Consider the following 461373-nt stretch of genomic DNA (forward strand, 5'->3'; position numbering starts at 1 on the left):
TGAATACGTACGCCACACCCAATAATCAATTTTCATAATTAAAAACATAGCCACTACACCGATACTTGCAAATAGCAATTGCCTTTTTGCAAAAAAGAATGAGTCCCCCATTTTATAAGAGGCCCAAACCGCACTCGCACTATACACCATAACCATTCCGATTGTTAACAACGCAAGTGTAACGATGATGAGAATAAAATCAGGCGTTTTCTTCATTACCCATAAACACCACCTCTTTAGGCAGAAACTTTTGCCCTATGTAACAAAACATCAGTAGGTGTTAGCCTACTGATGTTTTGATTTACTTTATATAAGTTTATGCACAGCTTGTATAAAAATGTCTCCTCTTTCTTCAAATGTTTTAAATTGATCCCAGCTTGCACATGCTGGAGAAAGAAGAATTACATCACCATCTGTAGAATGAGCATAAGCTTTCACTACCGCTTCATCTAAAGTATCTACACTTTCAATTGCATCTAATCCCGCTTTTTCTGCAGCTCTTACTAATTTTTGAGCTGTTTGTCCAAATGTCACAATTGCTTTTACATTTTTGAAATACGGAATTAAATCATCGAATTCATTTCCACGATCAAGTCCACCTGCTAATAACACAATCGGTTGTGTAAACGCAGATAAAGCTTTCTCAGTCGCTAACATATTCGTTGCTTTTGAGTCATTATAAACCTTACGATTGTTAATAGTTGTTACATATTCTAAACGATGTTTTACACCTGTAAAACGTTTTAACACCGCCGTAATCGCTTCATTAGAAACACCCAATAATTTTGCGATACTCATCGCTGCTAAAATATTTTCTAAATTATGTTGACCAGGTAAAACGATATCGCCTATTTCAACAACTTTTTCACCTTTAAAACAAAGAGCATTCTCTTTTATACACGCACCATCTTCAATTTCTTTCGTTGTCGAGAATAGTACTTTTTGCCCTTTACTATAAGCAGATAAAGCCATCACATCCGCATCATCTGCATTTATTACACTATAATCATTTTCTGTTTGGTTTTTAAAAATATTTGCTTTTGCTAAACCATATTCCTTCTTCGTCCCGTGATAATCTAAGTGGGCCTCAAATAAATTTAAAAATGCAGCAATTTTAGGTTGGAACAATTCTACTCCCATCAGTTGGAACGATGAAAGTTCTGTAACTACAACTTCATTTTCTTTTGCATCCTGTGCTACTTCACACGCTACAGTTCCTATGTTCCCTGCAATTACAGGATGCTTTTGTCCTTCTTTTAGCATTTCAAATGTAATCATTGTCGTCGTCGTTTTACCGTTAGACCCTGTAATCCCAACAAATGGCGCTTCTGAAATACGATATGCTAATTCAACTTCCGTAACAATTGGAATTTGCTTTTCTTTCGCAGCAACTAATATTGGATTAGAATACGGGATTCCTGGATTTTTTACAACAAGAGAGATATTTCTCTCTAACAATTCTAAAGGATGACCACCGCATACAACGTCCATTCCTTTTGCTTGTAATTCTGCAGCAAGTACATTATCCGCTAAAGGCTTTCCGTCATTTACAATAACATTTGCCCCTAATTTTTGTAACAGCGTAGCTGCTGCATAACCACTTTTTGCAATGCCTAATACAAGAATATTTTTATTTTGAAATTCAGTTACAGTTTTCAATTACATCCACACCCCGATATAAATTCCTAACACAGCTAATAAAAATCCTACAGACCAAAATGTCACAACAACACGCCACTCTGACCAACCACATAATTCATAATGATGGTGTAATGGACTCATTTTAAAGACACGTTTTCCTGTTGTTTTAAAAGAAATGACCTGAATAATAACAGATAAAGTCTCCATTACGAATACTCCACCAATGATTACAAGTAGCAATTCTTGTTTTAATAAAATCGCTACAGCTGCAATGGCTCCACCTAAAGCTAAGGAACCTGTATCTCCCATAAACACTTTCGCTGGATTTGCATTGAATACTAAAAATCCAAGTACAGCTCCTACAACTGCCATACAGAATATCGCTACTCCAAATTGCTCTTGCGCTACTGCAATAATACTAAACGCTCCAAATGCAATAGCAGCTGTTCCTGATAATAAACCATCTAAACCGTCAGTTAAGTTAACTGCATTTGATCCACCAATAAGCATAAATAATACAAGTACAAAATATGCCCAACCTAATTCAAACTTAACATCTGTTCCCGGAATCATGATGTATGTGTGGAACGCTTGCCCTTTTCCAATTAAAAAGAACGCAATAGCAATAACAAGCTGACCTACTAATTTTTGTTTTGATGTTAAACCAAGATTTCTCTTCTTAACTACCTTTATGTAGTCATCTAAAAATCCAATCAATCCGTAACCAAATGTCACTAATAATAATAACGAAACCTCTGCACCTAAATGATTAAACTTAATCGCCATAATAAGTGAAGTTACCATCATCGATACATATATGACAATACCACCCATTGTAGGTGTCCCTGATTTTTTTTGATGTGACTTTGGTCCCTCATCACGAATACTCTGTCCGAACTTTAATTTCCTTAAAAATGGAATAAATAATGGCGAAAGGGCAACAGAAATTAAGAATGCTACCCCAGCCGTTACTAATAAACCTTGCTCAAGCACATGTAGTCCTCCTCTCACGTTGTTACTCTTCGTTGTTTAAACGCTCTGTAATTGCTTCTTTAGCGACTTCACGATCGTCAAAATGATGAACTTCTTTACCAATAATTTGATACGTTTCATGACCCTTACCAGCAATAATGATGATATCTTCAGCTTTCGCATTAGTAATTGCATGGTATATCGCTTCTTTTCTATCAATAATTACTTCATAATTATTCCCATTTGCACCTTGCACCATATCATCTAAAATAGCCCCTGGCTCTTCACTTCTTGGATTATCTGAAGTGTAAATTGCATGAGTTGCATATTTTGTTGCAACACTTGCCATGATTGGTCTCTTTGTTCGATCTCTATCTCCGCCACAACCGACGATACAATATACATCGCCTTTTGCAAACTGTTTTGCTGTTTTTAATACATTTTCTAAGCTATCTGGTGTATGTGCATAATCCACAATAACTGTATAATTTTGTCCACCATCAACTACTTCAAAACGTCCTGGAACTCCAGCTAGTTGCTTTATTACATCAATAACCGTTTCTAAACTTACACCAGAAACAAGTCCTGCCGCTGTTGCCGCTAGTACGTTATATACATTAAATTTCCCAATCAATTTCATCGTAACATTTACACTTTCATACGGTGTTACAAGCGTAAATGTAGTTCCACCACTCGTCATAACGATATCTTTGGCCATAATATCACTTGTTGTATCAATTCCATACGTTACAACAGTTGCCGCAGTACTTCTCATATATTCCGCAGTTACAGCATCATCGTTATTCAGTACCGCGTACTTTTCACGATTATGATTATAACTATTGCCAAGTTGTGCAAATAGCAACCCTTTTGCATGTTTATATTCTTCCATCGTTTTATGATAGTCTAAATGATCTTGTGTTAAATTTGTAAACACTGCTACATCGTAATCACATCCGTGTACACGACCAAGATCTAAAGCATGTGACGAAACTTCCATTACTGTACTATCTACACCGTGCTCAACCATTTTTGAAAATGTGTGTTGAAGTGTTAGTGCATCTGGTGTTGTATTTTTCACCTCAAATGTTTCATCACCGATTTTCATATTAATCGTTCCAATTAGCCCTGTTTTATGACCATGTGCGCGCATAATCTCATCCATAATATGCGATGTTGTTGTCTTTCCATTTGTACCTGTAATTCCGATTAAATGTAACTTGTGTGTTGGTTGACCATAAAAATAATCAGCTAAAACCGCTAACGAACGAAAAGTGTTTTTCACAAGTACAACTGGAACGTCAACATCAATTGGTCTTTCCGCAACAATAGCAGCCGCTCCTTGTGCCGCTGCTTGCTTAGCAAAATCATGGCTATCAACCGTATATCCTTTCATACATACAAATAAGCTTCCCTCTTTCACTTTACGTGAATCAGCTTCTATAGATGTGATTTCTGGATTTTCTTTTGGAACAACTGGAAAATCATGCAAACATGATAAAAGTGTATGCAACTTCATTTCACTAAACCCTCTCTACATTGTGTATTTATCTCTTTTTTAATAAGCAACACGTTACCTCCTAATTATATAAAATAGGAGGTAAGTGCTACTGTGTCTAATAAATAGACCTATTTATAATTGAGGCTCTTACAGCCTCAAATTAAGTAACTCTTCTATAAAGAACTCACTTCCACCAATTGTACCATAAAACGTACTAGGTTACCTTTAATTCCCGAAGTAAATTCTAATTTTTGAGCCTTCTTTCACTTTAGCTCCTGCTTCTGGCGATTGTTTAATTACTTTCTCCCCGTCTCCACTTATATCAAGCTTCAAATCGACGAGTTGTGTCTGTAAGTCTTTCTTTTTCATACCAATTAAATTCGGAACTTCCACAGTTGGTGTATCGCCCCATTTATATTCTCTCTCAACTTGTTCTTGTCTCGGTTTCACTCCCATAACAGGAAGTGCATCCCGAAGAATATTCCCAACAATTGGAGCTGCTACTACTCCACCAAATTGCGTTACACCTTTCGGATTATCAACAGCAACATAGACAACAATTTCCGGATCATCTGCTGGAGCAAAACCGATAAAAGATACTATATAATTATTCTCTAAATATTTACCATCTTTCACCTTTTGAGCCGTACCTGTTTTTCCACCTACACGATACCCATCAATGAAAGCACCTTTACCAGATCCCTTTGCTACAACATTCTCTAATGCATACCGAACTTTTTCTGAAGTTTCCTTGGAAATAACTTTTCTTTTTTCCACAGGTGTCTTTTTACTTACAACTTGATTATTTTTCGGATCAATAAACTCCTTAGCTATATACGGTTGATACAATGTCCCACCATTTACAGCCGCTGCTACTGCTGCTACTTGTTGAATTGGTGTTACAGAAACTCCTTGACCAAATGAAGTAGTTGCTTGCTCGACTGGACCAACTTTATCTAAATTAAATAAAATCCCACTACCTTCACCTTGCAAATCAATTCCGGTTTTCTGTCCAAAGCCGAAATTACGAATATATTTAAACAATCGGTCTTTACCAAGACGATCACCAAGTTCGATAAATCCTGGGTTACAAGAGTTTTGAACTACTTCTAAAAACGTTTGGCTACCATGGCCTCCCGCTTTCCAGCATTTCAATCTAGCTCCACCCACTTCAGCTGCTCCATCATCATAAAACGTATCTTTCTCTAAGTCTACTAAATTTTCATTCAAGGCTGCGGCTAACGTAATGATCTTAAATGTTGAACCAGGCTCATACGTACTCCATACAGGTAAATTTCTATTATACACTTCTGGAGAAACACTTTGAAAATCTGCTGGATCAAAGCTCGGCCGACTCGACATACCTAAAATTTCACCATTTTTCGGATTCATTGCAATCGCAATCATACCATCTGGATTATATGTCGACTCCGCAATATTCATTTCTCTTTCCATAATTCTATTAATACGTGCGTCAATTGTTAAGCCTAAATTCAAACCAGCTTCTGGTTTTTTGAAATCATCGCCAACATTAGGCATCCTTTGTCCTTTTGCATCTGCAAAAAAACGCACATGTCCTTCATCACCATTTAGCTCTTTATCATAATATTTTTCTAGTCCCATAAGACCTTGGTTATCACTACCAGCAAACCCTAATACGTGTGATAAAAAGTTGCCAAATGGATAGTACCGGATAGAGTCCTCTGCGATATAAACACCTTTCAAACTTAATCCTCGTACCTCTTTCGCTTTATCATGTGATATTTTTCTTCCGCCTTTATCTAACCTTACAATCGATTCTTTTTTTGTAATTCTCTTATAAATCTCATCTTTTTCCACACCTAATACTGCAGCTAACTTCTCTGCAGTCTCTGCTGGTTTTTCAATTTGCCTCGGTACAACAAAGACAGTTGGAGCACTTTTATTCGTAGCAAGTTCCACACCATTTCGATCTAAAATCTTCCCACGTTCAGGTTCAAAAGTAATATTACGACTCCATGAATCCTTCGCACGATCCGTTAACATATTGCCAAGAAAAAATTGCACATATCCAAGACGAATATCGATGATAGTGAAAATAAGTATACCTGATATGAGTATAAAAATAAGTCGTTTTCTAACTGTTACATTTGATACACGCATATTGGAACAAGCCTCCCTTACGCCTAGCTTGTTCCAATATATGCTTGTACTTATTTAATTAGAACTTCTTCTCTTTTACCATTACGGTTTTTCTGCTTCTTGTTGTGGTTCAAGTGGCGGTACAAGTGTTACACCTAGCTCTGTACCAGGTTGCAACAATGTTCCTTCTGGCACACTTTGTTCGGTTACGTATCCCGTACCAGTAGGTTTTAGGTTAAGCTTTAATGTTTTTGCTAAATTCATAACATCACGCAGTGCCCAACCTTGTATATTTGGCATTGTAGGTTTATCTCCTACTAAGAAGACTCGGTCACCTTTTAATGTTTGCTCAGTTGCTTTTGGCACTTGCTGCTGCACTTTTCCTTCGCCTAATACGATTGGACGAAGTTTTGCTTTATCAATTGCTTTTTTCGCTTCTTCCATCGTTTTCCCTGTTATATCCGGAACGACAGTTTGTTGTTCTTTCACATATTTTTTCGGGTCTTTTATTTCATTTGGCTTAATCTTTAAATACTCTAAACTATTTTTGGTTACATATTTAAAAATATCAGCTAAAGGCTGTGCGCCATTCTCATCATCTTTCAATTTCGGCTGTTTTACAGCTACATATACAACAAGTTGCGGATCGTCCATAGGTGCCATCCCTAAGAATGAGAATATGTAATTCTCTCTTCCTGTCATATAGCCACCTTTTCCATCCGGAATTTGCGCTGTCCCTGTTTTACCACCAACTGAATACCCATCAACTTTATAAGCAGTTCCTGTTCCTTTCGGCGATGTAACAACGCGTTCTAATAACTGTCTTACTTGCGCTGCTGTTTCTTTCGTAACAGGTTTTCCCACTTCCTCTGGCTTATGTTCTAATTTTACTTCGCCTGTTATTGGATCTACAATTTTATCAATTGTATAAGGCTTCATCATTTTCCCATCATTTGCAATAGCAGTTGCAGCTTGTACAAGCTGTATTGGCGTTACAGTAGAACCTTGTCCAAAAGCTGTTGTTACTTGCTGTATTTGCTGATCGAATACAATGGTATTTGAACCTTCACCAGGTAAATCAATGTTCGTTTTTTCATCTAATCCAAAACTATGAATATATTTTCGGAATCGTTCTGGGCCAAGTTTTTGATCCCCTAAAATTGCAAACGCTACGTTGGAAGAGCGCTCTACCCCTTCATCAAATGTGATAGATCCCCATCCAGCACCGCCGTTATGATCTTTTATTTTTCGGTTTCCGACTTGGTATGTACCAGACTGATAATAATCTTGTCCTTTATACACACCTTCATTAATCGCTGCCGCTAGCGTGAAAATTTTCATTGTTGATCCCGGTTCAAATGCATTTGCAATTGCATCATTGAAGAAATATTCAATTTGGCGATCATTTGGATCATAACTAGGTTTACTAGACATCGCTAATATTTTCCCTGTTTTTGGGTCCGCAACAATCCCTATTAAATTTTCTGGTTCATAATGCTTACTTGCAGCTTTCATCGCATCTTCTAAATAACTTTGAATACGTTGATCTATCGTTAAATACGCGTTATCTCCGTTTTTAGGTGCCTCTACGTTCACTTTCCCACCGTCAAGAGACACTCCTTTACGATCACCTGTATAAGATACTTTCCCGTTAGAAGCACTTAAATATTTATCTAAACTTTTTTCTATACCAAATTGCCCTACCGACGTTCCCTCTTCATTCGGTTTAGCATGCCCTATAACGTAAGATGCAAAATCACCGTTCGGATACACTCTTGCATTTTCAGTAATAAAAGATATGCCTGGCAATTTCAATGCTTCTATTTGTTCCTTCTGTTCTTTCGTCAAATCTTTACCTAGTGTTCCAAATTCGACTTGACTTTTATCTTTTTTATTTAACGTGGCTAAAATCTTCTCTTCATCTTTTCCGAGTACTCCCGCAATTTTCTTTGCAGTATCCTCTTTATTTTCAACATGATTCGCACCTTTTAGTTCCGCTACAAGTTTATAAGAGTTTGCATCTTGCGCTAACACATGACCGTTTTGATCATAAATCGTCCCGCGATTTGCTTCTAGAACTCCTTTTTTACTATGTTTTTGCTGAGCAAGTTTATCCAAATCCTGATTATGCACTGTTCCTGTCGCTTGTATGTAAAAAAATCGGGCTAACAATAGCAAAAAGAGCAGGAGGAATAAAATCATAAAATACCCTGCTCCCTTATTGGTATGAAATTTAGTCATATTTCTCTTCATTTTCCCTTCACACCTATTGCCTTATTTGAGGCCCTTCACATTATTCGCATTAATTTCTAGCCCGTGTTTTTTTGCAACTTCAGCGATTCGTTCATAGCGACTTAACTTCTCTACTTCAGCCTGTAACTCTTGATTTTCTTTTTGCTGCTGTACAATTTTTTGTTCTATCGTCGCTGCTTCTACATTAACTTGATAAAGGCCTGCTTTATTTCCAATAAACGCTACACAGGCATACAATAAAAAGCCAATAAATGCTACATACAACAGTTTTTCGATTCTTGTAATCTTCGCTTTAGCTTTTGGCTGAACCATCTGCTGTGGGGGCGTTTGAATCTGTACCTCTTCTTGCGCTTGTTGTTTGTACTTTACAGCTAAGTTACTCATACCTCTCTCCCCTTTTTATCGTTTTTCAGCGATTCTCAATTTCGCAGAACGCGCTCGATTATTTTCTTCTAACTCTATATCAGAAGGTAAAATCGGTTTTCTTGTAATAAGCTTTAATTTCGGCTTAAATTCATCAGGAATAATCGGTAATCCTGGTGGCAATTGTGGCGTTGTACTATTTCGCTTAAACGTCGTTTTACAAATACGGTCTTCTAAAGAATGGAATGTTATAACACTAACTCTTCCACCCGGCTTGACCATCTCAATTGCAGATTCCAACGCTTCTTCAAACACTTTCAATTCATCATTTACCGCAATACGGATTGCTTGGAACACTCGCTTCGCAGGATGTCCACCCGTTCTACGAGCAGGAGCTGGAATACCCTCTTTAATTAGTTCTACTAATTCTCCTGTCGTTTCAATAGCTTTATTCTCACGATACGCTTCAATTTTCCTTACTATTTGTTTTGAAAATTTCTCTTCACCATACTGGAAGAAAATTCTTACAAGTTGCTCATATGACCAGCTATTTACAACATCATATGCTGTTAATGGGGCATCTTGATCCATCCGCATATCTAACGGTGCATCATGATGATAACTAAAGCCACGCTCTGGTGTATCTAATTGTGGGGATGAAACACCTAAATCAAATAAAATACCATCTACTTCTGTTATACCTAATTCCTGTAGTTTTTCAGATAAATAACGGAAATTACTCTTTACTGTTATGAACTGCTCACCGTATGAAGAGAATCTTTCTTTCGCATTTTGAATCGCTATCTCATCTTGATCAAACGCGATTAATCTTCCACCTTCAGTTAATTGGGATAATAAATAAGAACTATGTCCTCCTCCCCCCAGTGTACAATCTACATATGTACCACCTGGCTTTATATCTAAGCCGTCTACTGTTTCCTTCAAAAGTACTGTTACGTGTTTAAACATTGTTGCACCTACTCTTTTTCCAATTAATTATGTTGAATGCATCTCCTCCTCCAAACGCATATTTCACGATTAGAGAACGAAATACTATGAAAGAACGACTCATTTAACTTGCCTACAAAGGCAGCATACTATACAAATCGCTATTTTCTTTTATTATATACTAAATTTTATCATCTTTTGCGGGAATTTAAATAAAAAACTGTCGAAAAAGATGATAATACGTTTACATTTTGTGCTATTTTGTCATATATTTAAGTATCCTGCATAATTACGATATTCACCGTTTTTAAAATTAATAATTCAGAAAAATTTCACTTCACAGTAAATTCAACAGAACAAAAATAAAATCCTGCTCCTAAGAGCAAGATTCTATAGTTTTATAACATGATGTTTTCCGTCCCAAGAAAACGTTTCTGCCATTACACGATCAACGAAATCCAAACCGAACTGATTTAAATAGTAACATACATTCCACACACGCTCTTGCGGCGCCCCTAATGGACGAAGTGCAAATTGTATGCGACGGAATTTATTTAGCTGTACTGCATGTTTTTTCTCAACATTTCTTTTCAACATTCTTTCCAACAGTTCAATTTGTTCATTAATTTTGAATTCATTTTTCCCTGCAAACGCACTTAATCCAGGATCTATTTTCTTCACAAACTGTTGTAATGACGTATGGATATCAATTATTTCTTTTTTCGCCTCTACAAATCGATCATCTATCGGTTCCTCTATTTGATTAGATAACCAGTTTTCACGCAACTTATCTACGTTATTTAAAAACGGATCACTGTCTTGCAATTGCAAATCGTATAAATCTGTCGCTATATCCCTCTCTACATAAGTGATTGTAATACGCGGAACGACAGGCGGCATTCGGAAACCAATCGTATGGAAAACTTGTTGCAATTCACTCCAGTAAGCTAATTCCCCTGGTCCTCCAATAAACGCGAGCGTAGGAAATAGATACTCTTGCATAAGAGGGCGCGTTACAACATTATTACTAAAGCGTTCCGGGCTTCTTTCCATCTCTTCCATCAATTCCTCATATGAAAAGGAATACGCTCCATCCTTCCCTACAAACTTCCCTTGATCGTTTTCAAGTAACACTCGCTCATTATCAATTTCCATAAATATATGTACTGCATTATACTTTGTTTCAATAATCGGTTTATATCCTAATTCTTTAATTATTTCCTGTTGGTTATGAAGCCCCTCTTGTACTTCTTTATACTTACCTATAATTTGCTTAAAAAACGGCACTTCTAATTTTCTTAATTCAGGATGATGTGAATCAACAAGAATTAAACCAGAATTCACGAACATTTTCATAATAAGATGGGCAAAGAAATCTACATACGTATTCGATTCCCCCAAAGAATCATCAATAAATTGCAGTACATCCTTTGTAAAATTCGTTTCAGGGTATGTTTTGAAAATTTCTTCAATCCACTTTCTACAGTCTTCCAAAGAAAGCTCGGACTCTGAAGCACTCGCCTTTTTCGGATTACGATCATGAAAAATAGTCTTTTTTATTTTTTTATTCTTCGTTACAAAAGTATGATTAATTTCATCCATATCATGGTCTTCACCAGCAATCCAGAAAACAGGAACAACTTTAACACCTAAACTTTCTTCCTTTTCCCTCGCAAGCTGTAAAACTGAAATGATTTTATGAATTGTATAAAGTGGTCCAGTTAATAATCCAGCTTGTTGTCCAGCTATAACAACATATGTATTTTCTTCTCCAAGCGCTTTTACATTTTGAATCGTAGCTTCTCCCGCTTGTAATTTTGTATTATATTCTAATAAATGCGCTACTAAATCTTGGCGGAAAAACTCCCTCTCACGCAAATCATGTACACGCTGTTTAAAAGCATCTTCTGTTAACATATAGTCAAAACACGACTGTATCTCTTTTTTACCGTTCATATAGTCCGCTACAACACCTTGTTGCGGAACAGAGATTTCTTTTATCTCCATATAATTCTTCCTTTCGTATCCTGTTCTCTCACCAATCCACATTGTAGTCAATGTTGCACGTAAAAGCAAAGAATTACACTTATTCTTTTACTTCTAATCCTTTTATTGCATCGAACAAAAATTGAAGTGTCGGAACGGATCGTTGCTGTTTCTTAGCTTCCTCTAATACATATCCAACAATCGCACCAATTTCCGTTTGTCTATTCGCCCTTACATCTGCCAGCATAGATGATGTATTATGAGACGTTTTTTCACATACGTGACGTACCATTTTCCATACCATTTCTTTTTCTTCTTTAACAAGAAAAACGACTTCCTGAAATACTTGCTCCATCAATCGATAAAAAAACGGGTTCGTAATCAACTCTCCGTTCTGGATTTGTAATAACGCTGTCAATGGATTGATACATACATTAACTACTAATTTTTTGTGCATGACATCCTTCCAATCATCTTCTATTTGAATCGGAAAATGAGGAAATGGAAAGCACTTAAATATTTTTTCAAAATGTATAGACTGGCCGTGCACGATTCCAAACTTCGTTACACCTATCCCCGTATGATAAACGGTATGTCTTTCTTCTTTTTTTGCACCATGCTCTACAATCCCAACTGCAATATTTTCATTCCCTATTTTCTGCATAGCATGAAGATGAGACATTCCGTTTTGCAAAAAGATTAATGAGGATTCCCCTCGCACAAAAGGCAGTATGTCAGTTATATGATATTGCTTAACAGCAATAAATATATAGTCTAGCTTCTTGTCTAGCATATTTTCTATTGGCAAAACAGGTGGGAATACGGTTTCACGTTTTTCCTCCCTCATACAAGTTACACCCGTTATATTCAATTCCTCAGCCTGTTTAGCTGTCCTTGTAAACAACGTAACATCTTGATTACTTTTTTGTAAATAAAATGCATATAACAGACCGATAGCTCCTGGTCCCACAACTCCAATTTTCATTTTCACACAAGGAACTCATATAAATACGATACACAAGTCCCTTTTCCCTCCCCCTTTTTATCCCGCAAACACCTGATTGGTGCGGAATCATAATTAACTAAAGGTGAACAAATCCCACCGATTACAGTTTCACTTTATCTTTCTCAATTCCATGAACACAGTTTACAATTTCATTGCTCTTTAACAAACAAATGCAACCTCTACTTTCAATATGTATATACTACCTATTAATATGCTTCTACTCTTAGTTTAGCAAATCCCCAAAAAAATAATAAAAGAAATATACTATCTTCTTCATAAAAATAAAAAAATGAGTTATAATATTATTATAAATATTTTTACTTTTCTGCATTCAACGAGACAAGAAGAGGATGTGATGTTATGGGATTCCCAAAAGTTGAGCGCTTGCTCATCAATTATAAAACATTAGACGAATTTAAAAAATTTAAAGGTTGCGGAGCTCAAGAATTATCCATGTTAGAAGAATTACAGGCAAACATTATTGAAAACGATAGTGAATCTCCATTTTACGGTATTTATTATGGTGGATCACTAATTGCACGTATGAGTCTATATATGAAAAGGCACGGCGGGGAACCATTCGAAATTACAGGTACTTACCTAGAACTCTATAAACTTGAAGTGTTACCAACTTTCCAAAAACAAGGATTCGGAGAAATGCTTGTAAATTATGCGAAGGGGCTACAATTCCCAATTAAAACGATCGCACGTATCCATTCAGCTGGTTTTTGGGATAAATTAAATTTCCAGCCTGTATCAGTACCTGATGGTGATTTTTATGTTTGGAACCCCGAAACAAATTTGAATGCGGTTACAAACGAAGAGTCCGCATAAGAAATAAAAAAAACAGCTACATAGCAGCTGTTTTTTTATTTCTTTAACTTTTCTAATTTTCCATTCGAACGAGCGCTATTTCTTTCTGCTACCATTACACTTCTTTTTTGATCGATATAATCAAGCAATGTTCTATACTCTTCCTCATATACTGATAATCGCTCCAAAAGACTCTCTCTCTCTGTTTGTAACGATTCAATTTGCTGTTGCAACACCATTAAAGAGTTTTCATCTTTATAATTTTGCAAGAAATCAATAACATCATTCAATGTAATTGACGTAGGCTCTACTACCTTTGTCTCTTTTACTTCATAATTTTCTACTTTACGTAGTTGCTTCGCTTCTTCAATACGTTCTTTGTATTGTTTTCTAACGTAAGAATTCCATCTAAAGCCACATGCTGCTGGTGTACGAGATAAATGTCTTCCCACTTCTTTAAAGGCAGATAATTGCGTTCCACCTTCTTGAATATGCCGGAGTACTACTTCTGCCAGAAGCAAATCTTCATCATCAGTCCAAGCATCTTGTCTTGTTGTCGCCATCTCTCTAGTCCTCCCTATGCATTTTTTATTAAGCATATGCAGTTACTAGAAAAGATAGAATACAACAAATAAAGAATAAGACAAAAAAAATAAACGTAGAAGATATCTTCTACGTTTATTTTCCCGCAATTACTTGCTGATTACTTCTTTACCTTTGTAAGTACCGCATGCTTTACATACACGGTGAGCTAATTTCGCTTCACCACAGCTTGGGCACTCTACCATACCAGGTACTGATAATTTGAAATGCGTACGACGCTTTCTTTTTACTGTTTTAGAAGTTCTTCTAAAAGGTACAGCCATTCTTCCCACCTCCTTAAAAGAAATAGTTATTTTCATATGAAGGCCTAAACCAGTCTTCCGATTATTTGTCAAAAAACTTTGCAAGTCCTGCTAATCGTGGATCAACAGTCTTTTCTTTGTTTTCTTCCGAAATCACTTGCCAGTCTTGACCTTGCATCGGTGCTCCACCAGAAACATCATCACTGAAAATTTGCATTGGAATCTCCAAAAGTATATTTTCCTTGATTACGGGCAGTAAGTCAAGTACTTCTCCTTCTAAACAATGAATTTCAGCTTCAGTTTCAAATTCTTCTTGTGAAGTTTGGAACACCTCAGTTGTTTTAATGTCAAATGGTAATGTCACATCTACTAAAGAGCGAGAACATGGTAAAACCATGCTTCCAGTTATATGTAGATGGAACGTAAACTTACCGGAGCCAAAATCAACTCTTCCTGTTACATGAGCAGGATTAATTTCACGAATATCTTTCTCGACCTCTTGTAGCTCACTTACATCTACCATCTCATCCAATGTCAATCCTTTATTTCTCAATTTATTCAATTGATGGATGGACCATTTCATATCATATCACCTCAAGGCAACAAACAAAATTATAGCTAGCCATTTTATATTTGTCAATGTTTTTTCTTTACACTATAATGAAGTCATCATAGTAAATAATATATAGAGTATCACGTTTTTGAAAAAGATGCTACATCGAAAGGAGAGATTACCATAAAAGCCAGTGGTATTGTTGTTGAATATAACCCTTTTCATAACGGTCATGATTATCATGTGCAACAAACAAAAAAGTTAACACACGCTGATATTACAATCGCTGTTATGAGTGGCCCTTTTTTACAGCGTGGTGAGCCAGCACTCATATCCAAATGGTATCGTACCAAAATGGCCTTATCATGCGGTGTAGACCTTGTTGTAGAGCTTCCATACGCCTTCTCAACACAAAAGGCTGAAACCTTTGCAAATGGCGCTATTTCTATTTTAAACGCCCTGCGTGTTTCTGAAATTTGTTTCGGTAGTGAAGATGGGGAGATTGAAAATTTTCATAACACCATCTCTGTGCAAAAAAATGAAGAAGATACTTTTAATCGTCTTGTAAAGCAATTTATGAATGCAGGTAACAGTTACGCAAAAGCTACATCTGAAGCCTTCCTACACATTTTACCATCCGAAAAAAACATAGACATGTCACAACCGAATAACATATTAGGATTCCAATACATGAAATCAATTTTCTTACAAAATAGTTCTATGCAAGCACAAACGATAAAAAGATTCGCATCTCATTATCATGATGAAACATTTAGCGACCAACATATTGCAAGCGCAACTAGTATTCGTAAACAACTTTTTAGCGAAAATAGTTCTTTTACAGAAATTGAGCCTTTCATCCCAAAAGCGACTGCTTCTCTTTTAGCAAGTTACAAACAAAACTACGGGATATTACATAATTGGGAACAATACTTTTCATTTTTCAAATACAAACTCATGACGATGTCTCCAGAAGACTTACGACTTATATATGAAATAGAAGAAGGTTTAGAGCATCGTATTTTATCAAAAATCCAAAACAGTTCCTCCTTCCATTCATTCATGGAAGCATTAAAAACGAAGCGCTATACATGGACTAGATTACAAAGAGCTTGTACACACATTTTAACAAATACAACAAAAGAAGAAATACATAGCGCAAATATAGAGCAGCATGCACCGTACATTCGTCTACTAGGCATGTCACAAAAAGGACAAACTTACCTTTCAAAAAACAAGAAAAAAATAGAACTTCCCATCCTTACCCATACAAAAACATTTGACCATCCTACTTTACATATAGAGCGAAAAGCCAATTCTGTATATTTCTCCATCATGCAAGAACCATTACGAACACAACTACTAAAACAAGATGCAACACACCATCCAATTCGTTACGATGAAACAACTGCAAAATTCCTATAAAAAACCTCTCTTTTTCAGAGAGGTTTATTTTTTCTCGCCCATTTTTTCCAAATACAGCAATGCATCATCCAGCGTATCAACTGGTACAACTTTCATTTTTGTTTTAATATCTTTCGCAGCCGCAAGCGCATCTTTATAATTCGATTTCTCCGCACCTTTTTCATTTGGCGCAAAGAACACTTCAGCACCAGCATCACTTGCAGCGACCACTTTTTGCTGAATACCACCAATCGGGCCAATTTCTCCCTTTTCATTTATCGTCCCTGTTCCAGCTATTTCATGCCCTCTTGTTAAATCATCTTCCACAAGTTGATTATATATTTCTAATGTAAACATTAGGCCTGCCGATGGTCCGCCTATTTCATGAGAATCAATTTTCACTTTCGGATCTACCACTAATTCTCTTTCAGTAACGATAGAAACCCCTATACCAACACGCCCATTACCATTCGGAATGGTCTTTACATTTAAATTTTCTTTTAACTGTTTTCCATTCCTCTTGTACTCAATATTTACTGCTTCCCCTTCTTTTTTTCCTGTCATATATTCAATAAATTGCTCCGTCTTTTCAAATATTTTTCCGTCGACAGCTATGATGACATCTCCAAGCTTAAGCTTTCCTTCTGACGGCATCCCTTTCGCTACTCCTGCAACCAATACACCTTTATTTTCAAAAGAAACAGTACGATTTGCACGTTTATATGCATTATAGATTGCTGCATTTTGCGAATCTTTCATCGCATAATTTTGGCGAAATTGATATTCTTCATCACTCTCACCTTTTTGCAATATTTCTTCCGCTTTCGAAATATGTGTGTATTTATTAAACTGTGCCGCTATTAAATTCACCACATTTGCTGGTCCCATTGAAACCGTAACAAGCATAAAATCACCGGATTCTTTCGTTCCACCTTCAACTTGAACGTAAGGCTCTAATTTGGCCGCCATTCCTGGTTTTGTTACATAATACGGTAAACGTACGTAAACAAGTAACATCGACAATATAACCCCTATTAAAATTGCATATATAAACCGAAAACGCTTAAACATTATGTTTCTCCTTCCACTGCTCAATTAATAAATAAATATTTGCAACATGTTTTTCCGCCTCTACTTCTCCAACTCGAATAATGTCTTCAATGTTTGTAAAAGCACGTGAACTAAATTGTTCTACAGCTGGTCGCATCATTAAATCCGATGCAATTTGTCGATTCATCACTAGCTCATGTTGCATAATTTCAATACTCTGCATAATTACATCATAAATAGATGTAACCTCTCCATTCACTTTAATCGGGGATACATCAACAGCAATAACAATATCAGCACCTAACTCTTTCACAACCGATACTGGAATGCGATCAATCACTCCGCCATCCACCAATAATCGTCCATCTATTTTTTCTGGTACAAACACTCCAGGTACAGATATGCTAGCTCTCACAGCCTCTGCAACAGGACCACTTGTAAAAACTACTTTTTCCCCCTTCAAGATGTCAGTAGCCACAACAGCCGTCGGGATATCTAACTCTTCTAAATTTTTATTATATGTAAACATTTTAATCATATCTTTGACACGTTTTCCAGCAATAAATCCCATTTTCGGAACTGTAAAATCTAAATAATATTTCCTCTTAAAAACATTTGCCAGTTTATACAACCTTTCAACGTTTGAGCTAGCTGCATAAAACGTACCTACTAAAGCCCCCATACTACTTCCTGCAATCATATGAATCGGTATACCATTTTCTCTTAAAACTTTTATAACACCAATATGTGCAAACCCTTTTGCGCCCCCAGATCCAAGAGCTAAACCAATTTTCGGTTCTTTCATTTTTCTCACCCTTTAATTTTTTTCATTCCTTTTTCATACTTATGGTCTAAATGCACTACGTATCCACGTATACTGAAATGAACGTTTTTTGGGACAAAGGGGGATTTACTTACATGTATGAAAAATGGAAAACGGCTTTTCTTACCATATCAACACTGTTTTTAACCTTTTCTCTTGTACTTCACCCCCAAGCTGCTTTGCAAGCTTCCATTCGAGGGTTAAATATATGGTGGGAAGTTGTATTCCCTTCACTTTTACCGTTTTTCATCATTGCGGAACTTCTAATTAGTATTGGTGTTGTAAAATTTATAGGTGTTATATTAGAACCACTCATGCGACCACTTTTTCGCGTTCCAGGGATAGGCGGATTTGTTTGGGCAATGGGAATGGCTTCAGGATTCCCTGCTGGCGCCAAATTAAGCGCTAGACTGCGTAAAAGTAATCAACTAACACAAATCGAAGCAGAACGCCTCGTATCTTTTACAAACTCATCTAATCCACTTTTTATTTTTGGAGCTGTTTCTATCGGTTTTTTCAATAATCCGAAATTAGGAATCGTATTAGCTGCTGCACATTATTTAAGTAACTTTGCCGTCGGGTTATTGATGCGTTTTTACGGCAATAACAATATTTCCACGAAGTATCAACATCCTACTAAAAAACGTCCTTTTCAAAACCCTTTTTCAGTCCTACACGAGACGCGCATGCAAGAAAAAAGACCATTAGGAAAATTACTTGGGGACGCTATCGTTTCTTCTATTCAAACGTTACTTATGATTGGTGGATTTATTATTTTATTCTCTGTTTTAAATAAAATGATTACTGTATTTCATATTACAGCAGCACTTTCTTTTATTATGCAACATATTTTATCATTCTTCCAACTAACTACAGAATTTAGTATTCCAATCTTATCAGGGATTTTTGAAATGACACTCGGTAGCCAAATGATTAGTCAAATAAATGAAACACCCCTCCTGCAGCAAGCTATGGTAACAAGCTTTATTTTAGCGTTTAGCGGCCTTTCTATTCAGGCACAAGTTGCTAGCATATTAGCTGAAACAGACATCCGATTTAAGCCCTATTTTTTCGCACGAATTATCCAAAGTATTCTGGCTCCTATTTTTACTTTTATATTTTGGAAACCATTTTATGAAAAAGTAAGCTCTTTTTCACCTATGCAAAAAGATATCCCCGTATTTTTATCGAATCATTCTTCTATACTGCAAGAAATTTGGACATCTTTTGTACACTATGGACCGATCTTTACTTTATTTTGTTTATATGTATATGTTATCTTATTATTTTTTCGTAGCAACAAAGAAAAACCCCGTTCACTTTAACGGGGTTTGAAACTTTTCTTTTAAAGCACGTTCTACAACAGGAGGTACAAGATCTACTACGCTTCCTCCATATCTCGCAACTTCTTTTACAATGCTCGAGCTTAAAAATGAATATTGGTTATTTGTCATAATAAAAAAGGTTTCAATATTTTCATCTAATTTTCGATTCATAGAAGTAATTTGCATCTCATATTCAAAATCAGAAACCGCTCGTAACCCACGCAAAATCGCGTTTGCATTACGCATTTTCGCATACTCCACTAATAGTCCACTATGTGAATCTACTTTTACATTCGGGATATCCTTTGTTGCTTCTCGAATTAAATCTAAGCGCTCTTCAACTGAAAAGAACGGTTTTTTTGACGAGTTGTTTAAAACTACTACGTATACCTCATCAAATACTTTTGCTCCCCTTTTAATAATATCCAGATGCCCAAGGGTAATTGGATCAAAACTTCCCGAAGAAATAGCTATACTAGTCATTCCGTCCCCTCACCTTCATACTTATAAATCGATATTGCTGTAACCCCATAATTTTCAGCTCTTACTTTTACAAGACTCCCTATAGAATCAGGTAAAACCACATCATTACCATGCTCTGACATAATTAATCCATCTCTATGTAGCAATCCATGTTGATCCATCACACTAATTAAAGATACAATTTTTTGATCTTTATATGGAGGATCAATTAATATAAGATCGAATGATATTTCACGTTTTATAAGAGCCTTTACCGCACGTTCTGCATCATTTCGATATACTTCAGCTTGTTCCTGTATTCGACAACTTTCTAAATTTTGATGGATTACTTTTATCGCTTTATTATCTCGATCAACAAAAATTGCTTTATCAATCCCTCTACTTATAGCCTCGATTCCAAGACCACCACTACCGCCAAATAAATCAAGAGCGATACCACCATCAAAATAAGGACCTATCATATTAAATATTGATTCTTTTACTTTATCTGTCGTTGGACGTGTTGTATTACCTGGCACCGCTTTTAGTGGATGCCCTTTACATTTTCCTGAAACTACTCTCATCTGTTGTCACTACCTTTATTTCAATCTATCGAGCAATTATAGAAAACCTTTCTCCATTCGGTAACCGCTACCAAACTATACTATTCCATGAAATTTTCCATTCATTTCTCAATGAACAATAGGAGAACTTTGGCTTAAAATAACCGCTCTGCATTTTTATGTATTCATCTCACCATGCGCTAACACGAACCCATTATGTATATTCGTTTCACTTTATCTTTTTTATCCTATCATAAAATAAAAAAAAGAAAAATAAAAAGCCAAACATAAAATTTAATTTCATGATGTATATCTTCATTTAGATTGGACATAAATAATTATAACAACATCACCTTCGATGTTGTTGCCAACCGCGGAGAAGACTTACGTTTCCCCATAAGTTCTTCCTCCGGTTTCTCCTCTCCCTTTTCCTTCTTACTAGTACATGCTAGTATAAGAAGGGCCCTGCTTTGCAGGGTTTTTTTTCTTTGTCTACTTTTCATTTAAAAAGTGAGATGGTACAGTAAAAGAAAGAGGAGGAAAAAATATGATTCAACGCTTTATAGAACTCGGAGAAGGCTACTCTGATTTATATGAATTACTTGAAATTGCCAAAGCAAATCAAGAACGTATAACACATATGTTACAATTTGAAACGATTAAAAATGAAAAAAAAGTGTGCTCACTTGTTGTAATATTAAAACCAACTACTACTGGTGATTTCCAACCATTATACATATGTCGTGAAGGCATTCCTGTACTTGAAAATAAAAAAAGTAAACGCGTCATTTTATTTGAAGAAACGGCAGAACAACTAGGAAGAAAAGTGACTACCTTTACGGTAAAACCATCCACAACTTTCCCAGAAAAAGAACTGTTTTTCAATCATTTAATTGGTATTTTACGAATGAATAATTTCATTCCTCCAATGAAATAAATTGTTATTTCAAGTAAAAAAATCCCCTGCTAAAATTTGCAGGGGATTTTTTCTATTAGCTATAATCGTATTCTTTTGCCCGATCAGGACGTGAATTTTCAAATTCCGTTTTTAAATACGGGCGGTACGACTGTTCTATCTTCTTCACAAAAGGAAGCTTGTTCAACTTTTGCATCATATGCTCAATTTGTTCCATATCACAATATACTACTGCGTATTTTAAGCGTTTTGATATGTAATGTATGTTACCATATTTCCTTAAAATCTTGGCATGTTTCAATGAATGTAAATAAACAATCATACTTTGTCGTTGCCCGAACATAATCTTCTCCATCTTCTCCTTTTAAAAGCATATATTTTATATTTTATGAAAACCAATCAGAAATTTATGACATTACAGGACAAACTCTGTATACGTTTTCTTCTATCTTCTAAAAAACGGGGTAATTTACCCCGTTTTACAGCCACAACCTCCGCCGGTACCACAACCGCCACCACAGCCACCAGCATCAAAAAATGGATTTCCTGTTGGAACTTTGATGGAAGAAGACACCTCAGAACCGATTGCTACACTAACTTCATCTAACAACTTTTGCAAAGCTGTTTCTACTCGTTTAAAAGCTGCAACCTTATCATGTAAGTCTACAGAACGCTTTAACTCCCTCATCTTCGTCGAAACGAAAGTATAATCAGGATGGTATTTACCGAAACGTTGCACTTCTTCATATCGTTCTTTCATCGCTGTAAATTGCTGAATTAACGTCTGAACTTCCATATCTTCATGCAATTCTTTATAACACTTACGATAGTCTTCTGCTATATCTGAACAGATAATCGCTTTTGCAAGCTGCTCTGCCTTATCTAATATCAATACGCTTTCCAGCGTCGCTACAATCATGAGAGACACCTCCGAGTATTCATCATACCACATTTAGAATAGAACTACTAATTGAAGTGTCTCACTAAACAGAAAGATATCACTCTAACTATTTTCCATATAATTCTAGCACATACTTATACATTAATATGTTCCGCAATATTATATTTCAGAACATCCCATTTCCCACTATTTTCTTTCACATAACTAATACATGCATTTTTTAATGGTGTCTTAAACGAAATATCTTCCGGTGCAATTGCATGTAAAATTGCTTTTATCGCATGTGAATGAGCTACAATGATAATACGTTTGCCAGAATAAGTTTCTGCAACATCTTTTACAGCAGCAAAGCAACGAGTTACAATCTCTTCATCTTGCTCCATACCTTCTACTTTACCTTCTGCAATTAGCTCCCTAACAGTCGCAACCGGCTTCCCAGAAGCTTCACCAAAATTACGTTCAACAAATCGCTCATCTAATAAAATCGATTGCAATCCTGTAGCCCCTGCAATTTCCTTAGCTGTTTCGTGCGCTCTAATTAATGGGCTACTTATAATTACATCCCATGCTTCCGCTTGCAAAGCAACTGCACTTTGACTTGCTTGCTTCTTTCCCACTTCATTAAGTGGAATATCTTCACGTCCTTGAATAATCTCTTGAAAATTCCAATCAGTTTGTCCATGTCGTACTAAACAAATTTCCGTCATGCTCATGCTGCAACTCCTTTTTAAATAATCCGCTTCTATTGTATCAAAAGTTCTGCATGACGGACATAGTTTTCCCTTCCAATTATGTTGTATTTTGTTGCTTCATATACTGAAACATATCGATCATAATGGAGGCAACTGCCAATTGGTTTTGAAATTTCTCAACTTTATCTGGTATCGTTTTTTTGAAATGCTGCATAGCTGCTAACTCAAAAGCCTCTTTCTCTTCAGGATTTCGCGTTAGTTTTCTATACCAGTACGGTTGCTCCCTAATATAGCGAGATAAATCCTCATCAGCCCTTATAAACTCCATAATTTCTGCTCTCATCCTCTTTCCCCCTAATCCTTCTGAAAGAAAAATGGATTATTTTCGGAAGTACTCTCTTCTTGCCGCGCGGGCTTCCCTTGAAATTGTTGAAAAACTTGTTGCACACTACCAATGGCACTCGTCACATTGGCTAAATGGTGTTGCATTTGTTCTACATCTAGCTTTTTAAAGAAAGAAAGCATTTGTCCCATCACATCTGCTGTTTTCTCCTCTTCAGTTCGATTATCTTTTTCTTTTTCTTGTTTATTTTCTTTTACCGAAGAAAAAGCAGGCGCTCCATCAGGTCTAAAAGTTGCCCATATCGGATCTTCTTCACCAAGTAAGTACCATTCTTCATAAAACTGTTGCCAAGTTTTGTGACCACTTCGAACCTCATGAACCATTTTAGGGTGATGGTTTACAAACTCTTTAAACTGTTGAACCGATGGATGTAACGGTCCTTTTGTTGTTGGCATAATCCTCACCTCTTCATGTATATCTACTATATAATAAGAAAAAAAAGGCACATGGTTCGCCTATTTTCAGACGATTCATGCACCTTTTTATCCTGCTATTTGCATACGGTAAGATTCCGATCTACACTTCAGTGAATACGAAGTACTTAAACGTGAGGTGTCCCCTACACAACTTAAAATTCCACTTTATTTCCGAATAAAGTTTTGTGTATAAAACTTATCGTATACCCCAACACCTAATCCTGTAAATTGTTCATTTAATACATTTTTTCTATGCCCTTCACTATTTAACCAACCTTGCACCGCCGCAATTCCATCACTATGTTGCGCCGCTATGTTCTCACCAGCAAGTTGAAACCCTACTTTCCCGCGCTGTAAACGATCTCCTAACGTACCTAATGTAGGTGAATCGTGTGAAAAGTAATTATTATCCTTCATATCTTTACTATGCCCTATAGCCACATCTGCTGTTTGTTGATCCCAAGCTAACAGCGGTAACTTATGGCGACTTCGAATAATATTTGTTAAATCAAAAATTTGTTGCATATTCCCATTCTCTATTTGTTTCATTTTATCTGGAGTCAATGGTTGTTCAGCTAGTAATTCACCCGAATAAACAAGCTGATACGGTCTTTGGCGTAATAACGTTTCATCATCCATATAACGAACACCAACAAGCTCATGTGTAAAATGATCAAAATATAATTGTGCCCAGCCATCTTCTACAGGTATTAATGGTTGTTCCATCACTTCCGTGTCAGATAACTCAAATTGATAACTATGTTTCCCTCTTTTTAACGAAATCTCATGCGAGAGTGGATTCTTTTTATACACTTCTTCATACTTTTCATTTATATAATAAGGCGGCACCTTAACTTGCTCACCAGCAACATACGCCGTTACAACTTTTCGTTCCGCAACCCCAAATTGCACATACTGAGTTAAATCTTGATTGTATACCCACCATTCATATCCGTAAGCAGATGGCTCTATTCGAGATGGTTCGCCCCATTTTGCTAATAAATTTTCAGAGTCCCCACCAATCATATTTAAAACCGTATTTGAAGAGTCTTCATTTACTTGTTTTTTCTTTTTCACAATTTTATTTTCTTGCTTTGATTGAGATGGGGTTAATATATATTGTGAAACGAGTAATTTCCCGTATAAGTCCACAGCTAAAATTAAAAATGTAATCATTACGATACGCAATAATTTCTTCAATCGATATACCTCCTGCACAAAACATAAAATTGAGATATACACAAATCCTTTTCTTTCCTTTTTTGTGTGTACCGTACTCTTTTCACTATATCATATTTTCGCAAAAAAAGTCTGGATTATCCCTTTTCTCTCAATATGAATTGCACTTTCTTATTATTCATACTATTATAAAAATAATGATGTAACATGAAAAGAGGAGGTATTATATGCAATTTACAAATACGAAATTTAATGGGGCAGTCGTTGATTTAACACTATTAACAGAGATTATGGAAAAGAACCATTTTGTACTTGCTGGACAGTGGGATTATGAACGAGTTACATACGATTATAAATTTGAAATATTAAATGATATTTATTATTTGCGCGTACTAGGTTTGGCTGTTGAAGGTGATGTTGGTAGCAGACACGCTGAAATCAAGCTACTTCCTCCCTTATTAGGAAAACATTATTATCCTCACGGCGTTGAATATGGTGATGGTGAAACTTTCCCAACGAATGTACTTCAAAAAAGCGAACAACTCCTACAAAATATCGAAAAAGAGTTAAAAGAATTCCAAATCATTGAATAAAATAAAAGTGAGTGCATCATATTGATGCACTCACTTTTATTTCGTTTGTAAATACGGCGGCAATTGTTGCAACTGCTCTTTATCCTTTTCACGCTCTCGACGCGCCCATCGAAAGAATACATAGCCTATAATTGTGCCATACACTATTTCCTGGACAATTTTCATAATGATGCCACCTGTTTGTTGGTCTTGTACGACTGGCATCCAGTGTAAAAATTCTGGTCCCGTTATATTTAAATCTGATAAAGTTCCCGCCGGTACACAAAGTTCCATCGCCTTCATCCAAGCAGCCGGATCCGTATAGGTTGCAAATAACGGTGCAGTTGCAAAAATGATTAACGCACAAGCTGGCGTTAATAATATACCGTTAGCAAACATATAACCAAGTTTCTTTATATCACTTAACGTTTGATATTCTGGTAATGGATTTAGCATCGGCCACCACATCATGATTGCCGTAAAGAACAATATAGCGAGACAAATAGGATGAGCAATTTGACTTTGTTTTACTGTGTCAAAAACAACTGGTAAATGATAAAAAGAAAACAGGCCATTAAATACAAACAATGCAATAAGTGGTTTAGCAAATATCTTTAATATAATTTGAACGAACTTAAAAGAAGTAATATAACGATATAACCAATCTGGTATACCAAGCAACAATAACGGTGGAACTGCAATATACATAACTGCCATCTCAAACATATGTGCACTAAATATAATATGACCAATTAAATCAATAGGCCCTCCCTTTACAAAATACAAAAGAACAATCCCGGTCGTAAAATAAAAAATTTGCTTCTTACTTACCTTCGTCGCATTTTCAAATCGCATTCTATATGGCCCAATAATTAAAAAGTACCCAATAAGAATCGAAAGCATAAATAATAAAAAGATTGGACTCCATAGAGCTTGAAAACCAAATATCCACAAGTTACTCATTGTTACACCTACCTTCTTAAGGTTATCCTTTCACATAATAAGAAGAGGGAGCTGTGACAACACAAGCTCCCTTATTTTTCACTTTTCAAATCCACACAATTGTCATAAAAGCTAAAATTGTAATTAACCCGATTAACAGACCAGAATAAAGAAAGAAACTTGCCGCTTCATGTCCTTTATGACTCATATGCATAAAATAATACAATTGAAAAATTACTTGTACCACTGCTAATAGTAAAATAAATGGTACTGAGAAAGTCGGACTAAAAGTTTTCGGATATGCTACTGCTACAAATGCAACAAATGTTAAAAAAATCATTAATGCAAACGTAATAACTTGATGCTTCATTTCCTCCGCACTTTTTCTCTTCCGATAAACAAGATCAACTTTAGGATTATTCGTTTGCTTTATCGCCATTGTTTATCCCACCATTCCCATTAAATATACTACAGTGAAAATAAACACCCAAACTACGTCAATAAAGTGCCAATAAATCGATGCAACATAAAACTTCGGTGCATTGTATAAATTTAGACCTCTCTTCGCATTTCTAAAGATTAATGTTAAAATCCAACACAATCCAAACAATACGTGTAGTCCATGCGTACCAACAAGAGCATAAAACGCGGAACCAAACGCACTACTTCTCATAGTATGCTTAAATTCATGCGTATAATGATAAAACTCATATATCTCAAACCCTAAAAATCCTAAACCTAGCAACACTGTTACTAATAGCCAAAGTTGCATTTTCTTAAAGTTAAAGTTTTTCATATGATACATCGCATATACGCTCGTTAAGCTACTCGTTAATAAAAGCATCGTCATAATGAAAACGAGTGGCATTTGGAACATCTCTTGAGATGTTGGTCCACCATTTGTAGAATTCTTTAACGCTAAATATGTGCCAAACAAGGAAGCGAACAATACTGTTTCGCCTCCAAGAAATAACCAAAAACCGACAAACTTATTTTTTCCCTCAAGGGTTGCTTTTTCAGGCTCTGCTGGAAATGTTTCATTCGTTAATTTTTCATCTACATGCATTATGCCTTGCCCCCCTTATCTTCTAAATCTTCCTTATGAATATGATATCCATGATCATCGATCACTGAACGTAGTAACATTGTACCGAATGTAATGATTAAACCAATAATTGCTACTAATAACCAAAACTTATCTTTTCCACCCTGCATATACATTGCACCGAATGCAGCTATAAACAATCCTAAAGAAATGATAAATGGTGAAAACGATGGATTTGGCATATGAATATCATCAACTGGTTCCGCCGCTGTCATCTCTTTATTCCCTTCGCGTTTTTCAATCCAAAACGGATCTAATCCGCGAACAAATGGTAATTGTTTAAAGTTATATTCCGGTGTAGGTGCTGGCATTGTCCATTCTAATGTACGTGCATCCCATGGATCACGACCAGCCTTTTCTTTTGATACTGTTGTTTTGATTACATTGAATAGAAGAACAATCGTTCCAAGAGCCATAAATACCGCTCCAATAGAACTAATCATATTCCCCATTTCCAACCCTTGACCTTCAAGATATGTGTAGTAACGACGCGGCATACCAATCAATCCAAGGAAATGCTGAATGAAGAACGTTAAATGGAAACCGATAAAGAATAGCCAAAATGTTATCTTTCCTAACGTTTCATTCAATACTTTATTAAACATCAGTGGCCAATAATAATGAGCTCCTGCAAGTAAACCAAATACAACACCGCCGACGATTACATAATGAAAGTGCGCTACTACGAAATAGTTGTCATGAAATTGATAATCAGCAGGCGCAGATGCTAGCATAACACCTGTAACTCCTCCCATTACGAATGATGGAATGAAAGCTACTGCCCACATCATCGGTGTCGTAAAACGAATACTTCCGCCCCACATCGTAAAGAGCCAGTTGAATATTTTAATACCGGTCGGAACCGCAATCGCCATTGTTGCAACTGAGAAAATAGCATTTGCAACTGGACCAAGTCCAACAGTAAACATATGATGCGCCCATACCATAAATCCTAAGAATCCAATTAATACTGTCGCGAACACCATCGACGAATAACCAAATAATCGTTTTTTCGAAAATGTCGCGAAGATTTCCGAGAATATTCCGAAAGCTGGGAGTATAAGAATGTATACTTCTGGATGACCGAAAATCCAGAATAAATGCTCCCATATAATCGTATTCCCGCCCAATGCTGGATTAAAGAAACTTGTTCCAAATAAACGATCTAACATTAAAAGTCCTAATCCTACAGTTAATGGCGGAAAAGCGAATAATATTAGCGAAGATGTTACAAATGTCGTCCATGTAAACATCGGCATACGCATATACGTCATTCCTGGCGCACGCATATTAATAATGGTTACAAGGAAGTTAATACCTCCAATTAATGTACCAATACCGGAGATTTGCAAGCCGAGTACATAAAAATCAACACCATGGCCTTTAGAGGCTAAAGCTAAAGATGCATAAGATGTCCAGCCTGCATCAGGTGCTCCACCTAAAAACCAACTTAAATTTAAAAATACTCCACCAAAGAAAAATAACCAAAATCCGAGTGAATTCAAAAACGGGAACGCTACATCACGTGCACCAATTTGAAGTGGTACAGCGGCGTTCATAAATGCAAACACGAGTGGCATAGCTGCGAGGAAAATCATTGTTGTACCGTGCATCGTTAATACTTGATTATAAGCATCCCCAACAAGAAAAGCGTTGTTAGGAATCGCTAATTGAAGGCGAATAAATAGAGCTTCTATTCCGCCTATTATAAAAAACAATCCACCTGCAATTAAATAGAGAATGGCAATCTTTTTATGGTCTACTGTCGTTAAATAATCCCATATGACAGCACCCATCCCCTGTTTTTTTGCTACAGAACTCACGTTTTCAACCTCCCCTTCGCGAATAATCCCTCTTTACTTTTCAACTTTTAACGTTTGTAAGTATGCATTTAATGCATCAATTTGATCATCCGTTAAGTTGCCATATTTACCAGTCATTTTATTTCCTGGTTTCATATTTTCAGGATCTTTCAGCCATTTTTTTAAGTTTTCTTCATTGTTTTCGGCAATACCGGCAACCATATCGCGATCCGCAAAGTTTGCTAAGTTTGGTGCGATACGAGCGGAAGGTGGTCTACTATCATTGGATCCAACTGCGTGACAACCAATACAGCTTTTATTAAATATTTCTTGGCCCTCTTGCGCCTTTGTTGAAGCTACTTCTTTCTTCCCATCAATCTTCTTCATATCAGCAAGCCACTTTTTGTACTCGCTTTCATCTAAAGCTTTCACTTTGAATTGCATTAAAGAATGTGATGGGCCGCAAAATTCTGTACAAAAACCATTATAAGTGCCCGATTTATCTGCCTTTAACCACATTTTGTTCACATTGTCTGTATTTGTATCCATTTTCCCAGCTAAAGATGGAACCCAAAACGAATGTTTAATATCGGCACCCTTCAAATTCAAATACACTTTCTTACCTGTGGGGATGACCAAATCTTGAGAAGTGACTATTTTTTCTGATTTATAAGAAAATTCCCACCAATAAAGATTCGCTGTTACATCAACAACGATAGTATCTTTATCAATATTCTTTTTCTCCATCGCACTTACATCAGCAAGTTTGAATGTATATGTAACCGTCGGAACAGCTAAGATTAACAAAAGAATAATCGGAATAACTGTCCATATAATTTCTAACTTGTGATTCCCTTCAACTTGCTCCGGAATATAATCTTCCTGACCTTTCTTTTGTCGGAAACGCACAATTACATATAAGAAAATAATAGTAACTACTAGTACTACTCCTACCATGATCGCAGTTGCTAGTAAGAGCAAATCATATTGCATTTTTGCTACTTCTCCTTGCGGAATTAAAGTAGATTGAAAGGCTTTACCGCATCCCCCTAACAGTAAAGCCAGCAGTGAAACGAACGAAAGCAGTCGCCACTGTTTCTTCATACAAACAACCCCCACTTTCCTTGTGAATTAGATTGTACTTTATAGTTAAGTAAAGTAAATCTCAACGTAAAGAAATCCAATTATGTCGTTGTCTTAGAAGAATGTAACTACAATCATTGATACAAATAAGATTGTTAAATAATTTAGGGAATAAACAAACATTTGTACGGACCATTTGATGTCATCTTGCTTACGGAAGCCATAAAATCCTAAAACGATCCATCCGATGTTTAACAATGTTGCAATTACCATAAATGTTATCCCTAGTCCACTCATATAAAATGGTAGTGGTAATAAACATACTGTCCAAATCATAATTTGGCGTTTCGTAATTTCAAATCCATGAACTACAGGAAGCATTGGAATTCCTGCATTTCGATATTCATCAACACGTTTCATCGCTAATGCGAGAAAATGTGGGATTTGCCAAATAAACATAATTAAAAATAACATCCAAGCAATTGGATGGCCTAAAGATGGATCGATTGCTGCCCATCCAATTAAAGGTGGAACTGCTCCAGATATACTACCTACAACAGTATTTAGTGTATACTTTCTCTTTGTCCATAACGTATATAAGACAACATATGTGAAAGCACCAATAAATCCCATTAATACTGCCATTGGTGTTGTTAATAATAAAAATACAAATCCAAGAAGTAATATAACTAGTCCAAATGTAAGTGCAAATCCCGGTTTATACTTCCCAGTAACCGTTGGACGGGTTTTTGTTCTTTCCATTAACGGGTCGATGTCTCGATCAATGTAATTATTTAAACAACATACCCCCGCCATAATTAATCCTGAACCAACGATTGTAAAGAATAACTTATCCAGATTGTCCATCACACTTAATCCATTAAAATGTAATGCCAACCAAAATCCTGTAAATACAGTAAGTGTATTTGAGTTTACAATCCCCATTTTAACGAGCGCTGATAAATCTTGTAGCCGAGTTGTTTCCGGTACACTTGTAACAGCTGACTCATCATGCAGCTCACTTGTTGCATGGTTCATCACTTTAACCCCCTCTTAAAACTTTCATCTTTCTTTTTGCGCCTATTTCGAATGAAATATTTCGCTTCTATATAGCAATATTATTACAGTAGAAATATTGTTAATCCATTCTACTACTAATCTACGCCCATACTCCAATATATTAAATCATATTTCCCGAACATTTTGTGAAGAAAACATGAACTTTTTGTGTCGAATATAAAAACTTAATTCTTACTTGTCCTTATCATAACATGATGTTACCTTCTATCATAAACTTTTTTTGTCATATTTAACACGTATTCTCCCCATTTCTTTTCAAAATAGCCTGTTTTTCACCTAAAAATTCCCTTATACATCCTATTTCCACACCCATTTTCTCTCCCCTGTCTGCGCCCACCATTTCTTTGCTATTTTATTATTTTTTATATATCATAGGAACTAGCGCGTTTTATTCTGTACATAATGGAATGAAAATATTTCGCAATAACTTCATAGCAGAAAGATGGTGAAATAGATTGCAACGCTTTATTAAATGGTTAGCAGTCATTACGAGTCTTGATTTATTAATAGTTTTACTAGGAGGCGCCTTAGTTACAAAAACAGGTTCTGGCCAAGGGTGCGGTAAATCATGGCCACTTTGTAACGGTGAATTTGTTCCATCTAATTTATCAATGGAAACTATTATTGAACTAAGTCACCGCCTTACATCAGGATCAGCAGGAATTCTTGTCACACTCCTTTGTATTTTGTCCTGGAAATATTATAAACATGTGCGCGAAACAAAAACGTTAGCAATTTTATCCTTCGTATTTTTAGTTGCACAAGCATTAATGGGAGCGGCAGCAGTTGTTTGGGGACAAATGCCAGCTGTACTCGCTATCCATTTCGGTATTTCCTTAATTTCATTTGCTTCTGTCATTTTATTAACGTGTCTTATCTTTGAAATTGACCAGAAATTTGATGCACGTTCACTTATTATGGACAAAAAAATGAAATTTCATATTTATGGTGTAACAATTTACAGTTATATTGTCGTCTACACAGGTGCTTTAGTACGTCACGAACGAGCTAGCTTAGCCTGTCCAGACTTTCCTTTATGTAGCAAAAATAGACCTATGCCAACTCAACTACATGAATGGGTTCAAATGGGACATAGAGTTGCAGCGATGTTAATTTTCGCTTGGATACTATACGCGATGATTCTCGCTATTCGCCATTACAAGCAGCAGCCTGTCGTATACTGGGGATGGATCATTTCATTTATCCTTGTTACACTTCAAGCTATCGTGGGAATTTTAGTCGTATTTACAAATGCTAATTTAGTAATGGCATTATTACATTCACTATTCATTTCTTGCTTGTTTGCTGTACTATGCTATTTAGTTATGTTAGGTACAAGAAGTAAAGCGAATGCAAAAGAAGCTGAATCAACTTCTCAACAAACAAAATAAATTTAAATTAAAATACCTTGCCGAATTGGCAAGGTATTTTTTGCGATAAAGAAAAAGAGCTGCATTTACACAGCTCTTTTCTATTTTAGTGATCTAATTCAATGAGTAAGTCACCCGTTTGAATTGCATCTCCATCGTTAACATATACTTTTTTCACTTTACCATTGAACGGCGCTTGAACTGTCGTTTCCATTTTCATCGCTTCTGTAATTGCCATAGAATCGCCTTTTTTCACTTCATCGCCTTCTTTTACAACTACTTTAATAACCGTTCCTGGCATTGTTGCACTAATGTGGTTTGGATTTTCACGGTTTCCTTTCACACGTTGTGCCACTGTTGCTTTCACACTTTCGTCTTTCACGACAATCTCACGTGGTTGACCGTTAAACTCCAAGTAAAGAATACGATTTCCATCTGGCTGAGGCTCTCCGATTGATACTAGTTTAACCATCAATGTTTTTCCTTGTTCGATTTCCACATTGATTTCTTCACCAAGTCTCATACCATAGAAGAATGTCGGTGTATCAAGTACAGATACACTTCCATAAAGCTCAGCAACTTTTTCGTAATCCATAAATACTTTTGGATATAATGCATATGCAACGACATCAAAAATCGTCACTTCGCGTCCAAGCTTATGGAATAGCTCTTCTTTTAACGAGTCGAAATCTACTGGCTCTAATAATTCACCCGGCCTTACTGTTAATGGCTCTTTCCCTTTTAAAATAATTTCTTGTAACTTTTTCGGGAAACCACCATACGGTTGTCCTAAATCTCCTGAGAACATTTCAACAACAGATCCTGGGAAGTCCATAGAATGCCCACGCTCTAAAACATCTTGTTCTGTTAAGTGATTTTGAACCATAAATAATGCCATATCACCGACAACTTTAGATGATGGTGTTACTTTTACAATATCGCCAAACATGTCATTCACACGGCGGTACATTACTTTCACTTCATCGAAGCGATCTCCTAAACCAACCGCCTTCGCTTGTTGTTGTAGATTACTATACTGTCCGCCTGGCATTTCGTGCATATATACCTCTGTATGAGGAGCATTCATACCACTTTCAAACGGTGCGTAGTATTTACGTACATCTTCCCAGTAATGAGATAGTTTTTCTAATGAATCTACGTTAACGTCTGGCTGTCTTTCGTTTCCACCTAAAGCGTAGTATAGCGTGTTTGCGCTTGGTTGTGACGTTTGACCAGCCATAGAACTTACTGCTACATCGACAATATCAACACCTGCTTCAATTGCCTTTGTATACGTTAATATACCATTTCCACTCGTATCGTGTGTATGCAAGTGAATCGGAATCGATACCGTCTCTTTTAATGCAGAAACTAAATCATATGCCGCATTAGGTTTTAATAAGCCTGCCATATCTTTAATTCCTAATATATGTGCTCCTGATGCTTCTAACTCTTTTGCTAAGTTTTTATAGTAATTTAAATCATATTTACTACGTAACGGATCATGAATATCTCCTGTGTAGCACATTGTTGCTTCTGCAATTTTACCAGTATCTCGTACAGCATCAATCGCAACTCTCATACCTTCTACCCAGTTTAAGCTATCAAAAATACGGAACACATCAATTCCAGCTTGAGCAGAACATTCCACAAACTTTTGAATTAAATTATCTGGATAGTTTTTGTAACCAACTGCGTTTGAAGAACGAAGTAACATTTGGAATAAAACGTTTGGCATTTTTTCACGAAGATCTAGTAATCGTTCCCATGGATCTTCCTTTAAGAAACGATATGCAACATCAAACGTTGCACCGCCCCACATTTCCGCTGAGAATAGGTTCGGTAACATTCTCGCTGTCGGCTCTGCAATTTGATGTAAATCTTTTGTACGAATACGTGTCGCAAGTAATGACTGATGCGCATCACGGAATGTTGTATCCGTTAAAAGTACACGCTTTTGATCTTGTACCCATTTTACTAATCCGTCTGCTCCACGCTCATCCAAAATTTGTTTCGTTCCATTTTGAACCGGCTCTGAGTGTAATACATTCGGTATACGAGCATCTGGGAAAATTGGTTTCTCTTTTTTTCCTACTCCTGGGAAGCCATTTACTGTTACTGTCCCAATGTAATTTAACATTTTCGTTCCGCGGTCTTTACGTTTCGGGAACAGGAATAGTTCAGGTGACGCATCAATAAATGAAGTGTCATATTCTCCTGATAAGAAGTTTTTATGTTTTACTACATTCTCTAGGAATGGAATATTTGTTTTAATACCACGAATACGGAATTCTTTTAAGTTACGTTCCATTTTCGCAGCAGCTTGTTCAAAAGTAAGTGCCCATGTTGTAACTTTTACAAGTAAAGAATCATAGTACGGTGTAATAACAGCACCTTGGAAACTATTACCTGTATCAAGACGAACACCGAAACCACCGCCTGATCGGTATGCCATAATTTTCCCTGTATCCGGCATGAAATTATTTAGTGGGTCCTCAGTCGTTACACGAGATTGGATCGCAAATCCATGAACAACTACTTCCTCTTGCTTCGGAACACCTACCATTTTACTATGTAATGCATGTCCATCAGCTATTAAAATTTGCGATTGAACGATATCTACCCCTGTGATCATTTCTGTAATTGTATGTTCAACTTGAACACGCGGATTTACTTCAATAAAGTAAAACTCATCACCTTTTACAAGAAATTCTACTGTTCCTGCGTTTAAATAATTTACATTTTTCGTTAATTTCACAGCAGCATCACAAATACGCTGACGCAAATCATCTGAAAGCGACACACTAGGTGCGATTTCTACCACTTTTTGGTGACGACGTTGTACAGAACAGTCACGCTCGTATAAATGAACAACATTGCCCTCTTCATCTGCTAAAATTTGAACTTCTATATGTTTAGGTTTTTCAACGAATTTTTCAACGTATACTTCATCATTACCAAAGGCTGCTTTCGCTTCTGACTTCGCTCGATTATACGATTCTCTTAATTCTTCACTAGTACGTACAATACGCATACCACGACCGCCACCGCCAAGGGAAGCTTTAATAATAATCGGGTAATCATACTTTTCAGCAAATTCTCCAACTTCTTCTATTGAATTTACTGGCCCATCACTACCAGGAATAACTGGAATTTGTGCTAGCTGCGCTTGTGTTCTTGCTTTCACTTTATCTCCAAACATATCTAAATGCTTACTCTTTGGACCGATAAAGATAATCCCTTCTTCTTCACAACGTTTTGCGAATTGAATATTTTCTGACAAGAAACCATATCCAGGGTGGATTGCATCTACATGATTACTTTTCGCAATCTCAATAATGCCCTCAATATCTAGATAAGCATCAATTGGCTTTTTCCCTTCCCCAACTAAATAGGACTCATCGGCTTTATAACGATGATAAGAACCACTATCCTCTTTAGAATAGATTGCAACTGTCTTTAATCCAAGTTCCGAACAAGCTCGAAACACACGAATTGCAATCTCTCCACGGTTAGCTACCAATACTTTTTGAATACGTTGCAGCTTTGTCATGATTTTCCCCCTCTACTTTCCTACCACTCTAGAGATAAAATATACACACACCATAAAGAGCGTGAAGTTCTTCACTTTCTACATTATATTATACTTAGAAAGCTTCACTTTATTTTTATCCATCATACCTTATTTTTTAACAAATGATAAGTTTTCTGATCAATTTGTTTCACAAAAACAGTATAGCATACCTCTTCCTTTTCTAACAACTTAATTGTATATCACATTTAATCAAATGTGATATATTTTTTAATATAATTATCAATTAATACGTCATATTTAATGTTTCTTGAAAATAAAAAACACATTGTACTTTAGAGTACAATGTGTTTTTTATTTTACTACAACAAGATGCGGTCCATCTTGCTCTCTTTCTTTCATTATCTCATTTTGTTGTTTCTCTTGTCGTTTTACATGACTAGCAACATTTAATAATATACCCATTGAGATTAGATTAGCCAATAAAGAACTACCACCATAACTAATAAACGGTAACGGTACTCCTGTAAGTGGTATTAACCCAGACATACCACCAACATTAACAAAAGTTTGTATCCCAATTAAACTTGCAATTCCGATTGCAATTAAACTTCCAAATGGATTTTTACACTTTTGTGCCACTCTAAACGAACGAATGATAATAAGTAATAAACAGATTAAAATGATAGCTACACCTATAAAACCTAGTTCTTCAGATATAATTGCCATAATAAAATCCGTTTGTGGCTCTGGTAAGTAGCCATACTTTTGTATACTATTCCCTAATCCTCTACCATTTAACCCGCCTGAGGCAATTCCAATAAAAGAATTAACTAATTGGAATCCATCATTTTGAGGATCGTTAAATGGATCAAGAAAAACTGAAAATCGAGCTTTTTGGTATAGACTTAATTTATAGTTTCCGATAAAATACAACGCCGGAATCCACAAGACAGATGTTAATAAAAATCTTTTAATCCACAAGTTAACATTAACTCCTGAACAGAAGAACATAATTAACACTGTTCCACCTATTAATATGTCGGTCCCTAAGTCATTTTGTAATAAAATTAATACCATCGATCCACCGACAACAAATATAGGAGGTATGATCCCTTGGAAAAAAGGGGTTTGCCTCTCTTGTTTCTTAGCAAAAAAACTTGCTAGCGTAATAATAACTGCTATTTTTACAAACTCAGCTGGTTGTATACCTAGTATCCATCCTTTTGCACCATTGATTACCTTACCGAAAAGGAAAGCTGCTGTTAGTAAGCCCAGACTCCCTAATCCCATCGCTGTAAGAACTATTTTTTTCCTCCAAAATTTGTAAGGAATTACAGCAACAATCACTAGTATTACCGTTCCAATAGCAAGAGCAACTAATTGTTTTTTAAAAAAGTAATTTGCCGGCCAGTTATATCTCGACGAAATCGCGACAATGGAACTAGAACTATATACCATTATAACTCCCAACACACATAAGATAACAAGAGGAAGTAATAATGAATAATCCATTGATTTCCATACTCTTTTCATTTCATTTCCTCTTTCTGTTTCAATTTAATTATTGTTGTATTCCATATGTACATTGATTCTTCCTGCTTTATTATACAAATAAAAAGCCCAAACTATTTCAGTTTGAGCCCCCCTATTTGAACCCGTTATTGTTGTTTGTTTGTAAATGCTTCATGAAGTGCAGATAACTCACGTTCAAGCTCTCCTAACATTGCTTTCCCTTGTTCTTCTGCAATAAGACCAAGGCGAACTGCAAAATCGACCTCGCGGGATAGTCCAAACATTTGTGTGTCTAACACTTCTTCATATAATGGACATTGCGGCATTGTAAGATTGTCCATTTGCACCTTAATAAGTCTTAAAATCTTCTCCGCATCCGCTTGTAGAAGGGCTAGTGCCTTTTCCTGATGATTTGATACTGTCTCAGACGCCAAATTGATTCCCTCCGTTTCCGTCCTACTCTCTCCTATCTATTAATATTAGCGATAGTTTTAGTAAATTGCAATAGAAACATTTTTTGTGACAACCGTGTCTAATGCTATTATACTGAAAAGTGGGAGTATAACACAAATGGGGGAACAACAATGAGCGAAATTTTATTTATTAATGGAAAAGTTCGTTTTCCAATCACTATCGATCCAACTGTTTGGATCTTTGATGATCGAAAAGTAGATTTGACAACTTACTTTGATGAAACAAGAGAAAACACTTCAGAACTAGAAGCTTATTTAAAAAACACTTCAGAGCATTGGGATCGTGAAATCCGTGATGGTGCTGCGTTTCCACCGATACAACAAAGTGTAAAGAAATATAAAAAAGAACAACTAATTACTGGAACGTTCGGTATACCATTTCATCCATTTCTTGCTAACGCCGAAATTTCAGAGGACGCTACGCAAGTCGAAATTGAAACAGTAGATCAAACAATAATACTTCCATTAGAAACTGTCAAAAATGCTATTCTTGGTTTTTCAAAAGAAGGAAAGCCATTAAAAGAGGATGGACCTGTTCATCTATATTACAATGATGGATCTAATAGACAAAATCCAATCCGTAACATCCGTAAATTTACAATTATTTAAAGTGTATACTTAGAAGAAAAAGGAGTGAGCCTCAGCTCACTCCTTTTATAATAAATCTGCTGCTAGTTGAGCTAAATTAGACCGCTCCCCTTTAACAAACTTTACATGACCACTAATACGTTGCTCTTTAAACTTCTCTACAACATATGTTAAACCATTATTATATTCATCCAAATACGGGTGATCAATTTGCTGAGGATCTCCCATTAATACAATTTTACTTTTTTCTCCTACCCTTGTTAATATCGTTTTCACTTCATGCTTCGTTAAATTTTGTGCTTCATCAATTATAATGAACTGATCTGGAATACTTCTCCCACGTATATAGGTAAGGGCCTCTACTTCAATCGAACCCATTCCAGCTAAAATAGCATCTAACTCTCCTGGCTTTTTCGTATTAAATAAGTACTCTAGATTATCAAAAATCGGTTGCATCCATGGTCTTAACTTTTCTTCTTTTTCTCCTGGTAAATAACCGATATCTTTTCCGACTGGAACAATTGGCCTTGCAACGAGTAGTTTTTTATATAGTCCTAAATCTTCCGTTTGCATGAGTCCTGAAGCCAACGCGAGTAATGTTTTTCCTGTACCAGCTTTCCCCGTTAACGTTACTAGCGGAATATCTTCACGAAGCAACAATTCTAACCCCATAATTTGCTGCACATTTCGTGGTCGTATCCCCCATACTTGTTCATTGTGAAAAATAAGTTTCTTTACCTTCTTACCTAAATGATCCACAATGCCAAGTGCTGAACTAGATCCCCCTAATGCATCTTTCATTACTACAAACTGATTTGGATAAAAAGGGTGATTTGCAATTTCGGATAAAGGCAATTCACCTTTTTCATAAAAATAATCTAATTGCTCTTTTGATATATACCCTTCTAAAAATCCTGAATATATATTATCTACTTCAATTACACGATCACTTAAATAATCTTCCGCCTTCAAACCAATTGCATCAGCTTTTACCCTTACGAGCACGTCTTTACTTACTAAAATAACAGACTTCCCGTCCTCTTTTTCTTGTTCTTCTAAAGATAGATTTTTTGCTACAGCTAAAATTCGATTATCATTCGTTTTTTCTACAAAAATATCTTGTAGTTGAACAAATGAACGATGATTTAATTCAATACGAAATGTACCGCCGTTTTCTAACGGAATACTTTCATGCAGCTTTCCTATTTCACGAAATTTGTCTATTAACTTAGATACATAACGAGCGTTTCGTCCTACTTCATCCATATAACGTTTTTTCGAATCAACCTCTTCTAATACAACTGCTGGAATCACTACTTCATTGGTTTCAAATGAAAAAATAGATAAAGGATCCTGCAAAAGTACATTCGTATCTAACACATAAATTTTATCCAACCTGTTACCCCCTGACTCCACTTTTAAATTTGTAGAACAAGGGTTTCATCCATAAAATATGGACGAACCATTGTTATAATTATATGTACCGTATAAACGAGGTAGAATCGAAATTCATAGCCATTAAACCTTTTATTTATTTTTTATTCATTTCTATTCAATATATTACTTTTAATTATAATTATTAACATAAAATCACAATAACTGATTACAAAAGTTAATAACTTATTTTCTTATTTATCACATTTATAATTCTTTTATTCCTACTAACACTTGGTTATCCAGCTTTTTCGCTGCGCGAATGTCATATGTTTTTTCATACGTTGGCTCAGTTGCAAGTTTCGCTCCATAAAACATAACATCACGTACTTCTTGTACATTTACTTCTATTACAGTTAATTTTAGAGGAATGCCTTCCATTCTATCAGTCAAAATTTCACCTGCACCACTTATGGAAAATACGGATTCATTCGCCATTATAGTCAATACTAGCCCAGTACTATGCCGTATATTTTCCACAATACGTGAACGTTGATCTACTGCAAATCGAATACTAGTTTTACTCACTGCATACACCCAAGAAATAGCACTTACGTTAGGAACTTGTTTTTCGAAGTCTGTTGTTGCTACCATAACAATACATTCTTTACGTAACGTTTGTACTAAATCATCTGTTAATGTAGGATCTACTACATTCGCCATATTTCCACCTCCAAATATACTTACTATATCCTTATCATAACTTATTTTTCGAATTGCGAAAATATTATTTTTTCCCGCTATTATTCAAAAATATTACCCTTCCATGATATACTTATACTGATAGAATTCGTATTGAGGTGACGAAATGAGAGTCAAATGTATGATTTGTGATAAAAAAGATATGTTAGATGATGAAAATCCTATGGCAAAAAAACTACGTAACCGCCCTATTCATACATATATGTGCATGGAATGTTCGGAACGAATTGCAGAACGTACGATGGAACGTCATGCAAGTGGTAATTTCCGATTATATCGTGATAAAAAAGTCGAAGACGATTGGTAAAATGTAAATAAGTCCTTAATCATATAGATAAGGACTTATTTATATTTTTCAGGTTCACAATTCATTTGATCCAAAAAGCAATCAATAGCTTCTAATGGAAACCTCGCAGATTTTCTTTCTCCATTCATTTCATATGTAATCAAATACATTTCTTCATTCTTTTTAACTTCCACATTCTTTAATTTATGTTCCTCATATATCATATTTTGAAATAACAAATACGTTTCTTTTGCAGCACGATCATCTGGACGTGCTTCCGCAACTGTTTTAATTGTTAACCAATTATATAATGCATCTTGTACTGAACGCATAAAACTCCCCCTCACCCTGCTTTTTGTTGTCTTGCTTGACGTAAACGCAACCTATAAATCCCAAGTACAATTGCCGCTACAACAAGGCCCTCTCCAACAGGTAAAAAAACTGCAAAGAAAGTTAAAACTGTACACCCAATCGCTAACGATATATATATCACTATATTTTTTATTATTGATAGTTTTCTTGCAAAACCTAAATTATACACAAGTGCACTTAATATAATAATGATGCCATATAGCAACCACATCCCTAGTTCTGGATTTTCATCAACTTTACATAATTTCGCAAAAAACGACATTCTTTCTAACATCATTCATCCCCCTTTCTCACAAGAAACAAATTTTATTTATGTACTTAATACAAGAGTAACCTGCAAAAAAAATACTGTCCACAAAAAGAGTAAATATTCCAAAAATAAATACAATAAAAAACAGCCACCCCTCAAAGGTAGCTGTTCTATTATTTTACGCTTCTACAGATTTCTTTTTCTTAGCAGCTCTTTCGCGCTCGCTCTTATCAAGAATCTTTTTACGTAGACGAATTGATTCTGGAGTTACTTCACAGAACTCGTCATCGTTTAAGTACTCTAATGACTCTTCTAAAGTCATTAAGCGTGGTTTTTTCATTGTTGAAGTTTGATCTTTCGTCGCAGAACGAATATTAGTTTGTTGTTTCATTTTTACAACGTTAACTGTTAAGTCATTCTCACGAGTATGTTCTCCAACAATCATACCAGCATATACTTCTGTACCTGGTTCAACGAAGATTACACCACGGTCTTCAACTTGCATAATACCGTATTGTGATGCTTTTCCTGTTTCAAGTGAAACTAGAACACCTTGGCGACGTCCACCAACTTGTCCAGCGTGTACTGGTTGGTAGCAATCGAATGTATGGTTTAAAATACCGTAACCACGAGTTAATGTTAAGAATTCTGTTGTGTAACCAATTAAACCACGTGCTGGAACCATGAAAGTAAGGCGAACTTGACCGTTTCCGTTATTCACCATATCTAACATTTCACCTTTACGTGCACCCATAGATTCCATAATAGAACCAGTGTATTCTTCAGGTACATCGATTTGCACGCGCTCTACAGGCTCACATCTTACGCCATCAACTTCTTTAATAATTACTTCAGGCTTAGATACTTGTAGTTCATAACCTTCACGACGCATGTTTTCAATTAGGATAGATAAATGTAATTCCCCGCGTCCAGATACAATCCACGCATCAGGAGAATCTGTATTATCTACACGTAAACTTACATCTGTTTCTAATTGTGAACGAAGACGCTCTTCAATTTTACGAGATGTAATGAATTTACCTTCACGACCTGCAAATGGGCTGTTATTTACAAGGAATGTCATTTGTAGTGTTGGCTCATCAATACGTAATAATGGTAAAGCCTCTTCATGCTCAACCGGACATACCGTTTCACCTACGTTAATGTCTTCCATACCTGAAACAGCTACTAAATCTCCAGCTTTTGCTTCTTCAATTTCTTGACGTTTTAATCCAATGTAACCAAATAATTTCGTTACACGGAATTGTTTTACAGTTCCATCAACTTTCATTAATGCAACTTGTTGTCCTACTTTCATTGTACCACGGAATACGCGTCCAACCCCGATACGACCAACATAGTCATTGTAATCAAGAAGTGCTACTTGGAATTGAAGTGGCTCTTCGCTGTTATCAACTGGTGCTGGAATATGTTCAATAATTGTGTCAAACAATGATTTCATATTCTCTTCTTGATTTGCTGGATTTGAATCTAAGCTTGCTGTTCCGTTCATTGCTGATGCAAATACAACTGGGAACTCTAATTGATCTTCGTTTGCACCAAGTTCGATGAATAAGTCAACTACTTCATCAACTACTTCATCAGGGCGAGCGAAGTCACGGTCAATTTTGTTTACAACAACGATTGGAGTTAAATTTTGCTCAAGAGCTTTCTTTAAAACAAATCGTGTTTGTGGCATACAACCTTCATATGCATCAACAACAAGTAGAACACCATCAACCATTTTCATGATACGTTCTACTTCTCCACCGAAGTCAGCGTGACCAGGTGTATCTAAAATGTTAATTCTTTTATCTTCATAGTGAATCGCAGTATTCTTCGCTAAAATTGTAATACCACGTTCTCTTTCTAGATCGTTTGAGTCCATTGCGCGTTCTTCAATATGTTCATTCGCACGGAACGTCCCCGCTTGACGTAATAACTGGTCAACAAGTGTTGTTTTACCATGGTCAACGTGGGCAATAATTGCTATATTTCGTAAATCTTGTCGTTTTTTCAACATGTCCAACTCCTAATGTCTTTTTAATCCTTCTCTATTATAAGAGCGAAGGGGATACAATGGCAATCAAAATAAAATCAAGAATGAAAATATAGTTGTATTCTTACTTTTGTGAAAGTAAAATGAGATTGGAGGGTGAAGAAATGGAACACATTCAATATCGCTTTTTATTAACTGCAATTATCGGTGTTATTTTCTTAATCGGTATCGGCATTATGGTTGCTGAAAATAGTCCCATCGGTATTATTATTTGCATTATCGGCACATTTGTTACAGTTGGATACGGTTTTGTAACAAAAAGAAAAATGCGTAAATCGCAATAACGTCAAAAAGTAAGAAGCGCTTATACAGCCTCTTACTTTTTTTGTTACTCCGCTATAAATCGTAACAACTCTTCATACACTCCTGGTTTTGCAACTAATACGCTGCTCTTCTCTACGATAGAAAGCGGAGATCCAGAAAAAGTTGTCACCTTGCCTCCAACTTCCTCTACAATTATCTGTCCCCCACCAAAATCCCATGGTGATAATCTCGGCGTTACATATGCATCTATTCTTCCTGTTGCAACGTATACCATCTCTAACGCTGCACAGCCATATGATCTCGTGCCTCTTGCTTTCTTAACCAGTGCCATCATACTTTCCTTATTAAGCAATGGATTGTCGGTAAGCCATATCGCATTTAATGCTACAATACCTTGCTCTACAGTTCCTTCTTCCAATAAAGGTATTGGTACTTCATTACAAAATGCTCCGGCTCCCTTTACCGCATGGTATAATTCATCATGAACTGGGTCATAAATGAGTCCAACCTTTCCGATACCGTTCTCATAAATTCCAATTGAAATTGCAAAATTTCTTTTTTGATGAACAAAGTTCATCGTGCCATCAATTGGATCAATTAACCAAACAACCCCATCAGAAGAAGTTACCTCATCTCCATAACCTTCTTCTCCTAAAATATTATGGTTCGGGAATGTTTCTTTAATTTTCCCAATTAAAAACTGTTCTATTTCTCGGTCCATATTTGTTACTAAATCAGCTGCATTGGATTTCGTTTCTATAATAAGTGCTTTTTCCATTGATGCCATTAAAAACTCTCCTGCATCTCGAATCCACTGTTTGGCGTGTGCATCGATGTCTTTCCATACTTCTTGCATGTTTAAACACTCCGATCTATACTGTTCACAGAAAAAACGAACCCTTTATAAGGTTCGCACCAACTAATTTTTTATACATATACTATTATTACGCTTCTAAACGAATCATTTCAAGTCTTAACACTTCTAACTTTTGTACACACTCTTCTTTTTTCAGTTTATCATTCTCCATCATCGCATCATATAAAGTTGCTAATTCATAATCTAGCTCCAAACGTAGCACCGGTATTCTCTTTTCAGCATCTGTTCTCTTTAACGCATTAATCACCTGTCTCATATTATTTGCCTCCTCCCAATATTCGTCTGCCCTCGGACTGTAATTGATTCAATTTTCTGATTTTTTGTTTTATACTATACTATGTTGGATAAATCATCTATGCAACAAAATTATATTTTTTTATTTAATTTTTTTTGTGCTGTTTTTTTTATGAATAGTACAAGCTATGCTAAAATAAAAGCAAAATAGGAGTTGGAGGAACAATCATGACACTACAAACATTCAAGTCAACTGATTTTGAGGTCTTTACAGTTGATGGTCTCGAAGAACGAATGAGTGCAATTAAAACGAACATTCATCCTAAGCTGGAAGCTTTAGGGGAACAGTTTGCAACGTATTTATCCAAACAAACTGATGAGAACTTTTTTATCATGTAGCAAAACATGCACGCCGCAAAGTCAATCCACCAAACGATACTTGGGTTGCTTTTTCAACAAATAAACGCGGTTATAAAATGCTGCCACATTTCCAAATTGGATTATGGGGTACTCATGCCTTCATATACTTTGGTTTAATCTATGAGTGTCCACAAAAAGTGGAGACGGCTCACGCCTTCTTAGAACATTTAAATGATTTAAAAACAAATATTCCAAATGACTTCGTTTGGTCCATTGACCATACTAAACCAAGTGTAAAATTACATAAAACACTTGAAACAGAAGACTTACAAAAGATGATTGAACGTCTAGCTACTGTGAAAAAAGCAGAATTATTAGTTGGTATTCATATATCACCAGAGGAGTTTTCAGCAATGACCAACGAACAATTCCTTGCTAAGATTGAATCTACGATGCAATCACTCCTTCCTTTATATGCACTTTGTAATCGATAGTAGAAAACGGACAATTTATATTGTCCGTTTTTAGTTGTTATCACATTATATCACTTCAGTTTTCATTTTTCAAAATATTTTTACATTTTCACAAGCTTTTGTTCTTCAGTTTCTTTCGCCCTTTGAATCGCACGGTATATAGAATATCCACTTACTTCTTGAAACTCTTTATCAATTTTCTTCTCTTCTGCTTTAGATGGAACAATCTCTTTAAAACGACGATATAATCCCATTAATTCTTCTCTTATAATTCCTTTTTCGTATGCTTTCTCAATTGCTTCATAAAACTTCACAATTACAACCATTTCCTCATTTGACCAATCATAATCTAACGGATATTGATATTCCATTTCGCACCTCATTTATCATTTCTTCTTATTTCAATATGCTATCTTAAAGGGATTTTTTTCTTCTTCACTATAGCCACTTTGCATTATACACTATTTATTCATTGTGATGGAATTGTCTTCCTCTATAAGTTAATTGGAAATAACTATTTAACATACTCACTGTAAAAATATTTTTTTCTATACATCTATAATTATTGGTGATATAATGCTTTTGTTTTATAGAAAATAAAGTGAACCTACCATCTCAAAAATGCTTTTGTGATTGGCAGAAAAACAAGTCTCATTCTAAAAAGCACTTAACTTTTTTAGAACAAGATTATATAAAACAAACTCTAATAAATATTATGAAAAAGAAGGGGTGTATAGATTGTCCCAATACGAAACACCATTGTTTACCGCTTTAGTTGAGCACAGTAAGCGAAATCCAATTCAATTCCATATTCCTGGTCACAAAAAAGGGCAGGGCATGGATCCTACATTTCGCGAATTTATTGGGCATAATGCATTAGCAATTGATTTAATTAATATTGCGCCGCTCGATGATTTACATCATCCAAAAGGTATGATTAAAGAAGCACAAGATTTAGCAGCCGCTGCATTTGGTGCAGATCATACTTTCTTTTCTATTCAAGGTACAAGTGGTGCAATAATGACAATGGTGATGAGCGTGTGCGGTCCTGGTGACAAAATCCTAGTGCCACGAAACGTGCATAAATCAGTAATGTCAGCTATTATTTTCTCAGGTGCAAAACCGATTTTCATGCATCCTGAAATCGATCCAAAACTTGGTATTTCACACGGAATCACAATTCAATCTGTCAAAAAGGCACTTGAAGAGCATTCAGATGCGAAAGGCTTACTTGTTATTAATCCAACATACTTTGGCTTTGCTGCGGACTTAGAACAGATTGTCCAATTAGCGCATTCTTATGATATCCCTGTACTAGTTGATGAGGCTCATGGTGTTCATATTCATTTTCACGATGAATTGCCGATGTCAGCGATGCAAGCCGGTGCAGATATGGCAGCAACAAGTGTTCACAAATTAGGAGGATCTTTAACGCAAAGTTCTATTCTTAACGTGAAGGAAGGCCTTGTGAACGTTAAACATGTTCAATCTATTATTAGCATGCTTACGACTACATCAACTTCTTACATCTTGTTAGCATCCCTAGATGTTGCTAGAAAACGTCTTGCTACAGAAGGAACAGCACTCATAGAACAAACAATACAATTAGCGGAACAAGTTCGTGATGCTATTAATGCTGTTGAGGATCTTTACTGTCCTGGGAAAGAAATGCTAGGTACAGATGCTACTTTTAACTACGATCCTACAAAGATAATTGTATCTGTAAAAGATTTAGGTATTACAGGCCATCAGGCTGAAGTATGGCTTAGAGAGCAATATAACATTGAAGTAGAACTCTCGGATTTATACAACATACTATGTCTTGTCACTTTTGGGGATACAGAAAGTGAGACAAATACACTTATTGCAGCATTACAAGATTTAGCAGCAACATTTAGAAATAAAGCCGATAAAGGTGTTCAAATACAAGTAGAAATTCCAGAAATACCAGTGCTAGCACTTTCTCCTCGAGATGCTTTTTATTCGGAAACAGAAGTCATTCCGTTTGAAAATGCAGCAGGTCGTATTATAGCTGATTTCGTTATGGTTTATCCGCCAGGGATTCCAATCTTTACTCCGGGGGAAATTATTACACAAGATAACTTAGAGTATATTCGTAAAAACTTAGAAGCGGGTTTACCTGTACAAGGTCCTGAAGATATGACATTACAAACATTACGTGTGATTAAAGAGTACAAGCCTATCAGTTGATAGGCTTTTCTTTCACCATTTTACCCTTTTCTCATACGATATTAAGTAATGTAACGTATAGGTGGGGATACGATTATGATTGTAATAGGCCGTTCTATTGTACATCCTTATATCACAAATGAATACGAGCCATTTGCAGCTGAGAAACAACAAATTTTATCGATAATGGCAGGAAATCAAGAAATTTATTCCTTCCGAACATCTGATGAACTCAGCTTTGATCTAAATTTGCGAGTGAATATTATTACTTCTGCATTAGAACTTTTTCAAAGTGGATTTCAGTTTCGCACATTTCAACAATCCTTTTGCAACCCCCAGTATTGGAAAAGAACGTCACTTGGAGGATTCGAGCTACTACCAAACATACCCCCTTCCATTGCCATACAAGATATTTTCAAAAACGGAAAACTATATGGAACTGAATGTGCCACCGCTATGATTATTATTTTTTACAAAGCTTTACGATCATTATATGAGGAAGAAACTTTCAACCGTCTCTTTGCAAACCTTTTACTTTATACATGGGACTACGATCAAGATTTAAAGCTCATAACAAAAACGGGTGGTGATCTTGTTCCAGGTGATCTCGTTTATTTTAAAAATCCACAAGTGAATCCAGCTACGATCGAGTGGCAAGGAGAAAATGCAATCTATCTAGGAAATTTCTTTTTTTACGGACATGGCGTAGGTGTAAAAACAAAAGAGGAAATTATATACTCATTAAATGAACGACGAGTCCCTTACGCTTTTATTTCAGCTTTCTTGACCGATACTATTACCCGTATTGATAGCCGTCTTATGAGCCACTACGCTTCTCCTAGCACTCCACAGACATCGATAGGGTTTATTCCGATTAGAGATGATGCAATCGTTGCAACAGTTGGTCATACAACTACAATTTATTAAAAAAGCGCCTACATATGTATATGTAGGCGCTTTTTTTATTTAAGCTTTTGTATGTTCTTTATGGCCACATTCGCAATGAGATCCACATTTCCCGTATAGTACTGTTGATTTTTCATCTTCAAAATGTCCGATTGTTCCTTCACATACTTGGCATACGATTGTTCCCATTTTTCATTTCCCCCTGAGTTTTAATAATAATCTACTTATTTATAATTAAGCTTTCGCCTTATCTCTATTAGCACATTCACAATTTGTACCACATTTTCCGTAAAGCACTGTCGTTTTTTCATCTTCAAAATGACCGATTGTTCCTTCACATACTTGGCATACAATTGTTCCCATTTTTTATTTCCCCCTAAGTTTATGGTCCTAAAAACTTTTAGCTGTCCATTTCCTATCAATTATTGGGCTTTTGTATGCTCTGTGTGATCACATCCGCAAGATCCACATTTCCCGTAAAGTACCGTTACTTTTTCATCCTCGAAGTGTGCAATTGTACCTTCACAATCTTGACATACGATCGTTCCCATTTTTCATTTCCCCCTAAGTTTATAATCCCAAAAACTTTTTTGTAACCGCTTAACTTTCTGTCTTTATTTTAATATGTTATACTTTTTACGTCAATAGGTTTTTAGTATAACACATTAAATATTTTTAATTTTAATTAGTATGCGATATTCAAACAAAAAAACAGCCATATTTATACGTACGACTGTTTTACATTAATTATTCTTCATATTCCGCATGCAAAGAAGTAGGTGGGACTAAAAACTTGAAAAACTGAGCTAACTCTGCCGCTTCCTCTTCTGATCCTAATTTAAAAATCTCCTGTATATGTTGAACATTCTCTACATCATCTCGCCCAAGTAAAGTAGACCTTCCTGTTTGCATGCAAACAATGAGTGGCTTTCCAAAAAACATATTTGTATAAATAACACCAAAATCATAACGAGTATCATGTGTCATAAAACCCAAAAATCGTACCTTCACACTTTCATGTTCATCATACAATTTTTCAAACATCGGTTTCCACCTTTCTCCATCACCTTTCATTAGTATATTAAACAAAAAAAGGAATACTCCTTTTAATTGTCAAAAAATTCAGTATCGTGTAGAATGTTAGTATTCTACTAAGGTTAGGGGGATCTTATATGCAACATGCCTTTATTACGCTTGTACCTAAATCCAATCAACAATCTGTTTCAATAGATGATATAAAACAACTTTTTCATTACTATCAAACAGTTACTTCCAAAACTGGTGTTCAAATTAATTACGCTTATACAAATACCGCTTTTCCTTATGAAATTTTAGATACATCAGCAACAACATTAAAACTACAATCTACTCACGATCGATATGACTCCATTTATGTTGGTGTTGGTATAGAAAAGGAACAATCTTTTATTCAGATTTCTTTACCACCTAATGCAACATTTGGTGATAAAGGAAAAGCAAATGAATTTTGCCGTTTTCTAGCGAAGAAATTAGAAGGAGAGTTACAATTATTTAATGGAAGAACAATGTATTTCTATAAACGTTAATTTAAAAACAAAAATAAACGATTAGAAAGATCATACTATTTGTGCAAGTAAGAAGTATTGCTTTCCTCCTTGCACTTAGTATGACATATGCTATCACATACGCTAAGTACAAAAATATAAGAAAAAGAAAAATTTTATAATGCAGTTTATCCCGACTTGACAATAATAACACTGCTGAAAATCCACTCCACAAAACTAGATGAAAAAATGAAGCTAGCGTAATTTTCATAGCGTTACCTCCTTATCCTTTCTATTATATGCTTCAACTCTTCCCCCTTAGTATTTTGAAAGTAGACTTCTCCAAATTCCACCTAATCCACTGTTTAATTTTTCCTGTTTTTTTAATTCCCCAACTATTCACATACGAATATCCCTCGTTCTTAACAATAAATTCGCTCATATCTCCCATAAGACAGATTATTCATTTATCGCATGGTATACTCCTTAAGAAGAAAATATAGAAAGGAATTAATAATACATGGTATTTAGCAATTTGTTTTTTTTATGTCTTTTTTTACCTGCAATTCTTTTCGTATACTACTCAGTACGGAAAGAATTACAAAACATCGTTCTTTTATTATTTAGTTTATTATTTTATGCTTGGGGAGAACCAATATATGTCTTCCTAATGCTTTTCTCTATTTTCATCAACTATTGGTTCGGAATATGGCTTAATAAAGACCGACTATCTAGTGCAAATAGAAAACTTATTTTTACTATAGCAATTGTTGTCAATACTGCTATACTAGGATATTTTAAATACGCTAATTTTTTAGTAGATAATATAAACGGAATTTTTCATACAAACATTGTACTCGAAAAAATCCCCTTGCCAATTGGGATTTCATTTTTCACTTTCCATGCAATGAGTTATATTATCGATATTTATAAGAGAAAAGTAGAAGCTCAGCGAAATCTATTTGATCTTGCACTATATTTTACTATTTTCCCGCAATTAGTAGCAGGACCAATTGTTCGATATAATACAATCGCTTTTCAATTACATGTTAGAACAGTTAATGCTGATAAGTTTTCAGAAGGAATTCGTCGTTTTATCATTGGATTAGGAAAAAAGGTTTTAATTGCGAATCAACTAGGAGCTATTGCCGATGAAATATTTGCAATGGATCCAGCAACGATGAGCGTATCAACCGCTTGGATTGGTGCAATTGCTTATACATTACAAATTTATTTCGATTTTTCAGGTTACAGTGATATGGCAATTGGATTAGGAAAAATGTTCGGATTTGATTTCTTAGAAAACTTCAATTATCCATATATTTCAAAATCCATCTCTGAATTTTGGCGTCGCTGGCACATTTCACTTGGTTCATGGTTCCGTGATTATGTTTATATTCCACTAGGCGGAAATCGAGTATCTCCTTGGAAAAACTATCGAAATCTATTTATCGTATGGGCATTAACTGGATTTTGGCATGGAGCTAGTTGGACATTTATGATATGGGGTATTTATTACGGATGTTTAATTGCTTTAGAAAAGGCTGGTTTCGAAAAAATATTACAAAAATTATGGTGGCCGATTCAACACATATACGTTATGTTTTTAGTAATTATTGGTTGGGTGTTCTTCCGCGCTGATAATTTTAGCTACTGTTCTAAATTTTTACAAACAATGTTCGGATTAAATGGATCGTTGACTGACATTACTAGTTATTTCTATGTGATGAATTATTGGGGAATCTTTATACTTGCTATTATTACATCAGCTCCAATTTTCTCTTGGATCAAGAATCCATTAGCAAATAAAAAGGTAGTAATTTTATCTCCACTTTATTACTTGAGTGTTTTAATCATAACTATGATGTATTTAACGAATGCAACTTACAATCCATTTATTTACTTCCGCTTCTAAAGGAGGGCTGGAGGACTAACAAGGCATTTACTCATGAACAATTAGAAGACCGATCACCATTGAATATGAAAGGTGCATTTTATGCATACGAACACACTACATGCTGTCATTATTAAAGATTCTTATGCAAATACAGCTTATCCTTTATTTGCACAAGAGTTTGAATAAACAACATTTATTGATCCACGATTTGCGGCAAGTAAAAATGTAAAGCAAGACCTCGAAAAACTAAATGCTGATATCGTATTATTCCTTTATAATGACACTAGTACAAATAAAGAAATGTATCAATTTGAAAACAAAGAATACAAAACAAGAGGTGAATCAACAAAATTCACCTCTTGTTTTTCTATGCATATAACACACGAAAAAAAACGTCTTCTAAATTTAGAAGACGTTTTTTTATAATTATTTTACAATGTGAATTGGCATTCCAAGAGCAACTTCAGCTGCTTCCATCGTGATCTCACCTAATGTTGGGTGAGCGTGGATTGTTTGAGCGATATCTTCTGCTGTCATTCCAGCTTCGATAGCTAAACCAATCTCAGAGATAATATCAGAAGCGCCTGCACCTGCAACTTGAGCACCTACAAGAAGACCATCTTCTTTACGTGTTACAAGTTGTAGGAAACCGTCAGTGCTGTTTAATGATAATGCACGACCGTTAGCAGCGAATGGGAACTTAGATACAGCTACTGTCATTCCTGCTTCTTCAGCTTGTTTCTTAGTGTAACCAACAGATGCTAATTCTGGATCAGTGAAGCATACTGCAGGAATTCCGATGTAATCGATTGCTGATGCATGGCCACTAATTGCTTCAACAGCTACTTTACCTTCGTAAGAAGCTTTGTGAGCTAATGGTGGTCCAGGAACGATATCACCGATTGCATAGATGTTTGATACGTTTGTACGACATTGCTCATCGATTTCGATGATGCCGCGGTCAGTCATTTTAACTCCAACTTGCTCAAGACCAATTTCTTGAGTGTTTGGACGACGACCTACAGTTACTAATACGTAATCTGCTTCTACAGTTTGGATTTCACCTTTAACTTCAAAGCTAACTTTTACGCCAGTTTCTGTTTCTTCAACGCCTTTAGCCATAGCTTTTGTATGGATATTTACGTTACCTTTCTTTTGAAGAGCACGTTTAACAACAGAGCTCATAGCTTTTTCGAAACCAGCTAAGATTTCGTCGCCAGCTTCTACTACAGTAACTTCTGTACCGAAGTTAGCATATGCAGTTCCTAATTCCATACCGATGTAACCGCCGCCGATTACAACAAGTTTTTTAGGAATTTCAGGTAAGCTTAAAGCACCTGTAGAGTTGATAACACGTTTAGAGTATTTGAATCCTGGAATTTCGATTGGTGTAGAACCAGTTGCAAGAACAGCATTTTTAAACGTATACGTTTGTGCTGCATCTTCAGTCATTACGCGTAATGTATTAGCATCTACGAAGTAAGCTTCACCGCGAATGATTTCAACTTTGTTACCTTTAAGAAGGCCTTCAACACCGCCAGTTAATTTCTTAACTACGCCGTTTTTCCATTCTTGAACTTTTGTAAAGTCAACTTTTACGTTCTCTGCAGTGATACCCATGTCATCAGAATGCATTGCATTCTCATAACGATGACCTGCATTGATTAACGCTTTTGAAGGAATACATCCAACGTTTAAGCATACGCCACCAAGGTTAGCTTTTTCGATAATTGCTACCTTTTGACCTAATTGTGCTGCACGAATTGCCGCAACGTATCCACCAGGACCTGCACCAACAACGACTGTATCTAATTCAATTGGGAAATCTCCTACTACCATTGTTATTACGCCTCCATTACTAATAATTGTGGGTCATTCAATAGACGTTTAATTTGGTTTAATGCTTTTTGAGCAGTTGCGCCGTCAATTAAACGATGGTCAAAGCTTAGAGATAATGCTAATACTGGAGCTGCAACGATTTCACCGTTTTTCACAACTGGCTTCTCAGCGATACGGCCGATACCAAGGATTGCTACTTCTGGGTGGTTGATAACTGGAGTGAACCATTGTCCACCTGCAGAACCAATGTTTGTAATTGTGCAAGAAGCACCTTTCATTTCAGCTGGAGCTAAACGACCTTCACGTGCTTTACCAGCAAGATCATTGATCTCGTTAGAAATAGTGAAGATTGATTTACGATCTGTATCTTTAACAACTGGTACTAATAGACCTTTGTCTGTATCAGCTGCGATACCGATGTTGAAGTAATGTTTATGAACGATTTCTTGAGAAGCATCGTCTAAAGCAGTATTCAACATTGGGAATTCACGTAATGCAGATGTTAAAGCTTTAACAACGTATGGAAGGTAAGTTAATTTAATACCTTTGTCAGCTGCAACAGCTTTGAACTTCTTACGGTGAGCAACAAGTTCTGTTACATCTACTTCATCCATTAATGTTACGTGAGGAGCTGTATGTTTAGAGTTAACCATTGCTTTTGCAATCGCTTTACGGATACCACTCATTTTCTCACGAGTTTCTGGATATTCACCAGCTGGGATTGGTTGTGCTTTTGGTGCTTCTTCTTTCGCTGCTGGAGTAGCTTCTACTGCTGCTGGAGCCTCAGTTGCTGCTACTGCTTGTCCACCATTTGCAAATGCATCGATGTCAGCTTTTACGATACGGCCGTTCTTACCAGAACCAGCTACTTTATGAATGTCTACGCCGTTTTCACGAGCATATTTACGAACAGATGGCATAGCGATTACGCGCTCATTTACTACTTCTGCAGTTGCTGCTGGAGTAGCTTCCGCTGCTGGAGCTTCTACTGCTGCTTCTTCAGCTTTTGGAGCTTCATCATGATCGTCACCTTTAAATTTAAGGTTTTCGTATCCAGGAGCATCAAATTTAATTAATGTATCTCCTACAATTGCAACTGTTCCTTCTTCTACAAGTACTTCAAGTACTTTACCTTTAACAGGAGAAGGGATTTCTACTACTGCTTTATCATTTTGTACTTCAAGAAGTACATCGTCTTCGTTTACTTCATCGCCTGGTTTAATAAACCATTTTACGATTTCACCTTCGTGGATACCTTCACCGATATCTGGTAGTTTAAATTCAAATGCCACGGAATTCAGCCCCCTGATTCATTTCATTATTATGGAATATGTACAAAAGAAACCAGCATGTGCTGATTTCTTTTGCACATGAAAAGCTAAAAATTAGAAGTTCATTACTTTGTTAACAGCTTCAACAATATCTTTATGGTTTGGTAACCATACGCTCTCAGCTTGAGAGAATGGGAATACTGTATCAGCAGCTGCAACACGTACAACTGGAGCTTCTAAGTTTAAGATTGCACGGTCGTTAATTTCCGCTACAACGTTAGCTGCAATACCAGCTTGTTTTTGTGCTTCTTGAACTACAACTACGCGGCCTGTTTTTTCAACAGAAGCGATGATTGTTTCGATATCTAATGGTTGAACTGTACGTAAGTCAACTACTTCTAAAGAGATACCTTCTTTTTCAAGTTCTTCAGCAGCTTTTAATGCAGCATGAACCATAGCACCGTAAGCGATAACAGATACATCTGTACCTTCACGTTTGATATCAGCTTTACCTAAATCAATTGTGTAATCGCCTTCTGGTACATCTTGACGGAATGAACGGTACAATTTCATATGCTCTAAGTAGATAACTGGATCGTTGTCACGAATCGCAGAGATTAAAAGACCTTTTGCATCGTATGGAGTAGATGGAATAACAACTTTTAGACCAGGTTGTTGAGCCACTAATCCTTCTAAGCTATCAGCATGTAGTTCAGGAGTATGAACACCGCCACCGAATGGAGAACGAATTGTTACTGGAGCAGTCCAACGTCCACCAGAACGGTAACGCATACGAGCTAATTGACCAGAAACTGAATCCATTACTTCATAAATGAAACCGAAGAATTGGATTTCTGGAACTGGACGGAAGCCTTCTAATGCAAGTCCAACTGCAAGTCCACCAATACCAGACTCTGCAAGTGGAGTATCCATTACACGATCTTCACCGAATTCAGCTTGTAAACCTTCAGTAGCACGGAATACACCGCCGTTTACACCAACGTCTTCACCAAACACAAGTACGTTAGGGTCATTTTTCATTTCAACGCGTAAAGCATCAGTGATTGCTTGAATCATTGTCATTTGAGCCATGGCTTACTTCGACTCCTTTTCTTTGTAAATTTCATATTGTTCAGCTAAGTTGTAAGGCATTTTTTCGTACATGATTTCCATTAAATCAGTAACTTTTTGTTTTGGAGCTTGGTCAGCCTTAGCAATTGCTTGTTTGATATCTTCTTTTGCTTCTTCGATTACTTTCTCTTCAACTTCTTGAGACCATAGGCCTTTGTTTTCTAAGAATGCACGGAAGCGTACGATTGGATCTTTTTGTTCCCATTCGTTCTCGATATCTTTTGTACGGTAACGAGTTGGGTCATCACCAGCCATTGTATGTGGACCATAACGGAATGTTAAAGTCTCGATTAAAGTAGGGCCTTCGCCGTTTACTGCACGCTCACGAGCGAAAGCAGTTGCTGCGTATACAGCTAATGGATCCATACCGTCTACTTGAATTCCGTAAATACCTGCTGCTACTGCTTTTTGTGCTACAGTTTTAGCTGCAGATTGCTTTTCTACTGGAGTAGAGATTGCATAACGGTTGTTTTGTACAACGAAGATTGCTGGAGCTTTGAATGCACCCGCAAAGTTCATACCTTCGTAGAAGTCACCTTGTGAAGCACCACCGTCACCAGTGTAAGTAATTGCAACAGATTTTTTACCACGTAGTTTCATACCTAACGCAACACCAGCAGTTTGGATGATTTGCGCACCGATAATGATTTGTGGAGCAAGTGCATTTACATTCTCAGGCATTTGGTTACCCATGAAATGTCCACGAGAGAATAAGAATGCTTGGTATAATGGTAAACCGTGCCATACTAATTGTGGCACATCACGATATCCTGGTAAGATGAAATCTTCTGCTTCAAGTGCGAAATGACTTGCTAATTGAGAAGCCTCTTGTCCAGCTGTTGGTGCGTAGAAACCTAAACGTCCTTGACGGTTTAAAGAAATAGAACGTTGATCTAGTACGCGAGTATACACCATACGGCGCATCAATTCTTTTAATTGATCATCAGATAATTCAGGCATAGCTGCTTCATTCACAACTTCGCCTTTTTCATTTAAAATTTGTAATGTCTCAAATTGAGCTGCGATAGCTTTCATTTGCTCATCAACATTAAATAGGGTCTTTTTTGTTTTAGTACCCATTCCGTTCACCTCTTCCTCTCTTGAACCATATTCTGAAACGCTTTCACTATCTATTAGCTAGACTGAAAACGCAACAATGTAAACCAACAAATTTATCTGTCGGTTGAGAATAATTTTGTGTACCTAACAATCTGTACTAATGTTTTTTCAGAAACATATTAATACAATCTTGATCACGTTTTTTAGTTTACAACTATTCTAATTACGATGTCAATTACTTTGGTTACGTTTTTTTATAAATAATCTGCAGGTTTCTTCTACACAAACGTGTTTTTATTTTTCACATCTGTATTAGTAAGCATTAACCTACTGTTATATTATTCCCTTTTCAACTTATTTTTTCTCTTAGAATAATATGTAAACGATTTAATTCTCTTTAGTTTTTCTCTCTTCTTAGCAAAAATATACAAACTCTTCTTCCTTTTATAGGTAATTACCCATACATTTCTATCCTTCCCTCCATACATTATAGTAACCGCAGTGTTAGCGGGAAATGATAAAGGAGGTCATCTCATGTACGGATACTCATATTGCTATCCAACTTGTTCAAATCCTTCCTACGGTTATGGCGGTTCTTGTGGCGGGTCTGGACGCGGCTTCGCCTTAATCGTTGTGTTGTTTATTCTTTTAATTATCGTTGGTGCTGCTTGCATTCGCTAATGTAAAATGAAACAACTATGGAAAGAAACAGACGGCTTTGCCGTCTTTTCTTTTTATTACATACATAAATATTCTATAGTAGAACGCTTTCCAAAGCGCTTCCCTACTTGTCGATGACTTTTTCCATCTCCTTTGGTAGACTAAAGAAGAAAGGAGAGATTACATATGCTTACAATGAAAGATGTAATTCGCGAAGGAGATCCTATTTTGCGAAACGTTGCAGAAGAGGTTTCAATGCCGGCGAGCGAAGAAGATACAACTACCCTTAAAGAAATGATTGAATTTGTAATAAATAGCCAAGATCCTGAAATGGCTGAAAAATATAGTTTACGCCCTGGAATCGGATTAGCAGCTCCACAAATCGGTATTTCAAAGAAAATGATTGCGGTTCATGTAACTGATACGGACGGTACGTTATATAGTCATGCATTATTCAACCCAAAAATCATTAGTCATTCTGTTGAACGTACATATTTACAAAGCGGGGAAGGCTGTCTATCAGTAGACCGCGAAGTACCTGGTTATGTCCCTCGTTACACAAGAATTACAGTGAAAGCAACATCTATCAACGGCGAAGAAGTAAAATTACGTTTAAAAGGTTTACCAGCAATCGTATTTCAGCATGAGATTGACCATTTAAATGGTGTTATGTTCTATGACCACATTAATAAAGAAAATCCATTTGCTGCTCCTGATGATTCAAAACCTCTAGAGCGATAATAAAAAAGGCGGAAGTTAATCTTCCGCCTTTTTTATATGAAATGGGTTCCATATTCACTTATAGCAATCCAGCCCATTTTAAGCCATGATATATGCCGTCTTCACTAACATCCTTTGTCACATAATTTGCAAGTTTTTTCAAGTCTTCGTGACCATTCCCCATCACAATACCTGTCCCAACTGCTTCGATCATTTCTAAATCATTTAAGCCATCTCCAAATGCATACACTTGCTCACGGTTAAATCCTAATTTTTCAATGAATTTCTCAATTCCTTTTGCCTTCGAACCACCATTTGGAATAATATCCATTGAATACGCATGCCAGCGAATGAAATGAAAGTCTGGATACTGATTAATAAACTTTTCCTCTTCATTCACTTCACAGAAAAGCAGAGTTTGATAAATATTACGCTTCTCATAAAAATCAGGTTCATATGCCGGATGTTCAAAGTTTAAGCTTCCAAAACCTTCTTTCACATAATCATGATATTCTACTGATGCTCTCATTTCTTGATGATCCAGATATACAAGTGGATATCCTTCTTGTTTTGCAAACTGAGTAAACTTATGTAAGGCAGCTGGATGTAACGGGTTATTAAATATTACCTCATCTTCAAATACAACGTACTGTCCATTAAAGCTAACATAATTATGTATATTGAGTTCCTCACGTATATCCTCAAACATAAATGGCGCACGTCCTGTTGCAATTGCTACATGCACACCTTTCTCTTGTAAATGTCTTACTGCATCTCGTGTAGATTGCGGAATCTTCTTATCGTGATCTAATAATGTTCCGTCAATATCAAAAAAGACAATTTTATCATTCATTTGTCAAAATCCTTTCTGTTACTCTATATTCCTATTTTGATTATCGCTTTTCAAATTCTAAAAAAAAGTATAACATATTAAACATCTGTGAAGAAAGCGTTCACTTTCTGACCTTATTTATGAAACCTGCATATATATATTAGTAAAAAATGTGGATACTTGTTCGTATGAATTTTCTTTTCTATTCTTTCTCATACTATACCTATAACTAACGGCTACTAATCGTTACTATAGAATAACTTTCCCTGTATGAGAAAGGACAAGATTCAACATTCACTTTTGTCTTCTTTCTTATATCAGAGACGGAGTTTTCACTAGTAATATGCATGTTTTAAATAAGGAAAGGAAGGAGTAATCATGCTGAAGAAGCTGAAGAAAAAGCTCAAGCGTTATTTAAAAGATCTAGTCCGTAAAAAGACAATCGCTTAAATTGTGCCCATTTCGGGCTTTTTCTTCATTCTCATTCGAAAAAACATGAAAATCGTGACTGTTTGCTTTATAATAAGTAACAGATAATGCAAAACATAGACAAGGAGAGGTTTTCCAAATGATTTTTAAAGTATTTTATCAAGTAAAATTGACTGAGGTTCCAGTACGTGAAAATACAAAAGTTTTATATTTAGAGGCTACGTCTGAAAAGGATGTTCGTAAGAAATTAAATAAGTTCGCATATAATATCGAGTTCGTTCAGTCTGTTACTGGTGCTCATCTTGAATATGAAAAAGAAAACGCTGATTTAACATTAGCGGAAATCGTATAGTCATATGAAATTTCTAAAGAATGATCAAGCTGCCGTTTTTGCTTTAGGTGGACTTGGTGAAATCGGTAAAAATACATATGCTGTTCAATTTCAAGATGAAATTATTATTATTGATGCTGGAATTAAATTTCCAGAAGACGAACTCCTCGGAATCGATTATGTAATACCAGATTACACTTATTTTGTGCGAAACGAAGATAAAATTAAAGGATTATTCATTACACATGGTCACGAAGATCATATCGGTGGAATTCCTTACTTATTACGTCAAGTAAACATCCCGATTTATGGCGGAAAATTAGCAATTGCACTAATCAAAAACAAATTAGAAGAGCACGGATTACTTCGTAAAGCAAAACTTTATGAAATTCAAGAAGATGATGTTATTAAATTTAAAAAGACATCTGTTTCCTTCTTCCGTACAACTCACAGTATCCCAGATTCATACGGAGTTGTTGTGAAAACACCTCAAGGGCAAGTTGTTCATACTGGCGATTTCAAATTTGATTTCACACCAGTCGGTGAACCAGCGGACTTAACAAAAATGGCTGAAATCGGAAAAGACGGCGTACTTTGTCTCTTATCTGACAGTACAAACAGTGAAGTTCCAAACTTTACAATGTCTGAGCGCCGTGTTGGTGATAGTATTCAAGATATTTTCCGCAAAGTAGAAGGTCGTATTATCTTTGCAACCTTTGCATCAAATATCCATCGTCTACAACAAGTTGTTGAAGCGGCTGTTGAAAACAATCGTAAAGTGGCTGTGTTCGGTCGCAGTATGGAAGCGGCGATTGAAATCGGACAAAACCTTGGTTATATTCGCTGTCCGAAGGATACATTCATAGATACAGCTCAACTAAACCGCCTACCGGCTAATAAAGTTGTTATTTTATGTACAGGTAGTCAAGGTGAGCCAATGGCAGCACTTTCACGTATTGCTAATGGTACTCATCGTCAAATTCAAATCATTCCTGGCGACACAGTTGTTTTCTCTTCTTCACCAATCCCTGGTAATACAATTAGTGTAAGCCGTACAATTAACATGTTGTATCGTGCTGGTGCTGATGTAATCCACGGAAAACTGTCAAACATTCATACGAGTGGACACGGTGGACAAGAAGAACAAAAACTAATGCTTCGTCTAATTAAACCGAAGTATTTCATGCCAATTCATGGTGAATACCGCATGCAACGTATGCATATGAAGTTAGCAAACGATTGTGGTATTCCAGAAGAAAACTGTTTCATCATGGATAATGGAGATGTTCTTGCTCTTCGTTCTGATGAAGCAAGCGTAGCTGGTAAAATACCATCTGGATCTGTCTATATTGACGGAAATGGTATTGGAGATATCGGTAATATTGTATTACGCGATCGTCGTATTCTTTCTGAAGAAGGACTTGTTATTGTAGTTGTAAGCATTGATATGAAAGAGTTTAAAGTTGCAGCAGGACCTGATATTATCTCACGTGGTTTCGTGTATATGCGCGAAAGTAGTGATTTAATTAATGATGCTCAAACATTAATTACAACTCATTTAGAAAAAGTAATGGAGCGTAAAACAACACAATGGTCTGAAATTAAAAATGAAATTACAGACACATTAGCACCATTCCTATATGAGAAAACGAAACGTCGCCCAATGATTTTACCAATCATTATGGAAATATAAGAAAAAGGACAATACCTTCATGGTATTGTCCTTTTCTCTTATCTTAAAAAGTGTTTAAAACGATCTACTTCATCGTCATGACCAATTACAATTAATATATCTCCCGCTTGAATATTTTCCGTAGCTCGAGGAGATACAATAACTTCTTTACCACGTTTAATCGCTACAATATTCAATCCAAACTTCGCACGAATATCTAATTCGATTAAAGAATGACCATCAATTTTTTTATTTGCAATAATCTCTACAATACTATGCTCATCTGAAAGCTCAAGATAGTCTAATACATTACTTGATGCAATATTATTAGCAATCCTTTTTCCCATATCACGCTCGGGGTGCACAATGTGATCTGCCCCTATTTTACTTAACACTTTTTCATGGTAATCATTTTGAGCTTTTACAGTAATATTTTTTACACCTAACTCTTTTAAAATTAATGTTGTTAAAATACTTGAATTTAAATTATCTCCAATAGCAACGACTACATGATCAAAATTACGAATACCAAGACTTTTTAATACCATCTCATCTGTTGAATCTGCAATTACAGCATGTGAAGCTATATTTGCAAACTCATTAATTTTATCCTCATCTGAATCAATTGCCATTACTTCCATACCTAATTGAGCGAGTTCTCGGCAAATGCTTCCACCAAAACGTCCAAGCCCAATGACAGCAAATTCTTTCTCTTTTTCACCCACAGGAATTCCTCCAATAACATCGAATACTATGTATTTTTATTGTAACATACTTTAGATTTGCTACAAAAACCTGTATATCATTCTTATTTTTGTTTTTGCATATAAAAATACTGTTGTAAATAAAATGCGATACTGAAAATTAACATACCAAATACAAATATATTTCCAAATGAACTAAATGTTTCAAAAACGAATAATAACGTTTCTTGTCCGAAGAAAGCAAATAATAGTTGTGTAAATGCGAATAGCAATGCCAATATATAATGATGTTGATGGAATAAATAATGTGTTGCACCTAAAAAAGCGATAAACGAAATAATGAAAATCCACCAATTTTCTAAAAACAGTTGCCAATTAGTAAATTGATATCCATTTACTAATATCGCAATAATTCCTATAACAGCCATCGTTGGCACACTCCAAAATAATGCTCGCCCTCTAAAGAAGCGTGTTCCTTTAACATCACCTTTTTCATGTGCAATGTATGTGAGTACTACCGTACTTATGTACAAAACTGAAAGAATTGTTAAAACGATAATAAGCCAAAAATGTAATTGATAATACTCATGCTCTATGTTTGTCACGATAGCCGCTAACATACACGGGATTAACATTCCAGTCCAACCATCTACTTTTCTTTCATTCCAAAACACTGTGTTACCAATCCGTATCCCTAACAACATAAAAATAATGATACCTAGTACAAATAATGTCGTTTTATTCCCTACTAAACTCGTCGAGAAAGCAATTAATCCAATAAATAAAAAGAGCACAAACCCATTCATAATTTCTAATACAGGTGATAAATATCTTTTCACCCATTTATATGTTTCGTCATATTCGTGATTATCTACTAAACGGTAGGCATAAAAACTTATCCCAAAATACACCGCCGCAATAATAACATACGCATATAAGACGAAACACAACATTGCACTGCTAATTTGCACGTAATTCCCCACCCTTTTTTCTATGTTTCACCTTGATTTTACACACTTTCTACACGAAATGTAAACATATATAAGCTAGTTAACTAATCATCTTCTCAATAAGCGATAATGAATAATGAGCAGCGGCTCAAAACCGCTGCTCATTACTTTATCCATTTGTATGCCAATGTGTATCCAAAACAAATATGAAAGATGTTTTCGTCTTGGAACTAACAAGTACCCGCTGTAAGTTTTTGCAAAGTTGGCGAGCGAGTTTACTTTCTAGTTCCTTTCCACTTTACATATTGATCTAAAAATGCGATAGCTTTCTCAATAACCTCTTCATCTGGTTTTAATTTCGCATGGTGTAAACCATATTCTGAATTTACCCCAAGCCAAAACATAAATCCAGGAATCTCTTGAAGCATATAACCAAAATCTTCCCCTGTCATTGCCTCAGTACATGTAATTACCTTCATATCAGTTTGTTCACTTACAAACTGCATAAACTCTCTCGTTAATACTTCATGGTTATATACTTGATGATACATCGCTCCATAGTCAATAACAGCTTCACATTGGAAGGAAGCTTCTATACCTGCAACAATTGCCTCAATCCTACTTTTAACACGCCTCATTGATTCCACTGATAACGTTCGGATCGTTCCTTCTAACCGAGACTTTTCTGCTATGATATTTTGAACTGTACCACCTGTTATTTTTCCGATTGTAATCACTGCACTATCAAGAGGATTCACATTACGACTAATAACAGATTGAAGTTGTGTAACAAGGTGACTTGCTGCTACAATCATATCATTTGCAGTATGCGGGTAGGCTGCATGTCCACCTTTCCCTTTCAAATCAACATATAACTCTGATGTATTTGCAAATAATAGCCCCTCTTTTGTGGCAATTGTTCCTACAGCGTATTCAGGTGCAATATGAAGACCAAGAATTATATTCGGCTTCCATTCTTTTAACTCTTCACTCTCTAACATAGGAAGAGCCCCTCCTGGTCCTTCTTCAGCTGGTTGGAATAGAAACACAAGGTCATCATCTATTCTTTCTGTTACAGCTACTGTTAGAAGGCCTAAACCGATTGTTGTATGCAAATCATGTCCACATGCATGCATCATTCCTTCATGAATAGAAGCAAACTCATATCCAGTTTCTTCGGTAATTGGTAAACCGTCTATATCTGCGCGATAACCGATAATTTTTTCTGGATTTTTTCCATTTACTTTAACAATGACACCTGTTTTCCATACTTTCACTTCCACATATTCATTCGAAAGCGTTCCTATGTAATCTAAAATATACTGTTGTGTTTTCCACTCTTTAAATCCAATTTCCGGTATTTTGTGTAAGTCTCTACGAATTTGAACGAATTTGCTTACTGCCATTTTTGCACCTCTATCTATAAAAAGCGCAAGAGCCTGTTATGCTCTTACGCTTTTTTTGTGTTTATTTCTCTGGGTTTAATTGACGAAGCTCTTGTTTAATTTCAGTTTTTGCTTTTGTCTTCTCATCAATCTCTTTAATTACACGTGCTGGAGTACCGGCAACAACTGTATATGGAGGTACATCTTCTGTTACAACAGCTCCTGCTGCTACAACTGCACCCTTACCTACTGTAACTCCCTCTAACACAACTACGTTTGCACCAATTACAACATCATCTTCAACGATAACTGGTTTTGCTGAAGGCGGCTCAATAACACCTGCAAGTACTGCACCTGCACCTACGTGACAGTTCTTACCAACAGTTGCACGTCCACCAAGTACCGCGTTCATGTCAATCATAGTACCTTCACCGATTACAGCACCGATATTAATTGTTGCATTCATCATAATAACAGCGTTGTCGCCGATTTCAACGTGATCACGAATAATCGCGCCTGGCTCAATACGAGCTTTAATACCTTTTAAATCAAGCATTGGAATTGCAGAATTACGACGGTCATTTTCAACAACGTAATCAACGATGTGCTTGCTATTTCCATCAAGAATTGTCTTAATTTCAGACCATTCTCCAAATAATACACCAGACTTTTTATTTACAAATGCTTGTACCGTTTCAGGGAATGTTACTTCTTTTAAATCCCCTTTTATGTATACCTTTACAGGAGTTTTCTTTTCACTTTTTTGAATAAACGAAATAATTTCGTTAGCGTCCATCATTTTCATTCTTGTTGCCTCCTAAATCCATTTATAATGTTACTCTACCAAACGATAGAGCGAGTAGCAAGATAATAATCCTATTTTTCCATTTGAATTTCTTCTATAATTTCTAAAAATGCCCTTACTTGCTTCAATTGTCTGGCCGATTCACTCGTCAATAACCATGTTTCTCTCGTTAATTGAACAGGTGTTTTATACATATTTTCCTGTACTTCTTTTAAAACAGTAGAAGGTAAAAGAGCATAACCTATACCATTTAAAACGAGCTGTTTGCAAGTCTCAATTTGATCAACCACAATTGTTCTCTTAGGTGGATTAGAAAATAAACCATACCACCAATTTTGTATTTGTCCATAATAAGTCGAATCACTTTTAAATTGAATAAATGGTCTATTTGTTTCTTTTAACATTGTAATATCTTTTATTTCTTTATCCACTAAATAAAGTTCATCTTCAAATAATTGTTGCTTCTGACCTTTATATTCTTGTGTTCCTCTCAATATAGCAACATGAACGTCCCCTTCATAAAATTGCTTTTGCACTTCACTACTCCAGCCAGTAAACAGCGATATTTTCACAGAAGGGTATTTATGTACAAACTTCTTCAAAACAGGAGGAAGCCAATATTGACCAATAACTGATGCAACAGCTATTTTTAACGTTCCGTGAGTTTCTGTTCTAAAAACAGCTAGCTCACTTTTAATATCCTCTTCCTTTTGTAGCATTTCTTTTGCATAATTTGCGACTTTTTCCCCTTCAGGTGTAATTGTCAATCCTTTTTGTGAGCGAATAAAAAACTTCATTCCCCATTGTTTCTCCATAGATTGTAATCGTTGACTAAGCGCAGGTTGTGAAACAAATAAACGTTCCGCCGCTTTTCTCATATTTGATTCCTGAGCTAACACAACCATCATTTGAAAATCATCAATTTGCAACTTTCTCCCTCTTTCCTTAGCTTCCATACACCTTATCTCAATAAGCTTTTCATCCTTAATTTAACTATATACTCTTATATTTTTTATCTTTTTAAATATAATACATACACAACTGATATGCACGAAAAAAAGTGACTTCTCCGCTTCTATGAAGTCACTTTTCTCACATTATCGATTATGTTGCCTTACTTTTTTATTCAACAATTTTAAAATAGCCCGACGTGTTAAAATCCCCTCAAAATACCCATCTTCATTGACAGCGCAAATAAAAGGATGATCAATTGTCATTTCTAAAGCTTTTGCAAACGAATCTTCTAACTTAAGAACCGGAATGTCTTCCTTCATCACCTGTTCTACTTTCATTTCGTCAAGTCTTTCAAACTCAATACGTTCCAGCCCTAACATACCGTCTAAAATCATGGCAGTACTAATTAACCCATGCAATTTATACATCGGGTCCAAAACAGGTATCGCCGAATATCCAGATTTCACAAGAACGAGTAAAGCATGCTCTAAACCATTCCCCATTTGGACATGTGCTACTTTTTCTGATGAAATCATTAAATCTTTCACAAAAATTTGTTGAAACTCGTCTTTCGGAATACTAATCATGTTACATCCCCCCATTTTCCCTTTTTCCTACTTTTAATCACCGATTCTATTCATATTTTATGACAGCGTTTTCATATTATTATTTTGTCCCTACTTTATTTCAATAAAAACAAAATTACACAGCTATTTTAGCATACAACACAAAAAAAAGACTACCATTCCGGTAGCGCTTAATACCCCTTATTTTTTAATCTGTAAAATAACCTTGTGATTTTTTTATATTGCGTCACATCTGTCTGTTTTAAACCATTCTCAATATCTGTAATTTCCACAGATAAAATTTCACTCGCATAATTTTGCTGAAATAGAATATCTAGTAACAAACTCTCTTCTTCTTCTGTTAAAACAAATTCCCTTTTCATATACCCCTCTCCTTATACTCGCATCGTTACTCTTATTATATATAATTTTCAACCTATTTAATAGATGTAATATTCAGTTTTTAGTGGGGGATATATAAAAATTGTTTTTTATTTCGTATATCGATTTGCATAACTAAACGCCGCATAAGCATCTGGCTTAATTTTTGCTGTTAATCCCATCGCTTGAATTTTCGCTGTCATATCTAGAATAAATTCTTTTGTTAAACCATCATTTCCGATATCCAAGTGAATTTCCATTATAAATCCAGCTCCCTCTTGAGCATATGGATGCAATAAATCCCATATTGTTTGTATATGGTTCGGAGTAAATAGGCATGCAATTTCTTGGCTAAACTGCGTTTCTAAATATATTTTCTCACGTAAAGTTGCTGGCTTATCTTTTACTGATTTATGGTGTAAACACCCCCAGGCACCTTTTCCAACGCGATGAATATGAATTGCCGTAATAAACCTCGTATCCTTTTGATGTGCTTGTGAGTCTGTCCCAATGGATAAGCGATATAAATTTCGTGGATCCTTTTCAATGAAACTGCAAATACGGCTAAAGACCATATCAAAATTTAAATGTCTCTCTGAAACATTATAAAATGTATGTTCACCGGCCACATAGTCACGTCCTTTCAATTAGACAGACTTTTCGTATTCTCATTGTATGGGACAAAAATAAAAATTATAACTTCCTACCCTTTATTCGTTTCAATATTTCGAATTACATAATGGCAAACTTGGCACGTATAAATTACATTTTGATTCGATTGAGCCGTTAATACATGAATAATCTCAGCAGAATTGTGGCATTTAGGACAAACCACAACTGGTAAACGTTCCATACAACACACCTCCTCGTTATTTTTATCCCGCTATTTGCTACCCGTAAACACCCAATTGGTGATGGCTAATAATCAGTATAGGACGAAGAAGCCCTACTGATTACAATTTCACTTTATTACCATTGTAGGAAAAATGAAAAATCCCTATACCTATATGCTAAAAAGTAATAGAACTAAAAAAGGTGTTGCCATATGGCAACACCTTTTTTATATGTATCAAGAAATGATATCGTAAATCTCAATTGCAACCATATCGATATTATCGAATTGATACACTTGAGGTTTTTCACCTTGTTGATACACTTCTAACTCATACATTTCACTTTTATCGAAAAATTTCACGCTACATTTGCGCTCACCGTTCACTTCAAAATAGCGTTGTGCTACTTCACCGCTTTCAGCTTGTTCTTGTAGACTAACAAGTCGAGTTAAAATTCCTTGGAGTAGAGACATGAAATCTCTCCTTTCTCTGATCTTCCTACCAATAGGTTTTACAGCTATACTCATTCTATCCGTCATAACAGAAAAAATGTTCCACAGTCTAGGATAAAGGTTATTGGCCAGAAACTCAACTAAAAATTTGTCGAAATGCGAAGGAAAAAACAGAAAGAACATCTTTTCCCTTCTTTATTGCGATTTTTATACTGGAAGAATATAATAAAAAACAGAAAAAAGGAGGAATTACAATGAAAAAAATTGAGGTTTACACACAACCTGATTGTCCGCCATGTGTCATTGTGAAAGAATTTTTAAAGCATAATAACGTTGTATATGAAGAGTTTGACGTAAAAAAAGACGCTGCTGCACGCAATCGTCTTTTATACGACTATGATTCGTATTCAACTCCAACAGTTGTAATTGATGGAGAAGTTGTTGCTGGTTTTCAAATTGAAAAATTACAACAGCTACTCAATATTGAATAAGAATAGGTAAAGACCTATTCTTATTTTTATCCCACTATTTGTGGGCAGTAATAGCCCGATTGGTGCGAGCTATTAATCAGTGAGAGATGAACATCCCCCACCGATTACAGTTTCACTTTATAATTGTTGTAATCGTTTTATTTCAGTTAAAAGTTCTTGACTTTCATGATATCCGGCCAATTTCCATTTCCCTTGATCTCTTTGCAATGTTACAATTTGATATTGTCCACTTTTCGCCCGCTCATATACATATAAAATTTTATGCTCTTCATCATATGACATTTTCGTTTCTGAATGAAAAGAAAACGGCGCTTCTTTTGCTGGAAGTAAATATTCACCACTTTGTTTATCACTTCTACTATTTTCATCTGTAAATACTTGAAGGAAATTCTCTGTAAAATATGGTGATAACGTTTCTATCATCTTATTCATCGGCAAATGCTTCCCACGAATTGAAAATTGGGTTTCATAGCCCTTTTGTATCGTTGTAAACACTTCTTCCCGATCGACTTTCGCTTCCTCTTTTCCTAAAACAGTTGTGACACTATAACCAACTAGAAAGGCAACGCATACAAATAGAACTAACCATATTCCATATTTCCTCATTTTTTCACCTTCCTTTTAAGAAAACTTGTCTTTGTAGTATTCATTGTAACAATGATTATGCAAAGACAGGGGTGGTTTCGTTCGTAAAATCTTTACAACGATAGACAGCATTTTCATCACCATTTTCACTATTACCAATTTATGATAAAAACAAACAAAAAATGCACGAATCTCTTCGTGCATTAAAATAAAACATCTTCTTCATATAAATATTCATACGATAAATCTATAAATAAAAAGTTTTCATCATCAATTGGGAAGGAAAATGTTCGTACCATCTCACCGGTTTCAATATCAGCATATAAATCTGAAAGTCTTGCCTTATTCTCAAAACGCATTTTCATAATATTTTCTAGAAAATACGGACGCCAACTCCAGTTCTTCATATAATACTCAGGCATCACAATCCATTCCCCATCTTTTTTCATAACGTTTCCTGATTGTTGGAAACCATCTTCGTTACAAATAAATATGCGAAAACTACACTGTGATACACTTTGGCTAAATTGTAATAACCAATCATTTATATCTTCATTCTTTTTCTGTTTGGCTAGAACATCACCAATTCGATCACGTAACATTTCTGTTAAATTATAAATCTTTTGTAACTTTTTCTTCTCATGTTGAATAAATTGATGACACTCATTACCAAGTCGTTCTTTCAAAACGTTCGTTTCAATAAAATCAGGTAAGCACTCTTTCAAATAATTCCCTTGATAATATCTACCACCGTTTTTCCAAGCATATTGTAGTTGATAAAAAGCATCTATTTCTTCATATAACAATGTTGCACCAATTCTTCTAGCAAGTAATGATAAAGAATATAAAATATCTTGATAAGATTGTAAAAGTGCAGTTTGCCTTAAGTTTGTTAAATCTACTTTTAAAATATCCGGTGCTAACACGCTAATACGTTCTAAATTACTTGTACCCGTTCCGACTTTATTAATCGAAATTTGAATACCATATGTACGATAATACATAAGCAAATGATTAAATTGCTCTATATCTTCTTGACATTCATGTTCTGTAATTTCTAAAACAATGTGTTTCAAATTTAAACCTTGCTCTTCATACATCAATAAAAGTTGAAGTAAACTTTCATCATCATCGTTCATTAATACGTTAGCATTCCGATGTATAAATAATAATAATTTTTGATCACTTTCTAAATAACGATTTAAAGCTTTTTCTACTATAATGTTGTCCGCTTCCAGTTGAAACTCACTCGGAATAGAATCATCATGAAAGAAAGAAGCTAGACTTTGTATGCCCTCTTCTGTTTGAATACGTCCTACTACTTCATATCCAATTACAGTATGCTCATCAGCACTAAAAATAGCTTGATAATAAGGAAGGACTTTATCCAAGTTACTCATTACATCTAATGCATCTATCAACGCGCTTCCCTCCCTTTACTTTTCAAAAATTATAACATGATATTTACGGAAAAATAATAAAAAATCCCTTCAGTTTTCCTGAAGGGATTAGAGGGGTAAAATGCTAAGGGGAATTAGCAATTCTACTATGAAGAAAAAAGAGGTCTTAAATATAACGTATATATGACCTCTTGTAAACACTTTTCTTTCACATGTCACAATTCCGTCACATTTAACCGTAAGAATATGGATCAAACATTCATTTTCTCATCCCTTTTAAAATGGATATTGATGTAAATGTTGTCCTCCATCCATTGTCATGCAAGTTCCATTTATGTACGCAGCTTCATCTGAACATAAATAATAAGCTAAACCTGCGATTTCTTCTGGCGTACCCAGCCTTCCAAGCGGAACACTTTGTATCGTACGCTTAGCCATTTCTTCTGAAATCCATAACTTATCAGCACCGCCCGTACGTTCAATTGGTCCTGGCGCGATAGCGTTAACTCGTATTCCATATTTACGTCCCCACTCAACAGCAAGCGTCTTCGTCATTGCTAACACTCCAGCCTTCGCTGCAGCCGAATGAATAACTCCCGGACCTGCATCCCATGCATATGTTGCTACCATGTTAATGATATTCCCTTTTATACCTTTTTCAATCCAATATTTTCCGACAGCCTGGCTACAGTAAAATGTGCCATTTAACACAATATTTATGACCGAATTCCAGCCATTCACGGATAAATCCTCTGCTGGACAAATAAAGTTTCCAGCTGCATTATTTATTAAAATATCAATTCGTCCAAACTTCTCATCAATCTGTTCAATCATTTTCTGAATATCATCAGTATTTCTTACATCCATTTGTACGGGTAATATTTGCCCTGGAAATTGTTCAATTTCCAACTTTGTTTCCTCTAGTTTTTCCTTTGTACGTCCTGTAATAACAACTCGTGCCCCTTCTTTTGCAAAACGAATCGCCATTCCTTTTCCCATTCCGCTTGATCCACCTGTAATAATAACTACCTTTTCTTTCACATACATCCCCTCCCAAAAATGAATACACATTCATTTTATCATTTTATTTAATAGAAATCTTTATATTTTTAAACTTTTCTGATATTTTAACGTAAAGAGGTTTCTTTTCATTCATTTTTTTCGTAATCTATACTACTTTTTTATTATTTAAAATATATTTCAAATAAACTGAAAGGAGATTTGAGTAACCTGTAGATGTAACGAACACATGTGATATAAGTCAAATAGGTATACTCATATTTTTATGAAGAAAATTACTAGAAGAGATTTTTTAAAAGTTGGCATGCGCACTTGTCTATATTCATTTATAACCACTAGCATCGGGTACTATTACGCTAAATATATTGAGCCTCATTTACTCTCTTTTACAGAGCATACACTTACATCGCAACTCATACCCAAAAGTTTTCATGGTATGAAGATTCTTCAATTTAGCGATTTACATCTCGGATACTATTTCTCTCTCCAACATTTATCTCAAATCGTTTCTAAAATTAATGCTGTAAAACCCGACATTGTTCTTTTTACTGGTGATCTCATTGATAATTATCAAACATATACTGCCACCCCTTTCGTTGCATCCATTTTAAAAAATATACAAGCACCCTTCGGTAAATTTTCTATTTATGGTAACCATGATCACGGCGGCTATGGAACGGAATACTATGAGCACATCATGCGTGAATCTGGATTTGAACTATTACTAAATAACGAAAAGAGAATCCGTCTACTGGATAATAGTGAAATTTCAATTTTCGGGCTCGATGATATACTACTAGGCAAACCAAAAATAGAGGAGACACTACAGTACGCGAGGCAAAATACTTATAACATTGTTCTTGTTCACGAGCCAGATATTGCACCGCAAATCGCTAAATATCCAGTTAACTTACAACTTTCTGGTCATAGCCATGGCGGACAAGTGCAAATTCCTTTTTTAGGCGCTATTATTACCCCATCACTTGCTAAAAACTATGTTGAAGGCTTCTATACGATTCAAGATTTAGCTCTCTATGTCAATCGGGGCCTTGGAAGAACACGTGTCCCATTCCGATTTATGTCAAAACCTGAAATTACGATTTTCACGCTCCAACATTCGTAATAATTCGCCTATTTTCTTACATATCCTTTCTTGTACGCGCTCATCCACGTTTCATTTACCATATGATAAAAGTGAGTCCAATAAAGGAGGTTTGTTCATGTACCCATATTATCAACCAATCCCAGTCCGTTCAGCACCTATTGGTCCAGTAGGCGACTCACGCTTCTTTCCGTTTTTTGGCGTCCCATTTCTAGCTGGCATTGCTGGCGGACTGCTAGGCGGTGCATTGGCTTTCGGTCCTAGACCGTATTATCCACCATATCCACCACCTTTCCCACCGCCAACACCTTATCCTTGTTATGGTGGACCTTGTCAACAACCATACTATTATTAATGTACTGCCACAATTCTACCAATGTTATTCCCTCTCTTGACCGATCCATGATCTATTAACATGCTTACAATAAAAACTATTCTCTCTACGCATCCATTTATTTAGAGAACATATAATAAGTAGAGAACAAAGTAAAAAAACCTCTTTTTTAAGAGGTTTTTTTACTTTGTTCTCATTATTCAGCATCCGTGTTTTGATACGCCATCTTAAACAACTTCACTTGGCTATCAATTTCTTCTGTACTACTATTAATAACATAATAATAATCACCGGTTTTATTTTGTTCGCGCGTTTTCACATTATCAGCTAATATAAGCTGTAAAATCGCCTTAATTCTCGCCTTCATTTCAATATCTAATATTGGGAAAGATATTTCTACTCGCTTTTCCATATTTCGCGTCATCCAATCAGCTGAAGATAAATATGTCTTTTCCTCTCCATTATGATGGAAATAATAAATTCGGCTATGTTCTAAATATCTCCCAACAACACTAACTACCCGAATATTCTCACTTACATTTGGAATACCAGGCCTTAAACAACATGTTCCTCGAACGATGAGCTCTACCTTTACTCCAGCTTGTGATGCTTCATACATTTTTTTTATTAATGGTTTATCTGTTAATGAATTCATCTTAGCGATAATATACCCATTTCCATATTGCCTATGATAACGGATTTCTTCATCTATTAAATCCATAAATTGCTCTCTTATATCAAATGGTGCAACCGATAAATGATGAAAATGCGGCTTTGTTGTATAACCGCTCAAATAATTAAAGAAATTTGTTGCATCGACCCCAAAGTCTTTTCGTGATGTAATATACCCAAAATCAGTATATAACTTTGCAGTCGCGTCATTATAATTTCCAGTCCCAAGATGTACGAACCTTTCAATTTTTCCGTTTTTTCTTCTTACAACTAGCGTAATTTTACTATGTGTTTTCAAGTGGCTTACACCGTAAATAACATGACAGCCCGCCTGTTCCAATTCTTTAGCCCAATTCACATTATTTTCTTCATCAAATCTTGCCTTTAATTCAACTAATACCGTAACTTGCTTCCCTTTTTCAGCTGCTACCTTTAGCGCCTGAATAATCGGCGAATCCCCACTTACTCGATATAATGTTTGTTTGATTGCAAGTACATTCGGATCGTCTGCCGCATCACGGACAAAATCAACTACTGGCTGAAATGATTCAAAAGGATGATGTAATAAAATATCATGCTCAATCGCTTTTTCAAATACATCTTCCGCATCCCCTAAGTCTTGAGGCCGTTGCGGAATAAGAGCCGGATATACAAGATGTTCATATACAGGAGCTAGTTTTTTATATAAAGAAAATAGACATGTTAAATCTAACGGTCCATCCATTATATACACATCTTCATCTTTTACTTCCAACACCTCATATAATAATGCTAATACTCTTTCATCAATATGCTCTTTGCCAACTTCTAAACGTACAGCAGCTCCCCACTTACGCTTTTTTAATTCTTTTTCAATTACCTTTAATAAATCCCTTGCACCTTCTTCATGAATTGTTAAATCCGCATTGCGTGTAATACGAAAACGAGTAACTGATGATACATTATATCCTGTAAATAATTTATGGGTAAAACCACTAATTACATCTTCTAATAAAATAAATTTATGCTTTTGCCCTTCACTCGGTAAAAATATGAAGCGTTCGAGTAATGAAGGAACTTGTACAATCCCTAACTTCGTACGGTTTTCTTCCTCCACTTGTTTCTCATCATATAAAAGAGTAGCTAAATTCAAACTTTTATTTAATAACATCGGAAATGGACGATATGCATCAATAGCTACAGGTGTTAAGACTGGAAAAATTTGCTCATCAAAATACTCTTCTATAAATTCCCTCTGTTCTTTCGTCAAATCGTGGAATGTTAAACGTTCAATTCCCTCTAACTCCAGCGCTGGCAACACATAATTTTTAAACGTATCATATTGTACAGTCATTAATTCATGGGCCTTTATCGCAATTTTATTTAATTGCTTTTTTGGTGTTAAGCCAGCCTTATTTTCTGGTTGGTTAAACCCAGCACTCACTTGATCCTTCAATCCTGCTACGCGTACCATAAAGAATTCATCTAAATTGGAACTGAAAATGCTAATAAACTTTAATCTTTCCAAGAGCGGATTCGTTTCATCCTGTGCTTCTTGTAGTACACGTTCATTAAATGCTAACCAACTTAATTCTCGATTGTTGTAATAAGCTGTATCATTTAAATTTACTATATTCCCCATCAACATTTCCATCCTCTTCACACTTCCCCTGAAACTTTTTTACTATAATTTAGTTACTTTTATTTTAGCAAATTACAATATTCCAAGGTGTTAATTTTTTGTAAAGACATCCGTACAACTTAACATTTTGATTCGAAGGATAAATTAATAGTCTTTTTCAACACTCTTTCCAGCTGCTTTTTTTGTTTTTCAGCTTGTACTTTTTCCGCTAATGCCGATTGCTCACATACAATTTTAAATGTTAATCCTTCTTTACTTTCTATTATAGATATCGATTCAACAAGCGATCTTTGTCTTATATTTAGAGCTGCTGAAAATTGTAAAACAGCCCCTAATAGGCGGATTTTTTTTTGTTCATTTTTATCAAACCATCCTTCAAATGGGGACAAGTGTTGTTTGAATAACATTTTTGATTTATAAGACGCAATAAGCGCTAATCTAACTCGCTCTTTATGCATCATACCATCAATTGTTTTATTCGCTAATAAATAAAACGTATGTAAGCGACTCGCTTCTTCGTCTATATATTTACCTATATTAAATACTTTCGCTGCTTGATGAAATACTTCCCAGTCTTTTACTGACATAGAAATTAGCCCTGTTTCTTCAAGCTGTTTACAAATCAATCTTCCATGTTTAATAAGCTGAATTACAAATTCCATATCCATTTCATATTCATGTGATAATAAATGTAAACTTTCTTCGACTACGTTCGGATAATATGAAATCCCCAAATCTTTTGTCAACTCTTCATAGAAAACACCTTCTCGTAACCCTTTTCTGCTTAACACAAATGCTGGTGCCTCTATAACATTAACAAGCGTATGAAAAACTTTGACTGCTGGAATAATTGTATCTGCTCGATCTTTTGCCAATCCTTCCAATTTTTGAATTTCTATGAACGACAATGCTTCCAATTCTTCTTTCACATTTTTAATATCTTCTTCTTTCATTTTATATAAATGTACCCCTGCTATAGGATAACAAATTAAATTTTGATGGATTTTCACTAAGTTCCTCGCACTACCACCAATTGCAATAAGAGGCAATTTCTTATCAATTAACCATGGTAATGTTCGAAATTGATATTCTAAGTACGTTTGAATTTTTTCCAACTCGTCTTCAGTAGGTATATCCTCTTTAATAAATTGTTGTTTTAAAGAAAGTGCTCCAAAAGGAAAGCTATGGTACTCTAGAATCTCTCTATTTCGAAAGTATGTAACTTCTGTACTTCCTCCACCAATATCTACTGTAATTCCTTCAGAGAACGAAGTTGAATTCATAACTGCTAAATAGCCGTAACGTGCTTCCTCATATTCTGATAAGACTCTAAGAGTAAAGTCTGTTTGTCCCTCAACCAGTTTTTTAATTGCCTCTTGATTCTCAGCCTGTCTAATTGTTGCTGTTGCAACACAAAGTACATGATGCAACTGGTGGAATCGTGTACTTTCTTGAAATTGAAATAACGTTTGTAACAATACCTCTATTCCTTCTTCCATCAACACACCATCAATTAAGTAATTCCTTAACCGAGCAACCACTTTCGTATTTTCAATCTCCTTATAAAAACCTCCGTTTTGCTTTTCATAAATAACTAAACGCATTGTATTAGATCCAATATCTATAATGGCATATTGCTGTTTTAATATTTCTTTCAAACTTCTCACTCTTTCATTATCAAATTTCTAAAACACATTCTATTACTATTATACAAAATAGTTGTTTTTTGTAACAATATTGCTTTAATATTGAAAATATATACAATCACTTTTTGCATATAATAAAAACCTCTTTTATTTATGTTATAATAATGAAAAATTGAAAGGAGATTCAATATGAAACCTTCACAACCACAATCTCAATTACAAAACCAACATTCTATTAATCGACTAGCTCAATCTATTTTCGTTGTGAATCGTCATGCTAAAGCTGCAACTAATCCGAAGTATTTATACTGGTTAAAAAAGACGGCTTTAGAACGCTTAATTGCTGAAAAAAAAGCTATTAAAGAAGGATTACATTTTTCTAGAAATCCACGTTTTAGCCAACAACAATCTGATGTTCTTATACGTTTAGGTGATTATTTTTTCCATATTCCTCCTACCAAAGAAGATTTTCGAATCCTACCACATCTTGGTCATCTTGAATCCTCCTATCGAAATCCGAAAACAACCTTATCTTTAACAGTAGCAAAAAAAACACTTCAAGATTATATTGGTCCTGAAGCACTGAAACAAGAAAAAAAATTAAGTGAACCTGTCCCATGGTATAGTCGTACTTATACAAAAAAATAAAACAGTTTGGCCAATTGTAGGCCAAACTGTTTTATTTTTTCTCTTCTTTAATTTTAATATTTGCTTGTTTATAAAAAGCTATTTTTTCTGTATTATAAGATTTTGTAAATTCATTAAACTTGTCTTTTTCTGATTCAATATCCTTATAAGATTGATTTACTACTTTTACTTTTTCACTAATATCTTTTAATTTTGTACCTTTATCTTGTAACATTGTATATAATTCTTTTTCTTGTTTTAACGATTTATTATAGCTATCATACATCTTGTTAAATGAATCTTGTCGTTTCTCATATATGCTTTTCACTTTATCCGCTTGATCTTTCAATTTCTTATCTTCAATTTTCTTCACATATTTATCTACTGATTTTACTTCTTCTTGTGCCTTACTTAAAGATTCTTTTTCTTTTTTAAGCACTTTGTCTCGTTCATCTGTATTTTTCACTGCTTGGTTCAATTTTTCCTTAACAGTTTGATTATTATCTTTTCCTTCTCGAACAATCTGGTTATATAATTCTTGTCCCTCTTTTTCTAAAGTTTCAAGTTTCTTTGCATCTTCAAACATTGTTTTTTCTTGCTTTGCAGCATTTTCAAATGCAACATATAATTCCTCTTCTGGTTTCGGTCCGAAACAACCGGCTAATAAAGTCATTGATAATGCAGTTACAATTGCTAATTTACTATATTTCAACATCTTCTTCCTCCTACTTATATACGATCATCGTGTAAAAAGCTATGAAAATTATATATCCTTCTATAAACTCCATACTCGCACCTTTTCTACGAAAATCATTGATATTGTTTATAATGCTTGTACAAATTGTATTACTTAAAATTACATTTTACTTTTTTGAACCAATTAGCAGTTTCATATCCATCTTTTACTTAGCACTTTTTAAAGTCTGTTCATACTATGTATTACATAAAAGTACAACGGAATTCATCACAGCCATAATAATTTGAAGAACAACAGTAATAATAATTCACCTGATAAAAGATGATCGTTGTTCTCTCACGTCTATCATTCTATCATTCCCTTTCCGGCTTTCTATCAAATAATCTATTTGTTCATTTTACACAGTATAAATGCTATCTTGCAACAACTTACAATTATTCTTGTCATTCCCTAAAAAGGAAAAGTGTAGAGCATGCTTCCCTCTACACTTTTAAAATGAAACACATTGTGCAAAATGCATTGACACATCCATCATAATTATATGCTTATTCCATATATTTTTAAAGACTTTTATTACAATAAAAGTTCTTTTTGTAATAAAAGTCAAAAAAATGTTACATTCAAAACTTCTTCATATCATATTTCTTCAAATCAAAGTTTCACTCATTTTCTTACAAATCCCTATGCTGGTACAATTGATTTTGTGCCTTTCTTAACAATTCTTCAAAAGTTTTTCCTTCTATTGGATAACTAGCAGCTCCAAATAAAAGCGTCATACTTAACAAACCATTTTCTATTTCACTTTCAATATTTTTCATTAATCGGTTTGTTATCGTCGACTTTTCATGTCCGTTATCAACTGCCACAATAACATACTTATTTTCGTCCCACCTAGTAACAACATCCCCTTTACGAATTGTCTTTACAATTGTACTCTCCAATTTTTGTACTAACACCTCCAAATTTTTTTCTTGCACTGTTTCTTTTAGTCCTTTCCATTCTTTCATAGAAAGAATGTACACTGTAATATTATGAGAATCCCGTTCTGACAGAGCAGTTACTTTCTCAAAAAAATCAACTACAAAATCATTACTTGCCATTCCTCCTACTTCCGTATCCATACGTCCACTCGCTCTTTTATCATACCAATGTCCAAAATAATAGCTGAGTATCATTTGCAATATATAAATAATAAAGACGGTATAAAATGATCGCGAATCCAGTTTTGTAATTACATCCTGAAGCGCAATCCATTCTGTAACTGCCACTGTATTCCCAAGTAATAACCCACTAATTTTCCCTTTATGTTTCATACTTCTCCTCCCTTCTATACCAATATATGTTTCTATAACAATTATGTTTTTCTACAAAATAAAAAATGTACACATTGAGTGTACATTTTCGCTTAAGCTTGTATACCATTTTTATTCTATTTCATATATATACTATATATCGTTTTAGAAAGAGGTGATCTGTATGCTACAAAAAGAAAATCTATCAGATATTATACGTTTACTAGCAGGCTTTCTGTTATCGTTAAAATTATTATGTAATTCTTTCGGAGTGAACTTTATTACAAACGATCAAATTGACGCTATTGTAAATGTTGCTTCCTTTCTTTTCATTTTATATTTTGGTTATAAAAATAATTATGTAGGAAAAAAAGGAATCGAGCAAAAAAAAGTACTCAAAAAACACAATCTTCATTAAAAAAGGAACCTTTCTTACAGGTTCCTTTTTATCATTGCCGCACAACAACTTCATTTGTTTGCAGCGGACCATATGATACTCCTTTATATTGAAATGTATATGTAGCCTGAAATAATGCGTTTTTAATTGCTTTATCTTTATTTGCTTTTATTTTACAAATTAGTTCTACTTTCTCATTCGGTAATAAATTTTCGATTCGCCACCTTACAAGCTGGAACAAAAACTCACTCATCCCCTTATCAGCCTTTAATGAATTTGGGATATATGCAAAATAATCTCGAATCATATGACTTACTACAACTCGTGAAATCATTTCCATTCCTTTATTTTCTACTTCAATTCGAATAATAAGTATGTCGTTTACATCATAGGTCAGTTCATATGAAAATTTTTCTTTATACATACTACGGATTTGTAATGTAACTGCTATATTAGGACATTCGCTTTCCTTTTTTGAGCCATCAATCCATAATACTGGTTGTAGCGGTATTGAATGCCTTCCTTGATCCGAATTTCGTTTCCATATTTTCACAATAATATTCACCCCATTTCAGATGCATCATCCATACGACCTTATTCTACCTCTCTACACCATATTAATAAAGCTTGTTACAAACGATATATAGTTATTGCTCTTCCTTGTATCCTATTCGACAATATAAAGAAAAAACCATTTTTCCTCTGTTAACAGGCAGTATTCTTACTGAAATATTTTTTTACAATTTCCTTCATTGACTTTATACCAATATTAAGTATTACTCACTCTTTTGCTGTCCATACAACAGAATATTTTGACGGAAGAAAAAGTTTGCCTTTTAGTCAAATTTGACTATAATATTCTTTATGGCTTTGTCAGTGCACTTGTTTAAATTAATTTGAAAGAACTATACTTTAAATTTTTATGTGCTGCACTCAAAACTTCATATAGTTTACTTATTATTAAAGGAGGGTTATATTTGGAATCTCAATTATCAAAAAAAGACTCCAACAATACAAAATTTGTTGTTGCAGGTTTATTACTTGGTATTTTAATGGCGGCAATGGATAATACAATCGTTGCAACAGCAATGGCAACGATTGTTGGAGACCTAGGAGGATTTGACAAGTTCGTTTGGGTCACGTCTGCATATATGGTAGCAACAATGGCAGGGATGCCTATCTTCGGAAAACTTTCTGATATGTACGGACGGAAACGCTTTTATATTGGTGGTCTCATTCTTTTCTTATTCGGTTCTGCACTTTGCGGGACAGCATCTAGTATTGAGCAACTAAGTATTTATAGAGCAATTCAAGGGATCGGCGGCGGTGCTCTTATGCCTATCGCCTTCACGATTATGTACGATATATTCCCACCAGAAAAGCGTGGAAAAATGACAGGGCTATTCGGTGCGGTTTTCGGGACATCTAGTGTATTCGGCCCTTTATTAGGTGCTTATATTACAGACTATATAAGTTGGCATTGGGTCTTCTATATTAATATTCCATTAGGACTTATCTCTTTCTTCTTCATTACTAAATACTACAGTGAATCTCTAGAATTTAGAAAACAAAAAATTGATTGGGCCGGCGCTATTACACTTGTTATTAGTATCGTTTGCTTAATGTTCGCCTTAGAACTTGGTGGTAAAGAATACGCATGGAATTCCACTGTAATTATCGGTTTATTTACAACAGTTGTTATTATGCTTATTATTTTCTTCTTCGTAGAACGAAAAGCAACTGAACCTATCATTTCTTTCCATCTATTTAAAAAACCTTTATTCGCAGCTAGCCAAGGAGTTGCCTTTTTCTATGGTGCCGCTTTTATTATCTGTACAGTTTATATCCCAATCTTCGTTCAAGGTGTTCTCGGCGGTTCAGCCTCAAATGCTGGATTAATTTTAACACCTATGATGGTTGGCTCTGTAATTGGAAGTCAAACAGGTGGACAGTTAGCTTCTCGAACAAGCTATCGTAACATCATGATGGTATCTGGCGTTTTCTTCGTAATTGGTATTTATTTACTAAGCACTTTAACAATGGATACACCTCGTCTACTTGTAACGCTATTTATGGTTCTCACTGGACTTGGAGTTGGTTTCTCGTTCTCAGTTTTAAGTATGTCTTCTATCCACAAGTTAGAAATGCGAGACCGTGGTTCTGCTACATCAACAAACTCATTCTTCCGTTCACTCGGTATGACTCTTGGTGTAACGATTTTCGGTACAATTCAAAACCATATTTTTACTACTAAATTAAACACTGTGTTCCCTCCTGAACTAGCTAAATTAGCTCCAAAAGGCGGAGACACAAGTTTCTTATTAACACAAGGTGCTACCGAGAAGATTCCAGCTGAAATATTAACTGGTATTAAAGATGCTCTCGCTACCTCTATTGCCAGCACATTCTTCTGGGCACTTATTCCGGCTGTACTAAGTATTATTTGTATTTTACTTATGGGCAATGAACGCCTCTTTACAGGTCCAAAAACGAAACAAAAACAAAAGCAAGTAAGTTAATATAGAGAAAAGAAACGGCATATCCCTTTATGAAAACGGATATGCCGTTTATAATATGTATAAAGTTTTTATTTATAGGAGTTGAGACAGCATGAGCATGAAATTAGTCATTCTCGGCTTGCTACTCGAAGGAGATAAACATCCATATGAAGTGCAGCACATCATGAAAGAACGACAAATGGATTGTTATATTAAATATGCAAAAGGATCACTTTACTACGCCTTCGAGCAATTAGAAAAGCAGGGTGCAATTCGTATTACCACGATTGTTCGAGATACGAATAGACCCGATAAAACAATCTTTCATATAACAGAAGAAGGTAAACGGTTATTTCACACGTTACTATTAAAACAATTCGAGGCAAAAAATCAAATCTATAAACCAATTTATTCAGCACTCTCTTTCGCTCATTTTGGTGATGATCAAGAGTTAATTCCTATTTTAGAAAAAAAGAAAAATGATACCGTTCAATATTTACATAAAATGCAAACTATTTATGATTGTAGCAAAGGACACATTCCACGTGCACAACTATATATTTTACAAAGCGTTATTGAACATATTACAGTTGAATTACAATGGTTAAACACCCTCCTTACAGATGCAGTTGCAGGGCGACTGTCAGAAATTGATATAGATGAAAGGTAAACTTATAAAGAAGAAACTGTAAAAAGACAATAAAGTTATTTAATGTTAAAACCTAAACAAGTATCCCCCGTTCTAATTTAGGACGGGGGATACTTGTTTAGGTTTTGATATAACATGAACCGATTGTTAAATAACATAACTGGCATCTTATCTCTGTACAGATACACACTTCTTTATAAGTTTAATCGCACTTTATTTCAATTACCGCTACCTCTCTTCACTCTTATAAAAGTTAGAACAATCAGAATAATAAAAATAAAAACCTTTAGAATTTTCTTATTTTAAAACAGTAGACAAAATTCCAAAAATTGTGTTAGAATTTGTTTCAATATCATATCGCTTGTTAACTTCCTTTCAAAAGGAAAATAGGTACACGAAAATTTCGTTTCGTGTTTAAAAGGGAAGCTTGGTGAAACTCCAACACGGTCCCGCCACTGTAAATGCTGAGATTTCTTGTTTAGTGCCACTGTGAAAACGGGAAGGTGAAAGAAATTATATGAAGCATAAGTCAGGAGACCTGCCTGTTTTAGCAACACTGATAGATTCACGGATGATGATGAGGTGTTAAAACAAAAAGGAAGGCTTATTTTCTATGCCTTTATGCTTTTTGTTATAGGTATTTCCTAGTAAACGGAAATGCTTACTTTCAATTAGGGAGGAATTTAAAATGGCAATTCAAACAAGTAACTTAGGTTATCCACGTATCGGACTACAAAGAGAGTGGAAAAAAACATTGGAAGCTTTTTGGTCCAATAAAATCGATGAAGAACAATTTTTAACAACGATGAAAGAAATTCGCCTTCAACACGTTAAAGTACAGCAAGAAAAAGGGATTGAACTCATTCCAATTGGCGACTTTACATATTATGATCACGTTTTGGATACTGCTTATATGCTAGGATTTATCCCATCACGTTTTTCTGAGTTTACATCTTACCTTGATGTATATTTCGCAATGGCGCGTGGCTCTAAAGATCACGTAGCTTCTGAAATGACAAAATGGTTTAACACAAACTATCATTATATCGTTCCTGAATATGAAGAGGGATTACAAATCTCTTTAAAAGATAATCGTCCACTTCGCTTATACGAAGAGGCAAAACAAGAATTAGGAGTAGATGGAAAACCTGTTATTTTAGGACCATATACTTTCTTAAAATTAGCTAAAGGTTATACACAAGAACAATTCGCTACGATTTTAAAACAATTAGTTGCACCATACGTACAACTGCTTTCAGAACTACATGCAGCTGGTGCACAAGTCATTCAAGTTGATGAACCGATTTTCGCTTCTTTAACAAAAGAAGAAGTTCAACAAGCAAAAGAAATTTATGAAGCTATTCGTAAAGAAGTTCCAAATGCGAACCTTCTTTTACAAACATATTTTGATAGTGTAGAAGAAAACTATGAAGAAATTATTACATTCCCTGTATCCGGTATTGGATTAGATTTCGTTCATGGTAAAGAAGGTAATCTACATGCTATTTCAAAATATGGATTCCCAGCTGATAAAACTTTAGCTGTCGGTTGTATAGATGGCCGTAACATTTGGAGAGCTGACCTTGATGAAGTTCTTACGTTATTTACAACGTTACAAAAACAAGTCCAAACGAAAGACTTCATCGTTCAGCCTTCTTGTAGCTTATTGCATACACCAATCGATAAAACAGAAGAAATTCACTTATCGACTGAACTATTCGATGCGTTAGCATTTGCAAATCAAAAATTAGAAGAGTTAGTTCTCATTCACTCTGCTCTCACTCAAGGTACAGAAAGTATTAGTAATGAGCTGGAAACATATCGAAATGTACATCATACAATTCGTTCATCTGCTGTACGTAACCGTGAAGATGTCAAAGCAGCACGAACAGCACTAAAAGAAGAAGATTTCTCACGTCCTCTTCCATTTGAAAAGCGATACGAATTACAACAAATTGCCCTAGAGTTACCATTGTTACCAACAACAACTATCGGTAGCTTCCCGCAAACAACTGAAGTTCGTCAAACGCGAAAAGAATGGCGTAACGGTGTTATTTCAAATGAACAATATGAAAAATTTATTGAAAAAGAGACAGAAAAATGGATTCGTTACCAAGAAGAAATTGGTCTTGATGTCCTTGTACATGGTGAGTTTGAAAGAACTGACATGGTCGAATATTTCGGTGAGCGTCTTGCTGGTTTCTCATTCACTAAAAACGGTTGGGTACAATCATACGGTTCTCGCTGCGTAAAACCACCTGTTATTTATGGTGATGTAGCCTTTATTAACGGAATGACTATTAAGGAAACTGTTTATGCACAAAGCTTAACAGAGAAAGTTGTAAAAGGAATGTTAACTGGACCTGTTACAATTTTAAATTGGTCCTTCGTTCGAAATGACATTCCAAGAAAAGAAGTTTCGTATCAAATTGCATTAGCTCTTCGTCACGAAATTGAACTACTTGAATCTTCCGGAATTCGAGTAATCCAAGTCGATGAGCCAGCACTTCGTGAAGGAATGCCACTAAAAGAAAAAGATTGGGACACTTATATTACATGGGCAGTTCAATCCTTCCTTTTAGCAACTTCTTCTGTAGCAAATGAAACACAAATTCATACTCATATGTGTTACAGTAACTTCGAAGATATTGTTGATGCGATTCGCGCATTAGATGCAGATGTGATTTCTATCGAAACATCAAGAAGTCACGGTGAATTTATTGATACATTAAAACATACAACATATGAAAAAGGCATCGGTCTAGGTGTATATGATATTCATAGCCCACGTGTACCGAGTAAAGATGAAATGTATAAAATCGTAGAACAATCTTTAGAAGTATGCGATCCTAAATATTTCTGGATTAATCCTGATTGTGGTTTAAAAACGAGAAGAACAGAAGAAGTTATTCCAGCTTTAGAGCACATGGTGCAAGCAGCAAAAGATGCTCGCTCCCTGCTAAAAACAAACGCATAACGAAAATGGGTTATCCTTATTGAGGATAACCCATTTTTTATTCTTTACTTTCAAAAAAGAATTCGTATTGTATTTTATATAATTCATCATCCGTTGGTTCTTCAAGAGGAGTTGCCTGTAATACAACTGTATACTCACCATTCGCAATAGGAATTTGAAATTTATTTGAAAGAATACTTGTTACAACGATACATCCATTTTCAACTGTAAAAGGAACTGTAACCGTTCTAATCGCTTCTTCTTTCTCAATATGCTTCCCGCAAGTCACTTTCACTTCACAAGTATAATCAGAGAGTGCTTCAAAAATAACAGTTCCATCCGCCTTCGCATAACCTCTTTCAAAATCTTCATCCGTCCAGTCAACGTAAGGCTGATCACCGTCATAGTTCATCAACATTAATTGCGAATAAGAAATTGTTAACTCCATCGTTCCCATTCTCCTTCATTATGAAATATGCAACTACTACTTTACGTCAAATTTCACACGCGTACCATCTGGGTATTTGTCCAACTTATTTCCTACCCAAGACCCTGCTCCGCGGTTATCTGCTGGACTTATATATTCAATATGTGCTCCTTTTCCACCTTCTTTACACATCGCCATTGGCCATTCATCACGATCATACCCTTTTTTTGATGGATATGGAGCTAACGATAATTTCCTTCTATCCGCAGCACCACTACGATCGATTGTACAAACTTCTGAATGTCCTTCTTTTATAGCATCCGTAATATGTTTCCCTGTCTCTGGATATCGCTCTTTCGGAAATTCTAGAACTTGATCATACGTATTCGTTTTTTTGATACTTGTTTCCTCTGGAACAAGTACTTCATACACCGCTACTACAATAGAAAGAATTGCAATAATTGAAATGATAATACCTTTTAATTGCTTCATGTATACCTCCATGATTCTACCAGTTTCTTTGCCTCCGTTATTATAACAAACTTCTCCTGTATATGTTTTCAGACATTATTTTAGCTCTTCTTCGCCATTCCGCCAAAAAACTCTCATTTTCCTTCATCTTTTCACTAATGCTGTAGAAAACTAATAACCTTCCGACATTCTTTTTCAAAGGAAGTCCTCATAAAAGATTGAAATGATATATACGATACTTTTTGGGGAGGAAATATTATGGAAGCTACCTATAAAACGAAAGATGTCACGAATAAAACAGGCATCCCAAAACATATAGTTCGCAAATATAGTCAACTGTTAGAGGATCATGGTTATATCATTTCCAAAACAGCTGATGCTCGCATTTATAAACTGGATGATTTAAAACTATTGAAATCTATACATGAAAGAGCTGCTACATTGCAAGAAGACATTTCAGAAACGATACCTATTATTTTAAAAGAAAAAGAGGACCCGCCTGTACCCGCTATACAAGATAAGCAAGAAATACAAACGAAAGAAAAAGAAGATGGGCGTAACTTTGAGGAGTTCATGTTAAAACTTGAAATGCTCGCTCAATTAAATGAAGCAATTATTCATCAAAATTCTACCCTTATTACCCAAAATCGTTTAAAAGATGAAAAGCTAGATGAATTGATGCAACAAGTTTATGTAAAAGAAGGCTCTCAAGAAAAAATGCTACAAGAGTTAGTGGATCATGCCGCTCAAACAGATGCCCTGCAAAAAGAAAAGATGGACTTATTAATGAATCATATGTATAAACGCGAATCTAAGCAAGAGGAAAAAATGAATAAACTCGTAAATCAAATTTATAATAAAGACAGCAATCGGGATGCACAACTTATGCAAGTAATTCGCGAAATTCAAGAAACAAAAAGAATGGTTGCTGCATCAAAAGAGCAAGGATTCTTGCAATCATTTAAAAGTTTATTTAGCCGAGCAAAACAAGAAAAAACAAATGAATAAACAATATAAAATAAAAAGTTACCTTCCATCGGTAACTTTTATTCCTTATTTCTTACAGCTGGCAATATAATAATCGCTTCAGTTCCTTTCCCACTTTCGCTTTTATATTCCAGCGTACCATTATGCGCTTGTAAAATACTAAATGTTACCATAAGTCCTAATCCTGTCCCTTTTTCTTTTAAAGAATAATACGGTTGTCCCAGTCTTACTAACTGTTCTTTCGTCATTCCAACACCACTATCTTTAACTCTTATTACTATCGTTTCATCTTTTTGCATAGCCGTTACTTTTAAATATCCTTTATTTCCTTGGATTGCTTCAATACCATTTTTAACAACATTCATAATAGCTTGCTTCAGTTTCGTCTTATCACCGATCGTATAAAGACTTTCAGAAATCTCAACTTGCAAATATACACCTTGCATCGCTGCAAATGATGACATAAGAGTTGTCATTTCTATTAATTGAGCGGATAAGCAAATGTGTTCTTTTTTCTCAATTTGTGGCCTTGCTAAATTCAAATAATCTGAAATAATTTGTTCTGCCCGATCCAATTCGGCTAATACGAGACGCATATAATCCTTATTTTTCACATCTTCCGTACTTTCTAACAATTGAATAAAACCACGAACAACAGTGAGTGGATTTCGAACCTCATGTGCAACACTTGCTGCCAACTCACTTACAATATTAAGCTTTTCTGACTTTTGCATCTCTGTACGTAATATTGCATTTTCGTTTAAATATTCTGTTAAGTACACTTGAAATACCATAGTCATAACCATAATAAGCGAAGCAAATATATATCCGCTATATAAGTGTGAAATATGTGGTGTAAACCCCGTTTCTAACAGAACGTTAATCATGCCAATCACTAAAGAAACAAGTACGTATAGTGATGAAATCATAAATGCTAAAATTAGCTTCTTATCCCTTGAAAATAGAGACCATTTCTTTGATAAAAATAATGGAACTATCAATAGAAATATTACTTCTATGACTGGAAGAAGGCTCATTCCCTTTAGCGCCCATTCATATGCAACAAAAATAACGGCCGGGATTAAACCAACAATCCCACCATATAAAAAACCACTAACAATCGGGATTGGGTGAAAGTTATACCCACAAATGTCACCAAAACAAATAGAGTATGTCATGGAGAGAACGAGTGTAATGCTGGATAAAAACATAATAAAGTAGCGGTTCGGCTTCGGAGGCATTTCTTGATAACGATTTAAACGAATCGCTTCATATAAAAATAGTGGCAAAATAATGATGGCAATTTGGATCATTAAATCACGGATCAGCTCCATAGCCTCTCATCCCCTATATGTATTTTGATATGATTATATCATTTTACGGGTTTATTTGTTTTAAAATTTTGATTTTTCTTAACATATTTGTTAATTCTTTGTTAACAACACATAATAATTGTTACAGATTTTCGAAATGAATGTAAACCCTGTACCAAATTTCCGTCGGGCAGTATACAATGAATACGGATTACAAAGAAAATAAAAAATACTTCATGAGACGGACAACTATAGCAAAATACAGCATATAATCCATACTATCTATGTTTACAAATAAGTGATCATTATTTTAGTAGGAGGAAGATAAATATGGCGGGTACTACGCTTGTTTTAAAAGAAGAGAATTTGGTTGTTCTAGAAAATGTTGAAAAATCAGTATATGAAGAGTTACAGCATAAAACCGGAGAAGAAAATTGCACATGTGCTGTGAATGAATCAGTTGTTCACCTTGGCAAAGTATCCTCTGTACTTTGGAATGAAGATGAAATAGATTGGGAGTACGGATATTAAAAAGTCGCTTACAGCGGCTTTTTTTCTATTATCGCTCTCTTTCTACATAACATATACGCAAGCGAAATCATAGAAAATATGTTAAAATGAACTTAATTTTCAAACGGAAGAAAGGGAGATACAATGGAACAATTCATTAACCCTAGAGTGAAGGACATCCAAATTTCTGGAATCCGTCAATTCTCTAACATGATTCAAAACTATGATAATCTTATCTCTTTAACAATTGGTCAACCCGATTTCCCTACGCCTTCTCTCGTAAAAGAAGCGGCAAAACGGGCTATTACAGAAAATTATACAAGCTATACACATAACGCCGGTTTACTAGAATTACGCAAGGCTGCTTGTAACTTTGTAAAAGATAACTACGATTTACAGTATTCGCCTGAAAACGAAACCATCGTTACAATCGGTGCCAGTGAAGCAATTGATATTGCATTCCGAACGATTTTAGAGCCAGGAACAGAAGTTATTTTACCTGCTCCTATTTATCCAGGATACGAACCAATTATTCGATTATGCGGTGCTACACCTATTTTTATCGATGTTCGTGAAACTGGCTTCCGTTTAACAGCCGAAGCGCTAGAAAATGCTATTACAGAAAAAACAAGATGCGTCGTACTGCCGTATCCTTCTAATCCAACTGGTGTAACTTTATCAAAAGAAGAATTACAGGATATTGTAACTGTTTTAAAAGATAAAAATATTTTCGTCCTTTCTGATGAAATTTATAGCGAACTTGTATATGAACAAAAGCATACATCTATCGCTCATTTCCCAGAAATGCGTGAAAAGACTATCGTCATTAACGGTTTATCAAAATCTCATTCTATGACTGGCTGGCGTATCGGTCTATTGTTCGCACCAAGCTATTTAGCAGGACATATACTAAAAGTTCATCAATACAACGTAACGTGTGCTACTTCAATCGCTCAGTATGCTGCAATTGAAGCATTAACAGCTGCTAAAGATGCACCAAAAATGATGCGTCATCAATACAAAAAACGTCGTGATTACGTATATAATCGACTCATTCAAATGGGCTTAACAGTTGAAAAGCCAACAGGTGCATTTTACTTATTCCCATATGTTGGTCATTTAACTTCTTCATCATTTGATTTTGCACTTGACCTTGTCAAAGAAGCTGGACTAGCTGTCGTTCCTGGAACTGCATTTTCTGAATATGGTGAAGGCTATCTTCGCTTGTCCTATGCGTATAGTATTGAAACTTTAAAAGAAGGCTGTGATCGATTAGAGGCCTTTCTACAACAAAAAGCTAAGAGTTAAACTCTTAGCTTTTTTATGCATAATGATCGCAAGTTTGGCGCTTTAGTAATTTATGAGGAATAATAATACACTTTGCAGTAGACTCCGCATTCTCTATTTTATCCACTAAAGCTTTTGCTGCCTCATATCCTAGTTGATAAATATTCACATCAACTGTCGAAAGTGGCGGACTCGCAATTTCTGATAATAAAGCATTGTTAAAGCTTATAATGGAAACATCCTTTGGTACAACGAATCCTTTTTTAGAAAGAGCACTTAACACACCAAGTCCAATTAAATCATCCGTTGCCACAATTGCTGTCGGTGGTTGCTGTAGTCCCATTAACTCCTCAACGGCTTGTTGACCACTTTCCCTCGAAAAATCAAAATGTAAAATATACTCTTTTGGTAATACAATGTCCGCTAATTTTAAAGCATCACTCATACCAGCCAAACGATCTCTCGTTACAAGTAAATCTGATCCACCGCCGATGAACGCGATTTGTTTATGACCTAATGAAATCAAATATTCTGCTACTTCTCTTGCAGCTGTATAATTATCATTATCTACATATGTAATTTCATCTTTTCGATCATACGGTTTCCCAATTAAAACAAACGGGAAATTTTGTTTATGCAAATATTGAATAATCCGATCATTCTCTCTTGAATATAAAAGAATAATGCCACCAATTTGGCGCCCCTGTACCATCTTTACAACACCATTAAAAATTTCATCTTCCGTTTCACCTGTCGACATATAAAGCGCATACCCTTCCACATGTGCAAATGAACTAATCCCTCTTATAACTTCTGGGAAAAACGGATTTTGAAAAGCTTTACTTGCAGAACTTGGCATAACAAGACCAAGTGTTTTTGTTGTTTGGTTAGCTAGATTTCTTGCGTTTAAATTGGGATGATACCCTAGTTCACTCATTACTTTCCGAACACGACGCTTTGTTTTTTCACTTATACTTGGATTATCAGCAATTACACGAGAAACGGTAGATGGTGCTACATTTGCCTTCTTCGCCACATCTTTAATTGTAACTGTCATAAAAATCCCCCTCCTCTCACTTCTCTGCCATTTTGTTATATATTTTAATCTTGCACCCGTTGCAAGTAATAGGAGAAGTCATAAACTTTCATTGATTCTATCTTGTAATACCTATCATATTCTCCCTCTCCATGTATTGTAAGGGATATAGCTCTTTTTTCCTATACTATAATATACTATTTATTTCACTTCTTTGCATATGTGATGTCAAATCTCTTTTCATCTCCCTATAAATTTTTTTATAGGGAGATGAAAAGAAAAATGGGACGTAACGTCCCATTTTTCATCCTTTCGTACCTCCAGCAGTTAAACCAGAGATAAAGTATTTTTGTAGTGATAGGAATAAAATTGAAATTGGGATTGCAATCAATACTGAACCCGCTGCGAACGTTGTAAATTCATTACCAAATTTCTTCGCTACCATTTCATATAACCCAACTGCTAACGTATAATTTTCTGGTGTGCGCAAAATAACACTCGCTAAAATGAAATCTGTAAATGGACCAATGAAAGTGAATAATGCCACAACCGCTACGATTGGCTTTGCAAGTGGCATAATGATTTGCCAAAAAATACGGAAATGTCCTGCCCCATCCATACGAGCTGACTCATCCAATTCTTTCGGAATCGTATCAAAATATCCTTTCATAAGCCATGTATTCATTGGAATTGCCCCGCCTACGTAAATTAAAATTAATGCAAGGTGCGTATCGATTAACCCTGTTAACTGTGCTAATACGTATAGAGCGATTAGCGCCGCAAAGTTCGGAATCATTTGCAGAATTAAAAACGTTAATAAACCATTTTTCCTTCCAACAAAACGGTATCTCGAAAATGCATAAGCAGTAAAACTAATTGCTAACACTGAGAAAATCATCGTTATAACACTTACTTTTAACGTGTTTTTATACCATAGTAAATAATTACTATTCTCTAAATCTAATAACTTACGATAATGATCTAACGTTGCATTTTGTGGAATAATACTTGATCCGGATAAACTATCACCTGGATTAAACGATGAGCCAATAATCCATAATAATGGATAGAAAATGATGGCACACATTACGAAAATAACGAAATAGCTTAATGAGAGACGTAACATCTTTTGTTTTTTAATATTCATTTACATCATATCCTCTTCTTGGAATGATTTTGTTCTCTTAAATTGCCATAACGCAACTGTAATAACGATTAACGATAATATCATTGTAAGAGCTGCTGCTTTCCCGTACTGCGCCGAAGTCATCGTTAACTTATAAATCCATGAAATTAAAATATCTGTTCCACCTGCGTCTTGTCCAGCTACAGCAGGACCTCCGCCGTTAAATAGATAGATGATACTAAAGTTATTAAAGTTAAACGTATATTGCGTAATTAATATTGGTGCTGTTGCATATAGAACAAGTGGCAATGTAATTTTACGAAACTGTTGCCAAGCTGTAGCTCCATCTACTGTAGCTGCTTCATATAATTCTCCCGGAATCGATTGCAGTATACCTGTCGTCATTGCAAAGACAAATGGGAATCCAAGCCACGTTTGAATCATAATTAAAGCAATCTTCGCCCAAAATGGATCTGTCATCCAAGCAATCTTTTCAATTCCGAATAAAGCCAATACTTGATTGTTAATTGCTCCAAATGTTTCATTAAACATACCAGAGAAAACAAGAATAGATACGAATGCTGGAACTGCCCATGGTAAAATGAAGATTGTTCGAATAATTGCCTTCCCTTTAATACCAGGCTGATTTACGATAATCGCTAAGAAAATACCAAGCGCAACTTGTAATGTCGTTGCAACGAATGTCCAAATGACAGTCCAAGAAAATACACTTAAAAATGTCTCTCTCCACATCGGTAATGTAAAGATATCAATAAAGTTTTTAAATCCTACCCAATCTACTAATTTAGCTGGAGGAGAATGATATAAATCATAGTTCGTAAATCCAATTAAAATTACGAAGATGATTGGAAATACAACTACAAAGATAAGTAATAGAAAACCTGGTGAAACCATTAAATATGGAAAACCTTGATCTAGTAAATTACGGTATTGCTCTTTTACAGAGTTTAACGGTGTTCCTATATCACGTTTCTTCCCATTTTGGTATGCATCATATAAATTAAATGCATATATTCCGAGTCCAAACACGATGACGATAAGTGCCAAGATTCCTTCTACTAATAGAAAGACAGAATGGTCACGTGGAACTTCTGTACCAAGCGTTACAATTCCCCATAATCCCATATTTAATAAATCAGCAAAGGCTACAATAAATGAACCTGTTAATACTAGAAAAATAAGACCTTTTACAAATTGCTTATTATACATTTGGCCCACGCCTGGAATGATAGATAACATGGTTGCCATTTTCCTATGCTTTGAACCGTTTAAACCGTTTGCTGGTTCCATAGATGTTTGCATGTTCCTTCCCCCTTTTTTCTGGGAGAGAATTCGTGCCCCTCATATGAGAGGCACGAATTTCACCTTATTTTTTCTTACTATGATTTGCCTCAATATTACCTTTAATTTGCTTCACTGCATTGTCAAGTGCTGCTTTTGGTGCCTCTTTTTCCGTAACAACTAATTGAAGCGCATCTCCAGCTGGTTTCCATACTTCTTGCATTTCCGGAATGTTTGGCATTGGAATTCCATTTTCAGATTGCGTTGCAACTGCTTTTGCAGCTTCATTATCTTTAATAATTGGATCTTCCATTACTGATTTTACTGGAGGAATTTCTTTTGTTTTCTCAAATCGAATTTTTGCGTTTTCTTCATTTGTTATCCATTCAGTAAACTTTGTAGCTAAATCATTTTGCTTAGAGAAACTTGTTACATGCCATCCTTTAACTCCTACAAATGTTTTCATCGGTTGACCATTTGGTAATTTCGGCATTGGAGCAACACCATAATCAATTCCGTTCTTTTCCATTGCTTGGAACGCCCATGGGCCGTTCATAATAGATGCTGCTTTTCCTTCGTTAAATAGTCCATCAGCAGCAGGTCCACCAGATTCACCGATAATACCTTTCGGGAATAACTTTTCTTTGTACCATTTTTGAAGATATTCAGCACCTTGTACCGCTCCGCTATTATTTAATCCAACATCACTTGCATTTGGCTTTCCATCTTTTTCACCAAATACATAACCACCCATACCTGCCATAAATGCATTAGCAAAGTAGAAGTTATCTCCTAGTGTTAAAAATCCGTATTTGCCATCCTTCGTAAATTCTTTTGAGAAGTTAAACAGCTCGTCCATCGTTTCTGGCGCTTTTGGCATTAATTTTTTATTGTAAATAAAGACTGGTGTCTCAATTGCTTTTGGTAAACCATATAATTTTCCGTTATATTTCTGTGCTTCTATCGATGATTCAGTAAATCTACTCTTTACAGTATCATCAGCTTTCACTTCAGAAAGTAAACCTTCTGTTACTGCGTTTCCAATTTGATCATGTGGTAATGTTACAACATCTGGTCCCGTCCCCGCTGGTCCATCAAGGCGTAACTTCTTCACTTGATCTGTCATTTGCATTTCAACGACTTTTACTTTTACTTTATATTTTTCCTCAAAACTCTTCACTGCTGGTTCTAAACCAACACCTTTTTTATCATCTTCCCAAACGAGAAGATCGTAATCTTTCTTCGCTTTACTTTCTTCTTTTTCCCCTGAATCTTTCGGTCCACATGCAGATAACATACCAATTGATAATGCCGAAACCGTTAATAATGATAATGCTTTCTTCATCCCAAAAACCTCCCTAAATTGTATATGTACCCTAATAATTGAAAACGTTTGCATTAAATAGTTTAATAGAAGCGCAAACAACATCTCAATCTATGAAAACGTTTGCGCTATTTGTCTATCATTATACATTCTTTTATTCATTTTGCAAATATTAATTTTAAAATATTATTACTACACTCTTTATACATTGACTTTATATGAAATGAATACTACTCTTATAAGCAATATTAAAGCTATGCAAAAAGCAATCGTTTGCAACATATACTTTATTATTATACTTAAGGGAACAATATGCATGGAGATATTAAAGGGGGCTTTTCTATATGCTTAAAGAAGCTATTTATCATAGGCCAAAAGATAATTACGCATACGCTTACGATGAAAAAACGATTCACATCCGAATACGTACTAAAAGAGAAGATGTTCAAAGCGCCACTCTTATTTACGGTGATCCTTATGAATGGAAAGAAGGGAAATGGATTACATCAAGTACAGCGATGAAAAAAACTGGTTCTACTGCATTGTTTGATTATTGGTCCATTTCCATCGAGCCTAAATTTAAGCGCTTACGTTATGGATTCGAATTAAAAAATGATATAGAAACGCTTATTTATGCAGAGCGAGGATTTTTTTCCACTATTCCAAATGATGACGTTGGTAACTTTTTCTGTTTGCCATTTATTCATGCAAATGATGTATTTCAAGCACCTTCTTGGATTAAAGACACCGTTTGGTATCAAATTTTCCCAGAACGGTTCGCTAATGGAGATCGTGCACTAAATCCAGAAAACACTCTTCCTTGGGGAAGCGCTGAGCCAACTCCAACTAATTTTTTCGGCGGAGATTTTGCTGGTATTATTCAAAACCTCGATTACCTTGTTAAGCTTGGAATTTCAGGAATATACTTCACACCTATTTTCAAAGCACATTCCAACCATAAATATGACACAATTGACTACATGGAAATCGACCCGCAATTCGGGACGAAAGAAACGTTCAAAGAACTCGTTCAAGCATGTCATACACACGGTATAAAAATAATGCTCGATGCCGTGTTTAATCATAGTGGATACTTTTTCGATAAATTCCAAGACGTACTAGAAAACGGCGAGAAGTCTGCTTATAAAGAGTGGTTCCATATTCATGAATTTCCAATTATAACTGAGCCACTTCCGAATTATGATACTTTCGCGTTTACACCGTATATGCCTAAATTAAATACAGCACACCCAGATGTAAAAGAATACTTACTTGAAGTTGGGCGTTATTGGGTAAGAGAATTTAATATAGACGGTTGGCGCCTTGATGTAGCAAATGAAGTCGACCACAGCTTTTGGAGAGAATTCCGAAGCGAGATAAAAGCATTAAATCCTGAAGTATATATTTTAGGAGAAATTTGGCACGATGCACTTCCATGGCTACAAGGAGATCAATTTGATGCTGTAATGAGCTATCCTGTTACAAACGCTCTGCTGTCTTACTTTGCTAATGATTCCATTAAAGCAAATGAATTTATGAAACAAATTACAGAATCTCTCCATTCCTACTCTATGAATATAAATGAAGCAGCGTTTCATTTATTAGACAGCCATGATACACCAAGAATATTGACAACATGTAACGGAGATAAAAATAAGTTACAGTTACTTTATGTATTCCATCTTTCTTTCATCGGCTCTCCTTGTATTTATTATGGAGACGAAATTGGTATGGACGGCGGTATGGACCCAGATTGTCGCAAATGTATGGTTTGGGATATGAAAGAACAAGATCATCTATTATTTACACATATACAAACATTAATTTCATTACGAAAGCAATATAAAGCATTTGGAGGACATGGTACTTTCCAATTCATCGAAGCAAATGATGAACATAATTATATTTCTTATACGAAAACATATGAAGATGAAACTATCTTTTTCGTTTTAAATCCGACTAATAGTGATGTTACAGCTTCACTCCCTCTCCATGTTACTGGAAAGAAAATCATTAACATTTATACAAACGAAGAATTTTCAGCGGAAGCAAGTGTATTACAGGTTACACTTCCTCCATATGGATTCTCAATCTTAACATGGTAATAAAAAATCCTTATGCCAAGGTGTGGCATAAGGATTTTTTTATTTTAATTTAAATACCATCGCTTCATATGGACGTAATGTCATGTTATCTATCGATCCACTCTCTACGTCGTAATTGTGTATGAATAACTCTGATTCACTATAAATAACGTCCTCAGGCAATTCAAATACACTTTCTTCCGCCGTAAAGTTTGCAATAACAAGAAGTTTTTCTTCTTCATATGTTCTTACGTATGCAAAAATAGAAGGATTATTATCTAATATTAAATCATATGATCCGTACACAACTATTTCATTATTTTTGCGTAGGTCAATTAATTTTTTATAGTAATAAAAAATTGAATCTTTATTTTGGATCGCTTGTTTCACATTGATTTCTTTGTAGTTAGGGTTTACCGTAATCCAAGGCTCACCTGTTGTGAATCCGGCATGATCTTTATCATCCCACTGCATCGGTGTTCTAGCATTATCTCGCCCTTTTATATAAATAGACTGCATCACTTTATCTATATCTTCACCGTGCTCTATCACTTTTTCCTTATACATATTTAATGTTTCAATATCTCGATATTCATCAATCGATTCAAATCGAACGTTCGTCATTCCGATTTCTTCTCCTTGATAAATATATGGTGTTCCTTTCATCATATGAAGCACCGTCGCTAACATTTTCGCAGATTTAATGCGATACATTCCATCATTACCAAAACGAGATACAACGCGTGGCTGATCATGGTTATTCCAATACAGGCTATTCCACCCTGTATGCTCTAATGCTTTTTGCCACTTCGTTAAATTCTCTTTTAAAGTAAGGAGTGAACATGGTTTTACATCCCATTTTCCGCCTTCTCCCGAATCTAAATCCATATGTTCAAATTGGAATACCATCTGCAGTTCTTTTCGTTCTTCTCCAGTATACATTTTCGCTTCTTCTGTCGTTACACCAGGCATTTCACCAACCGTCATAATATCATAATGAGACAATACTTCTTCATTCATTTCATGTAAATATTTATGAATGTTTGGACCGTTCATAAAATGCTTATGACCTGAAACATACCCCTCTTCTTCCGTTTCAACAGCTGGTAATCCCTCTTCTTTAGAAATAAAATTAATAACATCCATACGGAAGCCATCAATTCCTTTTTCTAACCAAAACTTCATCATTTCATAAACATCTTGTCTTACCTTTTCATTATCCCAATTTAAATCCGGCTGTTTTTTAGAAAACAAATGTAAATAATATTCATCTGTCATTTCATCATACTTCCATGCAGATCCACTAAAAGCTGCTCCCCAGTTGTTCGGCTCTTTCCCTTCTTTTCCAGGACGCCATATATAGTAATCTCTATATTTATTATCTTTTGATTTACGTGATTCAATAAACCAATTATGTTCATCAGAAGTATGGTTAACAACTAAGTCCATCATAAGTTTCATATTACGTTCATGCATTTCATGTAATAGCTCATCCCAATCTTCCATTGTTCCGAACTCATTCATAATTTTACAATAATCACTTATATCATAACCATTATCATCATTTGGAGATTCATAGACCGGAGATAACCAAATGACATCAATCCCTAATTCTTTTAAGTAATCTAGCTTTGAAATAATTCCACGAAGATCCCCAATACCATCACCGTTACTATCCATAAAGCTACGAGGATAAATTTGATATACTACACTTTCTTTCCACCACTGTTTTTCCATTATGCTACCCCATTTCATTAATAATTCGATTTTCTCTTTTTTAAGGCGCAAACGTTTTCATTAATGAATGATAACAGATTCTATCTTAATTTAAAATAGCGCTTACAACTTTTTATTCTTATTTTTCTAAGAAAACATACGAAAATTACTACTATTCTTCTAATAAATGAAAACGTTTTATTTTTTTGTTTATTTTTTGAATCTATTAGTTTATAATAAACTCAAAGAAAACGTTTGCATAATTTTTCTAGGGGGCAATACCATGGCAGAATTGAAATTAGAAAACATTTATAAAATATATGATAATAACGTAACAGCTGTAACAGATTTTAATTTACACATTCAAGATAAAGAGTTTATCGTATTTGTCGGTCCTTCTGGATGCGGAAAATCTACAACATTACGAATGGTGGCTGGGCTGGAAGATATTTCAAAAGGAGAGTTTTCAATTGATGGTAAGCTAATGAATGATGTCCCTCCAAAAGATCGCGATATCGCAATGGTCTTCCAAAACTATGCTTTATATCCACATATGAGTGTGTATGATAATATGGCATTTGGATTAAAACTTAGAAAAATACCAAAAGATGAAATCGATCGTCGTGTGAAAAATGCAGCAAAAATTTTAGGACTGGAACAATATTTAGATAGAAAACCGAAAGCGTTATCTGGTGGACAACGTCAACGTGTTGCGTTAGGTAGAGCAATTGTTCGAGACGCGAAAGTTTTCTTAATGGATGAGCCTTTATCCAACTTAGACGCTAAATTACGTGTTGCAATGCGCTCAGAAATTTCTAAATTACATCACCGTCTTGGAACGACAACAATTTACGTAACACATGATCAAACAGAAGCAATGACAATGGCTTCACGTCTCGTTGTTATGAAAGACGGAAAGATTCAACAAATCGGAACTCCAAAAGAAGTATATGAAACACCTGAAAATATTTTCGTTGGTGGATTTATTGGCTCACCAGCAATGAATTTCTTCCGTGGTAAATTAACTGAAACCGATTTCGTTATAGATAATTCATTAAAAGTCAAAGTAACTGAAGGAAAAATGAAGATGTTACGTGAACAAGGCTATGTAAATAAGGAAATTGTTTTAGGCATTCGCCCTGAAGACATTCATGATGAACTATTATTTTTAGAAGCTTCACAATCTACTGCCTTCACAACAAAAATCGAAGTTGCTGAGTTACTAGGTGCTGAATCTATTTTATATATGAAACTTGGAGATCAAGATTTTGCAGCACGTGTTGATGCAAGACATACATTTTCACCTGGAGATCAAATTAAACTAGCATTTGATATGAATAAAGCGCATTTCTTTGATAGTCAAACTGAACAACGTATTCGTTAAAAAATAATTTCTCCCTGTATAACATACAAAAAAACCGTCCACATACTTTGAGGGCGGTTTTCATTATTATACGAGGGCTTCTACTGTATGAAATGATTGTCCTTTCGTGCCAATAATACCGAAAATCGGTAAGTCACTCAGCACCACTTCTTCTTGCTGTTTCATAAAAGATGACGTTAATTGTTTTATCTCTATCCAAACGTCATTAATACAAAGTACATTGGAATCGTTCTCTTGTTGGCGAGAAAAAATAGAATCTATTTTATATAAACCAGCATTTTGAAAAAGCATATCAATGCGACTAAATGCATTCAAAGTAATACTGATAACGCGTTGCCAATCTCCTTGCTTTCCCATATCATAGGTTACAAAAAGTGCTTCTCCGCCTAGATTCGTAATTTCCTCCACTGTTGCTTGTCCACTTTCTTGATCAATGTCCGTCACAATTACTTTTGCGCCTTGTTTAGCCAACAAAAGAGCTGTATTACGTCCAATACCGATGCCACCGCCAGTTACGATAGCAACTTTTCCTGCAAGCTTCATTTTCATTACCCCTTCTATAAGTCTTACCGTCATTCAGTATACTCCTTTATGAGATTAGTCTGCAAGCAAGAAAAGTTGCTTATTAATTTGTAAGCGATTACTTTTTTACTCCTTCTTTTTTCTTACTATTACGCTGATCGAAAACTAAACCGATGAAAATTAAAATCCCCCAAAAGATTACGCTACCCCCAGTCATTTCAATTTCCCCCTTATTATATAAAGATATTATTTTAATCATTATAACATTTTCTTAATTTTCAATCTATTAAGACCAAAAATGATATGGATTAACTTTTTCTTATTATATATCCTTTAAAATATATTTATATAATAAAAAAAGACCTTCTTATTTTATGTATAAAAAGGTCTCTGTTTTATTATACAAGACTTATCACTTTTGTTTTTGTAATTAAATCTTGAAAACCACAATTATCTTTGCGGAATAACATCATATATACGTTACATAATATCGGAATTCCAAGTAGCAATATGTTCGGTAATAACAATACAAAAAACCTTATAATTAATGTTTGTAATGTTAACTTTTCACTCTTCAATGAAATTAATTTTATTCTCGTTACCTTTTTACCAAGTGTAACACCGTTCCAAATAAAGGGTACCAAAATAAAATATATCGCCATTAATATAAAAACTACTGCGAGATCATATCTATAATCACCAAAACTAATATTAAAGCGATTAAAAATAGCACTATAATTTCCGGTCATAATAGCTACTACTGCACCATACATAACCGAGATTAAAAACATGTCAATTAGGGAAGCACCTATGCGATTCATTACAAGCGCTGGACGATGCATCTTTAACTTCATTTTATGTCGACTCCTTCATATCCTTCTTTACCCGTCTCATCGTACCACTTCTAAAAAACATTGTAAACTAGCGTTTCTCTTACTTTTCTTGTACAATGTGTTACAACAGCATTGTAAAGGAGGTTCCCATATTGAAAAAATGGATAATCCTATTCGTCGCATTCCTATTAGCCGGTTGTGCTGGAAATACAAATCATATAACTTATACGATTAACGATGAATACGAACTCATACGTACTTCTGGAAATGCATTTGAACTTTTCCCATCACAAGATGCTGTATATGCCACACAATACATTCCTGCAAAAATTACAGACATAGCTTGGGATGATAAATACATTATTGCAAAACAAATTGAGGAAAAGTCAGATCCGAATAACCCTGACGGAGCAATTGCAAATAAAAAAAGTGAGCATTATTGGATTATTGACGTAAAGCATAATAAACGTTTTGGCCCTTATAATGAAAAGCAATTTAATGAACAAAAAGATGCGTTTAAAATTAAGGTACCTTTTCAAAGTGTAGATTCATACATAAAAGAACAGAAAAAACAGTCAGCATAATAGTTTAAGCGCTGACTGTTTTTTCTTACATATTTTTAAAACACCTTACTCAGAAAGTGAGATATTAAAAGTTTGTGCCTCTTTTACAACATCTTGCGTTTCTGTATCTGCTGCGACTACATTATCTGTTGTAAACTTAATATCCTTTACCTTTTCTTTTCCATCATCAAGTATTAAGCCGATAATACCATCTCTTGTTTCACCAGGCTTATAGTCTTCCCTTGATACATTTTTTGTACCAACGAGCGTATCTTCATCATATAAAAAGTTTTGAGTTGCTACTTTAAAATGTTGCTTATCATTAATCGTAACATCATTCATAGAGAAAAATTGCATATTTTTATTTCCGCTATTTTCCACCTTATATGTAATTTCAAGGTAACGAATCGTATCACTAATCTCTGTACCACTTATCGATGCATATAACTCCGCATCTTCTTGGCTTACTTTATCTCCTAATCTACGCTTTACTTCTTCAGGAGTTAATGCCGTAAATACTTTTAATGTATTTTTTGCATCTTTACTCATCTGCGATAAAGAGATTACTTTTACATCTTGTATGTGAATTTTCATTGGTGCTACTTCAAATGTTTGATTTACAGATTGAATCTGTTCTAACTTAAAAGTACCCCACCCTGTTTCTTTCACTTTTTGTCCTACTTTTTTCAGCTCACGCCCACCATATTCTTTTGTTTCAGGAATAGATTCTTTCTTCTTCGGTTCAACTTTCTTTTCTTCTTGATGGAAGCAACCACTTAACATAAGAAGAAAACTACATAAAACAAAAATATTTTTCCATGCTTTCATCATATAATTTCTCCTAACACTATCATTCATTAATATAAATTAGTCCTTTGCTTTGTAGACTATAGAAACAATGAGAAGCCCACAAAACGAACTTGTCAGTCCAGATACTATTATACCCCCTATTTGGAAAATATGAAAATAGGGATTTACAAACGCGTGAACGATAAATACTAGAGCTGCCACAATGATTGCCGAAACCCAATACTTCCTTTTTTCTGAAGCTATCATAATATCTTTCCCTGTTTCATCTTTATACTTCCATAATACGTATAATAGTAATAAGAAACCAACACATGTACACCCGTGTTGCATATATTTATACACCGGGATACTATGTAATTCCCTTTGTAACAATGGTATTTCCATAACGAAGTAGCCTGTCTTATGAGTAAACGCATCCCAAACGACATGCGTGAGCATACCGAATAAAGCAGAATAGCAAAATACAAAGAAATCCTTCCATGTATGAAGCCCCCACCTCTCATCTACTACATATGTATAGTAGCCAGCAAATGGTTTAGGTAAATGTGTTATAAACGGCTTTTTTAAAATGTGATGATATATGCATGCGAGTAGAAATACAAGCGGTAAATTTAAATATAAGAACCCAAGCCATGTATGGCCAATGACACCATACGGTCTAAAGTGTAAAAAATATTCAAAATCAGGCGCCATACTCCCTAATATAAATAAGAGCCGTTACTGAAATATATTTGGACTGCTTTTTCACAAAAGGAAGGACTGCTGCTGGATGCGCAAATGTAAACGGCATGTTTGAACTCCTTTTCATATCTTCAATAGAATACCATCTATCATAACGAGAGAATTGATCTTGATGCAATATTTATTTTCACATTGGAATATGATAGTTTACATGTTATAATCCACATAAAATATTCAGAAAATAAGGAGAGGTTCACGTGTCATTAACACTTGTATTTACTGTTTTGTTACAATCAAAATCCGTTATGAATTGAGGTTTATATATTGATTGATGTACCCTTTTTAAAAAATGTCACATTAAAAAAAGAAAATATCCCTAGTTTTTCCGCATATCCTTACTGTCTACCCGCTATCCGAACTTTACAATCACTTGCCTTCCACCCAAATGTAACATTCATTATTGGAGAAAACGGAACGGGAAAATCAACATTACTCGAAGCAATTGCAATCGCTTTAGGATTTAATGCAGAAGGTGGAACGAAGAATTTCCGCTTTAGCACAAACGATTCACATTCATCTTTACATGAATACCTTCGAATTTCGAAAAGTTTCAATACACCAAACGATGGTTTCTTTCTTCGCGCTGAATCATTTTATAATGTTGCTTCTTATATTGATGAAATAGATGCTATAAAATCTTATGGAGGTGTTTCACTTCATGAGCAATCCCATGGTGAATCATTTTTCTCCTTATTTATGAATCGTTTTTCAGGACAAGGTTTATACATTTTAGATGAGCCTGAGGCCGCTCTATCACCAATGAGGCAACTTTCCATGCTTATTCGAATGCACGAACTAGCGGAACAAGGTTCACAATTTGTTATCGCGACGCACTCTCCTATTTTAATGGCTTATCCTGAATCCACTATATATTCTTTAACACAAGAAGGGATTCATGAATCCACATTAGAAGAAACCGAGCATTACCAAACGACAAAACTTTTCTTTGAAAATCGTGATCGATTATTTCATCATTTATTTGATTCTTAATAAAAAAGAAGCAGCGATTGCTGCTTCTTTTTTATAGTGCTTCTATAAATAATGCGACCCCAATACCGCCACCGACGCATAGAGAGGCAATTCCTTTTTCTAAACCGCGTCTCTTCAATTCATGAATTAAACTTACAGTAATACGAGCTCCTGTACAACCAATTGGATGTCCAAGTCCTACACCGCTACCGTTTACATTCACTTTTTCACGGTCTAAACCTAATTCTTTCTCTACAGCTAGGTATTGAGCCGCGAAAGCTTCATTAATTTCCAATAAATCAGCATCTTCTAATGACCAATCTACTTTTTCTAATCCTTTACGAATTGCTGGTGCTGGTCCAATACCCATAATTTTCGGATCTACTCCAGCTACTGAATATCCAACAATTCTAGCTAACGGTTGTAAGCCTTTTTCTTTCGCTTTTTCTTCGCTCATTAATACTAGAACCGCACTTCCATCATTAAGGCCAGATGCATTCCCTGCCGTTACAGATCCATCTTTACGGAAAGCTGGTTTTAATCCTGCTAATTTTTCCGCTGTAATATCTGCGCGTGGATGTTCATCCTTCGAAAATACTATTTCTTTTCTACGTTCTTTTATCGTAATAGGAACAATTTGCTCGTCAAAATATCCAGACTCGATTGCTTGTAGTGCCAATGTATGACTACGAAGCGCAACTTCATCTTGTTCCTCTCTTGTAATTTCATATTGGTCAACTAAATTTTCAGCCGTTTCACCCATCATAATATGGTGAATCGGATCTTCTAGTACTTCCCACACCGTATCACGAATTTCTCCGTGCTGTAGACGTTGTCCCCAGCGGTGCTGTTTTAATGCATAAGGGCTCGAACTCATCGCTTCTACTCCACCTGCAATAACAACATCACTTACACCTAATTGAATTTGCATTGCAGCTGACATAATTGCTTGCATACCTGAAGAACATTGGCGTTGGATTGTATAACCCGTAACTGTGTCAGGAAATCCTGCCGCTAATGCAGCTGTTCTTGCAGTATTTGCTTCATCAGTTCTTTGAATACAATGACCTAAAATTACTTCATCAACTTCGTGTGGTTCTACCCCGCCTCGTTTTACAGCTTCCTGAAGTACAGGAACCGCTAATTCTACTGGCGTTACATTTTTTAGCGCTCCTCCAAAAGTTCCAATTGGCGAACGAACTGCAGCTGTAATAACAACATTATGCATTTTGCACTTGCCCCTCTCTTATGTACCCTAGTCAGTTTTTAGGTGAAATTCCATAAGATGTATGTCTACATCTATCATACTATAAACATACTAAAAAATCAAAATATTTAATATAATAAAAATAGAAGGAATTAACCTTCTATTCTGTTAATGCATATAAAAATTTTTGTGAAATTTTCTCTGTCGTTTCATTCAATTTTGGTAACTTATCTACCGGAAAATATTGAAGCTTCAATCCCTCATGATCAAGCCTTAATTCTCCACTCACATGATGCCCCTGATACAGATGAATAACATTAAAAATTTCATCCCCATTAGGATAACGGAAATATACTTCCTTTCCTGATAAGACACCTAGAAATTGCATTATTTTTGCAGTTAATCCCGTCTCCTCTAATAATTCTCGGCGAGCAGTTTCTTCCGTCGTTTCTCCTAGTTCCATCGCGCCGCCAGGTACACCCCAATCATATGTATCTGAACGATATTGAAGCAATACTTCTTGATTATCATTTAGTATAATTATTGCTGATCCAACGAGAATAAGTGGTCTTGTCCCAACAACTTTGCGTAACTCTTCAATATACCCCATTATGTAAATTCTCCTTTCCTCACCCTCCCTTATCATAACAAAATTTTTCTCCTTTTGTTGATGTAATTTCCAAGAAAAAAAAGGAAGCTTTCGCTTCCTTTTTTCCATTTTTATTTCTTAAAACTTTCATATTTTACAGCTTCAAAAGCTTCTTCAATTTCATCATTACGATAATGAACGTATGTAAAACGCCCTAATTCTACTAATCTTGCTATTTCTTGTAACGCTTTATGTTGCTCATATGTTTCCCCCAGCTTAATATGTACATAAAACTTCATTAATGGATGTTCATATAAAGGTTCTCCCACCTCTACATATACATCTTCCACCCCTTGCACAACTCTTACATAACTTGCAAATTGATAAAGAGCTTCTCTGTCTGAAACGATTTTTAATGTATACATATATTCTCCCCCTTTCCTTTACTATATCAAAAAGATGATCACACTACGTTATAGAACTATGAAATTTTTTCGACTTGTAATAAACAAGGCGTTTATCCATACATAGGGTCTTTTCCCAACATATATTATAGGAAGAATTTTTTTCAGTTGAGGTGTTCCTTATGGATCCATACGTCAATATATGTATTTGCATTACTCCAGGCGCCAATATTTCTGATGACCGTATCGCAAAAGATTTAGCAGTTGCAGAATCAATTTGGCACCCCATTACATTTCAAATTAAAGACGTAATTATTTTAAATGAACTTTTTCGTTTTTCTGACCGTGAAATTAGTTATAAAAATTCTATTCAAAGTCAGGAAAAATTAGCATCCTTTTTCCAAACGTGTGTAAATGAAGCTCCTGAATGCGACCTTTACATTTGTTATATTGGCAGTGATTATTTCAAAGAAACAGCCGTAATTGCCTGCGCTTACTCTTTAGCAAAACAACAGCAACTTACTGGTTATATCGTTTTAACAAACTCGGCTGCCCCCATGAAAAATATATACACGCTCGCTCACGAAGTCGGTCATATTTTATTTACAAGACGTATTCACGGAAAACTTACTCACGCAGATCCTCATTCCCCAACTGGCTCGGAGCACCATCCTTCTCCAACAAATCTTATGTACCCTATCGTACCTCGTCCTGAAAACGTCCATATTCATTCCTTATTAACAAACGAACAAAAAGAGCTCTCTTTACAAAGCTCTTTATTACAAAGAAAAAAACAGTAACTGTCATGTTACTGTTTAAAACAACTTATTTAATCAACAAACCAATTCTCGGCTGCCAAAGGATACACTATACATCTAAGCGTAATCTCTCTTAAAATCAAAATATAGTATTTCTTTGGAAATAATTTATTGTATATCCAGAGCAGCCACTTTTTTTGAACTACTCGTTTATACTTTTTCTCTCTTCAATTTTTAAAGACCATCTCATTAATCCATATATACTTCCATACATAAGTAATATCTTTGCAATTCCCCAAAATACATTTTTTTCTTCTAATCCTTTAAATATAAACATAATCGCTAAAGGAACAAGTAGCACCAAAACACCTATCCAACCAAGAACATACACTTCTCCAACGAAAAGCAATAAAAAGATACTTGCTGCTAATATATATGTTTGCATTGTCGACAATTGCAAAATAGGTGTCCCGTACCATTTATCAATAAACATCAATAATACTAATAATAAAATGGGAACCATTACCATTATGTAAATAATCCCGAACTCTACAAATTTATTTTTAAAAGAAGACATTCTAAACGCAACAATGGTTCCAATAATCATAATGATTAAGACGATAGGATAGCCAATTAACTGTATATTCGTTAGTATAAATTGCTGATTCGGATTATTAAATAAAATATGAGTTAATATCCAATATCCGCCAATACCAATTATCATGGCAAGAATACTCTTTATACTCCCGCCTTTATCCTTATCCATTTCTTTCGCTAATTCTTCCGCATATTCTTTTGGTGAATCACCGAATATATCGCTTACCGTCTTTCCCTCTTTCTCACCTTCTATTAAATGAAGTTCTGCATCTTCTATAAAAGCGTCCACATCTTCTTCTTTCATTCCTTTTGTTATTAAATACACTTTTGTATCGATTAAAAACTTTTCTCCTTCTTTAGAAATTTGCATGATAACCTCTCCCTTATTTAACCGTTTCTTTTCTATTCGTCTTCATCATAATTTCAAGGAAAATTAAAATAAACAAACTTCCGTATAAACATATAATTTGAAATAACATTGGTACGAGATCTTCTGATGTAAATGTTTTAAACACTAACATAATTGAAAGCGGAATGATTAAATATAAGTTTTTAAACCATCCTTCAAAATACAAATTTATCCCTATTGTGATAATAAAAATACCTCCAGCTAATATATAACTTTGCATTTCGGTGAATGTGAGCATTTTTGTAGGATATATTACATCTAATATCGTAACAACTCCTATTAGAAACATTGGCGCAATCATGACTAAAAACCACATAGAAAACCATGTTTTTGTAAAGCTTGTTACGAAGGTCATTTTACGAAGTAGAAAATTAGGACCCATTACAGCTACGATCAATGTAAAGCTATAGCCAATGCACTGAATAAGTGAAATCTGTAACATTCCGTTATTCACTATTAAGATAGAAGCAATAATCCAAAACGATACGATATTCATTACTGTAAAACCAATTTGCTTCCACGTTTCCTGTCTATCCTTTTCCATTACTTTTACAAGTTCATTTGCATATTCTTTCGGTGAGCTTCCGAAAATATCTTCTACACTTTTCCCATCACTCTCACCCTCAATTAAATGGAGTTCTGCATCTTCTATAAAATTTTCAATATCGCTTTCTTTCACACCCTTTGCCACTAAAAATAATCTCATATCTAATAAAAACTTTCGTGCTTCACTGGATATCATTATTTTTTTCTCCCCTTCCCTTCAAGTAGACGCTCTACACTACTTTGCATCGCTTCCCAGCGATCCATAAATTCATTAAGTGCTTCCTCGCCTTTTTCTGTTAATGTATAATATTTTCGCTTTGGGCCAGATGGAGATTCCTTCATTACACTTGTTATTAATCCTTCCTTTTGCATTCGTATTAATAACGGATAAATACTTCCCTCACTCGCCATTGTAAAGCCATACTTCGCTAGCTTTTCACTCATTTCATAACCGTATATTTCACCTTCAGAAATAATAGCAAGTAAGCATCCTTCTAAAATCCCTTTCAGCATTTGACTTGTCGACATAATTCAAATCCTCCCACTATCTTGTTTTACAAGATAGATAAGCGTAAGTATCTTGCTTTACAAAATAGTATAGCAGAGACTATTTTGCAAAACAAGATAGCTAACGATATTTTTCCAATTCTTTGCAGGATTTTCATTATCCACTCTCTAAATAGAGCAATATGAGAACTTTATGACGAAGGGATGTTTTTCATCATGGTTACAAATCGAGTTGTTTTTTTAACAGGCGCTGCAAGTGGCATTGGTTATGAAATGGGAAACGCTTTTGCAAAAGAAGGTGCAAAAGTTGTTATTACCGATCGTCTTGAAGAACGTGCAAAAGAAGCTGCTGAACAATTACAAAAAGAAGGCTATCAAGCTATCGGTTTAAAATGTGATGTTACATCTGAAGAAGAAATTACCGCTGCAATTTCTCAAACCGTTACGCATTTCGGTTCATTACATATATTAATTAACAACGCAGGAATGCAGCACGTTTCACCAATTGAAGATTTTCCAACCGAAAAGTTCGAACTGCTTATTAAAATTATGCAAATCGCTCCTTTTATCGCAATTAAGCATGCCTTCCCAATCATGAAAAAACAAAAGTATGGCCGAATTATTAATGTAGCCTCCATTAATGGCCTCGTTGGATTTGCGGGAAAATCCGCCTACAATAGCGCGAAGCATGGCGTAATCGGATTAACAAAAGTTGCCGCTTTAGAAGGCGCTACTCACGGAATTACCGTTAATGCGCTTTGTCCTGGTTATGTCGATACCCCTCTTGTACGTAATCAACTACAAGATTTAGCTACTACACGAAATGTACCACTTAAAAATGTTTTAGAAGATGTTATTTATCCACTTGTACCACAAAAACGCTTATTGCAAGTACAAGAAATCGCTGATTATGCTATGTTTTTAGCGAGTGAAAAAGCAAGAGGTATAACTGGACAAGCCGTTGTTATCGATGGTGGTTATACTGCTCAATAAAGTGAAGGCTTTTACTTCCCATTAATGCGGGGTAAAAAATAAAGTTTGCTCACGAAGAGCAAACTTTATTTTACTTTCTATCGCGAGGACCTTCCTACTTTAGTAATTGTTTAGGGAGTTTCTCGATTGCAACAATTACCCCATCTAATTTACTTTCAATACGATGGAGTAAATATAATGTTACAACAATCGGAAACCCTACATTACCTATCATCCTGATCCACTCTTCCATTTTTCTCTCCCCCTTTCATTATATAAATAAGAGTACGAAATACATTTAGGCATAAAAAAACAAGCTATTATGTATTAGCTTGTCTTTCAAATAATGATGCAATTTCCCGTTTATAATCTCCATGTATGATGCCTTTTTCAGTAATAATACCTGTAATTAATTCATTCGGTGTTACGTCAAATGCAGGATTATAAACATTAGTTCCAATTGGCGCCACTTGTTTTTCAAAAATTTTCGTAACTTCGGTTTCATCTCTTTCTTCAATAACAATGTCTGTACCTATTTGTTTCGTAATATCAAACGTAGATAACGGAGCTGCAACGTAAAATGGAATATCGAAATACTTTGCTAATATAGCTAAATTCATTGTTCCGATTTTATTTGCTGTATCTCCATTTGCGACAATTCGGTCCGCTCCTACAATAATTGCGTTTATTTCTTTCGTTTGAATAGCATGCGCTGCCGTATTATCTGTAATAAGTGTTACATCAATATTTGCCTGTTTTAATTCCCATGTCGTTAAACGCCCGCCTTGTAAAACCGGTCTCGTTTCACATGCATACGCATGTAAACGTACACCTTTTTCTTTCCCAATATAAAACGGTGCTAATGCAGTACCATATCTAGCAGTTGCAATACTTCCAGCGTTACAAATTGTTAAAATGTTATCACCGTCTTTAAAGCATGTTAATGCATGTTCTCCAATACTCCGGCATACCGCTTCATCTTCTTGCTGAATGAGAAGTGCTTCTTCTTCTAATATTTTTTGTGCTTCTTTTATTTTAGTAATTTCTCCAATGGATTCTCTCATACGATCGATTGCCCAAAATAAATTGACTGCTGTCGGGCGTGACGTTCCTAAATAATTACAATCTCTATTAAACTTCTTTTGAAATTCTTCCATATGTACAGTATTATATTTTTTTGATGCAAGCGCCAAACCAAATGCAGCTACAATTCCAATTGCAGGTGCTCCTCGTACTTCTAGCATGACAATACTTTTCCATACCTCTTCAATCGTCGTTAATGTTTTGTATTCTGTACTATGCGGCAACTTTGTTTGATTTAATACTGCAATGGCATCACCTTTCCAACTGACAGACCTCGGAACAGTAACAATTGTACTCATGCTTTTACCCCTCCAGAAACTGTCTGTTGAAATAACGTTCGGAACAGTTGAATGTCAGCGCTCTTAGATTCATATTTTATTAGTTCTTTACCTAAGGATAGCGCTTGTTTTTTAGCTTGGATTCTCGTTTCTTTATTTGCTATTTCATCTAAATCAGCTACATGTGCTAAACCAATTGTTCTACGTATAAGCTCACATCCAGCAAATCCAACGGCATCCGTAAAAATATTTTGCAAAATAATTGGCAACCATTGTTTCTCTTTCGTATATGCTTCTACGCCTTCTCCAATCCATAATTTCGTAAAAGCTTCTACAAAATAACTCCATGTTTTCTCAATATGGAAAAATAGCACACTTCTTTTTTCCTCTTCACGGGATAGTGCATTTAATAATAAATTTGCAATAAATTGACCAAGGTCAAATCCAAATGGACCGTATGTTGCAAATTCTGGATCAATTACTTTCGTTTCAGCAGGTGATGAAAAAATACTACCAGTATGTAAATCACCATGAATAAGCGCTTCTTTTCTTGTTAAGAACTTATATTTATACTGTGCTACTTTTAATTTTAAATTTTTGTCACTCCACAGTTCATCCACCGCTAGTTGTAACTCTGGTTCATAATCATTCGTATCATAATGACTAAACGGATCTGTAAACACTAAATCTTCCGTAATTTTACTAAGATCTGGATTAACAAATTCACTATCTAACACTCTTTTCTCTTCTGATTGTAAACCGAAATCTGAAGTATAAAACAAAACATGTGCTAGAAAGCGACCAATATGTTGGGATAAAAGTGGGTACTCCTCTCCATCTGTTAATCCTTTTCTTGTAATTGTTAGCCTTGATAAGTCTTCTATGACCGTTACTGCTAACTCTTCATCATGACTGTACACTACCGGCACATATTCCGGCACATACTTCGCAAAAATTTGTAATGCTTTACTTTCAATCGTCGCTCTTTTTATAGACAGTGGCCAGCTCTCACCAACTACTTTCGCATATGGCAGTGCTTGTTTTATTATAATAGACTTCTCTCCATCATCTAATTTGAACACGTAATTTAAATTTCCATCTCCAATTTCATGACAAACTACATTTGCTTTCTTTTCAAAATAACCGTGTTCTTTCGCATATTGTATAGCTGTCGTTTCAGTTAATGAATAATATCCCATCGTCTTCTCCCCCTTTTTTAAATTCAGAGGTTTTTCTGACGTAGAAAAACCTCTTTCCACAAAGAAAGAGGTTTGAAGTTTATCTTCTCCCCTCTTATCTGCCAGAAAGGTTTACTTTCTGCTGGAATTAGCACCGTGCCTTTTGGCGTAAATAAACGCCCCATTTCACAATGGTATTACGGTCGGTTGCTGGGCTTCATCGGGCCAAATCCCTCCACCTGCTCTTGATAAGAGTTGTATAATTTTTTGAATTTTTAACTTTATGTTGAAGACTATACCAAGAATAAAAATCACTTGTCAACATTTTATTTGTATAATTCTGGACGACGATCTGCAAAAACTGGAATTCCTTTGCGTACTTCTTTAATTTTCTCAAAATGAAGCTCTCCAAATAAAATTGATTCTTCTTCATTCGCTTCTACAACAACTTCGCCCCAAGGATCGACAATTAGAGAATGACCGGCAAACTCATTACTCGGATCCTTCCCTGCCCTATTACATGCAACAACATAACATTGATTTTCAACTGCTCTTGCTTGCAATAGCAAACGCCAATGTGCTAAACGAACTAATGGCCATTCTGCTACAACAAATAAAACTTTTGCACCTTTCGCAGTATGAACGCGCATCCACTCCGGAAAACGAATGTCATAACAAATTGTGCCGGCGCACTCTACATCATCTAACTTAAATTCACCTGTACTATTTCCAGCGATTAAATATTTATGTTCATCCATAAGCTGAAATAAATGCACTTTACTATATTCATTGACTAGTTCTCCTTCCTTGTTTACCACATACATTGTATTTGTAACACCTTGCTCTGTTTGCTTCGCTATAGACCCACCGACAATATGTACACCATATTGCTTCGACCATTCTTTCAGCTTTTCTTTCGTTTGCAATCCATCCCTATCTGCAATTTCAGTAAGCCTCGTTAAATCATATCCCGTTGTCCATAATTCTGGTAAGACAATAACGTCTGGTCTTTCCTTCATCGCTTCGCTTATTTTATTTTTAGCATTCTCAATATTTTTTTCTACATCTCCAAAGACAATGTCCATTTGAATACATGCGACTTTCATTTTGTCAGCCCCATTCTTAATTTTTTTCTTTACAAAATACTGGAAAGATTATATCATTTGTCACTAGAATTGTAACAACTTTCAAAAGAGGTGGAAAGTATGAAATTATTTCAACCTTCTGAGATAGTAACATCATTGCCTACACAATTTTTCGCTTCACTTGTTGCAAAAGTTAACAAAGTCGTAGCAGCAGGTCACGATGTTATTAATCTAGGTCAAGGTAATCCAGATCAACCAACACCGCAGCATATCGTAAAAGCTTTACAAGATGCTGCTGAAAAGACCATTCATCATAAATATCCACCATTTCGCGGACACGAAAGTTTAAAAGAAGCCGTGGCAACATTCTATCAACGCGAATATGATGTAGTAGTAAATCCAAAAACAGAAGTTGCTATTTTGTTTGGTGGAAAAGCTGGATTAGTAGAATTACCACTTTGTTTTACAAACCCTGGTGATACTATTCTCGTTCCAGATCCAGGCTATCCAGATTATTTATCAGGAGTTGCTTTAGCAAAAGCACAATTTGAAACAATGCCGCTTATTGCAGAAAATAATTTTTTACCAGATTATACAAAAATTGATGCCACTACCGCTGAGCGTGCAAAGTTAATGTTTTTAAACTATCCAAATAATCCGACCGGTGCTACTGCATCAAAAGATTTCTTTGATGAAACCATTCATTTTGCTAATAAACATAATATATTAGTCATTCATGATTTTGCTTACGGTGCGATTGGATTCGATGGTCAAAAACCTGTTAGTTTCTTGCAAGCAGACGGTGCTAAAGATACAGGTATTGAAATTTACACTCTATCGAAAACTTTCAATATGGCTGGATGGCGCATCGCTTTTGCTGTGGGGAATGAAAGTGTGATTGAGACAATTAACTTATTACAAGATCATATGTATGTTAGTATTTTTGGTGCAGTTCAAGATGCTGCCCGCGAAGCACTATTAAGTTCACAGTCTTGCGTAATAGACCTTGTAAATAGTTACGAATCTCGAAGAAACGCTCTTGTTTCAGCTTGTCACTCAATTGGTTGGAATGTAGACATTCCAACAGGCTCATTCTTTGCATGGCTTCCTGTTCCGAAAGGATATACATCTGAGCAATTTTCTGATATTTTACTAGAAAAAGCACACGTTGCAGTTGCTCCTGGTGTTGGATTTGGTGAGCATGGCGAAGGGTATGTCCGTGTTGGTCTCTTGCACACAGAAGATAGATTACGAGAAGCCATTAATCGAATTGATAAATTAAATTTTTTCAAAAAGTAATTGACAACATGAAAAATATCTGACAAAATTCAGTTATCTTAAAAATTTAAACATTTCTAAATACTTCTTATCAAGAGCAGGTGGAGGGACGAGCCCGACGAAACCCGGCAACCGATCTACAATTGTAGACACGGTGCTAATTCTCGCAGCATTACGCTGACAGATAAGGAGCTGGTTGTAAAAAAACCTCTCCTTAGCTGAGAGGTTTTTTTATTTAACTAGGAGGTTTTAACAATGAGCGGAATTATAGCGACGTATTTAATCCATGATGATTCACATAACTTAGAAAAAAAAGCTGAGCAAATTGCACTCGGTTTAACAATTGGCTCTTGGACTCATTTGCCACACTTATTGCAAGAACAATTAAAACAGCATAAAGGCAACGTCATTCATGTTGAGGAATTAGCTGAACAAGAACATACCAATTCGTATTTACGTAAAAAAGTTAAACGTGGGATTATTAAAATCGAATATCCGTTATTAAACTTCAGTCCAGACTTACCAGCAATTTTAACAACTACATTCGGAAAGCTATCACTTGATGGCGAAGTGAAATTAATCGACTTAACATTTTCAGACGAGTTAAAACAGTATTTCCCTGGTCCGAAATTCGGGATAGATGGCATTCGAAATCTTTTACAAGTGCATGAGCGTCCCCTTTTAATGAGCATTTTCAAAGGAATGATTGGACGAAATATTGGGTATTTAAAAACGCAATTACGCGATCAAGCAATTGGTGGTGTAGATATAGTAAAAGATGATGAAATATTATTTGAGAATACATTAACACCACTTACGAAACGCATTGTATCTGGAAAAGAAGTTTTAGACTCAGTATATGAAACATACGGACATAAAACGTTATATGCCGTAAATTTAACAGGACGAACTTTTGATTTAAAAGAAAATGCGAAACGCGCAGTGCAAGCTGGGGCAGATATTCTATTATTTAATGTATTTGCTTACGGACTAGATGTACTACAATCACTTGCAGAAGATAATGAAATCCCAGTTCCTATTATGGCACACCCTGCTGTAAGTGGTGCTTATTCAGCATCCAAGTTATATGGAGTTTCCTCTCCATTATTACTAGGAAAGCTACTACGTTATGCTGGTGCTGACTTTTCATTATTCCCATCTCCATACGGAAGTGTTGCACTAGAAAAAGAGGAGGCTCTTGCTATCTCAAAATATTTAACTGAAGACGATGCATTTTTCAAGAAGAGTTTTTCTGTTCCGTCTGCTGGTATTCACCCTGGTTTCGTTCCCTTTATTCTACGAGATTTCGGTAAAGATGTTGTTATTAATGCTGGCGGCGGGGTACATGGACATCCGAGTGGAGCGCAAGGGGGCGGTAAAGCTTTCCGTACTGCAATTGATGCTACTTTGCAAAATACACCACTCCATGAAGTAGATGACATAAATTTGCATAGTGCACTACAAATATGGGGAAATCCCTCTCATGGGGTGAAATTATGAGTATTCAAGTATTTTGTGATTTTGATGGCACGATTACAAATAATGATAACATTATGTCCATTATGGAAAAATTTGCACCACCAGAAGCCGAAGAAGTAAAGAATAGAATTTTATCACAAGAGCTGTCTATTCAAGAAGGTGTTTCTCAATTATTTCAATTAATACCTACTAGTCTACACGATGATATGATTCAATTTTTAATAGAAACTGCTGAAATCCGTAGTGGTTTTCATGAATTTATACAATTTGTAAATGAAAATAACATTTCTTTTTACGTTATATCAGGTGGAATGGATTTCTTCGTCTATCCACTCTTACAAGGAATCATTCCAAAAGAGCAAATTTACTGTAATGAAACAGACTTTTCAAATGAATTCATTACAGTTAAGTGGCCTCATCCTTGTGATCATCATTGTCAAAATCATTGCGGATTATGTAAATCATCTTTAATCCGTAAATTAAGTGATACGAATGACTTCCATATTGTAATTGGAGATTCAATTACTGATTTACAAGCTGCGAAACAAGCAGATAAAGTATTTGCTCGTGACTTCCTTATTACAAAGTGTGAAGAGAATTATATTGCTTATACACCGTTTGAAACATTTCACGATGTTCAAACCCAATTAAAACATTTGTTGGAGGTGAAATCATGAAACAACTTTTTCGTCAATGGTATGACTTAAGCGAGATAAAAAAAGAATTAACAACACGAAATTGGTTTCCAGCAACGAGTGGTAATATTTCTATAAAGGTTAGTCATGAGCCACTTACTTTTCTTATTACAGCAAGTGGTAAAGATAAAACAAAAACTACTCCAGATGATTTTCTATTAGTAGATCATCTAGGGCTTCCCGTATTAGAGACTGAATTACGCCCTTCAGCAGAAACAATATTGCATACCCATATTTATAACAATACGAATGCTGGGTGCGTACTTCATGTTCATACAACTGATAATAATGTCATCACAAATTTATACAGTGATGCAGTCGTCCTTCAAAATCAAGAAATTATTAAAGCTCTCGATATTTGGGAAGAAGGTGCAACAATTCACATTCCTATTATCGAAAACCATGCCCATATCCCAACGCTTGGAGAAAACTTCCGAAAGCATATACAAGGAGATTCGGGAGCAGTATTGATCCGTAACCATGGTATTACCGTATGGGGCCGAGATAGCTTTGATGCAAAGAAAAGATTAGAAGCTTATGAGTTTTTATTCCAATTTCATATAAAACTATTATCAATTCAAGGAGGCGTTTCTAATGGCGCAAATTCGTATTCATGAAGTAAATACTCGCATCGAAAATGAAGTGGAAGTATCTAAATTTCTACAAGAGGAAGGCGTTTTATATGAGAAATGGAACATCTCTAAACTTCCTACTTATTTAAATGAAAATTATTCGTTAACAGATGAAAACAAGGCTGAAATATTAGCTGTGTTTTCAAAAGAAATCGCTGATGTTTCAGCGCGCCGAGGTTATAAAGCACATGATGTAATTTCACTTTCAAATAGCACACCTAACCTTGACGAATTATTAATTAATTTCCAAAAAGAACACCATCATACTGATGATGAAGTTCGCTTTATTGTTAGTGGTCATGGCATCTTTGCTATTGAAGGAAAAGATGGGAAATTCTTTGACGTTGAACTTGAGCCAGGCGATCTCATATCTGTTCCTGAAAATGCAAGACATTATTTTACCTTGCAAGATGATCGTCAAGTTGTAGCTATTCGTATTTTTGTTACAACTGAAGGCTGGGTTCCAATTTATTAAGGTAGTTAGTTGAATAAAAGGACTTGGATCCCCTTTTCCAACCTTTTATTCACTCTACATATATACATCCTCCTATGGAACAGGCTTATTTCCAAAAATGAAATAAGCCTGATTTTTTATTTTCTCAAGCATATGATTCCGTCTATTCCAAAACAATCTCCCCCCTTCTATGTTTTAAGCGAATTTTTTAACACTTTTTGAACATTTATTGAACTTTTTTTGAATTTTTTCTGAAAATTCTGTTTTGTATATGATATACTACAATTAAATAAAAAGGAAAAGAATATCGCAAACAGAGGGGGATAATCATGAGTTTACTTATCGCACTTATACTAGGGGTTACGTGTGGAGCACTTCCTGTTATTCTAGGAGCTATTATGGAAGAGTTGGAAGTTGGTGTTTTAGGTTTTGTCGCATCTTGTGTAAGCGCTTTATTTTTCGGCTTATTCGGTGCTATTCCTGTTTCAATTCTGTGTGCATTTTATATAGTACGCCATGCTCGTGCAAAGCAATTCGGTCCTAATCACATCGCGCAAGTTATTCCATTCCCAATCGAACGATGTCGCCGGGCTTCTAGCTTATAATTTTAAAATTAAAAATAAATAAAAGTCCTCATTTGAGGACTTTTATTTATTTTCTTCTAGAAATTGAAACAATTCTTGTAGGTGCAAGACGTCTTCACTATAGCTAACAGATACGTGACATATACCGTCAATCTCTGCTTGCATATAAAGGTCAACTCCATCTCGATCATATTTCAATGCCAAATAAAAATCCATTTCTTCTAACATCTTTTTTGAAGTTCGAATAACATAATGCCCATTCTCATCTCTTCCATATTCGAATTCCGGCTCAAAATCATACTTTTGTTTAAAAGCTTCTTTTTGTTTTTCATTAATTTGTATACAAATTGCTCGTTGTACAGTATCAATCATCTCATCAAATTTTTGAAGATCCATCTCATTTACCCCTTTATGTATTTTTTGTATAACACTTGTGTTCCGCTATTCTCTTCCCCATCTTTTATTAACTCTTCATACAATTCCTTCGCCAAACTTAAACCTGGTACTGGTAATTGTAATTTTTCAGCCTCATCTAAAGCTATCTTCATATCTTTCATAAAGTGCTTTACATAAAACCCTGGTTCAAAATCTCCCTTTAACATTCGAGGAGCTAAGTTACTCAATGACCAACTACCTGCTGCTCCCGTTGAAATACTTTCTAATACTTTATCCGGATCTAGTCCAGCTTTTTTTGCATAAGCAACAGCTTCACATACTCCAATCATGTTAGAAGCAATCGCAATTTGATTGCACATTTTTGTATGTTGTCCACTTCCAGCTGGTCCTTGCAACTGAATGTTTGTTCCTAGTTTTTCAAATAACGGTAAACATTTTTCATATATTTCTTTTTCACCACCGACCATAATTGCGAGCCTTGCTTCTTTCGCACCAACGTCTCCTCCAGATACAGGCGCATCTAACGTATATACATTCCTACTTTTACCGGTTTCATTAATACGTTTTGCCAATGTTGGTGTAGATGTCGTGAAATCAATTGCTATCGTACCTTCATTTGCATTCTCCAAAATCCCATCTATCCCAAAGTACACTTCTTCTACATCATGTGGATATCCAACCATAGTCATTACAACATCAACTTGCTTCACTAACTCTTTCGGTGTATCACACCAATTCGCACCATCTTGCACTAAAGAGTCTGTCTTCATTTTCGTTCTATTATATACATATACTTGATAGCCGTCTTGCATTAAATGACGCACCATACTTTTTCCCATTACACCAATACCGATGAAACCTATTGATACATTTTTACGTTCCATTTTCTCATCCCCTTTGTTCTAATAAATCACTTACCATCTTTCGAAACTCATTATTAAAATCATCATCTATACTATTTTTCACATTTGAAAATAATATAACAAAAGTGCCTTTTTCTTTATTAAAATTATTGAAAGTGTTCCAACCAGATAGTACACCATGATTATGAAAATAATCCGGATATATGTAAAAACTATATGCATATTTTCGTTCTGTTGAAGGTGAAAACATCGCTTGTCTACTTTGTTCAGAAAGAAGTTTCCCATTTATAATCGCTTCGTCTAACTTCTTCATATCGCCAACTGTCGTATACATCTCACCGCATCCGTATAACCACTCCATTAACAATTTTTGTGCAGGTTCAAGTACATTCTCTTTCTTTACATATCCTTTAGTAAAATGCTGATCTCCCTGAGCCATATTTCCCATACCAGATTCATGCATTTCTGCTTTAGTAAATATATTTTCTTTTATGTAATCTCCTAAAGGTTTTTTTGATATGCTTTCTATAATATAGGCAAGCACCATATAATTATAATCTGTATATCTCCAACCTGCGCCTGGTGGAAATTCTAACTTTTGACTTCCAATCCAATTTACTAAATTTATACGAGAAGCTGCATTCACTTTTCCTTTTCCGCTTTCTGGTAAACCTGATGTGTGTGTTAACAAATGATATAAGGTGATATTTTTATCTACCGGAAAAGAGGGAATATATTTATTTACATTATCTTGAATATTTAACTTCCCTTGTTCCTGCAGCTGTAAAATAGATGTGGCCACGACTGTTTTCGTAATAGAACCGACACGATATTTTGTTTGAGGCGTATTTTCTATCTTATTTTGAACATCAGCATATCCATATCCTTTATTCAATATAACATGCTCTTTATCTGTTACTAAAACTGTTCCATTAAATTGCTTTCCTATTAAATATTGATCTAACTTTTGAGATATACTAGCATAATCAATTTGTTGTTCTTCTTTTTCTTCTATATTCTCTTGTACTTCTGATTCAATAGTAGGATTCACCTTAGTTGTTAATACAGTGCTTTCCTTTATATTGGGATTATAGAGAAAATAGTATACTCCACCACAAACTACAGCAGACAGCGAAGCCATCGTCATTATTTTTTTTATCATGTTGTTCCTCCATAATTCCTTCGTCCAAAATCCCCCCCACATTCTATTATCAAACAATAAAAAAAAATCGCAACAATTTGTTGCGAAAAATCACTTTTTTTCTTTTCTATATACACACACTTGATTTTTCCCATTTTTTTTCGCTTCATATAATGCGATATCCGCTCGTTGCATTAATTCTTCTCTTGTAATCCCTTGTTCATATAACGCGACTCCAAAACTCGCTGTTAATTTCGAAATTCCGGAGAAATGCTTTGTTTCAATGAAAAATCGTAATGATTCCGCAACCTGAAATGCTTCTTTTTCTACTGTATTCGTTACTAATATAATAAATTCTTCTCCTCCCCACCTTGCAAATACATGTTGCTGCTCCACTTTAGATTTCATAAGCTCTGCAAGCTGAATTAATGCTAAGTCACCAAAATCATGGCCGTACGTGTCATTTACTGTTTTAAAATTATCTATGTCAAATAAAATAAGTGCTATTTTTTCATCGTTACGCATTGCATTATCCCATTCTGCCTCTAGTATTTGTTGGAACTTCAAACGATTATAAATCTCTGTTAACGAATCTATCATAGCAAGCCTTTCTTGTTCTTGATAGATTTCATCTAATTCTGTAATCTCTGTACACTTCACAATAAATCTTGATAAATCTTCTGGCAGTGGTGTCGCACGCAATAAAAAAGTTGACACTTCTCCTTCATAATTGGACATCTTAATTCTTCTATCATATGATAATGTATCATCTAACCATGTTATATCATGGGTTGTTGAATAGTATCCGTTTTCTCTAATAAAATGTTCAGCAAATACTAAATGTTGCTCACGATAGGCAAATAAATTTTCATATCCGAAAAACTCTAAAAAATTTGTATTACAATCAACAATCTCATCGTCTTCTACTATAAATAATAGATCATTTTGAAAATCAAACATCGTTTGAAGTAGTTCTTGTTGCAAACTTACTTGCCGCACTAAAGAAAGCTGATACAAACTCTTATTCACTTCCTCTAACACCATTTGTGGGGTCACAGGGGCTATCACAATATTACGTATTCCTAACGTAAGCACCTCTGTAAACTCGCTTGTTATTTGTTGATCCCAAATGACAATAAATGTACTCTGTGGATTATACATATTCTTTATATATTTTATTTGAGAAAAATCTGTTACATACATAATTACAATATGTGGTTTAGTCCTCTGATACAATAATTCTCCTTCTTCAAAACTATTTGCTATAAACATACATTTTGGATGAATATTTTCTATCGTTTGTTGATGTGTGCATCCATTTTCTATATAAAGGACATTTAACTGAAGATCTTGTAATACATTTTGGAAAACCGTATTCTCTAATAAAAAATGTAGTATGTTCATCACTAGTCTTCACTCACTTCATATATCTTGTTCTACTGCATTCCTCACAAACATTTTATAAAAAGACTGTTCTCTAAATACTTTAATGAGTAAGGGACACATATTAACAAGCTAATTGAGAATGCTCTCTTCGCTTTTTCTCTATAAATTCCTTTTTTAGTGTATGATGATAGGAATTGTATCGTTTGTATGAATGCCCTAGCTTCCTCTTTAAAACTTGACAATTAAAATAAAGATATTATATTCTTAAATTCGACAACTTACAAAATGTAAGTAGAATATATTACATGTATTTTTTATAATTTGATATGTTACTTGGAGGATATATAATGACAAACGACAACTTTTTTAATGTTCTATACGAACGCACATCTACACGTGCATTCAACCCAGAGAAAGAAATTTCATCTACAGAGTTACACGAGATTTTAAAGGGAGCTGCTCAAGCACCTTCTGCTTGGAACTTGCAGCACTGGAAATTCCTTGTATTCCAAGGTGAAGATGTACAGAAACGATTGCATCCAATTGCTTATAACCAGCAACAAATACTTGATGCTTCTGCTGTAGTCGCTATTTTAGGTGATTTAGAAGCTTATAAAAACGTTGAACCAGTTTATGGTCCAATTGTAGAACAAGGATTTATGAAAGAAGAAGCAAAAGAGCGCTTAGCTAAAAATATTGAGTCTGCATATGCTCGTGAACAATTTCCAAGAGATGCAGCCTTTTCAAATGCATCTTTAGCAGCAATGCAACTTATGCTTGCGGCTAAAGCAACTGGCTGGGATACTTGTGCTATTGGTGGTTTCAACCCACAAGCACTTACAGAAGAATTCAATGTTTCATCTCGTTACGTACCAATTATGCTTATTACAATTGGTGAATCAACTTTAAAAGGTCATCCTGCACCACGAATGAGCGTAGAACAAGTGAGTGAATGGGCAAAATAATAAAGTGAACCTTTAATCAATGTGAGGGGCTTACTGGCTGTTAATACGGGATAAAAAAGAAACGAAGGTAATTTCATTACCTTCGTTTCTTTTTCTTTTGTCACACACCCGTAATATTACAATGTATCATTCGACATCTATACATAAAAAGATAGTAAATTTCATGCTATTCCCATACACATAAATGGCGTTTCGTGTCGAATTTTGTTAAAGTATCGAAATATAACCGTGTGTTTTTGTTACAATTATGATACAATGATAACAAATAGATAACAAGAGAGGGATTTTCATTGAGTTCATACGGAAGCTTTATCGCACTTTTAAGTTACATAGTAACTGTACTACTGTTATATTTTATTGGCGATGCTACAAACATATCAGTGTTACAATTCCCAAAAGAAGAAACGTTCCAATTAGACGCAGAAAAACATACTGCAAGATCCATTGCACCACTACTCTTAGCTCTCCCTGTATATATCATCGTTTTATATAAAAGTAAAAAAGTGTAAAGCCTACCTATTTCATTCATTTCGGTGGTCTTTACACTTTTTTGTGATATTTCCCCTATTTTAAACATCATTCCGTACTAAACACCCAGCTAGTCTTTTAAAATGAGAAAATCCCCCATAAAAAATTCCACTCTCTGTCCAGTCACTAACTACCGAACTTACATAGATTATAAGTGTGAAGGGGGTGATGAGGATTATGTTTGGATCATTTGGATGCTGTGATAACTTTAGAGACTGTCATCATCGTGAAAGAGAGTGCGACCATCGTGACCATCGCGAGAAAGAGAGAGAGGTAAAACCACAACAACCAGCTGTATGTAACGTACTTGCTAGCATTTCAGTTGGAACAGAACTTTCTCTTTTAAGCATTAAAGGTATTGGATCTTTCAACAATGTAATTTTTGAAGGTTTCGCTAACGGCGTTGCTCTTTTCTCTGCTTTAGCTCGTAACAATAATGATAAAGATGATAAAGACAACGACAAAGATGATAAGAACCGTCAACGTAATACTTTTAATGGTATTTTACGTGTATGCCCAACTGATATCGTTGCTATCGCTATCTAGTTCTGTGTCTTATCCTCTATAGTAAGAAAATAAGAGTTACTTTTCTCATAGAAAAAACCTGAGACCGATTTCAAATCGACTCAGGTTTTTTTATTAATTATATGCTTTTAACTAGTTCAACAACTTCTTCAGCAGTTGACATCATTAGTGCTTTTTCTGCTAATGTTTCCATTTCTGCTTTTGACAACTTGCTTAGTTGTGTTCTTGCAGGAAGAATAGATGTTGCACTCATACTGAACTCATCTAAACCTAATCCTAATAATAATGGGATAGCAAGTGAATCTCCCGCCATCTCACCACACATACCAGCCCATTTGCCTTCTTTATGAGCCGCATCAATAACCATTTTTACAAGACGTAAAATAGATGGGTTATACGGTTGGTATAAGTAAGCTACTTGTTCGTTCATACGGTCTGCAGCCATTGTGTATTGGATTAAGTCATTTGTTCCGATAGAGAAGAAATCAACTTCTTTTGCGAATTGATCTGCTAATACTGCTGAAGCTGGGATTTCAACCATCATACCCACTTCAATAGAATCAGAAACAGTTGTACCCGCTTCTACAAGTTTCGCTTTCTCTTCTAATAAGATTGCTTTCGCTTGACGGAACTCATCAAGAGTTGCAATCATTGGGAACATAATTTTTAAGTTACCGTATACGCTAGCACGAAGTAATGCACGAAGTTGTGTACGGAACACATCTTGCTCATCAAGGCATAAGCGAATTGCACGGTATCCTAAGAATGGGTTCATTTCTTTTGGTAAATGTAAGTATGGAAGCTCTTTATCTCCACCGATGTCAAGTGTACGAACAACAACAGGTTGACCTTCTTTTACACCTTCAAGAACTGCTTTATACGCTTCGAACTGCTCTTCTTCTGTTGGAAGATTGTCACGGCCCATGTATAAGAATTCTGTACGGTATAAACCAACGCCTTCTCCGCCATTATCGATAATACCTTGTACATCATTTGGTGTTCCGATATTTGCAACAAGCTCAACGTGATGTCCATCACTTGTTACAGTAGCTTGGTCTTTTAATTTTGCCCATTCAGTTTTTTGCTCTTCAAATTTCGCTTTCTTTTCTTCAAAAGAACGAAGAGTTTCTTCTGATGGATTTACAATTACTTCTCCATCTAAACCGTCGATGATTACGATATCGCCGTTTTGGATTTTCTCCATAACAACTTTCGTACCAACAACTGCAGGAATTTCCATAGAACGAGCCATAATTGCAGAGTGAGATGTACGTCCACCGATATCAGTTGTAAAACCTTTTGCATACTTACGGTTTAACTGAGCTGTATCAGATGGTGTTAAATCTTCAGCAATGATGATTACTTCTTCAGAAATTGTACCAGGGTTTGAGAAGTTAATTCCTAGTAAATGTGCAAGAACGCGTTTTGTTACGTCACGAATGTCCGCAGCACGTTCTTTCATATATTCGTTATCCATGTTTTCAAACATAGAAATAAACATTGATGCAACTTCATCCATTGCAAATTCAGCATTTACTTTTTCACTATTTACTTTATCTTTTACTGGGTTTACTAGTTCTGGATCATTTAACACTAATAAATGTGCTTCAAAGATCGCAGCTTTATCAGCACCCAGCTCAGCAAAAGCATGGTCCTTAATTGCTTCTAATTCAGTTTTTGCTTTCTCAAGCGCAGCGTCTAAGCGTGCAATTTCAGCAGCTTCGTTTGTAATTGATTTCTTTTCGATGTTAAATTCAGGATTCTCAAGTCTGAAAGCCTTTGCAATAGCAATCCCACTTGATGCAGCGATCCCTTGAATGTTAAGAGTCATTATTCTCCTAATCCTTCGTTTTTCATAGTTTCTTCGATAGCTGCTAGTGCTTGAGCTGCATCATCACCATTTGCAGTGATTTTAATTTCTGCGTTTTGTTGAATGCCTAAAGACATAACACCCATGATTGATTTTAAGTTAACGTTTTTTCCGTTATACTCTAAGTTAATGTCAGAACCAAATTTGCTTGCAGTGTTTACAAGTAGAGTTGCTGGACGAGCATGAATTCCTGAGTCGCTAGTTACTTTAAAGATTTTTTCCATGATAATTTATCTCCTTTAAATTACAGTATTTTTTTAGTTGTATAGACGTGAGTACTACATCATCTATTGTATATAATAGGCGATGTTCGGTCAACCACATCGCCTATTATAATTATAAACATTTTGCGTCAAATTCCTACTGAATGTCAATAATAGCGTTTTCGCCCTTCTTAACATTTCCATCTTTTTTCAATTCGACTTGTTGTCCTTGTTGTAAATTCGTAAAGACAATTGGTGTAATGATAGATGGTGCATTTTCTTTTACAAATGCAAGATCTACTTTTAATAATGGTTGTCCTTGTTTCACTTTGTCGCCTTGTGCTACAAGTGCTTCAAAACCTTCACCATTTAATTTTACAGTATCAATACCGAAGTGGATTAAAATTTCTTTTCCGCCTTCAGATTGAATACCAATTGCATGCTTTGTAGGGAATACGTTGACGATCTCACCGTTAACTGGAGAAACTACTGTTCCTTCTGTTGGCTCGATTGCAAATCCGTCTCCCATCATTTTTCCTGAGAATACTTGATCAGGTACTTCTGTAATCGATAAGATTTTCCCTTCAATTGGTGATACGATTGTTTCGTTTTCATCAACTTGTTTAGGAGTTTCTTCTACCTTTACAGGCTCTTCTTTTTCAACATGAGGTGTACGACCTGACATAATATCATGAATTTGTGATTTTAATGTGTCAGATTTCGGTCCAAAAATAGCTTGAATGTTATTTCCAACTTCAAGTACACCAGCTGCTCCAAGCTCTTTTAAGCGATCTTTGTTTACATTCTTTTGTTCGTTAACTTGAACACGTAAACGAGTAATACAAGCGTCTAAAGAAGCAATGTTTTCTTTACCACCAAGTGCTACTAATACTTCACGTGGAAGTTCTCCTGCTTCTGTTTTACCTGCGCCGTCATTCGCATTTGCTACTTCACGACCAGGTGTTTTTAAATCCCATTTACGGATTGCAAAGCGGAATCCGAAGTAGTAAATAACTGCTAGTACAAGACCAACAATAATTACCCACCACCATGCTGTACGGCCTGGTAGTACACCGAATAACATAAAGTCGATTAAACCACCAGAGAATGTCATACCAATTTTAACACCTAAAATTTGCATTGTCATAAATGATAGACCAGCGAATACTGCGTGAATTCCGAACAGTACTGGTGCTACGAATAAGAATGAAAATTCAAGTGGTTCTGTAATACCTGTTAAGAAAGATGTTAATGCAGCAGAGCCTAAAATACCCGCTGCTAATTTTTTATTTTCAGGACGTGCTTCATGGTACATTGCTAATGCTGCTGCTGGAAGACCGAACATCATGAACGGATACTTACCAGTTGTAAATGTACCTGCTGTTATTTCTACACCGTCTTTTAACTGTGCCATAAAGATTTTTTGGTCACCACGGATTAATTCGCCAGCTGCATTTGTATACTGACCGAATTCGAACCAGAACGGTGAATAGAAAATGTGATGTAATCCAAATGGAATTAATGAACGTTCAATTAAACCGAATATGAATGCTGCTAATGTTCTATTTGCATCAATCATTTGATGTGAGAACGTATTTAAGCCACCTTGAATGTATGGCCAAATGAAACACATGATTATACCTACTACTAAAGAGAATGTTGCAGTTGCGATCGGTACGAAACGCTTACCTGCGAAGAAACCTAAGTATGATGGTAATTCAATGTTGAAGTATTTATTGTAGCAATATGCGGCTACTATACCGACGATAATACCACCAAACACTCCCGTTTGTAGCGTTGGAATTCCTAATACGTTTGCATATGCTGGATCTGTAAATCCAATTTTTACTGGGTCTGCTCCAGAACTTGTTACTTTCACTAGCTTATCTACTTCTAAGAACACACTCATCGTTTTGTTCATAATTAAGTAGCCGACGAACGCTGCTAATCCAGCTACTCCGTCTCCACCAGCTAAACCAATTGCTACCCCAACTGCGAATAATAATGCAAGGTTAGCGAAAATAATATCACCAGATTGTTCCATAATTTTTGCTACCATTACGAACCAATCTGCTTTTAAAGCAGGAATAACATTTGTTAACTGTGGATTTTGAAATGCATTACCAAATCCAAGTAAAATACCTGCTGCCGGTAAAATCGCTACTGGAAGCATTAACGCTTTTCCGACTTTTTGAAGAACACCAAAGATCTTCTTAAACATGGAAACCCTTCCTCTCTTATCTATATTGATACCTTCCGACAAACGCCAAAAAGACATGAGGAAAAAAAGATAGAACGATAGCTATACAAAGGGTAGTATATCCCTTTCTCTAGCTTACATTCCTTGCTTTTCTCCACTCATGCCTGATCGAATCAGTAACACGTGTCAAAAATAGGTTTACGTATAAGTTCACTATAATTAAGGCAAACGTTTTCGTTACTTACCTTAATGTGTTTGTCGAAATTTGTATAACTTTGCAATAGTTATTATACATAACTATTGTAAGCGATTCAATGATTTTTTTTAACGTTTTCATTTTAGACAAAAATATATGTCTTTTTACACATGCTCTGCTTTCACTAAGCGCTGCAGGTGCATCGTTAAATATATGCTCTCTGCTTCATACACAGGAAGTTGCAATTCTTTTTGCATGACCTTAACTAGCTTCCAAGCTAAATTATAACAGACGGGATATTCCGCCTTTAATAAATCAGCAAAACTTTGTGATTCCTCTACTTTCTCCCCTTTTTTCACCCGTTCAATAGCATATTGTAAATGACGAATAAGGCGTAAGTAGTGGATACTTTCTTGGTCTAATGTAATTTGTAAGTTTGTCTCAATTAAAGATACAAGATGTGCAATGAGACGGGAGTTTTGATTAACTGAAGATAAATCTGAATTTGTAAGTGAACTGTAAATATGGAGTGCAATAAAACCAATTTCTCCTTCTGGCAATGTAATTTGCAAACGAGAATTTAAAAGGTCTACAACACCTTCAGCAATTTCATATTCCTCTGGATAGAGCATTTTCGTTTCAACTAAAAAAGGATTATCAATTGTAAGTCCTTGTTTTAACCGCTTAATCGCAAAAGAAATATGATCTGTTAAAGCGATATGAATATGTTCATTCAATGGTGATTTTGCTTTTTCTTGAATGTAGAACATAATATCATTCATTAATTCGATTAATTTTTCACTCACATGCGGCACTAACAGTTTGTATTGTTCACGATCACGTTCATTTTTTAAAACAAACATTTTTTCAATTTGTTCTTGCTCCAATATGTCTTTCGCTTTTTTCCCAAATCCAATTCCTTTACCGATCACTACTACTTCCTCATGTTCAGGATGGCTAGCAATGATGACATTATTATTTAAAACTTTTTTAATTTCTAGATAATTACTCATATAACACCACCCTCGTACTTAAATAGCCTGCTTTTATGTTACAGAACATTCTTCTTTGTCGTCAATATAAAACATCTACCATTTCATAAAAATTCGTTTTTTAGACATGTTTATATATGATGCGTATAATGTAAGAGCAACTGTACATAGAAAGGGGATAACAACATGATTAAAATGTTTGTAAGTGATATCGATGGTACAATGATGCAACACGGAGGGTTAATTGACGAACAGGATATTGTAGCACTTCGTAGTCTTGCTGAGCAAAATGTTATTCTTTGTTTCGCTTCTGGCCGACTGGATAATGAAATTGCAGACTTAATGAAAGCTGTAAATACAAATTTCCATCGTATTAGTGTAAATGGTGTTTTCGTGTACACACATGAAAACAAGCAACTATTATCCGCAACATTCGATTCGAGTATTCTACCTGATCTGTTAGCAATGACAAATGAAGATCCTTATTTTCGTTATGTAAGTGATGAGCATAATTATTACATTGAAGAGAAAACACCATTTATTCATGAACTTGAACAACAAGTAACGATGACTTCTGTTGAAGAACCGCGTCTATTACAGAAAATTGATGATACAATTTTTCCAAATAAAATCTCTGTCGGTGGAACAAAGGAAAGCTTACAACTCCTTCAGAAAAAAATTGATGAACAATTCCACGGAAAAGTTAGTACATTCATTTCAGCAGAACAATGTTTAGATGTAATGCCACCTAATATTAGTAAAGGGGCTGCTATTTCTGTTTTATTAAAAGAGTTTCAACTACAACCAGAGGAAGTTGCTTGCATAGGGGATTCTTATAATGATATCCCGATGTTTTCTTTAACTCCTCACAGTTTTGCTATGTTTCAAGCAGATGACGCAGTAAAAGAACACGCTCACTATGTAGTAAATACAGTTAAAGATGCTGTTAACCACGTAATTGCTCATAATAAAAATACGACTCACTCCTTATAAGGATGAGTCGTATTTTTTCTTTACATGTTAAACAATTTGACATTAACTGTACTTCACAAACTGAAATATATTATTTGTTACGTGCGATGTTTGTAATAAACTTATAACGATCCCCACGATAAATACATTTCACATACTCTAACGGTACTTCACCTTCTGAATATGACCATTGACGCATTACAAGCACTGGCGCCTTTTTAGGAATATGCAGATGTTCAGCTTCATTATCCGTTGCAATTGAAGCTTCAATTGATTGAGTAGCGCTAACAAGTTTAAAGCCCAGTTTTTTCTCTAAATGTTCATATAAAGATTGTTGCAATATTTCTTCGTTAATATCTTTTACAAGAGCTGGCGACAAATATGTCGTCTCAAAAGCAATCGGTTCATCATCAGCTAAGCGTATACGCCTCACTTCATAAACCGACTCTCCCTCCTGTATTCTCAACCGGTCTGCTATTTTTGCAGTAGCTGGAACTAGGCGGAAACTAAGTAATTGACTACTTGGGTTCATCCCACGAGAAATCATATCTTCTGTGAATCCCGTCATTCCTTGCAATTTTTGTTCCACTTTCGGAAGTTGGACAAACGTACCGATTCCACGTTTCCGATATAAATAACCTTGTTCCACTAAATTATTAATCGCCTGTCTGATTGTCATACGACTCACTTCGAACTTATCGCAAAGTTCATTCTCAGATGGGATTTTATCTCCCGGCTTCCATTCGCCGTCCTCAATTAGCTGTTTCACCCACTCTTGAATCTGATAATAGATCGGAAATGGTGAATACTTGTCGATGTTCATCAGCAATCGCCTCACTGCATAAAGATAGAGCTTCTTGATCAGCGATTACGGTTACATTCGGATGACGTTGTAAAACTGTAGCAGGACACGCTTCACTATATTCACCTTGTAATAATTCTTTCACAGCTTCTGCCTTTTTAGAACCCATAGCAACAAGTAGAATTTGTTTCGCTTTCATAATGCTTCCAATCCCCATTGTAATCGCATGAGTTGGCACATCTTCTTCTTTTTCGAAGAAGCGAAGGTTTGCTTGGCGTGTAGACTCTGTTAATTCAACAATGTTTGTTGGAGAATTAAACAGTGTTCCTGGTTCGTTAAATCCGATGTGACCGTTTTCACCGATTCCAAGAATCTGTAGGTCAACTGGGTTAGCAGCTAGAATGCCCTCGTAACGTTTGCACTCTTCCTCTAAATCACTTGCCATCCCGTTTGGTACATAAGTTTGTTTAAATGGAAGATGATCAAACAACTGTTCTTGCATGAAATAGTGATAGCTGTTTTTATCTTCATGTGGTAAATTTACGTACTCATCTAAGTTTACAGTGGTTACACGGCTTGTATCAAGTTTATTTTTTCGCATTTCTGCATAAATACCTAATGGAGAGCTTCCTGTAGCCATTCCTAATGTTGGATTTTCTTTTGTGTTTACAACTTCTTCAATTAATTTATAACCTGCTTCTGCTAGTTCTTCTGGAGTTTTTACAACAAGAATATTCATTTAATTACTTCCCTTCCTTCATATGAATTCCTAAACGAACCGTATCATATACATGTAAATCTTCATTCATCACAACAAAGTCTGCATCTTTTCCTACCACTAATGCACCTTTATGATTTAATCCAAACTCTTCTGCTTGGTTAACTGATGTCATCAGTACTGCATCTTCGATTGAACAACCTGTAAATTCAATTACATTTCGGAAAGCTTGATCCATTTTTAGAATACTGCCAGCTAACGTTCCATCTTCTAATCGAGCACTACCATCTTTTACATGTACTGGCTGTCCGCCAAGCTCATATAATCCATCTTCAAGACCTTTTGCACGCATTGCGTCAGTAATAACACTTACTTTTTTCGGTCCTTTTAATTTATATGCTAATTTCACCATATCAGGGTCAATATGAATACCATCTGTAATTACTTCAACCATTACATCTGGATTTAATAACACATGACCAACAACTCCTGGTTCACGGTGATGTAATCCACGCATTTGATTGTATAAATGCGTTGCATGTGTAATGTTTCTATTTTTTAGTTGCGCATCAATTGCATCTGTATGCCCCATTGTGCCAACAACACCAGTTTCAGCAAGATACTGCTCAAATTCTAACGCACCTTCTTCTTCAGGTGCATATGTTACTAATTTAATTAGATTCCCGCTTGCTTCCTGCCATTGTTTAAATTGTTCAATATTCGCAGGAACAATATGTTCAAGTGGTTGTGCACCTGCACGTTTTTTTGAAACATACGGTCCTTCTAAGTGAATATATTCGAAATGTGCTCCTTTTTCTTTCGCTTCCTTCGCAGCATGTAGTGCCGCTTCGATTGCTTCTGGAGCTTGTGTCATTGTTGTTGGAAAGTAAGTTGTAACTCCTTCTTTTAACATTTCTTTACCTAGAGTTACTAATCCATCGCTATTTGCATCCATCGCATCAATATCGTACCCACCATGAATATGAACATCAATCATACCTGGAATCACAATCTTCCCTGCCGCATCTAAAACCGCTTCATTTTCTTGTGATACATATTGAGCCATCAAACCAATTTCTTTAATTGTTTCTGCGTAACGAATAAATCCGTTTTCCACTACTTCTTGACCTGTATAAATTTTGGCATTGATGACAACTTGCGTTTTCATTTTCATCGATCCTTTCCCATGAAATACCTACTTGTTATTATTACCTTATTCGCCTAATTCCATCTTAATATATGCACGAGTAGTTGTCTATACATTCGAATGAAATTTCCTCTTTGTTTAACAAAAAGGAAACTTAGTACGTCTCTTGCAATTATAATATATGTTATTCAGTTTTCCAAAAAGGGAGAATATCCCCTATCATATTACTCACTTAAGTAATGGCATTAATCCACTAGAGCCTATTGTAATATGCTCGCCGTCTGTTTCCATTTCTACTGTACGTTTGTTTGTTCCATATATCATTATACCATGCTGTTTTAAGCGTCTCACTACACTTTGATGCGGATGTCCATACGGATTTCTGCTTCCATATGAAAGAATTGCAAACTGCGGTTCTACTTTCTTTATAAACATTTCATTTGTTGAAGTATAGGAGCCATGATGTCCCACCTTTAACACATCTGCATGTACATCAAATTGCTTTAATATTTCAGTTTCCGTCCGCACATCAGCATCACCCATTAGTAAAAAATCCGCTTTTCCGTATCGTACCTTTAACACAATTGAAGATTCATTATTTTCATCTTTTGATTTCCCATTGTTTAATACTTGTATGGAAACATGCGGATCTAGCGGTATGTATTGTCCCTCTTTTACTGAAACGAAAGGAATTCCTCTTTTTTTAATATGATTCCGGTATGTGTGATACGTAAAAGAACTATATGTTTTTCCACTATCTAATATAAGTGCTACCGGCATTTGCTCTACAATCGGAATGAGTCCTCCAATGTGATCCATATCAGGATGCGTACTGACGATAGCATCTAAATGGTTAATCCCTTTTTCGATTAGTTTTTGAATGATAACCTCACCTGCTTCATAAGGTCCCCCATCAATTAACATCGTTTGTCCATTTGGCAATGTAATAAGTGTCGCATCACCTTGCCCAACTTTTAAAAAACTCACTTTCATTTTACCAAAATGTTGCCGCTGCATATGTAAAGGAGACGCGGTATGAATAGACATCATATATCTTTTGGCCGATGCACTATTTAAAGAAAAGCATAACAAAACAGAAACTAACAATAAAATACTTCGCATACTTCTCATAACTCGTCTCCTTTTTTCAATTAGTATGGCACGGTATATAATTGATATACAAAAAAAGCTTAGCAAAATGCTAAGCTTTTATTTCGATATCTCCTGTAAAGAACCAAAGAATAAATCTGCTTCATTCATTTGTTCATTCTCTTCAGAAAGTGCCGGTAAATCATCTAATGTTTTCAATCCAAATGTATCCAAAAATTCTTTCGTTGTTCCATATAAAATAGGACGCCCTGGACCTTCTGCTCTTCCCATTTCTTTTATAAGTAAGTGTGAAACTAACGTTTGTAACGCCTTATCGGTTTTCACCCCTCTAATCTCTTCCATTTCAGTCCTTGTAATAGGTTGACGATATGCCACAATCGCTAACGTTTCTAAAGCAGCCTGAGAAAGTGAAGCAGCTGTTGGGATATCTATTAATTTTTGATAGTACGAAGCATGTTCTTTCTTTGTAGCAAAACGATATACTTTTGCATACTGTACAATTTGCAAACCGCGGTGTGCACCTTCACATTCTTTTTGCATTTCTTCTAAAATATCGATTACTTCATTTCCTTCAATTTCAAGCACTTTCGCTATTTGTTCTGGATAAATCCCTTCATCACCAGAAACAAATAAAAGCCCTTCAATGATTGATTTCTGTTCTCTTCTATCCATTTTACGAGCTCCTTCCTCCAATTTTCTCCATAAAAATACACATCAAAAAACCGAATCACAATCAATGCGTTCGGTTCAATATTTTTTCTCTTGTTCCAAACGATACATTCAAACCTAGCATGAGATATATTATTTCCATCCCATTTTCCATACTAACTCTATGCAGATTTAGTAGAGCTTGATACGAAAATTTCATCAAAATTATGTTCCTGTTCAATTATGATTTGTTGATTTTTCATAAGCTCAAGAACCGCTAAAAATGTTACAACCATTATTTCCCGTTCATCATCAACAAACAAATCATAAAAACTTTGACGACCACCTTGTATTTCTAACTGTTTTAAAATATCAATCATGCGCTTTTCAATTGGTATTTCTTGACGAGTAATACGTGTTGTTACAGGTTTCTTTGCTTTTTTACGGCGCATTAATTTTTGAAATGCCGCTAGCATATCATATAACGTAACATCAAGAGGCAAGTTTGTCTCCTCTTCTTGTTGCAACGATGTAAAATCAATTGGCGGACGTGTATATAGCTGTGCTCTTTCTTGTTCTCTTTCTTTTAGCTCAGTAGCAACTTGCTTATATTTCTTATATTCAATTAACCTCTCCATCAATTCTTGACGAGGATCATCTATAAAGTCATCACCGTTATCAAGTACATCTTCTTCATGTTTCGGCAACAACATTTTACTTTTAATTTGTAATAAAGTCGCAGCCATTACTAAATACTCACTTGCAACATCTAATTGTAGTTCTTTCATCGTATGAACATAAGATAAATATTGCTCTGTAATTTCCGCTACAGGAATATTATATATGTCAATTTCATAACGATGTATTAAATGTAACAATAAATCTAAAGGCCCTTCAAAAGCCTCTACTTTAAAATTATACTGCACAAAGCATCCCACCACATTTTTTCTATAACAACATAAGTATAGAGCATACTCATGTTCTATCCAACCTTTTTAAGAAATTTAATTAAAAATAGACCTATGCCTATGTCATCATGCCCACCGCTTCATATGATAACAGTGTAGTAAGAACAATGTAGGAGGTCAAAAAACTATGGGTCACGTTGATTGCGGTTTTAGCGGTGGGTTCGCATTACTTGTTGTATTGTTTATTTTACTAATTATTGTAGGGGCAGCTTGCTTCTGCTAATATGAACAATAACGGCTAGGGAAAATTCCCTAGTCGTTTATTGTTTATATTTCTATGATAAACTTGTATTTATAACCGTTAAACAGGGGTGAAGAAAATGTATCCTACCGAATACATCCAATTTTTAATTCATTTTCACGGAGATTATGATTATTTTGAATGCCACGAGATACTGGAAGAATATTGGAAAACAAAACCGAGAGAAAATCGTGATAATTATTTAGTCGGTCTTATTCAAATTGCAGTTTCTTTATACCATCAAAGACGCTCTAACTGGAATGGCGCAGAGAAAATGATGAAAAGCGCCATAAAGATTTTAGAAATAAACAGTGCACCTTTACTACGTTTAGGAATAAATCAGACACAACTTCTATGCTTACTCCAGGATAGATTGCAATCTATACAGAAAGAAGAGAGTTTTACACCGTTATTTTTACCATTATCGGATACAGCATTAGAAAAGCACTGCATGGAATTATGTCAGAAACAAAACCTTCCTTGGAAAGACGTGAATGCTACTTCTAATGAATATATAATACATAAGCACACATTACGTGATCGAACAGAGGTCATCGCTGAACGAAACGAACAATTACAAAAAAGAAAGCAGAGATAATAAACTACTTATCTCTGCTTTCACGAATGTATATTTTGTTCTAGCCCTTTACACTTTTTGCAAAAACTTGCTGTTTGCTCATTTCCGCAAATTGTAAACTCAAGAAATTTACTCTTTAACTCTTGAACCATCTTCGTCCCAATACCCATATGACGGTGAGACGGGTTCACACTCAAATGCTGAATTTCCAACACTTGATTCTCTTTTTTTACAATCCCCATTATCCCAACAAAATCTTCGTTTTGTTTCCACAAATACAATTGCCAATCATCCTTTGCTTCATAATCTTTCATAGTCAATTGTAATGTTTTTACATCTTTTTCAGTTGGCATAAATGAAAGAAGCCCCATTGCAATCTTTTCATAACTTTTTTTAAAACGAATTAACATAACCCTTATCCCTTCTTACAAAAGTTACAAACTATTAATCCCCTCAACCACTCTTTTCATATCACATTCATTTTACAATATTTTCAACAGAGTGAGAAGGGCCTAAAACAACTTGATAATCATACAAAGCGAAAAGAAGAAAGTCAAATATATGTTTCAGTACTATTTTTTCTAAGTAGATTAAAGAAGAAACGCTGTTATATGAAAGCAAAAAGAAACATCCACCGCTCATTACCACTTCAATATTCATCACCTGAGCGCAAATGAATTCTAGCAAAATTAATGTAATAAAAATATTTCTTGAAACATGTAATTTAATGTATTCTATGTAATTTGTTAAAATTTTGTTCTTATAGGCGCCATATTTTCGCTTCAATATAGTACTACTTGTATCATGTACTGCAAACGAAATACCCATTCCTATTAAAAAAACAAAAAAGAGAGCCATAGCTCTCTTTTCCCATTAACTTATTCTTCCCAAACTTTAACTTCTTTCATTACATCGCCTTGACGCATGTTTAATACTGTTTCAATACCGCTTGTTGCTTTACCGAATACAGTATGTACACCATCTAAATGCGGTTGTGGCTCATGAACAACAAAGAATTGGCTACCGCCTGTATTACGGCCAGCATGAGCCATAGAAAGTGAACCTACAAGATGTCTATGAGGATTTCCATCAGTTTCACATGGGATAGAGTAACCTGGGCCACCTGCACCTGTTCCTGTTGGATCTCCACCTTGACTTACGAAGCCAGGAATAACGCGGTGGAATGTCACACCATCATAAAATCCTTGCTCTGCTAATTTTTTAAAGTTTTCTACTGTTTTTGGTGCCTCTTCTGGGAAAAATTCTAAATCGATTTTTTCACCATTTTCCATTAATATGTATCCTAAAGTTTTCATACGTATATGTCTCCTTTCAACTATCTCAGCACTATATTACCACATTCATGACTAGAAACAAAAAGAATCCGACAATCTAGATACTTCTTTTTCGAAATGTGGAAAAAGCTAGGTGACAAATAAGAAATATATACTATAATAACTGTGTTGCCCGAAAATTTTAGAAAGAGAAAGGGAGCGATTTTTCGTGAAAACGAAATTACTAGCTCTGCTATTGGCTGTAACGGTATTTATGATGCCAACAGCTTCGTTTGCAGACATCATCGAAGGAGAATCAATTGTTACACTAGGAGAAAACTTGTCTGAACAACAAAAACAAGATCTGTTAAAAGAAATGAAAGCACCAAAGGATGCTACAATCATTACTGTGTCTAATGCGGAAGAACATAAATTTCTAGAAGGGATTGTTCCAAAAGCGCAAATTGGTACGAGAGCAATTTCCTCTTCTATGATTACATACACAAAACCAGGGTCTGGTCTCATTGTACGTTCAAAAAACATTAATTCGATAACAGATGCAATGTACACAAACGCACTTATTACAGCAGGTGTGAAAGATGCAGAAATTCAAATTACTGCACCATTTAAAGTTTCAGGAACTGCTGCTTTAACCGGTTTAATGAAAGCCTATGAAACAACATCGAACAAAGCAATTCCTGAGGAAGTAAAAAAAGTAGCCAATGAAGAAATGGTGCAAACAGCCCAGCTCGGCGATAAAATTGGTGAAGAAAAAGCAGTTCAACTTGTTGCAAAAATTAAAGAAGAAATTGCCAAAGAACAGCCAAAAACGACTGAAGATTTACGTTCATTAATTCAAAAAATTGCGGATCAACTTGGCATTACATTAACGGATGAACAGTTAGATAACTTAGTTGCGCTATTTGATAAAATGAAAAATCTTAATATCGATTGGAATCAAGTTGGCAGTCAGTTAAATAAAGCAAAAGAACACGTTTCTGCCTTTTTAGGATCTGAAGAAGGGCAAGGTTTCCTAGATAAAGTTAAAGATTTTTTCTCAAGTATCATTGATTTTGTTAAATCGTTATTCAAGTAAAAAGAAGCTCGTCAGTGACGAGCTTCTTTTTTTATACAAGTAATGGCAATTTCATAACAGCTTCTTCGACCGAACGAACAATATGATTTGCCTTCTCCTTCACATATGGATGAGCATGATGTAGAGTAAATGAATGCGGAGTTACTTCAAACATAGAAATATCATTGAAAGAATCGCCAATGCATGCAATTTCATTTGCTTCAATTTGTAAATGTTCCATTAGTCGCCTTAAAGCACTCCCTTTACTTACTCCCCTTGGCATAATGTCAACATAGCGTTTACCCGACATAAAAACTTCCGCTTCGCTCTGAAATGTATCTCGTAACTCTTGATCTAATGCTGCAATTGTCTCTTCTTCCCCAAAAACAAACAATTTCGCAGGATGTACAGTCTTACCAAATTCCTCTTCTAATGCTTCTATTTCAGCAATATGCACGCCCATATACGTTTCAAAAGTATGATGATGTTCATTCTTTCTTTTTGTATACCGTTGCTCATTTGCACAAACAATATCTGCTAGTCTCTTTTTATGGATATATCGATATATTTCCTGGGCAATCCCATCTTCAAAACTTGATTCATGAAATATTTTTCCATCCGGCAGTAACATCGTTGCTCCATTTAAACTAGTTGTGTAATACGGGAATGCAAACCTATTTACGACTTCATCAATTCGATGAGTAAAGCGGCCAGAGGCAAAACAAATATTTGTCCCTTTTTCAGCTAACCAACAAAGTGCACGTTCATCTTCTTTTTGCATATGATTCACATTGTAAACGAGCGTATCATCTAAATCACTTACAAATAATTTAATCATGTCCTCTTCCCCTTCCATACACAATATCTACTCTAAGTGTACACAAAAAATGTTTGATTTTTGTTAAAAAACAATAAATTTTCGATAAAAAATAAGCAGGAGATTAATCCTGCTTATTTTTGCCTTCTTACATTTTGAGGTTTTACAATACTTGGGCGCACTTTTAAACTAGACATCGTTGGACGGAGTAGAATTTTTGTTAACGCTCCCCAATCAAATGGTAAAAACGGCCATAAATACGGTGTTTGTAAACTTTTTATAGACGTTAAAAATAAAATCAATATCGTCATTCCAACTACAAATCCCATTTCATGAAATATACCTGTCAAAATAATGACAAATAGCTTTCCGACTTTATTCCCAAGCCCTAATTCATAACTCGGTGTTGCATATGCTCCAATCATAGAAACTGCTACGTATAAAATTACTTCTGGTACAAACAAACCTACATCAATGGCAATTTGACCAATTAATATGGCAGAAATTAATCCTGCTGCAGACGACAATGATGTCGGTGTATGAATGGCAGCCATCCTTAAAAATTCGAGTCCGATTTCGGCCATCAAAATTTGTAATAAAATTGGTAAATGCGTCATCTTGTTCGGTCCAATGAAAGCAAGACTTTCCGGTAAAAGAGTTGGATCAAAAACAAACACTAACCAAAATGGCAATAAGAACAGTGAAAATATAACACCTAAAAAACGTACCCAACGTAAAAATGTACCTACAGCTGGATTTTGCCTAAACTCTTCTGCATGCTGTAAATGATGAAAATATGTTGTCGGTGTAATCATAGCACTTGGCGATGTGTCAACGAGTACTAACACATGTCCTTCTAATAGATGATTTGCTGCTACATCTGGTCTTTCTGTATATCGAATAAGCGGGAAGGGATTATAGCCTTGTTTAACTACAAATTCCTCTATCGTTTTATCCGCCATCGTAATCCCGTCTACTTCAATGTTATTTAATTCTTGTTTTATAATTTTAACTAAATCCGGATTTGCAACATCTTGTACATATGTAATACAAACATCCGTTTGTGATCTATCTCCTACTCGAATCATTTCATTTCGAAGACGTGGGTCACGTATCCTTCTACGAATTAACGCTGTATTTACAACGATATTTTCAACAAATCCGTCCCTTGCACCACGTACTACCTTTTCTGTATCTGGTTCTGTCGGCGTCCGGCCCGGATAACTACGAACATCTATTGCGAACGCTTCCGTTTCACCTTCCACAAATATAACGATGAGTCCCGATAATACTTGAAGCATTACCTCATCCATCGTTTTCACTTTGCTTACTTGTTGATGGATTAAACGATTCTCTAAAAGCTTCACTGTATCTTCTTCTACATCCCTTATCTCATTTGTATCCACCGCTTCTTCTAAAATAGGGATAATATAATTTGTATCACAAAGTCCATTTACAAATAACACACCAATTTCTTTATTCAAAATTTGAAATTTACGAATGCCAACGTCGTATGTAACACCCAGTCCAGCTGTTTGCTTTAAGTAATTTTCATTATCACTTATGAAAGATGAAATAGGGATTTCCACTTTTTTAGGTTTCGTCATAAAAACCACTCCTTTCCAAAATTAATTGAATCGCTTTTCTAGTAATAGGTGATCCTCTCTCCCATTCATCGTTTCCACACATCTTACCAATATCACCAACTCCCACAATGACAGGAACATTCAGATCATCTAAACAATAAATTGTATCTCCGCTAATTCTGCCAATTTCACCATCTGGAAGTCCAAATTTATCAACACCGTATTCGGTTAAATTCCCGTTCCGATCTACACTGACATCTACACGTGCCCATTCCCAATGATGTGTGTTAGACGCTACTGCCAAAATCCCCAGTACATCAATTTGTTTATGTGTGGCTACATATTTTAAAGCCTTTTCACCAGATCCTTCTCCAATAAATCCACTGTCATCAAACATGACAAATACAGGGTCATATGGCGTTTGCATAATAAGCTCAACAACTTTCTTCCCTGTCAATTTGGTTGGATTACTTTGTGATGCTGAAATACACCTTCCCCCAAATTCCTTCGTTAAAAGCTCAATTGTCCGCTTTGCATATTCATCCCCATCTGTGACCAAAACAACCCTTCGTCTCATTTGATTTATCCTTTCGGTTTACATATAAGTGCTACAAAAAATGAAAATAATATCGCTGCAGAAATGCCTGCAGACGTTAAACTAAACATACCCATACCAATCCCAATATATCCGTGTTTTTCTGCCGCATGCATTGCCCCATGTAATAGTGAATGTCCAAAACTTGTAATAGGAACTGTCGCACCAGCACCAGCAAACTTTATAAGCTTATCGTACAATCCGAATCCATCTAAAACTGCTCCTATAACTACAAAGGTAGCCATTAAATGGGCTGGTGTTAACTTTGCGAAATCTAACAATACCTGTCCAATTACACAAATGGCGCCTCCTACAAGAAATGCATATATAAAATCCACAATTCACTCTCCCTTCACTCTCTCAAATACGACACCATGTGCAATTGTTGGAATGGTTTCTTTCTGCTGCATCATCATCGGACTTAATAACGCGCCAGTAGCAACGACAAAAATTCGTTGTAAATTCCCTTTTTGCATCTCGCTTAATAAATGACCATATGTGACAACAGCTGAACAAGCACAACCACTACCACCGGCAAATACTTCTTCTTGACCGGAATCATAAATCATTAATCCGCAATCATTATATATATGCCCAAGATCATAACCTTCTTCCAGTAACAGTTGTTTTGCGATTGGTGTCCCAATAGCTGATAAATCACCGGTAACAATCAAATCATAATCTGCTGCACTCCTCTTCAAATCTTCAAAATGTTGTTGAATTGTATGAGCAGCAGCAGGTGCCATCGCCGACCCCATATCTAAAGGATTCGCAATCCCTAAATCTTGCACTTTCCCAATCGTAGCTGCCGTAATTTTAATTGCACTTTTTTCTTTACTAATTAATATGGATCCCGCACCTGTAACAGTGGAATTTGCTGTTCCTGGTTTCTGTCCCCCATACTCTGTTGGATAACGGAACTGTCTTTCAGCCGTTGCATTATGACTACTTACCGTCGCTAAAACACGATTTGCGAATCCACCATCTATAAAGGCTGATCCAACCGCTAAAGTCTCCATCGAGGTTGCACAAGCGCTAAACATCCCTAAAAAGGGAATCCCCCAATTACGTGCAACATAATTTGCTGTCACTGTTTGATTTAATAAATCACCCGCTAAAAAAAAGTCGATTTGTGATGTTTTTACATTTCCTTTTTGCAAGACTTGTTGAATTGAATCTGACATTAATCTTCGTTCAGCAAGTTCCCAGTTTTCCTCTCCGCAATGTAAATCATCATATGAAATATCAAAATCCTTCCCAAGAGGGCCTTCAGCTTCTTTTGGACCAACAGCAGTACCGGTTGCATTCACATAAATATCATTTTGAAATACCCACGTTTGTTTTCCAGTCAACCTCATACTAGCCCCTCCTTTAAGACATAAAAATGTTAAAAGTATATCTTATTAATCCAATAACGTATGCACCAACGACCCCAAAAACGATAACACTTCCCGCTAGCTTAAACATATTTGTAGCAACCCCAAGCACAATTCCTTCACTCTTATGTTCTAGCGCAGCGCTCGCCATAGAATTCGCAAATCCTGTAACAGGTACGGCCGATCCCGCTCCAGCAAATTGACCGATTTTATCATATACACCACAACCTGTTAAAATCGCCGATAGTAATACAAGCGTTGCAACTGTCGGATTTCCTGCCTCTTGTTCACTGAAATGAAAATAATGTATATAAAATTTCATTAATACTTCTCCGACAGTACAAATGAATCCACCTACAAGAAATGCCTTGACACAATTTAGGAAATAGTTTGGTTTTGGATGGTACTCCTTCACTTTATTTATGTAATCATCCTTTAGTTTTCGCCCTGTCATTTATATATTGCCTCCTACTTTACGAAATAAATCCAGTGAAACAATGAGCCTATTACTTTGCCAAGTACAAGAGCAACGAGTAAAACAACAATTTTCCCTTCTACCCCTACTCGTTTCGCTAAAATAGGTAAAACATTTAACACTTCTGTTAATGCGGCTGCAAGCATTCCAATGAATGTGCCACAAAATAGTCCTAGTATAACAAGCCAATATTGCGATGTTTGAAATGTAATGTTTTTCAAACTACACCAAGCTCCTGTTAACGTACCTGCAATAACTGCCCACTCAAAATATTGAATGTGCTTTCCACTTCTCGTTAATTGAGCTAGTCGGGGGATTATACCAAGTACAGCTAAAAATGCGACATATCCGCTACCTACTGCAATTCCTCCCGCTAAACCAATTAAAATAACAAGCCCAGACTCAATCATCGGCAAGTTGTTTCATATTGTCCTTGTTTTCATGAACAATTACATATTGGTCAAGTGACTGCTGGTATTGGAACATCTCCACTTCTAACGGACTCGGCTCTTCATTAATTCGCTTTTGAAATACATGATTAAAAAATAAAACCATGCCTAACCCAAGACCTACTGAATAAGGAATTTGAAATAGAAGTGGCTGTGCCTTAAATTCTCCCGTAATCATGTAATATAACCGCTGGTGTACTTGTTGCATACTTACATCTTCATGGAAATAAATGATCGCAAGAGCCGCTCCAATAAAAAGTAACAACCATACAAGTCCGAAGAAAATCGGATGTACTTTCTTTTTTTCATATATAATTTCAACAAGAGTTTGTCCAGAACCGAGTAAATTAATTTGTATATGAGCCGCTTTTTGTTGAATAATCTCAATAATTTTCATAACATCAATTACAACATGCGTCTTATCATGCGCTGTTATTTTGTAAACTACCTCATTCTGTAATAATTCAACTACCATAGCATCTCCGGCAAGTTGAGCGACATCACCCAGTTTCACTTCATACGTAGGAGAAACTTTTAATCGATTACGCATTTTAATATAAATTGTTTGTTCCAATTTCCATTCACCTCTTCACTCTTCCTCGTAGTTGTAGTATGGTTATTGAATTTTTTTCTAATACAATTTTTTCATAAAAAAACATCTGTACCGTTTCGGTACAGATGTTTTTTAGTTTATGCCTTTTTCTTAAATAAATTTGCAATACTTAATGCGAGTCCTCCCCAAATGACTACCATACCAATAACCATCATCATAATCGCTGATCCGCTCATTATGAAACACCCCGATCTTTCCATTCTTTTTCAAGCTTAGCAGAATCTGAATGTATTTGTGCATTCCATTTCTTTATACTAATGATTAGTGCAACGATAAGGAACGCTGCTGCAATTGACCAACCATATGTTACGACAAACTCCGTTGGATAATCTCCGTAGTTCTTTTTAATATTTTGGATTGTCCCATCAATTAACATGTATCCTAACATAAGCGGGGTAATAACGAGTAAACTCACTCTCCAAAACGTCCCTAACTTAATATCAGATACGAAGTTTGCGTGATTTTGATAAACTGGTAAACGGCGTAGAATGAGCCCTATCGTAACTACTTCCACTAATGCAATTGAAATTAACCCGAAGTTATTAGCGAAATAATCAACAACATCTAGGAACATAAGCCCACCACGTGTTGCAAAAACAAGAGACACTAGTACGAGAAGCGTTCCCATAATTCCAATTGTTTTTTGGCGGCTTAAGCTGAACTTTTCAGATACGGCCGCAAAACATACTTCCGCAAGCGAAATGAGGGATGTAATTCCGGCAACCGTTAATGATAAGAAAAACAATACGCCAAATAATGGTGACATCGGTAATTCATTAATAATTTGCGGGAATACTACGAATGCAAGTCCTACACCAGCACTTGCTACTTTATCAACTGGTACTCCCATATTGTTTGCCATAAATCCAAGCGCTGCAAAGACCCCAATCCCTGCTAATAATTCAAATCCTGAGTTTGCAAAGCCAGTAATAAAGGCATTATTTGTTGTATCTGAGTTTTTCGGTAAATAACTAGAATACGTAATCATAATTCCAAATGCTAAAGATAAGCTAAAGAAAATTTGACCATAAGCAGCAAGCCATACCTTCCCATCAAAAATACGACTCCAATCTGGTTTGAAGAATGCATCTAATCCTTGCATCGCACCTTCCATCGTCACTGCACGAACTACGATAATAAGGAACATAACAACTAGTAAAGGAATGAAAATGCGGTTAACCACTTCGATTCCTTTTTTAACTCTTTTGAATGCAACACCAAGCACAATAATCCAAACGAGAGCTAATGGAATCAATACTTCCGGCACAAGCCCCCCAAACTGCCCTGGCTTATCTGCAACATGTAAGTACTCTTTAAATAAAAATGATTGCGTGTCTTTCCCCCATGCTCCAGTAATTGCAAAGTACGTATATGAAATAGACCAAGCAATAATTACTGCATAATATGTTGAAACGATAAATGTTACACACATTTGCCACCATCCGATGAATTCAGCACGCGGACTAATACGGAAGAACGTAAGTGGCGCGGAACCACGGTGACGATGCCCAAGAGCAAATTCAAACGCCAATAATGAAATACCAGTCGTTAATAATGCGAATAAGTACGGTAAAAAGAATGCGCCTCCCCCATTTTCATACGCTGTATAAGGAAAACGCCATATGTTTCCTAATCCAACGGCAGAGCCGACCGCTGCGAAAATAAATCCAGCCCTCGTTCCCCATTGTTGCCTCGTTTCCATATTTTCTTCCCCCTTTGTGACAAGTTCATACTTGGATTATATTTTAAATTAACCGAATTATCAATAAATTCTGTCAATTTTTACGAAAGTTTACAATCTCCTCCTATTTAAAATCAAAAAAAAATCGAATAGATAGCTATTCATCTATTCGATCTTTCATCTGTTTTAATATTTTCTTTTCAAGTCTTGAAACTTGTACTTGCGAAATGCCTATTCGTTCCGCTACTTCCGATTGGGTTTGATCTTTATAGTAGCGTAAATACACAATTAAACGTTCTCGATCATCTAATTCTCTAATTGCTTCTTTTAAAGCAATTTTATCGAACCATTTCGTTTCAGATTGATCGGCAATTTGATCTAAAATAGTGATTGGATCTCCATCGTTTTCATACACCGTTTCATGTATGGATGAAGGAGCTCGACTCGCTTCTTGCGCCAGAACCACTTCCTCTGGCGTTAGTTCTAACGCTTCGGCTACTTCATTAATTGTTGGCGCTCTTCCAAATTCTTTCGAAAGCTCGTCTCTCATCTTTCGTATTTTATTTCCTGTTTCTTTTAAAGATCTACTTACTTTCACTGATCCATCATCACGTAAAAATCGTTGTATTTCTCCAATAATCATTGGAACTGCATATGTTGAAAATTTCACGTCGAAAGATAAATCAAATTTATCTACCGATTTTAAGAGCCCAATACATCCAATTTGAAATAAATCGTCTGGTTCGTATCCTCGATTAAGAAAACGCTGCACAACCGACCATACGAGACGCATATTACTTTGAACGATTGTATCTCTCGCTTGCTGATCTCCATCTTGACTTTGTTGAATTAACGCTTTTAGCTCGTGGTCCTTTAACTGAGGTTTCTTCTTCTCATTTTTGACCTCTATGTCCATAGGCTATTCTCCTTAATTGCATAGAGCGTTACTATTTGATAAGTATTTTGTCAAATGGATTGTTGTCCCGAAAGATTCGTTTGAAATAACTTCTACTTCATCCATAAAATTTTCCATGATAGTAAATCCCATTCCGGAACGCTCTAATTCAGGTTTAGTTGTAAACAGGGGTTGCCTTGCTTCATCTAAATCAAAGATGCCAATCCCTTCATCTCGAATCGTGAGTTTCACCATTGCTTCTTCCAAAATTACAGAAATATAAACAACACCTTCTGCATTTCCTTCGTACCCATGAATAATTGCATTCGTAACTGCTTCTGACACAACTGTTTTAATCTCCGTAAGTTCTTCCATCGTTGGGTCTAGTTGCGCAATGAATGCAGCTACTGTAACGCGAGCGAACGATTCATTTTGACTTAATGCTGAAAATTGAAGGTTCATTTCATTTCTCATTTATGCCACCCCCAACGTCGCGAGCGCATGCGCTTCACTTTCTTCTAAACGAACAATTTTAAATAAGCCCGACATTTCAAATAAACGTTTAACAGGCGGTGAAATTGCACAAACAACCATTTCTCCACCTAATCCCTTTACATGCTTATATCGGCCTAATATAACACCTAAACCAGAACTATCCATAAACGATAAGTTCTCTAGGCTCAAAACAATATGATGAACACCATGTGTCTCAATCATATCTGTTACTTTCGTTCGCAACTCTTCAGCAGTATGATGATCTAATTCACCCGCTAGTCTCACACATAGGACGTCACGTTTTACTTCTAATTGCATGGAAAGACTCACACGATTTCCTCCTTATGCTCAAACTTTACTCATTTACATACATAAAGATTTTCGTGATACAACATAAGAATCCTTCCTACTGACAAAAGAAGAACTATTTCGCCATAAAGTGAAACGATTCAGCAATTATTTACTTTCATACGAATAGAAAAGCGGCAAAATGTTTGCCGCTATTTTGATGTTGAAAACATCCCAAAACTTCTTTTAAATAACTCCCACCAGCTCGCTGCAGCAACATCTTCTTTTGCTACAATTGTTTGTTTTAATAAAACATCTTTATCTTTTTTAATAACTAGTGTACCAAGCGCGTCACCTTTTTTAATCGGCGCTTTCACTTTCTTTTCAGCAATTACTTCTTGCTTTACTTTATCCATATTTTCGCCCTTCTTCATAAGAAGAGACACATTGTCTGACGCAACTAAATCTACTTTTTCTTTTTTCCCTTTTCCTACTTGTACAGTCTTAATTTTTTCGCCGCGTGTATACATTTTTTTTGTCATATATTGTCCAAATGCGTAGTCAAGAAGCTTTGTTACTTGGTTGTTCCGTTCTTTCGATGTAGGTGCTCCCATAACAACTGAAATAACACGCATCCCATTCTTTTCAGCCGATGCTGTTAAACAATATTTTGCTTCTGTCGTAAAGCCCGTTTTCACACCATCTACTCCAGGATAAAAACGTACTAACTTATTCGTATTCACGAGCCAAAACTTCTTATCCGTATCTTCACGTAAATAGTCTTCGTATTTACCTGTATATTTGCGAATAAGTGGGTACTTCATCAATTCTTTTGCCATTATAGCCATATCATTTGCTGTGGAATAATGGTCTTTAGCCGGAAGACCTGTTGGGTTTTGAAAATGAGTATTTTTCAGTCCTAAATCTTTCGCTTTTTTGTTCATCATATTTACAAAACCTTCTTCTGAACCCGCGATATGCTCCGCTACTGCAACAGACGCATCATTTCCAGATGCAATTGCAATACCTTTTAGCATTTCATTTACAGTCATCTCTTCTCCAGGCTCTAAAAAGATTTGTGATCCACCCATTGAAGCTGCATGCTCACTTGCTCTAACTTTATCGGTCAGTTTTAGTTTTCCTTTTTCAACTTGTTCCATAATTAATAGCATTGTCATAATCTTCGTCATACTAGCAGGTGGTAACTTCTCATTTGGATTTTTGTCAAACAAAACTTTACCTGTATCTTGTTCAATTACAATTGCTGATGACGCTTGTTCCGCTAACTTCGGCGCTGTTTCTTCTGTTTTCTCCTGCTTTGTCTTCTCAGATTGTGCGAAACTAACTGAAGTACCAGAAAGCAATAACATGAAACAAACAAGTATTCCAAAAACTCGCTTCATGACTAACCCTCCATTCTATATCAGATCTATTTTTTCCAATTTATTATTTTTTAATACCATATTTTTCTAATATTTTCAGTTGACAAATACATTCATCACCTATATTGTATTAAGTGTATTACACACAGTAGTACACTTAATACACGCCAGAAAGGAGACATTGCTCTTGCATATTCAACTTGATCCAAGAAGCAACACTCCGATATGGGAACAAATTGTTCAAAATATAAAAGAACTCGTATTGAAGAACATGTTAGCTCCAAGTGATAAACTTCCTTCTGTACGCGAACTCGCTTCTTTACTCGTTATAAATCCAAACACAGTAAGTAAAGCGTACCAAGAGTTAGAGCGACAAGGGATTATTGAAACATTACGAGGAAAAGGAACATTTGTATCCCAATCGATTACCCCAACATTAGACGAAAGGAAAATCGCTATGGTTGAAAAGCAATTTCATCAATTACTATTAGAAGCCTCTTATCTTGGTGTTACGAAAGATAAAATTCATGATTGGATAGATTCATACTACAAAGAGATTGGAGGAAATGCGGATGCTGAAAGTGACAAGCTTGAAGAAAACAATTGATAATCAAACAATTTTAGATGATGTTTCTTTCACATTACAAAGAGGAAGTATCATCGGATTACTCGGAAGAAACGGTGTGGGGAAAACAACTTTATTACGAACGATGGTCGGTATTTTAGACCCTGATGCCGGGACTGTTACATATGAAGATACAAACATTCATCAGTGTCCTGAAATAAAGCAAAAAATCGTATATGTTCCGGATTCTACTAACATACTGAACGGATATACGGTAAAAGAAATTGTAAAGTTTTATAAAGAAGTTTATACCGCATTTGATGAAGCATATTTCTATGAACTGTTAGAACGTTTTAACTTACCAAACAAACGAATTCGTAGCTATTCAAAAGGAATGAAAGCACTCCTTGCCATCATTTTAGCCGTTTCTACAAAAGCAGAATATATCATTTTAGATGAACCGACAAACGGACTTGATCCTATCGTTAAAAGACAGATTTTACAGTTTCTCGTTGGAGAAGTTGCAGAAAAAGAGATTACCATTTTCATCTCAACTCACCATTTAGATGAAGTGGAACAAATTGCAGATACAATCATTATATTAAAAGGCCATACTATCTCGTCTATTACATCACTAGACGATGCAAAATCACGATTTGCTAAAATCCAAGTTGCTTACGAACGTTCATTACCTCAAAAACTAGAAAACTTAAGCAATATTAAAATATTAAATCAAACAGGAAAAGTATATACAATCTTAATTGAGGGAAATGTGGCTACAACACTGGAGAAGTTTTATAAAGAACAACCTATACTCATTGAAGAATTAACAATGTCACTTGAAGATGTCTTCGTTACGACACTGGAGGAGGATGGGTATGTTTCATAAGGCGTTATGGATGTGGAATTGGAAGCGCGGGAAATATGCTGTGTTACTGTTCTTCTTTTATACACTTTATCTTCTATCTTTCGGATACTATAAAGCAGCTCAGCAACAACTTGCTAATTATTATAAATTACATGAAAAGGGAACGTTCTATTATGATTATGCTTTTTGGTCAAATACAGGTAATAGTTTTTGGATAACTATCCTTATTATTTCTATTGCTTGTCTATTAATAGGGTGGGAACGTAGCAGCCAGTCTAATGCACTACTTTTAACAATGCCATTTAAAAGAAAAGATGTTTTCTTATCTAAATGGGCTTTCGGTTCATTTTGGATTATTGGGTCTCTCCTTGTAAACTGGGGGCTTATGTACGTTATTTATAGAACAACGATTCATTTTGATTATCAATCATTCGGGACATTTCATCGATACTTTCTTTATGCAATTGTTTCATATGTTGCAGTATATACAGCTGCATTATGTATCGGTGCCTTTACTGGAAGCGTTGTTTCACAAGTTGTTTTTTGTATTCCTTGGTTACTAATGGGTCTTACATTTATTTCACTGCTGTACAATTTTACAATAAATCATTTAGATGCTCAAAATAATAGAAACTCTCACTTATATGAAAGTCTTTCTGAAATAAATAATAAAACAAATATTGTTGCACCAATATATAATTTTTCTATTTATTACGATTATGATCCAAAATCACGTAAAAAAGAAAACGATCCAAACACTTTAAGAGATCCAGCATCTTATAGATATTATTCAGCTAAATCCATATTGGTCCCGATTTTTTATACAATATTTTACTTACTACTTGGCGCATATTTATATACAAAATCACCAAATGAAAACACTCAAAAGATATTTATTTTCCAAAAGCATTTACGAATATGGATATGGGGGACAACCCTCTACTTTGCATTACTAGGTGGCTATAAAATAAATCAATTTCTTTTCTTACCTAGCTACTATATCAGTTTGTTTCTCGCTGGAATCATTACTTATGTTGTATTATCACGCCTAACAAATTATAAAGTTTTTTAAAGGAGAGATCCTATGTTTCAAAAAGCATTGTGGCTAAGAACGTATCAACAAAGTAAATATGTTGTATGGTTATTTTGGCTCGTCAGCTTCTATACTTTGTCATATAAATACTATATGACTTCTATTCAACAGCAACAATTTCTAAATGACAATAAAAAGTGGAACTCTATATATCACTATCACTTTGATTTAACACTTCTAGATTCTGTCATGCTGTTAGGTAGCGTACTGATCGTTCTAGCTTGTAAGTTAATTGGATGGGAAAGACAAAATAACTCTAGCGACTTGTTATGGTCTATGCCATTTAAACGTTCACACCTCTATATAACAAAGTGGTTGTTTGGAATCTGTAATATCGCCGCTGTTGTCATTTTAAACTGGGGACTATTTGCTATTATGAAAAAGTTGACTTTTCATAATAAATATCAAGTATTCTCCCCCTTTCATAGTTACTTTATATACATGTTAATTGTATTAATTGCTATTTATACACTTACCTTATGTGTAGGTACAATTACAGGGAATATTATATCGCAAGGATTTCTCACTACAGCTATATTAATCTTCCCAGTTTTACTTCCATCACTTATCTCAGGAGTCATTGCTGTTCACTCAAACACTGAATTTCATGAGGGCAATGGCCTTATACATGATCTGATGGAAAACATACGTATTTCTAGTCCAGCAGAAGGGTTTACTATTAGCTTTAATTACGATCCTCAAAACGCTTATACTGATTTAAATGGAGTGCGTCATAACGAACCAAACTTTACAAAGATTCCCCCGGCAAAAACATTGCTTGGACCTATCGCACAGATCATTATTTTATTACCACTCGGTATATATTTATATGCCCGTTCAGTCAATGAGCGAAATGGTAACTACTTATTATATCCGAAACTACAAAAAGTAGTTTTAGCTTGTGCGATTTTCTTTGGTGGGATCGCTGGAGGTTTAATGCTAAGTCGCGCGCAGTCATTGTCCAGCTTTTACATCGGATTTTTAGCGACTAGTTTAATTACGTATTTCTTCCTACCTAAAATATTAAAATGGAAAGTCTCTTGGAATTTCAAATGAAATAACCTCCTCTCGATGAGGAGGTTATTTCACATTCTCTCTTCTTTTCCCATACTCTTTTTCTTGCTTCGTTCCAAAACCGTCACCATTTGCCACGATTTGATCTGTTGGAGCAACTATGCTTTCAGCAATTCGCCATTCCCCCCCTTGTTGAATAAACACTTGCATAAAATAATTCATTCCATTTAACTGATACGGATTTTCTTTTTTCACTTCATAACGAGCTGCAACATAGTACACTTGCACATTCTGAGCTTCAAACTTAGAAATATATTGCGATAATCTCGGGATATACTGCGATGCTTTCTGAAGTGGAAGCTGTTTTACTTTTATAAGAGAAGACTTTGTCACATTGCTTATCGTATCTTCATGCCGAATGTTATCACTATGATGAAATAAAATAGCATTCTGCATTGAACGAATCCATAATTTTGAATATAAAACAGGTTGCTTATTTGAAATATGTTGTAATTCTTTCTGAACGACTTGAAGAGGCGTTGCGGCATCCGCGAATTGATTAAAGCAGAAAAAACTTCCAATCATAATGAAAAGCGTACAAATACGTTTCATAATTTTTCACTCCGATTCTTTTTAATTAAAGTATTGGAGTTTCAAAATGTTTTTATTCAAAAGAAAAAGGATAGGAAAGCTTTCGCTTCCTATCCTCATTTATTATAATACGCGGCCAAATAAATCTAAAACCATTTCGATTTCTTGGTCGCTCCAACCTTTAAATCTCTCTTTATAATATTCTTTACGCACAGCTTCAAGTTTTTCAGTTACTTCTCTTCCGTGTTCTGTAATTTCTAGGTACACGATACGACGGTCTGAATTTGAACGCTTTCTTTCTACAAACCCTTTTCGTACGAGACGATCAGTAACAGCTGTAATATGACTGGAGGTTACGTTTACTTCACTCGCAATTTGCGAAGCCATCTGTGGACTGTTTAAAAATAACGCGCGTAATACAGAAAATTCATTGTATGGCATATGTTCTGCAAAACGTGTATTAATATCATTTTGTAATAAACGTATCATCTTTCGGAATGATCCGGATAACTCTAAAATCAGTGTTTCTCTTTTTTCGTTCACTAGCCTCGTCCCTTTTTTATCATATTTACACATATTATAATCTATAAATACCTATGTTGTATATGCTTTCTTCCCTCAACATTCTCATTTATGTAACTTTTTTCATATAAATTTCTTTTTTGTTCACACATATACATATAAATAAGGATGGTGATGGAAGATGCAAGGTGGAATGAATCCTTATTTACACAACGTACGCACAGCTACTACTGGTAAAGAAGCGACTATTACTGTACAAGGTGAAGGCGTTGTCAAAGCAAAACCCAATGTTGTTATATTAACACTTGGCATTAGAACTGATAATAAAAATGTGAAACAAGCGCAAGAAGAAAATGCAGTGCAATCAAAACAATTATTGGATGCACTAAAACAACTAGGTATTGCCGACAAAAATATAGAAACCATTTCATATACGATTACGCCCCAGTACGAATATGTAAATGATAAAGCATTATTACAAGGATATCGTGTAGAACATTTGTATGAAATTACCGTTTTAAATGTACAAAAAGCAGGGGAAGTATATGATATAGCCGTTTCAAATGGAGCAAACTTAGCAAAAGGATTACGTTTTCGAATATCTCATCCAAATAAATATTATGAGCAAGCTCTCATTCAAGCTCTGCAACAAGCGGTAGAAAAAGCTCGTGCTATTGCGAGTACATACAATTTAAACATTAATCCAGTTCCACTCTCATTCGTTGAAGAATCTGCCCAATTACCACGGGAAGTGACGTCCTATGCTACTTTACATGCGCAAGCAGCTCCGCCCATTCAATCAGGAGAATTAGAAATCATTTCAACAATACGAGCTATTTTTACGTATTTATAAATAATTTCTTTTATAAGTAAACGTTATCATTTTCCTTGTTGTAAAAACATGATGTTCTGATATAATAAAGGACGGTGAGCTCTTACGAAAGAGATATCACGGGTGGGAGAGGGATATGAAAAAGAAGGTTTAACATGAAAGGAATACTTGAAAGAACATTTAAATTAGGTTTACACGAAACATCACCAAAACAAGAAGTTTTAGCTGGAGTTACGTCATTTTTCACGATCGTATATATTATGATTGTAAATGCATCCATTTTATCGGATGCTGGCATTCCTCTTGAAGCTGGAATTTTAGCAACTGTTTTCAGTTCATTTGTCGGATGTCTGCTCATGGCATTTTGGGCAAATGCACCTGCTATTCTTGTCCCTGGTATGGGCGTAAATGCATTCTTCACGTACACTGCTGTGCATACGCTCGGATTAGCTTGGCAGGAAGCATTAGCAGCTGTCTTCATCTCTGGTATTATTTTTGCAATTGCTGCGTTTACACCAATCGCTCGCGTGCTTTCAGTATCGATTCCAAAGTCATTAAAGGAAGCTATTACTGTCGGCATCGGATTATTTTTAGCATTTATCGGATTGCAAAAAGGTGGTTTAGTCGTTTCGAATCCAAATACTGCTGTTGCAATGGGTAAATTAAGTAACCCTGTCGTTCTTGCGACACTACTTACTCTTATCGTTGCACTTGTACTATTTATTCGTAACGTACGTGGAAGCTTTTTATGGACGATTGCAATAGGAACTGGTATTGCATGGCTATTTGGTCTTGTTGATACAAGTCAAATCGGAAATAGTTCATTCTCATTCGCTAATTACGGTGATGTGTTTGGAGCTATGTCATTTGGCAAACTTTCTTCCTTACCGTTTTGGATTGCAACATTCTCCTTAAGCATGGTGCTTATTTTTGAGAACATGGGACTACTGCACGGTTTATTAGAAGATGACCGTAAATTCCCACGTGCTTACCAAGCCAATGCAATTTCAGCAATGACATGTGGTCTATTTGGCACAAGCCCTACCGTATCAACCGTAGAGAGTGCCGCAGGTATTACTGCAGGCGGAAAGACAGGTCTGACGTCTATCGTTACAGGGTTGTTATTCTTTGCATCACTGTTTGCACTTCCGTTTGTGAAACTAATTCCTGATAGTGCCATTGCACCAATCTTAATTATTATTGGCGGCCTGATGATTACAAGCATTCAGCAAATTCCTCTGAACGATTTTTCAGAAGGATTTCCAGCGTTCTTAATTATCGTCATGATCCCGCTCACATATAGTATCGCTGATGGCATTGCGTTCGGATTTATTGCTTATCCTATCTTAAAAGTTGCTCTTGGAAAGCGTAAAGAAGTCGCACCGTCTATGTATATCGTTACATGCTTATTCTTAGCCATGTTTGTATTACATGCTATTGGTTAAGTAAAAACACCGAGGAAAATTCCTCGGTGTTTTTTTACTTAAACCATCCTTTTTTATAAAACCAAGCCATCATGCCACCGCCAATTAGCGCCATTAGAAGTAGACAAACAAAATAACTATATTGTCCACCAAGCTCCGGCATATGCGTAAAGTTCATTCCGTATACTCCCGCAATAAATGTTAATGGCATGAAAATAGTCGAGAATACAGTTAATGTTTTCATAATGTTATTCATATGATGTGAGTTTAATGAAAAATAGCTATCTCGAATATCTGCCGTTAACTCCCGGCTTGCCTCAATCATTTCTGTTAGTTTAAGCAAATGGTCATGTATATCTTTAAAGTAAATCTCATGATCACTTATACCGTAAAAACGAGTCGAATTTAAAATACGATACAATAAATCACGCATCGGAATGATTGTGCGCCTTAGCTTCGATAAATCTGCACGTATATCAAATACTTCTTCTAATACACTTCCCGCTGTCTCACCCGTTAAATTATCATCAATTGCATTTAAATGATCCTCAATGTAATATACAGGCGCAAAATAGTCATCTACAATTTGGTCGATAATTGTATGAGCTACGTGTAAAGGACTATTTTTAATACGCTTCTTTTCTCCAAGTGTTTTCCATACTCTTTCGATTGCATTGTTATGAGAAAAGTGGAAAGAAACAATAAAACGATCACTAATAAATAAATCGATTTCGTGCGGTTCTAATCCATCCTCACCAAATGCATGAAGAACTAAAAAGTTATATCCATCATAAAAATCAACTTTTGGCCTCTGTACATATTCTATACAGTCTTCAATTGCAAGGGGATGGAACTTAAAATAATCTTGCAAAATGTATGTATACTCTTCTTTCGTTGGCTTATATAAATCTAGCCAATACCATACAATATGGTCTTTCGTTGTTTCTTCTAGCGAAACATCATATAATACTTCATCTGTTTTTGTTATTGCACAAATTCTAATCATAATTTCACCCATTATTATTATAAACAAAAAATAGCAAAAAAAGCCAAGGAGAAATACTCCTTGGCCCTTTTTTATTATTCAGTAACGATGCCGTGCACTAATGTTGGTGCATCTACATGTTCGTTAGCGATCTTCATGTTCTCATAAATTTTTGCTTTTACATCTTCCACATTTTCACGGTTTGCGTAAATTGTAACAAGGGATTCACCTTTTTTCACGCTGTCCCCTACTTTTTTGCGAAGCATTAAGCCAACTGCTAAATCAATTTCAGATTCCTTCGTCGCACGTCCTGCTCCTAAAAGCATTGCTGCTGTTCCAATTTCATCTGCAACGATTTCTGATACATAACCGTCTTCCTTCGCTTCTACTTCAATTTTAAACTGTGCTTGTGGTAATTTAGTAGGATCATCAACAACAGAAGCATCGCCGCCTTGCGCTGATAAGAACGTTTTAAATGATTCTAGCGCTTTACCGTTGTTCATTACTTCAATTAATTTCTCACGTGCATCTTCTAAAGATGAAGCTTGTCCAGCAAGGTATACCATTTGACTTCCAAGCGTTAAACATAACTCTTCTAAATCTTTCGGTCCTTTACCTTGTAATGTATCAATTGCTTCTTGTACTTCAAGTGCGTTACCAATCGCCTCACCAAGTGGTTGACTCATATCAGAAATAACAGCCATCGTATTACGACCAACGTTATTACCAATGCGCACCATTGCTTCTGCTAAACGTTTTGCATCTTCATCTGTTTTCATAAATGCACCTGCTCCAGTTTTTACATCAAGAACAATTGCATCTGCACCAGCAGCAATTTTTTTACTCATAATCGAGCTTGCAATAAGCGGAATAGAGTTTACTGTTGCCGTTACATCACGAAGTGCGTATAACTTTTTATCGGCAGGTGTTAAGTTTCCACTTTGACCAATAACAGCGATTTTGTTTTCATTTACAAGACGCATGAATTCATCATTTTCGATTTCAACATGGAATCCTGGAACTGCTTCTAATTTATCAATTGTACCACCAGTATGTCCTAAACCACGTCCAGACATTTTTGCAACCGGTACACCTAAAGCGGCTACTAATGGACCTAACACAAGTGTTGTTGTATCACCAACACCACCTGTTGAGTGCTTATCTACTTTTACCCCTTCAATAGCTGATAAGTCGATTGTATCACCGCTATTTACCATTGCCATCGTTAAATCAGCACGTTCTTGATCGTTCATATCTTGGAAGAAAATTGCCATTGCAAGTGAACTTACTTGATAATCAGGAATATCACCATTCGTATATCCTTCAACAATAAAGTTAATTTCTTCTGTCGTTAATGCATGTCCGTCACGTTTTTTTGCAATTAGGTCCACCATTCTCATTGTGAGGTCACCCCTTCATTTGTTTTACGATTGCTTTTACTAATGCTAAGAAGTTAGCTTTAACACGTTCTGTCGTTTCAATTACTTCATCGTGGTGAAGTGGCTGATCTAAAATACCAGCTGCCATATTTGAAATACAAGAAATACCAAGTACTTTCATACCAGCATGACGCGCTACAATTACTTCTGGTACTGTTGACATACCAACTGCATCTCCGCCTAGTGTACGAAGCATACGAATTTCAGCAGGTGTTTCATATACAGGACCTGTCATTCCAACGTATACACCTTCTTGTACTTTAATATTTAAGTCCGCTGCAACTTGTTTCGCCATTTCACGAAGTTCTGGTGTATATGATGTAGACATATCAGGGAAACGTACCCCCATTTCAGAATCATTCGGTCCGATTAATGGATTTGTACCCATGAAGTTAATGTGGTCTGAAATTAACATAAGATCGCCTGGCTCAAATGATGTATTTACACCACCAGCTGCATTTGTTACAACAACTGTTTCTACACCTAGTTCTTTCATAACACGAACTGGGAATGTTACTTTTTGCATGTCGTATCCTTCATAGAAGTGGAAACGTCCTTGCATTGCTACTACTGTTACACCTTGAAGTGTACCGAATACTAGTTGACCTGCATGACCTTCTACAGTTGATACTGGGAATTCAGGGATTTCACTGTAAGGTACTGTTACTGCGTTCTCGATTTCATCTGCTAATACACCTAGTCCAGATCCAAGGATTAGTCCTACTTGTGGCGTTTCTTGAAATTTCTCTTTTAAGTATGAAGCTGATTTTGTAATAAGTTCACGATTCATTTGTTTATCCCCCTATTTCTTTAGCTCGTTTAAGAAGCTTGTTCCGTGTTCTGGCATTTTCACGCCGAAGTTTTCTGCTACCGTTGCACCAATATCAGCAAATGTTTGACGAAGTGCTAATTCTTGTCCGCCTTCTTTCATGCTTGGGCTATATGCTAATAACGGTACATATTCACGTGTATGATCAGTACCAGGATGTACTGGATCATTACCATGGTCTGCTGTAATTAATAATAAATCATCTTCTTTTAGTTTTTCGAATACTTCTGGAAGACGTGCATCATAGTCTTGCAGTGCTTCTCCATATCCTTGTGGATCACGGCGGTGACCGAATAATGCATCAAAGTCAACTAAGTTTAAGAAGCTAAGACCTGTAAAGTCCATGTTTAATGTATCTACAAGCTTATCCATTCCATCCATGTTAGACTTCGTACGAAGTGATTCAGTTACCCCTTCACCATCATATATGTCAGAGATTTTACCGATAGCAATCACATCGTAGTCACTATCTTTTAATTCATTCATTACCGTGCGGCCAAATGGTTTTAACGCATAATCATGACGGTTTGGTGTACGTGTGAATTTCCCTGGTTCTCCAACGAATGGACGAGCGATAACACGACCTACCATGTACTTTTCATCTAACGTTAATTCACGTGCAATTTTACAAATTTTATATAACTCTTCAAGTGGCACTACTTCTTCGTGTGCTGCGATTTGTAATACGCTATCAGCAGAAGTGTAAACGATTAAAGAACCTGTTTCCATTTGTTCTTGACCAAGCTCATCAAGAATCTCAGTTCCAGAAGCTGGTTTATTACCGATAATTTTACGACCTGTTTTTTCTTCTAATTCATCAAGTAATTCTTTTGGGAATCCTTCAGGGAACACTTGGAATGGTGTATCAATGTAAAGACCCATAATTTCCCAGTGCCCTGTCATTGTATCTTTACCAGTAGATTTCTCTTGCATTTTTGTATAATATCCAAGCGGTTTTTCTACTTTAGAGATACCTTTCATTTCACGAATGTTACCAAGACCTAACTTCACCATATTTGGCATTTGTAATCCATTCATATGTTCAGCAATGTGACCAATTGTGTCAGAACCTAAATCACCAAATTGCTCAGCATCCGGTGCTTCGCCGATTCCTACAGAGTCCATTACGACTAGGAATATACGTTTATATTTATTCATAACTGCGACCTCCTATAAGTTCAGTTCTACTTCTTGTAGTATGTTCAAAACGCTATAAAGTGAAACTGTTATTCATAAGAATTATCTTTCGTTCTCACTGGCAAACAGTACTTCTTTAAATCAATTTCTAACCTATTTTGTTTTACTGGAAACGACTCAAAAACATTTCTAGTTTTTTCTAAGTCAGATGTCAGACATCTGATATTGATATCATAACATGTTTACGCTTTCTTTTTAATACATTTTCGTAGAATTTCTTATTTTATTCACACTTCTATTGTAATCCATTATGCGAAGAAGTGCTAATTATTTTATGATTTATTTCTTCATATAAAGCGAAACTTTAATCTGCCCGCAAATAACGTGATAAAAATAAAAAGCAGCTCTAAAGAGCTGCTTTTTATTTTACTTCTACTGTTTCTTCTTTATGTTCATGTAGTTCGCCTTTTTTAACATGAACTTTCACTTTGTAAGCACCGTTTTCTTTGAAAGTATGTTTCGTTTCATACTCTCCTTTATTTCCTTCTTTTGCTGGAATAAATTCATGTTTTTCAACACCATCTTTCCAAATCTCAAGTTGTACTTCAGCACCAGTTAACGCTTCTTCTTTTTGTTTTAAATGAACTTTCATAGTTGATTCTGCATTTGCTTTTATATCACCAGCCATAAGGTGGATCATCGTATCGCTTTTATGATCGCCATGCCCTGCACCGTGATTACTATTTTCTTTTTTCGCATCTTCTACTTTCGCATTTCCTACAGCCACTTTTACTTCTGGCATAACATGCATTTCACGTGCATTTGTGTGAGCGATAATATGGTATACTCCATCCGTCTCGAACGTTTTCTCTACTGCATAAACACCTTTTCCTTTATGCTTCCCATCTAACATCTCGTGCTTTTCGTCGCCATATTTCCAAACTTCAAACTTTACATCATCAGCATCTGTTACTTTTTCTTTTCCTTGTGTAACAAGTGCTTGTACTTCTGTTTTTTCACCAGGTTTAATTTCTTTCGGATTTGTTTGAACTGCTACTTTTACAGCTTCTAGTTTCTGTTCTTTTTTTGGTTCTTCTTTGTTTGTATTACAGCCAGCCAATGCTAGCATCGCGATAAATAAAGTCATAATAAGTTTTTTCATCATCATTTCCTCCTTCATACCTTATTTAGTATAGAGGAAATACATTGTAATATTCTAGTCTTCTGCTGAAAACAATGTACGAAATGTTTGTGAAGTTTTTGTGAAGTACTATAGCCTTTTGAATCTATGAAAAAAAGAGCATAGTAACTATGCTCTCGGATGAAACTGTTTATATACATCTTTTAATCTAGCTTTTGAAACATGCGTATAAATTTGCGTCGTTGAAATATCTGCATGTCCTAGCATTTCTTGCACAGCACGCAAGTCTGCTCCATTTTCTAATAAATGCGTAGCAAAAGAATGGCGCAACGTATGTGGTGTAAGCTCTTTTTCAATATTTGCTTCTTTCGCCAATCGTTTTAAAATTTTCCAAAATCCTTGTCTTGATAATCGATTCCCATGATGGTTTAAAAAGAGTGCATCTACTACTTTTTTACCCATCAATTCTCTTCTTCCCTTTTCAATATACTTTTGAATCGCTTCCGTCGCTAAACTTCCTAGTGGAATAATTCTTTCTTTATTCCCTTTCCCTATGCAACGAACAAATCCCATCGTTAAATGTACATCTTCTAAATTTAAGGCAATTAATTCCGAAACACGAAGTCCTGTTGCATAAAGTAACTCTAGCATCGCTTTGTCACGAACCCCAAAAGCACTCGTCATTTTTGGCGTCTGAAGTAACGCCTCTACTTCATCGATTGATAGTACTTTCGGTAATTTCCGTTCTCCTTGCGGCGTTTCAATATGTACGGATGGGTCGTGCTCTACCGCTCGTTCACGAAGTAAGAATTGGTGAAACGAACGAATCGATGCAATATGACGTGCTAATGTTTTCGAAGATTTTCCGTTTTCTTTTAAGTGCTGCAGAAAATTAACAATGTGCAAGCGTGTCACTTCATGAAAGCTTTTCGCCTGTTCTACATTTTGCAAATACTTTACATAACTTTTTAAATCACGTTCATAAGATACTACTGTATTTTTCGCTAGCCCTTTTTCGACAACCATATAATGAATAAAATCTTTTAATTGATCTTCCAATCTACACTACTCCCCATTTTCATAGAAAAACATCATTCTATTTACGAAAGCATCCTTTGCCGGCTCTTCATTCCCTGATACTTTTTCTACAGTCTCTTCTTTTGGTTTTTCATAACGATGATAGCTTTCATATTCTTCATTTATCCATAGTATAGCGAAATAAAACAAAATCGTACAACTTGTAAATAATAAAAATACTTTTATCCCATCAAAAGTTAATTTTAAAGCTCGGCGCATTGTAAATTCCTCCAAAATATAAGTTATTACAACATATGCCAAGCTTTCACCAATTTATACCTTATTCAAATAAAAAACCTCTTCCTAGATAAATAGGAAAAGGTTATTTTTCATCCGTTTCATTTTCTTGACAATTTTTACAAATCCCATGGAATGTTAAACGATGATCTTTCACCTTAAAGCTCCAGTCACGTTCTACTTTCCTTTCCACTTCACCAAGTAAATCTTCTTGTATTTCTTGTACAGCACCACATTGTGTACAAATCAAATGATGGTGAAAACGCTGCGCACCTTCTTGGCGTAAGTCATAGCGTGAAACACCGTCTCCGAAGTTAATCTTATCGACAACTTTTAACTCAGATAATAGTTCTAAAGTTCGATAGACGGTTGCTAATCCGATCTCTGGCGACTTTTCTTTTACAAGGAGGTAAACATCTTCTGCGCTTAAATGATCTTCTTCATTTTCTAGCAGCACACGAACTGTTGCTTCACGTTGCGGTGTTAATTTGTAGCTCGCTGCATGTAATTGCTTCTTAATTCGTTCAATTCTCTCTTCCATTCGGTACTACTCCCTCCTCGCCACTCTTACACCATTATATCAGAAGAAGGGCTTCTGTCAAAAGAAAAACAATAAAAACAAATTGATAATTATTCTCAAAAAGTATTTATTGTTTATTAATAGCCTCAACGACTTCTTTCATTAAAACTGGTGATGCATAAGCTTCTACACTAGAAGCAAGAGCTAACACCGCTCCAATTACAAGAAAGAAGCATGTATAACGAATTAATAATGGTAATAATGGCTCGGTTATTTTCCTGATAAATTGATGCCTAATCATGCGTAAGGAAAAGCTTGCGGCAATTGTTGTCATAACGAGAAATACTGGGATAATAATGAGGTTTTGTGGCAATACAGAAACGAATGCTAATAATAATCCATTCCATCCATGCTGACTGACTAAAAAACCTACTGTAAATCCGACAACTACTCCTTTTACAAATAATAAAATAAAAATAAGTGGCACTCCAATAATTGAAATCCCCAAAATCCAAATAAATCCAATGTATTTTAATTGCGAAAAGTAACTTTCTCGAAACATTTCGCTCGCAATAGCAAATTCTCCTTTAGAAACTTGTCCAAAAAAACGTTGTAAGTAAAATGATAAATCTTGTTTTTGATTTAATTGTAAACTATTCACAAGAATGGCCCCAAATATTACTCCCATCAATAATAAAACAGCGTTAAATATATATAATGAAGAGTTTTCCTGTATGTGAGACATTACACGGTCTTGCCAAGTTTTTCTCCACATTTTTCTTCCCTCCGTTCACACTCTTACTAAAAATGTATGAAAGAAAGAAAAAAGTATGACGAATTAACATTGAAATTCCGCTCTACTTTGCTAAACTAAAAAGTAGAGAATAGGAGGGATTTCTCTTGAAACCATTATTATTAGATTTTCCAACATTATTTCAAACTGAACGCTTACAAGTTCGTAAGCCATTTCCAGGTGATGGTGCAGAAGTGTATGAAGCAATCCAAGCTTCTCTAGAAGACTTAGTACCGTGGATGCCAATTAACGCTGAAACAGAAGAAAGTGCTGAAGAAATCGTTCGTAACGCTCACGGGCAGTTTTTACTTCGTGAAACACTTGATTTTCACTTATACGATAAAGTATCTGGTACATTCATCGGAGCTATAACGCTCAAGCCTGAAAACTGGGATATTCCAAAGTTTTCACTTCACTTCTGGCTGCATAGCGCTTATACAAAACAAGGCTATATGACTGAAGCCATTAAAGGTGCCATTCAATTTGCCTTTGATAAGCTAAGTGCTAGAAGAATTGAAATTCGTACTGATGCAACAAATGCAAATGCATGTAACCTAGCAGAACGTTTAGAATTTATTCTAGAAGGTACAATGGAAAATGATTTCATAGCACCAGATGGTAGCTTACGTGATGCACGCGTATACGCAAAAATCAATTAAAAAACACTCGCCTTTGGCGAGTGTTTATTTTTGTAGTTGTAAATATTGTACTGCAAACATCGTCTTCGCATCATGAATACGAAGATCTTTCATAAGAATAATCGCTTCTTCTAACGATACTTCCATCAATTCCACAAATTCATCTTCATCTAACTCGGCTTTATTTTCTTTTTTCGTCAAACCTGTCGCTTTATATACATATAAAATTTCATCTGCAAATCCTGGAGATGTATAGAAAGAAGTAATAAGCTCCATATTTTCACATACATATCCTGTTTCCTCTTCTAATTCACGAACTGCTGTCACCTCAGGTTTTTCACCAGGTTCTAACTTGCCGGCCGGAATTTCTATAATCGCCTTTTCAAGCGCTTTACGATACTGCTCAACAAGCACGATTTTCCCCTCATCAGTAATAGCAATAATAGCAACTGCACCAGGGTGATTTACAATTTCACGTTTACTCATTGCTCCATTTGGTAATACTACATCATCAACACGAACTTTTATAACTCTACCATCAAAAATCGGCTCAGTTTTTACTGTTCTCTCTGCAAGATTACTCATACTACTTCATCTCCCTGTTCTATTTCCTATTCTTTCCTCATACATTTTACCACATTGAAAGGAGCGTGATAGAAATGAAAGTTTATATTTTACCAAATCGCGTCACTTTAGTCGGAAAAACATGGCAAATTCGCCATAAGCTAAAACAATATGGCAAAGAGTATACAACTGTACAAGAGTGGATTACAGCAAATAAAAAGTAAACGTTTGTCAACCTCTTTTTCCTTTCGTACAATAAAGGTAAGGAGGTTGACCTATGAAAAAACGTCAATTAGGAAACTCAGATTTGTTTGTTACACAAATGGGCCTTGGCTGCATGTCTCTCGGTACATCTGAAACAGAAGCTATGCGTATTATCGATGAAGCAATCGATTTAGGAATCAATTTTTTTGATACAGCGGATTTATATGATTATGGATTAAACGAAGAATTTGTTGGAAAAGCCTTAAAAGGGAAACGAGACCAAATTGTTCTTACAACAAAAGTTGGAAATCGTTGGACAGAAGAAAAAAACGGGTGGTCTTGGGATCCTTCTAAAAATTACATAAAGGCTGAAGTGAAAGAAAGTTTACGTAGACTTCAAACTGATTATATTGACCTTTATCAACTTCACGGCGGGACGATTGAAGATCCAATAGATGAAACAATTGAAGCCTTTGAAGAATTAAAAAAAGAAGGTATTATTCGCCATTACGGTATTTCTTCTATACGTCCAAATGTTATCCGTGAATATGCTAAACGTTCAAATATCGTTAGTGTGCTAATGGAATATAGCCTTTTAAATCGTCGCCCTGAAGAATGGTTCCCACTTCTAAGTGAACATCAAATTAGCATTATTGCTCGTGGGCCACTTGCAAAAGGAATTTTAACTGACAATAATGCAAGAAAGATAGAAAGAGTAAAAGAAAAAAATTACCTTTCTTATTCTTACGATGAATTATATGCGACACTCGCGAATGTAAAAGAAATAATCGGAGAAAGCTCTTTAACAGGAACAGCTATTCAATATTGCTTACATAACGAAACTGTTGCAGCTGTTATACCTGGTGCAAGCTCTATTCAACAATTGCAAGAAAATGTACAGGCTAGTAAACAAAAAAAGTTAACAACAGCAGAATATATACAACTTCAGCAAATTGCTAAATGTGATACTTACGCTTTACATCGTTAAAAAGACGCTACCATACCGGTAGCGTCTTTTTATAGCGTATCATATTTATCAGGATTCGTTCCTACATGTAAATTACGATTTAACGTATTAATTTGAGTCATCTCTTCTTCTGTTAGTGAAAAATCAAAGATAGAAAAATTCTCTTTAATACGTGATGGTGTAACAGATTTAGGAATCGTCACTACCCCGCTTTGAATATCCCATCTTAATATAACTTGCGCAGGTGTTTTTTCATATTTCGTAGCAATGGCCTGAATAATCGGGTTCTCGAATACTTCCCCGCCTCTCATTAATGGGCTCCATGCTTCCATTTGAATTTGCTCACCTTGACAGAAATTACGCAATTCAAATTGCGCTAACATCGGATGAAGTTCCACTTGGTTGACCATCGGCTTCACTTTACAATTTGGTAATAACAGTTCTAAATGATGTTTATGAAAATTTGAAACACCAATCGCGCGCACTTTACCTTCTTCATACAGTTTCTCTAACGCTCGGTAAGTATCGACATACTTTCCTCTTATTGGCCAATGTATTAAATATAAATCTACATAGTCCATTTGTAATTTCTTTAAGCTTTTTTCAAACGCCTCAAGTGTTTCCTCGTATCCTTGATCGTCGTTCCAAACTTTTGTTGTAATAAATATGTCTTCTCTCGGAATCCCTGATTCACGAACCGCTTCTCCGACACCGCTTTCATTTTCATATACAGTTGCTGTATCAATCGAACGGTATCCAACTTCTAACGCTGTTTTTACTGCTTGTTTTACTTCGTCGCCTTCTTTCGCTTTATAAACGCCTAGACCAATCATCGGCATTTTTACGCCATTATGAAGTGTAGTTGTTGGAATGTGCACAGTCGTCTCCCTTTCATTCTTACATTTTTTATAAGCCGCCACTTTATTTCAACAAGATTCAACCAAAAAGTCAAAACATATGTACAGTTTACATAATAATTTTATACATTAAAACGCGAAATCAATTATTCATATTTCCTTCTCTCCATTCTTTCGCTTTTTCATCAACACTACGTACAAACTCATTTTTTCCTTCCGTATATAACGTGCCATCATATGTATATTTTTCGGCTAATTCTTTCTTTAAGGTTGCATATGCCTCTGCTTCTTCACAATGAGCCATCATATAATCACGAAACGCTAAATGCCTTACTATTTCAGGATTTCCTTTTTCAAAAACATGTAAGTGATACGAGCGTTTTTCCTCCGTTCCATGAATAAAATAACGACGTCTTGAAATACCATTTTCCCCTTTTACGATGTAACCAAGCTCGTCAAAACGTTCATTCCAATCATCTACTCTGTCGATACTCTCTACTTCCATAATCATATCTATAATTGGTTTAGCTGCCAGTCCTGGCACTGATGTACTTCCAATATGATGGACTTTCACCATTTCTGGCATCGCCGATTTTAATCGTTCGGCCTCTATTTGAAATTTTTCGTTCCAATGATTTTCATGCGGAACGACTACAATTTTTCTCATTTTACACTCCCCTTTTCTTACAAGCTCGTCAAAAAAATGATCAGCGGTATGCACTGATCATTTTTTTATATTATTTAAAGTCTTTCCAAGTAAGGCTACTTTCACTTAACAGTTCTTCAAATGATTTATTCTTTTCTCGTTCTTTTTGTTCTCGGCGCTTTCTTTCCAGTTCAGCTGCCTCTTTTTTCTCTTCTCTCACTTGCAATTCTTTCTTCTTATTCTTTAATTGCTGCATGAGTGAATCATTTAATTGATCGCCTAATGTAAGCGACTCTTTCTCTGGTTTATTCACTTGCGATTGTCTTTGCATTTGTCTTTGTTTCTTTTTCTTCATGCTACTCACCTTTTACTTTTTTCTCCATTATAGTAGATACACAATGATCTCGACAATAAAAAAGGTTCTTTACTCTATTATTCACCTTTTGTAAATATGTTAATTTTTCGAAAAAACTAAATTTTTATATAGATATAATCCTATGAATCTATTAAAATTATGTCGTATGATGTCAGATTATAAAAAAAAGGAGAAATGAATTATGTGGAAAAAAATCATTCCTGCTGTTGCCGTTTTAAGCACCATAACTTTTTCAAGCGTATTTGCCGCTCCCCCATCCCAGATTCCAGCTGAACAAAACCGCTACGTAGACGTACAAATGCTTGGTATTAATGATTTCCATGGACAACTAGATACTGTTAAAAAAATTAATAACAAAGAAGCTGGTGGCGCTGATTACTTAGCTACTTATTTAAAAGAACGTAAAAAGCAAAACCCTAATACACTTCTCGTACATGCTGGCGATATTGTCGGAGCTAGTCCACCAGTTTCAGCGTTGTTACAAGATGAACCAACGATTGAATTTTTAAATGACTTAAAATTCGACGTTGGTACAATCGGAAACCATGAATTTGATGAAGGTATCGATGAAATGAAACGCCTCATTTACGGTGGATATCACGAGAAAACAGGGAATTTCAAAGGTGCTAACTTCCCTTATGTCGCTGCTAACTTCTATAACAAATCAACTGGTCGCTTATTTTTACCACCATTTACTGTAAAAATGGTAGATGGTGTTCCTGTAGGATTCATTGGCGTTGTTACAACTGATACGCCAAATGTCGTGATGCCTACTATGCTAAAAAATGTACAGATCACTGACGAAGTAGAAGCAATTAATAAATCAGCGCAACAATTAAAGCGTCTCAGTGTTAAATCCATCGTCGTCCTTGCCCATGTCGGCGGAACAACTGATGAGTCTGGCGTGACAAATGGAGACCTTACTCGAATTGCAAATGAAACAGACTCGGAAGTTGATGTTATTTTCGGTGGACATAGTCACACGTATGTAAATGGTACTGTAAATAATAAACTAATCGTCCAAGCGAACTCTTATGGAACAGCTTTCTCAGACGTAGATGTAACAATTGATCGTAAGACAAAAGATATTGTAAAGAAAAAAGCTGAAGTGATTACAACATATCATGAAGGTGTCGAACCTGATAAACAAGTAAAACAAAAAATAGATCAATATAAAGAAAAAATCGCACCACTTGTAAATGAAGTTGTAGGAAAATCTACAGCACCTATCGACCGTAAACAAAATGATGCTGGTGAATCTACTCTTGGGAATGTAATTGCCGACGCACAGCGTCAAACGATGCAAGCTCAAATCGCACTTATGAATCCTGGTGGCATTCGTAATGACTTAGATGCTGGCGATATTACTTGGGGCGAATTATATGGCGTTCAGCCTTTTGGAAACCAATTGATTAAAGTAGATTTAACAGGTCAAGATATTCGCGACATTTTAAATCAACAATGGCAAAAAGGAACAACAAGAATGCTTCAAATTTCAGGTATTCAATATACGTGGGATGCAAATAAACCAAGCGGTGAAAAGGTTACGAATATACGCTTAACAAATGGCGAAGAGTTATCTCCATCTAAAACGTATAGCGTAGTTGCGAATGCTTTCTTAGCTTCTGGCGGTGACGGATTCGTATCATTTAAAAATGGAAAGAACTCAGAAACTGGTCCAAACGACTTTGAAGCGCTAGTCGATTATGTAAAACAATTAAAAGAACCAATTCAGCCAGTTATTGATGGAAGAATTCAAAAGGTAAATTAAGTATTTCCCTAATATGCGATCCAGATTTTTATTGTAAAGGATACGCACTTATACTTACTTAATCCACAATATTAGTAAAACCTAAAAAGGATACTCGTTCTTACAATGAACATAGTATCCTTTTCTTTAGTTATCAAAATGTGATGTTTTGTTAAAATCATATTGTTGTAAAAATTGTTGTAACGCCTCTTCTACAAGTTTAGATTTTTGAATTCCTTTCGATTCTGATATAACGTCTAGTTTTGCTAATATTTCTTTATTAATAGAAAAGGTACGTTTCTTTTTTTCTGTACTTATACTCATAATGGGCACAATTACTTCTTCTCTCTTTCTTAATAACTCATAAATACTTTGTAATTGCTCATAAATTAATAATTGATAATCCGTTGTCGCATATTGAAGGGCTGTCGCTTCTTGGAGTTGTAAGTGACGCGGTTCTTCTCCATCTCCTACAAAAATACGTTTCTTCTGTTCTCCATCATATTCGTATCCAATTAATCTTAATTTCTTTGATAATGTATATGGGCTTATTTCAAGACGTTTTGCTATAATAGCGATGGATTCACGTCTATTTAAGCAATCTATAATTTCTCCAATCGTCACAATTTCCCTCCTCCCGTATTGAAATGACACTAGTATGGTATGTTACAATGATTTTCTAACAGTATATGCAAAACGAATAGCCTGTGCGATTCATACGATTTCAGAAAAGGAGGTTTTCCATATGCTTTTTCGTAGCTATACCCCACAGTTTTATAATGAAAATAAACAACTCATTCCTAATAGTATTGCTACGATGGAAAGCGTTATGATTCATAATCGAAAACAAACTCTCCTTATTCGCGGGCAAAACATAGAGCAGCCAATTTTATTATGCTGTCATGGCGGACCTGGAATGGCACAAATTGGATTTATTCGTCATTTTCAAAAAGAATTGGAGAAACACTTCATCGTTATTAATTGGGATCAGCGCGGGGCAGGTAAATCCTTTTCAATGAAAGATTTCGGAGCAAATTTTACAATCGAACAATTCGTTTCCGATGCAAAAGAAGTGATTCAATATGTACTTAAAAAGTTCAGTAAACAGAAACTATTTCTCGCTGGTCATTCTTGGGGAAGCATTATTGGGCTTAACATAGCACATCAATATCCGCAGTATATCGAGGCTTACATCGGTATTGGGCAGATTGTACATATGAAACAAAACGAAGAATTGCTATATCAGCATTTAATTCGTTCTGCAAAAAAACATGATCATAAAAAAGCATTAGCGTCCCTTTTAAAATTAGGCAAACCACCATTTTTAGATACGAGACGCCTTATTATTCAAAGAAAGTGGCTTGGCACATTCGGCGGAGCAATCCAAAACGGATCTTCCTTTTCTTTCATACGAAAAGGCTTCTTTTCTCCTGAATATACGCTATTAGATTGGTTCAAGTTTCTCGCAGGAAATTTAAAATCTGGCGTTTTATGGGAAGAAATGTTGACAATCGATTTCTTTTCTTCTATTTCAAGCTTATCTATTCCGGTTTATTTTTGTTCTGGTCGCTATGATTATCAAACTCCTTATGCTCTCGTTCAGGAATATTGTGATGTAATAGAAGCCCCCATAAAAAAAATGATTTGGTTCCCAAATTCAGCACATTCTCCTGATTTAGAAGAACCAGAATTATTCGCCAATTCTTTACAATCAATTAAACAAGAGCTAGCTTTTCAGCATTAGTAACAAAAGGCTCTTTTACATTTCATAGAAAACAATTTATAATAATATGTCGCAACTATGTATAAATATAGCAAAGTGCTTCATATTTACTTGCCTTAGCACAATAAAATTTTAGGGAGATTACATCTATTATGAATGCTGTACTCGTCGCAGTAGCAGTTATGCTATTGCTTAGTTTGTTTCGCGTCCAGGTCATTGTCGCCATCATTGTTGGAGCTTTAACAGGCGGAATTATCGGTGGACTCGGTATTTCAGAAACTATTAACACTTTTACAACTGGCCTTGGAAACAGTGCTCCAATCGCTTTAAGTTATGCAATGCTTGGCGGTTTCGCTATTTCCCTTTCCAAAACAGGACTTCCAGATGCCATGATTCAAACTGCACTAAAATGGATTGGCAATGAACAAGACACGAAAAAACAAGTTTATTCTAAAATACTTATTTTATTCATCATTTTAACGATGGCTTGTTTCTCACAAAATGTGATTCCTGTTCATATCGCTTTCATCCCCATCTTAATTCCAGCACTTTTAAAAGTATTAAATGAGCTGAAAGTGGATCGCAGACTTGTTACATGTATTATTACATTCGGATTGATTACTCCTTATATGTGGATTCCAGCAGGGTTCGGAAAAATTTATCATGACGTATTGCAAACAAATGCTGCGCAAAGTGGTCTTACATTTGATGTCGCACTTATTCCAAAAGCAATGACTATTCCAGCAATCGGTATGATTATTGGATTATGTGTAGCGGTATTCATTACGTACCGGAAACCTCGTACGTATGAAACAGAACAAGTTCATACTACCGCAAATGAAATCGTTCCCTATACAAAACGTAGCATTACTTTCGGATTGTTATCTATCATAGCCACATTAACCGTTCAATTAGCAACAGAATCAATGATTTTCGGTGCTTTAGCGGGGATTATCGTCTTATCAGTAAGTGGTAGTCTACCTCTTAAAGAAGCTGATGCTATATTAACAAGCGGAATGCGCATGATGTCCTTTATCGGTTTTGTTATGATCGCTGCCGCTGGATTTGGTGCTGTTCTTCGAAAAACAGGACATGTTGAATCTCTTGTGCAAACGAGTGCACATATAATTGGAAATAACAAACCACTCGCTGCATTTCTTATGCTTGTGATTGGACTTCTCGTTACGATGGGAATTGGTTCATCCTTTTCAACCATCCCTATTTTAACAACAATTTTTGTGCCTCTTTGCATGCAGCTTGGATTTAGTCCAATGGCCACAATTGCAATTATCGGTACAGCTGGAGCGCTAGGCGATGCGGGATCTCCAGCATCAGATAGTACACTTGGGCCAACATCCGGTTTAAATGCTGATGGTCAACACCATCATATATGGGATACATGTGTACCAACTTTTCTGCATTATAATATACCGTTACTTATATTCGGCTTTATTGCCGCAATTACATTATAAAAGGTGCGTTTTATACGCACCTTTTACTTTTTTATTTTTTCTTTTAATTGTTGTAAAGCTATTTTCCCATTTTCTTCGGCGCAACTTTCAATTTTCAGGAGTGACGGGCCTATCCATTCACTGTCTATGCTCCCGTTCGGTCCAATGATTTTCAACTTATCCGGTATACGGATATTTAAATTTTTCGCTGCTTGAATTAACTCAAAAGTAACCTTTTCACTTGAAGTTACAATTCCATCTATATACGGGTGAGTTTGCAAGAATGTAATAAATTGTTTATTCGTATACCCTTGTACACATACTTCTCGATAAGAGATCCCTTCCTCCCAAACAGCGTCTAAAAATCCTGATATGTGCTCTTCCATTTCTTCACTATCTTCTCCCTCATCGAAATAAGCAAGAAATTGACAGCCTTTTTCTTTTAATAAAGAAACCGTTCTTTGTCCCTTTTCATAATAATTTGCATGGGATTTTTTTTCATCAATCACAACAAACGGAAGTGGAATTTCTCCTATACTTTTAAAAACGGATTTTGTTAAAATAACACCTGCAACGTTATTTTCCTTCAACATATGTATGTATCTATCTTTATTCTCTATATTACAAACAATGATTTGATATCCTTCTTTATATGCTATTTCCTCAATACAATGTAGCAAAGTGATGTTTGATGGGTCATATAGATTATCTACAAGTAATGCAATTATCGTTGAATTCTCTTTAAATAATGGCTTTGCTGCACTATTTGGCCTATAACGTAATTCCTCAATTGCTTCCTTTACTTGTTTTACTGTGTCCTCATGAACGTATCCTTTTTCATTAATAACTCGTGAAACGGTTGCGACTGAAACACCTGCCAATTTTGCAACATCACGTATAGTTGCCACATCGTCACCCCTTAATATGGTAATAGATTACAATTTTACGGTAACCTAAATTACAATATTCGTCAAGGTTACTAACTTATATTTCTGAAAATTGTTACATCAATTTATTAAACGATACTCCAACTGTATTTCATGTAAAATTGGGATGTTATCATATCCGATACGCGGAATTTCTTTCTTTATTTTTCGTGCCTCTTCCACTGCATTCACATATAAATTAGTCATCACAAAATTACGTTTTTGGTAAAAACGTAACGCATTCATATTATCATTTGTTGTTATGAGCCAAACCCGCCCGCACCGTTCTTCTTCTGCAACTTGTAATACACAATCTACAAGTTTCGTCCCTATTCCTTTTCTTTCTTCAAAGCTATCTAACGATACAATTTCACACATATTTCCGGTCACTTCATACGTTATAATTCCGATTATTCTGTCATCCGAGAGCGCAACAAATCCTGGCAACCCTTCTAACTGGTGCCCCTTACCACGTGAAACCATCAATGAACTCCCCCAGTTCTCACACATGAACATTCGGATTGTTTCTTTCATCGCTGGCGTAATTTTTTGTATATACACCATTTCCTATTTCTCCCCTTTTCTATCATTGTGATACAATGTAAGTGTATCACATGTAACGGTATTTGGAGGATGAGGTAAAGTATGAAACGTTTTTTTGCAGCATTGTTTACTATACTAGGTGCGATAACTGCCCTTGGGATTTTCTTTACAAATAAAGTGATGTACTTAAAGAAAAAAACAGAGGAAGAAGTACTCGAAAGAGAAACGAAAAAACATTTTCGTATAGAGGATTTTGATGCTCTTCATAAAGAAGAAATTCATATTCCTTCGCAATTCGGATATGATCTTCACGGCTATTACATTCCTGCTGGTCATTCCAATAAGTTTATGATTTTTTGTCACGGCGTAACTGTAAATAAAATGAACTCTGTAAAATATGCAAGGTTATTTTTAAACAGAGGGTATAATGTCGTTATTTATGATCATCGTCGTCATGGTAAAACTGGCGGAAAAACAACAAGCTATGGATACTATGAAAAACATGATTTAAAATCTGTAGTTGACTGGCTAAAAAGTCGATTTGGAACAAATATAACACTCGGTATTCATGGTGAATCTATGGGAGCTGCAACACTTCTTCAATACGCAGGACTTGTAGAAGATGGTGCTGATTTCTATATTGCAGATTGTCCTTTTTCTGATTTCTACGGACAATTACAACACCGTTTAAAGGTTGAATTCCATTTACCTAAATGGCCTTTATTACCTTTAGCAAATGCTTTTTTAAAAGTGCGTGACGGTTATACGATTCGCGAAGTTTCACCAATCGATTGTATAAAAAATATTAACAATCCCGTCCTCTTTATTCATAGTAAAGATGATGATTATATTTTAGCTGATATGACGAAAGCACTATATGAAGCAAAAGAAAACAATAAACAACTTTATATTGCAGAACGCGGTGCACACGCTTGCTCTTATAACGAAAATAAAGAAGAGTATGAAGCAGCCGTTGATCAATTTTTAAACTCATATGTAAAAGAAACAAAAAACAGGCTTGCATAAGCCTGTTTTTTATTGCGCTAAAACGTCTGTAACTTGTTCCATGTTTTCAGAAATCCATTGCATTGCATCGTCTAACGTTGGAAATTCTGTCGTTTGAAATGTTACTTCATCTTGAAGTAACCAAACATCCTTTGCCTCTTGCCCTACACCTGCAATGGACCAATGTAACAAACTATATGGATGATTATCATTCAAAAATGATGCCCACGTGCGCTCATTTGCAATGTTTCGTAATGTATGTAATTGTTTATCCATCTCTCGTCACCTTACTCTAGTCAGTTATGAAAACTATTATAACACTCTCTTCTTTCTCAAACAAAGTGCTCTTTTTACCCCGCATTAACGGGCAGTAAAACTCCCACCTCAAAACTCAGCTAAAACAAAGAAGTTAGGTGGGAGATTAACTGCCCCTAAAAGCCCGATTGGTTCAACTAATAATTAGTGGGGGATACCTCCCCCACTAATTAAAGTTTCACTTTATATTGTCAAGTACTTCTCTTAATTATATGATGAAATTAAGCGTTTGGGAAGGAGGGATAGCGTTGGCGAAAGTACAAATTAAAGTAAATGATAATGGCTCTTTTCGTGTTACAGGGGACGTGGAATTAGTCGATTCACAAGGGAATGTATTCCCAGCAAAACCGGCATTTTCTTTATGCCGTTGTGGTTTATCAAAAAATATGCCTTATTGCGATGCTTCGCATAAAGGGAAATTCGAGTCTGTTGTTAGAGCACCAGAGGCAGAATAATTTCACATGTGACATGCACATTTTTTTGTGCATGTTTTTTCTTTTCATTAACTCTCGTCCCCCCTTTTCCTTACAACATTCCTCATACTTTTGTCCTCATTCCAACTTACATATATTTTCACACAATTCTTCACATTCGAATATTTTTTACTAGCCTTTTGTCTTTTTTGTGCTATAATTTGAGCAAACAACATCCTTCGGGGTCGGGTGAAATTCCCAACCGGCGGTGATGAAGTGCAAACTTCTAAGTCCGTGACCCGTTTTCAACACGAAAACGGTGGATCTAGTGAAACTCTAGGGCCGACAGTATAGTCTGGATGGGAGAAGGATATGTTTTCTAGTAATTTTATATAGCGAATACACTTTTATTTCAGTATGCATATTTTTAAAGTTTCATTTTGAATCTTTATATATGTTTTATTTTGTATACTTATGTTTCTACACTGAAATAAAAAGATACGACTAGCGCTTGAAAAATTTGATATTTTGCTAGGTTTTTTCCTTATGCCAAAATATCAATCATCGTTAGGTTTCTTTCCTATACTTTCGTATTCGAACTATATTTCTAGAAATCACGTCTCCCAAACCCCAAGGATATAAAATCCTTGGGGTTTTTTGATTTTTTCAGGAGAGGTGAAGAAAATGACAGATCAAGAATATATGAGGATTGCCCTGCAGTTAGCAGAAGGAACATCCGGACAAACAAGTCCAAATCCTATGGTTGGTGCTGTTGTTGTAAAAGATGGAAACATCGTCGGTATTGGCGCTCATTTACGTGCAGGTGAAGAACACGCAGAAGTTCACGCTCTTCATATGGCTGGTGAAAAAGCAAAAGGAGCTACCGTTTATGTAACACTTGAACCGTGTAGCCATTTTGGAAAAACACCACCTTGTTGTGAATTGCTCATCAAAAAAGGAGTCAAACGGGTTGTAATTGCTACTCTTGATTGCAATCCTCTCGTTTCTGGTACTGGAAAAAGGAGATTAGAAGAAGCTGGCATCGAAGTAACTACCGGTGTTCTTGAAACAGAAGCCACCTTATTAAATCGTTTCTTTTTTCACTACATGAAAACGAAACGTCCATTTGTAACAATAAAAACAGCGATGAGCTTAGATGGAAAAACAGCAACTGTCACTGGTGAAAGTAAGTGGATTACAGGTGAAGAAGCACGAGCTGATGTTCACCAATATCGCCATACACATGATGCGATTCTCGTTGGAGTAAATACAGTTATAGCTGATAATCCGCATTTAACGACCAGAATTCCTAACGGGGGTAAACATCCTATACGCGTCATTTTAGATACCCATTTACGAACACCACCATCTTCTCATGTCATAACAGATGGTTTAGCACCGACATGGATTTTTGTCGGTAAGGATGTAAATAAAGAGAAAATAGCTTCTTATGAATCTGAAAATATAGCTATATTCCAAATGAAAACAAAACATATAGACCTCAAGGACCTCCTTTTCTTTCTTGGAGAGAAGCAAATTCTTTCTTTATTCGTTGAAGGAGGCCAATCGACTCATGCAAGCTTCTTACAAACAAAGCATTTCAATGAAATTATAACTTATATAAGCCCGATATTAATTGGTGGGAATGATGCCCCTACTTTATTTGGTGGAAATGGTTTCGCAGCATTGCAAGATGCACTTTCCTTGGAAATTCAAGAGATGAAACAAGTTGGTGATGATATAAAAATCGTTGCGAATGCCCGAAGTGAGGTGACGGAATGTTTACAGGAATTGTAGAAGAATTAGGAACGATTGCAAACATGCAACAAAGCGGAGAAGCAATGAAGTTAACGATCCATGCGAATAAAATTTTATCAGATGTTCACTTAGGTGATAGTATCGCGGTTAACGGTATTTGCTTAACTGTAACGAGTTTCACAACAACTTCATTCACAGTGGACGCAATGCCTGAAACGATGCAATCAACATCACTTCGCATGCTTAAACCCCGCTCTAAAGTAAATTTAGAGCGGGCGATGGCTGCAAACGGACGATTCGGTGGGCATTTCGTTTCAGGACATATTGATGGCATCGGAACGATATTAAACAAAAAACAACACTATAATGCCGTCTATTACAAAATAGCTATTGCTGATGAATTGCTGCGCTATTGTTTGCATAAAGGATCCGTTGCTGTTGATGGAACGAGTTTAACGATATTTGATATAGACGAATCTTCCATCACAATCTCACTCATCCCGCACACAGTAAGTGAATCTGTTATCGGAGAAAAGAATGCCGGTGACATAGTAAACATTGAGTGTGACATGATCGGTAAATATATCGAACGCTTTATTTCTAAACCTGTAAAACGAACAGGTTCAATGAGCGAAAGCTTTTTACAAGAAAACGGATTTCTATAAGGGGGAAGCATTATGTTTCATCGTATTGAAGAAGCTCTAGAAGATTTAAAACAAGGAAAAGTCGTTATCGTATGCGATGATGAAAACCGTGAAAATGAAGGCGACTTTATCGCTTTAGCAGAGTATATTACGCCAGAAACGATTAACTTTATGATTACACATGGGCGTGGTCTCGTTTGTGTACCGATTACGGAAGGGTACGCAGAGCGTCTACAATTAGAACCAATGGTAGCTCATAATACAGATTCGCATCATACTGCATTTACAGTGAGCATTGATCATGTTTCTACAACAACAGGGATTAGCGCTCACGAACGGGCGACTACGATACAAGAATTGTTAAACCCTGCATCAAAAGGTGCTGATTTCAATCGTCCTGGACATATCTTTCCATTAATCGCGAAAGAAGGCGGTGTACTGCGCCGTGCTGGTCATACAGAGGCTGCCGTCGATTTAGCACAGCTTTGCGGAGCAGAACCAGCTGGAGTCATTTGCGAGATTATCAATGAGGACGGTACGATGGCTCGCGTACCTGATTTACTACAGTGCGCAAAACAATTTGATATAAAAATGATTACAATAGAAGATTTAATTGCTTTTCGCCGCCACCATGAAACACTAGTGACCCGAGAAGTGGAAATTACATTACCTACAGATTTCGGTACTTTCCATGCAATTGGCTATTCTAATTCATTAGATACGAAAGAGCATATCGCACTCGTAAAAGGTGATATTTCAACAGGAGAGCCTGTACTTGTACGCGTTCATTCAGAGTGCTTAACAGGAGATGTATTTGGCTCATGCCGCTGTGATTGCGGACCACAACTCCATGCTGCACTTGCTCAAATTGAACGTGAAGGAAAAGGCGTTCTTCTTTATATGAGACAAGAAGGACGAGGCATCGGCCTTCTTAATAAGCTTCGCGCTTATAAGTTACAAGAAGAAGGATTCGATACGGTAGAAGCAAACGAAAAACTTGGATTCCCAGCTGATTTGCGTGATTACGGTATTGGCGCTCAAATGTTAAAAGATTTAGGTTTACAACAGTTACGATTATTAACGAATAACCCACGAAAAATTGCTGGCTTACAAGGTTACGATTTAGAAGTAATCGAGCGTGTTCCATTGCAAATGCCAACAAAAGAAGAGAATAAAACGTATTTACAAACGAAAGTAAACAAATTAGGACATTTACTAAACTTATAATAAAGGGAGAGATTCATTATGGTATTCGAAGGTCATTTAGTTGGTACAGGATTAAAAGTTGGGGTTGTTGTTGGACGTTTCAATGAATTTATTACAAGTAAGTTACTCGGCGGAGCTTTAGATGGATTAAAGCGTCACGGTGTAGAAGAAACTGATATCGATGTTGCTTGGGTTCCTGGTGCATTTGAAATTCCTTTAATCGCTAAAAAGATGGCTAATAGCGGGAAGTATGATGCTGTTATTACGTTAGGTACTGTAATTCGTGGTGCTACAACACATTACGATTACGTTTGTAATGAAGTAGCAAAAGGAGTTGCATCTTTATCACTACAAACAGACATCCCAGTTATTTTCGGTGTATTAACGACTGAAACGATCGAGCAGGCGATTGAACGCGCGGGCACGAAAGCTGGTAATAAAGGCTATGAATCCGCCGTTGCTGCGATTGAAATGGCTCATTTATCAAAACAATGGGCATAAAAAATAAAAAAGAGGCTGCGGCCTCTTTTTTATTTTTTTACTTTTTTCCGTACATCTTTTATTAATTCATCCATTGTTTTTCCTTCTGTTTGTATACGAAGCGTTTGTGCTGTTCTCCATATATTCTCCCTTTTCTTCGCTTCTTCTATAATAGTAATTTCTTTTCGCACTTCCTTTAAATCTTTTCCTTCTGTTTTCAATCCAAAATGTTCAGCTTTCGTTCGAAAATGTTGTTCAATTCGTTGTTGCATCTCTTTTTGTTCAGGATTTTCAGCGGCCTTAACTGGATCAGCACTTATTGCTTTTAGTAAAATTAGACAAGTCATAATCGCTAATATATATTTGTGCATGTAAAATCCTCCAACCCAATATAAATTACATATTTACTATGTACAATTGGGGCTTGGAAAATTCGTCCACCAAAATTCTTTTTTTCGCTCAAAAACCAATAGTATCAAGCGTTCACAACTATTTATTACATTTTATTTACAAAAAAGCAAACTCTTTTACAAGTTTGCTTTTTATCTATCTTATAATGCACATTCTTCAATCTCAAATCCCAAATCTTCAATCATACCCCAGTCTGCAGTCGGCTCTTGCCCAGCTGTCGTTAAATAATCCCCGACAAAGATAGAGTTTGCTGCAAATAATCCGATTGGCTGTACAGAACGTAAATTAATTTCACGTCCTCCTGAAATGCGAATTTCTTTCGTTGGGTTTACAAAACGCATCATCGCCAGCACTTTTAAACATTCTACCGGCGTTAATTCTTTTTGTCCTTCAAGCGGCGTACCCTTTACAGCAACAAGGAAATTACATGGAATTGAATCTGCATCTATACGTTGTAATTCAAATGCAATTTCAGCACGTTCTTCTATTGTCTCTCCCATTCCAAAAATCGCCCCAGAGCATGGTGAAATGCCCGCTTGTTTTGCTTTTTGAACTGTATCAACACGATCGTCATACGTATGAGTGGAGCAAATACTTTCGTAATTATTTGCATGTGTATTTAAGTTGTGGTTATAACGATGTACACCCGCTTCTGCTAAACGTCCTGCTTGATCTTCGTTTAAGAAACCTAAACAACAACAAATCTTCAAATCTGTCGTTTCACGAATCTCCTTAACTGCTCCAATTACGTGATTCACCTCTTTATCGGTCGGGCGACGACCAGATGCTACAATACAATATGTACCCGCTTTACGGCGAATTGCTTCGTGTGCTCCTTCTACAATCTTTTCCTGCGTTAACCATGCATATTTATCAATCGGCGCCTCTGAAATAATAGACTGTGAACAATATCCGCAATCTTCAGGACATAATCCAGATTTCGTATTAATAATCATATTCAATTTTACTTTCTTACCAAAGTGATGATGGCGAATGATGTAAGCTGCATTCATAATTTCTAAAATTTCTGTATCATCAGCTTCTAATATTGCAATTGCATCCTCTTTCGTAATCATTTTCTCTTCTACTACGTCATGCGCAAGTTTTTTCCAATCCCTTTTTGTTTGTACTTGTTTCATTTCATCTCTTCCCCTCTTTTGTTATATGCATAAATAAAGCATGATACGTCGCCATTATCCCTTCATTTTCCGTGAAGTCTCTTTCGTATATGCGAAGCATCGTACGAAAGAGTGAGGGACTTTGACAATATGATTCTTCATTACTATTGGTCGCTCCTACTTTTCGAATAGAGTGTAGAAACTCCCTAACTTCTGTAAATCTCTCTATGTAACATGTTTCAGAAACATGCACATCCCCTGTTTCTATTTCACACATATGGCGCAACTGATTTTTCGAATAAAAACGTTGCCCAATCGATGTTTCATTTTGTATATTTTTTTCTTCTTTCGCCCGCTGGAATGAAGCATGCAATTCTTGAAATGTTTCATGTCCAAACGTTGAAAAGAGTAATATCCCATCTATAGACAAATGATGAAATAAATTTCTTATCACTTGTTTTAAATCATTTAGCCATTGAAATGTAGCATTCGAAATAATGACATCATACGTTCCTTCTAGTCGTAATCTTTCGATATCCTCACAGTAAAACATTACATTTTTCACATTTTGTCTAGTTTTCGCAACCTCAATCATACTTTCAGCAAAATCAATGGCTGTAATATGTGCTTTCGGAAATAAGTTTGATAATTGCTCTGTAACATATCCTGTCCCGCATCCAAGTTCTAAAATACGTATCGATGCATTTGCACTATATCGCCGATTCAATGTAGAAAGTAATGAATGTGCCATCTTTTTTTGTACATTTGCATATTGATCGTAGGATACAGCTGCCACGTTAAACCGTTTTTGAAGTAACGTTTTGTTGATCATGTCGTATCCCCTCTACAAATTGAATTATCTCATTTCCGCAATATTCGAAATTCGTTACGCATAATGCGTGTCCAGCCTCACTTACTATCTTGAGCGTGGCAGTCTCATTCTCCGCCATACTACGCGCTGCAGACCATGGACAAATTACATCCTGCTCTCCGTGAATAAGTAGTATAGGGACTTTAATTTCTTTCAGTTCTTCTCTCATATCTGCTTCTATTAAATACTCCAAACCTAATTGCAAAGACTGAATAGAATCACCTTTAAAGCGTTTTATCATATCTTCAAACCTTTTATTCTCTTTCAGCTCATCTTTCGTGAACATATTTTCATAAAACCGCTTGAGCGTATCTTCTTTCTTTCTCGTTAAATTCTTTTTCAGCCGTTCTACATGCAGAGTATTCCATCCACTCTTATAATCGCTCGTATTTGTAAATTTGGCAGTACCACCAATTAGTACAATACCTTTTGCCTTAACCCTTTTATGAGCTTGAACTGCTGCTAACGCTCCTAGTGACCATCCAACTAAAATTACATTTTCATCTTTTGCTACATCAATTATTCGCCCCGCAAATTCACTTTGTTCTTTCACATTACGCCAATTGATACATTGAACAGAATATCCTTTAAAATACGGCAGAACTAAAGTCCAAACACCTTCTTCCATTCCCCACCCAGGAATAAAAATAATCTTTAGCTCTTTCATACGAAAAACCCCTCTTCTTTACCAATGCGTATAATATGCTGAATAGCCCATTTCAAATCAGCTATTGTATGTTGGGACGTAACCGCAAAACGGACCCGTGAACTATTAACTGGAACCGTTGGTGGACGAATTGCAATTGCTGCAATACCTACCTCTTGCAGCCTTCTACTAAACCGTAAAGCTGTTTCATTTGAACCGACTACAATCGGTACAATATGAGTTGAGCTATTCCCAATATCAAAACCAGCTTCTTGCAAATGTGTCCTAAAATAGGCTCCATTCTCTATAAGTCTCTCTCTTCTTTCATTATCATCTTTCACAATTTCAATTGCTTTTTGTACCGCCCCTAACGTTCCTGGTGGTAAAGCAGTAGTAAAAATAAAGCTTCTCATCATATTCTGTAAATACTCTATATACATTGCATCACCTGTCAAATACGCCCCATAACACCCTAAAGCCTTGCTAAACGTCCCCATATGTATATCAATGTTTTGAGCAATATTTTTTTCTATATGAGACAATCCTGCTCCATCAATTCCATATATCCCACTCGCATGTGCTTCATCAACTATCATAATTGCCCCGTATTTCTCTTTCATTTGCACTAAATCTCTTAAATATGCAGTATCACCATCCATACTAAAAACAGTATCTGTTACGATTAATTTCTTCTTTTTTGGCGGTGCTACTTGCAACAGCTTCTCTAAGTGATCTAAATCATTATGACGATACCTTTTATGCTCTGCTCCGCTTAATATAATTCCATCCACGATGCTTGCGTGATTTAATTTGTCACTAAACACAATATCGTGACGACAGGCTAACGAAGAAATCACTCCAATATTTGCGGTATATCCGCTATTTACAACTAAGGATTTTTCAGTGCCTTTCCAATCGCATATACTTCTCTCAACCTCTTCATACAGTGAATAATTTCCTACAACGAGCCTTGATGCCGTCGCCCCAGTTCCATATTTTCTTGTGCATGCAATAGCAGCTTCTTTTAACCTCTCATCTCCAGCTAACCCTAAATAATTATTTGACGCTAAATTTAGCATCCTTTTTTCATCTCGAATAAGCCATGTCTCTTCTGCTTGTTCTGTTACATGCAAATTGCGATACTGCCCTTGCTCATTTAATTGTTGCAATTTAGATTGAAGATGTGTGCGCCACGTTTGATTCATTTCGGATGAACTCCTCTAATTTTGAAATCATTATATACTCTTTTGCAGATTCCAAGACTTCTTCTTTTGTAAACGCCCCTTCAAAGAATGGTAATAACCCTAAAACCGGTACCCCACTTAGCTCTTCAATCATTTCTTTATTTTCTTGTACTCTTTCCATTTCACATTCTTTGCAGCCGGATAAAATTACACCTGCTACTGTTAAGCCCTGTGCCTTTGCATAAGCAATCGTTAAAACTGTATGATTTACTGTTCCTAATGTAGGGCGTGCGACTATAATAAGAGGAAGCTGTAATTCCTTTGCGAAATCAATTACTAAAGCGTCTTCTGTATATGGAACAGCCAGTCCACCTGCTCCTTCTACAAATAGGCTATTAAACTCTTTCAAGAGTTCATTATAATGATCCGTAATGTCTTTTAAATGTACTACTCTTCCAGCTCTTTTCATGGCAAGTCTCGGAGCAAGAGGCTCTTCAATAGAATAAGGGCAAATTTCATCTTCTTTTGCCGGTACACCTGATAATGCTTTTAACCTTGCTGCATCTCCCTCTGGATTTGATGCAACATGTCCACTTTGCAACGGTTTATATACCCCGATGTTATATCCCAATTCTCTAAATACACCTGCTAATGCACCGGCAACTACAGTTTTCCCTACTTCAGTATCCGTTGCTGTTACAAAAAAACCGTTCATTATTCTCCCTCCGTAACATCCGAGATTGCTTTATACAAAATATGTAACATATCATCAATCTCATCAATTGTAGAAGCAAGAGGAGGCATAAATACAATTGTATTGCCGAGTGGCCGCAAAATCATGCCCAGCTCTCTTGAGCGTTTACACACTTGAACACCGACTCTCTCTGTCCATTCAAACGCTTCTTTCGTTTCCTTATTCTTCACAAGTTCAATTCCAATCATTAACCCGCACTGACGAATATCCCCTACATGTTTATATGCAAAGAGCGATTCTAATTGCGTCGCCACATATTCTGTCTTACGTGCCACTTCTTCTATTAAATTTGTTTTCTCGTATATCTCTAGATTCGCAATGGCTACCGCACACCCTAACGGATTCCCTGTATAACTATGACCGTGGAAAAACGTTTTTTGTTCTTCATAGTCTCCTAAAAAGGCATTATAAATTTCATCTGTCGTTACGGTGATTGCAACTGGTAAATATCCACCTGTTAAACCTTTTCCGGCTGTTAAAATATCTGGCGTTACATTTTCATGTTCACATGCAAACATTTTCCCGGTACGCCCAAATCCAGTCGCTACCTCATCTGTAATAAATAAAACATTATATTTTGTACATAAAGTACGGAGCCCTCTTAAGTATCCTTTTGGCATTGTAATCATACCGCCAGCACCTTGCATTAAAGGCTCTACAATAATCGCCGCAATTTCTTCATGCTTTTCTTTGAGCAGCTCTTCCATTTCTTCTAAATGTTTTTTCACAATTTCCTCCTTATTATTTCCATAAGGAGAACGATATGTATATGGATACGGCATTTTAATTGCCTCAAATAAAAGTGAACTATACACTTGGTGAAACAAGTCTATCGCTCCTACTGAAACAGCTCCAATTGTATCACCGTGATATGCTTCTTTTAATGTAACAAATCTTTGTTTCTTCGGTTTTCCTTTATGCTGCCAATATTGAAAGGCCATCTTAATTGCAATTTCAACAGCGCTAGAACCGGAGTCTGAATAGAATACTTTCTTCAAACCTTCTGGCACAACTTCAATTATTTTTTCTGCTAATAAAATAGATGGAACGTTAGCAAGTCCTAGCATAGTAGAATGGGCAATTTTATTTAATTGCTCACGAATTGCTTCATCTAATTCTGGTACTTGATGTCCGTGAACATTTAACCAAATAGATGAAACACCATCCCAATATTCATTTCCATTTACATCGTATAGCTTTCTTCCCTCTCCACGTTCAATAATGACAGGATCTTCTTCTAAATAATCTTTCATTTGTGTAAACGGATGCCATACATAAGCTTTATTTTTCTCCGATAATTCTTCATATGTATAAGACGATTTTTCAGTCGTATTACTATTAACAGTCACAATTGTCACCCCTAATGTTAACTAATTTATAAATAAAGTTAACATTAAATTTAAATGACTGTCAATTATTTTTAAATCAAATAGTTCTTAAAAAAGAACAACTTATCATACGATAAGTTGTTCTACTTTCCGTGTTGTATCTTTCCGATTTCTAAAATAATCTCTTCATCTTTTTTTCCTTCTGTATCAATTCCAAGTTGTTTTGCATGTTCAATTAATAAATCATGGCGCTTCTCAAATCTTGCGGTATTTACTTCTTTCGTAACCTCTTCTTTTGTTTTCCCTTCAGTAGAAACTCCTAGTTTCTCAGCTGCTTTTTCCATCGACTTCTTCTCTTCATCTTCTTTCACTTTCTTCGCTTCTGACTGCTGTATTTGCTTTTGTTTCGCCTGCTCTGACTCAGCTGCAAAAGCTGTGTAAATTCCAGCACTTCCGCCAATGACTAGTAAGGTGGTAAAAAGAATTATTTTTTTCTTCACTCTTTCCCCCCCTTTCAAATTCATTATAACGTACAAATTTAGAACATTAAAAACATTTAACCTTTATTTCCCTAAAAAAATATTGAACATTTTTATTGACATATAAGATGAAAATGTGATAAAAATTTAACTAACATCATATGAATCGGCATTGATAGGATTTAGTAGTATTTCGATTTCTGATTTCAGAGAGCTGGTGGTCGGTGCGAACCAGTACAGAGCGAATTATGAATTACCCCCTGGAGCTTCTTTTGCGAAACGTAAGGAGTAGTGAAAGACGGTTATAGACCGTTATATCTAAAGAGTGGTGAAACGAAACTGTTTCACAATTTAGGGTGGTACCGCGAATTTTTCGTCCCTGCATATATTGCAGGGGCGTTTTTATTTTATTAGCGCATATCATACGACCCTTTATTTTGTGATACATTCATTTCACAAGCTAGGGTGGTACCGCGATTTCTTCGTCCCTGCATAATTATATGCAGGGACGTTTTTTTATCCAATCATTTCCGTATCATATTGAAGGATCAACAATTACCGGTAATTTGTCACAAAATTCTAAATTTTAGAAGGAAATATACAATATTGGCGAATTTTATATAAAAAAGAGCTATTTTAGATTACTTAGGAGGGAAAAACAATGGTTTCAAAAATTGAATCTGTTCTTTTAACATTATTTATCTTTTTCTGTATTGGCTTTAGTGTTATCCAATTAGAAGTTTCACCACACATCCCAATTTTATTTGGTATCGTTCTTTTATTAGCATTTGGATTTATGAAAAAAATCTCTTGGTCTACTATGGAAAAAGGGATGATCAGTAGTATTTCAGCTGGTATTCCATCTATTTTTATTTTCTTACTGGTAGGCGTATTAATTAGTGTTTGGATCGCTGCTGGAACAATTCCAACTTTAATGGTATACGGCTTCCAGATTGTATCTCCTAAAATTTTCGTTCCAACTGTTTTTGTAGTTTGTGCAATTGTTGGAACAAGTATAGGTAGCGCCTTTACAACTGCCGCAACTGTAGGACTTGCCTTTATGGGTATGGGTAGTGCTCTCGGATACGATCCGGCTCTAATCGCTGGTGCAATTATTTCTGGCGCATTCTTTGGAGATAAAATGTCTCCTTTATCTGATACAACAAACTTAGCTCCTGCTGTAACGGGTGTAGATTTATTTGAGCATATTCGTAACATGCTTTGGACAACAGTTCCAGCTTTCATTATTGCTTTTATCGCATTTTTCATTTTAGGAAGCGGTACGAGTGGAGACGTTGACTTCACAAAATTTATTAGCACATTAGAGAAAAATGCAACGATTTCTATCGTTACACTTATTCCAATTTTATTACTGTTCCTATTCGCATTTAAAAAAGTTCCAGCTGTTCCAACATTGCTTGCAGGAATTGTGGTAGGAATTATTATTCTCTTTATTTTTAAACCTAGCACTTCTTTAGCTGATTTAATGAAAATTATGCAAGACGGCTACGTTTCTAAAACTGGTATTAAAGATATTGATAGCTTACTATCTCGCGGTGGTCTACAAAGCATGATGATGTCGATTGCGCTTATTTTCCTAGCACTTTGTATGGGAGGATTATTACAAGGAATGGGTATTATCACGCAGCTCATGAATATCATCTCTAGCTTCGTAAAAAATAGCACACGCTTAATTATTTCTACTGCTTCAACTGCAATTGGTGTAAACTTCTTACTTGGTGAGCAGTACTTATCAATCGTTTTAACAGGACAAGCATTTGCTACTAAATACGATGAAGTTGGTTTAGAGCGTCGTAATTTATCACGCGTATTAGAAGATGCAGGTACAGTTATTAACCCGCTCGTACCATGGGGTGTAAGTGGCGTATTCTTAACAAACGTCCTTAGCGTTCCAACATTCGATTACCTTCCATACGCAATTTTCTGTTTAGCTTGCCCAGTCTTAACAATTATTGTTGGTTTCACTGGATTTGGTCTTTCATGGAAGAAAGAAAAAGCAGTACCAATTTCATAATATACTAAAAAGGATTACCTAAATCGGTAATCCTTTTTTATATTTCTCGACTATTTATTTGCTTTCTTTCTTCTAAATAACAGAAGTAATCCCGCTCCAACAAACGCCAAACCTGCTCCAATTGTAGAAGCAACACTTGTACCTGTTTTCGGTAAATCACGTTCTTCTTTATTTTCACTTACAGTTATTGTTTCTTTTGAGTTTTGATTATCCGTTGTAGTTTGTCCAGATCCTGCATTATTTCCATTATTACCTTCATTTGTTGGTGGTGTCGTTGGATTTTCTCCATTACTGCCTTCACCTGTTGGTGGTGTCGTTGGATTTCCTCCATTACTGCCTTCACCTGTTGGTGGTGTCGTTGGATTTCCTCCATTATTCCCTTCACCTGTTGGCGGTGTCGTTGGATTCTCTCCACCAGTTTCCTTATCATCATCGTTCTTCTTCGTTATATCAATTGCATATTTAGCAAATTCATTTTCAGATGGTCCAACATATGATATTTTCCCATCTTTCTTTATATACTTTTGTGCATTTGGTGAAGAATCGAATGTTGTGTGTAATTTATCTGCAACAATCGGTTTAAACGTCCAATTTTTATCTGCTGCTGGATCAATAACTGGTGTTTCTTGCATATACTTCACAATGATTTGACGTGTTTCATCTTGTGATTGGTATACAACTTCTCCTTTACTTACACCTGGGAACGTTTGGCTACTTCCGCGATAGTTATTTGTAGCGACGATGAACTCTTGATTGTCAGCTACTGGCTTACCTTCATATGTCATATTTATAATACGATTCGTATTTGCATTTACAACTTTTCCATCTTTATCGTATTTCGTTGGTTGTGTTACATCAATTTCGTATTTTAAGCCATCTAAAATATCGAAGTTATATGTAGGATAGCCTATATTTACTAACGGCTGTTCTTCTGTTTTCTTTGGATCAATTTGATTAAACTGACCTGCAGACATTTCAAGCCATTCTTTCACTTGTGCCCCATTTACTTTTACAGCATATAACGTATTTGGATATACATATAAATCTGCCACGTTTTTAATCGCTAACGTTCCAGCTGGAATATCCGTATAATATGTAGCACCGTTTCGGCCACCTGCTTTAAATGGTGCTCCTGCAGATAAAACTGGAATTCCTTTATATTTGCTGTACTGTCCATTTTCAGCAAATAACTTTTCTACATACCATTTCTGCGCATTTGTTACAAGTTGTACAGAAGGATCATCTTGTACTAATGAGAAATAACTATTAATTGGCGCTGTCGTTTTTCCTACAGCTGTATTCACATAATCAATTGTCGCTTGATGATCATCTTTAATTTCATTAACTAATTCTTGATCAGATTTTACTAATGGGTTCCCTTTACTATCAGCAATCGGACGAAGTTGCGGCTTCGATTGCTCTTTTTGTATTTCCCATTTTCCGTTTACCTTTTTCAATTGCATATCAATAATACCTAGGTTACTTCCAAAGACACCAGGCATTACAACTGGAACACCATTAAATACATCCTTCATTTCAGTATGTGAATGTCCCATTAATACTGCATCTACACCAGGAACCTCTGTTAAATAATACGACGCGTTTTCCATGCCAACGTTGTATCCACTCTTATCAACACCGGAATGCGCTAGTGCAACGATAACATCTGCACCTTCTGCTTTCATTTTTGGCACCATTTTCTTCGCTGTTTCAACTATATCTTTCGCTTTCACTTTTCCTTCTAAATTCGCTTTATCCCAGTTCATAACTTGAGGTGGAACAAATCCCATTACGCCAATTTTCACTTTTTGCTTTTGACCTGATTCATCTTCTACTTCTTTTTCAAAAACATGATATGGTTTAAAGTAGTTTTGGTCGTTCTCTTCATTATTATCTTTATCGTCCTTATAGACGTTCGAGTTAATAACCGGGAACTCTGTTTTACTAATTACTTTGTTTAAATAGTCTAAACCGTAGTTAAATTCATGATTCCCAAGAGAGATGACGTCATACTTCATTAAATTCATTACACGATATAATGGATGTGTATAACTAGGATCCACAGGCTTCTTCGGATCATTTATTTTATTCGCTACATAATCTCCAAGCGGTGTCCCTTGTAATGCATCCCCATCATCAAATAGGACAGAGTTCTTCGCTTCTTCACGTGCTTTATTAACAAGTGTTGCCGTTTGCACGAGACCTACTTTATTATCTGTTTTCGTTTGATAATAATCGTAATTCATTAAGTTAACGTGAATATCTGATGTTTCTAGAATTCGTAAGTTAACCGTACTCTCCCCATTGTTCTCATCCGCATGAGCTGTTGTTGGCAACACTTGTGGTGCTATTACACCAATAGCAAGAGTTGCTCCAGCTAGCATTTTTTTTGACTTTTTCACAAAAAATCCCCCTTATACAATTACCCAAAATAATGAAATAAACCTCTATTTGCCTCTAACCACATACCTTTTTTCTTCTATTAGAGACAAGATTTTCATTTCATCCTGCGCTAATGAGGAGTCCCCTTAAACGCCCGATTAGTGAAACTTTACTTAGTTGGAAATAAAGCACTACTCATTAAAATTTCACCTTATCTGACATTATCATATATAATGTACTTTCATATCGTCAATATTTTTTGACATACTTCTACAAATTTTCTGTAAAGTTATTGTAAACTTTTCATAAACATATAATATGCCCTTACATTGTTAATACTGCTGAATATGATACAATTACCAATTACAAGGAGGATGAATATATGAAAAAAGTCATCTTAACAATTGTTTGTCTCCTCCTTCTAATCATTTCTTATTCTTATTTTGAAAAGAACGATGAGACAAAACAAAATGAACCCGAAGAAAACACAGAAAAAACATCTACTCCAAGTTGGATTGATAAGCAAACAAACGATTCCTTTTATCATCTCGTACTAGGTGATTCGCTCGCCAAAGGATATGGATCGACACAAGGGGGATTTGCTGAATTAGCTTCTAGACAATTAGAAGCACAAATTCATAAACCAATTACGGTAGAAAACCTTGGAATAAACGGTCTTACAACAGATCGTCTCGCTAAAAAAGTGCAATCAGAAGATGTAAAGCAAAAAATTAGAGCAGCAAATATCATTACAATTAATATTGGAGGAAATAATTTATTCCGTTTAAATCGTGATGTCGGTGTTATAGATGGTATTAAAATGTTAAATAAAGAAAAAGCTCATTTTGAAGCGGATATAAAAAATATTGTAAAGACAGTTCGAGATCAAAATCCGGATGCTTTACTCATTCTTTCTGAACTCTATAACCCGTTACAACTCGATGACTCCATCGCCAGTTATGCAGATATGTTTTTAGATGGCTGGAATGAATCCGTTTATTCCATTTCAAAAGCAAATCAACCATCTATCGTTTTACCAATTCGTAAATTAATATCGAATGATAAAAAAGAATTACTCTTTGACCAAGTACACCCAAATGATAAAGGCTATACGATTATTGCCGATTCATTTACAAAAAAAGTGTTAGCCTACAAATATTAAAGTTTCCATGAAACAATTCTATTTTTATAACATGTCTTTTTTGTTACAATGAGAGTGGAAGGGGGCCTTTATATGGAATCACGCGAGTGGGAACGTATTGTTGATCATCTTCTTTCGCTAGTGCCTCTTTTTTATCGCAAATTTATGCTTCCTGGAGAATTTTCTTCTCAAAGACATATGCCGCCATCACATACACAAGTATTACTGCTTCTGCATGAAAATGGCACATTAGCAGTTTCCGAAATCGGCAAGCGGCTAGCGATTTCACGGCCTAACATGACACCTCTATTAAACAAACTGATTCAAGAAGAACTAATAGAGCGTCATTATAGCGAAAAAGATCGACGGGTCATTTTAATTTCCCTAACAGCTGAAGGGAAATTGTTAGTAAATCAGTATCAACAATTCATTTTAGACAAATTAAAAGAAAATTTCCAAACATTATCTGAGGAAGAGCGTGAGAAGCTCATCCATTCTCTTCAAACCATTCAAAATTTAATTTTGAAAACAAACGCATAAAGCTGCTTCTAAATAGAAGCAGCTTTATGATTCGTAATAATTACCATAGTATACATTTGAATACGGCCATGTCGTTAAATATGGTTTTTGATCTTGCGTAGGCTGTTGTGATGGTATTTGTGGCAATTGCTGTAATTGTTGTTGTCGATATAATTCGTATTGTCTATTCATATCATAAACCGGATGATAATTTACATATGGATATACTTGCGGTACGTAATAATAATACATTCATTCTCTCCCCCTTTTTCTTAAACATATTCAAAGGAGAAAATGAATGTGACACTCTTTATATTTGCATGAGTGGTTCTCTCACTCGTTTCTTTCTATTCTTCAAACGTAACTTACGGTTCTTTTCATATAAATAATGCACAACGAAATATGAAATTCCCCCAAGCACCACTCCTAAAATCGTCATTCCAATTAATACATACACTTCACTCTGCACTAACCCCTTTAATATCGTAAAAATATGACTCGAAAACAAGTCAGATATCGTAAATGGTTCATGATGTATTTTTTGTACATGAAATGGATATATCATTTTTCCTAACGCATAAGCAAATGGAAATAAAAATATCGGTAGAAACGATATTTTCCCAATAATATTGCCAATAACCGCAGCAGGAAAAGATCCCCTTGCTAATCGAACGATCGGATAAAATATTACATATACGAGCGATGCCGTATAAATGACTAACATTTCTAAACCAAATCCTATAGCAAAACCTAACGATACTTTCTTCGCGCCTTCTGGCGATCGAAGCAACTTATAATATTGAAACTTTAATATTCTCCACATCCGCTGAAAAAACGAATATGTTTTCTTAGTTGTTTTCAAATTCATCATCTCTTTAACTATATTTTTTCTATCTAGTATGTCCTTACATGATATGAAAAACAAATTTAGTTTACTCTTTTTATTATAAATGATATAGAGATAGTTAACCAAATATACATACGACATTTCAATCTAAAAAGCACACCTCCAATTGTTATTCGTGCTTAACAATTGGGGTGCACATCATTTAGGAAAGCTCTTCTACATTTTTAAATAAACTTACTAATAATGCTTTTTGCGCATGCAATCGATTACCAGCTTGCTCAAAGACAATAGACTGTGGTCCATCTATAATTTCTCCTGTTACTTCTTCTTCACGATGGGCAGGTAAACAGTGTAAGAAACGATATGTTTGCTTCGCATGCTTAACAAGTTTGTTATTGATTTGATATGGTTGAAATAAAGTATATTTCTCTTCTTCTCCCTCTTGCCCCATGCTCATCCAAACGTCAGTATAAATGAAATCTGCTTTACTCACTGCTAATTCAGCGTTATGCAAAATTTCAATTTCAGCTCCTGTTTCCTTGGCAATCGCTAACGCTTTTTTTACAATCTCTTCATTCGGTTCATACCCTACAGGCGTTGCAACAGTCATATGCATTCCGACTTTTGCACTCGCTAACAACAATGAATGACATACGTTATTTCCGTCACCTACATAAGCCAATTTTATTCCTTTAAATGTATTTGTTTCTTCATATATTGTCATTAAATCTGCCAACGCTTGACAAGGATGATGATCATCCGTTAAACCGTTAATAACAGGAATACTCGATTCTTTTGCAAGCTCTTCTACATCCGCATGTGAGAATGTACGTATCATGATCCCGTCAATATAATGAGATAATACTTTCGCAGTATCTGAAACGGTTTCTCCTCTTCCGATTTGCATCTCTTTCCCACTTAAAAACATGCCATGTCCCCCAAGCTGTACCATTCCTGCTTCAAAAGATACGCGAGTACGAGTTGAATGTTTATCAAAGATAAGCCCTAATATTTTGCCTTGTAATAAAGGCTCCTGCTTATTCTTTTTTAAATATATAGCGAACTCAATTAAAGAAATGATTTCTTCTTGCGTCAGTTCTTCTAATGTTAAAAGATCTTTCGTATTTAATTTTGGTACTTGTACAGTTGACATGAAACTTCCCCCTTATATGATTGATACGTTTTTTGTACAAACTACTTTTTTTATCATATATACTGCCTGTTCTAACTCTTCATTCGTTACAATAAGTGGTGGTAATAGTCTTATCACATTAGATCCTGCTTGTAATACGAGAAGTCCCTCTTTTTCTAGTTGTTCTATAAAACTTGCAACTTCATGCGTACATTCAATTCCAATCATAAGCCCCTTACCACGTATATTTTGAATACATTCAACATGTCGTAATTCCTCTCGCAACTTCTGTAATACGTACTCGCCCTTTTCCTTTACCTCTTTTAAAAATGATGGATTCTTACTTACTTGCAATACTTCTTTCGCTGCAGCCATTGCAATATAATTTCCACCAAACGTTGAACCGTGTGATCCTGCAGTAAACGATGTTCCAAGTTCTTTCCTGCCAATCATCGCTCCAACCGGAATGCCATTTCCAAGCGCCTTAGCGGTAGTAACGATATGAGGATGTATTCCCATTTGTTCATAAGCAAATAATGTCCCTGTTCTTCCAATTCCTGTTTGTACTTCGTCAATAATAAATAAGGAACCGAATTTATTGCATAATGTTTCAATTGCTTTCAAAAAAGATAGATTAGCAGGTATGACTCCTCCCTCTCCTTGAACAACTTCTACCATTACCGCCGCGACTTCTTCATTCATTACTTCCTCTAACGCCTTCACGTCGTTAAAAGGGGTATGTAAAAAAGACGGAAGGAGCGGACCAAACCCTTCTTTCACTTTATTTTGACCCGTCGCACTCATCGTTGCGAATGTTCTACCGTGAAAAGACTGCTGGCATGTTACGACGAGAGATTTTCCAGTATGCTTACGAGCTAGCTTCAACGCAGCTTCATTCGCCTCTGCCCCGCTATTACAGAAAAAAACAGAATCTAATGCTATATTTTCTGTTAATAATGACGCGACTTCTTCTTGTAAGCTGTTTATAAACAGGTTAGATATATGCCATAAATCATTAAGTTGCTCTTGGACAGCTTTCATAACAGTAGGGTGACAATGTCCTAAATTACATACGCCAATTCCTGATGTGAAATCTAAATATTGCTTACCATTTTTATCAATAACTTTCGTTCCACTTCCCTTTACAAGCTCAATATTTCTTCTCCCATACGTTTGAAAAAGATGACTTGTCATACGATACTTACTCCTTTCGTTACCGTCGTTCCGATACACTCTCCCGTAACTTCAGTAAAATCTTTTGTACCGTTCACAATACTTATCTTCTGCACTCCCATTTTTAATGACGCTAGTGCCGCCTGTACCTTCGGAATCATCCCGCCTGTAATAACTCCTTTTTCTATTAAAGTAACAATTTCAATTTCATCCGTTTTCTTTACTAACTTTCCTTCATGTAATATTCCATCTACATCCGTAATAAAGATGAGTTCTTTTGCGGATAAAGCGGCTGCAATTCCAGCTGCAGCTGTATCCGCATTTATGTTATAAATCTCATTATCATTTATCCCGATTGGAGCAATAACAGGAATATAATTCAAAGTTATCAATCCTTTTAGTAAGGCTGTTTCGACATAACTTACTTCTCCCACATATCCTATTTCTTCGCTGACAGGTTGAACTTGAAGTAAATTGCCGTCACACCCTGAACAACCTACCGCAAGTAAATTATGCCTTTGCAACTTCATTACAAATCTTTTATTCGTACTTCCACATAGCACCATTTGAACAATATCCATAACTTCCTTTGGTGTTACTCGTAACCCATCTCTTTTTTCTACTTTGATGTTACAATCTTTTAATTGCGCATCAATTTCTGGGCCGCCACCATGGACAATCACTACTTTATACTTCTGTTGCAATTTCTTTATACAATCAAAAAACACATCATTTAATTGATCCAACATACTACCGCCGCATTTCACTACAATATAATCGCTCATCTTCCCTCTCCTTATGTACGATAACAAGCGTTTATTTTCACATATTCATAACTTAAGTCACAGCCCCAAGCTGATCCGGTCTCTTCTCCTAAATGTAAATACACATCAATCACAATTTCATGTTCTTTTAATTTCTTTTTCATTTCCTCTTCAGAAAACATTTGAGGCTCACTATTTTTTAACACAGCGATAGATTGTAGAGTAATATCAATTGTATCCGGATGAATCGCTACTTCACTTTGTCCCATACTGCTAATAATTCGCCCCCAATTTGGGTCTTCACCATGTATTGCTGTTTTCACAAGACTCGAACCGACTATTTGCTTTGCAATTTTCTTTGCCTCTTCATTCGTTCGAGCTCCTAGCACATTTACTTCTATTAACTTCGTAGCACCTTCACCATCTTGTGCAATTTTTTTCGCTAAATCTTCACATACCTTCTGTAAAGCAAATACGAAAGTTTCCCAATCTGCATGTTCCATATTGATTGGTTTCGTTTCTGATAATCCACTTGTCATAACGATGACCATATCATTCGTAGAAGTATCTCCATCCACCGTAATTTGATTAAATGTATGATTCGTTATTTGTGATAATGCTGTTTGCAATACGTCATGCTCTATATGAGCATCTGTCGTAATAAAACTTAGCATCGTTGCCATATTTGGGTGAATCATCCCTGAACCTTTCGCAACACCAGCAATCGTCACTTTCTTCCCATCAATCATCATCTCATAGCACGTTTCTTTCGTTATAAGATCCGTCGTTAAAATCGCTTCAGAAAAAGAATGAGCTTCACTTACTTCCTTCGTCGGGATAAGATTTGCAACTCCCTTTCGGATTATATCCATCGGTAAAGGAACACCAATTACACCTGTTGAAGCTACTGCAACGTAATTTTCTTTCACTCCAAAATGTTCGGCCCCTAATGCACGTATCTCGTAAGCATCTTGTAAGCCTTTCATTCCTGTACAAGCATTTGCATTTCCACTATTGACGACAATCGCTTGTAATTTCCCCTCAGCTGCTATACTGTCTTTCGTTACTTGCAGCGGGGCTGCTTGTATTTGATTCGTTGTATAAACAGCGGCGCATGATGCTGGCACTTCACAAATGATTACACCTAAATCCTTTTTTTCTTTTTTTAAACCATTTGCAGTACCGATTGCCGAAAAGCCTTTTGGCGTTACAATTGAACCATTTTCTAATTTTGTTATAGACTCTACTTTAATCATCCTGTCCCCCTTATAGATAAAGCGGCATATGTTGTAAACCTGTTGTTTCTTCTAGTCCCGCTACTATGTTTGCATTTTGAATCGCTTGCCCAGCCGCACCTTTCATCATATTGTCTATAACAGAAACGACTGTCACTCTTCCTGTTCTTTCATCGTAAGCTATCCCCATATCACAATAATTTGAGCCCCTCACTTCTTTCGGACTTGGAAACTCTCCTTGCATGCGAATTCGAATAAAAGCCGATTGTTCATATGTTTCTTCATATAATTTTTGAAGTTGTTCTATTTCCATTTCTCGTTTTACTTTCGCATAAAGTGTAACCATAATCCCCCGTGATATCGGTATTAAATGTGTACTAAACGTGATTGGCTTCGTTTCCCTATTCCACTCTGCAAGCATTTGCTCAATCTCAGGAATGTGTTGATGCTCATTTACTTTATAAATGTGCAAGTTATCGTATAACTCAGGAAAGTGAGTCATTGTTGTTGGCGTTTTGCCCGCTCCAGATACTCCTGATTTTGCATCAATAATAATGGAATCTTCTTCAATCATGCCACTACGTACTAACGGCAATATCGCTAATAATGCGGCTGTAGCAAAACATCCTGGGTTTGCAATTAAATTTGCATTTTGAATCTCGGACCTTTTCCATTCACTTAACCCATATACAGCTTCCTTAAGAACTTTTTCTTTTGCAGCTACCCTTTTATACCACTGTTCATATGTCGAAGAATCTTTCATACGAAAGTCTCCAGATAGGTCAATTATTTTTAAACCTACTGCTAATAATTTTGGAGTTAACTCTGCCGACACTCCTGCTGGGGTTGCTAGAAATACAATTTCTGCTTTCTTCTTTATTTCCTCCGCATCAATTTCTTGTAACGTATGGACAAGAACATTTTGAAAATGCGGATATACATTTGTTATACACTCGCCAACTTGCGAAAAAGAATGGAGAGAGGCTATCGAAAAATATGGATGTTGCTCTATTAAACGAATTAACTCAATACCTCCATACCCAGTTGCTCCAATAATTGCGACTTTCATATGCTCCTCCTCATATCGATGCTTTAAATTAAGTATGATTATAATATTGTATATTTATAGAGTCAATTAAATATTTATAAATTTTATAAACTTAAAAAACTTAATTTTACTAGAAAAATAATATACACAACCGAATTTTTATGCACAAATAGCGTATAGTAGTTTTTTTATTTCACTTCAAGTACAATAAAGTGAAACTATAATCAGTGGGTTTTTGTTCATCCCCACTGATTATTAGCCCACACCAATCGGGCGTTTAGGGGCAGTCGATCTCCCACCTAACTTCTTTGCTCTAGCCGAATTTTAAGGTGGGAGTTTTACTGCCCGTTAATACCGGGGAAAACAATACATGTATACATACAGGCGGGGAAAAACATGAATGAGAAATTAATTGAGAAAATGATCATAAAAAGTTTTCAACAATATCAATGTAATCCTATTTCAAATGAGGATCAGGAAATGCTAATTAAACATATTCAAACGATAATTCATTCAAATACTGAAATTGATGTATACGAGGCAGTGGAGGATATCGTTTACGATTATGTGACTGGAAAATAAAAAATAGGAGATTTCCATATGGAAATCTCCTATTTTTTACTTAATGATTTACCTGCAACACGCTCAAATAAACCTGGGAATAGAGCATACAATTTCGGACCAATGCCCATCCACTTCGGTAAGTTTACTTCACGCTTTTTCGTTTGCATCGATTTTACGATCTGCTCTGCTACATATGTTGGTTTTAACATGTACCGTCCCATATTTTTCACATATGTACCGGATTGATCCGCTATTTCAAAAAAGTTTGTATCTATCGGACCTGGATTAATCGCTGTTACGAAAATATTTGTACTAGACAACTCCATGCGTAAACTATTCGTAAATCCTAATACTGCATGTTTCGTCGCTGCATACGCACTCGATTTCGGAGTTGCAATTTTCCCAGCAAGTGAAGCAATATTAATAATATGTCCTTCGTTCCTTTTCACCATATAGGGTAGTACCGCTTTCGTACAAGCTACTAATCCAAATACATTTACTTGGAACATATCTTTCACTTCATCCATTGATGCATCTTCAAATGTTTTAAAAATACCAAATCCCGCATTGTTTACTAATATATCAATACGTCCCACTTCTTGTAATACCTTTGAAAAAACAGATTGTACTTCCGTCTCTTCACTTACATCTAATACATAATAATAGCAAGGCGTATTATAAGTTTCTTTAATTTTCTCTGCTAACGCTTTTAATTTCTCTTCTGTTCTAGCCATTAATACTGGAGTCGCCCCCTGCTCTGCAACTTGCATTGCAACTTGCTCTCCAATTCCACTAGAAGCACCTGTAATGACGATTACTTTATCTTGTAAACGTCCCGTCATTGCTGTCACCTACTTTGCATAATAAATCAATTGTTGCGAAGATTCATCAATCATCACTTGTTGATTATATGCTAAAAAGTCTAATTGTCCAACAGTTTCTGAAATAGTAAGCGGCAATTGCTCCTTATATAATACCGGAAATAGTTTTACACATACTTCAAATGCTGTCATTGGTTTTTCCTTTAATAACTCAAGCACTTTAAACGCACGTGTTTCTTGCTTCTGTAATCTCGTTTCAATAAGTTGTTTCACATTTAGAACATCTTCTCCATGTCCTGATAAAATGCGCGAAATATTCATTTCACTTAAACGCTTTAACGTCTGATTATATTGTAATAACGGGCGCGCCCTTTCTGTTTGTCCTTCATATGGTGGTTCTAATATGGGATTCGAAGAAATATGACTAATGAGAGCATCCCCGCCAATTAATATTCCATCAGATTCTCTATATAATGAAATATGAGTGGAAGCATGACCTGGTGTTTCGATTACTGTAAACCCAGGTAAAGAATCAATACGATCTCCCTCTCTCACAGTATGTGTTAACGATCTATTACAAGAATATTTAAGTGTCTTCGTCGTCAATAACGCCTCGTCTTTCAAAAATGCCGCTGGAACACCAAATTGCAAAGCTGTCTCTCTAAAAAACTCATGATACCACTTTAAAAATTCTGGATTTTGCGTGATCCAAGGCTCATTCCAAGGATGTCCAATAATGTTCGTTTTCTCAGAAAATATATTTAAAAGCCCACAATGATCCGCATGATGATGCGTAATGACTACTGTTTTAATATCTTCTATCGCATATCCTAATGTACCTAATTGCCTTTCTAACGCACTTCTTGCCTCTTCTGTATTCGTCCCTGTATCAATTAATGTTAATGTCTCCCCCTCAACTAAAAACACATTCACAGTTTCAACTGCAAATGGCACAGGAATCTCCATTCGGTGAATCGCCGTCATGCTTAGCCCCCCTGTCTCTTTCCGGTTCAAAAATGAATACTTCTTCAGTTTACAACTTCTATATATATTTGTCATTATTTTCAGATAAAAAGAGGTGTTTCCTATAAAAAAACGAATGTATGTACATTTATAAGAATTTCTAACCAAATTTAAAGGAGGAACATCATGTCTATTCAAAACATTTCCTTTCTCGGTGCAGGCTCTATTGCTGAAGCTATTATTGGTGGCTTGTTACATGCAAATGTTGTGAAAGGCGAACAAATTACCGTAAGTAATCGTTCTAACGAGACAAGATTGCAGGAGCTACATAAAAAATATGGCGTTAAAGGTACGCATAATAAAAAAGAGCTACTTACTGATACAACTATTCTTTTTCTAGCAATGAAACCAAAGGATGTTGCAGAAGCACTTACTCCTTTTAAAGAAGATATACATAATAACCTGCTTATTATTTCCTTATTAGCAGGTGTTTCTACTCACTCGATTAGAAACCTGCTTCAAAAAGATGTTCCGATTATTCGTGCGATGCCAAATACATCTGCAGCTATTTTAAAATCAGCTACTGCTATCTCGCCTTCAAAACATGCAACAGCGGAACATATTCAGACTGCCATAGCTTTATTTGAAACAATCGGTCTCGTCTCTGTTGTAGAGGAAGAAGATATGCATGCTGTCACTGCATTATCTGGAAGTGGGCCTGCTTATATTTATTACGTAGTGGAAGCGATGGAAGAAGCCGCAAAAACAATTGGTTTAAAAGAAGATGTTGCAAAGTCACTTATTCTTCAGACGATGATTGGTGCTGCTGAAATGCTAAAAGCAAGTGAAAAACACCCTTCTGTTTTGCGAAAGGAAATTACTTCTCCTGGTGGAACGACCGAAGCAGGCATTGAAGTATTACAAGAACATAAATTTCAACAAGCACTTATTTCTTGTATTACACAGGCTACACAACGATCACATAATCTTGGGAAAACATTAGAACAACTAACAAAAGAAAAATAACAAATGGAGCTCAATCTTACTTGAGCTCCATTTTTTTATTAACATATATTGTTTAGTTATTAGTCTTCCCAAAAATCTCTTCTTGCAGACGGCGACCAGTTGGTGTTGCTGCAAGTCCACCTTCAGCTGTTTCACGAAGTGCTACTGGCATCGTTTGTCCGATTCTAAACATCGCCTCAATCACTTCATCACATGGAATTGTACTCGTTACGCCAGCTAATGCTAAATCAGCTGAAATCATCGCATTCGCAGCTCCTGCTGCATTACGTTTTACACAAGGTACTTCTACAAGCCCTGCAACAGGATCACATACTAAACCAAGCATATTCTTTAATGAAATCGCCATCGCTGTAGCTGCTTGATCTTGTGTTCCACCAGCCATCTCAACTGCTGCTGCTGCTGCCATTCCACTTGCTGAACCTACTTCAGCTTGGCAACCTCCTGCCGCGCCGGAAATACAAGCATTATTCGCAACAACCATACCGAAAGCTCCTGCTGTAAATAAAAATTCGATCATCTCTTCGCGTGTCGGCTGTAATTTTTCTTGCAGTGCAAACAGTACACCTGGCACTGTTCCAGCAGACCCTGCTGTTGGTGTTGCACAAATAATTCCCATCGCTGCGTTTACTTCATTTGTTGCAACAGCTTTACTCACCGCATCCAAAATCGTATCTCCAGATAAGCCTTTTCCGCTATTCATATACGCCTGAACTTTTACAGCATCTCCGCCAGTTAAACCAGTTGGTGATTTTACTCCGCGAATACCACGTTCTACCGCTTGCTCCATCACGACTAAGTTCTTTTCCATACCAGCAATTACTTCTTCACGTGAAATATTTCTTGTTTTCATTTCACATTGAATCATAATTTCTGCGATCTTTACATTTTGTTCTTTAGCTTGCGCCACTAGTTCCGTTGCGTTCCGAAACATGGTGTGTCCCCCCTGCAATTATTCCATAATAGTTACTTGACAAATATTTTGTTGCGCGTTTATTTCTTCAATCACTTCATCTGCTAATAATTCATCTGTTTCGATAACCATAAGCGCTCTTCTTCCTTTTTCTTTACGAGAAACACTCATTGTACTAATGTTAATTTCATGTTTCGCAAGGATTGAAGCTACTGCTGCAATAGCACCGAAGCGATCGTTATTTACAATAAGTAGTGCTGGACTCGTGCCTGTTAATTGAAGATCGAATCCGTTTAATTCTACAACTTCAATTTTACCGCCACCAATTGAGCAAGCAACAACTTCAATTTCTTCTTCACCTTTATACAAACGAATTCTCGCTGTATTTGGGTGAGGTGCATTTGCATCTTCTTCAATAAATTCTACTTCGATTTTGCGCTCTTTTGCTATGTCTAGCGCCTCTGGAATACGTAAGTCATCTGTTTCAAACCCTAATATTCCACCGATCAATGCTACATCCGTACCATGCCCTCGATACGTCTTTGCAAATGATCCATATAATGAAATGCTTACTCTTTCTGGTTCATGACGAAACAGCTGGCGAGCAACTTGCCCCATTCTTGCTGCGCCTGCTGTATGTGAACTTGATGGACCAATCATAACTGGACCAATAATATCAAATACTGAGCGATACTTCATCATAACTCCCCCTAAACCTCTATGCAAAAATTTTTTACTATTCTATTAAGCTACCGAATCGGTTGCTTTTCCAGTTGTACGACGAATTTGTTCCGCTATACGAATTGGATAGTTTTTGAATAACAGTGAAACAATATATCCTGAAATAATACCAATTATCATAATAAATAAGAAACTTAGCATTACCTTCATTTAAAAATAATATAAGCTAATCCACAATAAAGTCTTGTAGCAATCCAAAGTTTAACACAGAACCCCTTACAAGGATAGCATAACAAGTGAAACGCCCATTGCTTTCATACCTTTTCGTGCTTTAAGGCTAAAAAGTAAAAAAAGACTTCATATAAATAATAGTAATATCTTTCCTATTATAAATTCCATGTTGCTCTCTCACAATTTAGTCAACTTCACTTATTACGACAAATGCCTAAAACGCATGTAGCCTACAATAAATTTTGATCTGCCCTCATTATAGCTCGTTTTTAATAAAACGCTTACTTTTAATGAATTTTAAAAGTTCTGAATAACGATCTGTTTTTGCTATTTGTACCACTCGTATGTCGTCTGACTTATATAACAGTTTTTCTAAACAATCGGTACTATGTATTTTTATCCTATCTCTTCACATCATTAAAACTTTCTGTTTCATCCAATATAAACATAAAATGATAACAGTTTTATTTTAAATTTTTTTTAGAAATAAAAAAATGGCAACCTTTCGTCACCATTTTTTCACACCATTATTATCTTTCTACCGGAAATATTTTCAAGTCCGTAGCTATTTCTGTATTAGAAAATAGCTCTCTTGCCTCTTTCCATAATTCCTTATATGTATCCCCTTGATAACGAGAACTAATATGAGTCAATATTAATCGTTTTGCATTTGCCTGAAGTGCAATACTCGCAGCTTGCTTAGATGTGGAATGAAAATAATCATACGCTTGTTGTTCATCTTCTGCTGCAAAAGTTGCCTCATGAACAAGTACGTCAGCGTCTTGTGCCAGCTCTCTACTCGCTTCACAATACCTTGTATCACCTAAAATGGTAATAATTCTTCCCTTTTGAGGCGAACCAATAAAATCTTTTCCATTTAGTATCGTACCATCTTCTAATTCAACTATTTCTCCATCTTTTAAACGTTTAAAAAGTGGACCGGGTTTCACACCCATCTCCAGCAATTTATCGACTAAAAGAGCACCTTGTATATCTTTCTCTACAATACGATACCCAAAACATTCAATACCATGTGACAATCTTTTCGTTTCCACGTGAAATTCATGATCTTCAAATACAGTACCTTCTTCTGTTATCTCCACAATTTCAAGTGGATATTTTACATGTGTGGTACTTACTGATAATGCCACTTCAATAAATTGTTTAATTCCTTTTGGTCCATACACAGTTAAAGGTGTAGTCCCTCCTTGAAACGAACGGCTTCCTAATAAACCTGGCAATCCAAAAATATGATCACCATGTAAATGCGTAATAAATATTTTTTCAATGCGGCGTGGGCGTACTGATGTATGTAATATTTGATGTTGCGTCGCCTCGCCACAATCAAATAACCAAGTCTGTCCTCGTTCTTCTAACAATTGCAAAGCAATTGCCGAAACGTTCCTTCCTTTCGAAGGAACACCTGCACCAGTTCCTAAAAATACAAATTCCACTTTCTTTCCTCCAGCTCTTTATATAATCTACCTTTCATCTTACGGAATGTTATTTCAAATGGCAAATCGAATTTACATAACCAATCATCTAGACAACTATATAACACGAACATTATACTCAAAAAACTTAGTAATCGTTCGTGTTTTATGTTAAAATGATTATACTACATTTTAAGGGAGCGTTTTATTATGAAAGAAGCATTTCGTTTACAAACTGATTTTTCATCTTCATTTGATCGCTGGGTAAGTTCTTTCGTGTCTGATCACCCAGCACAATTAGAATGGACGACTTTGAAAGAATTAATCCATGAATATACAACAACACATACAAATGATTCATTACCAACATATATTTCTTCAGCTTTAACATATTACGCACAACGCGTTTCAACAACAAACAGCTCAGAAATTGTTATTTTTGAAAATGCTACAATCTCATAATCTATAAATAAAAAAGCACTGGTTACAGTGCTTTTTTATTTATACATATTTAGCACATCTTCATATTCCGTCCAAAAATTTGTATACATACTTTGATCAAACTCATCTAAAACTATCTTTTCACTTGAGTTATTAAATAATTCTTTTGCTTGTAGTGCAATTGAAGTAACTATACTGTAACTTTTTGTAAATAGCTTATTTTTATTTAATATCTAGATATAAAACAGTTGTTATTAGTTGAAAAGCTTTGTGTAATGATATGTTTTACAAGATATTTGTTAAGAAGTTATAGTTAACATTAAAGAAATATTAATATTATAAAATCTATATATTAAAATTTAAATAGTGTGTTATATTTTTTAAGGGCTTACAAGTAAAAAAATAGGAGGAGAATAAATGAAAAAAATAGCGGTTCTGACTTTAACAGCAGGAATAGCCTTATCAAGCTTTGCAGCATCAGCAGCAGCAAAATCTAATCATGAAAACAGCGACTGGTCAAATGTATATCGTGTTTACAGTCCTAATGATGAAACGCCATCTCGACCCTCATATAATAAAACAGCTTATTATATGAGGGTAGACGACATGTCAGGATTAGATGGATATTTCAATGCCTGGGCTGCATTAAAAGATGGTACAGATGTTTCTGATGGTCATACGTACATAATGCGTGATGGTCAAGAAGAATTCTTATACAATTTGGCAGTTGAGAAATTTAATTCTGGTATCAAGGTTAAAATTGATACTAGAAGATGGGCTGAGGGCACAGCGACAGGTGTTTGGAGTCCAGATAGTATCCGCAAATAATTATATATAAATATGATATTTTATATTCTTGTAAGCCTTTCCTCGTAACATTACATATTTTAAGTGTTACGAGGAGTATATTTGAATTTTTAAGAGGTGAAACATGGGTACTTACTTTAACGAAAGAATGAGTAATAAGAATTTTTATTTTTCACTTATGTTAGGAATAGCCTTATCTTGTATATATATATTATATTATGTAATTCCACTAACCGATAAAAGGGATGTTATCTTCACTCCATATACAACTTGGATGGGAATTAATAGTATTGTAACACCTTCCTTTTTATTTTTCTTTATACTTCCAGTGATTGCAAGTTTACCTAGTTCATCACTCTTTCAGGAAGATAAAAAAAATGGATCTTTTTTGTTTGTAATTATACGAAGTAATTATAAAATGTATTTTCTTAAGCTGTTTAGTAAAACCTTTCTTATCGGGGGCTTTGTTGTTATTATTCCATTGATTTTAAACATTTTTTTATCATTTATGTTTCTTCCAAATATAACTCCTGATGAAGTTTTAAATTCTAATATAGGGATGTACGAGCGATCAACCTTTTTTATTAACATTTATTTCACTCACCCTTTTATTCATATGATTTTATATACAGTTATTGCTTTTGTTTATGGAGGAGCATTTGCTTTGTTTTCTCTTAGTATGTCCTTTTATGCCAAGCATACTTTTATAACTTTATTAAGTGCTTTTTTATTACAACTTTTTTTAATGATAATCAATTTATTTTATTCAACGCCCCTTGCTCCTATATATTTCTTATCTGAATTTCATATATATCATGGAGCCGATATCATTGTTTCTATTTTAGTGTTGGTAGGGATTTTTATTTTATCGATACTTTTATTTTTAAGAGGAGTAAAACGCCATGTTATTTTATAGCCTTTTGAAAATGTATTTATTAGAGTTGTTTCAAAAACGAAGGTTATTTGTGATTAATATTTTATTTCTTATAGTAGGTGTGTCGATTCACCTCATTAGATCATTTTACTTTTTATCTAATGATTCTTTGTTTTCACTTCTTAGTACTTCAAGGGATATGAAAATAATATTATTTAGTTATCTTCCATTATTGCTTCTGTTTTTCTATTCATTTAATTATACAGATAAAAATGTTTATGTGTATTTTAGACATAAAACTCGTCAATCATATTGTTTTCATTTAATCATAAAAATTGTAAGTCTAGCAATTATATATTCAAGTATCTACCTGTTAATTGTAGGAATAAATTTTTTAATTGTAAAAGAGAAAATAGTGATTTGGTTGCTTCCATCTTCAAATTGGTTAGTAATTATATATTTTATAGTATCGTTATGGTTAGTAACTGTAGCAATATGTATTTTTGCACAAATACTAGTATTTTTCGTTAAACATAAAGCTATTTGTATTTTTACTATTTACTTTCTTATTACGATAGATCAATTATCAGAAAAAAAATATAATTTTTCTTTATTTTGGTCAAAAGGTTTGATTTTTCAAGAAAAGGACTGGTTTCTAATAGATATAATCTTGCTGAAATTAGCTTTTATGTTAGGGATTATTAGTATTTTATTTGCTATATTGAATATTTGTTTACATCGGATGGACTTATATAACGGAAGTGATTAATTACGATGAAAAATAGTGTTTTTTATAAATTGGTAAAAAGGGATTTAATATTAAGCAGTCATAGTATGAAATTAAGATTTATAATATCATTTATTGTTTATAGTGTGTTGGTGGTGGGAGAAGTATTTTTATTAAAGCAATCAGCCGAGTATAGAGAACTTCCTTCAAATTCTATAACAATTCTTGATGTCTTGTATGAACTGCTAAAAGGAATATCTTTTAAAGAAGTTGAAATGGGGCGATTTCAGCTTCCTGTAACATGGCTTATATTACAATTATCTTATTGTTTTATATTAGGTACGTATGTAAGAGCTGATTTTATACAACAGACACCGTATCTTTTAACGAGGAAAGTGTCTAGGTATCAAGTATTGTTTAGCAAATTTATTAGTACATGTATATTAACTATTTGTATAACTTTATTATTTTATATTGCCGTGTTCTTCTGGGGAGGCATTTTTTGTTCTTATCAATTTGACTGGGGAATATATACAGAGAAGGTCAATCCTACAATTTATAATTATTTTAAAGAAACCATTTTTATTATAAAAAGCTTTACTTTACAACTAATAACATCTTCCTTATTAGTTTGGGTTTATTTAATTGTGTCTACTAAATTAAAAAGTATTATTTCATATATAGTGATTATAGTGATTATTACCATGACTATATTTATGCCGGTTATATATAATCCGTTTGATAGTATGTTAATCCGTAAGAATTTATTTTACGTTAATAATGAACATTTTCTATATTCTATTTTCTTTTGTGCGCTTTTTTTCTATGGATAAGTGGTTATTGGATAGGGAAAACATTTGAATTTGTTAATAGAAAGGATACTTCTGATGATTTACATTGAGGCTAAATATGTTTCTAAAGTGCTAAAAGGCAATATTATTTTAAATGATGTTAATTTCGAATTAGAAAAGGGGAAAATTTATGGTTTTAAAGGGAGAAATGGTTCAGGTAAAACAATGCTTTTTAGAGCTTTATTAGGGTTGATGAAAATAGATAGTGGTGAAATATTAATAGATAGAAAAATAATTGGTATTGATCATCCGTTTCCTGAAAATACAGGCATTATCATTGAATATCCAGGATTCATTCCAGACTATACAGGATTTAAAAACTTAAAACTATTAGCTTCTATTCAAAATAAAATAACGGATAATATAATTCGTGAAACAATGGAGCTCGTAGGATTAAATCCAGAAGATACAAGAAAAGTAAAAAAATATTCACTTGGAATGAAGCAAAGATTGGGTATAGCACAAGCAATTATGGAGAGCCCTAAGTTATTAATTTTAGATGAGCCAACAAACGCTTTAGATGAAAATGGAATTCAGGATATAACTAAAATCTTATTAGATTTAAAGTCTAAAGGTACAACTATATTAGTTGCGAGTCACGATAGTGAAACATTAAATATAATTGCAGACAGAATATTCCTAGTTGAGAATGGTAAAGTATCACTATCTTCACAGATGTAGAGGGAGAAAGATATGAATAAAAAACGATATGTTTTTATGATTATTTGTACATTTTTTATAATAGGGGCATGTTGGAGATATCAGGTAGTAAATAATTTAAATGAATCTTATATTGTGAAATCAGAAAATATTAATCTAGGTCAATCATTTAATACAGATATATTTAAATTTAGCATTAATTCTTTCGAGAAGAAACAAGTAATTGATAATAATGGAAATAAAGAAATTCATTATCTTTTTGATATTGAAGCAACAAATAACACGCAAACTGAACAAACAATTTTTACAGGTTTGCATATATTGGCACCCTTAAAAGGAGTTAATAAGACGAATGGAATGTTTAATGAGAATACAAAGAAAACAATAGTTTCATGGGAGAAGTTACAAAACCATAAAGGCATTGTAACAATGAAAATGAGGGAAAGTTGGGGAGTTGCACTTAATACACCTGCGAAATTAGTATATCTAGGTGAAAAAGATGGTAAAAAAATAAAATACATATTAGATTTACCTAACAACTAAAGGCCTAATTTGCTTGTTGATTTCTGAATAAGATGATTTGTAATATATGTCATCTTGTATTACACTTTGCCTATTTTAATAGCTTCTATCAAACAAGAGTGAAAATTTTAATAGATAAAGCCGTTATAAAACATACCGAAGAAGTTAAAATTTTTACTTGGGACAACGAATAGTAAGTCTAATACTTTTTGTGGCGTTACTGCAGCTGGTTGGAAAACTTCATTAGATTTAGAAGCAAGTTAAAAATGAAAGGTGTCATGATATTTACAACTTCATGACACCTTCTACATAAACTTATTTTCTAATTTTTGCTGAAAAGACTTTTCTTGCTTACGTAATAATTGACTACCTCGTTGTAAAATCGGCATTCCATACTTATCATTAATTTGATCGATGACAGCAAGTAGCGGCTCTTCTTTCGCATCTTCTTCAAATGAAAACAAATCCAATTGTTTCACCGATTCTGTCTTCCACTCTATTTCAGTAGCTGTAACACCTAATAAACGAACGGAATCACCGTCCCAATGTTGCTTCCATAAACGAGAGGCTGCCTGAAAAATATCTCGTTCTTCCCAAATCGCATTTTTCAATTGCTTACTCCGCGTTACTGTCCGCCTATCATGATATTTAATCATAATTTGAATATTATAGCTGACAAGAGTTCGCTTTTGTAATCTTTTACTTACTGATTTTGATAGCCGTTCTAACATATCAAGTAATTCTTTCGCTTCATCCATATCCTTTGAAAAAGTCATCGAATTACCGACACTTTTATGTTGTCCCATTTGACTCGGGTCAACTTCCCTATCATCCATACCTTTTGCCCGCCACTTTAAATCAACACCATGCTTTCCAATTTTAGCGCGAATGATATGTTCGTTTCCTTTTGCTAACTGCTCAATTGTTTTTATATGAATATCATTTAATTTTTCAGCTGTTTTTTCTCCAATTCCATGCATCGCTTCAACTGGAAGTGGCCAAATCATTTCTGGAATATCTCGTTTTCGAAGCACAGTAATACCGAGAGGCTTTTTCATATCAGAAGCTGTTTTTGCTAGGAAAAGGTTAGGAGCAATTCCGATGCTACACGGAAGCTGTAACTCTGTTAATAACGCCTGCTGGATCATCTTTGCTATTTCAAGAGGCGAACCGAGTGCGTAGCAATCTGTAATATCTAAATATCCTTCATCTATTGAGACTGGTTGTATTTTTTCTGTAAAACGGGAAAGGATTTGAAACATTTGAAATGAAGCTTCACGATATAATGTAAAATTAGGACGCATTACAACTAATTGTGGACATAACCTTTTTGCTTCCCAAAGAGGCATCGTTGTACGTATTCCATAGTCTCTCGCCTCATAACTACATGTTATGATAATTCCTTTTCTTTCTTTTTCATTTCCAGCAACTGCTAACGGCTTCCCTTGTAATGATGGGTCATGAGCAATTTCAACAGATGCGAAAAAACAATTCATATCTACATGCAAAATAACACGACCATTTTTCGGATACATTTCTCGCATAGTACTCACCCCTTCAAAGAACATTTGTTCCTTCATTATATCAAATTTTGCATAATAGTTATAATAATTACTTGTTCTTTTCCTTTTATACATTTGATATAATTTACATAAAATGTATAAAATTACAAAAGGGGTGATTATGATGAAATCAACTAATAAACTCAACTATACGTTCCTTGTGATTATATTAATCATAGCCATTAATTATTTACTGCTTCCTATTTTCAATATTAATACGTTTGGATTCTTCCCTCGCCTAGTACATATAGCAACAACTTATATATTGCCATGGATTTTCTTGTATTGGCTGATCCGCCTTGTAAAAGCAATTGAATCAAAATAAAAAGCGTGTAAATCAATTGTGATTTACACGCTTTTTCTATTACATTACTTCGCTACTTCTTCAATAATTGCTATAACTAATTCTGCTGTTTTCGCTAATTCTTCAACAGGAATCTTTTCGTTTGTTGTATGAATTTCTTCATAACCAACCGCTAAGTTAACTGTTGGGATACCGTGTCCTGCAATTACGTTTGCATCACTTCCGCCACCACTTTGGTGAAGAGAAGGTGTACGACCAATGTTTTCAGCTGCACGTTTTGCAACTTCTACAACGTGATCGCCATCAGCAAATTTAAATCCTGGATACATAACGTTTACTTCAACGTCTGCTTGACCGCCCATTTCTTTTGCAGTTGTTTCAAATGCTTCTTTCATTTTCGCAACTTGTACTTCCATTTTCTCATTGATTAAAGAACGCGCTTCTGCAAAGATTTGTACATGATCGCAAACGATATTTGTTTGTGTACCACCTTCAAAACGTCCAATATTTGCAGTTGTTTCAGAATCAATACGACCAAGTGGCATCTTCGCAATTGCCTTCGCTGCGATAGTAATTGCAGATACACCTTTTTCTGGTGCTACACCAGCGTGAGCTGTTTTCCCACGAATAATTGCATTCACTTTCGCTTGTGTTGGAGCTGCAACAACGATTTCACCAACTTTTCCATCGCTATCTAATGCGTAACCGTATTTCGCTGTAATGCGCTCACAATCTAATGCTTTTGCACCAACAAGACCAGATTCTTCTCCAACTGTAATAATAAATTCAATTTTACCATGAGGGATGTTTTTCTCTTTTAAAACACGAATTGCTTCGAACATTGATGCTAATCCAGCTTTATCATCCGCACCTAAAATCGTAGTACCATCTGATACGATATATCCATCTTTAATAGAAGGCTTAATTCCATTACCAGGAACTACTGTATCCATATGAGAAGTAAAGTAAATTGTATCAACACCATCTTTTGTTGCTGGTAAAGTACAAATTAAATTACCTGCACCATGCCCAGTAACAGTCATTGTGTCATCTTCAAATACTTCTACACCTAAATCTGTAAATTTCTTTGTTAATACTTTGCAGATTTCTGCTTCAAATTTCGTTTCAGAATCTACTTGTACTAATTCCATAAATTCATTTACTAAACGTTCTTGATTAATCATAAGACTGCGCCTCCTGCACTACCATTATGTATGTAACACTATTAATTATAACAGAATTTCGCAAAAGTTTCGAAATACAAGACAAAAAACAGACGGTTTATATGTCTAGATAACCATCTGCTTTCTATTACTCATTTAACAATACCCAGCGCATATGATCTTCCCATACTCCATTTACCATTAACATCTTCCTAGACACGCCCTCATATTGAAAGCCTATCTTTGTCACTACTTGTATAGATGCTAAATTTCGTGGCATAATCGGTGCTTCTATACGATGTAACTGAAATTCTTCGAAAGTAACTTGAATAGCTTTCCTAAGCGCTTCTGTCGTGTAACCTTTATTCAATTCTGCCTTATCTAATTTATAGCCGAGCACACAAGATTGATAAATACCGCGAACGATTAGATTGAATGAGATACACCCAATAATTTTTGTATCATCACCCTTTTTAAAAATCCAAAGCCTGATGATTTTACCTTCTGCAAACTCTTTTCTATCCTTTTGTAACTTTTTCTTCTGATAATCTAACGTAAAAAAATCATCCGGTCTATACTCTTCCCAAGCTTTTAAAAATTCACGATTTCTGTCGTAATATTGAAGAACTTTTTCAGCATACGACTCATCAATTTCCCTTAAATGTAAACGATTTGTTTCATATATTTTCATCATCGTATCTCCATTCTTCAGCTTGCATAACAAAAAACTTATACTCTATCATTATTATATATTCTCTACATACATACAAATTTCCTGTTATACTTTACACGCACTTCTCGAATTTTGTCACTTCTCTCCCCTTGTCCACAATATCATTTCTCGTTACAATGATATTGTACTGATTTGCAAGGAGGTTTAACGATGCATAAAAAAGCTCAAAAAGTTGTGATTTATGTAATGCTAATTTCTATGCTTGTAACAACATTACTTGCTGGCGCAAGTATGTTTTGGTAAAAAGGACGATGTGTTCGTCCTTTTTTTACTTTTTACACATAACATAATAAAATAAACCATCTCGATATCGAGATGGTTTATTTTATATAAAGCACAATCGCTACAATACTAAAGGAAAATGACATTACAAGTGCTGTTATAAAACTTGTATATTGTTTCTGCTGAAATGCTCCAATAACAAAAGTAAGATTGAGTAATGCCATACAAACAATTGCTACAAGATAAGAACATATATTAAAAGTTGCCAATATGAATGTAATAACAAATAGAAATCCCATAAAAAATTGCATATACGAAATTTTTGGATTCAAGTACATATGAGCAACCCCTTTATCTAATTTTTTATCCCGATTGGTGAGGGCTGATAATCCGCGGGTAAAAAACCTCCCACTGATTAAAGTTTCACTTTATCTTTCTATATTCTCATTAACTCATGGTTATGTACACATGTCAAGACAACTTATTACAATAGAAAAAGCCAACCTTTTCGTTGGCTTTTTCATATGCAATGGCTCCTTTTTGTTTTGCCAATTGCTGAAATGATTTTTTCGACTTCACAATCCATACTTTCGTTCCAATTGGAATGCGATCAAATAAATACTCCACATCGTTTTTCTTCATTCTTATACATCCTTGTGAAATATACTTTCCAATTGAACTAGGTTGGTTTGTTCCATGTATTCCATATTTACTTCCATCAGTTTCTCTTGCATTAAATCCAATCCACCTTGATCCAAGTGGATTTTTCGGTGACCCACCTGGAATATCCTTCGCAATATAATACGGATCCTTCGCTTTCATTACAACATCAAAAGTTCCCTCTGGAGTTAATTCATTTGTTTTCCCTGTCGCTACTGGAAAAACCTTTTGAATCTTTCCATCGTCAATATAAGCTAGTTTATTCGTCGCTTTATTTACAATAATAAAAGGATCTCCGGCACGTGGATTATCACCAAGAGGCCAAATAGGCGATAAAGAAAGACATAATATGAAAGAGAGAAGATACGGCATAATAATTCCTACCTTCTATATAAGTTCTTTTATATTATCCTTTCCCTTAAAACGACTTTTAATGAGTAAATATTGTTCCATTTCATACACCAGTTGAACAAGCTTCGCACGTATCTCAAATTCTTCACGTGTAACGGGCAATGGCATGTCTCTAAATAATTCTCTCATTTCTTGAAGCTGTCTTAAGGAAATAACCCCAGTACTCTCAGGGCTAATAGCATTTCCAATGTTTTCAACCACATCCGCAATCATATCAGCTTGTTCATATGTCCATGATAAAGAAGCTGCTAATGGTATCATCCGTTCTAAAATTTCGAATTGTTGCATGCGCATATTAAAATAACGATAGTAATAGCCATCTTCTCGCATAAATGCATTCTCAAGTTTCTTAAACGATAAATCCCTTGCTTCATTTAGCATATTTTCAGTTTCAATAAGTTCTGCCCCGCTCCAGCTACTTTCTCTGTTTCGTAAATACACGACCATTTCAAACAAAATTGTTTTAAAATTACTTTCTATTGTATCTTGATACTCTTTTAGCTTATTTTCACTACTTGGCATATACATATTCACTAATAAAGCCACGCTAATTCCTATCGTTAATATCGCAATTTCATTCCCAACAATAAGCCATGTAATTTGTTTCAATGAATATAGATGCATCACAATAACTGAACTCGTGACAATACCTTCTTGAATTTTAAGCATAACTGCAGTCGGAATAAATGTAAGTAATAATATACTAATTGCAAGTGGTGTATATCCAATTGTTTCAAAAATACAAAACGCGAATACCATTGATAATACACAAGCTAAAAAACGATGTAACGACACTTGAAGTGATTTACGTTTCGTATTTTGTACACATAATATAACTAAAATGCCCGCTGAACTATAAAATTCTAATCCTAATAACTGTGCAATAAAAACTGCTGCGCCTGTCCCTATTGCTGTTTTTACTGTACGGTATCCAATTTTGAACATAGCACTGCTCCTATATGTATAAACGTATTTAAAGTTAGTATAAAAAAAGGATGACACAATGTCATCCTTTTCTACTTATTATTCACGCAACCTTTACATATTACAATATTTTTTGTAAAAATTGTTGCGCACGTTCACTTTTCGGTGCTACAAAAAATTCTGCTGGCGCACTATCTTCTACAAGCTTTCCACCATCTAAAAAGAGAACACGATCTGCTACTTCTTTTGCAAATCCCATTTCATGTGTAACAATCACCATTGTCATTCCTGTCGTAACTAATGATTTCATAACTTCTAACACTTCTTTTACCATCTCTGGATCTAGTGCCGATGTTGGTTCATCAAATAACATAACTTCTGGTTCCATCGCTAACGCTCTCGCAATTGCTACACGTTGCTTTTGTCCTCCCGAAAGACGATTGGGATACGTATCTTTTTTATCTAATAAACCGACCTTTTCTAAAAGTTTCTCGGCTTTCTTGTCAGCTTCTTGCTTCGTTACTCCTTTTACATTGATAGGAGCATACGTAATATTTTCTAATACAGTCATATGAGGAAATAGGTGAAAATGCTGAAATACCATTCCGACATTTTCACGAACGTGCATAATATTCGTTTTCGAATTCGTTACTTCTTCCGTTCCAATCCAAATGTGACCATTTGTCGGTGCTTCTAGCACATTCATACAACGTAAAAATGTTGATTTCCCTGATCCAGACGGTCCAATAATTGCTACTACTTCCCCTTTTTCAATCGTTGTTGTAATCCCTTTTAATACTTCGTTTTTTCCAAATGATTTATGAAGGTTTTCAATTTTAATCACTTTTCTTCATTCTCCCTTCAATTGCCTTCCCGACTAATGTAAGAATAATGACTAACATATAATAAATGAGTCCAACAAAAAGTAATGGCTCAAGATATTTAAACGTCTCACCGCCTACAATGTAAGCACGGCGCATTAAATCGGTCGCTCCTATTACTGTTACTACAGCCGATTCTTTCGTAAGTGTCGCAAACTCGTTCACAAGCGCTGGTAATATATTTTTTAATGCTTGAGGGAAAATGATATTTCGCATCATTTTCCCGTAAGGAATCCCTAAAGCCATAGCTGCTTCTGTTTGTCCTTTATCAACCGCTTGAATGCCGGCACGAATTACCTCTGACATATATGCACCTGAATTTAAGCTAAATGCTAATACAGCTGCTACGAATGCTGGTATTTCATAACCAATTATTTGCGGGACACCGAAATAAATAATCATTAATTGCAATACAAGTGGTGTACCACGGAAAATTGATGTATAAAAATCTGCCGCTATATTTAATGCTCGTATTCTAGCAATTTTGCAAAGCGCTAATAACGTTCCTAAAATAAACCCCACTAACGCTGATACTGCTACAATTTTTAAAGTAACTTCTAGGCCTTTTAGTATATATGGTATCGAAGGCGTAATCGCCGAAAAATCTAAGTTCATTCTTTTCATTCCCCTCACAGAAAAGTGAAAAGCAGCTTATTTTTCGCTGCCAAACCATTTCTTCACTAATTTATCCATTTCTCCATTTTCTTGCATTTTTTTAATTACTTTATTAAATTCTGCTGTTTTATCACTGTTTTTCGGAAGGGCAATTGCTGCTCCTACTTCTTCTGGTGCTTCTTTAATTTCAATTCCTTGTAATTCTTTCATTTTTTCTAAATAATTTTTAGCAACTGTGTCTTCTATAATTGCAGCGTCAAAACGACCAGCTTTAATTTCTTGTACGATCTCTGGTATACGGTCACGTCCCTCAACTTTGAAATCTACTTGTTTCTTAAATTCTGCTGCTTTCTCTTCTTGGATAGATCCTGTTTGTACCCCTACTTTTTTCCCTTTTAAATCCTCTACAGATTGAATATTAGAATCTTTTTTAGAAACGACCATGTTTTTCGCAACAAAATATATGTCTGTGAAATCAACATTATTTTTACGCTCTGCCGTTGGCGTCATACCTGCCATTACGAAATCAACTTTTCCTGAGCTAAGAGATGCTAATAAACCACCAAAATCCATATCTTTCACTTTCACTTCATAACCAAGTTCTTTTCCGATATATTTAGCAACATCAACATCAAAGCCGATAATTTCATCACTTTTTGAAGCTTCTACGTATTCATATGGTTTATAATCTGCTGAAGTCCCCATAACCAGTACTTTCTTATTTTTTCCAGTAGCCTTTTCTTCCCCATTACTACAAGCACTGAACATACTTACAATTAAAATAAGTGCAAACGATATTGATAATAACTTCTTCATCTTTCTTCCCCCTAATAATGTATATTTAAAAGTTTAATAGAATATTTATTCGATGTTTGTATTGTATCAGCACTTTAATTTTTATGCAATATATAAAATAAAAATAAATAAAATAACAATATTAATACCGTTTACAATGTATAAAATAATGCATAAAACAACATAACTATGCATATCCCATAAATTTTAATACTAAATAAAAAAGGCGGTACATCCACTTCATTGTGGACGTACCGCCTTTTCGCTTATATTTATAGTTCTTCACAATTCTCTTCGAAATAAGATTGTAGTTTTGCAATAACTTGCATTGGTTCATGACCTTCAATTTCATGACGTTCTACCATCGTTACAATTTTCCCATCTTTTAATAAAGCAAATGATGGTGAAGAAGGTGGATACCCTTCGAAATATTCACGAGCTCTTGCTGTTGCTTCTTTATCTTGACCTGCAAACACCGTTACAAGATGGTTAGGACGTTTATCATAATGTACGGAATGCGCAGCAGCAGGACGAGCAATACCACCTGCACAACCACATACAGAGTTTACCATTACAAGTGTTGTTCCATTTCTTTTAAACGCTTCTTCTACTGCTTCCGGCGTCGTCAATTCTGTATATCCAGCAGAGACAATCTCTTCACGTGCTTGGCGGACAACATCATTCATAAAAAAGTTAAAATTAATCAATCTTTTCCCTCCTCTAAAACTACCTATTTGTATCTTACCAGTTAATGTTTATGAAATACAAGTAAGTTTACTTGTATTTGGGTATAGAAAAGGTGTTAGAGCTCTTGCTCTAACACCTTTTCTTAATGGCCACGATGCTTTTGCTTTGCTTTTTGTACTTTGATTAAACGTCTTCTTTGTTTTTCAGCTTCTCGCTTCTCCTTAGATTGCACTTTCTTTTCTTGTTTATGCAATTCATAAGATAAGCTAATTGCCTCTTGCGCCTTAGTAAAACGGTTTATATTTACTTCTTTTGCTGCTTCTCGTATGATACGCTTTATATTTTTGGGACGCTGTTTTTCTTTCACTTCCACACCACATCTTGCAAAGTGCTGAAAATAGGCTAACATTGGACCAGTCACAAATATAAGTATTTCTTCGTCTGACGGCTCCGTTCCAAAAATATACCTCGCTCCATACAATTTCCCTGTTTCTTTATGCGTAATAATTCCTACGAAAAATTGACCATCGTGATATACTGTCAAATCCATTGACAGCCCCTCCTTTAAAAAAATTAGAAATACGGGACATCCCGGAGGGGAAGGTTACTGACACGTAATCATGCGTCTGGACTACCAACCAGAACTGTGTTTTTGTATTTCTTTCACTATTATTATATCTCTTTTTCCATAATCTTCATATATTCGCCAATCATTTTTTTATGCGACCCTACAATATAGTCAGGTAGTTCTGTTAGTGGGAAGAATGTAAGCTGAACGGCTTCTTCTTTATTCATAACAAGCTCCCCTTCGTATTCATCCGTATAATAAGCTGTTGTGACAGATTGAAACTCATCACCATTTGCTAGTTTTGTAAAATAGTTCGCTCCAGAAAATATATTAATTAATCGCAAGTTCTTCACTTCTATTCCTGTCTCTTCATATACTTCACGGCCAGCTGTTTCTTCTGGTGATTCACCAAGCTCCATTAACCCACCAGGCAGCCCCCACTTTCCGTAAGGCTCTGTTCTTTGTTGCAATAAAACATCTCCATTTTCATTTATAACGAGTACAACAGCACCAACTAAAATTAAAGGGCGATGACCAACTATTTTTCGTAATTCTTCTACATATCCCATCGTATCGCCTCCTTTTTCGTTGTCCACACTATTGTATCATATGTATGAAACGACAAAATGCGTATATTTTTCATTTTTTTAACAAAATATTTATTTTATGTGCTTCATCTACTGTAGCTAACATAATGGATTTGACTTCTGCACTCTTCTCTAGAAATTCTCTCGCCCACTCTTCTGTTTTTCCTAATAAAGCAAGAACATCTTTCTGAATCTTCCCATCCTTTACTAATACAAAAGAAACTGGAGATCTTTTTCCCGCCACTTTCAGATCAAGCCGCGAAACTGCTTCATACTCTGGATACTGAAATATAGAAACAACACCATTCGCTTCCCACAATGCTAATTTAATCGTTTGAATATCGCTCACATTTCGCATACGAAGTTCCGCAAATAAATATTCCACCGTAATTCTCGCTTTTTTCAAATTGCTAAAATCAATGGAACCATTGTGTATAAGAATAATAGGTGCTGGCTCTAAAAAGCGTCTCCATCTATCCCATTTCAACATTAAGACTGAGCTTATAATGTGAAGTACAACGAGTATGAACGTTGTAATCATTGAGCCGAGTAACCCCACTTTTTCATCAGATAATGCATTAGAAATATTCCCACCAAGCAATAATACTAATACAACATCTAAAAAACGAAGTTGCGCGATGGACCTTTGCCCCATCGCTTTCGCAACTAATGTTAAAAATATGTATGCTATAATAGCCCGAATAACCCATTCACTATTAGAAAGATGCCGTGCCCCTTCAAAAATATGCATATGCATCACTTTGCACTCCTTACCCATCTCAAACTGCTATTCTGTTTTAGTTTGCAACGTTTAAGAGCATATATGTAAAAAAGCTGGTTCGTTTTTACACGAACCAGCTTTTTTATTTAACAGAAAACATATACTTTTTATACGTTTTCCGTACCGATAATATAAGACCCATCATAATCATATTTGAGAATAAGGAACTTCCTCCATATGATAAGAAAGGTAATGCAATCCCTTTTACAGGCATTAATCCAACGATCATACCGATGTTTTGGAATATTTGAACCGTTAATATTCCAATTGATCCAGCACATAATAATGTACCGAATAAATTATCAGCAGAATAACCGATAATAATTGTTCTATATAGTAGTAATAGGAACAAGAATACAACTAACGCTGCTACGATAAATCCACCTTCTTCGGCAATTGTAGCAAAAATAAAGTCAGTATGCTTCTCAGGGATATAGACGTTCCCTTCGCCAAATCCTTTCCCTTCCATACCGCCACTACCTACAGCTAAAATCGATTGCTGTGTTTGATAACCTTGATCTGTATGTTCGAATGGATCTAACCAACCTAAAATACGTGATTGTTGGTGAGGTTTTAGTAACGTAACTAACTTATTAAAGAAGAAATCTTCATACCTTACGTAAATAAATATTAACGCAGATAATATGGTGACTGGAATAACTGTACATAACGCTATTAATTTCTTCTGAATACCTGACATAAATAAAATACATGCAATTGCAGCAGCATATAAGAACACCATCCCTGTATCCGGTTGGCTATATACAACAGCCATAGGCGGGAGGGATACTAGCACAATTTTACCTACTAATTGTAAATCCGTTTGGAATGTCCTTGCCATATACTGTGCATTATGTTTCACTGCTATACTTGCTACTACGAGAAGCAATGAAATTTTGAAAAACTCAGATGGTTGAATTTGTCCAACTAACGGAAATACAAACCATCTTTTTGCACCTAATTTTTCAGGTGTGAAAGTGGAAACCGGTAGTATTTTCAAAAGAATAAGTGAACCAAATCCGACGATATAAAGTGGCCAAGACAATTTTTGTAATTGATCTAAGTCGATGCTTGCAACAAGCAATAACAATACAACTCCAATTATGTAGTTCAAACCCTGTTTCATCGCAAAGTTTGCCTCTCCATATTGGCCAGTTTGCTGACTGCTATATATAGCAGCTATACTCGTAACACATAATGCTAACAAAATTAATATTAATTTTACATCTAAACTTTTTAGAAACTCGGTACTTCTTTTCATGACATCCTCCTGAAACATTGTTACAGCAAAATAAAAAACCAGGAGTCAACATTCTTCATGTTTTGACGACTGATTACACATTATCTATAAAACACTTATATAGAATAACTCTCTTTTTCATACAATACAATATATTATACTACAGTTTCGTCAGTAAGATTTGCCAAAAAAATTATTCTTTTCTTATTTTATATCCATATACCATATATCAGCAATGTATTTTCATAAATTCCTAATACATAATCGTTCATTGTAAGATTACTGGGAAAGATATTATACATATAGTAGGATGTAGATGAAGAAATAAGATGATAAAAAGCTCGCATAAGCGAGCTTTTTATTAATATACAGATGTATTATTTTCTGACGTATTTTCTAAAATTTCTTTTACACGTCCTAAGAACTTACCACAAATTAAGCCATCTAGTACACGGTGATCAAGTGATAAACATAAGTTGACCATGTCGCGAGCACCGAACATACCATTATCCATAATTACTGGGCGTTTTACAATTGATTCAACTTGTAAAATAGCCGCTTGTGGGTAATTAATAATACCCATAGATTGAACAGAACCGAATGATCCTGTGTTATTAATTGTAAATGTTCCACCTTGCATTTCGTCCGCTTTTAACGATTTCGTACGTACTTTTCCTGCAAGCTCTGTAATTTCACGAGCGATACCTTTAATCGTCTTCTCATCCGCATGTTTAATTACTGGTACAAATAGTTCGTCCTCTGTTGCAACAGCGATAGAAAGGTTAATATCTTTCTTCTGAACGATCTTATCCCCAGCCCACATTGAATTGATTTGAGGATACTCTTTTAACGCTTGCGCTACTGCTTTTACGAAGAAAGCAAAGAACGTTAAATTAAAGCCTTCGCGCTTTTTGAAATCACCTTTAATTGAATTACGGTATGACACTAGGTTTGTCACATCTACTTCAATCATCATCCAAGCATGTGGCGCTTCGTGTTTACTACGTAACATGTTCGCTGCAATTGCTTTACGCACACCTGTTACTGGAATTTCGATATCGCCAGGCATTGTTGGTACAGAAACTGGTTTTGCAGCTTCTACTTTTTGTGCTACCGGCGCTGCTTTTGGTGCTTCTGGACGCGCTTCTACTACTGCTGCTACCGCTTCCTCTTTCTTCGCACCTGCTTGCGGAATATTTCCAGATTCCACTAGCTTTAAAATATCTTTACGAGTGATACGGCCATTTGCTCCCGTACCTTCTACTAATTCTAAATCAACATTATGCTCACCTGCAAGTTTTAAAACAGCTGGTGAAAAACGTGGTTTTCCATCAGTTGGTTGTTTTGCTTTCGGTGCTTTTTCAGGCGTAGCTACTTCTGCCTTTGGTTCTTCTTTTGTTTTTTCCTCAACAGCTGTCGCTGCTACTTCATCTGCGCCTTCTACTTGAATAACACAAACTACTTCACCTACAGCTAACGTCTCACCTTCACCAGCGATTAATTCTTTCACAATACCAGTGAAAGAAGATGGTACTTCAGCATTTACTTTATCAGTCATTACTTCTGCAAGCGGATCATACTTGTTTACGTGATCGCCAACATTAACGAGCCATTTACTAATTGTACCCTCTGTAACGCTCTCCCCGAGCTGAGGCATTGTGATATTTTCTACAGCCATGTATAGTCCCCCCGATTAAAATTCCGCAAGTTCACGCATTGCTTTTTCAACTTTATCTGGATTTACCATAAAGAATTTTTCCATTGTTGGTGCATATGGCATTGCTGGAACGTCTGGACCTGCAAGACGTGCGATTGGCGCATCTAAATCAAACAGACAGTTTTCAGCAATAATTGCTGCCACTTCACTTATAATACTTCCTTCTTTATTGTCTTCTGTTACAAGAAGAACTTTACCTGTTTTAGAAGCTGCTTCAATGATTGCTTCTTTATCTAATGGATATACAGTACGTAAATCAAGAACATGTGCCGAGATGCCATCTTGCGCTAACTTTTCAGCTGCTTGAAGAGCAAAGTGAACACATAATCCGTACGTGATAACAGTAATATCATCACCTTCGCGTTTTACATCTGCTTTTCCGATTGGTAATACGTAATCATCCTCTGGCACTTCACCTTTAATTAAGCGATATGCACGCTTATGCTCAAAGAATAATACTGGATCTTCATCACGAATTGCTGCTTTTAATAAACCTTTTGCATCATATGGTGTAGAAGGAATAACAATTTTTAAACCTGGTTGGTTCGCAAACATCGCTTCCACAGATTGTGAATGATACAATGCACCGTGAACACCGCCGCCAAATGGCGCACGAATTGTAACTGGACAAGTCCAATCGTTATTAGAACGATAACGAATTTTTGCTGCCTCAGAAACAATTTGGTTTACTGCTGGCATGATGAAATCAGCAAACTGCATTTCAGCGATTGGACGCATACCATACATTGCCGCACCAATTGCTACCCCAGCAATTGCAGATTCTGCAAGCGGTGCATCAAGCGCACGATCTTCACCAAATTGATCATATAATCCGTGTGTCGCTTTAAATACGCCACCTTTTTTACCAACATCTTCACCTAAAACAAATACTTTCTCATCGCGTTCCATTTCTTCGCGCATTGCTAATGTAATAGCATCAATATAAGACATTACAGCCATGAAACGTTCCCCCCTATTCTGCGTATACGTGCTTCAATGCATCTTCAGGTGCTGCATACGGAGCATTTTCTGCATATTCTGTTGCTTCATTTACGATATGCATAATTTCGTCTAACATTTGTTTTTCAAATTCCTCAGTTAACACGCCAGCTTCTTTTAAATAAGCTGCAAATGTTATGATTGAATCTTTTTTCTTTGCTTCTTCTACTTCTTCTTTATCACGATAAACACGATCATCGTCGTCACTAGAATGTGCTGTTAAACGATATGATACTGTTTCAATTAAAGTTGGGCCTTCACCACGACGGCCGCGGTCTGCTGCCTCTTTTACAGCTTTATATACTGCAAGCGGATCGTTTCCGTCTATTGTATATCCAGGCATACCGTAACCAATTGCACGATCTGATACGTTTTTACATGCTAATTGTTTTTCAACTGGAATAGAGATTGCGTATTTATTATTTTCACACATGAAAATAACAGGTAGTTTGTGTACACCAGCAAAGTTTGCCCCTTCATGGAAGTCACCTTGGTTTGAAGAACCTTCTCCAAATGTAACAAACGTTACTAAATCTTTCTTTTCCATTTTTCCAGCTAATGCAATACCAACTGCATGTGGTACTTGCGTTGTTACTGGAGATGATCCTGTCACAATACGATTTTTCTTTTGACCGAAGTGACCAGGCATTTGACGACCACCAGAGTTTGGATCTCCAGCTTTCGCGAAAGCAGACAACATAAGCTCTTTAGCTGTCATGCCGAACGCTAGTACAACACCCATATCACGGTAGTATGGTAATGCATAATCTTTTTCTCTATCAAGAGCGAATGCTGCTCCAACTTGTGCAGCCTCTTGTCCTTGACAAGAAATTACGAATGGAATTTTACCCGCACGGTTTAATAACCACATACGTTCGTCGATTTTACGTGCAAGTAACATCGTACGGAACATTTCTAATACTTGCTCATCACTTAAGCCAAGCTCTTCATGGCGCTTTTCTTTTACTTCTGCCATTTTTCATAACCTCCTAAATCCACATTTTTATGCGTGCAACGCTTTTCCATCTACAGCTAATGCTGCTTCACCAATCGCCTCAGATAATGATGGATGCGGATGAATTGTATGTGCTACTTCCCACGGTGTTGCATCAAGTACTCTTGCAAGACCAGCTTCAGAAATCATATCTGTTACATGTGGTCCAATCATATGAACACCAAGAATGTCATTTGTTTCTTCATCAACTACAAGTTTTACGAAACCATCTGATTCGCCGTATACAAGTGCTTTTCCGATTGCACGGAATGAGAACTTACCTACTTTTAACTTATAGCCTTTTTCTTTCGCTTCTTGCTCTGTTAAACCGACAGAAGCAACTTCCGGACTGCTATATACGCATTTTGATACCATAGAGTAATCAATTGGTGTAACTTCTTTACCAGCAATATGTTCTACTGCAACTATTCCTTCATGAGAAGCAACGTGAGCAAGTTGTAAGCCACCGATTACATCTCCAATTGCGTAAATATGAGATTCTTTCGTTTGATAAAACTCATTTGTTTGAATGTATCCTTTTTCCACAACGATATCCGTATTCTCTAAACCAATATTTTGCGTATTGGCTTGTCTTCCTACAGATACAAGCATTTTTTCTGCTTTAAATTCTTTATTCTCACCGTTATGTTCAGCTTGAATTGTTACTCCATTATCTTTTACCAATGTTTCTGGTAATACTTTTGCACCAGTTACCACTTTAATACCTTTTTTCTTGAATAGACGTTGCATTTCTTTTGAAACGTCCTGATCTTCTAGTGGTAATATCGTTTTCGCATACTCTAATACTGTAACTTCTACACCGAAGTCAGCAAGCATAGATGCCCACTCAATACCGATTACACCGCCACCAACGATAATAATTGAGCTAGGAAGCGTTTCCATTCTTAGGGCATGATCGGAAGACATTACATACTCTCCGTCTAATTCTAAACCTGGTAATGAATTCGGACGAGAACCTGTTGCAACAAGTACATTTTTTGGAATTAACATTTCATTCTCTTCTCCACTTGCAAGTTCAACTGAAATTGTCCCTGGCATTGGAGAGAAAATAGATGGGCCAAGAATACGGCCGATACCTTCAAACACATCAATTTTACCTTGTTTCATTAAGTGTTGAACACCTTTATGAAGTTGTGTTACAATCTTCTCTTTACGCTCTTGCACTTTCGCAAAGTTTAGTTCTACATTACTTGCAATAACTCCGAACTCTTCGCTTTTTTTAGCAGTTGCGTATACTTCCGCACTACGTAAAAGAGCTTTACTAGGAATACATCCTTTGTGCAAACAAGTACCACCAAGATTTTCTTTTTCAACAAGTGCAGTTTTTAAACCTAGTTGTGATGCTCGAATAGCAGCAACATATCCACCAGTACCGCCGCCAACGATGACTAAATCATATTCTCTTGCCATTATCTCAACCCCTAGCTACTGTTTGTTTTTCTCGTACAACATACTCTTTCGGTGCTTCTTCTTCACGTAATACACGAAGTGCTCCTTCTGCTAATGCTTGTAATTCATCTTCCCCTGGATGTACGATAACATCTGCAATCCAGTCAACACGTTCTTTTATTTCATCAACAAGAATTTTACTGTACGCAAGTCCACCAGTTAAAACGATTGCATCGATTTTCCCGTGAAGTACAGCGCTAGCTCCGCCAATCTCTTTTGCAACTTGATATGCCATTGCTTTATAAATAAGAGTTGCTTCCGGATCACCTTTTTCAACCATTTGTTCTACTTTGATCGCATCATTTGTACCGATTAGGCTTACAAGTCCACCTTGTCCAACAAGTTTTTTAACCATTTCGTCACGGTAATACTCACCAGAGAAACACATCTCAACTAATTGCCCTACCGGTACTGTACCCGCACGCTCTGGACTAAATGGTCCTTCTCCGTTTAAGCCGTTATTCACATCAATAACTTTTCCTTTTTTATGAGCACCAACTGTAATACCGCCACCCATATGTGTAACTAATAAATTTAAATCCTCGTATTTGTGATTTAATTCTTCAGCCACTTTACGAGCAACCGCTTTTTGGTTTAATGCATGGAAAATACTTTTACGTTCCATACCAGCAATACCGCTTATACGAGCAATCGGCTCCATTTCATCTACAACGACAGGATCTACTATGAATGCCGGAATATTTAATCCAGAAGCGATTTCATATGCTAAAATGCCTCCAAGGTTTGAAGCATGATGACCGCTAAACCCATTTTTTAAATCTTCTAACATCGAATCGTTTACTGTGTATGTTCCGCCTTCGATTGGACGAAGTAATCCCCCACGCCCACAAACTGCGTTTAATTTTGAAATGTTAATACCGTGAGAATGTAGAACTTCTAAAATCGTTTCTTTGCGAAACTCATATTGATCGATAATTCTCTTATATTTTCCAATTTGTTCTTCGTCATGACGAATAGTTTCTTCTAAAACAGGTCTTTCATTATCAAAAACACCAATTTTTGTGGATGTACTACCCGGATTAATAACAAGAATTCGATTTAAAGACACTGTTGCTACCTCCACTAATAAATTCAAAAGGAGGTGGAAACCTCATAAGAGGTAACCACACCTTTTGTAAAAGTAATATATGAATGATTAGCGACGGCTAATAATGTCGTGACCGTTGCGTAAGTATGTGCTACGAGAGTTTTTCAAGCTTGCAATGCGCTCTTCAGCTAGACGATCTGCTGCTACATAAGTTGCTATGCCATCACGTTTTGAAATTTCGATTACTTTTGCAATTGTGTCATAAATAGACTCAACACGTTTTAGTGCACGTTCTCTATTGTATCCATATAATTCGTCTGCTACGTTAATTACACCACCAGCATTAATAACATAGTCTGGTGCGTATACAATACCCATTTCATGAATCATGTCGCCGTGACGATTTTCTTTTAATTGGTTATTTGCAGAACCTGCGATTACTTTTGCTTTAAGTTGTGGAATAGTTTCGTCATTAACTGTTGCGCCTAATGCACATGGTGCGTAAATATCACATTCAACACCGTAAATTTCATTTGGCTCAACTGCCGATGCACCGAATTCTTCTACCGCGCGTTGTACAGCTTCTTTATTAATATCTGTAACGATTAATTTTGCTCCTTCAGCGTGTAAATGTTTGCATAGGTGATATGCTACGTTACCAACACCTTGAACAGCAATTACTTTTCCTTCTAAATTATCAGTACCGAAAGCCTCTTTCGCAGCTGCTTTCATACCACGATAAACACCGTATGCAGTTACTGGAGATGGGTTACCAGAAGAACCGAATGATGGTGAAATACCTGTTACAAAATCAGTTTCTTCGTGAATAATATCCATATCATCTACTGTTGTACCAACATCTTCAGCTGTAATGTAACGTCCGTTTAGTCCTTGAATGTATCGTCCTAATGCACGGAACATCGCTTCACTCTTATCTTTACGTGGATCACCGATAATTACTGTTTTCGCACCACCTAAGTTTAAGCCAGCTGCTGCATTTTTGTATGTCATCCCTTTTGCAAGACGCAATGCATCTTCAATCGCCGCTTCTTCAGAATCATATGTCCACATTCTTGTTCCACCAAGAGCTGGTCCAAGTGTTGTATCATGAATTGCAATGATTGCTTTTAAACCAGATTCTTTATCTTGACAAAATACTACTTGCTCATAATCATATTTTTCTAAGTATTCGAAGATTTCTAATGTCATTGTCGTTTCCCCCTAGTGATTTACCCTGTTTGGTTTATTTTGAAGCAGTCGTAACTGCCAATGCTAATGAATATACTTTTGTTTCTGCTGAATCAGCACGAGATGTTAAAACAATCGGTGCTTTTGCGCCAGCAATCATAGCTCCTACTTTTGCATCCGCAAAGTATACGAGTGATTTGTATAGCACATTTCCAGCTTCAATCGTTGGGACGAGTAAAATGTCTGCCTTACCTGCTACATCACTTACTATGCCTTTATGTTCTGCTGCAATTTGTGATACTGCATTATCTAAAGCAAGTGGTCCATCAACGACACAATTTTTAATTTGTCCGCGGCGATTCATTTGAGTTAACATCGCGGCATCAATTGTCGCTTGCATCGCAGGATTAACAACCTCTACCGCTGCAATTGGTGCTACCTTCGGCAAATCTATTCCTATTGCCTGGGCAACTTCTACAGTATTCTGTATAATAGCAGCTTTTTGTGTTACATCAGGTGCAATGTTCATCGCTGCATCTGTAACAAAGATAAGACGATCGTAATTTGGAACTTCAAATGCTGCAACGTGTGAAAGTACGCTACCTTTACGAAGTCCCCACTCTTTATTTAATACAGCTTTCAAAATATTTGCTGTTGGGATGTTTCCCTTCATAAGAACATCTGCTTCGCCATTTCTTACAGCTTTAACAGAAAGTTCAGCAGCCTCAGCACTTGACGCTGCTGCAATCACTTCAATGTGTTCTGAAGTTTGTAAACCATGTTCTTGTAGCATCCCCATTATTTTTTCTTGATTTCCATATAGACGAAATTGAGCTAGCTGTAATTTAATTGCTTTCGCTACAGCTTCAATTACTTCATGATCTTCAGCTACTGCTACAGCCACAGTTTTTTTAGGCTGTCCTGCTGCTTGATCAATTAAGTGTTCTAACTTCATATTTTGTAATCAACCCTTTCCGTCGTCCCTCGTCTATTTATAAAGCAAATACCGTGCCAACTTTCAAAAGTGGTCTTACCAATAATGAAAACGCATTCAAAATGCAGTAAAATCAATACTTTAGAAAATAACAAAACATTCTGTCTTGTTTTGTCGTATTTTGTATACCATGCAATAAATTGCATGGTACGCAATTTATTGCATGCTATTTTTTGCACACTCATACTTTTCTAGCTTGTAATATATATTTCGAACCGAAATTCCTAACGCTCTTGCAGTTTTTGTTTTATTTCCATCAAACCTCTCTAAACATTCATGAATGATATGCCCTTCAAACTCTGTCACTAAATGTTCAAGTGGCTTTTCTTCTAATTCAGGTAATAAGTTATTTTGTTTTACCTCAGTCTGCTCTTCTGTATGTAAAGGTGGTAAATGATGGACATCAATATATATTTCGTTATAATTCATAAAGATAATAGCTCGTCCTAAAATGTTTTCAAGCTCTCTCACATTTCCTGGCCATTCATATGATTGTAAATATGAAATAGCCGAATCAGTGAGCCCCTCTACATTCCGGCCATAATCTTGGTTAATTTTTTGAATCAACCTGTCTGCAATTGCCGGTATATCTCCTTTTCGCTGACGAAGAGACGGAATTTGAATTGGAATTTTATTTAATCGATAATATAAATCCTCTCTAAACCCTCCTTCTAGAATGCCCTTTTCTAAATTCACATGTGTTGCTGCAATTACCCGGACATTTATAGGTATCGCTTTCGTTCCACCAACTTTTACAATTTCTTTTTCTTGCAACACGCGAAGGAGTTTCGCTTGCGTATTTGCAGACAATTCTCCTATTTCATCTAAAAAGATACTACCGTTATTCGCTTCCTCAAAAAAACCTCGTTTTCCGCCTCTTTTTGCTCCTGAGAATGCACCTTCCTCATAACCGAATAATTCACTTTCTAATAAAGTCTCGGAAATAGCAGCACAGTTTACCCGGACGAATTTATTATATTTTCGATTACTTCCATTATGAATTGCATGTGCAAACAATTCTTTACCCGTTCCAGATTCTCCGCGTAGCAATACTGTTGCTGGTGTATTCGCCCCAAGTTTCGCCTGCTCAATAGCAGCCGTTGTTTCATCTGAATTTCCGACAATGTCATCAAATGAATATTTCGCTTCTAACGTTCGAATAATTTGCCTTGCCCTATTCAATTCATTTGTTAACTTTTGAATTTCTGATACGTCACGAATTACACCAACGCTTCCTTTCAATATCCCATCCACTATAACTGGCGCTACGTTTACAATTACATCACGCTTCTTTTGTCCAATCTTCATATGTATTCCGCGTACCGCCCTACGCGTTCGAAGTACTTTCATATGCATACTTTCACCTTCTACAATATCAGTTGTAGCCGGTTTCCCAATAATGTCCTCTTCCGTTAAACCTGTTAATTTCGTATACGCAGGGTTAATTACTAATCCTCTTCCCTTTTCATCCACGACCGAAATTGCTTCCTCAGACGAGTTGATAATCGCCTCAAGTAACGTTTGAATCTCCTTTAAATCTGTAACTTCTTCCGCAAGATCTACAACCTCTGTTATATCTTTAAAAATCGCAAATGCCCCTTGTACTTCTCCTCCCTCTTTTAATATTGGAATACGGGTTGTAATAATTTTCTTTTCATTCTCTAATGTCAGTTCATAATTTACTTCTATTTGTTTCGTACGTATAATACGAAGCAACTTACTAGTCGGAATAACTTCTAAAATATATTTCCCTACCGCATCTTCTTTTTTATATCCGATAATACGCTCTGCACTTTTATTAAATAGGCGTACTTGTCCATCTCGATCAATCACAATCATACCGTCATGCGTAGAATTTAAAATTAAATCCCCTTGCTGCGTCTGTTCTTCTAACTTTCCAATTAAACCTTCCTTCTCATGTGCTAATCTCGTAACAATTTTCGCAATATCACCTGGTATAAGAAGAGTATCTTTATGCTTTTTCTTTATTAAATCTTTATGTAAATCATCGTCACCCGTCATATCAAACATTACATCAATATGCATAGAAAGAAACGGCGTTACACTCTCTCCAATTGTAACCCCGTATTCCTTAGCCATTTGTAATCCCTTCGCTATCGGATTTATATCAATAATCCCTATAATTTGAAATATATTCGAACTTTGCAACAGATTCAGCAGTGTACTGCCACCTTCACCTGCACCAACAATTAAAACTTTTTGTTTCATATATTACACTTCCTCTCGAAGTATCTCTGCAAAATTTTTCACACCCTTATCTTACTCGTTCAGCCCCCTCTTGACAAACCCCCTTTTCATATAACATCATTGAAATAAACAAAATAATCTGAAAAGGAGCGTTTATATGCAGCGTTACCTTGCTCTATCATTAGCACTCATCCCTATTTCATTAGCTGTGTTTGGCATTAAGTTAATGAGAGATACTGTATTCGGGATTCTATTTCCTCCACTCTCTATACTGTGGTTACAATTTTTAATTGGCGCTCTTTGCTTCGCGCTCGGGTTTTATATTTTTGGTGGCTTCGTCTTACACCGAGACCGTAAACGAAATAAAGTACAAGCTCGCTTTAGAAGATAGGAAAGCCCCACTATTTATAAATAAAAAATGAGACCGTTACACTCGGTCTCATTTTTTTATTGGCAATAACATTCTTGCTGTTTCAGGATAATCAGTAATAATCGCCGAAATATTCATATCAAAATATTTACGCATAAGCGTTTCTTCATTAATTGTATAAGGGCGAACCTCTACACCACTCTCCATCGTTAATTCAGCAACGGCTTCTTGAAGATAACGATAATTAGGATGCACTGCTGTAGCGCCCATTTTTTTCGCATATGCCCATGGACTATGCAAACCTTCGCGATATAAAATCGCTGTTTGAATATCAGGAGCCATCATATGACACCTTTTCATACTGTAGTGATTAAATGAAGAAAATATAACACGATTTTCTAGATTACATTTCCGTACAAGCGTTATAACTTCTTCCTCTAAACCTCTGTATGGAATTTTATTATTTTTAAGTTCAATATTAAGTAGCAACTCTGTTTTTTCAATCCATTCTAACACCTCTTCTAAAAGAGGTATTTTACAAAAACCTACTTTATCACCGAATTTATAGCTCGCATCTAATTTACATAAATCCTCATATAAATAATTACGAACCGCACCTTTTCCATTTGTTGTCCGGTCCACTGTTTCATCATGAATGACGACAACTTTTCCATCTTTCGTTAATTGAACATCAAGCTCAATTCCATCTGCTCTAAAAGATTCAGCCGCTTCAAATGAAATCATTGTATTTTCTGGGTACGTTCCCGCTGCACCACGATGTGCAAATATAAGAGTCATCCTCACTCCCCCAATCTTATGCTATACTATACGAAAAAGGAGGTACTTCTATGAGACCATTACAAATTTCTCCAGACACTGCAGTCCGCCTATCAAAAGCATTAGGTGTTCCACTTGAACAACTTATGCATATGCCGCAGCACATTTTAATTCAAAAGTTAGTTGAATTAGAAAAACAAAATAAAGACGAAGAATAATACAGTCCTGTTTTGCAGGGCTTTTTATTATTTTCTATTATATCACGGATGACTTCCCTGCTAAAACCCTTTAACAGATGCACTATGATTCCATGTAATCTTTTCTCAAAACATTTATATTCAATTAAATGAAACCCCCCTCTTTTAATAAAAGAAGGGGGTTCTTACTACTTGTTTCAATTACTCAAATTATGCATTTTTTTCTTTGTTAAAAATCATAAACAATTTATACAACCCTAAAGAAGCTGGAATATTCATAAATGCAAATGCTTCATACGTATAATGAGGAGCTGTTTCCCATAGTAACAAGAAAGTAAATACTCCTAATGTACTAATCATCGCAATTCGTATAACTTCCGATTCATTTTCATCTTTCTTTTTATAAAGAATAATAGCCGCCAGAACAGCTACATAAACGAATAATTTGATAACATACGAATATATAGTAACGATTTCATAATTCGTTGTACTATAGTTCGATACGTAATTAGTTATCGTGTCATTCTTCTGCTCAAACCATTCTCCAATACGGTACATGGAGAACTGACTTGATACCCATTCTCTAGTTATTTTTTCATTTAAATGTTGTACATAACCCGTTACACCAAGTTCACTGAAACGCAGCACTATAACTTCTTTATTGTGTTCATTCAAATCCTTCGTATTCTTTATGTTTTCATCATCAATATAATCTGCATCTGCCTGATTCCACACACCATACGTATCTTTGTTCAGCCCCATTTTCACCCAATGAGTGAATGGAATTTTTTCAATTTCATTATCGGTGCTGAGATTTAACTTTGTCGTTATACCTTTAAAACTTACAATAAGGATTAAACAAAATAAAACACTACTTAACACCTTTATAGAATATTCCTTACGAAACTTTAAAATATTTTCAATTAAAATCGCTAAAGCTACAGCCAATGCGGTTGGTCTTATAATATAAGTACAAGCTGCGAAACCCCCTAATAAAATCCATAAAATAATCTTCATTCTTTTTGTTTCCGCCGTTTTCAAGCACAAATATGTATACATCGTTGCTGAAATAAAAAATATTACTAATGTATGCGTATAGAAAACTGGTGCCTGCCAATATATAAAAATGTTTAGCACAGATAACACGATCGATATGTGAGCAACTTTAAAGTTTGTAATTTTCCTTACAATCAATACATTTAAAATAATACTACCTGTTATACAGGCTATCGGTAATATTTTTATCGCTAAATCTACACTTCCTACCAATCTAGCAAAATATCCTCCTAATAATACGATATGTGTATTATATGGATAAAATAGAAGCTGTCCCATTTCTAAGAATTGATCATCTCCATTAAACACAGAGACAATCCCTTGTTTAAGGATGGCATAATCTCCTATAACAGGGTTAAATGCTATGGAAGTAATAAATATTTCCATCATCAAAATGATTATACTACCTAAAGTAATCATAATATTTGTGTGTGTTCTTTTCATTTTATTAATAACCCACTTATAATACATAAAAAAGAGCGCAAATAAAAGCAACGTCACCGCTATAACAGCACCGACTTTTTCAGGAGTATACTCCTCAGTCGGATAAGGAAATTCACCACTCATCAAAATTGTTTTGGGGATAAAAAATTTACTTACTATCATTGAAAATATAGATAAAAACACCGTCATAACAATGAGTGGGTAAGCTCGATTCACTATTTTTTTTAAAGTCATTCATCCATTCTCCTATATTTCTAAATTTTCCCAATCAATGATACGTTATAGAGATTATGATGTCAAACCCACGTATTTCCTGTGCACACCCTATTTTCACTGCATTTTTTATATACATATGCATTCCTTCAAAATCCTTAAATCAAAGCAAATAAAAAGACCAACGAATTCTAAAATTCATTGGTCATTAAATAAAAAGTTCATTGGTTTTACATTTAATATCGAGTATAAATTTAAAGAATGATTAAGCTTTACTAAAACTTAAATCCCTTACTATCTTTACTCTCAGCTAGCCTTATGTTCAAGTCTCAGCTTATCCGCAACCATTGCGATGAACTCGGAATTCGTAGGTTTTGCTTTTGACATGGATACTGTATAACCGAATAAGGACGAAATAGAATCAATATTCCCACGACTCCATGCTACTTCAATTGCGTGACGGATTGCACGCTCGACGCGGCTTGCTGTTGTATTATATTTCTTCGCGATATCTGGATACAATACTTTCGTAATAGATCCAAGTAATTCGATATCATTGTACACCATAGAGATTGCTTCCCTTAAGTACATATACCCTTTAATATGAGCAGGCACACCGATTTCATGAATGATACTCGTAATGCTCGCGTCTAAGTTTTTCGGTTTTCCATCTATTGTAGTTGCTGAACGGAAAGATGGAAGTGGACGTTTAATGGTAGCGTTCGCCTTACCGCTCACTTGACGAATATGACTCGTTAAATTCTCCATATCAAATGGTTTTAATATGAAATATGAAGCACCTAAGTCAACTGCTTTTTTCGTCACATCTTCTTGTCCAAATGCTGTCAACATAATTACGCTAGGCTGTCTTAGCCTTTCAATATGTCGCATTTTCTCTAGTACAGCTAAACCATCTAAATGTGGCATAATAATGTCTAAAACAAGTACATCCGGCTGCTTATCATTTAATAAATTTAAACACTCTTGACCATTATAAGCAGTACCAATTACTTCCATATCATCTTGAGCAGCTACGTAACTCTCTAACATTGATACTAATTCTTTATTATCATCCACAAGACATACTTTAATTTTCTCCACAGCTTTTCCTCCCTTACCGAATCGATTCTCCGACATGTGTATCCTTCTAGGCTACATGAATTGTTCGACAATTGTGTGAAAATTCCCTTTTAAAGTTTGTTACTTTCCGATAAAATCACAAAAAAATATGTTTATCGTTCATTTATTCCCTTTCGCAACACATTCCATCATAGAAATACAACGAAACGTTCAACCCTTTTCTTTTATTTTACAACAAAAAACACCTCTTGCGGAGCTTTTACAAAATTTCAACGAATTTTTCAACAGAAAAGCGAGCTAATTAATAATTAGCTCGCTTTTCTTTCTTGCTCATAAATGTTAATTCCAGCCTCATGTAACATCCATTCAATATGAACACCATATCCTGATGTTGGATCATTTACAAATACATGTGTAACAGCACCAATTACTTTCCCGTTTTGTACAATTGGACTTCCGCTCATGCCTTGTACGATACCACCCGTTTTCGCTAATAAACGTTTGTCTGTTACTTTTATTACCATGCCTTTTGTAGCTGGGAACTTTTGCGGTACTGTACTTACAACTTCAATATCAAACGCTTCCACTTTATCTTTATCAATAACTGTTAATATTTTTGCCGGTCCCTCTTTCACTTGATGAGATAGTGCAATAGGCATCGCTTTATCCATTACGCCATTTGGTATATTTGTATTTAATTTCCCGAATATACCGAATGGACTATTTATTGTAATATTACCAATCACTTCACGATCTGGTGAGAACCTCGCTAATTTCTCTCCTGGATTCCCATGACTACCTCTTTCAATTGATGTAACTGTCGAACGCATAATTTGTCCATCTTCGACTTGAATCGGCTTTTTCGTATCGTTATCAGAGATGACATGACCAAGTGCCCCATATTTCATAGAATCAGGATGAACAAATGTCATTGTTCCGATTCCAGCTGCCGAATCACGAATATATAAACCAATTCGATAAGACGATTCTCCACTGTCTTTTTGTGGTGTTAACTTAGTGCGGATATGTTTCCCATCTCTTAGCAAAACAAGATTAAGCGGTTCGCCTGTTTCACCACTATTATGAATAAATGGTGCTACATCACTCATTCTTTCAATTGTTTTACCATTAATTTCAGTAATCATATCTCCAATTTGCACACCAGCTGTTTCACCAGGAGAGACTTTCCCTTTTTCAGTTTGAATTAAATGATGCCCTACAACAAGTACCCCTTTTGTATTTAACTTCACACCAATTGATTGTCCACCTGGAATAACTTTAAAATCTTTCAATACTTTCACATTTACTTTTTTCACTGGAAAACCAGCAAGCTGAAACACCATATCTGCTTCACCATTTTGATGAGGATTTACCATAAGTCCTTGTTTTTGTTCATTGGAACTTACTGTAAACACATGACGATCTGTAGATGAAGCTTGAAAAACTGGTAATGAAGCTATTTCTGATTGTTGTCCTTCAAAAACAACAAGTTGCTTCGGGGATGAAATAAACGTCCGAAGCGGTTTAAAACACCCAATAAAAACTAAAGAAACAAGGAGACAAAGACCTATTATTTTGCGAAATCTTTCTAATCTCAATTTGTTCACTCTCCTCGCTCCTACCCCACATTCAGCCTCTTGGCTTCACTTTTTAATCTCTCCTTGCAGTGCTTTATTTATAACCGGAAGAATTAAGAAATCATTATTTGAGAAAAAAAGCTATCCATTACTGGATAGCCTCTGCTGTCTGTTTAAAATGATGCGCTTGCGTAAGTAATTCTTTCGCATGTTCTGTCGTTAAATCTGTAATTTCCACACCAGAAATCATTCGAGCTATTTCTGTTACTTTATCCTCCATAGTTAAAACGGTAACTGATGTAATTGTCCGATCATTCGCTACTTGTTTTCGAATAAATAAATGTGAATCCGCCATTGAAGCTACTTGAGGTAAGTGCGTAATACAAAGTACTTGCGAGTTTACTGATACTCGATAAATCTTTTCCGCAATAGCCTGTGCAACTCGACCACTTACACCAGTATCCACTTCATCAAAAATAACAGATGCAACACCTTGATGCTTAGAAAAAATGCTTTTTAAAGCTAAAATAATACGAGATAACTCTCCGCCAGAAGCGACCTTTGAAAGTGGTTTTAGCGGCTCACCTGGATTTGTTGAAATATAAAATTCCACATGATCGTAGCCATCCGCTGTAAGCCTTACCGGGGCACCCTCAACAAGAGGCTCTTCAGCATTTCCTTCTCTCTTCATGATTCTAACTTCAAATTTTGTTTTCTCCATATATAATTCTTTTAATTCCTGATGAATGGCATTTGTAAGATGCTCTGCAAGCTCATGACGCATATTACTTAAGGACGTTGCTTCTTGCAGAATAACACTTTCTAATTCCTTTAATTGCTTCTTCGTCGTTTCAATATGAACGTCTTTATTTTCAATCGTAAAAATTTCTTGTTCAATTTTATCAGCATACGCTAAAATCTCTTCTACAGTATTTCCATATTTTCTCTTTAGCATACGAATTTCATTTAAACGCGTTTCAATTTCGTCTAAACGATTCGGATCATATTCCATCATATCGAGCTTTTCTCTAAGTTGATACGCAACTTCTTCTAATAAGTAGTAGCTATTTGCAATTGAATCATGATTTTCTTGATACACTTCATCTAAATGTGTAATACTCTCCATTTGTCCCATTGCACTTCTTACATTATCTAAACCTTGTCCGTCAGCGCTTAATGAGCGATATGCATCGCCTAATGCTTTGTAAATTTTTTCAAAATTAGAAATTTGCAATCGTTCTTCAGTTAATTCAATTTCTTCATCCATCTTTAAATCCGCCTTACTGATTTCTTCATGCTGGAATTGAATTAAATCTAAGCGATGCGCCATTTGTTGTTCATTTTCACTTAACGATTTCAACTGTTTTTTTAATTTCTCATAGTCAGCGTATACATTTTGATATATACCCAATTGTTTAACAATGCGATCTCCATCAAAATGATCAAGCATAAACATATGACGCTCTTCATTCATTAAATCTTGTGTTTCGTGCTGCCCATGAATATCAACAAGTGTTTTTCCAATTTCCTTTAATATACTAAGGGTGACCAGTTTCCCATTTACACGACATACACTTTTTCCATTTGCAGCGATATCACGCTTCAAAATAATCATGCCGTCTTCTATTTCTATATCCAACTCTTCTGCCTTTTCAATACACGGATGCTTATCATCTTCTACATAAAATAGCCCTTCTATCTCAGCTTTTTCTGTTCCGTATCGAACAAATTCCGCTGAACCACGACCCCCTACAAGTAAACTAATCGCATCAATAATAATCGATTTTCCGGCCCCTGTTTCACCACTTAAAACCGTTAACCCTTTTTGAAAAGAAATATTTAATGCCTCAATAATAGCAAAGTTTCTAATCGATAATTCCGATAACAATGCCCCATTCACCTCGTTATAAACTAATCCCCTATTAAGGGCTTTTCTCAGTTCTTCATTCAAATAGTCATACTATATGTTTGTATGTATAAATTACTTTTCTAACCGCTCCATTGTACCAAACATTCGTTTTACGGGTCAATCCACCTATTTTCTAATTTTATTCAAAGAAAATATTATATTACAATTAAGAATTCACATTTTTAACCAATAAAAAAATCCTGTTCACTTTCCACTTTACAGAGGAAAGCAAACAAGATTTTTTTATTACAGCATATTTAAGAAACGATCAGAGACAACACCTGTATCTTCAGGTGTACGGCAAATAATTAAGCAAGTATCATCACCACAGATGGTTCCGATGATCTCATCCCACTCTAAATGATCAATAAGTGCTCCAAGTGAATGAGCGTTACCAGGCAATGTTTTTAGCACAAGCATATGTCCTGCCGTGTCTAATTTTACAAATGAATCCACTAGATTGCGTTTTAATTTTTGTAACGGATTAAATCGTTGATCTGCTGGCAAGCTATATTTATAGCGACCATCATGTAATGGCACTTTCACTAAGTGCAGTTCTTTAATATCGCGCGATACTGTTGCTTGCGTTACATTAAATCCCTCATTACGTAAAATATCAACTAATTCATCTTGTGTTTCAATTTCTTTGTTCGCAATAATTTCCCTGATTTTAATATGGCGCTGACCTTTATTCATACATTTGCACCTCACACTATCTCTTACCATAGTTTAAACATTGGTATACTTCACTTATTTATGTTAACTTATAATTCGTTGCTTGTACACAATTGTTTTTACAATCATTATACAATTACAACAAAAAGAGGAATAACATATGTTATTCCCCTTTTCCTTTTTGTTTTAGGACATCATGCGCCTCTGTAACTACTTGCTCAACAGAAACTGGAGAATGATTTTCGCCATTCTCACGTTCACCATGCCATTTCAGATGAATTAAAAATTCAATATTACCATCCCCGCCCGTAATTGGTGAGAATGTTAAACCTTCTACGTCGTATCCTTCTTTTATAGCAAAGTCGACAATCATTTCTACGACAGCCTCATGTACTTTTCGATCACGAACGATACCTTTTTTCCCAACTTGCTCTCTTCCAGCTTCAAACTGCGGTTTAATTAACGCTGCTACATCCCCATTAGGCATAAGCATTGTTTTTAAAACCGGCAGTATAAGCTTTAATGATATAAATGAAACATCGATACTAGCAAATTGCGGTAAACCACGTTCTAAGTCTGCTGGTGTCACGTAACGGAAGTTTGTCCGTTCCATTACGACAACACGCTCATCTTGACGCAATTTCCACGCAAGTTGATTGTATCCTACATCTAATGCATAAGATAATTTCGCTCCGTTTTGAAGCGCACAATCTGTAAAGCCACCAGTTGATGAACCAATATCTATCATAACTTTATCTTGTAAATCCAGGTGAAATGTCTCTAATGCCTTTTCAAGTTTATAACCACCACGGCTTACATACGGCATAACTTGGCCCTTCACCGTAATCTCTGTATCTTGTGGGATCTTCTCTCCTGGCTTATCAAGTCTCATCTCATTCGCATATACAAGTCCAGCCATAACGGCGCGTTTTGCTTTCTCACGTGTTTCTATAAGTCCTCGCTCTACTAATAGTACATCTACTCTTTCTTTTTTTGCACTCATTTGTTACGCCCTTTTTTGTTTTGATGGAATCATTGTATGAATACGGTCTACAACAGCATCTGTCGTTAAACCGATTTCTTCTAATAATTTTGTTACACTACCGTGCTCTATGAAACGATCTGGAATACCCATTCGTTCAATTAACGCACTATGGTACCCGTTCTCAGACGCAAATTCAACTACTCCCGTTCCAAAACCACCAATTAAGCAAGCTTCTTCAATCGTTAAAATCGGTATATTTTTCCCTAAGAGATCATGTAAATATGCTTCATCCATCGGTTTAATAAAGCGAGCGTTCACTACTTTCACTGAAACTCCAGCCTTTTCAAGACGCTCAGCTGCTTCCATTGCCATTGGTATTGTCGTACCAAATGTTAAAATAGCCGCTTGTTTACCTTCTTTTAACGTTTCCCATGAACCGATTGGAATCGCCTTTAATTCTTCATCCATAGGAACACCAAGTCCATTACCACGCGCATAACGTAATGCGATTGGTCCATCTTCATATTGCATCGCCGTATATACTAAATGTTGCCCTTCATTTTCATCTTTCGGCATCATAATTACCATATTCGGCAAGTGGCGTAAGAATGAGATGTCAAATACACCTTGATGCGTTTCACCATCTGCTCCTACTAATCCAGAGCGATCGATTCCGATGAAGACATTTAAATTTTGGCGGCATATATCATGAACAACTTGGTCATATGCTCTTTGTAAAAATGTTGAATAAATCGCTAAGAATGGCTTCATTCCTTGCGTTGCCATACCCGCTGCCATTGTTGTAGCATGTTGTTCTGCAATACCTACATCAATCATACGATCCGGGAATTCTTTTTGGAATTTCTCAAGTTTCGATCCAACAGGCATTGCAGGTGTAATTGCAACGATACGCTCATCCGTTCTTGCTAGCTTAAGTACTGTATCACTAACAACAGCACTCCATGCTGGTGCAACCTCTTTCGGTTTAACGAAGTCACCTGATTCAATTTTATAAGGTCCTGTTCCATGCCAAGTTCCAATAACATCACTCTCAGCTGGTTTATAACCTTTTCCTTTTTTCGTAATAACATGAACAAGCACTGGGCCTTTTGTTTTCTTTGCGTATTGCAACGTTTCGAATAACTTTTCATAATCGTGCCCATCAACTGGACCTAAATATGTAAAGCCTAATTCTTCGAAAAAGACACCGGATACTAGTAGATATTTAAGACTATCTTTTATTTTCTCTGCTGTCGCAGCAACTTTCCCACCGACTGCTGGGATTTTCTTTAATATATACTCTAGTTCATCTTTTACCCAATGGTATTTCCCTGCGGTACGTAGACGTCCAAGTACATTATGAAGCGCACCAACGTTTGGTGCAATTGACATTTCATTATCATTCAAAATAACAATCATGTCTGTTTTTTCATGTCCAATATGGTTCAATGCCTCTAAAGCCATTCCGCCTGTTAGAGCACCATCTCCAATGATTGGTATAACATATTCTTTCGTTTTCTTTAAATCACGTGCTAGAGCCATTCCCATTGCAGCAGATAATGATGTCGAGCTATGGCCAGTTTCCCATACATCGTGCTCACTCTCGCAACGTTTTGGGAAACCACATAGACCTTGATATTGCCTTAATGTACCGAATTCCTTTGCACGTCCTGTTAAAATTTTATGTACATAGGATTGATGTCCTACGTCCCATAAAAATTTATCTTTCGGACTATCAAATAATTTATGCAGAGCAATTGTGAGTTCTACTACACCTAAATTAGGTGCAATATGTCCACCTGTTTGAGAGAGCTCTTCAATTAAAAACTTACGAATATCCTCACTCAATCCCTCTAGTTCACCGATAGACATATCTTTCAAAAAACTAGGGTTTTGAATTTGCGTTAGATCCACATGGATCACTCACTTTCATTTCATAATCTGTCAACATGTCAAATATTATAAAAAACATTTACACAAAACAAGAAATTATCTTTTTTTATTTTTCACCTTGTCCTGCAATTAACCAGTCTATTGCGCCCTAATCCCATTATAAACCATATTTCTTTAGGCGATGAAAAAAATAGCCGCTAACACGAAGTGATAACGGCAATGTAATCTACATATATTTTTGCCAATAACAAGAAAAGAAAAACCTTTTCCTACATTTATATCATAAAATGATGAATGACTCAACAAATGGAAACGCTGTTATATTAGTTATTACGTTTTGCAATCAAATCGCAAATAGATAGTAAATATTCATCTTGTAATTGCAAGGAACCAATAGCACCTTTTGCTTTTGCAATTGTTTCTTCTAAAATATCCTTTGCTCTATCTACAGTAAATAACGTCGTATATGTGCTCTTTTCGTTGGAAACATCACTACCAATTGGTTTTCCAATCTCTTCTTCGGTTCCTTCCACATCTAAAATATCATCTCGAATTTGGAAAGCTAGGCCGATATATTTTGCAAACGCAAGTAACTTTTCTTCTTGTTCTTCTGTGGCATCAGAAAGTATCGATCCTGCAAGCACAGCGAATTCAAGTAGTTTCCCAGTCTTATGCTTATGAATATACTCCAACTCATCCATCGTAAGCTGTTTCCCTTCAGCTTCCATATCTGCCACCTGTCCGCCAACCATTCCTTCTGGTCCTGCCGCTTTTGCAAGCTCAAGTACAAGTCTTACTTTTTTTTCAGCAGAGATTTCCTTTTGTTCATATGCCATAATAATTTGAAAAGCATACGTCAACAAACCATCGCCTGCTAAAACTGCCATCGCTTCACCAAATACTTTATGATTTGTGGGCTTACCTCTTCTTAAATCATCATCATCCATACAAGGTAAATCATCATGAACTAACGAGTATGTATGTATCATTTCAAGAGCACAAGCTGCACCTATTCCAAGATTTCTTTCTTTACCAAACGCTTGTAATGTCGCAAATAAAAGTAACGGGCGGAGACGCTTTCCACCTGCCTCCAAAGAATATGCCATCGCTTCACGAAGTACATTTGGACATTGTAATTCATTTGCATAGCTTACAAGCTTCTCTTCTACGAAAGTTTTACTTTCTTTCAAAAAAGTATCAAAAGCAATAGTCACTATGCTTCATCTCCTAAAGCAGTAAACGGTTCAAGCTCTCCATCTTCCCCAAGAATAACTGCCATTTGTTCTTGTACGTTCTTCAACTTCTCATCACAAAGCTTAGATAATTCCATACCCTCTTTAAAATAAGAAATTGCTTCTTCTAAAGGTACGTCACCTTGCTCTAGCTTAGAAACGAGGTGCTCAAGTTGCGAAATTGCCTCTTCAAAGCTTAATTTATTTTCCATTATTCAATTCACGCTCCTCTATGCCTGATACGCTACAATCTAGTATTCCATCTTGTAATTGAACTGAAACAGCATCTCCAAGGCTGACATCTTTCACACTTTTTAACACTTGCTTCTCTTCATCATATACAAGCCCGTACCCTCTCATCATTACTTTAAGCGGACTTAACGCTTCAAGTTTTTGAGCAGCTCTTACAAAAGCAAATTCTTTCGTCTGAAGTAATGTTTGCATTTCACGTTGCAATTGCTTTTGCAATGTTTCAACCGCTACCTTCGTTTGCATAATTTTTTGAGCTGGGTGGTGCTTCTCTAAATAAAATGAAAGCTGTTTTAACTGATTTACCTTTTTATCAATATAGCGCTCTTTCGCTAAAACAAGCTGTTCTAACGCTCTATCTAATTGCTCTTCTTTTTGCTCATATACTTGTCTTGGATAACGGAACGCATAAGATTTTTGCAATACTTGTAGTTTTTCTTCTTTTTTATGTACTAACTCTCTCATTGCTCTTTGCAATCTTAGAGTTCTTTGTAATACCTTTTCTTGTAACTCTATAATGTTAGGCGCTGCCAGCTCAGCTGCTGCAGTCGGTGTTGGCGCACGTAAATCGGCAACAAAATCCGCAATTGTAAAGTCCGTTTCATGGCCTACTGCCGAAATAATAGGGATCTCACTCTTAAAGATTGCCCTTGCTACCATTTCTTCATTGAAAGCCCATAACTCTTCAATAGAGCCTCCCCCTCGCCCAACGATTAGGACATCTATCTCTCCCATTTCATTCGCTGTACGAATCGCTTGTACAATTGAGGGAGCTGCTGACTCCCCCTGTACAAGTACCGGAAACACAATAACATTTCCAATTGGATAACGACGTTTAATCGTTGTTATAACATCACGAATCGCTGCCCCTGTTGGCGACGTAATCACACCTATTGTTTTAGCATAAGGAGGAATTGTTTTTTTATAAACTTGAGAAAACAAACCTTCTTCCTCTAAACGAACCTTTAATTGTTCGTAAGCTAAATGCAGGTTTCCGACTCCGTCAGGCTGCATGTCTTGAATATAAATTTGATAAGAACCACTCGCCTCGTAAACGGAAATTTTCCCTTTCACAAGTACCTTCATCCCATTTTCAGGTCTGAATTTAATATTACGATTATGACCCGCAAACATAACCGCTGCGATTCTTGCATTTTCATCTTTCAATGTAAAGTACATGTGGCCACGACTATGATTTTTAAAGTTGGAAATTTCACCTTTTAACCAAACAGACTGCAAATGCGGATCATATTCTATTTTTGTTTTTATATAGCGTGTTAACGCTGTAACGGTTAAATATTGTTTTTCCATTTCTCTCTCCTCATAGCCGACTCAAATTATTTACAAACGACACCTACACGCTTAGCAGATTCAACAGTATTATGAAGAAGCATTGTGATCGTCATTGGACCAACACCCCTTGGCACAGGTGTAATGTAACCTGCAACATCTAACACGTTGTCAAAATCAACATCACCACAAAGTTTACCTGTTTCTAAACGGTTCACACCAACGTCGATTACAACCGCTCCTTCTTTAATATAATCAGCTGTTACCATTTTAGGTCGTCCAACAGCTACGATTAAAATATCAGCTAACTTCGTTAACTCTTTCATATTTTGCGTTTTAGAATGACAATATGTGACAGTTGCATTTTCATTTAAGAACAATTGCCCCACTGGCTTGCCGACAATATTACTTCTTCCAATTACTACAACATGTTTTCCCGAGATATCAAGATTTGTTTCTTTTACTAATTCTACAATACCGTGCGGTGTACATGGAAGGAATGTATCTTGTCCCGTCATCATACGTCCCACGCTGATTGGGTGAAATCCATCTACATCTTTTTCTGGTGAAATTCTTTCAATGATAGCTTTTTCTTCAATATGTTTTGGTAAAGGTAATTGCACTAAAATGCCATTAATACGGTCATCGCCATTTAAGCGATCGATTTCAGCAAGCAAACGCTCCTCAGTAATTGTTTCAGGAAGTTCAATTAGCTCTGAATAGATTCCTACTTGTTCACAGCCCTTTTCTTTTCCTTTTACATAAGAACGAGATGCTGGATCTTCTCCAACTAGAATAACTGCTAATCCTGGTACAATCCCTTGCTCTTTCAACTTCACAACTTCTTCTGTTAATTGTGCTCGTTTTTTCTCCGCAACTTCATTTCCTTTGATGATTACTGCTACCATTTTAAGATTCCCCCTTAAAGAAATTACAGTGTATCTTTTATATTAGATAAAACGCCGTTAATAAAACGACGAGATTCCTCATCCCCAAATGTTTTAGCAATTTCAATCGCTTCGTTAATTGTTACGTTGTGTGGAATTTCTTCCATGTATTTCATTTCATACACAGCTACACGTAAAATACTGCGATCAACAATACTAATACGCTCCAGCTTCCATTTTTTTAAGTTTTGACGAATCGCTTCATCAATTACTTCTTTATTTTCTACAAAACCTACTACAAGTGATTCTAGAAACTCATTTGTTTCTTCACCTTCATCTAGCGTGTTTTCCACCGCTACTTTCGGTTCTAATTCACCTGTAATATCCATTTGGTATAATGCTTGCATAGCTCTTTCTCTAGCCGTCCTACGTTTCATTGTAACTCTCCTTTATGCTTCAAGTCTTTCCTTATGCTTTGTTATATTATTATAATTTATAAGCCGTCAATTCACTTACTCTTACAGTTTTCATTGATTTTCCAACCTTATAATACAATGATAATAACACAATTTATCGTTTCACACACGGGTTACAAGGCTGAAAAATAATAAAAAGATTAACTTCAAGTTCCATATCTTATCACAATGTACGTTTTTTGGAAAAACGAAACATCTTCTTTTTGATTTCTTATTTTTTGAAATAGTATAATAATTAGAGGGTTTTAATTTGTGAAGAAATGAAACGATAAAAAAGGTGCCTATGTTACTAGGCACCTTTTCATTCTTACACTGGTTCGATTTCTGTTTTTTGTGTTTCGAATGTTACGCCAACGATGTGAACATTCACTTCTTTTGGCTCAAGCCCTGTCATTGTAAAGAGTGCCTGACGAATGTTGTCTTGAATCTTTTGTGCAACAACTGGAATTGCTACGCCAAAATACATTACAACATAAAGGTCAACGATAATATCTTCGTTTGCTAATTCAACCTTTACACCTTTACCATGATTTTTCTTACCTAACTTCTCAACAACATCTGTAGCAAAATTACCACGCATTGCCGCTACACCTTCTACTTCAGCAGCTGCAATACCTGCGATTACTTCAATTACTTCTGGTGCAATTTCTACTTTACCAAGAGTTGTATCTTGACCCATATCTAACATATGTTCAGCCATGAAAAAAACCTCCTTTAATGTATCACTGCGTCACAAGTTCATGCTCTTCCAAAAATTTCGTATTAAACTCACCTTTTACAAAATCAGGATGATCTAGCAATTGCAAATGGAACGGGATTGTTGTATGTACGCCTTCAATGACAAACTCACTGAGTGCACGCTTCATTTTTGCAATTGCCTCTTCACGTGTTTTTCCGTGAACAATTAATTTAGCAACCATCGAATCATAGAAAGGTGGGATTGAATATCCCGGATATACAGCTGAATCGACGCGAATACCAAATCCGCCTGGTGGCAAGTACATTTCTACTTTACCTGGAGATGGCATAAATTTTTTGGCAGGGTTTTCCGCATTAATTCGGCATTCAATTGCCCAACCATTAAATTGTACTTCTTCTTGCTGTAACGATAACTTTTCTCCAGAAGCAACACGAATTTGTTCTTTAATTAAATCCATCCCTGTTACCATTTCTGTAACTGGATGCTCAACTTGAATTCTCGTATTCATCTCCATGAAATAAAAGCTTTTCGTTCTATATTCATAAATAAACTCAACCGTACCAGCACCTGTATAATCAACCGCTACCGCCGCTTTAACTGCCGCATCACCCATCTGCTTACGAACATTTTCATCAAGTGCAGGTGATGGACTTTCTTCTAGTAGTTTTTGCAAGCGGCGCTGAATTGTACAATCACGCTCTCCTAAATGAATGGCATTTCCATGTGTATCTGCCATTATTTGAATCTCAACATGGCGGAAATCTTCAACGTACTTTTCTAAGTATACACCAGGGTTCCCAAAAGCGGTACTAGCTTCTTGCTGTGTAATTTGAATTCCTTTTACAAGCTCTTCTTCATGGCGTGCAACACGAATACCTTTTCCGCCGCCACCTGCAGTCGCTTTAATAATAACTGGATATCCAATTTGATTAGCAAGCTCGATCGCTTCTTCGGTATTTTTAATAATCCCTTGTGAACCTGGTACAATCGGAACCCCTGCTTCTTTCATTGTATCACGAGCAACGTCTTTTGTGCCCATCTTTGAAATAGCTTCTGGACTTGGACCGATAAAAATTAAGTTACATTCACGGCATAGCTCTGCAAAATCTGCATTCTCTGCTAAAAATCCGTATCCTGGATGAATAGCGTCGCAGCCTGTTAACTTCGCAACACTAATAATATTCGTCAAATTTAAATAGCTTTCTTTCGAAATCGTTGGCCCTACACAATACGCCTCATCAGCAATTTGTACGTGAAGTGACTCTTTATCTGCTTCTGAATAAATTGCGACCGTTTCAATATCCATTTCTTTACAAGCACGAATAATTCGTACAGCAATTTCCCCACGATTGGCTATTAATACTTTTTTTATCATCACAAAGACTCCCTTATTACGCTTTTACAAGAAATAGCGGTTGTCCATACTCAACAAGCTGTCCATTATTAACAAGAATCTCAACAATTTCACCATCTACATCTGCATCGATTTCGTTAAATAACTTCATAGCCTCGACAATGCATACGATAGAATCTTTTGATACTCTGTCTCCTACACTTACATATGCAGGTGTATCAGGCGAAGATGAAGAATAGAATGTACCTACCATTGGTGATGTAATTTTATGTAGGTTTTCATTTTGAACCGCTTTTTTCTCTTCTTGTTTTGGTACTTCCACTTGTGCTGCCGCTACTGTTGTTTCAACTTCAACAGGTGCTACTGGTTGTACGACTTGTTTTGCTACAGGTGCTTGCACCGCAACAACTTCATTACCACGCTTTTTCATTTTGATTGTCGTACCATCTTTTTTGTATTCAAATTCATCAATATTAGAGCTATCAATTAATTTAATTAATTCACGAACTTCTTGAATTTTAAACATGTAAAATCCACTCCCATACTCTTGTTTGTCCCGTTTTTACAGATTCTCGTCACTAAAACTAGATTGACTGTAAAAATACGATGTACTCTATTAGAAAATGCATTTCATTTACTAATAGAAATAGTTGCTATTTCCATCTTACGATAAATTTTTTAAACATTCCAATTTATATTTCTTTATAATAAATCGAAACTCCTGTAAAAATATTATTCCAATAAAAAATTATTACCTAGTAATAATACCAAGTTTCACACGAAATTGGCAAGACCACTTCTAAAAAACATTCCTTACTTTTTTCACAATGCTACACAATAAACAGATCATTACCGCTCCACTCTTCACCTCATCTATAGTCAACAACATATTTTTACCAAATATTATTTTTTTGTTTACACACCGTTCATCATTCCTTCATATAAGAATAGTATGTTCAAAGTGTAGAAAATATATCGTATCGAGGTGTGGACATATGATATGGCTCATTCTCTTCTTACCTGCCGTAATGGTCTGGGCATTCGTTCTCTTCATCCACGTCAAATCCGGAAAAAGTAATCATCGTTACCATGAACCGCTAATCTTTTACTCACAACGTATTTCTCCATTCCGAGTTGAACATAATAAAAACAACTACAAAGACGAAACAGAAAAAAGCTATCGAAAATGATAGCTTTTTTCTATAATTATTTTCAAACAATCCGATTCGTAAAAACTAATAATCCGCAGGGGATTCCCCCGCGGATTATTAGTTTTTATTTTGTCGGTGGATCAAATTTCACACCTACATCTTTTGATCCGCCTTCACTTCTTACAAGCTGTATAATTTTATTCGCTTCTTTTTGTGAATGCTTTGCTGCTTTCACAGTTACTCTAATATCAGTTCCATCAGCTCTTACAAGGGCATCTTTATATCCTCCTTGAGACTTAATCACTGTCTCAAGTAATTCTTGCTTCGTTTCCATTGTAGTAATTGCATCAAAATTATCTTTCGCTTTACTCTTTTCTGTTGCTGAAGATTTTGCTGAATTCATAACTTCTTGTAATCTTGATTTTTGTTCACTTAGCTGATCTTCCATTTGCATACGTAGTGCTGTGAAATTTTCATCACTTGATTGAACTGTTACGTTAGCATCTTTTTTACTTGTTTCTTTGTTAGCACTCTCTTTTTTGTCTGTTTCTTTATTTGATGTTTCCTTGCTTGTATTTTCTTTTTTTGGCGTTTCTTTAGGTGCTTCATTTGTTACTGCTTTATCAGTACCTTGTTTTTCTTGTCCAATCTTTTCACCTGTTGCCGGCGATGCTGTATTCATTTTGTCAGGAGTTGTTACGTAATAAACAGATAGTACAACAACTAAACTTAACATCGTTAATAGCCAAACCGTTTGTTTTTTTAACACTTTATTTCCTCCCTATCAATTTTTCGGTGAAACTGAAACGCGATGGGCTGGTACATCTAGCAGCCGTATGACAGCTTCTTTTACCATCGCTTTAACTTGTATATTATCCACTCCTTTTGCTACGACAAGAACACCTCGTACTTTCGGTTTCTCTGTTCGTAAAACAACAGGAGTTTCTTTATCACCTTCACGTATAATGACTGTCTTTTCATCAAGGGACTCATCTTCTACTTCCCTCTTACCACCTGTCTTATCTGTTTCACCTGTTGTTTGTGAACGTTTCACTGTATTTTTCTCTAATATTTTTTCTTCTGATGAATCTAAATTTACTTTAATCGTTACATTTTTTACTCCCGCTATTTCTTCTAAGGCTGCTTTTAATTCTTGTTCATACGCTTTTTCATACTTTTCTACATTTGACATACTATCATTATTTTTTTGTCCAAAAGTTGGTACGTCTTTTTCTTGGTTTTGCGTTTTTTGTTCTTTAAATACAGGTACTTCTTCTTTTTTACTTGAAAAAAGACTACTAGAAAACATAAGCAAAATCCCAAGTATGAGTAGGACAAGTAAAAACTTAGGTGTTATCTTTTTTCCCTTCTCATTGCTTTCTTTTTCATCCCCATTCAATAAGTTTCGAAAAAATGAGAACTTCGAATTTTTATCTTTATTGTCCATTTACTCTACCTGTCCTCCCTTCCATTTGAACTTGGATTTGTTTATTCTCTAGTTGCCACCTGCTTGAAAAGAAATCTTTCATTTCTACATTCGTTTCTTCTACTTTTTTCGGAGGTTCCTTCGTGTTAATTTCAACTGGTTTTACTGTTTCGATTGCATCATTTTTACTACGTTCTTTTTCTTTCAACGTCACAACAACAGTTTGAATATCTTTTGCTGACTTTACTTCCGCTGTACTTTCCGCTGCGACTATTTGTATTTCAGAGACTGTCATACCATACTTTTTCTCGAATTCTTTTCCTACTTCTTTTTTCATTTTGGTAGCCATCTCTTCTAAACTATATGCACGTGTTAGAGCTTGTATTTCTTTTTTCTTCGAATCTATTGAATTTTTTACAGATCCTTCTGCTACGTACTTCTCTTCATTAAAATTTGCGATTACTTCATTCACATCTGTTTGCAGTAGTTTAAAAAGGGGCGTTAAGATTAAAACAACTAATAATAGACTTACAACGAATTTAACGTACTTTTGCAAATTTGAATTTGGAAGAATAAGATGAAGCATTGTCGCTAAGAGTAAAAAAACGATAATATTTCTAATCCACTCTGTAACAAATTGCATACCCTTCACCTCCTACCGCATCATAAGTGTAATGTTCCCCGCAGCAATAATAATTGTGATACTTAAAAAGAACATAAATGATACGATAGCTAAGCAAGCAAATACATAAATGATGCTTCGTCCGATAATATCTAAACATTGAATAATTGCTCCGCTGCCAACTGGCTGTAATACTGCTGCTGCGAATTTATAAATAAACGCGATACAAAAAATTTGAATCGCTGGAAAAGCGACAATTAAACATAGAATGACGAGTCCAATAATTCCGACTGTGTTTTTTAATAATCCCGATGCACTAATAACAGTATCCGCCGCCTCTGTAAACATTCTTCCTACTACGGGAATAAAGTTCCCTGTTACAAATTTAGCAGTTTTCACAGCGATTCCATCAGCAACAGCTGTCGCTGTTCCTTGTACAGATAATACCCCTAAAAAAATCGTTAAAAAAATACCGATAATCCCAACGCTAACGTTTTGCAGAAGCTTGGACAATTTCGTAACTTTATATTGATCACTCATCGTACTTACAATACTTAATATCGTTGCAAGTAATAAAAGTGGTAGAACGATATAATTCATCAAAAGCCCGCTCGTGTTCATTAAGAAGATGATAATCGGATGAAAAAACGATACAGATACAACACCACCTCCAGTTGCTATGAGTGCAAGCAAGATTGGCAATAGCGCTAATATGAAATCTACCATTGTTTGTATCGTTTCTCTTGCATATGTCATGACGACATAAAAACTATTTAAAGCGAAAATAATAAGTACCATATATACAACTGCATCCGCAATTTTACTTACACTACTCTTTGAAAATGCAGATTGCAGTGATTGCAACAATGCACTAAAAATTGTAAGCATAATGAGCGTTCCCAGCAGCTTCCCATTTGCAACAAGCTCGTGAAATAAATACTTTAATAAACCTAGCATCCACTCTTTTATAGAAATTTCTTTTTCTCCCTTTACAAACTCCATAAAACTACCTTTTTGACTCTCTGGTAAATAACCTCCATATTTTGTAACAAGCCCGTCCCAAAATTGCTTCACATCTTCAATTCCGAGCTTATCCAATTGTTGATCAACGACGTTTGTTTCTACAGGAGAAGCTTGTACAACAACCGGTAAAGAAAAGAAAAGGAAGCAAGCAAATAGCAGCTTAGCTCCAAACCCCCTCAACATTCACTCCCCCTTATCCCGTCGGTAAAAATCCGAGAATAGTTTCAATGACAACCGTCAAAATAGGAATCGCCATTACTAAAATTAAGATTTTTCCAGCTAATTCAATTTTTGAAGCGATTGCACCCTGCCCTGCATCTTTTGTAATTTGTGCTCCAAACTCAGCAATATAAGCAATCCCAATAATTTTTAGCAGCGTTTCTACATATACGTTGCTAACTTTCGCTTCACTCGCTACTCTCTCAATCATTTGTAAAATAGAGTGAATTTGATCAATTAAAATAAGAAACATCACGCTACCTACGAACACAATAAATAACGACGTAATGCTAGATTTATGCTGATTTAATACAGCCGCTAAAAACGTAGCAACGAGGCCTAATCCGACAATTTGTATAATTTCGATTCGAACCGCCTCCTTTACTGGAAGAGAAAGACACTCTTAATCTTGTCGAATAGCGTATTAATTAAAAATGCCACATGAAATAAAATAACGACAAAACCGACAAGGATAACCCAATTTGCAATATCCTCTCGCTTTAATTCTTTTAGTACGGTATGAATAAAAGCTAAAACAATGCCGATTCCGGCGATTTGAAATATTAATCCAACATCAATGGACATCGCCTTTCTCCCTCCTATAGCAGTAAAATTACGATAAGTAGCCCCGCTAGTACCCCTAAGCTCTTGATCATTTTTTCGTATTGCAGTTGTAATGCTTTCGCTTCTTCTTCTTCTCTCTCTAAATGTGTAATGCATAAGCGAATATGTTTTTGTTGTGATTCACGATCATGCTGTCCGAGCGTTTCGCCAAATTGCTGCAAAATCTCGTACTCAGTTTGTTGAAATGCTGTTAGCTTCCAATTTTCTTTCAAACTATCTATCCAAGCTTCTCTTACTGTTTGGTCTCCACTTTCTAGCCTTCTAGCGAAACTTTGAAATATCCAATTTAACGGCTTCGGCATTTGTTTCACTAATCGCTCAGCGGCTTCAGATAAAGGTGTATGCCCATACATAATTTCTGCCTCTAATGATTGAAGTGCCGCTTTTAATAATCTAAGTTGCCTTGGTCTCTCACTGTATCTTTTAGCGTATGAAAACCCGAAAAAGGTGCTGACCGCAACGATTAACACTGCACCAAATATTTTTACCATACGCCCTCAGCCTTTCTATGAGGTAATACCGATTTTCCATATTTATCTTTTACTTGCATAACTGTTCCTGGCCCTCTTGCTTTTGATAGCTCCACAAACCTATCAAATATGCCGAGCTCCAGCACCGCTTTTAGTGATGGACGTTTCACAACATCATCATAAGAAAATCCATGTGCACTTATAAAAAGCTGAACCCCTGCATGCACGGCCTCCATAATTGCTTCACTATCTTCTTTACGTCCGATTTCATCTACAATCAAAACATCTGGACTCATAGAACGAATCATCATCATCATTCCTTCAGCTTTTGGACATGCGTCTAACACATCTACTCGCGCTCCAAAGTCATATTGCGGGATGCCTTTCACGCAACCTGCAATTTCTGACCGCTCATCAACAATCCCGACTTTACAAGAAGGTATTTTCGAAGCACTTACACCTTGACTCATACAACGTGCTACATCTCTTAAAAGTGTTGTTTTCCCCGTTTGCGGTGGGCCAATTACCATCGTGTTTAACCATCTTGACTCATACAAATACGGCAAAAGTGGTTCAGCAATTCCTATTTTTTGACGAGCGATACGAATATTAAAGGAAGAGACATCTCGAATCATTTTCACTGCGCTTTTTTCTGTAATGACTTTTCCAGCTAAGCCGATTCTATGTCCTCCTCGAAGTGTCACATACCCACGTTTTAATTCCTCTTCCATCGTATAAATTGAGAATTGACTTAACTTATTCAATAAGTAAATGGCATCCTCTGCTGTAACGATATAGTCATAAAAAAACACTTCGCCATGAGCAATACATTCTAGCGGTCTTCCAATTCGAACACGAATTTCCTCTAGAGCATTGTATTGCTTACACCTTTCCACTAGCTGCTTCATCGTTTTCGGTAAAACTTCTAATACTTCTTTCATCAGCTTCTCCCCACTATACTCGACTTACTATTTCAACAACGCGATAAAAATGCAGCCAATTCCAAGCGCTAGAAAAAAGAGTTTCAAGAAAGAAATCTCACTTGCCACACTCGCTATGCCTATTGTCATTGTTAAAATTAATACGGTCGGTCCAACAAACGCCAACATACCATTTATAAACAATGCTTTTTTCGCATCATTCACATAAAGCATAAGCAAAGCGGCGAATATTTCCGCGCTACCCGAAAACAACCGAAGTAACCCCATTACAAGCACGGATGTTTCCATTGCCGCTAGCCATTGTTTCATTCTCCCACCTTCTCCCATAACGGTTACTAGTGCTACATTCCAAAAAAGAATATATTTGTACAACCATATGCAGGGGTTGTCTATTTCAGAATTAAAAACACAACTTTTCTCTAACGATTTTATTAAATCTTAATATTAATTTTTTATGGTATATTTAATTTAAAAGGGGTATAGACGATGCAACACGTTACTTTAGTACCACTCGATTTACGCTATGCAAATGTGATTTTTAAGCTATCAAGTGATCCACACGTAAAAAATGCATTAGGAATAACAGTAGAAAAGATCGAAGACACGAAAGCATTTCTTCTTTTCGCAATAGAAGAAGAGCGCCAAAAGAGATCTTTATCGAGAATGATTGTAAATGAAGAAAACGAAATAATTGGTCTCACCACACTTAAACATATTAATTTTGAGAAGAAACAATCTCATATTGGTAGTTGGCTCGGCTATCAATACTGGGGAAAAGGATATAATGAGGCTGCTAAAAAAGAAATCTTTAAAATTGCTTTTTTGGACTTACAACTTTCCTACGTATTTGCTGGCGCTAAAACGAATAATGTCCGCTCGTTAAAAGCACAAGAAAAACTGCCTTATATTTCATTGCATGTGGAAGATAGATTCCCTGGTGAACATTCTACCTTAGAGAATGAAGTAAAATCTTCTTGTGTACTACATGTCGTGTCACGTGAAAAATTTCTAAATTGGCTAGACCTACAAAAGGAGAAGGAAAAATATGAAGGTAGTAAAAATTAGTTTAACAGTCGTAGTAGAATTAGCTCTTATTTATCTTTTTTCAATAATAGTCGGTTGGTCATTTATGGAGACCTTTTTCCTTGGTAGCTTAGCGATATTTGCAATTACATGGCTAATTATTATGAGTAATCATAGAAACAACATTACGGATCACGCAATAAGTAAAACATTAACTGGTGTTGAGACTGGCGAAATAAAACCATTTCAAATCGTTTTCACTCCATATATGGCGGGTACTCTTTCACTTGTTTTAGTTAGTTTTATTATCACCGCTATTTACTACCTACCCTATTTCCTATAAAAAAAGCACTCGTGATCATCACGAGTGCTTTTCTACTATGCACGAGAAACGTATTTACCTTCACCAGTGTTGATGATAAGCATTTCGCCTTCGTTAATGAAAATTGGTACTTGTACAACAAGACCAGTTTCTAATGTAGCTGGTTTTGTTACGTTAGAAGCTGTATCACCTTTAATACCAGGCTCTGTTTCTGACACTTTTAATTCAACTGTGTTCGGAAGTTCAACACCAAGTACTTCATCTTGGTATGTCATAATAGATACTTCCATGTTTTCTTTTAGGAATTTAAGTTCGCGCTCGATTTGGTTTTCACCAAGTTCGATTTGCTCGTAAGTTCCGTTATCCATAAATACGTGAGACTCACCGCTCGCGTATAAGTATTGCATACGACGGTTTTCGATGTGTGCTTTTTCTACTTTTTCACCTGCACGGAATGTTTTCTCTTGAACAGATCCTGTGCGAAGGTTACGTAGTTTAGAGCGAACGAATGCAGCACCTTTACCTGGCTTTACGTGTTGGAAATCCATTACTTGCCAAAGGGCATTGTCCACTGAAATTGTTAAACCTGTACGAAAATCGTTTACTGAAATCATGTAAAAAAATCCTCCTGTATATTACAAAATAATAAGTTCTTTTGGTGATTTCGTAATTACTTCATTACCTTCACTTGTTACAATGATATCATCTTCAATACGTACGCCGCCAATACCTGGAATATAAATACCTGGTTCTACTGTTACAGCCATTCCTGGTTCAAGTACTGTATCAGAACGGAACGCTAAACCTGGTGCTTCATGGATTTCAAGACCAATTCCATGACCAGTAGAGTGTCCGAAGTATTCACCATATCCTTTTTCAGTTATGTAATCGCGCGTTAACGCATCCGCTTCACGGCCTGTTAAACCAGCTTTAATACCGTTCACACCACGTAGTTGTGCTTCTAAAACGATATTATAAATTTCTTTTAATTTATCAGATGGTTCACCAACTGCAATCGTACGAGTAATATCAGAGCAATATCCTTTATAATAAGCGCCGAAGTCTAATGTAACGAAATCTCCTGTTTCTATCACTTTTTCAGATGCCACGCCGTGCGGTAATGCCGAACGAAGACCTGAAGCAACGATAATATCAAACGAAGAAGATGTTGCTCCTTGTTTTCTCATGAAAAATTCAAGTTCATTTGACACTTCAATTTCAGATACTCCCGGGCGAATGAATGATAGAATATGTTCAAAGGCAGCATCTGCAATCTGTGCAGCTTCCTTTAATATCTTAATCTCTGAATCAGTCTTTATCAAGCGTAACTTTTCTACAAGCCCAGAAGTTGGGATAAATTCAGCATCGATCGCTTCTTTATGTGTTGAATAAGAACTATATGTAAGAGTATCTTGCTCAAAGCCAAGCTTTTGAATTCCCAGTTCCTTCACTTGCTTTGCAACTTCATCAATGATTAATCCTGCATGCTGTACAATCTCGTATCCAACCGCTTGTTTACTAGCCTGCTCTACATAGCGGAAATCTGTAATAAATTGAGCACGTTTTTTCGAAATCAGTACAACACCAGCTGTTCCTGTGAAGTTTGCCATATATCTACGACTATGTTCATTTGTTAACAAAATACCGTCAATACCAGCCTCATCAAATGCGCTTCTTACTCTTTCGATTTTCTCCATTACTTTATGCCTCCCTCAATTTCTCCATTAATGCAAATAACGCTAACTTATAGCCATAAAAACCAAATCCAACAATTTGTCCCGCACAAACAGCTGCCGTCACAGATTCATGACGGAACGACTCACGCTGATGAATGTTAGAAATATGTACTTCAATAACAGGAATCGAAATGCTCGCAATTGCATCTCGAATCGCATAGCTATAATGCGTAAATGCTCCAGGATTTAAAATGATCCCTTCATATATATCTTCCGCCTCATGAATACGATCGATAATCGCACCTTCATGATTCGATTGGAAACATTCTAACTCCACTCCCATTGTTTCTGCTTCTTGCTTCATATCTGCTTCAAGTGTCGCTAGCGTGCCCTTTCCATATACATTTACCTCTCTGACACCGAGGCGATTTAGGTTAGGACCGTTTACGAGGAGTACCTTTTTCATATGCTTAAAACTCCTTAATATTAAATATCTATACAACATTTTAACATAGGAGTTACTTGTTTGAATAGTTCGTCTTCTCTTCCCCTTCTTGCTCGGCCTTATTGGTATTTACTGCGTAAGAAACAGAGTATGCAATAAACACACCATACAATATAAAAATACATATCGTCGTCACAAGTGTTTCTTTCGGTAAATGGAGTGCGCTTTTAATAGCAGGCGCTATTAACCCCATTCCGAAAAATAGTAACGCCCACCAAAATAGCCCATAAATCATCCCTGGAAGAATTCCTTCAAACTTTGCCAAAAACGCTTTATACAAAAAGGCAATTAAAATCGAAAGTAGTCCCATACAAACAATTCCTGACACATTGCCCCATACCCCTTCTTTCCAGCTTCCAAAGGCAAATGGTAAAAGTAAATAGTTCGGTCCCGCTTCCGTAAATGAAAATATATGAAGGAAATACCATATCCCCCCCCAAAAGATTCCACCAAATAAACCAATTTGTACAAAATTCCTTGTTCCTAATTGTTCTTGACTCACATCGACACCTCCGCTCAATAGTATGCCCGAAACTATTTTGAACCATGTTTAAATACTGCGAAATTTGTCTATAAAAAGAATAAGAAATGTCCGACTCTCGTAACATTTTTCCTTGTCATATACTTGTATTTGTCGATAAAATAAAGGAAACTCGGTGATTGTCTTATTTCAAAACGACAGAACCCAGTATGACAATTGCCTCTTTTTCTACATAAGAGAGAAACAAATACAGGTTGGTGTTAACATGGCAGAAGAGTCAAAACAAATATATGGCGGGCAAGCAGTCATAGAAGGAGTTATGTTTGGCGGTAGAGAATATACTGTTACAGCGGTTCGTCGTAAAGATAAATCGATTGAATTTTATCGATTACCACGCGTTCGTAATAAAGCATTATCTATCCTGAAAAAAATTCCATTTTTACGAGGGATTGCCGCTATTGTGGATGCAAGTGCGAATGGAGCAAAACATTTAAACTTTGCTTCAGAACGATTTGATGTCCACCCAGAAGAAGACGAACAAATCGCAAATAACAAAGAAGAACAATCGAAATTAACGATGGTATTAGGAGTTGCAGCAGTTGGTGTTTTATCTTTCATATTTGGTAAAGTCATTTTCACAGCAGTTCCTGCACTACTAGCTGAATTAACGAGACCGATTTTCCCCTCTCATACAGGGCAAATCATTGTCGAAAGTGTCATTAAGCTCATGCTATTATTGAGCTATATATACTTTATTTCTTTAACCCCACTTATTAAGCGGGTATTTCAGTACCATGGTGCGGAGCATAAAGTAATTAATGCCTATGAGAATAACCTTCCAATGACTGTAGAAAATGTGCAAAAACAAACTCGCCTTCATTATCGCTGTGGCAGTAGCTTTATTATATTTACAGTCATTATTGGAATGTTTGTTTATTTCCTTGTCCCTACAGATCCACTTTGGGCCAGAGTCGTAAACCGAATTTTATTAATTCCAGTCGTTCTCGGCATTTCTTTCGAAGTGTTACAATTTACAAATCGATTACGCGATATTCCAGTATTACGCATACTTGGATATCCCGGATTATGGCTGCAACTGTTAACAACGAAAGAACCAACAGATGATCAAGTGGAAGTAGCCATTGCATCGTTTGAAGAATTATTACGTTTAGAAAACAAACAATAATTATTTAAAATTGGTGTTCAACTCCTTTCCTCATCGTTAATATACTAATTTTAATATATGTTTTTAGGAGGTGTCCCTTATGAACGGTCGTTCGTTTACATTCGCTATAGTTATGCTTATTATCGGATTAGCAATATTCGGCCTTGTTTCATCTGTCATTACAAATCCAATGGGTGTATTAAGAAATATCGGGTACATGTTACTTGTTGTCGGTATCTTTTATTTGCTATACAAGATGTTTACAAATTCTAGTGGTTCTGCAAATTCGCAAAGCTCTTATAAGCGTGCAGCGAAACAATCGAACCGCAAACATGGGAAACAAAATGTAGCACCCCTAAGCAATTCTTTCTTGAAATCCAACGCTTCTAATGACAAAGGTAAGAAAGGCGCTCCTTCCACTTTGAAGCGAAAAAGAAAACAATCTCATTTAACTGTCATTGAAGGTAAAAAAAACAAAAAGAAAGACCGTGCTTCCTTTTAGGAAATACGGTCTTTCTTTATATTTTGCAGTACTTCTTTCAAACTTTTATCTTTCATACTTTCAATTCGAAGGTGATGATTTTCAAATGGTAAATTCCTTGTCACATCATTAGGTACAACAACGCACTTTAATCCTGCTGCAATCGCTGCTTTTAATCCGTTTAACGAGTCTTCAAATACAACAGCTTCAGACGGATCAATTCCTAAATCTTCTATCGCAATTCGATAAAGTGCTGGATCCGGTTTTACCTTCTCAACATCTTCCCTTGTTTTAATGACTTCAAAATAATCTCGAATTTGTAGCTCTTCCAAAAAAGAAGTAACCCATTCTCTAGATGAACTGGAAGCTAATGCGATTTTCAATCCCATTTCTTTCGCTTCCTCTAAATATTCTTTTACCCCGTCACGAGCTTCTGGTATTTTCATTTTCTCTTTATGTAAAGTTTTCACTTTTTCTTTTAATGCATCCTTGTTAAACTTCTCTTTTAATTGCTCATTTAAATATGCGTAAAGCACATCGTCTGTCGTTCCAATACATTTCGCAAATTCCGTTAAAGGTAACTCCCCACCGTACTCACGAACAGCGTCTCTGAAAGAGTGAAACCATATTGTTTCTGTGTCTACAATTAATCCATCAAAATCAAAAATAATTGCTTTCATAATTTCCCCATCCTTTTCGGTTGAAATAAAAAAGGAAACGACATACGTTCCCCCTTAATTACTTTTCTCTTCATTTGCTTTTTGAACGCCACGAAGTGTTTCCACTCGAACCTCATCTTGTTCAAAATATTGCACTAGATCACCAATGCGGTCAATTGCTTCCCAACTTAAATGATGTTCAATTCCTTCTACATCATTGTAAATTTTACTTTCATCCAAACCGATAATACGCATAAATTGCTCTAGCAAGTCATGACGATATACGAGACGTTCTCCGATTTTTTTACCTTTTGATGTTAATACAAGCCCTCTATATTTTTCATAAATTAGATATTCATCTTTGTCTAATTTTTGCACCATTTTCGTTACAGAGGATGGATGTACACTCAGCGCTTCAGCAATATCAGATACGCGGGCATAACCCTTTTCATCAATCAACAAATAAATTTGTTCAATATAATCTTCCATACTAGGGGTAGGCATCGGTTTCCTCCATCCAATTTCATTTTGCTCATTCCGTACGAAGCAATCAATAAAATGATACACCAGAAAGAATAACGTGACAAGTTGAAAACAAGCCTAAATATTTAAAAGAAAAAAGAACTTGCATTCCAATACAAGTTCTTTTCATGTAAAATATTGAATTTCTGCGTTAGGAAAAAAGTGATGAATATATCCTCTAATCGTTTCTTCCAATACTTCTGCATCATCTTTTTTATATACGTATTTCCCGATGCCATATCGTCCCCATTTATATTTGCGCTTCTCTTCATCCATTTCAAGCTTCGTATTCGGATAACGCTCTTGAATGACCTTTTTTGCTGGTTTTGTAAAGCGATGTTGAATTAATTCAAATGTTAAATTCGGTATCGACAAATCTTTTAGCGCATTGTACAGTCGCTCAAATAGTTCACGATATCCTTCTTCCCATCCTTCATGCATATTAAAGTGGTGCAACTATAAACCCAAGTGGATAACCCGCACCTGCTACTTTACGAGCCGCTTCAATTCGTTCTTCAAAAGGTGATGTCCTCGGCTCAAAATTTTTGATTACATACCGTGAATTAATACTAAATCGAAAACGAGTTTTCCCATTATGTTTTGCATCTAATAAATGATCAACGTGCGAATATTTCGTAACGAAACGTAAACGCCCATGCTCACTTTCTCCAATGAATTCAATCGCCCGCTTTAATGCATGTGTTAAATGATCAATTCCAACAATATCTGATGTACAAGCCGCTTCAAACCTTGTTATTTCTGGTGCTCTTTCATCCATATACTGCTTTGCCTTCTCAAATATTTCATCAAGATTGACATACACGCGAACGTAAGGCTTACTCCCAAGTGTCGTTTGCAAATAGCAATAATGACAATGTCCCATACACCCCGTTGCGAGCGGGATTGCATATTCAGCTGACGGTTTTGACGTATCAAACTTTAATGTTTTCCTCACCCCAACGACAAGTGTTGCCTTTGCATTACGATACTTTTGCAAATCATTTTCACCTGGCAAATTTCTAATTTGATTATGGGATGTCATTTCACGAATTTCTAATCCCATCTTCGTAAACTTCTCATACAGCTCTTTTCCAAGCGGATATTCGAGTGCCTTCGGTTCAAAGTAAACGAGTTTTGGCATAAATGGTTTCATATGCTTCCCTCCTCTCGTTAGTATGGGAAACGATGAAGAATTAACACTCATTAAAGTTTTCCACTTCAGTAACTTGCGTTGCAAGTTACTGAATGTTATAATTTGGATAACAGCTACCTTGCAACGCAAGTTACCTGAGTAAAAGGTGGTGAAATCATGCACAGCCAAATGTTAAAAGGTGTGCTCGAAGGTTGCATCCTATACATCATTTCACAAGAAGAAGTGTACGGATATGAACTGAGTACAAAATTAAATAAACACGGATTTACATTCGTAAGTGAAGGAAGCATATATCCGTTATTGTTACGTATGCAAAAAGAAAAATTGATTGAAGGAACATTAAAAGCTTCCTCACTCGGTCCAAAGCGAAAATATTATCACGTAACCGACAAAGGATTAGAGCAGCTTGAAGAGTTTAAACAAAGTTGGGGAATGGTTTCAACTACGGTGAACAATTTATTACAAGGGGAGTGATAGGGATGAATGCACAAGACATGATTGAATTGAATAATAAAAAACGTGAGCTTCTAACTTCCGAAAACGAAACTGCTTATGGCGATATGCTAGTATATCTTCGATTATCTAATGTACCCGAACATCAAGTAGATGAACTTATATCAGCTTTGCCTGTCCAAACAAAATTAGAAAAAACTTCTTTAATCGGTTTTGTTATTAGCTTACTTCTTGCTATACAGTTTGGAATCGATGCAATTGTTTCCTTTTTCATTTTAATCTTTGAAAATAATGTAGAACAATTCACCCCAGCTTTTAGTATCCCTGGAACTATTTTGTCTGTTTCACTCATTATTCTAGGAATACTGCTTATTTTATATTTATTAAAGCGTTACTCCTTTGATCAAAAAATAAATTGGAAAAGACGAATTCTATTCGGGCTCGCTTTTGCTACTCCATTTTGTTCAGCTATATTCGTAAATATTTATTTTAGAAAACAACCTTACCTTATTTATCATCTAACCTTTTGGCAAAACGCCTTAATCGCTATCTTATTTTTTATTTTATATAAATTACTATACAAAAAATCAAATTTTTAACAGCCTTTCAAAAGGCTGTTTTTCTTCTGTCTAATTTTACAAATTGAAAAATTTCATAAAGAAAATAAGAAAAATGCAAAATAATTAAAGTTAATTGTTGACGTGATGCTTTTATTATCGGTATCATAAATCTTCGTGAGCAATTATTTTTCGTTATACGATTTTTTTATTATTACTGAATTTTTGAGAGGAGAAATTAAATGTCAGTTAAGAAGAAAACGCAAGTACGCACCGGCAAAATGGTACGTGAACTAATGTTAGCAGACGAAGATGTAAATGCTTCGCTAATTATGGTATATAGTGAAAACGGTGTAAACGCAGAAATTAAAATCGAGGGCTTAACGCCGAAATGTAACGAAGAATTATTTTTGAGCGGAAACGTGGATTGGAACAAGAGTGTTATTTATAAAATTGTTGATTTCACTGGGAACGCTGAAGTTGGTAAAGTTACATTAACAGCGATGAACAAAAATAATGTTTCTCTAGAAGTTGAACGCGTTATGTGGAGCAAAGAGAATAAAGAAGCTGCTGAGCAAGAAGAAACTGTTGTAGAAGCTACTCCGAAAAAAGAAGTAGTTGTAGAAGCTCCAAAAGCAGTTGCACCTGCTCCAAAACCTGTTACGCGAGTAGAAACACCTGCAGCACCTAAACCTACTCCGGTACCGACACCGAAGCCAGTAAGTGTAGAAGCAGCTGTGGAACTATCTACTCCAGCACCTGTGAAAAAAGCAGCACCAACTCCAGTTACAAAGCAAGAGACAGCACCGGTCGCTCCTGCAAAACCGAAGCAACCTGCTTTGACTGAAACAAATACAAAACTACAAGAAAATTATGTTAAACTTGTGAAAAAGACAATTGAAGTTTGTCAAGATTACGAGCTTGGCATCGACATAGATGATTCTATTGAAAGCTTAAAAAAAGAACTACAAAGCCAAGGTATTAGCGTTACATTTGACAAAGAAATTATGGACGTTGTAAATCGCCTTCGTTCTTTACAAGATAAAGGAATCAAAGTAGAAAAAGTACTTAATTTACTATAAAAAATAAGAGGTGGCAATTGCCACCTCTTATTTTTTATAATTCCATTCCTTACTTTCATACTTCTCTTTTGCTAATGTTTGCACTTCATGTAACTGTTCTTCTGTTAATTCATACGGAACAAGCTCTACATCTAATCCTTTTTCAAACCCAACCTCAAACGCTTTAATTAACTGTTCGATTGTAAACGTACGGTCTGTTAATTCATTAATTGCTACCGCTTTAGAAGAGAACATACTCTTCATACGCTCTTTTACACGTTCATTCGGGAATAAAAACAGATCGTATAATTCATCTAAATCTATTTCTAACGGAATCGATCCGTGCTGTAAAATCACACCTTTTTGACGTGTTTGAGCACTACCTGCGATTTTTCTTCCTTCTACTACAATTTCATACCAAGACGGTGCATCAAAGCATACTCCTGAACGTGGATTTTTTAAATTTTCACGGTCTGCTTCTGTTTTTGGAACTGCATAATATGCTTCTAATCCTAATGCCTTAAAACCGTCTAATAAACCTTGCGAAATAATACGATACGCTTCTGTAACTGTTTTTGGCATATTTGGATGATCTTCAGACACAATAACACTGTACGTTAATTCTTTATCATGTAGTACACCCCTGCCGCCTGTTTGACGACGAACGAATCCATATTTCTTTTCGTTAACTACATCCATATTAATATCTTTTTCAACACGCTGGAAATACCCAACTGTTAATGTTGGTACTTCCCATTCATAAAAACGAATGGTTGGTGGCATTTTCTTTTCACTTTGCCAATTTAATAAACATTCATCTAACGCCATATTAAATGCCGGTGAACATTGACCAGAGTTAATATAACACCATTTTTCTTTTCCCATCCTGCACCTCATATAACCAATTATTTTTCACATTCTCTAGTCTACCAAATTCGACAAAATTTGTGAAAGAATACGAAATTTCTTCTTATATGCAAATGAATCTGTTGCATAAATACATACGGGCATTATAATATTGAAAGTAGGATAAGAAAAAAGGGAGCGATAGAACCGTGTCAACAACTTGGATTATTTTATTAGCCGTAATCGTAGCGTTCATCGGCTACACTGTATGGATGTATTTCTATCAGAGAAAATTAATTAAAACACTTTCAGAAGAAGAGTTTCGCGCTGGCTACCGCAAAGCACAGCTTATCGATATTCGCGAAGCAGACGAATATACTGCAGGACATATTTTAGGCGCACGTAACATTCCATTATCACAAATTCGCCTTCGTCATAAAGAACTTCGCAAAGATCAACCAGTTTACTTATACTGCCAAAGCGGATTCCGTACTGGTCGTGCAGCTCAATACTTAAAGAAACAAGGCTACAAAGATTTCTACCAATTACAAGGTGGATTCAAAACGTGGACTGGAAAAATTAAAAAGAAATAATAACATACAAAAACTAGCTGAATCATTCAGCTAGTTTTTTCATTCCATATTATTCGCAATGTATACTAAATTTTGCTTAATCACATCTTTATCATTCTCTTGCACATTACGATACAGCAGCTGATATTCAAGTCCTTTCTCTTTCCAAATAAGCGTAGCGAATTCATCTCCTCGCCCAGAGTCATCCTTATTTTTAAAATAAGCGAATGCTCCACTATTCAATTTCATTTGTTCTTGAAATCGCTTCTCTTCCACGAGATCCGGAAAACTATAAGGAAAGTTTGCAACATTTAACTCAATATACTCATTTCTATCTGGCTCCTGCTGTTTATATTTAATCATTAAGACAGCGTTCTTCTTCCCAATCGTTCTGACTTCCCCCTTCACATCACTCGTAATGTCATACGGTAAAAACGCCGGAACTTTAAATTTCACTGGAAAATATTTCGGAAGCTCCTTTAGTGGAATAGGAGCCGTAACACGATCCATAGCTCCCCCTGTTGTTCCCACAAAGTTTTTTTCTTCTTGCATCGTTTGCTGAAACGAACATGAACTTAGCACTAGACTAGAAAACACGAAACAAATGATTCTTTTTTTCAATTTGTTTCCGCCCTTTCATACCGCTATCTTTATGAATGAAGTGTTTATATGCTATTCATATTCGCTTCATTAACAAACTCCCCCTTTGAAAACTTTCCACGTTATTCTCACACATTTTGACAAAACTTCTTTTATAGACGCAAAAAAGCCCCCTATCATTCTTACGCCCAAATAAAAAGGTTACGCGAATAAAAAGAAGCCTTACTTATAACATAGTTTGTGAAAAGCTTTTCAGGTCAAGATTTTTTCATTCTTATTATTTTCCCTTTATAATAAAGGAAAGAGGTGATACATATGGCCAATATAAAACAAATTGCAAAAACCGCTGGTGTATCCATATCAACTGTTTCCCGCGTCCTTAATAATCACCCTTACGTAAAAGAAGAAAAACGTAAGCGTGTTCTAGATGCTGTTGAAGAATTGAACTATGCAAAAAATATAAATGCTATTCATTTAATAAAGGGAAAAACATATACAATCGGGGTTATGCTCCCCTTCATTAATCTTCCATACTTCAGTACCATTATTGAAGGAATCGGAAACGAAGCGTTAGCAGCTGGATATCACATTAATTTATGTCAAACAAATTACGATAGCCTCGAAGAGATTCGTGTTCTTGAAATGATGAAAATGAAACAATTCGATGGAATGATTATTTGCTCTCGAACGAGTTCTTGGGAACAAATTGAACCTTTCGCAAAATTTGCCCCTATTATTTCATGTGAAAAGATGAAGCATCCCCTCATTTCATCCGTCTACGTAGATCACTATGAAGGCTTCCGTCTCGGCACTGCCTATTTACTCAGTAAAGGCCATGAAAAAATCGGAATCTGTTTAGCAAGAAAAACGAGTGCAAATTCTATGGAGCGCGAAAAAGCATTTGCTGATACGCTTCATAACGAAGGTAAAACGGTACATCCAGATTGGATTTTTCATCAATGCTATACGATGCAGGATGGTGCAAAAATACTTCATCGCATTTTAAACATGAAAAATCGCCCAACCGCTATTTTTACAGCGAACGATCAAGTTGCAGCTGGTTTATTAACAGAGGCGCGAAAGCATAGTATTCGAGTCCCTGAAGAACTTGCTATCCTTGGATTTGATAATCATGAAATTTCAAAGGCGTTAGAAATTTCAACAATTGAGCATCCCGGCCTTACAATGGGCTCACATGCTTTTTCTTTATTCCATAAACAAATCCAAAGCGAGCAAATTGCCGGGAATGCAGAAGAGCTTTCATTCCATTTAATTGAGCGAGATACTGTCTGAAAAAAGAGCGTTACCTATAGCGCTCTTTTTCAGCTCTTCACCTATTGACTTTATATTTCCCATCTCATATAATGAACCTAACGAACGGTAGGTAGGGGATGAAAATGACAGCAAACCGCATTAAAGCTGTAGCACTTTCTCATTTCGCACGCTACGGCTATGAAGGAACTTCATTGGCAAATATTGCTCAAGAAGTCGGGATTAAAAAACCATCGATTTACGCACACTTTAAAGGAAAAGAAGAGCTATATTTTATATGCTTAGAATCCGCTCTTCAAAAAGATTTACAGAGCTTCACAGACGATATCGAAAAATTTTCAAATTCGTCTACTGAAGAATTGCTCTTACAGTTACTAAAGGGCTACGCAAAACGATTTGGTGAAAGTGAAGAATCAATGTTTTGGTTACGAACTTCCTATTTTCCGCCTGATGCATTCCGCGTACAAATTATCGAAAAAGCGAATGCACACATTGAAAACGTCGGAAAACTTTTATTCCCTATATTTAAACAGGCAAACGAGCAAAGTGAACTGCATAACATTGAAGTAAAAGACGCTCTAGAAGCTTTTCTATGCTTACTGGACGGACTTATGGTTGAACTACTATTTGCAGGTTTAAATCGCTTTGGGACTCGTTTAAACGCCTCTTGGCAAGTATTTTGGCGAGGTCTTTCAAACTGACGGATTGCTCCTTTGCAATGCGTCGTTTTTAAGCCCTTTACCTAACGACTGGTAGGAAGGAGAAATGACATATGGCATGGATTTATGTAATCATAGCTGGTATTATTGAAATCTTTTGGGTGATTGGACTTAAAAAAGCGGAGGCACCACTCGAATGGGCTGGTGTTGCGTTATTAATTACAATTAGTTTCGTCTTATTATTTAGAGCCTATAAAGATTTACCTGTCGGCACTGTATACGCAGTCTTTACAGGAATTGGAGCTGGTGGGATCGTTCTTACAGAGATTTTCGTCTTCGGAGAACCTTTCTCTATTGTAAAAGTTCTATTAATTGGTTTAATCTTCTTCGGAGTAATTGGGCTAAAACGAGTAACAGAAGAAAAAGAAGCGAAGGAGGCCGCATAAAATGGCTTGGTTATTTTTAATTCTAGCTGGTATTTGTGAAATTATTGGTGTACTCTTTATGAAAGTAGCCACTGAAAAGAAAGGCTGGGCACCAAAAGTTATTTTAATCGCTAACTTCGGCGTAAGTTTCTTCTTCTTATCCCTTGCGATGAACACGTTACCGATGGGAACTGCTTACGCGATTTGGACTGGAATCGGAACTGCGGGAAGTGCACTTCTAGGTATTCTTATTTTCCGCGAATCAGCGGATTGGCGTCGTCTTGCCTTCTTAAGTTGCATTCTATGCGGCGCTGTTGGCTTAAAACTATTAAGCTAACGTGAGGTGAATGTCATGTGGAAAGAAAAAGGAAAACAAATGTTAGCATGGATTACACTTGGAATTGTCATTCTATTACAAATCAGTTTTCATATAATAGAATGGTTGTTTCATAAAGTAGTATCCATTCTTACCTTCCTTCCTAGCATGGCACTTGAAATTGCATCTATTGCTTGGTCAGTTATTGCCTCCATTGCAATCGTCATTATATGGAGTATCGCCAAACTATGGAATAAATTATTTAAAAAGGACATTACTTCTGAAAAAGAGTAACTGTCCTTTTTTATATTCATTCAGACTTCCTGTAGAAGTTTGATGCGATAAGACAAAGAAGACCAATTATAACAATACTTACACCAATTCCTTTATGCAAATTAGGAAATGGTGATGGTATATCTGAGTAAAAATTTGCTAATATGAGACCGATTGAAAATAAAAGTACTCCTATTCTATATAACCATTTTCTTTTGTTCATCATTCTCCCTCCTAAAATTTTTCATACACTCCTTTCTTTTGGACATACTACCTAAAAAAGGAGTGAATAATATGCAAAATTCTATACATAAGCAGATCCTATTTTTATTTTTCCTCTTTCTCATTCTCGTTATCGTTTTCAGCTTTATATTACATACTCCAAAAGATGTTGTACCGAATAGCCTCTCTGTTTATAAACTCTTACTTTCATATTGTCGTTATTAAAGAAGGTGCCTTATATGGCACCTTTTAAAATTCTCTCTTCTCATACAATTTTACTGAAACGAAGATAGATACTATGAACATGCAAATTGAACTAATAAACAATAAACTATTGTATAGATGAATTTGTTCCAGGTTGATTTGAAAGATCATCTCGAAAATAACAATCGGTGCTATGAGTATTAATATCGTAATAAAAACCATTTTTTTATATGCTAGCCAAAACGATAACGGCAATGCAAAGCTTAAATATACTAAAATAAAACTAATACTAGTAACCACTGTCGTTTCAATAAATTCAAATACATTAACTCCATTCTTCATTCCCATCGCGAAACAGCCGACCGTTACACTTATAAAAAGAATAATAATTGCTACTATATACTTTGCAAATACAATTTGTTTTTTCGATATTGGCAAACTATTTAATATGACTTCACTCTCATTTTTTCTATCGGCTTCAAATGTTTTTACTGTTGCCCCAACGGTAATAATTACTGACATAATTATGAATAAATTTTTCGTATCTGTTAAGGCCATATAAAAGAAAATAGGATACAGTATGTACCAAATAAAAAATTTCCATTGGATAATGAAATCTTTTACAATGAGTTGTTTCAAAGTGATTCCCCCTCTCCTCACAAATCACGCTCATTATACAAGTTAATTGAGAGTAACATTGATATAATATATAAAAGAAGAAGTCCTACTATAAAGCAAACATTTACGACTAGACTCGTGCTCCAAACATTCTCTACATCTAACCATACGCTACTTACAATCACTCCACTTAATCCCCCAATTATGATTCCCATAAAATAAGCGGCCTGTTTCGTACTGCTATATTCTACTGAAAATTCAATTGGAAGTACGATCATGCTATAAACAAATCCTCCCGTTATTCCACCAAGAATCGTTCCCCACAGCATAAATGCAGTTATATGTTCATTTTGCAACTGAATTAGACCAACTAAAAGTGAGAAAACCACACCTAAAACAACTAAAATACTTACAAATATGTATTTCGCTATGACAATTTCTTTACGTTGAAGTGGTAAACTATTTAATATCTTTTCACTCTTATTTCTAGCCTCATAACTCGTCGACCATATTGTTCCAAGGATAGGTATAGATATGCTAAGCGTCATAAGAAAATTGTCGCTACCCAAATCAACAATTACAAGGAAAAACAAGCATATAAAACCAACAAACCCTACCTTTCTTTGCAACATCATATCTTTTAAGACTAATTGCTTGATCATGTTTTACCCTCCTAATATGAAAATGCTCCTTCTATAACTCTGCCTCCTGAAACATTTTCATTGAGAGAAACATTGATATGACTATACTTACTAACACTCCGATACCAAGAATACTCATTGATAATGTAGCATCTTCAGATTGAAGTACTTTTAGCATGATTATTTCATCACCAAAAATATTGCACATAAGGCCAATCATACCCATTAAAGGAAAAATCATAATCACATTCAAGACAGTAATAGCTTTATATCCTCCAATGTAATTAGTAGGTATCGTTACTACACAATAAATTAAAGTTGCTACTATTGCTGAAAATATTGCATATCCAGGAATAGCTATGTCTCTGTTCAATAAAATATTTCCTAATATTACGACTATAAAAGTTGTACTCAAACCAGCCATAATAAATAATGAGCTTGAAATATATTTAGCTATAACTATCTCTTTTCTCGTTATAGGCAAACTCACTAATACTTTTTCTGTTTTACTTTTCTCGTCATAATAAAAAGAAATATATATAATCGTACTACATGTTATAAATAATCCTATTGCAATCCCCATCGGTTCTACGGAATTTCTAAAAACGGATAAAATAGGTATTAAAAAATAGAAAGGAAACATCTTCTTCTGTAAGAAAAACTCCTTCAAAATCAACTGTTGCATATGAATTCCCCCTCTCTATAAATCACGCGTTTCATAAATTTTAATTGTAAGAAACATAGAAGCGATATAGACACTAGCTAATATAATTCCTCCAACTATAAATACACCGATATGCACTGGATTCATAATCCACTCAATGAATGAAGGTGTTGTTTCATCCAATCCATCTCCTATGAATATCCAAGCAATTCCACCAACTACCATTGATGCTCCTGACACTATACTTCGTGCTATCTTTGACCTTGTAACATAATAACTAGGAAAGAATGTTACAACAAAAAATACGGCATAAACAGCTCCATTTATTACTTCATACCACGGAATTTCAATGTATAGATTCGGATGATAGGTACCGATATCACCAATGACCACAATGCCTCTTACAAGAAAAACAACTAACATCGTAGAGAGTATGCCACCAACAATAAATATTGCACTGGAAACATATCTAGCAATTATGATATCCTTTCGGCTTACCGGTAAACTATTTATAATAATGTCACTGTTATTCCTTTCATCCATAAAAGTTAACGTCATAACGGAAGAAAGAGTTATAAATAGACAACTCATCGAAAATAACAATTCACCACTTGGATCTAACATAAATAATACAAGAGGCACAATTAGATTCACTAACCACGTTACCCTAAAAAAGAACAAATCTTTATATATGAGCTGACGCATAGGGACCTCTCCCTTTCGCGGTGTAAACGATGATATCGTCTAATGTTGGTTTTTCTAGTACAACCTCATTTCCAAACCAATCGATAATTGCTTGCTTATCCTTTGCTAAACCTTCGAAACCAAATTTATTTTTTCGTAATCCAACAAATAATTCTTTTCCTTCTCTATCTAATAAATCATTACTTCCTTTTACAATTACGTAGTTCTCCATTAATTCATCTTTCTCACCAGTAAATATAATTTCTCCATCATTTATGAACGTAATATAATCCGCGATGCGCTCTAAGTCTGTTGTAATGTGTGTTGATAATAATACAGATACTTCATCTTCCATTACAATTTCTTGCAACATATCAAGCAATTCACTTCGAACAACCGGATCTAATCCTGCCGTTGGTTCGTCCATAATAATAAACTCCGCGTGGTGTGAAAGTGCGATTGCAATCGCAAATTTCATTTTCATCCCTTTTGATAATTCTTTAATTTTTTTATACTTCGGAACTTGCAATCGATGCATATACGATTGATACTGCTCTTCGTCCCACTTTTTATATAGCGGTGCAATAATACGTTTCATTTGTTCACACGTTAAATCTTCGTAGTAATGATTTTCATCATATACAAAACCGATATTTTGTTTTATTTCCTTCTCGGCTTTTTTATTGTCCTTGCCAAAAATTTTTATATCACCGCTATCTTTTCTAATTAAATTCATAATCATTTTGATCGTCGTACTTTTCCCTGCTCCATTCGGTCCGACAAATCCCATAATATATCCGCGTGGTAACGTAAAACTTATATTTTTCACTGCAAAATCTTGATGACTTTTACAAACGTTTTTTAGCTCTAACATCTCTTATTCCCCCTCATATAAACACGCAATCATCTGCTGTAAATCTTCAAGTGAAAGCTGCAACGCTTTACTTTCATTTACAACCTCTTCCGCTTTACTTTCCAATAGACGTAGCCGCTGTTCTTTTAGTAGTTCATTATTTTTACGTGAAACATAAGTCCCCTTCCCAGCAACAGTTTCTATATATCCTTCTTTTTCAAGCTCCTCGTACGCACGCTTCGTTGTAATTACACTAACTTGTAATTCCTTCGCTAAGCTACGAATAGACGGTAATTGGTCTCCACCCTTTAAACCACCATTTAAAATAAGCTGGCTTAATTGTTTTCTTATTTGCACATAAATAGGGTCTTGGGAAGAATTCGAAATAATAATATTCATGTTTTCCTCCAGTGTGTGTATATACTGTATATACCTTATATATACAGTATATACACACCATCCTATTTTTGGCAAGAAAAAAAGACCAACATTTTCCTGTTGATCTTTCGTATATGTATCACTTTTCAAAGCGATCTAACATCTCATCTCTCATTCCAAAACTCACTACCGCAATTCCTACATACATAAACAGAAGGAACGCCGGATGAACTGTATTGTACCAAGTGCTATCAACAATTAAATAAATCGTTAATGCTACAACAAGAACAAACGCTAAGATAAACATATAAAAGTGTCTTGTACTACCCATAATAAACTCCTCTCTTCTCTCGTCACCATTCAACAGTATATTGTATCGAATAATTCGATATGACTCAAGGTTAACTTTCTGTTATGTAATCAAGTTCCACCTTTACAATGTCCTCACATGCTATTGAAATGATTGTTCCTTGCTTATCAATTGCCGTCACTTCTCTATTATCCATTACACGATGTGCTACTCTTTCTAATACTTTTCCTTGATCTCGATAACAAAATTCTTTTACATCTTTAATCGTTTTTCCGTTTTCTAAATGGTATATCATTCTATAACACCGATATCCCACATTTTCACCCCCAACTTGCTCGTTTTTTCACATATACATAAAAATGAGTCATTCCTATCTCATTACATCTTCTTAATTTCAATAAAATTCTAACAAAAATAAATACTTTTATCAAACTGACTTTTTCAACAAAATCACCTATAAAACTGCTTCTTTACACCAATATGAAACAAAAAATATAAACTTTTAACATTTTCTTCACTATTTCTGCACAAATTCTCCATACAAAAAAAGAACTCGCATATAGCGAGTTCTTCCTTTGTTATGCTAATTAAACTTGTACAGGAGCTAGCTTTTCATAACGTAAAACTGGTTTACGAGCAGCCAATGTTTCATCCAAACGTTTAATTACCGTTGTATGTGGCGCTTCTTGTACAACTTCTGGATTTTCTTCTACTTCTTTAGCAATTTGAATCATCTTATCAATAAAACCGTCTAATGTTTCTTTTGATTCTGTTTCTGTCGGCTCAATCATAATACATTCTTCCACATTTAATGGGAAGTAAATTGTTGGTGGATGGTAACCGAAATCAAGCAGGCGTTTTGCGATATCTAATGTACGTACACCAAGTTTCTTTTGACGACGACCTGATAATACAAACTCATGCTTACAATGTCTATCGAACGGAAGATCATAGAATGGTGCTAATCTTCTCATCATATAGTTCGCATTTAATACCGCATACTCCGTTACTGCACGTAGTCCATCTGGACCCATAGAACGAATGTATGTGTATGCACGAACGTTAATTCCGAAGTTACCATAGAATGGTTTTACGCGCCCAATTGCTTCTGGACGATCATAGTTAAAGTGATAGCCATTTTCTGTTTTCTCTAAAATTGGTTTTGGTAAGTACGGAATTAAATCTGCTTTCACACCTACTGGACCAGAACCTGGGCCACCGCCGCCGTGAGGACCTGTAAATGTTTTATGAAGGTTTAAATGCACAACGTCAAATCCCATATCTCCTGGGCGCGCCTGGCTTAATACCGCATTTAAGTTTGCACCATCATAGTATAATTTACCGCCTGCGTTATGGACGATTTCTGCCATTTCTAAAATATTTTCTTCGAATAGACCTAATGTATTAGGATTTGTTAACATAAGTGCTGCTGTTTCTTCGTTTACAACACGTTTTAAATCTTCTAAGTCAACAAGACCATGTTCATTTGATTTTACTGTAATTGTTTCAAAACCAGCTACAGTTGCAGATGCTGGATTCGTGCCGTGAGCAGAGTCAGGAACAATTACTTTCGTACGGTTAAAGTCACCATTTGCTTCATGGTATGCACGAATTAACATTAAGCCTGTCCATTCTCCGTGTGCACCAGCTGCTGGTTGTAATGTAACAGTATCCATACCTGTAATTTCAATTAAATGCTCTTGTAAGTCGTACATTAATTCCATTGCACCTTGTACTGTCTTTTCATCTTGTAATGGATGAATATTTGCAAATCCTGCGAAACGAGCTACATTCTCATTAATTTTCGGATTATATTTCATCGTACAAGATCCAAGTGGATAGAATCCAGAATCTACACCGTGGTTACGGTTTGAAAGTGCTGTATAGTGGCGCATAATGTCAAGTTCAGATACTTCTGGTAGCTCAGCATCTTCTACTCGAATATAATCGCTCTCAAACACATCTTCTAGTTTCACTTCTTCTACATCTAATGTTGGTAGGCTATATCCTATGCGTCCTTCTTTACTCACTTCAAAGATAAGTGCTTGGTCTTGGTTCTTCATTGGATAGCCCCCATTTCGTTTACAAGTGTGTCAATTTCCTCTTTTGTACGAAGCTCAGTTACTGCTACAAGCATATGGTTTTCATGCTCTTTATAATCACGGCCTAGATCGTAACCGCCGATAATATTCTTTTGTAATAATGCATCGTTTACTTCTTTCACTGGACGCTTGCAATCTACAACAAACTCATTGAAGAATGGTCCAGCAAATGTAACTGTGAAGCCTTGCGCTTCAAATTGACGTTTTGCATATTGTGCTTTAGAAATATTTTGACGTGCCATTTCTTTCACACCTTGTTTACCAAGTGCCGTCATTGCAACTGATGCTGCTAATGCATTTAACGCTTGATTTGAACAAATGTTAGACGTCGCTTTGTCACGGCGAATATGCTGTTCACGTGCTTGTAACGTTAATACAAACCCACGTTTACCATCTGAATCTACAGTTTGTCCAACAAGACGTCCTGGAATTTTACGCATAAATGCTTTCGTTGTTGCAAAGTAACCACAGTGTGGTCCACCAAACTGCGTTGGAATACCAAATGGTTGTGCATCACCGATTACAATATCAGCACCAAATTTTCCTGGTGGTGTTAATGCGCCTAATGATAATGGATTTGAAGAAACGATAAATAATGATTTTTGTTGATGAACGATTTTTTCAATATCAGCTAATTTTTCAACTTGTCCGAAGAAGTTTGGATATTGAACGATTACACAAGCAACTGTATCATCTACTTCACTTTGTAATACGTCTAAATCTGTTACACCATCTTTATGATTAATTTCAACAACTTCAAGATGTTGACCTTTTGCATACGTTTCAAGTACTGCTCTTGATTCTGGATGAACTGCACTAGATACAAGAATTTTCTTTTTACGAGTATGGCCAGCTGCTAGCATTGCCGCTTCAGCTAAAGCTGTACCTCCATCGTACATAGAAGAGTTTGCTACATCCATTCCTGTTAATTCACAAATCATTGTTTGGAATTCAAAGATTGCTTGTAATTCCCCTTGTGAAATTTCTGGTTGGTATGGCGTGTAAGCTGTATAAAATTCTGAGCGAGAGATAACGTGATCTACAATTACTGGAGCGTAATGATCATATACGCCTGCTCCTAAGAAAGAAGCGTACTCTTTTAAGTTAGCATTTTTACTAGCCATTTGAGTTAACTCTTTTAGCAGCTCTGGCTCTGATTTTGCTTCTTTAATTTTTAAATCCCCTTTAAAACGAACACTCTCTGGAATATCAGAGAATAACTCATCGATCGTTTGAACGCCGATCGTTTGTAACATTTCTTTTTTGTCTTCTTCTGTCATTGGAAGATAACGATGCAACATGAAATCTACCCCTCTCCCCGTTACTTTGAACGTTTATAAAATGGTGTTGGAACAACTACTGCTTTGACGCGTTTATTACGAATTTCAATTTCTACTTCTGTATCAACTGCTGCGTATTTTACATCAATTAGTGCTAAACCAATGCTTTTCTTTAACGTTGGAGATTGTGTACCACTCGTTACTTCCCCGATTTTTTCTTCTCCAATAAATACAGGGTAATGTGTACGAGGAATTCCACGCTCGATTACTTCGATGCCGACTAACTTACGAGGCGCACCGTTTTCTTTTTGCTCTTTTAACGTTTCTTTTCCAAAGAAGTCTGCTTCTTTATTTGGTTTTACCGCAAAGCCAATGCCAGCTTCAATCGGTGTAATATCTTTTGATAATTCTTGACCATAAAGTGGTAATGTTGCTTCGAATCGAAGTGTATCACGAGCACCTAAACCACATGCTTTTAAGCCTTCTTCTGCTCCAACTTCAAGAAGTTTCTCCCAAAGTTTTGCAGCATCTTCACTCTTACAGTAAATTTCAAATCCATCTTCACCTGTGTAACCTGTACGAGATACAAGTGCTGGAATTCCATCTACAAGAATATCGTTTTTAAATTTAAAGAACTTAATTTCTTTCAAATCTTCTGACACAACTTTTTGTAAAATGCCTTCTGCTTTTGGACCTTGAATTGCAAGCTGTGCAACTTCACTAGAAACATTGACTACTGTCGCATCGCCAATTACATGGCTAGCTAACCATTCGTAATCTTTCTCGATATTTGATGCATTGATTACTAATAAATAGTCTTCTTCACCACGTTTGTAGATTAATAAATCATCTACTGTACCACCATTTTCGTAGCACATAGCTGTATATTGTGCGCCTCCTACTTTTAAAGTAGAAACGTCATTTGTAACAACACGTTGTAAAAATGCTAAACTATCTACACCTTTTACCTCAACTTCTCCCATATGAGATACATCGAACAAACCTGCAGCCGTACGTACAGCTTCATGTTCTTCTTTAATGCTTGAAAATTGAACTGGTAATTCCCAACCACCGAAGTCGATTGTTTTTCCACCATACTTCGCGTATACATCAAATAACGGTGTACGTTGTAATGTAATCATGCTCTCTCCCCCTTATGCTTTGACAAATCAATAAAAGTTGCTCGCCATATCTAAACATTTTCACTCTGAAAAGATAGGATATACGGAATCTCATTATATTTTTTTATGAAAGCGTAAATAAAAAATCACTTTCTTGGATAAAATACGAAAGATTCCACACATTTCACACCATTATCCTAACATTATTCGCTATATTTCATCAATATTCTAGCATAAAAAATAATTTAGAATTTTTCATTCTTAATCTTATTAAATACAACTTTCAAAATTCAACCCTTTATCTTTGCCTATTCTTTAACTTTCAGTATGTGTAATAGCGCCTTATTACAAGGCTTATATAATAAAGATTTTTTTAATAATTACTTTAGTTTATAAAAGGTGGGAGAGTCGTAATGAATGTCGATATTTCCGTAGATCGAACGTGGCAAAACAATTTTTTAAATAGAATTAATGAAGATGGTCCTTGGACAAATTGGGATTTATATCATTTAGCTTATAAAACAGAAAAATCGTTACTTGTTCCTACTTTCGATGGATTACAAGCACCGAAACATTTATCTCATTTCACACCACTTCCTCATCAATTAGAAGTCGCTCAAAATGTCATTGAACAAATGAATGGTAAAGCGATACTAGCAGATGAAGTGGGACTTGGGAAAACGATTGAAGCTGGGCTTATTTTAAAAGAATATATGGTCCGCGGCCTTGTGAAAAAAGTACTTATACTCGTCCCTGCCTCTCTCGTATCACAATGGGCATACGAATTAAATACAAAGTTTTTTATTCCAGCTGTAGCCCAAAAGAAAAGCTACTCGTGGGAACAAGCCGATGTGATTGTATCATCAATTGATACTGCAAAACGTTCACCGCATCGCGATATCGTTTTGAACCTAGAATATGACCTTATTATTATCGATGAAGCACATAAACTTAAAAATAATAAAACAAAAAACTATGAATTTGCACAACGATTAAAAAAGAAATTTTGTTTATTATTAACCGCTACGCCTGTTCAAAATAAGATTGATGAAATTTTCAACCTCGTTTCTTTATTAAAGCCAGGACATTTAGGCAATCAATCCAACTTTGAAGAATATTACGCTTCAAAAAATCGTTCCGCCAAATCTGATGAAGATTTAAAAGCTCTTATTAACAAAGTGATGGTCCGAAATCGACGTCATAATACCGGAATTGATTGGCCAAAGAGACATGTACGTACAATTTTTGTTGAGTTTAATGAAGAAGAGCAAGCTTTGTATAATGGTATTGAAAATTGGCGAGGACAAGATGCCTTCACATCTGCTTTCTCATCGTTAACTTTAAAACGGGAAGCGTGTAGTAGTCGTGAAGCTGTTTACTACTCATTAAAAAAACATGTGGAAAAAAGGCAGAAAGAAAATGAGCATTACATAAAGGACCCACATATTGATGTGCTAATGGACAAAATTAATCATATTCCTTTCAACTCAAAAGCGAATAAAGCTCTTGAGCTTATAAAAGAAATTGACGATAAAGTCATTATCTTCACTGAATATAGAGCTTCACAAATGTATTTACAATGGTTTTTACAACAACACGGTATTTCTTCCGTTCCATTCCGCGGCGGGTTTAAACGCGGGAAGAAAGATTGGATGAAGGAGCTTTTCCAAAACCACGCACAAGTATTAATTGCAACGGAAGCTGGTGGCGAAGGGATTAACTTACAGTTTTGTAGCCATATGATCAATTATGACTTGCCATGGAATCCAATGCGTCTTGAACAAAGAATCGGACGTATTCACCGTCTTGGTCAAAAGAATGATGTTCATATTTATAACTTAGCTACAAAACATACTGTTGAAGAACATATTTTGAAACTGTTATATGAAAAAATCAATTTATTTGAGCGTGTTATCGGCGAGCTTGATGAAATTTTAACGAGAATTAATATGAAAAACATCGACGCGCATATTCAAGAAATCTTTGCGCAGTCAAAAAGCGAAGGAGAAATCCGAATTAAGATGGAAAACTTAACATCTATTATCGACTTCGCGAAACGAAATGAAGCTGAGGTGCAAGGCTATGCAGCAACATGAAATTCATAATTACTTATACAATTTTTTTGAGGCGAATAACTGCGAAATTTTAAAGCGCTCCCCTCATCTATTAGATGTGCAGTTAACAATTGAGATGGATAAATTATTAATGAACCGTCCTTTTTATTGGCACTATCTTGAGAAAACAGGAGGCGTACCGAATCCGATGCGCCTTACTCTTCTTACAAATCCAGAAAGTGAAGAAAACGATGGTGAGCTTATTCACTACGGTTCACCACGTCTTCATCAAATTTTCCAAACGACAAAAGAATTAGGCTCTTACATACGTTTATATGAGGAAGTACGGCATAGCGGGGCAACGCATACACCGCTCCATCCTTGGCTCGGTGTAAATATAAAGGTTTCCTATCAATGTGATCGAAAAAAAGACATCCTTCACTCCATTGGGATTCATCTCATTTCTGGCACAATGATTGCAAACTTTCATGAAACATTAGCTAAAATTAAACTTACACCGAAAATACCTGACTTTTGTTTTACGCTCTCGCCTATCATTAAACCGCAAAGCGGTTTACAACGTATAGAGGATGCTTTAAAGAATATTATTGCAGAAGATGACCATACGTGGGCGAAAGAAGCAAGAGTGCGCTGGAATCACGATTTAGACCTTTTAAATCGTTTTTATGAAGAGAGTGATGAACTTCCCGAAAGCTATGAAATTGAAAAGCAAGCCTTGCAAGAACAATATGAACCCCGCATTACAGTGCAAATTATTAACGGCGGACTCTTTTATGTTACTGCGAATCATTTTCTTTCTTAAAAAGCCCCTTCTGTTTTAGAAGGAGCTTTTTTTGAGTTATCCTCTATCGCCATTACGCTCTTGTTGTTTTTGCTTTGCCATACGTTTTTGATGCGCACGATCCTTTGCGCTCACATGATTAGCATCAGTTGGAAGATTTTCTTTTGAACGACCAATTCCATTGCTCATCTTTATCACTCCTTTTTATATCTTTCAAAATACATCCTTATTTTCAGCTAGAGATACAATCCTTATACAAAAAAATAAGAGCAGCCATTGGCTACTCTTACTTACTCACTCACGTATTTTTGAAACATATCATGGATGCCTTTATTTACTAGGTTCGAGATCTGCTCGTCAGATTTATTCGGATAACGATCACGCAATCTGATAGATGCCTTCACCATTAAATTTTCTAATACAGAACGGCCACCTTCTCCATAAATAATTTCAGCATACTTAACAAGCCTTCCATCCTCTACTGTTGCTGGATTATGATTGAAGAAAAATTTACTCATTGTCTCCACCTCTCTATTTTGATAACGTTTACATTTATATAGATTATTTATGTTATTTATTTCACAATATTGTATGCATGTATATTTAATTAGTTTCATTATAAAGCAACATATCGATAGTAAATATGTGATTTTCCGTCCATTTTGTGAACAAACCAAAAAATGAAAGCGTTTCCTTTATTATATACTAAAAAAACTTACTACGCTAGGGGCAATTTTTTTAATCTACTAATCCCTCAAAAATTAATATATTTTTTCTTTTCCCATTAAACCTTATACAATTTTCAGAAATTATATTATAAAATATATGTATGACTTAAGGAGGATTTATATGAATCAAAATAAAAAAGCTATATTAGATCTTGTCTTTTATCTCGTAATCCCATTCCTCATTTGGAAATTTGCAAAACCTTATATCGATCCTTATTACGCGATGTTACTTTCCTCTGTTCCAGGGATTATTTATACACTGTATACCTTTAAAAAAGAAAAACAGTTTAACGTGACAGGGTTCTTTATTTTAATTACACTCATTTCTAATACAACAGTAGACCTATTATCTGGATCAGCTGAACGAATGTTGTGGAACGATGCGTATTATCACATCGTACTCGGTATTATCGTCATATGTACAATTTTTATAAAAAAACCACTTATGTTATATTTCGCAGCAGATATTGCCGCATTGCAAGGCCATGACCGTGATAAAAGTCGTGAACTGTATCGTGATAGTCGTATCTATCCAGCACTACAATATTTAACGCTATTTTTCGGGCTACAATTTATATTAAAAAGCTTCTTAAAAATTTATTTCATCTCTGTTTTCGGTGTAGATGGCTATGGTGAAATGAGAGCGATTATGACCGCTGTTGGGTGGGGCATTTCCATTTGTATCGGAATTGGATTTGTTTGGGTAAACAATAAAATACATGCAGTGACAGAAGAAAAAGAATCTGTACAGTAAATGAAAATCCCCTAGTAGCATCATACTACTAGGGGATTTTCATTTTGCTACACATATTACGAAATCGTTAACTTGATTTTTTTCTTTTATCTTTTACGTTTCGATAAAACAAAGCAGCACTTAGCGGCATAACACCAAACCACTTATTCATAAATGGCTCTTTTTCAGCACGGCGTTGTTCTTTCTTTTGTTTACGATCTTCTTTTGGAGCATCCATGTACGACACAAACTGCTGTGTCACAAAGCGAACATAATCATTAGTAGACATATTATCATCACCTCTACTTGATTAGTATGTCCACTTTTTTATTCATTAATCTTTTCTTTTAATTCATTCATAATTTGCTTTACAGACTTATTCGTCGTATCGATATGAATATGAGCCTCTTCATAATAAGCTCGGCGCGATTCAAATTTTGCCACAAATGCCTCTATATCTTTCTTCTGAAATAGTGGACGCGTCGTATCTTCACGGAGTCTTTCTGCAATTACATGTGGATCACAATATAAATACACGACAGTTCCATTTTCCTTCATCCACTTTCGGTTTTCCTCTCGCTCGATGATTCCACCACCAGTTGTAATAATTACATTACAACTGGGTAGTGAACGTAACATTTCACTTTCATATTCCCGAAAAGCGATTTCGCCTTCTTCGGCAAAAATATCACGAATTGCCTTCTCCTGATTCTCTTCAATTTTTTGGTCTGTATCGACAACATCCATATGAAGTTCTTTACTTAACGCTTTTCCAATTGTTGTTTTCCCAGCTCCCATATAACCAGTTATGTATATAGATTTCATGTTCGTTCCTCTCAATCATCCGTTATTATTTTTTATTATAACGAAAGATTTAATTATTTAATAAAAAAACGTTTTGTTCTCCTTATACAATGAAGAACAAAACGTTATATACACGCTTTTACTTATAAGCTCCTCTTCTCACCCACTGTGTTGCAATCCATTTCTCACCTTTCGTTACAGGTGCCCCTCCATGTAACGTAAGCTCATTTAATGATTGGTCTTGATAAAAATACTCAAAGTATACTGCCATTCCCTTTCTAGGGTGCACAGAAAGATTTAATTTCGGAAAGAACGTTTCTCCGCCTTCTTCTACATCATTTAAGTACATGACAAGCGTACTAATACGATTATTAGCAGCTGATCTACTATGTTCCGCAAAATAATCATAGTGCGCTTTATATTGTTGATCCACTTCATAATTTAAAATGTGTAATCCTTCTCCATGCGACACAGGAACATTCATGATAGATGAAATTCGTTTTTCAATCTTTACAGTAAGCTCATTGTCTTCCAAAAATGCACCGCTACTCGTTCGAATATCATTTACATCACGTGATGAACCAACTTTAGAACGTTCCATTTTACTTTTAGACAATTCAATCAATTCGTCGCATTCTTCATCACTTAATACATTTCCTAACACGACAATAAGAGGTTCTTCGAATTTTGAAATAATGTGTATTTCCCTATCTTCCGTCATAATTGCATTTCCTTTATGATCAAAAATAGTTTGTTCCTTATTTTCACCTATTTGATTGTTATTTGTCATTTCCCTATTCTCCCTAAAAAAATATGTTTGGATAGCTTGAATATATCATATTCTTTCCACCTTTCTCTTTTTTGAGAAAATTTAAACTTTCGTTCGTTATATTTATCCATTTGCTATAAAAAAATAACCTATTTTAAAATAAGAAATTATGGTTTTCATCCGTATATTTTACATTCTATCCTTCTATCCAATCGAATATTTTTTCATCCTTTTTTCTATACCGAAAACTAACCTTGTAGAAAACTTCTTGTTTTATTTTGCACTGCAACGAAACGAGTATAACATCGTTTTCAAAGACGTAATTCCCACTTGCTTCGCCCTTTTCATATTGAAAGAAAAAAGTATCTTCCTTTTCTTTTTGCTGTAAGTCTTTTTTTATATTTGTAATTGATCGATTTAGTAGTTCTTCCAGTACAAACTTTTGCTCTATTTCAATATAAAATTTTTTATCTATAAGCAACATATTCGTTTCGTATACAAAGAACGAAGTTAATAATACAAGAAAAATGATTGTTCCTGGCATCGTAAATCCATCTTGTTTTCTCATATATTTATTTCCATTTCGCTATATCTGACAGCTACACCTTCATATATTTTCCCACTCATATCTTTCACATTTATAAAGAGCAAATGAGGTGTTACTTCATACGAAACCATTTCAACATTTTGTAATATAACTTCTCTTCCGCGCTTATTCACTTTTCTTATAAGATGATTATTCAATTTTTCATACGTCACTTCATCTCCAGTGCGAAGACGGAAGCGTAAAAGATTATCTTTATTTTCAGGGACTATTTTTTCTACAAAAGATACTTCACGAAACTCTAACTGTACTTGTCCTATAAACACATCCCATTCCCAATTATTTAATCCTTTTGATTGGTTGTTTTCTATTCCAATAAAATTCAAACGTGGTAAGAGTAAAAAGAACAGTGATAACAGAAAAAAACATACGATCATTTCTATTAATGTAAACCCAACTTCTAATTTATTTTTTCTCCTGCATAAAAGCATTGTTCCATCATTCTTCCTTTCACATCTTTCCACATAGCACAAACTTCATTTCCTCCCCAATATGTGTAATATACATTTCCGTTTACGTCTTTTTCTTTCTGTTGTTTCGCCCCATTCTCATACATATATAAAGCTGCTTCCCTTTTTAATAATACAAATGCTTTATAACGAATTTGTATGTTTTTTCGTTCTTGCATCATCAATACTGTTTGCGGAAGTAGTAAAAATACTGCCATCATTACTATACTTAATGCTACAAGCATCTCAGCCATCACTGACCCTTTTTGACATTTCACGATACGTAAATCTCCCTCTTCCAAGTTGAAATACAATCTCATATTTATAACTTCGATACGAAAGTAAAATCGTTCCACCTCTATTAATATTTCCACTCGGATTATATGTCATCGGATTAGGAAAAGTATTCAAATCAATTTGTACATCGCTATCATATTCTCTTTTAATGATAGAAAGATTCGTACTCGAATCCCCTATATAATACGTATGTCTATCTTTATGCCATCGTAATGTATAGTGTTTTTGACGGTTTATCGCTAATTGTTGCATATACAAAATATCATTTGAAAACTGTCTTAAAAATTGTTCCACTTTTTGTTTTTCATGTAATGAATGTACGTTAAAATACGTGACCATACTTAGTACCGAAATTGCAAATAGAACGAGTAGCATTTCTAAAAGAGTAAAACCTTTTTGCTTCACAGTTTCCCAGTTGTTACTGTGCCATCATTTGAAATATGAATGGATTCACCATTCGGACACTCATCAGCTGTAATATATTTTTCATCCCTTAGCTCTTTTAGCGAGGGTATTTTATTATGTTGTAAATGGTATGCTTGTATTTGAGCTTCTATAGATTTCACATAGGCTTTACATCCTTTTCCTTCGACGGATGAACGCTGTGTAACTACATTCGGAATAATTAATAGTAATAATACAGTTATGACGACCATAACTAATAACATTTCTAAAAGGGTAAACCCTTCTTCATTCTGCATGTAAATGCCTCCTAAATAGAATTCATCATTTGAAACATTGGCATAATCATCGCTAAATACATAAGAACGACTATTCCTCCAATACACGTAAATAAAATTGGTTGAATGATCACTAACATACGTTTAACTTTTTGCTCCATTTTTTCCATAATAAGATCGCTATAGTCACCTAATTCAATCGCCAAATTACCGTTTGCTTGTCCATGCGTAATAATATAAGAAAGTTCTTCCTCATAATATCCGCTTTTAGCAATAATAGATTGCAACGGTTCTCCCGCAATTAATTGACGTTCAATTCGGCCCGCTTCATATTGAAAAAACGGATGATAATGTTGCTCCATCATTATTGTTAGAGCCTCAAGTACTGATAGTCCGCCGTGTAATAAACCGCTCAATTGAGTGGCGAAATAATGTGAATGCTTTAAAATAAGAAATTTTTTTACGAGGGGGATACAAAGCTTAATTTTTACCTGCTTCATATGCGGGAGTTTTTGAAAGTAAAATATATATACACTACAGCCAATCATAACGATAAAAATAGTGCTAAAAATAAGATAGGGTAGTAGCTTAATTGCACTTAATATTTGTTCTGTAAATAACGGTGCTGTGGAACCAAACGAACTATATACCATGTCGACCTGTGGTAATAAAATGCGATTAAAAATCAACATCATGATTAGTAAAAAGAGCGCCAAAAACATAGGATACTGCATTATTTTGATCATATCTTTCCTATACTTATCCTTTTTATAAAGAAGTGCGCTCCCTTGTTGCAATGCAAAAGAAATATCACCATGTTTCTCGGCATAAAATAAATAACTTAACATCTCCTGATGAAACTTTAATTGATGAAAAGAATCGTGTAGACTTTTTCCATCTTTTAATCCATCAATCATATGCTGCAATTGTACTTTCTTTTCTAAAGGTAATTGAAACCGCAAAAATTCTAGTGCCTGCAAAAGAGAGTACCCTTTCTCTAATAATTCTCCTAATCGTTTCAGTAATACTACTTGATCACTTAAACTCCATGTTTTCTTAAACATAAACATCTTCTTCTAAAAATCCTAAGGCGTATCCTTTACGTAACGAAGATTCTAATGTTTCATGCTTGTACGTAACACATTCTCCGTTCGCTCCTTTAATCGCTTGTTTTAACTCATATCCATATAACAACTCATAAATGCTCGCTTGCCTTACTTGCCGCATTGATTTACATAAAACAGAGCAGTTTCCTCTGCAAAACGGGCACTTCAATTCGACAAGTCGCTGTGCAGCTACAGCCAATAAAGATTGTTCAATCTCTTGCCTCGTTATGCCATAATCCATAAATCGTAGTATCGCTCCTTTCGCGTCACTAGTATGCAATGTCGTCATTACTAAATGGCCAGTCAAACTTGCTCTTACAGCTATTTTTGCGGTTTCTTCATCACGGATTTCACCGACTAAAATAATATCTGGGTCATGACGTAAAATAGCCTTTAATCCCGTCTCATATGTGATACCTGCTTTTTCATTTATTTGAATTTGTAATACATCATCATTTCTTTTTTCAACCGGATCTTCAAGTGTAATGATGCGACGTGTTTTCTTTTTTCTAATCGCCTCTAATAATGCATACATTGTTGTTGTCTTGCCAGAACCAGTCGGTCCAGTAAATACGAGTAACCCATGTGAATAGTGTAAAAAAGAGAGTATTTTTTTCGCTGTACTTGGAAATAACGAAAGATGAGATAACGGCTGAATAGATGCTTGTAAATGAAGACGAATAACGAGACTTTCTTGATATACGGTTGGAAGCGTGGAAAGGCGTAAATACACTTCTTGTCCATCCATTTGTAAATACAGTGAACCATTTTGTGGCTTCCGTCTCTCCCCTATATCCATGGATGCTAAAAATTTAAAGTGTGAAACAAGTTTTTCTCCAAATTCCTTTTCGATACAGTGTTTCGTCATTAAATCTTTTCCTATACGCAGTTGAACCGCTACATCCTTCTTCCGGGGCACAATATGTAAATCCGAAGCTTGTACCCTGCACGCCTCTTTCAAAATCATATTCGCAAAAATTTCAATTCCATTCATCATTTTTCCCTCCCCACTATGTATATAGCATGAAAAAACAGATAAGAAAAATCGATAATTTTGTATTTTCACCAGAGAAAAAAGGGGAAATATGTTTGTGAAATTATGAACAATTTCCGAATTATTGTCTGAAATTACCTATATGGAAGTTTATCTGTATTATAATGTTATTATCTTGGATAAAGTGATAAAGGTGGAGATCCTCATGGAACAAGCTTTAAAAATTACAGGCGTATTATCTGACCCAACTCGTTATTACATTTATAAATATATTTCTCAAAAACATAGTTACGTAACTGTACAAGAAATTGCAGATGAGTTTGACATTCATCCGAACGTAGCGCGTTTACATTTATCTAAATTAGAAGATGTTCATATGCTGAAATCGGAAACGAAGAAAACTGGAAAAGGCGGAAGACCAAGCAGATTATATGTATTATCTGAAGATGTAATTCAATTGCAATTTCCATTCCGTGATTATCAATTGTTAGCAAGAATCGCATTTAATTCTTTACTTAGCCTTGGCGCTGCTGGTGAAAAGGCGCTATACGAAACAGGAAAACAATTCGGGGCCGAGTTAATGCAACAACATATGCAGCGTTTACATGTGAATGAAGATGCTTTAACAGTAGAGCAAAAAGTTCAAATTGCAAAAGAAGCTTTCTCAACAGCTGGCTTATCACCTGCTTTTGAATTAAGTGCAGATGGAACGAAAATTTTCTACGATGTACACAATTGTCCATTTAAAGAGGTTGCTGTTCATCACCCAACTGAAATTTGTAATATGCACGGGGATATGATGAAAGGGATTTTCGAAATCCTATTCCCTAACACGGAATTAACTCGAAACGATAGTCTACTAGATGGATGTAAATCTTGTAATTATAAACTAACAATTTAATTTCTCATATAAAAAGAAGCCAATTATAATTGGCTTCTTTTTATATGAACGAATATTTACAATAGTAAGAAAAATAAACTATAATGAGGAGAGGTTTACTTTTTTTAGAAAAGGAGGGAGATGGCATGGAGCGCATGTTTCGCGTTCTCGGCTTTTGGACTGGAATTTTCTCGGTTATGTTTTACGTAGGGGATATGCATTCGACCGCACTACTATTTTTAGGACAAACAGGTTTCTTCGTACTTTTAAGCTATTTAAATTTAACAGAGCGTATGTATATATACGTATTCGGGGCATATTTAACTGTTTTCTTCATAGGATTTACATACTACACGACGTTTTTACTTGTCCCTGGAGCTGGACATTAAAGATGGCATTTTGCCATCTTTTTTTTAATTCCGCAATTCCCTAGTTGACTTATAGGTTTTATTACCTTATATTCTATATAACAGATTGGAATTAGGGGGAATCAACATGAATACACTGCTTGTCGGAATTAACGTTGCAGTCATGCTCATCTTAGTTGGCGTATTATATTATATGCAACGTAAGCATGTATCTTTTAATAAACGTGTATTTACTGCTTTAGGAGTCGGCATTATATTCGGTCTTATATTACAATTTATTTATGAGCCAACTTCTAAAGTAATTATTGAATCAAATACTTGGTTTAGCTTGATCGGTAACGGTTATGTGAAATTACTTCAAATGATTGTTATGCCACTTATTTTAGTATCTATTATTTCCGCATTTACAAAATTACAGTTAACGAAAAACCTTGGTAAAATTAGTGGTCTTATTATCGGAATTTTAATTCTTACTACAGGAATCGCTGCAGCTGTCGGTATCGCTGCAAGTGCAGGATTTGATGTATCAGCAACAGGCTTACAACAAGGTGATGCAGAATCCGCTCGTCTGAAGTTAGTTGAAGAAAGATTTACTTCTATTGAAAAAACAACAATTCCAGATAAATTATTAGAGCTGTTGCCTACAAATCCGTTTCTTGATTTAACAGGTGCTCGTCCAACATCAACAATTTCTGTTGTAATATTTGCAGCCTTTATCGGTATCGCCTTTATAGGGGTAAAACGAAAATATCCAGAACAAGCAGAACTATTTAAGAAAATGCTTGATGCTGTATATGCAATCGTAATGCGTATGGTAACATTAATTTTACGTCTTACTCCATATGGCGTATTAGCTCTTATGGCAAAAACAGTTGCTGGTAGCGACATAAATGCTATTTTAAAACTTGGTAACTTCGTATTAGCGTCTTACGTGGCACTTATCGTAATGTTCGTTATCCACTTATTATTAATTGCTCTATCTGGTTTAAATCCAATTCAATATTTAAAAAAGGTGTTCCCTGTATTAACATTTGCATTCACATCTCGCTCTAGTGCTGGTGCAATGCCATTAAATATTGAAGCGCAAAAAGAAAAGCTTGGTATTTCCGAAGGGATTGCAAACTTTGCAGCATCATTTGGAGTATCTATCGGACAAAACGGTTGCGCAGGTATTTATCCAGCAATGCTTGCAATGATGGTCGCTCCAACTGTAGGAATCGATCCATTACAACCACAATTTATTTTAACTTTAATCGCTGTCGTTGCTATTAGCTCATTCGGTGTTGCCGGTGTTGGTGGCGGTGCAACATTCGCAGCGTTAATCGTACTATCTACAATGAACTTACCAATTGGTATTGTCGCTCTTGTTATCTCAGTTGAACCATTAATCGATATGGGTCGTACAGCTCTTAACGTAAGTGGTTCTATGACAGCAGGTCTTATTTCTAGTAAATGGCTTGGTGAATTAGATCAAGATACGTACAATCAAGATGATACAAAAACTGGTGAAATTGCTTCATAATAAAAAGGACGCTAACAAAAACTGTTAGCGTCCTTTTTTAGTTCTTTCCATCTTCCTCTTTGTCTTTTATACATAAGGCATAACATATTGTTTCAAACACTATGTATAAAGCTCTACAAATTACTTCAACCATGGTAAAACATCACCTGTATATTATTACGTATAGATATAATGAAATAATACCATTTTTCATTTTTTTAATAACTATTATTCCTCATCTGCAAACTGTAAAAACTCTTCCAACCGCTCCTTTAACTCCTCCTCTATCTCACAATAAGATTCACCAACAAGTTCACCACTTAACTTACTTCCCCAAAACCTTATTTGAAGCGTTACTCCTAAAAAATAACTACAACATTCCCAGATAGGAACTGTATAAAATTCAATCATCTTTCCTTCTTCATCTAATACAGCTATCGAAATCGATGAAGAATATCCTGTTTCAAAAGGATTTTCTTTATCTCTGATCAGTTCTATAAATAATTCCATGTTTTTTTCTATGTACAAATGTGAATAATCTTTAAAAAGTTTAAATGATATTCTCTCTATTTCCTTCTCCATACACTGAATTTTCTCTTTTAACTCCAATGTAAAATCTTGTTCTTTATACTTCATTCTCGCCTCCTAAAACACTGAAAAAGAGAATACCAATCTCGTATTCTCTCATTCTTATGCTGCTACAATTATTTTTATTATCTCACAGCCCGTCCTTCTTACAAATAACCATTTTGTTCGCACCATTTATGAAATTGTCCTACGTCTACTCCAACTAACACGATATCCTTTAGCTCTACATCAATGATTTGTTCTCCAATTACAATAGCAAACTGCGCTTCTAATTTTGTCTCGCTGTTCTTTACAATTCCAATTCGGTTCCGATGCGGTCCATCTTTTATATATGCTTTTTGTCCTACAATATCAAAGTTCAAGTCTCTCACCTCTTTTATTGCGCTTAAATTTGAAATACGAACTCAAATTCGGAAAATTCCCTTTCCTTGCACTATTTCTCTATATATATGACGAAACAATAAAAGAGTCCTCCCTTCTTTACAATTATTTTTTCTTTGTTTCATTTTTGTGATTGAAACGTAAAGTTTATAATAAAATACACTTGGAAGCGCTTTCTATGTAATTTTTTGTGTTATAATATATAAGTAGAACTTCGCAAAGAGGGTTAAAAAAAATGAATACAAAAATGATTAAAAAAGTAATTGACGCATTAAAAGTATATGGCTTTCAGAATGTATCATTCTGTGACAAAACGAAACAATTTTTATTTCATAACGAAATGGATATTATGAGCGGCTATGCAGAAATAACATATAGTAGTCAATTTGAAAAATTCAACGTACAAATTCATCCGATTGAAACACATCACCAAGCAGAGTTACAAGAGGTTGAAAGACATATACAGGCCTGTATAAGAAAAGTGGAATATTTAAACGCACTTCTTAGCGGACAAACAAAACTAGATGACAAAATTATTATAATGTAAAAAAAAGAACGTGAGGATATCACGTTCTTTTTTTTTCACATTATACGTTCATCTTTCCCTTCAGTTGTAATCCTGTAATGGATTCTAATACATCCATTGCTTCTCCAAATGTCATATCAAAAATTGTCTTATCTTCTATGTATGGAAATTGTCTAAAGCGTTTTTCTAACGTTTTCACGGCGTCTGACGTAAAGTGTACGCTATCAATGCCAAATTCTGTTTCAAGAAGAACAATCCAATCTAACACATGAAAACCTAATCCATTTACGAATGAAATAAGTTTTTCTTCTGGCTGTGAAGATAAGAATACGTGTCGTTCCATCTCATCGAAAAGTTCTTCACCTAAAACTTCTGCTAATTCATCATCATGTTCGCGTTCAATAATCTCTTCATATCCGTAATCATCCACAAGCTCTTCTACTTCTTCACTATCCTCACAAAGCAATTGACTAAGAACGGCCTCTTTCTTAAATTCACTATTTTGTACAACTTCTAAAAAGCTCGTTTCCCATCCATTTTCTAATTTCATATTATATACTCCTTTATATACGTTTCTTATCATCACTGTACCCAAAAGATCACTTTTATAACCTTTTAGGTCGTTACTATTATTTCACATGATTCATAACATAAGATGCAAATGCAGTTGCATCTCCTTCAAAAATATTTATTTCTGGCAAATGATAGAACGTTGTTTGAAGCGGGTTTCTTTCATGATATACATATATCTTTTTCTCTAGCGCAATCGCCATTCCAAACTCTGTATGGCTCCCGTTTCCGCCATCTAACATAAGTAAAAAGACATCCGCTTCTTTAATAGCATTCTTTTCTGCCTGACCAATCTCTCTTAATTGATCTTGATTCACTGCTCTTTCGTTTCTTGTCCAATCATATGTATGGTGCCATCCTGCATGTTTCAGTTCATTTGCTATAGAACGTACAAGATGTTTATTTTGGAATCCTGAGGCGACATAAAAATTCATTTATATACACTCCTTCATTATGTACGGGAAACTCCTTTTAGCGTTACTTGCTATAAACATAATAAAGAACGACTTCAAAAAAAAATGCCCATCTTTAAAACTTATTTGCGTTTAAATGATGGGATTCTTCATGCTCTTCTTTTATTTTTTTCTTTTTATAACTTTCATCAGCTAACATTTCTAGTTCAGCTGTTATTTCTGATTTTTCAAGCTCTCTTTCTTGCGAAAATTTCCTTGAAATATAAACAATAACACTACCAACGTACAACACAAAGCATATAATAAGTGCAGTATTTTCATAGAGACTTAGCTCCAACACAGTCACTCCTAATCCATTCGTATTTTCACGCTTCATTAATTGGAATTTCCCTACTAATCCATTTGCTATTGTAACATAAAAATATCAATCCTTGGAATCTTTCATCCTATTAAAAAAGACATGATTGTTTCATCATGCCTCTGAAATATGTTGAATGATTGTTTGAATTGCTTCTTTTCCATTATATTTTTTTAGAGCTGTTTTATACATCTCATTATTTTGATTTAATTCTTCGACATGCTTTATAAGAGATTTCACAGTCACATCTTCTTCATACAATACGGAAGCATATCCTTGTCTTTCAAAAGACTCTGCATTTAGTATTTGATCTCCACGGCTTGCAAATTTCGATAGCGGAATTAAAACCATCGGCTTTTGCAATGTTAAAAACTCAAAAATGGCATTAGAGCCCGCACGTGAAATAACAAAATCTGTTATCGCTAATATGTCTGGCAGCTCTCCATGTATATATTCAAATTGTCTATATCCTTCTTGATTTTGTAAGCTTTCATCAAGATTATCTTTTCCACAAAGATGAACAATTTGATACTTTTTCAGAAGTTCTGGTAACGCTTCTCGAACAGTTTCATTAATTTTCTTTGCGCCCAAACTTCCTCCCATAATTGTAATAACTGGCTTTTTACGTGAAAAACCTAAAAACACTAAACCTTTTTCATGATTTCCCTTTAGCACGTCTTCACGTACAGGAGATCCTGTATAGATTACTTTTTCTTTCGGTAAATGTTTCGCAGCTTCTTCAAATGTAACAAATATTTTCGAAGCAAAACGGAGCGCAATTTTGTTTGCTAGTCCTGGCGTCATATCAGATTCATGTAATAAAACAGGGACTCTATTTAGCCATCCTCCAATTACGACTGGTACAGATACGAAACCACCTTTTGAAAAAATCACATCCGGTTTTAGTTTTCGAATCCTTACATAGGCATCCATAACACCCTTCATTACAAGAAAAGGATCTTTTATATTTTTCAAATCAAAATAACGACGTAGCTTTCCGCTTGCAATACTATAGTACGGAATGCCTTCCTTTTCTATAATTATTTTCTCAATTCCTTGATGAGAACCGATATAAGAGATATCCCAATTCTGTTCTTGTAAATGTGGAATGATGGCTAAATTAGGTGTTACATGCCCTGCCGAACCGCCACCTGTAAAGACTATTTTCTTCATACGTCTCCCCCTTCTACACTATAATACACTAAAATATCTTGCCTCAGGGTGAGAAAATACCATAGCCGTTACAGATGCTTCTGGTTCCATCATAAATCCTTCCGTTAATGAAATACCTATTTCTTCTGGATGAATAAGGCGAAATAACTTTTCTTGATCCGCAAGTTCTGGACATGCTGGATAACCGAAGGACACGCGTATCCCTCTATATTTCGTACGGAAGCGTTCTTCCATCTTCAGTTCTGGTGAATCTGGAATGCCCCAGCGATCACGAATGAGCATATGTGTTTTTTCAGCAAGTCCTTCTGCTAGTTCAAGCGCTAACGATTGAATAGCATGACTGCGTAAATAATCACCCTTCGCCTTCCACTCTTCAGCAATGTCCCGAACGCCTTCCCCAACCGTAACAGATAGGAAAGCAACATAGTCCATCTCATCTCCAACTGGTCGTACATAATCACCTAAAGTACGATATGGTGCTTTTCCTTGTCTTGGGAATGTGAAACGCTCTATAACACGCGTATGATCTTCTGGATCATATATTACAATGTTTTGTCCGTCACTTTGCGCTGGGAAAAATTGATACACCGCTTTCGGTTTTAACCAAGATTGTCCTTCCTGCAATAATTCATCTATTAAATCATTTAATTCATGTGCTTTCTTATCTCCCTCTCGCAAAAGCTTCTTCACATTTCCTTTTAATCCAAGGTGATGTCCAAGTAGCATTTGTCTATTTAAAAATGGAGCGAGGTGTGCAACTGGAATATCACGTAATACAATTCGCTTTGTTGAATCAGGTATCATAACCTCAGCCTTCGGTAATGGTTCAATTACTGCTGGAATTTCTACTTTCTTCTCCTCTTTTTTTACGATATGAAGATGACGCTCTTTTTTATCTTGTTTCATCTTCTCGCGCTCTTCTTCTTTTTGAAGCTTATTAATAATATCAAGCCCGGTCATCGCATCACTCGCATAGCATACGAGCCCTGTATATGATGGTGAAATACGATTATCTGTAAACTTTCTCGTTAATGCTGCCCCGCCTACAACGATTGGAATATCAATATTTGCCGCTTTTAAATCTTCAGCAGTCGTTACCATTTGTTGCGCTGATTTTACTAATAAACCAGAAAGGCCAATAATGTCAGGCTTCTTTTCTTGTACTTCTTGTACGATTCGATCCGAGCGAACATTGATTCCTAAATTAATAATCTCATATCCGTTATTCGATAAAATAATTTCAACGAGGTTTTTCCCAATATCATGTACGTCACCTTTAACAGTTGCTAATAATACTTTCCCTTTTTTCGCACTCTCGCTAGATTCCATATGTGGCTCTAAATAGCTTACGGCAGCTTTCATACTTTCAGCACTTTGCAATACTTCGGCAACGATAAGCTCATTATTATTAAATAATCGTCCCACCTCATCCATTCCTGTCATAAGTGGGCCATTAATAATATCCAAAGGTTTTCTTCCTTCTGTAAGTGCGAGGCTTAAATCTTCTTGTAGCCCTTGTTTCGTACCTTCAACAATGTAATTTGCCAACCTTTCATCAAGAGTTAATGTTTCTTGGATAACGACATCTTTCTTTTTTGCCGCGCGATAAAAGTTTGTAAATTCTTCTAACGTCTCTTGCGTCGTTTCAAAAAGTAATGCATCTGCAAGACGTTTTTCTTCCTCTGGAATTGACGCATACCGTTCTAATTTTTCCGTATTCACAATCGCGTAATCTAATCCTGCTTTCGTTGCATGATATAAAAAGACGGAATTTAATACTTCGCGGCCAGCTGGTGGTAAACCAAATGATATGTTACTTACACCTAAAATCGTTAAACACTCTGGTAATGCTTCTTTAATAAGGCGAATTCCTTCTATCGTCGCTGCCGCTGAACCAATATATTCTTCATCACCTGTACCTACAGGAAATACAAGTGCATCAAAAATAATATCTGACGGGCGTATACCATATTTCGTCGTCAATAACTCATAACTTCTTTTCGCGATTTCGAGTTTTCGTTCTGCACTAACCGCCATACCATCTTCATCAATTGTTCCTACAACAATAGCAGCACCATATTTCTGAAGAAGCGGCGTCACTTTTTTAAATCGTTCTTCTCCATCTTCTAAATTAATTGAGTTAATAACAGCTTTTCCTTGAATATAAGTAAGAGCTCGCTCCATCACATTTTCATCTGTTGAATCAATCATAATCGGTACTTTTAACACTTTCGTAACTTCTGCCAAGAAGTTTTCCATATCTTCTATTTCATCGCGATCAGGGTCTGCCATACAAATATCAATAATATGAGCATTTTTCTTCACTTGCGCTCTTGCGACTTCAGCAGCCTCTTCAAATTTCCCTTCTGCTACTAATCGTTTAAATTTACGTGACCCAATAACGTTTGTTCTTTCACCAACAAATAATGGTCTCATAGAGTCATCATATTGAAGTGCCTCTAATCCACTAACCCCGTGTCCAGCTCTTTCGTGGTGTTCACGCGGCTTAAGAGAAGCTAACGCGGATTTCATCGCTTTTATATGTTCTGGTTTTGTGCCACAACAACCACCGATAATATTAACCCATCCTTCTTCAGCAAATCGCTTCACTTTTTCAGCGAGAGAAGATGGAGATTCATGATAATGTCCATCTTCATCAGGAAGACCTGCATTTGGATAACAAGAAATGTAACACTCCGACAAATCAGATAGTGAACGAATATGGTCTCTCATAAACTCCGGACCAGTCGCACAGTTTAATCCAACAGATAATGGCTTCATATGTTCTATCGATAAGTAAAAAGCCTCAATTGTTTGCCCAGCCAGAGTCGTTCCCATCGGTTCGATCGTTCCCGAAATCATAATAGGGACAATTTTATTTAGCTCGTCAAAAGCTGCTTGAATTCCAATATAAGCAGCCTTCACGTTACGCATATCTTGACTCGTCTCAACGAGTAATACATCTACGTCGCCATTCAATAAACCTCTCGCCTGCCGTGTATAGGCTTCAATTAATTCTCCGAACGTCACACCACCTGTAACACTAATCGCTTTCGTTGTTGGTCCCATTGCTCCCGCAACATATACTTCCTTCCCGCTTTCTTTGACCGCTTGCTTCGCTAAACGTGCTGCCTTCTCATTTAATTCCTCATCTAAATGAGACAACTCATAATCACTTAATACGATATTCGTCGCCCCAAATGTATTTGTTTCAATAATATCCGCTCCAGCTTCAACATAAGCTTTATGAATCTTTAAAATGACATCAGGCCTTGTTTCTACTAAATATTCATTACAGCCTTCGTACTCTTCTCCTCCGAAATCTTCCGCAGTTAAGTCCTCTTGCTGGATCATTGTTCCCATTGCACCATCTAATATTAAGATGTTATTTTGTAATTTTTCTTCTATACATTTCATCAGTTAATACCTTCTTTCACTTCTTGCTTTTCTCTCACATATTTAACAAGATGTTCTGTAATTTCATATTTTAGAAATGGTGTAATAAGATAAATGCCGTTAAAATACTTCATCGCCGCATCAATTAATTCTTGTGAAATGAGAATTCCTTCCTCAATTGCTGCCTCTTTCGTTTCATGTCCATCCATTCTCTCCCTTATTTCTTCAGGTAGAGTAATACCCGGTACCTCAAAATGAAGGAAATCTGCATTCCTTTTACTTATTAATGGCATAATCCCAATAAAAATAGGTTGTTCCAAATGCTTTGTCGCTTCATACACTTCTTCAATTAACGCGATATCATAAATTGGCTGCGTTAAGAAATATTCCGCTCCAGCATCTATTTTCCGTTCCATTCGCTTAACCGCTGCTTTTAAATGTCTTACATGCGGATTAAACGCACCTCCCACTGAAAACCTTGTTGCTGGACCTATTGATTTCCCTAAAATCGAGCGCCCGTCGTTCATTTCTTTAATCATTTTAATGAGCTCAATAGAGGACAAATCATATACAGAAGTGGCACCTGGAAAATCACCGACGCGTGCTGGATCCCCAGTTAAAGCTAACACTTCTTCCATGCCTAACGCTGATAGGCCTAGTAAATGAGATTGTAGTCCGATGACGTTATGGTCTCTACACGTTAAGTGCGTCAATACCGGAATATCGTGCTTCGTTAATAATGCCCCCATTGCCATATTCGAGATGCGAGGCGATGCTAATGAATTATCTGCTAGAGTAATAGCATCTGCACCAGCCCTTTTCAATGCTCTTGCTCCTTCAAAAAATCGCTGCGTATCTAACGTTTTCGGTGGATCTAATTCCACTACTACTGTCGTTTGTTTTTTTGCTTTCTCTGCTAAAGTGACATGAGCTTTCGAACGTTTCTCATGTGTATGAACTACTTTCGGTCTTTGAATCGTATCCTTTTCTATTACAGGCGTAACATTTAGAGTAGCACGTTTCATACTTTCGATATGTTCTGGAGTAGTGCCACAACAACCACCCAATAACCGAATACCTTGCTCAATAAATTTCGGTGTCATCGCTTCGAAATAAGCCGGACTTCCCTCATATACGTAGCGTCCCTCCACATAATTCGGGAGACCTGCATTTGGATATGCTGACAAGTAGCCATTTTGAGGAATCGATATCATTTTAAAAGCTTCCGTCATGTGAAGTGGCCCTAGTTGGCAGTTCAATCCAACGACATTTGCACCGTAATCTAAAAGCTGTTTTAATATTTCATTTACATCATTTCCATTTTGAGTCGTACCTGCCTCATGTAATGCTAATTGAGCTACAATTGGAATATTCGTTTGTTTTCGTAACACCTGAACAGCATGAAGTAATTCAAACTCATCATAGAAAGTCTCTAATAGCAGTCCATCAACCTGTTCTTCTAGTAATGCACTTGCCTGTTCCAGTAACATAAATTCTCGCTCCATATCAGTTGTCGTAACAGCTCCAATATGTTTCATACCGCCAATTGTTCCTAAAATTGCATTTCTGTCTGTAACAGATGCTTTCGCCAGTTTTACTGCGGCTCTATTAATTTCAGTAACTTGATTTTCTAAACCATACATACGTAATTTCGCCTCATTTGCTCCGTACGTATTTGTTTGAATCACATCTGCCCCAGCAGCTACATATTGTTTATGAATCGATATAATTAAATCTGGATCAGATATATTTAATTCTTCAAAACTACTTTGCAAACCATGTGAATGTAATAACGTTCCAACCGCACCATCACCTATTACAATTCCTTTTGATAATAAATCTAGTAATTTCACAAATCTCCCTCATTTCTATCAATATAAAAAACCCCCTCTTCACTTTGAAGAGGGGGACATAATCGTTCCTCCTCTTATTATGCAAAACATTCGTTTTGCAGGTATTAGCACCGTTTCAAACATTTCGTTTGAAGGTTGCCGGGTTTCACAGGGCCTTTCCCTCCACCGCTCTCAATAAGAGTTTGTCTTTATTATTTTATTTATGTAGCTAAAAGGAAATACGTTCCCCTTTTAACAATGTTTGTTAATTTTTTAATAAATTTAGCATGCACAAATTCAAAAGTCAATGACACTTGCGGAAAAATAAAAATTATTTAAAATAAAGTTGCAATTCAATTATCTTTTGTTGTAAAGTTAAAAACATAATAAAATTTCATACGAACATTCTTATCTAGAGAGGTAGAGGGACTGGCCCTATGACGCCTCAGCAACCATTAACATTTGTTAATAAGGTGCTAATTCCAGCAAATTGTGAAAGATTTGACAGATGAGAAGAAGACTCTATTCAAACCGAAAGCCTTCTTCTTTAGAAGGCTTTTTTTATTTTACATTCACTTAATTGTTAATTTAAAAAGGAGGAATTTTCACATGTCAACTATTGAAACAAAACTAGCACAAATCGGAAACCGGAGCGAAACTACAACAGGAACTGTTAACCCACCTGTTTATTTTTCAACTGCTTATCGTCACGAAGGAATTGGTAACTCTACTGGCTTTGACTATTCACGAACTGGCAATCCAACTCGCGGTCTTTTAGAGCAGGCAATTGCAGATTTAGAGTACGGTGAACAAGGTTATGCCTGTAGTTCAGGGATGGCAGCTGTTCTCCTCGTCCTTTCCCTATTCCGTTCTGGAGACGAACTTATTGTATCTGAAGATTTATACGGGGGCACTTATCGATTATTTTCTGAGCACGAAAAAAAGTGGAATGTTCGATGTAGATACGTAAATACACAATCTATTAAACAAATTGAGCAAGCTATCACAACTGAAACGAAAGCTATTTTCATAGAAACTCCAACTAATCCGTTAATGCAAGTTACTGATATTGCCGCTGTCGCAACTGTAGCGAAAAGACACGGACTCCTTCTTATTGTAGACAACACATTCTATACGCCTTATATACAGCAGCCATTAACAGAAGGTGCCGACATTGTACTTCATAGCGCAACGAAATATTTAGGGGGACATAACGATGTCCTAAGCGGACTTGTCGTTGCAAAAGGAAAGGAACTTTGTGAGGAAATCGCTCATTATCATAATGCCTCTGGTGCGGTCTTAAGTCCATTTGACTCATGGCTATTAATTCGTGGTATGAAAACGTTAGCGCTTCGTATGAGACAACATGAAGAAAATGCAAAAGCAGTTGTTGCTTATTTAAATGACGCTGACGGAGTGACAGATGTATTTTATCCTGGAAGAGGCGGCATGATCTCATTTCGTCTGAAAGATGAAACATGGATCAATCCATTCTTACAATCTTTATCCTTAATTACATTCGCTGAAAGTCTTGGTGGTGTTGAAAGTTTAATGACGTATCCAGCAACGCAAACACACGCTGATATTCCTGAAGAAATCAGAACAGCAAACGGTGTATGTAATCGTCTTCTACGATTTTCCGTTGGCATTGAAAATAGTAACGATTTAATTCAAGACTTAAAGCAAGCCATTAAACTTGTAAAAGAAGGTGTAAGAATATGAGTTATTCTATAGATACAATCTTACTGCACAACCAATATAAACATGACTCGCAAACAGGAGCTGTTAACGTTCCCATCTATAATACATCAACATTCCACCAGTTTGATGTAGATACGTTCGGAAAATATGACTATAGTCGCTCTGGTAATCCAACTCGTGAAGCTCTTGAAGATATCATTGCTTTATTAGAAGGAGGAACAAAGGGATTTGCCTTCGCATCAGGAATTGCAGCGATTTCTACTGCATTCCTCCTTCTTTCACAAGGCGATCACGTACTCATTTCAGAAGACGTATACGGAGGAACTTACCGAATTATAACTGAAGTGCTCTCCCGTTACGGTGTGTCACATACATTTGTTGATATGACAAATTTAGAAGAAATAAAGCAAAACATTAAGCCAAACACAAAACTCTTTTATGTGGAAACACCCTCTAATCCACTTTTAAAAGTGACAGATATTCGTGCTGTTTCTAAACTTGCAAAATCTATTGCTGCCCTTACTTTTGTTGATAATACATTTTTGACACCACTATTCCAGAAACCACTTGATCTTGGCGCCGATGTCGTTCTTCACAGTGCCACAAAATTCATTGCCGGTCATAGTGATGTTACTGCCGGATTAGCGGTTGTAAAAGATGCCGAACTCGCTCAAAAACTTGGATTTTTACAAAATGCATTCGGCGCTATTTTAGGTCCTCAAGATTGTTCTCTCGTACTTCGCGGTCTAAAAACATTGCATGTACGTCTTGAGCATTCAGCTGCAAACACCAATAAAATTGCACACTATTTACAAGAGCACGCTAAAGTTAAAAACGTCTATTATCCTGGCTTACAAACACATCTTGGATTTAATATTCAACAATCTCAAGCTACATCAGCCGGAGCTGTCCTATCTTTCACTTTACAATCAGAAGACGCACTCCGCCAATTTTTATCAAAAGTAAAATTACCTGTCTTTGCAGTTAGTTTAGGAGCTGTCGAATCGATTCTTTCCTACCCAGCTAAAATGTCACATGCAGCACTGTCGCAAGAAGCTCGTGATGAAAGAGGGATTTCTAATTCATTACTTCGGTTATCCGTCGGTCTTGAAAATGTTGACGATTTAATATCCGATTTTGAAAATGCCCTTTCTTATGTAGAAGAACCTGTAAATGCATAGAACGAACAGAAGGTATGAAATTAAGTTTTCATATCTTCTGTTTTATGCCGTTACGTATATTTTTTACTTTTCGTATAGTTCATAAAAAAAACGAAAGAGCACCATCTATTTCTAAATAATGAATTAATTGATATATTAAGAAGTAAAAAAGGGGCAAAAATAATGGATACTTGTGCAGATGTTTTAATCGTTATCGATTTACAAAATGGAGTATGTTATAGCGAAGAGCATTTATTTGATTTACAAAATTTACTTACAAAAGTAAATAAAAGAATTTCTTCATACAGAAAATCAAATAAACCAATCATTTTTATTCAACATTGTGATGATGATTTAGTACCCGAAAAAGAACTTTGGGCTATTCATGCTGATCTAGATGTTCAGGAACAAGATTTTTTTGTAAGAAAAACACATGCCAATTCATTTTATAAAACAAACTTGAAAGAGATTTTAGAACAATTATCTGTACACCGTATTGAATTTTGTGGCGCCCAAACAGAGTACTGTATGGATGCTACGATTAAATTTTCCCATGGACTAGAATACGAAAACTTCATGGTACAGAAAGCAACCTCTACGTTAAATAATCCATTTATGTCCGCAAAAGAGACAATTGATTTTTATGAGAACATATGGAACCGCAGATTTTTAAAGCTGATAAAAGATGAACTCTAGAATATATAACTAATGTCTTGGTAATTCTAAAATTTATCAGCTATACTCAAATGTTTTGTTATCACCATAAAGATGCTGACTACATTCAGCTTCTTTTCTTTTAACCTGTTTTATATTCTATATATAACATTATAATTCCTTTTTCTTATTATTTTAAAAATTTTGTATATTCATTTGAAAGAATAAGAAAATCATGATAAAATTGTGTTACAAATATATCTATATCTTTCAATTTTTAAAACGCATCAAAATTTTCACCCAAAAATGTCATTTTACAAAACCATGCAAATTTACCTACTTTATTTACATCAGGGTCTCTTTTCTTACAATTTCTTTACTTTAGGAATTTTTTTCTGCAACAACTGTTTTCTTTTCTTTAATTTTTTGGTATGTATAGTATGGTATAACAGCTCACACGGAGGTGGAAAAGAACATGTTAGAAACCTTTCAAAAAGAAATAGAACTATATGAAAGCAATGCAGAATTATTGAAAGTACTTGCTCATCCTGTTCGCTTATGTATTGTAAAAGGATTAATTGAACGTGGTCCAAGCAACGTTTCTACAATGTACACTGGCTTAAACATGCCACAATCTACAATTTCACAGCATTTAGCAAAATTAAAAAGTGCTAAAATCGTTTCAAGTGAAAGAAAAGGATTGGAAATTTATTACAAAGTAGAAAACGAGACAATTATTCAACTCGTTCGCGTATTATTAGGTTAAGAGCTCATAAACAGAGAAAAAGGGCGTATTTTATATTTTTCATCTCATATCTTTAATATAAATATATATCATGAGAGAAAATATATGATGCTACATAATTAAAAAGTCGTATTAAAAAACAAGACACAGAAATATGCTGTGTCTTGTTTTTTTATATTTTCAAATACTGATTCAAGTGTAACTGTTGCATATGTTTCGTATGTATCACAACATCAAATGCAATCCCTAATCCTCCGCTCAAAATCATAGAACGAACTGCACGATTTTGTTTTTGAGTTTCAGAAAAAGGATTTCGATCTTGGTGATCCGTAAGCTGATCTAATATTCCTGCTGCTAACAAAAACTCAGATTGCTTCTTATGCCATACTATATTCATGCCTTGCAGGCTAAACATCTCTTTCAGTTCGTCCCAATGAATATGAGTAGTAAGATCCATTTCACCTGGATGCGCTAAAGGATTACGGATTAACTTATGCTCGTAATATCCTCGTAAACTTCCTTCTTGATGTGCAGGATGCATCCATTCTTCTTTTGTGTATCCATAATCAACGGTAATACATACACCTCGTTGAAACCATTTCGCCATTTCTACTATATATTCTTCCATCGCAAGTGGCACTTCAAAACGCTGACCTTCAGCAAGATGAATATTATATTTCAATAAGTATCGACCAATACTTTTCTGTAGCGGTCTACATACTTCTGCGAGTTTCCCTTCCTCTGTGTACGTAACACGTACTTCATACAATATTCCATTTCTCTTCTCAATTACTTCAACAGGAAATGCATCAAATAACTCATTCGAAAAAAGAATCCCTTCGAACGATTCTCCCATTTCACTATGCGACGTATAATACGACACATTAGAAAACGAACAAAGATTTTTCTGCTGTAAGTTTCTATGAAAAGGGCTCATTTCAATCATTGAATAGTTTAAATCCATAAAGGTTTCTGGAGATACTTGCTTCCACTCTTGTAAAATATCATAGGCAAACCTTCCTGTTCCCCCACCAATCTCACAAATATTCGGAGCAACTTCACCATTTTCAACAAGACGAATAAAAAACTTAGCAAATGTTTTTGCAAAAACAGAGGATACGTTGCTACTTGTAAAAAAATCCCCTTGTCTTCCAATTTTTTCACGTTCCTTCATATAATAGCCATGTCCCTCTGTGTACAATACGAGGTTCATATACGTACTATATGAAATTGAATAATCCTTCTCTTTCTCCATCCATTCTTTTAAAATGAGCTCCATCTCCATACTAGCTCCTTACTGTAAAAATGGATTATTTTCTTTTTCAAAACCAATGCTTGTTTCTGGACCATGTCCACATAGCACCGCTGTTTCATCTGGTAATACAAATAATTTTTCTTCAATGCTTCCAATCAATTCAGCAAAACTTCCACCGGGTAAATCTGTTCTTCCGATGCTCATTTGGAACAATACATCACCAGAAAATACAGCATTCGCCTCTTTACAATAATAAGAAATACTGCCTGGAGAATGTCCTGGCGTCTCAAAAATCTCAAAATTAAATGAACCAATTGCTAATGCACCTTCTGCATCAATAATATGATCTGCTGGTTTTGCTGTAATACTGCGATTCATCATAAAAATTTGAGAGCCATTTACAGTTGCATCGCCTAACCAATCTGCTTCTTCTTTATGTACATACACAGGAATATGAAAAGCGTCTCTTACCGCGTCAACAGCACCAATATGATCAAAGTGAGCATGTGTTAATAAAACAGCCAGTGGCTTTAATTGTTCTTCTTGTAAATATGTAACGAGCTTCTCTCCTTCGTGACCAGGATCAAAGATAATACACTCATTTTGATCATTCGTTAAAATATAAGCATTCGTTTGTAATGGGCCTAACGGCATTTGTATCCATTTCATATGAAAATCTCCTCCAATTATTAAACTTACTTTCAATGATACAACATTTTTTTCTCTTAGGAAAAGAAAGGATGCTATCTCGACAATCATTTTTAAAACATGTACAATATAAAAGAGTTAATATTCTAAAAACTCATATTAAGGAATGGGTAGACAGAGGAGGATATTGTATGGGCCTTGTTATTATTTTTGCGCTAGTCACTCTGTTAGCTGTATTCGCTACGCTTAGAACTCTTCGCGAAAAAAATTTATTCGCGGGCGGCTTTGCAATTGCAACTGTACTCGTTTTCGGATGGTTTACGATCATGACTGTTCTATATAACGGGTACCCACCAGCAGCTTAATTCATTTACATGTTATTCTTCATCAAGGTTTCACACAAAAAGAGGAAGGGTTTCCCCTTCCTCTTTTCATATTTCACAACTTATGCCATCTTCGCTTCGTATTTGTGCTTTTTTACAAGCCAAGCTCCTCCGATAACACCTGCATCATTACCAAGTATTGCAATCGCTAACTTTGTGCTCTTTACAGCACGTGAGAAAGCATATTGCTCGAAATAACGTTGAATTGGCTCTAATAGTGCATCTCCAGCTTTAGATACGCCCCCGCCAATAACAATTTTCTCTGGGTTCAACGTACTAGCAAGGTTCGCTACAGCTAATCCTAAATAAGAAGCTACTTTTTCTACTACTTCGCCTGCTAGCTCGTCACCTTGTCCAAGTGCTTCAAACACATCTTTTGATGTAATACGCCCTTCTTCTGCTAACATAGAACGTAGAACACTCTCTTTATTAGTCTCTTGTATTTTTTGCATAGCAACACGCACAATACCCGTTGCAGATGCTACAGTTTCTAAGCAACCAAATTTCCCGCAATTACATGGGAAAGCATTCTCTGTAACTACTGTAATGTGTCCGATTTCACCAGCAGCTCCGCTTACGCCGTGTACAATTTCACCATTGGCAATTACACCGCCGCCAACACCAGTACCAAGTGTCATACAGATTAAATCTTTTGCTCCTTCACCAGCACCTTTCCACATTTCACCAAGCGCTGCTAAGTTTGCATCATTATCAATAACAACAGGTAATCCTGTTTCTACTTCTAATAAATCTTTTAACGGATAGTTTTTCCATCCTAAATTAACCGCTTCATAGATCATTCCAGACGCCACGTGTACAGGACCAGGAGCTCCCATACCAATACCGATTAACTTGCTTTTCAATTCACCTAACTCTTCTAACTTTTTATCGATAGCTTTCGCTACATCAAGCGTAATATGTTTTCCTTGCTCATTTGTATTCGTAGGGATTTCCCACTTATGTAAAATTTCACCGTACACATTAATAAATGCTAATTTAATCGTTGTACCACCAAGGTCAACCCCAACTAACCATTTCTCTTCCATGTTGCTTACCTACCTTTATCTAATTCTTATTTAGCTCTTTTTGAATTTCTTGCTTCAATAAAAATAAAGCTGTTTGATAGTCTTGTGGATCGATTAACTGTGATTGATTTAATTCACGCAATTCATCTTGCATTAATTGTAAATCTGCAATTCGATCACCCGTATAAATAATCGTACCAAATTTCTTTAGCAATTGTTGAATATCATAAATAGATACCATTTCATCACCCTCTATGCTCACTTACTATAAAAAATTATAATAAGAAAACGTTCACATATTTTATTATAATCAAGAAGAAAAAGTCTCGTCAATTTTTATTTGTCTATACAAGCCCATTCTTAACCATTGTTCCTTTTTCTGTAATAATTTTTTCTACGTTTTTATCAAACGGCTCTACTGGAATATGGTCTACCATTTGAAAACTATAAGCTAATGATAGCGTTTTCCCTTTATAATGCACGAGATAACGATCATAATACCCACCGCCATATCCAATCCGTTCTCCTCGCTCTGTATAAGCTACACCTGGCACGATTTGAAGATCAATGTCATCTGCATTCACTTCTTCCGTACGCGCTGGAATTGGTTCACGTAAATTCATATACACTATTTCTAATTGATCAAAATTACTAATTTGCCGGAAAGACATTGTTCGTGTTCCTTTATTACACTTTGGAACAACAACTCTCTTTCCTTCTTCCCAAGCTTTTTCGATAATAGAATATGTATTCACTTCATTTTCCATTGAGAGAGTGATTCCAATTGTTTTAGCTTCAGCCCACTCTTTTTGCGCATACAACGAAAATGCAATTTGCTCTGATAAAGTTGTATACCGTTCTTCTGATAAAGAATTCATGTGCTCTATTATTTGTTTACGTAAACGTACTTTCTCTTCTCTCACACACTTTCCCCCTCACAGTAATACTTTGCTCTACGATGATAGTGTATCACTTTTAACAGGGGAATCGAATAAAAAAAGAAACAGTAGGAAAATATTCCTACTGCTTACTTTGTTTCACGGTGTAACGTAGACTTCTTGTCACGCTTGCAATACTTTTTAAGCTCGATACGCTCAGCGTTGTTACGTTTGTTTTTCTTTGAGATATAGTTACGATCTCCGCATTCTGTACATGCTAGAGTAATATTCACACGCATTCTTATTCCCTCCAGTACTAATAACTTAAATCAGACTATACTATAATACCACTTTTAAAATAAAAATTCTACACCTTTTGATATTGTCTAATTTTTTCTATAAGATTTTTCATGTTTTCCCTTGCTATTACTGGGTTTCTGGCATGTGAATACACTAAAAATTTCGGTTGTTTTGTGTCAGAAACGATATAAGACCACTCTTTTTCGGTATATTTGAACTGTACTCCTTCAAATATACCTTCTTCCTTTCTTTCCATATCAGCCAATAATTTCCTCATTACTTTCCCTTTTTCATTCCATGAACATACAACTTCATCACAAAGTAGGTAGAGCGGCGGTGATTGCTCTACTATGCTGAGAAATGTTTTCCCCTGCAATGCTATTAACTCGAATAATTTTCCAATTCGATATAAAATATCTCGCTTCCATCTTGCTTGAAACGACTTTTTTTCATCCTGCGTATAAAATAGAAGGTAACATTCTCCTAATTTCAAAGACATCGGGTAAATATTTCCTGCCGATTCAAGTAATAAATCTGGAATATCTACCTCTTCAAAATCTGTTCCTTGGTAAATATTACTATGATTATCATATAACTCGAAATAATTTCCTTGCTCTGAAAACATAAGTGCCATATTTGCTTTACTTGATTTCATCAAAGCTTTCACATGATCCTTTTGTTGGCCCGCATAAATCCATGTAACTGTGCATCCGAGCCTTTGTAAAAAGAGCATCAGTAAATGTTGTAACATATCATTCCTCTTATTAATAAGAAGATGAAACTTTTGTTTTTGTATTTTCTCAATATCAACGCGCTCTAATACAGCCTCTATATAATCATGTAAAGAAACGTGGACTAGCTTATTCCGCCCCATTTCTTTCTCACATACGTAATAAAACGACTCAGACATATATACTTGTTCTATCGCTTTTTGCTGCTTATACGTTAATTGTACCCCATCCTTACCATATAACTTTATAACAACCTCTTTTTCATTTTCCACTTGAATGAAAACCCCACCAGCACATTGTAAATCCTGAATGCTATACTGAAAAAGCGATTCGTTCATTTCTTTGCATTCCATCGTATGAACCCCGATACCATGAATCGCATGAAGAAAGAGATTTTTATAAGAAGTCGTTTCTATATGTTCTTGACTCCCAATTAATATACTTTCCCCTTTCGCAAAAAGGGACCCGTACGCCATTGCAACCTTTACAATAAATTGAGGAGTGATCTCAACATTACCTCTTCCTACAATGCGGCTTTTTTGCAGCCATCCTGCACTCTTTTCACTTTCTTGAACACCAGCCGATCCTACTACCGAATAGCTGTCAATCGCCTTATATGGCCATAGTTTTCCCTTTTGCTTAATTACCGTACTTTTCCCTATATGACAATGATCTGCTACAATGCTTTTTTGAAACAGCGTAACGTCATCTTCCACCATTGTATGCTCTCCTATTGTCGTTTCTAATAGCTCGCAATACTGCCCAATGTGCGTATTTGCAAAAACAATACTTTTTTGAAGATGAGAATAACTTGAAACAATACTATTTTTCCCGATAATAGAGTACGGTTCAATTACAGCTCCAGCACCAATCTTTACTCCTTCTCCAATAAAAGAAGGACCGTGAATTTTCGTTCCTTTTCCTATCGTCACACCTTCTCCCATCCATACCATCGGCAATACTTCCGTATAAGGAATTGGTACTTGCAATTTTTTCGTTAACAAATCAAATTGTGCTTGTCGATATTGATCAAATGTACCGATATCTAACCAATAACCTTCTGACAAATATGCAAATAATGCGTTCTTATTTGCCAATAGCGGAAACACATCTTGACTGAAATCAAAAAATTCTCCGGGCGGTATGTAAGAAAAAATTTCTGGCTCCATAATATATATACCTGTATTCACAATATTAGAGACTACTTCATTCCAGCTCGGTTTTTCTATATATCGTGTAACCTCTTGTTCTTTGTTCATTACAACTAAACCGAATGAGAGTGGGTTTTCTACTTCCTTTACAAACATAGTTACCATTCTTTTCTTTTGTTCATGAAACATAATTCCTTCTGATAATTGAAAATCAGTTAACGCATCCCCGCTTATGACAACAAACGTTTCATCTAAAAATGTTTCCGCTTGTTTAATACTCCCTGCGGTTCCAAGCGGTGGAGAGTCTTCAAAATAGTACAAGTTAACGCCCCATTTGCTACCGTCACCAAAATATTGCTTAATGGCTGTACTCATATACTGAACAGTAATTGCAATTTCACGAATACCATGCTGACGTAATAATTCAATATTGTATTCCAAAACTGGCTTTTCTAATAATGGCAACATCGGCTTTGGAGTATTACATGTTAATGGTCTAAGGCGTCGTCCTTTTCCTCCAGCTAAAATAACCCCCTTCATATACTTCAGCCTCCACTTATATAATGTTCAGTAACTTCATATACGATATGTATATTATCTACCCCGCATTAACTAGCAGTATAAAATAAAACTTTAATTAGTAGGGATTTTGTGCATCCCCCACTGATTATTAGCCTTGACCACTCGACTCGGGCTTTTACAGGCAGTAAAACTCCCTATATACATGTACATTTTAAATGCCACGAAAGAAAGCGCTTACTATTAACTCGTTAAACTATTACTTATTAAATGAACAACATATGTGTCCTATTTTTTCCATTACATTATGATACATCTTATCATCATAAACTAAAGGAAACAACGAGCTTTTTTTGTCATGTTTTGACTAAAAAAGGCAGGTGATGTTTCACCTGCCTTTTTTCTTTATTCATTTAATAAGTAATGCTTTCCTTTTACTAAATAAAAAACATTTTCAGCAATATTTGTAATATGATCTGCTACACGCTCGATATATCTCGCCACAAAGGATAATTGTGTAATTTGTGTAATTGCTTCTGGTTGTTCTGGAACTGAAGATATAAATTCACGAATCGCTTTCCCATATATTTCATCAACTGAATCATCCATTTCGGCAATTTGTTTCGCAAAAGTTAAATTTTCTTGCTCATATGCTTCTAGCGCTAACTGTAGCATCTTATTTGCAATTGCAAACATTTCATCAAGATTGTGCAAACTAACAACCACCTCTTTTTCCCCAAGACGAATTGTTGATTTCGCAATATTAACAGCATGATCTGCAATACGCTCTAAATCTGTCGCTGTTTTAATTGAAATGAAAATCCTTCTTAAATCACTTGCTACAGGTTGCTGCTTCGTAATAAGCATCAGCGCAAGATCATTTATTTCCTCTTCTAAATTATCCATACGATAATCACCATCAATTACCTCTAACGCTTTCTCTACATCCCTTTTATGAAGACCTTCCATAGCAAGCAATAAAGCTTCCCTCGCTAGCTCTCCAAGCTCAATCACCTTTTGCTGTAACATTTTTAAATCACATTGAAACTGTTCTCTTACCATTGTTTCTTCCCCCCTCAATATTATGTGCCATTATATATAGATCTCCTACCTAGCCTATTTGTAATAAGCCTTAAGATAGGAGAAGTATTACTTCTCTAATTAAATGAGGTAAAAATAAGAAATACCCTCTGTTAAGAGGGTATTTACTCTTATCCTTGCAACGATATCAACCGAATCGGCCTGTAATATAATCTTCTGTACGCTTATCTGAAGGTGTCGTAAATAATTTATTTGTATCTGTATATTCCACAACTTCTCCACTTAAGAAGAAAGCAGTTTTGTCTGAAATACGTGCTGCTTGTTGCATGTTATGCGTTACGATCACAATACTAAAGTCTTTCTTTAACTCTTGAATTAATTCTTCTACTTTTAATGTTGAAATTGGATCTAGTGCCGATGTTGGCTCATCCATTAAAATAACGTCTGGTTCAATTGCTAAACAACGTGCGATACATAGACGCTGTTGCTGTCCACCAGATAAACCGTATGCATTATCATGCAAACGATCTTTTAACTCATCCCAAATCGCTGCTCCACGTAAACTTTTTTCAACAATTTCATCCAATGTTTTCTTATCACGAATACCATGAATTTTCGGGCCATATGCTACATTTTCATAAATAGATTTCGGAAATGGATTTGGCTTTTGGAACACCATTCCCACATGAGTTCTTAATTCTTCAACTGGGTATGATTTTTCAAATATATTGCGCTCTCTATATTCAATTACACCTGTAGTTCGCACGATTGGTACTAACTCTACCATACGATTTAATGTTTTTAAGTACGTTGATTTACCACAACCACTTGGTCCGATAATTGCTGTAACTTCATTCTCATGAATGCTTAAGTTAATATCTTTTAAAGCATGGTCTTCTCCGTACCATAAATTTAAGTTTTTCGTATCAAATACTACTTTATTTGGTGCAGTCTCGATTTTCTCCTCGTTTTTCACCTGTACATTTACTACTGTTGCTACCATTTGAATTCCCCTTTCATCCATTTCCAACTTATTTTCGATTTCGTAACCATAAGACAAATATATTGATAAAGAGTAATAAACCTAACAAGACAATCATCCCAGCAGCTGCTACGTACTGAAATTCTTCTTGCGGTCTACTCATCCAATTAAAAATTTGAATTGGTAAAACTGTAAATCTATCAAACATACTAAATGGAACATAATTTGCAAATGCAAGTGCCCCGATAACTAATAGCGGTGCCGCTTCTCCAATCGCCCTTGATATCGCTAACGTACAACCCGTTATAATTCCTGGGAAAGCAGATGGCAATACAATTTGATACATCGTTTGCCACTTCGTAGCACCTAATCCGTAAGAGGCTTCTAATAATGAACTTGGTACAGATCGTATCGCTTCTTGACTCGCTACAACAACTGTCGGTAAAACGAGTAAACTCATCGTCAGTGCCGCCGCAATAATACTCTCACCTAAATGAAGAGCATATACAAAGATAGTTAAGCCGAGTAATCCAAATACAACGGAAGGTACTCCTGCTAACGTTTGATTATTAATTTCTATTACCTTTTTAAATATAGATTCCTTCGCATATTGCTCCAAATAAAGAGCAGTTCCAACTCCAAATATAAAGGAGACTGGTATAACAATACTCATAAATAATATTGTTCCTGACAAAGCTGCAGCAATCCCAGCTTCTTTCGGATTACGCGAAGCGAAGTTTGTAAAGAAATCTATCGAAAGGTAACTTATACCTTTTTCAAAAATTTGAAAAAGCAAAATAAGTAGTATTGCTATTGAAAATAAAATTGCTATATAAAATAACAACTTGTAAACTCGGTCTTTTAAAAAACGTGATGCCATATTTTCTTGTATTTTTTTATGATTCAACATTCGCATATTATGTCACCCTCCTAAAGCGGCGCATAATAGAGTGTGAAATGATGTTCATTATAAGAGTAAACAAGAATAACGTTGCGCCTACAGCGTACATGCTGTAATACGTAATTGTTCCATGCGGAGCATCACCTAAGCTCACTTGCACAATATAGGCTGTTAGCGTTTGAATAGAGTGTGTCGGATCAAGCGATACATTCGGTGTAGATCCCGCTGCAATTACAACTATCATCGTTTCACCAATTGCCCTGGAAGCAGCTAATATAATCGCTGCCATAATCCCTGTAAAAGCCGAAGGAAACACGACTTGTTTTACCATCTCAAACCGAGTTGCTCCAAGTGCTAACGAAGCTTCTTTCGTCCCTTTCGCTACAGCTCTCATCGCGTCTTCAGATAGAGATGCAATTGTAGGTATCATCATAAAGCCAATAACAATACCTGGACTAATCGCATTAAAAAACTGTAAATCTGGTATAATCCGTTGTAAAAGTGGTGTGACAACTGTTAATGCAAAAAAACCATATACAATTGTCGGAATACCTGCTAATAGTTCTAACATCGGTTTTAATACTTTCCTTGCACCGTTTGAAGCATATTCGCTTAAAAATACGGCACACGCTAAACCGATAGGAATTGCTACAAGCATGGCAATTGCTGTTACAAGGAACGTTCCACATATAAGTGGTAATATACCGAATTTAGGATCTTCAAAAAAAGGTAACCATTCTTTTCCCGTCAAAAAGGAGAGGAATGGTATTTTTTGAAAAAACATCAATGTTTCATTTGCCAATGTGAAAATAATTCCAAGTGTCGTTACAATAGACACGCTAGCAATTATTTTTAGTAATAACGGAACGATTCGATTGATTCGCTGCGTTTTTTTTCTTTGTTTTGTATTTCTTTCAATCAAATGTTGTACAGAAAATGTAATTTGACTTTTGTCATTATGAGCCAAAGATGAAAACCCCTTTCCACCCTGACATTACCTTTTTATTTCTGTTAACATCCGCAGCTGTTCATTGTATTTTTCTTTTGGTAATTTTACATATCCAACCTCTTCAGCGAGATCACCAACATGCTGAATCATAAACTCAATATAATTTGCTACATTCATTTTATTTCGGATAGATGCATCATTCACATAAGCAAATAGCGGCCTAGATAATGGCTTATACTTACCTGACTGAATGGTACCTTTCGTCGGAAGTACACCATTCACTTTTATTGCTCTCACCTTATCTCGATTGGCCATATAATAAGCATATCCTACAAAAGCAATGGCATTTTTATCATTCATTACCCCTTGCATAATAACTTGATCATCTTCAGACAAAGAGACTTTTTTTACAATGCGACTATTTTGTAAGATGACATTTTGAAAATAATCATACGTACCAGAGTCTACACCTGGCGCATAAAACTTCACCTGTTCACGTGGCCATGATGAATGAATTTGTGACCATCGCTTTTCGCTTTCATCTTCACTCCATAATAGACGTAACTCTTCTACCGTCATATTGTCTACCCAAGTATTTTGGCGATTTACAACGATCGTAAGACCATCGTAAGCGACTTCAAACGGTGTAAACTGAATGGAGTTTTTCTTCATCTCATTTTCTTCCACTTGTTTCATTGCTCTCGAAGCATTATTTATATCTACTTCTCCTTTACTGAAACGATTAAATCCTCCTCCTGTTCCAGAAACACTAATAGAAATTTTCACGTTTGGATGCACCTTTGTATATTCCTCCGCTACTGCTTCTATAACAGGAAAAACTGTTGAGGATCCATCAACTCTCACTTCTCCCATTTCATTCACAGCAAATGCAGTAGACGTGCCAACATAAAGGAAACATGTCGACAGCATGAAAACTTTAATCGATGCACTTATCCATTTCACGTGTTCTTCCTCCTAGAAGTAACCGGAAATAACAGGATTACAGATATAAGAATACTGCTAAACTATTAATTCGGTTTTAATTGTTTGTAAAAGTTTTGTAAAGTTCCACAAGAATCAACATTAGGTAAAACTTTAATCCGTAGCCACTGTTCATTTTCACTGATGATTGGTTCATAAAACCATTTTCCTCCAGAGGAATGTATAAGTATCATTTGTGAGGCCTCTTAATTTTCCGATATGATATGCTTGTCCACTTTATTAGAACGTATGCATGAACCATAAAAAAAAGCACACTATCTTTTCAGATAGTGTGCTTTTTTTACAACTTTTTTATTCATCATCTTGCTCTTTATTTTTCTTTTTATTATCTATTTCCTCTTTTGAAGCTTCGCCATTTTCTATTTTTTTCAAATCAAAGTACGCGTCCATAATGTCACGGCTAATATATCCGTTAATACCTGATTTATCATCTACCCAAGGTACAACAACAGAAAATGCTACTTCAGGGTCTTCAAGTGGCGCATAACCTACTAATGTTAAGTTATATGTTTCTTTACGCTCACCGTTTGCCTTTCTACCAATCTCTTTATCTCCGCCATACACAGTTTGAGCTGTACCTGTTTTACCAGCAGCTTTATATTGTGCACCTGCAAAGTATTTCGCAGCTGTACCACCAGAATCGTTAAATACTTGTCTAAATCCTTCCTGAACACGTTTAATTTGTGATTCAGGCATATCAATACGATTTAGCACTTTCGGTTCCATTGAATGAACCACTTTTCCAACTTCGTCTGGTTTCACTGCCGGTTGACGAATTTCTTTCACAACTTGCGGCTGCATACGGTAACCACCATTTGCAATTGTTGAAACATATTGCGCTAATTGAAGTGGTGTATACGTATCATACTGTCCAATTGATAAATCTAATAAGAAACCTGGCTGAATTCCTTTACCTGTTTGGCCCGCTGATTCATTCGGTAAATCAATACCTGTTTTCACACCAAGTCCAAACTGTCCGAAATAATAACGCATCGTATCAAATGCTTTTTGTGGTATATCTAACGTACCACCTCTCACATATTGAACACCTGCGAGATTCATCGCCGTTTTAAACATATAAACGTTAGAAGACATTTTTAATGCTGTCAAATCATTAATATATCCCATCGTCTTCCAAGAAGATTTTTTCGGCGTTCCTTTCAATACGATTGGTTCATCGAGTTGAACTGAACCTGGTTGAATCGCACCTGTTTGATAGCCTGTAAGTACTGTCGCACCTTTTACAGTTGATCCCATCGGATAAGAACTTGTCATCGTTCCTAATGCGAAATCTTGCACTTTCGTTTCGCCATTTTCATTCACTAACTGTTTCCCTGCCATAGATAAAACTTCACCATTTTTCGGATTCATCATTACAACGAATGCACGATCTAAAAGAGGTTGTCCCCCTTTATATCTCAATAAATTTTTAGTGATAATTTCTTCTACACGCTTTTGTAATTCCATATCAATTGTTAAATTCAGATTATTACCACTTTGCCCTTTTGATACATTAATCGTTTCTAAAATATTACCGTTTTTATCTGTAATATTTTTCACTTCCGCTTTATTACCATGCAAACTATCTTCATATTGCTGCTCAAGATAACTTTTCCCTACGCGGTCATTTCGATTATAATCACGAACAAGATAGTAATCTAGTCTTTCTCTAGGTAAACCTTCATCAGACGTTGACACCCCGCCAAGTACACTTCGGAATAAATCATCATAAATATACTTTCGATCCCAATCAACATTCGTATCTACACCCGGTAATGCTGCTAGGCTTTCACTAATAATCGCATATTCTTCTTCTGTAGCATCTTTTTTAATAACTTGAGGTGTCATTGCATATCCGCCGTCCATTTTGCTTTTAATCGCTAGTATTTCTAAATCTTTTGCGGATAATTGATTCACTTCTTCTTCTGTCACGCGACTTCGTTGACGTTCATCTAATTCTTTATCGTCAATTTTTTTATCTTTTAACTCTTGACGATCTTTATTTGTAATTTTTTCTTTAGCTTCCTCTTTGTGCATAGCAAGCCAATAATCTTTTTTATCGCGATCTGTTAATTTATCTGTCGGTACTTCAATCAAATCTGCTAGCTTTTCCGCTGTTTCTAAGCGAGCCTCTGCAGTTGATCCTTTCATTTTTGTAAATGTAATCGTACGAACAGCTGCATTATCTACTACAGCTCGCCCATAACGGTCAAATATTTTCCCACGTGGTACAGGATTACTTATCGTCGAGTTCTCTTTCCTCTCCACTTCATTCTTATATTCCTCACCGCGAACAATTTGTACATATCCAAGTCTTACAATAACCGCGGAGAACATTAAAAACACGCAGAAAAACAGCACGTTTAACCGAAAAGGAACGTGAGTCTTTTTCTTTTGTTGTTTCTGCTTCTTGCTCATACAAACCCCCTCTACCAACAGCTATGTAATGTGAAAGGGACACCTTCATACAGGTGTCCTCACTGCTGTCTTACATCTTTTTCTATTCTAGCATAAAACAACCGAGAAGTTAACCTTCTGGTTCTGTTTGATTCTGCGCAGTTGCTTGCGTTACAACACTTGTTTTACTTGCATTTCCCTCATCATATTTGACATTTTTAACTGCAAAATAAATAAGAAAATGTCCTGCACCTAAAATACATAATAAGTAAGGTAAACTTTTTTCGGGCGGAAAGAATAATACAGCACATAAAAAACTTAAAATCGAACAAATTCTTCCTGCATTTAACCATAATTCCCGGACAACTACATACTCTACACGCCACTCTCTCGCATTTTTCGCTCTGCCAATTACATCATATGTCATGGACCCGTACGGAACGAGCAAAATAGGGTATGCAACCGCAATACACGCTGCATAAATAAGTAATTTTGCGTATGTAACATTGAATATAACTAAAAATACGACAGCATATAAAATAATGCCTCCAAGCAAAATTGCTTTTTTCCGCCACTCTTTCTTTAACATACGAGTGACTAAGTAGTAACATACAAATGATACAGCAGAATTTACTAAGCTATATTTTCCTAAGGCGAGTTCGCTATCCGTCGCTAAATACACGTACACGGAAATCACAAAAATAAACGTTCCCTCTCTCAACCCTTGGAAAAAATGAGCACGTGTAATTCTTCCCCAATTTTTATCAATCTGCCGCTCTTTCAATACTTGTACAATTTCATACCGTCCTTCACATTCTCTCTTAGATACAAAAAAGCTTAAAATGACAGCAATTGCAAATAACAGTAACGAAAGAAAGAATATGACCGTATAACCACTCCATTTTTCCATACGTGAAATTGTGTATCCAGCTGCTATCGGTCCAATCATGCCAGAGAAGGATGTAAGAAGTCCAAGAAACCCATTAAAGAAATCTCTTGTTTCTGGTTCTGTAATCTCAAATGTTAATAAGTTAAACGCGAGCCAGTAAAAACCATATCCGACTCCTAAAAGAGCCCCCATTAATAAAATATAGTGAGAAGCGCTTTTTCCCGCTACTAAAACAACGATAAAAAAAATAGCTAACGTGCCTACGCCTATTCGTAACAAGATTGAGCGATCAATACGCTTCGCTAATTTCCCACCTATAAGAAATGTGAGAGGCTGTAATACAACGCTGGCCAAATTATACAAGCCAAGATTCACATAATTTTGTGTTTGTTTCCATAAATAAATGTTAACAAACGTATTCGATAAAGAAATTGCGAGCGTGTATAAACCTCCAATAAGGAGCAATAACACTAAATCCCGATTCACTTCAACGTCACCAATTACATGTTTCCACTTCATACACAACTCTCCTTTACTTCATGTTCTAGTCTTCCAAAGACAAGCCCAATTATGTAAAAGGAAAGCATAGAAAAAAGCTAGGAGCATTCTCCTAGCTTTTTCTATCGTTATTACAATTATTTTGCTTCTTGGTAACGTTTTTCAGCAGCGTTCCAATCTACAACGTTCCAGAATGCACCGATGTAGTCAGGACGACGGTTTTGGTAATTTAGGTAGTAAGCATGTTCCCAAACATCTAAACCTACAACTGGAGTTTTACCTTCAGTTAGAGGAGAATCTTGGTTTGGCGTGCTTGTTACTTCTAACTCACCATTGTTTACTACTAACCAAGCCCAACCAGAACCGAAACGAGTTGCGCCAGCTTTTGCGAATTCTTCTTTGAATGCATCGAAGCTACCGAATTTCGCTTCAATTGCAGTTGCAAGTTCGCCTACTGGTTGTCCGCCGCCGTTTGGAGATAAGATTGTCCAGAAGAATGTATGGTTAGCATGTCCGCCACCATTGTTACGTACTGCTGTACGGATTGCTTCTGGTACTTCGTTTAAGTTTGCAACTAATTCTTCTACGCTTTTGTCAGCTAATTCTGCATGACCTTCTAAAGCAGCGTTTAAGTTTGTAATGTACGTGTTATGATGTTTTGTATGATGGATGTTCATTGTTTCTTTGTCAAAGTGAGGCTCTAAAGCATCATACGCATAAGGTAAATTTGGTAATTCGTGTTTTGCCATTGTTATATTCCTCCCAGTTTATGTATTGCCACTTAAGTGACATACAACTTCATTCTACCCTAATTGCCATAGGGTGCAAACAAATAAATCACATTGTCTTGCTATCATTAACGTAGCAAAAATCCCACTTCTTTTCAATTAAAATGCTCATATATTCCGTAAAAAAAGCTCCCTTCTACAAGGAAGCTTCCCACTGACATAATAAACATGTGAAATGGATATGGACCCTGTAGGACTCGAACCTACGACCGGACGGTTATGAGCCGTCTGCTCTAACCAGCTGAGCTAAGGGTCCACAATTATGTATGTAACAACATATCAAATAAAGGAATTCCTATCAGATATATCCTTTAAGAAATGTAAGATAAATTTACCATATGGCAAAGAAAAGTGTCAATTGTATTTTTCTCATATAAAAGAAGAAAATTAATAAAAAGAAATTTAGTTATCTCCACTATATGTAAATATAATATATCTTGAGATTCTCTAGATTCCTACGTTACAATGATTTTATACATACACAAAGGAAGTGAATCTATGTCCATATTTACCCAATTAGCCAAAAGCGTGTATTCGCCTAAAGATATGGCGTTATTCCGTTTTCAAAAAATCGGAAAAACCATTTTGTATATTATGCTACTTTGTCTAATCACTACTATTCCAAGAACATTCTTTTACGGTAGCTTTATTCAAGATAGTGTTACCATGGTAAATCAAGCAATTGAAAAAGATTTACCTGATTTTAAAATCGAAAACGGTGAACTAAAAGCAGATATTGAACAACCTATTCTAAAGGAAGAGGGAGATGCTCTTTTCGTATTCGATCCCAATACAACAGATATAGAAACATATCAAAACAAAACTGGTTTATTTATTTTAAAAGATAAAGTAGTTTCTATAGGAAATGGTCAGACACAAACATACTCCTATAATGATTTATTAGGGACATCTCTTGAGAAGAAAGATTTGCAAGATTTCATTTCTGTATTCGATAGTATTTATCCAATTTTACTAGCTGTTATCGGCGTGTTAGTATACCTATTCCAATTGTTTATTACTTTCTTAGGAATTACTTTACTTGCGTTTATAGGTTCTGCTATGAGCGGTCAACGTAAATTATCTTATAAGCAAGTATGGACGTTAACTGCATACAGCTACACAATTCCAACAATCTTCTTTATGATTATGGATCTATTCAAAATTGTTGTACCTGGTTCAACATTCATTTATATCGCAGTTGTTTTAATTGTTCTTTACTTAACGATTAAAGAAGTTCCAAAACCGAAAGAAAAATAAGAACGAAAAAAATGCCTAAATAGGCATTTTTTTTTTGGACAAGCATATATTCCTAGCAAAGGAGTGAAGAATATGAAGAGATTAGGTATATTCTTATTCGTGCTTGTTCTTGGTTATATATTTTATTACGATATAAAAATCGGCACTTTACCGATGTTAAGTTCATATAAAAAAACAAATGCGGCCCAAACGATAAAACAAGAAAGTACAGATACAAAACAAAATAAAGAGAACAAGGCAGAAAAAGAAACAGATGTAACTTATAAAACAATTGAAGTCAAAACAGGTGAGACAGTTCTTTCTATTACCGAACAAATTAATAAGAAAAAAATCCCTTCCATCGAAAAGGTAATTGATGACTTTAAACAACTAAACAAAAGTACGTCTGCTACAAAAATACAAATTGGAAAGTCTTATAAATTCCCGTTATATCAATGAGCAATCACTTAATCCTTGTCAATTGCATAAAGGCGCTGATACAATAGTAAAAGTGAAACCGAGCACTTCGGTTTCTATAGCCCTGTATCACGTATACTTTCATTGATATGAGGGACTAAATAAGAAACTTCTTTTATAAGGAGAGCGATCTATTCGTGAATGAAATGACTCATCGTACAAAAACACGTCCAGTTAAAGTCGGTAATTTAACAATTGGCGGTAATAATGAATTAATTATACAAAGTATGACAACAACAAAAACACATGATGTTGAAGCAACAGTTGCTGAAATTAAACGTTTAGAAGAAGCTGGCTGTCAAGTCGTCCGTGTTGCTGTTCCAGACGAACGTGCAGCAAATGCTATTGCTGATATTAAAAAACAAATCAACATTCCACTTGTTGCTGATATTCATTTTGATTATCGCCTTGCTTTAAAAGCAATTGAAGGTGGCATTGATAAAGTACGTATCAATCCAGGTAACATTGGTCGTCGCCATAAAGTAGAAGCTGTTGTAAATGCAGCAAAAGAACGCGGTATTCCAATCCGTATCGGTGTAAACGCAGGTTCATTAGAACGTCACATTTTAGAAAAGTACGGATACCCAACTGCAGATGGTATGGTCGAGAGCGCCCTACATCACATTAAAATTTTAGAGGACTTAGATTTCCACGATATTATCGTATCTATGAAAGCCTCTGATGTTAACTTAGCAATTGAAGCATACGAAAAAGCTGCTCGTGCTTTTGATTACCCATTACATTTAGGTATTACAGAATCCGGAACATTATTTGCCGGAACTGTAAAAAGTGCCGCTGGTCTTGGCGCAATCTTAAATAAAGGCATCGGAAATACACTACGTATTTCATTAAGTGCTGACCCAGTTGAAGAAGTAAAAGTTGCGCGTGAACTATTAAAGTCATTCGGTCTTGCATCTAATGCAGCAACACTTATTTCTTGTCCAACTTGTGGTCGTATTGAAATTGATTTAATTAGCATCGCTAACGAAGTGGAAGAATACATCTCTACACTAAAAGTACCAATTAAAGTTGCAGTACTTGGTTGCGCTGTAAACGGTCCTGGTGAAGCTCGTGAAGCTGATATCGGTATTGCCGGTGCACGTGGAGAAGGATTATTATTCCGTAAAGGGCAAGTTGTTCGTAAAGTACCAGAAGAAATAATGGTAGAAGAACTGAAAAAAGAAATCGATGTAATTGCTGCTGAAATGGCTGCTGAACGAGAAAAAGAAAAAGAAAAAGAAACACAAGAACAATAAAAAGAAGGTTGCCACAATATTTGTGGGCAACCTTCTTTTTTACGTAAAAAAGCTCGTCAGTTATGTAACCGACGAGTTCTTATTTTGCACATTTTGGACAACGGCCATATATTTCAAACTTATGCCCGGTTACTTCATAACCGTTAAAATCTTTATTCATAAAATCCATCGGGCAGGAAGTAATCTCTTTCGTCCCCCCGCAATCTAAACAAATAAAATGATGATGATGTTCCATAATAGAACATGTAAAACGAAAATGTTTTTCACCATTTAATTCCGTTTGTTCTAAAACACCAATTTCAGCAAACACCGTTAAGTTACGATAAATCGTATCAAAGCTAAGACCTGGATAATCATCCTTCATATGCTCTAAAACGTCTTTCGCCGTTAAATAACGATTGTGAGCCGCAAATAACCTGAGCATTTCTTCCCTTTTCCCAGTATGTTTGTATCCTTTATCTTTCATTAGGCGTAAAGCTTCTGTTAGATTCATATCTATCCCTACTTTATGCAGTTTTTTTCTTTTTCCATAAAATCGCACCAATTAAAATAAGAACTGCTATCATAACAATTGTACCACCTGGTGCTAGATCAAGTTGATATGAAGCAAACATTCCACCAATTACTGCAATTTCACCAAATAAAATGGAAAAGAAAATTGTTTGTTTAAATCCATTCGCAATACGAATACTTGCTGCAACTGGTAACGTCATTAATGATGATACAAGAAGAACCCCTACTACACGCATTGATACTGCAATAACAAGAGCAACCAATATAATGAAAATAAAGTGAATCCACTTTGCACTCAAACCGGTTGATACAGCATATTCCTCATCAAACGATAGTAAAAATAACTCTTTGTATAATAAAGTGATCGTTATAATAACAACAATTGCTACAATGCCGATGATTATTAAATCCGTACTTGTTACAGCACTTACACTCCCAAATAAATAACTAAATAAATCAGTGTTAAATCCATTTGCAAGTGATATAAAAATAACCCCAATCCCCATTCCTGCTGAAAGAATAATCGGAATTGCTAATTCTTGATAATGTTTATATACAGTACGTAATTTTTCAATTAGTAACGCCCCACCAATAGAAAAAATCATTCCCATATATAACGGATTTAAAAATCCTCCTGTGAAAATTGTTTTTTCTAGTAGTAAACTTGCAGCAATACCCGATAATGTCACGTGACTTAAAGCATCCGCAATAAGCGACATTCGGCGAATGACAACAAATACACCGATAAGCGGCGCAACAAGTCCTATTAAAACCCCTGCATATAAAGAGTTACGTAAAAAGTCATATTGTAAAAAATCTTGTATCATTATATCCTCCCGTGATGCTCATGCTCGTGTTCTAAGCGATGAACATGATGTCCATATAAGACGGACATTTCTGCATCTTCTAACTCTCGGAACTTCTCTACATTTCCATGGAAATGTAGATGTTGGTTTAAGCATGCCACATGTGTTACCTTCTCTGTAACAGCTCCCATATCATGAGTAACGAGAATTAATGTGATTCCTAACCTTTTGTTTAAATCCTCTAATGTCTCATAAAAACTTTCTACATTCTTCACATCTATTCCAACAGTGGGCTCGTCCAAAATAAGTAATTCAGGATCACTAACGAGCGCACGAGCAATAAATACACGCTGTTGTTGTCCACCAGAAAGTTCTCCGATATTGCGCCCTTGAAACGCACTCATCCCTACATCAGCAATCGCTTTTTCCACCTTTTCCTTATCGTTTTTCGTGAAAAAGCGAAACAGCCCTTTTTTCGAAACGAGTCCCATTGATACAACTTCAAAAACAGTGGCCGGAAAACCAGAATTAAAGCTATTTGCCTTTTGCGACACATAACCAACTTTGTTCCATTCTTTAAACTTCTTACTATCAACACCAAACAAACGAATACTTCCCTGTTTTGGCTTTAAAACGCCTAATAAACATTTTAGCAAAGTTGATTTCCCAGAACCATTTGGCCCAACTAAACCTAAAAAAGCTCCCTTCGGAACTTGCAAATTAATATCTTCTAACACATTTCGATCTTCATATCGAAATGACAATCCTTCTATTTCTAATATATTATTCATAGCATCTCACCTATTTTAATTCAGAATGATTCCGATTTATATCTATTTGAATTATAGTACAGCTTATTATAGTTGTAAACCAATCTGCCTAAAATATATCAATTTTTTCAAGAAACCTTACTATTATAACAAAAAGCAGAGAAAAATTCTCTGCTTTCGAAAAGTATTCCTATAAAGTGAAACTTTAATCAGTGGGGGTTTTCTTCATCCCCCACTGATTATTAGTTGAACCAATCGGACTTTTATGGGCAGTTGATCCCCCACCTAACTTCTTTGCTTTCGCTGAATTTTGAGGTGGGGGTCTTACTGCCCATTAAAGCGGGATAAAATGAAACCTTAATCAGATGAGGCCATCCCCTAACGATTGGCGAGGGCTTTTTCTGGATAATTTTTCTAGTGGATAGCTGATTTAAACTTGCCACCATTTGTCTCTTGTGTATTCATAATCGTAACAAACGCATTCGCATCAATTTCATACACAATTGATTTTAACTTCGTCACTTCCAGACGCGTTACAACTGCATAAATAACTTCTTTTTCTTTATCCGTGTAACCGCCTTTCGCTACAAGCTTTGTAGTTCCACGACCAAGACGATGCAAAATCGCATTTGATACTTCCTCATATTGATCTGATACAATTAAAACTGCTTTCGTTTCATCTAAACCTTGAATAACTGTATCAATTGTTTTGAATGCGATATAGTACGTCATAACAGAATACATAGCTTGTTCAACACCAAATACAAATGCTGCCCATGCAAAAATGAATAAGTTCACAAACATTACAAATTCGCCAACAGAGAAAGGTAATTTCTTCGTTAATAAAATACCCATGATTTCTGTTCCGTCCATTGATCCACCATGGCGAATAACGAGCCCTACACCAATCCCTAAAATAAGACCACCAAACACTGTTGCTAAAATTGGCTCTGTTGTAAATGGCGGAACAGCATGTAACGTTGATTCAATAAACGCTAAAGCTACAATACCGAACGCCGAAGATAGCATAAACGTTTTTCCGATTTGCTTATAACCTGAATACATAAATGGGATATTGAGAATAACGACTAAAGTAGAGAAACTTAACCACCAAATATTAGGAGTAAGATAATCTAATATAAGAGAAATACCAATAATTCCACCATCAATAATTTTATTTGGCATTAAAAATAGTTCAATCGCTACCGCTGCGCATGCTGCCCCAAAAATAATCATAACTAAACGATAAATAAGATGGATAACACTTTCTTTTCGATGTTGCTTTTGTTCCATAAGTCCTCCTTATACTCTTTTTCTATAGTTTCGTCCTTATATTATAACATACGCTTCTTTTTCTCATGAAAAAAGAAACTCTACGCGAATATGTACAAGCTACGTACTCATATATTTCGATAGAAGAACGTGTGAAGGAGGATAACTCAATGAACCTCATTAAACAACTTGTAAATAAAAAATTAAATCATATTTCTACAAAAGAGTTATTGAAATATAGTAAAGAGTATGAAGTTTCTATTACGACTGCACAAGCGGATCAAATTGTTTTACTTATGAAAGGTAAGAATATTAACATTTACGATAATGACGAACGGCTAGAGCTCTTAAAACAAATAGCAAAAGTAACCTCCCCTGCTACTGCCCAACAAGTAAATACTTTATTTCAGCAACTACTAAAATAAGGAGGGGAAAATCCCCTCCTTATTTCTTATTGCGCTTTAATTTTCTCAAGAATTCCTTCATCAAAAGTACCATTTTTCAGCATTTCGATTTCTAATTTATATGGCGGCTTCTTATCTTTTTTATCTTCACCTACATATGGCGTTTCAAGAATTTTTGGTACGTGCATTAACTGCGGATGATGTACAATATGATGTAACGCTTTATAACCGATATGACCGAAGCCGATATTTTCATGACGGTCCTTTCCTGCGCCGCATACATTTTTACTATCATTAATATGAAGTACTTGCAAACGATCCATACCAACAATCTTATCAAATTCGTTTAATACGCCGTCAAAATTATTTACAATATCATATCCTGCATCGTGCGTATGACACGTATCAAAGCATACTGATAATTTTTCATTATATTTTACACCATCAATAATCTTTGCAATTTCTTCAAAGCTACGACCGCATTCTGTTCCTTTTCCTGCCATCGTTTCTAACGCAATGTTAACCGTCTGCTCTGACGTTAATACTTCATTAAGCCCTTTAATAATTTGTTGAATACCAGCATCCGCTCCTGCACCAACGTGCGCACCTGGGTGAAGAACGATTTGTTTCGCTACACCTAATGCCGATGTTCTTTCAATTTCCATGCGAAGGAAGTCTACACCTAATTGGAATGTTTCTGGCTTCGTCGTATTCCCAAGATTAATAATATATGGTGCATGTACGATAATTTCCTCAATACCGTTTAGTTCCATATGTTTTCTTCCTGCTTCTATGTTCAATTCTTCAATTGGTTTTCTTCGTGTATTTTGCGGTGCACCTGTATAAATCATAAACGTCGTTGCACCGTATGAAACAGCCTCTTCACTTGCTGCTAATAACATTTTCTTACCACTCATAGAAACATGAGATCCAATCTTTAACATACAATCACCTCTTCAATATACAATAGATATAATGATAGCATAATTTGTAGAAATATGTAGCGAATTGTTTGTTCCTAAAACACTACGCAAATTGTAACTAGCTACACCGAAACTTTAATCAGTGTTTTTCCATTCCCCACCGATTATTATCCCGCAAATAGCCGGATAAAAAAAGATAAGGGGGCTCCCCTTATCTTTTTTTATTGCTATATTTTTTCTTGACTTTGTCACGTTCTGTTGCAAGTTTACGTTTATAGTTTGGTTTTACTTTTTTCGGCTTTTTAATAACTTTCGTTGCCATAACGTCAAGTTCATCATTTGGTTTTTTACGGCTCTTACGACGACGACGTTCACCTAAATCCGCCCACTCATCTCCGCGTAACTCTACATGCTTGAACTCAATATGACGTTGTTTTTCTAAACTATCTAACGCTTCTTCATTTGCTGGATCATAAATCGTCACTGCAATACCTGAATGCCCCGCACGTGCTGTTCTTCCAACGCGGTGAACGAAGAAATCTAAATCTGATGGAAGTTCGTAGTTAATAACATGACTAATTCCTTCAATATCAATACCACGTGCTGCTAAATCAGTTGCAACAATATATTGGAATTCAAGATCACGAATTTGTTTCATCATTTTTTTACGATCACGCGGTGATAAATCTCCGTGAATTCGTCCAACTTTTAAGCCACGTTCCATTAATCCGTCAGCAACCTGATCCGCCATCTTCTTCGTATTCGTGAAAACAACTGCTAAATACGGTTTAAATTGTAGCAACATTTTGTTCACTAAATCGATTTTGTTACGATGTTTAGAAGGTACTAAATAATGCTCAATATTCCCAGCCGCAACTTGTTTTGGATTGATATGAATATGCTCTGGATTCTCCATATATTTCTTCAGAAACGGTTTTAGTTTTTGAGGAATTGTTGCAGAGAAAACTAGCATTTGCAAGTTTCTAGGCATGCGTGATGCAATTTTGTCTACATCATGAATGAATCCCATATCAAGCATTAAGTCTGCTTCATCGACAATAATAGTATTTGCTTTATGAACAAATAATGCTTGCGCTTCTACTAAATCTTTAATACGTCCTGGTGTTCCAACTACAATATGAGGTTGTTTTTTCAACTTTTCAATTGATCGTTGTTTATCAGTTCCACCAATTAAACAACGTGCTGTAATCATTTGATCTTCCGCACAAAACTTTGTTAATTTCACGATTTCTTCGTAAATTTGTTGTGCTAACTCACGAGTAGGCGCTGTAATAACAAGTTGTACTTCTTCACGACTTGCATTAATTCTGTTCAATGTAGGAAGTAAGTATGCATGTGTTTTCCCAGAACCTGTTTGGGATTGTCCAATTACACTTACACCTTTTTTCACGACCGGGAAAATTTTCTTTTGAATTCCTGTCGGTTCTGTAAAGCGTAGTTCACGAACTGCATCTATTAAAAATGGTTTAAAATCATACTGTGTAAAAGTTTGTTGTGTCATAAGTTACACCTTCTTTCTAAATTTCTACTGCGCGCACAAATCAGTCAAGTCTACATTATATCGAAATCTACAAGTAAAATCCATCTTTAGTTTAGGTTTTTCCTTCAAAAACTAACCTTCTTCCCTCTTATTGCATATTGTATGTGTATATACCTAACTGAAGAAAGGAGGATTTCTCACATGTTTCCAAAATCCCCCACAAGGCAAATGTATCCGAATCAAGGACAACAACCTTATACACCATATCCAATTCCACAGCTACCACCGATGGCACAAAAAAAGAAAGGGTTCCTTGCTAAACTCTTTAAAAAACACGATCCAACCGAGCCTTTCATGCAAATGGTTCCACCTTATCGACAAATGGAAGGACCGCCGCCAATGATGCACCAGCAACCACCGCCCCAATATCAACAACAATACCAATACCAATACCAACAACAATACCCGCAGCAATACTCACAACAATATCAACCATACATGCAGCAACATCCAGAGCAAATGATCCCCCCTCAAATGTATGAATCAAATGAAACGCGCGGCGGTGCAGCAACTACAGCAGCATCAAGTAGCGGCATCGGCAGTTTTTTTGCAAATTTAATTTCGAATCCAACTAATATGATAAACAATATTGAAAAAGTATCCCAAGTCGTTCAATCTGTAAGCCCTGTCGTCGAACAGTACGGTCCTATTATGCGTAACCTACCAAGCATTGTTAAAATCCTCACCTCTGGAAAAAGTACGGAAGAAGATCCAACTGAAAATCCAACTGAAGACATAACAGAAAAGGTTGAGGTAGCAACTCCGCCTCCTCCACAAAAAAAAAGAAAAAGAAAAAAAATAGTGATTGAGCCTGTCATAGAAAAGGAATTACGAGAGGAGCCTGTTCAAAAAATAGCAACAAAACCAAAACTATATGTGTAACAATCCTTTGTTTTCTATCCACTCCTCCTTTATAATGTAAAAGACTATGCACAAAAGTATCTCTTGTTTAGAAGGAGAGGATTACTCATATGAAAATTGTTAAAATTTCCCCTCGTGGTTATTGCTACGGTGTTGTGGACGCGATGGTTATTGCACGTAACGCCGCATTAGATACATCATTACCAAGACCTATTTATATTTTAGGTATGATTGTTCACAACAAACATGTAACAGATGCATTCGAAGAAGATGGCATCATTACATTAGACGGTCCAAGTCGATTAGAAATTTTAGATAAAATCGAATCTGGTACTGTTATTTTCACTGCACACGGCGTTTCTCCAGAAGTTAAACAACGTGCAAAAGAAAAAGGTTTAACGACAATCGATGCCACTTGTCCAGATGTTACAAAAACACATGACCTTATTGAAGCAAAGAAAGCTGAAGGTTACCATGTCATTTATATCGGCAAAAAAAATCATCCAGAACCAGAAGGCGCAGTTGGTATTGCACCTGACATCGTTCACCTTATCGAAAGAGCTGATGATTTAAAAACATTAGAAATTCCAACAGATAAAATTTTAGTTACAAATCAAACAACGATGAGCCAATGGGATGTTCAACATTTAATGGAGGACATTCAGAAGAAATTCCCAACAGCAGAATTCCATAAGGAAATTTGTTTAGCAACTCAAGTTCGCCAAGAAGCTGTCGCTAAACAAGCTGATGTTGCAGACTTAACAATTGTTGTCGGTGATCCGAAAAGTAACAACTCAAACCGTTTAGCACAAGTATCACAAGAAATCGCTGGTACGAAAGCATACCGCGTTGCAGACGTAAGTGAGATTAAATTAGAGTGGCTACAAGGTGTAGAAAACGTAGCTGTTACAGCAGGTGCTTCTACTCCAACTCCAATTACAAAAGAAGTTATCGCTTTCTTAGATCAATATGATCCAATGAATCCCGCTACATGGGAGAGAGTTCGAAAAGTACCATTACAAAAAATATTACCTCGTGTAAAAGTGAAAAAAGAACAATAATAAAAACCGTTGCCTATATGAGCAACGGTTTTTATTTTTCTTATACAAATGTAAATGGATCTGTATGTAATTGCGAAGCATGAATGTGTACATTGAGTTTCTTTTCATCCACTTTTTCTTGTAATTGCTTTTGTACCCCTTGCTTCATTACTTTTTCAACGTTATGTCCTGGGTCAACTATATTTAAACCGAGCATCATCGCATCATGAGCAACATGATAATACATGTCACCTGTTACATATACATCCGCTCCTTTAAATTTAGCCTGATTGATGTATTTGTTACCATCGCCACCAAGTACAGCTACTTTGCGCACTTTATCATTTAAATCCCCAACAACTCGTGCACCCTTTACATCTAATGATTTCTTTACATGTTCCGCAAACTGTCCAAGTGTCATTTCTTCTTGTAAATATCCTATTTTTCCAAGCCCTAATGTTTCACCTTTGTTATCAAGTGGATACACATCATATGCTACTTCTTCATATGGATGTGCAGTTACCATTGCTTTAATCACTTTTCGCTGTAGTGAAGCTGGAATTATCGTTTCGATTCGCACTTCTTCTACGTGTTCTAACTGCCCAGTTTCCCCGATATAAGGATTTGTTCCCTCTTGAGGTACAAACGTGCCTGTACCCTCACTATTAAACGTACAGTGGCTATAATTGCCGATATGACCAGCACCTGCGTCTCCTAATACTTTTCGTACTTCTTCTGCATGAGTTACTGGCACAAACGCAACAACTTTTTTCATTTCTTCTGCATATGTCGGTGCCAAAACTTCTGTATTTTGCAATCCTAACGCCTCAGCAAGTAAATCATTTACCCCGCCCTTAGCAACATCCACATTTGTATGTGCTGCATAAATGGCAATATCATTTTTAATACACGTTTCAATAATTCTTCCGTACGCTTTATCTGTATGAATCGCTTTTAACGGATTAAAAATTAAAGGGTGATGCGCAATAATGACATTCGCCCCTAATTGAATTGCTTCATCCACAACTTCCTCCGTTACATCTAACGCAATCAATACGTGTTGTACGGGTTTATTAAGCGCTCCAATTTGCAGGCCAACCTTATCTCCTTCCATCGCCAAATGCTTCGGATACATACTTTCAAATAAAGAAATAATTTCATGGCCATTTGGAATTTTACTCATGATAAAACCTCCCGTATCATTTTCATTTTCGCTTCTACTTCCACACGCTTCGCTTTTGTTTCTTTAGAATCAGCCGCACGTTCTAACTGCTTTAAAATATTTTGGAAGTTTTTCAATTCCCCTTCCCATTTTTCAACGAAAGCTTCACCTTTTTCTTTTATTAAAAATGGCCCCATAAATAATTCCGCTTGTTTATTTTCAGAATAAGGCACCACGATGTTTCCTCGCTCGCCTACTAAAATCTCGTAAATTTTCCCATCTTCTTTTACGATTTTTTCATGGATAAGCTCCCATCCATTCTCAATAAACCATTCACGAATATGATGCGCTGCAATATTCGGCTGTAAAATTAAACGAGTTACCCCTTCTAATTTTTCTTTACCACTTTCTAAAATGTCACGAATTAACGCTCCACCCATTCCAGCAACCGTAATTACATCTACTTCTCCTGGCGCGATAACAGCTAATCCATTCCCTTTACGCACATCTACTTTATCTTGTAAGCCACTTTCAGCTACAGTTGCTTGCGCAGAGCGAAATGGCCCATCTACAACCTCTCCAGCAACTGCTTTTGTAGCAATATTATTTATAATTGTATAACACGGTAAATACGCATGATCCGATCCAATATCAGCAACTGTAGATCCTGCCGGTATTTCACGCACAACTTCTTCTAATCGTTTTGAAAGCTTTACTTCATTCATGTATTTCCATTACTCCTTCTCTTGTCAGTCTGTCTCCATGATAATGAATTTATAGTAGTTGTTGCAAGCCTATAACAACAATTCCATTCTCTATCACTCATCGTATTTTAGAAAATATAGAAAAACAAGCCCTTTGCATAAGCAACAGGCTTGTTATACGGAACTTTATTTTTTCTTCGATAACCAATCAGCTACTTTAGCGGCTTGATCAGCTGGAACTATATTTGGTGGCATATTTCCTTTTCCTTTCGAAATAACTTCTTGAATCTCTTCTTTCGAAAGTTTCCCACCAATTTTTTGTAAATTAGGCCCTACTGCCCCTTGTAACTGATCACCGTGGCAGCTCGTACAGCTTTGCTTCACAATATCCTCTGGTTTTGATGCTGTTTGCGCTGGCTTCCCGCCATTTTTTGCATCAGCTAACTCTTTAGATTTATTTAGCCCCTGAAATGAAAATACAAACATAACGATAATACCTAATGCTGCAATAAGAGCGAACGGAATCAGCGGATTACGTTTCATATCTCTTCTCCCCCCTCTATACCCCTAAATAGTTAGATGATTCAGTCATTTCCATTGTACTTGAAAACGCTCTATCAGAAAAGAGTAAACTACTAATCGTCGAAAATATTCCATAAATTCAGTTTATTGTTTTTTATTGTTATATCGCTTATTATTTCGATAATTATTAACGTTTCTCATCATATTTTTCACTTTTCTACATATATTTTTGTATAGAATACACAAAATTAATCGAAAAATCGAAAAATGAGCATTTGCAAATCAAAAGACAATTCTGTAAAATAAATTACAAGAAATTGTAATCGTTGCCGATAGCTAAAGTTTAACAAAAGTTAACAAAATAAAAAAGTTTACTTCACAAAGGTGAAGTAAACTTAAAGGTAGCCTATTCTAAGAAATCCTTAAGACGCTTACTACGGCTTGGATGTCTTAATTTACGAAGTGCTTTTGCTTCAATTTGACGGATACGTTCTCTCGTTACGCCGAATACTTTCCCAACTTCTTCAAGCGTACGAGTTCGTCCATCATCTAAACCAAAACGAAGACGTAGAACATTTTCTTCACGATCTGTTAGGGTATCTAACACATCTTCTAATTGTTCTTTTAGCAATTCATACGCTGCATGGTCCGCAGGCGATGTTGCTTCTTGGTCTTCAATAAAATCACCTAAATGGGAGTCATCTTCTTCACCAATCGGTGTTTCAAGAGAAACTGGCTCCTGTGCAATTTTTAAGATTTCGCGTACTTTTTCTGGAGCAAGATCCATTTCTTCACCAATCTCTTCAGGAGATGGTTCGCGTCCTAAATCTTGTAGTAATTGACGTTGTACACGAATTAACTTATTAATCGTTTCAACCATATGAACTGGGATACGAATTGTTCGTGCTTGGTCTGCAATCGCACGTGTAATCGCTTGGCGAATCCACCAAGTTGCATACGTACTAAATTTGAAACCTTTACGATAATCGAACTTTTCAACCGCTTTAATTAGACCCATATTCCCTTCTTGGATTAAGTCTAAGAAAAGCATACCACGGCCCACGTAGCGCTTTGCAATACTTACTACAAGACGTAAGTTTGCTTCTGCCAGACGACGTTTCGCTTCTTCATCGCCTTCTTCAATACGCGTTGCAAGTCGAATTTCTTCTTCTGCGGATAGTAAATCTACACGACCAATTTCTTTTAAATACATACGAACAGGATCATTGATTTTAACCCCAGGTGGTACACTTAAATCATTAAGGTCAAATTCTTCTTCCGCTTTTGTAATTTGGCGATTATTAGGACCTTCGTCGTTGTCATTGTCACCAACTAAGTCAATTCCTTGTTCACCTAAATATTCATAGTATTCATCCATTTGATCGGATTCAATTTCAAATCCATTCATGCGTTCTGCAATCTCTTCATATGTAAGAACGCCACGTTTTTTTCCGAGCTCAGTGAGTTGTTCTTTCACTTGCTCAAGGGTCATTTCAGTTTCAATTTGTTTAGAACGAGCTGGTTTGTCAGCCATCTGTTCCCCTCCTTACGCGAGATACAAACATTCATTATACTAAAAATTTATCAAAAAAGCTATTTTCTCGCTTTTTGATTTTGTAAATATGCTACATAATATTTAGCAGCCTCTACAGGATCTGTTTTTTCCATTTGTTTTACCTTAAAGATGATTTCCATCTTTTCAAGTTTTTCTTGATGACGGTTGAGCGTCTCTAAATGGCCTTGTAACACTTCTTCTGTGTATTCTGGATTAATAAATTCATCCGTCGAAATATCAGTGATAATATTTTTCAACTTCTCATCAGAGAGCCAACTTAAAAATGTTCCGACTGAAGGTTCATTTCCCTTTTCATAATATGCGTATAGTTCATATAAAATCCCTTTATGTTCTTCTGTATGAAAATCTTCTATGTGGGATTCCATACGAACAGCCACTTCTGGACTTTGCAACATATGATAAATAATTTCTCTTTCTGCCCTTTCAAAACCTGTTAACTTCGGTTTTGTTTGAACAATTTGAGACGGCTTAGAAACCTGCTTTACTTGTTTTTGCTGTACCTTTTGTTCTTTGCGATATTGGTGCAATTGATTCAAAAGAGTTTCCATTGAATACGAAAATTCTTGCGATAATGACTTCAAATATGATTCTGCCTGCATCGCATCCTGTAGCAACGATAACTCTTTTAAAACACTTTTCACATATTCTTCTTTGCCAGACTCATCTTGCAAATTTTTCCCTAAACGCAAATAATTTATTTTAAAACCAACAAAACTTATACTTGATTTCACAAGATTTTCAAAAGCAGTTGTCCCATATTGTTGCACATATTCATCAGGATCAAGCTTATCTGGCAAGGATGTAACTTTCACTTGGCAACCAACTTTTAGCAATAATTGCCCTGCTTTCATCGTTGCTTCTCGCCCTGCTTTATCACCATCATAGCAAAGAACAACAGTTTCAACGTTACGTCGCAGAAGTTTTGCTTGTTCTTCAGTTAAAGCTGTTCCCATTGTCGCAACAGCTTCTTCCACACCACTTTTTACCGCAGCTAGTACGTCGGCATACCCTTCAAAAAGGACCACTTGCCCACGTTTTCTAATAAACGGCCTCGCTAGGTGGAAGTTATACAACAATTTACTTTTATGAAAAATTGGTGTTTCAGGGCTATTTAAATATTTCGGAGTGTCATCTCCTAACGCCCTTCCACTAAACGCTATCACTTTACCTTGTAACGTAGAGATTGGAAACATAACCCTTCCACGGAAGCGATCATAATGACTACCATCCTTCTCGCTTCTTATGAGAAGACCAGCTTGTTCCATACTAGACAGCGATAAACCTCTTTTTTGTAAAATTTTCGTTGCTGCATCCCAAGCAGGTGACGCATAACCAATTTCAAACTTCTCAATCATCTCTTTCGTAATACCACGTTTTAGCAAATACGAAAGTGCTTCATTTCCTTCTTCTGTATTTACCAATAAATGGTGATAATACTTTTTCAAAAGTTCATGAGCCTGTTGCATGATGACAGTGTCATCAGATATGTCTTCTTGTTGTCCTTGCCCTGATGTATACTCTGCAACCGCAATTCCATTTCTTTCACCTAGCTTTTGAACAGCCTCGGTAAAAGCCAATCCTTCCATTTTCATTAGAAAGGAAAATACATTTCCACCTTCTCCACATCCGAAGCAATGAAAAATTTGCTTATCAGATGAAACAGAGAATGAAGGAGAATTCTCACCATGAAATGGACAAAGGCCGAAATAGTTACGCCCCTGTTTTCTAAGTTGAACGTATTCACCAATCACTTCTACAATATCCGATGACGTCCGAATCTGTTCAACAACTTCTTCGGGAATTCTGTTCCCCATAAATCCATCTCCGTGTCGTATTTTGTATTCGATATAAATTAAAAAATTCCTTTATAATTCGACAATATTTTTTCTAAACTTATTAGAAAGTGTTGTCGATCACGTTATCAAACGATTTTGCAGGCCCTTTTCTGCGTAATTTCGCAGATACGTACCTACTATATAAAATTGTATCCATTTGCTCATCTGTTACAAATGTACCTCCTGGAGACAATACATATACACTTTTTTTACAAGAAGACTAGCAAGCACCATATCCTATGTGATCACGAGATCTGTTTCTTTTGCATGTTGATACATATAAAAAATCAACTTTAGCTTATTCAGCATCTACATAGATCCAATTTCCCTTGCTACTTCCTTAAACGATGAGCATACGATGTGACAAACAAAATTTCGACATGAACTTTCGTTCCAACTTGCACAATTTTCAGCATTCACAGGATATGCATCTGCATCAACTAATACGATATTGATGTTTTGCATATTTCTGTATTCTACATCCCTTCTGCGAATCCTTCCATAATGTGCGTTTTCTTGTATAGATTTTGTCGATTTAACGTAATTACATGTCTTTTCGTAAATCCTATCCCTAGTTTATTCTGAAAAATTAAAGTCTAAACGTAAAATATAGGTTTTTATCACAATTTTTTATTATAATATATTTTCTTCAACTACGCTACATATCCCTTTATTTTTTCATCTTCTATTTCAGGATAACGAAACCCTACCTTTAGCATAATAAAAAGACAGAAGAATATAAGTATAACCACTCCGCTATAATCTATTACGAAATCAACAGGTATTGTGTTTCTCACGAGCGAAAAAAGCACATTCACCTTTGGTAAATGTGCTAAAACAATTTTTGGTTTTGCACTGCATTCACAATAATGTTGGCTGTTTCTTCAATCGCTTTATTCGATACATCAATTACTTGACAATTTATTTTACCAACTACATTCTCAAAGTGATCAATTTCTTCTTTAATACGATTAATATTGGCATATGTTGCACCGTCACTTAGTCCAAGTGATTTCAATCGCTCTTTTCGAATATGATTCAACTTATCTGGCGTAATTTTCAAACCGAAGCATTTTTCTTTAGCCACTTGATATAATTCTTCAGGCGGATCTACTTCTGGTACGAGCGGTACATTGGCAACTTTCAAACGTTTGTTATGAGCTAAATATTGAGAAAGTGGTGTTTTTGATGTGCGCGAAATTCCAATCAACACGATATCTGCTTTTAAAATACCACGTGCGTCTCTACCATCATCATACTTTACAGCAAACTCAATCGCTTCAATCTTTTTAAAGTATTCTTCATCTAATCTACGAACAACACCCGGCTCATATCTTGGTACTTGCCCTGTAATTTCTTCAATTTGATCGATAAGAGGCCCGATAATATCATATGCCTCTACGCCTTCTTTCGCAGCCTCTGTCACTAAATACTGACGCATGTCAGGCTTTACTAACGTAAAACAAATAAGCGCTTGATTGCTCTTAGCAATCGAAATCACTTCTTTTAATGTCCCTGTATCTTCTACATACGGTACACGTCTAATATCAGGAGCAAATGGGAATTGCCCCATCGCTGCTCGAACAACCAAATCAGCCGTTTCTCCAACAGAGTCAGATACGACATATACGATTTTATTATCCATTACATTACCTCACTTTAAACAAATTACACTTATTCGTTATTTACTAAGTTTACAAACGCACGTGTAATATTTGTTTTTGTAATTCGTCCAATCACTTCTAAACCTTGTTTCGTATCTTTTACAACTGGCATTGCATCAATCTGTCTTTCTATTAATTCCATCGCAATATCATATAAAGAATCTTCTCTACGACACATCGCAATGTTCGGCATCCTTGTCATGATAATATTAACCGGAAGAGAGGTTAAATCCTGCTTTCCAAGGCTAGCTCGTAATAAATCTTTACGAGATACAACGCCAACTAATAGCGTCGATTGATCTACAACGAACAATGTACCTACATCCTCTAAAAACATAGTACAAATCGCATCGTATACTGATACATTTTTATCAATTACAGCTGGTCTAGATTGATAATCTTGTACTTTAATTTTCTTAACAGCTTCAGATAATAGCTGCCCCCCGGTTTTACCCGTATAAAAATAACCTACGCGTGGACGCGCTTCTAAATAACCAGCCATCGTTAAAATTGCTAAGTCTGGTCTTAGCGTTGCACGTGTTAGTCCTAATTGCGCAGCAATTGACTCCCCTGTAATAGGACCGTGATCTTTTACAATCTGAATGATATGTTCTTGCCGTTTATTCAGCTCTATGATAATCACCACCTTTAATGCACAACGAAAAAAGTTATACTATCTCTTAAATATTATATACTAAATATGCTATTCGAAAAAGATAGGATGTAAAAAGGACCGTATACGGTCCCAAATTATATTTGAAACTTATCAAGTTGTTCTAAGAAACGTCTTGACTTCAAATAAATCCCGCAATATTCATCATAATATGTATTCAATACTAAACGCATTTGTTTTTTTGTGCTATCCTTCACTGATACATTGCCAAGTCTATGTAAATCGAAGTGGTAGAAAAGACGTAATAATTTATGAACAGCTTCCCCCACTGGTATACGATACTGGTCTTGCTCAGCATGACGCGAGCACAGAAAACCGCCTTCCCGGACAGAGAAGGCGACAAAATCTGTTTCTTGATGACAAATCGCACATGTATCAAAGTACGGGCGCATCCCTAATACCGGAAGCATTTTCGTTTGATAAATTAATGATAATACTTCTGAATCAACACCCTCACACATATAATGCAACGTTTGATATAACATTTCAAATAAATATGGATTATGTTTTTTATCTTCTGTTGCTTTATCAGTTAACTCAACAATAAATGATGCATAAGCAGTTAAAAATATATCCTCGCGAATTTCTTTCATAGTTGAAATAATCTCGCCTTGTTGCAAAGTTCCAAGTCCAGATCCCATTTGAATAAGAAAATTACCATGGGTCATAAGTTGCGAAACAGATGCTAACCGGCTTTTCGGTTTTTTCGCTCCTCTTGCCATTGCACTTACCTTACCCAATTCTCTTGAGAATATTGTAACAATCTTGTTCGTTTCTCCGTAATCTGTCGTACGGATAACGATGCCCTCAACTTTTTGAAACATGTTCGTCACCATCCAAGGTTTGAACAAAACGGGTCAAGAAATTGGAGAGTCTAGATGCGCTAGCTCCTCTTCATGTTGATCCATCTCATCGTTTACGTCTTTTTCCATTTCTTTCAAAAGCAAGTACGTTTCAATGCTTCCTGTTTTGGAGAAAAACTTCCAGGTAAAATCTAGCATAAGAATCCACCTTTCTCAATAAGCGTAGCCTATAAACCAATTTCCTTTGTTGTTATTAAATTGACCCATTTTGTCCATTTTCATGTGAGAAAAATTTTTCCTAATTTATCAAAACTTATAAAAACCAATAATCAGCGGATGAACAAAACATCCGCTGATTACAGCTTTACTCTATTTTAGTACTCGTCTTCGCGGAAACCAAGGTCACGAAGCTGAGACATTTTATTACGCCAATCCTTTTGCACTTTTACCCATACTTCTAAAAATACTTTAGAACCAAGTAGTGCTTCAATGTCAAAACGAGCTCGCTTACCGACTTCTTTTAACATCTTTCCTTGCTTACCTATAATAATTCCTTTTTGTGATGCACGTTCAACAACAATCGTTGCGTTTATATAAACCGCTCCGCCCTCACGTTTTTGAATTGCATCAATAACAACCGCTACAGAGTGCGGCACTTCTTCACGTGTTAAATGTAATACTTTTTCACGAATAAGCTCTGAAATAATAAATCGCTCTGGATGATCCGTTACTTGATTATCTGGGTAGTATTGCGGTCCTTCTGGTAAATACTTTTTAATTGTTCCAATTAAAGCATCCACATTATTGCCGTCTAATGCAGAAATTGGTACAATCTCTGCAAACTCATATAGTTTACGGTATTGATCAATTAACTCTAACAATTGCTCTGGATGAAGTTGGTCAATTTTATTAATTACTAAAAATACTGGTTGTTTCGTTTCTTTTAATTTCTCAATAATAAATTCCTCACCACGACCAAATCCTTCAACTGCATTGACCATAAACAGAACAATATCAACTTCTTTTAATGTCGTTTGAGCCATCTTCACCATGAAGTCGCCTAATTTATGTTTAGGTTTATGTATTCCTGGTGTATCAATGAAAATTACTTGTGAATCATTTTCTGTATATACGCCTTGAATTTTATTACGAGTTGTTTGTGGCTTGTCACTCATAATGGCAATTTTCTGGCCGATAATACGATTTAAAAATGTAGATTTCCCAACATTCGGTCTGCCAATAATAGAGACAAAACCTGATTTATAACCTTTTCTATTCATGTAAATCCTCCGCTAAAAATGCTCCTGGTAACAATTCTCCGACTGTCGTCCCTTGAACGTCACCATGTAAATTTGATAGGTATACTTTCGTATCCTGTTTACATAATTCTACCATAACTTGTCGACATGCTCCACAAGGAGGTACTGGACGCTTTGTATCCGCCACAATCGCGATAGCTACAAACTCTTTATCTCCTTCAGAAACCGCCTTAAATAAAGCTGTTCTTTCTGCACAGTTACATAAGCCATATGATGCATTCTCAACATTACATCCACGATATACTTTTCCATCCTGTGTTAATAATGCTGCACCTACTTGAAATTTAGAATATGGTACGTACGCTTGTTTACGCGCTTCGATTGCTTCTTGAATTAATTGTTTACTATTCATATTCCCGCATCCTTCCTGTCCACAGCTGTGAATAGATACACTCTCTCATTAAAGGCCTTTACGGCACTTTCAAAGCTTCATAAAAGCTTTGGAATGCAACTATACCACATACGGCAAAAAGATAATAGCACCAATTATAACAGCTATTATCGCAAACAATAAAACCGATCCGGCTGCGACATCCTTTGCAATTTTCGCAAACGGATGTATATCGGTAGTCGCTAAATCTACTGTTTTTTCCACAGCCGTATTTACCATCTCTAAACTCATTACAATTCCTATTACAATAAGTAATACTGTCCACTCTACTTTCGTAATATGGAAATAAAAGCCGCAGCATATAACAATGACTGCGGCTAAATAATGAATTTTCATATTTCGTTCATGACGAAAACAAAAGAATATACCTGCTATAGCATATCCAAAACTATTTATAAGTTTTCCTTTTTTCATCGTCCTAATCCAAATGCCTCTAAAATTTCTTTTTGTCTTCCAAACATTTCTTTTTCATCCTCTTCTGTCATGTGGTCATAACCAAGTAAATGTAAAAAGCCATGTAACGCTAAAAAGCCAAGTTCACGATCAAAAGAATGTCCATACTCTTCAGCTTGTTCTTTCGCTCTCGGAATAGAAATAATAAGGTCACCTAACATACGAGGCATCTCTGCACCTACAATTTCCATTTCTCCTTCTCCCATTTCTTCCATAGCAAAGGAAATGACATCAGTAGGCTGATCCTTATCTCGGTAATCACGATTAATCTCGCGAATGCGTTCGTTATCTACAAATGTCACTGATAACTCCGCACCATCCTCTATTTTTTCCATTTGAGCTGCTTTTTCTAATATCTCACGAATTAAATTCACATATTCTTCTTTCACTTCTTCTGTTTCATCAATGAAATCAATTAATAAACTCATTCTTTCTCCTTCTCTTCCGGTGGTTCCGGATATGTAATACGCGAATGGAAAATACCATTTAACGTTTCACATAACGTTTTTCCAACGATTTGTAGTTCCTTAAACGTCAAATCACATTCACTAAATTGCCCATCTTGCAGGCGATCTTTAATAATACTTTGCACTAAATTATTAATTTGATCTGGCGTTGGGTGATTCATAGATCGTACCGCCGCCTCAACACTATCAGCAATACCAACAATTGCCGACTCTTTAGAAGTTGCTTTTGATCCCGGATAGCGAAACATCTCTTCTGTATATTTTTCTTTATCTTCTTTAATTGCCTTATAGTAAAAATATTTAAGTAATGTTGTACCATGGTGTTGTCCAGCAATATCGATAATTTCTTGCGGAATATGGTATTCTTCGAGCATTCTGACTCCATCTGTTACATGAGCAATGATAATATCTTTACTCGTCACAGGCTCTAATTTATCATGTGGATTTTCAATTCCCATCTGGTTTTCAATAAAGAATTGCGGTTGTACTGTTTTTCCTACATCATGATAATACGCCCCTACACGTGCTAATACACCATTTGCTCCAACCGCTTCACACGCTGCCTCAGAAAGATTCGCTACCATTACACTGTGGTGATACGTTCCTGGCGCTTCTAACAAAATTCTACGCAAAAGCGGATGATTCGGACTTGATAGTTCCATAAGCTTCATGCTTGATACAATTCCAAGTCCACTCTCTAAATATGGTAATATCCCCATAGCCAAAACGGATGAGATAATTCCTGAAACGGAAGCCATCAATAATTGCGTTCCAATTTCAAGAGGTGAAAAATTCCCATTACGTAATAATAATAACGCCGCTAAGACGACCACATTTAAGATAGAAACGAGTATACCAGCTTGCAAAATCATCGTACGACGATTTTTTTCTCTTAAGAAAATGCTTACTGATAATGAACTTAACAACACATAAATACCTACACTATAATTCAGTGTACTTGTTACCCCTTCATTAAACATAATACTTCCGCACACAGAAAAAATCATACTTGTTAAAAATACAAATCGATCGCCAATCATTAGTTTTACAAGTATTGTTCCCATCGCAACCGGGACAACATACGCAATTCCTGCATATTCAAGCTTTTGAAACAAACTAATCGTTTTCATTAAAACAATCGTAATAGACAAAATTGTAATATACGCTAAAATATATGGTCTATCTTCTCTTTTACGCTGTAAAAATACTTCAAACTGCTTATGCATAAAGTACAGTAACACACCAATGAGCACTGCTAATCCAACATAAGGCTGAAAACTATTACCTTTTTCTAATAAACCGACTAATTTCAACTGATTATACATATCACTTGAAATTGTTTCACCTTCTCTAACAATAACTTGTCCTTGAAGAATATAAACAGGTGGAACTAAATCTTCTTCCGCTTTCTTCTTCTCTTTCGTTACAGCCGGATCATAAAAATAATTTGCTGTAATTGCATATGATCCTAGCGCGTTCACAGCTTCCTTCAATCCGCTATTCACATTGAGGCTTTTCATTTCATTAACAAATCGCTCTTTTGCTGCTATTTCTTCGGACATTTTAATATTTCCACCCATAATAACACTAACAGACGTTAGAGCCGCGTTCTTTGCTAATTCTAATTGATCCGGTTCTGCATTAATAAAATATAATAAATTCTCATCAGATAATTCCTTTGTTAAATTAGATGGCAACTTCTTCTTCAACTTTTCTAATTTATTTGCATCGGTCATCTTTTTTTGCTCTTCAGGTCCAGCAGCTTTCATCTCTTGAATTGCTTCATTTACCTTAGCAAAAACATCATTTACAATATCTACTCTATTTTGTTTATATTCACTTCTATATGTATATTGATCCCCAACTTTTTGAGCGGCCTCTTGTTTTTTTCTGTCCGTTATAACCTTATCTTCAATTTTAATAGGAGAATGAATTGTTTTTTTTGCAATAGAATACATATCAACATCTAATTGCTCTGGTTTTACATTATTCATAAGTGCAAAAAACAACACTGCTCCTAATAAAACGTAAGAAATCCAACTTAGTTTTTTCGAATGTTGTAAGTTACGAAACCACTTAGAAATTTCTTCAGATCTTAACATGATTTCAATACCTTCTCCTCTCCAGAAATAAAGTGAAACTATTTATAGCTTTCATTTCTTCTAGCCAACGATACTTTTAAGTAACATTTTGATAAACCAGTACCTATAGTTTATTTCTCTTATCTTTTATGATAGTAAAAAACATGCCGTTCGCCAACCTTAATACAAAAAGAAATGATCCTGACAAATAGGATCATTCCATTTTATCATATGCCTCAATAATACGTTGCACCAGCGGATGCCTCACAACGTCCGTTTGTTCTAATGTAATAAATGAAAGACCTGACACACCAGATAAAATGTTAGAAGCTAGCGAAAGCCCTGATTTTACCCCTTTTGGTAAGTCTACTTGTGAAGGATCCCCCGTAATAACCATTTTAGAACTAAAACCTAATCTAGTTAAAAACATTTTTATTTGTGCACCCGTTGTATTTTGCGCTTCATCTAAAATAACAAATGAATCATCGAGCGTACGCCCTCTCATATAAGCAAGAGGTGCGATTTCAATTACCCCTCGCTCCATCATACGTTGCGTATATTCTTGTCCAAGAATATCGTGCAAAGCATCATACAATGGACGTAAATACGGATCTACCTTCTCTTTCAAATCTCCTGGTAAAAAACCTAAACTCTCTCCAGCTTCTACAGCCGGTCTCGTTAAAATAATTTTCTTTACATACCCTTGCTTTAAAGCTCTCACAGCCATTACTACAGCTAAGTATGTTTTCCCAGTCCCAGCAGGTCCCATTCCAAATACAATATCATTCTTCTTCATTGCATGAATATATCTTCTTTGCCCCATTGTTTTTACACGAATGGATTTACCTTTTGCCGTTTTAAAGATTTCTTCTTCATATAACTCTTCAAATTGAGCAATTTTCCCTTGTTGTGCGAGCTGAATTGCATACGCAACATCTCTTTCTGTAATTGATATACCTTTTCGAATAACAACAAGTAATTGCTGTAAGATTTTTTCTACGAGTGTCACAGTTTCAACTGCTCCAGATGCATGAACAGTTTCACCTCTAGTTACAATCGATACATTCAGTTCACGTTCAATTACTTTCAAATGAGCATCATTGACTCCAAAAAGAGCGATTGCTTCGTTAGTATTTTCCAATTGTTGGTTCATTTCTACTAATTGTTCTGCCATTACTCAGTCTCCTTGAATATCGGATTCGGATATTGGTTGTGGCTCTGCAATATTTTCGATCACAGTATAATGCAACGTGACTTTTAGTTGATCCGCCTCAACCTCTTTACTCAAAATCTTATCACTTACAATCATAGCATGTTCATCCAATTTTTTCTTTAGTTCTTTTTCAGCCATCTCTTTTGCTACTTTCATTGCCTGTTTTTCTGTATATTCCCGATTCGCTTCTTCCTCTTCTCGTACAATATCTTTTTCATACGCGATCGGCAGTGTAAAACCAAATAGTTTCACATCGTGTTTTACACTTTCAGTACGAGAGCGTTTATACTTATCATGTTGAAATCCCCATATTTTTATTTTCGCACTCCCAAACGTAAGGTAATGCTCATTATATGCATTGCCAGTATATACTTGAAATTGCGTCTTCAGTGGTACATTCACCTCAGATGTGTACCACGTTTCTCCATATACAATACCTTTCGCCGAAACAATCGTCGGACTCTCCTCATTACCGTATACCCCTGATACGAGAAGCTGCCCTTTTTCGACATGGTCATTTTTCAAGACGACTGGTTTTCCTACTTCAACAAATGTTTTTGTCACAATCGCTTCTTTTTTTGCTACTAAATTTTGCGGCCTTTGTTCCTTTTCTTTTTTCGGCTCGTTTTTTTCAACAATTTTAAAATGATACGTCGTTCCTCTTATTTCTAGTCCCGCCCAAGTAATCGCATTAATATTGTCTGTCAAATGACGTTGTACATCTTCTACATTAGGCATTTGGAATTGTAATTTCCCTTTTTTAATACCCATTTTGTCCAATTCTTTCATCAATATATATTCTGTTTCAGGTTTCGCCCCTGTAATTTCAATTTTCCAAACCATATTGGATAATGCAATCATGCCAAAAAAGAAAATTAAAAAACCAATTAAGAATCCACTATTTTTAATTAAACGCTTATTCAAAAAGGGAAAACCGTAACGCCCAATAAAATATAGTTTACATTCATTTTTTCTATAAATTGGTTTTATTTTCTTCACATCTCGTAATAACATACAAAAAACTAACGTTTCATCAGCAATCTTCTTAACATCCCAAACTAATAATTTTCTACGTACACATTCGTTAACGAACCGTTCCGCTCCTCTACCTTCAATTCGTACTTTTACATATCCAAGCCACTTTATAAACCATTTATTTTTCATCTACTATCTCCACTACCTTTCCAAAAGTATACACACTACTTTTTTCACTTTAATTAGCAAAATAGCTCGTACGAAAATGAAATAAAGAGTTCTACCCCCCATAAATAGCGAGATAAACTGAATAGTAAGTTCGAATCACGAAAATAACGAAGAAAAACTTCACATATGGAAGTTTCCCTCACTCCTCTTTTTTTTCGTTTTCTAAAAATGTCACTTGCTCAATTATTCCTTCAAGCAAAAGTTCTTCTGGAAGGATTGTTTTAATAATAAAGGATTGCCCTTTAATTAATAATTGACCGTGCTTTAATAACAATCTTACTTCTTTATCTGAAAACACTAATAAACCCCGATGATTTTCTATATAGATATGCACTTGCCCAACAAGCGTGATCCGAGGTAGATCCATTAGCACATCCACTGGCAGGTCTATTTGCTTTGTTAACCAATTCTTCATTTGTTCTAATTTTTTCATCTCAAAAGACCCCCTCTCATCCCATATGTATGAAAAAAGAGCTTGTAATATCACGTCCAAACTGAAAAAAAGCATAAAAAAACGTCTCATACGAAATGAGACGTTTTTTTATGCTAATAGCTGGATAACCAGCTTATTCACAAGTGATCCGTCTGTTTTACCTTTTACTTTCGGCATAACAGCAGTCATCACCTTACCCATATCTGCTTTAGAAGTCGCACCAACTTCAGAAATAACTTGCTTAATTACATTCGCTAGTTCTTCTTCTGTTAATTGCTCCGGCAAATATGCGCTTAAAATCTGAATTTCACTTTGCAGTTTATTAACAAGGTCTTCACGACCAGCTTTTTTAAATTCAAGGAGGGAGTCCTTATACTGTTTTACTTCACGAGCTAAAACTGTTAATTCCTCTTCTTCAGTAAGAGTATGTTGCAGTTTAATACCTTCATTTTGTAAAGCAGCCTTAACCATACGAATAACGGTTAATTTTTCTTTTTGTTTATTCTTCATCGCTTGTTTCATATCATCGTTTAAACGACCGAGAAGACTCATAACTTACACCCTCTCTTAGAATTTACGCTTTCTTGCCGCTTCAGATTTCTTCTTACGTTTTACACTTGGCTTTTCATAAAACTCGCGCTTTCTTGCTTCAGCAAGTGTACCAGTTTTAGAAACCGATCTTTTAAAACGGCGAAGTGCATCCTCCAAAGACTCGTTTTTACGAACGACTGTTTTTGACATTCTCTTTCCCTCCCTCCGAAACATCACACTTACATACTAATTTCAGCATGCAAAAAGAAACCCTTCTTCAGCATGTCTTTTACGATTATAATACATTTTATCACTTCAGGTCAACTATTTGGCAGAATAAAAGAAGAATAGATGCCCTTCCCTGTTCAAAAGCTATATAGATAGCTATTATCCTTTTCCCCTGAAGACAACTATATTTTTATCATTACATCTTTTTTAATACAAGAAAATATTAAATAACTACTCATTCGACGTACCTGCCTTTTCAGTACTTAACTTCTCCACGAAAAAAAAGAAAGCATGCAAATCGTTTCCGTTTGCATGCTTTTTTTATCCTGCTATTTACCGGGCAGTAAGACCCCCACCTCAAAATTCAGCAAAAGCAAAGAACTTAGGTAGGAGTCCGGCTGATAATGAGCGGGGAGGAACAAAAACCCCACTCATTAAAGTTTCATTTTATGCGCTTGCTGATTCTTTTTTTACATCATCTTCAAGAACACGAACAAATTGCGCTTCGTTATATGGATAACCAGCTTTCGTAATTTTCACTTTCACTAGCTTACCAATTAATTCTTCTGATCCTTCAAATACAATTTTTAAGTAGTTATCCGTATAGCCTACATATAACCCTTTACGGTCGCCCTCTTTAAATTGCTCTTCCGGAATGATTTCAAGCACTTCCCCTTCAAACTGTGACGCATACTCTTTCGCTAATTGGTTAGATAGTTCAATTAAACGATGAACACGATCATTCTTCACATCTTCAGGAACTTGATCCTCCATACGCGCTGCAGGTGTTCCTGTACGCTTTGAGTAAGGGAATACGTGTAACTCTGAGAAGCGATTCTCTTTAATGAAATTGTATGTTTCCATAAATTCTTCTTCTGTTTCACCCGGAAAACCAACAATCACATCCGATGTAATCGCAAGACCTGGTAACGCTTCTTTCAATCGATCTAAACGCTCTTGGAAAAATTCCATCGTATACTTACGACGCATACGCTTTAATACAGTATTAGATCCAGATTGCAATGGAATGTGCAAGTGACGTACAACTACTTCAGACTTATCTAACACTTCAATTACTTCATCTGAAATCTGACTCGCTTCAATAGAAGAAATACGAAGACGTTTTAATCCGCCTACTTCCGCTTCCATATCACGAAGTAATCCAGCTAAGTTATAATCTTTAATATCTTCACCGTACCCACCTGTATGAATACCTGTTAATACGATTTCTTTATAACCTGCATCTACTAATTGCTGCGCTTGTTTAATAACTTCTTTTCCATCACGAGAACGCATTAAACCACGTGCCCAAGGAATAATACAGAATGTACAGAAATTATTACAACCTTCTTGTATTTTTAAAGATGCACGTGTACGATCCGTGAAATAAGGTACATCCAGTTCTTCGTATACACGTGTTTTCATAATGTTGCGGACAGCATTAATTGGTTGACGCTCTTTGCGGAATTCTTCGATGTATCCTAACATCTTTTCACGATCCTGTGTACCAACTACAATATCTACACCTGGAATCGCCATAATTTCCGCTGGAGATGTTTGTGCATAACATCCCGTTACACAAATAACTGCATCCGGATTTTGACGAACAGCACGTCTAATAACTTGACGGCTTTTCTTATCTCCCGTATTCGTTACTGTACACGTATTAATAACATATACATCAGCTTTCTTTTCATATTCAGTTCTTTCATATCCACCTTGTTTAAACAATTGCCAAATGGCCTCTGTTTCATAGTGGTTTACTTTACAACCTAACGTATGGAACGCAACAGTTGACATTGATCATCACCCCATCAATTCAAAATGATACGAAGCAGCACTTAACGCGTATAACGGCGCCGTTTCTGTTCTTAAAATTCTTGGTCCTAAACTACATGGTACAAATTTATGTTCACGAAGCGTAGTAATCTCTTCCTCCGCTAAACCACCTTCTGGTCCAAATACAATCAATAGTTTTTGGCCTGGTTTCATCGTCGTTAAAGCTTTAGCAAAATTGGATTTCTCACCTTGTTTTGCTTCCTCTTCGTACGCAACAAGGCATACATCATACTCATTACTCATTGAAAGCAATTGCTTAAATGATGCCGGTGCATGCACTTCTGGAATTTCGCTTCTATGCGATTGTTCCGCAGCTTCTTTCACAATTTTTCTTAAACGCTCAACTTTTTTATCAGCTTTTTTCGCATCCCATTTTACAATAGAGCGAGATGCTTGAAATGGTAAAAATGCGGCTGCCCCAAGCTCAGTTCCTTTTTGGAAAATTAACTCTAGCTTGTCTCCTTTCGGCAGTCCACTTGCAATCGTCACGAAAACAGGAAGTTCACTTGACGCCTCTACCCATTCTACAATAGCCGTATTAATAAATTCACTGGTAATTTCATCAATTGAACATACTGCTGTTTTTCCGTTTACACAGCAATAAATGTGATCCCCAGCTGACATACGCATCACTCTTGCGATATGATGTACGTCATCACCTACAATGCGAATACTTGTCTCATTTACATATTTCTCTTCTACAAAATAACGTTGCATATAATCACCTTAGTAGAGTTTCGTTCCTTTCGTAAGTCAACACTTACGAAAAGAACGAAACGTTATCATTTTTTCATATAACAAACGGCAAGTCCCTCACCTTATAGTGAGAGACTCCCCCTTTTCATTATAAACTAAAATCTATATTACGCATTTCGTGCAATAATTGCTACCCAATCTTCCATTCGTAATACTTCTTCAATTGTAAATCCAGCTTTTTCTAGCGCCTCAGAAATTATCTTTTCCTTTGCTGCAATAATGCCCGATGTAATAAATAATCCGCCCGACTTCACAACTCTTGCTGCATCCTCAGGGAATAAAAGAATAATTTCTGCCAATAAGTTAGCTACGATTAAATCAACAGGACCTTCAATACCTTCTAAAAGACTATTTTGTCCAACAGACACGATATCATCTGTTTTATTTAAACGTACATTCATTTCTGCACTTTCTACTGCAACTGGATCTAAATCATAGGCTTGAACAGAAGACGCACCTAATTTTGCCGCTGCAATACTAAGTACACCAGAACCTGTTCCTACATCAATGACAGTATCACCTGGCTGAACTGTTTTTTCTAAAGCACGAATACACATCGTTGTTGTCGGATGGGTTCCTGTCCCAAACGCCATACCTGGATCTAATTCAATAATTTTTTCTTCCGGAGAAGCTGGTGTATATTCTTCCCACGTCGGCACAATTGTGAATGTATCAGAAATTTGTACTGGATGGTAATATTTTTTCCAAGCAGTAGCCCAATCTTCTTCATTGACTTCGTTAACGGTAATATTTCCAGTACCAATTTCGATGTCGTAAGATGGAAGCATATCAATAGATGATTTTACACCCGCAATCGTTTCCTGTAAAGAATCCGTTTGTGGGAAATATGCTTTTATTAATACACCTTCCGCCGGATATTCATCTGGGTTCAATGCATAAATTTCACCATATTGTTGCTCGCGCTCTTTCGTCAACTCCGCTGGATCCTCAATTGCAACTCCACTAGCACCAGCTTCGTGTAAAATATGAGAGACAGCTTCTACTGCTTCTTCTGTTGTATGAATACTAACTTCTGACCATTTCACAATTTACCAACTCCATTTTTTATTTCCATTATTCCCCTTTGAAAGCACGTTTAAGCTTTCCAAATAAACTATCATCCTGCTCTTCTTGTCCCGCAAATTCACGTAATAACTCTTTTTGATGTGAAGTTAATTTCGTCGGTACAACAACACGAACGACTACATATTGATCTCCTTGACCGTATCCACGTACGTTCGGAGCACCTTTTCCTTTTAAGCGGAATTCTGTTCCTGTTTGTGTTCCTGCTGGAATTTTCAGCTTCACTTTCCCATGAACAGTAGGAACTTCCACTTCAGCACCAAGTGCCATTTGCGCAAATGTTAATGGCATTTCACAAATAATGTGATCTCCTTCACGCTCAAAGAATTCATGATTTCTAACATGAACAACAACATATAAATCTCCTGCCGGTCCGCCATTTACGCCTGCTTCACCTTTTCCAGATACACGAATTTGTTGACCATTATCGATACCTGCTGGAATCTTAACGTTGATTTTTTTACGTTTACGTACTTTACCAGAACCGTGACATGTCGTACATTTTTCTTTAATCATTTGACCAGTTCCTGAACAATGACCACAAGCTTGACGGTTTACGATACGACCAAATGGTGTATTTTGTTCTACACTTACTTGCCCTGATCCTGAACAATGTTTACATGTTTCTTTTGAAGTTCCTGGTTTCGCTCCGCTACCTTTACAAGTATCACATGGATCTTCTACTGGAATCTCAACATTTAATTCTTTACCAAAAATAGCTTCCTCAAACTCTAAAGTAACTTGATATTGTAAGTCAGCACCTTGACGCGGAGCATTTGGATCACGACGTCTCCCGCCACCGCCGCCAAAGAACGAACTAAAGATATCTTCGAAACCGAAGCCACCGCCGAAGTCTCCTCCGCCGCCAAAGCCTTGATTTGCACCAGCATGACCAAATTGATCATATTGCGCGCGCTTTTGATCGTCGCTTAATACTTCGTATGCTTCTTGTACTTCTTTAAACTTTTCAATTGCATTTTCTTCTTTACTTACGTCTGGATGGTATTTTTTAGCCAAACGACGATACGCTTTTTTTATTTCATCTTTTGAAGCACCCTGGCTAAGTCCAAGGACCTCATAATAGTCTCGTTTACTCATAAATTTACAACCCCCGAATCTTTCACATAAACGTAATTTTAACACCGAAAGAAAGTGCTTTGCAACAAAGTTTCCTCACTTACAGTATGCAAAGTAAAAAACTTAAGAACCTCACACTTTTCTTTTCATTCGTGAAAAAAGTCAAAGTCAAGGCACGCTTGACTTTGACTTTTTGTCATCTTACTTATTTATATTACTTATCTTCTTTTACTTCTTCAAACTCAGCGTCTACTACATTGTCTTTCTTCGCGCCAGCATCTTGTGCTCCTTGTGCACCTTCTGCTTGCCCTGCAGCTGCTTGAGCTTGCTCATATAATTTAACAGTTAATTGTTGTACGATTTCTTGTAAAGCATCTTTTTTCGCACGGATTTCCTCAAGCTCGTTCTTCTCGATCGCAGCTTGTAATGCTTCTTTCGCTTCTGTTGCTTTTGCAACTTCAGCCGCATCCACTTTACCTTCTAAATCTTTTACAACTTTATCCGTTTGGAATACAAGCTGATCAGCTTCGTTACGAAGTTCAACTTCTTCCTTACGTTTTTGGTCAGCGTCAGCATTTGCTTCTGCTTCTTGTACCATACGATCTACTTCTTCATCAGAAAGACCTGAAGAAGATTGGATTGTAATAGTTTGCTCTTTGCTTGTTCCTAAGTCTTTTGCACGTACGTTAACGATACCGTTCGCATCAATATCGAATGTTACTTCGATTTGTGGAATACCACGTGGTGCTGGTGGAAGGTCTGTTAATTGGAAACGACCTAATGTTTTGTTGTCAGCTGACATTGGACGCTCACCTTGTAATACGTGAATGTCTACTGCCGGTTGGTTATCAGCAGCTGTTGAGAATACTTGTGACTTACTTGTTGGAATTGTAGTGTTACGCTCGATTAATTTCGTGAACACACCACCCATAGTTTCAATACCTAAAGAAAGTGGAGTTACGTCTAATAATAGTACGCCTTCTACATCACCAGTAAGTACGCCACCTTGAACTGCAGCACCTAATGCTACAACTTCATCAGGGTTTACACCTTTATATGGTTCTTTACCAGTTTCACGTTTAATAGCTTCTTGTACAGCTGGAATACGAGTAGATCCACCAACAAGGATAACTTTATCTAATTCGCTTGGAGCAAAACCAGCGTCTTTTAATGCACGACGAGTTGGCTCTAACGTTCTTTCAACAAGACCTGCTGAAATCTCTTCGAATTTCGCTCTTGTTAACGTTAATTCTAAGTGTAATGGACCAGCAGCTCCAGCACTAATGAATGGTAATGAAATTTGTGTTTGTGTTACGCCAGAAAGATCTTTTTTCGCTTTTTCAGCTGCATCTTTCAAACGTTGAAGTGCCATTTTATCTTGGCTTAAATCAATGTTATTTTCTTTTTTGAACTCAGCTACTAAGTGGTCAATAATAACTTGGTCAAAGTCATCTCCACCAAGACGGTTGTCACCAGCAGTTGAAATAACTTCGAATGTTCCGTCTGCTAACTCAAGGATAGATACGTCAAATGTACCGCCACCTAAGTCATATACTAAGATTTTTTGCTCTTCATCTTGTTTTTCTAAGCCGTAAGCAAGCGCTGCTGCTGTTGGTTCGTTAATGATACGCTCAACTTCTAAACCAGCGATACGACCAGCATCTTTTGTTGCTTGACGTTCTGCATCGTTGAAGTATGCAGGTACTGTAATAACAGCTTTCGTTACCGTTTCACCTAAGTATGCTTCAGCAGAAGCTTTTAAGTTTTGTAAAATGATTGCAGAAATTTCTTGAGGTGTATAATCTTTACCTTCAACTTCTACTTTGTAGTCTGTACCCATATGACGTTTAACAGACATGATTGTATTTGGGTTTGTAATTGCTTGACGCTTTGCAACTTCCCCAACTTGACGCTCTTCATTTTTGAAAGCTACAACAGAAGGTGTTGTACGGTTTCCTTCTGGATTTGGGATAACCTTTGGTTCTCCACCTTCCATAACAGCTACACAAGAGTTTGTTGTACCTAAGTCAATACCGATAATTTTACTCATGGCGAATCCTCCTACTTTTATGTAAATTATTGATTTACTTTTACCATTGATGGGCGAATCACACGGTCTTTTAGTTTATAACCTTTTTGGAATTCTTCAACTACCGCGTTTGATTCAAATTCACTATCTTCCACTTGCATAATAGCTTGGTGTTCATTAGGATCAAACTGTTTACCAACAGCTTCAATCGCTTCAACACCTTCTTTAGTCAACGCTTCTAGCAATTGACGATGCACCATTTCCATACCTTGTAACAAGGATTTCGTTTGTTCATCAGTCGCTTCCACTTGCATCGCTCTTTCAAAATTATCAAGAGCTGGCACAATATCTGAAACTAGACTTTGTGCTCTATATTTTTCAGCAGCCTGTTTATCCATTTGGACACGACGCTTATAATTTTCAAAATCAGCTTGTAGACGTAATGTGCGACCTTCCGTTTCCGTTAGCTTCGCTTGTAACTCATCTACTTTTTCTTGTAAAAGAGCAGCCTCACTTTTTTCTTCTACAGTTTTTTCACTGTTTTCTGTCGTGACAGCTTCTTCAACTTGCGCTTCTTTTACTTCTTCTACCACTTGTTCGTTACGCTCTTCCACAATATTCACCTCCTTAAAAGGTATTAGGTATTATGCTGAACACAATTACCTAAGCATTATATATTACACACAGCAATGAAAATTTCATTACTTGAGCGAATGTATTACTCTCATTTACTTTTTAAGCCCATCAGTAAATTGTCTCGTAAATAACTGTAACAAACTAATTACCCGAGAGTATTGCATTCTTGTCGGACCTAAAATAGCAATTGTTCCAAGCTGTTCTTCTCCAATCGAATATGTTGCAGAAATTAAACTACAATCTTCCATGGCTGTCGCAGAGTTTTCCCTACCAATGTTCACTTGAATACCTACTTGTTTATGACGCAAAATGTCATAAAACTCAGCTTCATTATCAATCATCGTCAACAAGGATCTTACTTTGTGAATGTCATGGAACTCTGGTTGCGAAAGCATATTTGCTTTACCTCCAAAGTATATCTTTTCCGATAAAGGAACTTGAAATGTACCATCTAACATTTTTATTGCACTATCGTAATTATGAACATATCCACGTAAAACTGTAACAATCTCTTTAAAGATTTTGTTATGCAGTTCTACCATTGGTACACCCGATAGCTTTTCATTTAAAATATTAACCATTTTTTCTAAATCTGATAAATCAACAGATTCCGGAACGGTAATCGTTTTGCTTTGTACATGCCCTGTATCCGTTACAATAATAGCGACTGCAGTCTGACGATCAAGCGGTACAATTTGTACGTTTTTAAGTTTATTTGTGCTTAACTTCGGTCCAAGAACAATGGCCGTATAATTCGTAAGCTCTGATAAAATTTGAGCCGATTGCTGTGCAATCTTTTCCGCTTCAAAAATTCTTTCAGCAAATAAATCTTTAATTTGTACAATTTCATCGTTCGGTAAGTTTTGCGGCGCTAAAAGATGGTCTACATAAAAACGATATCCTTTTTCAGAAGGAACACGTCCTGAAGAACTATGCGTTTTCTCAATAAACCCTAGTTCCTCTAAATCAGCCATTTCATTTCGAATAGTAGCTGAACTAAACGTAATTTCATCTTTCTTAGCCAACGTCCTCGACCCAACAGGTTGCGCTGATCCAATAAAGTCATCAATAATTGTTTGTAAAATTAAGAGCTGACGTTCCGTAAGCATCTCATCATCACCTCTGTTAGCACTCTTTGTCTTCGAGTGCTAAATCTATTAATAACTTACCAAAATTGACATTCAATTGTCAACGGAAACGTCACGAAATAATGAAACTTTTTCACGTTTATGGAACATTTAATTAGTCAATCAAAAACGATTGGAATACTTCATTCCCTAATAATTTTCCTTTTCGCGTTAAACGAACATATCCATCTTTCTCTTCAAGCAATCCTTGTTCTTGATTTTTTTGCAACTGCTTCGCGAAAACTTGATCCATCTCCATATTAAATTTCATTTGAAACGCTACTTTAGATACACCTTTTGTTTTTCGAAGGCCTAAGAACAACTCTTCTTCCATTCTTTCTTTCTCCGTCACCGCGTGAACATCTAAATACGGAAATCCAGTTTCATCGATTTTATTGAAATATTGCTTGAGCGGCCCTACATTTTGGATACGTTCTCCATTTACATAACTATGCGCTCCAGCTCCAAATCCATAATACTCCTCATTATTCCAGTATGTGAGATTGTGTCTACTTTCATTATCACCTTTTGAGAAATTGCTAATTTCATACTGGGTATAGCCGTGTTTCTCCATTTCATCCATTACCATTTCATACATTTTCGCTTCATGATCTTCACCTGGGAGTCTTAATTTCCCTTTATTCATTAAGTTATAAAACACAGTTTTCGGTTCCACAATTAATGAATATGCCGAGAAATGTTGTACACCAAGCGTAAAAGCAATGTCTAATGTTTCTTTTACATCTTCTATCGTCTGCCCTGGCAGAGCATAAATAATATCTACATTTATATTTTCAAAGCCCACTTCCTGCGCTTCTCTAATTGCTACAAATGCATCTTCCCTCGTATGCTTACGCCCAATTTTCTCAAGCAAATCATCCCGAAATGTTTGCACGCCAAAACTAATTCGGTTCACTCCACCTTCTAGCAATACATTTAACTTCTCTTTCGGTAAATCACCTGGATTCGCTTCAAATGTTAATTCACAATTTGGAGCAAACGGACGTAAGCGACGGTTTATAATATCTAGTAACTTTTTTGTCTGTTCCATATTTAACGCTGTCGGAGTTCCTCCACCAACAAAAATCGTTTTCATACTATCAAACGGTACTTTTTGAACTGTATTTATTATTTCTTTCTCTAAATACTCTAAATATTGATCGACCGGTTGGCGTTCAATAAACACTTTATTAAAATCACAATAGTGACAAATATGCTGACAAAATGGAATATGAATATATGCAGCTTGCACCAAATATAACTCCTACCTTTCTAAAAAGAAAACCTCCGCACTCCGGAGGAATCTTCACTTCTCTAACGTATTACGAATTTGTTCCATTCGCATTTTTCCCCAATCATACATCATTTCAACGATCGGTAAAAGCGACATGCCTAATTCCGTCATATAATACTCTACTCGCGGAGGAACTTCTGGGTATACTGTTCGGTCAACAATCCCATCTTCCACTAACTCTTTTAATTGGTTCGACAAAACTTTATGAGAAATGCTTGGGAATAATCGTTGCAATTCACTAAAACGATGAGGCCCTTCCACACCAAGATGCCACAGTATCACAACTTTCCACTTCCCGCTAATAATAGAAAGCGTCAATTCCTTTTCACAATTAAAATTGCCATTTTTTATTTTCTCGTGAATATCTTTTCGAATATTTTCGGACATTAATAGTCTCCTAACTCTATATCAATCATTCATAAATATAGCCACCTCACTATTGTAAATGAGAGAAGCTACGTTGTCTAAAAAGTAATTATACATAAAAAAGAAGCCGTATAAACGACTTCTCTTTTTATCTCAATTCGTACGAAATAACAATTAATTATTAGTTATCATCCATTTTCAGTACAGCCATGAATGCTTCTTGCGGTACTTCTACAGAACCAACAGACTTCATACGTTTTTTACCTTCTTTTTGCTTATCAAGAAGTTTACGCTTACGAGAAATGTCACCACCGTAACATTTCGCAAGTACGTTTTTACGCATCGCCTTAATTGTAGAACGTGCTACAACCTTGTTTCCGATAGTCGCCTGAATTGGTACTTCGAACTGTTGTCTTGGAATTAATTCTTTTAACTTCTCTACGATTACTTTACCACGGTCATACGCTGAATCACGGTGTACGATAAATGATAGAGCATCGACTTGTTCATTATTTAAAAGAATATCCATCTTCACAAGTTTCGACGGTTTATAACCGATTAACTCGTAGTCAAACGATGCATATCCTTTCGTATTTGATTTCAACTGATCGAAGAAGTCATATACGATCTCTGATAAAGGAATTTCGTATGTTAGTGTAACACGTGTTTCATCTAAATATTGCATATCAATAAACGTTCCACGTTTACCTTGGCAAATTTCCATTACAGCTCCCACATAGTCATTCGGAACCATAATTGACGCCTTCACAAACGGCTCTTCTACACGATCGATAGACTGTGGATCCGGCATATTAGATGGGTTATCAACAATAACATCTTCACCGCTTGTTAAATAAACTTTATAAATAACGCTTGGCGCTGTTGTAATTAAATCAATTTTAAATTCACGTTCAATACGTTCTTGAATGATTTCCATGTGAAGAAGTCCTAAGAAACCACAACGGAAACCAAATCCTAGCGCTTGAGATGTTTCTGGTTCAAACTCAAGAGCAGAATCGTTTAACTCTAATTTTTCTAACGCATCACGTAAGTCGTTGTAACGTGCAGAATCGATTGGATATAAACCACAGAATACCATTGGGTTTAATTTACGATAACCCGCTAACGCCTCTGTAGCCGGACGTTTTGCATGTGTAATTGTATCACCTACGCGTGTATCACCTACGTTTTTAATAGATGCCGCTAAGAACCCTACATCACCTACTGTTAACTCGTCACGTTGCGTTGTTTTCGGTGTAAACACACCTACTTCTGTTACTTCAAATTCTTTTCCAGTTGCCATCATACGTACTTTATCGCCAACTTTTACCGTTCCATTTACAACACGGATATATGCAATTACACCGCGGTACGGATCATATAAAGAATCGAAAATCATACATTGTAACGGTTCTTCAGAATCACCTGTTGGTGCTGGTACTTTTTCAACGATTTGTTCTAAAATATCTTCAATACCAATACCAGCTTTCGCTGAAGCAAGTACAGCTTCTGATGCATCTAAACCAATTACATCTTCTACCTCTTGACGTACACGTTCTGGGTCTGCACTTGGTAAGTCGATTTTATTAATAACTGGTAATATTTCTAAATTATTATCAAGCGCTAAATATACATTCGCTAATGTTTGCGCCTCAATACCTTGCGCTGCATCCACTACAAGAATTGCACCTTCACAAGCCGCTAAACTACGAGATACTTCGTACGTAAAGTCGACGTGTCCTGGTGTATCAATTAGGTGAAGAATATACTCTTCACCGTCTTTTGCTTTATACGTTAATTGTACTGCATTTAATTTAATTGTAATACCACGCTCACGCTCTAAATCCATAGAGTCAAGCAATTGAGCTTTCATTTCACGTTGTGTTAACGCGTTTGTTTTCTCTAAAATACGGTCTGCTAACGTTGATTTTCCGTGGTCAATATGAGCAATGATAGAGAAATTACGGATTTTAGACTGTCTTTTTGCTCTTTCTTCTTTGTTCATCTATGTTCTCAACTCCTAATAGTCTCGCCAATATACACTAGCACTGATTATATCAATAGAGCAGCAAAGATTCAATGAAAACTCGTGCTGCTTACAATACAAATCATTCTATCTATATCTTATGCGAACAAACCATAAGAGACAAACCTTTTTCAAATTAAAAAACGGCTGTCGTACAAAATGGTAAGACAACCGTTCCTCCTGCTACCCTTAACTAAAAATCTCTTTCACTTTCCCAACAACTATATCCGTTCCAAACTTTGTTACTTCATAAGTAGCACTTGCTATTGCCATACCAATTCCTTCTACAACATTAAAGCTTTTTAAGCTTTCTAATTGTTTTTGTTTTTCAGTAACGGAAAACGAACTTCCCAAAATTGCTGATTCAGCACCCGCACCCTCTGTCCCTGTCATATGAGCTATTTGTTCATACGACATTTGCTGATAACCTTTCATACTTTTTAAACCATGATTAGCAAGTGCCACCCCTGCTATTATCATAAGTAAACATAAGGCCGCACTACATATACATAATAGCGAAAAATGGCTTAAACGATTATCGTCTCTTCCCATCAATGTGTATACGCTCCTGTATTATCTTGGTCAATTTGATGATGCAAGGCTGCATTTAAACCACTCGCTATTACATTTGCCATATCCTCTATGAAAGCATCCACTTCTTTCGGAGTCACCATTAAATTATGGCCAAGAGGAGATAACACTTCATAAATTAATTTTCTCTTCTCTTCATCTTCCAATGTACCTACAGCACCTAAAAACATATTCCGACTCTTATCATCCGGCATATCTTCTTCTGTTAATTTTTTCTTTTCTCCAAATGTAAAACCAGCTGGTAACAGAGAACGGGAAGGTTTGTTTCCTTCTTTCATCTCCCGTCCAAAATGTTTCAAAATAAAATCAATTGTATCACTTGTAATCGAAACGGCATCAACCACAGTCGGAACACCAATCGCGATAACAGGAATACCCAATGTTTCTTTACTGAGTTCCTTACGCTTATTCCCAACACCTGATCCGGGATGAATTCCCGTATCAGAAATTTGTATCGTACTATTTACTCGTTCAATAGAGCGGGCAGCTAATGCATCAATTGCAATGACAAAGTCCGGCTTCGTCTTCTCAATGATTCCATAAATGACATCGCTCGTTTCGATTCCTGTAATTCCCATTACCCCCGGCCGAATGGCACTAACAGGCCTAAACCCTTCTTCTACACTTTCAGGCTGCAATTGAAACAAATGTCTCGTTACCAATACATTTTCTACAACGATCGGTCCAAGCGCATCTGGCGTTACATTCCAATTCCCAAGACCAACAATTAAACAACTCGCTTCTTTCGTAACGCCAACCTCTTCTAAGAAATAAGAAAATTCCTTTGCAAAAATGCGCTCTACTTTTTGTTGCAGTTCCGTATCTTGTTGACGTATACCTTGTACTTCAAGCGTTAAATAACTCCCAGGTTTTTTACCCATCGATTCAGAGGCAACTTCATCAATCGTTACTTTTGTAATCGTAATACCTTCTTCTTCCCTCTCTTTTACAATAACTCCTTGTATCCCTTTTTGCTCTTCTTGACTCTCTTGCAGCATTTGATGTGCCTCTACAGCAAGGTCAGTTCTAACACTATATTTACTTAAATCTAATGGTTCTTTCATCGTATCTCCTCCGTAATTCATAGTAAATATCGTTAGATTTCCCAAAGTTATATAAGGTCATTCTTTCCTTTACGTGAAATTTCATTGATATACTATTGCAATTCTCTTCACCGTTTGATAGAATATCACTTGTTCTATGTTAAGAATCGAGTCATTCGATTGCACCAGGGAGGTGAAAAGTATGGCAAACATCAAATCTGCTATCAAACGCGCTAAACTTAGCGAAGAGCGTCGTTCACATAACGCTTCTATCAAGTCTGACATGCGTTCTGCTGTTAAAACTGTAGAAGCTTTAGTTACTAATAACGATCTTGAAAATGCTAAAGAAGCTTTCAAAACTGCTTCTAAAAAACTTGACAAAGCAGCTCGTAAAGGTCTTATCCACCAAAACGCTGCAGCTCGTCAAAAATCTCGCTTAGCGAAACAAGTAAACGCGTAAGGCGTTTAAAAAACGATCCATTTGGATCGTTTTTTTATATACAAAAAGTTCACGTGCTTAGCACGTGAACTTTTTGTTTCATCACATATGATTTAACCGCATTAAGAAAAACTCAAGCACAAGTTTCTTATCCATTTTTCCAGTCTTCATACTATAATCAGCTTCCGCTAATTCTATAATCACTTTTTTTAATTCTTCAAAAGAGAAAAACTTCGTTTGATTCATCGCTAACTTTACACGATATGGATGCACACCAATATGAGACGCAATTTGATTTTGTCCATAACCACGCTGCTGTAACTCTTTCACTTGATAGAGCAAGCGGAATTGACTTACTAATAACGCAAGCAGTTTAATCGGTTCCTCTTGCTGCGTAAATAATCCATCCAAAATTTGCATCGCACCCGCGATATCTTTTTTTACCACTCTTTCTGTCAAAGCAAACACATTTTGTTCAACCGATTTTGGCACAAGCTCTGCAACAAGTTTCGGTGTAATCTCTCCGCCCATACCGACGTATAACGTTAACTTGTCCATTTCCTTCGCCAACATCGTTACATTACTTCCCACAAGCTCTAACAACAAACTAACAGCTGCATTATCTATATGCACATGCACTTCATCTGCACGAGCAACAATCCACTTCTGAACATCCTGCACTTGCATCGCATTCGCTTCTACTACGTCCGCTGTTTTCTTTAATAGTTTTGTAATTTTTTTTCGTTCATCAAGTTTTTCGTAAGGCGCAACAAAAACAAGAATAGAAAATGGAGAAGGCTCTCCAATATATTCTTCTAAAATTTTTATATTTTGCTCTAATTTTTCTTTTTGTGAAGTTAAAAATAGTGGTGATTTTATTACTATCACTTTACGTTCCCCAAAAAAAGGAAGTGTACGTGCATCCTCAACAACATCTTCTAAATACGCTTCTTCTAAATCATATGTCACAACATTAAACTCGCGATCTTCCTCTTCAAGCGCTTCTGTTGTAATAAGCTTTATCGTTTCATTTATAAAAAACGCTTCCGTTCCATACAGTAAATACACTGGAGCAAACTGCTTCTTTTTAATCTTTTTATGTATATCACTCATACTTTTTCCTACTCCCTAACTTGGCAATATATATTTATACTAATGCCCTAGCTTTCGTTTTACAAGTACAAAGGAACAGGCTTTATAACCCGTTCCTTTATTTATATTAAACGCCACGCAATAAGCCCCGGGTTTCTTATTGGTGTGCGGTAATCACCTTCCCTTTATTATTCACAATAAAAATTCGAGTATAAGTGCCAACTGTTAACATGCTTGGAAACAAAAAACTCACGTTCCTTAATGATCTAAAAGTAGTAAAAACGCTCGATTTCTCTTCACACTGGAAATTGTAGATTTTTTTCTGACAATATTTTATACTAAAGTGGAATGTTGGGGAGGGATTCTAAATGAATGATTTTGAACAAAACGTTCAAAGTAAACGCAATGACGCTATTGATTCAGGGGTAGGATTTATCGTCTCATTTGGTTTTTTCGCAACACTTTTCATCATTGCAACTGTTATTAAATTTATCGGTTCTTAAAGACTGCTGCCTACTGGCAGTCTTCTTTTTTATCTATTATGTGTTTCATCATATGTGATTTTACTACGAAAGGTTCCGTGTTCCTCTTTAAAAACATAGGAAATAGCGCCTTGCTTATCCGTACGCCATATTTCAATTCCCATCTTCTCAAAACGCTCTATAACTTCCTTATGAGGATGCCCATACCTATTACGCTCACCGACAGAAATAATCGCTACATCAGGCTGTACAGCGCTCAAAAAAGGCGCTATAGATGACGTATTACTCCCATGATGAGCAACCTTTAAAACATCCGCCCGTAAATCTGGATACGTAGCTATTAAAAACTTCTCTCCTTCTTCTTCTAAATCACCTGTAAACAGCCACGTTAACCCTCCTAATTTTGCCCATATTACAATTGAAGCGTTATTTTCACTTCTTGCTTTTCCTGTTGGAGCTAACACAAAAAATTCCGCTTCATTTACACTCCAATTCTCTCCTTCCCCCACTTCACTTATTTTCACTTCCTTTTCTAATGCCTGTTTCTTTAATACTTTTTCTAATACCGCATCTTGTTCCTTTCGGCCAAATACAACTTCTTTTACAATTATATTCGATAATAACTCTTGCGCAGCACCTATATGATCCGCATCTCCATGCGTTACGATTAATTTATCGATGGTTTTAATACCTTCCTTTTGTAAATAAGGGATTAAAATATCATTTCCAACAGAAAATTCATGCTTTTTCCGCTGCCATTCTTCCTTATTTACACGCATTGTGCCACCAGTATCAATGAGGTAAATCTCTTTATCGTACGGGAGGCGAATTAATATTGCGTCTCCCTGTCCAACATCAAGAAATGTAACACTCCCACTTTCTCGAAAATACGGATATAAATAATGACATGTACAAACAAAAAGAAATATACCTGAAGCTATGAACATAATTTCCTTCGACACCCGCCTTTCCCAAATCATCAATATACTAACAATACTCGCGCAATATAGAGCTACAAGAAGTATAGGCGTTTGCCCGAAAACAAGGCGGATAAATGGTAAACTTTCACAATAACTTAGAAAATCATTAGAAAAATTCAAACCTATTGATAGTACATTCGCAAGTCCTTTTGCAAGAAACGGGACGATCGGTATACATACCAAAACGATAATACTACACGGCAATACAATGAGAGATAAAAACGGAACGTATAGGATATTAAGAAAAATACTATATGGAGAAAAATAACCGAAGTGATATAACAAAATCGGAGTACTAACGAGTTGTGAAATAAGAGAAATATAAATGGAATTTCGAATTACTCCATTACTACTATCTAGTAAAAGCGGGGCTGACAAAAGCAAAGCGAAACTACCAACGAACGAAAACTGAAAGCCAATATTAAAAACAAGATACGGATCAAATATAAGCATGCATATAGCTGTAACACTTAAAGCATCTAAGCTGGATAAACGAATAGAACATATGAAAGCAATCAACATCAAAACTCCTGTTATAGAAGCTCTTATAACAGACGGTGACGCTCCTGCTAAAATCATATATAGAGGAATGCAAAAGATCAGACATATTGTCACTACCTCCCTCGTCACACCACTTCTTAGTAAAATAAAATACACAATCACCATTAACAATACGATATGCGATCCTGAAATCGCCAACAAATGTACAAGACCAAATTGCTGATATTGCTCTTCAACTTCAAATGTCATTTGTTGTCTATCACCAAATACTAATGCATTCATAAATACACCTGATTGCTCCGGAAACATTTCTGTAACGCCCGAGATTGCTTGCTGTCTCAAAAGAAGAATCCATTGCACGAGTGACAACGAAGTTTTTTGGCATTCAGAAATATATGTAGCCTCCAATATGAAATGAATATTTTGCTTATACAAATAATCACGATAATTAAAACCATGAAAATTCCGAGCTATTGGTGGTTCTTTCCTCTCACCTTCGAATACACATGATACTCCTGCATGTAATTGTCGCAGTTGTTTCTTTTCCAAGGCCGATTTAATTTTGTAACTTAACTGCACTATATTTTTATTCTGATCTTCAACTTGAAATGTTAGGCGATCCCCGTTAATAAGAGGTGTATTTTGTATTACCCCCCTTGTAACTTCGTAAGGTTCTCCTAGAGGCTTGTTTTGCTCTTGAATATAAGTAGTGTACATAGCACCACTAAAACACGCTAACATACAAAAAAAGAAGGTTTTACGCGAAGTACGATATAAACAATAGAAAACATACAAAACGAGACAACAAGTCAGCAATACAACTGAAGTGGAAAAGGCAATTGCAATCCCTATGATAAATGAGATTGCAACATAGCCCCATTGTCCATACAACTATACTCACTCCTTATAGCATCATTTTTGCTTTCGTGAATACATGCTGTAATTCTTCCATTGATAAGTTTTCTTTTTCTAAAGATGCAAATAGTTCTTTTAACTCCATATGACGCTTTTGATCCTCTAATGCTGCAATATTATATTCTAGCGGAACGTGTTTCACTGTTACATTCGCTTTTTCAAATAACTCTACAGCATATGGATGATTTTTATAATCCTGCGCATAATAAACTGCTGTAATACCACTTTGAATAATCGCCTTACAGCATTGTAAACAAGGGAAATGTGTAACATAAATTTCCGCTTCCTCCGTTTTCACACCGAATTTTGCACACTGTAATAAAGCATTCATTTCTGCGTGAATTGTACGAACACAATGATTATCGATAACGTAGCATCCATCATCTATACAATGTACGCCACCTTTAATTGAACCATTGTATCCACCAGCAATAATTCGTTTATCACGAACGATTGTCGCTCCTACTGCAAGCCTTGTACATGTACTACGTAAAGATAGCAGATGGCTTTGCGTCATAAAATATTGATCCCATGAAATTCGTTCCATATTTTTCACCTACTTTTTTGTCTACTTGTAGTGTAGCGAATGAAGAAAAACTTCGTCAATCTTTTACGGAATAATAATTTGATCTTTTATTTTTTCCAATGACTTCACACCGATCCCATCAATCTCTAACAAATCTTCTATTTTCTGAAAAGGACCATGTTCTTCTCGATATTTCAAAATACTTTCTGCTTTCCGAGAACCAATGCCTGTAATTTTTTCAAGTTGTTCTTTAGAAGCCGCATTTATTTGAACTTTCCCCTCCCCCTTTGAAATAGCAGCTACTTCTTGTACTTGTTCATTTTTATTCGGCACATAAAGGATCATTTGGTCTTGTACCATTTGTGCTAAATTTACATTCTTCCTATCTGCCTCAGGCAAAAAACCACCTGCCTTTTCAATGGCATCCTTGACCCGGTCCCCTTCTTTCATTTCATACACCCCTTCTTTAACAACAGCCCCTTTCATATCAATTATAATTATTTTTTTCTGCTGCTTTATATCCGATATTTTCGGTTTACTTTTTTTCTCTATCTCTTTCGCTTGCACATCCGTTGCAACGACTGATCGCTCTGTATGCTGGTTCGTTTTCCAAAAAAGAAGAAAAAGTACAGTTCCAATAATAGCTACTAACCCTAACCATTTCTTTGGAAAATCCCACATCATTTTACACCTCTAATCATAAATTTATAACATCATTCATATTGTTTAGGAGAAAGCTGTTACGAAGGAGGGATGAAACATTGAACATAGGAATTATAGGGACAGGGAACATGGGGAATATACTAATCGACGCATTTTTAGAAACCCGTGCTGTCAAACCTTCGTGCCTTACAATCATTAATCGAACGCCCGCCAAAGCATATCATATAAAGGAAAAATACCCTTCTGTTCATATAGCCAAAACTATCGATGAGGTAATCGAACGATCACATCTTATTTTTATTTGCGTAAAGCCGATAGATATATACCCGATCCTACAAAAATACGCTGAACATTTTTCTGATGAAAAGTGCTTAGTTTCTATCACAAGTCCAATATCTCCGTCACAATTAGAGACGCTTGTACCTTGCCACATTGCACGTATCATTCCGAGCATTACAAACCGCGCCCTGTCTGGCGCATCACTATTTACATTTGGAAGTAAATGCTCTGAAGAGTGGCAACAAAAGCTATTTCGCCTATTCAAAAACATTTCTACTCCTCTTATGATAGAAGAAGATATAACGCGCGTTTCATCTGATATAGCAAGCTGCGGCCCTGCATTTTTTAGTTATTTATTACAATGTTTCATTAACGCTGCTGTAGATAAAACAAATATTACACATGAAGAAGCCACTACTTTAGTAAGTGAAATGGTCATTGGAATGGGGAAACTACTTGAAAAAGAGATTTTCACATTGCCTACTTTACAAGAAAAAGTATGTGTTAAAGGCGGCGTTACAGGAGAAGGCATTCGTGTTTTAGAAGAACATGTTGGGGATATGTTTCATAAATTAATTGAGCGAACACACGAGAAATTTGATGAAGATTTAAAATGCGTCGATCAACAATTCAATAAACACACATAATAAATACGCCATCGTCATTCCAAATCCTTTTTATAAATACTTACTTTTTTACATTACATTTACACTTAAACTAGCATTTTCACACTTCACGTATATCATCTTCCTATTATGCTAGAACTAAAATTACAACTTCTTTATAAAACAAAAGCAACCTTATCGGTTGCTTTTGTTTTATGCGTTTTTCTTCGCCATGAAGAAAATACGCTCTGTTTGTTCTGTAACTTCAAGTCGCTCAAAGTCACCAGTCACACGAAGCACTGTAAAACCAGCTTCTTCAAGCCATTTCGTTAACTCTTCAACCTGATATGCACGTTGCACGTGACATTCGTCAAAACGATGGTACACATCTTCTTCTGGGTCTTGAACAAAGAATGTTAAATCATGTTCTACACTATTTGATTCTTCACCAGGGAAGCAATTCCAAATAAGAGATATTTCTTCTCCATTCACTGTGTATGTTTCATTTTGAAATACATGATGTATTTTATATAAAGAATGTACATCAAATAAAAACAAACCATCTTGACGTAAATGGTGAAACACTCTTCGAAATGTTTCTTGCACTCCATCTTCTTGCAATACATAATTTAATGAATCACAAAAAATCGTTACACAGTCAAACTCACCTGGAACATCAAGCTCTCGCATGTCTTGTTGGTAAAAAGGAATAAAGTATCCTTCTCCGCCTAGTTTTTGCTGAGCGACCGTTAACATCTCTTCTGAAAGATCGACACCGATTAAATCGTAACCCTTTTGTACAAGCGGAAGTGTTACATTACCAGTACCGCATGCTACATCAAGAATCTTCGCCTCTTTCATATCCGCTTGCTGTAAACTTTCTTCTGTGAATTCCACCCATTTATCATAAGGAACATCATTCATTAGTTCGTCGTACAACAATGCAAATTGTTCGTATTTCATTGGTCTAGCTCGTCTGTAATATCCTCACGTGGCACATCGCCCCAAAGACGCTCTAAATTATAGTGATTACGCTCATCTTTATGGAATACATGAGCAACTACATCTCCAAGGTCAACTAGTACCCAGCGTGCTTCGTCAAAACCTTCCATACGTTGTACGTCGATTTCAAACTCATGTGCTTTTGATTTAATTTCACGCGCAATTGCTTGCACTTGCTTATCTGAGTTACCGTGACAAATAATGAAATAATCTGCAATTGGTGAAATACCTTGCATATTTAGGACAACCATATCTTCTGCTCTTTTATCATCAGCCGCTTTTGCTGCTAATACTAATAAATCTTTATCTTTCATTTACTAATTTCCTCCTTGATAACTGCGTTGTATGTTTGGAATGTTAATGGATAAATCGTTTGATTTTTTTCCATTAAAAATTGAATTGTTCGCTTTAACGCAAATAATAAAGCTTGATTTATATCCGTATATGCTAGTTTGCGAGCTTCCTCCACCCCTGGAAACTTTCGCCCAGGCTCAATGTAATCAGCTACATAAATTACTTTATCTAACATCGTCATTTTCTCATGACCACTTGTATGATATGTAATAGCTTGCAGGATTTCAGGATCCGTAATGCCTACTTCTTTTTCTACTAAGTATGCCCCAACAGGTGCATGCCATAACTCTTTGTTATAACAAAGTAAATCTTTCGGCAAACCTTCACTTTTAATAATCTCTTCCATCTCAGAAATCGCTCTACACTTCGCATAATCATGGAATATAGCTGCAACTTCAGCCTTTTTTTCATCCACACCGTATAACTTAGCAAGTTCAATTGCTGTCTCCATTACACCTATTGTGTGTATATAACGTTTTTCATGCATTTGTTGTTTGACAATATGAAGTGCTTTCTCACGATTCATACAACCCATTCCTCTCGATATACACCTGTACTTTTTCAGGAAGTAAATATTTACACGTTCTCTTCTCTTTATATCTCTCACGCAATAAAGATGAAGAAACTGCAAACTCCGGAATTTCCACAGTGGTGATAGGATAAGGTGTACGCAATGTATAACCAGGTCTTGCAACCCCAACAAACGTCACAAGATCAAGTAACGCTTCAATGTTATACCACTTCGGTAAATACTCAACCATATCTCCACCAATAATAAAGTGAAACTGCACATCCGGATACTTCTTCGTCAATTGTAACATAGTGTCATACGTATAAGATGGGCCCTTCCTGCTTAGCTCTTCTAAACAAATAGAAAAATGTTCCTCTGCCTCAGTCGCAAGCTCTAACATTTGTAAGCGATTTTCTACACTTGTAATATTCCGCCCTTGTTTATGCGGCGGAATTTGGTTCGGTAAGAACCATACTTCTTCTAAATTTAAAGCGTGATATACTTCATTTGCAATTAGCAAATGCCCATAATGCGGCGGATCAAATGTACCGCCAATGATGCCAATTTTTCTCAAAAGAAACGCCCCTTCCTTTTACCTACAGTAACTCTCTTCATTCCTATCCGAAGAGAGTTACCGTTAATAAAAGTTCAATTGGTTTCGCTCTCTACATCATTACGCACTAACGATAAAAAATAGCATATGCTATTCTTTTGATCGCGGAAGTTTAATTTGTTTATTTTCTCTAGATTCTTTGTATAAAACGATTGTACTTCCAATCACTTGAACGATTTCAGCACGTGCGCCTTTTGCAAGTTCTTCTGCAACTTCACGACGATCGAATTCACAGTTTTGTAGCACACTTACTTTAAATAGTTCACGAACTTCTAAAGTATCTGCGATTTGTTTAATCATATTTTCATTTACTCCACCTTTTCCTACTTGAAAAATTGGTGTTAAATGATGTGCTTGTGCACGTAAAAATCTTTTTTGTTTTCCTGTTAACATATATGTTAGCCTCCAAGCTTTCTTATAACTAATTGTTTCATTCTATCGATATTTGGTACACGCCCTGTCCACATTTCAAATGCAAGCGCACCTTGATAAACAAACATATCAATACCATTTTGAATCATTGCACCTTGCTCTTTTGCCTCACATAAAATTTTCGTTTCAAATGGATTATAAATTATATCTGATACAATCGTCCCTTTTTTTAACGAAGAAATTTGTAATGGCGTATGTTCAACGCGTGGATGCATACCTATCGTTGTCGTCTGAATGATAATATCATAATTTCCTTGTTCTTCCGTTGCTTTTTCTAGCGATAAAGCAACAGAATTAACAGTAGCCGTACATGCAGCAATAAGTTCTTTCGCCTTATTTACTGTACGATTAGCTACATCAATCTCTTTCACACCTACATCAGCAAGAGAAAAATAAATAGCTCGACTAGCACCACCTGCGCCAAGCAATAAAATACGTTTCTCCTGAAGTGGTTCACTACTAATTGACTGCAGCGCTCGGACAAAACCAATTCCATCTGTATTGTAGCCAATTAATTTCCCATCATTATGAACCACTGTATTTACTGCACCAATTTGTTTTGCTAGTGGGTCAATCTCATCCAAATAATCCATAATAGCAACTTTGTGCGGAGTTGTTACATTAAATCCTGAAATACCTAATGCTTTTAAACCTCTTACTGCTTCCCCTAGCACTTCCTCTTTAACAAGAAATGCATGATAATGGGCATCCATATTCAAGTGTTCAAATGCATCGTTATGCATAACGGGTGATAATGAATGTCCAATTGGATTTCCGATTACACCATATAATTGTTTCATAAATCCCTCTCCATATTAAATTAAAGATTTACGTAGCGAAACACTTACTCCTTTTGGTACGTGTGCAACAATTTTTGCTCCCGGTTCGTTTACCGTAACCCATCCTAATCCAGAGAATACAACATCCGTTTTTGGTTCACGAATATTAAATTCATATTTCACTAACTCTGGCATATTTTCTAATTCTTCTGGTGTTGGCGGGCTTAGTAAATCCCCAGCATGATTTTTAAACAATTCATCTGCTTTCTCAAGCTTTGTACGATGGATTGTTAAACGATTCGAGAAGTGACAAGTAAATGCACGACGACCACCACTTACATAATCAAAACGTGCCAATCCACTGAAGAATAATGTTTGTTCTTCATTTAATTGGAACACCATTGGCTTAATTTCTTTTGTTGGTGTAATAAGCTTTAAGCTTTCTTTTCCAACATAATGAGCCATTTGATGGTGGTTAATAATACCTGGCGTATCATATAAAGAAGATTCTTCATCTAACGGAATATCAATTAAATCAAGTGTTGTTCCTGGGAAATGAGATGTTGTAATTACATTTTCAGTCTCATCACTAAATTCTTTAATCATACGATTAATAAATGTTGATTTTCCTACATTCGTACATCCAACAACGTAAACATCTTTTCCGCCGCGGTAATACTCAATAGCATCTGCCAGCTCAGCAATCCCTTGTCCCCTTGCTGCACTAATTAAAAAGACATCTTCTGGCTTTAATCCTAGCTGCTTTGCACTATAGCGCATCCAATGCTTTACTTTATCATGTTTTACTGACTTAGGAATTAAATCAGCTTTATTTCCAACAAGTAATACTTTATTATTTCCCACGAAACGATGTAAACCAGGTAACCAGCTACCATTAAAATCAAAAATATCTACAATCTTAACTACTAATGCATCTGATTTTCCAATTCCGTTTAGAATACGTAGGAAGTCATCATCTGTTAATGATACATCTTGAATTTCGTTGTAATGCTTCAAGCGAAAACAGCGTTGACAAATTACTTGTTCTTTCTCTAAAGATGAGGCAGGAGCATATCCTACTTCATTTTTATCTTCTGTTTGAATTTCTACACCGCAACCAATACATTTAATTGTTTCAGTCAAACTTTATTCCTCCCAGTTAATTAAACCTTTTTTCTTCATATTTCTCATAATTCTTCGTTCAATTTTTCGATTAAAGCGCGTTACTAATCCGTCCGTTTGTGCTACCGGTACAACTAAAATCGTATGAAGTCCCACTCGGTTTCCACCTAAAACATCCGTTAATAACTGATCTCCAATTACTACAACTTCATCTGGCTGCAGGTGCATCTCTTGTATCGCACGCTTAAACGCGCGAACAAATGGTTTACGCGCACTATGAATAAATGGAATACCTAATGGATCAGCAAAGTCTTTCACACGTTGCTCATTATTATTTGAAACGACCGTTACTTGAATGCCTTGCTCTTTCATTTTCAAAAACCATTCTTCAAGTTGTGGCGTTGCATTTGGACGATCCCATTCGATTAACGTGTTATCTAAATCAGTAATGACACCTTTAATTCCACGTTTTTTCAAATCTTCTGGTTGAACATGATATACATTTTTCACATATTCATTTGGTAAAAATAGCTTCAATTTCTTTCACCTCTTTGAGGAGTTTTCATAAAAATTTTTCGACAACATATTTCGATATATGACCTGTGGATAAAATTGTACACATTTTCCACATTAATTTATCAGTCAATTTGGAATTTACTAACAATCTATACACATTTTATCCACCTAGGTATGTGGATAACCACTCGTTTGTGACTGTCATATTTTTTTGGTACATTAAATGCAACAACGAATCAATCCTTAAATTATTAGGAGGTGACTCACCTTGAAAACAAAATATATGGAACAGTTATCTACTGAGTTACTCACTGAGTCTTATTATAAAGCAAAAGAACTAAAATTAAATCCCGACTTCATTTTACTTATAAAACAAGAAATGATTAGACGCTCATTAGAGGACAAGCTTGTCAAATCGTCTTGATTACATATAAAGTGAAATTTTAATGAGCTAACTTGTAAAAAGAGCCATCCTGCGATGGCTCTCGAATAAACAAGTACTCCCATCTAGGGAATTTCATCATTAAGCATCTTTGTCCATAACTCTTGCTTACAGTTATAAAATGTTTTCTTTACTTATGAGCCGAACGAGTAGCAATTTTTTCACCAAGACGAATCTCTTGTCCACTCTTCAATTCCTGCACTACTTTTATCATATCTTTTTCAAACAATAACACAACTGTTGAACCAAATGTAAAGTATGCCATTTCTTCACCTTTTTGAACAGTGTCTCTTTCATGCAACAGCTCAATACTATTAACAAACATAGCTCCTACTTTTACAAGTGCCATATGTTCACCGTCACTATTTACTTCTGTAACAGAGCGATAATTTTTTGACAATGGCTCTTTCCCGTATTCCATACCAGCTGCATTTACCGGATATGACTTTCTACCAAGTACGAACCTTTCAGTCACAGAACCAGAAAGCGGACTATGAATACGATGATAATGACTTGGGCTTAAATAAATAACCATGTATGTACCACCTGCATATCGCTTTGCACGTTCTTCATTACCTAGCATATCCACGATTGAATAACGCTTACCTTTAATATCAAATGTTTTTGTGTCCTCAATAGGACCGTAATCAGCAAAAACACCATCAACAGGACTAACGATACTCGATGCATCTGTATCAACACTACGTTTTCCTTCTTTTAGCTTACGCGTAAATAATTCATGCAATGTTCTATATTCCTTCAAACCCTTTTCCATCTCATCTTGGTTAATTTGAAAAACTTTCGCATACGATGGAATAATGATAGAGCTCAAACGAGATTGTGCAAATTTACGCAATATATAAGAAGTAAAACGACCATTTGTAAGTTCGATCATAAGTCGATATAATGTACGTCGCAAATTGCGAAACCTCCTAATCAGTCTATAACTTTAGCTTCCCCTTCTTTTCCTTCTATATCATATGTAAAATTGGTTCTTATTCCCACATATCATATAGAACTGTTTCATTATACATGCGGAAAACTAAGTATGGTATTATTCTTAAATTGTTTAGCACCCTCTAATATTACAGATAGAATCCGTCATTTTCAACAGTGAACATAGATTTCTTCTGAACACAACTCTTTTTCTTTCCTTATTTACAAAAAGAAAAGCAGCCCATTTTAAAATATGGCTGCTTGCAATGTACATTATTCTTTCGCTTTTTTCTCTTTTTCAGCTCTTACAAATTCATGGAACATTTTCATTAAAGCGCGCTTTTCAATTCTTGATACGTAGCTTCTGGAAATACCAAGTGCCTTCGCAATCTCTCGTTGCGTTTTCTCCTTATCAAGCCCCAGTCCAAAACGCTTCACGATTACTTCTTTCTCTCGTTCGTCTAAAATATCGATATACTCTTTAATCTTTTCTAACTCCATACTAAGCTGAATCATATCAATTACATCTTCAGACTCTGATTTTAATATATCGATAAGCGATATTTCATTCCCCTCTTTATCTTGCCCGATCGGATCATGAAGTGAAACGTCTTTTTTCGTTTTTTTCAGTACACGTAAATGCATCAAAATTTCATTTTCAATACAGCGTGCTGCATACGTCGCAAGTTTTGTGCCTTTTCCTGCCGAATAGCTCTCGATCGCTTTAATGAGCCCAATTGTACCAATTGAAATTAAATCTTCTGCATCTTCTCCTGTGTTTTCAAATTTTTTAACGATATGAGCTACAAGCCGTAAATTATGTTCAATTAACAGATTTCTCGCTTGAGCATCACCTTGCTCCATTAACTCTAAGTACTTTCTCTCATCGTCTGATGATAACGGCTGCGGAAACGCATTATTCTTCACATAAGAAACAAAGACAAACACTTCTCGAACCATATATCCAATTGCGGCGAATAGACTCAAACCTTTCACCTCCGCCAAAATAGTGGTCTTTACTATGTGTATGTGGGCGTGAGGTTGTTTGTGTCTGTACGATATCATTCCAACATCTTTTTAAGCATAATTCTTGTCTCACAAAGATTTGCTACGTATACTTAAACAACAGATAGGAGGGTAAAATATGCAACATTTTATTGCCTTCTTGTACCTAAGTAGCTTGTAAGAGATGAACTCCTTGTACGCTCTTGCAAGCTGCTTGTACTACAAGGAGGGATTACAAATATGAAATTTGAAAGAACACGTGCTTATACAAGACATCAACGTCAACGCACAATGCGCCGAAAGATGAATATCGTAAAACATGCCTGGGGATATATCCCTGAAATTTCCGGTATTTTTGCGAAAGGAAAAGTCCACTGTTCTTGCGGAATGTGTACAACAAAGTGGCGAACAGAAGGACCACCCGCTAGTGTACAGAAGTGGTTATACAAAATTGATACATACGAAAAATAATCGTTCTTTCTAACAAAGGTCTTCCCTCGAAGACCTTTTTCCCTATTTAAAGACTTATTTACTCCAAATTTTTTCCCCAGTGTGAGCATCAATATAACGAATTTCTCGACTACAGCCAAAGGATTCTTTATGATTTTCATCTGTCGTTTGTTTATACAACAGTTCGTATTTCATTTCCTCTACATCAACATCTATATGCCATTCTAATTTCACTAGGATGGCCTCTTTGTATATTTGTAACGCTTTTTCTTTTGTTACTTTCGGTATTGTTTCGTATGTAAGCAGTTCTTTTATAAGGTTGCTAGACTCTCCGGAATAATGCACCACAGCCCCATTTTCCGCATTGATATTAACCATAAATTGCTTATACTCTGCCGGAATGCCATTCACATATACAGAAAAGGTAAATCTTTCAATCCCATCTTCTGCTTCTTCACGTTCTTCCCAAAGACGTAGATATTGTGTGACATCTGGAATAACTTGTTCCAAAAATTGAAGTGCTTTTTGTAAACATTCCTCTCTAGACAGTATTTTCTTTACTTCTTTATCGTCTGTCAGTTTTATAAAGCCAATTAATTCATTGGTATATTTATCAACCGTAATTCCAATTAAATTATTATATTTTAACATTGGTAAATGCTTTTTAAAGAATTCATTCATTAAATATGAGTTCTTTTCTTCTTTCTGTTTTTGTAATTCCTCTTTCGGAACAAATTTCGTCCTTATTTCATCATCATTTTCTGTCTCATCTACTTTTGTAAAACTTTCTTTATCCCAGCCAATTAATTCGAATATGTCACCTTGCCGGCTATCTTTTTTTGTTTTTTCAACAGCTACTGTCGGCGGTAATTTATAATGTTCTGGTCCAAATAAATCTTCTCCCGTACTTGCATTAATAGATGCATGACTAGGTTCTGGTTCATATACAAGATGGTACCCTTTTACTTCTTCTCCATTTTCATACTCACATGAAGAGTGTGTTAAATCTACAAATACAAGTCTCATATCTTGTCTAGCTTTCAAATTTTCTAAAACGACGTTCTCCTCAACAATTCCACTTGGCCATAAAGGTTTTTTCTCGATAGCTTTTTGTCCATTATAACGAAAATACATAACATTACCTGAAGGATGAACTCGCACAACACACCCTGTATTCGGCAATGGATAGCCATTTACTTCTTGCATATAATTTAATTCTTTCCGACCGCGCCTGTCGTCCTTAACCGTTACATATGTATAAAATTCATATCCTTCTTTTGTATATTTTTTTAAGAATGCATTTGCAATCTCTCTTGCTTTATTCTCCTCTAGCGCTTCCTTACCACTCGAAAAATATTTTTTATCATCTATACTAAATTCGATTAAATTACCAGTATGTCTATTCAGCGTAATTTGTATCGTTCTCTCCTCATCCTCTTTATGTTCCCACCATAATAGATGATATGGGTCATCCACACCTTCTTGATCATCTACGACAAGCCTAAAATCATCTGGAATATCAATCATATGAGCCACTTGCTCTTTTCTTTCTTTATCTTTTTGATTCATCATACCTCTCCCTTATTGAAATTTAAGGTAATTATAACAAATAAAACCAAATAACTATAAACAAAAAAGACTAGAGATATCTCTAGTCTTCTACTTCGTCTCACGATGTAGCGTTACTCGCTTTAATCGTGGACAATATTTTTTTAGTTCGATGCGCTCTGGATTGTTTCGTTTATTTTTTTTAGAAATATAATTACGATCACCGCACTCTGTACAAGCTAATGTAATATTTACACGCATATGTAATTCTCCTTTCCTTCAAAGATCGCAAACTAAAACGTAATGATTACGATTTATATGTTATATAACTTCATTCTATTTGTCAATTGTAAAAAAAGACAAAAATCTGAAACAATTAGTTCATACGAAATTCACACGAATCTATTACTATAGGAATTGTACATAGTGAACTTATTAACAATCACGTTTATTCATATAGAATCTTACTCGAAAGGAGTTGAAATTATGAAAACTAAATATCGTTTTATGATCTCATCATTTGCTGCTTGCGCTTATATGCTTTGGTATTTAGTATAATAACCTCGCTTGTAAATTGGAAAAGGTGTGTATATAAATGGAATATAATCAATCAACAGTTAACTATTGGAAAGCTTTTGTACTACCATATACATTTGCTTTAGAAGAGTTAAAAACTAAATTTGAAATTATGAACCGGGAAGCCCAATTTTTAGAGGATTACAACCCGTTTGAACATATAAAAACAAGATTAAAACAACCTGAAAGTATTATTAAAAAGCTTGAGCGTAAAAATTTATTACCGACAGTTGAAAATGCCCAAACTCATTTACAAGATATCATCGGCATTCGTATTACATGTTGCTTCGTAGAAGATATTTATCATTTAAAAGAAGTCATTCAAAAGCGTGAAGATATGGAAATCATAGAAGTAAAAGATTATATCGCTAATCCAAAGGGAAACGGGTATAAAAGTTTACACATGATTATTAAATATCCTTTATCACTGAATTCTGGTACAAAAGATGTATTTGCAGAAATCCAGTTACGTACGCTAGCAATGGACTTTTGGGCAAGTTTAGAACATAAACTTTACTATAAATATGAAGGGAAAATACCTGAGTATTTAAAAGATGAACTACATGATGCAGCAATGAAAGCTGAAGATCTTGATAATAAAATGGCAACAATTCGCCAAGATATTGATGAGATCGAAGCATGCTCAAATCAAATTATGTTACCACTATAAAAAAAGGTTCTCGCCAATGAGAACCTTTTTTATTTCGCTATTTACGGACAGTAAGCTCCCAAGTTTCACGTTATTTTTTTCCTATCGTGCGAACTTCTTCAATTTTCCATCCATCTTCTTCTTTTCCAAGCGCATACTGTACATTTTTCTGAAGAGTGACCTCCCCATCTATTTCCTTTTCCTTTGTTTCAACTAAGACATATCCTGCTTTACTAGCTTTCATGTCTATATGTTCCAATTCAATTTTCTTATTTCCCTTTTGAAAAGCTGCTTCTTTTTGTGTTTTTAAGTCTTCAGCACTAGGCATCTTCTTTGAAAATAATTCCATATGTTCATCCAGATTTTTTTCATTTGTCGTCCGTACAAATTTCTCCATAACATCTTGAATCGATTTCTCTTCTTCTTTCGTTATTTGTACCTTTTCCTCAATTTTTTTAGTAGTAGATTTTTGTTCTATATGATTCTCTTGAGATTGACATCCAGCGAGCAATACTATACCTACTAGCAAAGGTCCGATTCCCATGAAAAAAGATCTCATCTTTCCATCTCCTAAAAAGAAAAGTGAGGCATTTCGCCTCACTTTCATTTATAATTAGCGTCTTCCTTTATTCGGATCGCCACCGCCAACAATATCAAAGACACGTTTAGCGATATTTGTATTCTCTTGAACGCCAGAGAACAAATATTTACCTGGGCCAAATGCATATACGTTTACATCTTCCCCTGTATGTCCACCTGTCGTCCATCCTGTAACCGAACGCTTATTGAAAATATCCTCAATCGCATTATCAATCTTTGTTACATCTTTTGAAGGAGCAATATCATTTACCGCTTTAATTTCTTCTGGTGTTAATTGTAAATCAATATATTTTTTCAATGTCTCTTCTACATTTGCACCTTTTGCAATCTCATTTGCCATGAAGTCTGGTGTGCGTTTTGCAGCTTTAATTGGATCTACTTTAAAGTTATACTCACCATTCGCACCTAAAGATAATCCGCCAGTAGCGTGATCTGCCGTTGCAACGACTAACGTATTTTTATCTTTTTTCGCAAACTCAATCGCTGCTTTAAATGCTTTTTCAAAGTCTTCCATTTCACTCATTGCACCAACGATATCATTATCGTGTCCAGCCCAGTCAATTTGGCTTCCTTCAACCATTAAGAAGAAACCATTTTTATTTTTGTTCAAACGCTCAATTGCTGCATTTGTCATTTCTTCTAATGAAGGCGTCTTCTCATTACGATCAATCATTTTATCTAATCCACCTGGTGCAAATAAACCAAGGATTTGATCATTTTTATCATTTAACAATTGATCTCGATCTGTTACGTAGCTATAACCAGATTTCTTAAACTCTTCTGTAAGATTACGATCTTTTCTAACAAAGTTTTTTACGCCGCCGCCAAGCATAACATCTACTTTATGCTTCCCTTTAATTTTCTCATCAAAATAATCATTTGCAATTGCATCCATATTTTTACGACTAATGTCATGCGCACCGAAAGCAGCTGGTGTTGCATGTGTAATTTCAGAAGTAGCAACAAGTCCCGTTGATTTCCCTTTTTCTTTCGCTTGTTCAAGTACAGTTTTCACTTCTGCTTTATCATTATCAACTGCAATTGCTGCATTATATGTTTTAATTCCTGCTGACATAGCTGTTGCTGCAGATGCAGAGTCTGTAATATTTTCATGTTCATCTTCCGGATATGTCTTTTGCGTTCCTACAAGATGCTTATCAAATTCTGTAGATTCCATCTCAAAAGTTTTTGGATTATCTTTCATATAACGGTGAGCCGTCATATATGAAGGTCCCATACCATCCCCAATTAATACGATGACATTTTTAATCTTTGCATTGCTTCCGTTCTCATCTGCATTAACCTCACTAGAACGAGTAAAATTCCATGTTGCTACCGAAGTAACTGCTAACGACGCCACAACTGCAAATGGCCATGCTTTTTTCACAAACTTTTTCACTGTCTTGTCCCCCTAATTAGGTTATTCATTTCCCACTATCAAATTTAATAGAAGACTATTAAGAGAAAATTAGTTATATGTAAATTTTTTGTTAACTTATGTAAATATCAGTTATAATTTGTATAACTTTGTCCTTTCATAGCAACCTCCTTCCCCTTTACAATCAAAATATAAATAAGTTGGATTTCATTTAAAGTAAATCTCTTATTTAACATTTTCAATCTACTTTTATGAAAATTAATAGAAAAGTGGTGAACATTTATGAAAACAATAAAGCTAGATGAAACTTTTATTTTTGATTTACTCGACCTTTGCAAAACTATTGGATGGTTACAAGATAAAGCATTTATGAAAAAACAATTTGAAATGTATCTTTCTCTCGGCACACTTATCGGTTATATGCATGAAAATAAACTGATTGCAGCTGGAGGAGTATTTCCTTTTAAAGATAGTTTTTCTACTATTGGCATGTTAATCGTTCATCCTAATTTTCAAGGCCGAGGCATCGGGCGTATTTTGCTAAATCGTTGCTTAGAACACACTCTCCCAAAACAACCAATTGCACTTATTGCAACAAAAGCTGGCGAGCCTCTTTATACATCATGCGAATTTCACACAGTAACAACGATTCATCGTTTTGAAAAACAAACTACTAAGACACATATTGCTCATACACAACAAGTAAAAGAAAAAGACCTTTTGTCTCTCACTTCTCTCGATCAAATCGTAACTGGTGTTAATCGCTCTCTACTTTACTCGTTACTATTACCAAGAGCCATACACTCTTTTAAAATTGAGAGAAATAACTGTATAGAAGCTTTTTCCTTATGTATACAAAAAGGTAATATATTATGCGTCACTCCACTTATCGCAAAACAAGAGAAGGATGCTATTCAATTATTCAAGAAGATCTGCGAGTGTTGGAATGGCACAGTAAGGATCGATGTCCCACATTCACAATTTTCATTTCGTAAATTTCTTCAAACAGAAAATTTCCAAGAAACGCTTCTTTCACCTCTTATGATGAAAAATGGTAGCCAACTTCCTGGAAATCGTAATATGCTATTTGCTATGATAGACACAGCGTTATGTTAGAAAGGGGACACCTCATTGAAGCGATTTAGCTATTTTATGGTAGGTTGTCTTACTCTTACACTTTTAGTAGGATGTAGTGCAGCAAAAAAGCCAGTAGAACAAGTAAAACAAGTTAAAAATACACTTACAGCGAAACTAGCTACCGAGGAAAAAATGGTAGAAATAGATGGTCAAACCATTTACTTTAAAAAGATTGGTAATGAAAAACCACCTTTACTTATGATCCATGGATTTGGTGGATCATCAGATGGTTTTCAAAAGATTTACTCAGACTTAGCAAAAGATCATACAATTATTTCTGTAGATGCTTTAGGATTCGGGCGCTCATCTAAGCCAATGGATTTTTACTATTCTTTCCCAACCCATGCAAATTTGTATTATAAACTAATGAAAAAACTAGGTTATGATTCGTTTGCAATACTGGGACACTCAATGGGCGGAGAAATTTCTCTTAATTTAACGTATTTATATCCTGAAGCCGTTACCCACCTTATTTTAACTGATGCTACAGGCGGTCCTCATACATTCGTTAATAAACAAGGCTCACCAAAACCACAGTTATCGACTGATTTAAATACCGTTTCTACTATTGCAGATTATGATGAGGGCAAAGTAAAATCCAAGCGTAATGATGAAGAGCATTACAATAAAATGAAATTATGGCCTAGACGTCTTCAAATCAATGCAAATGAAATTACACAACCAACCTTAATTATATGGGGAAGAAATGATAGTAGCGTTTCTTGGAAAGAAGGAGAAACGTATCATCAATTCTTAAAAAATAGTACTTTCCATATTATCGAAAAAGGTTATCATGCACCATTTCGTCAAGAGCCACAAGAATTTGTAGGGTATGTAAAAGACTTCTTTAAGAACAATAAAGTTGAAAAATAAAATAAGCGGGTATCTCATTTTGAGATACCCGCTTTCATATATTAAGCAGCTTGCTTTTGGCGTTTTTGAGTTTTTGATCCTAATACTTTCGGAATAATGAAACCATCTATTCCAAATTTACCAGCGTTCATACCAGAGACTAGAACAAACATTGATAGGATAACCATTTCAGGGTTTACACCAATTGACCCACTAAACATATAGGAAAAGTTCATTACAAGACCGAAAAAGACCGCTGTTTTTGTTAAACAGCCTACAATTAAACCAATTCCAACTAAAATTTCTCCCCACGTTACAAGTGTATTAAATAGATCAACGTTTGGAATTGCGAAATCTTGTAAAAATGATGCCCACCAAGATTGAACAGCCGGTTGTGCTCCTTTAGATTTTTCAATTGCACCTTGTAAATAACCAGTTGCATCGAATCCTTTTCCTTGTAGTTTACCGATTCCAGCCATTAACCATGTGTAACCAAGATACACTCGAATTATTGCCAACACAAAAGAAACTGCTTTGTTTTCTCTTAAAAATTGAATAACCATATCTTCCTCCTAAAGTTGTAATTAAGTTAGTTACAGATAATATAATAACATTAGTTACTTATTTTTCAAATGTTAATTACGAATAATTTGTGACATGTGTATGAAACATTAAAAACTAACGTTTATATAGTAACTTTTTTTACCTGTAAAAACTTGAACATATCATACCATAGGTGATAATCATTTTCATTGAAGAAAATGTAAAAAAAATGTGAGTTAAATGTGAAACGCCTATATTCGAATATAGAATAAAGGCGTTTTTTACTATTTATATAATTGAAATGTATGTGTCTCCTCATCGATTAATTTCGCCTCTTGAAAAGCATCTTCTAACGTTTTTTCATGGTTAATAAGCCCATAAAATAAGCGTATTGTAAGCATAAGTGCTGCATTCCCATCTACATAATCTATCGATCCAATATACGATTTCGCCCCACTACGTAAGAAAGATTCTGCTAGTTTTCTCTCCCCTAACGTACACCCACTATTTACAATATGTGTATTATGCAATTTTGCATATTTATAAATTTCTGCTGCACCAAAGTATCCCCTCGGTTCATCTTGTTCATATATATCTTCACCTAACTCTTCCATGACAAACTTTCCTTCCTCACCATGAAAGCAAAAAATAACATAATCGATATCGTTATATAAACCCTTTCCAGAAAGAATATTAATGAACTCTCTCGGTCTACCAATCCAGTATGTTACAACTTTTGCCCCAAAATATTCAAGCGATGCTCGGATTGATTGCGCCTCTAAATCCGAATTAAAACCAACTACTAATGCAACATTCAACATACACCCTCCATCCTATCATTAGATCTCATCCATCAAACTTTTAAGGGATAGATCCATTTCATATATACCCGTTTCTTGCAAAAAATCAGATCTAGTTAAAACGACTTTCTGTACATATTGCCTATACGCTGTAATTATCCCGTCGTGAGATACAATGCAAATTCTTTCAGCGCCTAGCTCATAGCACCAAAGAAGAAATTCATCTGCTATTTGCTGAAAACGATTCTCTGAAATAGTATTTATACCTTCCGTCCATAACTGCTTATTTGTACTTTTCTCTATCGAAAAATGTGGAAATAAATCTGCTATCATTCCCTGATCTACTATGTAATCACATGGCAATGTTTTCGCTCCATCTCGATAAGGAAAAATACGTGGGGATACATATGGATGGACAATTGTTTGACAAGATACTTTCGCACTCCATATTGCCGCCGTTTGTAAAGTTCTAAGTGTAGGGCTGGCAATTAATATATCCGTTTCCTGTAATGGTACATCGAATTGAATGCATTTAGCCTGATTCTTTCCCTCATCCGTTAATGGTGGATGCAACACTTGTAAACTTGACGGCAAATCTTTTGTATGTTCTCCTTCACCGTGCCGAACAAAGACGAGTTTCATATCCAGCCTCCTCTCACTATGAAATCCTCTTACACATTTCTTCCCTATCTCATTCTTTATTCCTGCTATATGAAAAACTGGTATGTAAAAAACATTCGACATAATTAATTGGAAAACATTACAATTAATTGTGTCAAATACTTTTTACAAGAGAGAGGGGAATCACAAATATGAAATGGATTATCGCCTTTATCGGAATGATCATATGGGGATACATAAATGGATTTTTTAATAGTGATAAAACTGCTAATCCTTGGATTACAGATGATGAACGTGAAACAAAAATTAAACAGAAAGCAATTACAGCAAGCTGGTCTGGTGTTTTTATGTTTTGTACCATTAACCTCTTAAACAAATGGTTAGGTGTAGGAACAAGCAATACATCACCTTACTTACCATCTTCTGTGGCAACTATTTTAAAAGAAAATGTAGAGTTACAAATTTTATTTATGCTATTTATTACGTATGGCATATTTTACGTATATTTTCGAAGAAAACTAAGTGCTTAACTTTTATTTCATGATTATCCTCCGAAATGGTTATAGTAATTAGGACGAAATGAAAGGAGCGATATAAAAATGGGTAACTCGAATGACTTTTTAGATACACTACAGGAAAAACAAGCAAAAGATGAACAAAACAGAAAGCGTCAGGGGAACGGAAACCCAGCGAAGAAAAAGCCGAATAAAACTCATAAATAACAATAAAAAAACGTGCCTAAAATTATTTTTTAGGCACGTTTTTTATTCTTCTTTCACCGAGATAACATTTTCCCAGTTCCATTTCTCATAATACCATTCTGGTACATCTATATTTTCAATCCACTTCTTTTCCTGTTTTCCATCACTATTGGCAATCCATACATTGGCTTTCTTACGGTCTGAACGTATCCATATTAATTGATTGCTCTTCCTCATGAAGATCGGATGATAATCACCTTGCTTATGAGCTGGCTTTGTGATTTGATATTGTTCGTCGCTTGTACTATCGATCTCATATAAAGATGGTAGTGGCCTTTTTTCTGGTGGCGTTTCTATCCCTGCCTCTTTTGCTCGTGAAACGATTATTACTTTATCGTTCTTCCATGCAAAATCCCAATCGACATATCCTTTCGGCGTAAATGTGTTCTGCTGAAGTGCAGGCAGTTCTTTTACTTTTAAATGCTTATTCTCTAACGCAACTCTCCCGCTTCCTTCAATATAGGCTAATATATTGTTGGATGGCGCCCATTTGACCCATTGGGTGTTTAATAGCATTTGATCTACCTTTTCAAATCGACTGCCATCTGCTCGAACTAAGCAAAGCGTATTACTATCAGCTGACCATGAAGCTGTCGGTACCGCTAAAAATGAAATCCACCTTTGATCTGGTGACCACTCAAACCCACTTGCAACTAGCGCTAGAAAATCATCATGTTCATTTGGTAATGCATACAAATGCTTCATTTTGTGAGGATTCATATGTGCATCTTTTTGCACTTCATATAGCTGAGCTCCTGTCCAACCTGTTGGAATTAAGTGTGCTTCAGAGGATACAAGAAACTTCTTTCCATCAGGGTACCATGCATAATCACCTACACCAGCCGATACATTTTCAAAATCTGTATTCTTTTTTTTGACATCAAACGTATTTAGTGTATTCATAAATACAAATGCAATTATATTCTCTTTCGGTGACCATTGATAATTCGATACTTCAGATTGCAATGGCCTAACTTTCTTTCCATCTTCCAATCGGTACAATTCCAAGGTGTTTTTCTTGTTTCCTTTAGCATAAGAAATCCATTCTCCATCATGAGACCATTTCGGCCCTGTTATGTACTCGCCTTTTGTTATTTGTTTTTCTTTTCCATCAATTTTAATCCAAAGATCATGATGACGAATAAAAGCAACTTTCACCCCATTATGTTCCGCACTAGTACTAAAAATTGAAGATAAAAAAACAAACAAAACCACGCTACTACTCACGATAATTTTTTTCATACGTCCCTCCATTTTTCTTATAGCATTCCTCATATTCCGCTTACTATATGCGAACTTCACCCTGCATTAATTGACAGTTACTGCACAATTTTTGTGGATTCATGCTCAGTGGATGATGGGCTTTCCTCGCTGAATATTAGCCATTCGACATAATCCCAAAACATTTCCCAAGAAATTTTTAATTCAAAGAGGATTGGTATGAATTATGTCGAAAGTATAGTTTAGCCAACATTCGGTTTTATATTTCAGAACAAAAATGCAAGATAAATTTTCGGAATATTGGCACTTTTTATTAAGGGGAGTTTCAATGAAAAAAACTACGTCTACACTATTAAGTATGGCGCTCGTCTTTTCTAGTTTTGGAGCTTTAAGCGCACATGCTGAATCGCTGCAAAAGGAGAAGCAATTTAGTCCACAATTAAAAGTGAATATTGAACAATGGGGAGAAAACAAAATCGCGCAAAATGTTGAAACAAAAACATCAAAAGAAATTTCAGTCATTGTAGAATTGCAACATGCTCCGCTCGCTTCACAAAGTAACATTCAGCATGCTCCGGATTTAAAAAACGGCAATGTGCAATCATACCATGCACAACTAAAAAAGGCACAAGAGGATACAACAAAGAAAATTAAAGAAAAAGCACCAAAAGCAAAGATAAAAGAAACGTATAGTACACTATTTTCTGGATTTTCTATTTCTATCCCAGGAGATCAAGTTGCTGCTTTAGCTTCTTTACCCGAAGTAAAAGCTGTTTATCCGAACTTAACATATAAATTGCATGAAACAGCAAAAAGCGCTACTAAAGAAGAAGCGCCAAATATTGGCGGACCGACAATCGGTGCACCTGAAGCTTGGAAACTAAAAGATCCAACTGGCAAACCACTTGATGGAAAAGGAATGAAAGTCGCTATTATTGATTCAGGTGTAGACTATACACACCCTGACTTACAAGCAAATTATATCGGTGGATATGATACAGTCGATGAGGATAACGATCCGATGGATGGAAATGTCCACGGCACTCATGTAGCTGGAATTATTGCTGGTAACGGAAAAATAAAGGGGATTGCTCCGAACGCTTCTATACTCGCTTACCGTGTCATGAATGATGGTGGTACTGGCACGACCGATGATATTATTCAAGGTATTGAGCGCGCTATTCAAGATGGTGCAGATGTTTTAAATCTATCTCTCGGTCAAGATTTGAATGTCCCTGATCAACCTGTAACAATGATGTTAGAACGCGCAGCAAAACTTGGTGTTACTGCAGTCGTTTCAAATGGAAACGATGGACCAAAGCCTTGGTCTGTTGATGCTCCTGGTAATGCTAGTAGTGTCATCTCTGTTGGTGCATCTACTGTTTCTATTCCATTCCCGACATTCCAAGTAGCTGGTTCTAATAAATCTTACCAAGGATTACCGTTATCAAACGCAGATTTCCAAGTTGGAAACGATGCTCAACTTGTCTATGTTGGCTACGGTAATTCGAGCGATTATGCTAAACAAGATGTGAAGGGTAAGTTCGCCCTTGTCTTACAAGGAACTTCAAGCACATTAGTAAAAGCAGAACACGCGAAACAAGCTGGCGCTATCGGGGTACTACTAATTTCTAATGAAAAAGAAATTAATATTATGCCCGAATATTTTGGACGTGAAGATGTAGCTCTTCCGGTTATGCAGCTATCAAATACAAATGGCGAAGAGTTGAAAACTTTAATTACAAAACGAAAGAAAAATATAAAGATTGGACAACCAAACAAAACCGAACTGATTGGTAACTTCAGCTCAAGAGGACCATCACAAGGAAGTTGGCTTATAAAACCTGATGTTATTGCACCTGGAGTAAAGATTACAAGCACAGTACCACGAGGTGGCTATGAATCTCACAACGGAACAAGTATGGCTGCTCCGCAAGTAGCGGGAGCCGTTGCCTTACTGCGTCAAATGCATCCTGATTGGACGACAGAACAATTGAAATCTGCTCTTGCCAACACTGCAAAAACATTAAAGGATGTCAATGAAAATACATATCCTATCATGGCACAAGGATCAGGTTTAATTAACATTCCAAAAGCAGCCCAAACAGATGCATTAGTGAAACCGAACAATGTAAGTTTCGGTCTTATTAAGCCAAATAGCGGCAAAGTGAAACTAACACAAAATATTACGTTACAAAATCTTTCTAACAAAAAGAAAAACTTTTCAACTCGTATTGAATTACTAGATACAAAAACAAAAATCCAGACTTCTTTCCCTTCTTCAATTAGTTTAAAACCAAATAGTAACATCGAAAAGCCTTTTACTATTACTGTGGATAGCTCCTTACCACAAGGTGTATATACAGGAAATCTGTATGTAAAAGAACAAGGTAAAACTGAAGAAATGCGTATCCCATTTACATTTAGTATTGATCCGAAAGAATACAAGCGTATCGATGGCGTTGAAATCGTTAATTCTACTTTCAGTCCAAATAATGACAACATACTAGATGACAACCTAATCAATTACTATTTAGTTACACCTGTTGAGGATATAGCGTTTCATGCTAATTTAATTACGAAAGACCGTGTGACATATCAAGGCATGGTATACCAAGGCAAAAACGAAACACCTGGTTATAAATCTTTCAAATGGAATGGTACAAGAAAGGACGGATCTCCATTGCCTGATGGCTTATATCAAATCGAAGCTGTTGCTTCTAACTCTGGTGGAGAAACAAAACAAACAGGAGCTGTATTTATCGATCGAACAGCACCTAAGTTAACACACGAAATTGATCAAGAAAATCTCATAATTAGAGGGAAAGTTGATGATATTCTACTAGATTGGATGACAGAATCTGGTTGGATTGCACCTGGTATTCCAGTAAGAATGCAATATGAAATTAACGGAAATGGTGTATGGGAGAGTGCATTCCTAAACACTTGGGAGAAAAACTACGAAATTTATTTCGATCGTAATCAATTACAAGAAGGAAAGAATACCATTCATATCGTTGCAACCGATGCAGCTGGAAATACGACTAATTTAAATGTTGATTTAGAAGTGAAATAAAGTGAAACTTTAATCAGCACTCACCAATCGGACGTTTACGGGCAGTAAGGCTTCCATCTAACTTCTTTGCTCCGGCCAAATTTTGAGGTAGGAATTTTACTGCCCACAAATAGCGGGATAAAATTATTGTTGACAATCTTTTAAAAATAGTTTTATAATACGAAACATAGTTTAGTTGAACGAATTATATATCGGCTTTGAAGGAATACTAGTAGCGACTTATATCCCTGTCTCAGAGAACTGATGATTGGTGCGAATCAGTACATATACAAGCGTGAATTACAATTCTGGAGCTTCTTTCCCGTAGTGCACATAATGCATGAAGAGAAAGACGGATCTTTCCGTTATCTTAAAGTGAGTGGTAAACAATTTTTCTGTTTACAATTAGGGTGGTACCGCGATTTTTATCGTCCCTATCGGATTTTCCGATAGGGGCTTTTTTGCGTCCTTCCCTTTTGCACAATTTCATATATACGCGTTGAAAGAATCGCAGTAATATCTTATATCCCTGTTACAGAGAGCTAATGGTCGGTGGAAATTAGCACATATATAAGTATGAATTACAATTCTGGAGCTTCTTTTTCGTAGTGCTTGTACGCATGAAGGAAAAGACGGAGTTTTTCCGTTATCATTAATTGAGATGTAAGTATGTTTTCACTTACAAATAGGGTGGTACCGCGATTCTTTCGCCCCTATCGGATTTTCCGATAGGGGCTTTTTCTATTTCTCACAGAAACAAATGTTAAATAATTCCGAATCTTATGATAAAATTTTATAAGCGCTTACAATTTTGAAAGGTGGTGGTTCCAGCTATACCCAACCAATATTCAATTTTATAAAAAACAAGGAGGATGTCTAAATGACAAAGAAAACAGAAATTCCATCGCATTTAAAACCATTCGTATCCACGCAGCATTATGATCAATATACACCGGTGAATCACGCTGTTTGGCGTTACATTATGAGACAAAATCATAGTTTCTTAAAAGACGTTGCTCATCCAGCCTATGTGAACGGACTACAATCATCTGGTATAAATATAGATGCAATTCCAAAGGTAGAAGAAATGAATGACTGTTTAGCACCAAGCGGATGGGGAGCTGTAACAATTGATGGACTTATTCCTGGCGTAGCATTCTTTGATTTCCAAGGACACGGCTTACTACCAATCGCAACAGATATTCGGAAAGTAGAAAATATCGAGTACACACCAGCTCCAGATATCGTACACGAAGCAGCAGGACACGCACCTATTTTACTGGATCCTACATATGCGAAGTATGTGAAACGCTTTGGACAAATTGGTGCGAAAGCTTTCTCTACAAAAGAAGAACATGATGCTTTTGAAGCTGTTCGTACATTAACAATCGTAAAAGAAAGCCCTACTTCTACTCCTGACGAAGTTGCCGCTGCTGAAAATACTGTAATTGAAAAACAAAAGTTAGTTTCTGGTTTATCAGAAGCTGAACAAATTTCACGTCTTTTCTGGTGGACAGTAGAATATGGATTAATCGGAAATATAGATGCTCCAAAAATATATGGTGCTGGTCTCCTTTCTTCTGTTGGCGAAAGCAAACATTGCTTAACAGACGCTGTAGAAAAGGTTCCATTCTCTATCGAGGCATGTACAGGTACAACTTATGACGTAACAAAAATGCAACCACAACTATTTGTTTGTGAATCATTTGAAGAGCTGACTGAAGCACTTGAGACATTTGCTGAAACGATGGCCTTTAAAACAGGTGGAAAGGAAGGTTTAGAAAAAGCGATTCGCTCTGAAAACTATGCAACCGCTGAACTAACTAGTGGATTACAGATTACAGGTACATTCAGCGAGACAATTGAAAACGATGCAGGTAAAGTGATTTACATGCGAACAAATTCGCCAACTGCATTAGCAATTCATAATAAACAACTAGCGAATCATTCTACATCTGTACACAGTGACGGCTTTGGAACACCAATTGGATTACTCACTGAAAATATTGCATTAGAAAATTGTACAGATGAACAACTACAATCATTAGGAATTACAATTGGAAACATTGCTGAATTTACTTTTGCAAGTGGTATTCATGTAAAAGGAAAAGTAACAGATATTATAAAAAATGATAAGAAAATTGCTCTTATTTCCTTTATCGATTGCACTGTTACTTATAACGCCCGCGTATTATTTGATGCTTCATGGGGCGCATTTGATATGGCTGTTGGCTCACAAATCATTTCAGTATTCCCAGGAGCAGCAGATGCAGCATCATTTTTCCCAATTGATGAGGAAATAGAGGAAACTCCAGCACCTCTTGCATTAACTGAGCTGGATCGTATGTATCAAACAGTTCGTGATATTCGAGGTGGAGGTATTTTACACGACGCACATGTCGATCAATTAGTAGCAATTCAAGAGGTATTAAATAAATTTTATCCGAAAGAATGGCTGCTTCGCCTTGAAATATTAGAATTACTTTTAGAGCATAACAAAGGGCACGAAACATCAGCAGCATTATTACAAAAACTTTCTACTTTCACAACTGACGAAGCTGTAACACGCCTTATTAACAATGGTCTTGCACTACTGCATGTAAAGGATGTGAAAAATGATGCTGCGATTAACTGAAGAAGAAGTTCAAGGGGAATTATTCAAGGTGGATAAATGGATAGTAAAAGATGAAAAATGGATTGAACGAAAATATATGTTTTCCGACTACTTAAAAGGAGTCGAATTTGTCTCTGAAGCCGCCAAACTATCAGAAGAACGTAATCACCATCCATTTATCCTTATCCAGTATAAAGCAGTCATTATTACTTTGTCATCTTGGAATGCAAAAGGTTTAACGAAACTAGATTTTGAGCTTGCAAAGCAGTTTGATGAACTATTTTTACAAAACGAAAAAGCAATTATAAGAAAGTAAAAAAAGAGAAGCCTTTTTTAGGCTTCTCCTTTTATTTTGAAATGAATACAATGTTCAAATGGGTCCTCAACTTGTAATATTCCATCTTTGTACGTAGCGACTTTGCCAATATTTTTTAAGCTTTCACATACTTGCTCTTTTTGTTTTTCATCCGCTAGTACAATTGTGAAATATTTCAAGCCGACGGAATTTGGCATTTGCGGCGGTATTTCTTCACCTTGCCACGTATTTAAACCGATATGGTGATGATAGCCACCTGCCGATACGAACAACGCTCCATTACGAGCTGGGATTGTTACTTCAAAACCAAGACCATCCACATAGAAACGTTTCGCTTCTTCCAAATCAGCTACATGGAGATGAATATGTCCCATCACAGTACCCGCCGGAAATCCATTCCATGTACTTCCTTGCTGTAATAGTTCTTCACCAGCTAACGGGTTACTAACAAATGGTAGTTCTCCATTCTCATCACGCCAAACTTCTTTTTGGCGATCATGATAAATTTCAATCCCGTTTCCATCTGGATCAGCTAAATAAAGGGCCTCACTAAAGTAATGGTCGGCTCCGCCGTGCAGTGGATATACCATTTCTACAAGATGACGAAGAATATTCGCTAAATCCTGTCTGCTTGGTAATAAGATTGCGTAATGATATAACCCCGTTCTCCCTCTTTGCTTTGGTAGAGCTTCTTTCTTTTCTTCAATAATAAGGAGTGGTTCGTTATTTTCATTCCCAAATGTAACAACCATTTCATCTTCTTTTAGTACTTTCATACTTAGTACTTCTGTATAAAACTCTAGTGATTTCTTTATATTTGATACATATAAATGAACAACATCAAGTGTTGTGTCGGGATGAAGTTGAAAACTCATCTTGTTAGCCCCCCATTTAATTTAGTTCTTCTTTAACATTCTCTCTTTTAAGAAATTATCTACAAAACCGTCTGCTTTCGCAACAAATAAGTACGCACCCATTGCTAACAATGCAAGTTCTAATTCGAAGCCAGGATTTTTTCCATCTCCTAATAAACCAGCTGACCATTTTACTTTTACAATTGCTCCAACCATTACAAGTGCAAATAATAATCCAATATATCTTACACCTAAACCTAGAATTAACAATATACCACCAACTACTTCCGCTGTTGCTACACCGTATGCAAGACCTCCTGGTAAACCAATGCTTGTAAACCACCCTGCAATATTGTCAATCCCCGATTGGAATTTTGTTAAACCGTGCATAAAGAACGTTACCCCTAACACGATACGAATAATTAAGTTACCGATATGTTGATTCATTTCATTCTCTCCTTTATAGTTTTCTTATACAAAACTTTTATTCACATTACAAAACATACACTAATTTTTTTTATTCGTCAATTCATTTTCACTGGGAAAAAATATATTTTTTTTGCTATGATACAAATAGTTGTTTACAAAAAGGAGCTTGATTTTATGAATATTGGTTCTGCAATACGTGAAATTCGTCAACGTAGAGGCATAACAATCGCACAAATTTGTGAGGGAACAGGTCTTTCTAAAGGATTTATGAGTCAGGTTGAAAATAATAAAACATCACCATCTATCTCAACTTTAGAAACAATCTCCAATTTTTTAAACGTTCCCCTTCCCTATTTATTATTAGAACAAAAAGATCGGTTGAAAGTTGTCAAAAAGGGAGAGCGTAAATACAGTGTATACGGAAAAGATGAACAAAGAATTGAACATGTTGCGGAGCAAGGTGGCCTTCGCCTAAATCTCGTGGAAATTCCTGCTGGGTTTCCGAAAGAAAATATACCAAATGCCCATGAAGGGGAAGAATGTCACCTTGTATTACGCGGAAAACTAGAAGTTCAACATGGAGAAGATATTGCAATTGTAGAAGAAGGTGATTCTTTCTCTTGGAATGCATGTGTTCCTCATATTGTTCGTAATATAGGAGAAGAAACTGCATTATTACTCATCTCTAGTCATGCAGAAAATCGAAAACGTGTTTATTAAATAAAAAAGAAGCCTGTAAATCAGGCTTCTTTTTTATCCCCTTATAACTCCATAACTTGTCCCAACTAGTACAGTCTTTTCATGTTGATTGCGATAAACTGACTCGATTGAAACCTTTTTATATCCTTCCATCTGTTCAATATTTGTTAAAGTTAATTCACAAGTGATCGTATCTCCTGTAAAAACCGGTCTAATAAACTCACTTACTAATTCTCTTGCTATGTAATGTAATTCTTCTCCTACTTTCGTTCCAATACTAGCAGTTAATAAACCATGAACCATTAAACGTCCATTTTCATCATATTCCATATGATGCCTACCTTTATCTCCTGTAATATTTGCAAATTCAAAAACCTCTTCCTCAGTAAATCTTCTTTCGTATTTAAATACATCCCCAACTTTTACATTCATTTTTATCCCCCGTTTAATAAACAGAATTTTCTTTTATTTTATCATAAAATGAGTCTCAGTTCAGTTTATATTATTAAAATAGCGATCCTTTTTTACACTATCTTATTTTTATCGGTGCCCATCTTTTTTTGCTACTTGATACCCGTAGTACGCACATGTTCCATTTCTCGATAACTCTCTCACCTCAAAACCACAACTTCTATAAAAATCAAAATTACTCGCAGATGTATGTGCAAACCAGTCTCCATGTGGCAACTTTTGCAAACAAAGAGCGACAAGTTTCTTACCTAATCCCTTCCCTCTATATTCACATTTCACAACTAAATTTACTATGTTCGCGATCATGATTCCATCAGAAATGACTCTAACCATCGCAATCATCTCTTCTTCATCCCAAATTGTGAATGCCCATGTTGAATTTTCAAATGCTATCGTGAATTTTTCAATTTGCCAAGAAGGGATATTATCATTACTCCAACCAGCATCTTCGAATAAAGTTTTAATTGCATATGCTGGCACACCATTCGTTCCCTCACGAATAATAAGGCCATTATGATAAATATACATGTAATCCCCCCTTTATTTTTATATACCATTCTTCAAAAGATGCAATTTACCTTTTTTCATCCTACGCGTTTAATGGAATAAACGAGAACGTCCATCCCATGAAATGAAGTTGTTTTCTCATAACTAAGCCCTGTTTTTCTAGCAACAAAGATTGAGGCGGGGTGATCCGGATTAATAAGAGAAATTAATTTATTCATTCTTAATGCTTGGAAACCATAGTCTCGAAATGCTGCCGCTGCTTCTTTCGCATACCCTTTTCCCCAATACTGAGGTGATAACCAATAACCAATTTCAATTTCCTCTTTTCCATCTATCTGCTGCTTTACTAACCCTGCATGACCAATTCGTATTCCCGTTTCCTTTTCAATCAATACAAATAAACCAAGACCGTTTTTATAGCTAGGAATTACCCACTCCTCCAAACTTTTTTTACATTGCATATATGTTTTTAACGTCCCATTTCCAATATAGCGCATTACCTTCTCATTTCCCCATAGCGAAGCATAGAACTGCAAATCATCCATTGTGTATTTGCGAATTTGTAAACGATCTGTATGAAACATCTCTGCACTCCTTTCCACGAATTTGTACTTAACTACACGCTCATGTTTTGTATGTATACTAAATGTTACTATCTATTATAAAGTGAAACTTTAATCAGTGGGGGCTTTTGTTCATCCTCACTGATTATTAGCCTTCACCAATCGGATATTTACGGACAGTGGACCTCCCGCCTAACTTTTTTCTCTAGCTGAATTTTGAGGTGGGAGTCTTACTGCCCACAAATAGTGGGATAAATGAACTAATGACTAAATACAGAATATTCAATCTATAAAGGATTAAAAAAAGACAGTAGACAAATATTGTCTACTGCATCCATATCATAACTAGCATAAAGAAAACTACAATTGAGGGGGGTGTAGGATTTTCAAATATACTAGATACTTATCCCGTTCTAACGGGCGGTAAACTTTTCAATTATATGAAAGTGAAAAGTTTACCGCACATAAGAACCTTTGCGGTCATTAAGAGAGCACCGTTAAGTACTCAAATACACGCTGTGCTTTTTCTCCACCCATTCGTGCATGTTGAAGAAGGGAAATACCATGTGGACCCGATGCACGCAATGCCTCTGGTTGTGCTACTAAAATAGCTTGTACAACTTCTAATTCTCCAAGCATCGCGGCCGCGAAAATGTCCATTCGAGCACCCTTTTCTAGTAAATAGAGAGCAATATCTTTACGACCTACATGTGCTGCTGCTCCTAACGCACTTTCCCAATCTGATCCGCCCCAATTGTAAGAGGCATGAAGTAAGCTTGGCAATTCAGCCAACAGTTCTTGTACTTTTTCTAAATCTCCGTGAGCTGCCATAACAAATTCTCTTACTAACTCAGTGGTAATACGTTCTTCTGTTCGCATCTTGCTCCTCCTTTTTTAGAAATTCGTTTTGGTGTGAAAAATGGCTTGTCGCTTCCTTGAAAAATATCTACCTCTATGCCGAACACACGTTGAAACATTTCATGACATAACACTTCTTCTGGTATACCGTCATACTGAAGCTTCCCTCGCTTTAATACGAGTAAACGATCACTATATTGAGCCGCTTGGTTAATATCATGTAAAACCATTACAATTGTCATGCCAAACTCCTCGTTTAACCGTTTCACAAGTTCCATTACTTCCAACTGATGAACGATATCTAAAAAAGTTGTTGGCTCATCTAATAATAAGACATTTGTACGTTGTGCTAGCGTCATTGCAATCCAGGCACGTTGTCTTTCCCCTCCTGATAAAGATTGTAAAAGACGATATTCATACCCTTCAAGATTTGTAACAGACAATGCCCAATCAACAATTTCTTCATCGTCTTTATTTAAGCGATCTTTCCATGATTTATGAGGTCCTCTTCCAAATTCGATTAATTCTTTCACTGTTAAATCTAATTGATGATCATGCATTTGTGGTAACATCGCTAATTGCTTCGCTACATCGGCACTTTTCATCATATGAATACTTTTTCCATCTAAAATGATATCCCCTTCGCTTTGTTTAAGTAGTCTTGCCATTAAACGAAGCAAAGTAGATTTCCCTGATCCATTCGGTCCAATTAAACTAACGACCTCCCCAGCTTTAATATGTACATTCATATTTTGCATTTGAAATCTTTCAGAATGTGCGTAAAACACTTTATTAACGGAAATCACGTTGTCTTCCTCCTCTATGAATTAAATATAAGAAGAACGGACCGCCTAAGAATGATAATAAAATACCAACAGGCAATTCAATTGGATCGAACCAACTTCGAGCTATCGCATCCGCGAAAACAAGTAATATCCCTCCGCCAAGGCATGATAATGGCAGTAAATATTTATAGTCATTTCCAACTAATAAACGTAACATATGTGGTACAACAAGACCGACAAATCCAATAAGACCAGAAACACTAACTGCAATTCCAGCTAATAGTGTACTTACTACTATTAAATAAAACCGGCTTCTCTCCACGTTATGACCTAATAATTTCGCCATTTCATCTCCAAGCATTAATACTCGAATATGCTTTATACCAAAGAAGGCTAATATAATAGCGAATATTGCATAATAAATAATCATATTTAAATGTGCCCAACTTACACCACCAATGCCACCTGCTAACCACGGTAACACCGATTGTACTTTGTCACTATGTAATAACATTAACGCTGACGTCGCTGCACCAATTAATGCATTGATTGATACACCTACTAAGACAATCCTTGAAGGCGGCGCCCCTTTTTGCCATGATAAAGCATAAATGACCATCGCCGTTATGAAAGCTCCTATAAATGCCCCGAGCGGTAAAAATGCCATATGCTGAGGGAATAAAATCATAATTACAATTGCTACAAGGCCTGCTCCAGATGAAACCCCGATAATACCAGGGTCTGCAAGAGGATTTCTCATAACCCCTTGCAGCAGTGCACCAGATGCTGCTAAACATGTTCCTACTATAAATCCAACGAGCACTCTCGGTATACGAAGGTCCCATACAATTCGATGAACCGTCGAACCTTCATCTTGTATCCCTGTTAGAATATCTCGTAAAGAAAAGGATAGGCTTCCTGCGAAAAGACCGTAAAAAAGACCTAAAATCGCTAATACAACTAAAGTAACTGCTATTATCCACCTTTTTTTCGCAAAAGGATGTTCCTTTTCCCTTACTACTTCACTACTTTCCATACTTATCATTTCCTTACATCTTGTATACTTTTATACATAAAGTCCATTGCTTCTGTAACTTTTGTTCCAGGATTTGATCCAAATAAGTCTGGTGGCAAAATAACTACACGATTTTGTTTTACTGCATCTAAATTTTTCCACGCTGCATTTTTCATCATTTCGCCTTCAAATGCTTTTTTAACGCTATTTGGATCTCCATGTGTAATTAAATAAATCACATCTGGATTTGCCTCAATAATACGTTCTACACTTAGCTGCGCATATTGCGGATATTCCTTCATTTCCGGAAAATCAGCTGCAATATTTTTCCCGCCTGTTTTTTCTAAAATATCGCCTGATAAAGATGTTGGTAATGCTGCTAAATAAGTACCTGGTGCTCCGTATACTAACAGTGCTTTCACATCACTCTTTTTCTCATATGTCTTCATTTGATCATTAATTTTTTGATTAAGTTCTTTTGCTTTATCTTCTTTCTTCATTATCGTTCCATATAGTTCAATATTCTTTTGAATATCTTGTACAGAATTCGCAGAAGAAATCATTACTTTCGTTCCTTGTCCTTCAACCGTTGGAACATTCTTTTGAAACCCATTGTTAGCAATAAGTACATCCGGTTTTAAACTAGCAATTTGCTCAAAATTCGGTTGATGTGCATTCCCGATTACTTGTACTTTCTTTAAATCCTCTGGAAGAGTTATTTTTGCATCCGGACGACCTACTATTTTTCCGCCTAAAGCATGAATAATATTCATGTCTCCCATACTTAATGTTGCAAAACTCTCTGGCACTTTATCGAATGTTACCTTTCTTCCTGACAGGTCGGTAACTTCGATTTTCTCTTTTCCTTTTTCTGTTTTTGTTGCAGATGCTTTTTCGTCTCCCTTTGCATTGCAACCTATTAACAAGAAAAAAATAGATAAAATCGCTGTGAATAGCGTAATAGATTTTTTCATTCTTTCACCTCTAACTGATAATGATAATCATTAACTACTATTCTACTTTAATTGATAAGGATTATCATTGTCAATATAAACCGCATACATTTTTTCAAAAACAAAAAGCACTACAAAAAGATTCGTTCTTTTCGTAGTGCTCTATTTCATAATATTACTCACATTCATTTCCCTCTAACTGATCTCGCATCACTTTCACACGCTGAAAGAAAAAGAATGATAAACTTAAAAATATAATGGTGCTCCCCATCATAACAAAAGATTGTATTGTTTCTTTTGCTCCATTCGGAATCAATAAGCCAACCATTAACAATGTACTTACAGCGAGAAGGATTTGTCCGAACCGAGTATAATCTTCTATTTTTCCTTGTAATTCTTTCATTATATTCTCACTCCCCTATTTCACTGTATCATATTCTATTAAACTTAAAGACCAGTAAATACAGCCATTCTGGGAGATGTTTTCCAAATGAAAAAGAGCCGCTTTATTGCGACTCTTTCATAACCATTACTCCCCTTTATATGCTTCCATATAAATTTCTTTCAACTCTGAAATGAGAGGTAATTTTGGATTAGCTGTTGTACATTGATCTTCAAAAGCTCTTTCTGCTAATAATCCAACAACCTCTTCAAATTGGTCTTTAGCAACTCCTTGTCCTGCAATACTCATATTTATATTTAAGCTTTTTCCAAGCTCAATAATTGCTTGGACGAGTGATTCCACACCTTCTGCTGTCGAGCCTGCTGGAAGCCCGAGCATTCTCGCAATATGTGCATAGCGTTCATCAGCTACAAAGTGCTCATATTTTGGGAACAACGCGTGTTTTCGTGGCTTAATAGCATTATAGCGAACTACGTGCGGCATAAGAATTGCATTCGCACGCCCATGCGGAATATGAAATTCCGGTCCAATTTTATGTGCTAAGCTGTGATTAATACCTAAGAAAGCATTTGCAAATGCCATCCCAGCGATTGCAGAAGCATTATGCATTTTTTCTCGCGCTTCTTCGTCATTTCCATCTTTAAATGCTCTTGGTAAATATTTAAATACGAGATCAATGGCCTTTAATGCTAATCCATCTGTATAGTCATTTGCTAGAACAGACACATACGCCTCGATTGCATGCGTTAATACGTCCATACCAGTGTCTGCTGTTACATGTGGTGGTACTGTCATTACAAACTGTGGATCAACAATTGCTACATCTGGTGTTAATTCATAATCCGCGAGCGGATACTTTATATTATTTTTCTTATCTGTAATAACCGCAAATGGTGTCACTTCTGATCCTGTTCCTGATGTTGTTGGAATGGCAACAAACTGCGCCTTACTTCCTAATTCCGGATATTTACATGTACGTTTTCTTATATCTAAAAACTTCTGTTTAATTCCATAGAATGTTGTTTCTGGGTGCTCATAGAAAAGCCACATCCCTTTCGCTGCATCCATAGCTGAACCACCACCAAGTGCGATAATTACATCTGGCTTAAAACTTCTCATCATTTCCGCACCTTTAAACACAGTTTCATCTGATGGATCTGGCTCGACCTCAAAGAAAACTTCGACTTTTACATCATTTGCATGTTTACGTAAATAATGCGTAACCGTATCTACATATCCGTGCTCAACCATTCCTGGATCCGTTACAATAAATGCACGTGAAATGTTAGGCATATTTGCTAAATATGCTGTCGCATGTTTTTCAAAATAAATTTTTGGTGGTAATTTGAACCACTGCATATTCTTTTTTCTATTTGCCAACCTTTTTATATTTAATAAATGCGTCGCTGTTACGTTTTGAGAAACTGAGTTTTTCCCATACGAGCCGCAACCAAGCGTAAGTGATGGAATAAATCCATTATATATGTCACCGATTCCACCTTGTGATGAAGGGGCGTTTACAATAAGACGGCAAGCTTTCATACGTAATCCAAATTGTTTTTGTACTTCTTTATTTGTAGAATGAATGACTGCTGAATGTCCTAAACCACCAAGGTTTAACATTTCTTCGCAATATGTAAATCCTTCTTCTAATGAATTTGCTTTTACACACGCTAATACTGGACTCAGTTTCTCACGAGATAGTGGATATGCTGCTCCGATACCTTGTATTTCAGCTACAAGCATTTTTGTATTTTCAGGCACAGTAATTCCAACTAATGCGGCAATGTACTGCGCTGATTTCCCTACAATATCACTATTTACTGCACATGTATTTTCATTAATAACTAGCTTTTCTAATTTTCTTCTCTCTTCTTCTGCTACAAAGTAACAATTGTTTGCAATCATTTCTGTTTTCACATCATCATAAATTTCCTTGTCTATAATGATTGCTTGTTCTGATGCACAAATCATACCGTTATCAAATGTTTTTGATAAAATTAAATCATTAACAGCTCGTTTTATATGCGCTGATTTCTCTATATAGCATGGTACATTACCAGGACCTACACCTAGCGCTGGTTTTCCAGTAGAATAAGCTGATTTCACCATACCTGCTCCTCCAGTTGCCAAAACAAGCGCAACACCTTCATGGTTCATTAATTGTTTTGTTGCTTCGACAGAAGGTTTTTCAATCCACTGAATACAATGTTTTGGTGCCCCCGCCTTCACCGCTGCATCATATACTGTTTTCGCCGCTGCAATGGAACAGTTTTGTGCTGAAGGATGAAATGCGAAAATAATTGGATTTCTCGTTTTTATCGCGATTAATGCTTTAAACATTGTTGTCGACGTTGGATTCGTTACTGGCGTTACCCCAGCTACTACACCGACAGGTTCTGCAATTTCTATTATTTCTTCATGAGGATCTTCGTGAATAATCCCTACTGTTTTATCTTTTTTTATGCTATGCCAAATATATTCAGTAGCAAAAATATTTTTAATACATTTATCTTCATATACACCACGACCCGTTTCTTCAACAGCCAACTTCGCAAGCGGCATATGTTGATCCACACCTGCTAATGCCATTTCGTGAACAATGTTGTCAATTTGCTCTTGTGTAAAACCTTCTAATGCTTGTAAAGCCTTTCGACCGTTATTCACTAACGTATCAATCATCTCTTTTACTTCCTGCATTTCATTTACAACTTTCTCTTTGACTACCATGTAAATTCCTCCTATTCTGCTATCGTGGACTAAATGAGACCCTATAGGTCATAATAAGTCCCGATTAGCGTAAAAAAATAGAGTTGCTTTCCTACATGAACCTCATTGTTTGTGAAACATTTCACAAGATTGTTCGTGAGTAACATTTCATGAACTTAATATACATGAAATAATTTCATTTGTGTATGTCTATTTTGTGAAATATTTCACAAAATGATGTGATAAAAATGCACTGCCTTATATTAGCAGTGCATTTTTATTATGCTAACGCTTGTGCTAGATCTTCAATTAAATCTTCACCGTCTTCAATACCGACAGAAATACGAATTAATGTATCTGTAATTCCTAATTCTTTGCGGCGATCTGCTGGGATTGATGCATGTGTCATTTGAGATGGGATAGAAATTAAACTTTCTACTGCCCCTAAACTTTCAGCAAGTGTAAAGTATTGTAATTTCTCAAGTACTTTATTTAATGTTTCTTCGCTATCTACATCAAATGAGATAATAGCACCAAATCCATTTGCTTGTTCTGTTGCAAGTTCATGGTTTTGATGTGACTCAAGACCTGGGTAATATACTTTATTTACTTTTGGATGATTATTTAAAAACTCGGCAATTGCGCGTGAATTCGTTTCATGCTCTTCCATTCGAATTCCTAATGTTTTTAAGCCACGAAGTAGTAAGAAGCTATCTTGCGGGCCAAGAATGCCTCCTGTTGAGTTTTGTACAAAGTGAAGGTCTTCTGCTAATTGCGGGCTATTTACAACTACTAGGCCTGCAACTACGTCACTATGACCTCCTAAATATTTCGTTGCACTATGAAGTACAATGTCTGCTCCTAAAGTAATCGGCGACTGCCAATATGGCGTCATGAATGTGTTATCGATAATTGTTAATAAATCTTTCTCTTTAGCAAGAGTAGATATTTTCTTAATATCAGTAATTTTCAGTAATGGGTTCGTTGGTGTTTCCACATAAATCGCTTTCGTATTCGGACGAATTGCTTCTACAACTTCCTCTAAGTTGGTTGTATCTACAAATGTATGCTCAATACCGAAGCGATTTAATACTTTCGTGATAACGCGGTACGTTCCACCATACACATCATCTGTTAAAATAACGTGGTCACCTTTTGAGAACAACATAATTGTAGCTGTAATAGCAGCCATTCCTGAACCAAATGCAAAACCAGCATGACCGTTTTCTAATACTGCAATCATTTCTTCTAAAGCTGCACGTGTTGGGTTGCCTGTACGTGAATATTCATATCCTTGATGCTTACCAACTGCTTCTTGTTTGTACGTACTTGTTTGATAAATCGGTACATTTACAGATCCAGTTGAAGGTTCTCCTATGCGAATACCATGAATTAACTTTGTCTTTGCTCTCATTTTTTATTCCCATCCTTTGTATATGTCTTTACTTAAATAACGCTCACTACTATCAGGAAAAATCGTTACAATATTTGTACCTGGCGCCGCTTGCTCTGCTTCAAGTAAACTTGCATGAAATGCCGCTCCTGAAGAGCTCCCAACAAGCAGTCCTTCTTTTCGCGCTAATTCCTTTACTCGTAAAAATGCATTTCGATCAGAAATTGTATGAATTTCATCAAAATAAGATGTTTTCAAAAATGGCGGGATGAATTCAAGGCCGATCCCTTCTGTTTCATGCGAACCAGCTTTACCACCATTTAAAATGGATCCTTCTGGTTCCACAATAACCGTTTTTATATCTACATTTTTTTCTTTCAAATAAGATGCAGTCCCCATGAATGTACCACCAGTTCCTGCTCCTGCAACAAATATGTTAATCTCTCCGTTCAGTGCATCCCAAAGTTCAGGACCTAGTGTTTTGAAATAAGCACGCGGGTTTGCTTCATTCGCAAACTGACTTGGAGAGTATGAATTCGGTATTTCATTTACTAATTCTTTTGCTTTTGCAATTGCACCGGTCATTCCTTGCTCAGTTGGTGTATGCACGACCGTTGCGCCTAGCGCTTTCATTAATTCTTGTTTTTCAATACTAAATTTCTCTGGTACACAAACAATAACGCGTAAATCATGTTGTAACGCTGCAAGTGCCAGTCCAATACCAGTATTTCCAGCGGTCGGTTCAATAATTGTTCCACCCTGGGTAACAAGCCCTTTTTCTAGCGCATCTTCGATTAATTCTCTTCCTAAACGGTCCTTAACGCTTCCACCTGGGTTATAAAATTCAAGCTTTGCAAATAAACGGACCCCTTCTGGAAGTGAAAAACGAGTAATTTCTACAACTGGCGTATGACCAATCAACTCATGAACTCCACGATATACATTCATCGTGTTCTCCCCCTTATTTGCCAATAAAGAAAAGGCAACTGTATGTATTTTCTTTATATGAGACAGTTGCCTTTTTGTTACATTACTTTAACTCTTCTAGTACTTTTACGATAAAGTTTGTAGAATGAAGAGCTGCTTGATCTAAAAATTGATCAAATGAAACATTTGATTCTTTACCAGCAATATCAGAAAGTGCACGAATAATAACAAACGGAACTTCATATTGGTGGCATACTTGTGCAACAGCTGCTGCTTCCATTTCTACTGCATAAAGGTCTTCAAATTTATCACGAATTGCTGCAACGCGGTTCGGATCACTCATAAATGAATCACCTGTTGCAATCATACCTTTTACAACTTGAATATTTTCTTCTGCCTGCATACATTTCTCAGCTAATGCAACTAATGCTTCATCAGCCTTGAATCCAGGAGGCATTCCTGGTACTTGACCATACTCATAGTTAAATGCTGTTACATCTACGTCATGATGACGAACTTCTGTTGAAATAACTACATCTCCAACGTTTAGAGAATGATGGAAGCCACCAGCTGAACCAGTATTAATTACTTTTTCAGGCTTATATCTTTCTAATAAAATTGTCGTTGACATCGCTGCATTTACTTTACCAATACCAGACTTTAACAAGATTACTTCATGTCCTGCTAATTGTCCTTTCGTAAATTCACAACCCGCAACCGTTTCTGTTTCTGCTTGTTCTAATTTGTCACGTAAAATACGTACTTCTTCTTCCATTGCTCCAATTACAGCAATTCTCAATCTAATCCCTCTTTCTATTGCTTAGTTGCCTCCATTACCCAAACGAAATGATTTAATCTCGTAAACGTTACATGGAAGCCATTGTTTTCAAAAATAGACTGCATGACTGGAATACGTGTATAATATTCCGTTTGCAAATCGTTTGCTAACTGATGGAAACCTCTTTGTTTTGCTGTTTCAACAGTTTTATCATATGCATCTTGATCTGCAAATATCGTATCAGCAAACACTATTTTACCACCTTTGTTTAGCAATTGACTATAGTTCGCAATCGCTACATTTTTTTCATCGTCTGTTAAATGATGAAATGCATAGGTGCTTACAATGGTATCAATTGAATTTGGAACTTCAAACGAAAGAAAATCACCTTCTGTAATCGAAAACTCTTGCGGCAATTTCTCTTTTGCAATCATGCGCATTTCACGTGACGGTTCTATACCGTAAACTGTGTGGCCAGCAAGTAATAATTTATTTGTTAAATTTCCAGTACCAACACCAAATTCTAATACATTACCAAATGACTTGTTAACTACATCCTCTAGAATATCCTCATAATGAGCGAAAACTTCTTTATATTGTATATCTTCGCCTTGTACGAATGAGTCGTACGTATGAGCCCACTCATCAAATAAACCATTAAATTCTGTCCCCATAAAAATTCCCCTTTTTCTTATCGGTTTTATCAGTATGATATGCCCTCTTGCTAAAAATGTCAATTGAAATGTACATGGTATTTCATTCTTTTCTTTGTTACACTATAGTTGATTACATAGGAGAGGGGTCGTCTTCGTGTCATTTACCTTTGAAATGTTAGAAGATAAAGTAGAGTTTTTCGAAGCAGGAGACTTAGCTTCTTTGGAACGAAAAATTAGCGAACAAATCGATAATAATAAAGCACTTATGCTTGAAGTTCATCACATCTCGCATCAAATGGTTATGGATCCCGAAAGCAAAAGTCCATATTATAGCGCGGTTGTTCATTTTAAATTAAAGAAATTACGCTAACTAAAAAAGAGAAGCTCCTAAGGAGCCTCTCTTTTTTAGTTTAGAGTTTGAACAAGTACTGGTTTCCAGCCCTCATTTTCTACCCAATCAATATTCACATAATATTTTTTACCTGATTGTTTATCTTGTACGTTACCGTAAGCTTTATTCTTACCGTTATTTCCAATTCTATGGATAACTAATTGATTTACTGGAACGTCAATTGCAGCTGAAATCGCTTGATTCATCTCATTCCAATCTGCTGTACCTTTTTTAAACGTCATCGCAGGTGTTGCACCTTGCTCTGTACCTACTGGCTTCCAAGAAGATTTCGTATAAGCATCTGTTGCCTGTGACTGTGTTTTTTCAGCTGGTGCTTTCTCGTTAGCTTTCGCTTCTTCTTCAGCTTTTTTCTGTTCTTCCTCAGCCTTTTGCTTCGCTTCTTCTTCCTGCTTCTTAGCCTCTGTCTTATCTTGCTCGTTCTTCTTCGGCTCTTCTTTGCCTTTAGCTTTCTCAGCTTTATTCTCTTTCGTTGTTTGCTGAGCTACTTTTTTATCACTAGAAGACGCTTGCTCTTTTCTTTCAGGAACAAACAATTGATATGATACAATAGCTACTAATATTAATACAATTGCAATTGCAATATTTAAAACACCGTTTTGACGACGTTTTTGTTGTTTCTGTTGGAATCTAGATCCTCCTGCCATTCTTCAAACCTCCATGCAGTTTTTCATACTTGCTATTGTAACATTAAATCTAGAAAGGTTGAACATTTACAATAATATTTTCACGAAATGAAAACATTTCAATATGAATTGCAAGATTACTTTTCATTCTCTAATCGATAGATTGATTCTACGATAGCTTTGAAAATAGGTGTAACTTCATTTCCATTACTATTCGTTTCTATATCCACGACAACTAAAGCATATCTTGGATTTTCATATGGAAAATACCCTGCAAACCAACGATTCACTTTCGTCCCTTTTCCTGTTTGCGCTGTCCCAGATTTTCCGGCAACACTTAGTGGCAACGACCTGAATGCGGCTCCTGTTCCTTTCTCCGTTGTTACAACGCCCCTTAATAACTCTTGTAATGTTTTAACCGCTTCATACGAAAGCTGTTTCCCGCCTATTGTATGGTCTTCAAATGTATAAAAGTCCGTTCCATTTTTATACATTATTTTTTCCACAGCTTTCACTTCCATCTTTTCTCCATCCCTAGCAATCGTCGCCATCATATTTGCAATCGCTAGAGGTGACATACGTACATCTTTCTGTCCAATCGCGGTTTGCGCTACCGCCTTTTTACTATTCTTATTTCCTTCACTCCCCCAAATCGTAACCCTCTTCTCCTCTGGCATTTGCTCAAAATGAGTTGTATGAAATACAGAACCTTTCCATCCAACCTTACCAGCGCCTCCTAACGCTGCTACGTAAGTTTCTAACACCATCTTATCCTTTTGTATTAGCTCATTACCTAACTCTGAAAATGTCCTATTACAGCTTCTAGCAAAGCTCTCTTTAAAACTAAGTGTACCCATCATAACTTGTGGATGGTCTTCACCATATAAATCTTGATTACAATTAAATGTACGATTAAACACATTTTCATTTTGATCAATCACTGCCGCTGCAACTATTGTTTTAAAAACAGAACCGGGAAAATGTGGTGTTAACATTTGATTTTCAAGTGTAGTTGTATATAAACGCTCATCCTTCACCTGTACAGATGGTTTACTGACCATCGCTAAAATTTCATTTTTCTTTACATCAAGTAATACTAATCCCCCCTTCTTTATTTCGCTTGCTTCAACCACTTCTTCTGCTTTTTGCTGTAACCTGTTATGTAAAGTTGTTTGAATCGTCACTGGATAAAACGGATTTCCAGGCGCAGTATATTTCGCTTGTTTTCCAAAAATCGGTTCTCCTTGTCGGTCCACTTGATACAATACTTTTGCCTCTCCATCGGTCAAAAGAAATTCATCAAATGATTGCTGCAATCCTGAAATGCCAATTGGCGTTTGCCTTGAAATTTTTCTTACTTCTCCGTATCGTTTTTGAAATTCTCGTTCATTCTCCCCCACATCGCCAATTAAATGATTCATCGCGCCAGTTTGCCGTAAACGAACTTCAGCTGCTACAATACCTAATACATTTAATTGATTTACCTTCTCCATCTGCTCTCGTGCCAATCGAAATGGACCATTTCCCCTTTGCATGATAAATGCACTTTTCTTGTCTTTCATTTGACTTTCAATCTCTTGTCTCGACACACCAATGATATGCGCAATTTTCTCTAACATGTCATTTTTTATTTGTAGAAATGGAAAAACAATTAAAACAGGATACTTTTTCTCACCTATTTCCTTACCGTTCCGATCTATAAAATGGCCTCTTCCATCATCTACCGTAATGGACTGCGTCCGTTGTGTAACACTTTTTTCAATTAAATTTATCTTACGATCTGTAAATGATTCTGTATCTATAATTTGTATTTGAATTAAACGACAAAGTAAAATAAACATGATACACATAAAACAAATTAAAACAATTGTAATTCTCCGTTTTATTTTCATAAAAAAACACCTCGTCTATTATAGTTTGGACGGAGTGTTTCATCTTTTATACAAATAAAAAAATCACTCGCTTTTACACGAGTGATTTTTTATTATTTTACAGAGATAATCTCTACTTGCATTTCTCCACCTGGAGTTTGGATTGCTACCTTCTCACCAATTTGCTTACCTAATAAGCTTTTTGCAATTGGAGAATCGTTAGAAATTCTTCCTTCAAATGGATCTGCTTCTGCGCTACCTACGATTGTGTAAGATTCTTCATCTCCACCTGGCAACTCTTTAAATGTTACTGTTTTACCTAATGTAACAACTGTAGATTCTTCGCCGTTATCTGTGATGATAACTGCGTTACGAATCATGTTTTCTAATTGTGTAATACGTCCTTCTACGAACGCTTGCTCATCTTTCGCTGCATCGTACTCAGAGTTCTCAGAAAGATCTCCGAAGCTACGTGCAATCTTAATGCGCTCTACAACCTCTTTACGTTTTACCGTTTTTAAATCTTCAAGTTCGTTCTCTAGCTTTTGCTTACCCTCTTGCGTCATAGGGTATGTTTTTTCTGTTGCCATATTTTCCACTCCTTTTATATACCAATCCCCCGAAAAAAAAGAGGAGTTCCATATGAAAACTCCCCCACTTATATGTATAGCGGAGGTTTCTAGCACGCCTGTACTAGCGGAGTTGTCACATACAACCCCGTATTCCCAATTCTTCTTTATATAAAGAAGATATGTATGGAAAGTTGATATAAATATGCCCTCACCTATATATAGATGAGGTTGCATGTTTCATTGTATTCGATAGGAAGGGAAAAAATCCCTTCCTATCGTATATCTTTTACTATGCTATTACAAATTTACTTTTTGTTCAAGAATTGTTGCAATTTTTGTCACCATAATATCAATTGCAACATGATTTTGTCCACCTTCAGGGATAATAATATCCGCAAATTTCTTAGAAGGCTCAATAAATTGATTGTGCATTGGACGTACAACACTTACGTATTGATCAACTACTGAATCCATCGTACGACCGCGCTCTTTAATATCACGCTGCATGCGGCGTAAAATACGAAGATCTGCATCTGTATCAACGAATAGCTTTATGTCCATTAACTCACAAAGACGTGGGTCTTCTAAAATAAGAATTCCTTCTAAAATGATTACATCTTTCGGCTCAACTGGAATAACTTCTTCTGAACGCGTATGCAATGTATAGTCATATACAGGCTTATCAATTTGCTCATATGCAAGCAACTGCTGCAAATGTTCAATTAACAGATCATTATCAAACGCAAGCGGATGATCATAATTTGTTTTTAAACGCTCTTCCATTGGTAAATGGCTTTGATCTTTGTAATAATAATCTTGCTCTAAGATTAAAATAGAATGACCTTTAAAATGGTCAAAAATCGCTTTCGTTACACTCGTTTTACCTGATCCCGAACCACCAGCAATTCCAATTACAACAGGCTTATTCGTCCCCATTCGACTATCACTCTTTCTTATTGAAGTATGCTTTTGCGCATCATATTATTCACATACACTGGTTGATCCACTTTGAATTTCACGATTTGCAACGGATGTCTCGCTGCATCTAATTCGTTTCCATCCTCATCCCAAATTTTCTCCACCGTCTGCGTAAAGTTTTCTATTTCTGGTCCAAAGAACTCGACTTCATGTCCTGGTTTGAAATGATTACGTTGCTCAATCGTTACAATGCCCGTTTCTTCATTATAATCTAACACTAAACCAGCGAAATCATACGTTGTTTTCTTACTATGATTTCCAAACATTTGCTCTTGATGTCCTGGAACCCCTTCAAAGAATGCGGGAGCTGTATCACGATTTGCACATTTATCAAGCTCATCTAACCATTCTTGTTTAAACTCAAAATTATCCGGATCCGCACAATACGCATCAATTACTTTACGGTATACCGTTGCTACAGTCGCTACGTAATGAATTGATTTCATACGTCCTTCAACTTTTAAGCTATCAATTCCAATTTCAATCATTTTCGGAATTGATAAAATTAAATTTAAGTCTTTTGGACTCATTGCAAAGTGAGCATCTTCTTCTTGGAATAGAGGAAGCTCTTTTGCATCTTTATGTTGTGATACTGTTTGAACTAAATCATAGTCCCAACGGCAAGATTGACAACAACCACCACGGTTAGAGTCACGTGCTGTCATATGGTTACTTAACGTACATCTGCCTGAATATGCGATACACATTGCACCATGGACGAATGCTTCAATTTCAATATCCACTTTTTCTTTAATTTCTTTCATTTCTTCATAGCTTGCTTCACGAGCTAATACAAGACGATGTAAACCTTCTTCTTTCCAATACTGTGCTGCTTTCCAGTTGGATAGTGATTGTTGTGTACTTAAATGCACTTCAACAGAAGGCGCTACACGTTTACAAGTCTCAATAATAAGCGGATCAGCAACGATAATTCCCGTTACGCCAGCTTTTTCAATCCCTTTTAAATATTCCTCTAGCCCGTCCATATTTTCATTATGTGCAAAGATATTTGTTGTTACATATATTTTTGCTCCATATTTCTTTGCAAATTCAACACCTTCTGCCATTTCTTCCAGTGTAAAGTTACCTGCATTCGAACGAAGACCAAATTCTTGTCCACCTAAATATACAGCATCTGCCCCATAATGGATAGCTACTTTTAATTTTTCTAAGTTACCCGCAGGGATTAACAGTTCAGGTTTCTTCACAATAACGCGTTTGCCATCGATTACTCGTGAAATTTCTTGTACAGTCATTTCCTACACCCTCCTCGTTTAGTAAACCGTCTCTTTAAAGAAGAATCCTGTATCTAACGGACGATTTACTGGTTGCATTTCTTCTATCTCTTTATATAAATCGTCTTTCACGTCATAATACGCATCACGATCTTCTACACATAAATCAATTGCTTTACGATATTTCTTCGTTACCTCAATAATGTATGCAGAGCTTTTTAGTACACCATCAACTTTTAAGCTAGCGACTTCAGCGTCAATTAGTTCTTCTAACTCATCGATGAAACAAATATCGTTTGGACTCATAATGTGAGTACCATTTTCATCTTCATAAATTGGATATTTATTGTTACGCTCTGGGTCATATAAGAACATATTCTCTTCATATTTTTTCTTTTCAATGTCAAGATTACGTCCTTGATACTCAAAGTAGTTTCCTACTAAGGAACGCTTCGATTGGAACATACAAGTCATACCGTGAATTTGTACTTCAAGTTCCACTTCAGCATTTTCTTTTAATTCAACAATTTCATCTAAGCTAAGCTCACGAGCTAATACAGCTCGTTTTGCTCCTCTTTGTCCCCAGTAGTTACAAGTAAACCAGTTTGTTGCTGTTGTTTCTGTATTCCAGTGCAATTGCATATTTGGCGCTACTTCTCGGACCGCCATTAATACTGCTGGATCTCCGAAAACAATTGCATCTACACTTACTTCGTTTAAAAATGCAACATATTCTGTTAATTCTTCTACTTTATCATTGTGGAACATAGCGTTCATTGCTACGTATACTTTTATACCATTTTCATGCGCAATCTTCACAGCTTGTTTCACATCTTCACGTGAAAATTCCCCTGCTAAACGTAAACCGAACTTTTGCTCACCGATCATTACCGCATCTGCTCCTGCTTTCGCAAGAGGTTCGATATCCACTACTGCTTTTGGCGTTACTAACAATTCAGGTTTCTTCATACCTTGGTCACCCTCTCTTTTTACTAACAGCTACTCCATCACCAATTGGGAAAATCGTTGTATCATATCCTTCATGGTTCATAAGCCATTCATTGTACGTCTTAATACGACGAATTAAACCACGTGTACGTCTGTTTTCAATTTTCTCTTTTGTCGTTACAAGGCCATGGTACATAACATTATCTGAAATAATTACGCCACCAGAATTTAATAACGGTTCATATAAGTCAAAAAAGCGACGATATTGTCCTTTTGCTGCATCAATAAAAATAACGTCAAACGTTCCATGTTTTTCTACTTGCTCGCCTGTTTCTAACGCATCACCGTAAATAACGGAAATACGCTCTTTAACTGGTGAACATTCTATATATTCAAGTGCTTTTTCATATCGCTCGCGATTGCGTTCAACTGTCACAATGTGAGAATTTGGAATAGCTTGCATCATACGAATACTAGAATAACCAATTGCTGTACCAAGCTCTAAAATGCTTTTTGGTCCAATTAAACGTAAAAATTGCAACATAAATTCCATTCCAAGTCGATCCATAATCGGCACATGATTTTCTTTCGCATAATCTTCCATTTCAAGAATTAATTTATCTTTTGGATCAATAAATGATAATAGGTACTCGTTAACTGCATCCTCCATAATGGTCCTCCTTATTTACATGGAGAAGTGCCTCTATGACGTCTTTTCACACATAGAATGCAATAAAAATACAAGCCAGTTTCACCCTTAGCTTGTACGTCCCGTTTTGATATTAAAAACGATTCTTCTGCCAGTTTTTAACCCGATATATTTTACCACAAAAAAGAGGGATGTGCGACCTTTTTCGCTATCCCTCCCCATTTCACTGTTTTTTCGTAATATATTTTTGCTTTAATGCATTATGCTCTTCCAATGTTTTCGCATAGTACACTTCACCAGTTGGTGCAGCTAAGAAATAATAATAATCTGTTTGCGCAGGTTCTAACGCCGCCTCCACTGAATGTTTACCAGAGTTTGCAATCGGACCAACTGGCAATCCTTTCACAACATACGTATTGTACGGTGAGTTTATCTTTAAATCTTCGTATAATACACGTTGTTTATGCTTTCCAAGTGCATATAATACCGTTGGATCAGTTTGCAGGGGCATACCTTTTTCCAAACGATTATAAAAGACACTAGAGATTTTTTGACGATCTGTAAAGCCTGTTGCCTCTTCTTCAATAAGTGCAGACAATGTTAAAAGCTGATGAACATCCCAGTTTTTCGCTTTCATTTTCGCCTCGTTTTGAACAATGATTGCATTCGTTTTCTCAAGCATTGGAATTATAATTTCTTCTAACGTCGTATCTTTTTTATAGAAAGAGTACGTCGCAGGATATAAATAACCTTCTAATGGGTATTTAATATTGCTATCAAAGATTTTATCCGTTAACAACTTCGGATACTTTTGCTGCATTTTTTGAATAAATGCTTTATCGTTTAATTGACGTACGACATCATCTTTATTCCACTTTAATTCGTTTGCAACCGTTTCTGCAATTTCAGTTACTTGTGCACCTTCTTTTATCGTCACTTTATAAAGAGCTGGACGATGTACATTACCAGATGACATTTGTTCAATAACATCTGAGGCACTCATTGAAGGATTTAATAAATATGTACCCGCTTGTAAATTTTTCGATTTAGCCTTTGTATAAAAACTAAAAACTGTACCGTTTTTCACAGCACCTTTTTCTTCTAAAATCTCACCAATTTTACTAGTAGATGATCCTTTTGGAATTTCTACTTCAACCTCTTTTTTATTCCCGCTATCAACTGGTCCTAATGCGGATGAAATATACGCATAGACTGAACCACAAACTAAAAGCAGTGCAATAATCGAAAATAAAAAAAGACGTCTACGCTTTTTTTTCACTTGATTCTCTATCAACACTCTTCCTCCTCAATTAAATTGTAGACCGTATGTATATCTTTCTACACAACACGATATAAAAACACAATAAAATTATTTATCTTTTTTAGATAGACACTTTATTTTTCTACAATCCGTCTCATTATACTACAAAGGATTACACAGTTTCGACAAAAAATCTTTCATTTTACATATAAAAAAAGATGGACTATATGTCGTCCACCTTTTCAGTACTTATTATTCAGCTTCTTGCTCATCAGCTAGAGTGTTGAACATTTCTTGTACCATTTCCCACTCTTCTTCAGATTCGATTGGAAGTAAACTTCCGCCCTCTTCTTCATTTTGCTCATAAGCCATTGCATCATAAATTTGGTCTCCATCTTCGTCTACTTCACCGATTGGAGAGAAGACTACGTATGATTTTTTGCCGAATTTTTCAGCATCAAAAGTGAAAATAATTTCACATAAATGTTCGTTACCTTTTTCGTCTACAATTGTAATTTGATTTTCTTCCATTTTGGTCACCTCTTATTTACTATCTAAAAACCCTTGTAAGATTACGACTGCAGCCATCTTATCGATTACCTGTTTTCGCTTCTTACGACTCACATCAGCTGAAATGAGCAGACGTTCCGCTGCCATCGTTGACAAACGCTCGTCCCACATTACAACTTCTAATTGTAACAGATTTCGCAGGTTTTCTGCAAATTGCTGGCACGCTTCACCACGTGGGCCAATTGTACCATTCATATTTTTAGGTAAACCTACTACTATTTTGTCCACATTGTACTGCTTTACTAACTCAGAAATACGGTCAAAACCAAAGTGGCCTCGTTCTTCGTTAATCCTGATTGTTTCCAGCCCTTGCGCTGTCCAGCCCATTTCGTCGCTCATTGCAACTCCGACTGTTTTTGTACCTACATCTAAACCTAATATCCGCATAAACTACTCCTCACGATGATGTTTCAAGTACGACTTCACAAGCTCTTCAATTAACTCATCACGTTCAAGCTTGCGAATGATGCTTCGTGCATCTTTATGGCGAGGTATGTATGCTGGGTCTCCACTTAATAAATAACCGACGATTTGGTTAATCGGATTATAGCCTTTTTCTTGAAGTGCATCATACACAGTTAAAAGTACATCATTTACATGGACACTCTGTTTTTCATCTTGAATGCTAAACTTCATTGTTTTATCAAAACCGTCCATTTCAAGCACCTCACTTATATAGTAAGTATAGGGAGAAGAACTTCTCCTCTCCCTACCATTGTACACTACTATCTCTTTATTTTGAAACAGATTTAACGTACTCTTGTACAAATGCTAAAGCTTCCTCAACTTGCGCTGGGTTTTTACCACCTGCTTGAGCCATGTCAGGACGGCCACCACCGCCGCCGCCACAACGAGAAGCTACTTCTTTCACAAGTTTACCAGCATGGTAACCTTGGCTAATTAAATCTTTCGTTACGCCAGCTAAGATGTTTACTTTATCATCATTTACAGACGCTAATACGACAACTGCAGACTCTAATTTATTTTTCAGGTCATCCATCATCGTACGTAAGTTGTTCATATCTGCAACGTTTACTTTCGCTGCTAATACGTTTACTCCATCAACTGTCATTACTGAATCAGTTAAGTTTCCAGCTTCAATATTGCTTAATTTTGCAGCAAGAGATTCGTTTTCTTTTTGAAGTTGTTTTACTTCAGCAAATAAACCATCCACTCTTGTTAAAATATCTTTCGGATTTGTTTTCATTTTTCCTGCTGCTTCTTTTAATAAACCTACTTGATCGTTCATTAATTCGTATGCAGATTTACCAGTTACTGCTTCAATACGACGCGTTCCTGCACCGATACCAGACTCAGCAACGATTTTGAAAATACCGATTGAAGCTGTGTTATCAACGTGACAACCACCGCAAAGCTCTAAGCTGTAATCGCCTACTTGTACAACGCGTACAACATCACCATATTTTTCACCGAATAATGCCATTGCGCCCATTTCTTTCGCTTCTTCAATTGCTTTTTGAGAAATCTCAACATCAATACTTTCCCAAATTTTCTCGTTTACCATACGCTCAATTTTTTCTAATTCGTCAGCTTGTACTTGACCGAAGTGAGAGAAATCAAAGCGTAAACGTTCAGAAGTTACAAGAGAACCTGCTTGGTTAACATGCGTTCCAAGTACATCTTTTAATGCTTGGTGTAGTAAGTGAGTTGCTGTATGGTTTTTCACAACGCTACTGCGGTTTTTCGTGTCGATAATAGCTTTCACAGCCGCATCTTTCGTTAATGTACCTTCTTCAACAACAACTTTGTGTAAGTTTTGACCATTTGGTGCTTTTTGTACGTCTTTTACAAGTACTTTCACGCCGTCAGCAAGAAGATAACCACGGTCTGCAATTTGTCCACCGCTCTCAGCATAGAATGGTGTTACATCAAGCATTAATTGCCCTTCTTCACCAGCTTGTAAGCTATCTGTGTATTCGCCGTTTTTCACAAGTGCAACAACGTTACTTTCTGTTGCAACTGTACCGTAACCAACGAACTCGCTCGCTACTTTCACTTCTCCAAGGACACCGCCTTGAACTTGCATAGAATCAACGTCTTGACGAGCTGCACGTGCGCGCTCACGTTGTTTTTCCATTTCACTTTCAAAGCCTTCCTGATCAACTGTCATACCAGCTTCTTCTGCATATTCTTCAGTTAATTCAATCGGGAAACCGTATGTGTCATATAGACGGAACGCATCTACTCCAGAAATAACAGTTGTTTTTTCTTCTTTTGCTTTTGTGATAACTTCAGCTAAAATTGCTTCCCCATCATGAAGTGTTTCATGGAAACGCTCTTCTTCGTTTTTCACAACTTTTGCGATGAAATCTTTCTTTTCAAGTACTTCTGGGTAGAAGTCTTTCATTACTTCTCCAACAACCGGCACTAATTCAAACATGAATGGACGGTTGATGTTTAATTTCTTCGAATAACGAACCGCGCGGCGTAATAAACGACGTAATACATAACCACGGCCTTCGTTAGATGGAAGAGCACCGTCACCTACAGCAAATGTTACTGTACGGATATGGTCGGCAATTACTTTAAACGCCATATCTTTTTCTAAGTCACCATTACGATACTTCTCACCAGAAATTGATTCTGTTGCGCCAATCATCGGCATGAATAAGTCTGTGTCAAAGTTTGTAGGTACATCTTGAACGATAGATGTCATACGCTCTAGACCCATCCCTGTATCGATGTTTTTCTTAGGAAGCGGTGTATATGAACCGTCTGGATTATGGTTAAATTGAGAGAATACAAGGTTCCATACTTCTAAGTAACGCTCGTTTTCTCCGCCTGGATATAATTCTGGGTCACTAAAGTCATTACCGTAAGCTTCTCCGCGGTCATAGAAAATCTCTGTATTCGGTCCGCTTGGTCCTTCACCGATATCCCAGAAGTTTTCTTCTAAACGGATGATGCGCTCTTTTGGAACACCCATTTTTTCATTCCAAATTGTGAATGCTTCTTCATCTTCTGGATGGATTGTAACTGATAGTAATTCTTTATCGAATCCGATCCATTTGTCGCTCGTTAAGAATTCCCAAGCCCAAGTAATTGCTTCTTCTTTAAAGTAATCACCGATTGAGAAGTTTCCTAACATTTCAAAGAATGTATGGTGACGAGCTGTTTTCCCTACGTTTTCAATATCGTTTGTACGAATTGATTTTTGAGCATTTGTAATACGTGGATTTTGCGGGATTACACGTCCATCAAAATATTTTTTTAATGTCGCTACACCACTGTTAATCCATAACAGAGATGGATCTTCATGCGGAACTAGTGATGCACTAGGTTCTACTGCATGTCCTTTTTCTTGGAAAAAGTCTAAAAACATTTGACGAATTTGTGCGCCTGTTAGTTGTTTCATTGTATTTTCCTCCTTAAATATAAAAAACTCCCGCCCCTATAAAAGGGACGAGAGTTAACTCGCGATACCACCCTAATTATGAATTGATTATTATAACAATCAATTCATCACCTCATGGTGCCGTAACGTGGCAAGACGGCAGTGATTAGCTGCTCTCAGGATTAGCTTTCTGTTACCCTTCATTTAAAGCTTCTTTCAGCCATATGGAAGCTTCTCTCTATAAATGGACTGTAACGTACTTTTTCCGTCATTGATTTAATGTATTATATGACTAAATATAATAGAATTCTCTTAAGTTTGTCAATGTAGATAATCATTTATATTGCATTAACCATAGTTATTCTACTATTCATTCTTAACAGCCTTTCCATATATTATGCATTTATTAATAAATTGTACTACCTCTATATTTTTTTCGGAATATTATATTTTTGTTATAATTAAATTATCAATAATAAAGGAGCGAGCAAAATGACAACTTTATTGAACAAGGCTAAAAACATATTAACGACTGACGAAACGATATTATTTTACACTGCATGTTCATTAAATATATTTATTTATCGTTCCGTTGCAAGACCAGGACTGTTAATTTTAACAAACAAACGGCTCTTCTTTTATGGACCAGATGTAAGTAAGAACCCAATATTTGAAGAGTACTCTTTTGCAAACATTTCTAATCTAAAAGTGCAAAAGCGTCTTTTCAGCAATCAAATTATATTTATGTACGATAATGAATGAAAAAAAATAAAACATATTCAAACAAATGATGTAAGCTCTCTCGTTCAACAAATACACGAGCAACTCTCTAAATAATGATAGCCCTCTACTTTTATAAGCAGAGGGCTATCATATTACACATCTTCTTTTTTCCAAAGAGGCCTTACATGAACGATCACCGTACGAATGACCGCTAAAACAGGAACTGATATTAATAACCCTACAATTCCTGCCACTTCTCCCCCAACTAATAATGCAAGCATAATAATAACAGGATGCATACGAAGTGACTTACCAACGATGTAAGGTGATAAAATGTTACTTTCCAAAAATTGCAAAATAGCAATCGTAATTCCCGCCTTAATGAGTAAACTCGTTGATACCGTTGCCGCAATCATCAATGTCGGAATCGCCCCTAAAATAGGACCGAAGTACGGGATTATATCCGTTACCCCAATAATAATGCCGAGTAATAATGGATATTTCATACCGATAAACCAAAAAGAAAGAACAGATACTCCCCCTAATACTAAGCAAACAAATAACTGTCCTCGAATATAACTTCCGAGTGACTTATCAATTTCTTTCGCCAGCATTTGCCCTGTACTACGCCACTTACTCGGGACTAGTTTCCAAAAAATATTATAAAACTCACCGTAATCTTTTAATATGTAAAATACAATGAACGGTATTAAAAAAATAATAAGCAACGAGTCCAATACGCCACGGGCTGTGCTCATCACTTTATTTAAAAGTGATTGTATCTTCGTTTCTACTCCACCAAAAATTTGTTTCACCTTTTCATGAATAAAGGACGGGAAGTTCGCTGTTTGTTCCGTAACGCCATCCATCCAAGAATCATACATTTTTGTAAACTGCGGAAATTGTTCATTAATCTCTTGTAATTGCTTAATAACAATTGGCGTTCCTTTATAAATTCCATAACCAATCCCACCAAAGAAAAGGATGTAAATAAGCAAAATAGCGAGTGTGCGCGGCATCCCTTCTTTATGAATTTTTTCAATTAAAGGATGCAATAAATACGCAATAAAACACGCAATAAGAAACGGTGTAATTGCCACTTTAAATACAAAGATAATCGGTGCCCATAGCGGCTTAATTTTTAAAAAGACAAGCAAACAAAGAAATACAAGTAACAATAACCCTAAACGATATATCCAAATGATTTTAAGATTCTTCACACGAAAAACCTCCTCCACCTTTATTTTGAAAATAAATAGGTTAGGTTATGTGCAAAAGTTTTAAAATCTTTTCGTGCAGACCATACTGTTTTGTAAAGACGTACATATACATAACATAATAAGGACAACCACCCCTGAGAACGCAGCATGAAACAATATAATCAGGAGGGCTCATAATGGTTTTATTTATGCTCGTATTATCAGCACTTTTTATGATTCTTGAATGGGTTTGTATCGGATTTGGTATTTGGAAAGGTTTCTTTATTCGTTCCTCACGAAAAGAAAGGGCGAAGCAATTATTTCATTACGGAATGCTTGGCGTTGGATGTTACGGCCTATCTTATCTCTTCTCTGAAATCGGACTTTTATATTTGCATACAAGTGCATAAAAAAACTCCCTTATGATGAAGGGAGTTTTTTACGCTTATAGATAAGATTTAATCATCTTACGTGCTTTTTTCATATTGCGTTTTGAAAATACATCTTGCTTGCGAGCATATTGATATGCTGCAGCTCCAACACCTAATGCGATTAATGAATTGCGTAGATTCAAAGTAAATCCCCCTTTTCGTTATCCGATCGTTCTTTCGTTCTCATCAAATAAATCATCAAGAGAGCTTAATGAACCATCTTCCTCTACTTGATGTGTATGGATTTTCCCCTTTGAAACCGATAATTCGATATAACAATTCCAGCAATAAAATTGGTTGACACCTATTTTCCCAATGTCTTTCCCTTTGCAATTTGGACAAATGAACATATGGCTTTCATCTCCTTACAGTCTCCCAGATTCTATTCGCCATTATGTCCAAACCGCATTCATTTATACATTGCTGGAGCCTTTCAACGTTATACGTTTGAAAGTTTCACTATATAATTTCACCTTGTTACATGAAATCATACGGTGAAATGTTTTCCACGTCCATTTCTTCGCCATTAACTGTTACCATCTGTACTTCTCCTTGTGATTCTTGCAAACGACCAGCTAAAGTCGTTTGACGCATTGCATCATCAAGGCGATTTACACCGGATTGAAAAGCCGCTTCCTCCCCACAAATAATAAGGAATTTCTTACTCCTTGTAATGCCCGTGTAAATTAAATTGCGACGTAACATACGGTAGTAGCTCTTTACAATCGGCATAATAACTATTGGAAATTCACTACCTTGTGATTTATGAATCGAGCAGCAATATGCATGGGTAATTTGATTTAAATCCGGCTTTGTATACGTTACTTCGATTCCATCAAATGAAACGATAATCATGTCCTGTTGCTCAACATTTTCTTTCGCATAAAACACCGAAACAATTTCTCCGATATCACCATTAAACACTTGGCTCTCCGGCTGATTAACGAGTTGCAGTACTTTATCGCCTCTTCGGTATACAACATCACCGTAAGCAATTTCTTTACTCTTTTCCCTTTTCGGATTAAACACTTCTTGCAACGCTTCGTTTAGTACATTAATGCCGGCAGGTCCACGGTACATCGGGGCCAGTACTTGTACATCTCTTGCGCTAAACCCTTTTGTCTTAGCATTTTCACAAACCTTCTTAACAACCTCAACAATTTGAGCTCCTGTACAGCCGATAAATGAACGATCTTTTTGATTTTGCGCTAAATCTGGCGGGAGCGTTCCATTTTTTATCGCATGAGCGAGTTGAATAACAGATGAGCCTTCCGCTTGACGATAAATTTCAGTAAGCTTTACTGTTGGAACTGCACCTGCATTCAATAAATCTTTCAACACTTGTCCAGGTCCTACAGATGGTAATTGATCTTCATCACCTACAACGATAACTTGAATATTAGTCGGCAATGATTTAAACAGCTGATTTGCAAGCCAAATATCTACCATCGAAAACTCATCAATAATGAGTAACTTCCCTTGAACTGGATCGGTTTCATTACGCTGGAAAGACCCTTCTGGCGTCCAACCAAGCAGACGATGAATTGTACAAGCAGGGAGCCCGGTAGATTCACTCATTCGCTTCGCTGCTCTTCCTGTTGGAGCCGTTAATAATATCGGAAATGGATTATCATCACTGTATTCATTCGGATTTAATGATACACCATGCAAGGATGCGTACATTTCAACAATTCCTTTAATAACTGTTGTTTTCCCCGTTCCTGGTCCACCTGTCAATAACATCATCGGCTTATGAAGTGCCGTTTGAATTGCTTCTTGCTGAAAAGGTGCATACTGCACCTTCAGCTGTTCTTCAATTTCACCTAACGTCTTTAACACTTCTGCTTCAGGAAATGAAGGGGTTTCCTCTTGATTCATAAGCCTGCGAATAGACTTTACAACACCTTTTTCAGAGTAAAATAACGACGCTAAATACACTCGTTCTTCTTCAATGATGACTTTCCCTTCACTTTGCATCATTTCAACACAACCTATAATATCTTCCTCAGTCACTCTACCTTCTTGATTATTTAAAAGTGACATCGTTTCTCTTACAAGTTGATCTTTCCCCATATAAACATGGCCGAGCTGCAGTGAAACATTCTCTAACGTATAAAAACATCCCGCACGTACACGGTCATCATGATTACCTGACATCCCTAACGCACGTCCTATATCATCCGCTCGTCCAAAACCAATCCCGTCCACTTCTTCAATAAGCTGATATGGATTATTACGAATCACTTCTAATGTCATCTCTTTATATTGCTGGTAAATCTTAATAGAAAGCTTCGTTCCAAAACCGTAACCATTTAAAAAACTCATTACTTTCTCTAATCCTTGATGTTCAACAATTGTCTCATATATTTCTTGCGCTTTTTGCTTATTGACAACACCATTTAACGCATCCGGATCATCCATAATTTTAGAAATGGCATGTTCCCCAAGATGATCCACAATTTTTTCAGCTGTACGCTTTCCTATCCCTTTAAATAAATCACTCGCTAAATATTGCACCATACCAGCTTTTGTTTGTGGCAATTCTTTCTTAAACGTTTCAACTAAATATTGTTTCCCATACTTCGGATGGTCTTTAAAATGCCCTGTCAATGTAAACACTTCATCTTCATGCATGCGGGGAAAATGACCGTTTATCATCACTTTTTTTTCATCGTACGTTTCATTCGTCTCAATGACTTTCATACTGACAACGGAATAGAGGTTTTCTTCGTTGTGGAAAATGGTATGAAGAACTTGCGCTTTTATAAACTTTTTCTCTTCCTCAAACAAATCCATTGCATGTTGATTTCCCATCTTTCCTCTCCTTTCCGGTTCGTTTCACTTTAATGAGCAGTACATCCCCCACCTATTTAGATGAGGGATAACTACCCATTAAACTATATTTTCATCTTATTCAGCTTCTTGCTCCAATAAACGAACACCATTACCAGCTAAAAAGTGATCTGGCTGAATTTCAGTTGCTTTCTTAAATAAAGTAAGAGCCTTCTCGTTATTTTCTTCAAATACATACGCAACACCTAAATTATAATACGCATCTGCATGCTCTTCATCCATTTCTAATACCTTTTCAAAATAAGGTTTCGCCTCTTGAATATGTTCTAAACGTGCAAAGCAAAGTCCGCACTGGAACACAGCTTCTACATCGTTTTCATCTAATTCTGTTGCTCTTTGTAAAAACGGCAGTGCAAGACGATCATTTCCAAGTTGCACATGTGTAATACCTAACATAAATGTTACATCAGCTGATTGTAATCCCGCTTGCATCGCTTGTTCAAATACAGCCTTTGCCTCTGTAAATTGCTCTTGACCGTAATACACATTTCCTAATCCATAATAAGCAGCCGCAGATTTATCATCTAATTCTAATGCCCGTTTATAAAATAAAATTGCTCTTTCACTATCACCTAGTGCATCTAATAAGTTCGCAAAATTAATGTACCCAAGCGCATCTTTCGGATTTTCTTCGATTGCTTCTGTGAAATTTTTAGCAGCTTCTTCCCAGTTTCCTTCTTGCATATATTGAATACCTGTTTCAAGTTTGTTTGACATGTCCTTCACCTCTACAACAAATTATAACAAAGAATGTATTTTCCAAGCGAACGAAAATTCGCTTTATGTAAAAGAAACCTCTAACCGCTAATCGGCAGAGGCTTCTCATTTTATCCTAAATAATCCAATTTCTTACCACTACGATATACTTCATCAATTGTAGCACCGCCTAAGCACTCATCTCCATCATAGAAAACAACTGCTTGTCCTGGTGTAATTGCACGAATTGGCTCGTCACAAAGAATACGAACTGTATTTTCATCAACGATTTGAACCGTTACTTTATTGTCTTCTTGACGATAACGGAATTTCGCTGTGCACTTAAATTCTTTTTCTTTCGCTTCATTACTTACCCAGCCGATATTCGTAGCAATAACTTCATCACCATATAGAAGTTCGTTATGGAATCCTTGATCAACATATAAAATGTTTTCTTTCAAATTTTTCCCAACAGCAAACCACGGATCACCGTTACCACCAATACCAAGGCCATGACGTTGTCCAATTGTATAGTACATTAAACCGTCATGCTTCCCTTTCACTTCACCAGATAATGTTTGCATCACACCTGGTTGCGCTGGTAAATAGTTGCTTAAGAAATCTTTAAAGTTACGCTCACCGATAAAGCAAATACCAGTACTATCTTTCTTCGCCGCTGTCGCTAAACCAGCTTCTGTCGCCATTTCACGAATTTGCGGTTTCTTTAATTCACCTAACGGGAACAATGTTTTTGATAATTGCTCTTGGCTTAATTGATTCAAGAAATACGTTTGGTCTTTATTATCATCAACGCCGCGAAGCATTTTATATTCGCCGTCCATATAAGCAACGCGTGCATAATGACCTGTCGCTACATAATCAGCACCAAGCGCAATCGCATGCTCTAAAAATGCTTTAAATTTAATTTCTTTATTACACATTACATCTGGGTTCGGTGTACGACCAGCTCGGTACTCATCTAGGAAGTACGTAAATACTTTATCCCAGTATTGTTTTTCAAAGTTTACTGCATAATATGGAATGCCAATTTGGTTACACACTTCAATTACATCATTGTAATCTTCTGTTGCTGTGCAGACACCATTCTCATCTGTATCATCCCAGTTTTTCATAAAAATTCCGATTACATCATAACCTTGCTCTTTTAATAAAAGAGCTGCTACAGATGAATCGACGCCACCGGACATCCCGATGACAACGCGTGTTTCTTGAGGTAGTTTGTTCATCATGTCACCTCCCATGCTAATTTTGTGTTAATCGCTTCACGATTTTCACTGTTTCGTACGCCGCTTTCTCAATTTGCTCTTTCGTATTTCCAAGTCCGAAACTAAAGCGTACGGATGAACGTATTTGATCGGAGTCTTTTCCGAACATCGCTACTAATACATGTGATGGATCAATCGAACCAGCTGTACACGCCGAACCACTTGACACTGCAATGCCAGCTAAGTCTAAGTTCACAAGGAACGGTTCAATGTTCATTCCTGTAAAACTGATATTAAGCACATGTGGTAAGCGATATTCTAAGTTTCCGTTTACCTCGAAAGTAATGTCTTCATTTTTGAAGACAGATACCATTATATCTTTAAACTCTTCATATTGGGCATTTTTTTGCTCACGAGTTTTTTCAGCTAGCAAAATTGCATGTTGCAAACCAACGATACTCGGTACATTTTCAGTACCAGCACGGCGTTTTCTTTCTTGCTCCCCGCCTATTAATAACGGTTCAAATTTCACATTTGCACCAGCGTATAGGAACCCTACACCTTTTGGTCCATTAATTTTATGAGCTGAAATCGATAATAAATCAATGCCGAACTCTTTCACATCTATTTCTACTAATCCGTAAGCTTGTACCGCATCTGTATGAAAATAAGCTTGATGCTCTTTTAGCAACTTCCCTATTTCCGCGATTGGTTGCATCGTCCCGACTTCATTATTCCCAAACATAACGGATACGAGAATCGTCTCTTTTGTTAATGCATTTTGTATGTCAGAAACTTGAACGCGTCCTGTTTCATCGACAGGTAAATATGTCACTTCAAACCCTTCGCGCTCTAACAATTCACACGTATGCAAAATTGCATGATGTTCAATTCGCGTCGTTATAATATGGTTACCTTTATGACGGTTCGCACGTGCTACACCTATAAGTGCTAAATTATCAGCTTCTGTACCACCGCTCGTAAATATAATTTCATTCGGATTCGCATGAATGCTACGTGCACCCGCGCGTCTCGCCTCATCTACTGCATGGCGCGTTTGACGTCCATAAAAGTGAATACTAGACGGGTTCCCGAATGTTTCTGTCATATATGGAATCATCTTTTCGACCACTTCTGGGTGAGTCGGAGATGTCGCAGCATGATCTAAGTAAATGCGTTCCATTAAATCTCCTTCTTTCCAAATCGTTTCACAAGGAATTAAATGTAAAACATATAGCCCCCGTGATTTTCTTCCTCATAACGTACTAAATCTTCTAACGTTGTACTATCTAATACTTCTTGCACCGCATCACGAACACGCATCCATAATTGGCGTTGTGCCGGTTCCTCTTCTTCTATCATTTCTACAACACTAATCGGACCCTCTAATACACGGATTACATCCCCAGCTGTAATGTTAGCTGGCTGATCAGACAATACATATCCGCCATATGCCCCACGCGTACTCTTTACTAGACGAGCGTTACGAAGTGGTGAAATTAATTGCTCTAAGTAATGTTCCGATAAATCATGTGCCTGCGCAATTGATTTTAAGGAAATTGGACCTTCACCAAACTTTTTTGCAAGATCGATCATAATTGTTAAGCCGTAGCGGCCTTTCGTTGAAATCTTCATCTATTTTGCACCTCTTTTCAAATTTTCACTTCTATTGGTTATATCTTATTTATAAAAGAACACAATTTAAAATCCTATGAAATTATAGCATAATATAGTATTATAAGAAATTTCAACTTGTGTATCAAAATGATAACATAAAATCACATTGAAAAACTCGGAAATTATTACAATTGAAAGAAAAATGAAAATATTTATATTCATTTTTCCCACAAAACAGCATCCTATTTCAAATTCCACTAAAAAAAATGATACGATAGAAAGAGATTATACATTAAGGGAGACGGTAAAAATGAAACAGCCACTCGCACATCGAATGCGCCCTACAAATATTCAAGAAATTATCGGACAACAACATTTAGTTGGTGAAGGAAAAATTTTATGGCGAATGGTCCAAGCAAATCATTTTCAATCTATGATTTTATACGGCCCTCCAGGCACAGGAAAAACATCCATTGCGAGCGCAATTGCAGGAAGTACTGGAACCCCTTTTCGCCTATTAAACGCTGTTACTCATAATAAAAAAGATATGGAAGTTGTCGTACAAGAAGCAAAGATGCATCGACACCTCGTTTTAATTTTAGATGAAGTACACCGTCTAGATAAAGCAAAACAGGATTTTCTATTACCTCATTTAGAAAGCGGACTCCTTACCTTAATCGGTGCAACAACGAGTAATCCGTTCCATGCTATTAATTCTGCTATTCGAAGTCGTTGTCAAATCTTCGAATTACACGCATTAACAGAAGAGGATCTTTTAATTGGCTTAAAACGAGCACTTGAAGATAAAGAAAAAGGTCTCGGTAAATATGATGTAACGGTTACGCCTGAAGCATTACATCACTTTGCAAATGCATCTGGTGGAGACATGCGTTCTGCTTATAATGCACTTGAACTAGCTGTTTTATCTAGCTTTACAACGGACGAAAAAGCTGCGGTAATTACGCTAGAAATTGCAGAAGAATGCTTGCAAAAAAAGAGCTTCGTTCACGACAAAGGCGGTGATGCTCATTATGACGTATTATCGGCATTTCAAAAATCGGTGCGCGGAAGTGATGTAAATGCAGCACTTCATTATTTAGCACGTCTTATTGAAGCTGGTGATTTACAAAGCATTGGTAGACGTCTTCTTATTATGGCATATGAAGATATCGGACTTGCTAGCCCACAAGCCGGACCGCGTACACTAGCAGCTATAGAATCAGCGGAACGAGTTGGATTCCCGGAGGCACGCATACCACTTGCAAATGCTGTTATCGAGCTTTGCTTATCACCAAAGTCAAACTCAGCTTATAAAGCACTTGATGCTGCCTTACACGATTTACGCAACGGTCAAACAGGCGACATTCCAAGTCATTTAAAAGATAGTCATTACAAAGGCGCAGAATCACTTGGAAGAGGCATTGGATACTTATACCCACACGACCATCCAAATGGCTGGGTACAACAACAATACTTACCTGATAAAATAAAAAACAAACAATATTATAAACCGAAAACGACAGGGAAATTTGAGCAAGTACTTTCTACTGTATATGAAAGATTACAAAGTTCGAATAAAACGAAAAATAAAGGGTAACATAAGCGAAAACGTCACCATTATGGAGGCTTCGCTTATGAAAACACGTCAAGATGCATGGACAAAAGAAGACGATCTCCTTTTAGCAGAAACTGTTTTACGACATATTCGCAGCGGTAGCACACAAATAAAAGCATTCGATGAAGTCGGCGATACATTGAACCGTACTTCCGCAGCTTGCGGCTTTAGATGGAATGCTGAAGTACGACCGAATTACGAAGATGCGGTGCAACTTGCAAAAAAACAACGGAAAGAATTAAAACGCTCTGAAGCTAAAATAGAAAAAGAGCATTTCACGAAAACGAAACAACTCGTAATCGATGCCGAGTTTTCTGAAGATATTACGCTAAGTAAACAGGATCTTACCATGCAAAGTGTCATTTCATTTTTGCAAAACTTGGAGCACAATAATCCTTCACTCGCAAAGTTACAAACTGAAAATGATGTATTACAAGCTCAGCTCACTTCCCTGCAAAAAACAAATCATGAACTTGAAGCAAAATTAGCGGTACTCTCAAAAAAACAACAAGCAATCGAAGAAGATTACGCAATGCTTGTTAGAATTATGGACCGTGCTCGAAAACTCGTTTCAGTTGAAGAACAAGAAGAACAGATCGCTCCAATTTTCAAGACAGATCAAAATGGAAATTTAGATATTATATATTCTGCAGAAAATTAAAAAGGATGTCACCTAGTCGGGGTTTCTGACTGTGTGGCATCTTTTTTTTTCGGTAAAAATATATTGTTAAATAAAGTTACATAGATTTATCAGCAAAAATTAACAACAATAAACCTCAAATTCACACAAAGAAACGTCAGGTAATAATTGGATATTCCTCACTTGAATGTTGCTATAAAGATATATGTTTGAAAGGAGATGGTCGCTATTTCATTAATAGTCTTCAAAATAACACTCGGTATTCTGGTTCTAACATTAGGACTTTTTACCATTCAGAGTTTAAAAAAGACTTCCGCCTATAAGTCGGATAAATACGATTATTCTTTATTAGGATTACTTACATTCGAATTATTAGTATTGCAAATATCCATATTTCTTTAATACATATAAAAAAGCATATATCCGAAATGGATACATGCTTTTACTTTATTCTTGTCCTACACGCTTCACTTCAACGTTTTTAATACGTTCACGTACAACGTGACTTGCCATAATTAGGCCTGCCACAGATGGTACGAATGCATTTGATGAAGGTGGTAATTTCGCTTTACGAATTTTTGCATTTTCGTCTGGTACGATTTCTTTACGTACTTCTTCACGAATTACGATTGGGTTTTCGTCAGAGAAGACAACTTTTACACCTTTTTTAATACCATCTTTACGAAGCTTCGTACGAATTACTTTCGCAATTGGATCTGTATGTGTTTTAGAGATGTCCGCAATACGGAAACGAGTTGGGTCCATTTTATTTGCTGCACCCATGCATGAGATAATTTTAATTTTTCGACGTAAGCACTGTTTAATTAAATGAATTTTGAACGTAATCGTATCAGATGCATCTACTACGAAATCCAATCCATGTTTGAAGAACTCTTCATATGTTTCATCAGTATAAAACATTTCTAGTCCAATTACTTCACACTCTGGATTAATGTCTGCGATACGCTCTTTCATTAATTCTACTTTTGAACGTCCTACAGTAGATACTAACGCGTGAATTTGACGGTTTACGTTTGTAATATCTACAACATCTTTATCAACTAATACGAGACGTCCTACGCCAGAACGTGCTAACGCCTCTGCCGAAAATGACCCTACGCCGCCAATTCCTAAAATACCGACTGTACTATTTTTTAATATTTCAAGTCCTTCTTTACCGAAGGCTAATTCATTACGTGAAAATTGATGTAACATTCAGCTCTACACTCCTATTACAAAAATGGTCTATCATGTATTCTAGCGTTTTTCCGACTATTTGTATAGAAAAAGTTATAGAATTCCTAAAAATACATATTTCGAGAAGGAAAGCATAGTGTAAACCGCGCTTTACCTCTTCTCTCAATTATCCATTAAAAAAGTCTAGATGGTATTAGTATAACCATCTAGACCTTATTTTTACTTCTCTTACTTCTCTTCTTTCACGCTCAATTTTAAGCTTAGCTCTTCAAGCTGAGCTTCTGCAACTGGGCTTGGAGCTTCTGTTAATAAGCAGCTTGCGCTTGCTGTTTTCGGGAATGCAATTGTGTCGCGAAGGTTCGTACGGCCTGCAAGTAACATAACAAGACGGTCTAAACCTAATGCGATACCGCCGTGTGGTGGAGTACCATATTCGAATGCTTCTAATAAGAATCCGAATTGCTCTTGTGCTTCTTCTTGTGAGAATCCAAGTGCTTTGAACATTTTTTCTTGTACGTCACGCTCGTAAATACGAAGTGATCCACCACCAAGCTCATAACCGTTTAATACAAGGTCATATGCTTGTGCACGTGCTTTTTCTGGTGCCGTTTCTAATAACTCAACATCTTCACGGAATGGCATTGTGAATGGGTGGTGAGCCGCGAAGTAACGATCTGCATCTTCATCGTACTCAAGAAGTGGCCAATCCGTTACCCATAGGAAGTTAAATTTACTTTCGTCAATTAACTCAAGCTCTTTACCTAGACGTAAACGAAGTGCACCTAAGCTATCTGCAACAACGCTTTTCTTATCTGCTACGAATAGTAATAAGTCACCAGCGGTAGCTTCTAACGTAGTCATTAACACGTTTGCATCTTCTTCACCGAAGAATTTTGCAATCGGTCCTTTTAAGCCGTCCTCTTCCACTTTAAGCCAAGCTAGACCTTTTGCACCGTATACTTTCACGAATTCAGTTAATGCATCGATATCTTTACGAGAATATTTGCTCGCAGCACCTTTTGCATTAATTGCTTTTACTTGTCCGCCACTTTCTACAGCACTTGTAAATACTTTAAAACCACAACCTACTGCAAATTCAGATAGGTCTGTTAGTTCCATTTCAAAGCGTGTATCTGGCTTATCAGAACCGTAACGAGCCATTGCATCAGCATATTTCATACGAGGGAATGGTGCACTCACTTCTACACCTTTTGCATCCTTCATAACTTTCGTCATCATGCGCTCCATCATATCTAAAATTTCATCTTGCGTTAAGAATGAAGCTTCGATATCGATTTGCGTGAATTCTGGTTGACGGTCTGCACGTAAATCTTCGTCACGGAAACAACGTGCTACTTGATAGTAACGCTCAAATCCACCGACCATAAGAAGCTGTTTAAATAATTGTGGAGACTGTGGTAACGCATAGAATTCACCATCATGTACACGACTTGGTACTAAATAGTCACGAGCTCCTTCTGGTGTGCTCTTCGTTAAAATTGGTGTTTCTACTTCTAAGAACTCTTCTGTGTCTAAGAAGTTACGAATTGTTTTCGTTACATCGTGACGCATTTTGAATGTGTTAAACATTGCAGGACGACGTAAGTCTAAATAACGATATTTTAAACGCACATCTTCTGATGCATCTGTATCATCAGCAATAATGATTGGCGTTGTTTTTGCTGCATTTAATACGTTTACTTTCGTTGCTTGTACTTCAATACGACCCGTTGCCATATTGTCATTAATTGCGCCTTCACCACGCTCAACAACTGTACCTTCTACGTGCAATACGTATTCACTACGAATAGTTTCTGCTATTTCTAACGCTTCTTTTGATGTTTCTGGGTTAAATACAACTTGCACGATACCTGTACGGTCGCGTAAGTCTATAAAGATTAATCCACCTAAATCACGGCGTTTTTGTACCCAACCTTTTAATTGAACTGTTTGTCCAACTGCTTCTACTGTTACTTTTCCACATGCATGTGTTCTTTCAGCCACTGTAAGTTCCCCCTATATTAATTTCTCTGCTACGTATGAAGCAAATACATCTAATGCTACTTCTTCTTGTTCGCCTGTTGCCATATTTTTCAAGTTAATGATACCTTTATCTAGCTCATCTTCCCCTAATACAGCTACAAATTTCGCCTTTAGACGATCTGCTGATTTAAATTGTGCTTTCATTTTGCGGTCTAAATAATCTTTTTCAACTGATAATCCAGCTTTACGAAGATCAAACGCAACTTTTGCAGCATGGTCTTTCGCTTTTTCACCAAGCGCTACAACATAGCAATCAATACTATGTTCAATTGGTAATTCGATGTTTTCAGCTTTTAGCGCCATAATTAAACGTTCGATACTCATCGCAAAACCAATACCTGGCATTTCTGGTCCACCGATTTCTTGTACAAGCCCGTTATAACGGCCGCCGCCGCTTAATGTAGTGATAGCACCGAAACCTTCTGCCTCACTCATGATTTCAAAAACAGTGTGTTGATAGTAGTCTAAACCACGTACTAAGTTCGGATCTTTTTCAAACGGAACATCCATCATCGTTAATAATTCTTGAACTTTGTCGTAGTATACTGCCGAATCTTCGTTTAAGTATTCTGTAATAGATGGTGCTGTTCCCATTAATTCATGGTTACGGTCCTTCTTACAATCTAAAATACGAAGAGGGTTCTTTTCTAAACGAGATTGACAGTCAGAACAGAACTCGCCGATACGTGGCTCAAAGTGTGCGATTAACGCATCACGGTGCGCTTGACGGCTGGCTGCATCACCTAAACTGTTTAATACAACTTTAATATTTTTCAAGCCCATGCCGCGGTAAAACTCTACAGCAAGTGCAATTACTTCTGCATCAATTGCAGGATCGTTACTACCGATTGCTTCAATACCAAATTGTACGAATTGACGATAGCGACCTGCTTGTGGTCTTTCGTAACGGAACATTTGACCGATATAGTATAATTTCGTTGGTTGTGTTGCATCACCGAACATTTTGTTTTCAACGTAAGAACGTACAACAGGTGCAGTACCTTCTGGACGTAATGTTAAACTGCGCTCTCCACGATCTTGGAATGAGTACATTTCTTTTTGTACGATATCTGTCGTATCACCAACACCACGTAAAAATAGCTCCGTGTGTTCAAAAATTGGTGTACGAATTTCTTTATAGTTGTAACGACGGCAAATTTCGCGTGCTTGCCCTTCGATATACTGCCATAACTCAACGCTACCTGGAAGAATATCTTGCGTTCCGCGTGGGATTTGAATAGACATATTCAGTTCCTCCTCAAATTGTTTTAATCTTAATAAAAATAAAAAAACTCCCGCCTCTACTGTTTGAACAGTAGGGACGAGAGTATTATACCCGTGGTGCCACCCTAATTGAAGCACGTATGCTTCCACTTTTTTAATAACGCTTAAATGTGCGTTCATCCCTACTAAGCATATATGCCGTTCAAGTTGAAACCTCTAGAGTGTCATTCAATCAGTCATCATGCAGAAATGTTTTCAGCCTAAGACATTTCTTCTCTTTCCATGTGTGTCTCATTTACTCTTCTCTATCAACGGTTATATTCATATGTAAATATAAAATTACTATACGTTTGTTGAGTAGGATTGTCAAGTACTCTAAGAGCGTTCAATCTGCTTCTTTAGACGCTTTACATCTTGAAGAGAAATCCCAAACTCAGAAGCAAGCTCCATTGAAGTATTGTTTTGCTCTTTTGAAATAAAATCATGAAAATTTACGTTAAACAGTTGATTTGCACCATTTGTAACAGAATGCCCTTTTTCATTCATACGCATACGTATATCCCTCACATTCAATATAGATGTTTTACTTTTTATTGTTCCATATTGATGAAAGAGTTATACATAACTGAAACAGCTATTGATTCCAAATAAAGTGAAACTTTAATGAATAGGGGTTTTGTCCATTATGATTCATTATTAACCCTCACTAATCAGGCTTTTATAGGCAGTTGATCTCCCACAAATAGCGAGATAAATGAACAAAATATACAATAAAGTATAAAAAAGAGAGGATTATATAATCCTCTCTTTTTAAGCAACACTATTTACTATCCACAATTAAGGTCACCGGACCATCATTGATTAAAGAAACATCCATCATTGCTCCAAACTTCCCTGTTTCTACATGCAATCCTTGCTTACGAACTTCCTCATTAAAGAAATCATATAAACGCTCTGCATAGTCAGGTTTGGCAGCATCCATAAAGTTTGGACGTCTTCCCTTGCGGCAATCTCCGTATAATGTGAATTGCGAAATTGATAGAACTTGTCCTTCTACATCAAGTACAGAATGGTTCATCTTTCCACTCTCATCTTCAAAAATACGTAAGTTCGCAATTTTTTCTGCAATGTAAGTTGCATCTTTTTCTGTATCTTCATGCGTAATGCCAACTAGTAATGTTAAACCGAACGGAATTTGTCCTACGATCTCACCGTCTACTGTGACAGACGCTTCTTTTGATCGTTGTAAAACAACTCTCATCTTTTCTACACTCCCTATTAATGCATCATGCGTCGTACTGCATAAATTTCTGGAACACGTTTAATGCGTTCTACTACTTTTTTCAAATGCTGTAAGTTACGAATAGAGATTGACATATTAATTGTCGCCATCTTATTACGGTCACTTCTACCAGAAACTGCCGAAATGTACGTTTTCGTCTCTGTAACAGCTTGCAATACTTCATTTAATAAACCACGGCGATCGTAACCTGAAATTTCAATATCAACGTTATACTCAATTTCTTTTTCAGGGCTACCTTCCCACTCTACTTCTAATAAACGTTCTACAGCTTCTTCTGTATGAACATTTACACAATCACGGCGGTGAATCGATACGCCTCGGCCTTTCGTAATATATCCAACGATATCATCACCCGGTACTGGGTTACAGCATTTTGATAAGCGAATTAATAAATTATCCGCACCACTTACTTTAACGCCAGAATCCCATTTTCGAATTTTCATCGGTTTACGAACTTCTTTAACTTCAACAATCTCTTCTTCTTCACGTTGCTTACGGAACTTGTCCGTTAGTCGCGTAACAATTTGTGATGCAGTGATGCCATTATATCCAACTGCTGCAAACATATCTTCTTCATTTGCAAAGTTGAATTTTTCAGCAACACGTTTTAAATTGTCAGGAGCTAACACTTCTTTCATCTCATACTCTAGGCTACGCACTTCTTTCTCAACAAGTTCACGGCCTTTTTCAATATTTTCATCTCTACGTTGCTTCTTAAAGAATTGACGTATTTTGTTTTTTGCATGAGATGTTTGAGCAAGTTTCACCCAGTCTTGACTTGGCCCATACGAATGTTTCGATGTTAAAATTTCAATGATGTCACCTGTTTTTAATTTATAATCAAGCGTCACCATTTTCCCGTTTACTTTTGCACCAATTGTTTTATTTCCAATCTCCGAATGCACGCGATACGAAAAGTCAATCGGAACAGATCCAAGTGGCAATTCCATTACGTCGCCTTTCGGTGTAAAGACGAATACCATGTCAGAGAATAAATCAATTTTTAATGACTCCATAAACTCTTCTGCATTAGAAGCTTCATTTTGCCATTCTAATATTTGACGGAACCATGTAAGTTTCTTCTCTAATGTACCTGTTGTTTCTGCTGTTTTTCCTTCTTTATACGCCCAGTGCGCCGCGATCCCGAATTCTGCAATCTCATGCATTTCTTTCGTACGAATTTGCACTTCAAGCGGATCACCTTTCGGGCCAATTACAGTCGTATGAAGCGATTGATATAGATTCGCTTTCGGCATCGCAATATAATCTTTAAAACGACCTGGCATCGGCTTCCAGCACGTATGAATAATTCCAAGTACTGCATAACAATCTTTAATACTATTTACAACGACACGTACAGCTAATAAATCGTAAATTTCATTGAACTGTTTATTTTGCAGTGCCATTTTACGATAAATACTGTAAATATGCTTTGGTCTTCCAGAAATCTCAGGTTGAATTGCAACTTCTTTTAATTTCTCACGAATACCAGTCATTACTTCATCTAAATATTCTTCACGCTCTGCACGTTTACGCTTCATTAAATTTACAATACGATAGTATTGCTGTGGATTTAAATAGCGAAGTGACGTATCCTCTAGCTCCCATTTAATAGTACTAATTCCGAGTCTATGTGCTAAAGGTGCAAAGATTTCTAACGTTTCATTTGCAATGCGACGCTGCTTCTCTTGAGGCAAATGTTTCAATGTACGCATGTTATGAAGACGATCAGCTAGTTTAATTAAAATAACTCGAATATCTTGAGCCATTGCAATAAACATTTTGCGATGGTTTTCTGCTTGTTGTTGCTCATGAGATTTATATTTAATCTTTCCGAGCTTTGTTACACCATCGACAAGCATAGCAATTTCTTTATTAAATTCCCGTTCAATATCTTCTAATGTAATTTCTGTATCTTCCACTACATCATGTAAGAAGCCTGCTGATACCGTAGCTGGATCCATGTGTAAATCAACTAAAATACCTGCAACTTGAATTGGATGAATAATGTACGGTTCACCCGATTTTCTGTATTGTTCGCTATGCGCATCACGTGCATATCCATAGGCACGTGCCACTAGCTCAATATCTTCATTTGCTAAATATTGACTTGCTTTCTCGAGTACCTGTTCAGCTGTTAGTACCTGCTCATTTGCCATCGAATCACCTTTTATTGAAAATTGACTTTATCTTAATTAAGTAGAATAAATTATATTCTATCATTATAACCTAATGATTGTGAATTGTGAAAAGGAAAAGATTTTACTGACATTTCACCTTATTTTTTTGTGCAATTATACAAAAGTACCCGCTCCTCTCCAAGAGATTCACGGGTACTTTTTATCACCGTAGTTTTACCTATATAGTGATTAGTATTTTTCTAATACTAATACATCGTAACCATCTAACATTTTACGACCATCTAAGTAAGTAAGCTCTACTAAGAATGCAATTCCTGCTACAACTCCGCCAAGTTCTTCAACTAGCTTAATTGTCGCTTCAATTGTTCCACCTGTAGCTAATAGATCATCTGTAATCAATACGCGTTGACCTGGCTTAATTGCATCTTTATGAATTGTTAAAACATCTTTACCATATTCTTTACCGTAGTCAACTGTAATTACTTCACGTGGTAATTTTCCTAATTTACGAACTGGTGCAAAACCTACTTCTAACGCATAAGAAACTGGGCAACCGATAATAAAGCCACGTGCTTCTGGCCCTACTACAACGTCAATGTCTCTTTTCTTTGCATACTCAACGATTGCATCTGTTGCTGCTTTGTATGCTTTACCGTCGTTCATTAACGGTGTAATGTCTTTAAATACAATACCTTCTTTTGGATAATCCGGTACAATTGCGATATGTTGCTTGAAATCCATATTTCTGAATCCTCCTCAGATCTAAAAGGTTTGTAAATACAAATCCTTTACCCTAACTGTTCTACTTCTTTATGATTACGAATCGTTTCAAACCATGTATATAGTTGCTGATATGTGCTATAAACCAATTCTTTTTCTAATTGTAAGTGGTTCATTTTCTCACGATATGTGTTCGATTCAATTAAATCACGCTTTTGTTTTTTGTCTGCCATAAAAATGACGCCATCTTTTATTGTAACAAATTCTAACTCAAAAAACACCTGTGTCATGAAATTTACTGTATCTTTTGACCAACCTTTATGTCGACATAGTTGTTCTCCATATTGTCTTAAAGAAAATGGTGCTTTTTGGCTCAAGAACGAATAGTACCATTTAAAATGTTCCCTCGTTGGAACAGTACTAAATAAATGATTATTCTCTTGATAAAATAGCGTATAAATTCGCGACGGGAACCCCACTTTAAATAAATCTCGTAATTCATCTGTTCCTTTTGGCAAATCAAGTAACACGATGTATTGATCGTCTAAATGAGTTACTTCTGATGCATGCATCATATGCTCTTTATAGTCTTCTAAAGAAAATTTATTCAATACCTCTTCAGAAAAATACACCATCGTTATTTTTTCTTTCGGAAGTTCTGCTACATTCGCTTCTACGTTACGCATACTACGCCAATCAAATAATTGCCACGCCTCTACAGCAATATCTTGCACCATTAATTGCGGCTTCTTAAAATTATTCCATTCATTGATAGATGCTTCCCCTATTACAGATACCTTTGCAACTGGAGAAATTTCTTTCGCATACGTACCAAATCCAAATCCGATTGTATCCAGTGTCGCTTGTCCATCGCGAAGAGCCATTTTCAAATGTGAACCGTCTGATCCGATTGCACGAATACTTTCTAGCTCTGCATCCTTCACTGCAATACGTGGTTTTGGATTTCCAACACCAAATGGCGCTAACTTTTGCATATCTTCAATTGCTGCCAGTGTTACATCCTCCACTTTACAAAAGACATCAACAGCTGTAATTGGAATAAAATCTTCTTCTGTTAAAATTACCTCTGCTTGTTCATTTAAGCGGCGGCGTAATTCATCTACATCATTCATATGTAGCGTCATTCCCGCTGCCATCGGATGTCCTCCGAAATGTGGCAATAACTCTCTACAATCTGACAAGTTTGCAAACAAATCAAATCCTGCAATACTACGTGCTGAACCTTTTGCTGTTTCTTTTACAGGATCAATGCATAATACAATCGTTGGACGATAAAAACGTTCAACTAATTTAGATGCGACAATTCCAATTACACCTGGATTCCAGCCTTCTTTTGCCAGTACTAGTACTTTATTGTCTTCTGGCGGGAAATTATTTTCCACTTCAGCGATAGCTTCTTCTGTAATTTGCTTTACAATATCTTTTCGCAGTTTGTTCAGCTCATCAATTTCTTCAGCCAGCTCTTTTGCTTCTTCTGGATCATCTGATAATAAAAGATGTACAGCCGGCGTAGCATCTTCTAAACGGCCAACTGCATTAATACGTGGTGCGAGTGAGAATCCAATGCTCTCTTCTGTAATTTCACTTTGCGAAACGTTAGCAACTTTAAATAGCGCCTTTAGTCCGATATTTTTCGTCATGCGCATATGCTTTAAACCGCGCTTCACTAGCAATCTATTTTCACCATGAAGTGACACTAAATCGGCTACTGTACCAATTACTGCAATTTCTAATAAATGTTCTGGTACACGGCCTAGTAGTGCATGTGCAACTTTAAACGCAACACCTACACCAGCTAAATAGTGAAACGGATATACACCGCCATCTAATTTCGGATGAATAATCGCAAGTGCTTCTGGCAATTCTGGTGGTGGCTCATGGTGATCTGTAATAATAAGATCTATTCCAAGCTCCTTCGCTACCTTCGCTTCATGCACTGCTGCGATACCAGTATCGACAGTGATAATTAGTGAGAATCCTGCGCTATGTGCCCAACGAAATGCTTCTTCGTTTGGTCCATATCCTTCTGTAAAACGGTTTGGAATATAAAATTCTACGTCTGCACCTAATTCTTGCAAGGCAAGATATAACACAGTCGTACTACTTACTCCGTCCGCATCGTAGTCACCAAATATTAATATTTGCTCTCCATTTTGAATCGCCTTATTTACACGTTCTACCGTTCTATCCATTCCTTCTAATAAAAATGGATCATGAAATTCTTGATTTTCTGTATTTAAAAAATCTAAAATCTTATCTTCTGTATCTAGTCCTCTACCGAGGAATAACGAAACGACAAGTGGTGATAATTGTAATTTACTTGCTAATTCACTCACTCGCTCATTATTATATTCTTTTTCTTTCCAACGCGTCTTCGGTTGTAACACGAAATCACCCCTTAACCTGTTCATTATACAAGACAGATTAAGGGGTGACAATATAATGCAAACTACGATGAAATATCTATATACTAAAATGTTAATGATATTTAATTTTGGGAATACGGATTTATATGTACAAACACATTTTGTACGTTATCTTGTTCCATAAGCGTTTCTTTCACATGCTTTCCAATGCGGTGCCCTTCTTCTACAGTAATGTATGGATCTACAGAAACTTTAATATCAACAATAACGTAATGACCATGCTCCCTTGCATATAAAGAGCCGATTTTTTTTACACCGTCTATTTGAAGCACAGCCTCTCTAAGCGGCACAACATCTTCCTCATGAAGAACATGATCAAGCGTTGCATGAATTGCTTCGGCCCCAATACTCCATGCCATTTTTGCAACAAGAAGTGAAACAAATAATCCTGCAATCGGATCGGCATATACAAGCCAATCTAACCCGAACTTACCACCCATAATCGCTGCACAAATACCGATTAAAGCTGCAATTGAAGAAAACACATCCGAACGATGTTCATATGCATTTGCAATAATTGCATCACTATTTATCCTCTTCCCTAATCGGAATTTATATTGAAACATTCCTTCTTTCACGATAATCGAAAGAACAACAGCAAAAATCGTAATTCCTTTCGGTGGTTCTAGTTCCTGCGAAAAAGCTTTTATAGACGAAATCGCTATCTCGATTCCCACAATAAATAATAATACTGCAACAATAATTGCTGAAATCGATTCCGCTTTACCATGACCATACGGATGATCTTCATCAGGCGGTTGCTTTGCTGCTCGCAATCCAAAAAGTACAGCGAGCGAACCAATTACATCTGATGCAGAATGCACGGCATCCGCTAATAGTGCTTTACTGTTCCCAATATAACCAATTACCGCCTTTACAATCGCTAATATAATATTACCAACGATTCCGACAATAGCACCAAACTCGGCCTGTTTAAAACGTTCATCTTTTTCCATAATTAAAATCCCTTCTTTTCTTAACCTATCTTTTTATTGTAGCAAAAACAGCGATAACACCACCACTTTCTTCCATCTTCCTTCTGTTAAAAAGTTGCTATCTTATTGTATCCACAAACGAAAAAAGAGATGCCTCATAAAGAGACATCATCTTTTTTATACTTGTGGTTCAGATTCTACTTTCTCAACCTTTTTCTTGTTTTTGCCCTTTTTCAAACGACGGTTTTCAAGCATTAACCAAATTTGAGAAGCAACGAAAACAGAAGAGTACGTACCTACAACTAATCCAACAAGTAACGCAAACGAGAAGTTACGTAATGACTCACTACCGAAGATAAGTAATGTAATTACCGGGAATAACACTGTTAATACGGTGTTAATTGAACGACCAAGCGTTTGGCGAATACTTGCATTTACGATTTCTTCTAAGTCTTTTATATCACGAACTCGTTTTTTCTGTTTGTATAATTCACGGTTTCTATCAAATGTAACAATTGAGTCATTAATAGAATAACCGATGATTGTTAACACTGCAGCGATAAACGTTAAGTCTACCTCTAATTGGAAAATACTAAATATAACAACCATAACGAATGCATCATGTAATAATGCAAGTACTGCAGATAATGCGTACGTAAATCTGAATCGAATACTTACGTATAAAATGATAACTGCAGAAGCGATTAATACTGCGATAAATGCATTTCGTGCAATTTCTTTACCAATTGTTGGTGAAACTGTACTTACGTTTGGATCTGTACCATATTTATCATGGAAGAATGTTTTTGTTTTCGCAATTTCATCTTTTGATAGAACACCTAATGTACGAACTGCGAATCCTTTATTGTCATCCCCAGTCGGTACAATATTTTCTTCCTTCACGTCAATTTTCAATTCTTTAAAATCTTTATGAACATCAGACACAGTAAGTGTTTGTTTTGATTGCAAGTCGATACGTGTACCACTCGCAAAATCAATACCAAGATTCAATTTGAAAATTGGTAGTATAATTGCACCTGCAATTACAACTACAATCGAGAAAACAAGGAATTTATGACCGATATTTACGAAGTTAATACGATCAAATCTTGTCGGTGGATGTACTACACCTTTTGTTAATGGAATAATATCCTTTTGTTTCACACCAAAGTATCCTGGCTTTTTATCGAAGTAACGGCTCTTTACAAGTAAACCTAGTAAGAAACGAGTACCGAATACGTTCGTAACGAAACCAACTAAAATACTTACGATTAAACTTGTTGCGAATCCTTTTACAGAGCTATTACCATAAACGAATAATACACCAGCCGCTGCAAGAGTCGTAACGTTTGCATCTAAAATTGTTGCTAATGAACGATGATTACCAGCACGGAATGCTGACATCATTGACTTACCAATTTTCAACTCTTCTTTCAGTCTCTCGTACGTAATAATATTCGCATCAACTGCGATACCTACCCCGAGCACTAATGCCGCAATACCTGGTAATGTCAGAACCGCATGCATCCAGTTAAATACGAGTAGCGTAACAAAAATGTATAGACCTAACATAATAACCGCTACAATTCCTGGTAAACGGTAGTATACAAGCATAAATAAGAAAATAAGAGCGATACCAATCGCACTAGCGAAAATCGTTTGCTCTAACGCTTGTTGACCAAATTTCGCTCCAACTGATGTTGAATACATTTCTTTTAAATCAACAGGAAGTGCACCTGCATTTAATAAAGATGACAGTTGTTTCGCACTTTCAACTGTGAAGTTTCCACCTACGATAGATACTTCAGCTTGATTAAACACTTGGCTTACTGTTGCTGCTGATAAGAACTTCGGATTCGGTTTTGCAGACTCTGCTTTATACGAATCTTTTCCTTCTTCAAAGTCAAGCCAAATTACCATTAAATTCGTTGGTGGTGGCATTTTTGAAATTTTTTCAGTTACTTCACGGAATCTATCAGCGCTTTTTAGTGTAAGACCTACGCTCGCACGGCCTTGCTCATCAAATGTTTGTTTCGCTCCGCCGCCTTTTAAATCCGTTCCGTCCATAAGAAGGTTATCATCTACATCACGGAATGTTAATTTCGCTTGTGTTGATAACATTTCACGTGCTTTTTGCTGATCTTGTACACCAGCAAGCTGTACGCGAATTCGATCTTGTCCTTCAATTTGAATGTTCGGCTCACTTACACCGAGAACATTGACACGATTTTCAAGAGCACCTACTGTACTTACAAGTGCCTCTCGGTCGATTTTATCACCTTTTTTGGCTGGTTTTACTTCATAAAGAATTTCAAAACCACCGCGAAGGTCTAGTCCTAGACTAATTCCTTTTGCTATGTCTTTTCCTGCCGCACCAATTACTCCACCGATTAATAAAACGATGAGGAAAAAGGCGGCAATTCTCGTACCACGCTTTGCCATATGTACCCTCTTTCTGCTACTAACACTTTAAATAAATCTCTTACGATTCACTTTTACACGTATGCATACGCCTAGTTAGTAGACTTCCTTTCTATAATTTTGCTAGTTCATCACTAGCTGTGTCGGTACGTTTTTCACAATACCTACACTTTCATTATTTATTTTTTCTCTTCACTACCCCCTTTATATATAATCTTAGACATAATTATTTCCTCATTATCAATACCTATCATTATACTGCAAAAGGAAGAACAAACCAATTGCAGTCGGTTATTTATTTTCATATTCATCAAATGACCAAAGTGGCGCTTGATATGCTTCAACAGTTAAATAATTCATATATTCATTAGTACTTACTCTTAATACATCATTTACTAATTCATATAATCTAACATCACCGTTTATTTTTTTCCACTTCTTCACTTTAAGAAACTTCCAAATATCATCATCTGTTACTCGGTCATAACCGAACATGTGAAACTCTTCTACTTTGCTTTCTAAAACGACTTGTAACTGTCCGCGGTACGATTCTACCAAAGCCTCTTTTTCTAACATACATAAACATCTCCTTCTTATTTCAGCACGAAAAGTCGCTTTTAATCCCGCTCTAATGGACAGCAATAACTACTTTCAAGAGCACTCTCATACTTCACTCTCTTAAATGCTTGTCATTCTTGTCTCATACGTGCATATAAATTATTGTAAATCATTCCACTGATTTTGAGAAGGTAGGAGAAGACCATGACGAGACAAAGCTTTTTAAAAGGCGCATTTATTTTAATGATAGCCGGCTTTATTACCAAAATCCTTGGATTTATTAACCGGATTGTAATGGCACGTATTTTAGGAGAAGAAGGTGTTGGCCTTTATATGATGGCCGTTCCTACATTCATTCTAGCAATTACATTAACACAAATCGGCCTTCCTGTCGCAATCGCAAAATTTGTAGCAGAAGCGGAAGCTGTGAACGATAGACAAAGGGTTAAAAAAATATTAACAGTATCATTAGCTGTTACATCCGTTATTAGTATCATTTTAACAATCGGAATTATGCTCCTCACACCTATTTTAGCAAAAACATTATTAACTGATGAACGAACGTACTATCCATTAATGGCCATTTTACCTGTCGTTCCTGTTATTGCTGTTTCTTCTGTTTTACGCGGTTATTTCCAAGGGAAACAAAATATGAAACCTAGCGCTTATGCTCAAGTTATAGAACAAGTTGTCCGCATTACAATTATCGCTATATGCATTCAGTTATTTTTACCTTACGGCGTAGAATATGCTGCAGCTGGCGCTATGTTATCAGCCGTTCTCGGTGAAGTTGCATCGTTATTATTTTTACTCACTTTATTCCAGCGCGAAAAACATTTATCTATACGCTCTGGATTTTTCACTACTGTAAAGGAGAGCAAAGGTACATTTTATTCTCTGATGGATATCGCTCTTCCGACTACAGGAAGTCGTTTAATCGGTTCCGTTTCATATTTCTTTGAGCCTATCGTCGTTATGCAAAGCTTAGCGATTGCCGGAGTTGCTGCCTCTGTCGCAACCCAGCAATACGGTATATTAAACGGTTATGCATTCCCACTTCTATCACTGCCAGCCTTTATTACATACGCTCTTTCTACAGCGCTCGTTCCATCTATTAGTGAAGCGATGGCTAAAAGACAGCATAAATTAGTGGAACACCGACTACAACAAGCACTTCGGATCTCATTAATTACTGGTGGGTGGTCAGTCGTTATATTATACGTATTCGCTTCTCCTATTTTAACTCTTATGTATGGATCGGATAGTGCAACAGCATTTATCCAGCTTCTTGCACCTTGCTTTTTATTTCATTACTTTCAAAGTCCACTTACCTCTGTTTTACAAGCTTTAAACTTAGCAAGAGCTGCAATGATGAATACATTTATTGGCGCCATCGTGAAATTAATCCTTATTTTTGTACTAGCTTCAAGGCCAGATTTTCAAATGATGGGGGTTGCCCTTGCAATTGCAGCAAATATAGTAACGGTAACATTCCTTCATTACGCTACTGTTTTAAAGAAAATTACATTTACCATTTACGCAAAAGACTACATTTTCGGTGGACTTGCTATCGGTATTGCAGGCGCTTTCGGTTTTTATCTTCATAAATATATGATTTTCTCTCATTCACTCGGCGTACAAACATTATGGGAAATCACTTTAACAACAATCGTTTATATTATCCTCCTCTTCACTTTCAAACTCATTCGAAAAGAAGAGTTAAGCCGACTCCCAATCATTCGAAAACTTTCATTTTTGAAGTAAACGGGCTTACTATTTCATATAGTAAGCCTCTAGTTTTCTTTCAAATCAACAAAAAATTGTCCATTTTGAAAGCTGCAGTATAAAATTTGTTTGATATCGTTATAACCTAAGTTTTTTAATTTGCCAATAAGCCATTCGTCTGTATGTTCAATCATTTGTAAATGATTCAATTGAATTTCTCCATCAATAATAAGAGGAAGAGTAAACTGCAATGTATCCTGTTTACCTTTTTGTTTTTGAAAGACAGATAACTTCCCAGATGGTTCTAAAATAGCGTATTCTACATCTCGGATATCTCCAACTCCTTGCTCCCTTAATTGCATCAATAAATCATCTATATTATAACGCTGCTTTCTCATCTTCTTTTCATCAATTTTCCCCGCATTTACAAGAATAGCCGGCTCACCTTCTATTAAATGCCGAAATCGTTGAAACTTTAATGAAATGACTGACAAAATAATCTGTATACACATAAGAAAAGTCATGGGAACTAATTGGTGCCAAAGTGATTTATCGGTATTTTCAATTGCGACTACAGCCATTTCGCCAAGCATAATGAATACGACTAAATCTAATACACTTAACTCTCCAATTTCACGTTTACCCATAAGACGAAAAATAATTAATATGATGAAATACAAAAGCATCGTCCGGCCAATGATTGATACCCATTCCATTTCTACATCTCCTTTTTTACGTATAGACTCCCCTATAAAAAATAAACTAGTCTAACTTGGGCAAAAAGAAAATATGCTTGTATTAAAAAGGGGGAATGTATAAATGGATGGAACGAAAAAATTATCAACCGCAATCGGCTTTGGTATCATTACCTTATTAATTCTCGCATCAATTATTAGCATGGTTATAGCTCTTTTATTAAAGTTTACAGATATGACTGAAGGGACATTAGCCGTTACTATTTTTATACTAGCTCTTTTATCTATGCTTATATCCGGATTTACTGCCGGCAAAAAAGCACAAGGGAAAGGTTGGCTAGTAGGTTTCACAACAGGTCTTACATTCGCTATACTTGTTTTTCTAGTTAACTATTTAGGCTTCTCTCAAACTTTATCGAACTCCCAGTTACTTTATCAATTAGCATTAATGGGCGCGAGTACACTCGGTGGTATTTTCGGGGTAAATATGTCAAAACAAAATAACTAAAAAAGGCCCTGCACATTTCATGCAGGGCCTTCCTCATTAGTTTTTCACAACTTCACGAATCGCATTACGATCGAAAGTTAAGTGTGAACCACCAGATTTAATAACGATTTTCGTCTCATCTACTGATTCGATTGTACCGTGTAAACCACCGATTGTTACGATAGCATCACCTTTTGCTAACTCATTTTGCATTTGAGCAACTGCTTTTTGACGCTTTTGTTGCGGGCGAATTAATAAGAAATAGAAAATCGCAAACATCGCAACGATCATAACGATATTCATCATACCTGGATTCATCTTTTGTTCCTCCTTTTAAATTATGTATTAGAAGTTTTTAGCATTCGGTTTATTAAAGCCATACTGTTCAAAGAATTCTTCGCGGAAATCGCCAAGACGGTCTTCACGAATAGCTTGTCTCACCTGCTCCATTAAGTTTAACAGAAAATGAAGGTTGTGATAAGACGTTAAACGAATTCCGAACGTTTCATCACATTTCATTAAGTGACGAATGTATGCACGAGAGTAATTTTTACATGTATAGCAATCACAATTTGGATCAAGCGGACCGAAGTCTCTTGCAAACTTCGCATTTTTTACAACTAGACGGCCTTCACTTGTCATACATGTACCATTTCGAGCGATACGAGTTGGAAGTACGCAGTCAAACATATCAATACCACGAATTGCACCATCGATTAATGAGTCAGGAGAACCTACTCCCATTAAGTAACGTGGCTTATTATCTGGAAGAAGTGGTGTTGTAAACTCAAGTACACGGTTCATAATATCTTTCGGCTCACCTACAGATAAACCACCTACAGCGTAACCAGGGAAGTCCATTGAAACAAGGTCTTTTGCACTTTGACGACGAAGCTCTTCGAACTCTCCACCTTGTACAATACCGAATAAACCTTGATCTTGTGGACGCTCATGCGCTTTTAAACAACGTTCTGCCCAACGGCTTGTACGTTCTACAGACTTCTTCATATATTCAAAAGTAGCTGGGAATGGTGGACACTCATCAAATGCCATCATAATATCTGAACCTAATGCATTTTGAATTTCCATCGCTTTTTCTGGCGATAAGAATAATTTATCTCCATTTAAGTGGTTACGGAAGTGAACGCCTTCCTCTTCAATACGACGGAAGTCACTTAAACTGAATACTTGGAAACCACCAGAATCCGTTAAGATTGCACGATCCCAGTTCATAAATTTATGCAAACCGCCTGCTTCACGAATAATTTCGTGACCTGGGCGTAGCCATAAATGATACGTATTACTTAAAATAATGCCAGAATCCATTGCTTTTAATTCTTCTGGTGACATTGTCTTAACTGTTGCAAGTGTACCAACTGGCATAAATGTTGGTGTATCAAATGAACCGTGCGGCGTATGTACACGTCCTAAACGCGCACCCGTTTGTTTACAAGTTTTAATAAATTCATAACGAATTGCTGTCATAATTTACTCCTTTTATTTGTTTCCCATTTTAGAGTGAGATGCAACGAACATTGCATCACCGAAGCTAAAGAAACGATATTTTTCTTTTACTGCTTCATTATAAGCATGAAGTACATTATCTCTATTTGCAAATGCACTTACAAGCATAATTAATGTTGATTTCGGTAAATGGAAGTTTGTAATTAAACCATCAATTGCTTTAAATTCATAACCTGGGTACATAAAAATGTCTGTCCAGCCCGAAGCAGCACAAAGCTTGCCGTCATGATCTGTCGCAATTGTTTCTAACGTACGAGTTGAAGTCGTACCTACCGTAATAATACGTCCACCACTCTCTTTCACACGATTTAATAATGCCGCTGTCTCTTCAGACATATGGTAATATTCTGCGTGCATATGGTGTTCTTCAATCGTATCTGCAGAAACTGGCCTAAATGTTCCAAGTCCTACGTGAAGTGTAATGAAAGCTAACCCAACGCCTTTTTGTTTTAACTTCTCCAGTAGCTCTTCTGTAAAGTGAAGTCCCGCAGTCGGCGCTGCTGCTGAACCGATTTCTTTCGCATATACTGTTTGATAGCGATCGCGATCTTCTAGCGTCTCTTTAATATATGGAGGAAGTGGCATTTCCCCAAGTTCATCTAAAATTTCATAGAAGATGCCGTCATATGAAAATTCAAGCTGACGTCCACCTTGATCTGCAGTTCCTATACAAGTTGCTTTTAATTTCCCTTCGCCAAAAGAGATAACAGTTCCTTCTTTTACACGTTTCGCTGGCTTAACAAGCGTTTCCCACTTATCGCCTTCTTCTTGTTTTAAAAGAAGTACTTCAATGTGCGCGCCTGTATCTTCTTTCACACCATGCAAACGAGCAGGCATAACTTTCGTTTCATTTAAAACTAAGCAATCCCCCTCATGTAAGTAAGAAAGAATGTCTGTAAAATGTTTATGCTCAATATCGCCTGTTTCACGATCTAACACCATTAATCTTGATGTTTCACGATCTTCTAATGGGATTTGTGCAATAAGTTCTTCTGGTAAATGAAAATCAAACAGATTAATATCCATAACTATATCCACCTATTTCTTATTTAAATCGATTTATTATATACATAATAAAAGATAATACAATACTTAACACAATACATGTAATGATAGGAAAATAAAAGGTAACGTTTCCTTTTTTCACAAAAATATCGCCTGGAAGCCTTCCAATGAACTTCCAAGCTAATCCAACAACGATGAGTAAGATACCTGCTGTAATAAGCAATTTTGGCATCTCCGTCATACTTTTGGCATCTCCATTCCGAAATGCTCATATGCAAGCGGCGTTACGATTCGGCCCCTTGGCGTTCGTTGTAAAAAGCCAATTTGTAATAAATATGGCTCATATACATCTTCAATCGTATGAGATTCTTCTCCAATCGTTGCCGAAACCGTTTCTAACCCGACTGGGCCACCACGGAATTTCTCAATAATACCAAGTAATAATTTATGATCGATATGATCTAGACCTAATTTATCTACTTGCAGTAGTTCTAACGCCATTTGTGTAATTTCCATTGTAACCGTTCCGTTACCACGAACTTGTGCGAAATCTCGTACACGTCGTAATAAACGATTCGCAATACGAGGTGTACCACGAGCACGTCTTGCAATTTCTAGTGCGGCTAACGAATCAATTTCAACTTCAAATACTTCTGCTGTACGTTCAACAATCTCAGAAAGCTGATCTACTGTGTAATATTCTAATCTTGAAAGTACACCGAAACGGTCACGAAGCGGCGCTGATAATGCCCCCGCACGCGTCGTTGCTCCAACTAGTGTAAACGGAGGCAAATCTAAACGTACAGACCGTGCTGACGGCCCTTTTCCAATTACGATATCAAGGCAAAAATCCTCCATCGCAGGATATAACACTTCTTCAATTGATCTATGCAAACGATGAATTTCATCAATAAATAATACATCACCCGGCTGAAGT

Annotated in this window: 507 protein-coding genes, 1 tRNA gene, 7 pseudogenes, 6 riboswitches and 5 other annotated features (2 of these 526 running past the window's edge); of the genes and pseudogenes, 136 read left to right on the top strand and 379 right to left on the bottom strand. The window is 35.9% G+C overall.

Translation table 11 applies throughout. The features are described from left to right. The 10 genes from spoVE to panE form a co-directional block, all read right to left on the bottom strand. Positions 1-216, bottom strand: the 5' end (the start) of a protein-coding gene (gene spoVE, locus MKX31_RS17485) for a stage V sporulation protein E (RefSeq protein ID WP_000753517.1). Its footprint begins 876 nt before the window's first position; the window shows 216 of its 1092 coding nt (coding positions 1-216); it begins with the start codon at positions 214-216; its stop codon lies off the left edge, out of view. 90 nt (positions 217-306) lie between these two features. Further along, positions 307-1659: a UDP-N-acetylmuramoyl-L-alanine--D-glutamate ligase gene (murD, locus tag MKX31_RS17490; RefSeq protein WP_064474970.1), complete on the bottom strand. Its 1353-nt coding sequence runs from the start codon at positions 1657-1659 to the stop codon at positions 307-309. After that, on the bottom strand, positions 1660-2634 hold the full coding sequence (gene mraY / locus MKX31_RS17495) for a phospho-N-acetylmuramoyl-pentapeptide-transferase (protein WP_000893058.1): 975 nt from the start codon (positions 2632-2634) through the stop codon (positions 1660-1662). A 22-nt stretch (positions 2635-2656) separates the two neighbouring features. After that, positions 2657-4132, bottom strand: coding sequence for a UDP-N-acetylmuramoyl-L-alanyl-D-glutamate--2,6-diaminopimelate ligase (gene murE / locus MKX31_RS17500; RefSeq protein WP_098101661.1), 1476 nt, complete (start codon positions 4130-4132; stop codon positions 2657-2659). 207 nt (positions 4133-4339) lie between these two features. Beyond that, positions 4340-6256, bottom strand: a complete 1917-nt coding sequence (locus MKX31_RS17505; protein WP_064474968.1) for a stage V sporulation protein D — start codon at positions 6254-6256, stop codon at positions 4340-4342. 81 nt (positions 6257-6337) lie between these two features. After that, positions 6338-8488: a penicillin-binding protein gene (locus MKX31_RS17510; protein ID WP_103654906.1), complete on the bottom strand. Its 2151-nt coding sequence runs from the start codon at positions 8486-8488 to the stop codon at positions 6338-6340. 21 nt (positions 8489-8509) lie between these two features. After that, complete coding sequence (ftsL, locus tag MKX31_RS17515) at positions 8510-8872, bottom strand: cell division protein FtsL (RefSeq protein ID WP_000067081.1); 363 nt, start codon at positions 8870-8872, stop codon at positions 8510-8512. Between the two features lie 15 nt (positions 8873-8887). Next, a complete protein-coding gene (rsmH, locus tag MKX31_RS17520) occupies positions 8888-9820 on the bottom strand; it encodes a 16S rRNA (cytosine(1402)-N(4))-methyltransferase RsmH (RefSeq protein WP_000472512.1) in 933 nt (310 codons plus the stop codon). Positions 9821-10189: 369 nt separating this feature from the next. Beyond that, complete coding sequence (gene bshC / locus MKX31_RS17525; protein ID WP_103654905.1) at positions 10190-11806, bottom strand: bacillithiol biosynthesis cysteine-adding enzyme BshC; 1617 nt, start codon at positions 11804-11806, stop codon at positions 10190-10192. Between the two features lie 79 nt (positions 11807-11885). Then, entirely contained in the window at positions 11886-12776 is an 891-nt protein-coding gene (gene panE / locus MKX31_RS17530) for a 2-dehydropantoate 2-reductase (RefSeq protein ID WP_081257197.1), read from the bottom strand. 375 nt (positions 12777-13151) lie between these two features. On the opposite strand from panE, the gene MKX31_RS17535 reads away from it, so the two are divergent. After that, positions 13152-13625: an N-acetyltransferase gene (locus MKX31_RS17535; protein ID WP_060488409.1), complete on the top strand. Its 474-nt coding sequence runs from the start codon at positions 13152-13154 to the stop codon at positions 13623-13625. Between the two features lie 35 nt (positions 13626-13660). Here the strand turns inward: MKX31_RS17535 and MKX31_RS17540 are convergent, their stop codons facing one another. The 3 genes from MKX31_RS17540 to MKX31_RS17550 form a co-directional block, all read right to left on the bottom strand. Then, positions 13661-14167, bottom strand: coding sequence for an RsfA family transcriptional regulator (locus tag MKX31_RS17540; protein ID WP_060488408.1), 507 nt, complete (start codon positions 14165-14167; stop codon positions 13661-13663). Between the two features lie 129 nt (positions 14168-14296). Next, the gene (gene rpmF / locus MKX31_RS17545; RefSeq protein ID WP_001984764.1) at positions 14297-14470 is read right to left on the bottom strand and encodes a 50S ribosomal protein L32; all 174 of its coding nucleotides are present in this window, start codon (positions 14468-14470) and stop codon (positions 14297-14299) included. Between the two features lie 61 nt (positions 14471-14531). Further along, on the bottom strand, positions 14532-15032 hold the full coding sequence (locus tag MKX31_RS17550; protein WP_000872150.1) for a YceD family protein: 501 nt from the start codon (positions 15030-15032) through the stop codon (positions 14532-14534). A 153-nt stretch (positions 15033-15185) separates the two neighbouring features. Here MKX31_RS17550 and MKX31_RS17555 point away from each other — a divergent pair, with 153 nt between their 5' ends. After that, the gene (locus MKX31_RS17555; RefSeq protein ID WP_367627525.1) at positions 15186-16427 is read left to right on the top strand and encodes a nucleotidyltransferase; all 1242 of its coding nucleotides are present in this window, start codon (positions 15186-15188) and stop codon (positions 16425-16427) included. A gap of 24 nt (positions 16428-16451) precedes the next feature. On the opposite strand, the gene MKX31_RS17560 is transcribed toward MKX31_RS17555, so the two are convergent. Together MKX31_RS17560 and MKX31_RS17565 are read right to left on the bottom strand one after the other, a co-directional pair. Next, positions 16452-17477: a SepM family pheromone-processing serine protease gene (locus MKX31_RS17560; protein WP_098110658.1), complete on the bottom strand. Its 1026-nt coding sequence runs from the start codon at positions 17475-17477 to the stop codon at positions 16452-16454. Next, a complete protein-coding gene (locus MKX31_RS17565; protein WP_000662602.1) occupies positions 17470-18261 on the bottom strand; it encodes a patatin-like phospholipase family protein in 792 nt (263 codons plus the stop codon). Before MKX31_RS17565 ends, MKX31_RS17560 begins: the two co-directional genes overlap by 8 nt. A gap of 113 nt (positions 18262-18374) precedes the next feature. Between MKX31_RS17565 and ylbJ the strand changes: the two genes are divergently transcribed. After that, complete coding sequence (gene ylbJ / locus MKX31_RS17570) at positions 18375-19604, top strand: sporulation integral membrane protein YlbJ (protein WP_064474961.1); 1230 nt, start codon at positions 18375-18377, stop codon at positions 19602-19604. Here ylbJ and coaD read toward each other — a convergent pair. Next, positions 19596-20087: a pantetheine-phosphate adenylyltransferase gene (coaD, locus tag MKX31_RS17575; RefSeq protein WP_000200598.1), complete on the bottom strand. Its 492-nt coding sequence runs from the start codon at positions 20085-20087 to the stop codon at positions 19596-19598. The two genes, ylbJ and coaD, sit on opposite strands and share 9 nt — an antisense overlap. Beyond that, positions 20084-20650: a 16S rRNA (guanine(966)-N(2))-methyltransferase RsmD gene (gene rsmD, locus MKX31_RS17580; protein WP_064474960.1), complete on the bottom strand. Its 567-nt coding sequence runs from the start codon at positions 20648-20650 to the stop codon at positions 20084-20086. Before rsmD ends, coaD begins: the two co-directional genes overlap by 4 nt. Before the next feature lie 526 nt (positions 20651-21176). Here rsmD and MKX31_RS17585 point away from each other — a divergent pair. After that, positions 21177-21566, top strand: a complete 390-nt coding sequence (locus MKX31_RS17585; RefSeq protein ID WP_000616012.1) for a DUF7147 family protein — start codon at positions 21177-21179, stop codon at positions 21564-21566. A gap of 55 nt (positions 21567-21621) precedes the next feature. Here MKX31_RS17585 and MKX31_RS17590 read toward each other — a convergent pair whose 3' ends face one another. The 6 genes from MKX31_RS17590 to MKX31_RS17615 all read right to left on the bottom strand — a co-directional run bounded on the left by MKX31_RS17590 (position 21622) and on the right by MKX31_RS17615 (position 25157). Beyond that, positions 21622-21888, bottom strand: a complete 267-nt coding sequence (locus MKX31_RS17590) for a YlbG family protein (protein ID WP_002080814.1) — start codon at positions 21886-21888, stop codon at positions 21622-21624. A gap of 126 nt (positions 21889-22014) precedes the next feature. Further along, positions 22015-22464, bottom strand: a complete 450-nt coding sequence (locus MKX31_RS17595; RefSeq protein WP_000634355.1) for a YlbF family regulator — start codon at positions 22462-22464, stop codon at positions 22015-22017. A 116-nt stretch (positions 22465-22580) separates the two neighbouring features. Then, positions 22581-23153, bottom strand: a complete 573-nt coding sequence (locus MKX31_RS17600) for a histidine phosphatase family protein (protein ID WP_064475089.1) — start codon at positions 23151-23153, stop codon at positions 22581-22583. 82 nt (positions 23154-23235) lie between these two features. After that, positions 23236-23481 (bottom strand): YlbE-like family protein, encoded by a 246-nt coding sequence (locus MKX31_RS17605; RefSeq protein ID WP_064474958.1) that lies wholly within the window; start codon positions 23479-23481, stop codon positions 23236-23238. Positions 23482-23492: 11 nt separating this feature from the next. Next, positions 23493-23936, bottom strand: a complete 444-nt coding sequence (locus MKX31_RS17610; RefSeq protein WP_001143336.1) for a YlbD family protein — start codon at positions 23934-23936, stop codon at positions 23493-23495. A 186-nt stretch (positions 23937-24122) separates the two neighbouring features. Next, positions 24123-25157, bottom strand: coding sequence for a CAP domain-containing protein (locus MKX31_RS17615; protein WP_064474956.1), 1035 nt, complete (start codon positions 25155-25157; stop codon positions 24123-24125). A gap of 206 nt (positions 25158-25363) precedes the next feature. Here MKX31_RS17615 and MKX31_RS17620 point away from each other — a divergent pair, with 206 nt between their 5' ends. Continuing rightward, positions 25364-25729, top strand: a complete 366-nt coding sequence (locus MKX31_RS17620) for a YugN family protein (protein WP_064474955.1) — start codon at positions 25364-25366, stop codon at positions 25727-25729. 36 nt (positions 25730-25765) lie between these two features. Here the strand turns inward: MKX31_RS17620 and ctaG are convergent, their stop codons facing one another. From ctaG to ctaB, 6 genes are all read right to left on the bottom strand, one after another. Next, the gene (gene ctaG, locus MKX31_RS17625) at positions 25766-26671 is read right to left on the bottom strand and encodes a cytochrome c oxidase assembly factor CtaG (RefSeq protein ID WP_048563213.1); all 906 of its coding nucleotides are present in this window, start codon (positions 26669-26671) and stop codon (positions 25766-25768) included. Positions 26672-26756: 85 nt separating this feature from the next. Then, a complete protein-coding gene (gene ctaF, locus MKX31_RS17630; RefSeq protein WP_048563214.1) occupies positions 26757-27089 on the bottom strand; it encodes a cytochrome c oxidase subunit IVB in 333 nt (110 codons plus the stop codon). A gap of 3 nt (positions 27090-27092) precedes the next feature. After that, positions 27093-27716 carry a cytochrome c oxidase subunit III gene (gene ctaE / locus MKX31_RS17635; RefSeq protein WP_000557861.1) on the bottom strand — a complete coding sequence of 208 codons (624 nt, stop codon included), beginning with the start codon at positions 27714-27716 and terminating at the stop codon, positions 27093-27095. After that, positions 27716-29551 carry a cytochrome c oxidase subunit I gene (gene ctaD / locus MKX31_RS17640; protein ID WP_340981567.1) on the bottom strand — a complete coding sequence of 612 codons (1836 nt, stop codon included), beginning with the start codon at positions 29549-29551 and terminating at the stop codon, positions 27716-27718. Before ctaD ends, ctaE begins: the two co-directional genes overlap by 1 nt. A gap of 60 nt (positions 29552-29611) precedes the next feature. Beyond that, positions 29612-30661, bottom strand: a complete 1050-nt coding sequence (gene coxB, locus MKX31_RS17645; protein ID WP_000745278.1) for a cytochrome c oxidase subunit II — start codon at positions 30659-30661, stop codon at positions 29612-29614. A 93-nt stretch (positions 30662-30754) separates the two neighbouring features. After that, positions 30755-31678 carry a protoheme IX farnesyltransferase gene (gene ctaB / locus MKX31_RS17650; protein ID WP_001015062.1) on the bottom strand — a complete coding sequence of 308 codons (924 nt, stop codon included), beginning with the start codon at positions 31676-31678 and terminating at the stop codon, positions 30755-30757. A gap of 497 nt (positions 31679-32175) precedes the next feature. Here ctaB and ctaA point away from each other — a divergent pair, with 497 nt between their 5' ends. Then, the gene (ctaA, locus tag MKX31_RS17655) at positions 32176-33111 is read left to right on the top strand and encodes a heme A synthase (protein ID WP_098110660.1); all 936 of its coding nucleotides are present in this window, start codon (positions 32176-32178) and stop codon (positions 33109-33111) included. An 85-nt stretch (positions 33112-33196) separates the two neighbouring features. Here the strand turns inward: ctaA and pyc are convergent, their stop codons facing one another. The 3 genes from pyc to MKX31_RS17670 form a co-directional block, all read right to left on the bottom strand. After that, entirely contained in the window at positions 33197-36643 is a 3447-nt protein-coding gene (pyc, locus tag MKX31_RS17660) for a pyruvate carboxylase (protein ID WP_103655783.1), read from the bottom strand. 333 nt (positions 36644-36976) lie between these two features. Next, the gene (locus MKX31_RS17665) at positions 36977-38158 is read right to left on the bottom strand and encodes an FtsW/RodA/SpoVE family cell cycle protein (RefSeq protein ID WP_064474952.1); all 1182 of its coding nucleotides are present in this window, start codon (positions 38156-38158) and stop codon (positions 36977-36979) included. Between the two features lie 125 nt (positions 38159-38283). Beyond that, positions 38284-38571, bottom strand: a complete 288-nt coding sequence (locus MKX31_RS17670) for a YlaN family protein (protein WP_000135698.1) — start codon at positions 38569-38571, stop codon at positions 38284-38286. A gap of 150 nt (positions 38572-38721) precedes the next feature. On the opposite strand from MKX31_RS17670, the gene MKX31_RS17675 reads away from it, so the two are divergent. After that, positions 38722-39219 (top strand): hypothetical protein, encoded by a 498-nt coding sequence (locus MKX31_RS17675; RefSeq protein WP_064474951.1) that lies wholly within the window; start codon positions 38722-38724, stop codon positions 39217-39219. 45 nt (positions 39220-39264) lie between these two features. Here the strand turns inward: MKX31_RS17675 and MKX31_RS17680 are convergent, their stop codons facing one another. Continuing rightward, positions 39265-40593, bottom strand: a complete 1329-nt coding sequence (locus MKX31_RS17680; protein ID WP_000358079.1) for a PhoH family protein — start codon at positions 40591-40593, stop codon at positions 39265-39267. A 246-nt stretch (positions 40594-40839) separates the two neighbouring features. Continuing rightward, on the bottom strand, positions 40840-41295 hold the full coding sequence (locus tag MKX31_RS17685; protein WP_000024571.1) for a pyridoxamine 5'-phosphate oxidase family protein: 456 nt from the start codon (positions 41293-41295) through the stop codon (positions 40840-40842). Positions 41296-41440: 145 nt separating this feature from the next. Here MKX31_RS17685 and MKX31_RS17690 point away from each other — a divergent pair, with 145 nt between their 5' ends. Then, positions 41441-41641, top strand: a complete 201-nt coding sequence (locus tag MKX31_RS17690; RefSeq protein WP_001995040.1) for a YlaI family protein — start codon at positions 41441-41443, stop codon at positions 41639-41641. A 35-nt stretch (positions 41642-41676) separates the two neighbouring features. Here the strand turns inward: MKX31_RS17690 and MKX31_RS17695 are convergent, their stop codons facing one another. From MKX31_RS17695 to typA, 3 genes are all read right to left on the bottom strand, one after another. Further along, a complete protein-coding gene (locus MKX31_RS17695; RefSeq protein ID WP_098103099.1) occupies positions 41677-41952 on the bottom strand; it encodes a hypothetical protein in 276 nt (91 codons plus the stop codon). An 11-nt stretch (positions 41953-41963) separates the two neighbouring features. Beyond that, positions 41964-42266, bottom strand: a complete 303-nt coding sequence (locus tag MKX31_RS17700; RefSeq protein WP_000893656.1) for a YlaH-like family protein — start codon at positions 42264-42266, stop codon at positions 41964-41966. A gap of 154 nt (positions 42267-42420) precedes the next feature. Next, positions 42421-44265, bottom strand: coding sequence for a translational GTPase TypA (typA, locus tag MKX31_RS17705; RefSeq protein ID WP_000914755.1), 1845 nt, complete (start codon positions 44263-44265; stop codon positions 42421-42423). A 140-nt stretch (positions 44266-44405) separates the two neighbouring features. Between typA and MKX31_RS17710 the strand changes: the two genes are divergently transcribed. Beyond that, positions 44406-44585, top strand: a complete 180-nt coding sequence (locus tag MKX31_RS17710) for a DUF5325 family protein (RefSeq protein WP_000400129.1) — start codon at positions 44406-44408, stop codon at positions 44583-44585. Positions 44586-44629: 44 nt separating this feature from the next. Here MKX31_RS17710 and MKX31_RS17715 read toward each other — a convergent pair whose 3' ends face one another. Further along, positions 44630-45421 (bottom strand): inositol monophosphatase family protein, encoded by a 792-nt coding sequence (locus MKX31_RS17715; protein WP_064474949.1) that lies wholly within the window; start codon positions 45419-45421, stop codon positions 44630-44632. A gap of 88 nt (positions 45422-45509) precedes the next feature. Further along, the gene (locus MKX31_RS17720) at positions 45510-45698 is read right to left on the bottom strand and encodes a hypothetical protein (RefSeq protein ID WP_001250166.1); all 189 of its coding nucleotides are present in this window, start codon (positions 45696-45698) and stop codon (positions 45510-45512) included. A 206-nt stretch (positions 45699-45904) separates the two neighbouring features. Between MKX31_RS17720 and MKX31_RS17725 the strand changes: the two are divergent. After that, positions 45905-46530, top strand: a pseudogene (locus tag MKX31_RS17725) (YktB family protein). Positions 46531-46610: 80 nt separating this feature from the next. Here MKX31_RS17725 and MKX31_RS17730 read toward each other — a convergent pair. Next, positions 46611-46880, bottom strand: a complete 270-nt coding sequence (locus MKX31_RS17730) for a UPF0223 family protein (RefSeq protein ID WP_000456565.1) — start codon at positions 46878-46880, stop codon at positions 46611-46613. A 367-nt stretch (positions 46881-47247) separates the two neighbouring features. Between MKX31_RS17730 and speA the strand changes: the two genes are divergently transcribed. Continuing rightward, entirely contained in the window at positions 47248-48720 is a 1473-nt protein-coding gene (gene speA / locus MKX31_RS17735; RefSeq protein WP_000084901.1) for an arginine decarboxylase, read from the top strand. Positions 48721-48795: 75 nt separating this feature from the next. After that, positions 48796-49626, top strand: a complete 831-nt coding sequence (locus tag MKX31_RS17740; RefSeq protein WP_088047245.1) for a protein-glutamine gamma-glutamyltransferase — start codon at positions 48796-48798, stop codon at positions 49624-49626. A gap of 39 nt (positions 49627-49665) precedes the next feature. On the opposite strand, the gene MKX31_RS17745 is transcribed toward MKX31_RS17740, so the two are convergent. The 4 genes from MKX31_RS17745 to MKX31_RS17760 form a co-directional block, all read right to left on the bottom strand. Beyond that, a complete protein-coding gene (locus MKX31_RS17745) occupies positions 49666-49794 on the bottom strand; it encodes a GapA-binding peptide SR1P (protein WP_088047244.1) in 129 nt (42 codons plus the stop codon). A gap of 45 nt (positions 49795-49839) precedes the next feature. Beyond that, positions 49840-49968 carry a GapA-binding peptide SR1P gene (locus MKX31_RS17750; protein ID WP_064474947.1) on the bottom strand — a complete coding sequence of 43 codons (129 nt, stop codon included), beginning with the start codon at positions 49966-49968 and terminating at the stop codon, positions 49840-49842. A gap of 59 nt (positions 49969-50027) precedes the next feature. Then, positions 50028-50156: a GapA-binding peptide SR1P gene (locus tag MKX31_RS17755; protein WP_000536778.1), complete on the bottom strand. Its 129-nt coding sequence runs from the start codon at positions 50154-50156 to the stop codon at positions 50028-50030. A gap of 196 nt (positions 50157-50352) precedes the next feature. Next, a complete protein-coding gene (locus tag MKX31_RS17760; protein ID WP_088047342.1) occupies positions 50353-50649 on the bottom strand; it encodes a DUF3055 domain-containing protein in 297 nt (98 codons plus the stop codon). Positions 50650-50777: 128 nt separating this feature from the next. On the opposite strand from MKX31_RS17760, the gene MKX31_RS17765 reads away from it, so the two are divergent. Further along, positions 50778-51170 carry a DUF1885 family protein gene (locus MKX31_RS17765; protein WP_098103102.1) on the top strand — a complete coding sequence of 131 codons (393 nt, stop codon included), beginning with the start codon at positions 50778-50780 and terminating at the stop codon, positions 51168-51170. 1 nt (position 51171) lies between these two features. Here the strand turns inward: MKX31_RS17765 and MKX31_RS17770 are convergent, their stop codons facing one another. Continuing rightward, on the bottom strand, positions 51172-51399 hold the full coding sequence (locus tag MKX31_RS17770) for a hypothetical protein (protein ID WP_064474945.1): 228 nt from the start codon (positions 51397-51399) through the stop codon (positions 51172-51174). A 249-nt stretch (positions 51400-51648) separates the two neighbouring features. Here MKX31_RS17770 and MKX31_RS17775 point away from each other — a divergent pair, with 249 nt between their 5' ends. After that, entirely contained in the window at positions 51649-53043 is a 1395-nt protein-coding gene (locus MKX31_RS17775; RefSeq protein ID WP_340981379.1) for an MBOAT family O-acyltransferase, read from the top strand. A gap of 96 nt (positions 53044-53139) precedes the next feature. Beyond that, positions 53140-53349: pseudogene (locus tag MKX31_RS17780) on the top strand (hypothetical protein); the annotation flags it as partial. A gap of 102 nt (positions 53350-53451) precedes the next feature. On the opposite strand, the gene lpdA (MKX31_RS17785) reads toward MKX31_RS17780, so the two are convergent. From lpdA (MKX31_RS17785) to pdhA, 4 genes are all read right to left on the bottom strand, one after another. Then, positions 53452-54864: a dihydrolipoyl dehydrogenase gene (gene lpdA, locus MKX31_RS17785; RefSeq protein ID WP_000260106.1), complete on the bottom strand. Its 1413-nt coding sequence runs from the start codon at positions 54862-54864 to the stop codon at positions 53452-53454. A 5-nt stretch (positions 54865-54869) separates the two neighbouring features. Next, positions 54870-56156, bottom strand: a complete 1287-nt coding sequence (pdhC, locus tag MKX31_RS17790) for a pyruvate dehydrogenase complex dihydrolipoyllysine-residue acetyltransferase (protein WP_340981380.1) — start codon at positions 56154-56156, stop codon at positions 54870-54872. A 93-nt stretch (positions 56157-56249) separates the two neighbouring features. Continuing rightward, positions 56250-57227 carry a pyruvate dehydrogenase complex E1 component subunit beta gene (gene pdhB / locus MKX31_RS17795; protein WP_000068162.1) on the bottom strand — a complete coding sequence of 326 codons (978 nt, stop codon included), beginning with the start codon at positions 57225-57227 and terminating at the stop codon, positions 56250-56252. Between the two features lie 3 nt (positions 57228-57230). Beyond that, complete coding sequence (pdhA, locus tag MKX31_RS17800; protein WP_000536893.1) at positions 57231-58346, bottom strand: pyruvate dehydrogenase E1 component subunit alpha; 1116 nt, start codon at positions 58344-58346, stop codon at positions 57231-57233. Positions 58347-58859: 513 nt separating this feature from the next. Between pdhA and MKX31_RS17805 the strand changes: the two genes are divergently transcribed. Further along, positions 58860-59006: a YjcZ family sporulation protein gene (locus MKX31_RS17805; protein WP_000274561.1), complete on the top strand. Its 147-nt coding sequence runs from the start codon at positions 58860-58862 to the stop codon at positions 59004-59006. Positions 59007-59171: 165 nt separating this feature from the next. Beyond that, positions 59172-59726, top strand: coding sequence for a peptide deformylase (gene def / locus MKX31_RS17810; RefSeq protein ID WP_016086516.1), 555 nt, complete (start codon positions 59172-59174; stop codon positions 59724-59726). A 58-nt stretch (positions 59727-59784) separates the two neighbouring features. On the opposite strand, the gene MKX31_RS17815 is transcribed toward def, so the two are convergent. Next, positions 59785-60558 (bottom strand): Cof-type HAD-IIB family hydrolase, encoded by a 774-nt coding sequence (locus MKX31_RS17815; RefSeq protein ID WP_064474942.1) that lies wholly within the window; start codon positions 60556-60558, stop codon positions 59785-59787. A gap of 547 nt (positions 60559-61105) precedes the next feature. Between MKX31_RS17815 and MKX31_RS17820 the strand changes: the two genes are divergently transcribed. After that, positions 61106-61318 carry a DNA-dependent RNA polymerase subunit epsilon gene (locus MKX31_RS17820; protein ID WP_000576445.1) on the top strand — a complete coding sequence of 71 codons (213 nt, stop codon included), beginning with the start codon at positions 61106-61108 and terminating at the stop codon, positions 61316-61318. A gap of 4 nt (positions 61319-61322) precedes the next feature. After that, positions 61323-62990 carry a ribonuclease J1 gene (gene rnjA, locus MKX31_RS17825; protein ID WP_000670370.1) on the top strand — a complete coding sequence of 556 codons (1668 nt, stop codon included), beginning with the start codon at positions 61323-61325 and terminating at the stop codon, positions 62988-62990. Between the two features lie 38 nt (positions 62991-63028). Here the strand turns inward: rnjA and MKX31_RS17830 are convergent, their stop codons facing one another. The 10 genes from MKX31_RS17830 to MKX31_RS17875 all read right to left on the bottom strand — a co-directional run bounded on the left by MKX31_RS17830 (position 63029) and on the right by MKX31_RS17875 (position 70020). Continuing rightward, positions 63029-63694 carry a potassium channel family protein gene (locus MKX31_RS17830; RefSeq protein ID WP_000504032.1) on the bottom strand — a complete coding sequence of 222 codons (666 nt, stop codon included), beginning with the start codon at positions 63692-63694 and terminating at the stop codon, positions 63029-63031. 83 nt (positions 63695-63777) lie between these two features. Next, complete coding sequence (locus MKX31_RS17835; RefSeq protein WP_046956446.1) at positions 63778-64644, bottom strand: hypothetical protein; 867 nt, start codon at positions 64642-64644, stop codon at positions 63778-63780. 254 nt (positions 64645-64898) lie between these two features. Next, positions 64899-66029 (bottom strand): N-acetyldiaminopimelate deacetylase, encoded by a 1131-nt coding sequence (locus MKX31_RS17840; RefSeq protein ID WP_222660279.1) that lies wholly within the window; start codon positions 66027-66029, stop codon positions 64899-64901. 61 nt (positions 66030-66090) lie between these two features. After that, a complete protein-coding gene (dapD, locus tag MKX31_RS17845) occupies positions 66091-66813 on the bottom strand; it encodes a 2,3,4,5-tetrahydropyridine-2,6-dicarboxylate N-acetyltransferase (protein ID WP_064474940.1) in 723 nt (240 codons plus the stop codon). Positions 66814-66884: 71 nt separating this feature from the next. Continuing rightward, positions 66885-67769, bottom strand: coding sequence for a LysR family transcriptional regulator (locus MKX31_RS17850; protein ID WP_002008407.1), 885 nt, complete (start codon positions 67767-67769; stop codon positions 66885-66887). A 141-nt stretch (positions 67770-67910) separates the two neighbouring features. Further along, positions 67911-68354, bottom strand: coding sequence for a cyclic-di-AMP-binding protein CbpB (gene cbpB / locus MKX31_RS17855; RefSeq protein ID WP_000623572.1), 444 nt, complete (start codon positions 68352-68354; stop codon positions 67911-67913). A gap of 170 nt (positions 68355-68524) precedes the next feature. Next, entirely contained in the window at positions 68525-68716 is a 192-nt protein-coding gene (gene abbA / locus MKX31_RS17860) for an antirepressor AbbA (RefSeq protein ID WP_000817795.1), read from the bottom strand. Positions 68717-68824: 108 nt separating this feature from the next. Continuing rightward, positions 68825-69343, bottom strand: coding sequence for a ribonuclease H-like YkuK family protein (locus tag MKX31_RS17865; RefSeq protein WP_000896655.1), 519 nt, complete (start codon positions 69341-69343; stop codon positions 68825-68827). Between the two features lie 74 nt (positions 69344-69417). Then, positions 69418-69567, bottom strand: a complete 150-nt coding sequence (locus MKX31_RS17870; protein ID WP_064474939.1) for a hypothetical protein — start codon at positions 69565-69567, stop codon at positions 69418-69420. 216 nt (positions 69568-69783) lie between these two features. Further along, complete coding sequence (locus tag MKX31_RS17875) at positions 69784-70020, bottom strand: YkuJ family protein (protein WP_000055151.1); 237 nt, start codon at positions 70018-70020, stop codon at positions 69784-69786. Between the two features lie 233 nt (positions 70021-70253). Between MKX31_RS17875 and MKX31_RS17880 the strand changes: the two genes are divergently transcribed. Then, on the top strand, positions 70254-70490 hold the full coding sequence (locus MKX31_RS17880) for a glutaredoxin family protein (RefSeq protein WP_000717880.1): 237 nt from the start codon (positions 70254-70256) through the stop codon (positions 70488-70490). A 117-nt stretch (positions 70491-70607) separates the two neighbouring features. On the opposite strand, the gene MKX31_RS17885 is transcribed toward MKX31_RS17880, so the two are convergent. The 3 genes from MKX31_RS17885 to fadH all read right to left on the bottom strand — a co-directional run bounded on the left by MKX31_RS17885 (position 70608) and on the right by fadH (position 73516). Then, entirely contained in the window at positions 70608-71096 is a 489-nt protein-coding gene (locus MKX31_RS17885; protein WP_046956444.1) for a DUF3993 domain-containing protein, read from the bottom strand. 182 nt (positions 71097-71278) lie between these two features. Beyond that, a complete protein-coding gene (locus MKX31_RS17890; protein ID WP_046957433.1) occupies positions 71279-72496 on the bottom strand; it encodes an EAL domain-containing protein in 1218 nt (405 codons plus the stop codon). Between the two features lie 255 nt (positions 72497-72751). After that, entirely contained in the window at positions 72752-73516 is a 765-nt protein-coding gene (gene fadH, locus MKX31_RS17895) for a 2,4-dienoyl-CoA reductase (RefSeq protein WP_000660897.1), read from the bottom strand. Positions 73517-73760: 244 nt separating this feature from the next. On the opposite strand from fadH, the gene MKX31_RS17900 reads away from it, so the two are divergent. Next, on the top strand, positions 73761-74618 hold the full coding sequence (locus MKX31_RS17900) for a metallophosphoesterase (protein WP_064474938.1): 858 nt from the start codon (positions 73761-73763) through the stop codon (positions 74616-74618). A 97-nt stretch (positions 74619-74715) separates the two neighbouring features. After that, positions 74716-74952, top strand: a complete 237-nt coding sequence (locus MKX31_RS17905; RefSeq protein ID WP_048563234.1) for a hypothetical protein — start codon at positions 74716-74718, stop codon at positions 74950-74952. Positions 74953-75127: 175 nt separating this feature from the next. On the opposite strand, the gene MKX31_RS17910 is transcribed toward MKX31_RS17905, so the two are convergent. Together MKX31_RS17910 and ppx are read right to left on the bottom strand one after the other, a co-directional pair. Beyond that, positions 75128-77236 carry a polyphosphate kinase gene (locus MKX31_RS17910; protein WP_064474937.1) on the bottom strand — a complete coding sequence of 703 codons (2109 nt, stop codon included), beginning with the start codon at positions 77234-77236 and terminating at the stop codon, positions 75128-75130. A gap of 107 nt (positions 77237-77343) precedes the next feature. Continuing rightward, positions 77344-78891, bottom strand: a complete 1548-nt coding sequence (ppx, locus tag MKX31_RS17915; protein ID WP_240368224.1) for an exopolyphosphatase — start codon at positions 78889-78891, stop codon at positions 77344-77346. A 168-nt stretch (positions 78892-79059) separates the two neighbouring features. Between ppx and MKX31_RS17920 the strand changes: the two genes are divergently transcribed. Further along, positions 79060-79518, top strand: coding sequence for a YkyB family protein (locus MKX31_RS17920; RefSeq protein ID WP_000804864.1), 459 nt, complete (start codon positions 79060-79062; stop codon positions 79516-79518). A gap of 31 nt (positions 79519-79549) precedes the next feature. Here MKX31_RS17920 and MKX31_RS17925 read toward each other — a convergent pair whose 3' ends face one another. Both MKX31_RS17925 and MKX31_RS17930 read right to left on the bottom strand, forming a co-directional pair. Next, on the bottom strand, positions 79550-80212 hold the full coding sequence (locus MKX31_RS17925; protein WP_088047237.1) for a YkyA family protein: 663 nt from the start codon (positions 80210-80212) through the stop codon (positions 79550-79552). 653 nt (positions 80213-80865) lie between these two features. Next, on the bottom strand, positions 80866-81507 hold the full coding sequence (locus tag MKX31_RS17930) for a diguanylate cyclase domain-containing protein (RefSeq protein WP_088047236.1): 642 nt from the start codon (positions 81505-81507) through the stop codon (positions 80866-80868). A gap of 163 nt (positions 81508-81670) precedes the next feature. On the opposite strand from MKX31_RS17930, the gene MKX31_RS17935 reads away from it, so the two are divergent. Further along, positions 81671-81904: an SPP1 phage holin family protein gene (locus MKX31_RS17935; protein ID WP_076539911.1), complete on the top strand. Its 234-nt coding sequence runs from the start codon at positions 81671-81673 to the stop codon at positions 81902-81904. A 31-nt stretch (positions 81905-81935) separates the two neighbouring features. Here MKX31_RS17935 and MKX31_RS17940 read toward each other — a convergent pair whose 3' ends face one another. Continuing rightward, entirely contained in the window at positions 81936-82436 is a 501-nt protein-coding gene (locus MKX31_RS17940) for a hypothetical protein (RefSeq protein WP_048563239.1), read from the bottom strand. Positions 82437-82860: 424 nt separating this feature from the next. Between MKX31_RS17940 and MKX31_RS17945 the strand changes: the two genes are divergently transcribed. From MKX31_RS17945 to metE, 3 genes are all read left to right on the top strand, one after another. Next, the gene (locus MKX31_RS17945; RefSeq protein WP_088047235.1) at positions 82861-84402 is read left to right on the top strand and encodes an MDR family MFS transporter; all 1542 of its coding nucleotides are present in this window, start codon (positions 82861-82863) and stop codon (positions 84400-84402) included. A 91-nt stretch (positions 84403-84493) separates the two neighbouring features. Continuing rightward, positions 84494-85051 carry a PadR family transcriptional regulator gene (locus MKX31_RS17950; protein WP_064474931.1) on the top strand — a complete coding sequence of 186 codons (558 nt, stop codon included), beginning with the start codon at positions 84494-84496 and terminating at the stop codon, positions 85049-85051. 350 nt (positions 85052-85401) lie between these two features. Beyond that, positions 85402-85590, top strand: a riboswitch (cobalamin riboswitch). 128 nt (positions 85591-85718) lie between these two features. Further along, positions 85719-88007, top strand: coding sequence for a 5-methyltetrahydropteroyltriglutamate--homocysteine S-methyltransferase (gene metE / locus MKX31_RS17955; protein WP_340981381.1), 2289 nt, complete (start codon positions 85719-85721; stop codon positions 88005-88007). A 37-nt stretch (positions 88008-88044) separates the two neighbouring features. On the opposite strand, the gene comJ is transcribed toward metE, so the two are convergent. Next, on the bottom strand, positions 88045-88434 hold the full coding sequence (gene comJ, locus MKX31_RS17960; RefSeq protein WP_098103105.1) for a competence protein ComJ: 390 nt from the start codon (positions 88432-88434) through the stop codon (positions 88045-88047). A 36-nt stretch (positions 88435-88470) separates the two neighbouring features. Beyond that, positions 88471-88905: a DNA-entry nuclease gene (gene nucA / locus MKX31_RS17965; RefSeq protein WP_064474927.1), complete on the bottom strand. Its 435-nt coding sequence runs from the start codon at positions 88903-88905 to the stop codon at positions 88471-88473. Between the two features lie 237 nt (positions 88906-89142). Here nucA and MKX31_RS17970 point away from each other — a divergent pair, with 237 nt between their 5' ends. Continuing rightward, on the top strand, positions 89143-89892 hold the full coding sequence (locus MKX31_RS17970) for a DUF3967 domain-containing protein (RefSeq protein WP_064474926.1): 750 nt from the start codon (positions 89143-89145) through the stop codon (positions 89890-89892). Between the two features lie 38 nt (positions 89893-89930). Here MKX31_RS17970 and kinB read toward each other — a convergent pair whose 3' ends face one another. Next, positions 89931-91205: a sporulation sensor histidine kinase KinB gene (kinB, locus tag MKX31_RS17975; RefSeq protein ID WP_000420381.1), complete on the bottom strand. Its 1275-nt coding sequence runs from the start codon at positions 91203-91205 to the stop codon at positions 89931-89933. 309 nt (positions 91206-91514) lie between these two features. Here kinB and MKX31_RS17980 point away from each other — a divergent pair, with 309 nt between their 5' ends. Further along, entirely contained in the window at positions 91515-91715 is a 201-nt protein-coding gene (locus MKX31_RS17980; protein WP_000929285.1) for a hypothetical protein, read from the top strand. A 123-nt stretch (positions 91716-91838) separates the two neighbouring features. Continuing rightward, positions 91839-93002: an aminotransferase A gene (locus MKX31_RS17985; protein WP_000434595.1), complete on the top strand. Its 1164-nt coding sequence runs from the start codon at positions 91839-91841 to the stop codon at positions 93000-93002. Positions 93003-93015: 13 nt separating this feature from the next. Here the strand turns inward: MKX31_RS17985 and malR are convergent, their stop codons facing one another. The 4 genes from malR to MKX31_RS18005 all read right to left on the bottom strand — a co-directional run bounded on the left by malR (position 93016) and on the right by MKX31_RS18005 (position 97790). Continuing rightward, positions 93016-94038 (bottom strand): maltose operon transcriptional repressor MalR, encoded by a 1023-nt coding sequence (gene malR / locus MKX31_RS17990; protein WP_064474924.1) that lies wholly within the window; start codon positions 94036-94038, stop codon positions 93016-93018. A 283-nt stretch (positions 94039-94321) separates the two neighbouring features. After that, positions 94322-95164: a maltosaccharide ABC transporter permease MalD gene (gene malD, locus MKX31_RS17995; protein WP_064474923.1), complete on the bottom strand. Its 843-nt coding sequence runs from the start codon at positions 95162-95164 to the stop codon at positions 94322-94324. After that, the gene (malC, locus tag MKX31_RS18000; RefSeq protein ID WP_001194989.1) at positions 95165-96466 is read right to left on the bottom strand and encodes a maltosaccharide ABC transporter permease MalC; all 1302 of its coding nucleotides are present in this window, start codon (positions 96464-96466) and stop codon (positions 95165-95167) included. A 64-nt stretch (positions 96467-96530) separates the two neighbouring features. Next, a complete protein-coding gene (locus MKX31_RS18005) occupies positions 96531-97790 on the bottom strand; it encodes an extracellular solute-binding protein (protein WP_340981382.1) in 1260 nt (419 codons plus the stop codon). Between the two features lie 323 nt (positions 97791-98113). On the opposite strand from MKX31_RS18005, the gene MKX31_RS18010 reads away from it, so the two are divergent. Next, entirely contained in the window at positions 98114-99874 is a 1761-nt protein-coding gene (locus MKX31_RS18010; RefSeq protein ID WP_064474921.1) for an alpha-glycosidase, read from the top strand. Positions 99875-99913: 39 nt separating this feature from the next. On the opposite strand, the gene malL is transcribed toward MKX31_RS18010, so the two are convergent. Beyond that, complete coding sequence (gene malL, locus MKX31_RS18015; protein WP_064474920.1) at positions 99914-101590, bottom strand: oligo-1,6-glucosidase; 1677 nt, start codon at positions 101588-101590, stop codon at positions 99914-99916. A gap of 262 nt (positions 101591-101852) precedes the next feature. On the opposite strand from malL, the gene MKX31_RS18020 reads away from it, so the two are divergent. After that, a complete protein-coding gene (locus tag MKX31_RS18020) occupies positions 101853-102953 on the top strand; it encodes an ABC transporter ATP-binding protein (RefSeq protein WP_064474919.1) in 1101 nt (366 codons plus the stop codon). A 66-nt stretch (positions 102954-103019) separates the two neighbouring features. On the opposite strand, the gene MKX31_RS18025 is transcribed toward MKX31_RS18020, so the two are convergent. The 3 genes from MKX31_RS18025 to MKX31_RS18035 all read right to left on the bottom strand — a co-directional run bounded on the left by MKX31_RS18025 (position 103020) and on the right by MKX31_RS18035 (position 104329). Beyond that, positions 103020-103529 carry an SDR family NAD(P)-dependent oxidoreductase gene (locus tag MKX31_RS18025; protein WP_064474918.1) on the bottom strand — a complete coding sequence of 170 codons (510 nt, stop codon included), beginning with the start codon at positions 103527-103529 and terminating at the stop codon, positions 103020-103022. A gap of 64 nt (positions 103530-103593) precedes the next feature. Then, positions 103594-103692, bottom strand: coding sequence for a hypothetical protein (locus tag MKX31_RS18030; RefSeq protein WP_000145657.1), 99 nt, complete (start codon positions 103690-103692; stop codon positions 103594-103596). A 181-nt stretch (positions 103693-103873) separates the two neighbouring features. Then, positions 103874-104329: an RDD family protein gene (locus MKX31_RS18035; RefSeq protein ID WP_000769076.1), complete on the bottom strand. Its 456-nt coding sequence runs from the start codon at positions 104327-104329 to the stop codon at positions 103874-103876. A 131-nt stretch (positions 104330-104460) separates the two neighbouring features. Here MKX31_RS18035 and MKX31_RS18040 point away from each other — a divergent pair, with 131 nt between their 5' ends. Further along, entirely contained in the window at positions 104461-104892 is a 432-nt protein-coding gene (locus tag MKX31_RS18040) for a DUF3997 domain-containing protein (protein ID WP_088047231.1), read from the top strand. Between the two features lie 45 nt (positions 104893-104937). Here MKX31_RS18040 and MKX31_RS18045 read toward each other — a convergent pair whose 3' ends face one another. Both MKX31_RS18045 and MKX31_RS18050 read right to left on the bottom strand, forming a co-directional pair. After that, positions 104938-105702 carry a hypothetical protein gene (locus tag MKX31_RS18045; RefSeq protein WP_064474916.1) on the bottom strand — a complete coding sequence of 255 codons (765 nt, stop codon included), beginning with the start codon at positions 105700-105702 and terminating at the stop codon, positions 104938-104940. Positions 105703-105738: 36 nt separating this feature from the next. Next, positions 105739-106471 (bottom strand): annotated as a pseudogene (locus MKX31_RS18050) (DUF4184 family protein). Positions 106472-106686: 215 nt separating this feature from the next. Between MKX31_RS18050 and MKX31_RS18055 the strand changes: the two are divergent. Then, a complete protein-coding gene (locus MKX31_RS18055; RefSeq protein WP_000567976.1) occupies positions 106687-107412 on the top strand; it encodes an AAA family ATPase in 726 nt (241 codons plus the stop codon). A 31-nt stretch (positions 107413-107443) separates the two neighbouring features. Here the strand turns inward: MKX31_RS18055 and MKX31_RS18060 are convergent, their stop codons facing one another. From MKX31_RS18060 to MKX31_RS18070, 3 genes are all read right to left on the bottom strand, one after another. Beyond that, positions 107444-108619: an acetyl-CoA C-acetyltransferase gene (locus MKX31_RS18060; RefSeq protein ID WP_000552069.1), complete on the bottom strand. Its 1176-nt coding sequence runs from the start codon at positions 108617-108619 to the stop codon at positions 107444-107446. A gap of 139 nt (positions 108620-108758) precedes the next feature. After that, on the bottom strand, positions 108759-109208 hold the full coding sequence (locus MKX31_RS18065; protein ID WP_142315323.1) for an NUDIX hydrolase: 450 nt from the start codon (positions 109206-109208) through the stop codon (positions 108759-108761). A 110-nt stretch (positions 109209-109318) separates the two neighbouring features. Beyond that, the gene (locus MKX31_RS18070) at positions 109319-109612 is read right to left on the bottom strand and encodes a DUF3928 family protein (protein ID WP_000288329.1); all 294 of its coding nucleotides are present in this window, start codon (positions 109610-109612) and stop codon (positions 109319-109321) included. Between the two features lie 161 nt (positions 109613-109773). Here MKX31_RS18070 and MKX31_RS18075 point away from each other — a divergent pair, with 161 nt between their 5' ends. Then, positions 109774-110391 carry a hypothetical protein gene (locus tag MKX31_RS18075; protein ID WP_048562415.1) on the top strand — a complete coding sequence of 206 codons (618 nt, stop codon included), beginning with the start codon at positions 109774-109776 and terminating at the stop codon, positions 110389-110391. A 160-nt stretch (positions 110392-110551) separates the two neighbouring features. Here the strand turns inward: MKX31_RS18075 and MKX31_RS18085 are convergent, their stop codons facing one another. Genes MKX31_RS18085 through MKX31_RS18095 form a run of 3 tightly spaced genes read right to left on the bottom strand, consistent with a single transcriptional unit; the run spans position 110552 to position 112429 of the window. Beyond that, the gene (locus MKX31_RS18085) at positions 110552-111316 is read right to left on the bottom strand and encodes a DUF1129 domain-containing protein (RefSeq protein WP_064474912.1); all 765 of its coding nucleotides are present in this window, start codon (positions 111314-111316) and stop codon (positions 110552-110554) included. Between the two features lie 13 nt (positions 111317-111329). Then, positions 111330-112097 carry a DUF1129 domain-containing protein gene (locus MKX31_RS18090; protein WP_064474911.1) on the bottom strand — a complete coding sequence of 256 codons (768 nt, stop codon included), beginning with the start codon at positions 112095-112097 and terminating at the stop codon, positions 111330-111332. Then, positions 112097-112429, bottom strand: a complete 333-nt coding sequence (locus MKX31_RS18095; RefSeq protein WP_000107987.1) for a PadR family transcriptional regulator — start codon at positions 112427-112429, stop codon at positions 112097-112099. Before MKX31_RS18095 ends, MKX31_RS18090 begins: the two co-directional genes overlap by 1 nt. Before the next feature lie 195 nt (positions 112430-112624). Here MKX31_RS18095 and MKX31_RS18100 point away from each other — a divergent pair, with 195 nt between their 5' ends. Further along, positions 112625-113401: a 3-hydroxybutyrate dehydrogenase gene (locus MKX31_RS18100; RefSeq protein ID WP_064474910.1), complete on the top strand. Its 777-nt coding sequence runs from the start codon at positions 112625-112627 to the stop codon at positions 113399-113401. Positions 113402-113495: 94 nt separating this feature from the next. Here the strand turns inward: MKX31_RS18100 and MKX31_RS18105 are convergent, their stop codons facing one another. The 4 genes from MKX31_RS18105 to MKX31_RS18120 form a co-directional block, all read right to left on the bottom strand. Continuing rightward, positions 113496-113633: a YvrJ family protein gene (locus MKX31_RS18105; RefSeq protein ID WP_000393342.1), complete on the bottom strand. Its 138-nt coding sequence runs from the start codon at positions 113631-113633 to the stop codon at positions 113496-113498. 67 nt (positions 113634-113700) lie between these two features. Continuing rightward, positions 113701-114762, bottom strand: a complete 1062-nt coding sequence (gene mtnA / locus MKX31_RS18110; RefSeq protein WP_088047229.1) for an S-methyl-5-thioribose-1-phosphate isomerase — start codon at positions 114760-114762, stop codon at positions 113701-113703. Further along, a complete protein-coding gene (gene mtnK, locus MKX31_RS18115; protein ID WP_088047228.1) occupies positions 114759-115940 on the bottom strand; it encodes an S-methyl-5-thioribose kinase in 1182 nt (393 codons plus the stop codon). Before mtnK ends, mtnA begins: the two co-directional genes overlap by 4 nt. Before the next feature lie 91 nt (positions 115941-116031). Next, positions 116032-116174: riboswitch (SAM riboswitch) on the bottom strand. Between the two features lie 71 nt (positions 116175-116245). Continuing rightward, complete coding sequence (locus tag MKX31_RS18120) at positions 116246-117025, bottom strand: carbon-nitrogen family hydrolase (protein WP_064474908.1); 780 nt, start codon at positions 117023-117025, stop codon at positions 116246-116248. Between the two features lie 99 nt (positions 117026-117124). Between MKX31_RS18120 and MKX31_RS18125 the strand changes: the two genes are divergently transcribed. The 6 genes from MKX31_RS18125 (at position 117125) to MKX31_RS18150 (ending at position 122147) form a co-directional block, all read left to right on the top strand. Beyond that, a complete protein-coding gene (locus tag MKX31_RS18125; protein ID WP_064474907.1) occupies positions 117125-118303 on the top strand; it encodes a pyridoxal phosphate-dependent aminotransferase in 1179 nt (392 codons plus the stop codon). A 64-nt stretch (positions 118304-118367) separates the two neighbouring features. Beyond that, positions 118368-118473, top strand: a riboswitch (SAM riboswitch). 64 nt (positions 118474-118537) lie between these two features. Then, a complete protein-coding gene (mtnW, locus tag MKX31_RS18130; protein WP_088047226.1) occupies positions 118538-119782 on the top strand; it encodes a 2,3-diketo-5-methylthiopentyl-1-phosphate enolase in 1245 nt (414 codons plus the stop codon). Beyond that, the gene (gene mtnX / locus MKX31_RS18135; RefSeq protein ID WP_000027482.1) at positions 119779-120438 is read left to right on the top strand and encodes a 2-hydroxy-3-keto-5-methylthiopentenyl-1-phosphate phosphatase; all 660 of its coding nucleotides are present in this window, start codon (positions 119779-119781) and stop codon (positions 120436-120438) included. Before mtnW ends, mtnX begins: the two co-directional genes overlap by 4 nt. Then, complete coding sequence (locus tag MKX31_RS18140) at positions 120435-121073, top strand: methylthioribulose 1-phosphate dehydratase (protein WP_088047225.1); 639 nt, start codon at positions 120435-120437, stop codon at positions 121071-121073. Before mtnX ends, MKX31_RS18140 begins: the two co-directional genes overlap by 4 nt. Next, positions 121051-121563: a 1,2-dihydroxy-3-keto-5-methylthiopentene dioxygenase gene (locus MKX31_RS18145; protein ID WP_000057324.1), complete on the top strand. Its 513-nt coding sequence runs from the start codon at positions 121051-121053 to the stop codon at positions 121561-121563. The genes MKX31_RS18140 and MKX31_RS18145 overlap by 23 nt, the downstream gene beginning before the upstream one ends. 308 nt (positions 121564-121871) lie before the next feature. Next, positions 121872-122147, top strand: coding sequence for a hypothetical protein (locus MKX31_RS18150; RefSeq protein WP_000054671.1), 276 nt, complete (start codon positions 121872-121874; stop codon positions 122145-122147). A 42-nt stretch (positions 122148-122189) separates the two neighbouring features. On the opposite strand, the gene MKX31_RS18155 is transcribed toward MKX31_RS18150, so the two are convergent. The 4 genes from MKX31_RS18155 to MKX31_RS18170 form a co-directional block, all read right to left on the bottom strand. Further along, on the bottom strand, positions 122190-122522 hold the full coding sequence (locus tag MKX31_RS18155) for a DUF3909 family protein (protein ID WP_088047222.1): 333 nt from the start codon (positions 122520-122522) through the stop codon (positions 122190-122192). A 5-nt stretch (positions 122523-122527) separates the two neighbouring features. Then, positions 122528-123406, bottom strand: a complete 879-nt coding sequence (locus tag MKX31_RS18160; protein WP_000440180.1) for an NAD(P)-dependent oxidoreductase — start codon at positions 123404-123406, stop codon at positions 122528-122530. 4 nt (positions 123407-123410) lie between these two features. Further along, a complete protein-coding gene (locus tag MKX31_RS18165) occupies positions 123411-124547 on the bottom strand; it encodes a serine hydrolase domain-containing protein (protein ID WP_000591954.1) in 1137 nt (378 codons plus the stop codon). 90 nt (positions 124548-124637) lie between these two features. Further along, complete coding sequence (locus tag MKX31_RS18170; protein WP_142289346.1) at positions 124638-125930, bottom strand: GGDEF domain-containing protein; 1293 nt, start codon at positions 125928-125930, stop codon at positions 124638-124640. Positions 125931-126259: 329 nt separating this feature from the next. Between MKX31_RS18170 and MKX31_RS18175 the strand changes: the two genes are divergently transcribed. The 3 genes from MKX31_RS18175 (at position 126260) to MKX31_RS18185 (ending at position 127951) form a co-directional block, all read left to right on the top strand. After that, positions 126260-126877, top strand: coding sequence for a nitroreductase family protein (locus MKX31_RS18175; protein ID WP_000180385.1), 618 nt, complete (start codon positions 126260-126262; stop codon positions 126875-126877). 290 nt (positions 126878-127167) lie between these two features. Beyond that, positions 127168-127386, top strand: coding sequence for a hypothetical protein (locus tag MKX31_RS18180; protein WP_000100492.1), 219 nt, complete (start codon positions 127168-127170; stop codon positions 127384-127386). A 196-nt stretch (positions 127387-127582) separates the two neighbouring features. Further along, positions 127583-127951, top strand: coding sequence for a DUF3915 domain-containing protein (locus tag MKX31_RS18185; protein ID WP_060749672.1), 369 nt, complete (start codon positions 127583-127585; stop codon positions 127949-127951). A gap of 97 nt (positions 127952-128048) precedes the next feature. Here the strand turns inward: MKX31_RS18185 and ptsP are convergent, their stop codons facing one another. The 4 genes from ptsP to glcT all read right to left on the bottom strand — a co-directional run bounded on the left by ptsP (position 128049) and on the right by glcT (position 133412). Next, the gene (gene ptsP, locus MKX31_RS18190; RefSeq protein ID WP_000174214.1) at positions 128049-129761 is read right to left on the bottom strand and encodes a phosphoenolpyruvate--protein phosphotransferase; all 1713 of its coding nucleotides are present in this window, start codon (positions 129759-129761) and stop codon (positions 128049-128051) included. Continuing rightward, positions 129761-130024 carry a phosphocarrier protein HPr gene (gene ptsH / locus MKX31_RS18195; RefSeq protein WP_000411080.1) on the bottom strand — a complete coding sequence of 88 codons (264 nt, stop codon included), beginning with the start codon at positions 130022-130024 and terminating at the stop codon, positions 129761-129763. Before ptsH ends, ptsP begins: the two co-directional genes overlap by 1 nt. A 136-nt stretch (positions 130025-130160) precedes the next feature. Further along, positions 130161-132224 carry a PTS glucose transporter subunit IIABC gene (gene ptsG, locus MKX31_RS18200; protein ID WP_098102737.1) on the bottom strand — a complete coding sequence of 688 codons (2064 nt, stop codon included), beginning with the start codon at positions 132222-132224 and terminating at the stop codon, positions 130161-130163. 339 nt (positions 132225-132563) lie between these two features. After that, positions 132564-133412: a glucose PTS transporter transcription antiterminator GlcT gene (gene glcT, locus MKX31_RS18205; RefSeq protein ID WP_048546230.1), complete on the bottom strand. Its 849-nt coding sequence runs from the start codon at positions 133410-133412 to the stop codon at positions 132564-132566. A gap of 165 nt (positions 133413-133577) precedes the next feature. On the opposite strand from glcT, the gene MKX31_RS18210 reads away from it, so the two are divergent. Next, positions 133578-134384, top strand: a complete 807-nt coding sequence (locus MKX31_RS18210; RefSeq protein WP_064474900.1) for a Cof-type HAD-IIB family hydrolase — start codon at positions 133578-133580, stop codon at positions 134382-134384. 70 nt (positions 134385-134454) lie between these two features. Here MKX31_RS18210 and phnF read toward each other — a convergent pair whose 3' ends face one another. The 6 genes from phnF to scpA all read right to left on the bottom strand — a co-directional run bounded on the left by phnF (position 134455) and on the right by scpA (position 139714). Continuing rightward, positions 134455-135186: a phosphonate metabolism transcriptional regulator PhnF gene (gene phnF, locus MKX31_RS18215; protein ID WP_002194085.1), complete on the bottom strand. Its 732-nt coding sequence runs from the start codon at positions 135184-135186 to the stop codon at positions 134455-134457. Then, positions 135116-135904, bottom strand: a complete 789-nt coding sequence (gene nagB / locus MKX31_RS18220; RefSeq protein ID WP_064474899.1) for a glucosamine-6-phosphate deaminase — start codon at positions 135902-135904, stop codon at positions 135116-135118. The genes phnF and nagB overlap by 71 nt, the downstream gene beginning before the upstream one ends. Before the next feature lie 4 nt (positions 135905-135908). Then, complete coding sequence (gene nagA / locus MKX31_RS18225) at positions 135909-137051, bottom strand: N-acetylglucosamine-6-phosphate deacetylase (RefSeq protein ID WP_064475087.1); 1143 nt, start codon at positions 137049-137051, stop codon at positions 135909-135911. A 207-nt stretch (positions 137052-137258) separates the two neighbouring features. Further along, positions 137259-138161: a ComEC/Rec2 family competence protein gene (locus MKX31_RS18230; RefSeq protein WP_098102736.1), complete on the bottom strand. Its 903-nt coding sequence runs from the start codon at positions 138159-138161 to the stop codon at positions 137259-137261. A 78-nt stretch (positions 138162-138239) separates the two neighbouring features. Next, a complete protein-coding gene (gene scpB, locus MKX31_RS18235) occupies positions 138240-138812 on the bottom strand; it encodes a segregation/condensation protein ScpB (protein ID WP_060488364.1) in 573 nt (190 codons plus the stop codon). A gap of 158 nt (positions 138813-138970) precedes the next feature. Next, positions 138971-139714 (bottom strand): segregation/condensation protein A, encoded by a 744-nt coding sequence (gene scpA / locus MKX31_RS18240; protein WP_001199757.1) that lies wholly within the window; start codon positions 139712-139714, stop codon positions 138971-138973. 169 nt (positions 139715-139883) lie between these two features. Between scpA and MKX31_RS18245 the strand changes: the two genes are divergently transcribed. Together MKX31_RS18245 and MKX31_RS18250 are read left to right on the top strand one after the other, a co-directional pair. Continuing rightward, a complete protein-coding gene (locus MKX31_RS18245) occupies positions 139884-139979 on the top strand; it encodes a YjcZ family sporulation protein (protein ID WP_000510194.1) in 96 nt (31 codons plus the stop codon). 97 nt (positions 139980-140076) lie between these two features. Then, positions 140077-140595 carry a DUF309 domain-containing protein gene (locus MKX31_RS18250; RefSeq protein WP_000283580.1) on the top strand — a complete coding sequence of 173 codons (519 nt, stop codon included), beginning with the start codon at positions 140077-140079 and terminating at the stop codon, positions 140593-140595. Positions 140596-140615: 20 nt separating this feature from the next. Here MKX31_RS18250 and ribT read toward each other — a convergent pair whose 3' ends face one another. From ribT to MKX31_RS18265, 3 genes are all read right to left on the bottom strand, one after another. After that, positions 140616-140984 carry a GNAT family N-acetyltransferase RibT gene (gene ribT, locus MKX31_RS18255; protein WP_000908397.1) on the bottom strand — a complete coding sequence of 123 codons (369 nt, stop codon included), beginning with the start codon at positions 140982-140984 and terminating at the stop codon, positions 140616-140618. Positions 140985-141051: 67 nt separating this feature from the next. Continuing rightward, a complete protein-coding gene (locus tag MKX31_RS18260; protein ID WP_064475086.1) occupies positions 141052-141234 on the bottom strand; it encodes a hypothetical protein in 183 nt (60 codons plus the stop codon). A 218-nt stretch (positions 141235-141452) separates the two neighbouring features. After that, complete coding sequence (locus MKX31_RS18265) at positions 141453-141890, bottom strand: peptidylprolyl isomerase (protein WP_000853785.1); 438 nt, start codon at positions 141888-141890, stop codon at positions 141453-141455. A 187-nt stretch (positions 141891-142077) separates the two neighbouring features. Between MKX31_RS18265 and MKX31_RS18270 the strand changes: the two genes are divergently transcribed. Beyond that, positions 142078-142944, top strand: a complete 867-nt coding sequence (locus MKX31_RS18270) for a DUF1002 domain-containing protein (RefSeq protein WP_000850512.1) — start codon at positions 142078-142080, stop codon at positions 142942-142944. A gap of 31 nt (positions 142945-142975) precedes the next feature. Here the strand turns inward: MKX31_RS18270 and MKX31_RS18275 are convergent, their stop codons facing one another. From MKX31_RS18275 to dacF, 14 genes are all read right to left on the bottom strand, one after another. Beyond that, a complete protein-coding gene (locus tag MKX31_RS18275) occupies positions 142976-143779 on the bottom strand; it encodes a Cof-type HAD-IIB family hydrolase (protein WP_064474897.1) in 804 nt (267 codons plus the stop codon). A gap of 95 nt (positions 143780-143874) precedes the next feature. After that, positions 143875-145347 (bottom strand): spore germination protein SpoVAF, encoded by a 1473-nt coding sequence (gene spoVAF, locus MKX31_RS18280; protein WP_048562394.1) that lies wholly within the window; start codon positions 145345-145347, stop codon positions 143875-143877. Then, positions 145334-145903 (bottom strand): stage V sporulation protein AE, encoded by a 570-nt coding sequence (locus tag MKX31_RS18285; RefSeq protein ID WP_001254417.1) that lies wholly within the window; start codon positions 145901-145903, stop codon positions 145334-145336. The genes spoVAF and MKX31_RS18285 overlap by 14 nt, the downstream gene beginning before the upstream one ends. Before the next feature lie 5 nt (positions 145904-145908). After that, complete coding sequence (gene spoVAE, locus MKX31_RS18290; RefSeq protein ID WP_000345909.1) at positions 145909-146259, bottom strand: stage V sporulation protein AE; 351 nt, start codon at positions 146257-146259, stop codon at positions 145909-145911. A 3-nt stretch (positions 146260-146262) separates the two neighbouring features. Continuing rightward, on the bottom strand, positions 146263-147279 hold the full coding sequence (gene spoVAD, locus MKX31_RS18295) for a stage V sporulation protein AD (RefSeq protein ID WP_064474896.1): 1017 nt from the start codon (positions 147277-147279) through the stop codon (positions 146263-146265). A gap of 13 nt (positions 147280-147292) precedes the next feature. Further along, positions 147293-147751, bottom strand: a complete 459-nt coding sequence (spoVAC, locus tag MKX31_RS18300; RefSeq protein ID WP_000147730.1) for a stage V sporulation protein AC — start codon at positions 147749-147751, stop codon at positions 147293-147295. Between the two features lie 14 nt (positions 147752-147765). Beyond that, positions 147766-148182 carry a stage V sporulation protein SpoVAB gene (spoVAB, locus tag MKX31_RS18305; RefSeq protein ID WP_000572950.1) on the bottom strand — a complete coding sequence of 139 codons (417 nt, stop codon included), beginning with the start codon at positions 148180-148182 and terminating at the stop codon, positions 147766-147768. After that, positions 148175-148795, bottom strand: coding sequence for a stage V sporulation protein SpoVAA (gene spoVAA, locus MKX31_RS18310; RefSeq protein WP_064474895.1), 621 nt, complete (start codon positions 148793-148795; stop codon positions 148175-148177). The genes spoVAB and spoVAA overlap by 8 nt, the downstream gene beginning before the upstream one ends. Before the next feature lie 116 nt (positions 148796-148911). Then, positions 148912-149010: a methionine/alanine import family NSS transporter small subunit gene (locus tag MKX31_RS18315; protein ID WP_000016829.1), complete on the bottom strand. Its 99-nt coding sequence runs from the start codon at positions 149008-149010 to the stop codon at positions 148912-148914. Beyond that, positions 149010-150536 (bottom strand): sodium-dependent transporter, encoded by a 1527-nt coding sequence (locus MKX31_RS18320; RefSeq protein WP_340981385.1) that lies wholly within the window; start codon positions 150534-150536, stop codon positions 149010-149012. The genes MKX31_RS18315 and MKX31_RS18320 overlap by 1 nt, the downstream gene beginning before the upstream one ends. 136 nt (positions 150537-150672) lie before the next feature. Further along, entirely contained in the window at positions 150673-151431 is a 759-nt protein-coding gene (gene sigF, locus MKX31_RS18325) for an RNA polymerase sporulation sigma factor SigF (protein WP_000350733.1), read from the bottom strand. Positions 151432-151443: 12 nt separating this feature from the next. Beyond that, positions 151444-151884 carry an anti-sigma F factor gene (spoIIAB, locus tag MKX31_RS18330; protein ID WP_001243399.1) on the bottom strand — a complete coding sequence of 147 codons (441 nt, stop codon included), beginning with the start codon at positions 151882-151884 and terminating at the stop codon, positions 151444-151446. Continuing rightward, on the bottom strand, positions 151885-152235 hold the full coding sequence (spoIIAA, locus tag MKX31_RS18335; RefSeq protein ID WP_000059133.1) for an anti-sigma F factor antagonist: 351 nt from the start codon (positions 152233-152235) through the stop codon (positions 151885-151887). A 170-nt stretch (positions 152236-152405) separates the two neighbouring features. Then, the gene (gene dacF, locus MKX31_RS18340) at positions 152406-153596 is read right to left on the bottom strand and encodes a serine-type D-Ala-D-Ala carboxypeptidase DacF (RefSeq protein WP_064474894.1); all 1191 of its coding nucleotides are present in this window, start codon (positions 153594-153596) and stop codon (positions 152406-152408) included. Positions 153597-153762: 166 nt separating this feature from the next. On the opposite strand from dacF, the gene MKX31_RS18345 reads away from it, so the two are divergent. The 4 genes from MKX31_RS18345 to MKX31_RS18360 are packed head-to-tail and all read left to right on the top strand — an operon-like array spanning position 153763 to position 157157. Beyond that, positions 153763-154182, top strand: a complete 420-nt coding sequence (locus tag MKX31_RS18345) for a GntR family transcriptional regulator (protein ID WP_000548033.1) — start codon at positions 153763-153765, stop codon at positions 154180-154182. Beyond that, positions 154148-155029, top strand: a complete 882-nt coding sequence (locus MKX31_RS18350; protein ID WP_258126476.1) for an ABC transporter ATP-binding protein — start codon at positions 154148-154150, stop codon at positions 155027-155029. Before MKX31_RS18345 ends, MKX31_RS18350 begins: the two co-directional genes overlap by 35 nt. Then, the gene (locus tag MKX31_RS18355; protein ID WP_088047216.1) at positions 155019-156080 is read left to right on the top strand and encodes an ABC transporter permease subunit; all 1062 of its coding nucleotides are present in this window, start codon (positions 155019-155021) and stop codon (positions 156078-156080) included. The genes MKX31_RS18350 and MKX31_RS18355 overlap by 11 nt, the downstream gene beginning before the upstream one ends. Before the next feature lie 12 nt (positions 156081-156092). Beyond that, positions 156093-157157 carry an ABC transporter permease subunit gene (locus MKX31_RS18360; protein ID WP_088047215.1) on the top strand — a complete coding sequence of 355 codons (1065 nt, stop codon included), beginning with the start codon at positions 156093-156095 and terminating at the stop codon, positions 157155-157157. Positions 157158-157181: 24 nt separating this feature from the next. Here MKX31_RS18360 and MKX31_RS18365 read toward each other — a convergent pair whose 3' ends face one another. After that, on the bottom strand, positions 157182-157727 hold the full coding sequence (locus tag MKX31_RS18365; RefSeq protein WP_340981386.1) for a hypothetical protein: 546 nt from the start codon (positions 157725-157727) through the stop codon (positions 157182-157184). A 102-nt stretch (positions 157728-157829) separates the two neighbouring features. Next, positions 157830-158249, bottom strand: coding sequence for a MarR family winged helix-turn-helix transcriptional regulator (locus MKX31_RS18370; RefSeq protein WP_001003312.1), 420 nt, complete (start codon positions 158247-158249; stop codon positions 157830-157832). A gap of 160 nt (positions 158250-158409) precedes the next feature. On the opposite strand from MKX31_RS18370, the gene MKX31_RS18375 reads away from it, so the two are divergent. Together MKX31_RS18375 and MKX31_RS18380 are read left to right on the top strand one after the other, a co-directional pair. Then, positions 158410-159081, top strand: coding sequence for an SIMPL domain-containing protein (locus tag MKX31_RS18375; RefSeq protein ID WP_088047214.1), 672 nt, complete (start codon positions 158410-158412; stop codon positions 159079-159081). A gap of 134 nt (positions 159082-159215) precedes the next feature. After that, positions 159216-160505 carry an NCS2 family permease gene (locus MKX31_RS18380; protein ID WP_064474888.1) on the top strand — a complete coding sequence of 430 codons (1290 nt, stop codon included), beginning with the start codon at positions 159216-159218 and terminating at the stop codon, positions 160503-160505. A gap of 34 nt (positions 160506-160539) precedes the next feature. On the opposite strand, the gene corA is transcribed toward MKX31_RS18380, so the two are convergent. The 9 genes from corA to spoIIM all read right to left on the bottom strand — a co-directional run bounded on the left by corA (position 160540) and on the right by spoIIM (position 168594). Next, positions 160540-161502, bottom strand: coding sequence for a magnesium/cobalt transporter CorA (gene corA / locus MKX31_RS18385; RefSeq protein ID WP_340981387.1), 963 nt, complete (start codon positions 161500-161502; stop codon positions 160540-160542). 62 nt (positions 161503-161564) lie between these two features. After that, the gene (locus MKX31_RS18390; RefSeq protein ID WP_064474887.1) at positions 161565-162869 is read right to left on the bottom strand and encodes a pyrimidine-nucleoside phosphorylase; all 1305 of its coding nucleotides are present in this window, start codon (positions 162867-162869) and stop codon (positions 161565-161567) included. 7 nt (positions 162870-162876) lie between these two features. Beyond that, a complete protein-coding gene (locus MKX31_RS18395) occupies positions 162877-163698 on the bottom strand; it encodes a purine-nucleoside phosphorylase (protein ID WP_001078443.1) in 822 nt (273 codons plus the stop codon). 12 nt (positions 163699-163710) lie between these two features. Continuing rightward, complete coding sequence (gene deoB, locus MKX31_RS18400; RefSeq protein ID WP_001046086.1) at positions 163711-164895, bottom strand: phosphopentomutase; 1185 nt, start codon at positions 164893-164895, stop codon at positions 163711-163713. Positions 164896-165295: 400 nt separating this feature from the next. Then, entirely contained in the window at positions 165296-166039 is a 744-nt protein-coding gene (locus tag MKX31_RS18405; protein ID WP_340981388.1) for a FixH family protein, read from the bottom strand. A 144-nt stretch (positions 166040-166183) separates the two neighbouring features. Further along, positions 166184-167074 carry a site-specific tyrosine recombinase XerD gene (xerD, locus tag MKX31_RS18410; RefSeq protein ID WP_000390083.1) on the bottom strand — a complete coding sequence of 297 codons (891 nt, stop codon included), beginning with the start codon at positions 167072-167074 and terminating at the stop codon, positions 166184-166186. A 6-nt stretch (positions 167075-167080) separates the two neighbouring features. Beyond that, positions 167081-167311, bottom strand: coding sequence for a YqzK family protein (locus tag MKX31_RS18415; protein WP_001250432.1), 231 nt, complete (start codon positions 167309-167311; stop codon positions 167081-167083). A 103-nt stretch (positions 167312-167414) separates the two neighbouring features. Beyond that, positions 167415-167870, bottom strand: a complete 456-nt coding sequence (fur, locus tag MKX31_RS18420) for a ferric iron uptake transcriptional regulator (RefSeq protein ID WP_000392657.1) — start codon at positions 167868-167870, stop codon at positions 167415-167417. Positions 167871-167976: 106 nt separating this feature from the next. Further along, a complete protein-coding gene (gene spoIIM / locus MKX31_RS18425) occupies positions 167977-168594 on the bottom strand; it encodes a stage II sporulation protein M (RefSeq protein WP_229135799.1) in 618 nt (205 codons plus the stop codon). Positions 168595-168749: 155 nt separating this feature from the next. Here spoIIM and MKX31_RS18430 point away from each other — a divergent pair, with 155 nt between their 5' ends. Next, the gene (locus tag MKX31_RS18430) at positions 168750-169301 is read left to right on the top strand and encodes a GNAT family N-acetyltransferase (protein WP_000803489.1); all 552 of its coding nucleotides are present in this window, start codon (positions 168750-168752) and stop codon (positions 169299-169301) included. A gap of 24 nt (positions 169302-169325) precedes the next feature. Here MKX31_RS18430 and MKX31_RS18435 read toward each other — a convergent pair whose 3' ends face one another. Next, entirely contained in the window at positions 169326-169865 is a 540-nt protein-coding gene (locus MKX31_RS18435) for an NUDIX domain-containing protein (protein WP_000067040.1), read from the bottom strand. A gap of 74 nt (positions 169866-169939) precedes the next feature. Between MKX31_RS18435 and mciZ the strand changes: the two genes are divergently transcribed. Beyond that, positions 169940-170068 (top strand): Z-ring formation inhibitor MciZ, encoded by a 129-nt coding sequence (mciZ, locus tag MKX31_RS18440; RefSeq protein WP_340981391.1) that lies wholly within the window; start codon positions 169940-169942, stop codon positions 170066-170068. Between the two features lie 53 nt (positions 170069-170121). Continuing rightward, positions 170122-171036 (top strand): aldo/keto reductase, encoded by a 915-nt coding sequence (gene lolS / locus MKX31_RS18445; protein WP_064474883.1) that lies wholly within the window; start codon positions 170122-170124, stop codon positions 171034-171036. Positions 171037-171065: 29 nt separating this feature from the next. Here the strand turns inward: lolS and MKX31_RS18450 are convergent, their stop codons facing one another. The 3 genes from MKX31_RS18450 to MKX31_RS18460 form a co-directional block, all read right to left on the bottom strand. Continuing rightward, positions 171066-171893, bottom strand: a complete 828-nt coding sequence (locus MKX31_RS18450) for an aldo/keto reductase (protein WP_048546278.1) — start codon at positions 171891-171893, stop codon at positions 171066-171068. Positions 171894-172014: 121 nt separating this feature from the next. Beyond that, positions 172015-172539, bottom strand: a complete 525-nt coding sequence (locus tag MKX31_RS18455; protein WP_088047213.1) for a GrpB family protein — start codon at positions 172537-172539, stop codon at positions 172015-172017. A 70-nt stretch (positions 172540-172609) separates the two neighbouring features. Further along, entirely contained in the window at positions 172610-172873 is a 264-nt protein-coding gene (locus tag MKX31_RS18460; RefSeq protein ID WP_142289345.1) for a YqkE family protein, read from the bottom strand. A 202-nt stretch (positions 172874-173075) separates the two neighbouring features. On the opposite strand from MKX31_RS18460, the gene MKX31_RS18465 reads away from it, so the two are divergent. Then, a complete protein-coding gene (locus MKX31_RS18465) occupies positions 173076-174665 on the top strand; it encodes a bifunctional metallophosphatase/5'-nucleotidase (protein ID WP_340981392.1) in 1590 nt (529 codons plus the stop codon). 126 nt (positions 174666-174791) lie between these two features. On the opposite strand, the gene MKX31_RS18470 is transcribed toward MKX31_RS18465, so the two are convergent. Next, positions 174792-175268, bottom strand: a complete 477-nt coding sequence (locus MKX31_RS18470; RefSeq protein WP_149173453.1) for a ribbon-helix-helix domain-containing protein — start codon at positions 175266-175268, stop codon at positions 174792-174794. 121 nt (positions 175269-175389) lie between these two features. On the opposite strand from MKX31_RS18470, the gene MKX31_RS18475 reads away from it, so the two are divergent. Next, positions 175390-176388, top strand: coding sequence for an alpha/beta fold hydrolase (locus MKX31_RS18475; protein ID WP_149173452.1), 999 nt, complete (start codon positions 175390-175392; stop codon positions 176386-176388). A gap of 131 nt (positions 176389-176519) precedes the next feature. Then, positions 176520-177839, top strand: coding sequence for a Na+/H+ antiporter family protein (locus MKX31_RS18480; protein WP_064474878.1), 1320 nt, complete (start codon positions 176520-176522; stop codon positions 177837-177839). A gap of 23 nt (positions 177840-177862) precedes the next feature. On the opposite strand, the gene MKX31_RS18485 is transcribed toward MKX31_RS18480, so the two are convergent. Both MKX31_RS18485 and MKX31_RS18490 read right to left on the bottom strand, forming a co-directional pair. Then, positions 177863-178726, bottom strand: coding sequence for a LacI family DNA-binding transcriptional regulator (locus MKX31_RS18485; protein ID WP_064474877.1), 864 nt, complete (start codon positions 178724-178726; stop codon positions 177863-177865). Between the two features lie 99 nt (positions 178727-178825). Further along, positions 178826-179308, bottom strand: coding sequence for a GNAT family N-acetyltransferase (locus MKX31_RS18490; RefSeq protein ID WP_064474876.1), 483 nt, complete (start codon positions 179306-179308; stop codon positions 178826-178828). Positions 179309-179389: 81 nt separating this feature from the next. Here MKX31_RS18490 and MKX31_RS18495 point away from each other — a divergent pair, with 81 nt between their 5' ends. Further along, entirely contained in the window at positions 179390-180313 is a 924-nt protein-coding gene (locus MKX31_RS18495; protein WP_048546291.1) for an alpha/beta hydrolase, read from the top strand. 9 nt (positions 180314-180322) lie between these two features. On the opposite strand, the gene MKX31_RS18500 is transcribed toward MKX31_RS18495, so the two are convergent. Next, positions 180323-180568: a DUF2552 family protein gene (locus tag MKX31_RS18500; RefSeq protein ID WP_000360793.1), complete on the bottom strand. Its 246-nt coding sequence runs from the start codon at positions 180566-180568 to the stop codon at positions 180323-180325. A gap of 287 nt (positions 180569-180855) precedes the next feature. Here MKX31_RS18500 and MKX31_RS18505 point away from each other — a divergent pair, with 287 nt between their 5' ends. From MKX31_RS18505 to ribH, 5 genes are all read left to right on the top strand, one after another. Beyond that, a complete protein-coding gene (locus MKX31_RS18505) occupies positions 180856-181062 on the top strand; it encodes a CDGSH iron-sulfur domain-containing protein (RefSeq protein WP_001151582.1) in 207 nt (68 codons plus the stop codon). Between the two features lie 189 nt (positions 181063-181251). After that, a riboswitch (FMN riboswitch) is annotated at positions 181252-181395 on the top strand. 309 nt (positions 181396-181704) lie between these two features. Further along, positions 181705-182817, top strand: a complete 1113-nt coding sequence (gene ribD, locus MKX31_RS18510) for a bifunctional diaminohydroxyphosphoribosylaminopyrimidine deaminase/5-amino-6-(5-phosphoribosylamino)uracil reductase RibD (protein ID WP_064474875.1) — start codon at positions 181705-181707, stop codon at positions 182815-182817. Beyond that, the gene (gene ribE / locus MKX31_RS18515) at positions 182799-183443 is read left to right on the top strand and encodes a riboflavin synthase subunit alpha (protein ID WP_064474874.1); all 645 of its coding nucleotides are present in this window, start codon (positions 182799-182801) and stop codon (positions 183441-183443) included. Before ribD ends, ribE begins: the two co-directional genes overlap by 19 nt. 12 nt (positions 183444-183455) lie before the next feature. Next, positions 183456-184649, top strand: coding sequence for a bifunctional 3,4-dihydroxy-2-butanone 4-phosphate synthase/GTP cyclohydrolase II (gene ribBA / locus MKX31_RS18520; RefSeq protein WP_064474873.1), 1194 nt, complete (start codon positions 183456-183458; stop codon positions 184647-184649). Positions 184650-184667: 18 nt separating this feature from the next. Then, the gene (ribH, locus tag MKX31_RS18525; RefSeq protein WP_000230900.1) at positions 184668-185129 is read left to right on the top strand and encodes a 6,7-dimethyl-8-ribityllumazine synthase; all 462 of its coding nucleotides are present in this window, start codon (positions 184668-184670) and stop codon (positions 185127-185129) included. A gap of 29 nt (positions 185130-185158) precedes the next feature. Here ribH and MKX31_RS18530 read toward each other — a convergent pair whose 3' ends face one another. The 8 genes from MKX31_RS18530 to MKX31_RS18565 form a co-directional block, all read right to left on the bottom strand. Further along, a complete protein-coding gene (locus MKX31_RS18530; RefSeq protein ID WP_064474872.1) occupies positions 185159-185479 on the bottom strand; it encodes a hypothetical protein in 321 nt (106 codons plus the stop codon). Positions 185480-185659: 180 nt separating this feature from the next. After that, the gene (bioB, locus tag MKX31_RS18535; protein WP_098102730.1) at positions 185660-186658 is read right to left on the bottom strand and encodes a biotin synthase; all 999 of its coding nucleotides are present in this window, start codon (positions 186656-186658) and stop codon (positions 185660-185662) included. Position 186659: 1 nt separating this feature from the next. After that, positions 186660-187469, bottom strand: a complete 810-nt coding sequence (gene bioC, locus MKX31_RS18540; protein ID WP_088047210.1) for a malonyl-ACP O-methyltransferase BioC — start codon at positions 187467-187469, stop codon at positions 186660-186662. Next, entirely contained in the window at positions 187435-188175 is a 741-nt protein-coding gene (locus MKX31_RS18545; protein WP_088047209.1) for an alpha/beta fold hydrolase, read from the bottom strand. The genes bioC and MKX31_RS18545 overlap by 35 nt, the downstream gene beginning before the upstream one ends. Next, entirely contained in the window at positions 188172-189359 is a 1188-nt protein-coding gene (bioF, locus tag MKX31_RS18550; protein ID WP_088047208.1) for an 8-amino-7-oxononanoate synthase, read from the bottom strand. The genes MKX31_RS18545 and bioF overlap by 4 nt, the downstream gene beginning before the upstream one ends. After that, positions 189325-190053, bottom strand: coding sequence for a dethiobiotin synthase (gene bioD / locus MKX31_RS18555; RefSeq protein ID WP_088047207.1), 729 nt, complete (start codon positions 190051-190053; stop codon positions 189325-189327). Before bioD ends, bioF begins: the two co-directional genes overlap by 35 nt. Further along, positions 190053-191441, bottom strand: a complete 1389-nt coding sequence (bioA, locus tag MKX31_RS18560; RefSeq protein ID WP_088047206.1) for an adenosylmethionine--8-amino-7-oxononanoate transaminase — start codon at positions 191439-191441, stop codon at positions 190053-190055. Before bioA ends, bioD begins: the two co-directional genes overlap by 1 nt. A 122-nt stretch (positions 191442-191563) precedes the next feature. After that, positions 191564-191920: a hypothetical protein gene (locus MKX31_RS18565; protein WP_064474865.1), complete on the bottom strand. Its 357-nt coding sequence runs from the start codon at positions 191918-191920 to the stop codon at positions 191564-191566. Positions 191921-192062: 142 nt separating this feature from the next. Next, positions 192063-192283: a binding site (T-box leader), on the top strand. A 277-nt stretch (positions 192284-192560) separates the two neighbouring features. Between MKX31_RS18565 and nhaC the strand changes: the two genes are divergently transcribed. Beyond that, positions 192561-193934, top strand: a complete 1374-nt coding sequence (gene nhaC / locus MKX31_RS18570) for a Na+/H+ antiporter NhaC (RefSeq protein ID WP_088047205.1) — start codon at positions 192561-192563, stop codon at positions 193932-193934. 50 nt (positions 193935-193984) lie between these two features. On the opposite strand, the gene cpdB is transcribed toward nhaC, so the two are convergent. Continuing rightward, entirely contained in the window at positions 193985-196336 is a 2352-nt protein-coding gene (cpdB, locus tag MKX31_RS18575; RefSeq protein WP_262762983.1) for a bifunctional 2',3'-cyclic-nucleotide 2'-phosphodiesterase/3'-nucleotidase, read from the bottom strand. Between the two features lie 362 nt (positions 196337-196698). Between cpdB and MKX31_RS18580 the strand changes: the two genes are divergently transcribed. Next, positions 196699-197478 (top strand): GDSL-type esterase/lipase family protein, encoded by a 780-nt coding sequence (locus tag MKX31_RS18580; protein WP_262762982.1) that lies wholly within the window; start codon positions 196699-196701, stop codon positions 197476-197478. 72 nt (positions 197479-197550) lie between these two features. Continuing rightward, positions 197551-197997 carry a MarR family winged helix-turn-helix transcriptional regulator gene (locus tag MKX31_RS18585; protein ID WP_000445817.1) on the top strand — a complete coding sequence of 149 codons (447 nt, stop codon included), beginning with the start codon at positions 197551-197553 and terminating at the stop codon, positions 197995-197997. Positions 197998-198021: 24 nt separating this feature from the next. Here MKX31_RS18585 and MKX31_RS18590 read toward each other — a convergent pair whose 3' ends face one another. The 7 genes from MKX31_RS18590 to argC form a co-directional block, all read right to left on the bottom strand. Beyond that, positions 198022-198228, bottom strand: a complete 207-nt coding sequence (locus tag MKX31_RS18590; protein ID WP_060632192.1) for a hypothetical protein — start codon at positions 198226-198228, stop codon at positions 198022-198024. A gap of 58 nt (positions 198229-198286) precedes the next feature. Then, positions 198287-198847, bottom strand: a complete 561-nt coding sequence (locus MKX31_RS18595; protein WP_064475084.1) for a DUF2062 domain-containing protein — start codon at positions 198845-198847, stop codon at positions 198287-198289. A 178-nt stretch (positions 198848-199025) separates the two neighbouring features. Continuing rightward, positions 199026-199976: an ornithine carbamoyltransferase gene (gene argF, locus MKX31_RS18600; RefSeq protein WP_064474861.1), complete on the bottom strand. Its 951-nt coding sequence runs from the start codon at positions 199974-199976 to the stop codon at positions 199026-199028. Positions 199977-199988: 12 nt separating this feature from the next. Then, positions 199989-201149, bottom strand: a complete 1161-nt coding sequence (locus MKX31_RS18605; protein WP_064474860.1) for an acetylornithine transaminase — start codon at positions 201147-201149, stop codon at positions 199989-199991. Then, positions 201146-201913 (bottom strand): acetylglutamate kinase, encoded by a 768-nt coding sequence (gene argB, locus MKX31_RS18610; protein ID WP_088047202.1) that lies wholly within the window; start codon positions 201911-201913, stop codon positions 201146-201148. Before argB ends, MKX31_RS18605 begins: the two co-directional genes overlap by 4 nt. Positions 201914-201924: 11 nt before the next feature. After that, a complete protein-coding gene (gene argJ, locus MKX31_RS18615) occupies positions 201925-203148 on the bottom strand; it encodes a bifunctional glutamate N-acetyltransferase/amino-acid acetyltransferase ArgJ (protein WP_340981393.1) in 1224 nt (407 codons plus the stop codon). A 10-nt stretch (positions 203149-203158) separates the two neighbouring features. Further along, a complete protein-coding gene (argC, locus tag MKX31_RS18620) occupies positions 203159-204196 on the bottom strand; it encodes an N-acetyl-gamma-glutamyl-phosphate reductase (RefSeq protein ID WP_088047200.1) in 1038 nt (345 codons plus the stop codon). A 375-nt stretch (positions 204197-204571) separates the two neighbouring features. Here argC and MKX31_RS18625 point away from each other — a divergent pair, with 375 nt between their 5' ends. Beyond that, positions 204572-204757, top strand: a complete 186-nt coding sequence (locus tag MKX31_RS18625) for a YqzH family protein (protein WP_064474856.1) — start codon at positions 204572-204574, stop codon at positions 204755-204757. A gap of 29 nt (positions 204758-204786) precedes the next feature. Here the strand turns inward: MKX31_RS18625 and MKX31_RS18630 are convergent, their stop codons facing one another. Together MKX31_RS18630 and MKX31_RS18635 are read right to left on the bottom strand one after the other, a co-directional pair. Further along, positions 204787-205581: an SDR family oxidoreductase gene (locus MKX31_RS18630; protein WP_088047199.1), complete on the bottom strand. Its 795-nt coding sequence runs from the start codon at positions 205579-205581 to the stop codon at positions 204787-204789. Between the two features lie 9 nt (positions 205582-205590). After that, a complete protein-coding gene (locus tag MKX31_RS18635; protein WP_064474854.1) occupies positions 205591-206544 on the bottom strand; it encodes an MBL fold metallo-hydrolase in 954 nt (317 codons plus the stop codon). Positions 206545-206709: 165 nt separating this feature from the next. Here MKX31_RS18635 and proI point away from each other — a divergent pair, with 165 nt between their 5' ends. Next, positions 206710-207549 carry a pyrroline-5-carboxylate reductase ProI gene (gene proI, locus MKX31_RS18640; RefSeq protein WP_000027261.1) on the top strand — a complete coding sequence of 280 codons (840 nt, stop codon included), beginning with the start codon at positions 206710-206712 and terminating at the stop codon, positions 207547-207549. A 52-nt stretch (positions 207550-207601) separates the two neighbouring features. Here the strand turns inward: proI and sdaAA are convergent, their stop codons facing one another. The 4 genes from sdaAA to rnz all read right to left on the bottom strand — a co-directional run bounded on the left by sdaAA (position 207602) and on the right by rnz (position 210825). After that, on the bottom strand, positions 207602-208480 hold the full coding sequence (gene sdaAA / locus MKX31_RS18645) for an L-serine ammonia-lyase, iron-sulfur-dependent, subunit alpha (RefSeq protein WP_064474853.1): 879 nt from the start codon (positions 208478-208480) through the stop codon (positions 207602-207604). An 18-nt stretch (positions 208481-208498) separates the two neighbouring features. Beyond that, positions 208499-209158 carry an L-serine ammonia-lyase, iron-sulfur-dependent subunit beta gene (gene sdaAB, locus MKX31_RS18650; protein WP_000877441.1) on the bottom strand — a complete coding sequence of 220 codons (660 nt, stop codon included), beginning with the start codon at positions 209156-209158 and terminating at the stop codon, positions 208499-208501. 45 nt (positions 209159-209203) lie between these two features. Beyond that, positions 209204-209341 (bottom strand): hypothetical protein, encoded by a 138-nt coding sequence (locus MKX31_RS18655; protein ID WP_170968780.1) that lies wholly within the window; start codon positions 209339-209341, stop codon positions 209204-209206. Between the two features lie 560 nt (positions 209342-209901). After that, positions 209902-210825: a ribonuclease Z gene (gene rnz / locus MKX31_RS18660; RefSeq protein WP_088047198.1), complete on the bottom strand. Its 924-nt coding sequence runs from the start codon at positions 210823-210825 to the stop codon at positions 209902-209904. A 189-nt stretch (positions 210826-211014) separates the two neighbouring features. Here rnz and MKX31_RS18665 point away from each other — a divergent pair, with 189 nt between their 5' ends. After that, positions 211015-211266 (top strand): DUF3932 family protein, encoded by a 252-nt coding sequence (locus tag MKX31_RS18665; RefSeq protein ID WP_000656495.1) that lies wholly within the window; start codon positions 211015-211017, stop codon positions 211264-211266. Between the two features lie 35 nt (positions 211267-211301). Here MKX31_RS18665 and MKX31_RS18670 read toward each other — a convergent pair. Continuing rightward, positions 211302-211436: pseudogene (locus MKX31_RS18670) on the bottom strand (DNA polymerase IV); the annotation flags it as partial. 226 nt (positions 211437-211662) lie between these two features. Here MKX31_RS18670 and MKX31_RS18675 point away from each other — a divergent pair. The 5 genes from MKX31_RS18675 (at position 211663) to MKX31_RS18695 (ending at position 215707) form a co-directional block, all read left to right on the top strand. Beyond that, complete coding sequence (locus tag MKX31_RS18675) at positions 211663-212073, top strand: hypothetical protein (protein ID WP_340981395.1); 411 nt, start codon at positions 211663-211665, stop codon at positions 212071-212073. A gap of 103 nt (positions 212074-212176) precedes the next feature. Next, entirely contained in the window at positions 212177-212968 is a 792-nt protein-coding gene (locus tag MKX31_RS18680) for a hypothetical protein (RefSeq protein ID WP_064474850.1), read from the top strand. 732 nt (positions 212969-213700) lie between these two features. Then, positions 213701-214486: a hypothetical protein gene (locus MKX31_RS18685; protein WP_262762979.1), complete on the top strand. Its 786-nt coding sequence runs from the start codon at positions 213701-213703 to the stop codon at positions 214484-214486. 54 nt (positions 214487-214540) lie between these two features. Further along, positions 214541-215185, top strand: coding sequence for an ATP-binding cassette domain-containing protein (locus MKX31_RS18690; protein WP_088048139.1), 645 nt, complete (start codon positions 214541-214543; stop codon positions 215183-215185). A 12-nt stretch (positions 215186-215197) separates the two neighbouring features. Then, entirely contained in the window at positions 215198-215707 is a 510-nt protein-coding gene (locus tag MKX31_RS18695; RefSeq protein ID WP_088048138.1) for a hypothetical protein, read from the top strand. Positions 215708-215991: 284 nt separating this feature from the next. Here the strand turns inward: MKX31_RS18695 and MKX31_RS18700 are convergent, their stop codons facing one another. Then, a complete protein-coding gene (locus tag MKX31_RS18700; RefSeq protein ID WP_088048137.1) occupies positions 215992-217230 on the bottom strand; it encodes a DNA polymerase IV in 1239 nt (412 codons plus the stop codon). Positions 217231-217372: 142 nt separating this feature from the next. Between MKX31_RS18700 and MKX31_RS18705 the strand changes: the two genes are divergently transcribed. After that, positions 217373-217573, top strand: coding sequence for a hypothetical protein (locus tag MKX31_RS18705; RefSeq protein ID WP_046957503.1), 201 nt, complete (start codon positions 217373-217375; stop codon positions 217571-217573). A 44-nt stretch (positions 217574-217617) separates the two neighbouring features. Here the strand turns inward: MKX31_RS18705 and MKX31_RS18710 are convergent, their stop codons facing one another. Together MKX31_RS18710 and MKX31_RS18715 are read right to left on the bottom strand one after the other, a co-directional pair. Beyond that, positions 217618-218736: a tripeptidase T gene (locus MKX31_RS18710; protein WP_088048136.1), complete on the bottom strand. Its 1119-nt coding sequence runs from the start codon at positions 218734-218736 to the stop codon at positions 217618-217620. Positions 218737-218863: 127 nt separating this feature from the next. Further along, the gene (locus MKX31_RS18715) at positions 218864-219409 is read right to left on the bottom strand and encodes a GNAT family N-acetyltransferase (RefSeq protein ID WP_033657628.1); all 546 of its coding nucleotides are present in this window, start codon (positions 219407-219409) and stop codon (positions 218864-218866) included. Between the two features lie 189 nt (positions 219410-219598). Here MKX31_RS18715 and prli42 point away from each other — a divergent pair, with 189 nt between their 5' ends. After that, positions 219599-219691, top strand: coding sequence for a stressosome-associated protein Prli42 (gene prli42, locus MKX31_RS18720; protein ID WP_149173444.1), 93 nt, complete (start codon positions 219599-219601; stop codon positions 219689-219691). A 77-nt stretch (positions 219692-219768) separates the two neighbouring features. Here prli42 and MKX31_RS18725 read toward each other — a convergent pair whose 3' ends face one another. The 19 genes from MKX31_RS18725 to MKX31_RS18815 form a co-directional block, all read right to left on the bottom strand. After that, positions 219769-220008, bottom strand: a complete 240-nt coding sequence (locus MKX31_RS18725; RefSeq protein ID WP_000281162.1) for a DUF3894 domain-containing protein — start codon at positions 220006-220008, stop codon at positions 219769-219771. Positions 220009-220141: 133 nt separating this feature from the next. Beyond that, positions 220142-220702, bottom strand: a complete 561-nt coding sequence (locus tag MKX31_RS18730) for a L,D-transpeptidase (protein WP_064474843.1) — start codon at positions 220700-220702, stop codon at positions 220142-220144. Positions 220703-220717: 15 nt separating this feature from the next. After that, positions 220718-221686: an aromatic acid exporter family protein gene (locus tag MKX31_RS18735; protein WP_000472675.1), complete on the bottom strand. Its 969-nt coding sequence runs from the start codon at positions 221684-221686 to the stop codon at positions 220718-220720. Positions 221687-221786: 100 nt separating this feature from the next. Beyond that, positions 221787-222509, bottom strand: a complete 723-nt coding sequence (locus MKX31_RS18740; RefSeq protein ID WP_088048135.1) for an amino acid ABC transporter ATP-binding protein — start codon at positions 222507-222509, stop codon at positions 221787-221789. After that, positions 222502-223161, bottom strand: coding sequence for an amino acid ABC transporter permease (locus MKX31_RS18745; RefSeq protein WP_001046922.1), 660 nt, complete (start codon positions 223159-223161; stop codon positions 222502-222504). The genes MKX31_RS18740 and MKX31_RS18745 overlap by 8 nt, the downstream gene beginning before the upstream one ends. A 36-nt stretch (positions 223162-223197) precedes the next feature. Continuing rightward, a complete protein-coding gene (locus MKX31_RS18750; RefSeq protein WP_000735475.1) occupies positions 223198-223977 on the bottom strand; it encodes a transporter substrate-binding domain-containing protein in 780 nt (259 codons plus the stop codon). A gap of 251 nt (positions 223978-224228) precedes the next feature. After that, positions 224229-224642, bottom strand: coding sequence for a BrxA/BrxB family bacilliredoxin (locus tag MKX31_RS18755; RefSeq protein ID WP_001979317.1), 414 nt, complete (start codon positions 224640-224642; stop codon positions 224229-224231). Between the two features lie 143 nt (positions 224643-224785). Next, positions 224786-225193 (bottom strand): YjdF family protein, encoded by a 408-nt coding sequence (locus MKX31_RS18760; RefSeq protein WP_064474840.1) that lies wholly within the window; start codon positions 225191-225193, stop codon positions 224786-224788. Between the two features lie 122 nt (positions 225194-225315). Next, positions 225316-225780 carry an NUDIX hydrolase gene (locus MKX31_RS18765; RefSeq protein ID WP_064474839.1) on the bottom strand — a complete coding sequence of 155 codons (465 nt, stop codon included), beginning with the start codon at positions 225778-225780 and terminating at the stop codon, positions 225316-225318. A 70-nt stretch (positions 225781-225850) separates the two neighbouring features. Then, positions 225851-226555 (bottom strand): DUF421 domain-containing protein, encoded by a 705-nt coding sequence (locus tag MKX31_RS18770; protein WP_064474838.1) that lies wholly within the window; start codon positions 226553-226555, stop codon positions 225851-225853. Between the two features lie 106 nt (positions 226556-226661). Beyond that, positions 226662-227840 carry an FtsW/RodA/SpoVE family cell cycle protein gene (locus MKX31_RS18775; protein WP_000831201.1) on the bottom strand — a complete coding sequence of 393 codons (1179 nt, stop codon included), beginning with the start codon at positions 227838-227840 and terminating at the stop codon, positions 226662-226664. Positions 227841-228180: 340 nt separating this feature from the next. Continuing rightward, positions 228181-229497: a dihydrolipoamide acetyltransferase family protein gene (locus MKX31_RS18780; protein WP_340981397.1), complete on the bottom strand. Its 1317-nt coding sequence runs from the start codon at positions 229495-229497 to the stop codon at positions 228181-228183. A 15-nt stretch (positions 229498-229512) separates the two neighbouring features. Next, a complete protein-coding gene (bfmBAB, locus tag MKX31_RS18785) occupies positions 229513-230496 on the bottom strand; it encodes a 3-methyl-2-oxobutanoate dehydrogenase subunit beta (RefSeq protein ID WP_000290073.1) in 984 nt (327 codons plus the stop codon). Between the two features lie 13 nt (positions 230497-230509). Further along, a complete protein-coding gene (gene bfmBAA, locus MKX31_RS18790) occupies positions 230510-231511 on the bottom strand; it encodes a 3-methyl-2-oxobutanoate dehydrogenase subunit alpha (protein ID WP_000852549.1) in 1002 nt (333 codons plus the stop codon). A gap of 27 nt (positions 231512-231538) precedes the next feature. Further along, the gene (gene lpdA, locus MKX31_RS18795) at positions 231539-232960 is read right to left on the bottom strand and encodes a dihydrolipoyl dehydrogenase (RefSeq protein ID WP_088048132.1); all 1422 of its coding nucleotides are present in this window, start codon (positions 232958-232960) and stop codon (positions 231539-231541) included. A 4-nt stretch (positions 232961-232964) separates the two neighbouring features. Then, positions 232965-234068: a butyrate kinase gene (gene buk / locus MKX31_RS18800; RefSeq protein WP_000056195.1), complete on the bottom strand. Its 1104-nt coding sequence runs from the start codon at positions 234066-234068 to the stop codon at positions 232965-232967. Between the two features lie 87 nt (positions 234069-234155). Beyond that, entirely contained in the window at positions 234156-235256 is a 1101-nt protein-coding gene (locus MKX31_RS18805; RefSeq protein WP_000171359.1) for a leucine dehydrogenase, read from the bottom strand. A gap of 34 nt (positions 235257-235290) precedes the next feature. Beyond that, positions 235291-236190, bottom strand: a complete 900-nt coding sequence (gene yqiS, locus MKX31_RS18810) for a phosphate butyryltransferase (RefSeq protein ID WP_088048131.1) — start codon at positions 236188-236190, stop codon at positions 235291-235293. 195 nt (positions 236191-236385) lie between these two features. After that, positions 236386-238458: a sigma-54-dependent Fis family transcriptional regulator gene (locus MKX31_RS18815; RefSeq protein WP_340981398.1), complete on the bottom strand. Its 2073-nt coding sequence runs from the start codon at positions 238456-238458 to the stop codon at positions 236386-236388. Between the two features lie 136 nt (positions 238459-238594). On the opposite strand from MKX31_RS18815, the gene MKX31_RS18820 reads away from it, so the two are divergent. Then, entirely contained in the window at positions 238595-238828 is a 234-nt protein-coding gene (locus tag MKX31_RS18820) for a DUF2627 domain-containing protein (RefSeq protein WP_064474833.1), read from the top strand. A 48-nt stretch (positions 238829-238876) separates the two neighbouring features. Here the strand turns inward: MKX31_RS18820 and MKX31_RS18825 are convergent, their stop codons facing one another. Then, positions 238877-239605 (bottom strand): glycerophosphodiester phosphodiesterase, encoded by a 729-nt coding sequence (locus MKX31_RS18825; protein WP_088048130.1) that lies wholly within the window; start codon positions 239603-239605, stop codon positions 238877-238879. Positions 239606-239655: 50 nt separating this feature from the next. Between MKX31_RS18825 and MKX31_RS18830 the strand changes: the two genes are divergently transcribed. After that, a complete protein-coding gene (locus MKX31_RS18830; RefSeq protein ID WP_001247671.1) occupies positions 239656-239802 on the top strand; it encodes a YycC family protein in 147 nt (48 codons plus the stop codon). 189 nt (positions 239803-239991) lie between these two features. Here the strand turns inward: MKX31_RS18830 and MKX31_RS18835 are convergent, their stop codons facing one another. The 15 genes from MKX31_RS18835 to accB all read right to left on the bottom strand — a co-directional run bounded on the left by MKX31_RS18835 (position 239992) and on the right by accB (position 256327). Beyond that, positions 239992-241515 carry a hypothetical protein gene (locus MKX31_RS18835; RefSeq protein ID WP_262762978.1) on the bottom strand — a complete coding sequence of 508 codons (1524 nt, stop codon included), beginning with the start codon at positions 241513-241515 and terminating at the stop codon, positions 239992-239994. Positions 241516-241800: 285 nt separating this feature from the next. After that, on the bottom strand, positions 241801-242595 hold the full coding sequence (spo0A, locus tag MKX31_RS18840; RefSeq protein WP_033656399.1) for a sporulation transcription factor Spo0A: 795 nt from the start codon (positions 242593-242595) through the stop codon (positions 241801-241803). A 287-nt stretch (positions 242596-242882) separates the two neighbouring features. Next, positions 242883-244181, bottom strand: a complete 1299-nt coding sequence (spoIVB, locus tag MKX31_RS18845; protein WP_002096319.1) for a SpoIVB peptidase — start codon at positions 244179-244181, stop codon at positions 242883-242885. A gap of 118 nt (positions 244182-244299) precedes the next feature. Next, complete coding sequence (recN, locus tag MKX31_RS18850; RefSeq protein ID WP_064474830.1) at positions 244300-246039, bottom strand: DNA repair protein RecN; 1740 nt, start codon at positions 246037-246039, stop codon at positions 244300-244302. 267 nt (positions 246040-246306) lie between these two features. Then, entirely contained in the window at positions 246307-246756 is a 450-nt protein-coding gene (argR, locus tag MKX31_RS18855; protein WP_001032581.1) for an arginine repressor ArgR, read from the bottom strand. A 142-nt stretch (positions 246757-246898) separates the two neighbouring features. Beyond that, entirely contained in the window at positions 246899-247738 is an 840-nt protein-coding gene (locus MKX31_RS18860) for a TlyA family RNA methyltransferase (protein ID WP_001274751.1), read from the bottom strand. Between the two features lie 3 nt (positions 247739-247741). Beyond that, positions 247742-249634 (bottom strand): 1-deoxy-D-xylulose-5-phosphate synthase, encoded by a 1893-nt coding sequence (gene dxs / locus MKX31_RS18865; protein ID WP_064474829.1) that lies wholly within the window; start codon positions 249632-249634, stop codon positions 247742-247744. Between the two features lie 302 nt (positions 249635-249936). Further along, positions 249937-250827, bottom strand: coding sequence for a (2E,6E)-farnesyl diphosphate synthase (gene ispA / locus MKX31_RS18870; RefSeq protein WP_064474828.1), 891 nt, complete (start codon positions 250825-250827; stop codon positions 249937-249939). After that, the gene (xseB, locus tag MKX31_RS18875) at positions 250827-251057 is read right to left on the bottom strand and encodes an exodeoxyribonuclease VII small subunit (RefSeq protein ID WP_000428423.1); all 231 of its coding nucleotides are present in this window, start codon (positions 251055-251057) and stop codon (positions 250827-250829) included. The genes ispA and xseB overlap by 1 nt, the downstream gene beginning before the upstream one ends. Then, positions 251047-252405: an exodeoxyribonuclease VII large subunit gene (xseA, locus tag MKX31_RS18880; protein WP_000415269.1), complete on the bottom strand. Its 1359-nt coding sequence runs from the start codon at positions 252403-252405 to the stop codon at positions 251047-251049. Before xseA ends, xseB begins: the two co-directional genes overlap by 11 nt. 26 nt (positions 252406-252431) lie before the next feature. Continuing rightward, a complete protein-coding gene (gene folD, locus MKX31_RS18885; protein WP_064474827.1) occupies positions 252432-253292 on the bottom strand; it encodes a bifunctional methylenetetrahydrofolate dehydrogenase/methenyltetrahydrofolate cyclohydrolase FolD in 861 nt (286 codons plus the stop codon). Between the two features lie 23 nt (positions 253293-253315). After that, positions 253316-253708 (bottom strand): N utilization substance protein NusB, encoded by a 393-nt coding sequence (nusB, locus tag MKX31_RS18890; protein ID WP_000830249.1) that lies wholly within the window; start codon positions 253706-253708, stop codon positions 253316-253318. A 346-nt stretch (positions 253709-254054) separates the two neighbouring features. Further along, positions 254055-254447: an Asp23/Gls24 family envelope stress response protein gene (locus tag MKX31_RS18895; protein ID WP_000807630.1), complete on the bottom strand. Its 393-nt coding sequence runs from the start codon at positions 254445-254447 to the stop codon at positions 254055-254057. Positions 254448-254469: 22 nt separating this feature from the next. Next, positions 254470-255822 (bottom strand): acetyl-CoA carboxylase biotin carboxylase subunit, encoded by a 1353-nt coding sequence (gene accC / locus MKX31_RS18900; protein WP_000592872.1) that lies wholly within the window; start codon positions 255820-255822, stop codon positions 254470-254472. Positions 255823-255838: 16 nt separating this feature from the next. After that, a complete protein-coding gene (gene accB / locus MKX31_RS18905) occupies positions 255839-256327 on the bottom strand; it encodes an acetyl-CoA carboxylase biotin carboxyl carrier protein (protein WP_000472874.1) in 489 nt (162 codons plus the stop codon). Positions 256328-256796: 469 nt separating this feature from the next. Between accB and MKX31_RS18910 the strand changes: the two genes are divergently transcribed. Beyond that, on the top strand, positions 256797-256991 hold the full coding sequence (locus MKX31_RS18910) for a hypothetical protein (protein ID WP_046957516.1): 195 nt from the start codon (positions 256797-256799) through the stop codon (positions 256989-256991). 85 nt (positions 256992-257076) lie between these two features. On the opposite strand, the gene MKX31_RS18915 is transcribed toward MKX31_RS18910, so the two are convergent. Genes MKX31_RS18915 through MKX31_RS18955 form a run of 9 tightly spaced genes read right to left on the bottom strand, consistent with a single transcriptional unit; the run spans position 257077 to position 262586 of the window. Continuing rightward, complete coding sequence (locus MKX31_RS18915) at positions 257077-257721, bottom strand: SpoIIIAH-like family protein (protein WP_000914706.1); 645 nt, start codon at positions 257719-257721, stop codon at positions 257077-257079. A gap of 15 nt (positions 257722-257736) precedes the next feature. Next, positions 257737-258399: a stage III sporulation protein AG gene (gene spoIIIAG / locus MKX31_RS18920; RefSeq protein WP_000368870.1), complete on the bottom strand. Its 663-nt coding sequence runs from the start codon at positions 258397-258399 to the stop codon at positions 257737-257739. Continuing rightward, positions 258389-259021 (bottom strand): stage III sporulation protein AF, encoded by a 633-nt coding sequence (spoIIIAF, locus tag MKX31_RS18925; RefSeq protein ID WP_001161039.1) that lies wholly within the window; start codon positions 259019-259021, stop codon positions 258389-258391. Before spoIIIAF ends, spoIIIAG begins: the two co-directional genes overlap by 11 nt. A 12-nt stretch (positions 259022-259033) precedes the next feature. Then, complete coding sequence (spoIIIAE, locus tag MKX31_RS18930) at positions 259034-260206, bottom strand: stage III sporulation protein AE (RefSeq protein WP_000943696.1); 1173 nt, start codon at positions 260204-260206, stop codon at positions 259034-259036. A gap of 10 nt (positions 260207-260216) precedes the next feature. Next, positions 260217-260600, bottom strand: a complete 384-nt coding sequence (gene spoIIIAD / locus MKX31_RS18935; protein ID WP_077393170.1) for a stage III sporulation protein AD — start codon at positions 260598-260600, stop codon at positions 260217-260219. A 23-nt stretch (positions 260601-260623) separates the two neighbouring features. Next, entirely contained in the window at positions 260624-260827 is a 204-nt protein-coding gene (gene spoIIIAC / locus MKX31_RS18940; RefSeq protein WP_000020914.1) for a stage III sporulation protein AC, read from the bottom strand. A 14-nt stretch (positions 260828-260841) separates the two neighbouring features. Then, the gene (spoIIIAB, locus tag MKX31_RS18945) at positions 260842-261357 is read right to left on the bottom strand and encodes a stage III sporulation protein SpoIIIAB (RefSeq protein ID WP_000238694.1); all 516 of its coding nucleotides are present in this window, start codon (positions 261355-261357) and stop codon (positions 260842-260844) included. Beyond that, complete coding sequence (gene spoIIIAA / locus MKX31_RS18950; protein ID WP_064474826.1) at positions 261351-262277, bottom strand: stage III sporulation protein AA; 927 nt, start codon at positions 262275-262277, stop codon at positions 261351-261353. The genes spoIIIAB and spoIIIAA overlap by 7 nt, the downstream gene beginning before the upstream one ends. Positions 262278-262304: 27 nt before the next feature. Beyond that, positions 262305-262586 carry a YqhV family protein gene (locus MKX31_RS18955; RefSeq protein WP_000816054.1) on the bottom strand — a complete coding sequence of 94 codons (282 nt, stop codon included), beginning with the start codon at positions 262584-262586 and terminating at the stop codon, positions 262305-262307. 177 nt (positions 262587-262763) lie between these two features. On the opposite strand from MKX31_RS18955, the gene MKX31_RS18960 reads away from it, so the two are divergent. Together MKX31_RS18960 and MKX31_RS18965 are read left to right on the top strand one after the other, a co-directional pair. Continuing rightward, positions 262764-263342, top strand: coding sequence for a GNAT family N-acetyltransferase (locus tag MKX31_RS18960; protein WP_088048127.1), 579 nt, complete (start codon positions 262764-262766; stop codon positions 263340-263342). Beyond that, on the top strand, positions 263323-263643 hold the full coding sequence (locus tag MKX31_RS18965) for a hypothetical protein (protein ID WP_064474824.1): 321 nt from the start codon (positions 263323-263325) through the stop codon (positions 263641-263643). Before MKX31_RS18960 ends, MKX31_RS18965 begins: the two co-directional genes overlap by 20 nt. 35 nt (positions 263644-263678) lie before the next feature. On the opposite strand, the gene efp is transcribed toward MKX31_RS18965, so the two are convergent. The 4 genes from efp to MKX31_RS18985 are packed head-to-tail and all read right to left on the bottom strand — an operon-like array spanning position 263679 to position 266305. Continuing rightward, a complete protein-coding gene (efp, locus tag MKX31_RS18970; RefSeq protein WP_000626521.1) occupies positions 263679-264236 on the bottom strand; it encodes an elongation factor P in 558 nt (185 codons plus the stop codon). A 21-nt stretch (positions 264237-264257) separates the two neighbouring features. Next, positions 264258-265319 carry a Xaa-Pro dipeptidase gene (pepQ, locus tag MKX31_RS18975; protein ID WP_064474823.1) on the bottom strand — a complete coding sequence of 354 codons (1062 nt, stop codon included), beginning with the start codon at positions 265317-265319 and terminating at the stop codon, positions 264258-264260. A gap of 4 nt (positions 265320-265323) precedes the next feature. Beyond that, positions 265324-265764: a type II 3-dehydroquinate dehydratase gene (gene aroQ, locus MKX31_RS18980; protein ID WP_000757087.1), complete on the bottom strand. Its 441-nt coding sequence runs from the start codon at positions 265762-265764 to the stop codon at positions 265324-265326. A 52-nt stretch (positions 265765-265816) separates the two neighbouring features. Beyond that, positions 265817-266305 (bottom strand): YqhR family membrane protein, encoded by a 489-nt coding sequence (locus MKX31_RS18985; RefSeq protein WP_142289410.1) that lies wholly within the window; start codon positions 266303-266305, stop codon positions 265817-265819. Positions 266306-266549: 244 nt separating this feature from the next. Between MKX31_RS18985 and MKX31_RS18990 the strand changes: the two genes are divergently transcribed. Together MKX31_RS18990 and MKX31_RS18995 are read left to right on the top strand one after the other, a co-directional pair. Then, on the top strand, positions 266550-267470 hold the full coding sequence (locus MKX31_RS18990) for a DUF1385 domain-containing protein (protein WP_000807116.1): 921 nt from the start codon (positions 266550-266552) through the stop codon (positions 267468-267470). 79 nt (positions 267471-267549) lie between these two features. After that, positions 267550-267951 carry an SA1362 family protein gene (locus MKX31_RS18995; protein WP_001014467.1) on the top strand — a complete coding sequence of 134 codons (402 nt, stop codon included), beginning with the start codon at positions 267550-267552 and terminating at the stop codon, positions 267949-267951. Here MKX31_RS18995 and MKX31_RS19000 read toward each other — a convergent pair. The 3 genes and pseudogenes from MKX31_RS19000 to splB all read right to left on the bottom strand — a co-directional run bounded on the left by MKX31_RS19000 (position 267948) and on the right by splB (position 270264). Then, a complete protein-coding gene (locus MKX31_RS19000; protein WP_064474821.1) occupies positions 267948-268610 on the bottom strand; it encodes an HAD family hydrolase in 663 nt (220 codons plus the stop codon). The two genes, MKX31_RS18995 and MKX31_RS19000, sit on opposite strands and share 4 nt — an antisense overlap. A 54-nt stretch (positions 268611-268664) precedes the next feature. Beyond that, the gene (gene mntR / locus MKX31_RS19005) at positions 268665-269093 is read right to left on the bottom strand and encodes a transcriptional regulator MntR (protein WP_001143071.1); all 429 of its coding nucleotides are present in this window, start codon (positions 269091-269093) and stop codon (positions 268665-268667) included. 144 nt (positions 269094-269237) lie between these two features. Beyond that, positions 269238-270264 (bottom strand): annotated as a pseudogene (splB, locus tag MKX31_RS19010) (spore photoproduct lyase). 156 nt (positions 270265-270420) lie between these two features. On the opposite strand from splB, the gene MKX31_RS19015 reads away from it, so the two are divergent. From MKX31_RS19015 to MKX31_RS19025, 3 genes are all read left to right on the top strand, one after another. Then, on the top strand, positions 270421-270738 hold the full coding sequence (locus tag MKX31_RS19015) for a PadR family transcriptional regulator (protein WP_000556083.1): 318 nt from the start codon (positions 270421-270423) through the stop codon (positions 270736-270738). Between the two features lie 5 nt (positions 270739-270743). After that, positions 270744-271316 (top strand): hypothetical protein, encoded by a 573-nt coding sequence (locus tag MKX31_RS19020; RefSeq protein WP_340981405.1) that lies wholly within the window; start codon positions 270744-270746, stop codon positions 271314-271316. Positions 271317-271516: 200 nt separating this feature from the next. Continuing rightward, on the top strand, positions 271517-272356 hold the full coding sequence (locus MKX31_RS19025; protein WP_088048125.1) for a hypothetical protein: 840 nt from the start codon (positions 271517-271519) through the stop codon (positions 272354-272356). A gap of 27 nt (positions 272357-272383) precedes the next feature. Here the strand turns inward: MKX31_RS19025 and MKX31_RS19030 are convergent, their stop codons facing one another. Next, positions 272384-273220: a lipoate--protein ligase family protein gene (locus MKX31_RS19030; RefSeq protein WP_000514071.1), complete on the bottom strand. Its 837-nt coding sequence runs from the start codon at positions 273218-273220 to the stop codon at positions 272384-272386. 170 nt (positions 273221-273390) lie between these two features. Here MKX31_RS19030 and MKX31_RS19035 point away from each other — a divergent pair, with 170 nt between their 5' ends. Next, a complete protein-coding gene (locus MKX31_RS19035) occupies positions 273391-273774 on the top strand; it encodes a rhodanese-like domain-containing protein (protein WP_000108656.1) in 384 nt (127 codons plus the stop codon). Between the two features lie 39 nt (positions 273775-273813). Here the strand turns inward: MKX31_RS19035 and MKX31_RS19040 are convergent, their stop codons facing one another. Further along, positions 273814-274350 carry a DNA polymerase III subunit delta gene (locus tag MKX31_RS19040; protein ID WP_142289412.1) on the bottom strand — a complete coding sequence of 179 codons (537 nt, stop codon included), beginning with the start codon at positions 274348-274350 and terminating at the stop codon, positions 273814-273816. A gap of 318 nt (positions 274351-274668) precedes the next feature. On the opposite strand from MKX31_RS19040, the gene MKX31_RS19045 reads away from it, so the two are divergent. The 5 genes from MKX31_RS19045 (at position 274669) to MKX31_RS19065 (ending at position 277319) form a co-directional block, all read left to right on the top strand. Continuing rightward, a complete protein-coding gene (locus MKX31_RS19045; RefSeq protein ID WP_064474818.1) occupies positions 274669-275646 on the top strand; it encodes a LacI family DNA-binding transcriptional regulator in 978 nt (325 codons plus the stop codon). 98 nt (positions 275647-275744) lie between these two features. Continuing rightward, positions 275745-276326, top strand: coding sequence for a TetR/AcrR family transcriptional regulator (locus MKX31_RS19050; RefSeq protein ID WP_142289409.1), 582 nt, complete (start codon positions 275745-275747; stop codon positions 276324-276326). Positions 276327-276397: 71 nt separating this feature from the next. Continuing rightward, entirely contained in the window at positions 276398-276730 is a 333-nt protein-coding gene (locus tag MKX31_RS19055; RefSeq protein WP_000312344.1) for a DMT family transporter, read from the top strand. Between the two features lies 1 nt (position 276731). After that, positions 276732-277046, top strand: a complete 315-nt coding sequence (locus tag MKX31_RS19060; RefSeq protein WP_046956356.1) for a DMT family transporter — start codon at positions 276732-276734, stop codon at positions 277044-277046. A 15-nt stretch (positions 277047-277061) separates the two neighbouring features. Next, positions 277062-277319 carry a DUF3975 family protein gene (locus tag MKX31_RS19065; protein WP_064474817.1) on the top strand — a complete coding sequence of 86 codons (258 nt, stop codon included), beginning with the start codon at positions 277062-277064 and terminating at the stop codon, positions 277317-277319. A 16-nt stretch (positions 277320-277335) separates the two neighbouring features. On the opposite strand, the gene MKX31_RS19070 is transcribed toward MKX31_RS19065, so the two are convergent. The 12 genes from MKX31_RS19070 to gcvT all read right to left on the bottom strand — a co-directional run bounded on the left by MKX31_RS19070 (position 277336) and on the right by gcvT (position 286396). Beyond that, complete coding sequence (locus MKX31_RS19070) at positions 277336-277521, bottom strand: hypothetical protein (protein WP_142289408.1); 186 nt, start codon at positions 277519-277521, stop codon at positions 277336-277338. Between the two features lie 248 nt (positions 277522-277769). Continuing rightward, entirely contained in the window at positions 277770-278363 is a 594-nt protein-coding gene (locus tag MKX31_RS19075) for an ABC-2 transporter permease (RefSeq protein ID WP_064474815.1), read from the bottom strand. A gap of 17 nt (positions 278364-278380) precedes the next feature. Beyond that, positions 278381-279004: an ABC-2 transporter permease gene (locus tag MKX31_RS19080; protein ID WP_098102839.1), complete on the bottom strand. Its 624-nt coding sequence runs from the start codon at positions 279002-279004 to the stop codon at positions 278381-278383. A 31-nt stretch (positions 279005-279035) separates the two neighbouring features. Further along, a complete protein-coding gene (locus tag MKX31_RS19085; protein ID WP_088048119.1) occupies positions 279036-279668 on the bottom strand; it encodes an ABC-2 transporter permease in 633 nt (210 codons plus the stop codon). A 15-nt stretch (positions 279669-279683) separates the two neighbouring features. Beyond that, a complete protein-coding gene (locus MKX31_RS19090; RefSeq protein WP_002143120.1) occupies positions 279684-280352 on the bottom strand; it encodes an ABC-2 transporter permease in 669 nt (222 codons plus the stop codon). Beyond that, complete coding sequence (locus MKX31_RS19095; protein ID WP_088048118.1) at positions 280333-281205, bottom strand: ABC transporter ATP-binding protein; 873 nt, start codon at positions 281203-281205, stop codon at positions 280333-280335. Before MKX31_RS19095 ends, MKX31_RS19090 begins: the two co-directional genes overlap by 20 nt. 3 nt (positions 281206-281208) lie before the next feature. Beyond that, positions 281209-281583, bottom strand: a complete 375-nt coding sequence (locus MKX31_RS19100) for a GntR family transcriptional regulator (RefSeq protein WP_001021362.1) — start codon at positions 281581-281583, stop codon at positions 281209-281211. Positions 281584-281701: 118 nt separating this feature from the next. After that, complete coding sequence (locus MKX31_RS19105; protein ID WP_000535935.1) at positions 281702-281893, bottom strand: hypothetical protein; 192 nt, start codon at positions 281891-281893, stop codon at positions 281702-281704. 70 nt (positions 281894-281963) lie between these two features. Further along, positions 281964-282167, bottom strand: a complete 204-nt coding sequence (locus MKX31_RS19110) for a DUF3929 family protein (protein WP_000639160.1) — start codon at positions 282165-282167, stop codon at positions 281964-281966. 292 nt (positions 282168-282459) lie between these two features. After that, the gene (gcvPB, locus tag MKX31_RS19115; RefSeq protein WP_064474812.1) at positions 282460-283935 is read right to left on the bottom strand and encodes an aminomethyl-transferring glycine dehydrogenase subunit 2; all 1476 of its coding nucleotides are present in this window, start codon (positions 283933-283935) and stop codon (positions 282460-282462) included. Beyond that, on the bottom strand, positions 283932-285275 hold the full coding sequence (gene gcvPA / locus MKX31_RS19120) for an aminomethyl-transferring glycine dehydrogenase subunit 1 (RefSeq protein ID WP_000903245.1): 1344 nt from the start codon (positions 285273-285275) through the stop codon (positions 283932-283934). The genes gcvPB and gcvPA overlap by 4 nt, the downstream gene beginning before the upstream one ends. 20 nt (positions 285276-285295) lie before the next feature. Then, positions 285296-286396, bottom strand: a complete 1101-nt coding sequence (gcvT, locus tag MKX31_RS19125) for a glycine cleavage system aminomethyltransferase GcvT (protein ID WP_000631766.1) — start codon at positions 286394-286396, stop codon at positions 285296-285298. 392 nt (positions 286397-286788) lie between these two features. On the opposite strand from gcvT, the gene MKX31_RS19130 reads away from it, so the two are divergent. Both MKX31_RS19130 and MKX31_RS19135 read left to right on the top strand, forming a co-directional pair. Continuing rightward, positions 286789-288471 (top strand): DEAD/DEAH box helicase, encoded by a 1683-nt coding sequence (locus tag MKX31_RS19130; protein ID WP_088048116.1) that lies wholly within the window; start codon positions 286789-286791, stop codon positions 288469-288471. Then, positions 288458-289252 carry a YqhG family protein gene (locus MKX31_RS19135; protein ID WP_001183977.1) on the top strand — a complete coding sequence of 265 codons (795 nt, stop codon included), beginning with the start codon at positions 288458-288460 and terminating at the stop codon, positions 289250-289252. Before MKX31_RS19130 ends, MKX31_RS19135 begins: the two co-directional genes overlap by 14 nt. 36 nt (positions 289253-289288) lie before the next feature. Here MKX31_RS19135 and MKX31_RS19140 read toward each other — a convergent pair whose 3' ends face one another. Together MKX31_RS19140 and MKX31_RS19145 are read right to left on the bottom strand one after the other, a co-directional pair. Continuing rightward, positions 289289-289420 (bottom strand): hypothetical protein, encoded by a 132-nt coding sequence (locus tag MKX31_RS19140; protein ID WP_000064661.1) that lies wholly within the window; start codon positions 289418-289420, stop codon positions 289289-289291. Between the two features lie 101 nt (positions 289421-289521). Beyond that, entirely contained in the window at positions 289522-289749 is a 228-nt protein-coding gene (locus tag MKX31_RS19145) for a hypothetical protein (protein ID WP_000032702.1), read from the bottom strand. Between the two features lie 73 nt (positions 289750-289822). Here MKX31_RS19145 and MKX31_RS19150 point away from each other — a divergent pair. Then, positions 289823-289940 (top strand): annotated as a pseudogene (locus MKX31_RS19150) (GTP pyrophosphokinase). Between the two features lie 140 nt (positions 289941-290080). Then, positions 290081-290713: a VC0807 family protein gene (locus tag MKX31_RS19155; RefSeq protein WP_001073110.1), complete on the top strand. Its 633-nt coding sequence runs from the start codon at positions 290081-290083 to the stop codon at positions 290711-290713. A gap of 67 nt (positions 290714-290780) precedes the next feature. On the opposite strand, the gene MKX31_RS19160 is transcribed toward MKX31_RS19155, so the two are convergent. The 10 genes from MKX31_RS19160 to comGA all read right to left on the bottom strand — a co-directional run bounded on the left by MKX31_RS19160 (position 290781) and on the right by comGA (position 296395). Continuing rightward, positions 290781-290981 (bottom strand): YqzE family protein, encoded by a 201-nt coding sequence (locus MKX31_RS19160; protein WP_000106080.1) that lies wholly within the window; start codon positions 290979-290981, stop codon positions 290781-290783. Between the two features lie 38 nt (positions 290982-291019). Next, the gene (locus tag MKX31_RS19165; protein WP_000836644.1) at positions 291020-291517 is read right to left on the bottom strand and encodes a shikimate kinase; all 498 of its coding nucleotides are present in this window, start codon (positions 291515-291517) and stop codon (positions 291020-291022) included. Positions 291518-291635: 118 nt separating this feature from the next. Next, entirely contained in the window at positions 291636-292286 is a 651-nt protein-coding gene (locus MKX31_RS19170) for a 2OG-Fe(II) oxygenase (RefSeq protein ID WP_088048115.1), read from the bottom strand. A gap of 175 nt (positions 292287-292461) precedes the next feature. After that, positions 292462-292833, bottom strand: coding sequence for a competence type IV pilus minor pilin ComGG (gene comGG / locus MKX31_RS19175; RefSeq protein WP_046956345.1), 372 nt, complete (start codon positions 292831-292833; stop codon positions 292462-292464). Then, positions 292830-293300 (bottom strand): competence type IV pilus minor pilin ComGF, encoded by a 471-nt coding sequence (gene comGF / locus MKX31_RS19180; RefSeq protein ID WP_064474808.1) that lies wholly within the window; start codon positions 293298-293300, stop codon positions 292830-292832. The genes comGG and comGF overlap by 4 nt, the downstream gene beginning before the upstream one ends. Beyond that, positions 293270-293572 (bottom strand): competence type IV pilus minor pilin ComGE, encoded by a 303-nt coding sequence (gene comGE / locus MKX31_RS19185; protein WP_064474807.1) that lies wholly within the window; start codon positions 293570-293572, stop codon positions 293270-293272. The genes comGF and comGE overlap by 31 nt, the downstream gene beginning before the upstream one ends. After that, positions 293565-294020 (bottom strand): comG operon protein ComGD, encoded by a 456-nt coding sequence (gene comGD / locus MKX31_RS19190; protein ID WP_064474806.1) that lies wholly within the window; start codon positions 294018-294020, stop codon positions 293565-293567. Before comGD ends, comGE begins: the two co-directional genes overlap by 8 nt. Further along, positions 294017-294316 (bottom strand): competence type IV pilus major pilin ComGC, encoded by a 300-nt coding sequence (comGC, locus tag MKX31_RS19195; protein WP_001178693.1) that lies wholly within the window; start codon positions 294314-294316, stop codon positions 294017-294019. The genes comGD and comGC overlap by 4 nt, the downstream gene beginning before the upstream one ends. Before the next feature lie 11 nt (positions 294317-294327). Continuing rightward, a complete protein-coding gene (gene comGB / locus MKX31_RS19200) occupies positions 294328-295359 on the bottom strand; it encodes a competence type IV pilus assembly protein ComGB (RefSeq protein WP_340981421.1) in 1032 nt (343 codons plus the stop codon). Beyond that, positions 295352-296395, bottom strand: coding sequence for a competence type IV pilus ATPase ComGA (gene comGA, locus MKX31_RS19205; protein ID WP_064474804.1), 1044 nt, complete (start codon positions 296393-296395; stop codon positions 295352-295354). The genes comGB and comGA overlap by 8 nt, the downstream gene beginning before the upstream one ends. 205 nt (positions 296396-296600) lie before the next feature. Here comGA and MKX31_RS19210 point away from each other — a divergent pair, with 205 nt between their 5' ends. The 3 genes from MKX31_RS19210 to MKX31_RS19220 all read left to right on the top strand — a co-directional run bounded on the left by MKX31_RS19210 (position 296601) and on the right by MKX31_RS19220 (position 299165). After that, a complete protein-coding gene (locus MKX31_RS19210) occupies positions 296601-297296 on the top strand; it encodes a helix-turn-helix transcriptional regulator (RefSeq protein ID WP_000434122.1) in 696 nt (231 codons plus the stop codon). 125 nt (positions 297297-297421) lie between these two features. Then, positions 297422-297664 carry a DUF2626 domain-containing protein gene (locus tag MKX31_RS19215; protein WP_000440714.1) on the top strand — a complete coding sequence of 81 codons (243 nt, stop codon included), beginning with the start codon at positions 297422-297424 and terminating at the stop codon, positions 297662-297664. A 106-nt stretch (positions 297665-297770) separates the two neighbouring features. Further along, positions 297771-299165 carry an L-cystine transporter gene (locus tag MKX31_RS19220; RefSeq protein ID WP_048562307.1) on the top strand — a complete coding sequence of 465 codons (1395 nt, stop codon included), beginning with the start codon at positions 297771-297773 and terminating at the stop codon, positions 299163-299165. Positions 299166-299372: 207 nt separating this feature from the next. Here MKX31_RS19220 and MKX31_RS19225 read toward each other — a convergent pair whose 3' ends face one another. Together MKX31_RS19225 and MKX31_RS19230 are read right to left on the bottom strand one after the other, a co-directional pair. Beyond that, positions 299373-299780: a hypothetical protein gene (locus MKX31_RS19225; protein ID WP_064474803.1), complete on the bottom strand. Its 408-nt coding sequence runs from the start codon at positions 299778-299780 to the stop codon at positions 299373-299375. 98 nt (positions 299781-299878) lie between these two features. Continuing rightward, positions 299879-300094 (bottom strand): DUF3912 family protein, encoded by a 216-nt coding sequence (locus MKX31_RS19230; RefSeq protein WP_064474802.1) that lies wholly within the window; start codon positions 300092-300094, stop codon positions 299879-299881. A 254-nt stretch (positions 300095-300348) separates the two neighbouring features. On the opposite strand from MKX31_RS19230, the gene MKX31_RS19235 reads away from it, so the two are divergent. Next, complete coding sequence (locus MKX31_RS19235; RefSeq protein WP_001093232.1) at positions 300349-300660, top strand: hypothetical protein; 312 nt, start codon at positions 300349-300351, stop codon at positions 300658-300660. Positions 300661-300700: 40 nt separating this feature from the next. On the opposite strand, the gene MKX31_RS19240 is transcribed toward MKX31_RS19235, so the two are convergent. The 6 genes from MKX31_RS19240 to MKX31_RS19265 form a co-directional block, all read right to left on the bottom strand. Then, positions 300701-301189: a hypothetical protein gene (locus MKX31_RS19240; protein WP_064474801.1), complete on the bottom strand. Its 489-nt coding sequence runs from the start codon at positions 301187-301189 to the stop codon at positions 300701-300703. Positions 301190-301268: 79 nt separating this feature from the next. Beyond that, on the bottom strand, positions 301269-301643 hold the full coding sequence (locus MKX31_RS19245; RefSeq protein ID WP_064474800.1) for a nucleoside 2-deoxyribosyltransferase: 375 nt from the start codon (positions 301641-301643) through the stop codon (positions 301269-301271). A gap of 94 nt (positions 301644-301737) precedes the next feature. Next, positions 301738-301998 (bottom strand): DUF3966 domain-containing protein, encoded by a 261-nt coding sequence (locus MKX31_RS19250; protein WP_000817963.1) that lies wholly within the window; start codon positions 301996-301998, stop codon positions 301738-301740. Between the two features lie 96 nt (positions 301999-302094). Then, complete coding sequence (gene murG / locus MKX31_RS19255) at positions 302095-303153, bottom strand: undecaprenyldiphospho-muramoylpentapeptide beta-N-acetylglucosaminyltransferase (protein WP_340981428.1); 1059 nt, start codon at positions 303151-303153, stop codon at positions 302095-302097. Positions 303154-303171: 18 nt separating this feature from the next. After that, positions 303172-306570, bottom strand: a complete 3399-nt coding sequence (gene metH, locus MKX31_RS19260) for a methionine synthase (RefSeq protein ID WP_088048112.1) — start codon at positions 306568-306570, stop codon at positions 303172-303174. Then, the gene (locus MKX31_RS19265; RefSeq protein WP_088048111.1) at positions 306570-308402 is read right to left on the bottom strand and encodes a bifunctional homocysteine S-methyltransferase/methylenetetrahydrofolate reductase; all 1833 of its coding nucleotides are present in this window, start codon (positions 308400-308402) and stop codon (positions 306570-306572) included. The genes metH and MKX31_RS19265 overlap by 1 nt, the downstream gene beginning before the upstream one ends. A gap of 71 nt (positions 308403-308473) precedes the next feature. Continuing rightward, positions 308474-308583: riboswitch (SAM riboswitch) on the bottom strand. A gap of 203 nt (positions 308584-308786) precedes the next feature. After that, positions 308787-308896: riboswitch (SAM riboswitch) on the top strand. A gap of 94 nt (positions 308897-308990) precedes the next feature. Here MKX31_RS19265 and metI point away from each other — a divergent pair. From metI to MKX31_RS19285, 4 genes are all read left to right on the top strand, one after another. Beyond that, a complete protein-coding gene (gene metI / locus MKX31_RS19270; protein WP_088048110.1) occupies positions 308991-310103 on the top strand; it encodes a cystathionine gamma-synthase/O-acetylhomoserine thiolyase in 1113 nt (370 codons plus the stop codon). Beyond that, positions 310100-311263, top strand: coding sequence for a cystathionine beta-lyase (gene metC, locus MKX31_RS19275; protein ID WP_088048109.1), 1164 nt, complete (start codon positions 310100-310102; stop codon positions 311261-311263). The genes metI and metC overlap by 4 nt, the downstream gene beginning before the upstream one ends. Positions 311264-311425: 162 nt before the next feature. After that, a complete protein-coding gene (locus MKX31_RS19280) occupies positions 311426-311938 on the top strand; it encodes a cysteine hydrolase family protein (protein ID WP_000379163.1) in 513 nt (170 codons plus the stop codon). A gap of 433 nt (positions 311939-312371) precedes the next feature. Continuing rightward, on the top strand, positions 312372-312662 hold the full coding sequence (locus tag MKX31_RS19285; RefSeq protein ID WP_000894375.1) for an ArsR/SmtB family transcription factor: 291 nt from the start codon (positions 312372-312374) through the stop codon (positions 312660-312662). A 151-nt stretch (positions 312663-312813) separates the two neighbouring features. Here the strand turns inward: MKX31_RS19285 and MKX31_RS19290 are convergent, their stop codons facing one another. Further along, a complete protein-coding gene (locus MKX31_RS19290; protein ID WP_088048108.1) occupies positions 312814-313926 on the bottom strand; it encodes a class I SAM-dependent methyltransferase in 1113 nt (370 codons plus the stop codon). Positions 313927-313935: 9 nt separating this feature from the next. Continuing rightward, positions 313936-314565 carry an MBL fold metallo-hydrolase gene (locus tag MKX31_RS19295; RefSeq protein ID WP_000871244.1) on the bottom strand — a complete coding sequence of 210 codons (630 nt, stop codon included), beginning with the start codon at positions 314563-314565 and terminating at the stop codon, positions 313936-313938. A 170-nt stretch (positions 314566-314735) separates the two neighbouring features. Between MKX31_RS19295 and MKX31_RS19300 the strand changes: the two genes are divergently transcribed. Continuing rightward, positions 314736-314909, top strand: coding sequence for a DUF2759 domain-containing protein (locus tag MKX31_RS19300; protein ID WP_000524847.1), 174 nt, complete (start codon positions 314736-314738; stop codon positions 314907-314909). 80 nt (positions 314910-314989) lie between these two features. Here the strand turns inward: MKX31_RS19300 and glcK are convergent, their stop codons facing one another. The 14 genes from glcK to MKX31_RS19370 form a co-directional block, all read right to left on the bottom strand. Then, positions 314990-315973, bottom strand: a complete 984-nt coding sequence (gene glcK / locus MKX31_RS19305; RefSeq protein ID WP_064474792.1) for a glucokinase — start codon at positions 315971-315973, stop codon at positions 314990-314992. Between the two features lie 19 nt (positions 315974-315992). After that, positions 315993-316193, bottom strand: a complete 201-nt coding sequence (locus tag MKX31_RS19310) for a YqgQ family protein (protein WP_000253699.1) — start codon at positions 316191-316193, stop codon at positions 315993-315995. A gap of 103 nt (positions 316194-316296) precedes the next feature. Continuing rightward, positions 316297-316875 (bottom strand): 5-formyltetrahydrofolate cyclo-ligase, encoded by a 579-nt coding sequence (locus tag MKX31_RS19315; protein WP_064474791.1) that lies wholly within the window; start codon positions 316873-316875, stop codon positions 316297-316299. A 104-nt stretch (positions 316876-316979) separates the two neighbouring features. After that, positions 316980-317129, bottom strand: coding sequence for a 50S ribosomal protein L33 (rpmG, locus tag MKX31_RS19320; protein ID WP_001265616.1), 150 nt, complete (start codon positions 317127-317129; stop codon positions 316980-316982). A gap of 68 nt (positions 317130-317197) precedes the next feature. After that, a complete protein-coding gene (locus MKX31_RS19325; protein ID WP_064474790.1) occupies positions 317198-319552 on the bottom strand; it encodes a sugar phosphate nucleotidyltransferase in 2355 nt (784 codons plus the stop codon). Positions 319553-319936: 384 nt separating this feature from the next. Beyond that, a complete protein-coding gene (gene phoU, locus MKX31_RS19330; RefSeq protein WP_033657724.1) occupies positions 319937-320593 on the bottom strand; it encodes a phosphate signaling complex protein PhoU in 657 nt (218 codons plus the stop codon). Positions 320594-320759: 166 nt separating this feature from the next. Then, entirely contained in the window at positions 320760-321575 is an 816-nt protein-coding gene (pstB, locus tag MKX31_RS19335) for a phosphate ABC transporter ATP-binding protein (RefSeq protein ID WP_064474789.1), read from the bottom strand. 28 nt (positions 321576-321603) lie between these two features. Then, on the bottom strand, positions 321604-322470 hold the full coding sequence (gene pstA / locus MKX31_RS19340) for a phosphate ABC transporter permease PstA (RefSeq protein ID WP_088048106.1): 867 nt from the start codon (positions 322468-322470) through the stop codon (positions 321604-321606). 1 nt (position 322471) lies between these two features. After that, positions 322472-323422 carry a phosphate ABC transporter permease subunit PstC gene (gene pstC, locus MKX31_RS19345; RefSeq protein ID WP_340981437.1) on the bottom strand — a complete coding sequence of 317 codons (951 nt, stop codon included), beginning with the start codon at positions 323420-323422 and terminating at the stop codon, positions 322472-322474. 27 nt (positions 323423-323449) lie between these two features. Next, a complete protein-coding gene (gene phoX, locus MKX31_RS19350) occupies positions 323450-324367 on the bottom strand; it encodes a phosphate ABC transporter substrate-binding protein PhoX (RefSeq protein WP_064474786.1) in 918 nt (305 codons plus the stop codon). Positions 324368-324697: 330 nt separating this feature from the next. After that, positions 324698-326824, bottom strand: coding sequence for a peptidoglycan D,D-transpeptidase FtsI family protein (locus tag MKX31_RS19355; protein ID WP_064474785.1), 2127 nt, complete (start codon positions 326822-326824; stop codon positions 324698-324700). A 109-nt stretch (positions 326825-326933) separates the two neighbouring features. Beyond that, on the bottom strand, positions 326934-328211 hold the full coding sequence (locus tag MKX31_RS19360) for an MFS transporter (protein ID WP_064474784.1): 1278 nt from the start codon (positions 328209-328211) through the stop codon (positions 326934-326936). A 116-nt stretch (positions 328212-328327) separates the two neighbouring features. Further along, positions 328328-328939 (bottom strand): superoxide dismutase [Mn], encoded by a 612-nt coding sequence (gene sodA, locus MKX31_RS19365; protein WP_001052034.1) that lies wholly within the window; start codon positions 328937-328939, stop codon positions 328328-328330. A gap of 221 nt (positions 328940-329160) precedes the next feature. Beyond that, a tRNA-Ile gene (locus MKX31_RS19370) sits at positions 329161-329234 on the bottom strand. Between the two features lie 242 nt (positions 329235-329476). Between MKX31_RS19370 and MKX31_RS19375 the strand changes: the two genes are divergently transcribed. The 3 genes from MKX31_RS19375 to ispG all read left to right on the top strand — a co-directional run bounded on the left by MKX31_RS19375 (position 329477) and on the right by ispG (position 331947). Then, positions 329477-330235 (top strand): DUF1189 domain-containing protein, encoded by a 759-nt coding sequence (locus tag MKX31_RS19375; RefSeq protein WP_000021902.1) that lies wholly within the window; start codon positions 329477-329479, stop codon positions 330233-330235. A 72-nt stretch (positions 330236-330307) separates the two neighbouring features. Beyond that, positions 330308-330673, top strand: coding sequence for a hypothetical protein (locus MKX31_RS19380; RefSeq protein WP_064474783.1), 366 nt, complete (start codon positions 330308-330310; stop codon positions 330671-330673). A gap of 164 nt (positions 330674-330837) precedes the next feature. Beyond that, positions 330838-331947 carry a flavodoxin-dependent (E)-4-hydroxy-3-methylbut-2-enyl-diphosphate synthase gene (gene ispG, locus MKX31_RS19385; RefSeq protein WP_122950842.1) on the top strand — a complete coding sequence of 370 codons (1110 nt, stop codon included), beginning with the start codon at positions 330838-330840 and terminating at the stop codon, positions 331945-331947. A 79-nt stretch (positions 331948-332026) separates the two neighbouring features. Here the strand turns inward: ispG and MKX31_RS19390 are convergent, their stop codons facing one another. The 4 genes from MKX31_RS19390 to MKX31_RS19405 all read right to left on the bottom strand — a co-directional run bounded on the left by MKX31_RS19390 (position 332027) and on the right by MKX31_RS19405 (position 335329). Then, entirely contained in the window at positions 332027-332440 is a 414-nt protein-coding gene (locus MKX31_RS19390) for a Fur family transcriptional regulator (protein ID WP_001054512.1), read from the bottom strand. Positions 332441-332453: 13 nt separating this feature from the next. Then, positions 332454-333287 (bottom strand): metal ABC transporter permease, encoded by an 834-nt coding sequence (locus MKX31_RS19395; RefSeq protein ID WP_064474782.1) that lies wholly within the window; start codon positions 333285-333287, stop codon positions 332454-332456. Continuing rightward, the gene (locus MKX31_RS19400; RefSeq protein ID WP_064474781.1) at positions 333287-334057 is read right to left on the bottom strand and encodes a metal ABC transporter ATP-binding protein; all 771 of its coding nucleotides are present in this window, start codon (positions 334055-334057) and stop codon (positions 333287-333289) included. The genes MKX31_RS19395 and MKX31_RS19400 overlap by 1 nt, the downstream gene beginning before the upstream one ends. A gap of 393 nt (positions 334058-334450) precedes the next feature. Continuing rightward, positions 334451-335329, bottom strand: a complete 879-nt coding sequence (locus MKX31_RS19405; protein WP_000435955.1) for a YitT family protein — start codon at positions 335327-335329, stop codon at positions 334451-334453. Positions 335330-335478: 149 nt separating this feature from the next. Between MKX31_RS19405 and MKX31_RS19410 the strand changes: the two genes are divergently transcribed. Then, positions 335479-335733: a DUF2624 domain-containing protein gene (locus tag MKX31_RS19410; protein WP_001048965.1), complete on the top strand. Its 255-nt coding sequence runs from the start codon at positions 335479-335481 to the stop codon at positions 335731-335733. Positions 335734-335759: 26 nt separating this feature from the next. Here the strand turns inward: MKX31_RS19410 and MKX31_RS19415 are convergent, their stop codons facing one another. Both MKX31_RS19415 and MKX31_RS19420 read right to left on the bottom strand, forming a co-directional pair. Then, positions 335760-336656: a deoxyribonuclease IV gene (locus MKX31_RS19415; protein WP_064474780.1), complete on the bottom strand. Its 897-nt coding sequence runs from the start codon at positions 336654-336656 to the stop codon at positions 335760-335762. Positions 336657-336846: 190 nt separating this feature from the next. Next, the gene (locus MKX31_RS19420; RefSeq protein ID WP_000194012.1) at positions 336847-338157 is read right to left on the bottom strand and encodes a DEAD/DEAH box helicase; all 1311 of its coding nucleotides are present in this window, start codon (positions 338155-338157) and stop codon (positions 336847-336849) included. Positions 338158-338337: 180 nt separating this feature from the next. Here MKX31_RS19420 and vrrA point away from each other — a divergent pair, with 180 nt between their 5' ends. After that, complete coding sequence (gene vrrA, locus MKX31_RS19425) at positions 338338-339078, top strand: VrrA/YqfQ family protein (RefSeq protein ID WP_098102398.1); 741 nt, start codon at positions 338338-338340, stop codon at positions 339076-339078. Between the two features lie 89 nt (positions 339079-339167). After that, on the top strand, positions 339168-340118 hold the full coding sequence (locus MKX31_RS19430; RefSeq protein WP_000706674.1) for a 4-hydroxy-3-methylbut-2-enyl diphosphate reductase: 951 nt from the start codon (positions 339168-339170) through the stop codon (positions 340116-340118). A gap of 40 nt (positions 340119-340158) precedes the next feature. Here the strand turns inward: MKX31_RS19430 and MKX31_RS19435 are convergent, their stop codons facing one another. From MKX31_RS19435 to gpr, 31 genes are all read right to left on the bottom strand, one after another. Next, the gene (locus tag MKX31_RS19435) at positions 340159-341280 is read right to left on the bottom strand and encodes a Nif3-like dinuclear metal center hexameric protein (protein ID WP_064474778.1); all 1122 of its coding nucleotides are present in this window, start codon (positions 341278-341280) and stop codon (positions 340159-340161) included. Beyond that, positions 341277-341984 (bottom strand): tRNA (adenine(22)-N(1))-methyltransferase, encoded by a 708-nt coding sequence (locus MKX31_RS19440; protein WP_064474777.1) that lies wholly within the window; start codon positions 341982-341984, stop codon positions 341277-341279. The genes MKX31_RS19435 and MKX31_RS19440 overlap by 4 nt, the downstream gene beginning before the upstream one ends. 165 nt (positions 341985-342149) lie before the next feature. Next, a complete protein-coding gene (gene cccA / locus MKX31_RS19445; RefSeq protein ID WP_000828147.1) occupies positions 342150-342506 on the bottom strand; it encodes a cytochrome c550 in 357 nt (118 codons plus the stop codon). A gap of 385 nt (positions 342507-342891) precedes the next feature. After that, the gene (rpoD, locus tag MKX31_RS19450) at positions 342892-344019 is read right to left on the bottom strand and encodes an RNA polymerase sigma factor RpoD (protein WP_000764061.1); all 1128 of its coding nucleotides are present in this window, start codon (positions 344017-344019) and stop codon (positions 342892-342894) included. 59 nt (positions 344020-344078) lie between these two features. Then, a complete protein-coding gene (dnaG, locus tag MKX31_RS19455; RefSeq protein ID WP_064474776.1) occupies positions 344079-345875 on the bottom strand; it encodes a DNA primase in 1797 nt (598 codons plus the stop codon). Positions 345876-346728: 853 nt separating this feature from the next. Then, positions 346729-347541, bottom strand: coding sequence for a pyruvate, water dikinase regulatory protein (locus tag MKX31_RS19460; protein ID WP_000368940.1), 813 nt, complete (start codon positions 347539-347541; stop codon positions 346729-346731). Positions 347542-347570: 29 nt separating this feature from the next. Then, complete coding sequence (locus MKX31_RS19465) at positions 347571-348203, bottom strand: helix-turn-helix transcriptional regulator (protein WP_000583755.1); 633 nt, start codon at positions 348201-348203, stop codon at positions 347571-347573. A gap of 107 nt (positions 348204-348310) precedes the next feature. Further along, positions 348311-349057 carry a DNA repair protein RecO gene (gene recO / locus MKX31_RS19470; protein ID WP_000487012.1) on the bottom strand — a complete coding sequence of 249 codons (747 nt, stop codon included), beginning with the start codon at positions 349055-349057 and terminating at the stop codon, positions 348311-348313. Between the two features lie 33 nt (positions 349058-349090). Further along, positions 349091-349234, bottom strand: coding sequence for a YqzL family protein (locus tag MKX31_RS19475; protein WP_000883924.1), 144 nt, complete (start codon positions 349232-349234; stop codon positions 349091-349093). A 176-nt stretch (positions 349235-349410) separates the two neighbouring features. Then, positions 349411-350316 (bottom strand): GTPase Era, encoded by a 906-nt coding sequence (gene era, locus MKX31_RS19480; protein WP_001080239.1) that lies wholly within the window; start codon positions 350314-350316, stop codon positions 349411-349413. Then, entirely contained in the window at positions 350309-350707 is a 399-nt protein-coding gene (locus MKX31_RS19485) for a cytidine deaminase (RefSeq protein ID WP_222654811.1), read from the bottom strand. The genes era and MKX31_RS19485 overlap by 8 nt, the downstream gene beginning before the upstream one ends. Positions 350708-350806: 99 nt before the next feature. Then, positions 350807-351160, bottom strand: coding sequence for a diacylglycerol kinase family protein (locus MKX31_RS19490; RefSeq protein WP_064474774.1), 354 nt, complete (start codon positions 351158-351160; stop codon positions 350807-350809). Continuing rightward, complete coding sequence (ybeY, locus tag MKX31_RS19495) at positions 351157-351627, bottom strand: rRNA maturation RNase YbeY (protein WP_000054689.1); 471 nt, start codon at positions 351625-351627, stop codon at positions 351157-351159. Before ybeY ends, MKX31_RS19490 begins: the two co-directional genes overlap by 4 nt. Next, positions 351624-353768, bottom strand: coding sequence for an HD family phosphohydrolase (locus MKX31_RS19500; protein ID WP_088048099.1), 2145 nt, complete (start codon positions 353766-353768; stop codon positions 351624-351626). The genes ybeY and MKX31_RS19500 overlap by 4 nt, the downstream gene beginning before the upstream one ends. A gap of 193 nt (positions 353769-353961) precedes the next feature. Beyond that, positions 353962-354921, bottom strand: coding sequence for a PhoH family protein (locus MKX31_RS19505; RefSeq protein ID WP_046957565.1), 960 nt, complete (start codon positions 354919-354921; stop codon positions 353962-353964). 3 nt (positions 354922-354924) lie between these two features. After that, positions 354925-356124, bottom strand: a complete 1200-nt coding sequence (gene yqfD, locus MKX31_RS19510) for a sporulation protein YqfD (protein ID WP_048541519.1) — start codon at positions 356122-356124, stop codon at positions 354925-354927. 178 nt (positions 356125-356302) lie between these two features. After that, positions 356303-356596, bottom strand: coding sequence for a sporulation protein YqfC (gene yqfC / locus MKX31_RS19515; RefSeq protein ID WP_000732264.1), 294 nt, complete (start codon positions 356594-356596; stop codon positions 356303-356305). A gap of 108 nt (positions 356597-356704) precedes the next feature. Beyond that, complete coding sequence (locus MKX31_RS19520; RefSeq protein ID WP_000054579.1) at positions 356705-357148, bottom strand: GatB/YqeY domain-containing protein; 444 nt, start codon at positions 357146-357148, stop codon at positions 356705-356707. Between the two features lie 15 nt (positions 357149-357163). Further along, a complete protein-coding gene (gene rpsU / locus MKX31_RS19525; RefSeq protein ID WP_000048061.1) occupies positions 357164-357337 on the bottom strand; it encodes a 30S ribosomal protein S21 in 174 nt (57 codons plus the stop codon). A 465-nt stretch (positions 357338-357802) separates the two neighbouring features. Further along, on the bottom strand, positions 357803-359155 hold the full coding sequence (gene mtaB / locus MKX31_RS19530) for a tRNA (N(6)-L-threonylcarbamoyladenosine(37)-C(2))-methylthiotransferase MtaB (RefSeq protein ID WP_000108688.1): 1353 nt from the start codon (positions 359153-359155) through the stop codon (positions 357803-357805). 6 nt (positions 359156-359161) lie between these two features. Beyond that, entirely contained in the window at positions 359162-359911 is a 750-nt protein-coding gene (locus tag MKX31_RS19535; protein ID WP_064474770.1) for a 16S rRNA (uracil(1498)-N(3))-methyltransferase, read from the bottom strand. 146 nt (positions 359912-360057) lie between these two features. After that, the gene (gene prmA / locus MKX31_RS19540; protein ID WP_000872122.1) at positions 360058-360996 is read right to left on the bottom strand and encodes a 50S ribosomal protein L11 methyltransferase; all 939 of its coding nucleotides are present in this window, start codon (positions 360994-360996) and stop codon (positions 360058-360060) included. A 28-nt stretch (positions 360997-361024) separates the two neighbouring features. Then, on the bottom strand, positions 361025-362131 hold the full coding sequence (gene dnaJ, locus MKX31_RS19545) for a chaperone protein DnaJ (protein WP_064470265.1): 1107 nt from the start codon (positions 362129-362131) through the stop codon (positions 361025-361027). Positions 362132-362324: 193 nt separating this feature from the next. After that, the gene (gene dnaK, locus MKX31_RS19550; protein WP_000034697.1) at positions 362325-364160 is read right to left on the bottom strand and encodes a chaperone protein DnaK; all 1836 of its coding nucleotides are present in this window, start codon (positions 364158-364160) and stop codon (positions 362325-362327) included. A 26-nt stretch (positions 364161-364186) separates the two neighbouring features. Beyond that, complete coding sequence (grpE, locus tag MKX31_RS19555; protein ID WP_088048097.1) at positions 364187-364753, bottom strand: nucleotide exchange factor GrpE; 567 nt, start codon at positions 364751-364753, stop codon at positions 364187-364189. Between the two features lie 114 nt (positions 364754-364867). Continuing rightward, positions 364868-365884: a heat-inducible transcriptional repressor HrcA gene (gene hrcA, locus MKX31_RS19560; protein WP_064474768.1), complete on the bottom strand. Its 1017-nt coding sequence runs from the start codon at positions 365882-365884 to the stop codon at positions 364868-364870. Positions 365885-366017: 133 nt separating this feature from the next. Next, a complete protein-coding gene (gene hemW / locus MKX31_RS19565) occupies positions 366018-367157 on the bottom strand; it encodes a radical SAM family heme chaperone HemW (protein WP_222654809.1) in 1140 nt (379 codons plus the stop codon). 51 nt (positions 367158-367208) lie between these two features. Beyond that, a complete protein-coding gene (locus MKX31_RS19570; protein ID WP_340981447.1) occupies positions 367209-367583 on the bottom strand; it encodes a winged helix-turn-helix transcriptional regulator in 375 nt (124 codons plus the stop codon). Positions 367584-367743: 160 nt separating this feature from the next. Continuing rightward, positions 367744-369567 carry an elongation factor 4 gene (lepA, locus tag MKX31_RS19575; protein WP_064474765.1) on the bottom strand — a complete coding sequence of 608 codons (1824 nt, stop codon included), beginning with the start codon at positions 369565-369567 and terminating at the stop codon, positions 367744-367746. A gap of 210 nt (positions 369568-369777) precedes the next feature. Beyond that, a complete protein-coding gene (locus MKX31_RS19580) occupies positions 369778-370143 on the bottom strand; it encodes a YqxA family protein (protein ID WP_081257180.1) in 366 nt (121 codons plus the stop codon). After that, a complete protein-coding gene (gene gpr, locus MKX31_RS19585) occupies positions 370140-371243 on the bottom strand; it encodes a GPR endopeptidase (protein ID WP_064474763.1) in 1104 nt (367 codons plus the stop codon). Before gpr ends, MKX31_RS19580 begins: the two co-directional genes overlap by 4 nt. 181 nt (positions 371244-371424) lie before the next feature. Between gpr and rpsT the strand changes: the two genes are divergently transcribed. Further along, positions 371425-371682, top strand: coding sequence for a 30S ribosomal protein S20 (gene rpsT / locus MKX31_RS19590; RefSeq protein ID WP_001274014.1), 258 nt, complete (start codon positions 371425-371427; stop codon positions 371680-371682). Between the two features lie 81 nt (positions 371683-371763). On the opposite strand, the gene holA is transcribed toward rpsT, so the two are convergent. Further along, positions 371764-372774: a DNA polymerase III subunit delta gene (holA, locus tag MKX31_RS19595; RefSeq protein ID WP_064474762.1), complete on the bottom strand. Its 1011-nt coding sequence runs from the start codon at positions 372772-372774 to the stop codon at positions 371764-371766. 347 nt (positions 372775-373121) lie between these two features. Here holA and MKX31_RS19600 point away from each other — a divergent pair, with 347 nt between their 5' ends. Then, positions 373122-373256 (top strand): YqzM family protein, encoded by a 135-nt coding sequence (locus MKX31_RS19600; RefSeq protein WP_000997609.1) that lies wholly within the window; start codon positions 373122-373124, stop codon positions 373254-373256. A gap of 29 nt (positions 373257-373285) precedes the next feature. Here the strand turns inward: MKX31_RS19600 and MKX31_RS19605 are convergent, their stop codons facing one another. The 3 genes from MKX31_RS19605 to MKX31_RS19615 form a co-directional block, all read right to left on the bottom strand. Then, positions 373286-375607 carry a DNA internalization-related competence protein ComEC/Rec2 gene (locus tag MKX31_RS19605; RefSeq protein ID WP_340981452.1) on the bottom strand — a complete coding sequence of 774 codons (2322 nt, stop codon included), beginning with the start codon at positions 375605-375607 and terminating at the stop codon, positions 373286-373288. A 13-nt stretch (positions 375608-375620) separates the two neighbouring features. Continuing rightward, a complete protein-coding gene (locus tag MKX31_RS19610; protein ID WP_000439786.1) occupies positions 375621-376178 on the bottom strand; it encodes a ComE operon protein 2 in 558 nt (185 codons plus the stop codon). Positions 376179-376241: 63 nt separating this feature from the next. After that, positions 376242-376841: a helix-hairpin-helix domain-containing protein gene (locus MKX31_RS19615; protein ID WP_088048093.1), complete on the bottom strand. Its 600-nt coding sequence runs from the start codon at positions 376839-376841 to the stop codon at positions 376242-376244. A 77-nt stretch (positions 376842-376918) separates the two neighbouring features. Here MKX31_RS19615 and comER point away from each other — a divergent pair, with 77 nt between their 5' ends. Then, entirely contained in the window at positions 376919-377746 is an 828-nt protein-coding gene (gene comER / locus MKX31_RS19620) for a late competence protein ComER (RefSeq protein ID WP_064474758.1), read from the top strand. A gap of 171 nt (positions 377747-377917) precedes the next feature. Here the strand turns inward: comER and MKX31_RS19625 are convergent, their stop codons facing one another. The 8 genes from MKX31_RS19625 to MKX31_RS19660 form a co-directional block, all read right to left on the bottom strand. After that, a complete protein-coding gene (locus MKX31_RS19625; RefSeq protein WP_000873068.1) occupies positions 377918-378667 on the bottom strand; it encodes a class I SAM-dependent methyltransferase in 750 nt (249 codons plus the stop codon). Next, the gene (rsfS, locus tag MKX31_RS19630) at positions 378664-379020 is read right to left on the bottom strand and encodes a ribosome silencing factor (protein ID WP_000653202.1); all 357 of its coding nucleotides are present in this window, start codon (positions 379018-379020) and stop codon (positions 378664-378666) included. Before rsfS ends, MKX31_RS19625 begins: the two co-directional genes overlap by 4 nt. Beyond that, positions 379017-379586 (bottom strand): bis(5'-nucleosyl)-tetraphosphatase (symmetrical) YqeK, encoded by a 570-nt coding sequence (gene yqeK, locus MKX31_RS19635; RefSeq protein WP_064474757.1) that lies wholly within the window; start codon positions 379584-379586, stop codon positions 379017-379019. Before yqeK ends, rsfS begins: the two co-directional genes overlap by 4 nt. Continuing rightward, positions 379576-380145 carry a nicotinate-nucleotide adenylyltransferase gene (gene nadD / locus MKX31_RS19640; protein WP_001226041.1) on the bottom strand — a complete coding sequence of 190 codons (570 nt, stop codon included), beginning with the start codon at positions 380143-380145 and terminating at the stop codon, positions 379576-379578. Before nadD ends, yqeK begins: the two co-directional genes overlap by 11 nt. A 129-nt stretch (positions 380146-380274) precedes the next feature. Beyond that, a complete protein-coding gene (yhbY, locus tag MKX31_RS19645; RefSeq protein ID WP_000955225.1) occupies positions 380275-380577 on the bottom strand; it encodes a ribosome assembly RNA-binding protein YhbY in 303 nt (100 codons plus the stop codon). A gap of 5 nt (positions 380578-380582) precedes the next feature. Continuing rightward, positions 380583-381416, bottom strand: a complete 834-nt coding sequence (aroE, locus tag MKX31_RS19650) for a shikimate dehydrogenase (protein WP_064474756.1) — start codon at positions 381414-381416, stop codon at positions 380583-380585. Between the two features lie 15 nt (positions 381417-381431). Beyond that, a complete protein-coding gene (yqeH, locus tag MKX31_RS19655; protein WP_088048091.1) occupies positions 381432-382538 on the bottom strand; it encodes a ribosome biogenesis GTPase YqeH in 1107 nt (368 codons plus the stop codon). A gap of 3 nt (positions 382539-382541) precedes the next feature. Continuing rightward, positions 382542-383054 carry a YqeG family HAD IIIA-type phosphatase gene (locus tag MKX31_RS19660; RefSeq protein WP_000765308.1) on the bottom strand — a complete coding sequence of 171 codons (513 nt, stop codon included), beginning with the start codon at positions 383052-383054 and terminating at the stop codon, positions 382542-382544. 247 nt (positions 383055-383301) lie between these two features. Between MKX31_RS19660 and MKX31_RS19665 the strand changes: the two genes are divergently transcribed. Further along, positions 383302-383457 carry a sporulation histidine kinase inhibitor Sda gene (locus tag MKX31_RS19665; RefSeq protein WP_000853283.1) on the top strand — a complete coding sequence of 52 codons (156 nt, stop codon included), beginning with the start codon at positions 383302-383304 and terminating at the stop codon, positions 383455-383457. 148 nt (positions 383458-383605) lie between these two features. On the opposite strand, the gene MKX31_RS19670 is transcribed toward MKX31_RS19665, so the two are convergent. Then, positions 383606-384394 carry a phosphatidylserine decarboxylase gene (locus tag MKX31_RS19670; protein ID WP_064474754.1) on the bottom strand — a complete coding sequence of 263 codons (789 nt, stop codon included), beginning with the start codon at positions 384392-384394 and terminating at the stop codon, positions 383606-383608. Between the two features lie 290 nt (positions 384395-384684). Beyond that, complete coding sequence (sigK, locus tag MKX31_RS19675) at positions 384685-385398, bottom strand: RNA polymerase sporulation sigma factor SigK (RefSeq protein WP_000051382.1); 714 nt, start codon at positions 385396-385398, stop codon at positions 384685-384687. Positions 385399-385656: 258 nt separating this feature from the next. Between sigK and MKX31_RS19680 the strand changes: the two genes are divergently transcribed. Further along, a complete protein-coding gene (locus MKX31_RS19680) occupies positions 385657-385887 on the top strand; it encodes a hypothetical protein (RefSeq protein WP_064474753.1) in 231 nt (76 codons plus the stop codon). 54 nt (positions 385888-385941) lie between these two features. Here MKX31_RS19680 and MKX31_RS19685 read toward each other — a convergent pair whose 3' ends face one another. Both MKX31_RS19685 and rpmG (MKX31_RS19690) read right to left on the bottom strand, forming a co-directional pair. Then, the gene (locus tag MKX31_RS19685) at positions 385942-387438 is read right to left on the bottom strand and encodes a YcdB/YcdC domain-containing protein (RefSeq protein ID WP_142289406.1); all 1497 of its coding nucleotides are present in this window, start codon (positions 387436-387438) and stop codon (positions 385942-385944) included. An 87-nt stretch (positions 387439-387525) separates the two neighbouring features. Next, a complete protein-coding gene (gene rpmG, locus MKX31_RS19690) occupies positions 387526-387675 on the bottom strand; it encodes a 50S ribosomal protein L33 (protein ID WP_001265617.1) in 150 nt (49 codons plus the stop codon). A 334-nt stretch (positions 387676-388009) separates the two neighbouring features. Between rpmG (MKX31_RS19690) and MKX31_RS19695 the strand changes: the two genes are divergently transcribed. Next, a complete protein-coding gene (locus tag MKX31_RS19695) occupies positions 388010-388660 on the top strand; it encodes a GTP pyrophosphokinase (RefSeq protein ID WP_048562265.1) in 651 nt (216 codons plus the stop codon). Between the two features lie 70 nt (positions 388661-388730). On the opposite strand, the gene MKX31_RS19700 is transcribed toward MKX31_RS19695, so the two are convergent. Further along, positions 388731-389198, bottom strand: a complete 468-nt coding sequence (locus MKX31_RS19700; RefSeq protein WP_088048089.1) for a hypothetical protein — start codon at positions 389196-389198, stop codon at positions 388731-388733. A 54-nt stretch (positions 389199-389252) separates the two neighbouring features. Beyond that, positions 389253-390638: an alkaline phosphatase gene (locus tag MKX31_RS19705; protein WP_064474750.1), complete on the bottom strand. Its 1386-nt coding sequence runs from the start codon at positions 390636-390638 to the stop codon at positions 389253-389255. Between the two features lie 261 nt (positions 390639-390899). On the opposite strand from MKX31_RS19705, the gene MKX31_RS19710 reads away from it, so the two are divergent. After that, the gene (locus MKX31_RS19710) at positions 390900-391733 is read left to right on the top strand and encodes a GNAT family N-acetyltransferase (RefSeq protein WP_064474749.1); all 834 of its coding nucleotides are present in this window, start codon (positions 390900-390902) and stop codon (positions 391731-391733) included. Between the two features lie 15 nt (positions 391734-391748). Further along, the gene (locus MKX31_RS19715) at positions 391749-392627 is read left to right on the top strand and encodes an alpha/beta fold hydrolase (RefSeq protein WP_064474748.1); all 879 of its coding nucleotides are present in this window, start codon (positions 391749-391751) and stop codon (positions 392625-392627) included. Positions 392628-392668: 41 nt separating this feature from the next. On the opposite strand, the gene MKX31_RS19720 is transcribed toward MKX31_RS19715, so the two are convergent. The 3 genes from MKX31_RS19720 to MKX31_RS19730 all read right to left on the bottom strand — a co-directional run bounded on the left by MKX31_RS19720 (position 392669) and on the right by MKX31_RS19730 (position 394591). After that, positions 392669-393169: a DoxX family protein gene (locus MKX31_RS19720; RefSeq protein WP_088048088.1), complete on the bottom strand. Its 501-nt coding sequence runs from the start codon at positions 393167-393169 to the stop codon at positions 392669-392671. 264 nt (positions 393170-393433) lie between these two features. Then, entirely contained in the window at positions 393434-393970 is a 537-nt protein-coding gene (locus MKX31_RS19725) for a hypothetical protein (protein WP_064474746.1), read from the bottom strand. Between the two features lie 18 nt (positions 393971-393988). Beyond that, positions 393989-394591, bottom strand: a complete 603-nt coding sequence (locus MKX31_RS19730) for a histidine phosphatase family protein (protein WP_064474745.1) — start codon at positions 394589-394591, stop codon at positions 393989-393991. Between the two features lie 170 nt (positions 394592-394761). On the opposite strand from MKX31_RS19730, the gene MKX31_RS19735 reads away from it, so the two are divergent. Both MKX31_RS19735 and MKX31_RS19740 read left to right on the top strand, forming a co-directional pair. Beyond that, the gene (locus MKX31_RS19735; protein ID WP_064474744.1) at positions 394762-395100 is read left to right on the top strand and encodes a hypothetical protein; all 339 of its coding nucleotides are present in this window, start codon (positions 394762-394764) and stop codon (positions 395098-395100) included. Between the two features lie 69 nt (positions 395101-395169). Beyond that, on the top strand, positions 395170-395292 hold the full coding sequence (locus MKX31_RS19740; protein WP_064474743.1) for a DUF4023 domain-containing protein: 123 nt from the start codon (positions 395170-395172) through the stop codon (positions 395290-395292). Positions 395293-395334: 42 nt separating this feature from the next. Here MKX31_RS19740 and MKX31_RS19745 read toward each other — a convergent pair whose 3' ends face one another. Continuing rightward, positions 395335-396573, bottom strand: coding sequence for an eIF2A-related protein (locus tag MKX31_RS19745; protein WP_064474742.1), 1239 nt, complete (start codon positions 396571-396573; stop codon positions 395335-395337). Between the two features lie 307 nt (positions 396574-396880). On the opposite strand from MKX31_RS19745, the gene MKX31_RS19750 reads away from it, so the two are divergent. The 3 genes from MKX31_RS19750 (at position 396881) to MKX31_RS19760 (ending at position 402537) form a co-directional block, all read left to right on the top strand. After that, positions 396881-399628: a S8 family serine peptidase gene (locus MKX31_RS19750; protein WP_340981453.1), complete on the top strand. Its 2748-nt coding sequence runs from the start codon at positions 396881-396883 to the stop codon at positions 399626-399628. 188 nt (positions 399629-399816) lie between these two features. Next, positions 399817-400046: a binding site (T-box leader), on the top strand. Positions 400047-400097: 51 nt separating this feature from the next. Beyond that, positions 400098-400325 (top strand) — a binding site (T-box leader). A 162-nt stretch (positions 400326-400487) separates the two neighbouring features. Beyond that, on the top strand, positions 400488-402242 hold the full coding sequence (locus MKX31_RS19755; RefSeq protein ID WP_064474740.1) for an aromatic amino acid hydroxylase: 1755 nt from the start codon (positions 400488-400490) through the stop codon (positions 402240-402242). Continuing rightward, entirely contained in the window at positions 402223-402537 is a 315-nt protein-coding gene (locus tag MKX31_RS19760) for a 4a-hydroxytetrahydrobiopterin dehydratase (RefSeq protein ID WP_000979547.1), read from the top strand. The genes MKX31_RS19755 and MKX31_RS19760 overlap by 20 nt, the downstream gene beginning before the upstream one ends. 17 nt (positions 402538-402554) lie before the next feature. Here MKX31_RS19760 and MKX31_RS19765 read toward each other — a convergent pair whose 3' ends face one another. After that, complete coding sequence (locus MKX31_RS19765; protein ID WP_088048084.1) at positions 402555-403412, bottom strand: VOC family protein; 858 nt, start codon at positions 403410-403412, stop codon at positions 402555-402557. Positions 403413-403433: 21 nt separating this feature from the next. Then, on the bottom strand, positions 403434-403838 hold the full coding sequence (locus MKX31_RS19770; RefSeq protein WP_001071551.1) for a DoxX family protein: 405 nt from the start codon (positions 403836-403838) through the stop codon (positions 403434-403436). Between the two features lie 156 nt (positions 403839-403994). On the opposite strand from MKX31_RS19770, the gene MKX31_RS19775 reads away from it, so the two are divergent. Then, the gene (locus MKX31_RS19775; protein ID WP_064474738.1) at positions 403995-404540 is read left to right on the top strand and encodes a helix-turn-helix domain-containing protein; all 546 of its coding nucleotides are present in this window, start codon (positions 403995-403997) and stop codon (positions 404538-404540) included. A 33-nt stretch (positions 404541-404573) separates the two neighbouring features. Here MKX31_RS19775 and MKX31_RS19780 read toward each other — a convergent pair whose 3' ends face one another. The 13 genes from MKX31_RS19780 to MKX31_RS19840 all read right to left on the bottom strand — a co-directional run bounded on the left by MKX31_RS19780 (position 404574) and on the right by MKX31_RS19840 (position 416555). Continuing rightward, positions 404574-404951, bottom strand: coding sequence for a MaoC/PaaZ C-terminal domain-containing protein (locus MKX31_RS19780; protein WP_001101452.1), 378 nt, complete (start codon positions 404949-404951; stop codon positions 404574-404576). Between the two features lie 108 nt (positions 404952-405059). Further along, positions 405060-405518, bottom strand: coding sequence for a GNAT family N-acetyltransferase (locus tag MKX31_RS19785; RefSeq protein WP_000276112.1), 459 nt, complete (start codon positions 405516-405518; stop codon positions 405060-405062). Between the two features lie 56 nt (positions 405519-405574). Beyond that, positions 405575-406153, bottom strand: coding sequence for a GNAT family N-acetyltransferase (locus MKX31_RS19790; protein WP_240368384.1), 579 nt, complete (start codon positions 406151-406153; stop codon positions 405575-405577). 390 nt (positions 406154-406543) lie between these two features. Then, the gene (locus tag MKX31_RS19795) at positions 406544-406939 is read right to left on the bottom strand and encodes an ankyrin repeat domain-containing protein (protein ID WP_064474736.1); all 396 of its coding nucleotides are present in this window, start codon (positions 406937-406939) and stop codon (positions 406544-406546) included. After that, positions 406906-407724, bottom strand: a complete 819-nt coding sequence (locus tag MKX31_RS19800) for an ABC transporter ATP-binding protein (RefSeq protein ID WP_064474735.1) — start codon at positions 407722-407724, stop codon at positions 406906-406908. Before MKX31_RS19800 ends, MKX31_RS19795 begins: the two co-directional genes overlap by 34 nt. Then, positions 407711-408739 (bottom strand): FecCD family ABC transporter permease, encoded by a 1029-nt coding sequence (locus MKX31_RS19805; RefSeq protein ID WP_064474734.1) that lies wholly within the window; start codon positions 408737-408739, stop codon positions 407711-407713. The genes MKX31_RS19800 and MKX31_RS19805 overlap by 14 nt, the downstream gene beginning before the upstream one ends. 5 nt (positions 408740-408744) lie before the next feature. Continuing rightward, positions 408745-409692: an ABC transporter substrate-binding protein gene (locus MKX31_RS19810; RefSeq protein ID WP_000748444.1), complete on the bottom strand. Its 948-nt coding sequence runs from the start codon at positions 409690-409692 to the stop codon at positions 408745-408747. A 154-nt stretch (positions 409693-409846) separates the two neighbouring features. Then, positions 409847-410074: a YrhC family protein gene (locus MKX31_RS19815; protein WP_000661459.1), complete on the bottom strand. Its 228-nt coding sequence runs from the start codon at positions 410072-410074 to the stop codon at positions 409847-409849. 126 nt (positions 410075-410200) lie between these two features. Then, on the bottom strand, positions 410201-412804 hold the full coding sequence (adhE, locus tag MKX31_RS19820) for a bifunctional acetaldehyde-CoA/alcohol dehydrogenase (protein ID WP_064474732.1): 2604 nt from the start codon (positions 412802-412804) through the stop codon (positions 410201-410203). Between the two features lie 259 nt (positions 412805-413063). Continuing rightward, a complete protein-coding gene (locus tag MKX31_RS19825) occupies positions 413064-414197 on the bottom strand; it encodes a bifunctional cystathionine gamma-lyase/homocysteine desulfhydrase (RefSeq protein WP_001201925.1) in 1134 nt (377 codons plus the stop codon). A gap of 3 nt (positions 414198-414200) precedes the next feature. After that, positions 414201-415124: an O-acetylserine dependent cystathionine beta-synthase gene (locus MKX31_RS19830; RefSeq protein WP_088107373.1), complete on the bottom strand. Its 924-nt coding sequence runs from the start codon at positions 415122-415124 to the stop codon at positions 414201-414203. An 82-nt stretch (positions 415125-415206) separates the two neighbouring features. After that, entirely contained in the window at positions 415207-415902 is a 696-nt protein-coding gene (gene mtnN / locus MKX31_RS19835; protein ID WP_001217038.1) for a 5'-methylthioadenosine/S-adenosylhomocysteine nucleosidase, read from the bottom strand. Between the two features lie 14 nt (positions 415903-415916). Then, complete coding sequence (locus MKX31_RS19840) at positions 415917-416555, bottom strand: class I SAM-dependent DNA methyltransferase (RefSeq protein ID WP_088048081.1); 639 nt, start codon at positions 416553-416555, stop codon at positions 415917-415919. Positions 416556-416691: 136 nt separating this feature from the next. Here MKX31_RS19840 and MKX31_RS19845 point away from each other — a divergent pair, with 136 nt between their 5' ends. Beyond that, a complete protein-coding gene (locus MKX31_RS19845) occupies positions 416692-416907 on the top strand; it encodes a YrzA family protein (protein WP_064474730.1) in 216 nt (71 codons plus the stop codon). 35 nt (positions 416908-416942) lie between these two features. Here the strand turns inward: MKX31_RS19845 and MKX31_RS19850 are convergent, their stop codons facing one another. The 12 genes from MKX31_RS19850 to alaS form a co-directional block, all read right to left on the bottom strand. Continuing rightward, positions 416943-417593 (bottom strand): YrrS family protein, encoded by a 651-nt coding sequence (locus tag MKX31_RS19850; protein WP_064474729.1) that lies wholly within the window; start codon positions 417591-417593, stop codon positions 416943-416945. 116 nt (positions 417594-417709) lie between these two features. Continuing rightward, complete coding sequence (locus MKX31_RS19855) at positions 417710-419464, bottom strand: peptidoglycan D,D-transpeptidase FtsI family protein (RefSeq protein WP_064474728.1); 1755 nt, start codon at positions 419462-419464, stop codon at positions 417710-417712. Between the two features lie 92 nt (positions 419465-419556). Next, on the bottom strand, positions 419557-420033 hold the full coding sequence (gene greA / locus MKX31_RS19860) for a transcription elongation factor GreA (RefSeq protein ID WP_000179964.1): 477 nt from the start codon (positions 420031-420033) through the stop codon (positions 419557-419559). Between the two features lie 279 nt (positions 420034-420312). After that, positions 420313-420951 carry a uridine kinase gene (gene udk, locus MKX31_RS19865; protein WP_000537083.1) on the bottom strand — a complete coding sequence of 213 codons (639 nt, stop codon included), beginning with the start codon at positions 420949-420951 and terminating at the stop codon, positions 420313-420315. A 17-nt stretch (positions 420952-420968) separates the two neighbouring features. Continuing rightward, entirely contained in the window at positions 420969-422249 is a 1281-nt protein-coding gene (locus MKX31_RS19870; protein WP_000217969.1) for a peptidase U32 family protein, read from the bottom strand. Between the two features lie 18 nt (positions 422250-422267). Next, positions 422268-423197, bottom strand: coding sequence for a peptidase U32 family protein (locus MKX31_RS19875; RefSeq protein ID WP_064474727.1), 930 nt, complete (start codon positions 423195-423197; stop codon positions 422268-422270). Between the two features lie 7 nt (positions 423198-423204). Then, a complete protein-coding gene (locus MKX31_RS19880; protein WP_098111428.1) occupies positions 423205-423846 on the bottom strand; it encodes an O-methyltransferase in 642 nt (213 codons plus the stop codon). Positions 423847-424048: 202 nt separating this feature from the next. Next, complete coding sequence (gene mltG / locus MKX31_RS19885) at positions 424049-425119, bottom strand: endolytic transglycosylase MltG (RefSeq protein ID WP_064474726.1); 1071 nt, start codon at positions 425117-425119, stop codon at positions 424049-424051. 219 nt (positions 425120-425338) lie between these two features. Beyond that, complete coding sequence (locus MKX31_RS19890; RefSeq protein ID WP_000392246.1) at positions 425339-425617, bottom strand: DUF1292 domain-containing protein; 279 nt, start codon at positions 425615-425617, stop codon at positions 425339-425341. Positions 425618-425629: 12 nt separating this feature from the next. Continuing rightward, entirely contained in the window at positions 425630-426043 is a 414-nt protein-coding gene (gene ruvX / locus MKX31_RS19895; RefSeq protein WP_001221204.1) for a Holliday junction resolvase RuvX, read from the bottom strand. Between the two features lie 3 nt (positions 426044-426046). Next, positions 426047-426313 carry an IreB family regulatory phosphoprotein gene (locus MKX31_RS19900; protein ID WP_000348590.1) on the bottom strand — a complete coding sequence of 89 codons (267 nt, stop codon included), beginning with the start codon at positions 426311-426313 and terminating at the stop codon, positions 426047-426049. A gap of 76 nt (positions 426314-426389) precedes the next feature. Beyond that, a complete protein-coding gene (gene alaS / locus MKX31_RS19905) occupies positions 426390-429032 on the bottom strand; it encodes an alanine--tRNA ligase (RefSeq protein WP_000811817.1) in 2643 nt (880 codons plus the stop codon). 40 nt (positions 429033-429072) lie between these two features. Further along, positions 429073-429292: a binding site (T-box leader), on the bottom strand. Positions 429293-429503: 211 nt separating this feature from the next. On the opposite strand from alaS, the pseudogene MKX31_RS19910 reads away from it, so the two are divergent. Continuing rightward, positions 429504-429848: pseudogene (locus MKX31_RS19910) on the top strand (PH domain-containing protein). Between the two features lie 38 nt (positions 429849-429886). Here the strand turns inward: MKX31_RS19910 and MKX31_RS19915 are convergent. Then, positions 429887-430954, bottom strand: a complete 1068-nt coding sequence (locus MKX31_RS19915) for an AI-2E family transporter (protein WP_064474723.1) — start codon at positions 430952-430954, stop codon at positions 429887-429889. A gap of 176 nt (positions 430955-431130) precedes the next feature. Between MKX31_RS19915 and MKX31_RS19920 the strand changes: the two genes are divergently transcribed. After that, a complete protein-coding gene (locus MKX31_RS19920) occupies positions 431131-431343 on the top strand; it encodes a hypothetical protein (RefSeq protein WP_000242555.1) in 213 nt (70 codons plus the stop codon). Positions 431344-431378: 35 nt separating this feature from the next. Here MKX31_RS19920 and MKX31_RS19925 read toward each other — a convergent pair whose 3' ends face one another. The 7 genes from MKX31_RS19925 to cymR all read right to left on the bottom strand — a co-directional run bounded on the left by MKX31_RS19925 (position 431379) and on the right by cymR (position 437774). Then, positions 431379-431507, bottom strand: coding sequence for a YrzQ family protein (locus tag MKX31_RS19925; protein WP_001053553.1), 129 nt, complete (start codon positions 431505-431507; stop codon positions 431379-431381). Positions 431508-431525: 18 nt separating this feature from the next. Continuing rightward, positions 431526-431714 carry a hypothetical protein gene (locus MKX31_RS19930; protein ID WP_000469281.1) on the bottom strand — a complete coding sequence of 63 codons (189 nt, stop codon included), beginning with the start codon at positions 431712-431714 and terminating at the stop codon, positions 431526-431528. A 127-nt stretch (positions 431715-431841) separates the two neighbouring features. Beyond that, entirely contained in the window at positions 431842-434178 is a 2337-nt protein-coding gene (recD2, locus tag MKX31_RS19935; RefSeq protein ID WP_103655254.1) for an SF1B family DNA helicase RecD2, read from the bottom strand. 96 nt (positions 434179-434274) lie between these two features. Next, positions 434275-434934, bottom strand: a complete 660-nt coding sequence (locus tag MKX31_RS19940; RefSeq protein ID WP_064474721.1) for a tetratricopeptide repeat protein — start codon at positions 434932-434934, stop codon at positions 434275-434277. A gap of 110 nt (positions 434935-435044) precedes the next feature. Beyond that, the gene (mnmA, locus tag MKX31_RS19945; protein ID WP_064474720.1) at positions 435045-436160 is read right to left on the bottom strand and encodes a tRNA 2-thiouridine(34) synthase MnmA; all 1116 of its coding nucleotides are present in this window, start codon (positions 436158-436160) and stop codon (positions 435045-435047) included. Positions 436161-436176: 16 nt separating this feature from the next. After that, on the bottom strand, positions 436177-437322 hold the full coding sequence (locus tag MKX31_RS19950) for a cysteine desulfurase family protein (RefSeq protein ID WP_064474719.1): 1146 nt from the start codon (positions 437320-437322) through the stop codon (positions 436177-436179). 35 nt (positions 437323-437357) lie between these two features. Beyond that, positions 437358-437774, bottom strand: a complete 417-nt coding sequence (cymR, locus tag MKX31_RS19955; RefSeq protein WP_000704116.1) for a cysteine metabolism transcriptional regulator CymR — start codon at positions 437772-437774, stop codon at positions 437358-437360. Positions 437775-438066: 292 nt separating this feature from the next. On the opposite strand from cymR, the gene MKX31_RS19960 reads away from it, so the two are divergent. Next, positions 438067-439353: a replication-associated recombination protein A gene (locus MKX31_RS19960; RefSeq protein ID WP_340981455.1), complete on the top strand. Its 1287-nt coding sequence runs from the start codon at positions 438067-438069 to the stop codon at positions 439351-439353. 37 nt (positions 439354-439390) lie between these two features. Next, a complete protein-coding gene (locus tag MKX31_RS19965) occupies positions 439391-440032 on the top strand; it encodes an RsfA family transcriptional regulator (protein ID WP_064474717.1) in 642 nt (213 codons plus the stop codon). 426 nt (positions 440033-440458) lie between these two features. Here MKX31_RS19965 and MKX31_RS19970 read toward each other — a convergent pair whose 3' ends face one another. The 11 genes from MKX31_RS19970 to MKX31_RS20020 all read right to left on the bottom strand — a co-directional run bounded on the left by MKX31_RS19970 (position 440459) and on the right by MKX31_RS20020 (position 455018). Further along, positions 440459-441226 (bottom strand): tRNA threonylcarbamoyladenosine dehydratase, encoded by a 768-nt coding sequence (locus MKX31_RS19970; protein WP_000903181.1) that lies wholly within the window; start codon positions 441224-441226, stop codon positions 440459-440461. Between the two features lie 210 nt (positions 441227-441436). Next, positions 441437-443212 (bottom strand): aspartate--tRNA ligase, encoded by a 1776-nt coding sequence (gene aspS / locus MKX31_RS19975; protein WP_064474716.1) that lies wholly within the window; start codon positions 443210-443212, stop codon positions 441437-441439. A 12-nt stretch (positions 443213-443224) separates the two neighbouring features. After that, positions 443225-444496: a histidine--tRNA ligase gene (gene hisS, locus MKX31_RS19980; protein WP_088048145.1), complete on the bottom strand. Its 1272-nt coding sequence runs from the start codon at positions 444494-444496 to the stop codon at positions 443225-443227. Positions 444497-444565: 69 nt separating this feature from the next. Then, positions 444566-444796: a binding site (T-box leader), on the bottom strand. 54 nt (positions 444797-444850) lie between these two features. Next, the gene (locus MKX31_RS19985; RefSeq protein WP_001242605.1) at positions 444851-445027 is read right to left on the bottom strand and encodes a hypothetical protein; all 177 of its coding nucleotides are present in this window, start codon (positions 445025-445027) and stop codon (positions 444851-444853) included. Between the two features lie 268 nt (positions 445028-445295). Beyond that, a complete protein-coding gene (locus MKX31_RS19990; RefSeq protein WP_001266955.1) occupies positions 445296-445736 on the bottom strand; it encodes a D-tyrosyl-tRNA(Tyr) deacylase in 441 nt (146 codons plus the stop codon). Between the two features lie 17 nt (positions 445737-445753). Beyond that, a complete protein-coding gene (gene relA / locus MKX31_RS19995; protein ID WP_064474715.1) occupies positions 445754-447937 on the bottom strand; it encodes a GTP diphosphokinase in 2184 nt (727 codons plus the stop codon). A gap of 210 nt (positions 447938-448147) precedes the next feature. Then, complete coding sequence (locus MKX31_RS20000; protein WP_000346221.1) at positions 448148-448660, bottom strand: adenine phosphoribosyltransferase; 513 nt, start codon at positions 448658-448660, stop codon at positions 448148-448150. 47 nt (positions 448661-448707) lie between these two features. Further along, positions 448708-451047, bottom strand: a complete 2340-nt coding sequence (recJ, locus tag MKX31_RS20005; protein ID WP_098102379.1) for a single-stranded-DNA-specific exonuclease RecJ — start codon at positions 451045-451047, stop codon at positions 448708-448710. 101 nt (positions 451048-451148) lie between these two features. Beyond that, positions 451149-452042, bottom strand: a complete 894-nt coding sequence (locus MKX31_RS20010; RefSeq protein ID WP_088048076.1) for a cation diffusion facilitator family transporter — start codon at positions 452040-452042, stop codon at positions 451149-451151. Between the two features lie 156 nt (positions 452043-452198). Further along, positions 452199-454463 (bottom strand): protein translocase subunit SecDF, encoded by a 2265-nt coding sequence (gene secDF, locus MKX31_RS20015; protein ID WP_064474713.1) that lies wholly within the window; start codon positions 454461-454463, stop codon positions 452199-452201. 270 nt (positions 454464-454733) lie between these two features. After that, complete coding sequence (locus tag MKX31_RS20020) at positions 454734-455018, bottom strand: post-transcriptional regulator (protein ID WP_000890214.1); 285 nt, start codon at positions 455016-455018, stop codon at positions 454734-454736. A 186-nt stretch (positions 455019-455204) separates the two neighbouring features. On the opposite strand from MKX31_RS20020, the gene spoVB reads away from it, so the two are divergent. Beyond that, on the top strand, positions 455205-456764 hold the full coding sequence (gene spoVB / locus MKX31_RS20025) for a stage V sporulation protein B (protein WP_064474712.1): 1560 nt from the start codon (positions 455205-455207) through the stop codon (positions 456762-456764). A 29-nt stretch (positions 456765-456793) separates the two neighbouring features. On the opposite strand, the gene MKX31_RS20030 is transcribed toward spoVB, so the two are convergent. Further along, a complete protein-coding gene (locus MKX31_RS20030) occupies positions 456794-457441 on the bottom strand; it encodes a DUF421 domain-containing protein (protein ID WP_064474711.1) in 648 nt (215 codons plus the stop codon). A 103-nt stretch (positions 457442-457544) separates the two neighbouring features. On the opposite strand from MKX31_RS20030, the gene MKX31_RS20035 reads away from it, so the two are divergent. Further along, positions 457545-457928 (top strand): TIGR04086 family membrane protein, encoded by a 384-nt coding sequence (locus MKX31_RS20035; protein WP_048562228.1) that lies wholly within the window; start codon positions 457545-457547, stop codon positions 457926-457928. Between the two features lie 36 nt (positions 457929-457964). On the opposite strand, the gene yajC is transcribed toward MKX31_RS20035, so the two are convergent. The 5 genes in view from yajC to ruvB are tightly spaced (at most 27 nt apart) and all read right to left on the bottom strand, a layout consistent with a single transcriptional unit that may run on beyond the window. Then, positions 457965-458225 (bottom strand): preprotein translocase subunit YajC, encoded by a 261-nt coding sequence (yajC, locus tag MKX31_RS20040; protein ID WP_001068064.1) that lies wholly within the window; start codon positions 458223-458225, stop codon positions 457965-457967. A gap of 27 nt (positions 458226-458252) precedes the next feature. Beyond that, positions 458253-459392: a tRNA guanosine(34) transglycosylase Tgt gene (tgt, locus tag MKX31_RS20045; RefSeq protein WP_000125362.1), complete on the bottom strand. Its 1140-nt coding sequence runs from the start codon at positions 459390-459392 to the stop codon at positions 458253-458255. A 12-nt stretch (positions 459393-459404) separates the two neighbouring features. After that, positions 459405-460457 (bottom strand): tRNA preQ1(34) S-adenosylmethionine ribosyltransferase-isomerase QueA, encoded by a 1053-nt coding sequence (queA, locus tag MKX31_RS20050; protein ID WP_340981457.1) that lies wholly within the window; start codon positions 460455-460457, stop codon positions 459405-459407. Positions 460458-460476: 19 nt separating this feature from the next. Next, the gene (locus MKX31_RS20055) at positions 460477-460677 is read right to left on the bottom strand and encodes a DUF2905 domain-containing protein (protein WP_000138162.1); all 201 of its coding nucleotides are present in this window, start codon (positions 460675-460677) and stop codon (positions 460477-460479) included. Continuing rightward, on the bottom strand, positions 460674-461373 hold the 3' portion of the coding sequence (gene ruvB / locus MKX31_RS20060) for a Holliday junction branch migration DNA helicase RuvB (protein WP_000344467.1). Its footprint extends 302 nt past the window's final position; only the last 700 of its 1002 coding nucleotides appear in the window; its start codon lies off the right edge, out of view; it ends in the stop codon at positions 460674-460676. The genes MKX31_RS20055 and ruvB overlap by 4 nt, the downstream gene beginning before the upstream one ends.

It is taken from the genome of Bacillus sp. FSL M8-0063, assembly GCF_038005545.1.
GTDB lineage: Bacteria > Bacillota > Bacilli > Bacillales > Bacillaceae_G > Bacillus_A > Bacillus_A wiedmannii.

Coding starts and splice junctions, on each gene's coding strand:
- gcvPA (WP_000903245.1), bottom strand. CDS start 285,275: ATGTTGCATCGTTATCTTCCAATGACAGAAGAAGACAAAAAAGAAATG.
- MKX31_RS19960 (WP_340981455.1), top strand. CDS start 438,067: ATGAAACAGCCACTCGCACATCGAATGCGCCCTACAAATATTCAAGAA.
- pstA (WP_088048106.1), bottom strand. CDS start 322,470: ATGCGAATGTTGAATCATAAAAAAATACAAGAAAATATGGCATCACGT.
- MKX31_RS19280 (WP_000379163.1), top strand. CDS start 311,426: ATGGATACTTGTGCAGATGTTTTAATCGTTATCGATTTACAAAATGGA.
- MKX31_RS18045 (WP_064474916.1), bottom strand. CDS start 105,702: ATGATGAAAGCATGGAAAAATATTTTTGTTTTATGTAGTTTTCTTCTT.
- MKX31_RS18835 (WP_262762978.1), bottom strand. CDS start 241,515: ATGACTTTAAAAAAAATAGTGAATCGAGCTTACCCACTCATTGTTATG.
- dnaG (WP_064474776.1), bottom strand. CDS start 345,875: ATGGGGAACAGAATTCCCGAAGAAGTTGTTGAACAGATTCGGACGTCA.
- MKX31_RS19025 (WP_088048125.1), top strand. CDS start 271,517: ATGTCAGTTAAGAAGAAAACGCAAGTACGCACCGGCAAAATGGTACGT.
- yhbY (WP_000955225.1), bottom strand. CDS start 380,577: ATGTTAACAGGAAAACAAAAAAGATTTTTACGTGCACAAGCACATCAT.
- MKX31_RS17910 (WP_064474937.1), bottom strand. CDS start 77,236: ATGGAAATGTTGATGGGGAATATAGTAAATTTAAATGATACAGCTTAT.
- MKX31_RS19500 (WP_088048099.1), bottom strand. CDS start 353,768: ATGTTAAGATCTGAAGAAATTTCTAAGTGGTTTCGTAACTTACAACAT.
- MKX31_RS19940 (WP_064474721.1), bottom strand. CDS start 434,934: ATGTCAAACAAACTTGAAACAGGTATTCAATATATGCAAGAAGGAAAC.
- MKX31_RS19430 (WP_000706674.1), top strand. CDS start 339,168: ATGAAAATTGTTAAAATTTCCCCTCGTGGTTATTGCTACGGTGTTGTG.
- spoVAF (WP_048562394.1), bottom strand. CDS start 145,347: ATGACGAAACCTAAAAAAGTGGAAATCCCTATTTCATCTTTCATAAGT.
- ptsH (WP_000411080.1), bottom strand. CDS start 130,024: ATGGAAAAAATCTTTAAAGTAACTAGCGACTCAGGAATTCATGCTCGT.
- MKX31_RS18125 (WP_064474907.1), top strand. CDS start 117,125: ATGAAATTATTTCAACCTTCTGAGATAGTAACATCATTGCCTACACAA.
- MKX31_RS18680 (WP_064474850.1), top strand. CDS start 212,177: ATGGGTACTTACTTTAACGAAAGAATGAGTAATAAGAATTTTTATTTT.
- MKX31_RS18955 (WP_000816054.1), bottom strand. CDS start 262,586: ATGAAACAATGGCTAGCGGCAATGGAAACATCCGTGCTTGTAATGGGG.
- rpmG (WP_001265617.1), bottom strand. CDS start 387,675: ATGCGTGTAAATATTACATTAGCTTGTACAGAGTGCGGTGATCGTAAT.
- MKX31_RS18765 (WP_064474839.1), bottom strand. CDS start 225,780: ATGGGATATGTAGAAGAATTACGAAAAATAGTTGGTCATCGCCCTTTA.
- MKX31_RS19310 (WP_000253699.1), bottom strand. CDS start 316,193: ATGGTATCTATTTATGATATTCAACAATTGCTAAAGAAATTTGGTACG.
- spoVAC (WP_000147730.1), bottom strand. CDS start 147,751: ATGACAGGGCGAAAACTAAAGGATGATTACATAAATAAAGTGAAGGAG.
- MKX31_RS17750 (WP_064474947.1), bottom strand. CDS start 49,968: ATGGGAACAATTGTATGCCAAGTATGTGAAGGAACAATCGGTCATTTT.
- MKX31_RS17765 (WP_098103102.1), top strand. CDS start 50,778: ATGCAACATGCCTTTATTACGCTTGTACCTAAATCCAATCAACAATCT.
- MKX31_RS19700 (WP_088048089.1), bottom strand. CDS start 389,198: ATGAGATCTTTTTTCATGGGAATCGGACCTTTGCTAGTAGGTATAGTA.
- rpsT (WP_001274014.1), top strand. CDS start 371,425: ATGGCAAACATCAAATCTGCTATCAAACGCGCTAAACTTAGCGAAGAG.
- dacF (WP_064474894.1), bottom strand. CDS start 153,596: ATGAAGCGAGTTTTTGGAATACTTGTTTGTTTCATGTTATTGCTTTCT.
- MKX31_RS17550 (WP_000872150.1), bottom strand. CDS start 15,032: ATGAAATGGTCCATCCATCAATTGAATAAATTGAGAAATAAAGGATTG.
- xseB (WP_000428423.1), bottom strand. CDS start 251,057: ATGGAAAATAAATTAAGCTTTGAAGAGGCAATTTCGCAACTTGAGCAC.
- rpmF (WP_001984764.1), bottom strand. CDS start 14,470: ATGGCTGTACCTTTTAGAAGAACTTCTAAAACAGTAAAAAGAAAGCGT.
- MKX31_RS19505 (WP_046957565.1), bottom strand. CDS start 354,921: ATGGCAGAACAATTAGTAGAAATGAACCAACAATTGGAAAATACTAAC.
- queA (WP_340981457.1), bottom strand. CDS start 460,457: ATGGATATTAATCTGTTTGATTTTCATTTACCAGAAGAACTTATTGCA.
- MKX31_RS19970 (WP_000903181.1), bottom strand. CDS start 441,226: ATGTTACATCAATTTTCACGTAATGAATTAGCCTTCGGTAAAGAAGGA.
- MKX31_RS18475 (WP_149173452.1), top strand. CDS start 175,390: ATGCTTTTTCGTAGCTATACCCCACAGTTTTATAATGAAAATAAACAA.
- yajC (WP_001068064.1), bottom strand. CDS start 458,225: ATGAATCCAGGTATGATGAATATCGTTATGATCGTTGCGATGTTTGCG.
- MKX31_RS17610 (WP_001143336.1), bottom strand. CDS start 23,936: ATGCCAACAACAAAAGGACCGTTACATCCATCGGTTCAACAGTTTAAA.
- MKX31_RS18025 (WP_064474918.1), bottom strand. CDS start 103,529: ATGACGGTAAGACTTATAGAAGGGGTAATGAAAATGAAGCTTGCAGGA.
- MKX31_RS19770 (WP_001071551.1), bottom strand. CDS start 403,838: ATGAATCAACATATCGGTAACTTAATTATTCGTATCGTGTTAGGGGTA.
- MKX31_RS19295 (WP_000871244.1), bottom strand. CDS start 314,565: ATGAAATGGATACAAATGCCGTTAGGCCCATTACAAACGAATGCTTAT.
- MKX31_RS17775 (WP_340981379.1), top strand. CDS start 51,649: ATGGTATTTAGCAATTTGTTTTTTTTATGTCTTTTTTTACCTGCAATT.
- pdhB (WP_000068162.1), bottom strand. CDS start 57,227: ATGGCTCAAATGACAATGATTCAAGCAATCACTGATGCTTTACGCGTT.
- MKX31_RS19395 (WP_064474782.1), bottom strand. CDS start 333,287: ATGATACAAGATTTTTTACAATATGACTTTTTACGTAACTCTTTATAT.
- mtnX (WP_000027482.1), top strand. CDS start 119,779: ATGAGTATTCAAGTATTTTGTGATTTTGATGGCACGATTACAAATAAT.
- MKX31_RS17805 (WP_000274561.1), top strand. CDS start 58,860: ATGTACGGATACTCATATTGCTATCCAACTTGTTCAAATCCTTCCTAC.
- argF (WP_064474861.1), bottom strand. CDS start 199,976: ATGTCAACTGTACAAGTACCAAAATTAAATACGAAAGATCTTTTAACA.
- MKX31_RS19420 (WP_000194012.1), bottom strand. CDS start 338,157: ATGACACAACAAACTTTTACACAGTATGATTTTAAACCATTTTTAATA.
- MKX31_RS19965 (WP_064474717.1), top strand. CDS start 439,391: ATGAAAACACGTCAAGATGCATGGACAAAAGAAGACGATCTCCTTTTA.
- MKX31_RS18405 (WP_340981388.1), bottom strand. CDS start 166,039: ATGATGAAAAAACTTATTATGACTTTATTTATCGCGATGCTAGCATTG.
- MKX31_RS19435 (WP_064474778.1), bottom strand. CDS start 341,280: ATGAGTAAAATTCCAAATGGCCATGAAATTATTTCTTTATTTGAAAGT.
- MKX31_RS18770 (WP_064474838.1), bottom strand. CDS start 226,555: ATGCATATGCATATTTTTGAAGGGGCACGGCATCTTTCTAATAGTGAA.
- murE (WP_098101661.1), bottom strand. CDS start 4,132: ATGAAGTTGCATACACTTTTATCATGTTTGCATGATTTTCCAGTTGTT.
- MKX31_RS17905 (WP_048563234.1), top strand. CDS start 74,716: ATGTACCCATATTATCAACCAATCCCAGTCCGTTCAGCACCTATTGGT.
- MKX31_RS19360 (WP_064474784.1), bottom strand. CDS start 328,211: ATGAAGTGGAAACATGTAATTGGTGACGTTGAAGTGAATCGGGATTTA.
- MKX31_RS19055 (WP_000312344.1), top strand. CDS start 276,398: ATGGCATGGATTTATGTAATCATAGCTGGTATTATTGAAATCTTTTGG.
- MKX31_RS18355 (WP_088047216.1), top strand. CDS start 155,019: ATGTTTCATAAGGCGTTATGGATGTGGAATTGGAAGCGCGGGAAATAT.
- MKX31_RS18375 (WP_088047214.1), top strand. CDS start 158,410: ATGCAAGGTGGAATGAATCCTTATTTACACAACGTACGCACAGCTACT.
- MKX31_RS18060 (WP_000552069.1), bottom strand. CDS start 108,619: ATGCATAATGTTGTTATTACAGCTGCAGTTCGTTCGCCAATTGGAACT.
- mnmA (WP_064474720.1), bottom strand. CDS start 436,160: ATGAACAAACTACCTCAAGAAACACGCGTTGTCATCGGGATGTCCGGT.
- spoIIM (WP_229135799.1), bottom strand. CDS start 168,594: ATGTCTCACATACAGGAAAACTCTTCATTATATATATTTAACGCTGTT.
- MKX31_RS19065 (WP_064474817.1), top strand. CDS start 277,062: ATGTGGAAAGAAAAAGGAAAACAAATGTTAGCATGGATTACACTTGGA.
- MKX31_RS19855 (WP_064474728.1), bottom strand. CDS start 419,464: ATGAAAATAAAACGGAGAATTACAATTGTTTTAATTTGTTTTATGTGT.
- spoVAB (WP_000572950.1), bottom strand. CDS start 148,182: ATGATTGAGTCTGGGCTTGTTATTTTAATTGGTTTAGCGGGAGGAATT.
- yqeK (WP_064474757.1), bottom strand. CDS start 379,586: ATGAATCGTGAGAAAGCACTTCATATTGTCAAACAACAAATGCATGAA.
- argC (WP_088047200.1), bottom strand. CDS start 204,196: ATGAAAGTCGCAATTATTGGAGCAACTGGGTATGGAGGTATTGAGTTA.
- scpB (WP_060488364.1), bottom strand. CDS start 138,812: ATGGATAGAAGAGAACAGAAATCAATCATTGAAGGGCTTTTATTTGTT.
- MKX31_RS17880 (WP_000717880.1), top strand. CDS start 70,254: ATGAAAAAAATTGAGGTTTACACACAACCTGATTGTCCGCCATGTGTC.
- MKX31_RS19050 (WP_142289409.1), top strand. CDS start 275,745: ATGAAAATGACAGCAAACCGCATTAAAGCTGTAGCACTTTCTCATTTC.
- MKX31_RS18760 (WP_064474840.1), bottom strand. CDS start 225,193: ATGGATTTGACAGTATATCACGATGGTCAATTTTTCGTAGGAATTATT.
- MKX31_RS18910 (WP_046957516.1), top strand. CDS start 256,797: ATGATATGGCTCATTCTCTTCTTACCTGCCGTAATGGTCTGGGCATTC.
- malR (WP_064474924.1), bottom strand. CDS start 94,038: ATGACAGTTACAATTAAAGATGTGGCGAAGAAGGCAAATGTAGCACCA.
- MKX31_RS18995 (WP_001014467.1), top strand. CDS start 267,550: ATGAACGGTCGTTCGTTTACATTCGCTATAGTTATGCTTATTATCGGA.
- metC (WP_088048109.1), top strand. CDS start 310,100: ATGAGTTATTCTATAGATACAATCTTACTGCACAACCAATATAAACAT.
- MKX31_RS19795 (WP_064474736.1), bottom strand. CDS start 406,939: ATGCGAACAGAAGAACGTATTACCACTGAGTTAGTAAGAGAATTTGTT.
- MKX31_RS18700 (WP_088048137.1), bottom strand. CDS start 217,230: ATGCGAGAAATGTATCCGAAAAATGGTCGTGTTATTTTGCATGTAGAT.
- ctaE (WP_000557861.1), bottom strand. CDS start 27,716: ATGCATGTAGATGAAAAATTAACGAATGAAACATTTCCAGCAGAGCCT.
- malD (WP_064474923.1), bottom strand. CDS start 95,164: ATGAATATTAAAAAACAAAAGATGTTACGTCTCTCATTAAGCTATTTC.
- MKX31_RS18990 (WP_000807116.1), top strand. CDS start 266,550: ATGGCAGAAGAGTCAAAACAAATATATGGCGGGCAAGCAGTCATAGAA.
- MKX31_RS18250 (WP_000283580.1), top strand. CDS start 140,077: ATGTATCCTACCGAATACATCCAATTTTTAATTCATTTTCACGGAGAT.
- MKX31_RS18095 (WP_000107987.1), bottom strand. CDS start 112,429: ATGTCGACAAGTCAAATGCTGAAAGGGATTTTAGAAGGATGCTTACTT.
- MKX31_RS18500 (WP_000360793.1), bottom strand. CDS start 180,568: ATGGATAAACAATTACATACATTACGAAACATTGCAAATGAGCGCACG.
- MKX31_RS20010 (WP_088048076.1), bottom strand. CDS start 452,042: ATGGAAAAAGATGAACGTTTTAAACAGGCCGAGTTTGGTGCTATTGTC.
- MKX31_RS17710 (WP_000400129.1), top strand. CDS start 44,406: ATGGAACACATTCAATATCGCTTTTTATTAACTGCAATTATCGGTGTT.
- coxB (WP_000745278.1), bottom strand. CDS start 30,661: ATGAAGAAACAGTGGCGACTGCTTTCGTTCGTTTCACTGCTGGCTTTA.
- MKX31_RS17505 (WP_064474968.1), bottom strand. CDS start 6,256: ATGCGTGTATCAAATGTAACAGTTAGAAAACGACTTATTTTTATACTC.
- yqfD (WP_048541519.1), bottom strand. CDS start 356,124: ATGAAAAATAAATGGTTTATAAAGTGGCTTGGATATGTAAAAGTACGA.
- ctaF (WP_048563214.1), bottom strand. CDS start 27,089: ATGGCGATAAAGCAAACGAATAATCCTAAAGTTGATCTTGTTTATCGG.
- deoB (WP_001046086.1), bottom strand. CDS start 164,895: ATGAATAAATATAAACGTATATTCCTAGTCGTAATGGACTCTGTAGGA.
- MKX31_RS18075 (WP_048562415.1), top strand. CDS start 109,774: ATGGATCCATACGTCAATATATGTATTTGCATTACTCCAGGCGCCAAT.
- metI (WP_088048110.1), top strand. CDS start 308,991: ATGTCAACTATTGAAACAAAACTAGCACAAATCGGAAACCGGAGCGAA.
- MKX31_RS18585 (WP_000445817.1), top strand. CDS start 197,551: ATGGAATCACGCGAGTGGGAACGTATTGTTGATCATCTTCTTTCGCTA.
- MKX31_RS17870 (WP_064474939.1), bottom strand. CDS start 69,567: ATGGAACGTTTACCAGTTGTGGTTTGTCCTAAATGCCACAATTCTGCT.
- bioD (WP_088047207.1), bottom strand. CDS start 190,053: ATGAACGGTTTTTTTGTAACAGCAACGGATACTGAAGTAGGGAAAACT.
- sdaAB (WP_000877441.1), bottom strand. CDS start 209,158: ATGAAGTATCGCTCAGTATTTGATATTATTGGTCCAGTTATGATTGGT.
- MKX31_RS19410 (WP_001048965.1), top strand. CDS start 335,479: ATGAACCTCATTAAACAACTTGTAAATAAAAAATTAAATCATATTTCT.
- hisS (WP_088048145.1), bottom strand. CDS start 444,496: ATGTCTATTCAAATCCCACGCGGAACGCAAGATATTCTTCCAGGTAGC.
- adhE (WP_064474732.1), bottom strand. CDS start 412,804: ATGGTAGTCAAAGAGAAAGTTGTAAATGAAATGCAGGAAGTAAAAGAG.
- MKX31_RS17690 (WP_001995040.1), top strand. CDS start 41,441: ATGAGAGTCAAATGTATGATTTGTGATAAAAAAGATATGTTAGATGAT.
- MKX31_RS18665 (WP_000656495.1), top strand. CDS start 211,015: ATGAAAGAAGCATTTCGTTTACAAACTGATTTTTCATCTTCATTTGAT.
- MKX31_RS19030 (WP_000514071.1), bottom strand. CDS start 273,220: ATGGGAAAAGAAAAATGGTGTTATATTAACTCTGGTCAATGTTCACCG.
- MKX31_RS20035 (WP_048562228.1), top strand. CDS start 457,545: ATGGATGGAACGAAAAAATTATCAACCGCAATCGGCTTTGGTATCATT.
- rsmH (WP_000472512.1), bottom strand. CDS start 9,820: ATGTTTAAACACGTAACAGTACTTTTGAAGGAAACAGTAGACGGCTTA.
- pstB (WP_064474789.1), bottom strand. CDS start 321,575: ATGGTAGCAACAGTAGTAAATGTACAGGTGAAAAACGAGGAGAAAATC.
- MKX31_RS19240 (WP_064474801.1), bottom strand. CDS start 301,189: ATGAAATTAGAAAATGGATGGGAAACGAGCTTTTTAGAAGTTGTACAA.
- proI (WP_000027261.1), top strand. CDS start 206,710: ATGTCTATTCAAAACATTTCCTTTCTCGGTGCAGGCTCTATTGCTGAA.
- MKX31_RS18690 (WP_088048139.1), top strand. CDS start 214,541: ATGATTTACATTGAGGCTAAATATGTTTCTAAAGTGCTAAAAGGCAAT.
- MKX31_RS18465 (WP_340981392.1), top strand. CDS start 173,076: ATGTGGAAAAAAATCATTCCTGCTGTTGCCGTTTTAAGCACCATAACT.
- MKX31_RS18710 (WP_088048136.1), bottom strand. CDS start 218,736: ATGATTAATCAAGAACGTTTAGTAAATGAATTTATGGAATTAGTACAA.
- MKX31_RS17745 (WP_088047244.1), bottom strand. CDS start 49,794: ATGGGAACAATCGTATGCCAAGTATGTGAAGGAACAATCGGACATTTT.
- MKX31_RS19720 (WP_088048088.1), bottom strand. CDS start 393,169: ATGGTTATTCAATTTTTAAGAGAAAACAAAGCAGTTTCTTTTGTGTTG.
- secDF (WP_064474713.1), bottom strand. CDS start 454,463: ATGGCAAAGCGTGGTACGAGAATTGCCGCCTTTTTCCTCATCGTTTTA.
- MKX31_RS18120 (WP_064474908.1), bottom strand. CDS start 117,025: ATGAAAGTCGCATGTATTCAAATGGACATTGTCTTTGGAGATGTAGAA.
- MKX31_RS17980 (WP_000929285.1), top strand. CDS start 91,515: ATGGCGGGTACTACGCTTGTTTTAAAAGAAGAGAATTTGGTTGTTCTA.
- folD (WP_064474827.1), bottom strand. CDS start 253,292: ATGGTAGCAGTAATCATCAAAGGAAATGAAGTTGCGGAGAAAAAACGA.
- MKX31_RS18655 (WP_170968780.1), bottom strand. CDS start 209,341: ATGCTAAGTTTCTTATTTATTATGATAATTGGTATTATTTCAGGATAT.
- MKX31_RS18755 (WP_001979317.1), bottom strand. CDS start 224,642: ATGAATGATGTTGTCCGCCAAGCACGTGAAGAGATTGTCTCTGCTGGA.
- MKX31_RS19755 (WP_064474740.1), top strand. CDS start 400,488: ATGACAAAGAAAACAGAAATTCCATCGCATTTAAAACCATTCGTATCC.
- MKX31_RS19095 (WP_088048118.1), bottom strand. CDS start 281,205: ATGTTAGAGCTAAAAAACGTTTGTAAAAGTCATCAAGATTTTGCAGTG.
- MKX31_RS18705 (WP_046957503.1), top strand. CDS start 217,373: ATGAAATCAACTAATAAACTCAACTATACGTTCCTTGTGATTATATTA.
- alaS (WP_000811817.1), bottom strand. CDS start 429,032: ATGAAACAACTAACAGGCGCACAAATTCGTCAAATGTTTTTAGACTTT.
- def (WP_016086516.1), top strand. CDS start 59,172: ATGCTTACAATGAAAGATGTAATTCGCGAAGGAGATCCTATTTTGCGA.
- ptsP (WP_000174214.1), bottom strand. CDS start 129,761: ATGACTCTTAACATTCAAGGGATCGCTGCATCAAGTGGGATTGCTATT.
- MKX31_RS19210 (WP_000434122.1), top strand. CDS start 296,601: ATGGAACAAGCTTTAAAAATTACAGGCGTATTATCTGACCCAACTCGT.
- holA (WP_064474762.1), bottom strand. CDS start 372,774: ATGAGTGATATACATAAAAAGATTAAAAAGAAGCAGTTTGCTCCAGTG.
- MKX31_RS18085 (WP_064474912.1), bottom strand. CDS start 111,316: ATGCAAATTTCTAAAGAAGGAGAAAAGTTTTTAATCGATACAAAAGTG.
- MKX31_RS18605 (WP_064474860.1), bottom strand. CDS start 201,149: ATGACAAGTCATCTTTTTCAAACGTATGGGAGAAGAAATATTGAGCTT.
- MKX31_RS19300 (WP_000524847.1), top strand. CDS start 314,736: ATGGGCCTTGTTATTATTTTTGCGCTAGTCACTCTGTTAGCTGTATTC.
- nusB (WP_000830249.1), bottom strand. CDS start 253,708: ATGAAACGTAGGACGGCTAGAGAAAGAGCTATGCAAGCATTATACCAA.
- MKX31_RS17715 (WP_064474949.1), bottom strand. CDS start 45,421: ATGCAAGAAGTATGGAAAGACATCGATGCACACGCCAAACAGTGGATT.
- MKX31_RS19520 (WP_000054579.1), bottom strand. CDS start 357,148: ATGAGTCTTCTCGGTCGTTTAAACGATGATATGAAACAAGCGATGAAG.
- MKX31_RS19930 (WP_000469281.1), bottom strand. CDS start 431,714: ATGTTCATTTGTCCAAATTGCAAAGGGAAAGACATTGGGAAAATAGGT.
- mciZ (WP_340981391.1), top strand. CDS start 169,940: ATGAAAGTTTATATTTTACCAAATCGCGTCACTTTAGTCGGAAAAACA.
- sodA (WP_001052034.1), bottom strand. CDS start 328,939: ATGGCAAAACACGAATTACCAAATTTACCTTATGCGTATGATGCTTTA.
- MKX31_RS17820 (WP_000576445.1), top strand. CDS start 61,106: ATGATTTTTAAAGTATTTTATCAAGTAAAATTGACTGAGGTTCCAGTA.
- relA (WP_064474715.1), bottom strand. CDS start 447,937: ATGGCAAATGAGCAGGTACTAACAGCTGAACAGGTACTCGAGAAAGCA.
- argB (WP_088047202.1), bottom strand. CDS start 201,913: ATGAGCGATTATATTGTAGTGAAATGCGGCGGTAGTATGTTGGATCAA.
- ftsL (WP_000067081.1), bottom strand. CDS start 8,872: ATGAGTAACTTAGCTGTAAAGTACAAACAACAAGCGCAAGAAGAGGTA.
- MKX31_RS19045 (WP_064474818.1), top strand. CDS start 274,669: ATGGCCAATATAAAACAAATTGCAAAAACCGCTGGTGTATCCATATCA.
- gpr (WP_064474763.1), bottom strand. CDS start 371,243: ATGAAAGAACCATTAGATTTAAGTAAATATAGTGTTAGAACTGACCTT.
- MKX31_RS18490 (WP_064474876.1), bottom strand. CDS start 179,308: ATGGTGTATATACAAAAAATTACGCCAGCGATGAAAGAAACAATCCGA.
- MKX31_RS17815 (WP_064474942.1), bottom strand. CDS start 60,558: ATGAATGATAAAATTGTCTTTTTTGATATTGACGGAACATTATTAGAT.
- spoIIIAF (WP_001161039.1), bottom strand. CDS start 259,021: ATGCAATTTGTTACAGAGTGGATTAGAAATATTATCGTTTTTTTACTC.
- MKX31_RS17600 (WP_064475089.1), bottom strand. CDS start 23,153: ATGACGGAAATTTGTTTAGTACGACATGGACAAACTGATTGGAATTTT.
- rsmD (WP_064474960.1), bottom strand. CDS start 20,650: ATGAGAGTAGTTTCAGGAAAATGTAAAGGGCATCCACTAAAAGCGGTG.
- MKX31_RS17760 (WP_088047342.1), bottom strand. CDS start 50,649: ATGTTTGAAAAATTGTATGATGAACATGAAAGTGTGAAGGTACGATTT.
- MKX31_RS18315 (WP_000016829.1), bottom strand. CDS start 149,010: ATGAGCGGATCAGCGATTATGATGATGGTTATTGGTATGGTAGTCATT.
- bfmBAA (WP_000852549.1), bottom strand. CDS start 231,511: ATGGCAGAAGTAAAAGAAAAGCGCCATGAAGAGCTTGGCTTAAGTGAT.
- MKX31_RS19625 (WP_000873068.1), bottom strand. CDS start 378,667: ATGAAATACGAACAATTTGCATTGTTGTACGACGAACTAATGAATGAT.
- MKX31_RS17540 (WP_060488408.1), bottom strand. CDS start 14,167: ATGGCGACAACAAGACAAGATGCTTGGACTGATGATGAAGATTTGCTT.
- argJ (WP_340981393.1), bottom strand. CDS start 203,148: ATGATTAAAGTAGAGTCTATAACAAAATTAGAAAATGGTTCAATTGTA.
- MKX31_RS18360 (WP_088047215.1), top strand. CDS start 156,093: ATGTTTCAAAAAGCATTGTGGCTAAGAACGTATCAACAAAGTAAATAT.
- MKX31_RS19415 (WP_064474780.1), bottom strand. CDS start 336,656: ATGTTAAAGATTGGATCTCATGTTTCTATGAGTGGTAAGAAAATGTTA.
- cccA (WP_000828147.1), bottom strand. CDS start 342,506: ATGAAACGTAATCCGCTGATTCCGTTCGCTCTTATTGCAGCATTAGGT.
- MKX31_RS19060 (WP_046956356.1), top strand. CDS start 276,732: ATGGCTTGGTTATTTTTAATTCTAGCTGGTATTTGTGAAATTATTGGT.
- MKX31_RS18780 (WP_340981397.1), bottom strand. CDS start 229,497: ATGGCTGTAGAAAATATCACAATGCCTCAGCTCGGGGAGAGCGTTACA.
- aroQ (WP_000757087.1), bottom strand. CDS start 265,764: ATGAAAAAGGTACTCCTCGTAAACGGTCCTAACCTAAATCGCCTCGGT.
- MKX31_RS17925 (WP_088047237.1), bottom strand. CDS start 80,212: ATGTTGAAATATAGTAAATTAGCAATTGTAACTGCATTATCAATGACT.
- MKX31_RS18005 (WP_340981382.1), bottom strand. CDS start 97,790: ATGAAGAAAGCATTATCATTATTAACGGTTTCGGCATTATCAATTGGT.
- comGG (WP_046956345.1), bottom strand. CDS start 292,833: ATGAGAAAACAAGATGGATTTACGATGCCAGGAACAATCATTTTTCTT.
- argR (WP_001032581.1), bottom strand. CDS start 246,756: ATGAATAAAGGTCAGCGCCATATTAAAATCAGGGAAATTATTGCGAAC.
- spoVAD (WP_064474896.1), bottom strand. CDS start 147,279: ATGAGGTTGACTGGAAAACAAACGTGGGTATTTCAAAATGATATTTAT.
- MKX31_RS17770 (WP_064474945.1), bottom strand. CDS start 51,399: ATGAAAATTACGCTAGCTTCATTTTTTCATCTAGTTTTGTGGAGTGGA.
- mtnK (WP_088047228.1), bottom strand. CDS start 115,940: ATGGGATATTATTCATTAACTGAAACGACAGCTATACAATATGCGAAA.
- MKX31_RS18435 (WP_000067040.1), bottom strand. CDS start 169,865: ATGAGTAATCTTGCAGAGAGAACAGTAAAAACTGAGCCGATTTTTGAT.
- MKX31_RS19775 (WP_064474738.1), top strand. CDS start 403,995: ATGAATATTGGTTCTGCAATACGTGAAATTCGTCAACGTAGAGGCATA.
- MKX31_RS18065 (WP_142315323.1), bottom strand. CDS start 109,208: ATGGGGTATATTGAAGAGTTACGCAAAGTTGTTGGGACAAGACCACTT.
- MKX31_RS18030 (WP_000145657.1), bottom strand. CDS start 103,692: ATGACTGGGGGTAGCGTAATCTTTTGGGGGATTTTAATTTTCATCGGT.
- MKX31_RS17920 (WP_000804864.1), top strand. CDS start 79,060: ATGAAACCTTCACAACCACAATCTCAATTACAAAACCAACATTCTATT.
- MKX31_RS19825 (WP_001201925.1), bottom strand. CDS start 414,197: ATGAGAGCAAAGACAAAGTTAATTCATGGTATTCGCATAGGAGAACCT.
- ribT (WP_000908397.1), bottom strand. CDS start 140,984: ATGTTAATTCGTTTTAAAAAAAGTTATGAAAAGATTGCAATGGGGCTT.
- MKX31_RS19440 (WP_064474777.1), bottom strand. CDS start 341,984: ATGAATGAAGTAAAGCTTTCAAAACGATTAGAAGAAGTTGTGCGTGAA.
- yqiS (WP_088048131.1), bottom strand. CDS start 236,190: ATGAAGTTAGAACACTTAATTGATCAAGCAGCAGGACAGCCTAAAAAA.
- MKX31_RS19085 (WP_088048119.1), bottom strand. CDS start 279,668: ATGCAACAGTTGATTTTGAAGGAGTTTTTCTTACAGAAGAAGATGTTT.
- MKX31_RS18480 (WP_064474878.1), top strand. CDS start 176,520: ATGAATGCTGTACTCGTCGCAGTAGCAGTTATGCTATTGCTTAGTTTG.
- MKX31_RS18285 (WP_001254417.1), bottom strand. CDS start 145,903: ATGAGACGAAGGGTTGTTTTGGTCACAGATGGGGATGAATATGCAAAG.
- MKX31_RS19570 (WP_340981447.1), bottom strand. CDS start 367,583: ATGTCCGAAAATATTCGAAAAGATATTCACGAGAAAATAAAAAATGGC.
- pyc (WP_103655783.1), bottom strand. CDS start 36,643: ATGACAAAGCTGCAACGTATTCAAAAAGTATTGGTAGCTAACCGTGGA.
- MKX31_RS19615 (WP_088048093.1), bottom strand. CDS start 376,841: ATGATGTGGGATTTTCCAAAGAAATGGTTAGGGTTAGTAGCTATTATT.
- MKX31_RS19015 (WP_000556083.1), top strand. CDS start 270,421: ATGCACAGCCAAATGTTAAAAGGTGTGCTCGAAGGTTGCATCCTATAC.
- MKX31_RS17590 (WP_002080814.1), bottom strand. CDS start 21,888: ATGTTCGGGCAACGACAAAGTATGATTGTTTATTTACATTCATTGAAA.
- rpoD (WP_000764061.1), bottom strand. CDS start 344,019: ATGGCTGACAAACCAGCTCGTTCTAAACAAATTGAAACTGAAATGACC.
- MKX31_RS19375 (WP_000021902.1), top strand. CDS start 329,477: ATGTCCATATTTACCCAATTAGCCAAAAGCGTGTATTCGCCTAAAGAT.
- MKX31_RS19875 (WP_064474727.1), bottom strand. CDS start 423,197: ATGAAGAAACCTGAATTGTTAGTAACGCCAAAAGCAGTAGTGGATATC.
- MKX31_RS18035 (WP_000769076.1), bottom strand. CDS start 104,329: ATGAAGTTAAAGATGCATCGTCCAGCGCTTGTAATGAATCGCATAGGT.
- MKX31_RS18675 (WP_340981395.1), top strand. CDS start 211,663: ATGAAAAAAATAGCGGTTCTGACTTTAACAGCAGGAATAGCCTTATCA.
- nagA (WP_064475087.1), bottom strand. CDS start 137,051: ATGAAAACGCAAGTTGTCATCAATGCCAAAATTTATACAGGTCAAGAA.
- MKX31_RS18165 (WP_000591954.1), bottom strand. CDS start 124,547: ATGATAAAAAAAATAATGACGATGGCTTCGCTGTCTGCTGTAGTTTGT.
- bshC (WP_103654905.1), bottom strand. CDS start 11,806: ATGGAGATAAAAGAAATCTCTGTTCCGCAACAAGGTGTTGTAGCGGAC.
- MKX31_RS18245 (WP_000510194.1), top strand. CDS start 139,884: ATGGGTCACGTTGATTGCGGTTTTAGCGGTGGGTTCGCATTACTTGTT.
- MKX31_RS19735 (WP_064474744.1), top strand. CDS start 394,762: ATGAAATGGATTATCGCCTTTATCGGAATGATCATATGGGGATACATA.
- ptsG (WP_098102737.1), bottom strand. CDS start 132,224: ATGTTTAAGAAGATCTTTGGTGTTCTTCAAAAAGTCGGAAAAGCGTTA.
- malL (WP_064474920.1), bottom strand. CDS start 101,590: ATGGAAAAACAGTGGTGGAAAGAAAGTGTAGTATATCAAATTTATCCT.
- MKX31_RS18265 (WP_000853785.1), bottom strand. CDS start 141,890: ATGAAAACTTTAGGATACATATTAATGGAAAATGGTGAAAAAATCGAT.
- MKX31_RS17900 (WP_064474938.1), top strand. CDS start 73,761: ATGAAGAAAATTACTAGAAGAGATTTTTTAAAAGTTGGCATGCGCACT.
- MKX31_RS17720 (WP_001250166.1), bottom strand. CDS start 45,698: ATGAGACAGGTGATTAATGCGTTAAAGAGAACAGATGCTGAAAAGAGA.
- MKX31_RS17935 (WP_076539911.1), top strand. CDS start 81,671: ATGCTACAAAAAGAAAATCTATCAGATATTATACGTTTACTAGCAGGC.
- MKX31_RS18590 (WP_060632192.1), bottom strand. CDS start 198,228: ATGTATTATTATTACGTACCGCAAGTATATCCATATGTAAATTATCAT.
- MKX31_RS19840 (WP_088048081.1), bottom strand. CDS start 416,555: ATGGGGACAGAATTTAATGGTTTATTTGATGAGTGGGCTCATACGTAC.
- MKX31_RS19600 (WP_000997609.1), top strand. CDS start 373,122: ATGAATGATTTTGAACAAAACGTTCAAAGTAAACGCAATGACGCTATT.
- MKX31_RS19215 (WP_000440714.1), top strand. CDS start 297,422: ATGGAGCGCATGTTTCGCGTTCTCGGCTTTTGGACTGGAATTTTCTCG.
- MKX31_RS18530 (WP_064474872.1), bottom strand. CDS start 185,479: ATGCACAAATATATATTAGCGATTATGACTTGTCTAATTTTACTAAAA.
- MKX31_RS18230 (WP_098102736.1), bottom strand. CDS start 138,161: ATGAGAAGTATGCGAAGTATTTTATTGTTAGTTTCTGTTTTGTTATGC.
- MKX31_RS19475 (WP_000883924.1), bottom strand. CDS start 349,234: ATGCTAGATTTTACCTGGAAGTTTTTCTCCAAAACAGGAAGCATTGAA.
- pepQ (WP_064474823.1), bottom strand. CDS start 265,319: ATGGAGAAAATCGAAAGAGTAAGAAGCGCATTTGATGAGGCTGGTATT.
- recO (WP_000487012.1), bottom strand. CDS start 349,057: ATGTTTCAAAAAGTTGAGGGCATCGTTATCCGTACGACAGATTACGGA.
- MKX31_RS19810 (WP_000748444.1), bottom strand. CDS start 409,692: ATGAAAAAATCTATTACGCTATTCACAGCGATTTTATCTATTTTTTTC.
- MKX31_RS18635 (WP_064474854.1), bottom strand. CDS start 206,544: ATGACGGCGATTCACCGAATGGAGATTCCTGTGCCATTTGCAGTTGAA.
- typA (WP_000914755.1), bottom strand. CDS start 44,265: ATGTTGAAAAAACGACAAGATTTACGAAATATAGCAATTATTGCCCAC.
- mtaB (WP_000108688.1), bottom strand. CDS start 359,155: ATGTCAACTGTTGCGTTCCATACGTTAGGTTGTAAAGTAAACCACTAT.
- ylbJ (WP_064474961.1), top strand. CDS start 18,375: ATGTATGAAAAATGGAAAACGGCTTTTCTTACCATATCAACACTGTTT.
- MKX31_RS19985 (WP_001242605.1), bottom strand. CDS start 445,027: ATGCGTATGAATGAAAAAGGGCATTCTGTTACAAATGGTGCAAATCAA.
- dapD (WP_064474940.1), bottom strand. CDS start 66,813: ATGAAAATGATGGACGCTAACGAAATTATTTCGTTTATTCAAAAAAGT.
- MKX31_RS18380 (WP_064474888.1), top strand. CDS start 159,216: ATGAAAGGAATACTTGAAAGAACATTTAAATTAGGTTTACACGAAACA.
- phnF (WP_002194085.1), bottom strand. CDS start 135,186: ATGAACATCGACAAGTATTCACCATTTCCGATCTATTATCAGATTCAA.
- rpmG (WP_001265616.1), bottom strand. CDS start 317,129: ATGCGTGTGAATATTACTCTAGCATGTACAGAATGCGGAGATCGTAAC.
- MKX31_RS18595 (WP_064475084.1), bottom strand. CDS start 198,847: ATGATGAATTTGAAAACAACTAAGAAAACATATTCGTTTTTTCAGCGG.
- MKX31_RS17755 (WP_000536778.1), bottom strand. CDS start 50,156: ATGGGAACGATCGTATGTCAAGATTGTGAAGGTACAATTGCACACTTC.
- nagB (WP_064474899.1), bottom strand. CDS start 135,904: ATGAATATTCTTGTTGTAAAAACTCCAGAAGAACTAGCAGAAGCAGGT.
- ribD (WP_064474875.1), top strand. CDS start 181,705: ATGACAGATCAAGAATATATGAGGATTGCCCTGCAGTTAGCAGAAGGA.
- MKX31_RS19950 (WP_064474719.1), bottom strand. CDS start 437,322: ATGGAACGCATTTACTTAGATCATGCTGCGACATCTCCGACTCACCCA.
- MKX31_RS18820 (WP_064474833.1), top strand. CDS start 238,595: ATGCAGCGTTACCTTGCTCTATCATTAGCACTCATCCCTATTTCATTA.
- MKX31_RS19165 (WP_000836644.1), bottom strand. CDS start 291,517: ATGAAATCTATATACATAACTGGTTATATGGGAGCTGGGAAAACAACA.
- MKX31_RS18175 (WP_000180385.1), top strand. CDS start 126,260: ATGACAAACGACAACTTTTTTAATGTTCTATACGAACGCACATCTACA.
- ctaD (WP_340981567.1), bottom strand. CDS start 29,551: ATGGGTGCTGTCATATGGGATTATTTAACGACAGTAGACCATAAAAAG.
- spoIIIAE (WP_000943696.1), bottom strand. CDS start 260,206: ATGTTGAGGGGGTTTGGAGCTAAGCTGCTATTTGCTTGCTTCCTTTTC.
- dnaJ (WP_064470265.1), bottom strand. CDS start 362,131: ATGAGTAAACGAGACTATTATGAGGTCCTTGGACTTAGCCAGGGTGCT.
- MKX31_RS18145 (WP_000057324.1), top strand. CDS start 121,051: ATGGCGCAAATTCGTATTCATGAAGTAAATACTCGCATCGAAAATGAA.
- MKX31_RS18965 (WP_064474824.1), top strand. CDS start 263,323: ATGAAGGTAGTAAAAATTAGTTTAACAGTCGTAGTAGAATTAGCTCTT.
- MKX31_RS18390 (WP_064474887.1), bottom strand. CDS start 162,869: ATGAGAATGGTGGACCTAATTGCAAAAAAACGTGACGGACATGCATTA.
- MKX31_RS19325 (WP_064474790.1), bottom strand. CDS start 319,552: ATGAAGGGGGTTATTTTAGCTGGAGGAAAAGGACGACGCCTTAGACCA.
- MKX31_RS19680 (WP_064474753.1), top strand. CDS start 385,657: ATGAAATTTGAAAGAACACGTGCTTATACAAGACATCAACGTCAACGC.
- bioC (WP_088047210.1), bottom strand. CDS start 187,469: ATGATCAACAAAACGTTACTTCAAAAACGGTTTAACGTGGCAGCTGTA.
- bioB (WP_098102730.1), bottom strand. CDS start 186,658: ATGAAACAAGTACAAACAAAAAGGGATTGGAAAAAACTTGCGCATGAC.
- MKX31_RS18090 (WP_064474911.1), bottom strand. CDS start 112,097: ATGATATCCAGTGAAGCACGAAAGTTTTTATTAGATATGAGATTATTT.
- MKX31_RS18020 (WP_064474919.1), top strand. CDS start 101,853: ATGGCAGAATTGAAATTAGAAAACATTTATAAAATATATGATAATAAC.
- MKX31_RS19730 (WP_064474745.1), bottom strand. CDS start 394,591: ATGAAACTCGTCTTTGTTCGGCACGGTGAAGGAGAACATACAAAAGAT.
- MKX31_RS17740 (WP_088047245.1), top strand. CDS start 48,796: ATGATTGTAATAGGCCGTTCTATTGTACATCCTTATATCACAAATGAA.
- rnjA (WP_000670370.1), top strand. CDS start 61,323: ATGAAATTTCTAAAGAATGATCAAGCTGCCGTTTTTGCTTTAGGTGGA.
- MKX31_RS19695 (WP_048562265.1), top strand. CDS start 388,010: ATGGAATATAATCAATCAACAGTTAACTATTGGAAAGCTTTTGTACTA.
- udk (WP_000537083.1), bottom strand. CDS start 420,951: ATGGGGACGAATAAGCCTGTTGTAATTGGAATTGCTGGTGGTTCGGGA.
- ruvX (WP_001221204.1), bottom strand. CDS start 426,043: ATGCGGATATTAGGTTTAGATGTAGGTACAAAAACAGTCGGAGTTGCA.
- MKX31_RS18185 (WP_060749672.1), top strand. CDS start 127,583: ATGTTTGGATCATTTGGATGCTGTGATAACTTTAGAGACTGTCATCAT.
- MKX31_RS19740 (WP_064474743.1), top strand. CDS start 395,170: ATGGGTAACTCGAATGACTTTTTAGATACACTACAGGAAAAACAAGCA.
- lolS (WP_064474883.1), top strand. CDS start 170,122: ATGAAAAAACGTCAATTAGGAAACTCAGATTTGTTTGTTACACAAATG.
- MKX31_RS17930 (WP_088047236.1), bottom strand. CDS start 81,507: ATGAAACATAAAGGGAAAATTAGTGGGTTATTACTTGGGAATACAGTG.
- MKX31_RS17850 (WP_002008407.1), bottom strand. CDS start 67,769: ATGGAAGCTAAGGAAAGAGGGAGAAAGTTGCAAATTGATGATTTTCAA.
- abbA (WP_000817795.1), bottom strand. CDS start 68,716: ATGAAAAGGGAATTTGTTTTAACAGAAGAAGAAGAGAGTTTGTTACTA.
- MKX31_RS17560 (WP_098110658.1), bottom strand. CDS start 17,477: ATGTTTAAGCGTTTTCGGTTTATATATGCAATTTTAATAGGGGTTATA.
- MKX31_RS19290 (WP_088048108.1), bottom strand. CDS start 313,926: ATGGAGATGGAGCTCATTTTAAAAGAATGGATGGAGAAAGAGAAGGAT.
- MKX31_RS18750 (WP_000735475.1), bottom strand. CDS start 223,977: ATGAAGAAGTTATTATCAATATCGTTTGCACTTATTTTAATTGTAAGT.
- MKX31_RS18160 (WP_000440180.1), bottom strand. CDS start 123,406: ATGGAACGTAAAAATGTATCAATAGGTTTCATCGGTATTGGTGTAATG.
- bioF (WP_088047208.1), bottom strand. CDS start 189,359: ATGAATCAAACGTGGCGCACACATCTTCAATCTAAATTGCAACAATTA.
- comGE (WP_064474807.1), bottom strand. CDS start 293,572: ATGGCTGAGATGCTTGTAGCATTAAGTATAGTAATGATGGCAGTATTT.
- MKX31_RS18140 (WP_088047225.1), top strand. CDS start 120,435: ATGAAACAACTTTTTCGTCAATGGTATGACTTAAGCGAGATAAAAAAA.
- MKX31_RS17875 (WP_000055151.1), bottom strand. CDS start 70,020: ATGTCTCTACTCCAAGGAATTTTAACTCGACTTGTTAGTCTACAAGAA.
- lepA (WP_064474765.1), bottom strand. CDS start 369,567: ATGAACAAAGAAGAAAGAGCAAAAAGACAGTCTAAAATCCGTAATTTC.
- MKX31_RS17730 (WP_000456565.1), bottom strand. CDS start 46,880: ATGGAATATCAATATCCGTTAGATTATGATTGGTCAAATGAGGAAATG.
- MKX31_RS18580 (WP_262762982.1), top strand. CDS start 196,699: ATGAAAAAAGTCATCTTAACAATTGTTTGTCTCCTCCTTCTAATCATT.
- coaD (WP_000200598.1), bottom strand. CDS start 20,087: ATGACTAGTATAGCTATTTCTTCGGGAAGTTTTGATCCAATTACCCTT.
- MKX31_RS20030 (WP_064474711.1), bottom strand. CDS start 457,441: ATGGAATGGGTATCAATCATTGGCCGGACGATGCTTTTGTATTTCATC.
- MKX31_RS17700 (WP_000893656.1), bottom strand. CDS start 42,266: ATGTTAGAAAGAATGTCGTTTTTTGCGAAATTATGTAAAGTTGATGAA.
- MKX31_RS17595 (WP_000634355.1), bottom strand. CDS start 22,464: ATGATTGTAGCGACGCTGGAAAGCGTATTGATATTAGATAAGGCAGAG.
- dnaK (WP_000034697.1), bottom strand. CDS start 364,160: ATGAGTAAAATTATCGGTATTGACTTAGGTACAACAAACTCTTGTGTA.
- MKX31_RS18365 (WP_340981386.1), bottom strand. CDS start 157,727: ATGAAACGTATTTGTACGCTTTTCATTATGATTGGAAGTTTTTTCTGC.
- MKX31_RS18395 (WP_001078443.1), bottom strand. CDS start 163,698: ATGAATCGTGAACTTATTACAAAATCAGCTTCATACTTAAAAGAGAAA.
- tgt (WP_000125362.1), bottom strand. CDS start 459,392: ATGACAGCAATTCGTTATGAATTTATTAAAACTTGTAAACAAACGGGT.
- rsfS (WP_000653202.1), bottom strand. CDS start 379,020: ATGAAAGATAAAGATTTATTAGTATTAGCAGCAAAAGCGGCTGATGAT.
- nucA (WP_064474927.1), bottom strand. CDS start 88,905: ATGAAGCAATTAAAAGGTATTATCATTTCAATTATTGCAATTCTTTCT.
- MKX31_RS18170 (WP_142289346.1), bottom strand. CDS start 125,930: ATGAACATACTACATTTTTTATTAGAGAATACGGTTTTCCAAAATGTA.
- MKX31_RS19130 (WP_088048116.1), top strand. CDS start 286,789: ATGAATGTCGATATTTCCGTAGATCGAACGTGGCAAAACAATTTTTTA.
- fur (WP_000392657.1), bottom strand. CDS start 167,870: ATGGAAGAGAGAATTGAACGAATTAAGAAGCAATTACATGCAGCGAGC.
- MKX31_RS18495 (WP_048546291.1), top strand. CDS start 179,390: ATGAAACGTTTTTTTGCAGCATTGTTTACTATACTAGGTGCGATAACT.
- MKX31_RS19765 (WP_088048084.1), bottom strand. CDS start 403,412: ATGAGTTTTCAACTTCATCCCGACACAACACTTGATGTTGTTCATTTA.
- ctaB (WP_001015062.1), bottom strand. CDS start 31,678: ATGAACCATGCAACAAGTGAGCTGCATGATGAGTCAGCTGTTACAAGT.
- MKX31_RS18860 (WP_001274751.1), bottom strand. CDS start 247,738: ATGAGTGCAAAAAAAGAAAGAGTAGATGTACTATTAGTAGAGCGAGGA.
- comGA (WP_064474804.1), bottom strand. CDS start 296,395: ATGAATGGAATTGAAATTTTTGCGAATATGATTTTGAAAGAGGCGTGC.
- MKX31_RS19710 (WP_064474749.1), top strand. CDS start 390,900: ATGAAAACAATAAAGCTAGATGAAACTTTTATTTTTGATTTACTCGAC.
- MKX31_RS18735 (WP_000472675.1), bottom strand. CDS start 221,686: ATGTTCAAAATTGGATACCGTACAGTAAAAACAGCAATAGGGACAGGC.
- rpsU (WP_000048061.1), bottom strand. CDS start 357,337: ATGTCAAAAACAGTCGTTCGTAAAAACGAGTCTTTGGAGGATGCACTT.
- MKX31_RS18460 (WP_142289345.1), bottom strand. CDS start 172,873: ATGAAGAAAAAGAAACAAAGACAAATGCAAAGACAATCGCAAGTGAAT.
- spoIIIAG (WP_000368870.1), bottom strand. CDS start 258,399: ATGGACAATAAAGATAAAAATTCGAAGTTCTCATTTTTTCGAAACTTA.
- MKX31_RS18010 (WP_064474921.1), top strand. CDS start 98,114: ATGCTTAAAGAAGCTATTTATCATAGGCCAAAAGATAATTACGCATAC.
- MKX31_RS18715 (WP_033657628.1), bottom strand. CDS start 219,409: ATGATGAAAATATATGAAACAAATCGTTTACATTTAAGGGAAATTGAT.
- MKX31_RS19390 (WP_001054512.1), bottom strand. CDS start 332,440: ATGAATCTAACAGAAGCTTTACGCCTAATGAAAGATAAAGGATACAAA.
- MKX31_RS19830 (WP_088107373.1), bottom strand. CDS start 415,124: ATGAATGTATATCGTGGAGTTCATGAGTTGATTGGTCATACGCCAGTT.
- MKX31_RS19990 (WP_001266955.1), bottom strand. CDS start 445,736: ATGAGAGTTGTTTTACAACGATCAAAAGAAGCGTCTGTCACAGTAGAC.
- MKX31_RS17535 (WP_060488409.1), top strand. CDS start 13,152: ATGGGATTCCCAAAAGTTGAGCGCTTGCTCATCAATTATAAAACATTA.
- MKX31_RS18275 (WP_064474897.1), bottom strand. CDS start 143,779: ATGGAAGGGGAAGAGGACATGATTAAATTATTTGTAAGTGATTTAGAT.
- spoIIIAB (WP_000238694.1), bottom strand. CDS start 261,357: ATGGTAAAAATATTTGGTGCAGTGTTAATCGTTGCGGTCAGCACCTTT.
- MKX31_RS17620 (WP_064474955.1), top strand. CDS start 25,364: ATGCAATTTACAAATACGAAATTTAATGGGGCAGTCGTTGATTTAACA.
- MKX31_RS18830 (WP_001247671.1), top strand. CDS start 239,656: ATGAGACCATTACAAATTTCTCCAGACACTGCAGTCCGCCTATCAAAA.
- MKX31_RS18260 (WP_064475086.1), bottom strand. CDS start 141,234: ATGAATATTGAAGTGGTAATGAGCGGTGGATGTTTCTTTTTGCTTTCA.
- accC (WP_000592872.1), bottom strand. CDS start 255,822: ATGATAAAAAAAGTATTAATAGCCAATCGTGGGGAAATTGCTGTACGA.
- MKX31_RS19400 (WP_064474781.1), bottom strand. CDS start 334,057: ATGAATAATATATTAGAAATAGAAGGATTGTCATTTCGATATGAAGAT.
- efp (WP_000626521.1), bottom strand. CDS start 264,236: ATGATTTCAGTAAACGATTTTCGTACAGGTTTAACAATTTCAGTGGAC.
- kinB (WP_000420381.1), bottom strand. CDS start 91,205: ATGGAGCTGATCCGTGATTTAATGATCCAAATTGCCATCATTATTTTG.
- MKX31_RS20020 (WP_000890214.1), bottom strand. CDS start 455,018: ATGTTAGAAAAAGAGGCTTTGGTAGAATCGTACCGCGGACAGTTACAA.
- ispG (WP_122950842.1), top strand. CDS start 330,838: ATGACTCATCGTACAAAAACACGTCCAGTTAAAGTCGGTAATTTAACA.
- comGC (WP_001178693.1), bottom strand. CDS start 294,316: ATGCAGAATGAAGAAGGGTTTACCCTTTTAGAAATGTTATTAGTTATG.
- glcK (WP_064474792.1), bottom strand. CDS start 315,973: ATGGAAGAGAAATGGTTAGTTGGGGTTGACCTTGGTGGTACAACGATT.
- MKX31_RS18105 (WP_000393342.1), bottom strand. CDS start 113,633: ATGGAAGAGTGGATCAGGATGATAGGTAATGTAGGGTTTCCGATTGTT.
- glcT (WP_048546230.1), bottom strand. CDS start 133,412: ATGAGTAATTATCTAGAAATTAAAAAAGTTTTAAATAATAATGTCATC.
- metH (WP_088048112.1), bottom strand. CDS start 306,570: ATGAAATGTATAGAAGAAAAATTACAAAATAACATCTTAATATTAGAT.
- era (WP_001080239.1), bottom strand. CDS start 350,316: ATGAATAGAAAAGGTTATAAATCAGGTTTTGTCTCTATTATTGGCAGA.
- MKX31_RS19090 (WP_002143120.1), bottom strand. CDS start 280,352: ATGCGTCAGCTCATATATAAAGATTTGTTCTTTTTTAGGGTAACGTGG.
- MKX31_RS19245 (WP_064474800.1), bottom strand. CDS start 301,643: ATGAATTTTTATGTCGCCTCAGGATTCCAAAATAAACATCTTGTACGT.
- MKX31_RS17950 (WP_064474931.1), top strand. CDS start 84,494: ATGAGCATGAAATTAGTCATTCTCGGCTTGCTACTCGAAGGAGATAAA.
- MKX31_RS20055 (WP_000138162.1), bottom strand. CDS start 460,677: ATGACGGAGATGCCAAAATTGCTTATTACAGCAGGTATCTTACTCATC.
- vrrA (WP_098102398.1), top strand. CDS start 338,338: ATGTTTCCAAAATCCCCCACAAGGCAAATGTATCCGAATCAAGGACAA.
- MKX31_RS19610 (WP_000439786.1), bottom strand. CDS start 376,178: ATGGAACGAATTTCATGGGATCAATATTTTATGACGCAAAGCCATCTG.
- sdaAA (WP_064474853.1), bottom strand. CDS start 208,480: ATGTTTCGGAACGCAACGGAACTAGTGGCGCAAGCTAAAGAACAAAAT.
- MKX31_RS17605 (WP_064474958.1), bottom strand. CDS start 23,481: ATGAGAGCAGAAATTATGGAGTTTATAAGGGCTGATGAGGATTTATCT.
- ybeY (WP_000054689.1), bottom strand. CDS start 351,627: ATGAGTTTATTAATTGATTTCATTGATGAAACAGAAGAAGTGAAAGAA.
- MKX31_RS18805 (WP_000171359.1), bottom strand. CDS start 235,256: ATGACATTAGAAATCTTCGAATACTTAGAAAAATATGATTATGAGCAA.
- MKX31_RS19870 (WP_000217969.1), bottom strand. CDS start 422,249: ATGACTGTACAAGAAATTTCACGAGTAATCGATGGCAAACGCGTTATT.
- lpdA (WP_088048132.1), bottom strand. CDS start 232,960: ATGGCAAGAGAATATGATTTAGTCATCGTTGGCGGCGGTACTGGTGGA.
- MKX31_RS19000 (WP_064474821.1), bottom strand. CDS start 268,610: ATGAAAGCAATTATTTTTGATTTTGATGGATTAATTGTAGACACAGAA.
- sigF (WP_000350733.1), bottom strand. CDS start 151,431: ATGGACATAGAGGTCAAAAATGAGAAGAAGAAACCTCAGTTAAAGGAC.
- MKX31_RS19805 (WP_064474734.1), bottom strand. CDS start 408,739: ATGGAAAGTAGTGAAGTAGTAAGGGAAAAGGAACATCCTTTTGCGAAA.
- MKX31_RS19155 (WP_001073110.1), top strand. CDS start 290,081: ATGAATCAAAATAAAAAAGCTATATTAGATCTTGTCTTTTATCTCGTA.
- MKX31_RS18415 (WP_001250432.1), bottom strand. CDS start 167,311: ATGCGCCGAGCTTTAAAATTAACTTTTGATGGGATAAAAGTATTTTTA.
- bfmBAB (WP_000290073.1), bottom strand. CDS start 230,496: ATGGCTGTAATGTCTTATATTGATGCTATTACATTAGCAATGCGCGAA.
- nhaC (WP_088047205.1), top strand. CDS start 192,561: ATGGTTTCAAAAATTGAATCTGTTCTTTTAACATTATTTATCTTTTTC.
- MKX31_RS18625 (WP_064474856.1), top strand. CDS start 204,572: ATGAATGAGAAATTAATTGAGAAAATGATCATAAAAAGTTTTCAACAA.
- MKX31_RS18745 (WP_001046922.1), bottom strand. CDS start 223,161: ATGAACTTAGATTTTTCGGCGATTACGCCTTCGATACCATATATACTA.
- metE (WP_340981381.1), top strand. CDS start 85,719: ATGGCAATTCAAACAAGTAACTTAGGTTATCCACGTATCGGACTACAA.
- MKX31_RS19490 (WP_064474774.1), bottom strand. CDS start 351,160: ATGAAAAAAGGAAAACTTATAAATAGTTTTGGATATGCTATAGCAGGT.
- MKX31_RS17840 (WP_222660279.1), bottom strand. CDS start 66,029: ATGGCAGTAAGCAAATTCGTTCAAATTCGTAGAGACTTACACAAAATA.
- MKX31_RS18210 (WP_064474900.1), top strand. CDS start 133,578: ATGATTAAAATGTTTGTAAGTGATATCGATGGTACAATGATGCAACAC.
- spoVB (WP_064474712.1), top strand. CDS start 455,205: ATGACGAGACAAAGCTTTTTAAAAGGCGCATTTATTTTAATGATAGCC.
- MKX31_RS19135 (WP_001183977.1), top strand. CDS start 288,458: ATGCAGCAACATGAAATTCATAATTACTTATACAATTTTTTTGAGGCG.
- MKX31_RS19785 (WP_000276112.1), bottom strand. CDS start 405,518: ATGTATATTTATCATAATGGCCTTATTATTCGTGAGGGAACGAATGGT.
- MKX31_RS17685 (WP_000024571.1), bottom strand. CDS start 41,295: ATGGCGAATGTAGTAGATCCTACATTAACAGATGATTTAGTACAAACG.
- MKX31_RS18320 (WP_340981385.1), bottom strand. CDS start 150,536: ATGGAAACGAGGCAACAATGGGGAACGAGGGCTGGATTTATTTTCGCA.
- MKX31_RS17695 (WP_098103099.1), bottom strand. CDS start 41,952: ATGCGTTCAGTACAAGATGCATTATATAATTGGTTAACAATTAAAACA.
- MKX31_RS19745 (WP_064474742.1), bottom strand. CDS start 396,573: ATGAAAAAAATTATCGTGAGTAGTAGCGTGGTTTTGTTTGTTTTTTTA.
- phoU (WP_033657724.1), bottom strand. CDS start 320,593: ATGGTAAGAGAACAGTTTCAATGTGATTTAAAAATGTTACAGCAAAAG.
- MKX31_RS19160 (WP_000106080.1), bottom strand. CDS start 290,981: ATGTCTACTAATGATTATGTTCGCTTTGTGACACAGCAGTTTGTGTCG.
- malC (WP_001194989.1), bottom strand. CDS start 96,466: ATGCAAACATCTATGGAACCAGCAAACGGTTTAAACGGTTCAAAGCAT.
- MKX31_RS19145 (WP_000032702.1), bottom strand. CDS start 289,749: ATGAGTAAATTTTTCTTCAATCATAATCCAGCAACAGTAGAGGATGGA.
- aroE (WP_064474756.1), bottom strand. CDS start 381,416: ATGAAACAATTATATGGTGTAATCGGAAATCCAATTGGACATTCATTA.
- cbpB (WP_000623572.1), bottom strand. CDS start 68,354: ATGATTAGTATTCCGAAAGACGAGTTTCAACAAATTTTTGTGAAAGAT.
- cymR (WP_000704116.1), bottom strand. CDS start 437,774: ATGAAGATTTCAACGAAAGGCCGCTACGGCTTAACAATTATGATCGAT.
- MKX31_RS19460 (WP_000368940.1), bottom strand. CDS start 347,541: ATGGATAATAAAATCGTATATGTCGTATCTGACTCTGTTGGAGAAACG.
- MKX31_RS18695 (WP_088048138.1), top strand. CDS start 215,198: ATGAATAAAAAACGATATGTTTTTATGATTATTTGTACATTTTTTATA.
- MKX31_RS19140 (WP_000064661.1), bottom strand. CDS start 289,420: ATGAGCAATGGAATTGGTCGTTCAAAAGAAAATCTTCCAACTGATGCT.
- comJ (WP_098103105.1), bottom strand. CDS start 88,434: ATGGAGTTAACAATTTCTTATTCGCAATTAATGTTGATGAACTATGAC.
- MKX31_RS18685 (WP_262762979.1), top strand. CDS start 213,701: ATGAAAAATAGTGTTTTTTATAAATTGGTAAAAAGGGATTTAATATTA.
- MKX31_RS19750 (WP_340981453.1), top strand. CDS start 396,881: ATGAAAAAAACTACGTCTACACTATTAAGTATGGCGCTCGTCTTTTCT.
- xseA (WP_000415269.1), bottom strand. CDS start 252,405: ATGGAAAAACAATATTTAACCGTTACAGCGTTAACACGCTATATAAAA.
- ribE (WP_064474874.1), top strand. CDS start 182,799: ATGTTTACAGGAATTGTAGAAGAATTAGGAACGATTGCAAACATGCAA.
- MKX31_RS18545 (WP_088047209.1), bottom strand. CDS start 188,175: ATGAAAGAGCTAAAGATTATTTTTATTCCTGGGTGGGGAATGGAAGAA.
- MKX31_RS17565 (WP_000662602.1), bottom strand. CDS start 18,261: ATGAAAGAACCGAAAATTGGTTTAGCTCTTGGATCTGGGGGCGCAAAA.
- murG (WP_340981428.1), bottom strand. CDS start 303,153: ATGAAGAAAATAGTCTTTACAGGTGGCGGTTCGGCAGGGCATGTAACA.
- mtnA (WP_088047229.1), bottom strand. CDS start 114,762: ATGAGTACAATTGTTACTGTTCCGAGGTCTGTCAGTTGGAAAGGTGAT.
- spoIIIAC (WP_000020914.1), bottom strand. CDS start 260,827: ATGTCCATTGATGTTGGATTAATATTTCAAATCGCCGGAATCGGCATT.
- MKX31_RS19220 (WP_048562307.1), top strand. CDS start 297,771: ATGAATACACTGCTTGTCGGAATTAACGTTGCAGTCATGCTCATCTTA.
- comGF (WP_064474808.1), bottom strand. CDS start 293,300: ATGCTTTTATGCAGGAGAAAAAATAAATTAGAAGTTGGGTTTACATTA.
- MKX31_RS19850 (WP_064474729.1), bottom strand. CDS start 417,593: ATGGCAGGAGGATCTAGATTCCAACAGAAACAACAAAAACGTCGTCAA.
- MKX31_RS19780 (WP_001101452.1), bottom strand. CDS start 404,951: ATGAATGTAAAAGTTGGGGATGTATTTAAATACGAAAGAAGATTTACT.
- spoIIIAA (WP_064474826.1), bottom strand. CDS start 262,277: ATGAAAGAAGTATTAGAAGTTTTACCGAAAACGATGAAGCAGCTAGTG.
- MKX31_RS18815 (WP_340981398.1), bottom strand. CDS start 238,458: ATGAAACAAAAAGTTTTAATTGTTGGTGCAGGTGAAGGTGGCAGTACA.
- MKX31_RS17985 (WP_000434595.1), top strand. CDS start 91,839: ATGGAACAATTCATTAACCCTAGAGTGAAGGACATCCAAATTTCTGGA.
- MKX31_RS19760 (WP_000979547.1), top strand. CDS start 402,223: ATGATGCTGCGATTAACTGAAGAAGAAGTTCAAGGGGAATTATTCAAG.
- MKX31_RS19250 (WP_000817963.1), bottom strand. CDS start 301,998: ATGAAGCGTGAAAATACGAATGGATTAGGAGTGACTGTGTTGGAGCTA.
- MKX31_RS19225 (WP_064474803.1), bottom strand. CDS start 299,780: ATGAAGTATAAAGAACAAGATTTTACATTGGAGTTAAAAGAGAAAATT.
- MKX31_RS19020 (WP_340981405.1), top strand. CDS start 270,744: ATGAATGCACAAGACATGATTGAATTGAATAATAAAAAACGTGAGCTT.
- MKX31_RS20000 (WP_000346221.1), bottom strand. CDS start 448,660: ATGGATTTCAAGCAACATATCGCAATTGTACCGGATTATCCAAAAGAA.
- greA (WP_000179964.1), bottom strand. CDS start 420,033: ATGGCAACAGAAAAAACATACCCTATGACGCAAGAGGGTAAGCAAAAG.
- MKX31_RS19235 (WP_001093232.1), top strand. CDS start 300,349: ATGAATACAAAAATGATTAAAAAAGTAATTGACGCATTAAAAGTATAT.
- MKX31_RS18825 (WP_088048130.1), bottom strand. CDS start 239,605: ATGACTCTTATATTTGCACATCGTGGTGCAGCGGGAACGTACCCAGAA.
- MKX31_RS17970 (WP_064474926.1), top strand. CDS start 89,143: ATGGAAGCTACCTATAAAACGAAAGATGTCACGAATAAAACAGGCATC.
- recD2 (WP_103655254.1), bottom strand. CDS start 434,178: ATGGGAAATCAACATGCAATGGATTTGTTTGAGGAAGAGAAAAAGTTT.
- pdhA (WP_000536893.1), bottom strand. CDS start 58,346: ATGGGTACTAAAACAAAAAAGACCCTATTTAATGTTGATGAGCAAATG.
- MKX31_RS19880 (WP_098111428.1), bottom strand. CDS start 423,846: ATGGAGGATGCAGTTAACGAGTACCTATTATCATTTATTGATCCAAAA.
- MKX31_RS19100 (WP_001021362.1), bottom strand. CDS start 281,583: ATGAATATTATTATTTCGAATTCTTCCCAAGACCCTATTTATGTGCAA.
- MKX31_RS19380 (WP_064474783.1), top strand. CDS start 330,308: ATGAAGAGATTAGGTATATTCTTATTCGTGCTTGTTCTTGGTTATATA.
- MKX31_RS19170 (WP_088048115.1), bottom strand. CDS start 292,286: ATGACAAATAACAATCAAATAGGTGAAAATAAGGAACAAACTATTTTT.
- comGB (WP_340981421.1), bottom strand. CDS start 295,359: ATGTTTAAGAAAACATGGAGTTTAAGTGATCAAGTAGTATTACTGAAA.
- MKX31_RS17510 (WP_103654906.1), bottom strand. CDS start 8,488: ATGAAGAGAAATATGACTAAATTTCATACCAATAAGGGAGCAGGGTAT.
- MKX31_RS18630 (WP_088047199.1), bottom strand. CDS start 205,581: ATGACGGGACGTTTACAAGATAAAGTAATCGTCATTACAGGTGCTTCT.
- MKX31_RS19900 (WP_000348590.1), bottom strand. CDS start 426,313: ATGGACGGTTTTGATAAAACAATGAAGTTTAGCATTCAAGATGAAAAA.
- MKX31_RS18155 (WP_088047222.1), bottom strand. CDS start 122,522: ATGGATCTTCAAAAATTTGATGAGATGATTGATACTGTACAACGAGCA.
- MKX31_RS17675 (WP_064474951.1), top strand. CDS start 38,722: ATGAGCGAAATTTTATTTATTAATGGAAAAGTTCGTTTTCCAATCACT.
- MKX31_RS19535 (WP_064474770.1), bottom strand. CDS start 359,911: ATGCAACGTTATTTTGTAGAAGAGAAATATGTAAATGAGACAAGTATT.
- MKX31_RS19105 (WP_000535935.1), bottom strand. CDS start 281,893: ATGGGTAGTACAAGACACTTTTATATGTTTATCTTAGCGTTTGTTCTT.
- mtnW (WP_088047226.1), top strand. CDS start 118,538: ATGAGCGGAATTATAGCGACGTATTTAATCCATGATGATTCACATAAC.
- MKX31_RS17885 (WP_046956444.1), bottom strand. CDS start 71,096: ATGAGGAAATATGGAATATGGTTAGTTCTATTTGTATGCGTTGCCTTT.
- MKX31_RS18100 (WP_064474910.1), top strand. CDS start 112,625: ATGGTTACAAATCGAGTTGTTTTTTTAACAGGCGCTGCAAGTGGCATT.
- gcvT (WP_000631766.1), bottom strand. CDS start 286,396: ATGATTACATTACAACGTACACCGTTATTTGATGTATACGCGAAGTAT.
- hrcA (WP_064474768.1), bottom strand. CDS start 365,884: ATGCTTACGGAACGTCAGCTCTTAATTTTACAAACAATTATTGATGAC.
- ribH (WP_000230900.1), top strand. CDS start 184,668: ATGGTATTCGAAGGTCATTTAGTTGGTACAGGATTAAAAGTTGGGGTT.
- MKX31_RS18895 (WP_000807630.1), bottom strand. CDS start 254,447: ATGGCTGAACATATGTTAGATATGGGTCAAGATACAACTCTTGGTAAA.
- MKX31_RS19725 (WP_064474746.1), bottom strand. CDS start 393,970: ATGTTGAATGTTGCATTAGTAGTTGGTTTTAATTCGGATTTAGAGGCG.
- prli42 (WP_149173444.1), top strand. CDS start 219,599: ATGCATAAAAAAGCTCAAAAAGTTGTGATTTATGTAATGCTAATTTCT.
- yqfC (WP_000732264.1), bottom strand. CDS start 356,596: ATGAAAAAATTAGAACAAATGAAGAATTGGTTAACAAAGCAAATAGAC.
- corA (WP_340981387.1), bottom strand. CDS start 161,502: ATGGGTGAAATTATGATTAGAATTTGTGCAATAACAAAAACAGATGAA.
- MKX31_RS18725 (WP_000281162.1), bottom strand. CDS start 220,008: ATGTACTTGAATCCAAAAATTTCGTATATGCAATTTTTTATGGGATTT.
- MKX31_RS18960 (WP_088048127.1), top strand. CDS start 262,764: ATGCAACACGTTACTTTAGTACCACTCGATTTACGCTATGCAAATGTG.
- MKX31_RS19405 (WP_000435955.1), bottom strand. CDS start 335,329: ATGGAACAAAAGCAACATCGAAAAGAAAGTGTTATCCATCTTATTTAT.
- MKX31_RS18455 (WP_088047213.1), bottom strand. CDS start 172,539: ATGAGAAAAATTGTAGTCGTTCCGCATGAAAATCATTGGAACGAAAAA.
- MKX31_RS19685 (WP_142289406.1), bottom strand. CDS start 387,438: ATGATGAATCAAAAAGATAAAGAAAGAAAAGAGCAAGTGGCTCATATG.
- lpdA (WP_000260106.1), bottom strand. CDS start 54,864: ATGGTAGTAGGAGATTTCCCAATTGAATTAGATACAGTCGTTGTTGGT.
- MKX31_RS18350 (WP_258126476.1), top strand. CDS start 154,148: ATGCTGAAAGTGACAAGCTTGAAGAAAACAATTGATAATCAAACAATT.
- MKX31_RS19080 (WP_098102839.1), bottom strand. CDS start 279,004: ATGATCAAGCAATTAGTCTTAAAAGATATGATGTTGCAAAGAAAGGTA.
- MKX31_RS19920 (WP_000242555.1), top strand. CDS start 431,131: ATGGTTTTATTTATGCTCGTATTATCAGCACTTTTTATGATTCTTGAA.
- accB (WP_000472874.1), bottom strand. CDS start 256,327: ATGTTTAAAATTCAAGAAGTTCGTGAATTAATTAAATTAATTGATAGC.
- MKX31_RS19890 (WP_000392246.1), bottom strand. CDS start 425,617: ATGGAAGAAAATCAAATTACAATTGTAGACGAAAAAGGTAACGAACAT.
- MKX31_RS19485 (WP_222654811.1), bottom strand. CDS start 350,707: ATGAATAGTAAACAATTAATTCAAGAAGCAATCGAAGCGCGTAAACAA.
- MKX31_RS19815 (WP_000661459.1), bottom strand. CDS start 410,074: ATGAAAGAATTACAAGGAAAAATAGAAGATTATACTCGGTTCGGACAA.
- MKX31_RS19070 (WP_142289408.1), bottom strand. CDS start 277,521: ATGAACAAAAGAAAATGGTTATATAGAATAGGAGTACTTTTATTTTCA.
- MKX31_RS19110 (WP_000639160.1), bottom strand. CDS start 282,167: ATGATATACCATTTAGAAAACGGAAAAACGATTAAAGATGTAAAAGAA.
- MKX31_RS19285 (WP_000894375.1), top strand. CDS start 312,372: ATGTTAGAAACCTTTCAAAAAGAAATAGAACTATATGAAAGCAATGCA.
- MKX31_RS19355 (WP_064474785.1), bottom strand. CDS start 326,824: ATGAGCAAGAAGCAGAAACAACAAAAGAAAAAGACTCACGTTCCTTTT.
- MKX31_RS18150 (WP_000054671.1), top strand. CDS start 121,872: ATGAGTTTACTTATCGCACTTATACTAGGGGTTACGTGTGGAGCACTT.
- ribBA (WP_064474873.1), top strand. CDS start 183,456: ATGTTTCATCGTATTGAAGAAGCTCTAGAAGATTTAAAACAAGGAAAA.
- mntR (WP_001143071.1), bottom strand. CDS start 269,093: ATGCCTACCCCTAGTATGGAAGATTATATTGAACAAATTTATTTGTTG.
- MKX31_RS18070 (WP_000288329.1), bottom strand. CDS start 109,612: ATGTATACATTAAAAATCGTTTCAGACAGAGAAGCTCTTTATCAATTT.
- MKX31_RS18730 (WP_064474843.1), bottom strand. CDS start 220,702: ATGCCGTATCTTCTCTCTTTCATATTATGTCTTTCTTTATCGCCTATT.
- gcvPB (WP_064474812.1), bottom strand. CDS start 283,935: ATGAAGAACCAAGACCAAGCACTTATCTTTGAAGTGAGTAAAGAAGGA.
- MKX31_RS18775 (WP_000831201.1), bottom strand. CDS start 227,840: ATGAAAAGAAGTACCGAGTTTCTAAAAAGTTTAGATGTAAAATTAATA.
- spoIIAB (WP_001243399.1), bottom strand. CDS start 151,884: ATGAGAAATGAAATGAACCTTCAATTTTCAGCATTAAGTCAAAATGAA.
- MKX31_RS17585 (WP_000616012.1), top strand. CDS start 21,177: ATGATTCAACGCTTTATAGAACTCGGAGAAGGCTACTCTGATTTATAT.
- MKX31_RS17665 (WP_064474952.1), bottom strand. CDS start 38,158: ATGAAAAGAGTATGGAAATCAATGGATTATTCATTATTACTTCCTCTT.
- ctaG (WP_048563213.1), bottom strand. CDS start 26,671: ATGAGTAACTTGTGGATATTTGGTTTTCAAGCTCTATGGAGTCCAATC.